The 431851-nt window shown below is 70.5% G+C and carries 379 protein-coding genes, 8 tRNA genes, 3 pseudogenes and 1 riboswitch; of the genes and pseudogenes, 129 read left to right on the top strand and 261 right to left on the bottom strand.

Features of this window, described 5'->3' with window-relative positions; genetic code table 11:
* Positions 1 to 385 precede the first annotated feature (385 nt).
* Entirely contained in the window at positions 386 to 835 is a 450-nt protein-coding gene (locus IEY95_RS23855; protein WP_189188135.1) for a PTS sugar transporter subunit IIA, read from the top strand.
* A 79-nt stretch (positions 836 to 914) separates the two neighbouring features.
* The gene (gene ptsP, locus IEY95_RS23850) at positions 915 to 2585 is read left to right on the top strand and encodes a phosphoenolpyruvate--protein phosphotransferase (protein ID WP_189188134.1); all 1671 of its coding nucleotides are present in this window, start codon (positions 915 to 917) and stop codon (positions 2583 to 2585) included.
* A 67-nt stretch (positions 2586 to 2652) separates the two neighbouring features.
* On the opposite strand, the gene IEY95_RS23845 is transcribed toward ptsP, so the two are convergent.
* Positions 2653 to 3546 carry a DUF8829 domain-containing protein gene (locus IEY95_RS23845; RefSeq protein WP_189188133.1) on the bottom strand — a complete coding sequence of 298 codons (894 nt, stop codon included), beginning with the start codon at positions 3544 to 3546 and terminating at the stop codon, positions 2653 to 2655.
* Between the two features lie 22 nt (positions 3547 to 3568).
* On the bottom strand, positions 3569 to 4834 hold the full coding sequence (locus IEY95_RS23840; RefSeq protein WP_308429333.1) for an MFS transporter: 1266 nt from the start codon (positions 4832 to 4834) through the stop codon (positions 3569 to 3571).
* Positions 4835 to 4888: 54 nt separating this feature from the next.
* Between IEY95_RS23840 and IEY95_RS23835 the strand changes: the two genes are divergently transcribed.
* Entirely contained in the window at positions 4889 to 6208 is a 1320-nt protein-coding gene (locus IEY95_RS23835; RefSeq protein ID WP_189188132.1) for an aminotransferase class I/II-fold pyridoxal phosphate-dependent enzyme, read from the top strand.
* On the opposite strand, the gene IEY95_RS23830 is transcribed toward IEY95_RS23835, so the two are convergent.
* Entirely contained in the window at positions 6209 to 8176 is a 1968-nt protein-coding gene (locus IEY95_RS23830; protein WP_189188131.1) for an acetoacetate--CoA ligase, read from the bottom strand. It lies immediately after the preceding gene.
* A 213-nt stretch (positions 8177 to 8389) separates the two neighbouring features.
* On the opposite strand from IEY95_RS23830, the gene IEY95_RS23825 reads away from it, so the two are divergent.
* Entirely contained in the window at positions 8390 to 10768 is a 2379-nt protein-coding gene (locus tag IEY95_RS23825) for a glycoside hydrolase family 31 protein (protein WP_189188130.1), read from the top strand.
* An 87-nt stretch (positions 10769 to 10855) separates the two neighbouring features.
* Here the strand turns inward: IEY95_RS23825 and IEY95_RS23820 are convergent, their stop codons facing one another.
* Positions 10856 to 11392, bottom strand: a complete 537-nt coding sequence (locus tag IEY95_RS23820; protein WP_189188129.1) for an NUDIX domain-containing protein — start codon at positions 11390 to 11392, stop codon at positions 10856 to 10858.
* A 237-nt stretch (positions 11393 to 11629) separates the two neighbouring features.
* On the opposite strand from IEY95_RS23820, the gene IEY95_RS23815 reads away from it, so the two are divergent.
* From IEY95_RS23815 to glpK (IEY95_RS23795), 5 genes are all read left to right on the top strand, one after another.
* Entirely contained in the window at positions 11630 to 12055 is a 426-nt protein-coding gene (locus tag IEY95_RS23815) for a Zn-ribbon domain-containing OB-fold protein (protein ID WP_189188158.1), read from the top strand.
* A 28-nt stretch (positions 12056 to 12083) separates the two neighbouring features.
* Positions 12084 to 13274, top strand: coding sequence for a lipid-transfer protein (locus IEY95_RS23810; RefSeq protein WP_189188128.1), 1191 nt, complete (start codon positions 12084 to 12086; stop codon positions 13272 to 13274).
* Positions 13275 to 13598: 324 nt separating this feature from the next.
* A complete protein-coding gene (locus IEY95_RS23805; RefSeq protein ID WP_189188127.1) occupies positions 13599 to 15242 on the top strand; it encodes a GGDEF domain-containing protein in 1644 nt (547 codons plus the stop codon).
* A 666-nt stretch (positions 15243 to 15908) separates the two neighbouring features.
* Positions 15909 to 16649, top strand: coding sequence for an MIP/aquaporin family protein (locus IEY95_RS23800; RefSeq protein ID WP_189188126.1), 741 nt, complete (start codon positions 15909 to 15911; stop codon positions 16647 to 16649).
* A gap of 13 nt (positions 16650 to 16662) precedes the next feature.
* Positions 16663 to 18183: a glycerol kinase GlpK gene (gene glpK / locus IEY95_RS23795; RefSeq protein ID WP_189188125.1), complete on the top strand. Its 1521-nt coding sequence runs from the start codon at positions 16663 to 16665 to the stop codon at positions 18181 to 18183.
* A gap of 293 nt (positions 18184 to 18476) precedes the next feature.
* Here the strand turns inward: glpK (IEY95_RS23795) and IEY95_RS23790 are convergent, their stop codons facing one another.
* Genes IEY95_RS23790 through IEY95_RS23770 form a run of 5 tightly spaced genes read right to left on the bottom strand, consistent with a single transcriptional unit; the run spans position 18477 to position 26534 of the window.
* Positions 18477 to 19082 carry a GTP-binding protein gene (locus IEY95_RS23790; protein ID WP_189188124.1) on the bottom strand — a complete coding sequence of 202 codons (606 nt, stop codon included), beginning with the start codon at positions 19080 to 19082 and terminating at the stop codon, positions 18477 to 18479.
* A complete protein-coding gene (locus IEY95_RS23785; RefSeq protein WP_189188123.1) occupies positions 19063 to 22716 on the bottom strand; it encodes a hydantoinase B/oxoprolinase family protein in 3654 nt (1217 codons plus the stop codon). Before IEY95_RS23785 ends, IEY95_RS23790 begins: the two co-directional genes overlap by 20 nt.
* A 24-nt stretch (positions 22717 to 22740) precedes the next feature.
* A complete protein-coding gene (locus IEY95_RS23780) occupies positions 22741 to 23136 on the bottom strand; it encodes a DUF742 domain-containing protein (RefSeq protein WP_189188122.1) in 396 nt (131 codons plus the stop codon).
* A 9-nt stretch (positions 23137 to 23145) separates the two neighbouring features.
* Positions 23146 to 23586, bottom strand: coding sequence for a roadblock/LC7 domain-containing protein (locus IEY95_RS23775; RefSeq protein ID WP_189188121.1), 441 nt, complete (start codon positions 23584 to 23586; stop codon positions 23146 to 23148).
* Positions 23583 to 26534: a sensor histidine kinase gene (locus tag IEY95_RS23770; RefSeq protein ID WP_189188120.1), complete on the bottom strand. Its 2952-nt coding sequence runs from the start codon at positions 26532 to 26534 to the stop codon at positions 23583 to 23585. Before IEY95_RS23770 ends, IEY95_RS23775 begins: the two co-directional genes overlap by 4 nt.
* Positions 26535 to 26908: 374 nt before the next feature.
* Here IEY95_RS23770 and IEY95_RS23765 point away from each other — a divergent pair, with 374 nt between their 5' ends.
* Positions 26909 to 27595 (top strand): hypothetical protein, encoded by a 687-nt coding sequence (locus tag IEY95_RS23765; protein WP_229703258.1) that lies wholly within the window; start codon positions 26909 to 26911, stop codon positions 27593 to 27595.
* A 129-nt stretch (positions 27596 to 27724) separates the two neighbouring features.
* Here the strand turns inward: IEY95_RS23765 and IEY95_RS23760 are convergent, their stop codons facing one another.
* From IEY95_RS23760 to IEY95_RS23745, 4 genes are all read right to left on the bottom strand, one after another.
* Positions 27725 to 32605, bottom strand: a complete 4881-nt coding sequence (locus IEY95_RS23760; protein ID WP_189188119.1) for a hypothetical protein — start codon at positions 32603 to 32605, stop codon at positions 27725 to 27727.
* A 60-nt stretch (positions 32606 to 32665) separates the two neighbouring features.
* Positions 32666 to 33544 (bottom strand): hypothetical protein, encoded by an 879-nt coding sequence (locus tag IEY95_RS23755; RefSeq protein ID WP_189188118.1) that lies wholly within the window; start codon positions 33542 to 33544, stop codon positions 32666 to 32668.
* A gap of 157 nt (positions 33545 to 33701) precedes the next feature.
* On the bottom strand, positions 33702 to 35228 hold the full coding sequence (locus IEY95_RS23750) for a hypothetical protein (RefSeq protein ID WP_189188117.1): 1527 nt from the start codon (positions 35226 to 35228) through the stop codon (positions 33702 to 33704).
* A 159-nt stretch (positions 35229 to 35387) separates the two neighbouring features.
* Entirely contained in the window at positions 35388 to 36092 is a 705-nt protein-coding gene (locus IEY95_RS23745) for a GntR family transcriptional regulator (RefSeq protein WP_189188116.1), read from the bottom strand.
* A gap of 220 nt (positions 36093 to 36312) precedes the next feature.
* Here IEY95_RS23745 and IEY95_RS23740 point away from each other — a divergent pair, with 220 nt between their 5' ends.
* Genes IEY95_RS23740 through IEY95_RS23720 form a run of 5 tightly spaced genes read left to right on the top strand, consistent with a single transcriptional unit; the run spans position 36313 to position 40835 of the window.
* Complete coding sequence (locus IEY95_RS23740) at positions 36313 to 37632, top strand: MFS transporter (protein WP_189188115.1); 1320 nt, start codon at positions 36313 to 36315, stop codon at positions 37630 to 37632.
* A complete protein-coding gene (locus tag IEY95_RS23735) occupies positions 37629 to 38459 on the top strand; it encodes a putative hydro-lyase (RefSeq protein WP_189188114.1) in 831 nt (276 codons plus the stop codon). The genes IEY95_RS23740 and IEY95_RS23735 overlap by 4 nt, the downstream gene beginning before the upstream one ends.
* 45 nt (positions 38460 to 38504) lie before the next feature.
* The gene (locus IEY95_RS23730) at positions 38505 to 39263 is read left to right on the top strand and encodes a LamB/YcsF family protein (RefSeq protein WP_189188113.1); all 759 of its coding nucleotides are present in this window, start codon (positions 38505 to 38507) and stop codon (positions 39261 to 39263) included.
* A gap of 50 nt (positions 39264 to 39313) precedes the next feature.
* Complete coding sequence (gene pxpB, locus IEY95_RS23725; protein ID WP_189188156.1) at positions 39314 to 39931, top strand: 5-oxoprolinase subunit PxpB; 618 nt, start codon at positions 39314 to 39316, stop codon at positions 39929 to 39931.
* Between the two features lie 34 nt (positions 39932 to 39965).
* Positions 39966 to 40835, top strand: a complete 870-nt coding sequence (locus IEY95_RS23720) for a 5-oxoprolinase subunit C family protein (protein WP_189188112.1) — start codon at positions 39966 to 39968, stop codon at positions 40833 to 40835.
* 25 nt (positions 40836 to 40860) lie between these two features.
* Here IEY95_RS23720 and IEY95_RS23715 read toward each other — a convergent pair whose 3' ends face one another.
* From IEY95_RS23715 to IEY95_RS23695, 5 genes are all read right to left on the bottom strand, one after another.
* Complete coding sequence (locus IEY95_RS23715; RefSeq protein ID WP_189188111.1) at positions 40861 to 41715, bottom strand: SGNH/GDSL hydrolase family protein; 855 nt, start codon at positions 41713 to 41715, stop codon at positions 40861 to 40863.
* Complete coding sequence (locus IEY95_RS23710; RefSeq protein WP_189188110.1) at positions 41712 to 42866, bottom strand: glycosyltransferase; 1155 nt, start codon at positions 42864 to 42866, stop codon at positions 41712 to 41714. Before IEY95_RS23710 ends, IEY95_RS23715 begins: the two co-directional genes overlap by 4 nt.
* Positions 42863 to 43987 carry a glycosyltransferase family 4 protein gene (locus tag IEY95_RS23705; protein ID WP_189188109.1) on the bottom strand — a complete coding sequence of 375 codons (1125 nt, stop codon included), beginning with the start codon at positions 43985 to 43987 and terminating at the stop codon, positions 42863 to 42865. Before IEY95_RS23705 ends, IEY95_RS23710 begins: the two co-directional genes overlap by 4 nt.
* Positions 43988 to 44126: 139 nt before the next feature.
* Positions 44127 to 45545 carry a HEAT repeat domain-containing protein gene (locus IEY95_RS23700; protein WP_189188108.1) on the bottom strand — a complete coding sequence of 473 codons (1419 nt, stop codon included), beginning with the start codon at positions 45543 to 45545 and terminating at the stop codon, positions 44127 to 44129.
* A 300-nt stretch (positions 45546 to 45845) separates the two neighbouring features.
* Positions 45846 to 46238, bottom strand: a complete 393-nt coding sequence (locus tag IEY95_RS23695; protein WP_189188107.1) for an ankyrin repeat domain-containing protein — start codon at positions 46236 to 46238, stop codon at positions 45846 to 45848.
* 279 nt (positions 46239 to 46517) lie between these two features.
* Here IEY95_RS23695 and IEY95_RS23690 point away from each other — a divergent pair, with 279 nt between their 5' ends.
* Both IEY95_RS23690 and IEY95_RS23685 read left to right on the top strand, forming a co-directional pair.
* On the top strand, positions 46518 to 46712 hold the full coding sequence (locus IEY95_RS23690; protein WP_189188106.1) for a hypothetical protein: 195 nt from the start codon (positions 46518 to 46520) through the stop codon (positions 46710 to 46712).
* Between the two features lie 40 nt (positions 46713 to 46752).
* Complete coding sequence (locus IEY95_RS23685) at positions 46753 to 48372, top strand: NACHT domain-containing protein (protein ID WP_189188105.1); 1620 nt, start codon at positions 46753 to 46755, stop codon at positions 48370 to 48372.
* A gap of 105 nt (positions 48373 to 48477) precedes the next feature.
* Here IEY95_RS23685 and IEY95_RS23680 read toward each other — a convergent pair whose 3' ends face one another.
* Complete coding sequence (locus IEY95_RS23680) at positions 48478 to 49977, bottom strand: SCO1417 family PLP biosynthesis transcription factor (protein WP_189188104.1); 1500 nt, start codon at positions 49975 to 49977, stop codon at positions 48478 to 48480.
* A gap of 64 nt (positions 49978 to 50041) precedes the next feature.
* Between IEY95_RS23680 and yczE the strand changes: the two genes are divergently transcribed.
* From yczE to IEY95_RS23660, 4 genes are all read left to right on the top strand, one after another.
* Positions 50042 to 50740, top strand: coding sequence for a membrane protein YczE (gene yczE / locus IEY95_RS23675; RefSeq protein WP_373294522.1), 699 nt, complete (start codon positions 50042 to 50044; stop codon positions 50738 to 50740).
* Positions 50737 to 51504, top strand: a complete 768-nt coding sequence (locus IEY95_RS23670) for a glycerophosphodiester phosphodiesterase family protein (protein ID WP_189188102.1) — start codon at positions 50737 to 50739, stop codon at positions 51502 to 51504. The genes yczE and IEY95_RS23670 overlap by 4 nt, the downstream gene beginning before the upstream one ends.
* Before the next feature lie 42 nt (positions 51505 to 51546).
* A complete protein-coding gene (locus IEY95_RS23665; RefSeq protein ID WP_189188101.1) occupies positions 51547 to 52896 on the top strand; it encodes an MFS transporter in 1350 nt (449 codons plus the stop codon).
* A gap of 256 nt (positions 52897 to 53152) precedes the next feature.
* Entirely contained in the window at positions 53153 to 53527 is a 375-nt protein-coding gene (locus tag IEY95_RS23660) for an RNA polymerase-binding protein RbpA (protein WP_003977404.1), read from the top strand.
* 184 nt (positions 53528 to 53711) lie between these two features.
* On the opposite strand, the gene fxsA is transcribed toward IEY95_RS23660, so the two are convergent.
* The 4 genes from fxsA to IEY95_RS23640 form a co-directional block, all read right to left on the bottom strand.
* Positions 53712 to 54290, bottom strand: coding sequence for an FxsA family membrane protein (gene fxsA / locus IEY95_RS23655; RefSeq protein WP_189188100.1), 579 nt, complete (start codon positions 54288 to 54290; stop codon positions 53712 to 53714).
* 315 nt (positions 54291 to 54605) lie between these two features.
* Entirely contained in the window at positions 54606 to 55397 is a 792-nt protein-coding gene (locus IEY95_RS23650; RefSeq protein WP_189188099.1) for a polyprenol monophosphomannose synthase, read from the bottom strand.
* Positions 55398 to 55960: 563 nt separating this feature from the next.
* Positions 55961 to 57586, bottom strand: coding sequence for an amidohydrolase (locus IEY95_RS23645; RefSeq protein WP_189188098.1), 1626 nt, complete (start codon positions 57584 to 57586; stop codon positions 55961 to 55963).
* A 126-nt stretch (positions 57587 to 57712) separates the two neighbouring features.
* A complete protein-coding gene (locus IEY95_RS23640) occupies positions 57713 to 58153 on the bottom strand; it encodes an Lrp/AsnC family transcriptional regulator (protein ID WP_189188097.1) in 441 nt (146 codons plus the stop codon).
* Between the two features lie 267 nt (positions 58154 to 58420).
* On the opposite strand from IEY95_RS23640, the gene IEY95_RS23635 reads away from it, so the two are divergent.
* Positions 58421 to 58858: a hypothetical protein gene (locus tag IEY95_RS23635; RefSeq protein ID WP_189188096.1), complete on the top strand. Its 438-nt coding sequence runs from the start codon at positions 58421 to 58423 to the stop codon at positions 58856 to 58858.
* 13 nt (positions 58859 to 58871) lie between these two features.
* Here IEY95_RS23635 and IEY95_RS23630 read toward each other — a convergent pair whose 3' ends face one another.
* Both IEY95_RS23630 and IEY95_RS23625 read right to left on the bottom strand, forming a co-directional pair.
* Positions 58872 to 59984, bottom strand: a complete 1113-nt coding sequence (locus IEY95_RS23630) for a phosphotransferase family protein (protein ID WP_189188095.1) — start codon at positions 59982 to 59984, stop codon at positions 58872 to 58874.
* Between the two features lie 49 nt (positions 59985 to 60033).
* Positions 60034 to 61146, bottom strand: a complete 1113-nt coding sequence (locus IEY95_RS23625; RefSeq protein ID WP_189188094.1) for an Rv3169 family protein — start codon at positions 61144 to 61146, stop codon at positions 60034 to 60036.
* Positions 61147 to 61464: 318 nt separating this feature from the next.
* On the opposite strand from IEY95_RS23625, the gene IEY95_RS50410 reads away from it, so the two are divergent.
* Positions 61465 to 61635, top strand: coding sequence for a hypothetical protein (locus tag IEY95_RS50410; protein WP_308429331.1), 171 nt, complete (start codon positions 61465 to 61467; stop codon positions 61633 to 61635).
* Position 61636: 1 nt separating this feature from the next.
* Here the strand turns inward: IEY95_RS50410 and IEY95_RS23615 are convergent, their stop codons facing one another.
* Positions 61637 to 62809, bottom strand: a complete 1173-nt coding sequence (locus IEY95_RS23615) for an acyl-CoA dehydrogenase family protein (RefSeq protein WP_189188092.1) — start codon at positions 62807 to 62809, stop codon at positions 61637 to 61639.
* Positions 62810 to 63118: 309 nt separating this feature from the next.
* Between IEY95_RS23615 and IEY95_RS23610 the strand changes: the two genes are divergently transcribed.
* Complete coding sequence (locus IEY95_RS23610; protein WP_189188091.1) at positions 63119 to 64360, top strand: glycoside hydrolase family 18 protein; 1242 nt, start codon at positions 63119 to 63121, stop codon at positions 64358 to 64360.
* 53 nt (positions 64361 to 64413) lie between these two features.
* Here the strand turns inward: IEY95_RS23610 and IEY95_RS23605 are convergent, their stop codons facing one another.
* Together IEY95_RS23605 and IEY95_RS23600 are read right to left on the bottom strand one after the other, a co-directional pair.
* Positions 64414 to 65073 carry a TetR/AcrR family transcriptional regulator gene (locus IEY95_RS23605; protein ID WP_189188090.1) on the bottom strand — a complete coding sequence of 220 codons (660 nt, stop codon included), beginning with the start codon at positions 65071 to 65073 and terminating at the stop codon, positions 64414 to 64416.
* A gap of 136 nt (positions 65074 to 65209) precedes the next feature.
* Positions 65210 to 65356, bottom strand: a complete 147-nt coding sequence (locus IEY95_RS23600; protein WP_189188089.1) for an SCO1431 family membrane protein — start codon at positions 65354 to 65356, stop codon at positions 65210 to 65212.
* A gap of 225 nt (positions 65357 to 65581) precedes the next feature.
* On the opposite strand from IEY95_RS23600, the gene IEY95_RS23595 reads away from it, so the two are divergent.
* Positions 65582 to 67087 (top strand): M1 family metallopeptidase, encoded by a 1506-nt coding sequence (locus tag IEY95_RS23595; RefSeq protein WP_189188088.1) that lies wholly within the window; start codon positions 65582 to 65584, stop codon positions 67085 to 67087.
* 40 nt (positions 67088 to 67127) lie between these two features.
* Here IEY95_RS23595 and IEY95_RS23590 read toward each other — a convergent pair whose 3' ends face one another.
* The 3 genes from IEY95_RS23590 to IEY95_RS23580 all read right to left on the bottom strand — a co-directional run bounded on the left by IEY95_RS23590 (position 67128) and on the right by IEY95_RS23580 (position 71300).
* Positions 67128 to 68480 carry a C39 family peptidase gene (locus IEY95_RS23590; RefSeq protein WP_189188087.1) on the bottom strand — a complete coding sequence of 451 codons (1353 nt, stop codon included), beginning with the start codon at positions 68478 to 68480 and terminating at the stop codon, positions 67128 to 67130.
* Positions 68481 to 68717: 237 nt separating this feature from the next.
* Positions 68718 to 70256, bottom strand: coding sequence for an amino acid permease (locus IEY95_RS23585; protein ID WP_189188086.1), 1539 nt, complete (start codon positions 70254 to 70256; stop codon positions 68718 to 68720).
* 87 nt (positions 70257 to 70343) lie between these two features.
* Positions 70344 to 71300, bottom strand: a complete 957-nt coding sequence (locus IEY95_RS23580; protein ID WP_189188085.1) for a hypothetical protein — start codon at positions 71298 to 71300, stop codon at positions 70344 to 70346.
* 231 nt (positions 71301 to 71531) lie between these two features.
* On the opposite strand from IEY95_RS23580, the gene IEY95_RS23575 reads away from it, so the two are divergent.
* Both IEY95_RS23575 and IEY95_RS23570 read left to right on the top strand, forming a co-directional pair.
* Entirely contained in the window at positions 71532 to 72185 is a 654-nt protein-coding gene (locus IEY95_RS23575; RefSeq protein WP_189188084.1) for a uridine kinase family protein, read from the top strand.
* A 465-nt stretch (positions 72186 to 72650) separates the two neighbouring features.
* The gene (locus IEY95_RS23570) at positions 72651 to 74516 is read left to right on the top strand and encodes an AAA family ATPase (RefSeq protein WP_189188083.1); all 1866 of its coding nucleotides are present in this window, start codon (positions 72651 to 72653) and stop codon (positions 74514 to 74516) included.
* A 192-nt stretch (positions 74517 to 74708) separates the two neighbouring features.
* Here the strand turns inward: IEY95_RS23570 and IEY95_RS23565 are convergent, their stop codons facing one another.
* The 10 genes from IEY95_RS23565 to IEY95_RS23520 all read right to left on the bottom strand — a co-directional run bounded on the left by IEY95_RS23565 (position 74709) and on the right by IEY95_RS23520 (position 83978).
* The gene (locus IEY95_RS23565) at positions 74709 to 75794 is read right to left on the bottom strand and encodes a hemolysin family protein (protein ID WP_189188082.1); all 1086 of its coding nucleotides are present in this window, start codon (positions 75792 to 75794) and stop codon (positions 74709 to 74711) included.
* On the bottom strand, positions 75791 to 77116 hold the full coding sequence (locus tag IEY95_RS23560; protein ID WP_189188081.1) for a hemolysin family protein: 1326 nt from the start codon (positions 77114 to 77116) through the stop codon (positions 75791 to 75793). Before IEY95_RS23560 ends, IEY95_RS23565 begins: the two co-directional genes overlap by 4 nt.
* A gap of 199 nt (positions 77117 to 77315) precedes the next feature.
* Positions 77316 to 77771 (bottom strand): PH domain-containing protein, encoded by a 456-nt coding sequence (locus tag IEY95_RS23555; RefSeq protein ID WP_189188080.1) that lies wholly within the window; start codon positions 77769 to 77771, stop codon positions 77316 to 77318.
* Between the two features lie 14 nt (positions 77772 to 77785).
* The gene (hisG, locus tag IEY95_RS23550; protein WP_189188079.1) at positions 77786 to 78643 is read right to left on the bottom strand and encodes an ATP phosphoribosyltransferase; all 858 of its coding nucleotides are present in this window, start codon (positions 78641 to 78643) and stop codon (positions 77786 to 77788) included.
* A 45-nt stretch (positions 78644 to 78688) separates the two neighbouring features.
* Positions 78689 to 78961 carry a phosphoribosyl-ATP diphosphatase gene (locus IEY95_RS23545; protein ID WP_028803646.1) on the bottom strand — a complete coding sequence of 91 codons (273 nt, stop codon included), beginning with the start codon at positions 78959 to 78961 and terminating at the stop codon, positions 78689 to 78691.
* A gap of 34 nt (positions 78962 to 78995) precedes the next feature.
* The gene (gene ribH / locus IEY95_RS23540; RefSeq protein ID WP_189188078.1) at positions 78996 to 79481 is read right to left on the bottom strand and encodes a 6,7-dimethyl-8-ribityllumazine synthase; all 486 of its coding nucleotides are present in this window, start codon (positions 79479 to 79481) and stop codon (positions 78996 to 78998) included.
* Between the two features lie 63 nt (positions 79482 to 79544).
* Positions 79545 to 80918, bottom strand: a complete 1374-nt coding sequence (locus tag IEY95_RS23535) for a bifunctional 3,4-dihydroxy-2-butanone-4-phosphate synthase/GTP cyclohydrolase II (protein WP_229703256.1) — start codon at positions 80916 to 80918, stop codon at positions 79545 to 79547.
* On the bottom strand, positions 80915 to 81559 hold the full coding sequence (locus IEY95_RS23530) for a nicotinamide mononucleotide transporter family protein (RefSeq protein ID WP_189188077.1): 645 nt from the start codon (positions 81557 to 81559) through the stop codon (positions 80915 to 80917). Before IEY95_RS23530 ends, IEY95_RS23535 begins: the two co-directional genes overlap by 4 nt.
* Positions 81556 to 82158 carry a riboflavin synthase gene (locus tag IEY95_RS23525; protein ID WP_189188076.1) on the bottom strand — a complete coding sequence of 201 codons (603 nt, stop codon included), beginning with the start codon at positions 82156 to 82158 and terminating at the stop codon, positions 81556 to 81558. The genes IEY95_RS23530 and IEY95_RS23525 overlap by 4 nt, the downstream gene beginning before the upstream one ends.
* 152 nt (positions 82159 to 82310) lie before the next feature.
* Positions 82311 to 82441, bottom strand: a riboswitch (FMN riboswitch).
* 349 nt (positions 82442 to 82790) lie between these two features.
* The gene (locus IEY95_RS23520; RefSeq protein WP_189188075.1) at positions 82791 to 83978 is read right to left on the bottom strand and encodes an ROK family transcriptional regulator; all 1188 of its coding nucleotides are present in this window, start codon (positions 83976 to 83978) and stop codon (positions 82791 to 82793) included.
* A gap of 253 nt (positions 83979 to 84231) precedes the next feature.
* On the opposite strand from IEY95_RS23520, the gene IEY95_RS23515 reads away from it, so the two are divergent.
* On the top strand, positions 84232 to 85443 hold the full coding sequence (locus IEY95_RS23515) for an MFS transporter (RefSeq protein WP_189188074.1): 1212 nt from the start codon (positions 84232 to 84234) through the stop codon (positions 85441 to 85443).
* On the opposite strand, the gene IEY95_RS23510 is transcribed toward IEY95_RS23515, so the two are convergent.
* Positions 85403 to 85864, bottom strand: a complete 462-nt coding sequence (locus IEY95_RS23510) for an acyl-CoA thioesterase (RefSeq protein WP_189188073.1) — start codon at positions 85862 to 85864, stop codon at positions 85403 to 85405. The two genes, IEY95_RS23515 and IEY95_RS23510, sit on opposite strands and share 41 nt — an antisense overlap.
* A gap of 88 nt (positions 85865 to 85952) precedes the next feature.
* Positions 85953 to 87218 carry an alginate lyase family protein gene (locus IEY95_RS23505; protein ID WP_189188072.1) on the bottom strand — a complete coding sequence of 422 codons (1266 nt, stop codon included), beginning with the start codon at positions 87216 to 87218 and terminating at the stop codon, positions 85953 to 85955.
* A gap of 121 nt (positions 87219 to 87339) precedes the next feature.
* Here IEY95_RS23505 and IEY95_RS23500 point away from each other — a divergent pair, with 121 nt between their 5' ends.
* Complete coding sequence (locus IEY95_RS23500) at positions 87340 to 88734, top strand: uracil-xanthine permease family protein (RefSeq protein ID WP_189188071.1); 1395 nt, start codon at positions 87340 to 87342, stop codon at positions 88732 to 88734.
* Here IEY95_RS23500 and IEY95_RS23495 read toward each other — a convergent pair.
* Positions 88716 to 89825, bottom strand: a complete 1110-nt coding sequence (locus IEY95_RS23495; RefSeq protein WP_189188154.1) for a glycoside hydrolase family 6 protein — start codon at positions 89823 to 89825, stop codon at positions 88716 to 88718. The genes IEY95_RS23500 and IEY95_RS23495 overlap by 19 nt on opposite strands.
* A gap of 171 nt (positions 89826 to 89996) precedes the next feature.
* On the opposite strand from IEY95_RS23495, the gene IEY95_RS23490 reads away from it, so the two are divergent.
* Together IEY95_RS23490 and IEY95_RS23485 are read left to right on the top strand one after the other, a co-directional pair.
* The gene (locus IEY95_RS23490) at positions 89997 to 90725 is read left to right on the top strand and encodes a DUF5995 family protein (RefSeq protein ID WP_189188070.1); all 729 of its coding nucleotides are present in this window, start codon (positions 89997 to 89999) and stop codon (positions 90723 to 90725) included.
* A gap of 88 nt (positions 90726 to 90813) precedes the next feature.
* Positions 90814 to 91743 carry an LLM class F420-dependent oxidoreductase gene (locus IEY95_RS23485; RefSeq protein ID WP_189188069.1) on the top strand — a complete coding sequence of 310 codons (930 nt, stop codon included), beginning with the start codon at positions 90814 to 90816 and terminating at the stop codon, positions 91741 to 91743.
* A gap of 27 nt (positions 91744 to 91770) precedes the next feature.
* Here IEY95_RS23485 and IEY95_RS23480 read toward each other — a convergent pair whose 3' ends face one another.
* Both IEY95_RS23480 and IEY95_RS23475 read right to left on the bottom strand, forming a co-directional pair.
* Entirely contained in the window at positions 91771 to 93480 is a 1710-nt protein-coding gene (locus tag IEY95_RS23480) for a flavin monoamine oxidase family protein (protein ID WP_189188068.1), read from the bottom strand.
* Positions 93481 to 93532: 52 nt separating this feature from the next.
* Positions 93533 to 94321 carry a carbon-nitrogen hydrolase family protein gene (locus tag IEY95_RS23475; protein WP_189188067.1) on the bottom strand — a complete coding sequence of 263 codons (789 nt, stop codon included), beginning with the start codon at positions 94319 to 94321 and terminating at the stop codon, positions 93533 to 93535.
* 306 nt (positions 94322 to 94627) lie between these two features.
* Here IEY95_RS23475 and IEY95_RS23470 point away from each other — a divergent pair, with 306 nt between their 5' ends.
* Positions 94628 to 95200, top strand: a complete 573-nt coding sequence (locus tag IEY95_RS23470; protein WP_189188066.1) for a Repetin — start codon at positions 94628 to 94630, stop codon at positions 95198 to 95200.
* A gap of 15 nt (positions 95201 to 95215) precedes the next feature.
* Here IEY95_RS23470 and IEY95_RS23465 read toward each other — a convergent pair whose 3' ends face one another.
* From IEY95_RS23465 to IEY95_RS23430, 8 genes are all read right to left on the bottom strand, one after another.
* Positions 95216 to 95596 (bottom strand): DUF742 domain-containing protein, encoded by a 381-nt coding sequence (locus IEY95_RS23465; protein ID WP_229703254.1) that lies wholly within the window; start codon positions 95594 to 95596, stop codon positions 95216 to 95218.
* A 7-nt stretch (positions 95597 to 95603) separates the two neighbouring features.
* On the bottom strand, positions 95604 to 96095 hold the full coding sequence (locus IEY95_RS23460) for a roadblock/LC7 domain-containing protein (protein WP_189188065.1): 492 nt from the start codon (positions 96093 to 96095) through the stop codon (positions 95604 to 95606).
* Positions 96085 to 98388 carry a sensor histidine kinase gene (locus tag IEY95_RS23455; protein ID WP_189188064.1) on the bottom strand — a complete coding sequence of 768 codons (2304 nt, stop codon included), beginning with the start codon at positions 98386 to 98388 and terminating at the stop codon, positions 96085 to 96087. The genes IEY95_RS23460 and IEY95_RS23455 overlap by 11 nt, the downstream gene beginning before the upstream one ends.
* A gap of 189 nt (positions 98389 to 98577) precedes the next feature.
* Positions 98578 to 100062 carry an HAD-IA family hydrolase gene (locus IEY95_RS23450; RefSeq protein WP_268240496.1) on the bottom strand — a complete coding sequence of 495 codons (1485 nt, stop codon included), beginning with the start codon at positions 100060 to 100062 and terminating at the stop codon, positions 98578 to 98580.
* A gap of 66 nt (positions 100063 to 100128) precedes the next feature.
* Positions 100129 to 101205, bottom strand: a complete 1077-nt coding sequence (locus IEY95_RS23445; protein WP_189188063.1) for an ABC transporter ATP-binding protein — start codon at positions 101203 to 101205, stop codon at positions 100129 to 100131.
* Between the two features lie 3 nt (positions 101206 to 101208).
* Positions 101209 to 102021, bottom strand: a complete 813-nt coding sequence (locus tag IEY95_RS23440; protein ID WP_189188062.1) for an ABC transporter permease — start codon at positions 102019 to 102021, stop codon at positions 101209 to 101211.
* Positions 102009 to 102914 carry an ABC transporter permease gene (locus tag IEY95_RS23435; protein ID WP_189188061.1) on the bottom strand — a complete coding sequence of 302 codons (906 nt, stop codon included), beginning with the start codon at positions 102912 to 102914 and terminating at the stop codon, positions 102009 to 102011. The genes IEY95_RS23440 and IEY95_RS23435 overlap by 13 nt, the downstream gene beginning before the upstream one ends.
* The gene (locus IEY95_RS23430; RefSeq protein WP_189188060.1) at positions 102911 to 104068 is read right to left on the bottom strand and encodes an ABC transporter substrate-binding protein; all 1158 of its coding nucleotides are present in this window, start codon (positions 104066 to 104068) and stop codon (positions 102911 to 102913) included. Before IEY95_RS23430 ends, IEY95_RS23435 begins: the two co-directional genes overlap by 4 nt.
* Before the next feature lie 211 nt (positions 104069 to 104279).
* On the opposite strand from IEY95_RS23430, the gene IEY95_RS23425 reads away from it, so the two are divergent.
* Positions 104280 to 105020, top strand: a complete 741-nt coding sequence (locus tag IEY95_RS23425; protein WP_189188059.1) for a GntR family transcriptional regulator — start codon at positions 104280 to 104282, stop codon at positions 105018 to 105020.
* Positions 105021 to 105125: 105 nt separating this feature from the next.
* Here IEY95_RS23425 and IEY95_RS23420 read toward each other — a convergent pair whose 3' ends face one another.
* From IEY95_RS23420 to rpe, 9 genes are all read right to left on the bottom strand, one after another.
* Positions 105126 to 105578: an Lrp/AsnC family transcriptional regulator gene (locus IEY95_RS23420; protein ID WP_015661832.1), complete on the bottom strand. Its 453-nt coding sequence runs from the start codon at positions 105576 to 105578 to the stop codon at positions 105126 to 105128.
* Between the two features lie 10 nt (positions 105579 to 105588).
* On the bottom strand, positions 105589 to 107082 hold the full coding sequence (locus tag IEY95_RS23415) for an amino acid permease (RefSeq protein WP_189188058.1): 1494 nt from the start codon (positions 107080 to 107082) through the stop codon (positions 105589 to 105591).
* An 868-nt stretch (positions 107083 to 107950) separates the two neighbouring features.
* Positions 107951 to 108349 (bottom strand): hypothetical protein, encoded by a 399-nt coding sequence (locus tag IEY95_RS23410; protein WP_189188057.1) that lies wholly within the window; start codon positions 108347 to 108349, stop codon positions 107951 to 107953.
* A gap of 31 nt (positions 108350 to 108380) precedes the next feature.
* A complete protein-coding gene (locus tag IEY95_RS23405; RefSeq protein WP_189188056.1) occupies positions 108381 to 108905 on the bottom strand; it encodes a GNAT family N-acetyltransferase in 525 nt (174 codons plus the stop codon).
* Positions 108906 to 109047: 142 nt separating this feature from the next.
* Positions 109048 to 110490 carry a GuaB1 family IMP dehydrogenase-related protein gene (locus IEY95_RS23400; RefSeq protein ID WP_189188055.1) on the bottom strand — a complete coding sequence of 481 codons (1443 nt, stop codon included), beginning with the start codon at positions 110488 to 110490 and terminating at the stop codon, positions 109048 to 109050.
* A gap of 107 nt (positions 110491 to 110597) precedes the next feature.
* Positions 110598 to 110975, bottom strand: coding sequence for a barstar family protein (locus IEY95_RS23395; protein WP_189188054.1), 378 nt, complete (start codon positions 110973 to 110975; stop codon positions 110598 to 110600).
* The gene (locus IEY95_RS23390) at positions 110972 to 111385 is read right to left on the bottom strand and encodes a guanyl-specific ribonuclease (RefSeq protein ID WP_189188053.1); all 414 of its coding nucleotides are present in this window, start codon (positions 111383 to 111385) and stop codon (positions 110972 to 110974) included. Before IEY95_RS23390 ends, IEY95_RS23395 begins: the two co-directional genes overlap by 4 nt.
* A gap of 50 nt (positions 111386 to 111435) precedes the next feature.
* Positions 111436 to 112479, bottom strand: a complete 1044-nt coding sequence (locus IEY95_RS23385) for a sugar-binding transcriptional regulator (RefSeq protein ID WP_189188052.1) — start codon at positions 112477 to 112479, stop codon at positions 111436 to 111438.
* Positions 112480 to 112557: 78 nt separating this feature from the next.
* Positions 112558 to 113244 carry a ribulose-phosphate 3-epimerase gene (gene rpe / locus IEY95_RS23380; RefSeq protein WP_189188051.1) on the bottom strand — a complete coding sequence of 229 codons (687 nt, stop codon included), beginning with the start codon at positions 113242 to 113244 and terminating at the stop codon, positions 112558 to 112560.
* A 134-nt stretch (positions 113245 to 113378) separates the two neighbouring features.
* Here rpe and IEY95_RS23375 point away from each other — a divergent pair, with 134 nt between their 5' ends.
* Positions 113379 to 115550, top strand: coding sequence for an MMPL family transporter (locus IEY95_RS23375; protein ID WP_189188050.1), 2172 nt, complete (start codon positions 113379 to 113381; stop codon positions 115548 to 115550).
* An 18-nt stretch (positions 115551 to 115568) separates the two neighbouring features.
* Here IEY95_RS23375 and IEY95_RS23370 read toward each other — a convergent pair whose 3' ends face one another.
* Together IEY95_RS23370 and fmt are read right to left on the bottom strand one after the other, a co-directional pair.
* Entirely contained in the window at positions 115569 to 117002 is a 1434-nt protein-coding gene (locus IEY95_RS23370) for an RsmB/NOP family class I SAM-dependent RNA methyltransferase (RefSeq protein WP_189188049.1), read from the bottom strand.
* A 185-nt stretch (positions 117003 to 117187) separates the two neighbouring features.
* On the bottom strand, positions 117188 to 118120 hold the full coding sequence (gene fmt, locus IEY95_RS23365) for a methionyl-tRNA formyltransferase (RefSeq protein ID WP_189188048.1): 933 nt from the start codon (positions 118118 to 118120) through the stop codon (positions 117188 to 117190).
* A 625-nt stretch (positions 118121 to 118745) separates the two neighbouring features.
* Between fmt and IEY95_RS23360 the strand changes: the two genes are divergently transcribed.
* Positions 118746 to 119288 carry a hypothetical protein gene (locus IEY95_RS23360; protein WP_189188047.1) on the top strand — a complete coding sequence of 181 codons (543 nt, stop codon included), beginning with the start codon at positions 118746 to 118748 and terminating at the stop codon, positions 119286 to 119288.
* Between the two features lie 106 nt (positions 119289 to 119394).
* On the opposite strand, the gene IEY95_RS23355 is transcribed toward IEY95_RS23360, so the two are convergent.
* From IEY95_RS23355 to pyrR, 14 genes are all read right to left on the bottom strand, one after another.
* Positions 119395 to 121542 (bottom strand): primosomal protein N', encoded by a 2148-nt coding sequence (locus tag IEY95_RS23355; protein ID WP_189188046.1) that lies wholly within the window; start codon positions 121540 to 121542, stop codon positions 119395 to 119397.
* Positions 121543 to 121946: 404 nt separating this feature from the next.
* Entirely contained in the window at positions 121947 to 123155 is a 1209-nt protein-coding gene (gene metK, locus IEY95_RS23350) for a methionine adenosyltransferase (protein WP_189188045.1), read from the bottom strand.
* A gap of 240 nt (positions 123156 to 123395) precedes the next feature.
* Positions 123396 to 124598 carry a bifunctional phosphopantothenoylcysteine decarboxylase/phosphopantothenate--cysteine ligase CoaBC gene (coaBC, locus tag IEY95_RS23345; protein WP_189188044.1) on the bottom strand — a complete coding sequence of 401 codons (1203 nt, stop codon included), beginning with the start codon at positions 124596 to 124598 and terminating at the stop codon, positions 123396 to 123398.
* 96 nt (positions 124599 to 124694) lie between these two features.
* Positions 124695 to 124967, bottom strand: a complete 273-nt coding sequence (gene rpoZ / locus IEY95_RS23340) for a DNA-directed RNA polymerase subunit omega (protein WP_003982715.1) — start codon at positions 124965 to 124967, stop codon at positions 124695 to 124697.
* A 37-nt stretch (positions 124968 to 125004) separates the two neighbouring features.
* The gene (gene gmk / locus IEY95_RS23335) at positions 125005 to 125562 is read right to left on the bottom strand and encodes a guanylate kinase (protein ID WP_189188043.1); all 558 of its coding nucleotides are present in this window, start codon (positions 125560 to 125562) and stop codon (positions 125005 to 125007) included.
* A gap of 37 nt (positions 125563 to 125599) precedes the next feature.
* Positions 125600 to 125923 (bottom strand): integration host factor, encoded by a 324-nt coding sequence (locus IEY95_RS23330; protein ID WP_016638838.1) that lies wholly within the window; start codon positions 125921 to 125923, stop codon positions 125600 to 125602.
* A gap of 310 nt (positions 125924 to 126233) precedes the next feature.
* Positions 126234 to 127076: an orotidine-5'-phosphate decarboxylase gene (pyrF, locus tag IEY95_RS23325; protein WP_189188042.1), complete on the bottom strand. Its 843-nt coding sequence runs from the start codon at positions 127074 to 127076 to the stop codon at positions 126234 to 126236.
* Entirely contained in the window at positions 127073 to 128179 is a 1107-nt protein-coding gene (locus IEY95_RS23320; protein WP_189188041.1) for a quinone-dependent dihydroorotate dehydrogenase, read from the bottom strand. The genes pyrF and IEY95_RS23320 overlap by 4 nt, the downstream gene beginning before the upstream one ends.
* Before the next feature lie 54 nt (positions 128180 to 128233).
* The gene (gene carB / locus IEY95_RS23315; RefSeq protein WP_189188040.1) at positions 128234 to 131542 is read right to left on the bottom strand and encodes a carbamoyl-phosphate synthase large subunit; all 3309 of its coding nucleotides are present in this window, start codon (positions 131540 to 131542) and stop codon (positions 128234 to 128236) included.
* Positions 131535 to 132677 carry a glutamine-hydrolyzing carbamoyl-phosphate synthase small subunit gene (gene carA / locus IEY95_RS23310; RefSeq protein ID WP_189188039.1) on the bottom strand — a complete coding sequence of 381 codons (1143 nt, stop codon included), beginning with the start codon at positions 132675 to 132677 and terminating at the stop codon, positions 131535 to 131537. The genes carB and carA overlap by 8 nt, the downstream gene beginning before the upstream one ends.
* Entirely contained in the window at positions 132674 to 133225 is a 552-nt protein-coding gene (locus IEY95_RS23305; protein ID WP_373294524.1) for a PH-like domain-containing protein, read from the bottom strand. The genes carA and IEY95_RS23305 overlap by 4 nt, the downstream gene beginning before the upstream one ends.
* Before the next feature lie 14 nt (positions 133226 to 133239).
* A complete protein-coding gene (locus IEY95_RS23300) occupies positions 133240 to 134526 on the bottom strand; it encodes a dihydroorotase (RefSeq protein ID WP_189188037.1) in 1287 nt (428 codons plus the stop codon).
* A 4-nt stretch (positions 134527 to 134530) separates the two neighbouring features.
* Positions 134531 to 135565: an aspartate carbamoyltransferase catalytic subunit gene (locus IEY95_RS23295; protein WP_189188036.1), complete on the bottom strand. Its 1035-nt coding sequence runs from the start codon at positions 135563 to 135565 to the stop codon at positions 134531 to 134533.
* Positions 135566 to 135655: 90 nt separating this feature from the next.
* Entirely contained in the window at positions 135656 to 136246 is a 591-nt protein-coding gene (pyrR, locus tag IEY95_RS23290; RefSeq protein WP_189188035.1) for a bifunctional pyr operon transcriptional regulator/uracil phosphoribosyltransferase PyrR, read from the bottom strand.
* 253 nt (positions 136247 to 136499) lie between these two features.
* Between pyrR and bldD the strand changes: the two genes are divergently transcribed.
* On the top strand, positions 136500 to 137000 hold the full coding sequence (gene bldD / locus IEY95_RS23285) for a transcriptional regulator BldD (RefSeq protein WP_067366005.1): 501 nt from the start codon (positions 136500 to 136502) through the stop codon (positions 136998 to 137000).
* A 209-nt stretch (positions 137001 to 137209) separates the two neighbouring features.
* Here the strand turns inward: bldD and nusB are convergent, their stop codons facing one another.
* The 16 genes from nusB to IEY95_RS23205 all read right to left on the bottom strand — a co-directional run bounded on the left by nusB (position 137210) and on the right by IEY95_RS23205 (position 153454).
* Positions 137210 to 137644, bottom strand: coding sequence for a transcription antitermination factor NusB (gene nusB / locus IEY95_RS23280; RefSeq protein WP_189188034.1), 435 nt, complete (start codon positions 137642 to 137644; stop codon positions 137210 to 137212).
* 2 nt (positions 137645 to 137646) lie between these two features.
* Entirely contained in the window at positions 137647 to 138213 is a 567-nt protein-coding gene (gene efp / locus IEY95_RS23275) for an elongation factor P (protein WP_189188033.1), read from the bottom strand.
* A gap of 60 nt (positions 138214 to 138273) precedes the next feature.
* On the bottom strand, positions 138274 to 139380 hold the full coding sequence (locus IEY95_RS23270) for an aminopeptidase P family protein (RefSeq protein WP_189188032.1): 1107 nt from the start codon (positions 139378 to 139380) through the stop codon (positions 138274 to 138276).
* Between the two features lie 72 nt (positions 139381 to 139452).
* On the bottom strand, positions 139453 to 140331 hold the full coding sequence (locus IEY95_RS23265; protein WP_189188031.1) for a Pro-rich N-terminal domain-containing protein: 879 nt from the start codon (positions 140329 to 140331) through the stop codon (positions 139453 to 139455).
* Between the two features lie 319 nt (positions 140332 to 140650).
* Positions 140651 to 141742 carry a 3-dehydroquinate synthase gene (gene aroB / locus IEY95_RS23260; protein WP_189188030.1) on the bottom strand — a complete coding sequence of 364 codons (1092 nt, stop codon included), beginning with the start codon at positions 141740 to 141742 and terminating at the stop codon, positions 140651 to 140653.
* Entirely contained in the window at positions 141739 to 142221 is a 483-nt protein-coding gene (locus tag IEY95_RS23255; protein WP_189188151.1) for a shikimate kinase, read from the bottom strand. Before IEY95_RS23255 ends, aroB begins: the two co-directional genes overlap by 4 nt.
* A gap of 29 nt (positions 142222 to 142250) precedes the next feature.
* Positions 142251 to 143435 (bottom strand): chorismate synthase, encoded by a 1185-nt coding sequence (aroC, locus tag IEY95_RS23250; protein WP_189188029.1) that lies wholly within the window; start codon positions 143433 to 143435, stop codon positions 142251 to 142253.
* A 239-nt stretch (positions 143436 to 143674) separates the two neighbouring features.
* Entirely contained in the window at positions 143675 to 144133 is a 459-nt protein-coding gene (locus IEY95_RS23245) for a (2Fe-2S)-binding protein (RefSeq protein ID WP_189188028.1), read from the bottom strand.
* Between the two features lie 49 nt (positions 144134 to 144182).
* The gene (locus IEY95_RS23240) at positions 144183 to 146390 is read right to left on the bottom strand and encodes a xanthine dehydrogenase family protein molybdopterin-binding subunit (protein WP_189188027.1); all 2208 of its coding nucleotides are present in this window, start codon (positions 146388 to 146390) and stop codon (positions 144183 to 144185) included.
* 109 nt (positions 146391 to 146499) lie between these two features.
* Positions 146500 to 146685: a hypothetical protein gene (locus IEY95_RS23235; RefSeq protein ID WP_189188026.1), complete on the bottom strand. Its 186-nt coding sequence runs from the start codon at positions 146683 to 146685 to the stop codon at positions 146500 to 146502.
* A 79-nt stretch (positions 146686 to 146764) separates the two neighbouring features.
* On the bottom strand, positions 146765 to 147607 hold the full coding sequence (locus IEY95_RS23230) for a shikimate dehydrogenase (protein WP_189188025.1): 843 nt from the start codon (positions 147605 to 147607) through the stop codon (positions 146765 to 146767).
* Positions 147585 to 149390: an endolytic transglycosylase MltG gene (mltG, locus tag IEY95_RS23225; protein WP_189188024.1), complete on the bottom strand. Its 1806-nt coding sequence runs from the start codon at positions 149388 to 149390 to the stop codon at positions 147585 to 147587. Before mltG ends, IEY95_RS23230 begins: the two co-directional genes overlap by 23 nt.
* Positions 149391 to 149513: 123 nt before the next feature.
* Complete coding sequence (gene ruvX, locus IEY95_RS23220; RefSeq protein ID WP_189188023.1) at positions 149514 to 149978, bottom strand: Holliday junction resolvase RuvX; 465 nt, start codon at positions 149976 to 149978, stop codon at positions 149514 to 149516.
* 11 nt (positions 149979 to 149989) lie between these two features.
* Positions 149990 to 152662, bottom strand: a complete 2673-nt coding sequence (alaS, locus tag IEY95_RS23215) for an alanine--tRNA ligase (protein ID WP_189188022.1) — start codon at positions 152660 to 152662, stop codon at positions 149990 to 149992.
* Complete coding sequence (locus IEY95_RS23210; RefSeq protein WP_189188021.1) at positions 152662 to 153012, bottom strand: DUF6167 family protein; 351 nt, start codon at positions 153010 to 153012, stop codon at positions 152662 to 152664. The genes alaS and IEY95_RS23210 overlap by 1 nt, the downstream gene beginning before the upstream one ends.
* 7 nt (positions 153013 to 153019) lie before the next feature.
* Positions 153020 to 153454 carry a DUF948 domain-containing protein gene (locus IEY95_RS23205; protein WP_189188020.1) on the bottom strand — a complete coding sequence of 145 codons (435 nt, stop codon included), beginning with the start codon at positions 153452 to 153454 and terminating at the stop codon, positions 153020 to 153022.
* Positions 153455 to 153678: 224 nt separating this feature from the next.
* Here IEY95_RS23205 and IEY95_RS50740 point away from each other — a divergent pair.
* A pseudogene (locus tag IEY95_RS50740) lies at positions 153679 to 154050 on the top strand (regulator); the annotation flags it as partial.
* Positions 154051 to 154076: 26 nt separating this feature from the next.
* Positions 154077 to 154517, top strand: a complete 441-nt coding sequence (locus IEY95_RS50735; protein ID WP_373294515.1) for a hypothetical protein — start codon at positions 154077 to 154079, stop codon at positions 154515 to 154517.
* On the opposite strand, the gene rpsD is transcribed toward IEY95_RS50735, so the two are convergent.
* From rpsD to IEY95_RS23185, 3 genes are all read right to left on the bottom strand, one after another.
* Entirely contained in the window at positions 154505 to 155119 is a 615-nt protein-coding gene (gene rpsD, locus IEY95_RS23195) for a 30S ribosomal protein S4 (protein WP_189188019.1), read from the bottom strand. The two genes, IEY95_RS50735 and rpsD, sit on opposite strands and share 13 nt — an antisense overlap.
* Positions 155120 to 155493: 374 nt before the next feature.
* Complete coding sequence (locus tag IEY95_RS23190) at positions 155494 to 156849, bottom strand: replication-associated recombination protein A (RefSeq protein WP_189188018.1); 1356 nt, start codon at positions 156847 to 156849, stop codon at positions 155494 to 155496.
* A gap of 68 nt (positions 156850 to 156917) precedes the next feature.
* Positions 156918 to 157553: a vitamin K epoxide reductase family protein gene (locus IEY95_RS23185; protein ID WP_189188017.1), complete on the bottom strand. Its 636-nt coding sequence runs from the start codon at positions 157551 to 157553 to the stop codon at positions 156918 to 156920.
* 139 nt (positions 157554 to 157692) lie between these two features.
* Between IEY95_RS23185 and IEY95_RS23180 the strand changes: the two genes are divergently transcribed.
* The 4 genes from IEY95_RS23180 to IEY95_RS23165 are packed head-to-tail and all read left to right on the top strand — an operon-like array spanning position 157693 to position 161211.
* The gene (locus tag IEY95_RS23180; RefSeq protein ID WP_189188016.1) at positions 157693 to 158559 is read left to right on the top strand and encodes an ABC transporter ATP-binding protein; all 867 of its coding nucleotides are present in this window, start codon (positions 157693 to 157695) and stop codon (positions 158557 to 158559) included.
* Complete coding sequence (locus IEY95_RS23175; RefSeq protein WP_189188015.1) at positions 158556 to 159401, top strand: ABC transporter permease; 846 nt, start codon at positions 158556 to 158558, stop codon at positions 159399 to 159401. The genes IEY95_RS23180 and IEY95_RS23175 overlap by 4 nt, the downstream gene beginning before the upstream one ends.
* Positions 159398 to 160591: a sensor histidine kinase gene (locus IEY95_RS23170; protein WP_189188150.1), complete on the top strand. Its 1194-nt coding sequence runs from the start codon at positions 159398 to 159400 to the stop codon at positions 160589 to 160591. Before IEY95_RS23175 ends, IEY95_RS23170 begins: the two co-directional genes overlap by 4 nt.
* Positions 160588 to 161211 carry a response regulator gene (locus IEY95_RS23165; protein WP_189188014.1) on the top strand — a complete coding sequence of 208 codons (624 nt, stop codon included), beginning with the start codon at positions 160588 to 160590 and terminating at the stop codon, positions 161209 to 161211. Before IEY95_RS23170 ends, IEY95_RS23165 begins: the two co-directional genes overlap by 4 nt.
* A gap of 165 nt (positions 161212 to 161376) precedes the next feature.
* Here IEY95_RS23165 and hisS read toward each other — a convergent pair whose 3' ends face one another.
* Both hisS and IEY95_RS23155 read right to left on the bottom strand, forming a co-directional pair.
* Positions 161377 to 162639 carry a histidine--tRNA ligase gene (gene hisS / locus IEY95_RS23160; RefSeq protein ID WP_189188013.1) on the bottom strand — a complete coding sequence of 421 codons (1263 nt, stop codon included), beginning with the start codon at positions 162637 to 162639 and terminating at the stop codon, positions 161377 to 161379.
* Positions 162640 to 162651: 12 nt separating this feature from the next.
* Positions 162652 to 163365: an MBL fold metallo-hydrolase gene (locus tag IEY95_RS23155; RefSeq protein ID WP_189188012.1), complete on the bottom strand. Its 714-nt coding sequence runs from the start codon at positions 163363 to 163365 to the stop codon at positions 162652 to 162654.
* 180 nt (positions 163366 to 163545) lie between these two features.
* Here IEY95_RS23155 and IEY95_RS23150 point away from each other — a divergent pair, with 180 nt between their 5' ends.
* Both IEY95_RS23150 and IEY95_RS23145 read left to right on the top strand, forming a co-directional pair.
* Positions 163546 to 164394, top strand: a complete 849-nt coding sequence (locus IEY95_RS23150) for a peptidylprolyl isomerase (protein WP_189188011.1) — start codon at positions 163546 to 163548, stop codon at positions 164392 to 164394.
* A gap of 135 nt (positions 164395 to 164529) precedes the next feature.
* Positions 164530 to 165759, top strand: a complete 1230-nt coding sequence (locus IEY95_RS23145; protein ID WP_189188010.1) for a DUF349 domain-containing protein — start codon at positions 164530 to 164532, stop codon at positions 165757 to 165759.
* An 89-nt stretch (positions 165760 to 165848) separates the two neighbouring features.
* Here the strand turns inward: IEY95_RS23145 and IEY95_RS23140 are convergent, their stop codons facing one another.
* The 19 genes and pseudogenes from IEY95_RS23140 to pgsA all read right to left on the bottom strand — a co-directional run bounded on the left by IEY95_RS23140 (position 165849) and on the right by pgsA (position 184418).
* Positions 165849 to 166802: a caspase family protein gene (locus tag IEY95_RS23140; RefSeq protein WP_189188009.1), complete on the bottom strand. Its 954-nt coding sequence runs from the start codon at positions 166800 to 166802 to the stop codon at positions 165849 to 165851.
* Positions 166783 to 167187 (bottom strand): effector-associated constant component EACC1, encoded by a 405-nt coding sequence (locus IEY95_RS23135; RefSeq protein WP_189188008.1) that lies wholly within the window; start codon positions 167185 to 167187, stop codon positions 166783 to 166785. The genes IEY95_RS23140 and IEY95_RS23135 overlap by 20 nt, the downstream gene beginning before the upstream one ends.
* Complete coding sequence (locus IEY95_RS23130; RefSeq protein WP_189188007.1) at positions 167180 to 168499, bottom strand: serine/threonine-protein kinase; 1320 nt, start codon at positions 168497 to 168499, stop codon at positions 167180 to 167182. The genes IEY95_RS23135 and IEY95_RS23130 overlap by 8 nt, the downstream gene beginning before the upstream one ends.
* Positions 168500 to 168543: 44 nt before the next feature.
* Positions 168544 to 171069, bottom strand: a complete 2526-nt coding sequence (locus IEY95_RS23125; protein ID WP_189188006.1) for a RelA/SpoT family protein — start codon at positions 171067 to 171069, stop codon at positions 168544 to 168546.
* Positions 171070 to 171311: 242 nt separating this feature from the next.
* Complete coding sequence (locus tag IEY95_RS23120; protein ID WP_189188005.1) at positions 171312 to 171851, bottom strand: adenine phosphoribosyltransferase; 540 nt, start codon at positions 171849 to 171851, stop codon at positions 171312 to 171314.
* The gene (secF, locus tag IEY95_RS23115) at positions 171848 to 172966 is read right to left on the bottom strand and encodes a protein translocase subunit SecF (protein ID WP_189188004.1); all 1119 of its coding nucleotides are present in this window, start codon (positions 172964 to 172966) and stop codon (positions 171848 to 171850) included. Before secF ends, IEY95_RS23120 begins: the two co-directional genes overlap by 4 nt.
* A 1-nt stretch (position 172967) precedes the next feature.
* Complete coding sequence (gene secD / locus IEY95_RS23110; protein WP_189188003.1) at positions 172968 to 174731, bottom strand: protein translocase subunit SecD; 1764 nt, start codon at positions 174729 to 174731, stop codon at positions 172968 to 172970.
* Positions 174732 to 174875: 144 nt separating this feature from the next.
* Positions 174876 to 175376 carry a preprotein translocase subunit YajC gene (gene yajC, locus IEY95_RS23105; protein WP_189188002.1) on the bottom strand — a complete coding sequence of 167 codons (501 nt, stop codon included), beginning with the start codon at positions 175374 to 175376 and terminating at the stop codon, positions 174876 to 174878.
* 167 nt (positions 175377 to 175543) lie between these two features.
* On the bottom strand, positions 175544 to 176638 hold the full coding sequence (gene ruvB, locus IEY95_RS23100) for a Holliday junction branch migration DNA helicase RuvB (RefSeq protein ID WP_189188001.1): 1095 nt from the start codon (positions 176636 to 176638) through the stop codon (positions 175544 to 175546).
* A 53-nt stretch (positions 176639 to 176691) separates the two neighbouring features.
* Positions 176692 to 177300 carry a Holliday junction branch migration protein RuvA gene (ruvA, locus tag IEY95_RS23095; RefSeq protein WP_189188000.1) on the bottom strand — a complete coding sequence of 203 codons (609 nt, stop codon included), beginning with the start codon at positions 177298 to 177300 and terminating at the stop codon, positions 176692 to 176694.
* Positions 177297 to 177866, bottom strand: a complete 570-nt coding sequence (ruvC, locus tag IEY95_RS23090) for a crossover junction endodeoxyribonuclease RuvC (RefSeq protein WP_189187999.1) — start codon at positions 177864 to 177866, stop codon at positions 177297 to 177299. Before ruvC ends, ruvA begins: the two co-directional genes overlap by 4 nt.
* A 108-nt stretch (positions 177867 to 177974) precedes the next feature.
* The gene (locus IEY95_RS23085; RefSeq protein ID WP_189187998.1) at positions 177975 to 178727 is read right to left on the bottom strand and encodes a YebC/PmpR family DNA-binding transcriptional regulator; all 753 of its coding nucleotides are present in this window, start codon (positions 178725 to 178727) and stop codon (positions 177975 to 177977) included.
* Positions 178728 to 178802: 75 nt separating this feature from the next.
* Positions 178803 to 179408 (bottom strand): pyridoxal 5'-phosphate synthase glutaminase subunit PdxT, encoded by a 606-nt coding sequence (pdxT, locus tag IEY95_RS23080; protein ID WP_189187997.1) that lies wholly within the window; start codon positions 179406 to 179408, stop codon positions 178803 to 178805.
* Positions 179409 to 179420: 12 nt separating this feature from the next.
* A complete protein-coding gene (pdxS, locus tag IEY95_RS23075) occupies positions 179421 to 180335 on the bottom strand; it encodes a pyridoxal 5'-phosphate synthase lyase subunit PdxS (RefSeq protein ID WP_189187996.1) in 915 nt (304 codons plus the stop codon).
* Between the two features lie 267 nt (positions 180336 to 180602).
* On the bottom strand, positions 180603 to 181148 hold the full coding sequence (locus IEY95_RS23070) for a LemA family protein (RefSeq protein WP_189187995.1): 546 nt from the start codon (positions 181146 to 181148) through the stop codon (positions 180603 to 180605).
* A gap of 105 nt (positions 181149 to 181253) precedes the next feature.
* Positions 181254 to 181505, bottom strand: a pseudogene (locus tag IEY95_RS51070) (SUMF1/EgtB/PvdO family nonheme iron enzyme); the annotation flags it as partial.
* A gap of 74 nt (positions 181506 to 181579) precedes the next feature.
* Complete coding sequence (locus tag IEY95_RS23060; protein WP_189187994.1) at positions 181580 to 182740, bottom strand: glycosyltransferase family 4 protein; 1161 nt, start codon at positions 182738 to 182740, stop codon at positions 181580 to 181582.
* Positions 182737 to 183702 carry a phosphatidylinositol mannoside acyltransferase gene (locus tag IEY95_RS23055; protein ID WP_189187993.1) on the bottom strand — a complete coding sequence of 322 codons (966 nt, stop codon included), beginning with the start codon at positions 183700 to 183702 and terminating at the stop codon, positions 182737 to 182739. The genes IEY95_RS23060 and IEY95_RS23055 overlap by 4 nt, the downstream gene beginning before the upstream one ends.
* A complete protein-coding gene (gene pgsA / locus IEY95_RS23050; RefSeq protein ID WP_189187992.1) occupies positions 183699 to 184418 on the bottom strand; it encodes a phosphatidylinositol phosphate synthase in 720 nt (239 codons plus the stop codon). The genes IEY95_RS23055 and pgsA overlap by 4 nt, the downstream gene beginning before the upstream one ends.
* A 216-nt stretch (positions 184419 to 184634) precedes the next feature.
* Between pgsA and IEY95_RS23045 the strand changes: the two genes are divergently transcribed.
* Positions 184635 to 186830 (top strand): elongation factor G-like protein EF-G2, encoded by a 2196-nt coding sequence (locus IEY95_RS23045; RefSeq protein WP_189187991.1) that lies wholly within the window; start codon positions 184635 to 184637, stop codon positions 186828 to 186830.
* 158 nt (positions 186831 to 186988) lie between these two features.
* Positions 186989 to 188656, top strand: coding sequence for an AbeC-like domain-containing protein (locus IEY95_RS23040; protein WP_189187990.1), 1668 nt, complete (start codon positions 186989 to 186991; stop codon positions 188654 to 188656).
* Between the two features lie 56 nt (positions 188657 to 188712).
* On the opposite strand, the gene IEY95_RS23035 is transcribed toward IEY95_RS23040, so the two are convergent.
* A complete protein-coding gene (locus IEY95_RS23035; RefSeq protein ID WP_189187989.1) occupies positions 188713 to 189276 on the bottom strand; it encodes an HIT family protein in 564 nt (187 codons plus the stop codon).
* Between the two features lie 67 nt (positions 189277 to 189343).
* Here IEY95_RS23035 and IEY95_RS23030 point away from each other — a divergent pair, with 67 nt between their 5' ends.
* A complete protein-coding gene (locus tag IEY95_RS23030) occupies positions 189344 to 190000 on the top strand; it encodes a potassium channel family protein (protein ID WP_189187988.1) in 657 nt (218 codons plus the stop codon).
* Between the two features lie 129 nt (positions 190001 to 190129).
* Here the strand turns inward: IEY95_RS23030 and thrS are convergent, their stop codons facing one another.
* The 3 genes from thrS to IEY95_RS23015 form a co-directional block, all read right to left on the bottom strand.
* A complete protein-coding gene (gene thrS / locus IEY95_RS23025; RefSeq protein WP_189187987.1) occupies positions 190130 to 192109 on the bottom strand; it encodes a threonine--tRNA ligase in 1980 nt (659 codons plus the stop codon).
* A gap of 105 nt (positions 192110 to 192214) precedes the next feature.
* Positions 192215 to 193432, bottom strand: coding sequence for a hypothetical protein (locus IEY95_RS23020; RefSeq protein ID WP_189187986.1), 1218 nt, complete (start codon positions 193430 to 193432; stop codon positions 192215 to 192217).
* Positions 193429 to 193995 (bottom strand): DUF4365 domain-containing protein, encoded by a 567-nt coding sequence (locus IEY95_RS23015; RefSeq protein ID WP_189187985.1) that lies wholly within the window; start codon positions 193993 to 193995, stop codon positions 193429 to 193431. The genes IEY95_RS23020 and IEY95_RS23015 overlap by 4 nt, the downstream gene beginning before the upstream one ends.
* A 170-nt stretch (positions 193996 to 194165) precedes the next feature.
* On the opposite strand from IEY95_RS23015, the gene IEY95_RS23010 reads away from it, so the two are divergent.
* On the top strand, positions 194166 to 194894 hold the full coding sequence (locus IEY95_RS23010) for a 3'-5' exonuclease (RefSeq protein WP_189187984.1): 729 nt from the start codon (positions 194166 to 194168) through the stop codon (positions 194892 to 194894).
* A 69-nt stretch (positions 194895 to 194963) separates the two neighbouring features.
* Here IEY95_RS23010 and IEY95_RS23005 read toward each other — a convergent pair.
* Both IEY95_RS23005 and IEY95_RS23000 read right to left on the bottom strand, forming a co-directional pair.
* Positions 194964 to 195035: transfer RNA gene (locus IEY95_RS23005), tRNA-Val, on the bottom strand.
* 39 nt (positions 195036 to 195074) lie between these two features.
* Positions 195075 to 195521, bottom strand: a complete 447-nt coding sequence (locus IEY95_RS23000; protein WP_189187983.1) for an SRPBCC family protein — start codon at positions 195519 to 195521, stop codon at positions 195075 to 195077.
* A gap of 110 nt (positions 195522 to 195631) precedes the next feature.
* On the opposite strand from IEY95_RS23000, the gene IEY95_RS22995 reads away from it, so the two are divergent.
* Positions 195632 to 198136, top strand: coding sequence for an SCO7613 C-terminal domain-containing membrane protein (locus IEY95_RS22995; protein WP_229703251.1), 2505 nt, complete (start codon positions 195632 to 195634; stop codon positions 198134 to 198136).
* A 230-nt stretch (positions 198137 to 198366) separates the two neighbouring features.
* Here IEY95_RS22995 and IEY95_RS22990 read toward each other — a convergent pair whose 3' ends face one another.
* From IEY95_RS22990 to IEY95_RS22960, 7 genes are all read right to left on the bottom strand, one after another.
* Positions 198367 to 201102 carry an exo-rhamnogalacturonan lyase family protein gene (locus IEY95_RS22990; RefSeq protein ID WP_189187981.1) on the bottom strand — a complete coding sequence of 912 codons (2736 nt, stop codon included), beginning with the start codon at positions 201100 to 201102 and terminating at the stop codon, positions 198367 to 198369.
* Positions 201103 to 201193: 91 nt separating this feature from the next.
* Complete coding sequence (locus IEY95_RS22985; protein ID WP_189187980.1) at positions 201194 to 201784, bottom strand: hypothetical protein; 591 nt, start codon at positions 201782 to 201784, stop codon at positions 201194 to 201196.
* A 19-nt stretch (positions 201785 to 201803) separates the two neighbouring features.
* On the bottom strand, positions 201804 to 202676 hold the full coding sequence (locus tag IEY95_RS22980) for a carbohydrate ABC transporter permease (RefSeq protein WP_189187979.1): 873 nt from the start codon (positions 202674 to 202676) through the stop codon (positions 201804 to 201806).
* Positions 202673 to 203629 carry a carbohydrate ABC transporter permease gene (locus tag IEY95_RS22975; protein WP_189187978.1) on the bottom strand — a complete coding sequence of 319 codons (957 nt, stop codon included), beginning with the start codon at positions 203627 to 203629 and terminating at the stop codon, positions 202673 to 202675. Before IEY95_RS22975 ends, IEY95_RS22980 begins: the two co-directional genes overlap by 4 nt.
* A 14-nt stretch (positions 203630 to 203643) precedes the next feature.
* Complete coding sequence (locus tag IEY95_RS22970; protein WP_373294523.1) at positions 203644 to 204969, bottom strand: ABC transporter substrate-binding protein; 1326 nt, start codon at positions 204967 to 204969, stop codon at positions 203644 to 203646.
* A gap of 1198 nt (positions 204970 to 206167) precedes the next feature.
* Positions 206168 to 206239 (bottom strand) — tRNA-Val (locus IEY95_RS22965).
* An 83-nt stretch (positions 206240 to 206322) separates the two neighbouring features.
* A complete protein-coding gene (locus IEY95_RS22960; RefSeq protein WP_189187976.1) occupies positions 206323 to 206757 on the bottom strand; it encodes a TIGR02611 family protein in 435 nt (144 codons plus the stop codon).
* A 191-nt stretch (positions 206758 to 206948) separates the two neighbouring features.
* Here IEY95_RS22960 and IEY95_RS22955 point away from each other — a divergent pair, with 191 nt between their 5' ends.
* The gene (locus IEY95_RS22955; protein WP_003959770.1) at positions 206949 to 207362 is read left to right on the top strand and encodes an SsgA family sporulation/cell division regulator; all 414 of its coding nucleotides are present in this window, start codon (positions 206949 to 206951) and stop codon (positions 207360 to 207362) included.
* 291 nt (positions 207363 to 207653) lie between these two features.
* A complete protein-coding gene (locus tag IEY95_RS22950) occupies positions 207654 to 208211 on the top strand; it encodes a CGNR zinc finger domain-containing protein (protein WP_189187975.1) in 558 nt (185 codons plus the stop codon).
* An 86-nt stretch (positions 208212 to 208297) separates the two neighbouring features.
* Here the strand turns inward: IEY95_RS22950 and IEY95_RS22945 are convergent, their stop codons facing one another.
* Both IEY95_RS22945 and IEY95_RS22940 read right to left on the bottom strand, forming a co-directional pair.
* A complete protein-coding gene (locus IEY95_RS22945; protein ID WP_167459210.1) occupies positions 208298 to 208450 on the bottom strand; it encodes a hypothetical protein in 153 nt (50 codons plus the stop codon).
* A 165-nt stretch (positions 208451 to 208615) separates the two neighbouring features.
* A complete protein-coding gene (locus IEY95_RS22940; RefSeq protein WP_189187974.1) occupies positions 208616 to 209062 on the bottom strand; it encodes a hypothetical protein in 447 nt (148 codons plus the stop codon).
* A gap of 172 nt (positions 209063 to 209234) precedes the next feature.
* On the opposite strand from IEY95_RS22940, the gene IEY95_RS22935 reads away from it, so the two are divergent.
* Positions 209235 to 209759: a DsbA family protein gene (locus tag IEY95_RS22935; RefSeq protein WP_189187973.1), complete on the top strand. Its 525-nt coding sequence runs from the start codon at positions 209235 to 209237 to the stop codon at positions 209757 to 209759.
* Between the two features lie 106 nt (positions 209760 to 209865).
* Here IEY95_RS22935 and IEY95_RS22930 read toward each other — a convergent pair whose 3' ends face one another.
* From IEY95_RS22930 to IEY95_RS22920, 3 genes are all read right to left on the bottom strand, one after another.
* Positions 209866 to 210690, bottom strand: a complete 825-nt coding sequence (locus IEY95_RS22930) for a GNAT family N-acetyltransferase (RefSeq protein ID WP_189187972.1) — start codon at positions 210688 to 210690, stop codon at positions 209866 to 209868.
* Between the two features lie 97 nt (positions 210691 to 210787).
* Positions 210788 to 211609, bottom strand: a complete 822-nt coding sequence (locus tag IEY95_RS22925) for an aminotransferase class IV (RefSeq protein WP_189187971.1) — start codon at positions 211607 to 211609, stop codon at positions 210788 to 210790.
* Positions 211606 to 212649, bottom strand: a complete 1044-nt coding sequence (locus IEY95_RS22920; protein ID WP_189187970.1) for a chorismate-binding protein — start codon at positions 212647 to 212649, stop codon at positions 211606 to 211608. The genes IEY95_RS22925 and IEY95_RS22920 overlap by 4 nt, the downstream gene beginning before the upstream one ends.
* A 156-nt stretch (positions 212650 to 212805) precedes the next feature.
* On the opposite strand from IEY95_RS22920, the gene IEY95_RS22915 reads away from it, so the two are divergent.
* From IEY95_RS22915 to IEY95_RS22895, 5 genes are all read left to right on the top strand, one after another.
* Positions 212806 to 212878, top strand: a tRNA-Gly gene (locus IEY95_RS22915).
* Between the two features lie 39 nt (positions 212879 to 212917).
* A tRNA-Cys gene (locus IEY95_RS22910) sits at positions 212918 to 212991 on the top strand.
* A 1-nt stretch (position 212992) separates the two neighbouring features.
* Positions 212993 to 213064: transfer RNA gene (locus IEY95_RS22905), tRNA-Val, on the top strand.
* 36 nt (positions 213065 to 213100) lie between these two features.
* Positions 213101 to 213172, top strand: a tRNA-Val gene (locus IEY95_RS22900).
* Positions 213173 to 213212: 40 nt separating this feature from the next.
* Positions 213213 to 213287 (top strand) — tRNA-Val (locus IEY95_RS22895).
* A 128-nt stretch (positions 213288 to 213415) separates the two neighbouring features.
* Here IEY95_RS22895 and IEY95_RS22890 read toward each other — a convergent pair.
* The 4 genes from IEY95_RS22890 to IEY95_RS22875 form a co-directional block, all read right to left on the bottom strand.
* Positions 213416 to 213715: a TFIIB-type zinc ribbon-containing protein gene (locus IEY95_RS22890; RefSeq protein ID WP_189187969.1), complete on the bottom strand. Its 300-nt coding sequence runs from the start codon at positions 213713 to 213715 to the stop codon at positions 213416 to 213418.
* 74 nt (positions 213716 to 213789) lie between these two features.
* Entirely contained in the window at positions 213790 to 214731 is a 942-nt protein-coding gene (locus IEY95_RS22885) for a phosphotransferase family protein (protein WP_189187968.1), read from the bottom strand.
* Positions 214732 to 215265: 534 nt separating this feature from the next.
* Positions 215266 to 215475 (bottom strand): hypothetical protein, encoded by a 210-nt coding sequence (locus IEY95_RS22880; RefSeq protein WP_189187967.1) that lies wholly within the window; start codon positions 215473 to 215475, stop codon positions 215266 to 215268.
* Between the two features lie 199 nt (positions 215476 to 215674).
* Entirely contained in the window at positions 215675 to 215950 is a 276-nt protein-coding gene (locus IEY95_RS22875; RefSeq protein WP_060902353.1) for a DUF8836 family protein, read from the bottom strand.
* A 196-nt stretch (positions 215951 to 216146) separates the two neighbouring features.
* Here IEY95_RS22875 and IEY95_RS22870 point away from each other — a divergent pair, with 196 nt between their 5' ends.
* Positions 216147 to 217469 (top strand): serine/threonine-protein kinase, encoded by a 1323-nt coding sequence (locus IEY95_RS22870; RefSeq protein WP_189187966.1) that lies wholly within the window; start codon positions 216147 to 216149, stop codon positions 217467 to 217469.
* Positions 217470 to 217690: 221 nt separating this feature from the next.
* Here IEY95_RS22870 and IEY95_RS22865 read toward each other — a convergent pair whose 3' ends face one another.
* The 10 genes from IEY95_RS22865 to IEY95_RS22820 form a co-directional block, all read right to left on the bottom strand.
* The gene (locus IEY95_RS22865) at positions 217691 to 218509 is read right to left on the bottom strand and encodes a TrmH family RNA methyltransferase (protein ID WP_189187965.1); all 819 of its coding nucleotides are present in this window, start codon (positions 218507 to 218509) and stop codon (positions 217691 to 217693) included.
* Positions 218510 to 218573: 64 nt separating this feature from the next.
* Entirely contained in the window at positions 218574 to 219818 is a 1245-nt protein-coding gene (cobA, locus tag IEY95_RS22860) for a uroporphyrinogen-III C-methyltransferase (protein WP_189187964.1), read from the bottom strand.
* A gap of 240 nt (positions 219819 to 220058) precedes the next feature.
* Complete coding sequence (cobT, locus tag IEY95_RS22855; RefSeq protein WP_189187963.1) at positions 220059 to 223838, bottom strand: nicotinate-nucleotide--dimethylbenzimidazole phosphoribosyltransferase; 3780 nt, start codon at positions 223836 to 223838, stop codon at positions 220059 to 220061.
* 345 nt (positions 223839 to 224183) lie between these two features.
* Positions 224184 to 225395 carry a precorrin-6y C5,15-methyltransferase (decarboxylating) subunit CbiE gene (cbiE, locus tag IEY95_RS22850; protein ID WP_189187962.1) on the bottom strand — a complete coding sequence of 404 codons (1212 nt, stop codon included), beginning with the start codon at positions 225393 to 225395 and terminating at the stop codon, positions 224184 to 224186.
* A gap of 173 nt (positions 225396 to 225568) precedes the next feature.
* Positions 225569 to 226207 carry a GNAT family N-acetyltransferase gene (locus IEY95_RS22845; protein ID WP_189187961.1) on the bottom strand — a complete coding sequence of 213 codons (639 nt, stop codon included), beginning with the start codon at positions 226205 to 226207 and terminating at the stop codon, positions 225569 to 225571.
* A gap of 147 nt (positions 226208 to 226354) precedes the next feature.
* A complete protein-coding gene (locus tag IEY95_RS22840) occupies positions 226355 to 227188 on the bottom strand; it encodes a MetQ/NlpA family ABC transporter substrate-binding protein (RefSeq protein WP_189187960.1) in 834 nt (277 codons plus the stop codon).
* A 33-nt stretch (positions 227189 to 227221) separates the two neighbouring features.
* On the bottom strand, positions 227222 to 228052 hold the full coding sequence (locus IEY95_RS22835; RefSeq protein ID WP_189187959.1) for a MetQ/NlpA family ABC transporter substrate-binding protein: 831 nt from the start codon (positions 228050 to 228052) through the stop codon (positions 227222 to 227224).
* Between the two features lie 67 nt (positions 228053 to 228119).
* Positions 228120 to 228869: a methionine ABC transporter permease gene (locus tag IEY95_RS22830; RefSeq protein WP_189187958.1), complete on the bottom strand. Its 750-nt coding sequence runs from the start codon at positions 228867 to 228869 to the stop codon at positions 228120 to 228122.
* A complete protein-coding gene (locus IEY95_RS22825) occupies positions 228866 to 229957 on the bottom strand; it encodes a methionine ABC transporter ATP-binding protein (protein ID WP_189187957.1) in 1092 nt (363 codons plus the stop codon). Before IEY95_RS22825 ends, IEY95_RS22830 begins: the two co-directional genes overlap by 4 nt.
* 309 nt (positions 229958 to 230266) lie before the next feature.
* Positions 230267 to 230914, bottom strand: a complete 648-nt coding sequence (locus IEY95_RS22820; protein ID WP_189187956.1) for an HAD family hydrolase — start codon at positions 230912 to 230914, stop codon at positions 230267 to 230269.
* Positions 230915 to 230983: 69 nt separating this feature from the next.
* Between IEY95_RS22820 and IEY95_RS22815 the strand changes: the two genes are divergently transcribed.
* Both IEY95_RS22815 and IEY95_RS22810 read left to right on the top strand, forming a co-directional pair.
* Positions 230984 to 231343, top strand: a complete 360-nt coding sequence (locus IEY95_RS22815) for a hypothetical protein (protein WP_189187955.1) — start codon at positions 230984 to 230986, stop codon at positions 231341 to 231343.
* Between the two features lie 133 nt (positions 231344 to 231476).
* Positions 231477 to 231860, top strand: a complete 384-nt coding sequence (locus IEY95_RS22810) for a hypothetical protein (RefSeq protein ID WP_189188148.1) — start codon at positions 231477 to 231479, stop codon at positions 231858 to 231860.
* An 85-nt stretch (positions 231861 to 231945) separates the two neighbouring features.
* On the opposite strand, the gene IEY95_RS22805 is transcribed toward IEY95_RS22810, so the two are convergent.
* The 3 genes from IEY95_RS22805 to IEY95_RS22795 all read right to left on the bottom strand — a co-directional run bounded on the left by IEY95_RS22805 (position 231946) and on the right by IEY95_RS22795 (position 234257).
* Complete coding sequence (locus IEY95_RS22805; protein ID WP_189187954.1) at positions 231946 to 232449, bottom strand: GNAT family N-acetyltransferase; 504 nt, start codon at positions 232447 to 232449, stop codon at positions 231946 to 231948.
* 58 nt (positions 232450 to 232507) lie between these two features.
* On the bottom strand, positions 232508 to 233002 hold the full coding sequence (locus tag IEY95_RS22800) for a sigma-70 family RNA polymerase sigma factor (RefSeq protein ID WP_189187953.1): 495 nt from the start codon (positions 233000 to 233002) through the stop codon (positions 232508 to 232510).
* A gap of 91 nt (positions 233003 to 233093) precedes the next feature.
* The gene (locus tag IEY95_RS22795; RefSeq protein WP_189187952.1) at positions 233094 to 234257 is read right to left on the bottom strand and encodes a glycerophosphodiester phosphodiesterase; all 1164 of its coding nucleotides are present in this window, start codon (positions 234255 to 234257) and stop codon (positions 233094 to 233096) included.
* A 402-nt stretch (positions 234258 to 234659) separates the two neighbouring features.
* On the opposite strand from IEY95_RS22795, the gene IEY95_RS22790 reads away from it, so the two are divergent.
* On the top strand, positions 234660 to 235331 hold the full coding sequence (locus IEY95_RS22790) for a lysophospholipid acyltransferase family protein (protein ID WP_054230621.1): 672 nt from the start codon (positions 234660 to 234662) through the stop codon (positions 235329 to 235331).
* A gap of 116 nt (positions 235332 to 235447) precedes the next feature.
* Here the strand turns inward: IEY95_RS22790 and IEY95_RS22785 are convergent, their stop codons facing one another.
* The 5 genes from IEY95_RS22785 to IEY95_RS22765 all read right to left on the bottom strand — a co-directional run bounded on the left by IEY95_RS22785 (position 235448) and on the right by IEY95_RS22765 (position 241389).
* A complete protein-coding gene (locus IEY95_RS22785; RefSeq protein WP_189187951.1) occupies positions 235448 to 236971 on the bottom strand; it encodes an MFS transporter in 1524 nt (507 codons plus the stop codon).
* Positions 236968 to 237519: a TetR/AcrR family transcriptional regulator gene (locus tag IEY95_RS22780; RefSeq protein ID WP_229703247.1), complete on the bottom strand. Its 552-nt coding sequence runs from the start codon at positions 237517 to 237519 to the stop codon at positions 236968 to 236970. The genes IEY95_RS22785 and IEY95_RS22780 overlap by 4 nt, the downstream gene beginning before the upstream one ends.
* A gap of 83 nt (positions 237520 to 237602) precedes the next feature.
* Positions 237603 to 238574: an aldo/keto reductase gene (locus IEY95_RS22775; protein ID WP_189187949.1), complete on the bottom strand. Its 972-nt coding sequence runs from the start codon at positions 238572 to 238574 to the stop codon at positions 237603 to 237605.
* Positions 238575 to 238650: 76 nt separating this feature from the next.
* Positions 238651 to 240084, bottom strand: a complete 1434-nt coding sequence (argH, locus tag IEY95_RS22770) for an argininosuccinate lyase (protein WP_189187948.1) — start codon at positions 240082 to 240084, stop codon at positions 238651 to 238653.
* A 111-nt stretch (positions 240085 to 240195) separates the two neighbouring features.
* Positions 240196 to 241389, bottom strand: a complete 1194-nt coding sequence (locus tag IEY95_RS22765; protein WP_189187947.1) for an argininosuccinate synthase — start codon at positions 241387 to 241389, stop codon at positions 240196 to 240198.
* 201 nt (positions 241390 to 241590) lie between these two features.
* Between IEY95_RS22765 and IEY95_RS22760 the strand changes: the two genes are divergently transcribed.
* Positions 241591 to 242436, top strand: coding sequence for a hypothetical protein (locus IEY95_RS22760; protein ID WP_189187946.1), 846 nt, complete (start codon positions 241591 to 241593; stop codon positions 242434 to 242436).
* Between the two features lie 131 nt (positions 242437 to 242567).
* A complete protein-coding gene (locus tag IEY95_RS22755) occupies positions 242568 to 243155 on the top strand; it encodes a pyridoxamine 5'-phosphate oxidase family protein (protein WP_189187945.1) in 588 nt (195 codons plus the stop codon).
* Positions 243156 to 243221: 66 nt separating this feature from the next.
* Here IEY95_RS22755 and IEY95_RS22750 read toward each other — a convergent pair whose 3' ends face one another.
* On the bottom strand, positions 243222 to 244694 hold the full coding sequence (locus IEY95_RS22750; protein WP_229703264.1) for a sensor histidine kinase: 1473 nt from the start codon (positions 244692 to 244694) through the stop codon (positions 243222 to 243224).
* A gap of 101 nt (positions 244695 to 244795) precedes the next feature.
* Entirely contained in the window at positions 244796 to 245548 is a 753-nt protein-coding gene (locus IEY95_RS22745) for a response regulator transcription factor (RefSeq protein WP_189187943.1), read from the bottom strand.
* 320 nt (positions 245549 to 245868) lie between these two features.
* Here IEY95_RS22745 and IEY95_RS22740 point away from each other — a divergent pair, with 320 nt between their 5' ends.
* From IEY95_RS22740 to IEY95_RS22720, 5 genes are all read left to right on the top strand, one after another.
* On the top strand, positions 245869 to 247230 hold the full coding sequence (locus IEY95_RS22740) for a ferredoxin reductase family protein (RefSeq protein WP_189187942.1): 1362 nt from the start codon (positions 245869 to 245871) through the stop codon (positions 247228 to 247230).
* Between the two features lie 7 nt (positions 247231 to 247237).
* Positions 247238 to 247753, top strand: coding sequence for an FMN-binding protein (locus IEY95_RS22735; protein ID WP_189188147.1), 516 nt, complete (start codon positions 247238 to 247240; stop codon positions 247751 to 247753).
* Positions 247754 to 247877: 124 nt separating this feature from the next.
* The gene (locus IEY95_RS22730; RefSeq protein WP_189188146.1) at positions 247878 to 249215 is read left to right on the top strand and encodes a ferredoxin reductase family protein; all 1338 of its coding nucleotides are present in this window, start codon (positions 247878 to 247880) and stop codon (positions 249213 to 249215) included.
* 19 nt (positions 249216 to 249234) lie between these two features.
* A complete protein-coding gene (locus IEY95_RS22725; protein WP_189187941.1) occupies positions 249235 to 250035 on the top strand; it encodes an FMN-binding protein in 801 nt (266 codons plus the stop codon).
* Positions 250028 to 250816 carry an FAD:protein FMN transferase gene (locus IEY95_RS22720; protein WP_229703245.1) on the top strand — a complete coding sequence of 263 codons (789 nt, stop codon included), beginning with the start codon at positions 250028 to 250030 and terminating at the stop codon, positions 250814 to 250816. Before IEY95_RS22725 ends, IEY95_RS22720 begins: the two co-directional genes overlap by 8 nt.
* 159 nt (positions 250817 to 250975) lie before the next feature.
* On the opposite strand, the gene IEY95_RS22715 is transcribed toward IEY95_RS22720, so the two are convergent.
* The 5 genes from IEY95_RS22715 to argC are packed head-to-tail and all read right to left on the bottom strand — an operon-like array spanning position 250976 to position 255822.
* The gene (locus tag IEY95_RS22715; RefSeq protein WP_189187940.1) at positions 250976 to 251512 is read right to left on the bottom strand and encodes an arginine repressor; all 537 of its coding nucleotides are present in this window, start codon (positions 251510 to 251512) and stop codon (positions 250976 to 250978) included.
* A gap of 17 nt (positions 251513 to 251529) precedes the next feature.
* Positions 251530 to 252723, bottom strand: coding sequence for an acetylornithine transaminase (locus tag IEY95_RS22710; protein WP_189187939.1), 1194 nt, complete (start codon positions 252721 to 252723; stop codon positions 251530 to 251532).
* Positions 252720 to 253634, bottom strand: a complete 915-nt coding sequence (gene argB, locus IEY95_RS22705) for an acetylglutamate kinase (RefSeq protein ID WP_189187938.1) — start codon at positions 253632 to 253634, stop codon at positions 252720 to 252722. Before argB ends, IEY95_RS22710 begins: the two co-directional genes overlap by 4 nt.
* Positions 253631 to 254797, bottom strand: coding sequence for a bifunctional glutamate N-acetyltransferase/amino-acid acetyltransferase ArgJ (argJ, locus tag IEY95_RS22700; RefSeq protein ID WP_189187937.1), 1167 nt, complete (start codon positions 254795 to 254797; stop codon positions 253631 to 253633). Before argJ ends, argB begins: the two co-directional genes overlap by 4 nt.
* On the bottom strand, positions 254794 to 255822 hold the full coding sequence (argC, locus tag IEY95_RS22695; RefSeq protein ID WP_189187936.1) for an N-acetyl-gamma-glutamyl-phosphate reductase: 1029 nt from the start codon (positions 255820 to 255822) through the stop codon (positions 254794 to 254796). Before argC ends, argJ begins: the two co-directional genes overlap by 4 nt.
* A gap of 278 nt (positions 255823 to 256100) precedes the next feature.
* Here argC and IEY95_RS22690 point away from each other — a divergent pair, with 278 nt between their 5' ends.
* Positions 256101 to 257291, top strand: coding sequence for an NAD(P)/FAD-dependent oxidoreductase (locus tag IEY95_RS22690; RefSeq protein ID WP_189187935.1), 1191 nt, complete (start codon positions 256101 to 256103; stop codon positions 257289 to 257291).
* 10 nt (positions 257292 to 257301) lie between these two features.
* The gene (locus tag IEY95_RS22685; RefSeq protein WP_189187934.1) at positions 257302 to 258240 is read left to right on the top strand and encodes a sigma-70 family RNA polymerase sigma factor; all 939 of its coding nucleotides are present in this window, start codon (positions 257302 to 257304) and stop codon (positions 258238 to 258240) included.
* 213 nt (positions 258241 to 258453) lie between these two features.
* Here IEY95_RS22685 and IEY95_RS22680 read toward each other — a convergent pair whose 3' ends face one another.
* Positions 258454 to 258855 carry a DUF5997 family protein gene (locus IEY95_RS22680; protein WP_189187933.1) on the bottom strand — a complete coding sequence of 134 codons (402 nt, stop codon included), beginning with the start codon at positions 258853 to 258855 and terminating at the stop codon, positions 258454 to 258456.
* A gap of 204 nt (positions 258856 to 259059) precedes the next feature.
* Here IEY95_RS22680 and IEY95_RS22675 point away from each other — a divergent pair, with 204 nt between their 5' ends.
* Entirely contained in the window at positions 259060 to 259854 is a 795-nt protein-coding gene (locus IEY95_RS22675; RefSeq protein ID WP_189187932.1) for a LysR family transcriptional regulator substrate-binding protein, read from the top strand.
* Between the two features lie 10 nt (positions 259855 to 259864).
* On the opposite strand, the pseudogene IEY95_RS22670 reads toward IEY95_RS22675, so the two are convergent.
* Positions 259865 to 260026, bottom strand: a pseudogene (locus IEY95_RS22670) (DUF8820 family protein); the annotation flags it as partial.
* 42 nt (positions 260027 to 260068) lie between these two features.
* The gene (locus IEY95_RS22665; RefSeq protein ID WP_189187930.1) at positions 260069 to 260665 is read right to left on the bottom strand and encodes an ABATE domain-containing protein; all 597 of its coding nucleotides are present in this window, start codon (positions 260663 to 260665) and stop codon (positions 260069 to 260071) included.
* 103 nt (positions 260666 to 260768) lie between these two features.
* Here IEY95_RS22665 and IEY95_RS22660 point away from each other — a divergent pair, with 103 nt between their 5' ends.
* The 3 genes from IEY95_RS22660 to IEY95_RS22650 all read left to right on the top strand — a co-directional run bounded on the left by IEY95_RS22660 (position 260769) and on the right by IEY95_RS22650 (position 262973).
* The gene (locus tag IEY95_RS22660; protein WP_189187929.1) at positions 260769 to 262001 is read left to right on the top strand and encodes a cysteine desulfurase; all 1233 of its coding nucleotides are present in this window, start codon (positions 260769 to 260771) and stop codon (positions 261999 to 262001) included.
* A gap of 85 nt (positions 262002 to 262086) precedes the next feature.
* Positions 262087 to 262506: a MerR family transcriptional regulator gene (locus IEY95_RS22655; protein ID WP_189187928.1), complete on the top strand. Its 420-nt coding sequence runs from the start codon at positions 262087 to 262089 to the stop codon at positions 262504 to 262506.
* A 14-nt stretch (positions 262507 to 262520) separates the two neighbouring features.
* Positions 262521 to 262973, top strand: a complete 453-nt coding sequence (locus IEY95_RS22650) for a carboxymuconolactone decarboxylase family protein (protein WP_189188144.1) — start codon at positions 262521 to 262523, stop codon at positions 262971 to 262973.
* On the opposite strand, the gene IEY95_RS22645 is transcribed toward IEY95_RS22650, so the two are convergent.
* Complete coding sequence (locus IEY95_RS22645; protein WP_189187927.1) at positions 262960 to 265443, bottom strand: alpha-L-arabinofuranosidase family protein; 2484 nt, start codon at positions 265441 to 265443, stop codon at positions 262960 to 262962. The genes IEY95_RS22650 and IEY95_RS22645 overlap by 14 nt on opposite strands.
* A 137-nt stretch (positions 265444 to 265580) precedes the next feature.
* On the opposite strand from IEY95_RS22645, the gene IEY95_RS22640 reads away from it, so the two are divergent.
* Positions 265581 to 266030, top strand: a complete 450-nt coding sequence (locus IEY95_RS22640) for a DUF6314 family protein (RefSeq protein ID WP_189187926.1) — start codon at positions 265581 to 265583, stop codon at positions 266028 to 266030.
* On the opposite strand, the gene IEY95_RS22635 is transcribed toward IEY95_RS22640, so the two are convergent.
* Both IEY95_RS22635 and IEY95_RS22630 read right to left on the bottom strand, forming a co-directional pair.
* Positions 266012 to 266605: a histidine phosphatase family protein gene (locus IEY95_RS22635; RefSeq protein ID WP_189187925.1), complete on the bottom strand. Its 594-nt coding sequence runs from the start codon at positions 266603 to 266605 to the stop codon at positions 266012 to 266014. The two genes, IEY95_RS22640 and IEY95_RS22635, sit on opposite strands and share 19 nt — an antisense overlap.
* A 384-nt stretch (positions 266606 to 266989) precedes the next feature.
* Positions 266990 to 268423, bottom strand: coding sequence for an aminotransferase-like domain-containing protein (locus IEY95_RS22630; protein WP_189187924.1), 1434 nt, complete (start codon positions 268421 to 268423; stop codon positions 266990 to 266992).
* On the opposite strand from IEY95_RS22630, the gene IEY95_RS22625 reads away from it, so the two are divergent.
* Together IEY95_RS22625 and IEY95_RS22620 are read left to right on the top strand one after the other, a co-directional pair.
* Positions 268422 to 269396 (top strand): DMT family transporter, encoded by a 975-nt coding sequence (locus IEY95_RS22625; protein WP_189187923.1) that lies wholly within the window; start codon positions 268422 to 268424, stop codon positions 269394 to 269396. The two genes, IEY95_RS22630 and IEY95_RS22625, sit on opposite strands and share 2 nt — an antisense overlap.
* Before the next feature lie 92 nt (positions 269397 to 269488).
* The gene (locus tag IEY95_RS22620) at positions 269489 to 269683 is read left to right on the top strand and encodes a DUF1918 domain-containing protein (protein WP_189187922.1); all 195 of its coding nucleotides are present in this window, start codon (positions 269489 to 269491) and stop codon (positions 269681 to 269683) included.
* A gap of 15 nt (positions 269684 to 269698) precedes the next feature.
* On the opposite strand, the gene IEY95_RS22615 is transcribed toward IEY95_RS22620, so the two are convergent.
* Positions 269699 to 270952 carry a glycoside hydrolase family 10-like protein gene (locus tag IEY95_RS22615; RefSeq protein WP_189187921.1) on the bottom strand — a complete coding sequence of 418 codons (1254 nt, stop codon included), beginning with the start codon at positions 270950 to 270952 and terminating at the stop codon, positions 269699 to 269701.
* Positions 270953 to 271121: 169 nt separating this feature from the next.
* On the opposite strand from IEY95_RS22615, the gene IEY95_RS22610 reads away from it, so the two are divergent.
* Positions 271122 to 271985: a 3-hydroxybutyryl-CoA dehydrogenase gene (locus IEY95_RS22610; protein ID WP_189187920.1), complete on the top strand. Its 864-nt coding sequence runs from the start codon at positions 271122 to 271124 to the stop codon at positions 271983 to 271985.
* Between the two features lie 203 nt (positions 271986 to 272188).
* Positions 272189 to 272446, top strand: coding sequence for a hypothetical protein (locus IEY95_RS22605; protein ID WP_189187919.1), 258 nt, complete (start codon positions 272189 to 272191; stop codon positions 272444 to 272446).
* A 27-nt stretch (positions 272447 to 272473) separates the two neighbouring features.
* Here the strand turns inward: IEY95_RS22605 and IEY95_RS22600 are convergent, their stop codons facing one another.
* From IEY95_RS22600 to infC, 10 genes are all read right to left on the bottom strand, one after another.
* Complete coding sequence (locus IEY95_RS22600; RefSeq protein WP_189187918.1) at positions 272474 to 273019, bottom strand: NUDIX hydrolase; 546 nt, start codon at positions 273017 to 273019, stop codon at positions 272474 to 272476.
* 142 nt (positions 273020 to 273161) lie between these two features.
* Complete coding sequence (locus IEY95_RS22595) at positions 273162 to 274502, bottom strand: NsdA family TPR-like regulatory protein (protein WP_189187917.1); 1341 nt, start codon at positions 274500 to 274502, stop codon at positions 273162 to 273164.
* A 265-nt stretch (positions 274503 to 274767) separates the two neighbouring features.
* Entirely contained in the window at positions 274768 to 275769 is a 1002-nt protein-coding gene (locus IEY95_RS22590) for a PP2C family protein-serine/threonine phosphatase (RefSeq protein WP_189187916.1), read from the bottom strand.
* A gap of 644 nt (positions 275770 to 276413) precedes the next feature.
* Positions 276414 to 278921: a phenylalanine--tRNA ligase subunit beta gene (gene pheT / locus IEY95_RS22585; protein WP_189187915.1), complete on the bottom strand. Its 2508-nt coding sequence runs from the start codon at positions 278919 to 278921 to the stop codon at positions 276414 to 276416.
* Entirely contained in the window at positions 278921 to 280045 is a 1125-nt protein-coding gene (pheS, locus tag IEY95_RS22580) for a phenylalanine--tRNA ligase subunit alpha (RefSeq protein WP_189187914.1), read from the bottom strand. The genes pheT and pheS overlap by 1 nt, the downstream gene beginning before the upstream one ends.
* Positions 280046 to 280223: 178 nt before the next feature.
* Entirely contained in the window at positions 280224 to 281441 is a 1218-nt protein-coding gene (locus tag IEY95_RS22575; protein ID WP_189187913.1) for a sensor histidine kinase, read from the bottom strand.
* A gap of 50 nt (positions 281442 to 281491) precedes the next feature.
* On the bottom strand, positions 281492 to 282349 hold the full coding sequence (locus tag IEY95_RS22570; protein WP_189187912.1) for a TrmH family RNA methyltransferase: 858 nt from the start codon (positions 282347 to 282349) through the stop codon (positions 281492 to 281494).
* A gap of 760 nt (positions 282350 to 283109) precedes the next feature.
* The gene (rplT, locus tag IEY95_RS22565; RefSeq protein WP_020938960.1) at positions 283110 to 283493 is read right to left on the bottom strand and encodes a 50S ribosomal protein L20; all 384 of its coding nucleotides are present in this window, start codon (positions 283491 to 283493) and stop codon (positions 283110 to 283112) included.
* A 95-nt stretch (positions 283494 to 283588) separates the two neighbouring features.
* The gene (rpmI, locus tag IEY95_RS22560; RefSeq protein WP_007829094.1) at positions 283589 to 283783 is read right to left on the bottom strand and encodes a 50S ribosomal protein L35; all 195 of its coding nucleotides are present in this window, start codon (positions 283781 to 283783) and stop codon (positions 283589 to 283591) included.
* Between the two features lie 153 nt (positions 283784 to 283936).
* Positions 283937 to 284671: a translation initiation factor IF-3 gene (infC, locus tag IEY95_RS22555; protein WP_189187911.1), complete on the bottom strand. Its 735-nt coding sequence runs from the start codon at positions 284669 to 284671 to the stop codon at positions 283937 to 283939.
* 344 nt (positions 284672 to 285015) lie between these two features.
* Between infC and IEY95_RS22550 the strand changes: the two genes are divergently transcribed.
* Positions 285016 to 285372, top strand: a complete 357-nt coding sequence (locus IEY95_RS22550; RefSeq protein WP_189187910.1) for a DUF1844 domain-containing protein — start codon at positions 285016 to 285018, stop codon at positions 285370 to 285372.
* 4 nt (positions 285373 to 285376) lie between these two features.
* Here IEY95_RS22550 and IEY95_RS22545 read toward each other — a convergent pair whose 3' ends face one another.
* Positions 285377 to 286108, bottom strand: coding sequence for an SseB family protein (locus IEY95_RS22545; protein WP_189187909.1), 732 nt, complete (start codon positions 286106 to 286108; stop codon positions 285377 to 285379).
* A 149-nt stretch (positions 286109 to 286257) separates the two neighbouring features.
* On the opposite strand from IEY95_RS22545, the gene IEY95_RS22540 reads away from it, so the two are divergent.
* Complete coding sequence (locus IEY95_RS22540; RefSeq protein WP_189187908.1) at positions 286258 to 287235, top strand: serine hydrolase; 978 nt, start codon at positions 286258 to 286260, stop codon at positions 287233 to 287235.
* A gap of 98 nt (positions 287236 to 287333) precedes the next feature.
* Here IEY95_RS22540 and mycP read toward each other — a convergent pair whose 3' ends face one another.
* On the bottom strand, positions 287334 to 288521 hold the full coding sequence (mycP, locus tag IEY95_RS22535; RefSeq protein ID WP_189187907.1) for a type VII secretion-associated serine protease mycosin: 1188 nt from the start codon (positions 288519 to 288521) through the stop codon (positions 287334 to 287336).
* Complete coding sequence (locus tag IEY95_RS22530) at positions 288518 to 289531, bottom strand: hypothetical protein (RefSeq protein ID WP_229703243.1); 1014 nt, start codon at positions 289529 to 289531, stop codon at positions 288518 to 288520. The genes mycP and IEY95_RS22530 overlap by 4 nt, the downstream gene beginning before the upstream one ends.
* 73 nt (positions 289532 to 289604) lie before the next feature.
* Here IEY95_RS22530 and IEY95_RS22525 point away from each other — a divergent pair, with 73 nt between their 5' ends.
* Both IEY95_RS22525 and IEY95_RS22520 read left to right on the top strand, forming a co-directional pair.
* Entirely contained in the window at positions 289605 to 290138 is a 534-nt protein-coding gene (locus IEY95_RS22525) for a hypothetical protein (RefSeq protein WP_189187906.1), read from the top strand.
* A gap of 483 nt (positions 290139 to 290621) precedes the next feature.
* Positions 290622 to 291824 carry an amino acid deaminase/aldolase gene (locus IEY95_RS22520; RefSeq protein WP_189187905.1) on the top strand — a complete coding sequence of 401 codons (1203 nt, stop codon included), beginning with the start codon at positions 290622 to 290624 and terminating at the stop codon, positions 291822 to 291824.
* A 124-nt stretch (positions 291825 to 291948) separates the two neighbouring features.
* On the opposite strand, the gene IEY95_RS49165 is transcribed toward IEY95_RS22520, so the two are convergent.
* From IEY95_RS49165 to IEY95_RS22490, 5 genes are all read right to left on the bottom strand, one after another.
* Positions 291949 to 292875, bottom strand: a complete 927-nt coding sequence (locus IEY95_RS49165; protein ID WP_229703241.1) for a DUF2510 domain-containing protein — start codon at positions 292873 to 292875, stop codon at positions 291949 to 291951.
* 78 nt (positions 292876 to 292953) lie between these two features.
* On the bottom strand, positions 292954 to 294204 hold the full coding sequence (locus tag IEY95_RS22505; protein WP_189187904.1) for an HAD family hydrolase: 1251 nt from the start codon (positions 294202 to 294204) through the stop codon (positions 292954 to 292956).
* A gap of 27 nt (positions 294205 to 294231) precedes the next feature.
* The gene (locus IEY95_RS22500; protein WP_189187903.1) at positions 294232 to 295023 is read right to left on the bottom strand and encodes a 3-oxoacyl-ACP reductase; all 792 of its coding nucleotides are present in this window, start codon (positions 295021 to 295023) and stop codon (positions 294232 to 294234) included.
* Positions 295020 to 296420 carry an aldehyde dehydrogenase family protein gene (locus IEY95_RS22495; RefSeq protein WP_189188142.1) on the bottom strand — a complete coding sequence of 467 codons (1401 nt, stop codon included), beginning with the start codon at positions 296418 to 296420 and terminating at the stop codon, positions 295020 to 295022. The genes IEY95_RS22500 and IEY95_RS22495 overlap by 4 nt, the downstream gene beginning before the upstream one ends.
* 89 nt (positions 296421 to 296509) lie before the next feature.
* Positions 296510 to 297880 carry a glutamine synthetase family protein gene (locus IEY95_RS22490; RefSeq protein ID WP_189187902.1) on the bottom strand — a complete coding sequence of 457 codons (1371 nt, stop codon included), beginning with the start codon at positions 297878 to 297880 and terminating at the stop codon, positions 296510 to 296512.
* 77 nt (positions 297881 to 297957) lie between these two features.
* On the opposite strand from IEY95_RS22490, the gene IEY95_RS22485 reads away from it, so the two are divergent.
* Together IEY95_RS22485 and IEY95_RS22480 are read left to right on the top strand one after the other, a co-directional pair.
* Positions 297958 to 298695: a FadR/GntR family transcriptional regulator gene (locus IEY95_RS22485; protein WP_189187901.1), complete on the top strand. Its 738-nt coding sequence runs from the start codon at positions 297958 to 297960 to the stop codon at positions 298693 to 298695.
* 102 nt (positions 298696 to 298797) lie between these two features.
* A complete protein-coding gene (locus IEY95_RS22480) occupies positions 298798 to 299478 on the top strand; it encodes a gamma-glutamyl-gamma-aminobutyrate hydrolase family protein (protein ID WP_229703237.1) in 681 nt (226 codons plus the stop codon).
* Between the two features lie 186 nt (positions 299479 to 299664).
* On the opposite strand, the gene IEY95_RS22475 is transcribed toward IEY95_RS22480, so the two are convergent.
* The gene (locus IEY95_RS22475) at positions 299665 to 300561 is read right to left on the bottom strand and encodes a LysR family transcriptional regulator (RefSeq protein WP_189187900.1); all 897 of its coding nucleotides are present in this window, start codon (positions 300559 to 300561) and stop codon (positions 299665 to 299667) included.
* A 247-nt stretch (positions 300562 to 300808) separates the two neighbouring features.
* Here IEY95_RS22475 and IEY95_RS22470 point away from each other — a divergent pair, with 247 nt between their 5' ends.
* On the top strand, positions 300809 to 301924 hold the full coding sequence (locus IEY95_RS22470; protein ID WP_189187899.1) for a TDT family transporter: 1116 nt from the start codon (positions 300809 to 300811) through the stop codon (positions 301922 to 301924).
* Here the strand turns inward: IEY95_RS22470 and IEY95_RS22465 are convergent.
* From IEY95_RS22465 to IEY95_RS22440, 6 genes are all read right to left on the bottom strand, one after another.
* On the bottom strand, positions 301893 to 302627 hold the full coding sequence (locus tag IEY95_RS22465) for a helical backbone metal receptor (protein WP_189187898.1): 735 nt from the start codon (positions 302625 to 302627) through the stop codon (positions 301893 to 301895). The two genes, IEY95_RS22470 and IEY95_RS22465, sit on opposite strands and share 32 nt — an antisense overlap.
* Complete coding sequence (locus IEY95_RS22460; protein ID WP_189187897.1) at positions 302624 to 303421, bottom strand: class I SAM-dependent methyltransferase; 798 nt, start codon at positions 303419 to 303421, stop codon at positions 302624 to 302626. The genes IEY95_RS22465 and IEY95_RS22460 overlap by 4 nt, the downstream gene beginning before the upstream one ends.
* 141 nt (positions 303422 to 303562) lie before the next feature.
* A complete protein-coding gene (locus IEY95_RS22455) occupies positions 303563 to 304141 on the bottom strand; it encodes a helix-turn-helix domain-containing protein (RefSeq protein WP_189187896.1) in 579 nt (192 codons plus the stop codon).
* 178 nt (positions 304142 to 304319) lie between these two features.
* The gene (locus tag IEY95_RS22450; protein WP_189187895.1) at positions 304320 to 304895 is read right to left on the bottom strand and encodes a hypothetical protein; all 576 of its coding nucleotides are present in this window, start codon (positions 304893 to 304895) and stop codon (positions 304320 to 304322) included.
* 44 nt (positions 304896 to 304939) lie between these two features.
* Positions 304940 to 307555 (bottom strand): ABC transporter permease/substrate binding protein, encoded by a 2616-nt coding sequence (locus tag IEY95_RS22445; RefSeq protein ID WP_189187894.1) that lies wholly within the window; start codon positions 307553 to 307555, stop codon positions 304940 to 304942.
* Entirely contained in the window at positions 307548 to 308636 is a 1089-nt protein-coding gene (locus IEY95_RS22440; protein WP_189187893.1) for a quaternary amine ABC transporter ATP-binding protein, read from the bottom strand. The genes IEY95_RS22445 and IEY95_RS22440 overlap by 8 nt, the downstream gene beginning before the upstream one ends.
* Positions 308637 to 308819: 183 nt before the next feature.
* Here IEY95_RS22440 and IEY95_RS22435 point away from each other — a divergent pair, with 183 nt between their 5' ends.
* Positions 308820 to 309758 (top strand): 5'-3' exonuclease, encoded by a 939-nt coding sequence (locus IEY95_RS22435; RefSeq protein WP_229703262.1) that lies wholly within the window; start codon positions 308820 to 308822, stop codon positions 309756 to 309758.
* A 101-nt stretch (positions 309759 to 309859) separates the two neighbouring features.
* A complete protein-coding gene (locus tag IEY95_RS22430; RefSeq protein WP_189187892.1) occupies positions 309860 to 310696 on the top strand; it encodes a siderophore-interacting protein in 837 nt (278 codons plus the stop codon).
* Positions 310697 to 310840: 144 nt separating this feature from the next.
* On the opposite strand, the gene IEY95_RS22425 is transcribed toward IEY95_RS22430, so the two are convergent.
* The 3 genes from IEY95_RS22425 to IEY95_RS22415 all read right to left on the bottom strand — a co-directional run bounded on the left by IEY95_RS22425 (position 310841) and on the right by IEY95_RS22415 (position 313466).
* Positions 310841 to 311617, bottom strand: a complete 777-nt coding sequence (locus tag IEY95_RS22425) for an ABC transporter permease (protein WP_189187891.1) — start codon at positions 311615 to 311617, stop codon at positions 310841 to 310843.
* Positions 311614 to 312627 carry an ATP-binding cassette domain-containing protein gene (locus IEY95_RS22420; protein ID WP_189187890.1) on the bottom strand — a complete coding sequence of 338 codons (1014 nt, stop codon included), beginning with the start codon at positions 312625 to 312627 and terminating at the stop codon, positions 311614 to 311616. The genes IEY95_RS22425 and IEY95_RS22420 overlap by 4 nt, the downstream gene beginning before the upstream one ends.
* A 188-nt stretch (positions 312628 to 312815) precedes the next feature.
* A complete protein-coding gene (locus tag IEY95_RS22415; RefSeq protein WP_229703235.1) occupies positions 312816 to 313466 on the bottom strand; it encodes a PadR family transcriptional regulator in 651 nt (216 codons plus the stop codon).
* Positions 313467 to 313730: 264 nt separating this feature from the next.
* On the opposite strand from IEY95_RS22415, the gene IEY95_RS22410 reads away from it, so the two are divergent.
* Together IEY95_RS22410 and IEY95_RS22405 are read left to right on the top strand one after the other, a co-directional pair.
* On the top strand, positions 313731 to 315269 hold the full coding sequence (locus IEY95_RS22410; RefSeq protein ID WP_189187889.1) for an amino acid permease: 1539 nt from the start codon (positions 313731 to 313733) through the stop codon (positions 315267 to 315269).
* A 29-nt stretch (positions 315270 to 315298) separates the two neighbouring features.
* Positions 315299 to 316249: an RluA family pseudouridine synthase gene (locus tag IEY95_RS22405; protein ID WP_189187888.1), complete on the top strand. Its 951-nt coding sequence runs from the start codon at positions 315299 to 315301 to the stop codon at positions 316247 to 316249.
* A 210-nt stretch (positions 316250 to 316459) separates the two neighbouring features.
* On the opposite strand, the gene IEY95_RS22400 is transcribed toward IEY95_RS22405, so the two are convergent.
* From IEY95_RS22400 to IEY95_RS22375, 6 genes are all read right to left on the bottom strand, one after another.
* Positions 316460 to 317929, bottom strand: a complete 1470-nt coding sequence (locus tag IEY95_RS22400; RefSeq protein ID WP_189187887.1) for a cytochrome P450 — start codon at positions 317927 to 317929, stop codon at positions 316460 to 316462.
* 76 nt (positions 317930 to 318005) lie between these two features.
* A complete protein-coding gene (locus tag IEY95_RS22395; RefSeq protein WP_189187886.1) occupies positions 318006 to 318626 on the bottom strand; it encodes a GTP-binding protein in 621 nt (206 codons plus the stop codon).
* Positions 318607 to 319029 (bottom strand): DUF742 domain-containing protein, encoded by a 423-nt coding sequence (locus IEY95_RS22390; RefSeq protein ID WP_189187885.1) that lies wholly within the window; start codon positions 319027 to 319029, stop codon positions 318607 to 318609. The genes IEY95_RS22395 and IEY95_RS22390 overlap by 20 nt, the downstream gene beginning before the upstream one ends.
* Complete coding sequence (locus tag IEY95_RS22385; protein WP_189187884.1) at positions 319026 to 319433, bottom strand: roadblock/LC7 domain-containing protein; 408 nt, start codon at positions 319431 to 319433, stop codon at positions 319026 to 319028. The genes IEY95_RS22390 and IEY95_RS22385 overlap by 4 nt, the downstream gene beginning before the upstream one ends.
* Positions 319430 to 321022: an ATP-binding protein gene (locus IEY95_RS22380; protein ID WP_189187883.1), complete on the bottom strand. Its 1593-nt coding sequence runs from the start codon at positions 321020 to 321022 to the stop codon at positions 319430 to 319432. The genes IEY95_RS22385 and IEY95_RS22380 overlap by 4 nt, the downstream gene beginning before the upstream one ends.
* A 366-nt stretch (positions 321023 to 321388) precedes the next feature.
* Positions 321389 to 322015, bottom strand: coding sequence for a TetR/AcrR family transcriptional regulator (locus IEY95_RS22375; protein ID WP_189187882.1), 627 nt, complete (start codon positions 322013 to 322015; stop codon positions 321389 to 321391).
* A 197-nt stretch (positions 322016 to 322212) separates the two neighbouring features.
* On the opposite strand from IEY95_RS22375, the gene IEY95_RS22370 reads away from it, so the two are divergent.
* The 4 genes from IEY95_RS22370 to atzF all read left to right on the top strand — a co-directional run bounded on the left by IEY95_RS22370 (position 322213) and on the right by atzF (position 329061).
* Positions 322213 to 323037 carry an urea amidolyase associated protein UAAP1 gene (locus tag IEY95_RS22370; RefSeq protein ID WP_189187881.1) on the top strand — a complete coding sequence of 275 codons (825 nt, stop codon included), beginning with the start codon at positions 322213 to 322215 and terminating at the stop codon, positions 323035 to 323037.
* Positions 323034 to 323633, top strand: a complete 600-nt coding sequence (locus IEY95_RS22365) for an urea amidolyase associated protein UAAP2 (RefSeq protein ID WP_189187880.1) — start codon at positions 323034 to 323036, stop codon at positions 323631 to 323633. Before IEY95_RS22370 ends, IEY95_RS22365 begins: the two co-directional genes overlap by 4 nt.
* Positions 323630 to 327157, top strand: coding sequence for a 5-oxoprolinase/urea amidolyase family protein (locus IEY95_RS22360; RefSeq protein ID WP_189187879.1), 3528 nt, complete (start codon positions 323630 to 323632; stop codon positions 327155 to 327157). Before IEY95_RS22365 ends, IEY95_RS22360 begins: the two co-directional genes overlap by 4 nt.
* Before the next feature lie 233 nt (positions 327158 to 327390).
* Positions 327391 to 329061 (top strand): allophanate hydrolase, encoded by a 1671-nt coding sequence (gene atzF, locus IEY95_RS22355; RefSeq protein WP_189187878.1) that lies wholly within the window; start codon positions 327391 to 327393, stop codon positions 329059 to 329061.
* 60 nt (positions 329062 to 329121) lie between these two features.
* Here atzF and IEY95_RS22350 read toward each other — a convergent pair whose 3' ends face one another.
* From IEY95_RS22350 to IEY95_RS22285, 14 genes are all read right to left on the bottom strand, one after another.
* Entirely contained in the window at positions 329122 to 331983 is a 2862-nt protein-coding gene (locus IEY95_RS22350) for a DEAD/DEAH box helicase (protein WP_189187877.1), read from the bottom strand.
* Between the two features lie 40 nt (positions 331984 to 332023).
* Entirely contained in the window at positions 332024 to 332914 is an 891-nt protein-coding gene (locus IEY95_RS22345; protein ID WP_189187876.1) for a diacylglycerol kinase, read from the bottom strand.
* A gap of 29 nt (positions 332915 to 332943) precedes the next feature.
* Positions 332944 to 333888 (bottom strand): twin-arginine translocase subunit TatC, encoded by a 945-nt coding sequence (gene tatC / locus IEY95_RS22340; protein WP_189187875.1) that lies wholly within the window; start codon positions 333886 to 333888, stop codon positions 332944 to 332946.
* 47 nt (positions 333889 to 333935) lie between these two features.
* Complete coding sequence (gene tatA / locus IEY95_RS22335; protein WP_189187874.1) at positions 333936 to 334220, bottom strand: Sec-independent protein translocase subunit TatA; 285 nt, start codon at positions 334218 to 334220, stop codon at positions 333936 to 333938.
* A 237-nt stretch (positions 334221 to 334457) separates the two neighbouring features.
* Positions 334458 to 334652, bottom strand: a complete 195-nt coding sequence (locus IEY95_RS22330) for a hypothetical protein (RefSeq protein ID WP_189187873.1) — start codon at positions 334650 to 334652, stop codon at positions 334458 to 334460.
* A gap of 10 nt (positions 334653 to 334662) precedes the next feature.
* Positions 334663 to 334989: a hypothetical protein gene (locus IEY95_RS22325; protein WP_189187872.1), complete on the bottom strand. Its 327-nt coding sequence runs from the start codon at positions 334987 to 334989 to the stop codon at positions 334663 to 334665.
* A 20-nt stretch (positions 334990 to 335009) separates the two neighbouring features.
* Positions 335010 to 336035, bottom strand: coding sequence for a helix-turn-helix transcriptional regulator (locus IEY95_RS22320; RefSeq protein WP_189187871.1), 1026 nt, complete (start codon positions 336033 to 336035; stop codon positions 335010 to 335012).
* A gap of 16 nt (positions 336036 to 336051) precedes the next feature.
* On the bottom strand, positions 336052 to 337005 hold the full coding sequence (locus IEY95_RS22315) for a helix-turn-helix transcriptional regulator (RefSeq protein WP_189187870.1): 954 nt from the start codon (positions 337003 to 337005) through the stop codon (positions 336052 to 336054).
* A 195-nt stretch (positions 337006 to 337200) separates the two neighbouring features.
* Complete coding sequence (locus IEY95_RS22310; protein WP_189187869.1) at positions 337201 to 337572, bottom strand: FKBP-type peptidyl-prolyl cis-trans isomerase; 372 nt, start codon at positions 337570 to 337572, stop codon at positions 337201 to 337203.
* 55 nt (positions 337573 to 337627) lie between these two features.
* The gene (locus IEY95_RS22305) at positions 337628 to 338608 is read right to left on the bottom strand and encodes an FKBP-type peptidyl-prolyl cis-trans isomerase (protein ID WP_189187868.1); all 981 of its coding nucleotides are present in this window, start codon (positions 338606 to 338608) and stop codon (positions 337628 to 337630) included.
* Positions 338609 to 338757: 149 nt separating this feature from the next.
* Positions 338758 to 339426, bottom strand: coding sequence for a hypothetical protein (locus IEY95_RS22300; protein WP_189187867.1), 669 nt, complete (start codon positions 339424 to 339426; stop codon positions 338758 to 338760).
* A gap of 14 nt (positions 339427 to 339440) precedes the next feature.
* On the bottom strand, positions 339441 to 340016 hold the full coding sequence (locus IEY95_RS22295; RefSeq protein WP_189187866.1) for a matrixin family metalloprotease: 576 nt from the start codon (positions 340014 to 340016) through the stop codon (positions 339441 to 339443).
* 532 nt (positions 340017 to 340548) lie between these two features.
* A complete protein-coding gene (gene pafA / locus IEY95_RS22290; RefSeq protein WP_055517796.1) occupies positions 340549 to 341910 on the bottom strand; it encodes a Pup--protein ligase in 1362 nt (453 codons plus the stop codon).
* 9 nt (positions 341911 to 341919) lie between these two features.
* A complete protein-coding gene (locus tag IEY95_RS22285) occupies positions 341920 to 343179 on the bottom strand; it encodes an MFS transporter (protein ID WP_189187865.1) in 1260 nt (419 codons plus the stop codon).
* Positions 343180 to 343300: 121 nt separating this feature from the next.
* On the opposite strand from IEY95_RS22285, the gene IEY95_RS22280 reads away from it, so the two are divergent.
* Entirely contained in the window at positions 343301 to 344329 is a 1029-nt protein-coding gene (locus IEY95_RS22280; protein WP_189187864.1) for a LacI family DNA-binding transcriptional regulator, read from the top strand.
* Positions 344330 to 344847: 518 nt separating this feature from the next.
* Here the strand turns inward: IEY95_RS22280 and prcA are convergent.
* From prcA to arc, 6 genes are all read right to left on the bottom strand, one after another.
* Complete coding sequence (prcA, locus tag IEY95_RS22275) at positions 344848 to 345594, bottom strand: proteasome subunit alpha (protein WP_189187863.1); 747 nt, start codon at positions 345592 to 345594, stop codon at positions 344848 to 344850.
* 56 nt (positions 345595 to 345650) lie between these two features.
* Positions 345651 to 346496, bottom strand: coding sequence for a proteasome subunit beta (gene prcB / locus IEY95_RS22270; protein ID WP_189187862.1), 846 nt, complete (start codon positions 346494 to 346496; stop codon positions 345651 to 345653).
* A complete protein-coding gene (locus IEY95_RS22265) occupies positions 346448 to 347041 on the bottom strand; it encodes an endonuclease VII domain-containing protein (protein ID WP_189187861.1) in 594 nt (197 codons plus the stop codon). Before IEY95_RS22265 ends, prcB begins: the two co-directional genes overlap by 49 nt.
* A gap of 6 nt (positions 347042 to 347047) precedes the next feature.
* Positions 347048 to 347266, bottom strand: a complete 219-nt coding sequence (locus tag IEY95_RS22260; protein WP_189187860.1) for a ubiquitin-like protein Pup — start codon at positions 347264 to 347266, stop codon at positions 347048 to 347050.
* A gap of 155 nt (positions 347267 to 347421) precedes the next feature.
* The gene (dop, locus tag IEY95_RS22255) at positions 347422 to 348933 is read right to left on the bottom strand and encodes a depupylase/deamidase Dop (protein ID WP_373294511.1); all 1512 of its coding nucleotides are present in this window, start codon (positions 348931 to 348933) and stop codon (positions 347422 to 347424) included.
* A 234-nt stretch (positions 348934 to 349167) separates the two neighbouring features.
* The gene (arc, locus tag IEY95_RS22250; protein ID WP_189187859.1) at positions 349168 to 350934 is read right to left on the bottom strand and encodes a proteasome ATPase; all 1767 of its coding nucleotides are present in this window, start codon (positions 350932 to 350934) and stop codon (positions 349168 to 349170) included.
* Between the two features lie 594 nt (positions 350935 to 351528).
* Between arc and IEY95_RS22245 the strand changes: the two genes are divergently transcribed.
* Positions 351529 to 351834 carry a ferredoxin gene (locus IEY95_RS22245; RefSeq protein WP_189188137.1) on the top strand — a complete coding sequence of 102 codons (306 nt, stop codon included), beginning with the start codon at positions 351529 to 351531 and terminating at the stop codon, positions 351832 to 351834.
* Between the two features lie 4 nt (positions 351835 to 351838).
* Here IEY95_RS22245 and IEY95_RS22240 read toward each other — a convergent pair whose 3' ends face one another.
* The 3 genes from IEY95_RS22240 to IEY95_RS22230 all read right to left on the bottom strand — a co-directional run bounded on the left by IEY95_RS22240 (position 351839) and on the right by IEY95_RS22230 (position 355262).
* On the bottom strand, positions 351839 to 352411 hold the full coding sequence (locus IEY95_RS22240) for a hypothetical protein (RefSeq protein ID WP_189187858.1): 573 nt from the start codon (positions 352409 to 352411) through the stop codon (positions 351839 to 351841).
* 203 nt (positions 352412 to 352614) lie between these two features.
* Positions 352615 to 353517 carry a tRNA (adenine-N1)-methyltransferase gene (locus IEY95_RS22235; RefSeq protein WP_189187857.1) on the bottom strand — a complete coding sequence of 301 codons (903 nt, stop codon included), beginning with the start codon at positions 353515 to 353517 and terminating at the stop codon, positions 352615 to 352617.
* A gap of 38 nt (positions 353518 to 353555) precedes the next feature.
* Entirely contained in the window at positions 353556 to 355262 is a 1707-nt protein-coding gene (locus tag IEY95_RS22230) for a site-2 protease family protein (protein WP_189187856.1), read from the bottom strand.
* A gap of 174 nt (positions 355263 to 355436) precedes the next feature.
* On the opposite strand from IEY95_RS22230, the gene IEY95_RS22225 reads away from it, so the two are divergent.
* Positions 355437 to 356456: a RecB family exonuclease gene (locus IEY95_RS22225; protein WP_189187855.1), complete on the top strand. Its 1020-nt coding sequence runs from the start codon at positions 355437 to 355439 to the stop codon at positions 356454 to 356456.
* A 14-nt stretch (positions 356457 to 356470) separates the two neighbouring features.
* Positions 356471 to 357142: a response regulator gene (locus IEY95_RS22220; protein WP_010988071.1), complete on the top strand. Its 672-nt coding sequence runs from the start codon at positions 356471 to 356473 to the stop codon at positions 357140 to 357142.
* A gap of 71 nt (positions 357143 to 357213) precedes the next feature.
* Here IEY95_RS22220 and IEY95_RS22215 read toward each other — a convergent pair whose 3' ends face one another.
* From IEY95_RS22215 to metH, 4 genes are all read right to left on the bottom strand, one after another.
* Positions 357214 to 358797: an ABC transporter substrate-binding protein gene (locus tag IEY95_RS22215; RefSeq protein WP_189188136.1), complete on the bottom strand. Its 1584-nt coding sequence runs from the start codon at positions 358795 to 358797 to the stop codon at positions 357214 to 357216.
* A 66-nt stretch (positions 358798 to 358863) separates the two neighbouring features.
* Complete coding sequence (locus IEY95_RS22210) at positions 358864 to 360465, bottom strand: ABC transporter substrate-binding protein (protein ID WP_189187854.1); 1602 nt, start codon at positions 360463 to 360465, stop codon at positions 358864 to 358866.
* Positions 360466 to 360886: 421 nt separating this feature from the next.
* Positions 360887 to 361588, bottom strand: coding sequence for an HAD family hydrolase (locus IEY95_RS22205; protein ID WP_189187853.1), 702 nt, complete (start codon positions 361586 to 361588; stop codon positions 360887 to 360889).
* A 239-nt stretch (positions 361589 to 361827) separates the two neighbouring features.
* Complete coding sequence (metH, locus tag IEY95_RS22200; RefSeq protein ID WP_189187852.1) at positions 361828 to 365355, bottom strand: methionine synthase; 3528 nt, start codon at positions 365353 to 365355, stop codon at positions 361828 to 361830.
* A gap of 271 nt (positions 365356 to 365626) precedes the next feature.
* Between metH and IEY95_RS22195 the strand changes: the two genes are divergently transcribed.
* From IEY95_RS22195 to IEY95_RS22175, 5 genes are all read left to right on the top strand, one after another.
* Positions 365627 to 366391 carry an IclR family transcriptional regulator gene (locus IEY95_RS22195; protein WP_189187851.1) on the top strand — a complete coding sequence of 255 codons (765 nt, stop codon included), beginning with the start codon at positions 365627 to 365629 and terminating at the stop codon, positions 366389 to 366391.
* 317 nt (positions 366392 to 366708) lie between these two features.
* Positions 366709 to 367503 carry an MIP/aquaporin family protein gene (locus IEY95_RS22190; protein WP_189187850.1) on the top strand — a complete coding sequence of 265 codons (795 nt, stop codon included), beginning with the start codon at positions 366709 to 366711 and terminating at the stop codon, positions 367501 to 367503.
* Positions 367504 to 367649: 146 nt separating this feature from the next.
* The gene (gene glpK / locus IEY95_RS22185; protein WP_189187849.1) at positions 367650 to 369188 is read left to right on the top strand and encodes a glycerol kinase GlpK; all 1539 of its coding nucleotides are present in this window, start codon (positions 367650 to 367652) and stop codon (positions 369186 to 369188) included.
* An 8-nt stretch (positions 369189 to 369196) separates the two neighbouring features.
* Positions 369197 to 370813 (top strand): glycerol-3-phosphate dehydrogenase/oxidase, encoded by a 1617-nt coding sequence (locus IEY95_RS22180; protein ID WP_189187848.1) that lies wholly within the window; start codon positions 369197 to 369199, stop codon positions 370811 to 370813.
* A 179-nt stretch (positions 370814 to 370992) separates the two neighbouring features.
* Positions 370993 to 371664 (top strand): FadR/GntR family transcriptional regulator, encoded by a 672-nt coding sequence (locus IEY95_RS22175; RefSeq protein WP_189187847.1) that lies wholly within the window; start codon positions 370993 to 370995, stop codon positions 371662 to 371664.
* 33 nt (positions 371665 to 371697) lie between these two features.
* Here IEY95_RS22175 and IEY95_RS22170 read toward each other — a convergent pair whose 3' ends face one another.
* Genes IEY95_RS22170 through IEY95_RS22155 form a run of 4 tightly spaced genes read right to left on the bottom strand, consistent with a single transcriptional unit; the run spans position 371698 to position 376583 of the window.
* A complete protein-coding gene (locus IEY95_RS22170; protein WP_189187846.1) occupies positions 371698 to 372717 on the bottom strand; it encodes an ABC transporter permease in 1020 nt (339 codons plus the stop codon).
* Positions 372714 to 374240 (bottom strand): sugar ABC transporter ATP-binding protein, encoded by a 1527-nt coding sequence (locus tag IEY95_RS22165; RefSeq protein ID WP_189187845.1) that lies wholly within the window; start codon positions 374238 to 374240, stop codon positions 372714 to 372716. The genes IEY95_RS22170 and IEY95_RS22165 overlap by 4 nt, the downstream gene beginning before the upstream one ends.
* A 1-nt stretch (position 374241) precedes the next feature.
* On the bottom strand, positions 374242 to 375273 hold the full coding sequence (locus IEY95_RS22160) for a sugar ABC transporter substrate-binding protein (RefSeq protein WP_189187844.1): 1032 nt from the start codon (positions 375271 to 375273) through the stop codon (positions 374242 to 374244).
* The gene (locus IEY95_RS22155; protein ID WP_189187843.1) at positions 375270 to 376583 is read right to left on the bottom strand and encodes an enolase C-terminal domain-like protein; all 1314 of its coding nucleotides are present in this window, start codon (positions 376581 to 376583) and stop codon (positions 375270 to 375272) included. Before IEY95_RS22155 ends, IEY95_RS22160 begins: the two co-directional genes overlap by 4 nt.
* A 269-nt stretch (positions 376584 to 376852) precedes the next feature.
* Between IEY95_RS22155 and IEY95_RS22150 the strand changes: the two genes are divergently transcribed.
* Positions 376853 to 377911 (top strand): PAC2 family protein, encoded by a 1059-nt coding sequence (locus tag IEY95_RS22150; RefSeq protein ID WP_189187842.1) that lies wholly within the window; start codon positions 376853 to 376855, stop codon positions 377909 to 377911.
* A gap of 54 nt (positions 377912 to 377965) precedes the next feature.
* On the opposite strand, the gene IEY95_RS22145 is transcribed toward IEY95_RS22150, so the two are convergent.
* The gene (locus IEY95_RS22145; protein ID WP_189187841.1) at positions 377966 to 378901 is read right to left on the bottom strand and encodes an SMP-30/gluconolactonase/LRE family protein; all 936 of its coding nucleotides are present in this window, start codon (positions 378899 to 378901) and stop codon (positions 377966 to 377968) included.
* A gap of 377 nt (positions 378902 to 379278) precedes the next feature.
* Here IEY95_RS22145 and IEY95_RS22140 point away from each other — a divergent pair, with 377 nt between their 5' ends.
* Together IEY95_RS22140 and IEY95_RS22135 are read left to right on the top strand one after the other, a co-directional pair.
* Entirely contained in the window at positions 379279 to 381039 is a 1761-nt protein-coding gene (locus IEY95_RS22140; RefSeq protein ID WP_189187840.1) for a S8 family peptidase, read from the top strand.
* Between the two features lie 87 nt (positions 381040 to 381126).
* Positions 381127 to 381720, top strand: a complete 594-nt coding sequence (locus IEY95_RS22135; RefSeq protein ID WP_229703232.1) for a hypothetical protein — start codon at positions 381127 to 381129, stop codon at positions 381718 to 381720.
* An 89-nt stretch (positions 381721 to 381809) separates the two neighbouring features.
* Here IEY95_RS22135 and mshC read toward each other — a convergent pair whose 3' ends face one another.
* The 4 genes from mshC to IEY95_RS22115 all read right to left on the bottom strand — a co-directional run bounded on the left by mshC (position 381810) and on the right by IEY95_RS22115 (position 385525).
* The gene (gene mshC / locus IEY95_RS22130) at positions 381810 to 383039 is read right to left on the bottom strand and encodes a cysteine--1-D-myo-inosityl 2-amino-2-deoxy-alpha-D-glucopyranoside ligase (protein WP_189187838.1); all 1230 of its coding nucleotides are present in this window, start codon (positions 383037 to 383039) and stop codon (positions 381810 to 381812) included.
* Positions 383040 to 383345: 306 nt separating this feature from the next.
* The gene (locus IEY95_RS22125) at positions 383346 to 384164 is read right to left on the bottom strand and encodes an SCO1664 family protein (RefSeq protein WP_189187837.1); all 819 of its coding nucleotides are present in this window, start codon (positions 384162 to 384164) and stop codon (positions 383346 to 383348) included.
* Positions 384128 to 384718, bottom strand: a complete 591-nt coding sequence (locus tag IEY95_RS22120) for a DUF3090 domain-containing protein (protein WP_189187836.1) — start codon at positions 384716 to 384718, stop codon at positions 384128 to 384130. The genes IEY95_RS22125 and IEY95_RS22120 overlap by 37 nt, the downstream gene beginning before the upstream one ends.
* A 120-nt stretch (positions 384719 to 384838) precedes the next feature.
* On the bottom strand, positions 384839 to 385525 hold the full coding sequence (locus tag IEY95_RS22115; protein ID WP_189187835.1) for a histidine phosphatase family protein: 687 nt from the start codon (positions 385523 to 385525) through the stop codon (positions 384839 to 384841).
* Positions 385526 to 385623: 98 nt separating this feature from the next.
* Between IEY95_RS22115 and corA the strand changes: the two genes are divergently transcribed.
* The gene (gene corA, locus IEY95_RS22110; protein ID WP_189187834.1) at positions 385624 to 386622 is read left to right on the top strand and encodes a magnesium/cobalt transporter CorA; all 999 of its coding nucleotides are present in this window, start codon (positions 385624 to 385626) and stop codon (positions 386620 to 386622) included.
* 141 nt (positions 386623 to 386763) lie between these two features.
* On the opposite strand, the gene IEY95_RS22105 is transcribed toward corA, so the two are convergent.
* Together IEY95_RS22105 and IEY95_RS22100 are read right to left on the bottom strand one after the other, a co-directional pair.
* Positions 386764 to 387552, bottom strand: a complete 789-nt coding sequence (locus tag IEY95_RS22105; RefSeq protein ID WP_189187833.1) for a ferritin-like domain-containing protein — start codon at positions 387550 to 387552, stop codon at positions 386764 to 386766.
* 229 nt (positions 387553 to 387781) lie between these two features.
* On the bottom strand, positions 387782 to 388837 hold the full coding sequence (locus IEY95_RS22100) for an LLM class F420-dependent oxidoreductase (protein ID WP_189187832.1): 1056 nt from the start codon (positions 388835 to 388837) through the stop codon (positions 387782 to 387784).
* Between the two features lie 151 nt (positions 388838 to 388988).
* Here IEY95_RS22100 and IEY95_RS22095 point away from each other — a divergent pair, with 151 nt between their 5' ends.
* Positions 388989 to 389972 (top strand): aldo/keto reductase, encoded by a 984-nt coding sequence (locus IEY95_RS22095; protein ID WP_189187831.1) that lies wholly within the window; start codon positions 388989 to 388991, stop codon positions 389970 to 389972.
* Positions 389969 to 392176, top strand: coding sequence for a helix-hairpin-helix domain-containing protein (locus IEY95_RS22090; protein WP_189187830.1), 2208 nt, complete (start codon positions 389969 to 389971; stop codon positions 392174 to 392176). The genes IEY95_RS22095 and IEY95_RS22090 overlap by 4 nt, the downstream gene beginning before the upstream one ends.
* A gap of 264 nt (positions 392177 to 392440) precedes the next feature.
* Here IEY95_RS22090 and IEY95_RS22085 read toward each other — a convergent pair whose 3' ends face one another.
* Entirely contained in the window at positions 392441 to 393130 is a 690-nt protein-coding gene (locus IEY95_RS22085; protein WP_189187829.1) for a hypothetical protein, read from the bottom strand.
* Between the two features lie 47 nt (positions 393131 to 393177).
* Between IEY95_RS22085 and IEY95_RS22080 the strand changes: the two genes are divergently transcribed.
* Positions 393178 to 393366, top strand: coding sequence for a DUF5703 family protein (locus IEY95_RS22080; RefSeq protein WP_028801646.1), 189 nt, complete (start codon positions 393178 to 393180; stop codon positions 393364 to 393366).
* Between the two features lie 103 nt (positions 393367 to 393469).
* On the opposite strand, the gene IEY95_RS22075 is transcribed toward IEY95_RS22080, so the two are convergent.
* From IEY95_RS22075 to IEY95_RS22065, 3 genes are all read right to left on the bottom strand, one after another.
* Positions 393470 to 394297: a chaplin gene (locus tag IEY95_RS22075; RefSeq protein ID WP_189187828.1), complete on the bottom strand. Its 828-nt coding sequence runs from the start codon at positions 394295 to 394297 to the stop codon at positions 393470 to 393472.
* 149 nt (positions 394298 to 394446) lie between these two features.
* Positions 394447 to 394680: a chaplin ChpH gene (chpH, locus tag IEY95_RS22070; protein WP_189187827.1), complete on the bottom strand. Its 234-nt coding sequence runs from the start codon at positions 394678 to 394680 to the stop codon at positions 394447 to 394449.
* Between the two features lie 206 nt (positions 394681 to 394886).
* Entirely contained in the window at positions 394887 to 396212 is a 1326-nt protein-coding gene (locus IEY95_RS22065) for a M20/M25/M40 family metallo-hydrolase (RefSeq protein ID WP_189187826.1), read from the bottom strand.
* A 189-nt stretch (positions 396213 to 396401) separates the two neighbouring features.
* On the opposite strand from IEY95_RS22065, the gene IEY95_RS22060 reads away from it, so the two are divergent.
* The 4 genes from IEY95_RS22060 (at position 396402) to IEY95_RS22045 (ending at position 402578) form a co-directional block, all read left to right on the top strand.
* Positions 396402 to 396486, top strand: a tRNA-Leu gene (locus tag IEY95_RS22060).
* Positions 396487 to 396856: 370 nt separating this feature from the next.
* Positions 396857 to 400732: a Pls/PosA family non-ribosomal peptide synthetase gene (locus tag IEY95_RS22055; protein WP_189187825.1), complete on the top strand. Its 3876-nt coding sequence runs from the start codon at positions 396857 to 396859 to the stop codon at positions 400730 to 400732.
* Between the two features lie 77 nt (positions 400733 to 400809).
* Positions 400810 to 402189, top strand: coding sequence for a M1 family metallopeptidase (locus tag IEY95_RS22050; RefSeq protein WP_229703230.1), 1380 nt, complete (start codon positions 400810 to 400812; stop codon positions 402187 to 402189).
* Between the two features lie 5 nt (positions 402190 to 402194).
* Entirely contained in the window at positions 402195 to 402578 is a 384-nt protein-coding gene (locus IEY95_RS22045) for a YchJ family protein (RefSeq protein ID WP_189187823.1), read from the top strand.
* A gap of 206 nt (positions 402579 to 402784) precedes the next feature.
* On the opposite strand, the gene IEY95_RS22040 is transcribed toward IEY95_RS22045, so the two are convergent.
* Entirely contained in the window at positions 402785 to 403486 is a 702-nt protein-coding gene (locus IEY95_RS22040) for a FadR/GntR family transcriptional regulator (RefSeq protein ID WP_189187822.1), read from the bottom strand.
* 130 nt (positions 403487 to 403616) lie between these two features.
* Here IEY95_RS22040 and IEY95_RS22035 point away from each other — a divergent pair, with 130 nt between their 5' ends.
* The 4 genes from IEY95_RS22035 to IEY95_RS22020 are packed head-to-tail and all read left to right on the top strand — an operon-like array spanning position 403617 to position 407416.
* Positions 403617 to 404144 (top strand): gluconokinase, encoded by a 528-nt coding sequence (locus IEY95_RS22035; protein WP_189187821.1) that lies wholly within the window; start codon positions 403617 to 403619, stop codon positions 404142 to 404144.
* Positions 404145 to 404198: 54 nt separating this feature from the next.
* Entirely contained in the window at positions 404199 to 405596 is a 1398-nt protein-coding gene (locus IEY95_RS22030; RefSeq protein ID WP_189187820.1) for a GntT/GntP/DsdX family permease, read from the top strand.
* Between the two features lie 22 nt (positions 405597 to 405618).
* On the top strand, positions 405619 to 406377 hold the full coding sequence (locus IEY95_RS22025; RefSeq protein ID WP_189187819.1) for an SDR family oxidoreductase: 759 nt from the start codon (positions 405619 to 405621) through the stop codon (positions 406375 to 406377).
* Positions 406378 to 406390: 13 nt separating this feature from the next.
* Positions 406391 to 407416, top strand: a complete 1026-nt coding sequence (locus IEY95_RS22020) for an L-idonate 5-dehydrogenase (protein WP_189187818.1) — start codon at positions 406391 to 406393, stop codon at positions 407414 to 407416.
* A gap of 222 nt (positions 407417 to 407638) precedes the next feature.
* Here the strand turns inward: IEY95_RS22020 and IEY95_RS22015 are convergent, their stop codons facing one another.
* From IEY95_RS22015 to IEY95_RS21995, 5 genes are all read right to left on the bottom strand, one after another.
* On the bottom strand, positions 407639 to 408274 hold the full coding sequence (locus IEY95_RS22015; RefSeq protein WP_189187817.1) for a cytochrome b/b6 domain-containing protein: 636 nt from the start codon (positions 408272 to 408274) through the stop codon (positions 407639 to 407641).
* Complete coding sequence (locus IEY95_RS22010) at positions 408258 to 408947, bottom strand: molybdopterin-dependent oxidoreductase (protein ID WP_229703260.1); 690 nt, start codon at positions 408945 to 408947, stop codon at positions 408258 to 408260. The genes IEY95_RS22015 and IEY95_RS22010 overlap by 17 nt, the downstream gene beginning before the upstream one ends.
* 284 nt (positions 408948 to 409231) lie before the next feature.
* Entirely contained in the window at positions 409232 to 410797 is a 1566-nt protein-coding gene (locus tag IEY95_RS22005) for an APC family permease (RefSeq protein WP_189187815.1), read from the bottom strand.
* A 72-nt stretch (positions 410798 to 410869) separates the two neighbouring features.
* Positions 410870 to 411820, bottom strand: a complete 951-nt coding sequence (locus tag IEY95_RS22000; RefSeq protein ID WP_189187814.1) for a tetratricopeptide repeat protein — start codon at positions 411818 to 411820, stop codon at positions 410870 to 410872.
* A 174-nt stretch (positions 411821 to 411994) separates the two neighbouring features.
* A complete protein-coding gene (locus tag IEY95_RS21995) occupies positions 411995 to 413650 on the bottom strand; it encodes an FAD-binding dehydrogenase (protein ID WP_189187813.1) in 1656 nt (551 codons plus the stop codon).
* Positions 413651 to 413959: 309 nt separating this feature from the next.
* On the opposite strand from IEY95_RS21995, the gene IEY95_RS21990 reads away from it, so the two are divergent.
* Together IEY95_RS21990 and IEY95_RS21985 are read left to right on the top strand one after the other, a co-directional pair.
* The gene (locus tag IEY95_RS21990; RefSeq protein WP_189187812.1) at positions 413960 to 414853 is read left to right on the top strand and encodes a DMT family transporter; all 894 of its coding nucleotides are present in this window, start codon (positions 413960 to 413962) and stop codon (positions 414851 to 414853) included.
* Positions 414854 to 414919: 66 nt separating this feature from the next.
* Complete coding sequence (locus IEY95_RS21985; RefSeq protein ID WP_189187811.1) at positions 414920 to 415477, top strand: NUDIX hydrolase; 558 nt, start codon at positions 414920 to 414922, stop codon at positions 415475 to 415477.
* Here IEY95_RS21985 and IEY95_RS21980 read toward each other — a convergent pair.
* Positions 415459 to 416247, bottom strand: coding sequence for a hypothetical protein (locus IEY95_RS21980; protein WP_189187810.1), 789 nt, complete (start codon positions 416245 to 416247; stop codon positions 415459 to 415461). The two genes, IEY95_RS21985 and IEY95_RS21980, sit on opposite strands and share 19 nt — an antisense overlap.
* Positions 416248 to 416312: 65 nt before the next feature.
* Here IEY95_RS21980 and IEY95_RS21975 point away from each other — a divergent pair, with 65 nt between their 5' ends.
* Together IEY95_RS21975 and IEY95_RS21970 are read left to right on the top strand one after the other, a co-directional pair.
* Positions 416313 to 416705, top strand: a complete 393-nt coding sequence (locus IEY95_RS21975) for a YidH family protein (RefSeq protein WP_189187809.1) — start codon at positions 416313 to 416315, stop codon at positions 416703 to 416705.
* The gene (locus IEY95_RS21970; RefSeq protein WP_189187808.1) at positions 416702 to 417028 is read left to right on the top strand and encodes a DUF202 domain-containing protein; all 327 of its coding nucleotides are present in this window, start codon (positions 416702 to 416704) and stop codon (positions 417026 to 417028) included. Before IEY95_RS21975 ends, IEY95_RS21970 begins: the two co-directional genes overlap by 4 nt.
* Positions 417029 to 417159: 131 nt before the next feature.
* On the opposite strand, the gene IEY95_RS21965 is transcribed toward IEY95_RS21970, so the two are convergent.
* Positions 417160 to 418095 (bottom strand): NADP-dependent oxidoreductase, encoded by a 936-nt coding sequence (locus tag IEY95_RS21965; RefSeq protein WP_189187807.1) that lies wholly within the window; start codon positions 418093 to 418095, stop codon positions 417160 to 417162.
* 114 nt (positions 418096 to 418209) lie between these two features.
* On the opposite strand from IEY95_RS21965, the gene IEY95_RS21960 reads away from it, so the two are divergent.
* The 3 genes from IEY95_RS21960 (at position 418210) to IEY95_RS21950 (ending at position 420887) form a co-directional block, all read left to right on the top strand.
* The gene (locus IEY95_RS21960) at positions 418210 to 418506 is read left to right on the top strand and encodes a hypothetical protein (protein ID WP_189187806.1); all 297 of its coding nucleotides are present in this window, start codon (positions 418210 to 418212) and stop codon (positions 418504 to 418506) included.
* Between the two features lie 137 nt (positions 418507 to 418643).
* On the top strand, positions 418644 to 419666 hold the full coding sequence (locus IEY95_RS21955; RefSeq protein ID WP_189187805.1) for a phosphotransferase family protein: 1023 nt from the start codon (positions 418644 to 418646) through the stop codon (positions 419664 to 419666).
* Positions 419667 to 419672: 6 nt separating this feature from the next.
* Entirely contained in the window at positions 419673 to 420887 is a 1215-nt protein-coding gene (locus tag IEY95_RS21950) for an acyl-CoA dehydrogenase family protein (RefSeq protein ID WP_189187804.1), read from the top strand.
* A gap of 189 nt (positions 420888 to 421076) precedes the next feature.
* Here the strand turns inward: IEY95_RS21950 and IEY95_RS21945 are convergent, their stop codons facing one another.
* The 3 genes from IEY95_RS21945 to IEY95_RS21935 form a co-directional block, all read right to left on the bottom strand.
* Complete coding sequence (locus IEY95_RS21945; RefSeq protein WP_189187803.1) at positions 421077 to 421670, bottom strand: TetR/AcrR family transcriptional regulator; 594 nt, start codon at positions 421668 to 421670, stop codon at positions 421077 to 421079.
* 68 nt (positions 421671 to 421738) lie between these two features.
* The gene (locus IEY95_RS21940; protein WP_189187802.1) at positions 421739 to 423400 is read right to left on the bottom strand and encodes a class I adenylate-forming enzyme family protein; all 1662 of its coding nucleotides are present in this window, start codon (positions 423398 to 423400) and stop codon (positions 421739 to 421741) included.
* Positions 423397 to 424161 carry an SDR family oxidoreductase gene (locus IEY95_RS21935; RefSeq protein WP_189187801.1) on the bottom strand — a complete coding sequence of 255 codons (765 nt, stop codon included), beginning with the start codon at positions 424159 to 424161 and terminating at the stop codon, positions 423397 to 423399. The genes IEY95_RS21940 and IEY95_RS21935 overlap by 4 nt, the downstream gene beginning before the upstream one ends.
* 216 nt (positions 424162 to 424377) lie before the next feature.
* On the opposite strand from IEY95_RS21935, the gene IEY95_RS21930 reads away from it, so the two are divergent.
* Complete coding sequence (locus IEY95_RS21930) at positions 424378 to 425616, top strand: exo-beta-N-acetylmuramidase NamZ family protein (RefSeq protein ID WP_189187800.1); 1239 nt, start codon at positions 424378 to 424380, stop codon at positions 425614 to 425616.
* Positions 425617 to 425709: 93 nt separating this feature from the next.
* Entirely contained in the window at positions 425710 to 427032 is a 1323-nt protein-coding gene (locus IEY95_RS21925) for a serine-threonine protein kinase (protein WP_189187799.1), read from the top strand.
* 181 nt (positions 427033 to 427213) lie between these two features.
* Here IEY95_RS21925 and IEY95_RS21920 read toward each other — a convergent pair whose 3' ends face one another.
* Positions 427214 to 430000 (bottom strand): penicillin acylase family protein, encoded by a 2787-nt coding sequence (locus IEY95_RS21920; RefSeq protein ID WP_189187798.1) that lies wholly within the window; start codon positions 429998 to 430000, stop codon positions 427214 to 427216.
* Positions 430001 to 430285: 285 nt separating this feature from the next.
* Between IEY95_RS21920 and IEY95_RS21915 the strand changes: the two genes are divergently transcribed.
* Positions 430286 to 430888, top strand: coding sequence for a hypothetical protein (locus tag IEY95_RS21915; protein ID WP_189187797.1), 603 nt, complete (start codon positions 430286 to 430288; stop codon positions 430886 to 430888).
* A 149-nt stretch (positions 430889 to 431037) separates the two neighbouring features.
* Positions 431038 to 431766, top strand: coding sequence for a 3-keto-5-aminohexanoate cleavage protein (locus tag IEY95_RS21910; RefSeq protein WP_189187796.1), 729 nt, complete (start codon positions 431038 to 431040; stop codon positions 431764 to 431766).
* Positions 431767 to 431851 lie beyond the last annotated feature (85 nt).

Genomic DNA, 431851 nt, shown 5'->3' with positions numbered 1-431851 from the left:
CGGACGCTTCCTTTGTACTCACCCGAGAGACTCTCTCAGGCTTTCCTCCGGGCGCTTCCCTTCGGTGTTTCAAACTCTATCAGTGTTTTTCCGTCTCTCTGACCACCGTCCTGCGGACATGCAGAACGAGACCCCGAGATAGGATCTGACAAGTTGGGTGCTGCCAGGCAAGGACGCTTGGTCGCGTCGCTCGGCCTCAAGGCAGGAGTACGACTCTACATGGGGCCCGGGAGCAGGCGCAAATCGTTTGGGCTGTGCTCTACGGCCGCCAACCCGGACGGCCCATGCGGAACGGGTAGTTCATATGACATACCCTGCTCAGCAGTGCGCCGTCCGGGACAGGCAGTGACGGCCCATATAGATCTCCACCCCTGGGAGGCTTCCCATGACCACCGTGACGTCCCCTATTGCAGGACGCGCCATCGGACTCGCCGCGGTACCTGATCCTGTGTTCTCCGGGGCGATGGTGGGCCCCGGCACGGCGATCGACCCGGTGCGCGAGCCCTCGGAGGCTGTCGCCCCCGTGGACGGAGTGATTGTCTCGCTTCACCCGCATGCCTTTGTCGTCGTCGACAGCGAGGGTCACGGTGTGCTCACGCACCTGGGCATCGACACCGTACAGCTCAACGGTGAGGGCTTCGAGCTGCTCGTCAACAAGGGTGACACCGTCGCACGGGGTCAGAGCATCGTGCGTTGGAACCCGGCCGTCGTCGAGGAGGCGGGCAAGTCCCCGGTGTGCCCGATCGTGGCACTCGAAGCCACCGCCGACTCCCTCTCCGACCTCCAGGAGGACGGCGACACGAAGGCCGGCGACGTCCTCTTCACCTGGCGCTGACATCAGGGCCGTCAGAGACGGCGACTTGGACAACCACCGCGGCGGCGGGACCCCGCCGCACTAATCGGAGACGGGTGAGATGGAGACAACGCTGCGAGGCGTCGGCGTGAGCCACGGTGTGGCGATCGGCGAGGTTCGGCACATGGGAACGGCGGTTCTTGAGCCGCCTGCCAAGCAGATCCCCACGGAGGACGCGGAGCGCGAACAGGGGCGTGCCCGCCAGGCCGTGGAAGCTGTGGCGGCCGACCTGATGGCGCGCGGCAATCTGGCGGGAGGCGAAGCCCAGGCGGTGCTCGAGGCCCAGGCCATGATGGCCCAGGATCCCGAGTTGATGGCGGACGTGGAACGGCGTATCGCTGTCGGCAGCACGGCCGAGCGCGCGGTCTACGACGCGTTCGCCGCTTACCGCGCGCTGCTGGCCGGCGCCGGTGAGTACCTCGCCGGCCGCGTGGCTGACCTCGACGACGTACGGAACCGTATCGTCGCGCGGCTGCTCGGGGTGCCCATGCCGGGTGTCCCGGACAGCGACGAGCCGTATGTCCTTATTGCTCGTGACCTCGCCCCTGCGGACACGGCGCTGCTCGACCCGACTCTGGTGCTCGGTTTTGTCACCGAGGAGGGCGGGCCGACCAGCCACAGCGCGATCCTGGCGCGCGCGCTCGGCGTCCCTGCTGTGGTCGCGCTCCCCGGTGCCTGTGAGCTCGCCGAAGGCACGGTGATCGCCGTGGACGGCAGCACTGGTGAGATCTTCGTGGAGCCGAGCACGGAGAAGAAGGTGCAGTTGGAGTCCGCGGCGGCGGAGCGCAAGGCGGCGCTGTCCGCGTCGACGGGTCCGGGTGCCACCTCCGACGGTCACAAGGTGCCACTGCTGGCGAACGTCGGCGGTCCGGCGGACGTGCCGGCCGCTGTCGAGGCCGGCGCCGAAGGTGTCGGCCTGTTCCGTACCGAGTTCCTCTTCCTGGACGACAGCAAGAACGCGCCGACCGAGGAGAAGCAGGTCGAGGCGTACCGCCAGGTGCTCGCGGCCTTCCCCGAAGGCCGCGTCGTGGTTCGCGTGCTCGACGCGGGCGCGGACAAGCCGCTCGACTTCCTGACTCCGGCCGACGAGCCGAACCCGGCGCTGGGTGTGCGGGGCCTTCGGTCGCTGCTCGACCACCCCGAGGTGCTGCGTACGCAGCTGACCGCCCTCGCGAAGGCTTCGGAGGGGCTGCCGGTCTACCTCGAAGTGATGGCTCCGATGGTCGCTGACCGCACCGACGCCAAGGCGTTCGCGGACGCGTGCCGTGCGGCCGGGCTGCAGGCGAAGTTCGGCGCGATGGTGGAGATCCCGTCGGCCGCGCTGCGTGCGCGGTCGATCCTGCAGGAGGTCGAGTTCCTGTCCCTGGGGACCAACGACCTCGCGCAGTACACCTTCGCCGCCGACCGACAGGTGGGTGCTGTGTCCCGTCTGCAGGACCCGTGGCAGCCCGCGCTGCTCGACCTGGTCGCGCTGTCCGCCGAGGCGGCGAAGGCCGAGGGCAAGAGCTGTGGTGTCTGCGGTGAGGCCGCGTCGGACCCGCTGCTCGCGTGTGTGCTGGCCGGTCTGGGCGTCACCTCCCTTTCCATGGGTGCCGCGTCGATTCCTTATGTTCGGACGACGCTGGCCAAGTACACGCTGGCCCAGTGCGAGCGTGCGGCCGCGGCCGCACGTGCCGCGGACACGGCCGAAGAGGCACGTACGGCGGCGCAGGCGGTGCTGTCCGGCGAGTAACCGGGCCGCGTTGTCGCTCGACCGGTGTGCAGGGGCGCTCCACCCACGGTGGGGCGCCCCATCGCGTTCAGTGCGTGTGACCGGTCCTTTGTCCTTCGTCTCCGAGGTCGGGTGGCACGCAGTAGTTGACTCCCGATTCCGGGGAGACGAGGTCTCCGGAATCGGCATCGGTGCAGTAGGCGTCGAAGACTTCCGCGGCGGTCAGGGGTTCCAGATCCTCGCCGCGCAGGCGCCATCCGTAGACGCAGTCGGTGGTGTCGGGCGCGGTGGTGCGCATGACCAGTCCTCCGGCGCTTCGTGTCGCGATGCCGAGGGCCAGCACGGTGGTGAATTCGAGCGCTTCTGTCTCGTCGAGGCGGGTGCCGCCTTCTGGTCCGCCATCGACCCGGAGTGCGGCGACGAGCGTCTCCGGGGCTGCCGAGACGCTGCAGACGAGGTGCAGGTCGCCGTGGCCCGCGGTGTCGATGATGCGGGCGAGCAGGTGGGAGGCGCGGGCGAAGGACACTCGGCCGATGTCCTCACCACAGGACGCGCAGTTGCCGATGCGGGCCAGGAGTGTGGTCGCGTACTCCCAGGTGGCCTTTCGGACGGCCTCGTCGACGAGGTCCGGGACGAGTTCGGCGAGGGGCTGTCCGTCGTACGGAACGGTGGGGCCCATGGCCGCCAGCTCGGCGGTGAAGCGCGTACGGCTGGCCGGGGCGTCGGGTTCCAGGCCGCTTTCGGCGCAGAATTCGGCGTACTCCTCGGGGTCGAAGAGTGCCACCGTGGTGTGGCTGCCCTGGGCGGCGAGGGTCCTGAGCAAGGCCTCCACCTGCTGGAGGTAGGTGGTGTGGTCGTCGAAGGCGAAGGTGCGGTAGCGCCGCATCGCCGTGAAGTCCTGTTCGTCGGTCAACAGGCCGATGGTGCCGGCGATTTCGCGGCGCAGAACGCGTCGCATGGTCTGGTGCTGGGTGTGCGCCATGTTTCCCCCTGTGCACAGTCGATCAATGCTCACTCACAGTAACTGGCGGCACTGACAATGCCGGGCGAGCGAGGTGGTCGCGCACCAGGCGGTGCTGAAACAGGCAGGTCACGGCTATGGCCGCGCCGAATGCGGTCCAGCCGAGGGGGCCGATGGCGATGGCCGCGGTGACGGCCAGTGGTCCGGCGCTGCGTTGGGCGGACTGCGCGAGTCCGTGGACGCCGAGGTAGGCGCCTTGGGCAGTGTCGGGGGCGAGGGCGACGGAGAGTTCCCAGGAGACGGTGGCGTGGAGCATCTCGGCGACGGTGAAGGCGGCGGCCGCGGCGGTGAGAAGCACGGTCGCGGTGACGGCTCCTCCCGTGGCGGAGAGCGCCATGGCGACGCCGCCCAGGGCGAAGACCGCGGAGAGCGGGAGCAGCAGGGCGCACGCCGCGGCTGTGGTGGCGCCGAACCGGGCGAGGGGCACTTGAAGGGCCACCACCATCACGTTGTTGAGGACCATGAGCAGCGGAGCGAGTCCGTGGGGTGCGTGGTCGGAGTGGGCGATCCACAACGGCAGTCCGACCTTGAACACGGCGTCGTCGAGGAAGAGGACGGTTTCGGTGGCGACGTATGCGAGGTAAGTGCGGTCGCGCCAGGGACTGGCCGGCCGGGTAGCGGGGGCGGGGTCCGTCGATGTGGTGATCGTGCGGCTGACCGATGGCGGTTCGCCGCAGCCCGTGGTGACGAGGGCGACGGCGACGAAGGAGAGGGCGTCGCCCACCAGGAGCCACTGGTACGCCGCGGTGGTGCCGATGGCGAGGGCCCCGGCGGCGGCGAGACCGCCCATGGCCCAGCCGACGTTGGCGACGGTGCGGTTGACCGCCTGGTAGCGGACGCGGTCGGGGCCCGCGACGCGGGTGGCGTACAGCTTGGTGAGGACGTTGGCTGCGCGATCGCCAAGGCTGCCGGCGGCGGAGAAGGCCAGCAGCAGGGCGTAGTTGTCGGTGGTCAGCAGCGCGAAGGAGGCCAGGGCTCGCAGGAGCTGGAGGGCGATCAGAACGTGGGTGAGCGGCAGGCGGTCGGCGATACGGCCGCCGAGCGGTGCTCCGGCGATGCCCACGGCTCCGGACACGGCGACAAGGGCCCCGACCTCCGCGACGGAGAGACCGGTGACGTAAGTGAAGTACAGGACGGAGACGGATGCCCACAGCCCGCTGCCGATCCGGTCGACGAGGGCGATCCAGAGCATTCTGCGGCCGTCGCGGCCTCCTGGAATGTGGGTCGACCATGCGGCTGCGCGGCGCATCGGACTCACTGCTCCCCCTTGCCTCACATTATGTATTGATACATACTTAGCAACGTGGCAACACAATATGGGATCAGTGGCACGACGGCCAAGGGAATTGCCTCGTCCGTCGAACGAGGCGTGTCCGACGGCGCGTTGGAGCCGGGGACGGCGCTGCCTCCGGTGCGCGGACTCGCCGACCAACTCGGCGTGAGTCCGGGGACGGTCGCGACGGCCTACAAGGAGCTGCGGCGGCGCGGGATCGTGGTGACTCGGGGACGCGGCGGGACCGTGGTCGCCGCCGCGCCCTCGGTGGCGGCGCGGCGGCCGCCGAAAGTGCCGGCCGGACTGCGCGACTTGGCGGGCGGGCATCCGGACCCCGAACTGCTGCCCCATCTGGTGCCGCCTTCGCGGCTATCCCCAGGTGCGCGGTCGCATCGCAGCACGCCGCGGCTGGCGCGGCTGGAGGACGCGGTACGGGACTGGCTGGGGCCCGACGGGGTACCGACGGACCACGTGACGTTCGCGCACGGTGCGCTGGATCTGATCGGGCGGCTGCTGTCGGTGGAGTTGCGGCCGGGGGACGCCGTTGCCATGGAGGACCCCGGATATCACCATCTGCTTGATCTGGTCACGGCATTGGGGCTGCGAACCGTTCCGGTCGCGGTGGACGACGAGGGGATGCTCCCCGAGGCCTTGCGCAGTGCCCTGCGGACGGGTGTACGCGCCGTGGTGTGCAGTCCGCGGGCGCAGAATCCGTACGGCGGATGTTTCTCGACGGAGCGCCGGGACGCGCTTGTCGAGGTCCTTCAGGAGGAGCCCGATGTGCTGGTCGTCGAGAACGATCACGCGTCCGCCGTCGCGGATGCGCCTCTGCGCACTTTGACCATGGGCGATCTGGGGCGCTGGGTGCACGTACGGACCGTGAGCAAGTTCCTGGGGACGGATCTACGGTGGGCCGCCGCGGCCTGTGATCCGACGACGCTGGCTCGGCACGACGGTCGGCTGCTGTTGACGTCGGGCTGGGTCAGTCATCTGCTGCAGGAGACGGTGTACGGCCTCATGACGGACGACGGCACGCGCGCGCTGGTGGCGCGTGCCCAGGAGACGTATGGGCTGCGGCGCGTCGCCCTCGTCCGGGAGCTCGCAGGGCGCGGGATCGAGACCCATGGTGTGAGCGGGATGAACCTCTGGGTGCCCGTGCGGGACGAGTCGGCCGTCGTGAACGGGCTGAGGTCGTACGGGTGGTGGGTGGCGGCTGGTGCGCGCTTCCGGCTCGCTTCCGGACCCGGCGTACGGATTTCGGTCGCTGATCTCGAACCCGCCGACGCGGTGCGGCTGGCCTCGGACTTCGCTGCCGTGCTCGGCGAGTCCGAGGCCACCTACGGGGGATGATCAGGCGCGCTTGCGGGCCAGGTCCTCGTAGAAGCGCAGAAGTTCGACGTTGTCCACGGAGCCGACGTTGACCGCCTTCTCCAAGGAGGCGCCTTGGAGGAGACGTTTGACCGGGACCTCGATCCGCTTGCCCGTGAGGGTGTGGGGCACGCCGGGTACCTCGATGACCTCGTCGGGGACGTGACGCGGGGAGAGCTGTTCGCGGATGGTCTGCTTGATGCGCTGCAGGAGGGCCTCGTCGAGCACGGCTCCCGGGGCGAGGTGCACGAAGAGGGGCATCCAGTAGCCACCGTCGGGCTGTTCGATGCCGATGACGAGCGACTCCTTGATCTCGGGGAGGCGTTCGACGGCTTCGTAGATGTCGGCCGACCCCATGCGCACACCCTGGCGGTTGAGCGTGGAGTCGGAGCGCCCGTGGATGACGACGGAGCCGCGTGAGGTGACCGTGATCCAGTCGCCGTGGCGCCACACTCCGGGATACGTGTCGAAGTAGCTGTCGTGGTAGCGACTGCCGTCGGGGTCGTTCCAGAAGCGGATGGGCATGGACGGCATCGGGTTGGTGACCACCAGCTCACCGACTTCGTCGGTGAGGGGCTTTCCACTGGGGTCCCAGGCCTGGAGGTCGGTGCCGAGGCCGGGTGCCTGGAGTTCTCCGATGTACACCGGGAGGGTCGGTACGGCTCCCGCGAAACAGGAGCACACGTCGGTGCCGCCGCTGACGGAGGCGATCCACAGATCCTCGCGGACCTCGTCGTGCAGCCAGCGGAAGCCGTCGGGCGGCAAGGGCGAGCCGGTGGTGGCGACGCACTGCACGCGCGCGAGGTCGAAGTCGCGGGAGGGGTGGACGCCCGCCTTGCGGCACGCCATGACGTACGCCGCGGAGGTGCCGAAGAGGGTCGCCCCCGTGCGGTCGGCGATGCGCCACTGGGCACCCGTGTCCGGATAGCCCGGGCTGCCGTCGTACAGGACGATCGTGGTGCCCGTGAGCAGGCCGGAGACGAGGAAGTTCCACATCATCCAGCCCGTGGACGTGTACCAGAAGAAGCGGTCCTCGGGGCCCAGGTCGCAGTGCAGGCCGAGCTGCTTGAGGTGTTCGACGAGGATGCCGCCCTGGGACTGGACGATGGCCTTGGGGAGGCCGGTCGTGCCGGAGGAGTAGAGCACCCACAGGGGGTGGTCGAAGGGCACCTCCTCGAAGACGGGCACCACGTCGGCGGAGGTCAGGGCGGACCATTCCAGAGCGCCCTCGGGTGCCTCGTTGCCGAGCAGGGGGATGTGCACTACGGCGCGCAGGGTGGGCAGTTCCCGGCGCAGTTCGGCGACAGTGTCGCGGCGGTCGTGCTCCTTGCCGCCGTAGCGGTACCCGTCGACCGTGAAGAGCACGACGGGTTCGACCTGCTGGAAGCGGTCGAGGACGCTACGGGCGCCGAAGTCGGGGGCACAGGACGTCCAGACGCCTCCCACGGCGGCTGTCGCGAGCAGGGCGACCACGGCCTGCGGAATGTTCGGGAGATAGCCGCTGACACGGTCTCCGGGGCGTACGCCGAGGGCGCGCAGCTCGGCGGCCAGCGAGCCGACCTGGCGGCGCAGCTCGGACCAGGTCACCGGGGTCGGCTCATGGGTCTCGTCGACGTGGAGGAGGGCCGGCTCGTCCGGGCGGGACTCCGCCGCACGGAGGGCGTGCTCCGCGTAGTTGAGGGTCGCCCCGGGGAACCACTCGGCGCCAGGCATGGAGCGGTCGCCGAGCACGCGCGTGCAGGGCGTCGAAAACCGTACGTCGAACCACTCGGTCACGGCTTGCCAGAACGAGTCCAGCTCGTCCACCGACCAGCGGTGCAGCACCGCGTAGCCGCCGTCGGACGGCGCTCCGTGGTGCTCGGCCGCCCAGGCCTGGAACTTCGTGATCTGTGCCTGGGCGATCCGCTCCTCGGTGGGCTGCCAGAGCGGTGAGGGGTTCGCGGTGGACATGGGGCGGCTCCCGGACTGTGCGCGTCGTGTGCGTCTGTCGCGCACGAGCAGGGGTGTGCGCGTCACGCGGCTGACACGGACGATGCCATGTGATCGACTTCTGCACCAGGGTGCGCCACACATAGTCGGCAGAGTGAAGATGTGGCGCCGCCACGGGTGAACGGGAGTTGAACGACTCACCCATTTGGCGCCGGCAATGGCAGGGTGAGCAGCATGGACGGTCGTGACCTGGTGCGTTCGGTGAAGTCGGTCGGTTCGGGGGGTGCCACTCAAAGGTTGCGCACGATGCGGGCTGCGTGGCGCAGGAGGCGTGCCGATGCCACCGGGTTGCCGCGGCGGGGCGCCGAGCGCGCGCGGGTGCCCGGGCCGGTGCGCGGTGTGGAGCCGGGGCCCGGCGGCGGTGTCGTCCGGTTCACGCGGTCCGAGCTGCGGATCATGGTCGCGGTGAACGGAGCGGTGTTCTGGGGCTGGGACGGGGTCGGCCCGGAGCCGTCGTACGCGCTCGCGGGCCGCTGCCCGGAGCCGGACCCGCGCGCCGTCCTCGAGCCGGACAAGGACGGCGGCTGGCGGGTGGTGGCCGAACGGGCGACCGTCGTCGTCTCGCGGCACGGGGCGGTCGAGGTGCGTACCCCCGGCGGTGTGATCCTGCGCCGCGATCTGCCGCCTCGCTGGTGGGAGCCCGTCGCTGGTGGCGCGGCCCGCTGGATGCAGCGTTCCGAAGTGGCTGCCGACGCGCGGTTCTTCGGCCTGGGCGGGCGCGCGGCGGGTCCCCGGCTGCGCGACGGGCAGTACCGGCTGTGGAACACGGACCCCGGCCAGGCCTTCGGGCCCGGCGACGATCCGCTGTACCTCACCATGCCCGTGCAGATGGTGGTCGCGGACGCTGCCACGCACCTCGTGTTCCATGACACGTCCTGGGACGGCGCGGTGACGCTGCGCGAGGGCGAGGAGGGTGCCGGCTCGGGGCACGACCGCGCCGGGACGTGTGAGCTGCGGATGGACGGCGGCCCCCTGCGCTGCTGGGTGATAGTGGGCACCCCCGCGCGGGTGCTGCACGCGTGGGCCTCGCTCACCGGAGCGGCCGCACTGCCGCCCGCGTGGGCGCTGGGGCACCATCACGCGCGGTGGGGCTTCGGCAGCGAGCAGGAGGTGCGGCGGATCGTCGCGGGTTATCAGGAGCGCGGTCTTCCGCTCGACGCGGTCCACCTGGACATCGACCACTACGACGCGCACCAGGTGTTCACGGTCGACCGGGAGCACTTCCCAAAGCTGCCCGTGCTCGCCGAGGAGCTGCGCCGCGATGGCATCCGCCTGGTGTCGATCGTCGACCCGGCGGTCAAGGCCGAGCCCGGCAACACCGTGTACGACAGTGGGCTCGCCGAGGACGCCTTCGTGCGGGATGCCTCGGGGCGGCTCGTGCGGGGTGTCGTATGGCCTGGAGAGTCGGTCTACCCGGACTTCACGCACGCGCGCGTGCGGAATTGGTGGGGCGGACTGTACGAGGAGCGGCTCGCGCAGGGGTTCGCCGGGTTTTGGCACGACATGAACGAGCCGACGTCCTTCACGGCGTTCGGGGAGTCGACGCTGCCCCGCTCGGCACGGCACTCCCTGGAGGGGCACGGAGGAGACCATCGCGAGGCGCACAACGTGTACGCGCTCGGGATGGCCCGCGCAGCGTACGAGGGTCTGCGTGAACTGGCGCCCCAGGAGCGGCCGTTCCTCTTCTCGCGCTCCGGGTGGGCTGGAATGCAGCGCTACGGAGGAAGCTGGTCCGGGGATGTGGCCACGGGCTGGCCAGGGTTGCGGGCCTCGCTGTCGCTGGTGATGGGGCTCGGGCTGTGCGGGGTGCCCTACTCCGGACCCGATGTGGGCGGCTTCGACGGAAGCCCGTCGCCCGAGCTGTATCTGCGGTGGTTCCAGCTCGGCGCGTACCTCCCGCTGTTCCGTACGCACGCGAGTCTGCGCGCGGGGCGCAGGGAGCCCTGGGAGTTCGGCGACGAAGTCCTGAAGCACGCGCGCGTGGCGCTCGGCGAACGGCGGCGGCTGCTCCCGTACTTCATGACACTGGCGCATCTGGCACGCCGAACCGGTGCGCCGTACGTACGACCGGTGTGGTGGGGTGCGCCCGAGGACCGGGCCCTGCGCGACTGCGAGGATGCCTTCCTGCTCGGCGACTGTCTCCTGGTGGCGCCCGTACTGGACCACGGGGCGGACCGGCGGGCGGTGCAATTGCCGCGGGGACGCTGGTACGACACCGTCACCGAGGAGGCGTTCGAGGGGCCGGGGCAGGTGCTGCTCGACGCCCCCTTGTCGCGGATTCCGGTGCTGGCACGGGCGGGCGCCGTCGTGCCCGTACGGGGAGCCGACGGCGGTCTGGAGCTGGAGGTATGGGCTCCCGCGCGCGGACGCGGCGGGGGCGGGCTCGTCGTGCCGGACGCGGGCGACGGGTGGGAGGAGCCGGAGATCGAGCGCTATGTCACGCGCTGGGAGGGGCGGGATGTGGTGGTGCGGCGGGAGGGCGAGGGCGGCCCGGGCGAGCCGCCGTATCCCGTTCGGGTGCGCGGGCTCGGGTCACATGTGACGGATCACTGAGCATCCCGAGCACGCCTTGAGGCGTACGGATACGCGACGGGCTTCATCTGCGCGGGTCCCGAGCGTGTCGCGAGGAGCTCGGACCCCTCAGACGTACCGCCCCTCGAACCATGCCCGCACCGCCAAGGTGTGCAGCGGGAAGGCGAGTTCGGCCGGTCTGCGCAGCAGGTGCCAGCCCTCCGTCTCGTCGGTGGCGGCGGATGGCGGCAGTTCGGCGGCCGGGCGCTCCGGAAGGAGTCCGAAGAGGAGCAGATGCCCGGCGGGAGAACTCATCGCGTCGGCGAGCCGCACTTCCCGGCTCGCCGCGTCGATGCCCGTCTCCTCCTTGAGCTCGCGCACGACGGCGTGCCGCCAGTCCTCCCGATGGTCGATGAACCCTCCGGGCAGGGCGATGCCGCCGCGCGCGGGGGCGATGGTCCGGGTGATGACGACCAGGGACGTTCCCCTGGCGTCGTACACGGGCTGCAGTGCCACCGCGACCGGCAGCGGATTGCGGTAGGCCACCGTGCCACAGGCGGCGCAGGTGCGGGGCCAGCCGGAGACAGCCTCTCCGTAGGGTGCGCCACAGCTCGAACAGTGCGAGTCCGGCGCGAAGTCGGCGGGCGGGTGCGGGGTTGCGGACACGCCGCGGACTGTATCCGATCACTGGACGGACGTCGTTAGCAGAGCGCGCGCTCCTGCGTACGGCGGAACGGACGGAACCACCCCCGTGGGCCCCTGCCGTCCCCCAGTGCCGCGACGCCCGAGCGGCGCCTGTGGTTCGTCCCGACGCCCTGCCCAATTCCCGTTGCCCATGGCACACTTCTGACGTTCCGTCAGATCCAGTGCCATGGAGGGACCTTGTCGCGCACACGCACGCCTGTGGTCGCCGGGTGGTTCGCCGGGGAAGGGGAGGACTTCCGTCTCCTCGGTACGCGCTGCTCGGCGTGCTCCTCGGTGTTCTTCCCCCGCGAGGACACCTTCTGCCGTAATCCCGGTTGCCCTGGCGGAGAGCTGGCCGAGGTGCCGCTGTCCCGGCGCGGCCGCGTCTGGTCGTACACGGACAGCCGGTACCGGCCGCCGTCACCGTATGTGACCGATCCGGAACTCTCCTGGCAGCCCTACGCGTTGATCGCCGTGGAGCTGGAATCCGAGCGAATCGTGGTACTCGGCCAGGCGGTTCCCGGTGTCACCGTCGCCGACCTGACGGTGGGCATGGAGGTGGAGGTCGTCCCCGGTGTGCTGAACGAGGACGCGGAGACGACCTGGACGACGTGGCACTGGCGACCGACAGGGGTGACGGCATGAAGGGCATGTGGCGTACGGGGGTGACGGCATGACCGGCGACGTGGCGGTGCTCGGAGCGGGTATGCATCCGTGGGGCAAGTGGGGACGCGGGTTCGTCGAGTACGGGGTGGTGGCGGCGCGCGCCGCGCTGGCCGACGCGGGAGTCGACTGGCGGGACATCGGCTCGATCGTGGGCGCGGACACCGTGCGTGGCGGCTATCCGGGGTACGTGGCCGGGGCGACCTTCGCCAAGGCGCTGGGCTGGCAGGGGGCGCGGGTCTCAAGCGTGTACGCGGCGTGCGCGTCGGGGGCTCAGGCTCTCCACACGGCTCGGGCGCAGATCCTTTCGGGCCTCGCGGACGTCGTCCTCGTGGTGGGCGCGGACGCGGCGCCCAAGGGGTTCTTCCGCCCGGCGGGCGGGGACAGGCAGGACGATCCGGACTGGCTGCGGTTCCGTGTCCTCGGCGCGACGAATCCGACGTACTTCGGGCTGTACGCACGGCGGCGGATGGCCCTGTACGGGGACACACCGGAGGACTTCGCGCAGGTCAAGGTGAAAAACGCTGCCCTGGGGGCACTGAATCCCCTCGCGCGCTACCGGAAGAGGGTCACCGCCGAGGAGGTCGCCGGGTCCGCGATCGTCTCCGATCCGCTGCGGCTGCTCGACATCTGCGCGACCTCGGACGGCGGCGCGGCCGTGGTGCTGTCCAGCATGGAGTTCGCGCGCCGGCACGGGGCGGCGGATCCGGTGCGGATCCGTGCGGTGTCCACGGTGACGCCGCGCTACCCCAACACGTTGCTCGATCTGCCCGACATCGCCACGGACTCCGCGGTCGCGCAGGAGCCTGCGGCCGAAACCTTCCGGGCGTCGATCGCGCGCGCGGCGTACGAGGAGGCGGGTATCGGCCCCGAGGACCTCTCACTGGCCGAGGTGTACGACCTTTCCACGGCCCTGGAGTTGCAGTGGTACGAGGACCTGGGGCTGTGCGGAGAGGGCGAGGCGGCCAAGTTGCTGCGGGAGGGCGCGACGACACTCGGCGGGCGCATACCGGTGAACGTGAGCGGTGGACTGGCCTCCTTCGGTGAGGCCGTTCCGGCGCAGGCCATCGCCCAGGTGTGCGAGCTGACATGGCAGTTGCGGGGCAGCGCGGGTGACCGGCAGGTCGCCGGGGCACGCGTGGGGATCACCGCGAACCAGGGGCTCTTCGGACACGGGTCGTCGGTCGTCGCCGTACGCTGAATCGGCAGGCGTTCATAGGCAGTGCAGTCGTACCGGCGCATCGCCTCGCGCGCTCGTGCCGGCCACCGTGCTCGTGCGCTGGTGTCGGCAATCGTCCTCGAGCGCTGGTGCCGGCAACCGCCTTCGAGCGCGTGTGTCGGCAATCGTCCTCGTACGCTCGTCCCGACCTCCGCGACCGGCCGCGTGTGTTCGTTGTGGGTTCGGTGACCGGCCGAATGCCTTCATCCCGACGGCCGTACGCACCCAGTGTGACGAGCTCGGAATCCTGCGTGAACAGCTTATGAATCGCGCCCGGGTGTGCGCGGGCGGCGCCATCATGCTGCCGTGCCCTCCTGGACGGATACTGTCCGCTTCGCCTTCCAACCCGTCGTCAATCTGACAACCGGCGGGGTTGCGGCGCTGGAGATACTCGCCCGTCCGGAGGCCGGCGACATCCTGGCACAGGCCCGCCGTGACCCCGAACTCGACGGGCGGCTGGCCGCGTTGGCGATCCGTACCGCGGCCCGCAAGGAGACGTTGCTGCCGTTGCACGTCAACGTGTTCGCCGGAACCCTGGCCGACCTCGGCGGGCTCGCGGCGATGCGCGATGCGGTGCGCGAAGCCGGGCGACTGCCGTGGGAGGTGACCGTCGACATCGGGCCGCCGTACACCCACGTGCCGCAACACGCTCTGCTGGAGGCGGTGGCCGCGCTGCGGGGCGAGGGCTTCCGGATCTGCGCGGACGGGGTGGGCGACGGCGACGTACCCCTGCGACTGCTCACGGACCTCACGCCCGAGCTGATGAAGCTCGACGTGTCCTTGCTGACGAGGCCCGCGGCGGTGGGGGCGATGCGGACGCTGTGCGAGCAGTTGGGCGCACTGCTGTCCATCGAGGGGGTCGAGACGGAGCTGCAGTGCGCGGCCGCGGTGGCGGCCGGCGCACAGCTGGCTCAGGGCGAGCTGTTCGCGCCGCCGGCTCGGCTGCCCGCAGCTGATGTATACGTTCCGGCCCTCTCCCCCGGCGTCGCGTCGACGCCCCCGTCGGGGCCGTCCGTACGGCAGTTCGTGCGGCCGGCGGCGCTGCTGCCCGCCGCCGCCTCCGCAGGGCAGGTGCGGGCGCTGCTCACCGGCTCGTCCGACGTGTCCGGGGTGATGCTCGTGGACTCCTCCGGGATCCCGGTCCGGTCGCTGCACCGGTCGCGGTTCCTGCTGTCGATGTCGGGGCGCTACGGGCATGCGTTGTACGCCGATCGGCCGGCCGCCAAGCTCGGCGATCCGCCGCGCACGGTCGGTGTCGACGCCACCGCGTGGGAGGTTCTCGACGTGGTCGCGGACGGGGAACGGGACCGCACGTCCGACGATGTCGCGGTCGTCGACCGGTACGGGCGGTGCGTGGGTGTCGTACGTCTGGCGGATCTCGTCCGTGCGCTGGCCGAGAGCCGGGTCGAGGAGGCGGCGGGACTCAACCCACTGACGCGGCTGCCCGGTTCGGACGCGATCACCGGCGAGGTGGACCGACGGATCGCGGACGGCCGGGTGTTCGCGCTGAGCTGGCTGGACGTCGACCACTTCAAGCAGGTCAACGACGGGGCGGGGTTCGCGGCGGGCGACGAGCTGATCCGGGCGGTCGGGCGGGCGTTGCAGCACGCGGCGTCCGAGGCCACACGGGTGGGGCACATCGGCGGGGACGACTTCCTGGTCCTCGCGGACCCGGACACCCTGGACCTGCTGGCCAACTCGGTGCTCGACACGCCCTGGTCGGCGGGCGGACGCATCGTCACGCTGTCGCTGGCCACGGTGTTGTGCACGCCAGGCAGCGTGAGCGACCACCGGCAGGCGGCCGCCTGCCTGGCGCCCCTCAAGCAGGCCGCGAAGGCTCTGAACGGGGCGAGTTGGGTGCTGGGTCGCGCGGGTCTGCCGGGCCACGAGATCCGCCGCGGCTCGGGGGCGGCACCGCGCCAGCCGTCCGGGCATAGGCTGACGGGCTGACGGACTGAACGGGCGGACTGACGGACTGACGGACTGAACGGGCGGACTGACGGACTGACGGACTGGCCGCTCGGCCCAGGGACTGGCTGACCGCCGACCCGCCGGGCCGCTGACAGCCGACCCGTCGTCCGGCTGACCGCCGGACCCTTCGATCCGCTGCCGCGCCGCCCTCCGCCTCTCCGCCTCTCCGCCTCTCCGCCAGCGGTGGTGCACGAGCCCAGCGATGGTCAACAAAGCCGGTCAGACACCGGGCCTCGGCGCGTCGGCGCCGACTGGGCTCGGCGGTTCGCCGTCGGGAGTCGAGGGGCCTGCCGCTTGCCCGAGCCCGGCCCAGGGCGAGGTCACGGCAGGCTCTCGCCGCACGTCCCCTTTGCGGCCTTCGAACCGTTGCAGTCCGCGACCTTGACGCCCCCTGGGCACCGGTGAACACTTCCGGGTGTCAATCGGCATCGCCGCATTCGGGCGTCTACAGGCACCGCGCCGCCCGGGTTTCCGACCTGTACCCACGGGCCGTCCCCCACGGGCGATTCCGCTGCGACGGCACGCTCGTCACGGACGCCGGGCGGGGCGCGGGACCTCCCTGCCTTCGGCTGAAGTAGCCATGGGAAACGCACCCTGCACGGTGGCCCGGGGCCGATCGCCCCGGGCGAGGGCCTAGGAGCCGCCATGAGCAACGGAGACATCTTTGTCGGCGAGTTGATCGGCACCGCAATTCTGATCCTGTTCGGCGCGGGTGTGTGCGCCGCTGTCACGCTCAACAAGTCCAAGGCGCAGGGAGCGGGCTGGGTGGTCATCGCCTTCGGGTGGGGTTTCGGCGTGCTCGCCGGTGCCTACACCTCGGCACCGCTGTCCGGGGGACAGATCAACCCGGCGGTGACCATCGGCTTCGCGATCGAGGGCTCCACGAAGTGGGAGGACGTGCCCTTCTACATCCTCGGGCAGTTCGCCGGAGCCATCATCGGAGCCACGCTCTGCTGGCTGCTCTACCTCGGCCAGTTCAACCTCAACGCCGAAGAGGACAAGGCCATCGAGACGCTGGGGATCTTCTCGACGCGGCCGGAGATCAACAACCCCGTGCAGAACCTGATCACCGAGATCATCGCCACCGCCGCCCTGATGCTGCCCATCCTCGGGCTGGTCGGCGGGAGCAAGCACGTCGCGGGCATCGGCGACGCGGGCCTGCCCGTCCTGCTCATCTCCCTCCTCGTCGTCGGCATCGGCCTCTCACTGGGCGGCCCCACTGGGTACGCCATCAACCCGGCCCGCGACCTGGGGCCGCGCCTGACCCACGCGCTGCTGCCGATTCCCAACAAGGGCACCTCGGAGTGGAGTTACTCCTGGATCCCGGTGGTCGGCCCGATCGCGGGTGCCGCCATCGGGGCCGCGATCTACAACGCAGCCTTCTGACGAAGGGGACGTCATGACGGACCATGCCGAGAAGTACGTCGCCGCAATCGACCAGGGCACCACCTCAAGCCGCTGCATCATCTTCAACCAGGCCGGCGCGATCGTCGCCGTCGACCAGCGCGAGCACCGCCAGATCTTCCCGAAGCCGGGCTGGGTGGAGCACGACGCCACCGAGATCTGGTCCAAGGTGCAGGCCGTGGTCGCCGGGGCGATCGCCAAGGCCGGTCTGCGCGCCGACCAGGTCAGCGCGCTCGGCATCACCAACCAACGCGAGACGACTGTCCTGTGGGACCGCGCCACCGGCAAGCCCGTGCACAACGCGATCGTCTGGCAGGACACCCGTACCTCCGCACTCTGCAACGAACTGGGCGGCTCGGACGGACAGGACCGTTTCCGCGAGCAGACCGGACTCCCGCTGGCCAGCTACTTCTCCGGGCCCAAGGCGGCCTGGCTGCTCGACAACGTCCCGGGGCTGCGCGTGCGTGCCGAGCGCGGTGAGATCGCCTTCGGCACCATCGACTCCTGGCTGATCTGGAATCTGACCGGCGGCACGGACGGCGGTCAGCACGTCACCGATGTGACCAACGCCGGGCGCACCATGCTGATGAACCTGGAGACGCTCCAGTGGGACCAGTCCATCCTCTCCGCGATGAACGTCCCCGAAGCGGTCCTCCCCGAGATCAGGTCCTCCTCCGAGGTGTACGGCACCGCCGTGGGCCAGCTCTCGGGCGTCCCCGTCGCATCGGCGCTCGGTGACCAGCAGGCGGCGGTGTTCGGGCAGGCCTGCTACGACGTGGGCACGGCGAAGAACACATACGGTACGGGCAGCTTCCTGCTGCTCAACACCGGTAACCGGCCCGTTCCTTCGAAGAACGGGCTGCTGACGACCATGGGGTACAAGATCGGCACCGAGGCACCGGTCTACTGCCTCGAAGGGTCGATCGCGATCACCGGGGCACTGGTGCAGTGGTTCCGCGACCAGCTCGGCATCATCCGCAGCGCCGACGAGATCGAGACACTGGCGGCGAGCGTCGAGGACAACGGCGGCGCGTACATCGTGCCGGCGTTCTCGGGCCTCTTCGCCCCGTACTGGCGCTCCGACGCGCGCGGTGTCGTCACCGGGCTCACGCGGTACGTCACGAAGGCGCACCTGGCCCGCGCGGTCCTGGAGGCGACGAGCTGGCAGACACGTGAGGTCGTGGACGCCATGTTCCAGGACTCCGGGGTGCAGATCACCACCCTCAAGGTGGACGGCGGCATGACCAAGAACAATCTGCTGATGCAGCACCAGGCGGATGTCCTCGGAGTGCCGGTGATCCGTCCGAAGGTCTCCGAGACGACATGCCTGGGCGCCGCGTACGCGGCCGGGCTCGCGACGGGTGTGTGGAACGACCTGGACGAGCTGAAGTCGCACTGGCAGAAGGACGTCGAGTGGACGCCCGCCATGGAGGCCGCCGTGCGCGACCGCGAGTACCACAACTGGCGCAAGGCGGTGGAGAAGAGCTTCGGCTGGCACGAGGACGAGGTCGGCTGAATCAGGGTTCCACGCGCGCGTGCGTCTCGCGTGAGCCACGCGCGCGTGCATGACTGCGGCCCGTACCCCGGTCGGCGGGGGTACGGGCCGTACCTGTGTATCGGCGGGCCGTACCGTGCGTCATCAGGTCATGACTTCTGCGAGCTGTAGCCATGCGTCAGGTCATAACCTCTGCGGGCTGTAGCCCTGCATCAGATCATGACTTCTGCAGGCCGTAGCCGTGCATCAGGCCATGACTCTCGGGGACTGCAGCCGTGCATCAGGCCATGACTCTCGGGGACTGCAGCCGTGCGTCAGGTCGTGACCGCCTGGCGGCGGTCGGCGGCGTGCGCCATCGCGTGCTGGACGACCCGGATGAGGACCTCCTTGACGGTCTCCCGGTCCCGCGCGTCACAGAGCACGACCGGTACTCCGGGGTCGAGGTCGAGGGCCTGGCGGACGTCGTCGGCGGGGTAACGGGCAGCGCCCTCGAAACAGTTGACGCCGACCACGAAGGGTATGGAACGGCGCTCGAAGTAGTCGACGGCGGCGAAGCAGTCCTCCAGGCGGCGGGTGTCGGCGAGTACGACGGCGCCCAGCGAGCCGGTGGCGAGCTCGTCCCACAGGAACCAGAAGCGGTCCTGGCCGGGAGTCCCGAAGAGGTAGAGCACCAGGTCCTCGCGGAGCGTGATGCGGCCGAAGTCCATGGCGACGGTGGTGGTGTGCTTGCCCTCCACGCCACTGGTGTCGTCGATCGGCCGGCCCGCCTCGGTGAGCACCTCCTCGGTGCGCAGCGGCTTGATCTCGCTGACCGCGCCGACGAGGGTCGTCTTGCCCACGCCGAAGCCGCCGGCCACGAGGATCTTGAGCGTGACGGGCTCGACCGGGGGCTTGCCGCGCTCAGAACGCCCGAAGATCATCGATCTCTTCTCCTGCTTGATGGGGGTCGTGCGGCGGTGGGCCGTAGCCCCCGCCGCCGGGGGTTTCGATGACGAGTACGTCGCCGGGGCCGACGTCCGTCGAGTCGCTTCCGCCAAGTTCCGTGACTGTGCCGTCCGCGCGCTCGACACGGTTGGCGCCGAGCGCTCCGGGCGCGCCGCCCGCCATGCCGTAGGGCGGCACCCGGCGGTGCTGGGACAGCGTGGAGACGGTCATCGGCTCGAGGAACCGGACGCGGCGCACCGCACCGTCACCGCCACGCCAGCGTCCGGCGCCACCGCTGCCGCGCCTGACCGCGAACTCTTCGAGCCGGACCGGCAGTCGCCACTCCAGGACTTCGGGGTCGGTGAGTCGCGAGTTGGTCATGTGGGTCTGAACCACGGGCGCGCCGGGGAAGCCGTCGCCCGCGCCCGATCCGGAGGCCACGGTCTCGTAGTACTGGTACCGCTCGTTTCCGAAGGTGACGTTGTTCATGGTGCCCGAGCCCTCGGCCTGCACTTTCAGGGCCGCGTACAGGGCGCCGGTGATCGCCTGGGACGTCTCCACGTTGCCCGCGACCACGGCGGCCGGGGGCTCGGGGGCGAGCATCGATCCCGGCGGCACCACGATGTCGAGGGGCCGCAGACAGCCGTCGTTGAGCGGGATGTCGTCGGCGACCAGGGTGCGGAAGACGTACAGGACCGCGGCGTTGACCACGGCGAAGGGTGCGTTGAAGTTGGTGGTGAGCTGCGGGGACGTACCGGTGAAGTCGATGGTCGCGGAGCGTTGTCCGCGGTTTACGCGGACGCGGACTCGGATGACGGCCCCGGAGTCGGTCTCATAGGCGAATTCACCGTCTTCAAGGGCGTCGATGACGCGGCGCACCGCTTCTTCGGCGTTGTCCTGGACGTGCCTCATGTACGCCTGGACCACGTCGAGCCCGAAGTCCTCGATCATGCGGCCGACTTCGTCGACGCCCTTCTGGTTGGCGGCGATCTGGGCGCGCAGGTCGGCGAGGTTGGTCTTCGGGTTGCGCGAGGGGTGGGGTGCCTCGGTGAGCAGGGCCAGGGTCTCGGCCTCGCGGAAGCGACCGTTCTCGGCGAGCAGCCAGTTGTCGAAGAGGATGCCCTCCTCGTCGATGGTGCGGCTGTTCGCGGGCATGGAGCCCGGCGCGATGCCACCGATCTCGGCGTGGTGGCCGCGCGAGGCCACATAGAAGAGGATCCGCTCACCCTCCGTGCCCTCTGTGCCCTCTGTGCTCTTCGAATCGAAGACCGGGGTGATCACGGTGACGTCCGGGAGATGGGTGCCTCCGTGGTACGGGTCGTTGACCGCGTATGTGTCGCCCGGGCGCATGCTCGCGCCGCGACGCCGGATGACTTCCTTCACGCTCGTGCCCATCGAACCCAAGTGGACAGGGATATGAGGGGCGTTGGCGACGAGGTTGCCGTCAGGATCGAAGAGGGCGCAGGAGAAGTCGAGGCGCTCCTTGATGTTGACCGACTGGGCGGTGGATTCCAGGCGGGCGCCCATCTGTTCGGCGATGGACATGAAGAGGTTGTTGAAGACCTCCAGGAGAACGGGGTCGGCTTCCGTGCCGAGATCGGAACTCTCCGTAATCGCGACGCGTTCCATGACCAGATGCCCGTCGTCGGTCGCCGCGGCCCGCCAGCCATCGTCCACGACGGTCGTCGCGCTGGCCTCGGTGATGATCGCGGGCCCGGTGACCATATTGCCCGGGGGCAGTTCCTCGCGGCGATGCAGGGGGACGTCGCGCCAGGCACCACCGGTGTGCAGGCTGGCCGTCTCCGAAGCGGCGGAGCGGCCTTCGACGGCCGTTTCGTAGGGAGCGAGGGCGGAGAGATCGGGGGGTTCGGTGAGACCGGTGGCTTCCACGGAGAGGGCTTCCACGACGACCGGACGATCGAGGGTGAAGGAGTAGGTGGCGCGATGACGTTCTTCGAAGGCGCGGGTCATGGTGTCGGGCTCGGTGAGCTCGACCGTGAGCGCGGTGTCCGTGCCGTCATAACGCAGCTGGGCGCGGCGGGTGACCTGGATGCGGCCCTCGGGCACGTCCTCGGCGAGGAGTTCGGCACGTGCGGCGCACTCCAAGTCGTCGGCCGTCTTGAGGATGCTGGGCATCGAGGAGGCTTTCAGGGGCGCCTCCACGGACTGCTCCCGCATGGCCGTCGTATCGGCGAGTCCGATGCCGAGGGCGGACAGGACACCTGCCATGGGCGGGACGAGGACGGTACGGATGCCGAGCGAATCGGCGACCATGCACGCGTGCTGGCCGCCCGCGCCCCCGAAGGTGGTCAGCGCATACCGGGTGACGTCATGGCCCTTCTGCACCGAGATCCGCTTGACGGCGTTGGCGATGTTGGCCACAGCGATCTGGAGGTAGCCCTCGGCGACCTGCTCCGGGGTGCGGTCGTCACCGGTCCGCTGACGGATCTCGTGCGCGAGGGCGGCGAACCGGTCGCGGACCAGCGCGTCGTCGAGGGGCTGGTCGCCGTCGGGGCCGAACACCCTTGGGAAGTGGGCGGGTTGGATCCGGCCAAGGGCCACGTTGGCGTCGGTCACGGTGAGTGGGCCGCCGCCGCGGTAGCAGGCGGGCCCGGGGTCGGCGCCCGCCGAGTCGGGGCCCACGCGATAGCGGGAGCCGTCGAAGTGGAGCACCGAGCCGCCGCCCGCGGCGACGGTGTGGATGTCCAGCATGGGCGCGCGCAACCGGACCCCGGCGATCCGGGTGGTGAAGACCCGCTCGTACTCGCCCGCGAAGTGCGAGACGTCCGTGGACGTACCGCCCATGTCGAAGCCGATGACGCGGTCGAAGCCGGCGAGCTGCGACATCCGGGCCATGCCGACGATGCCGCCGGCAGGTCCGGACAGGATGGCGTCCTTGCCGCGGAACTGGCCCGCTTCGGCGAGACCTCCGTTGGACTGCATGAACATCAGCCGCACGCCCTGGAGTTCGTCGGCGACGTGCTGGATGTAGCGGCGCAGTACGGGCGAGAGATAGGCGTCGACGACGGCCGTGTCGCCGCGTGGGACGAGCTTCATCAGCGGGCTGACCTCGCTGGAGAGCGAGATCTGCGGGAAGCCGGTGCGGGCTGCCAGCTCGCCGACGGCTTGTTCGTGGGCGGGGTGGAGGTGGCTGTGCAGGCAGACGACGGCGACCGCGCGGATCCCGGAGTCGTACGCCTCCTGGAGGGACCCGGCGAGGGTGTCCAGGTCGGGGGCGCGCAGGACCGTGCCGTCGGCGGCGATCCGTTCGTCGACCTCGATGACACGCTCGTACAGCAGCTCGGGCAGTTCGATCGCGCGGGCGAAGATGCGGGGGCGGTTCTGATACGCGATGCGCAGGGCGTCGCGGAAGCCACCGGTGATGACAAGGAGGGAGCGCTCGCCGTTGCGTTCCAGGAGAGCGTTGGTGGCGACGGTGGTGCCCATCCGGACGGCCTCGATCTCCCCGCCCTCTTCGAGGAGTTCGCGGACACCCGCGACCGCCGCGTCGGCATATCGGGCCGGGTTCTCGGACAGCAGTTTGTGCGTGAGCAGGCGGCCGTCCGGGCGCCGCGCGACGATGTCGGTGAAGGTGCCGCCTCGGTCGACCCAGAACTGCCAGCCTGTCACGTCTGTTCCCCGCTTCCGCCCTGCTCAGAGCGCCCGGAGGCCGTTGATCACGTCGCGCAGAATACTCTCGTCCGGTAGTTCGGCAGGGGGTACGGGGCGTGTCACATGGACCATTTCCTCATCGACCAGGTCCCCGATGAGGACCCGTACCACTCCGATGGGCAGGTCGAGTTCGGCGGCGAGTTCGGCGACCGACTGGGGGGCGTCGCGGCAGAGTCCGACGATGTCCACGTGTTCCGGGGACAGCGTCTGGTCCGCTTCCGGGTCGTAGGCGTGTGGTTCCGTGACGACCACCGCGATCAGGTCGAGGCGGTGCTGGGCCGGACTGGTGGTGCGGCCGCGTGTCATGGCGTACGGACGGACCACCGGTCCGGCCTCGTCGTCGAACCAGTGGCGTTTTCCCTGACCGTCTCCGCTCATGTCATCCCACTACCCGCCCGAAGGCAGATCGGTGCGTGGAGTGGCTGCCAGATGTACGCCGACCCGCTTGACGAGGAGCGTCATCTCGTACGCGACCTGCCCGACGTCGGAGTCGGCGTCCGAGAGGACGGCGAGGCAGCTGCCGTCACCGGCTGCCGTGACGAACAGGAAGGCGTCGTCGAGCTCGACGACGGTCTGCCGGACGCTGCCCGCCTCGAAGTGGCGGCCGACGCCCTTGGCGAGGCTGTGGAAGCCGGAGGCGACCGCGGCCAGGTGTTCGCTGTCCTCCCGGGTCAGATCCTTGGACGCCCCGGTCGGAAGGCCGTCGCCGGAGAGCACGATTGCCTTGCGGATGCTGGCGACGCGGTCGACCAGTTCATCGAGAAGCCAGTTCAGCTCGCCTGACGCATTGCTGGTCGCGGTGGGCCCTTCGGCCTTCGGTGCGGTCATCGACCGTCCCCCTTTGTCGTTCCTGGTGCTGTGCCGTCCTGGGCCTCGTCGCCCGCGGCGTTCTCCTGGCGGCCTCGCTGCCAGCCCCGCTGGAGCGAAGCCATCCGGTTGCGTACCTCGTCGGCATCGCGGTCGGCAGCGTCCGCTCCGATGCCGTTGCGAGCCTTGTCCCGCTCCGTTCGGCGTTCGGGGCCTGCCTTCAACTGCGGGGCCAGATTGGCCTGTCGGACGCGGCGGGGCAGCGGGCTCACAGCCAATTCTGCCTCCCCCCTCACGGCGTCGGAGCGCGGGGTGGTCTCGCCCGTACTCGGCGACGCGGGGGTGCTACGGGTGCGCTTGGGGAGGGCGGGGGCATCGCGAAGGCCGGGCGGCGTCTCACGCAGACCGGGAGCCTCACGCAGACCAGCGGTCTCTCGCGCGCCGGAGGCTTCGCGAAGGCCGGGGGCCTCGGAGCGCTCACCGCCGCGCCGTGCCGGGGTCTCTCCGCGCTCACCGCGCCGGGCCGGCAGCGGCTTCGCGCCCTCGAGCTCGAGCGCGCCGCGCTCCGCCGGCTCCAGGTTCTGCACCGGCTCCAGACTCTGACTCTGCAGTGACGCGAACTCCTCGGCGAGTTCCTCGTCCGTCTCGTCGCGCCGCGACCTCGTCTGGGTCACAGGGCGGCCGTGCGAGGTGACGAGCTTGGGGGCCCGGCGCCTCGGCAGCGGAACGGGAGCGGGAACGTCGTCGTCGCCGGAGCGGGCGGGCTCGCCACGGCTGTCGCCCGCCTGCTGGTGCTGCTCCCCAGGGACGCCGACGACGGAGCGGCGCGGCCGGAACAGACCGCCGCGCTCGCTGTCCTCGTCGTCGAGGGCGCCCGGGAAACCGGTGAGGGCGTCGAGCCCCCGGTCCAGGTTGACGGGCGCCTCCAGTTCGACCGGACCGTCCAGGATCGAGGCGGGCAGCCCCGGGAGCCGCACGGGCACCTGGGCGAGCGCGGCGTCGCGGTTCTCGTCGGTCTCGCCCTGCTTGGTGGGCAGCGCGCGATCGAGACGGAAGCCGATGCCGTTGGTGTCCGGGACGTCGTCGGTGAGCAGCACGTCGGGGATGAACACGACCGCGGTGGTGCCGCCGTACGGGGAGGGCTGGAGGGAGACACGGACGTTCTGCCGCTGGGCGAGCCGGCTGACGACGAAGAGGCCGAGCCGGTCGGTGTCGGAGAGTTCGAACTCGGGAGTCTCGGCGAGTCGCAGGTTGGCGTCGAGGAGCGCCTCGGCGGCCATCCCCAGGCCACGGTCGTGGATCTCCAGGGTGAAGCCGTTGGCGACGCGCTCGCCGATGACCTGGACGGCGGTGTGCGGGGGTGAGAACACCGTGGCGTTCTCCAGGAGTTCGGCCACCAGGTGGGTGAGGTCGGCGACCGCTGGTCCCGTGACGGCGACGCGCGGAAGGCGCCGTACCTCGATGCGCTCGTAGTCCTCGACCTCGGCGACAGCGGCGCGGACGATGTCCATGAGCTGGACCGGCTTGCGCCACTGCCGGGACGGGGCGGCGCCGGAGAGAATGACCAGGCCCTCGGCATGGCGGCGCATGCGCGTGGTCAGGTGGTCGAGGCGGAAGAGGTCGGCGAGTTCGTCCGTGTCCTCGGTCCTGCGCTCCATCGTGTCGAGCAGGGTGAGCTGCTTGTGGAGCAGGACCTGGCTGCGTCGGGCGAGGTTGACGAAGACCTCGGAAACGCCGTCGCGCAGTTCGGACTGTTTGACGGCGGCTTCGACGGCGGCGCGCTGAAGGGTGTTGAGGGCCTGGCCGACCTCGCCGATCTCGTTCTTGTCGTACTCCAGGCGCGGCACTTCGGTCTCGACGTCGACCTGTTCACCGGCGGAAAGGCGGCGCATGACGCTGGGCAACCGGACGCCGGACGCCTCGTGGGCCTCCAGGCGCAGTCGTCGCAGATCGCGGATGAGGCTCCGACCGATGCGTACGGACATGATGAGCGAGACCAGCAGGGCGATGAGCCCGAAGACGCCCGCGATGACCGCCTTGACGATGATGCCCATGGCCACGGGCCGTACCCGGTCCTGATAGCGGTCGCCCGCCTTGTCGTCGAGGTCGCCGAGTTCGTCGAGAACGTGCCCGGCCGCCCTGTCCCAGCTTTTCGCGGTGACGCCTCGGGGTGAGCCCGCGGCGGAGGTGACGACTGCCTGTTCGGCCACGCGCAGGGGCGCCGTGTCGGCGTTCTTCCAGTAGCGCTCGTAGCGTCCGCGCTCCGAGGAGGGCAGCAGCGGCAGGCTGATGTCGTAGAGCAGGGTGCGCTGGGCCACGAGATCGGAGATGTCGCGGATCTCGTCGCGCGAGACCCGGCCCGCGACCAGGGCGGAGCCGAGGAGGGCGTCCTCACGGGAGAGCAGTTCGTGGGCGCGGGTGACGTTGAGGAGGGCGCGGGCCTGCTTGTCCATCGCCACGTTGTCGACGCCGTCGAGAGTGGCCAGGAGGGCATAGCAGGGGTCCACGAGAAGGTTGTACTGGTTGAGGGCCTCGGCGCGGGTCACCGTTCCGTCCTCGACGCTGCGGCGCAGCGAGTCGATGCCGCCGACGCCGTCCAGGATGGAGGTGAGGCGCCCCGCGGTGCCCTCGCCCATCTCCTCGCGCAGGTCCTCGTCCTTGGCGTTCATACGAATCTTCGCCACGGCCCGGTCGGTGGCGGTCCTGCTGCGCTTGAGCGCCGCAAGCCCGTCGGAGGCGCGCGGATCGGCCAAATAGACGAGGGTCTGGCGGCGTTCCTGCTGGAGGACGCGGACGGTGTCCTCGGTGGGGTAGCCGATCTTCTCCACGATGTCCGACACGTTGAACAGCTGGTTGGCCGCGTGGCCCGTGAGCACGGTCGCGAAGGCCCAGATCGCGGTCAAGGACACCAGCGGCACGAGGAGCAGCGCCACGATCTTCCGGCGGATGGACGTCCCGCGAAAGCGCATGGCCTCCCCCAGCTTGACCCCCTCCGGCCGGGGGTACACATGTGCGTCAACAAACGGCGTGAGCCTACTACCGACCCACAGGTAACTCGAAGACGCGTCCGGGCGCAGCCCCCGCGCGAGGGGAACGAGACATGGGCAGTTGTCCGTTCATTGGGGGAGATTGCCTCCCCGAATCCGGCACTTGGGGCCGGATCACATCGGACTGGTGAACTTGGTCAGTTGGCCGGAATTCTTCGCTCGGTGGGAATCTTCGGGGCACGTCGTTCGTCGTTCTGTACGGGAAATGGGGGCGGAATCGGCCACAGGGGCCACATGCCGCGCCCAGGCGGCGTAAATGAGCGCAAGCCGGGCAGCCACTGGGGAGCCGGTGTCGCATGACACCAGTGCGAGGGGCCTGCTGGGCGGTGGGGAGTGACGTGTTGATGGGCACGGCGGAGCGGCGCGGGGCGCCCGGGACAGGCGTTGCGACGTCCGAGGCGGCGCAACCGGCCTCTCAGGCACCGGATCGCGACATTCCGGCGGAGGGTCACGATCAGTCGGACGATCTGCGCGAGGCCATGGGTGGGCGCGACCGGGCGGACGGGCAGCGCGCGGCCACGAGCGTGCGCGGCCGGGCTCCCGAGCAGGGCATGGCGGCGGAGGAAGCGGAAGAAGCCGAAGAGCAGGCGTACTACCCTCCGTTGTGGATCGAGGAGCCCGCACGCAGGCGGCGGTTGCCCGATCCGGTGCGTACGGCGGCCGTGCGGGCGGTGCTCATCATCGCCGTGACCCTGACACAGGCGGTGGTGGCCTTCCTGTGCACCGTCACGGGATCCTGGCTGGCCTTCCCCATGGTCCTCAGCAGCGTTGCCGGCACGGTGGTGGCTACCTGGGCAGCCCTCGACGTCTGGGTCACACGACAGGTGTGGAACCAGCGGAACGGAGTGGTGTCGGTACCGAGCAGCACCGCGCGGGCGTTGCGACGCGAGCGACGCAAGGCCAGGCGACAGGCGCGGGCAGCGGAGCGTGCGCAGGAGCGAATACATCGCAAGGGCGGAGCTGGGCAGCTGTCGCACTCATAGGTGCGGGCTGCTTGGCCAGGAGGAGCTCCGCTTGGCCGCGGCCAGGAGAAGCCCCTCCAGGTCACGTCCTCACAGTGCCGCAGCGCCCGCCGCGAGGTGACCGTGTCCTGCGGGTCCATCAGAAACCCCCTAGGCGCCTTGAGGTGAAGGCCTCTTGAACATCCTCGTTGCCGTGATCTCGCTGTGCACCGAGCCGCCTTCCCCGGCCGGGGTCTGCTGAGGCAGTCCCGGTCGGAGGTGTTCCTCCACGCTGATGTACTTCAGCCCGGCGCGCAGGTCGGCGTCGTTGCGCAGGCGGATGACCAGCGGGAACTCGGCGAGCGCGGTCGTGTCGAACAGGCCGGTGGTGTAGAGGAGTTGGACGCCGAGCGCGTCGGACACGGCCCGCTGGAGTTCCAGCAGATACGTGGCGTTGGCGCGCCCGATGGGGTTGTCCAGGAACAGCGTTCCGGCGTGCCGGTGCTTGTCGCGGCCCCGGTCGTTGCTGCGCAGCGCCGCCATCGTGCAGTACAGCGCGATGGCGGCGGTGAGCAGCTGGCCGCCGGAGAAGACGTCGCCCATCTGTCCGACGGGGACACGCTCGGCGCGCAGCACGGCGTCCGGCTTGAGGATCTCGACGGCGACGCCCTTCGGCTGGAGGGCGGCACCGACTGCGCGCAGCAGCAGCGACATGCCGTCGCGGCGCATGTCGGAGTTCTTCTTGACCGCCGCGCGGGTGGCCTCGTCGACGACCTCGCCGAGCCGCTCGGTGAGCGTCGCCTGGTCGGGCTCCTCGAAGCGGATGCGCAGGAACTCCTGCCCGGACCACTCACCGAGCCCCTCGGGAAGCCGGGAGAGTCGCTGAGCGGATCGCAAGGTCGCCAGCGCCGAGTCCACGAGCCCACGCAACCGGTCGACGATCGAGTCCCGGTTGCGCTCCAGCTGCTCCAACTCGTCGGTGAGGACCCGCAGTCGGGGCGCGAACGCGTCCGCCCACTTCTGCGCGTGCTCGGGCAACGCGGAGGCGGGCAGCTCGCGGATCTGCTGCCGGGCGGGTGTGCGCACCTGCTCGTACCGCGTGGAGTTCGCATGCCGTACGAGGACGTCGCTCGCCTCGCGCACCGCGGCCTCGGCGGCGGAGAGGTCGGCGGCGCAGCCACGCAGGGAGCGGCGGGTCTCGGCGGCGGAGTGCCGTGCCTCTTCGAGGGTGCCGGGATAAGGCTCGGGCTCCTCCTGCTCCTCCTCCCCGTGCTCCCGCAGCAGGTCCCTGAGCAGGGCGGCCGTCTCGTCGAAGCCGCCGGCCGCGTCCTCGGCGGCGCGGTGGGCGTCGAGCAGCTCGGCATGCGCCTCGCGCGCCTGGCTCAACGCCTCCGTACGGGAGGCGAGTTCGGCGGTCGCGGTACGCAGCAGGCTCTGCGCGTGCTCGGCGTCGCGCGGGACCAGCTCCTGCGACAGCTCGGTGTGGGCCTCACCATCCTCGGGCGCGTGCCGCTCGGCCTCGCCGCGCAGCCGTCCGAGCTGCTCGCTCGCGGTGGACATGCGGGTCTCCAGGAGCTGCACGAGCTCCTCGGCGCGCGCGGCGGCGGCCTGCCGGGAGGGCCCGTCGGAACCGTCCGGGGACTCCAGGAGTTGCGCCGCGCGGGTGCGCACCTTGTTGCTGAGCCGGTCCAGCTCCGCGAGCGCGGCGCTCTCGTCGCTCTCGGCCCGCGCCTGCTCGGCCCGCAGGTCGGCTCCGACGCCGACCTTCTCGTACAGCTGGGATGCGGCCCGGTAGGCCTCACGCAGGGCGGGCAGCGACGACTTCGCCGCGCCCGCCTCGTCCTCCGGTACGTCGTCGGGGGCACCGGCGATCTCCGCGCGCTCGGCACGCAGCGCGCGGGCCGTACGGCGGGCGTCGTCGGCGGCGCGCTGGGCGGCGCGGCGGTCCTCGTCGGCGGCGCGGGCACGCTCCAGGCAGACCTGGGCGCGGGCCTCCGACTCCGTTGCCTCGTCGGCCAGTTCGCGCAGCTTGACCTGCCAGCCGGCGCGCTCGCGCAGCCGGAAGGCGAGCCCGGCGAGGGCGTCGGCGGCGCGCCGGGCCCGCTGGGCGGCCTCCTGCCGCTCGTCCCGTACGTGGGCCGCCTCGGCCGCCGCCTCGTCGGCCTCCGCCCGGACGGTGCGCGCCTCGGCGAGCTCGGTCTCGGCCTCCTCGGCGAAGGCGCGCGCGTCCCGGGCGGCCGCGGCGAGCTCGACGAGCCGCCCCGCGGGGCAGCCGGTCCGCCAGGACGCCAGCCGCGCGGCCAGCTCTCGGTCCTTGCCCAGCCGGGCCGCGAGCGCCCGGATCTCCTCGTCCCGCCGGGTCGCGCGGGCGCGCAGCGCCTGCCGCTCCTCGTCGGCGGCGTGCTCGTCGTGCATGGCGGGGTTCGGCGGTACGAGGAATACGCCGCTGTCGCCCGCGCCGGGCGCCGGAGTCGGGGCGAGCAGTGCGGCGGCCGTACCGACGGCGACGGCGGACCGCGGCAGCAGTGCGGCCTCGCTGAGCGCCTCGCGGGCCCGGGTGTGCGTGTCCGGGTCGGTGATGATCACGCCGTCGACCAGCTCCGGCCTGGCGGCCAGCACGCGCGCGTGGTCGGCGGGGTCGACGGCCTGCGCGAGGTAGCGCCAGCCGGGCAGCGCCGGGATTCCGTGCTCGCCGAGGTACTCGACGGTGGCCAGGACATCCGGCCCGGGCGGCAGCAGCCCGCCGTCACCGAGCGCTCCCAGGATGCGTGCGTCGTCGGCCGCGGCGGTCCGCAGCTCGAAGAGCTGGCGCTCGGCGGAGGCGACACCGTCGTCGAGGAGCTCACGGAGTTCGTCGGCGTAGTGGTCCAGTTGCTCGGGCGTGAGGGGGCCTTCGGCCGGGGGCCAGGCATCGGGCCCCGCCTCGCCGGAACCGCCTGCCGGGCGGTCGGCCGCCGCGCCGACAGTCCGCCGGCCGCTGCCCGAGCCTGCGCCCACCGCGCCACCGGCCTGCCGACCGGAGGCAGCCCGTTCATCGGCTCCGGCCGCGCCGCCATCGGTGCCGTCACCCGCGCCGGTGGGATGGCGCGTCGTGCGGGCACCGCCCTGGCTGTCATCGCCGATGTCATCGGGCGCAGCCCCGCGCCCGCCCGAACCGTCGGCTCCCGCTCGCGGCGCCGGCACGCCGCCCCGCCCGGCGCCCGAGGTGCCCGGCAGGCTCAGCAGCTCCGCCAGCCGCTCCTCCCCCGCCAGCGCCTCGGCCGTACGCCACTCCGCGTCGTGCGCCCGCTCGGCGGCAGTCGCCGCGTCGGCCGCGCGCGCCGCCGTCAGCTCCGCACGGGACTCGGCGGACGCCGCCTCCCGTGCATGCTCCGAAGCGCGTCGCGAGGCCTCGCGTGCGGTGTCCCAGGCGGCGACGGCCGACTTCTCGGCGTCGCTGGCGGCGAGGGCGGCGCGGGCCGGGTCGGCGTCGGGGGCGCTGTCGTCGAGCCAGCCCGCGCGGACCGCCTCGGCGGTCTCCTGCTCGACCTCGGTCAGCCGCTGGCGCAGATGCCCGACCTCACTGCGGGCGCGCTGCGCGGCGGTGGCCGCCGCGGTCGAGTCGGCGTACGCGGTCTCGCCGACCTCCTGGAGCCCGGCGGACCGCTCCTCCTCTTCGTTGGCGAGCGCCTCGGCGCCTTCGGCGGCGCGGTGCAGGGCGCGTACGAGGTCGACGGCGGCCTTGGCCCGCGCGGCGAGCGCGGGCGCGGCGTCCCGCTCGGCCTCGCGGATCGCGGCGGCCACGCGCGCGGAGCGGTCGGCGGCGGCGCGGTGCCGCAGCACGGCTTCGGCGGCCTGCCAGGCGGAGTGCAAGGTGCGCGCGTCGGCCAGCTCCCGCTTCTGCGCCGCGGCGGACTTCTCCGCGCCGGCGAGCGCCAACGAGGCGTGTCGGTAGGCGAGCTCGGCGGCGACCAGCGCGCTGCGCGCGCGGGCACCCTCGGCGTGCGTGACGGCGTACGCGGCGGCGGTCACGCGCTGTGCGAGTTCACCGGCGCGCACGCGTTCCTGCACAGCCCGCGCGGACAGCCGCCGCGCCAGCGTCCGGGTGCGCCGCTCGGCGCCCGCGTGGATGTCACGCGCGCGTGCCCGTGCCCCGGCGGCGTCGACGATCCGGCCGAGCAGATCCACGGACCCCGCCGTGAAATCGCGCTCGGCGATCAGTTCGGCGCGCCGCCCCAGCTTGTTGCCGAAGCCGCCGACCAGGTCGGCGAGCCCGTCCGTGTCCCGGGTGTCGGTGACGGCACGCAGCAGCAGATCCGTGAAGTCGGAGTCCTTCTTGACGGCGAAGAGACCGGCGGCCTCGCCCTCGTCGGCGTTCATCTCTCGCTGGTAGCGGAAGAGTTCGGGGTCGAGGCCCAGGTCGCCGAGATGCTCGTTCCAGCGGTCGTGGATCTCCTCCCAATGCACTTCGAGGTGCGGATACGCCTTGCCCGCCTCGTTGATCGCGTCCCGGAAGCCCTTCATGGTGCGCCGCCGCCCCTGCGCGCCGGAGGTCCCCTCGACGGGCGGGCGCACCGCGGTGGCCTCGGCGACGGGCAGATTGTCCAGGCTCAGCCCCGGCCCCGGCCGGAACGAGTACCAGGCCTCGGCGAACTTCCTCGGGTCGTTGGAGACTTGCCGCCCCCGCCACTCGCTCACCTTGCCGACCACGACGCACTCGCCGGTCAGTGTGTGCTGCCACTCCAGCGCGACATGCCCGCAGTCGTCGGCGAGCAGGAACTTGCGCAGCACACCGGAGCTGGCACCGCCCAGCGTGTTCCGGTGCCCCGGGAGCATCACCGAGAAGATCAGCTTGAGCAGCACCGACTTGCCGCCGCCGTTCTCCAGGAAGAGCACGCCCGCGGGCGCGGGCCGGCGCGGCGGCCCGACGGGCTCCTCCTCGAAGAACTCCGCCTGGGTGGGCGCGGGGTCGGGCACGGGCTCGCCGACACCCCGCAGGTCAAGCACGGTGTCGGCGTAGCGCGCACCGGCAGGCCCGATGGAGTAGAGGCGGACCCGGGACAGCTCGTACATGGCGGCGGACTCTCGTCGTAAGTCTGGGGAGGATCGAGGAAGTTCAGGCTGTGCGGCCTGTCAGGAGTGGAAGGGCAGTCCGGCTCCGGCCGCCAGCTCCAGGTCGTCGGTGTCCTCGGCGGGCAGCAGCGTCGCTGTGCCGTCGGTCACCGGGACGATGCCCAGCTCGAGGAGCTCGGCCATGGCCGCACTGCCGGCCATGTCACGGACCTGAAGCTGATAGCGGGCCGTCGTCCGGTACGTCCCTCCACCGTCGTCCCCGGTGCGCTGCAGGAAGCCGGAGTCGGTGAGGAACGCCACGGCCTTGCCGACGATGCCGGTGGTCGAACCGGCCAGTCTTCGCGCGTCCTTGGTGGCACCGGTGGAGCTGCGCCGCGCCCAGATCCGCCAGGCCGCCTCCAGTCCGGGCGCGTCTGTGGCCGGGTCGGTGTTCTCGCCCTGCTCCTCGGCCCGCTCCTCCAGGCGACGACAGGCCTGCCGTACGAACGCGTCGACGCCGTTGACCGAGACGCGCCCGATGTACCCGTCGTCCGCGAGGTCCTCGGGGCGCGGGAACGCCATGGCGGCGACGGCGAGATGCGCGAGCCCGTGCAGGAAGCGGTCCCCCGAGTCGGCCGACGCGCGACGCGCGTAGTCGCCCATCCGGACGGCGAACACGGAGTCCTCCGCGGCGGTCACGGCCATGCCCGCGCGCGGGGACACCTCCAGGACCACCAGCCCGAGCCCGGCGGCCACGGCGTCGGCGAGCCGCGCGAACGGCGGGTCCTCGCGGTAGCGCCGCAGCAGCTCCGCGTACTCCTGGTCGCGCGCGGGCTGCAGCTTGGGCTGGAGCCCGAAGGCGACGAGCCGCGCCGCGTCGGCGGCGTCGGCGGGCGTGACGGGCGCGTTCGCCGGAGCGGCGACTGCCTCCGGCTCACTCCACTCGACGTGCTCGGTCACGGTTGGGGCTCCTTGATCTCACATACGGGGGCAAGAGCGCCTCTGACAGGGGCGCGGGGCGTGGCACAGTGCGGCTCCGCGGCGTGGGCGCGACGAGCCACGGACGATCTGCGGGTCGAAGGCAACCCGTGGTTGCCCGGCTCTCCCGGCACAGCGTTCACGCCGCCTCCGTCCGGCCCGCCGCCATCCCGGCCGCATCCAGCAGAGCCGTCCCCACTATGAGATCCGCCCCACCGAACTCGGGATCGTCCAGCTCGGTCCCGTCGTCCACGGCGAACAGCAGCTTCTCCTCGCCCTGCCGGTACGCGGTACCGACCGGCGGACTGGCCGCGTGGACGGCCAACAGGGCGACGAGGTAAGGCAGTTCAGGGTCGCGGCGCCGGGCCTCGGCCAGCAGCCCGGACAGCCGCCGCGGCGCATCGGCCGGCAGGTCGAGCAACTCCATCGCGCTCGCGAGCTGCTCCTCGCTGAACCGACTGTCGTCGGGGGTGGCGATGAGATCGGGCTCGGGCATCTCCGCCCCGAGGTGCTCCCGCTCCAGCGGCGGTGTCAGGAGCAGGTCGACCAGGTCCCCCACTCGTACCGCCACCGGCGTACGCAAACCGGTGCCGTGCGCGAAGAACGCGTCCGTCACGCGCAGCGCCTGCTCCACGGGCAGCGGCAGTACGGGGCCGACGAGATGCCCGTAGAGGTCTATCCCCGAGGTCGTCATGGGCGTGGCGAAGGCCTGCCGGTCCTGCTCGGCGCGGAACAGCGGGCCGGCCTCCAGGAGCCGGGACTGCAGCTGCGTATGCCTGCGAATGCAGTCCTTGACGATGTCGACGAGCTCGGCGGCACGGCGCTTCTGCTCGGGGTCCTCGGACTCGTCGCGGGCCTTGCGGATGTTGGTGAGGATCGCGTTCTCGTGGCGGTAACGGTCGGCGACGTGGTCGAGAGCCTCGGCAATCATGTCGGGCACGGCCTGGAGCCAGTCGACTGCGCGCACATTGCGCCGGGTGGCGTCGAGGGCCTTCCTGAGCGTCTCCGAGTACTGCACGGTCCGGTAGCGGGCCTGCTCGGCAGCGAGCTGGGCGTCGGCGAGCCGGCCACGGCTGATCAGCACCTCCAGCTTGACCTCGGCGGCGATCTGGGCACTGGTGACGTCGGTGTCGAGGGCGCCGACGAGGACGTTCACCGCTTCGTCGGTCGTCCGGAGATAGACGCTCCCCCCGTAACCGGGCACCTCCTCGATCAGCTTGAAGTCGTAGTCGCGGCGCACATAGGAGCCGTCGGGCGCGAAGGTGCCGTACACGGCGCGGAAGCCGCGGTCGACGCTGCCGACGTTGATCAGGTTCTCCAGCACCCAGCGGGCCACGCGCTCGTGCTCGGCGACGGGCCGCCGCGGGGCCTGGGCGGCGATGCGCGGGATGAGCCTGGCCACTATCTGGTCGTGGTCGGCGCCCGTGTCGAAGTCCATGTTCAGTGTGACGAGATCGATGGCGGCGAGGGCGACCTCCGCCATGCCGTACACCGTGTACTCACCCGCGAGGTTCGCCTTGCGTACGTCGAGGTCGTGCAGCGGCGCGGTGCAGGCGAGCGCGCGCAGCCGCCGCGCCAGGCCCTCGTCGGCGGCCGGGCCCGGAGCGGGGCGCGGCCCCGCGCTGAGCTGGGGCGGAACGCTGTCCGTCGATGCAGGCGAAGTCACGGTGCACAGACTAGGTCCTCGGTCTGACAACGGTCGAAACGGCGCAGAAGGCCCTGGCGGTCACCGCTGCCTCATGATCGCGGCCCGATCCGCGGCGACCTTGCCGCGCAGCCGGGGAACGAGTCGTCGCCCCGTGCCCCGCGCTCGTCCCGTCACGCCTCAGCCGATCCCCTGCCCGCCGTCGGCCACCCGCCGCGCGTACACCTCCACGAGCCCCTTGAGGGAGTCGTCGAGATAGACCGCGAGCAGCCGCTCGGCTCCGTCCCGGTCGCCCGCCTGGAGGGTCTGGAGGATCTCACGGTTACGGGCGAGGTACGGCTCGTGGAGGCGTTGTGGGTCGTCCACCACATGGAAGGCGAGGCGCAGTTCGGCGAAGACGCTGCGCATCAGCTCGTCGGTGCGGGCGCTTCCGGCGAGCACGACCAGCTCCCGGTGGAAGTGGATGTTGGCGGTGGAGACTCCTTTCCAGTCACCTTCGTGTGCCGCCCGCCGCCCGTCGGCGACGGCCCGGGCGAGGCCGTCCACGGCGTACGGCGGCTCGCCGAGGCCGCGGACCACGGCGCACTCGACGAGACCGCGGGTGCGGTAGATGTCCTCGACGTCCTCAACGGTCAGTACCCGGACGAAGACCCCGCGATTGAGCTCGTGCACCAGCAGCCGCTCATGCGTGAGCAGCCGGAACGCCTCGCGCAGGGTGTTGCGCGAGACGCCGAGCGCCCCACCGATGCTGTCCTCGGACAGCCGCGTGCCGGGCGGGAAGAAGCCCTCGGCGATGCGACTCCTGAGGATGTCCGAGACCCGCTCGGCGGTGCTGGTGCGGCCCAGCAGGGCGCGATCGTCGGCCAGTCCCGTCAGCTCTGCCATGCCCGGAATTCAATCGCAGATACAAGAACGAAACAACATGGGTATTGAGGGATCGTTCAACGATCCTCTACCTTGACGGTCAGGCGCCGGCAGCGCGACCGCACCGCATCCCTCTGCGCGGCCGCGGCGCCCACCGCTTCCGCACGGCACGGCTCAGTTCTCCACTCCCGCACGGCACGGCTCAGTCCCAGCACCCTCCGTCCCTCACTGTGAGGTGCCCATGAGCACGACCCCTCCGCCCCAGGCCCTGACGGCCGACACCCCGCCCGGCACCGGTGAACTCACCGTTCAGGAAGGCGCGTTCGCCTGGCTGCGCGCGCTCGGCCCCCGCGGGCGCCGCGCCTTCGCCGGCGCGTTCGGCGGCTACGCCCTCGACTCCTACGACTACTTCACACTGCCGCTCAGCATGGTCGCGCTGGCGGCGTACTTCGGCCTGGACAGCGGCCAGACCGGCCTGTTCACCACGGTCACGCTGGTCGTCTCGGCGGTCGGCGGCGCCGTCGCCGGTGTCGTCGCGGACCGGATCGGACGCGTCAAGGCGCTGATGATCACCGTGGCCACCTACGCCCTGTTCACCGTGGCCTGCGGCTTCGCGCCCAACTACGAGACGCTGTTGGTGTTCCGCGCCCTCCAGGGCCTCGGTTTCGGCGGCGAGTGGGCGGTCGGCGCGATCCTGGTCGCCGAGTACGCGAGCCCCAAACACCGGGGCCGCACGCTCGGCGCGATCCAGAGCTCCTGGGCCGTCGGCTGGGGCCTCGCCGTACTCGTCAACACGCTCGTCTTCCAGTTCCTGGACGACGATCTGGCCTGGCGCGTGATGTTCTGGACCGGCGCGCTGCCCGCGCTGCTCGTCCTGTGGGTGCGACGCCAGGTGCATGACGCCCCGAAGGCGGCCGAACGCCGCGCGGACAGCACCGAGAAGGGCTCGTTCGCGGCGATCTTCAAGCCGGGCAGGGCCGGCGCGCCCGGGCTGCTGCGGACGACGGTCTTCGCGGGCCTGCTCTCCACGGGAGTCCAGGGCGGCTACTACACGCTGGCCACCTGGGTGCCCACGTACCTCAAGACGGAGCGCGGACTGTCGGTCGTCGGCACCGGCGCATATCTCACGTTCCTGATTTCAGGAGCCTTCATCGGCTACCTCACGGGCGGCTATCTCACCGACAAACTGGGCCGCAAGCGCAACATCCTGCTCTTCGCGATCCTCTCCGCGGCGTGCATCCTCGCCTACGCGAACATCCCCAGCGGCGCCAACACCCTTCTCCTGGTGCTGGGCTTCCCGCTCGGCTTCTGTATGTCGGCGATCTTCAGCGGCTTCGGCTCGTTCCTCAGCGAGCTGTACCCGACGGCGGTGCGCGGCACGGGGCAGGGCTTCACGTACAACACGGGACGCGCCGTGGGCGCCGCCTTCCCCACCACCGTCGGCTTCCTGGCCGACAGCTGGGGCGTGGGCGGCGCGCTGGTCTTCGGCGCGATCGGCTACGCCCTCGCCGCGCTGGCCCTCATCGGGCTCCCCGAGACGCGTGGGAAGGAGCTCCTGTGAACGACACCGTCCAGGACCGCCCGTCGAGCCTGCTGGAAATCGACGGCCACGCGCACGCGTGGACCCCCAACGAGGCGCGCGCCCGGTTCCGTTCGGGCGTTTCGGGCCCCACCGCCGGAGTCGCCGCGGGCCACACCCAGGCGAACCTGATCTCGGTGCCCGCCGACTGGGCGTACGACATGCTGCTGTTCTGCCAGCGCAACCCGAAGCCCTGTCCGGTCCTCGATGTCACCGACGCCGGTTCCTGGACCACTCCGCTCGCTCCGGGCGCCGACCTGCGCACCGACCTGCCGCGCTACCGGGTGTGGGAACACGGTGAGTTGGTCGACGAGCCCACCGACGTGGTCCACCGCTGGCGCCACGACCTCGTCTCGTTCCTCATCGGGTGCAGCTTCACCTTCGAGTGGGCGCTGGCCGAGGCGGGCGTCCCGATGCGCCACATCGAGCAGGGCCGCAACGTCTCCATGTATGTGACCGGGCGCCAGTGCCGTCCGGCCGGGCGGCTGCACGGACCGATGGTGGTGTCGATGCGCCCCGTCCCGCCCGAGCATCTGGCCGCGGCGATCAGGGAGAGCAGTCTGCTGCCCGCCGTGCACGGCAGCCCGGTGCACTGCGGCGAGCCGTCGGGGCTGGGCATCGAGGATCTCGCGCGCCCCGACTTCGGCGATCCGGTGGATGCCGCACCGGACGACATCCCGGTGTTCTGGGCCTGCGGAGTGACACCACAGGCGGCCGTGATGGCGTCCCGTCCGCCCTTCGCGATCACCCACGCGCCCGGCCGGATGTTCCTCACGGACACCCGCGACGACCAGTACCGCGTGGCCTGAGAACAGCCGACGACATCACGGCAGGCGAAGGAGAAACCGCACCTCATGACCCCGATCGATCTCAACGCCGACCTCGGCGAGGGCTTCGGCCGCTGGCGCCTGACCGACGACGAACAGCTGCTGTCCGTCGTCACCAGCGCCAATGTGGCCTGCGGTTTCCACGCCGGGGACGCGGCCACCATGCGGCGGGTGTGCGAGCTGGCGGCCGAGCGCGGCGTGCGGATCGGCGCCCAGGTCTCCTACCGGGACCTGGCGGGGTTCGGGCGGCGCGCGATGGACGTGCCGCCCGACGAGCTGGCCGCCGAAGTGGCGTACCAGATCGGCGCCTTGGAGGTGTTCGCGCGCGCGGCGGGCACGCGTGTGTCGTACGTGAAGCCGCACGGCGCGCTCTACAACCGCGTCGTGCACGACGAGGAACAGGCGGGGGCGGTCGTCGACGGCGTCCTGCTCGCGGACGCCGGCCTGCCCGTCCTCGGCCTGCCCTCCTCCTGCTTCCTGAAGCTGGCCGAGCAGGCGGGACTGGCCACTGTCACCGAGGCGTTCGCGGACCGCGCGTACACCGAGGAGGGCACCCTGGTGCCGCGCACCCGGGACGGCGCGGTGATCACGGACGCGGACACGGTGGTCGACCGCTCGGTGGGCCTGGCCCGCTTCGGCACGGTGACCTCCCACTCCGGGGAGCGCATCCCGGTCCGCGCCCGCTCCCTGTGCCTGCACGGGGACACTCCGGGCGCGGTGGAGTTGGCCCGCCGGGTGCGCACCCGGTTGGAGTCGTCCGGCGTCCGCGTGGAGGCGTTCGTATGAGCGCTCTGCCTGCCGGGGACGGTATGAGGACTCCGTCTGCCGGCGAAGGCATGAGGGCGCTGCCCGTCGGCGACCATGCCCTGCTCGTCGAAGTCTCCTCGGGCGACGCGGCCCAGGCCCTGCACGCCGAACTGCTGCGCCGCCGCGGGGAGGGCACCCTGTCCGTACGGGAGATCGTCCCCGCGGCCCGCACGGTCCTTCTGGACGGCCTGGACGACCCCGCGCGCCTGGCGGAGCGGCTCCCCACATGGGACATCCCCCCGATGCCCCCGCGCACGGACGAGGCGATCGAGATCCCCGTACGGTACGACGGTCCCGACCTGGCGGATGTGGCGGCTCTGTGGGGTGTGCCCGAGCACCAGGTGCCCGAGATCCACTCGGCGGCCGAATTCCGGGTCGCCTTCTGCGGGTTCGCGCCCGGCTTCGCCTATCTCACGGGACTGCCGTCGCGGTACGACGTCCCGCGCCGGGCGACTCCGCGTACGACGGTTCCCGCGGGTTCCGTGGCGCTGGCGGGCCCGTACACGGGCGTGTACCCGCGCTCGTCGCCGGGCGGCTGGCAGCTGATCGGGACGACGGACGCGGTGCTGTGGGACCACGCGCGCGTGCCGGCCGCGTTGCTCGCTCCGGGCGCCCTGGTCCGCTTCGTACCGGCGAGGTGCTCGTGACCGCCACGTCCCGCTTCTCATCACCGAGGCGCTCATGACCGACCGTGCCCTCTCCGTCGTCCGGGCCGGTCTCCTGACCACCGTCCAGGACCAGGGCCGTCCCGGCCACGCACACCTCGGCGTACCGCGCTCCGGCGCCCTCGACGGGCCCGCGGCGGCGCTGGTCAACCGGCTCGTGGGCAACCCCGCCGAAGCGGCCGTTCTGGAGACGACCCTCAACGGGTGCGCCCTGCGGCCGCGTTCCGCGGTCACCGTGGCGGTGGCCGGAGCGCCCTGTCCGGTCACCGTGGACGGGCGTCCGGCCGCCTGGGGGGCGCCCGTCCACGTGCCCGCCGGAGCACTGCTGGACGTCGGCCACGCGCGTGCCGGGCTGCGCGGCTATGTGGCCGTCTCCGGCGGAGTGGCCGTGGACCCGGTCCTCGGCAGCCGCTCCACGGACCTTCTCTCGGGCCTCGGTCCCCCGCCGCTCTCCGACGGCATGGTGCTGCCTCTGGGCCGCCCGGACACGCTCCACGCGCGCGTGGACGTCGTCCCGCACGTCGCTCCGCCCGCCGAACTGGTCCTGCGCGTGACGCCGGGCCCCCGCGCCGACTGGTTCACGGCGTCGGCCGTGCGCACCCTCACCACCGGCGCCTACCGGGTGTCGTCCGCGAGCAACCGCATAGGCCTGCGGACGAACGGGCCCTCACTGGAGAGGGCCGTTTCCGGCGAACTCCCCAGTGAGGGCATGGTTCTGGGCGCCGTCCAGGTACCGCCCGACGGCCGCCCGGTCGTCTTCCTCGCCGACCATCCGACCACCGGGGGGTACCCGGTGATCGCGGTCGTCCGTTCCACCGACCTCCCCGCGGCCGCTCAGGCGGTCCCGGGCACGCCGGTCCGCTTCGTGGCCGTACGCCGCCGCTGAGCGCCTCCGCGTAGCAGCTGAACCGTCATGCCGCGTCCGGTTGTTCGGCCACCGACAGCGCGGCCAGCGCGGACGCGACGGCGTGCGAGGCACTGAGGTCGAGCCGCGCGCTGGTGCCGCGCGCCCGGTGGCGTACCTCGGCGGCGGCAAGGGTGAGCAGCTGCGGCAGCAGGTCCGTGCACCGCCGGGCCACCCACCCCGTTCCGGCGGTGGCCAGCCACAACAGACTGGCCGACCGCGTGGGTGCGGGAAACTCGGGCTCGGCCGAGGGCGCGGCCCCGGTGGCGACGCCCTGCTCGGCCAGCAGCGCGTGGAAGCGCAGGGCGAGTTGCCGGTGCCCCTGCTCCCCCGGGTGGAGCCGGTCCGCGCTCCACATCGCACGGTCCGTCAGCCACTCCTCCTCCGCCGCATGCAGATGCACCGCCCCGTGCCGCTCGGACAGCGCGTGCACGACCGTGTTGACGGCCCGCTGCCGCCGGGCCAGCGGGCGTGCCAGCGCGCCCGGCAGTCCCAGCATGGAGCCGGGATCCGGCAGACAGGCCGTCATCACCACCGCATCCCGAGCCCGGAACGCCGCGTACACCTTGTCGAGCCGCGCTGCCACGGAGTGAATGTCGAAGGTGCAGCGCAGGGTGTCGTTGACACCGATCACGACGGAGACGACGTCGGGCTCCGAGGCCAGCGCCGCCGGTGTCTGCCGTTCCAGCACGTCCCGCGTCTGCGCCCCGCTGACCGCGAGGTTGGTGAAATCCACGGGAGTGTCCGCGGGGGCCAGCCCCTGCGCGAGCAGTGCGGCCCACCCGCGCCAAGCTTCCCCGACAGGGTCGCCGACGCCTTCCGTCAGCGAGTCCCCGAGGGCCACGAACCGCAGCGGTCTCATGCGACGCCCTCCTGCGCGCGCGGCCGCACCGGAACCATCGCGTCGTGCGCGGCGAGGAAGCCCTCCACCGCGGCGCCCCAGCCGAAGCACTCGGCACGCGCGCGTGCGGCCCGCCTGCGCTCGCGCTCGGGACGCCCGAGCAGCAGCCGTACCGCGTCCGCGAAGGAGTCCCCGCTGTCCCCGGCGGTGGCCCCGGCGGACCCGACGACCTCCGGCAGGGCGGACAGCGCGCTGGCCACCACGGGCGTACCGCAGGCCATCGCCTCCAGGGCGGCGAGCCCGAACGTCTCGGCGGGCCCGGGGGCCAGACACACATCGGCGGAGGCCTGCAGCGCACCGAGCACGGCACGGTCGGAGACGTGCCCGAGGAAGGTGACGGGCAGCCTCCGCTCCTGGGCGCGCTGTTCGAGCCGGGTCCTGAGCGGTCCGTCCCCGGCGACGACGAGCACGGCCCGCTGTCCGCGCCGCAGCAGCGCCTCCAGCGCGTCGAGTGCCGTGCCCGGCCGCTTCTCGACGGACAACCGGGAGCACATCACGAGCAACGCCTCGTCCGCGCGCGCGTAGTGGGCGCGCAGCGCGGGGTCCCGCAGCGCGGGGTGCCGGCCCACCAGATCCACACCCAGCGGGGCACGTACGACATTGCGGGCGCCGATGCGGACGAACTCGCGCTCGGCGAACTCCGTGGTGCACACGACCCGCGCATACGTGTGGGCCGTACGGACATTGAGGGCGTCGGCGGTCCGCCGGGCCATCCCCTCGGGAAGACCCCAGGTCCGCAGCACTCCGTCGGCGGTCTCGTGGGAGACCATCACGGCGGGCACCCTGGCGCGCCGTGCCCACACTCCGGTCCAGCGCAGGGTGGTCCGGTCGGAGACTTCGAGGCGGTCGGGTGCGAGCGACTCCAGGAGCCGGGCCACTCGCCGCTTGTCCGTGAGCACGCGATAGCCGCCGGTCCCGGGCAGCAGCGGCCCGGGCAGCGTGATCACCCGGCCCTGTTCGGTGTCGCGGTCGCTCGCGCGCTCACCGGGGATGATGAGCACCGGTTCGTGCCCGGCCGCCCGGTAGCCCGCGCCCAGCTCCCGCAGCGCGGTGCGCAGGCCGCCGGACGCGGGGGCGACGAAGTTGGCGAGCCGTACGATGCGCAGACTCATGCCGCCACCAGCTTCCGCGCCGAGAGCACATCGGCGTAGTGCCCGATGAGCTGGTCGCCCACAGCGGCCCAGGTGCGGCCCTCGACCATGGCACGCCCGGCGGCCCCGTAGGCGGCCCGGACAGCCGGATCGGAGGCCAGGGCCCACACCGCGTCGCGCACGGCGTCCGCGTCGCGCGGAGGCACCAGCAGCCCCGTACGCCCGTGGGCCACCAGGTCGAGCGGTCCGCCCGCGGCGGGCGCGACGACGGGCACCCCGCTCGCCATCGCCTCCTGCACGGTCTGGCAGAAGGTCTCGAAGGGGCCGGTGTGCGCGAAGACGTCCAAGGAGGCGAAGATCCGGGCGAGTTCGTCGCCGGTGCGACGTCCGAGGAAAACCGCGCCGGGAAGGGCGCTCTGCAGGGTGGTTTCGCTCGGCCCGTCGCCGACCACGACGACGCGCACGCCGTCCAGTCCGCACGCCCCGGCGAGCAGTTCGACCTGCTTCTCGGGGGCGAGCCTGCCGACGTAGCCGACGATCAGCTCGCCGTTCGGCGCCAGTTCACGACGGAGCGCCTCGTCCCGGCGGTCGGGACGGAAGCGGACCGTGTCCACACCGCGCGGCCACAGCCGTACCCGGGGCACACCGTGTGCCTCCAGGTCGTGCAGGGCCGCGCTGGACGGGGCGAGCGTCCGGTCGGCGGCGGCGTGCACCGAGCGTATGCGCCGCCACGCGGTGGCCTCACCCGCGCTGATGTACGTACGGGCGTAGCCGGCGAGGTCGGTCTGGTAGACGGCCACGGCGGGGATGCCGAGCCGGGCGGCGGCCGCCATGCCGCGGACGCCGAGGATGAAGGGGCTGGCCAGGTGGACGATGTCGGCGCGGTGTTCGGTGATCGCCGCGGCGACGCGTCGGCTGGGGAGGGCGACGCGGACCTGGGGGTAGCCCGGGAGCGGTAGGGAGGGGACACGGACGACGGGGCACGGCGCGAGAGCGTCGGGCCCGCTCCCGGCCGCGGTGGCCGGGGCGACGACGAGGGGAGCGTGACCGCGATCGACGAGGTGCCGGGCGGTCTGGAGCGCGCAGTGGGCCACGCCGTTCACATCGGGGGGAAAGGATTCGGTCACGATGACGACACGCATACCGGTGTTGTCGCCGTACTGGACGTGGCCGCGTCAACGTGGATCTTTGCGAACGGTGAACGTCCCATGAGCGTTGCGCTGCACACCCGAGCAGGTCGGCCCCCGTCCATGCCCTCCTGACTCCGGGGTCACCGAACGTTCATACTGCCGGCATGTCGGGCCCGATCCGGCTCCGGACCGCTGTCTGGACGTCCGCCTCCTCGGCCGGATCCGCCGCCAGCCGGCGCAGCTGATCCACCACACGGGCATCACCGGTCTCGGCGTGCCGTGCGGCCACCTCTCGCGTGGTCTCCTCGCAGTCCCACAGGCATTCGACGGCGAAGCCGGCGGCGAAGGAGGGGTCGGTGGTGGCCAGGGCGCGGGCGGCGCGCCCGCGCAGATGGGATGACGCCGTCTCGCGGTAGATGTGCCGCAGCACGGGTGCGGCACAGGCGATGCCGAGCCGTCCGGTGCCGTCGACGAGGGTCCACAGGGTCGGCGCGTCGGGGCCTTCGCCCCGTACCGCTTCCCGCAGCGCGCCCAGGACCAGTTCGCTGTCCTGCGCCCCGCCCCGACAGGCGAGCATCCGTCCCGAGGCGGCTCCCAGGGTGTCGGGCCGGTGCGCCCACCCTCGTGCCCGGTCGACGGCGGCGACACTGCGCATCCGCTCGAAGGCGTCGACGGCGGCCTCGGCCACGGTCGTCGATCCGTCGGCGACCGCTCCCGCGATCAGGTCGAGGGCGTCCGGATCGTTGCTGTCGGCGAGATAGCGCAAGGCGGTGCAGCGCGCTCCGTCGCCGCCGCCGCGGGCGGCCTCGACGATCTCGGGCCGGTCCTCGGGGCCGGCGACGGCGGTGAGGCAGCGGGCGGCCGGGACATGGAGCGCGGCGCCGCGGTCGATGCCCTGCTGCGCCCACTCGAAGACAGCCTGGACGCTCCACCCGGGGCGAGGCCCGGACGGTCGCATCTGGCGCTGCCAGCGGTCGAAGGAGCCCTGTTCCTGGGCGGCACGCACGCGCGTGCCGATGGATTCGCGCGGATCGTCGGCCCACAGCCGCCAGGGCCGTGGCTCGAAGGCGTCGCGCACGGTGGCGGCGAGTTCCGCCTCGCCCTCCGCGTCGGCCGGGAAGCGGGCGAGTACGGGCGCGGCCAGGGCGCGCAGACCCGCGTCGTCGTCGCGCAGGGCCAGCTCGTCGAGAGCCCAGGCCCAGTTGGTGCCGGAGGCGGCGTACCTGCGCAGCAGTTCGAGCGCGTCGCGCCTGCCGTACGAGGCGAGGTGCCCGAGGACCGCGAGGGCGAGCCCGGTGCGTGACTCGCACGTGTCGAGGACGTCCTCGGCGTCGAAGAGGTGCCGCTCGATCTCGTCGAGCTCACCGCTCAGATCGAGGAAGAGACGGGCGTAGTACAGGGAGCGGTTCTCCACCTGCCAGTCGTGGCGGGGATCGCGCAGCACACAGTGGTTCAGTGCCGCGAGCGCTTCGGCCCGCGGTGCGGTGAGCGCGTGCAGCGTGCCGTCGCCACGGCCCCGCTGGAGCAGGCCGAGCAGCGTTCCGCTGGGCGCTATGACCGGATCGAACATGGGAAACAGCCTCACATCAAGCGTCGACGCAACCGGGAACCTGCATTACCTGGCCGCGTGACAACACGTCGGAGCGCCCGCCGTTTCTTGCTTGCTGTAGACCATCTTCCTCTGCCTCTCGTCGGTGGCCCATGCGGGCCGCATCACGGCCCGCGCGGTGCGGCAACACCTGCCCAGCCATCGCGTCCGTGAATCACGACGTCATGATGACTCGGCAGTTCTTCCTGCCGCGACCGTATTTCCGGCGGCCCCGTTCCGCCTCCCTTTTTTCCTGCGTTTCGCCTGGTCAGGACGTTCGAGTCATCGCACGCCGAACAATTCGAGCAGTTCCGTCTTGCCGAACATGCGTGCCGTGTCGATGGCCGAGGGGGTACCAGCGGCGGGATCGGCGCCGCCGTCCAGGAGCACCCGGATCACGCCCTCCTCGACTTTGAAGACGGCCCCGGCGAGCGGCGTCTGGCCCCGGTCGTTGATGCGGTCGACCTCGGCGCCGCGCTCCAAGAGGGCGCGTACCGCCTCGGCGTGGCCGTGGTAGGCGGCGAGCATCACGAGCGAGTCGCCGCGGTCGTTGGTGAGGTTGGCCGGAACGCCAGCGTCCACGTACGCGACGAGCGCCTCGGTCTCGCCACGGCGCGCCAGATCGAAGATCTTGGTCGCCAGCTCCACGACCTCGGGGTCGGGGGCTTCACTCATCGGCCGGACCGCCTCTCACTACAACCGTTCGGGTGAATCGACAGCGTACTGGCTCCGTCGGGACATGACCGGCACCGTCCTCGGCAATGATCACAGCAGACCCGCCGGACGCATCAGACCTGCCCAGGTGGCCCAAGACGACTCCGCCATGTGGGTGAAATCATCGGAAATTCACCCAGTTGCACCTTTTATCGTATGGATACATCCTGTGATCCTGGAAGTACTCATGGTGACTGTCCCCACGAACGGTGACTGTCCCCACGAACCAGGAGAACTCAAATGATCCTGTCCATGTCAGGCGTGGTCCTGCTCGGCGTCGTCGTCTTCCTCTTCTTCCGCAAGGACGGGCTCAAGGCGTCGCACTGCCTGGTCTCGACCTTGTTCGGCTTCTACCTGGCCAGCACGGCCATCGCCCCGAGCATCAAGGCCGGCGGCGAGAGCCTGGCGAGCCTCCTCGGCGGCATCAAATTCTGATCCCGCCCCTCACGTCCGTACGCACCTCCAGGAGACAGCAGTGGCCCGGCGCCCTCTCCCCCGCATTCTGAGCAACGGCAGCGCACAGATCGCCCGAAGCCGGGAGCTGGCCCGGACGGCGGCCGACAGCGCCACCGACGTTCTCCACCCGCTGATCACGGTCACCCGTGGACTGCGCCGGCTGGCAGGTGCCGGGCGGCGCAAGTGGGCCGCCACTCCCAAGGACCGGCGTGGGCCGCTGCTGTTCCTGGTGGCCTCGGTGATCCTGGTCGTCGCGCTGGCGCCGTACGGGCCGCTGCTCGCCGTCATCAGCCTGATGGCGGCGGCAGCCTGGGCAGGCCGCGACCGCGCCTCGTCGGCACCCACGGGCCCCGACGAGGCGCAGACCGGGCGGCTCAAGTCGCTGTACGAGGCCCTGGTCCCGTACTTCTCGGCGGCCGAGGATCCCGATCCCCTCTACGCCCACAGCGGCGACTGGGAGAAGGCCTTCTCCTCGTACGACTTCGACGACGACGGACGCGTTTCCCGACTCCTCATCCGCTATCCCGCCTACTTCACGGACGGCGAAACGGAGTCCCGCGCCCGCATCGAGCAACTCCTGCACGCCAAGTCGGGGCGTGGCCGCGAGTACCACTTCGATTGGGACGAGGAGGGCAACGAACTCACCGTCACCGTCCTCCCGCCCCTCCCGACCGACATCTCCGCCCAGCGCTTCGTCACCGCGCCGGGCGAGACCGTCCTCGGCTTCACCGACCCGGCCGACGTCCAGCGCACACTCCCTCTCACCTACGGTGACGAACAGCGCGACGTTCCCCCGGTCGTCTGGCGCACGGGGATCCGCTCCACGGAGCCGCACCTGCTGGTGGTCGGCGATCCCGGCAGCGGCACGACCACCCTCCTGCGCTCCATCGCCGTGCAGGCTCTTCAGTGCGGCGATGTCGTCGTCGTCGAGGGGGGCGGCACCGGCGAGTACGCCTGTATGACCGGCCGGGAGGGAGTGCTGGCCGTCGAGTGCGGCCTGGCGGGGGCACTCGCCAGTCTGGAATGGGCCGCTCACGAGACGGAACGGCGGTTGATCGCCGCGAACCGTGCCCGCCAGGCGGGACATCCCCCGCCGGACGACATCAAGAACCCGCTGTGGATCCTTCTGGACCGGCCCAGCGCGCTCGGCCACCTGGCCGCCGCCGACGGGCGCAAGGATCCGCTGGCCCTCCTTCAGGTCCCCCTCCGGCACGGGCGCGCGGCGGGCGTCACGGTGGTCGTGGCCGAGCACTTCGACGGCCTGGAGTTGCTCAGCGACGCGATTCGCCAGCACACCCGCGCGCGCGTGGTGCTCGGTCCGGCTTCCTCCGCCCAACTGGAGACGATCCTGGGCGCGCCCCCGCACACGACCCCCACCCGGGACATGCCGCCCGGCCGCGGCTACGCGCGCCTCGGCACCGGTGCCGTTCTGCGCCTCCAGGTCCCGGCCACGCCGGACCCGTATGACGACGCCACGAGCGAGACCCATCGGCGGGCGGTTCTGGACCTCCTGCCGGAGCGGACGACTCCTGGCGACACGGAGCCGCCGCCCGCAGAGGCGCCGCACGCTGAGCCGTTGACCGCGGAGCCGTTGCCCGCGGAGCCGTTGCCCGCGAAGGCGGTGGTGGCGGAGGGCTGAGGGCTGAGTCCAGCCGGGGCGTTTTCGCCCCCTCAGCCCCCAAACCCGCGCTCGCCCAACGCCGGAGGGGCTGATCTTCAGCCCCTCCGGCGTTGGGCGAAACCCCTACGCCACGAACATCCGCGACGCCTCGTTCCCCCCGTTCGCCCCCGTCTCCACCAACCGCGCCGCCGCAGCCAACCGCACCGCCGCCTCTTCGGCCACCGCGCCCCCCACGGTGAACGGCAAGCGCACATACCCCTCGAAGGCCCCGTCCACGCCGAACCGAGGACCGGACGGCACCCGCACCCCCACCCGCTCCCCCACTTCGGCGAGCCGCGACCCCGACAACCCCCCGGTCCGCACCCACAGCGTGAGCCCGCCCTTCGGTACGGAGAAGTCCCACCCGGGCAGCTCCCGCCGCACGGCGGCGACGAGCGCGTCGCGGTTCTCCCGGGCCTGGCCCCGCCGGATCTCCACGGCCTGCTCCCAGCCCCCGGCGCTGAGCAGCCAGTTCACGGCCAGCTGCTCCAGCACGGGCGTGCCCAGGTCGGCGTACGCGCGCGCGGCGACGAGGCTGCGGATCACATCGGGCGCGGCCCGCACCCAGCCGATCCGCATACCGGCCCAGAAGGCCTTGCTCGCGGAGCCGACGGTGATCACGGTCGAGCCGGCGGGGTCGAAGCCGCACACGGGGCGCGGCATGTCCAGACTCTCGTCCAGGTGCAGCTCGCTCATCGTCTCGTCGACGACCAGCACGGTGCCCGCGGAACGAGCCGCGTCCACGAGCCCGCGCCGCTGATGCTCGTCGGCCAGGGCTCCCGTGGGGTTGTGGAAGTCGGCCACGACGTACGCGAGACGGGGCGCCGCGTCCCGCAGGACCTGGCGCCAGCGATCCATGTCCCAGCCGGCGAGACCCTCGGCCATGGCGACGGGCACCAGCCGGGCCCCGGCCTCACGCATCAGCTGAAGGATGTTGGCGTAGGAGGGCGACTCGACCGCGATGCGCTCGCCGCGCCCGGCGAAGAGGTGGCAGATCGCGTCCATCGCGCCCATCGCCCCGGTGGTCACCATGATCTGCTCGGGCATGGTCGGAATGCCGCGCGCGGTGTACCGCTCGGCGAGCATCGAGCGCAACGCGGGCAGCCCGGCGGGATAGTCGCCATGCGTGTGCGCGTACGGCGGCAGCTCCTCCAGGGCGCCCTGCACGGCGCGGGTGAGCCATGGCTCCGGTGCCGGCAACGCCGCGCAGCCGAGGTCGATCATGGACCCGAGGGCTTCGGGCGGCAGAGGTTCCAGGCCGCGCGCGGGCAGCGGGTTCCCGGCCGGCACCGCGGTCCAGCTGCCCGCGCCGCGCCGGGACTCCAGGAACCCCTCGGCCCGCAGCGCCTCGTAGGCCGCGGCGACCGTTGTCCGGCTGACCGACAGGGACAGCGCGAGCTCCCGCTCGGCGGGCAGCCGTGCGGCGACCGGCACCCGGCCTTCGAGCACCAGGAGCCGGATGCCGTCGGCGAGCGCCCGATAGGCGGGCGGACGGCGGGTGCCCGGCCCGGCGGGGCGCTCCTGCTGGGAGTTGAGGAGCCGGGCCAGCTGTGCGGCACCCACCGCCGAAGTCCACTGCGCCATGATTCCCAGTCCACCTTCCCCGAATTGGCCATGGATGACATTTCTTCCCAAGCCACAGAGTGTCATGCGTCAGGCCACTACCACCACTGGGGGGACTTTCATGTCCACACGCTCGGAGTACAGACGGCTCCCCCGCCGCCTCGTCCAGCTCTACGTAGGCCTGGCTCTGTACGGCGCAAGTTCGGCCCTGCTCGTGGAGTCGGGCCTCGGGCTGGAGCCCTGGAACGTGCTGCACCAGGGCCTCGCCGAACTGACCGGCCTCACGATCGGCGTGGTGTCGATCATCGTGGGCGCGGCGGTGCTGCTCCTGTGGATCCCGCTCCGCCAGCGCCCCGGTCTCGGCACGGTCTCAAACGTCTTCGTGGTCGGCATCGCCATGGACGGCACGCTCGCCCTGGTGCCCGACGCGCACACCTTGGCCGTACGGATTCCGCTCCTCATGGCGGGCATCGTGCTGAACGGGGTGGCGACGGGCCTCTACATCTCGGCCAGCTTCGGACCCGGCCCGCGCGACGGCCTGATGACAGGCCTGCACAGGCGCACGGACCGCTCCATCCGTCTGGTCCGCACCGTCCTCGAAGTGGCCGTTGTCGCGACCGGCTTCGCACTCGGCGGCACGGTCGGCATCGGCACGGTGCTGTACGCCGTCGCCATCGGCCCCCTCGCCCAGCTCTTCCTGCGGGTGTTCGCCGTCCGCCCGGCACCGGGCGGCAGCACCATCGTTGCCGCCGGTCAACCGGAGCGCGCGATACTGCCCGGGTGAGCACGCGCATACGTCACCCGTACCTCGACCATCCCGGCCCGATCCCCTTCGCGCACCGGGGTGGGGCGGCGGACGGTCTGGAGAACACCCTTGCCCAGTTCCGGCGCGCGGTGGCGGCGGGCTACCGCTACATCGAGACGGACGTCCACGCGACGGCGGACGGCAGGCTCGTCGCCTTCCACGACGTGACCCTCGACCGGGTGACGGACGGGGCCGGCCGGATAGCGGACCTCCCCTGGGAAGACGTGCGCCACGCGCGCGTGGGGGGCAAGGAACCGGTCCCCCTCTTCGAGGAGCTGCTCGACGCCTTCCCCGAGGTGCGCTGGAACATCGACGTCAAGGCCGAGCCCGCCCTCCAGCCGCTGCTCGACCTGATCGGCCGCACCGACGCATGGGACCGCGTCTGCGTCGGCTCCTTCTCCGAGGCACGAGTCGCCCGAGCCCAGCACCTGGCCGGACCACGCCTGGCGACGTCGTACGGCACACGCGGTGTGCTCAATCTGCGGCTGCGCTCCTGGGGCATACCGGCCGCCGTGCGCCGCTCGGCGATCGCCGCGCAGGTTCCCGAGTCCCAGTCCGGCGTGCCGGTGGTCGACCGTCGCTTCGTCCAGACCGCCCACGCGCGCGGGCTGCAGGTGCATGTGTGGACCGTGAACGAACCGGAACGTATGCACCGGCTCCTGGACCTGGGAGTCGATGGCATCATGACCGATCACATCGACACACTGCGCAAGGTCCTGGAAGACCGGGGCACCTGGTTCTGAGCCTCCTCGCGCGGTCCGTTCACGGGGAAGCGAGGGGCACGGGTGGGCACTGACACCGTGCGGGCACAGCCGGCCGACGAGGCCGCCGAGCGGCGGCGCGAGCAACACGGCTGGTACTTCTACGACTGGGCGTGCTCCGTCTACTCGACGAGCGTGCTGACCGTCTTTCTCGGCCCCTATCTGACGTCGGTCGCCAAGCACGCGGCGGACGCGGACGGTTTTGTGCACCCCTTGGGCATCCCGATTCGCGCCGGATCCTTCTTCGCGTACGCGGTCTCCGCCTCTGTCATCCTGTCGATCTTCGTGATGCCGATGGCGGGCGCGGCCGCCGACCGCACGGGCCGCAAGAAGCCACTGCTCGCGGCCGCCGCCTACCTGGGCGCCGCGGCCACCACGGGCATGTTCTTCCTCGACGGCGACCGCTATCTGCTGGGCGGTCTGCTGCTGATCGTCGCCAACGCCTCCGTGGCGGTGTCGATGGTCCTCTACAACTCCTATCTGCCGCAGATCGCCCCGCCCGAGGAGCGCGACGCCGTCTCGTCCCGGGGCTGGGCCTTCGGCTACGCGGCGGGCTCGCTGGTGCTGGTCGCGAACCTGATCCTGTTCACGGCCCACGACACCTTCGGCGTCTCCGAGTCGACAGCCGTCCGCATCTGTCTCGCCTCGGCGGGCATCTGGTGGGGCGCCTTCACCCTCGTCCCCCTCAAGCGGTTGCGCGATCGCCCCGCTGCGACTGCCGGGACGGCGCCCCCGCACGGATGGCGGCAGCTGGCGGCCACGGTCCGGGACATGCGCGGCAAGCCGCTCACGCTCGCCTTCCTGCTCGCGTACCTCATCTACAACGACGGCATCCAGACGGTCATCTCGCAGGCTTCCGTCTACGGATCGGAGGAGCTGGGCCTCAGCCAGTCGACTTTGATCGTCGCCGTGCTGCTGGTCCAGGTGCTCGCGGTCGGGGGTGCGCTCGGGATGGGCCGACTGGCGCGGACGTACGGCGCGAAACGTACGATCCTCGGCTCGCTCGTCGCCTGGACGGTGACGCTCGGCGCCGGGTACTTCCTGCCCGCCGGCGCGCCCGTCTGGTTCTTCGTCCTGGCCGCCGGTATCGGCCTCGTCCTGGGCGGCAGCCAGGCGTTGTCGCGCTCCCTGTTCTCGCATCTCGTGCCCAGCGGCAAGGAGGCCGAGTACTTCTCGGCGTACGAGATGAGCGACCGCGGCATGAGCTGGCTGGGCCCGCTTCTGTTCGGGTTGACCTACCAGCTGACGGGAAGTTATCGGGACGCGATCATCTCGCTCGTGGCCTTCTTCGTCATCGGATTCGTGCTGCTCGCGCGGGTGCCGGTGCGGCAGGCGGTGCGCGACGCGGGAAATCCCGTACCGGACAGGATTTAGCACCCGGGGCCAAAGGCCGGTAGTGTACGCGTTTGGCCTGCCAGGCGTACCGTTACTGCGCGTCAAAGATGCCGAAACGCTGGGTGACATCTGCTGCCAGATGTGACAAACCGGGCGCCGGTGGGTACAACAAGGGGCGGCTACGACGGCGACGCATGAACCCGGAACGGGAATCTTTACCGCCGACCGGACGTTGACCGGATGACGACGACAGCGACACCTGTCCTGTGGGCGACAAGCCCGGGAGGCACGATTCATGAGTGAGCGAGCTCTTCGCGGCACACGCCTCGTAGTGACCAGCTATGAGACGGACCGCGGCATCGACCTGGCCCCGCGCCAGGCCGTGGAGTACGCATGCGAGAAGGGACATCGCTTTGAGATGCCCTTCTCGGTGGAGGCCGAAATTCCGCCGGAGTGGGAGTGCAAGGTCTGCGGGGCCCAGGCACTTCTCGTGGACGGCGACGGCCCTGAGGAAAAGAAGGCGAAGCCCGCGCGTACGCACTGGGACATGCTGATGGAGCGGCGCACTCGCGAGGAGCTCGAAGAGGTCCTCGAGGAGCGCCTGGCCGTTCTCCGTTCCGGCGCGATGAACATCGCGGTGCATCCGCGGGACAGTCGCAAGTCCGCGTAGTCCCTCCGGGGATTGGGCGGCATACAACGCACGCACGTGACCGCGGGCGCCGTACACGATGTGTACCGGTGCTCGCGGTTTCGCGCGTTCAGTGCGGCCTCGCGGCAATGGCCCGTCTGGCAATGGCCCGTCCCTGGGGGCTGCACCCCCGGGGACAGGCTGAGAGCCAGAGAAGGGCTGAGGGCTAGCGGTTCAGCGGCGGGTGCGGTCCCGGCTCCGACGTCGGGCCCCGCCGATCCTCGTCCCTGATGACCTCGCCCTGGACCACCTTGCCGTCGGGGCGATGGATGCGGGCCTGCTGGAACGCATCGCCGAAGGTACCGGGGGCAGCCTCGCGCATCTTGCGGTCCAGGGTGCGCTCCCCGTAGCGGCTGAGGGCCTTCTGGACCGGCGGGATCAGCAGGAGCAGACCCACAGCGTCCGAGATGAGGCCGGGGATCATCAGGAGGAGACCGCCGAGCATCATCAGGCCGTTGCCGTTGCCACCGCCGGTCGTGGGGGCGGTGCCGCTCTGCTGCTGTTGCAGTGTCTCGCTGAGGTTGCGGAAGGCCCGGCGTCCGGCCCGCTTGATGACCACGGATCCGAGGACGAACCCGGCGACCAGCAGCAGGAAGACCGTGAAGCCGCTCGCCGCGCCCGCGACCACGGTCAGCAGCCAGATCTCCAGCACCAGCCACGCGGCGATGCCGAGCGGCAGGAAGGTACGCAGCCGCGAGCGCCGCGGGCGGGCGGGATAGGTGGGAGTCGGAGCGCCAGTCGTCATGCACCCAGTGTGCCTGGGCGCGGCTCAGTACGGGATAAGGGGATGATCAACAGCGGCTGTGGGAACGGCGGCAGCTGTGGATCGAGACCGGGCGCCGGAAGGCCTCTCGACCCGTGAGACGCCCGAGCCGCCCGAGACGCCCGAGCCGCCTGAGACGCCTGAGACGCCTCAGATGTCGGAAATGGTGAAAGGCCTGCGCCTCGTGCGACGTCAGGAGAGCTGAAGGGCTCATGCCTCGTGCGACGCCAGGAGGGCTCAAGGGCTCATGCCCCGTGCGACGTCAGGTGGAATCAAGGGCTCATGCCCCGTCCGATGTCAGGAGGGCTTGCGGCCCGTGATCCGCGCGACCCGCTCCCCCACGCCCCACGTGGTGACCCGCCACAGCGCCTCCACGAGGATGTCGCGGCTCATCTTGGAGTCGCCGAGTTCCCGCTCGACGAAGGTGATCGGCACCTCGACGACGTGGAAGCCGGCCTTGACGGCGCGGCGGGCCAGGTCGACCTGGAAGCAGTACCCCTGGGAGGCGACCTCGCCGAGGCCGAGGCCTTCGAGGGTCTCGCGGCGGAAGGCCCGGTAGCCGCCGGTGACGTCCCGGATCGGCACGTCGAGCAGGACGCGGGAGTACAGGCTGCCGCCGCGGGAGATGAACTCGCGGGACTTGGGCCAGTTCACGACCCGCCCGCCCGGCACCCAGCGCGAGCCGAGCACAAGGTCGGCGCCCTTGAGGGCGGTCAGCAGACGGGGCAGCTCCTCGGGCTGGTGCGAGCCGTCGGCGTCCATCTCGACGAGTACGCCGTAGCCGTGCTCCATGCCCCAGCGGAAGCCCGCGAGGTAGGCGGCGCCGAGGCCTTCCTTGCCCTTGCGGTGCAGCACCTGGACGTGCTCGTCCTCGGCAGCCAGCTCGTCGGCGAGCTTGCCCGTCCCGTCGGGGCTGTTGTCGTCGGCCACCAGGACGTGTGCCTCGGGCACGGCGGACCGCACCCGGCGGACGATCTTCTTGATGTTCTCCGCCTCGTTGTAGGTCGGAATGATCACCAAGGTCGTGCCGAGCGGGCCGAACTGCCTCGCTTGGGCTCCTGCCGCGAGGGTCCCGTCACCGTCGTTCACTGCTGCCCCTTCGTGTCCGTACGCAGGGGTCCACCATAGTGCGCTCAACCTGCGCTGTTGCGTCGCCGCGTTAGTACAGGGGTGTCGATTCGGCAAGAGCCGGGTAAGACCGGGCACCCGGTGACGCAATCGTATGCTTCCGGCTGCGGGATTCGAGTGCTGCGGATCGGGGCCCGGCGCCCTTCGGGCCGACCAGGGACCCGCTGGCTGCGGATCGACCGAAGGCCGTTGTCTACTGAACGTCCGGGCCCCACCCGGGTCACACCTGCCGACTTGTCGGAACGTTCCCTCGCCTCGTTGCACGGGCACTGGGCCTGGCTCCCAGTGGTGGTGCGCCGGTGCGGCACACCACCCCTGACCCAGCGGCACTTCGAGGCCGCGCGGAAAGTTCCCCGGTCGGACGTCCGGTGGTGGACCCGGCCGAACCTACCGGCCACCTGAGGCCAGCTGTCAACAGCCGCCTGAGCTGCCGCTTTCTGCTCCCTCACCTGGTCAGTGCGGAGGATACGCAGGTCGCGCGACGCGGCGGCGGGCGACGATGGGGACCGCGCCACCCCAGGACATCACTCGTTGGGCCGTACGAACACCGTCCGTCCGCCGACCACCGTGCGCAGACAGACGGGCAGGTCGTTGCCCGGGGTCAGATCCGGCAGCCCGGGAGTGCCGGAGCGGGGATCGGTGGACCAGCGTGCGACCCGGTCGTCGGGAGCCTGTACGACGAGCTCGGCGGTGCGCCACACGGCGTAGTCGGCGGGCGCGCCGGGCACCAGGACACCCGCGTCGTCCCGTCCGATCGCCCGCCAGCCGCCACGCGTATGCGCCGTGAACGCGGCGCGTACGGACACCCTGTGCTCGGGCGTGCGGTGGAAGGCGGCGGCACGGACCGTGCCCCACGGGTCGAGGGGAGTGACCGGGCTGTCGGAGCCGAAGGCGAGCGGCACGCCGGTGCGCAGCAAGGCCGCGAAGGGGTTGAGCATGCGGGCCCGTTCTGCGCCCAGGCGCTGGGCGTACATGCCGTCCTCGCCACCCCACAGCGCGTCGAAGGCGGGCTGCACGGAGGCGGTGAGACCGAGCTCGGCGAATCCGGCGATCGTCTCCGGGGTGAGCATCTCGGCGTGCTCGACGCGGTGCCGGGCGGCTCGGACGCGGGCGAGGCCGATCTTCTCGGCGGCGGCGCGCACGCCCTCGACCACGGAGGTCACCGCGGCGTCCCCGATGGCGTGGAAGCCCGCCTGGAGGCCCGTCTCGGTGCAGGCCACCACGTGCGCGGCGACCGCCGCGGTGTCGAGGTAGGCCGTGCCGGTGTGCTCGGCGTCGGCGTACGGCTGGTGCAGGCAGGCGGTGTGCGAGCCGAGCGAGCCGTCGGCGAAGAGGTCGCCCGCGGCGCCGATCGCGCCGAGCGCCCGGGCCCTTGCCACACCCTCTTCGGCCTGTTCGGCCCAGTACCCGACGACGCGGGGGCCCGGCTCCTCGGCAGCGAGCCGCAGTAGCCCGGTGAAGTCGTCCTCGGAGGAGATCTCGGGGCCGGCGCACTCGTGCACGGAGCCGATGCCGAGCGAGGCCGCATGCGCGAGTGCGGCGCGCTGCGCCTCGGTGCGCTGCTCACGGCTGACGGCGCCCAGAGCCGCGGCACGGACCGCGTGGTGGGCGTCGCGGGTCAGCGGTCCGTCGGGCGAGTACCCGGCGCGGGCGGTGACCCCTGGGACCAAGTCCAGGAGCGCGGTGGTGACCACGGCGGAGTGCACGTCGATACGGGAGAGGTAGAACGGGCGCCCGCCGGCCGCCTCGTCGAGTTCGGCGCGCGCCGGAGGGCGGCCGCCGGGCCAGCGGGCCGCGTCCCAGCCGTGGCCGAGCAGGACCCGGTCGGCGGGGCGGGCGGCGGCGAAGTCACGTACGAGGGCGAGGGCCGCGTCCAAGGAGGAGGCGTCCGACAGGTCGAGGCCGGTGAGCGCGAGCCCGGTGGAGGTGGTGTGCACGTGTGCGTCGGTGAACGCCGGGGTGACCAGGGCTCCCTCGAGATCCACGATCTCGTCGACCCCGTCGGCGAAGGCGTCGGCCGCGCCTTCGGAGCCGACCCAGGCGACCTGCCCGCGCTCGACGACCATCGCGGTCGCGAAGGGGTCGGCGGGGCTGTGGACTTCGCCGCGGCGGAGCAGGACCGTTTTCGATGGGGCGGTGCGTTCACTCATAACGGACAGTTTCCCGCCCGAGCCCACCGGTGCTGCACTTGGGGCTCGCTTGCAGCGCTTCCGGCGCTGTCGCCTGTGCCCACCCTCCCCCATCGCCGGCGGAGCGATCGCCCTCAGCGGCTGCGGTCAGATACGGGGCGGCCGTGCCTCGTACGGCGTGGACAGCACCACCGTCGTGCGGGTCGACACGCCCGCGAGGCCGCGCAGCCGGGCGAGGAGCTCCTCCAGTTCGTGCGGGGTGGAGACGCGCACCTTGAGGATGTAGTTCTCGTCGCCCGCGACGCTGTGGCAGGCCTCGATCTCGGGGACGCCGGCAAGACGTTCCGCGATGTCGTCCGGGGCGCTCGGGTCGAACGGCTTCACCGAGATGAAGGCGGTCAGGGGCAGCCCGACGGACTCGGGGTCCACGACCGCGGCATAGCCGCGGATGACGCCGCGCTGCTCCAGCCGACGCACCCGCTGGTGCACGGCGGACGTGGACAGGCCCGTGGCCTTGCCCAGGTCGGTGTAACTCATCCGCCCGTCTGCGACGAGCAGCTGCACAATTTGTCGGTCCAGCTCCTCCATGGCGCAAGAACCTACAGGGCCCCTGATCTCCCCGGGTACCTCGGCGGCGCAGGTCATACCCGGTTTGTGATGTGGCAGAGAGCGTCCTGTGAGCCGTCAGGGGGACAAATCCACCACGCCGGGCACCTGCGGGCGGCATGTGACGAACGCCACAGTGCCACAACCGGGTCCGTGATGTTCTCGTGATTACCGCAGAGACCGGACGGGAAGTGCTTGCTGTGGTCGAGGCCGCAGCGCCTTGTCGGCCCACCCGAGGGGGAGAAACCCATGCAGAGTCTTAAGCGCCCTGGTCGTACCGCGTCCAAGCGGCAGCAGCCCGTTCTCGAGCCCGAGCCGGAGGGCGTCGAACCGGACGCCCTGGACGGCGAGGAGTTCGACGCGTACGACACCTTCGAGATGTACCGGGTCATCTGCCCGGACTGCGCGCAGCCCATCGCGCTGCTGGCGGACGAGGAGGTTCTGCCGGAGCACGCACTGTGCGCCTCGCCGTGGAACCCGTTCGGGCTCACGGTCTGCTCCGGTACGGGCCGCACGGCGGCCGACGCACGGCCCGCGGACGAGTCCGCCGAACTCCAGGAGCAGGACACGGCCCTCCTGTTGACGCTCCCTCAGGGCCTCGACTGGCGGACGCAGCCGTTCTCACACGTCGGCGGCCCGGGTTCGCGCCCGATGCGGGTCCCCGAGATGCGGCGCCAGGCCGCCTGACCGGTCCGCGCCCTCAGCGACCGACGCCCGGTCCCTCCCAGTAGCTGCCCTGCACCATGGCTCGCAGGCTGCCGTGGTGCAGGATCAGTGTGTCCGGATCCGCGGGTACGGCGACCTCGCCGAAGTGCGCCTGGCGATAGGCGACGCGGAGCATCACGATCGCGTGCCGCAGCGCGGCGTACAGCGTGTAGAAGTCCATGTCGCGCGGTATGTGGCCGGTGAGTTCGGCATAGCGCCGCTCCACGCGGTCGCGGCGCAGGAAGTCGGGCAGTCCGCTCTGGCCGAAGCTCACCGTCAGGTCCTGGAAGAAGCGGTGCAGGTAGACGGTCCAGCCGAGGTCGACCTCGCGCGGGGCCTGCGCCGCCATCTCCCAGTCGAGCACCGCCACGGGGTCGAATCCGTCGTAGATGACGTTCCCGATGCGCGCGTCGCCCCAGTTGAGCACCGCCTCGCCCTCGTCGCTCGGCCACAGGTGGTCGAGCCGGTCGAAGGCGCTCTCGATGAGGGGAGAGCGTGACAACCCGTCAACCACCCATTCGTAGTAGTCACGTTGGGCGGTGACGTGACGGCGCAGCGGGCTGCCGTCGCCGGGCAGTGCCAGGAAGTCGGCTTCTCGCACCGGCACTTGATCGTGCAGCCGTGCGAGCAGTCCCGTGGAGGCCACCTCCAGGCAGTCGCGCTCCTCGTCGCTCGCCGCGTGCAGCCAATTCCCCTCGTACGTATAGGGCATGACGTCCGGGGGCACGCGCCCCTCGATCCGTTCCATGACGAAGAACGGCGCCCCGAGCGGCCCGGGGTCCTCCTCCAGCCACAGCACGCGCGGCACCGGAAGATCGGTGTGTTCGGCGACGAGGCGCATCGTGCGGTACTGCCGTGGCATGTCGTAGACGGGGAAGACGGTGTACGCCGCCGGGTCGGCCGTGAGTCTCAACGCACAGGCGCGCAGAGGCGGTTCGGGGTGCTCGATGTCGAAGAGCAGGGTTTCGCTCGACATGCCGTTGGACGCTGGGACGGTCACGTTCACCGCCTTGGCGCCGGGCAGTCGCGCGGCGAGCCAGGCCGTCAGCCGATGTGCGAGCTCCTCCGGATCACGTGTGGTCGTACGGGGGCGCGGTGCCGTGGCCATGCCACCACTCCAATCAAGGCGTGAACGGGAATCGAGGCCCCACCGGGACTCAGGGCGCGACCGAGTCGAACCCGGTGAAGCCGCTCGGGTCGTGACGGCCGAACGAGCCGTGCTCGAAGATCCCGTAACCGACCTGCCCGTCCAGCGTGAAGCGGGCGGCATGGTCGATCACCCCGTATGCGGCGAGGGGGTGCGCGGCCGGGTCGGAGAGGTCATAGACGCGCCGGTCGGTCCAGTCGCGGCCGCGCCAGGTGCCGTGCTGCCAGTCGTCAGCGGGCGGATAGCCCGCCCCGACCGCGAGCGGCGACGAGGTCAACACCTCCACACCCAGTTCCAGGGGCTTGCGGTCCACCGGATCCATGAGGTGGATGACGGCGGAGGAGGGGTGGCGGGTGCCGGAGCGATAGGTGATGTCGGTCTGGGGCCAGCCGAGCTGGAGGTCCCGCACCCCAGGGCGTACGAGGGTGGCGTCGTTGAGCGAGCGGTGGCCGTCGGCGTCCTCCTGGGTGATGACCATCAGGAAGCGGTCGTCGAAGCGGACCGGGCACCAGAGCCAGTGGAAGCCCTCGGTCGGGTTGTCCTCCGCGAGCCGGCCGCCCTCCTCCCCCGGGATCGGACGCACACCCCAGCTGCGGTCGCGGGTGCCGGTCCACTCGCCCGCCGAGACCGGTATCTCGTCGCCGTCGACGCGGATGAGCCCCTCGACGCCGCCCGCCTGGACGAAGCGGCGCCCTTCCAGGGTGAGCCGGTCGCCGCGGCGCTGGAGGTGGTGCGGTTCCCAGAGGGCCGGGAAGTCTGCGGTCCAGGTGAGGTCGTACGACAGGGAGGCGTCGTCCGACTGGAGGCGCAGGCGGCGCAGCGGCTCCTCCACGACGATGCGCAGCGGCCCTACGGCGAGGTTCATCCGGTCGTCGCCGAGCGCGTCCGACGCGCGTACGGCCTGCAGGCGGTCGCCGAGGCGCAGGGTGGCGTACGCGTCGATCACTCCGATGTTCGGATAGACGCCGAGGCCCAGGATCAACAGCGCCCGGCCCTGGTGGTCGAAGACGTGGAAGATGCAGCGGTCGTACGCGTTCCGGTCCCCGGTCGCGACATGCTTCATGGACAGGGGCACCTGGTGCACGGGGTACTCGTCGAGTGCAACGGGGCGGTCGTCGGGCACGGCAGGCCTCCCTGGACGCACGGCAGTTGACACCATCCGAAGGGGTGCGGCCCTGACGGCGCGAAGTTGACGGTACGTCAGATATCCGCCCGAGGCCAGATATCGCGCCTCGGAACGGCCTCCCCCGTAGGGACCCGACACGAACTCACGCTCGAATTCACGGGCGGGTGACCTGCGCGCCCGCCCGCGCGTTTCCTCGGTATGACCCCCACATATTCCGCGACCGGGCGTCAGCGCCGGATCATCGTCTCCGCTCCGGCAGAATCGGTTCGCCAGGGGCCGGCATCGGCCCAGGATCCCCCCATCTACCGCGCCCTGATGCGCACCTGGGCAGACCGCGGACGCATGCTGCCGGGGCGCCACGACCCGGAGTGGGTCCGGCTGGCGGCGCCCCCGGCGATGTACGGGTACGGGGAGTTCAGCATCGGCCGGGACCCACGGGACGAGGGGCCGTTCGGCGCGAGCCGCGACTCACGGAGCGCCGGGTAGCTCAGCGCGAGTCGGGACCCGCGAGGTGACGGGCGATGACCATCCGCTGGATCTGATTGGTGCCCTCGACGATCTGGAGGACCTTGGCCTCACGCATATAGCGCTCGACCGGGAAGTCGGCGGTGTACCCGTAGCCGCCGAGTACCTGGACGGCGTCCGTGGTGACCTTCATCGCCGTGTCCGTGCACAGCAGCTTGGCCATGGCCGCCTGCTTGGAGAACGGCCGGCCCGCGTCGCGCAGCCGTGCCGCGGCCAGATAGAGCGCCCGGCCCGCCTCGATCTGCGTCGCCATGTCGGCGAGCATGAAGCGCAGCCCCTGGAAATCCGAGATCGGCCGCCCGAACTGCTGTCGGCCCGTGGCATACGCCACGGCCTCGTCGAGGGCCGCCTGGGCGACACCGATGGCGCAGGCCGCGATGCCCAGCCGCCCGGAGTCGAGCGCGGACAGGGCGATGGCGAAGCCCTGGCCTTCGTCGCCGATGCGCCGGTCGTCTGAGACGCGCACCCCGTCGAAGTGGACCTGGGCGGTGGGTGAACCCTTCATGCCCATCTTCTTCTCGGGCGGCGCGGCGCTCAGCCCCTCGGCGTCACCGGGCACCAGGAAGGCCGTGATGCCGCGGGGACCCTCGCCACCGCTGCGCGCGAGCACGGTGTAGAAGTCGGCGATGCCGCCGTGTGTGATCCACGCCTTGGTGCCCGTGATCACCCAGTCGTCACCGTCACGTACGGCCTTGGTCCGCAGCGAGGCGGCATCCGAGCCCGAGGACGGCTCGGAGAGGCAGTACGCGCCGAGGAGACCGCCGCCGAGCATCGCGGGCAGGTGCTCGACCTGCTGTTCCTTGGTGCCGTAGTTCGCGAGGGCGTGACAGGCCAGGGAGTGCACGCTGACGCCGAGGCCGACGGTGAGACGGGCCGCGGCGAGCTCTTCGAGGGCTTGGAGGTAGACCTCGTACGGCTGATCCCCGCCGCCGTACTCGGAGTCGTAGGGCAGTCCGAGAAGACCCGACTCGGACAACAGGCCGAAGACCTCGCGCGGGAAGTGCCCGGCGCCCTCCTCCTCGGCCGCCTTCGGGGCGATCTCGCGCTGCGCGATGTCGCGGACGAGCGAGATCAGATCCCGGGCCTCGTCCGTGGGCAGTTGACGGTCCACCGGCTGCGGGGCGCGGTCGGGCATGGCGACGCTCTCCTCCCTGTCGGGCATATCGGCGGACGCACGCCTTGGGTGGGGCGACTCCGCCGGGGTCTCACGGGCCTCAGCCGATGCTCCCCTTCCGGGTTACGGAAGGCGCTGATCAGCGGTTGTGGCGCTGTGAGTATGCCCGATCGGAGGCATCGCGTCACCAGTTAACGACCGCTTACTAAAAGAAAGGGAAATTGGTCCGAACCATTGACGCACTGGTCTAGTCCTCCTAGTCTTCCCCCACGCGTTACCGCGTTCATGCCAAACGGCACCCGTTCCCCTCTCCCCCACGAGGAGACACCGATGCTCCGTACGCACCGCCCCCGCGCCCGCTTCCGGGCGCTCCTCTCCGCAGCCTGTTGCGCCATCCTCGGCGCGGGGCTGCTGGCCGGCGCCGGCACCGCGACCGCAACCCCGGGGACCGGCACCCCTCAAGCCGCCGCGGCCGGTTCCAAGGTCGTCGGTTACTTCACCGAATGGGGCGTCTACGACCGGAACTACCACGTCAAGAACATCGAGACCTCCGGCTCGGCCGCCAGGCTGACCCACATCAACTACGCGTTCGGCAACGTCACCGGCGGCAAGTGCGCCATGGGCGACTCCTACGCGGCGACCGACAAGGCGTACACGGCCGGCCAGTCCGTGGACGGCGTCGCCGACACCTGGGACCAGCCACTGCGCGGCAACTTCAACCAGTTGCTCAAGCTGAAGAAGAAGCACCCCGGGCTGAAGGTCCTGTGGTCCTTCGGCGGCTGGACCTGGTCGAGCGGCTTCGGCGAGGCCGCCAGGAACCCGGCCGCGTTCGCCCAGTCCTGCTACGACCTGGTGAAGAACTCCAAGTGGGCGGGCGTCTTCGACGGCATCGACATCGACTGGGAGTACCCGAACGCCTGCGGCAACACCTGCGACACCAGCGGCAGGGCCGCGTTCAAGAACCTGATGTCAGCGCTGCGGGCGAAGTTCAGCGGCAACCTGGTCACCGCGGCGATCACGGCCGACGCCACCGCCGGCGGCAAGATCGACGCGGCGGACTACGCGGGCGCGGCGCAGTACGTCGACTGGTACAACCCGATGACGTACGACTTCTTCGGCGCCTGGGACGCCACCGGGCCGACGGCCCCGCACTCGCCGCTGAACTCGTACACCGGCATCCCGAAGGCGGGTTACTACACCTCCGCGACGATCGCCAAGCTCAAGGGCCTCGGTATTCCGGCCTCGAAGCTGCTGCTCGGCATCGGCTTCTACGGGCGCGGCTGGACCGGTGTCACACAGGCGGCGCCCGGCGGCACGGCGACCGGCCCCGCGGCGGGAACGTACGAGCAGGGCATCGACGACTACAAGGTGCTCAAGACGAAGTGCCCGGCGACCGGCACGGTCGGCGGCACCGCGTACGCCAAGTGCGGGAACAACTGGTGGAGTTACGACACCCCGTCGACCATCGCGGGCAAGATGAGCTACAAGAACGCGCAGGGCCTGGGCGGCACGTTCTTCTGGGAGCTGAGCGGTGACACTTCGAACGGCGAGTTGATCAAGTCGATCAACTAGCCACATCCGCAAGGACTTCGGGGCGGGGGTCGGTTGCGATCCCCGCCCCTCGCTCATGCGTCGCGCCGCGCGTCCGGCGGCGCCGGGTAGGAGGGGTCGAGCTCCTCGACGGCACGCATGGCGCCGCCCAGCGTCTTCACCAGCAGCTCGCGCACGGTGTCGCGCGGCAGTGTCGGGTGGCCGATCCAGTCGAGGGTGACGCCCTCCACGCTGTAGAGCCAGCCGAGCAGCGCCATGCGGGGCAGCGGCCCGATCTTTCGTCTGCCGTAGGCGCCTTCGGCGATGGTCTCGACGATGACCTCGCGCACGCCCTCGCGTATGGACTGCACTTCGGTGTCGAAACCGACACCCCCGGTGATGATCGTGCGGTACGCGGCCTGGTTGTGCTCGGCGTAGCGCAGATAGCCGTCGATGGTGCGGTGCACCCGCTCCACCGGGGGCAGTTCGAGGCCGCCGGCCGCCCGCGAGATCAGGTCCGCGACCGAGTCCTCGACGATGGCGAGGTAGTAGCCGCGCTTGGACTTGAAGTAGTAGTAGATGAGCCCCTTGGCAACATGAGCCTGCCGTGCGATGCCGTCCATCGACAGTGCGTCGTACGACGTGTCGGCGAACAACTTCCGTCCGATGGCGATGAGTTCGGCGCGGCGTGCCAGTGAGCGGTCGGTGCCGCGCGCCCGAGGGCGGTCGACGCCGCGCTGTTGACTATTATTCAATTTCGGACCTGGTCTCCAACTGCCGGCGGGACACCGGCAGTATGGCAGACCTGTGCCACCTGCTCGTTCGACTCCGATCGACTGCCTCGACCGTGCGGACGTTGCCTTGTGGAGGGCCGCCTTCCCAGAGCTCAGCTCACAGAAGGCCGAGCTGGGTGACGAGCATGGCCAGGACCACGACGAAGGTCCAGCCCGCGACATGTTCGAGGATCTTGGGGCCGTCGTCCTTGGGGCCGCCGGTGCGGGCACGGAGACGGGTGGCGGTGGCGGAGGTCGCGGTCATGGCATCTCGCTGACGTAGTGGTGCGGTGTGGTCCCCCCGCCTCACATCGGCTCCCCACCGACTCCACCACCTTGCCACCGAAGCGGGTTTCCGCGGTAGAGACCTTGGTCACGCCCCGAGCGCCGATCACTTCGACGTGCCTCGAATGCCGCGGGATTCCACAACGGTGGGCGGGACCTGTGCGTCTCCCCACACGACAGTGGTCAGTCAACCGAAAGGTCTCTGATGAGCACGTTCCGGACGCCTCGCCGCAGAGCTCGCCCGGCCCTGGTGGCGGCGATCACCGTGGCAGCCGCCTTAACGGGTCCGGTCTCGCAAGCCGCTTCCTCCACGCCCTCGGATGCCGCTCCCTCCACGGCCGACGCCCCGTCCCCGGGAGCGGCAGGCCTCGGCGACCCGATCTTCCCGCTCGACGGCAACGGCGGATACAAGGTCGACCGCTACCTCCTCGACTTCGACTGGCAGGCGCCGAAGACGCCCTTCGAGGCCGCCACGACGATCAAGGCGACCGCCACCCAGGCGCTGTCCCGCTTCGACCTGGACTTCGCCGGGAACACCCTGCACACGGTGACCGTCAACGGGAAGCCGGCCGCCGCGGAACGCGACGGCGACGAGCTGGTGATCACCCCCGCGAAGCCGCTCGCGCAGGGCAAGGCCTTCACCGTCAAGGTCACCTACACCGCCGACCCGACCCAGATCCGCCACCGCGACGACGCCATCGAGGACTACGGCTGGATCCCCACGCCGGACGGCACTGTGCTGTATCCGCAGCCCGACGGCGCCAAGATGATCTTCCCGTCGAACGACCATCCGAGCCAACGGGCGCCGATCACCTTCCGCATCACCACCCCGCCGGACCTCAAGGCCGTCGCCAACGGCCGGCTCACCGACCGCACCGAGCAGGCCGACGGGCGCATGAAGTGGACGTACGAATCCGAGCAGCCGCTCGCGACACAGCTCGCGCAGCTGGCGATCGGCAAGTTCACCTTCGTCGACGGCACAGGCCCGCACGGACTGCCGATCCGCGATGTGGTCCCGGACGACCTGGTCGCATCGACCGAGCAGTACCGCAAGCTCACCGCCGACCACATCGACTGGCTGGAGGAGCGGCTCGGCCCGTACCCCTTCCACCGCTACGGCCTGCTCGTCGGTGACACCGACCTGGGAGTGGCCCTGGAGACGCAGACGCTCTCCCTGATCCCCAAGGCCGACCTCCTCGGCGACCAGGTCAGCGCCGAGCGGAACCTCGTCCACGAGCTGGCCCACCAGTGGACCGGTGACAGCGTCGGCATCAAGACCTGGTCCGACCTGTGGCTGAGCGAGGGCCACGCCCGCTTCTACGAGCGGCTGTACTCGGAGGCGCACGGCGGCGACAGCTTCGAGGCCACGATGAAGACCGCCTACGCGAGCCACGACCAGTGGCGCCACGACTACGGCGCCCCGGCCGAGCCGACCGAGCCGAACCTCTTCAAGCGGATGCGCTACGACGGCTCGGCGCTCGTTCTGTACGCGCTGCGCGAGAAGGTCGGACAGGAGACGTTCGGGAAGATCGAGCGCGCCTGGGTCACCCAGTACCGCGGAAGGATCGCCGGCACGCAGGACTACATCGACCTGGCGTCTAAGGTCTCCGGCCAGGACCTCGACGGCTTCCTGCGGCCGTGGCTGTACGGCGCGAAGACCCCGCCGATGCCGAACCACCCCGACTGGGTGGTCAATCCTGTCCAGAGCTGAGCGGGTGGGCGGCCCCTGCACGGGAAGGGGCCGCCCTCCTTCAGCGAACCCCCACAGCCGCCAGTGCCTTGCGCTGCCGCGCCGACGGCTGCGCCGGGAAGTACAGATAACAGACGCCACCGGTACCGGAGACGACCTTCCCGGAGGCGTTGTACCGCTTGGTCCGCAGCCAGATGTTCTCCCATTCACGCCGCTTGTAGACACGGCGTACCGCGTCGTCGTTCGGCGACGCCGGGTCGTTGGCGATCACGTCGCCGTCCGCGGTGAACCCTATGACGGTCATGAGGTGGCCCGAGGTGCCGTAACCCGCCCCCGTCAGCTCGGACTTGAGGAAGGACTGGGACGTTATGGCCGGGATTCCGGCCGCGATCAGCGTCTCCAGGTCGGTCAGCGAGCCGAGGCGGGTCACCACGCCCTGAAGGTCCTTGTACGTCGACGCGTAGGCGGCGTTGAAGGGCCAGTTGCCGCACCCCGCGTACTGGTAGTCGTACGTGAACCGGGCCGCGTGGCACACCTGCGGGTCGCCGTAGTCCGGGTTCACCCAGGCCAGTTGCTCCGCGGTCGGCTTGCGGCCCCAGTACTCGATGATCATCTGCGAGGAGGTGGGGCTGCACCAGGCCTCGCCGCCGTTGTCGTACTCGGGGTACTGGCCCGCGTGGATCTCCTGCGAGTAGCGCGGGACGCCCAGTTCCTGGGCCAGGCCCGCTGTGGAGGCGGGGACGGTGAAGCGGTCGGGGATGTCGGAGCCCATAGCGCCGAGCCGCCACACCGTGGGGGTGATCCTGGTGCCCGGGGTGCGGTAGAGGGTGAGCCGCAGCCGGTAGGAGACGAGGCGCAGGCCCGAGGCGGCGTCGTCGATGGCGAAGGTGTCCGTCCAGATGCTGCTCTTGCCGTCCCTCTGGTCGTCCACGGAGGTCCGCCTGATGTCCTGGTCGCCGGCCGCCCAGCGCCCCATCACATACCAGGGCGTGTCCGTGCCGTCGGAGTACGTGCCCGTCAGCTCGACCTGGAGCCAGGTGCCGGCCGGGGTGTGCGCGTTCCAGGAGGCGATGGCCTCGGTGGACGGGACCGCGAGCCGGTGGACCGGGGAGGTCCAGGTCGCGTACTCCCAGCCGGCGGTCTTGCCGGTGTGCGGGTCGGTGTACTCGGAGGTGCCGGCCGGGGCAGCGATCACCAGCCCCGGCCGGGCGCCCGACACGGCACGGGTGCCCTGCGCACTGCCGCTTCGCCAGTCGGTGTACGAGGTCCAGGCACGGTTGTCCACGAGCGATGAGGATGCTTCCGCCGACCCGGCCGGGGTGGCCGCGGCCGCGGGGCCCGCGGCACCGGCGGTCGCCGCGGCGACCGCCGCGGCGAGGACGGCTCTGCGGGACGGCTCTGAAGCTCTGGTCATGGGTGGGTGACCCCCAGTTCGTCCGGAAGCGACGGTTCAGGCGCACGGCTGCAAGCGGCGGGTTCAGACGTTGTCCAGTACATGGCCGTGGGCCAACTATGGACGCCGGGGACCGACTTCTGCCAGCACTTCGGCCCGCGTCGCGCCCACCAATATTGGTCGGGACCACTGGCATGACCTGCGATGCTCGGCCCCGGCGCGCGGCAGTGCCGTACGCCGGGGCCGAAGGGGGAGCTGTCAGATGAGGTCCATCGCCGCGACCTCGTCGGGCCGCCCGTAGCTGATCGGCCCCTGGAAGCGGCGGCGTGCCGTGGCGAACCACCACACCGTGGCGATGATCAGCACGACGGCCAGGGCGATCGACGCGTAGTTGAAGGTGTCGCCGGTGATCGGCGACACCTGCGGCAACATGAACAGCACGCTGCTGGCGAGGATCCAGATCACGGCGACCCAGCCGATCACCTTGCTCCAGCGCCCCAGGTTCCAGGGGCCGGGCTGGAACTCGTCACCGAGCCGCAGCCGCAGGAAGATCGGCACGGCGTAGGCGAGGAAGAGCCCGACGACGTTGACGCTGACGATGGCGGTGAAGGCCGTGTGCGACCACCAGCCGGGGACGACAAGGGCCAGCGAGCAGGCAACCGCCAGCCAGACGGCCTTGACGGGGGTACGGGTGCGCGGCGAGACCGAGTGCCACCAGCGGGAGCCCGGCATCGCGCCGTCCCGGGAGAAGGCGAAGATCTGCCGGGTGTTGCTGGTCAGATTGGCCAGACCGCAGAAGAGCATGGCCCCGATCACGATCAACAGGATGGCCTTTGCTGTGCCCATGCCAAGCCCGTCGATGAGAATCTGCACGGGCGGCGCCGAGGAGCTCGCCACTTGGGCATAGTCATGAATGCTGTACACGAGGGCGAGCATGAGGATCAGTCCGGTGATCGCCGAATAGCCGATCGCCCGCGTGATCCCCTTGGGCGCGTTGACCGTGGCCCGCACCGTTTCCTCGGACATGTGGAAGCTGCCGTCGAAGCCCGTGAAGGTCCAACTGGTGACCAGCAGGCCGAGCATGCCGCCGTAAAGGCCGTTCGTGAAACCGGTGTTGTTCACGAAATGCGTGACGAACGAGGCCGACTGATGGTCGTCGGGCATCACGATCAGTGTGCTCACGATCACCAGGAGCCCGATCAGCAGCCACCACACGGAGATCCGGTTGAGCAGCGCGACCAACTGCACGGTGTAGGTATTGGCCAGACCCTGGAGCACGATGATCAGCGCCGTGATCATGACCGTCTGCTGGGCGGTCGGCTCGTACGAGTGCCACTGCAAGGCGATGAAGGCCTGGATGAAGGTGGCGGCCGCGTAACCGGTGGCGGCCGTGCCGCCCACCTGGCCGACGAAATTCAGCCAGCCCGTGTACCAGGACCAGGCACCCTTGTGGCGCTTCGCCAGCTTTCCGGCGGAGAAATAGAGCGCCCCACTGGTCGGATAGGCGGAAGCCACCTCCGCCATGGCGACGCCGATGAACAGCACCATGACGGAGACGCCGATCCAGCCGAAGACGAGAATGCGCGGACCACCGGCATTCATACCGAATCCGAAGGACGAGAAGATTCCCGAGATGATATTGATGATGGTGAAGGAGATCGCGAAATTGTCGAACGCCTGGAATCGGCGTGTGAGCTTTCGCGGATATCCCATCGCATGAAGTGTCGCGTCGTCGTCGAGCGCGGCGGAATCCTCGACGTGGCCCTTCGCTCGCGGGGCCGATATCCGTTCTGACACAGCTGACCTTTCTGTGGGAGTTGACCGGAAGACTCGGGATGGCCGGGAGACTGGTCCGGGCGGGCCGGACGGCCGGTCCGGGCGGGCTCAGGCGGCTCTCGGCACGGGCAGGCCGCAGGAGCGGCGGGCGCGGGAAAGCTGTTCCTCGGGCTCGCCGAACACGGTCCAGGGCATCCGGCAGGCGTAGGGCCCCATGGCCATGAAGACCGCGCGCGCTTCGAACTCGCGCTGGGCCATGAACAGCGCGTGGGCCAGATACGCCAGGTCGAGCACCGGCGTGAACCGGTAGCCCGGCACCTCGGGAAGCCAGTTCTGATAGATCGCGAGCGCGGTGGAGCGCCACTGCGGCTGTTCCCAGGTGCGGTCGACGAGAAGCTGCGAGGGGTTGTAGCTCTCCACCAGCGCCACCAGCGGAAGCAGCCGCAGCGGCGAGGAGGCGGGGGCGCGCTGGCTCAGGAAGGCAGCGACGTCCCAGGCGGCGTTCACCGAGCCGCCGTACCGAGTGAAGAAGAACGCCAGGAAGCGGTGGTGGCCCTCACGGTTGAAGGGGTCGAGGCGGAGGATGTGCGAGAACAGCTGCCAGGGGCCGGGCGGCTGTGTGAGCAGGCCCTGCGGGGCGGGGTCGCGCAGATCGTGCAGCCGGGCCATGGCCAGTTTGGCGACCCAGGGCGTGGGATCGGAGGGAGCCAGCCTCGCGGCCCGGTCGCACGCGGTCAGCGCGATGCGCTCCAGAGCCTCGGCCCGGTCGTCCTTGGCGTCCGCCGCGCGCAGCGCCCGCAGCACGGCCACGCGCGCCCACATCAGCGCGGCCTCGGGGGCCGGCTCCTCGGCCAGCCAGCGTTCGGCGAGGTCGGAGTCGGCGGCCTCGGAAGCCAGGACCAGGGAACGGTGGGCACGCAGTCCGAAGTCGCCTCGGGTCTCCGCCAGGGCTTCGTGGGCGCTCAGATAGCGGCCGGCCCGGACATCCACGCAGACACTCGCGAGTCTGCGGTCGTCGGCCGCCGGATGCCACACATACTGCCCCTCGAATAACCCCGCGGCCATCTTCCCCTGTCCGTCCCCGTACGGCGCTTCGCAGTTGCGCAACAGGCACCCTACTCAGCATCAAGGGGAACCGGAACGGCGTTTGCGAAATACCTGCTTCCGCATGGTCCATGGTTATGGAGGGAGCGAAAGGAGTTCTTGAGGGTTGTTCAATGAATAGTTCAATGCGGCACTATTCGGTACCCGCAGAAACTCCCTGAACGCCCTCCGGATAGAATGTTCCCCAGGAATATGCCGACATCTCATCGCACCCCGGGAAGCCCCATTCACGACCTCGCCGCGCAGCTGCGCCGACTGCCGCCTTCCTGCGGTCCCGTCCGCCTGATCGGCGTCGACGGGCACGCCGGCTCAGGAAAGACCACATTCGCCGGGCAGTTGGCGGCGGCACTGGGCGACGCGCCCGTGCTGCACCTCGACGACATCGCGACGCACGAGGAGCTCTTCGCCTGGACCGAGCGGCTGCTGCGCCAGGTGGTCGAGCCGCTGCGCCGGAGCGAGACCGCGCACTACACCCCGTACGACTGGATCACCCGGAGCTTCGGCCCGGCCCGTGCGCTGCCGCCGGCGCCCGTGATCCTCCTGGAGGGCGTCGGCGCGGGCCGTCGCGCGCTGCGCCCGTTCCTCACGCGACTGCTGTGGATGGAGTTGCCGCACGACGAGGCATGGACGCGCGGGCGACTGCGGGACGGGGAGACACAGAGCGAGTTCTGGGCCGGATGGGTCCACGCCGAGCGCCAACACTTCGCCAAGGACCCCTCAAGACCGTTCGCCGACCTTCTGGTGCGCCAGTGTTCCGAGGGATATGAGGTGTTTGTGGGGCCCAATGAGACCCGAGAATCGGACCACGCCATCACTCACCGTGACGGACCATCCGCAGTGTGCTGAACTTGTGAAGACCCTTGCGTGAGAAGTTCTCTCAGTGCTTCAACTCGGCTTGACCGGGGGGCCGTACAGGACTTACGTTCTGAATGTGCGGTCTTTCGAAGCCGCCCGCAGTCGCGAAGCCCCCGGTTGTTCCCCCGTGATCGGGGGCTTCGTTCTGCCCACACCCACGCTTTCCGGGCGCTGCGCGCCGTGATTCGCTCACCCTCGGTCACCGTGCGAAGTGCGCCCCATCTGCTCCCACCTCGTGGAACGGGGTGTGCGGCACCCTTCGGCCCGCGTATGTACCGCAGGTACGATGCCTCTCGGTGCGACCTTCGGACGGCTGCTCTTCGCACCGATGCAACTCCCGTCCGCGGCACGGCGGTTCGAGCAAGGCTGCCGACGGGCACCGGCCCGGCGGCGAGGGAGTGTCCTGATCGACTAGGCACTCCCTGACCATCGGGGGCACGGTTTGTGGGGGACGTGATGGACTTCGGCACCCAGGGCCCCGAGGCCCCGGCCGACCTCGCCTGGATGCGAGGCGTGGACGCCTACACGATGGGCGCCTATCCGCAGGCGGAGGAGGAGTTCCGCGCCGCGGTCCGGATGGACCCGGGCATGGCGGACGGCTGGCTCGGACTGCACGCGCTGCGGGTGGACACGACGACCGCGCTGCTGCGGATGTTCCGGCACCGGGAGCGCTTCGGGGAGCAGCGCACCCGGCATCGGCGCACCCTCAACTCCTGGTACTGGCTGGGCTGGTGGGTTCAGCCCGTGCTGGAGAGCCCGCGCGATCTGCTGCTCGCGCACGCCTCGCACTGGCTCGACGGACGTCATGTCCCGGAGCTGGACCGCGCGCTCGCGGGGCTGCCGCCCGTCGACGCGGACCCCCAGGTGCGGTTCCTGCACGCGTGTCGCGCCTATCTGGTCAAGGACTGGGAGCAGTTGGTCCGGCACACCGATCCGCTGATCGACGATCCCATGCTGGGCATAGAGGCCGGCCTCTTCGGCGGGATGGCCCGGGTCCGCCTGGAGATGTACGGCCAGGCGGAGCCGCTGCTGTCCTCCGCGCTGATGCGCTGTCGCAGCGAGCAGCCGCAGCGCAAGGAACTGCGATACTGGCTGGCGCGAGCGCACGAGGGCACCGGGCGGTCCGCCGCCGCACTGCCCCTGTACCGGGCGGTGCACCGCGTCGACCCCTCCTTCATGGACACCTCGGCACGGCTCGCGGCGATCTCCGAGGGCGACGGGTACGACGATGCCGCCGCCGACCTGGCGGCGATCACGCTCGCCGGGGTCGGGCAGGACGTGATGGAGGGCCCGGACGGTGTCGATCCACTGTTCGGTGCCGAGGGCCGGGACCTGAAGCTCTCGGAGCCCGATCTCGCGCCGCCGGGCGGGCTGCCCCCGGAGACCGACGCGGTGCGCGAGAAGGCCGTGCTGCCGGTGCAGCCGCTGCCCGCCGGGCCGACCGACCCCGTATTACTCGAGGAGGCGCTCGCCGAGCTCGAGCGCATGGTGGGCCTGGAGCCCGTGAAACGCCAAGTCAAGGCGCTGTCGGCGCAGTTGAACATGGCGAGGCTGCGCGCCGGCCAGGGTCTCCCGGTCCAGCCACCGAAGCGGCACTTCGTCTTCTCGGGCCCCTCCGGCACCGGCAAGACCACCGTGGCCCGCATTCTCGGTCGGGTCTTCTACGCGCTGGGGCTGCTCGGCGGCGATCATCTGGTGGAGGCGCAGCGGGCGGACCTGGTCGGCGAGTACCTCGGCCAGACGGCGGTCAAGGCGAACGAGTTGATCGACTCCGCCATCGGCGGTGTCCTCTTCGTCGACGAGGCCTACTCGTTGGCGAACTCCGGATACGGCAAGGGCGACGCCTACGGGGACGAGGCCCTGCAGGTGCTCCTCAAGCGGGCCGAGGACAACCGCGACCACCTCGTCGTCATCCTCGCCGGCTACCCGGAGGGCATGGACCGCCTCCTGGCCGCCAACCCCGGCCTCTCCTCCCGCTTCACCACCCGCGTCGACTTCCCCTCCTACCGGCCCCTCGAACTCACCTCCATCGGCGAGGTGCTGGCCGCGGAGAACGGCGACATCTGGGACGAGGAGGCGCTGGACGAGCTGCGCTCGATCGCCGGGCATGTCGTCGACCAGGGGTGGATCGACGAGCTCGGCAACGGGCGATTTCTGCGCACGCTGTACGAGAAGAGCTGCGCGTACCGCGACCTCCGGCTGTCGCTCTATCCCGGAACGCTGTCCCGCGACGACTTGTCGACACTGCGGCTGCCGGATCTGATGCAGGCATACGGTGAGGTCCTGTCGGGGCGGGGGCCACAGGATCCGTCGACGATGTGACTGGGGCCGGCTCCAGGGAGCTTTCCGGCCTCTTCAGCCCCCAGCCCCCAGCCCTCAACCTTCAGCTCGCCAAAGGATTGCGGAGTTCCCCGCGCCCCTCTTGGGGGCGCGGGGAACTCCGCGAACGGGATCTGGGGCGGGGAGCCCCAAGGACGGGACGGGTAGGGGCGGAGGGGACGAAGAACCCTCCGCTCAGCTGGCCAGCACTTCCTCCGGGGCCTCGCTCGGACGGGGTTCCGAGACGCGCAGAGGCGCAGCTTCCCGGTGTGCCGGGTCGCGTACCTCGCCGACCAGCAGCTCCAGGACGTCCTCCAGGGCCACGAGCCCCAGGACCTTGCCCGAGGCGTCGGCGACCTGGGCGAGGTGCGTCGCGGCGCGACGCATCACGGTCAGCGCGTCGTCCAGCGGAAGCTCACACCGCAGGGTCGTCATCGGGCGCCAGATCTGCTGCGGCACCGCCCGCTCGGACTCCTCCAGGTCGAGTACGTCCTTCACATGCAGATAGCCCATGAAGGCGCCGTTCTCGGCGACCACGGGGAAGCGGGAGTACCCGGTGCGCGCGGTGAGCGCGACGACCTGGCCCGGGGTGACCGAGGGCCCCACGGTCACCAGGGAGTCGCGATCCAGAAGGACATCGGTGACCGGGCGCGAACCCAGCTCCAGGGCGTCCTCCAGGCGCTCCTGCTCCTCCGGTTCCAACAGGCCCGCCTGGCCCGAGTCCTCGACCAGACGGTTGAGCTGCTCGCTGGTGAAGACCGCCTCGACCTCGTCCTTGGGCTCCACGCGGAACAGCTTCAGGATCAGGCGGGCACAGGCGCCCAGGCCGACAGTGACCGGTCGGCACAGCCGCGCGAAGGCGACGAGGCCGGGGCTCAGCCACAGCGCCGTCTTCTCGGGCGCGGCCATCGCCAGGTTCTTCGGCACCATCTCGCCGATGACGAGGTGGAAGAAGACGACGAAGGCGAGCGCGATGACGTATCCGAGGGGGTGGATCAGCCCGTCCGGCAGATGGATCGCCTCGAAGAGCGGCTCCAGCAGCTGGGCGACGGTCGGCTCGGCGACCGCGCCGAGCGTCAGTGAGCAGACGGTGATGCCGAACTGGGCCGCGGCCATCATCTGCGGGAGCCGCTCGAGGCCGTACAGGACCTGACGGGCCCGCGCGGTCCCGAGCGGTTCGATCTGGCTGCGCCGCACGGAGACGAGCGCGAACTCGGCGCCGACGAAGAAGCCGTTGGCGAGCACCAGCAACGCGGCGAACAGCAGTTGGAGCACGCTCATCGGACGGCCTCCGCAGCGGGCGCGGTCCGCACCAGACGGACGCGTTCGGCGCGGTAGTGCCCGACCTGGCGCACCGACAGGCGCCAACCCGGGAGTTCGGCCTTGTCGCCGGGGGCGGGGATCCGGCCGAGCAGATCGGCGACTAGCCCCGCGACGGTCTCGTACGGGCCCTCGGGCACGTCGAGGCCTATGCGCTGCAGCACGTCCACCCGGCAGCTGCCGTCGGCGTCCCACGCGGGCCGTCCGTCCTCGGGCGGCGCCGCCGCGAGTTCGGGCAGATCCTGCCCGTCGTGTTCGTCGAGGACCTCGCCGACGAGCTCCTCGACGATGTCCTCCAGGGTGACGACGCCCGCCGTACCGCCGTACTCGTCAACGACGACAGCGATCGGCTGCTCGCTGCGCAGCTGCTCCAGGAGGGGCTGTACGGGCAGCGTCTCCGGGACGAGCAGCGGGGGCTGCGCGATCCGGCCGACGGGGGTGCGCAGCCGGTCGTGCGAGGGGATCGCGAGGGCGTCCTTGAGGTGCACCATGCCGACGATCTCGTCGATCCGCTCCCGGTAGACGGGGAAGCGCGACAGGCCGGTGGCGCGGGTGAGGTTGACCACGTCCTCGGCGGTCGCCGACGACTGCAGCGCGCTCACCTTCACGCGCGGGGTCATGACGTGCTGCGCGGTCAGGTCGGCGAGCGAGATGGTCCGCACGAAGAGATCCGCGGTGTCCTGCTCCAGGGCACCGGCCTGCGCCGAGTGCCGGGCGAGCGAGACGAGTTCGCCGGGGGTGCGGGCGGAGGCCAGCTCCTCGGCGGGCTCGACGCCCAGGGCGCGTACGAGCCGGTTGGCAACCGCGTTGAGGGCGGCGATGACCGGCCGGAACAACCGCGAGAAGACGTGCTGCGGGCCCGCGACAAAGCGGGCGACCTGCAGGGGCTTGGACACCGCCCAGTTCTTGGGCACGAGTTCGCCGATGACCATCTGCACGGCCGAGGCGAGCAGCATGCCGACCACCACGGCGACACCGGACACGGCGCCTTCCGGGATGCCGATCGCGGTGAACGGGCCGTGCAGCAGCTCGGCGAGCGCCGGTTCGGCGAGCATGCCGACGACGAGTGAGGTGATGGTGATGCCGAGCTGGGTGCCGGAGAGCTGGAAGGACAGCTCCTTGAGCGAGTTCACGACGGTCAGAGCCCGTCGGTCGCCGTCGGCCGCGGCCTGCTCGGCGTCGGGGCGCTCGACCGTGACGAGGCCGAACTCCGCCGCGACGAAGAAGCCGTTGGCGAGGATCAGCAGGAACGCCGCCCCAAGGAGCAGCAGGGGGATGGTCATGCCGCCGCCTCGATATGTCGGGAGGGGGCGGCGCAGGTACTACAGGACGATCCGTCCATCGCTGGAGGGAGTCACTCCTCGGGTAGCAGGGGGCCTCTGAAGGCCGGGTGGCACATCAGAGACGGAGGCGCCACGAAAACGCCTCCGCCAACAGATTAATCAAGACATGGTCCCAGGGGGCAGGGTGGAAGGCTGAGAGTCAGCCCTCATGTTTCTCGGGGTCGCCGATGGAGCGGGCTTCGGCGAGGGCACGCAGGGCGCGGGCGTCCTCGATCGCGCGCTGCTTGGCGATGCCCGGCTGAATGCCGAGCGCGGGGAGGCTGGTGCCGTCACTGAGGTTGAGGAACACCCAGGGGTCACCGGGGCGCAGGTTGACCTGGAGGATCTCCGCCCATTCCAGGTGCCGCCTGCTGGCGATGTTGACGACCGTGACCCCGGTCTCGTCGGCGACGACCTTGGGCCGGGAGAGCAGCAGGAGCACCCCGAAGAGCAGCGCCGCGGTGAAGATGAAGCTGAGCCGCTCCCCCGGGCTGAGCTGCTCCAGAAGCATCGCGACCGTCGTGATGACCACGAAGATCGCGACGCCCGCGGTGAGCAGCACGGCCCGGGTGCGGGACGGGCGGAAGGTGACGGGAAGAGCGGGAAGGTCTGACATGTCCGACGGTCCCGTCAGAGCCGGCAGGCGTGGATGGCCGTGGTCAGGATGGCCCGCGCGCCGAGCGCGTACAGGTCGTCCATGATCCGCTGGGCCTCCTTGGCGGGGACCATGGCGCGCACGGCGACCCAGCCCTCGTTGTGCAGCGGCGAGATGGTCGGCGACTCCAGGCCCGGGGTGAGCGCGACGGCCTTCTCCAGGTGCTCGGCGCGGCAGTCGTAGTCCATCATCACGTACGTCCGCGCCACCAGGACGCCCTGGAGGCGACGCAGGAACTGCTGCACCTTGGGCTCGGCGTCCTCGGAGGTGCCGGCGCCGACCCGGCGGACGACGACGGCCTCGGACTTCATGATGGGGTCGCCGAACACCTCGAGGCCCGCGTTGCGCAGCGAGGTGCCGGTCTCGACGACATCGGCGATGACCTCGGCGACGCCCAGCTCGATGGCCGTCTCGACGGCGCCGTCGAGGTGGACGACGGAGGCGTCGATGCCGTGGTCGGCGAGGTGCTTGGCGACGATGCCCTCGTACGAGGTGGCGACCGTCATGCCGGAGAGGTCCGCGATGCCGCTCGCCGTGCCCGGCTTGGTGGCGAAGCGGAAGGTCGAGCGGGCGAAGCCGAGCGGCAGGATCTCCTCCGCGTTGGCGCCCGAGTCGATGAGCAGGTCGCGGCCGGTGATGCCGATGTCGAGGCGGCCGGAGGAGACGTAGATCGCGATGTCGCGGGGGCGGAGGTAGAAGAACTCGACCTCGTTCTCCGGGTCGACGATCCTCAGCTCCTTGGACTCCCGGCGCTGCTGGTAGCCGGCCTCATGCAGCATCTCCGCCGCAGGGCCTGACAGGGAACCCTTGTTGGGGACGGCGATGCGCAGCATGAGGTCGGCTTCCTTTGCGTGAAGGGGTTGGGGGAACAGCGGGATCTACAGGTGGGCGTACACGTCGTCGAGGGAGATCCCGCGCGCGACCATCATCACCTGGACGTGGTAGAGCAGCTGGGAGATCTCCTCGGCGGCGGCGTCCTTGCCCTCGTACTCGGCGGCCATCCAGACCTCGGCGGCCTCTTCGACCACCTTCTTGCCGATGGCATGGACACCCTTGCCGACCAGCTCGGCGGTGCGCGAAGTGGCGGGATCGCCGTTGGCGGCCTTGTGCTGGAGCTCGGTGAAGAGCTCCTCGAACGTCTTCTTGGACATGGTGCTGCCCACCCTACGCGCTCACGGAGGTTCCTCAGCGCCAGGGTTCAGATACTGAGCGCAGCGTGGCCGCGGTCGCCACGGCGGCCGTCACCGCCTCGTGCCCCTTGTCCTCGTTGGAGCCCTCGATGCCCGCGCGGTCCAGGGCCTGCTCCTCGGTGTCACAGGTCAGCACACCGAAGCCGACGGGGACGCCCGTGTCGATGGAGACCTGGGTGAGGCCGTGGGTGACGCCCTGACACACGTACTCGAAGTGGGGCGTTCCGCCGCGGATGACGACGCCGAGCGCGACGATCGCGTCGTAGCCGCGGCCCGCCAGGACCTTGGCGACGACCGGCAGCTCGAAGCTGCCGGGGACCCGCAGCAGGGTCGGTTCGTCGATCCCCAGCTCGTGCAGGGCGCGCAGCGCGCCGTCGACGAGGCCGTCCATCACCTTTTCGTGCCACTGTGCCGCGATGACCGCGACGCGCAGGTCGCCGCAGTTCCGTACGGACAGTTCGGGTGCACCCTTGCCGCTCACGTCTCTCCTCAGTGCCGCTGTGCTGTGTTGCCGATAGTGCCGTTGTTACTGGTATTGCCGTTGTTACTGGTTGCCGCAGGCGGACACGGCGGTCGTGTCCAGCCAGGGCAGGTCGTGCCCCATCCGGTCCCGCTTGGTGCGCAGGTAGCGGAGGTTGTGCTCGCCCGCCTGTACGGGCATCGGCTCTCGCTCGGTGACCTTGAGGCCGTGCCGGACGAGCGCGTCAGTCTTGTCGGGGTTGTTGGTCATCAGGCGCAGGCTGTGCACGCCGAGGTCCTCCAGGATCTGGGCGCTGGCGCCGTAGTCCCGGGCGTCGGCGGGCAGGCCCAGCTCCAGGTTGGCGTCGAGGGTGTCGCGGCCCTGCTCCTGAAGCTCGTACGCGCGCAGCTTGGAGAGCAGCCCGATGCCGCGTCCCTCGTGGCCGCGCAGGTAGACCACGATGCCGCGGCCCTCGGCCTGGATGCGCTCCATGGCCGTCTGCAGCTGGGGGCCGCAGTCGCAGCGCAGGGAGTGGAAGACGTCGCCCGTGAGGCACTCGGAGTGGACACGGACGAGGACGTCCTCGCCGTTGCCGATCTCGCCGTGGACGAGGGCGACGTGCTCGACGCCGTCGGCCGTGGAGCGGTAGCCGTACGCCGTGAACTCGCCGAAGGCGGTGGGCAGGTGGACCTCGGCCTCGCGGCGGACGGTGGGCTCGGCGGAGTGCCGGTAGGCGATCAGGTCCTCGATGGAGATGATCGTCAGGCCGTGCTTGCGGGCGAAGGGGATCAGCTCGGGCAGGCGGAGCATACGGCCGTCCTCGCCCGCGATCTCGACGATCGCACCGGCGGGGCGCAGGCCCGCGAGACGGGCCAGGTCGACAGCGGCCTCGGTGTGGCCGTTGCGGACCAGGACGCCGCCGGGCTTGGCGCGCAGCGGGAAGATGTGGCCGGGGCGCACGAAGTCGTCCGCCTGAGCCCTGCCGTCGGCGAGCAGCTGAAGCGTGGTGGCACGGTCGGACGCCGAGATGCCGGTGGTCACACCGTGGGCGGCGGACGCGTCCACCGACACGGTGAACGCGGTCTTCATCGACTCGGTGTTGTCGTCGACCATCTGCGGGAGCCGGAGCCGGTCCAGCTCGTCCCCCTCCATGGGCGCGCAGATCAGCCCGCGGCACTCGCTCATCATGAAGGCGACGATCTCGGGGGTCGCCTTCTCGGCGGCGATGACGAGGTCGCCCTCGTTCTCCCGGTCCTCGTCGTCCACGACCACGACCGGGCGGCCCGCCGCGATGTCGGCGATGGCCTTCTCGACCGGGTCGAGCGCGAAGTCCTCGATGTTGTCGGTGCTGTACCAGACTTCGGCGCTCACGGGGGCGGCGCGATGGGGGTCCCCCCAGGCCTTCGGCTCTGGGGGAGCCTCGTTCAGGGTGGTGGTGGGAGACGGGTGGGAGGTCATGCCGGGGCTCCTTCCAGGACGGGCTGCCCGGCCTTGCGGGAGCGCAGCCACCAGTCGCGCATGCCCCACAGGACGAGCGCGCCGTAGAGGACGTAGACGAAACCGGAGAAGGCGAAGCCGTTGGCGAAGTTGAGCGGCACGCCCACCAGGTCGACCAGCAGCCAGGCGAACCAGAACTCGACCATGCCGCGCGCCTGGGCGTACATGGCGACGATGGTGCCGACGAAGATGTACGCGTCCGGCCAGGGGTCCCAGGAGAGGGACGGGTACGCGAAGAACAGGCCGGCGACCCCGACGGTGCCGACGGCCGCGGCGCCGAGCATGTAGCCGCGCTCGCGCCAGGTGGCGAAGCGGACGGCGATGGAGCCGTCCGCGGTCTGCCCCTTGCCGCGGTTCCACTGCCACCAGCCGTACACCGCGACGATCATGACGACGACCTGCTTGCCGGCGCTGCCGGAGAGGTGGGCCGTCGCGAAGGCCGCGAAGAGGATGACGCCGGACAGGAACTGGACGGGCCAGCTCCCTATGGAGCGGCGCCAGCCGAGCGCGAGGGCGATCAGACCGATCACGTTGCCGATCATGTCCGACCACTTGATGTGCTGGTCGAACAGGACGAAGGCCTCGGAGTTGAGCCAGTTCACTTGGCTGCTCCCTGCGTGCCCAGCAGCCGCTCGACGTACTTGGCGATGACGTCGACCTCGAGGTTGACCGGGTCGCCGGGCTGCTTGAGGCCGAGCGTGGTCAGCGCCAGGGTGGTCGGGATGAGGCTGACGGTGAAGTAGTCGGGGCCCGCGTCGACCACGGTCAGGCTGATGCCGTCGACGGTGATGGAGCCCTTCTCGACCACATAGCGGGAAAGGTCCGCGGGGAGCGAGATCTTGACGATCTCCCAGTTGTCGGACGGCTTGCGCTCGATGACCGCGCCCGTGCCGTCGACGTGTCCCTGCACGATGTGCCCACCGAGTCGCTCGCCCACGGCCATGGGGCGTTCCAGATTGACGCGGGAGCCGACGGTCAGGACGCCGAGACTGGAGCGGTCCAGGGTCTCGGCCATGACGTCGGCGGTGAATTCGTCGCCCTCGTGGTCGACCACCGTGAGACAGACGCCGTTGACGGCGATGGAGTCGCCGTGCTGCGCGCCCTGCGTGACGACGGGGCCGCGCAGACGGAAACGGGAGGCGTCGTCGAGATTCTCGACGGCGGTGACCTCACCCAGCTCTTCGACGATTCCGGTGAACACTTCCCGGGTCCTCCTGCCTCATGGGGCACGGACTCCGGGGCCTGTCGATGACGACAGCATGAGCGGACGACGACACCGGGAGCGACGCCGAAAGGAGACTCGTCCCCTAGGACAAGTCGCAACAAACGGCGGCGCGCACGAATGCCCGCCCGCCGCGCACTGCCTCCCATCCGGACTTTAACCGTCGGTCCAGGAATTTCACCTGGTCAACCGGCCGCTGGAAGCGACCGGGTCGCGGACTGTAACCGCCGGTTCGGAATTTCACCGACCCCGGAGTGCGCTGCTTCTGGTACAGGGCCAGTGTGCCACGCCTGATCGACGCCCATGCGGGCGAACGCCTGTGGGGTGGCTCACAGGCCATTCGGATGGACTTCTCGCGCGACGCGCGACCGGTCAACTCCCGCTCCGGCGCACGCCCTTGATGATGGTCCACACCTATTGACGCTATGGTCTAGTCCATTTAATGTCGGCGATCATCGCGTCGTCGACACCGGTTTGTCGACACCGAATGGTCGCCCCCGATCGACCCGGCGGCGGTGACGGAGGCCCTTGCCCCGCCGCCGGGTCTCCAACCCGGGCCGGGGCTCGACCCGTTCCCGCCTCCGAAAGAAGCCCCGCCCGCCCCTCGGGGGTTACCGCGACGGCGGTGCGAAGAGTTCGTCCTGGGCGCCGTCCCGGGCGGTCAACAGGGCGCCGCGCAGCACCGCGCCACCACCCAACGCGCTCGCCCGCACCTCCGTCGGCAGCGGCGACATCCGCACGAGCCGTCGTTCGACCCGCGCGGCGAGGACGTCCCCGCCGGCGCGGCCGACCTCGCCGCCCAGGACGACGCAGCCGGGGTCCAGTACGGCGATGACGGAGGCGGCACCGATGGCGAGACGGTCGGCGAGGGCGTCGAGGAAGCGGGAGGAGTCCGGGGCGTCGGGGGTTGCCACGGCCTGCCTCACCAGCGCCGCCGCGTGTGGTTCATGCGGAACCGGCTCCGCCGCGACGCCGTGGCGCGCCGCGAGCCCGGCGACGGCCGCCGCCCCCGCCAGCGAATGGAAGCCGCCCTCGCAGTCGGTCGCCGAGGGGAGGGTCGAAGTACCGGGCACGGGGAGGAAGCCGATTTCACCGGTGCCGCCGGAGGCGCCGCGCCGGAGCCGGCCGTCGAGGATCACCGCGGCGCCGGTGCCGTGCCCCAGCCACAGCAGCACGAACGTGTCGCGGTCGCGCGCCGCGCCGTCGCGCTGTTCGGCGAGGGCGGCGAGGTTCGTCTCGTTCTCGACCAGGACACGGGCGGGCAGGCGCTCCTGAAGGGCGGCCACCAGGCGGCGGTGCCACTCGGGCAGGCCGGAGGAGTCGCGGAGTTCACCGGTGGCGGGGTCGATCAGGCCGGGGGCGCCGATGCCGACCGTGTGCAGTCGCTCCGCCCCCGCCTCCTTCGCCGCACGCTCCACCAGCGTGACCGCCTGCTCCACGGCGGGCCCCGTGCCGGTGTCGTCCGCGATGGGCACCGACGCCCGGGCCAGCTCCGCGCCGAGGAGATCGGAGACGACGACGGAGACCCCCTCGGTACGCACGTCGAGGGCGGCGAGGTGGGCCCGGTCGGCGACGATCCCGTACAAGCGGGCGTTCGGGCCGCGCCGCTGCTCCCCGGACTCCCCCACCACGGAGATCAGCCCGGCCGCCGTGAGGCGCTCGACGAGGTCGGCGACCGTGGGCCGGGACAGTCCGGTGAGCTGCTTCAACTGCCCGGCCGTCAAAGGGCCTTCCTGCTGCAGCAGCCGCAGGGCGAGCCGGTCGTTGATGGCTCGGGCGGTGCTCGGTGATGCGGGCATGCGGGGATCCTTCCAGATCACGGGTTCCTTCCGGCTCACGGGCTCGACCCGGACCACGGGCTCGACCCGGCTCACGGGCTCGACCCGGACCACAGGCTCGTCCCAGACCACAGGCTCGTCCCAGACCACAGGCTCCTCCCGGATCAGTGGGGTGGCGTTACCCCCGGCCTTAATTCCGCTATTTATCAGGCAGGGTTCCTGATAGTTTACGACGGCAGTACGGGGAGGGACGTCCGGGAGGGGCAGGGGCACCATGGGTGAAGTGGTCTACGACATGCGCGGGTTGAAGCGGGCACGGTACGCCGTGGCGGCCGTGTTCGCTGTGCACGGCGCGGTGACGGGCTCGTTCGCGACCCGCGTGCCCTGGATCCAGGACCACGCCTCGGTGGGCGCGGGCCAGCTCGGCATCGCGCTCGCGTTCCCGGCGATCGGCGCGTCCGTCGCGATGCCGCTCGCGGGCCGGATCAGCCACACCTTCGGCGCCCGCACGGCACTGCGCGGCCTGATCTCGCTGTGGACACTGGCCCTGATCCTGCCGTCGCTCGCACCGAACCTGTACACGCTGTGCCTGGCGCTCTTCACCTACGGCGCCACGGCGGGCATGGCGGACGTCGCGATGAACGCCCTGGGCGTGGAGGTCGAGAACCGCCTCGACAAGTCGATCATGTCCGGGCTGCACGGCATGTGGAGCGCGGGCGCCCTGATCGGCTCGGCGGCCGGCACCCTCGCCGCGCACCTGGGCTCGGACGCTCGCCTGCACCACGCGCTGGCGGCGGCGGTGCTGACCGTCCTCGGCCTGGTGGCCTGCCAGTGGGTGCTGGACATCAAGCCGACCGAGGACGAGGAGCCCCCGCCGCGCTTCACCCTGCCGCCCAGGTCGGCGCTGCTGATCGGTGCGGTCGGGTTCTGCGCGGTGTTCGCGGAGGGCGCGAGCCTGGACTGGTCCGCGGTCTATCTGCGCGACCGGCTGGCCACCTCGGCGGGTCGCGCAGCGGCGTGCACCACGGGCTTCACGCTCACCATGGCCCTCGCGCGGATCGCGGGCGACAGGATCGTGGATCGCTTCGGCGCCGTGCGCACCGTACGCGTCGGCGGCCTCTGCGCGGCGCTCGGCGGGCTGCTCGTCGTGGTGGCCGGAAACCCGGCCGTGGCCATGGGCGGGTTCGCCCTGCTGGGTCTCGGCATCGCCGTCGTCGTCCCCCTCTGCTTCGCCGCGGCCGGACGCAGCGGCCCCAACCCCAGCCAGGCCATCGCGGGCGTCGCCACCATCACGTACACCTCGGGCCTGGTCGCGCCGGGCGCGATCGGCACGCTGGCGCAGGCGACGAGCCTGGTGGTGTCGTTCGGGCTGGTCACGGTGCTGGCCTGCGGGCTGGTCGCGTTCGCGGGCGTGCTGCGCGCGGGTGATCGCAACCGGCCGAAGGTCAGCCCCGCGAGCGCAGCAGTTCCCGACCCAAGGCCCTGAACCGGTCGCTCCACTGCGTCGGGCGCAGCGTCCCCGCGTCGAGCCGGACCAGGACCCTGGTGCCGTGCGCGTACGTCACCGAGCCGTCGGCCGAGCAGAAGCGGAAGCCGTACGTCAGTCCGGTGTTGCCGAGCCGCTCCAGCCAGAGGTGGACGGCGTACGCGCCCGGCCGGTTGATCGGGGCCTCGTAACTGATCCGGAGCTCCTTGACGGCGTTGCAGAAGTCGCCCGCCGCCTCCCAGTCGCCCTCGAATCCGAAGCCGCGCTCGTTCCACAGCGCCGTCCAGGCGCGCTCGACCATCACGGGGTAGCGGGCGTTGTGCAGCAGCCCGAGCGCGTCCAGGTCGTCGAAGTGGACGGTGACGGGTATCAGCCGCCCGTAGGCAGGGACGGGTGCGGCGGGTGGTGCTTCGGCGGTCACGGGCGGGGCTCCTGAAGGTGCCGGACAGGACGGTGGGGTCATCCCATCCTAAGCAGCCGCTCAGGAGCCCCTGTCGGTGCGGGGCTGGTCAGCCCGCTATGGAGTCCAACTGCTCCGCCGCCGGTCGCAGCGCCCACAGGTCACCGCCGGGCGGCGTTTCGAGCTTCGGCACGGCGGCCTTCGCGGCCCTGTCCCCCGCGTCGGCGGCCGCGTGCACGACGTCGCTCGCCGCGAACCGGTGGAACTCCAGCTCCGGGTGGGCCCACGGCTCGGCGCCCGTCGCGGCGGGCAGCAGATAGTCGACCGCCTTGAACAGGCTCTGGCCGTCCGGCCCTTGGTACGACCAGAGGTTCACGCCCACATGCCGGCCGATGGCGGCGAGGCGGGTGTACGCGACCAGGTCGAAGGTCGAGTAGTGCCAACTGCGGGTGCGGGCCAGCTCCTGGGGCTGACTGCCGTCGGCGGCGATCTGCGGATCGATGCGCAGGGCGCGCGCGTCGAGGACGGTCCGCCGGGCAAGGTCGTTGTCGCCGGTCGCGTACGCCAGGGCGGCGAGCTGCATGTCGTAGAAGGTGCCGTGGTTGTTCTTGGCGGCGCCCTCCTCCTTGCCGAAGGCGCTGTTCGCCAGCCAGTCGCGGAAGTCGGTGTTCCAGGCGCGCATCGCGGTGCGGTCGTTCTTGGACCAGCCCGGGGCGCCCGTCTCCAGGATCGCGAGGGCGTCCAGGACGCTCGTGTAGGACTGCGAGAAGTCGATGATGCCGATGGCCCGGCCGTCGTACTTGCAGGGGATGAACTGCCCGTGGTCCAGGTTCGGGTTCATCCGGGTGTCCGAGGCGAGGAACCAGGTGCGCAGGACAGTGGCGGCCTTCTCCGCGTACTGCTTCTTGCCCGTGTAGTACCAGGCCAGCGAGAGGTCGTAGCTCGAGTCGAAGACCTTCTCGACGTCCTGGCGGTCGGTGCCGGTGTCGACCTCGGGATTGCGCTGGCCGTCACGCTGGACGTAGGGGCAACCCCATGGATTGTCGGCGGTCTTGGGCTGCGAGGGCCACCAGTACGGAGCCTGGCTGAGGTAGTCGTGGACGTCGCCGCCGGGTGCGGGCTTCGGCTTGTCGACGACCGTCCAGGGGCCCTGGTCCAGCCAGTTGTCGGCGCGGGCCGTCAAGTTTTCGAGTGAGCGCTTGAGTTGGGGATCTCCGTGCTGCAGACGGGCTTTCGTCTCCTGCAGGCGCGCGCCGTCGAGCACCGCGGTCCGCGGGACCTTCGGCGCGGCATGTGCGGCGGCGGAGGGAACGACGGCGGCTGTGAGGGCGATCACTGCCGCCAGGACCACACCCAGTCGGGGTCTTGCACTCATCGAGCACTCCGATCAGAAATATGAACGCAGTTCATGAGTAGGACCGTGCGAGCGTAGGGCGGCTGGTTACCCCTGACAATGGTCCGGACAGATTCACGTACAGAGAAAGCGAAGCCACACCATGGACCTCGGCGTGCGCTGGACATTGCACGGCGACGGGCGCACGCCCGCACCCGGAGCGGTCGTCCGCCCCGATGAACGCCTCTCCTGGCCCCGCACGATCGGGCTCGGCGCCCAGCACGTGGTGGCCATGTTCGGGGCATCCTTCGTCGCGCCCGTCCTCATGGGCCTCGACCCGAACCTCGCGATCATGATGTCCGGCGTCGCCACGGTCATCTTCCTGCTCGCGACCCGCGGCCGTGTGCCCAGCTACCTGGGCTGCTCGCTCTCCTTCGTGGGCGTGGCGGCCGTGATCCGGGCCCAGGGCGGCACCAGCGCGACGGTGACGGGCGCGGTGTTCGTGGTCGGCATCGCCCTGTTCCTGGTGGGACTCGCCGTGCGGCGCTTCGGGGCACGGATCATCCATGCCACCATGCCGCCGATCGTGACCGGCGCGGTCGTCATGCTGATCGGTTTCAACCTGGCACCGGTGACCGCGTCCACGTACTGGCCGCAGGACCAGTGGACGGCACTGCTGGTGATGCTCTTCACCGGACTGGCCGTCGTCTGCCTGCGCGGTTTCTGGTCACGGATCGCGATCTTCCTCGGACTGGTCTTCGGGTACGGGATCTCCTGGGCCTTCGACCGGATCTTCGGCAAGATCCACTCGGTGGACGCGAGCGGCCAACTCACCGACCACTGGCGGCTCGATCTGTCGGGCGTGAGCAAGGCGGACTGGATCGGGCTGCCCAGTTTCCACGGGCCGTCCTTCCAGTGGTCGGCGATCCTCGTCGCACTGCCCGTCGTGATCGCGCTGGTCGCCGAGAACGCCGGTCACGTCAAGGCCGTCGGCGAGATGACCGGCACCCGGCTGGACGACAAGCTGGGCACCGCGATCTCCGCGGACGGCGTCGCCTCGATGCTCTCCACGGCGGTCGGCGGGCCGCCCAACACCACCTACTCCGAGAACATCGGCGTGATGGCCGCGACCCGCGTCTACTCCACGGCCGCCTACTGGGCCGCCGCGGGCTTCGCCCTCCTCTTCGGCATCTGCCCCAAGTTCGGCGCGGTCGTGGCCGCGATCCCGGGCGGCGTCCTCGGCGGCATCACCGTCATCCTGTACGGCATGATCGGCCTGCTCGGCGCCCAGATCTGGCTCAACGCCCGGGTCGACCTGCGCAACCCGCTGAACCTGGTGCCGGCCGCCGCGGGCATCATCATCGGCGTCGGCGGCGTCACGCTGAAGTTCACGGAGAACTTCTCGCTGAACGGCATCGCGCTGGGCACCCTCGTCGTGATCACCGGCTACCACGCGCTGCGGGCGATGGCTCCGGCCCACCTCAAGACGCAGGAGCCACTGCTGGACGAGGGCACCTCCTCGTACGACGAGGTCGAGGATCAGCGCGCCAGCTCATAGGCGTACTCCGCCGAGAAGGTCCCCGGCGTGCCCTTGCAGCCGTCCGACTCCCCCGGCAGCTTCACCCACAGATAGGCGTCGATCCTGGCCGCTCCGGTGTTCAGGGTCGGCGCCTCTCCGATCTTGCGGCCCGCCGGATCGCACCACTGCCCGTCGGCCGGCGCGCCGTTGCCGTTCCGGCTGGTGTCGATGACGGCGCCCAGGCTCGCCGGGCCGCCGAGAGCGGACAGCACCTGTCGGGCGTACGCGATCTCGTCGCTCGTACGGTGAAAATTGGACACGTTGGTGAAGATGCCGTCGGAAGAGGCGGGTGAGGCGGCGCCCGCCTGATCGAGCAGCGATGCCTGTTTGGCGGCGGGGTTCCAGTCGGAGTGGCCGGCGTCGTAATAGACCCGGGCCCTGGGGTTCGCGGCCTTGAAGACGCGGCCCGCGCGGGCCAACGAGGCGAAGCGGTCGGCCTGTTCGCCCTCGGTGAGGCAGTCGGACTGGGCGATCGAGTCGGGCTCCAGGACGACGATGACCTCACCGGAGCCGAGCCCCGCCGCGAAGCTGTCGATCCAGCCGTCGTACGCGGCGAGGTCGGGCGCCCCGCCCTCCGAGGCGCCGCCGCAGTCGCGTTGCGGGATGGCGTACGGCACGACGACCGGGACCCGGCCCTGCGCGGCGGCGGCCGACGTCACCGCCCTGACCCGCGCGGTGATGGTGGACGGCGTGAAGTCCGCGAACCAGACCGCGGCCGGGCGGTCGGCTATCCGGGACTCGATCACGTCGCGCCGGGCGTCACCGGGATGGGCCTTGACCCAGTCGAGGACCTGGGAGTCGGGATGACGGTAGAGCAGGGCGGGAGCGGCCACGGTCTCCTGCTTGCTCCGGCTCGCGGACGGCTTCGGGCTGGGCTTCGGGGACACGGACTTCGAGGGGGACGGCGAGGCCGACGTGGGCGGCGGCGTCGGCACGGCGGGCAGCGGACGGAGGCTGGGCGAGCGGGTCACCAGCGGTTTGGCGTCGTCGGAAGGGCGCCCGTCGTCGAGCGCGGACACCATCCCGGTCACCGTACCGACCGCGACCACGACCGAGGCCGCCGCGACCATGGCACCGCGCCTGGCGGCCCGCCTGCGCTCGGCCCTGCGCTCGGCCAGACGCTGGGCACGTAAGCCTGACACGTACTGCTCCCCCCTCCCGCCACGGGCGCGTTCCCCCGTTCTGGGGAAGCGTGCGGCACGGCGGCACTGCGGCCAGCCTAGGACTGGGACGCTGCCCCCATGGCGCAGTTGGCACAGTCGATTACCCCCGTGGACACGGTCGTCTCCCGTATGCGCGCCCTGGACGCGACCCTGCCCGAGCGGGACGGGGTCGCGGTCTTCAACCGCGTCTACCTCGCCGTCACCGAGGAGGTCGACCGGCACCTGGACGCCGGTGCGTTCCCCGACCCCGAGGCCGCGATCACGCTGGACGTGCGGTTCGCGGAGCGCTACCTGACGGTGGCCGAGGAGGGCCCGCCCGTCTCCCACCACCACCCTTTTGACGAAGGCCCTTCGGGCCGCCCCTCTCTTTTGCCCGCCTGCTGGCGGCCGCTGCTGCAGTTCCGCCGCCATCCCGGTGTACGTCCGCTGCAGTTCGCGCTGGCAGGCATCAACGCGCACATCGGGCACGATCTGGCGCTGGCCGTCGTGGACACCTGTCGTACGCTCGGCTGCGAACCGGCCGATCTGGAGGACGAGTTCGACCGCGTGGGCGATCTCCTCGTCTCGATGGAGGAACGCATCCGCGAAGATCTGATGCCGGGTCCCGACCTGCTCCAGATCGCTGATCCGCTCACCCATCTGCTCGGCTCGTGGAGCCTGGAGCGGGCACGCGACGCCACCTGGTCGGCGGCGCGGGCCCTGTGGGCGCTGCGCGGCCTGCCCGACCTGGCCGAGGAGTTCGGCGACCGCCTCGACGCGGCGGTGGGCTTCGCCGGCCGGATGCTGCTCACCCCGCTGCCGGACTGATCCAGCCACATCACCGCGTACAGAGCGGAACGTGACGTAACAAGCGATACGTTGCTGATCGATACGCCTGATGCAAAGGAGCACCAGCATGGCCACTCGGCTCGGCCTGAGTCTTCCGCAGACGCACCAGTACGACATCGGACGCGACGTGCCGGACGTGGCCCGCACGGCCGAGGAGATCGGCTACGAGAGCCTGTGGGTGTTCGAGCGTGCCCTGTTCCCGGAGCCCGCGACTCAAGGGCTGTACGACATGCCGGGAGTGCCCTGGCCCGACGCGTACCGCGGCCTGGCCGAACCGCTGGTGACACTGACCCTGGCCGTGTCGGCCACGCGGCGGGCCCGGCTCGGCACGAGTGTCCTGGTCGCCCCGCTGCACGGCCCGTTCCAGCTGGCCAGGACCCTCGGCACGCTGGACGCGGCGAGTGGCGGCCGGGTCGTGGCGGGCCTCGGCACCGGCTGGTCGCTCGACGAGTACGCGGCGGCGGGCGTGGCCCCGTTCGAGGAGCGCGGAAAGGTCCTGGACGAGGTCATCGACGTCTGCCACGCGGTGTGGGGCGCCGACCCGGTGCGCTACGAGGGCCGTCTGACGAAGATCGCGTCGGCCGTGGTCGCCCCCAAGCCCGCCCGGCCGATCCCGATCCTGCTGCCCGCCTTCACCAAGAAGTCGCTGTCCCGGCTGGTCGAGCGCGGCGACGGCTGGATGCCGGTGGCCATGGGGGCCGAGCAGCTCGCCACGCAGTGGCAGGGGGTACGGAACTTCGCGGCCGAGCGGGGACGCACGAAGCCGATCGAGTCGGTGGGCCGGGTGAACCTCCGGTACACGGCCAAGGCGTACGACGGCTCGGACCGCGCCCCCTTCCAGGGCAACATCGACCAGATCGTGACCGATCTCGCGGCCCACGCCGAGGTCGGCCTCGACGAGTTCTTCCTCGACTTCACCGACACCCCACGGGACGCCGAGGAACTCAAGGACCTGGCCGCCGAGGTGTACACGGCGGCGCGGGCGGCCGGAATCTGACGACCGCCCGCGGAACCCGATCCGGCCTCAGTCCTCGGGCAGCTCCACCGGCGCGATCTCGTCGTAGACGTCGCCGGGCCCGGGGTTGGACGGGTCGGTCGTCCCGCCCAGCTGGTGCATGACGCCCCAGACCGCGTTCAGCGCGGTCTGCACGGCGCCCTCGGCCCAGCCGGCCGTCCAGGAGATGTCGTCACCGGCGAGGAAGATGCCCCGCTTGTCCTCGGGCAGCACGTCCTGCATGAAGTGGGTGAACAGGCGGCGCTGGTAGCGGTAGTGGCCCGGCAGGTTGGCCTTGAACGCGCCCATGAAGTAGGGCTCGTTCTCCCAGGACACGGTCACCGGGTTGCCGATGATGTGCTTCCTGATGTCAACCTTCGGGTAGATCTCGCCGAGCGACTTCAGCATGACCTCCATCCGCTCGTTCGCGGACAGCGGCAGCCACTTGAGGCTGTCGTCGCACCACGTGTACGAGAGGCAGATGACGGCGGGCTTGTCCGGACCGTCGTCCAGGAGGTAGGTGCCTCGGGTCATCCGGTCGGTGAGCGTCATCGACATGACGTCACGGCCGGTCGGATTTCCCCTGTCGTCGACGGCCTTGTCCAGCCAGAACGGCCGGTCGACGGGCACGAAGAGTTTGCTCGACTCCATGTAGTGCGTGCGCTCGATCGCCGTCCAGTGGTCGATCGGGAAGAGCGAGTCGTCGCAGGCGATCTTGGAGAGCAGCATCCAGGACTGGGCGGTGAAGATCGCCGCCTTGAACGTACGGATGTCACCATCCGCGTCCGTCACGGTGATCCGGTTGCCCGCGGTGCGGTGCAGCCGGGTCACGGCCGGGCGCGGGGCGCCGTCGTGCAGTGTCGACAGCGAGGTGCCGAACGCCCAGTGGACGATCTTCTCCGGCTCGCGCTCCCACAGGCGCACGGGCAGCTGCTGGGAGCCGCCGACGATGCCGCGGTGGTGGTCGTCGGCCTCGGTGTAGACGACGCGCAGGATCTCCAGGATGGAGTTCGGGAAGTCGGTGTCCCAGCCGCCCGTGCCGAAGCCGACCTGGCCGAAGATCTCGCGGTGCCGGAAGGACTTGAAGGACTCGGACTCGCAGAGGAAGCCGTAGAAGGTCTGGTTGTCGAGCTTCTCGACGAGCTTGGCCCAGATCTCGCGGATGCGCGGCACGTCGCGCTCCCGCATGGCCTGGTTCATGTCGGAGAAGTCGGCGCCCTCTTCGAGGCAGGCGTTCCAGGCGTTCATCACGTCGCGGTAGACCTGCGGCAGGTCGTCGACGGTGGTCGCGTAGTGGGACTCGCCCTTGAGGTCGACGACCGTCGAGGGCGTCGACTCGGCCAGCGGGTTGGGGAACGGCCGGGTCTCCAGGCCCACCAGGTCGATGTAGTGCTGGAGGGCGGTGGAGGACGGCGGGAAGCGCATGGCGCCCATCTCGGCGGTGAGCGAGGGGTCGCATCCGTCGAAGCCGACCGTGCGCAGCCGGCCACCGATCTCGTCGGCCTCGTAGACGACGGGCTTGAGGCCCATCTTCATCAGCTCGTACGCGGCCACGATGCCGGACAGGCCGCCACCGATGACCGCGACCTCGGTGCCGTGCTCGGTCGCGGGTATCTGGCCGAGGCCCGCCGGATGCGCGAGGAAGTCGTCGTACGCGTAGGGGAAGTCCGGGCCGAACATGGTGATCGGCGGCTGCTGCACATCGGCGTGCTGGACGGCGTTGGGCACCGTGGACGTCATGGGGTACGGACTCCTTGCGCGAAAGCTGTTTGAGGGGAGAGGGCGGCCGGACTCAGATCAGCGACCCGTAGAGGCCGGGGCGGCGGTCCTTCAGATACGGGTTCGCCTCGCGTGAGGCCGCGAGGAAGCCGGGGTCGGCGTCGGCGAAGACCAGTTCCTCACCGCGGCCGGCCCGGGCGCGGGCGACCCCGTCGGGCCCCGCCAGCGTGGAGAGCCCGACGAACTCGAACTCCCCCTCCGGCCCGGTGCGGTTGACGTACGCGACGTACATCTGGTTCTCGAAGGCGCGCACCGGGACGACGGACTCGGCGACGAACTGGAACGGGTGCATCTGCGCGGTCGGCACGAGCAGGAGGTCGGTGCCGGCGAGGGCGTGCGCGCGGACGTTCTCCGGGAACTCGACGTCGTAGCAGATCATCAGGCCGACCCGCAGGCCGCCGAGCTCGGCCTGCACGACCGGTTGCTCGCCGGGCGTGAAGTGGTCGCGCTCGAAGCAGCCGAAGAGATGGGTCTTGCGGTAGTTCGCGAGACGGGTGCCGTCGGCGGAGATCAGCTGCGCGGAGTTGAACACCGACTCGCCGGAGCGCTCCGGGTAGCCGTAGGCGACGGCCACGCCGTGCCGGGTGGCGATCTCGGCGATCGCGTCCGCGGACTCGCCGTCGGCGGGCTCGGCGAGGCGGGCGATGTCGTCGCCGATCGCGTACCCGGTCAGGAACATCTCCGGCGCCACGAGCAGCCCCGCGCCGGCGCCGGCGGCACGGCCCGCGGCCTCGTCGAGCACCTTGAGGTTCTCGACGACCGAGCCGGGGCGGCCGGAGCTCTGGAGCAGGGCTGTGCGCATGCGTGTTCCTCACCGGTACGGAGGGTTTGGGGGGCCAGATAGACGGTACGGTCGGCGGGCTCGGCCGGACAAGAAGGACCCGTTGCGCGCCACTGAACGAATCGTTGCGTGCCCCGGGGGCCCGGCGGCGATTCGTTGCGCACCCTCGGACGGAGCCCGGATCCCCCTTGAGGCGCAGGTCACAGGCGTGGCCCCCGCCGGGCGGCGGAGGGACGGTGACGCCCTCGGCACGATGTGCCGGGCCGGCCGCGACGGAACAGTGATGGTGACCGTTTCACCAGCGCTTCACCGTCGGAAAGGACCGTCATGAGCCGCCTCAACCGTCGTACGAAGGTCATCGCGCTCAGCGCCGCCGTGCTTCTCTCCGCGGGGGCGGCCGGATCCGCCGCGGCGTCCGGCACGGGGCATCAGGCGTCCGGCACGGGGCATCAGGGGGAGCGGGAGGCCGCCGCGCTCACCGGAACCGCCAAGCTGTACCGGTCGGCGGGCGACGACATCACCTTCTCCTTCGACGCGCACCTCGCGGCCGAGGACAACGACAACCCGCTGAAGGCCACCGGCACCTTCGCCTGGAGTCACTACATCGACGGCGACGGGGCCTGGGCGAAGGCCAAGGTCGACTGTCTGCTCACTGGGGGCAAGGTGGCCATCGTCTCCGGCGTGATCACCGACTCCGACCTGCCCGGCGCGAAGGGCAGGCGGGTGGGCATCACGGTCCACGACCTCGGCCACCACGACCGGCTCGGCTACAGCTGGGCATCGGTCGGCAATCCGGTGGAGACCAAGGACCTGCCGAAGTGCGTGGGCTCGGCACCCTTCGAGAAGGTGAAGCAGGGCACGGGCGACTACACGGTCGTGCCCTGGCGGCCCGCGTTCTAGTGCCGGGCCCGGTTCTCACAGCTCGCGCAGCCGCTCCACGATCTCGCGCAGCAGCTCCGGATCGGCCGCCGGCCCGCCCGGCGCCGTCCGCCGCGGTGCGTCGACGCGCACCAGGCCGGCCTCGGCCAGGTCGCCGAGCAGCACGCGTACGACGGTCAGGGGCAGGTCGGCGTCCGCGGCCAGCTCGACGACCGGCCGGGGTCCGCGGCGCACCAGGTCGAGCAGGGCGGCACGGGCGTGGTCGACGCCCGGCTGCCCCTCGTTCGTCCGCACGGCCGTGACCTGCGACATCAGATCGATCGTGTGCCGGTCCGAGGGCCGGGTCCGGCCCCGCGTCACCGTGTAGGGCCGCACCATCGAGCCGGTCTCGTCCTCGTACCAGTGGTCGTCGGTCACGGCCGGATCAGGGACCCGCGGCGTCGGCGGTCGACCGTACAGTGGCGGCCATGTGGCGTCCGACGCGGCGGACGAGCAGCGCCATCTCGTGGGCGAGCTGTCCGACGTCCGTCTGCACCTCGCTCAGGACGGCCAGCCGACTGCCGTTCCCCGCCGGGGTGATGAAGAGGTAGGCGTCGTCGAGCATCACCATGGTCTGGCGCACCTCCCCCGCGTCGAAGCGCTCGCCGGCCGACCGGGCGAGGCTGTGGAAGCCGGAGCAGACGGCGGCGAGGTGCTCGATGTCCCTTCTGCGCATGCCGTCCGAGCAGCTCAGCGGCAGGCCGTCGGCGGTGAGGAGCACGGCCTGGCGGACGTGGTCGGTCCGGGACACGAGATCGTCGAGCAGCCAGCCGAGGTCCGCGCCGGGGCGGTCGGGAGTGGTGCCGGGCGCATCGGAGGTGGTGCCCGCAGGCTCGGAGAAGTGGGCGGGATGCTCGGGGGTCTGGTCAGGGCGCATCGTCGGCGGCCGTTCCTTCCTCGGTGTCGGTTCGCTGCGCGGGGCCGGGTTCCGTGGGCAGGCCCTTGCGGCCGCGGTCGAGGCCGCGCTGGAAGGCGCCGAAGACCGCGCGGATCTCGTCGGGCGTGACCTCGCGCTCCGCCGTCCCGTCGGGATCCGGAACCGCGGTGCGCAACTCGGGGGCGAGGGAGGTCTGACGGACGCGGGTGGGCAGGGCGGGCGACTCCGGTGCCGGACCGCTCTCCGGGGTACCGCCCAGGCTCGGGCCCAGGTCCTGCTCCCGCCCCTGCTCCTGCGCGCGCTGTTCCGGGAGGACGGCGGTTCCCCTCCGGGACGGCAGCGCCCTCAGCCGCGTGTCCGCCACCGCCTCCGGCCGTTCGGGTTCGACCGGTGCGAGGACCGCCTCCGGCAGCAGCACCACCGCCGTCGTACCGCCGTACGGCGACCGGCACAGCGTGACCTCGATGCCGTGCCGTGCGGCGAGCCGCCCCACCACGTACAGCCCGAGCCGGTCGTGCCGGGTCGGGTCGAAGTCGTCCGGCGTGGTGAGGGTGCGGTGGGCCTCGTCGATCTGCTCGGGCTCGAGGCCGAGGCCCCGGTCGTCGATCTCCAGGACGAAACCGCCCCCGGCCCTGCCGGTGCGCAGGGTGACGTGGGTGTGGGGCGGCGAGAACACGGTGGCGTTCTCGACGAGTTCGGCGATCAGATGGGCGACGTCGGCGACGGCGTCCGCCGCGACACCCACCTCCGGCATCGGCGGGATCACGACGCGCGCGTAGTCCTCGATCTCGCTCACCGCGGAGGACACCACGTGGGCGATGGGTACGGGCCGCCGCCATCTGCGGCCGGGCGCCGCGCCGGAGAGGATGATCAGGCTCTCCGCGTGGCGCCGCATACGGGTGGTGAGGTGGTCGATCCGGAACAGGTCCTCCAGGACGTCCGGGTCGTTGGTGCGCCGCTCCAGCGTGTCGACGAGTTTGAGCTGGCGGTGCACGAGCGCCTGATTGCGGCGGGCGATGTTGAGGAGCACGGCGAACAGCCCGCGGCGCAGCGTCGCCTGCTTGACGGCGGCCTCGACGGCCGCGAGGCGGGCGGTGTTGAAGGACCGGCCGACCTGGCCGATTTCGTCGGCACCCGCCGGCCCGTCAGCGAGGGGCGGCGCCTCGGCGGCGGCGTCCACGTCCTCGCCCGCACTCAACCGCCGCATCACGTCCGGCAGTTGGCGCGAGGTCAGGAGGTCGGCGGCGTCCCGCAGGGTTTCCAGGCGGCGCGAGATACGACGGGCGCCGCGCACGGCGAGCCACAGGGACAGCGCCACGGCGGCGAGGCCGAGCGCTCCGACGATCGCGGCCTTGGCCAACTCCCGGTAGGCGAACTCCCGTCCGCGATCGGCGGAGTTGACGGCCGAACGGGTGCACAGCTGCATGTAGCGCTTGACGGCCCGGTCGGTGGTGGTGCGCCAGGAGCCGGCCGCGACGGCCTCGCCCGCACGCTGCGCGCCCGCCCGCAGCAGCGCGTCCTCGCCGCGGGTCAACTGCCGGTGGATGTCCCCGCGCTGGAACTCCTCGAAGAGCCCGCGCGAGTCGGCGGGCAGGTCGGGCACATAGGTCCGCTCGAAGACCCGGCGGTCCTCGATCGTCGCGGTCAGCGTGTCGTACTGGCGGTCGGTGAGCGATCCGGCGGCCCGCGCTCCCGCGACGAGGGCGTCCTCGCGCGACACGAACTCCCGTACCCGCACCAACTCGATGACGACCTGGGCCTCGCGCGCGAGCTGTCCGGCCTGGAGCGCGGTGAGCGCGGACTGGACGTCGAAGCCCGGTTCCACGAGGGCGCCGTACTCGCTGACGGCCCGGTCCCAGGAGATGTCGCGGGACAGCACGCGCTCCCGCAGCCCTTCCAGTCCGTCGACGGAATCGAGCATGGCGTCGAGCACCTGTCGCTGCCGGTCGGAGAGCCTGCCTCGGTCCCCCTCCCCGATCGCCTCCCGCATGGCGGTCACGGCACGGTCGGTGCGGCGCTGCTGCTCCATCAGGTCGAGGGCCGCCGCTGTACCGTGGTTCGCCCCCAAGTACGCGGCCGCGAGCCGCCGTTCGATCTGGATCTGGCCGACCGCCGTGTCGACCGGTGTGCCGAAGTCGTCGTACACCCCCTGGACCCGGACGAGCGCACGCAGTTCGCCGGTGACGGAGACCATGGCGAAGCTCCACAGCGCCATGAGGGCGATCACCGGAGCGAGCGCGAGCGCCACGATGCGCGTACGGACCGTGGCGGGACGGCCGAAGGGCCAGCGCATGGTCTCCCCAGGACAGCAGGACGGTCGGGTGGCCGGGCGACGTGTGGTTACCCATCGGTGTTACCCGCTGGTAGCGAGCGCGGATCAACCTACGGGATGGCGCACCCGGACCGCAATGGATTCCTGCACTGCCTCTCTGTTCAACACGCGGGGAGTGCTCGGTTCGATCGACGCGCGGTGCGCGCCCGGTCAGTCGGCCCGGGGCACGTCAAAGGTGGTGACAACCGCGGCGTGGTCCGACGGCCAGTGGTTGCCGGCGACGTCGGGCCAGGGACGCGGGGTGCCGCTGACGAACGTGCGCGAGTCGCGCACCCGCAGCCCGCGATGCAGGACGAAGTCGATCCGGTCCTGCGGCTCGGGCCGCCCGCTGCCGTCCTCGTGCTCCCCATGGATCGGCGACCAGGTGTGCCCCGGATCCCGTACGGGGTCGGGGTGGGCCTCGCGGTAGGAGTCGCGCAGGCCCGCCTCCTCGGCGGCCTTGGTCACGGGCCACTCGACGTCCGGCCGGTCCAGGTGCGAGGGCGCGTTGAAATCACCGACCAGCACCACGGGGGTGGCGTCGGTGGCGGACTCGGCGATCCCTCGGAGGATCTCCCGCATCTGCTCCAGCCGTACGGCTTCGTGGGCGATGAGCTCGTTGGCCGGGAGCCGGTCGAAGGCGGCTTCGTACGGCCCGTACGGCGTGTAGTCGAGGTGGGCGGTCCAGACGTCGACCTCCTGCCCGCCGTCCAGCCGGATCCGGACGCCGGTCCCCCCGTAGAAACCGACGTCCGGATCGCCGAGGCGAGCGGTGATCGGGTAGCGGCTGATGACGCCGAGGTTCTCGCCCGCCCGGTGGTGGTGCCAGCGGAGGGCCTCGGCGAGTTCCTCCGCCGCGTTCCCGTACGTCTCCTGGAGGCCGACCACGTCCGCGCCCGTCTCCGCGATGGCCTTGAGCTGCTTCTCGCGGTGGTCGTCGACCTTGGTGCCGCCGTACCAGAGGTTCCAGCTCATCACCCGCAGCTCACGCGGCGCGACCATGGCGCGCAACCGTGCCGGGGTGACCTCCTCCAGGCTGGCCAGGACGGTGCGCCCGGCCGCGGGGGCGATCGGCGCGAGGGAGGGCACCGCGAGCACGGCGCAGCCCGCCGCCTCGGCGGAGGTGACGCCCGTCTGGGTGTCCTCGACGGCGACGCACGCGGCGGGCTCGACCCCGAGGGCGCGGCAGGCGGCGAGGTACGGGTCGGGGGCGGGCTTGGTGCGCTCGGTGTCGTCGGCGGTGACGGAGACGGCGAAGTGTCCGGCGCCGAGGGCCTCGAGCACGGTGTCGGCCACCGCGCGCGGTGAGGCGGTGACGAGGGCGGTGGGGACGCCCTCGTGCACCAGTTCCTGGAGGAGTCGCAGCGCTCCCGGCCGGGGCACGATGCCGGTGCGGACGCGGTCCGCGAACTCCCTGTGCAGCTCGGCGGCGATCTCCTCGGCCGGAGCGTCCGTGATCCCGCCCAGCCAGGCCGCGGTGTATTCGACGGGCCGACCGAGCACCTCGGCCTGGTCGGCGCCCGTCAGCGGACGCCCGAGCCCGTCGGCCACCTGCTCCACCGCCTCCCACCACAGTCGCTCGGTGTCCACGAGCGTGCCGTCCATGTCGAACAGGACGGCCTGGAGGGTGAGTCGGGAGGTGGTGCGGTGGGTCACGGCGCTCTCTTTCGTCGGTGGGGGGTGTCGGTGGCCGGGCTTCGACGGGCGAAACCCGGCCCTTCTTCAGTTCGTGCGCTCGGCGACCAGCACCGCCCGCTCCGGCAGGCTCACCGTTACGGCGGCACCCGATCCGAGCACCGCGGCCTCGTGCGTGGGCAGGTCGGCCTTGACCTCGGTCCCGTCCGCCAGCCGCACGGAGACCCGGGTGGCCGCCCCGAGGAAGGCGGTGGCCACGACACGCGCGTCACCGGCGTCGTCCGGGCGCACCCCCACCGCCTCGGGCCGTACGAGCACATCCACCTCCCGTACGGCGGGCGCGTCCCCGTCCACCGGCAGCCGCTGACCGAGGACCTCGACCGTCTCGCCGTCCAGGTGTCCCGGAATCCGGCTCATCGTGCCCACGAACTCGGCGACGAATGCGGTGGCGGGACGCCCGTACAACTCGGCGGGCGCGGCGCACTGTTCCAGCTTCCCGGCCCGCATGACCGCGACCCGGTCCGCCATGGACAACGCCTCTTCCTGATCGTGCGTCACGAACAGGGTGGTGATGCCGAGTTCCTGCTGGAGACGGCGGATCTCCTCGCGGAGATTGAGCCGCACCTTGGCGTCCAGTGCGGAGAGCGGCTCGTCGAGCAGCAGCACACGCGGCCGCAGGGCGAGCGCGCGGGCCAGCGCGATGCGCTGCTGCTGGCCACCGGAGAGCTGGTGCGCGAACCGCTCGCCCTTGTCGGCGAGACCCACGAGGTCGAGCAACTCGGCGGCGCGGGCTCGCCGTTCGGCCGTACGCACCTTGCGCATCCGTAGTCCGAAGGCCACGTTGTCGAGGGCGCTCAGATGCGGGAAGAGGCTGTACGACTGGAAGACCATGCCGGCGTCACGGCGGTGTGCCGGGACGCGCGTGACATCCTCGCCGTCCACCAGCACCTCACCGGAGTCGGGGTGTTCGAACCCGGCGAGCATGCGCAGCGCGGTGGTCTTGCCGCAGCCGGACGGGCCGAGCAGAGCGAGGAGTTCTCCGGGCTGAACGGTGAGATCCAGTCCGTCGAGGGCGACGGTCGGGCCGAACTCCCGGCGCAGACCCCGGAATTCAACGGTGGCGGCCTTGGCGCCCGCGGCCTTCTCAAGCGTGGTGACGGTCATGGTTCATCCCCGGGAAGCGGTACGGGAGCGCCCGCCGAGCCCGGCGAGCGAGAGGAGCAGGGCCCAGGTGACGAGCAGACTGAGCACGGAGACGGCGACGGACAGCTGGGCCTGCGAGCCGCCGACGCTGTAGATCCACACGGCGAACGGCTGGAAGCCGAGCAACTGGGCGACCGTGAACTCGCCGAGGACCAGGGCCAGGGTGAGGAAGGAGGCGTTGAGCAGCGCCCCGCGCAGATTGGGCAGCACGACCCGGACCAGCGCCTGCGGCCAGCCCGCGCCGCAGCTGCGGGCCGCCTCGACCAGGGTGCGTACATCGACGGCGCGCAGTCCGGCGTCGAGCGCCCGGTACACGAACGGCAGCGCCATCACGACGTACGCGAGGACGAGGACGAACGGGAAGTCCGGGTTCTGGATCGCCACGAACGTCTGGAACAGCGGCGTACGGGAGAGATGTTCGGGTCCCCACTTCAGGACCGTGCTGATCCCGGCGACGAACGCGATCGGCGGCACGACCAGCGGCAGCGAGCAGACCACCTCGACGACGGGCCGCAGCCGGGGTGCGCCGAGCCGCAGCGCGACCATGGCGGGCACCATCAGCAGCAGCACCACGGCGATGGTGGCGGCGGCCAGCTCCAGCGAGAGCAGCAGACTGGAGACGAAGCCGTCGGCGCCGATGATCCGGCTGTACGCGTCGAAGGTGATCCCCTGGCCGGGCACGTCGACCGTGAAGATCACGGACGCGGCGAGCGGCACCAGGAAGTACACCGCGGCGAGGGCGAGGACGACCCAGCGCCAGAGGTTCAGGCGAGCCATCGCGCACTCCGTCGTTGCAGGGGCAGGTACACGGCCATGACCAGGCCCGCGATGAGGACCATGTCGAGGCTGAGGGCGAGCGCCACGTTCTCCTGGCCGACCATCACATTGCCGGAGATGGCGTCGGCGATCTGCAGGGTGACCAGCGGGACCGCGCTGCCCACCATGGCCGCGGCGGTGGCGTACGCGGCGAAGGCACTGCCGAAGAGGAGGACCAGACCGCCGAGCAGCGAGGGCGCGAGCACGGGCAGGGCGACATGGCGCCAGTACTGGACGGTGGTGGCGCCGTTGTTCTGCGCCGCCTCGCGCCACTGGGAACGCAGTCCGTCGAGGGCCGGTGTGATGGTGAGGACCATCAGCGGAATCAGGAAGTAGAGGTAGACGAGGGTCAGTCCCCAGAAGCTGTAGAGGTTCCAGCCATGGTCCTTGAGCCCCAAGTGGGTGGTCAGCACACCGGCGTTGCCGAGGGTGGCGACGAAGGCGAAGGCGAGGGGGACGCCGCCGAAATTGGCGAGGACGCCGGAGGCGGTGAGCACGGCCTCCCGCAGCGCTCGGAAGCGGGAGGTCACCACCGCCTGGGCGAGCGGCAGTCCGAGGACGGTCGCGATGCCCGCGGAGACGGCGGACAGCTTGACGCTGCCGAGGAGGGCGGTGAGGTAGGCACCCTGCACGGAGTCGGTCATGTTGGCCGCGCTGTAGGAAGTGGCGCCCGTGGCCTGGTCCTTGACCGTGAAGGCACCGTTCAGCATGGCCAGCGCGGGAATCCCGAAGGCGACGGCCACGACGACGAGCAGCGGGACGACGGCGAGCCAGCCGGGCGCGCGGCGCCGCCGCTGCTGGTCAGCAGCGGCGGGCGCCACGTCGGCCGGGGCCTCGGTGAGGACGGTGGTCATCCGGAGACGGCCTTGCCCCAGCCCTGGGCGAGGACGCCCTTGGCCTTGCTCTGCTGGGCCTCGGTCGGGAAGCTCGGCGTGCCCGAGACCTCGGGGAGCTTGGCGGCGGCGGTCTTGTCGAGCGTGCCGGCCTTCTCCATCGCGGTCATCAGGGCCGGACGGGCGTAGCCCTTGAGCCAGAGGTTCTGACCCTCGGCGCTGTACAGGTACTCCTGCCACAGGCGGGCGGCGGCCGGGTGCGGGGCGCCCTTGTTGATGGCCTGGGAGTAGTACTGGGAGAACTTGCCGTCGGTCGGGACGGTGACCTTCCAGTCCACGCCCTTGGACTTGAACTCGTCGGCGTAACCGGCGTTCAGGTAGTCCCAGTCGATGCTGATGGGCGTCTCGCCCTTCTCGACCGTGGCCGGCGTCGACTCGACCGGCGTGTAGTTGCCGTTCTTCTTCAGCTTGGCGAAGAAGTCCAGGCCGGGCTGGATGTCGTCGAACGAACCGCCATCGGCGAGCGAGGCCGCGTAGACGCCGCCGAAGGCCGAACCTGACTTGGTCGGGTTGCCGTTGAGGGCGACCTGACCCTTGTACTGCGGCTTCAGCAGGTCCTTGAAGGTCGTCGGGCACTCCTTGACCTTCTTGGCGTCGCAGCCGATGGAGATGTAGCCGCCGTAGTCGTTGTACCACCGCCCCTTCGGGTCCTTCTGGCCCTCGGGGATGTCACCGAAGGAGGCGACCTCGTAGGGCGCGAGCAGCCCCTGCTGGGCGGCGCTCAGAGCGAAGGAGCTGCCGAGGTCGAGGACGTCGGGCGCACGGTCCTGGCCCTTGCGCGACGTGACGGCGTTGATCTCGTCCTGGCTGGCGCCGTCGGGGTTCTCGACCTCGACCTTGATGCCGTACTTCTTCTTGAAGCCGTCGATCAGGGCGCCGTAGTTGGCCCAGTCGCGGGGCAGCGCGATCGCATGCAGCGTGCCCTCTTTCTTGGCGGCCTTGACCAGGGCGTCGAGGCCGCCGAAGTCCGCGGCCGAGGTCGCGGTGGCCGCGCTCTTGCCGTTGGCGGTGGTCGCCTTGTCGTCGGGAGCGGCGCCGCAGGCGCTCAGGGCGAGTGCGGCGGCGACGGCGAGGCCGCCGGTGAGGACGGCGGTCCTCGGCAGGAACACGGTCACGGTCTCTCCAGGAGTACGCACGAGGGTGTGGTGGGACGGAGAACTTGTTTGAACAAGTTGGCCCCAGTAGGCCCGGCGATGGTGTCCTGTTCGTAAACTTTGGCGAAACCGTGACCTCTGATTCCCTGCACAATCCCGGCCCGCTCCGATCACCCTCGTATCTCGATTAGGCTGGTCACGCTGTGCACAACAGTCGAATCAGAGGGGAAGCATGGCGGCGCGACACGAGGAGATCGCCGATGAGCTGCGGCGGGCGATCGACCGCGAGGAGTACACGGTGGGCAGTCTGCTGCCCGCGGAGACGGACCTCGCGGCCCACTACGGCGTCTCACGCGGCACGGTCCGCCAGGCGGTGGCGGCCCTGACCACCGAGGGGCTCATCGGCTCCCGCCAGGGCGCCCGCCGCGTGGTTCTGGCCAGCCGCCGCAGCCAGAGCTTCGCCGAACTGCGCAGCTTCGCCCAGTGGGCGCGCGCCATGGGGCGCGAGGCGACGGGCCATGTGGTGTCCCAGGAATATCAGCCGGCCACCGCGGAGGACGCCGTACGTCTCCAACTCCCGGAGAAGACACCCGTGTTGCACGTCCTGCGCGTCCGCGGCCTGGACGGCGAACCGGTCCTGCTGGAGCGGACCGTGTACGCGGGCTGGATCTCCCCCGCTGTCGAGGCCATCGAGCCGGAGTGCCCCTCGGTCACCCAGCGGCTCTTCGAGGACACCGGGCTGGTCTTCGCCTACGGCGAGCACGTCATCGACGCGGTGGCGGCCGGCGCTCAGGACGCCGACCTCCTGGGCGTCCGCCGCACCAGCCCGCTCCTGCGCGTCCGCCGCGTCACCACCACACGCGAAGGGCGCCCGGTGGAGTGGTCCGACGACCGCTACCGCTCGGACGCCGTGAGCTTCAGCGTGCACAACTCGATCGGTAACAACGCACTGGCGAGGAAAACGGCGGAGTGAGCACCGGCGCCCCAAAGGGGCGCGGGGAACCGCGCGATCAGCCACCCACAACCCGCGGCCGCGATCACATCGGCCACAGGCGCCTACGCCGGCGACCCGGAAGGCCTACGTAGGCGACCCGGAAGAAAACCTGCGCAGCAACGGCGAGAGCACCAGCACGGACTTCGTCCGCTCCACGAAGGGCTCGCCCGCGATCCGCTCCAGCACCCGCTCGAAGTGCCGCATGTCGGAGGCGAAGACCTGCACGACCGCGTCCGCCTCCCCGGTGACGGTGGAGGCGGCCACGACCTCCTGGTACCGCTCGAGCCCCCGCTGAATCGTCTCCGGCGAGGTGTTCCGGCGGCAGTAGATCTCGACGAACCCCTCGGTCTCCCATCCGAGCGCCGCCGGGTCCACCCGAACGGTGAATCCGGTGATGGCGCCGGTGGCACGCAATCGGTCCACCCGGCGCTTCACGGCCGGCGCGGACAGGCCGACCAGTTGGCCGATGTCGGCGTAGGAGCGGCGGGCGTCCTCGGCGAGGGCGTGCACGATGCGTTCGTCGAGATCGTTCAGCACTGCGGGTGATTCACTTTTCTGCGAGTTGTTCTGCGGTTGCGGCTTCCCCGGTGGCGACACGGGACCGGCGGTAGCCGTAACTGAAGTAGAACACGAGCCCGACGGCCATCCAGACCCCGAAGACCACCCAGGTGACGGTCGACAGGCTGCCCATCATCCACACGCACAGGACGAAGCCGATCGCGGGCAGCACGGGCGACAGCGGAACCCGGAAGGTGCGCCGCATGTCCGGGCGTGTCCGGCGCAGCACCACGACGGCGATGTTGACCAGCGCGAAGGCGAAGAGCGTACCGATGCTGGTGGCGTCGGCGAGCTGGCCGAGCGGAATCGCGGCGGCGAGGACACCGCAGAACAGCGAGACGATCACGGTGTTGGCGCGGGGTGTACCCGTCTTCGGGTTGACTCGCGCGAAGACCTTGGGCACGAGCCCGTCACGGGACATCGCGAACAGGATGCGGGTCTGGCCGTACAGCACGGTCAGGACGACGCTCGCGATGGCGATGACGGCGCAGGCGGCCAGCAGCGTGCCCCAGAAGGTCTGCCCGGTGACGTCCTTCATGATCTCGGCGAGCGCGGCCTCCGAGTCGTTGAACCGCTGCCAGGGCTTCGCGCCGACGGCGACGGCCGCGACGAGGACGTACAGGGCCGTCACGATGACCAGCGAGAGCATGATCGCGCGCGGCAGGTCGCGCTGCGCGTCCTTGGCCTCTTCGCCGGCGGTGGAGGCGGCGTCGAAGCCGATGTACGAGAAGAAGAGCGTGGCACCGGCGGCGCTGACGCCCGCCATGCCGAGCGGCATGAAGTGCTCGTAGTTGCCGGACCGGAAGCCCTGGATGCCGATCGCGCAGAAGAGGACCAGCGCGGCGATCTTCACGCACACCATGATCGTGTTGGCGCGCGCGGACTCCTTGGCCCCGCCGAGCAGGAACGCCATGGCGAGCAACACGACGATCAGCGCGGGCAGGTTGAAGATGCCGCCGTCGCCGGGCGGCGCGGACAGGGCGTTCGGGATGGTGACGCCGATCGTGCCGTCGAGCAGTTCGTTCAGGTACTCGCCCCAGCCGACCGCGACCGCGGCCACCGACACGCCGTACTCCAGGACCAGACACCAGCCGCAGATCCAGGCGATCAGCTCGCCCATCGTTGCGTACGCATACGAGTACGAGGACCCCGACACCGGGATGGTGCCCGCCAGCTCGGCATACGAGAGGGCGGAGAAGAGCGCCGTGAGACCGGCGATCACGAACGACAGGGTGACCGCGGGCCCGGCCTTGGGGACGGCCTCCCCGAGGACGACGAAGATGCCGGTGCCGAGCGTGGCACCGATGCTGATCATGGTCAGCTGCCACAGGCCGAGGGAGCGCCGCAGGCTGCCGCCCTCTCCCTGGCCACCCTCGGCGACCAGGCGTTCCACGGGCTTGCGGCGCATGAGGCGCGCGCCGATCCCCGGGGACGGTGGGGAGGATGTAGTGCGGGACTGCGGGGGTGCGCCTTGGTCGAGCACGCGCTGGCTCCTTCATCGCTGCCGGTCGGGACGGCGGGGACCGGCGGCACCCCTGCGAGCAGGAACCCACCGAGCGGGGTCCCCGCCACGCCTATGTACAGCGCATGACCCTATGAGTCCGGCCTTCACGGGCGTAATGCAGCAACCTTGCGCATCTCCGCAAGTTCGTTGCGTTCATCGCATCTCGGCGCATGTTCGTTGCGCGGGGCCTTTCGATGGTTGCGCAAGGCGCCTTTCCGCCCCTGAGCGAGGTTCCGGAAGCCCCCGGATTGACGCCTCGTCAGTTCTGCTTCATGGTGCTCGCCACTCGATACGCGAGGCACGGCGTGGACCTGGATGTCCTGTACGGGATCGGCGTACTGAAGCCCTGAAGAGAGCGGCACCCTTGCGGCACACGTCGCTCGCGGTCCAGTACGGAGGCCGTGGAGTTCGGGCCGCGCCGAATACGTGTCAACCCCGTTCCGTCCGGGGCCGTTTGGACGCCGCGGGTCGCCGCGCTGCCGGGCACGGAGGGCCGCGGCCGCAACGCCGAGAACACGCACGCGGGCACGATCGAGCCCGCTCCCGTTCGCCCCCCGCCGGCTCGTCCAGGGCGACTCGATCGTCGAGGGCCGGGCGGCGCCCCGCCCGCACCTCGCCCGGCCCGCCATCGCCGGACGCGCACGCGGCGTCGACACGGTCAGCCTCGGCCAGGCGCGGCACGCGGCACGCGGCACGCGGCACGCGGCACGCGGCACGCGGCGAACCTCACCCCCGGCCGAGCAACTTGCCTCGCTCGACGCCGACTTGATGACCGACGTCTTCGGCCCAGTGGCGATACGGAAGACGGTGTGACGTCCCTGCCGGCGCGCGGAGCCGCGCCCCGGCGTCAGCCCTCGTCCGGCCCCCCGGCGATCGCCCGCGCCTGCGCCACGTCCTCCTCGTCGAAACCCAGCTGCCCGGGCCGCCCGTACGCCGCCGCCTGCGCGTCGATCCAGCGCGTGTGGGCCTCCCAGGCGGCCTGCTTGCTGGTGCCGAGGGCCGCGCCAATCTGCGACCAGGAGGCGCCGGACTCGCGGGCGGCGCGGACGGTGAGCTGACGGCCGTACGCCGCCTTGCGGGCGACCACCTCGCTCAGCGCGAGGAGTTCCAGCAGCTCGGCCCGGCCGAGCGCCTCGGCATCGCTCCCGGCCCCGGCGAGCGACTCCCGCACACGCAGCTCGTCGAGGCGGGCCACGGCGGTCAGCAGGGTGTACTGCGGCTCGATGCTCTGCGGTGTCGTCGTCATGCCTGCAGCGTCGCGTCAGGCAGGCTTGACGTCAAGAGGGCTTGACGCTGCGCCCGGGGAGGGAGAGCTCCTTGACCAGGAACACACAGGGGTCGGCGCACTCGTGCCGCTCACCGTCGGCGGCCAGGTGCGCATAGCGGTCGACATACGCCGCGGTGGGCCGGTAGCCGAGCCGTGCGTAGAGCGCGGCGGCACGCGGGTTGTCCTCGCCGACGCCGAGCCCCATGAGCCCGATGCCGCGCGCGATCGCCCTCTGCTCGGCGGCACGCACGAGAGCACCGCCGATGCCCCGGGAGCGCAGCGACTCGGGCCACACGAGCAGCCCGTTGAGCTCGGGACAGCCCGGCCGCGCTGCCCGCACCTCGGGCGCCGCGCACCCGGTCCAGCGGATCTCCGCATGCCCCACGGGCCGATCGTCGAGCCAGGGAATCAGATAGGTACTGTCACCGGCCTCCTGGCGCGCGAAACGCGCCCGGTGGTTGCCGTCGACGCTGTTCGACGGCATGAAGTGGTCAAGGACCGCGAGGTCCTCGACCGAGCAGTCCTCAATTCTCATCCGGCCGAGCCTAGGGCCTGTCGTCACCTTCCCGTCTGCCCCGCGACGACGGGAATGTGACGACGGCCCTAGCGAGCGCCCCGCACACGTACGGCCCCTTTTCCCGCCGGGAAAAGGGGCCGCGACGAGCGGAGCGAGCGCGTCAGTTCCAGCTGGCGTGCAGCGGCTTGCCCTCGGCGTAGCCGGCCGCGCTCTGGATGCCGACGACGGCCTTCTCGGCGAACTCCTCCAGGGAGTTGGCGCCCGCGTAGGTGCAGGAGGAGCGGACGCCCGCGATGATCGAGTCGATCAGGTCCTCGACGCCCGGACGGGTCGGGTCGAGGAACATGCGCGAAGTGGAGATGCCCTCCTCGAACAGCGCCTTGCGGGCACGGTCGTACCCCGACTCCTCGCTGGTGCGGTTGCGCACCGCGCGCGCGGACGCCATGCCGAACGACTCCTTGTACAGGCGCCCGTCGGCGTCCTGCTGAAGGTCGCCCGGGGACTCGTACGTACCCGCGAACCAGGAACCGATCATCACGTTGGACGCACCGGCGGCCAGCGCCATGGCGACGTCGCGCGGGTGACGGACACCGCCGTCGGCCCACACGTGCTTGCCGTACTTCCTGGCCTCGGCGGCGCACTCCAGGACGGCCGAGAACTGCGGCCGGCCGACGCCGGTCATCATGCGGGTGGTGCACATGGCGCCGGGGCCCACACCGACCTTGACGATGTCCGCGCCCGCGTCGATGAGGTCCTTGACGCCCTCGGCGGCGACGATGTTGCCCGCGACGATCGGGACCTGCGGATCGAGCGCGCGCACCGTCCTGATCGCGCTGATCATCGACTCCTGGTGGCCGTGCGCGGTGTCGATGACGAGCGTGTCGACGCCCGCGTCGAGCAGCTGCTTGGCCTTGCCCGCGACATCGCCGTTGATGCCGACGGCGGCGGCGATGCGCAGCTTGCCGTTCGCGTCGGTGGCCGGGGTGTACAGCGTGGCGCGCAGGGCGCCCTTGCGGGTCAGGATGCCGGCGAGCTTGCCGTCCGCGTCCACGGCGGGGGCGTAGCGGCGGTTGGCGTGGTCGAGCGTGTGGAAGGCCTCGCGCGGCTCGATGTCGGCGTCGAGGAGCAGCAGGTCCCGGGACATGACCTCGGTCAGCTGCGTGAAGCGGTCCACGCCGGTGAGGTCGGCGTCGGTGACCACGCCGACCGGGCGGCCGTCCTCCTCCACGACGACGCCGGCGTTGTGCGCGCGCTTGTTCAGCAGCGCCAGCGCGTCGGCGACGGTCTGGTGGGGGGCGAGGACGATCGGGGTGTCGAGCACCAGGTGGCGTCCCTTGACCCAGGAGATGACCTCGGTGATGACCTCGATCGGGATGTCCTGCGGGATGACGACGAGGCCACCGCGGCGGGCGACGGTCTCGGCCATCCGGCGGCCCGCGATGGCGGTCATGTTGGCGACGACGAGCGGGATGGTGGTGCCCGTGCCGTCCGGGGAAGCGAGGTCCACGCCCTGACGCGAGCCGACCGCGGAGCGGCTGGGCACCATGAAGACGTCGTCGTACGTCAGGTCGTACGGGGGCTGGATGTCATTGAGGAAACGCACGTGCTGCACATCCCAGTCGATCAGAGGTGGCCCCCGGACAGGTCAGCCAGGGGGAAGAGCACGTACTTCATTGTCCCATGTCGGCCTGTATGCGTTGCCCGGACAGATCATCCAGGCTGGTCGGAGGGCAGTTGGTCGGATCCTCCAAGGGAGAGCATGACGGCGAGCGTCGCGTTGTGCTCCTGGTAGTGCCCCGCGGCCGATGCCAGGACCTCCTGGGCGATCTCCCACTCGTCGGGGCGCCCGACCGCGTAGGGTCGCCAGCCGCTCACCACGAGCAGCCGGCCCGGGGTCGCGGGCCCCCAGTCGGGGTCGCCCAGGACATCGGCGAGCGCGTCCCAGTTCCGGCCGAACCACCCGGGCAGGTCGAGGGCGCGGACGCAGCGCTCCATGAAGGCGCTCTTGTCCTCGACGCCGGTGAGGTCGAGTTCCGTGACCTCCCATCCGGCCGCGCGGCACACGTCCGCGAAGGGCCCGTGAGTCATCTCAGCACCGCCCTGAACGACTTGTAGTGATCATCGCTGTAGTAGATCTCACCGCCCTGCCCGGTGACAATGCGCCGGGCTCCGCGGTCTCGCTCGCCGGGGGTCTTGACCGTGTACTCGTGGTAATAACCGCGGGGTTGCTTCGGCAGCAGCCGCTCGAAGTTGCCGAAGACGATGCCGTCCCTGGCGTACGGGAAGGGGCCGCCCCTGTCGATGAGGGCGAGGGTCTGACGGGCCTCGGCGGGCAGCTGGGCCTCGGTGACGGTCCGCATGCCGCCGGCCCAGGACGGGGCCGCCGTCGAGGCACGGGTGTCGGAGACGCTCGCGTCCGTCGACGAGCAGCCCGACAGCAGCACGCCGAGGCACAGGAACAGGCCCGCAAACGCGCGAGGGACGGACCGCAGCAGCATGACGTCGATGCTGCCACGGCCGCCCCCTCGCGGCGCGCCGTGCGGAACCCTCAGGACCCGTCGGGGTCCGCCCGGTTCAGTGCCGGTCGCGGCGTCGGCCCCGCCGTCATCAGATAGTCCGCGGCCGATGTGTCCGTCACCAGGCTGGTGACGAGCCCGGAACGCAGCACCGCGTCGATGGCGGCCGCCTTGCGCTGCCCGCCCGCGATGGCGACGACCTCCGGGATCCGCCGCAGCCGGTCGGCCTCGACCGTGATGCAGCGTTCGCCCAGGTCACGGCCGACCCGTCGGCCCTCGGCGTCGAAGAGGTGCGCGGACATCTCGGCGGCGACACCGAGCGACGCGTAGTGCGCGCGCTCCTCGTCGCTGAGCATGTCGTGCACCGTGGAGATGCCCGGCTCCCAGGAACCGATGGACACGCACGCGACCGTGACCTTGTCGAAGTACTCGAAGGCGCGGGCGATCCCGGTCTGGTTGCGCAGCGCGGCCGCGGTGGCCGCGTCGGGCAGCAGCATCGGCGCATAGATGGGGTGGGCGTCCCCGCCCGACACCTGGGCGGCTCGCCGCACCGCCTCCACCGAACCGCGCTCGGCGGTCCCGGCGTCGTACACGCCCGTCAGCTGCACCACCGTGCACGGCGGGAGCCGGTCGAGCGCGGCCGCCATGTGAATGGTGGAGCGGCCCCAGGCGAGGCCGAGGACATCGCCCTCGTTGACGAGCTCGCCGAGCAGGTCGGCGGCCACTTCTCCGAGGTTCTCCGGATCGGGCGACTCCTCGGCCTCGGCCGGGGACTCGACCACAACGGCGTGCCGGAGGCCGTAGCGGGCACGCAGCGCGTCGGAGCGCTCCGCGTCCAGCTCGGCGGGCACGCGGATCTCGATCCTCACCAGATCCCGTTCGAGAGCGGTCTCCAGGACCCGGGCCACCTTGAAGCGGCTGACGCCGAACTCCTCCGCGATCTGGATCTTGGACTTGCCCTCGAGGTAGAAGCGGCGGGCCATGGCCGCCGCCTGCACCAGCTCAGCGGGTCCCATCCGCATGGCTGACCGGCCCGCCGACATACCCGACACGGCGATCTCCTCACTGCTGTTCACACTCTGGATTCGCCGTTCATCCTTGCAGATCCGGCGTACTTGATCAGCCCGGATGGGCGGCGTTCACGTTCCCTTGGCTCAGTGGTCGCACGCCCACGCCGCATGAGCCGTCGCCTCCCGTGCCTGGGTGCGCAATGCACGTACCGCCTGGGACGGGTCCGATGCCCCGTACACCGCGGACCCGGCGACGAAGACATCGGCTCCCGCCTCCGCGCATCGCTCGATGGTGGACGCCGACACACCGCCGTCGACCTGGAGCCACAGTTCGAGGCCGTGCTTGCTGATCAGCTCACGGGTGCGGCGGATCTTCGGGAGCATGATGTCGAGGAACGCCTGGCCGCCGAAGCCGGGCTCGACCGTCATGATCAGCAGCATGTCGAGCTCGGGGAGCAGGTCCTCGTACGGCTCGATGGGTGTCGCGGGCTTGAGCGCCATGGAGGCGCGGGCACCCATGGCCCGGATCTCGCGGGCGAGTCGCACCGGCGCGGCGGCCGCTTCGGCGTGGAAGGTGACGGACCCGGCACCCGCTTCCACGTACTGGGGGGCCCACCGATCGGCGTCCTCGATCATCAGATGGCAGTCCAGCGGCGTGTCCGTCGCACGGACCAGCGACTCTACGACCGGCACACCGAGCGTGAGGTTCGGTACGAAATGGTTGTCCATGACGTCGACGTGGAGCCAATCGGCTCCTTCCACCGCCCTTGCCTCCTCGGCAAGACGGGAGAAGTCGGCGGACAGGATGCTGGGGTTGATCTGCACGGCCATGCCCCAAGACTGCCATGCCCGGCACCGGTTGCTCTCCTCGGTCCAGACCTAGGACGTTCTACGGATGTTGTACAGCGGCCCGACATGCCATGCTGGGCCGCCGACCGGCTCCAGATACGGCTACGGGGGTGGCCATGACGGACGGCAAAGAGCGCCATGTGCGCCAGGGACTCATCGGATTCGTGTGTGGGCGGCGCAGCAAGTGGCTGATCGTCCGCCTGTGGCTGGTGGCGCTCGTGGTGGCGGCGCCGCTCGCCTCCAAGCTCACCGACGCCCAGGACAACGACGCGGCCTCCTGGCTGCCCGGATCCGCCGAGTCCACCCAAGTCCTGGACACGTCCAACAAGTTCAGGCCCGAGCAGATCCCCGCGGTCGTCGTGTACGCCCGCGAGGGCGGCCTGACCGCCCAGGACAAGCAGGCGATCGCCCAGGGCGCCCAGCGGATCAAGGGGCTCACCGCACACGGCGTACGCGGCGCCGAGACGCGCGGCCCCGTCTACAACAACCCGACCGCCCCCGAAGCCGCCCAGATCTACGTGCCGATCACGATGGACAAGAAGGGCTGGGAGGAGATCGCGCCCGCGGTCGACTCCATCCGTGACCAGGCCGGCAAGGGCGGCGGCGGGCTCGCGGTGCACATCACGGGCCCGGGCGGCACCTCCGCCGACTTCTCCAAGGCCTTCGAGGGCATCGACTCGACGCTGCTGTTCTCCGCGATGGGCGTCGTGATCGTGATGCTGCTGCTCACCTACCGCAGTCTCACCCTGATCTTCGTCCCGCTGATCGGTGTGGTCGCCGCGCTCTTCACGTCCCAGGCGCTGATCTATCTCCTCGCGAAACACGCGGGCCTGACGGTCAACGGGCAGAGTGCGGGCATCCTCACGGTCCTCGTCTTCGGCGCGGGCACCGACTACGCGCTCCTCCTGGTCGCCCGCTACCGCGAGGAGCTGCGCCGCCACGAGGACCGGCACGAGGCGATGGCCCTCGCCCTGAACCGTGCGGGCCCGGCGGTGCTGGCGTCCGGGGCCACGGTCGTCCTGAGCATGCTGGTGCTGTTGGCCGCCGAGATGAACTCGACGCGGGGCCTGGGCCCGGTCGCCGCGATCGGTGTGGCCGTCGCCCTCCTCGCCATGGTCACGCTCTTCCCGGCCCTGCTGCTGGTCTTCGGCCGCTGGATCTTCTGGCCGGCCATCCCGCACTTCGGCTCGTCCGACCCCACCGCGAGCGGCGTCTGGGCCCGGATGGGCCGCCGTATCGCCCGCCGCCCGCGCGTCGTCTGGGGCGCCACCGCCCTCGCCCTGGCGGCCCTCTCCCTCGGCCTGCTGCAGATCCGCGCCGAAGGGATCAGCAACGCGGACGCGTTCACCGGCAAGCCGGACTCGATCACCGGCCAGGAGATCTCCGAGCGGTACTTCCCGGCAGGCAGCGGTGATCCGCTGGTCATCGTCTCCAGCCAGGCCCGCGGCGAACGGGTGCGCAGCGCGGTGGCCGGTACGAAGGGAGTGGTGCCGAACAGCATCACCGTGCCCGCCGGTACGAAACCGTCGTACGACGGCAAGGTGCTGTTCGAGGCGACGATGACCGATCCCGCCGACAGCGAGGCCGCGAAACGGACGGTCGAGCGTGTACGGGACGCCGTGCACGCCGTGCCGGACGCCGACGCGCGGGTGGGCGGCGGGACCGCGGCCCTGCTCGACATGGACGCGGCGACCACCCACGACAACATCCTGATCATCCCGGCGGTCCTGCTGGTCGTCCTGCTCATCCTGGGCGTGCTGCTGCGTGCCCTGGTGGCGCCGCTGCTGCTGATCGGGACGGTCGTGCTGTCCTTCGCGGCAGCGCTCGGCGCCAGCGCGCTGGCCTTCCGGCACATCTTCGACTACGCGGGCGAGCAGACGGACTTCCCGCTGTTCGTCTTCGTCTTCCTGGTCGCCCTCGGCATCGACTACAACATCTTCCTGACCACCCGGATCCGCGAGGAGGCCGCTCGCCAGGGCACCCGGGCCGGTGTGGTGACGGGCCTGGCGGCGACGGGCGCGGTCATCACGTCCGCGGGACTGGTCCTGGCCGGCACCTTCGCCGCGCTCGGCACCCTCCCGATGGTCGCCTTCGCCGAGATCGGCTTCGCGGTGGCCCTGGGCGTCCTCCTGGACACCTTCGTCGTGCGGTCGATCCTGGTGACGTCGCTGTTCCTGGACGTGGGACCCAAGGTGTGGTGGCCGCACCGACTGGCCCAGGAGGGTGGCTCGGGACGGCCGGCGGCGACGCCGTCACAGGCTCCGGAACCGGCGCCGCAGCCCGACTAGGACGGGCGGGGGGCCAGGTCAGCCGGTCCTGCGGATCAGCGCCAGGTACATGGCGTCCGTGCCGTGCAGATGCGGCCACAGCTGTACGTCGGGGCCGTCGCCCAGGGCCGGTACGCCCGGCAGGAGCGGGCGGGCGTCGAGCAGCTCGGCGGAGCCGTCGTCGTAGTGCTTGAGCACGTCGTCGACGACCGCGCGGGTCTCGGCGAGGTGCGGCGAGCAGGTCGCGTACCCGACGACACCACCGACCCGCACCGAGTCGAGCGCCGTGCGCAGCAGCCCGCGCTGGAGCGGAGCGAAGCCGTCCAGGTCCTCGGGGCGGCGCCGCCAGCGGGCCTCGGGACGGCGGCGCAGCGCGCCCAGACCCGTGCAGGGCACATCCATGAGCACGCGGTCGAAGGTGCCGGGCCGCCACGGCGGACGGGTGCCGTCGGCGGCGATCACCTGATACGGCCCGGGGTTGCCGGCGAGCGCCTTCGCCACCAGGCCCGCCCGGTGCGGCTGCTTCTCCGAGGCGAGCAGGACGGCACCGCGCTCGGCGGCGAGCCCCGCCAGCATGGCGGCCTTGCCACCGGGTCCGGCGCAGCCGTCCAGCCAGGCCCTGTCGGGTCCGTCGAGCGGCGCGTTCGCCAGAGCGAGCGCGACCAGTTGGCTGCCCTCGTCCTGGACGCCCGCACGGCCCTCCCGTACGGCGTCGATGGCGCCCGGTTCGCCGCCCTCGGTGAGCCGCACGGCATACGGCGACCAACGGCCGGGCAGCGCGGACTCGTCCCCGAGTACGTCGAGGAGCTCATCGGCGGTGGAACGTCCGGGCCGGGCGACAAGGGTCACCTCGGGCCGTTCATTGTCGGCTTCGAGCAGATCCTCGATGCCCGCACGGCCGCCGCCCAGCGAGTCCCACAGCGCGGAGACGACCCAGCGTGGGTGCGAGTGCACGACGGCGAGATGGTCCTCGGGGTCCTCGTCGTAGGGCGGCGCGACCTGCTCCAGCCAGCCGTCGAGATCCTGCTGCGCGACCTTGCGCAGTACGGCGTTGACGAACTTGGCCCGCCCGTCGCCGAGCACGACACGGGCGAGCTCGACGGAGGCCGAGACGGCGGCGTGCGTGGGAATCCGCGTCCCGAGCAGCTGATGCACACCGAGGCTGAGCACATCGAGCACCGGCGGATCGACTTCCCTGAGCGGCCGGTCGACACAGGCCGCGATGACGGCGTCGTACGTCCCCTGCCGGCGCAGCGTCCCGTAGACCAGCTCGGTCGCCAGCGCCGCGTCCCGCCCGTCGAAGTCGCCCTTCTCGCGCGCCTTGCGCAGCAGCGGCGGCAGAACGAGGTTCGCGTACGCGTCCCGCTCGTCCACGGCCCGCAGCGCCTCGAAGGCGAGCATGCGGACCGGGTCCTTCTGCGGACGGCGGTAGGGCTTGCCGGGCTTGCGCGGCCGACGGGACTGCTCACTCACGAAAAAGGTGCTCCGGATTCTGGATGGTTCGACCCGTCCAGCCTACGTCCGGACGGGCGCGTGGAGCCCTGCGGGCGGCGTACGCCGGGGCGGGCGTGGGCGCGCGTCGCCTGCGCGGAGTGCCCGCAGAGGCGGACGTCGGCGGGGGCGCGGCGTGGGCGGCCCCCGCGGGTCGCGTCCGCCGGTCAGACCCCGAGGCGCTCCCCGGAGTGGATCCGCACGCCGCGCGCCCAGTCGGCGGCGCGCATCGGCTTCTTGCCCTGGGCCTGGACCCAGTGCAGCTCGACGGCGTACGAACCGGTCCCGACGTACACGTTGTTCTTGCCGACGGACAGCTCGCCCGGCGCGAGGTCCGCGCGGTCGGGCACGGGCGCGACCTGGATGAGCTTGAGCCGCTCGCCCCGGAACACGGTCCACGCGCCGGGGGCGGGGGTGCACCCGCGCACCACGCGGTCCACGCGCAGCGCCGGGGCGGCCCAGTCGATGTGGGCGTTCTCGACGGTGATCTTCGGCGCCGTGGTGATGCCGTCGGAGGGCTGCGGCACGGCCTTGAGGCTGCCGTCCTCGATCCCGTCCATCGTCGCGGAGAGCAGCCCGGCGCCGGCGAAGGCGAGCCGCGTGAGCAGGTCGCCGCTGGTATCGGTGGCCCGGACCTCCTCGGTGACGGTCCCGTACACAGGCCCCGAGTCGAGCCCTTCCTCGATGAGGAACGTGGACGCACCGGTGATTTCGTCCCCGGCCATGATCGCGTGCTGCACGGGAGCGGCGCCGCGCCAGGCGGGCAGCAGCGAGAAGTGCAGATTGACCCAGCCGTGGGCGGGGACGTCGAGGGCGACACGCGGCAACAACGCCCCGTACGCGACCACCGGGCAGCAGTCGGGCGCGATCTCCCTGAGCCGGGCAAGGAACTCCTCGTCCCGCGGCTTCACCGGCTTCAGCACCTCGATCCCGGCCTCCTCCGCCCGCTCGGCGACCGGACTCGCGACGAGCCGACGCCCCCGCCCGGCCGGCGCGTCGGGCCGCGTGACGACAGCGGCCACCTCGTGCCGCCCTGAGGCGATCAGGGCGTCCAGAGCGGGAACGGCGACCTCGGGGGTACCTGCGAAGACAAGCTTCATGGGTGGCGGTTGGCCTCTCGGGCGGGAGTTCTTGAGCCCCCGCACACCTGCCGGGTGGGGCGAGGCACGGGGCAGCGCACCAGTCTATGCGCCGCGGGCACTCGGGGGCTCGCAGGTTCCGCGCCTACCGCCCCCGCAACTCGCAGCGCCCACACCCACAGAACCCAACTCAGGACCGCCACCTCGCAGGACCACACTCACAGCCCTCGCCTCGCAGAACCCAACCCGCAGCCACCACCTCGCAGACCACACTCGCAACCGCCAACGCGCAGGGCCGCACCCGCAGGACCACACTCACGGGGCCCAATCCGCCGCCACCACCTCGCAACGGCCACGCGCGGCCCCAACCCGCAGCCGCCTACGGCGACCCGCCCCCACGGGAGACCCGCACTTGACACCTCACTCGCACGGGCGGCGCGCGGGCGGGAGAACACCCGAGCCAAGGCCGAAGGCCGAGGCGAGTCCCCACCGGGGGCGTACGCACCAAGATGCGCCCCGTGCATATGCCCGTACGCACCTGATGCGTGACCAGCGGAGCGCAAACGCGTTGGTCAAGAAAGAGTTGACCACAACGGGCCGCAATCGCGGCCCGATCCTTTTCAACGCCGGTTCGAGAGGCTTGTTCATGGCCGACCACGCAACCCACGACGCCCAGGCTCGGGCCAGCCTGCACTTGCTGGTGCGGGACATCGAGCGGGTCCGCCGGCAGGTGGACGCACTGCGCACGCTCACCGCCCAGTTGGGCAACGTCTACCGCCCGCGCCGCTCCGGCCCCTCCACGGGCTTCGTCGTCTACGGGCGCGCCCCCGCCCCGACCGTCCGCCTCGCCCAGGAGCTGCGGGACAGCGTCGAGACCCTGGTCACGGCCGCCGTGGACTTCGACCGCTCACTCGGTTTCTCGTGGGACGCGGTGGGCTCGGCCCTCGGAGTCACCAAGCAGGCTGTGCACCGCCGTTACGGCGCCCGCCGCGCCGCCGCCCAGGCAGCGGCCGAGGCCGAGCGCTCCACCGAGACGTCGGGCGCCCGTACGGTAGCCGTCGACACCGGCATCCCCACGGTGCCGACGGTCCCCGCGGCCCGCTCGATGCCGACCCAGCCCACGGCGGGCAGCCCAACCCTCCGAGAGGACGCCAGGCCCACCGCGTTCCCGGGCCCGCGCAACGGCTGACCGACTCCTCCGCTGCCTCCCGGAGCCGACCGGCCCGGGAGGCAGGTTGATGGTGAGGCAGCCCGCGCCGAGGCAGCCCCGGGATCACCGCTTCGCTGACGCACCCTCACCCAATGTCCGGCGGATCGATCCGAACCCGTACGGGCTCGCTCCCCCCACGCGCCATCCGCGCCGCCTGCGCGGTCTTCAGCGCAGCCGCCAGCGCCGCACCGCCCCCGGGCGGCACGCGGATGAGGGCGCGCTCCCAGCGCTCACCCGGAGGCGGCGCGCCCACCCGCCGCGGCCGCCCCGCCTCCGTGACGGCCATCGGCACTGGCCCCAACACCTCGGCGTCGCGGGGCAGTTCGACCACGGCGAGAAACCCGGCGAGAGCCTCCGGCGCACCGGAGACGGCCGCCATCCGGGAGACAGGCGGAAACCCCAGCTCCGCCCGCTCGGCGAGCTCGCGCACCGCGTGCCCGACAGGATCCCACCGCACCAGCGCCTGAACGGGCCGCAGGGTCGGCTCGGCGACGACCACCACGGTGCCCCCGGCTCCCTGCGGGCGTACCAGCGCCGCGGCCCCGATCCACCTCCGCAACGCGTCCTCACCGGCCCGCAGATCGGGCCGCCCGAGCATCGCCCAGCCGTCGAGCAGCAGCGCGGCGGCATACCCTCCCTCGGCGACGGGCTCGGCCCCCGGTGTACTGACGACCAGGGCGGGCGCCTCGGAGACCGTGTCCAGCACCTGCTCCCGCCCGGACGTCCGCACCGGCACAGCAGGAAACGCCCGCCCCAGCTCCTCGGCGGTGCGCCGCGCCCCCACGACCTGCGCCCGCAGCCGGAACCCGCCGCACTCGGGACAGTGCCAGGCCGCCTCGTCCCGCCCGCACCACGTACATCGAAGCGCCCCCGCGTCCTGCGCCTCCAACGGCCCGGCACAGTGCCGGCACCGCGCGGGCGCCCGGCACTGCGCACAGGCCATGCGGGGCACGTACCCCCGTCGCGGCACCTGCACGAGCACCGGCCCGCTCCTCAGTCCCTCCCTGACGACCTGCCAGGCAAGCGTGGGCAGCCGCGCGGCACGCGCGGCCTCGTCCCGCGCCAGATCCCCGTCCCCCACGGTCCGCACGAGCGGCGCGGCCCCCCGCACCTGCTCCCGCTCCGCGACCAACGGCAGTGCCCAGCCGCTCTCGACGAGCTGCGCGGCCTCCACCGTGCAGCCCCAACTCCCCAGCAGAAAGGCGCACTTGTCATGGGCGGCGCGCAGCAGCAGCACTTCCCGCGCATGTGGCTGCGGCGCGTGCTGCTCACTGTGGCTGTCGTCCCCGTCGTCCCAGATGACGACCAGCCCCAGATCCCGCACGGGCGCGAACATGGCGGCCCGGGTCCCCACGACGGCCCGCACGGACCCACGCCGGACGGCGAGCCACTCCCGATACCGCTTCTCGGGCCCGGCCTCGGCGGTGAGCACCGCATGGCGCCCCTCCCCCAACACCGAGGCCAGCGCGGCATCGACCCGGGACACGGCCCGCCCGTCCGGTACGACGACGAGGGCGCCCCGCCCGGAGGCGAGCGTCGCGCCCACGGCTCTGGCTATTTCCTCGGTCCAATCGGGCCCGGGCAGCGCGTTCCACACGGCTCGCGGCGCCCCGCCCGCCGCGAGCGACTCCAGAAAGGCGGCCCCACGCCCGTACCGCGCCCAGGACCCCACCTCGGGCGCCCCGGGAACGGGCAGCGGCTCGGGCGAGGGCTTCCCTTCGGCCCGCGCGTTCCGCGGCGGCACGGCGAGCTGCAGCACATCCGCGAGGCTCCCCGCATACCGATCGGCGACGGCCCGCGCCAGCCCCAGCAACTCGGGCCCGAGCACCGGCTCGGGAGACACCACCTGGGCCAGCGCGGCGAGCGGCCCGGAGTAGTCGGAGTCGGCGAGCCGCTCGACGAGATACCCGTCGATCAGCCCCCCGCCCTCACGCCGGCCCTCCCGCACGCGATGCCGCCCGGCCCCGAACCGCACCCGGACGCGCACGCCGGGCTGAGCCGCCTCATCGAGCTCCTCGGGCACGGCGTAGTCGAAGTACCGATCAAGATGCAGCACACCCTTGTCGACCAGCACCCGCGCGACGGGAAGCTCCTTGGCCAGGGCCGCCCCCCGCCAGGTCCGCGGCTTCGCCTTGGGCACCTTGGCCTGCCGCACCCCCTCGCGAATCAGCGCAAGCTGTTCGGGCGGCGCACCCTCCGCGCCACCCTCATCCCGCCCATTCGCGCTGCTCACAGCAACATTCCTACCAGACCCCACTGACACCGCCGCGCGCCCGAGATCAAGCCGGCCGCGGATCGCGAACGCCCTGAGGCGCTTCTGCCATAGACCACTCGGCCATACCGGTCCAGGACCGGCAGCAGGATTCGAACCTGCGAAGGAGATCACCCGGAAGTACCCGCAACCATCGCACCGGGCACCACGACGTCAGCACCTCCCGAGTTCAGAGCGGCAGCGGACCATGTTCCAGATTCACCGCGCGCCATGGGCGCACTCCACCGAAGTAACCGCGGCCATCGCACCGGGAGATCACCAGCGTACGAACCTCCGGCCGCCCGGACCAGTCGATTTCGGCTGCGTGCGAAAACGGCGAGGCCCGGCACCCCGAAGGGGCACCGGGCCTCGCCGAACAGCTCGTCCTACAGACCGGCAGCCTTGCGCAGCGCCTCCACGCGGTCCGTCCGCTCCCACGTGAAGTCGGGCAGCTCGCGGCCGAAGTGGCCGTACGCGGCCGTCTGGGAGTAGATCGGGCGCAGCAGGTCGAGGTCGCGGATGATGGCCGCCGGGCGGAGGTCGAAGACCTCGGCGATGGCGGTCTCGATCTTCTCGGCGTCGACCTTGGCGGTGCCGAAGGTCTCGACGAAGAGACCGACCGGCTCGGCCTTGCCGATGGCGTAGGCGACCTGGACCTCGCAGCGGGAGGCGAGGCCCGCGGCGACGACGTTCTTCGCGACCCAGCGCATCGCGTACGCGGCGGAGCGGTCGACCTTGGACGGGTCCTTGCCGGAGAAGGCGCCGCCGCCGTGGCGGGCCATGCCGCCGTACGTGTCGATGATGATCTTGCGGCCGGTCAGGCCGGCGTCGCCCATCGGGCCGCCGATCTCGAAGCGGCCGGTCGGGTTGACCAGGAGGCGGTAGCCCTCGGTCTCCAGCTTGATGCCGTCGTCGAGGAGGGCCTTCAGCTCCGGCTCGACCACGAACTCGCGGATGTCGGGGGCCAGAAGCGAGTCCAGGTCGATGTCCGAAGCGTGCTGGGACGAGACCACGACCGTGTCCAGGCGGACCGCCTTGTCACCGTCGTACTCGATGGTGACCTGGGTCTTTCCGTCGGGACGGAGGTAGGGAATCGTGCCGTTCTTGCGGACCTCGGAGAGGCGGCGCGAGAGGCGGTGCGCCAGGTGGATCGGGAGCGGCATCAAGTTCGGCGTCTCGTCGGTCGCGTAACCGAACATCAGGCCCTGGTCGCCCGCGCCCTGCCGGTCGAGCTCGTCGTCGTCGCCCTCGACCCGGTTCTCGTACGCCGTGTCGACGCCCTGCGCGATGTCCGGCGACTGCGAGCCGATGGACACGGAGACGCCACAGGACGCGCCGTCGAAGCCCTTCTTCGACGAGTCGTAGCCGATCTCGAGGATCTTGTCCCGCACGAGCTGGGCGATCGGCGCGTACGCCTTGGTCGTGACCTCACCGGCCACGTGCACCAGGCCGGTCGTGATCAACGTCTCCACGGCGACCCGGGATGTCGGGTCCTCCCGCAGAAGCGCGTCAAGAATGGTGTCGCTGATCTGGTCAGCGATCTTGTCGGGGTGACCCTCGGTCACGGACTCCGAGGTGAACAGGCGACGGGACACAACGCTCCCTGTGGTTGCAGCGGCTGCTGGCTGATCATTGGCGGACGGGACGGGAGCTGCGCCCGGCGTCGTCCGAGAACAGTTTATCGGTCGCGCTCGCCCGCAGGCCCCCCTGTCTCGCTTCTCGGAAGCGCTGTGACCTGCGGCACGGGCATTCTGCGCCATGACGATCGGTCTTCACCAGGTTCGGCACACCCTATTTCGCGCGGATGGAGGCATCCGTTGAGGCGAATGAGATATTCACCGCAGACGGCGTGTCACCAGGTCCCACACGGTCTCGGCCAAGGCCTCCTTGGGCCCGTACGGCACCGGGGTCTCACTGCCGTCGGCCCCGAGCACCACGGCCTCGTTCTCCTCGGAGCCGAACGTCTTGCGCTCCCCCACCTCGTTCACCACGAGGAGGTCGCAGCCCTTGCGCTCCAGCTTCGTACGGCCGTTGGCGAGGACGTCGTCCGTCTCGGCGGCGAAGCCGACGACGACTTGGCCGGGGCGCGGGCGGTCCGTCGAGATCTCCGCGAGGATGTCCGGATTGCGGATCAGCACGATCGGCTCCGGTTCCTGGTCGTCCTTCTTCTTGATCTTTCCGGCCGCGTAGGTGGCCGGACGGAAGTCCGCCACCGCCGCGGCCATCACCACGGCGTCGGCCTCGGAGGCCGCCTTCAGCACCGCCTCGCGCAACTGCACGGCGGTCCCGACCGGCACGACGTCCACACCGGCCGGGTCCGGCAGTGCGGTGTTCGCGGCGATCAGGGTGACCCGGGCGCCCCGCGCGGCCGCCGTACGGGCGAGGGCGTATCCCTGCTTGCCGGAGGAGCGGTTGCCGAGGAAGCGGACCGGGTCGAGCGGCTCACGCGTACCGCCCGCGCTGATCACGACGTGGCGGCCGGCCAGATCGGGCTCGGTCACGCCCCGCGCGAGCACCCGGCGGCAGATCTCGAAGATCTCGGCGGGCTCGGGCAGCCGCCCCTTGCCGGTGTCGACGCCGGTCAGGCGGCCCACCGCGGGCTCGATGACGACGGCGCCGCGGCGGCGCAGCGTCGCCACGTTCTCCTGCGTGGCCGGGTGCTCCCACATCTCGGTGTGCATCGCCGGCGCGAAGACGACCGGACAGCGGGCGGTGAGCAGGGTGTTCGTGAGGAGATCGTCGGCCAGGCCGTGGGCCGCCTTGGCGAGCATGTCGGCCGTCGCGGGAGCGACGACCACCAGGTCGGCCTGCTGCCCGATGCGCACGTGCGGGACTTCGTGGACGTCCGACCAGACTTCGGTGGACACGGGATGGCCCGAGAGCGCGGACCAGGTGGCGGCGCCGACGAAGTGCAGCGCCGACTCGGTGGGAACGACCCGTACGTCATGACCGGACTCGGTCAAACGACGCAACAGCTCACAGGCCTTGTAGGCGGCGATGCCGCCGCTGACCCCCAGAACGACCTTCGGCTTTTCCACCGGGCCTCCCCAACACTCGAAAACGTACAACCCCATGACACACCACAGGCCCGACAGTCGCGCTGCCGGGCCTGGGATGAAGGAAAGAAGCGATGACTACTGCGCGGGGCCCTCAACAGCCTCGGACGTCAGCAGACCCGCGTTGATCTCACGCAGGGCGATCGAGAGCGGCTTCTCGTGGACGTGGGTGTCGACGAGCGGACCGACGTACTCGAGGAGACCCTCGCCGAGCTGCGAGTAGTACGCGTTGATCTGACGGGCACGCTTGGCCGCGTAGATCACGAGGCTGTACTTCGAGTCGGTGGCCTCGAGGAGCTCGTCGATCGGAGGGTTGATGATGCCCTCGGGCGCGGTGATGGAAGAGGACACGCTTGGCCTTCCGAAAGGTGGGATTGATCAGTGAAGATCACACAACGTCCATCAAGGCTAGCAGCTCGCGCGCCACGTCCTCGACGGAGGTGTTGACCAGGGTGACATCGAACTCCGGCTCGGCCGCCAGCTCGATCTTGGCCGCCTCCAGGCGGCGCTCGATCACCTCGGGCGGTTCGGTGCCCCGCCCGGTGAGCCTGCGCACCAGCTCCTCCCAGGAGGGAGGAGCCAGGAACACGAGCAGGGCCTCCGGCATGGACTCACGGACCTGACGGGCACCCTGGAGGTCGATCTCCAGGAGGACCGGCACACCCGCCTCCAGGTGCTCCAGGACGGCCTTGCGCGGCGTCCCGTAGCGGTTGCCGGCGAATTCGGCCCACTCCAGCAGCTCACCGTTGGCGATCAGCTTGTCCATCTCCTCGTCGGTGACGAAGAAGTAGTGGACTCCGTGCTTCTCACCGGGGCGCGGCTTGCGGGTCGTCGCCGACACCGAGAGCCAGACCTCGGGGTGTTCCTTGCGCATATGGGCGACGACCGTGCTCTTGCCGACCCCTGAGGGGCCGGAGAGCACGGTCAGCCGCGGACGTTCACTCATGCAGCGATTATTCCAGCAATCCCGGAGTGCCCAGGACTCAGGCGCCGGAGCCGCCGAACTCGCGCTCCAAGGAGGCGATCTGGTTGGAGCCGAGGCCACGCACACGACGGCTCTCGGAGATCCCGAGTCGCTCCATGATCTGCTTGGCGCGGACCTTGCCCACGCCCGGCAGGGACTCGAGGAGAGCGGAGACCTTCATCTTGCCGATGACGTCGTTCTCCTGGCCCTGCTTGATGACCTCGTGAAGGGAGGCGCCGGAGTGCTTGAGTCGATTCTTGACCTCGGCCCGCTCCCGGCGAGCCGCGGCGGCCTTTTCGAGCGCGGCTGCGCGCTGTTCAGGGGTAAGGGGCGGAAGAGCCACGCCTACGTCACCTCGGATGTCGAACTGTCGGATACGGACCGGTGAGGAACCTAGTCGCCCCACACCTGGGGAGCCACGAGCAACACGCTTGCCCGTTCTCCCCCACTGCCTTGAGGGCGTGGGAGGTGCCCTCACTCGACGGAGACTAGCGGGCAAGTCCGCCAGAGTCAGCGAGAACAGCGGAAAAGTCCTGGTCAGCCTCCCTGGAGTCGGACATTTCAGACATACTGCCCTGGATTTGAGGATGTATTCAGACTCAGGGCGCTCCGAAGACACTCATCGGAGGACTGTCGAGCGGCTGTCCGAGGGCTCAGGCGGCCGCCACAGCGGCCCTGATCTCCTCCGCGAAGCGCTCCGCGGACTCCCGCAGCGCGACCACGTCGGGACCGTGCCGCAGGACACCCCGGCTCACGTTCGGGACGACATTGCGCACCGCCGCGCCGAAGACACCCGCCAGATCGGCCGCCGTCGCCCCCTGAGCGCCGATTCCGGGCGCGAGAAGCGGTCCATTGATGTCCAGGTCGTACGAGGAGAGATCGCCCAGCGTGGCCCCGACGACCGCGCCGAAGGAACCCAGGGGTACCTCCCCCGCGTTCTCGGCGGCCAGGTGCCCGAGCATCGTCGCTCCGACGTTCCGGCCGTCCGCGCGGACCGCGTGCTGCACTTCGCCGCCCTCCGGGTTGGAGGTGAGCGCGAGGACGAAGAGCCCGGCCCCGCTCTCGCGTGCCAGCTCCACCGCGGGCTTCAGGGAGCCGTAACCGAGGTACGGAGACACGGTCAGCGCGTCCGAGAAGAGCGGCGCGTCCTTGCGCAGGAAGGTCTCCGCGTACGCGGCCATGGTCGAACCGATGTCGCCGCGCTTGGCGTCCATCACGACCAGCGCGCCGGCTGCCCGCGCCTCCTCGACCGACTTCTCCAGGACGGCGATCCCCCGTGACCCGAAGCGCTCGAAGAAGGCGCTCTGCGGCTTGAGGACGGCGACCCGGTCGGCCAGCGCCTCGACGACGGTGCGGCTGAAGCGCTCAAGGCCCGCGATGTCGTCGTTCAGGCCCCAGTCGGTGAGCAGGGAGGCGTGCGGGTCGATGCCCACGCACAGGGGGCCACGCTCGTCCATGGCGCGGCGAAGACGTGCACCGAAGGGTGCCAGACTCATGCGGACTTCCTCACGTCGGCGCCGACGGCGTCGGCGAGAGTGGCATACGGACTCGTACGAAGGCGGGCGGCGAGTCCCTTGTGGATGGCGCGGCCCCAGAACGGGCCCTCATAAATGAAGGCGCTGTAGCCCTGGACCAGCGTGGCGCCGGCCAGGATGCGCTGCCAGGCGTCCTCGGCGTTCTCGATGCCGCCGACGCCCACCAGGGTGATCCGGTCGCCCACGCGCGCGTAGAGGCGGCGCAGCACCTCCAGGGAGCGCGATTTCAGCGGTGCGCCGGAGAGTCCGCCCGTCTCCTCGACCAGAGAGGGTTCGGACTTCAAACCGAGTCCGTCGCGCGCGATGGTGGTGTTCGTGGCGATGATCCCGTCCAGGCCGAGCTCGACGGCCAGATCGGCGACCGCGTCGACGTCCTCGTCCGCGAGGTCGGGCGCGATCTTGACGAGCAGCGGCACGCGCCGGTCGGTCACGGCACGGTCGGCGGCTTCGCGGACCGCGGTCAGCAGCGGTCGCAGCGACTGAGTGGCCTGGAGATTGCGCAGACCGGGTGTATTCGGGGAGCTGACGTTGACCACGAGGTAGTCGGCATGCGCGGCCAGCCGCTCGGTCGACTTCACGTAGTCGGCGGCCGCCTCGTCCTCGGGGACGACCTTGGTCTTGCCGATGTTCACGCCCACGACGGTCCTGAAAACGGGCGTACGGGCCGCCAGACGCTCGGAGACGGCCGCGGAGCCCTCGTTGTTGAACCCCATGCGATTGATCAGCGCGCGGTCCGGCACAAGGCGGAACAGCCGCTTCTTGGGGTTGCCGGGCTGCGGCTCCCCCGTGACCGTGCCGATCTCGATGTGGTCGAAGCCGAGCATCGACATCCCGTCGATGGCGACGGCGTTCTTGTCGAATCCCGCCGCGAGCCCGAACGGGCCGTGCATCCGCAGCCCGAACACCTCGGTGCGCAGTTCCTTGTAGCGGGGCGCGAGCGCGGCGGCGATGAAGGTCCGCAGGACGGGGACGCGGACGGCGAGCCGGATCCAGCGGAAGGCCAGGTAGTGCGCCTGCTCCGGGTCCATCCGCTTGAAGACCAGGTTGAAGAAGAGTTTGTACATCTCAGTGTCCTCATGAAGAGGGGGACACCGTTTCCGATGTCCCCCTCAGGGCTGCTAGTCGCGGGCCGCGGTCAGATGCTCGGCGTGTTCCTGGAGTGAACGCACGCCCACGTCACCGTGGTTGAGCGCGTCGATGCCCTGGACGGCGGCGGCGAGCGCCTGGACCGTGGTCAGGCACGGCACGGACCGGGCGACGGCGGCCGTACGGATCTCGTAGCCGTCGAGGCGGCCCCCGGTGCCGTACGGCGTGTTGACGATGAGGTCGACCAGGCCGTCGTGGATGAGCTGGACGATGGTCTTCTCACCGTTCGGGCCCTCGCCCTCGCTCTGCTTGCGCACGATCGTGGCGTTGATGCCGTTGCGCTTGAGCACCTCGGCCGTGCCGGACGTGGCCAGCAACTCGAACCCATGAGCGACGAGTTCGCGCGCCGGGAAGATCATCGAGCGCTTGTCACGGTTGGCGACCGAGATGAAGGCGCGACCCTTGGTCGGCAGTGGACCGTACGCGCCCGCCTGCGACTTGGCGTACGCCGTCCCGAACACCGAGTCGATGCCCATGACTTCACCGGTGGAGCGCATCTCCGGGCCGAGGACGGTGTCCACGCCACGCCCGTGGATGTCGCGGAAGCGCGACCACGGCATGACGGCCTCCTTGACGGAGATCGGCGCGTCGAGCGGCAGCGTGCCACCGTCGCCCTGGGCGGGCAGCAGCCCCTCCGCCCGCAGTTCGGCGACGGTCGCGCCGAGCGAGATCCGGGCCGCGGCCTTGGCGAGCGGCACCGCGGTCGCCTTCGAGGTGAAGGGCACGGTGCGCGAAGCACGCGGGTTGGCTTCGAGGACGTACAGGATGTCGCCGGCCATCGCGAACTGGATGTTGATCAGTCCGCGCACGCCCACTCCGCGCGCGATGGCCTCCGTGGACGCCCGCAACCGCTTGATGTCGAAGCCGCCGAGTGTGATCGGCGGCAGCGCGCACGCCGAGTCGCCGGAGTGGATGCCGGCCTCCTCGATGTGCTCCATGACGCCGCCGAGGTAGAGCTCCTCGCCGTCGTACAGGGCGTCGACGTCGATCTCGATCGCGTCGTCGAGGAACCGGTCGACCAGAACGGGCCGGGAGGGGCTGATCTCGGTCGACTCGGCGATGTACGAGGACAGCCGGGTCTCGTCGTACACGATCTCCATGCCGCGCCCGCCGAGCACGTACGAGGGCCGTACGAGCACGGGGTAGCCGATCTCGTCGGCGATGGCCTTGGCCTCGGCGAAGGTGGTGGCGGTGCCGTGCTTGGGAGCCGGGAGGCCCGCCTCCGCGAGGACCCGCCCGAAGGCGCCGCGGTCCTCGGCGGCGTGGATGGCCTCGGGAGACGTACCCACGACCGGCACGCCGTTGTCCTTGAGCGCCTGCGACAGGCCCAGCGGGGTCTGGCCGCCGAGCTGCACGATCACACCCGCGACCGGACCGGCCAGCGACTCCGCGTGGACGATCTCCAGCACGTCTTCCAGCGTCAGCGGCTCGAAGTACAGGCGGTCGGAGGTGTCGTAGTCCGTGGAGACGGTCTCGGGGTTGCAGTTGACCATCACGGTCTCGTAGCCCGCGTCGCTCAGCGCGAAGGAGGCGTGGACGCAGGAGTAGTCGAACTCGATGCCCTGGCCGATACGGTTCGGGCCGGAGCCCAGGATGATCACCGCGGGCTTCTCGCGGGGCGCGACCTCCGTCTCCTCGTCGTACGAGGAGTAGAAGTACGGGGTCCTGGCCGCGAACTCGGCGGCGCACGTGTCGACCGTCTTGTACACCGGGCGCACGCCCAGCGCGTGCCGCACTTCGCGTACGACGTCCTCACGCAGCCCGCGGATCTCGGCGATCTGCACGTCGGAGAAGCCGTGTCGCTTGGCCTCCGCGAGCAGCTCGGGGTCGAGCTTGTCGGCGGCGGCCAGCTCGTCCGCGATCTCCTTGATCAGGAACAGCTGGTCGACGAACCACGGGTCGATCTTCGTCGCCTCGAAGACCTCCTCGGGCGTGGCGCCCGCGCGGATGGCCTGCATGACGGAGTTGATGCGCCCGTCGGTCGGCCGGATGGCCTCTTCGAGGAGAAACTTCTTGTCGCCGGGCTCACCCACGAACGTGAACTGCGAGCCCTTCTTCTCCAGCGACCGCAGCGCCTTCTGCAGCGCCTCGGTGAAGTTGCGGCCGATGGCCATGGCCTCGCCGACCGACTTCATGGTGGTCGTCAGGGTCGAATCCGCCGACGGGAACTTCTCGAACGCGAACCGTGGGGCCTTGACCACCACGTAGTCGAGCGTCGGCTCGAAGGACGCCGGGGTCTGCTCGGTGATGTCGTTCGGGATCTCGTCGAGCGTGTAGCCGACGGCCAGCTTGGCGGCGATCTTCGCGATCGGGAAGCCAGTGGCCTTCGACGCCAGGGCCGAGGACCGCGACACACGCGGGTTCATCTCGATGACGATCACGCGACCGTCCTCGGGGTTCACCGCGAACTGGATGTTGCAGCCACCCGTGTCCACGCCGACCTCGCGGATGACCGCGATGCCGATGTCGCGCAGGATCTGGTACTCGCGGTCGGTGAGGGTCATCGCCGGGGCGACGGTGATCGAGTCACCGGTGTGCACGCCCATCGGGTCGAAGTTCTCGATGGAGCAGACGACCACGACGTTGTCGTGCTTGTCGCGCATCAGCTCCAGCTCGTACTCCTTCCAGCCGAGGATGGACTCCTCCAGGAGCACCTCGGTGGTCGGGGAGAGCGTGAGGCCCTGACCTGCGATGCGGCGCAGCTCGTCCTCGTCGTGCGCGAAGCCGGAGCCGGCGCCGCCCATGGTGAAGGAGGGGCGGACGACAACGGGGTAGCCGCCGAGCGTCTCGACGCCCCCCAGCACGTCGTCCATGGAGTGGCAGATGACGGAGCGGGCGGACTCGCCGTGCCCGATCTTCGCGTTCACCGCCTCCACGACGCCCTTGAAGAGGTCGCGGTCCTCGCCCTTGTTGATGGCCTCGACGTTGGCACCGATCAGCTCGACGCCGTACTTGTCGAGGGTTCCGGCCTCGTGCAGCGAGATGGCCGTGTTGAGGGCCGTCTGACCACCCAGGGTGGGCAGGAGCGCGTCCGGGCGCTCCTTGGCGATGATCTTCTCGACGAACTCCGGGGTGATCGGCTCGACGTACGTCGCGTCGGCGATCTCCGGGTCGGTCATGATCGTCGCCGGGTTGGAGTTGACCAGGATGACCCTCAGGCCCTCGGCGCGCAGGATGCGGCACGCCTGGGTGCCCGAGTAGTCGAACTCGGCTGCCTGGCCGATGACGATCGGGCCGGAGCCGATGACCAGGACGGACTGGATATCGGTGCGCTTAGGCACGCTGGCCCTCCATCAGGGATACGAAGCGGTCGAACAGGTAGGCGGCGTCGTGCGGGCCCGCTGCCGCTTCGGGGTGGTACTGGACGCTGAAGGCCGGCTGGTCGAGCAGCTGGAGGCCCTCCACCACGCTGTCGTTGAGGCAGACGTGGGAGACCTCGGCGCGGCCGTAGGGGGTGTCGGACACCTTGTCGAGCGGGGCGTCGACGGCGAAGCCGTGGTTGTGCGCGGTGACCTCGACCTTGCCGGTCGTACGGTCCTGCACCGGCTGGTTGATGCCGCGGTGGCCGTACTTCAGCTTGTACGTGCCGAAGCCGAGCGCGCGGCCCAGGATCTGGTTGCCGAAGCAGATGCCGAAGAGCGGCGTCTTGCGTGAGAGCACTTCCTGCATGACCGCGACCGGACCGTCGGCGGTGGCCGGGTCGCCCGGGCCGTTGGAGAAGAACACGCCGTCGGGGTTCACGGCGTACACGTCCTCGGCCGTGGCCGTCGCGGGCAGCACGTGCACCTCGATGCCGCGCTCGGCCATGCGGTGCGGGGTCATGCCCTTGATGCCCAGGTCGACGGCGGCGACGGTGAAGCGCTTCTCGCCGATCGCGGGGACGACGTACGTCTCCTTGGTGGCGACCTCGGCGGCGAGGTTCGCGCCCTTCATCTCGGGGGCCTGGCGCACCTCGGCCAGCATGGTGCCCTCGTCGGGCAGCGCGTTGCCGGAGAAGATGCCGACGCGCATGGCGCCGCGCTCGCGCAGGTGGCGGGTCAGCGCACGCGTGTCGATGCCGCTGATGCCGACGACGCCCTGGTGGCGGAGTTCTTCGTCCAGCGAGCGCTTGGCGCGCCAGTTGGAGGGCACGCGCGCGGGGTCGCGTACGACATAACCGGAGACCCAGATGCGCTGCGACTCGGGGTCCTCGTCGTTGACGCCGGTGTTGCCGACGTGCGGGGCGGTCATCACGACGACCTGGCGGTGGTACGACGGGTCGGTGAGGGTCTCCTGGTAGCCGGTCATGCCGGTGGAGAACACCGCTTCACCGAAGGTCTCCCCCACGGCCCCGTAGGCACGGCCGCGGAAGATCCGGCCGTCCTCCAGGACGAGTACGGCGGGAACCTTGGCAGCTCCCCTGGTGGAGGTCGTCATCGTGCGCCTTCCGTGTCGATGCTCTTGTTGATCATGTTGTTCAGGGTGTCGACCCACTCGTTGTGCTCGGCCGCGCGGTCCGAGCGGAAGCCGGAGTCGAGCAGCTTGTCGCCGTGCGCCCAGGTGACGACGAGGAGTCCGCCCTCGGTGAGGACCTTGCCGGCGATGCCCTTGCCGAGCAGGGCCTCACGCAGCGCCTCGGCCGGGATGAAGAAGTCGGTGGCTCCGGGGCGTACGACATCCAGTCCCGCGTCGGTCAGCGTGAGCTCGACCCGGCTGCGGGTGCCCAGGCCGTGCGCCACGATGCGGTCGAGCCACTGCCCTGCGGTGGTGGAGCCGTGGTAGCGGCCGCTCATGCTCAGTTTCACCGGGCCGAGGTCTTCTGGCGCGGTAGGCAGCTCGGGCAGGTCCCCCTGAAGGGTGGCGCGCCACTTCCAGCCTTCACGCATCAGCCAGTAGACGAGGGCGACGAAGAGGACGAGCCCGACGAGCCAGCCGATCCGGCCGGCCCAGTCGGTCACGGGCGCCGACTTCTGTTCGGCGGCCATCGAGATGAGAGGTGTCACGCGAGCTTCCCGTCGACGAGGGTGGCCTTGCCCCGCAGCCAGGTGTGCGTGACCCGGCCCGGCAGCTCACGGCCCTCGTAGGGGGTGTTGCGGCTGCGCGAGGCGAAGCCCGCGGGGTCCACGGGTCCACGGTATGCCGTGTCGAGCAGCGTGAGGTTCGCGGGCTCACCTGCCGAGACGGGACGGCCGTGGCCCGCGGCCCGGCCGATCAGCGCGGGCTTGAAGGACATGCGGTCGGCGACGCCGGCCCAGTCGAGCAGCCCGGTCTCGACCATCGTCTGCTGGACGACGGACAGCGCGGTTTCGAGACCCACCATGCCCATGGCGGCCGCGGCCCACTCGCAGTCCTTGTCCTCGTGCGGGTGCGGCGCGTGGTCGGTGGCGACGATGTCGATCGTGCCGTCGGCGAGCGCCTCGCGCAGCGCCATCACGTCACGCTCGGTGCGCAGCGGCGGGTTGACCTTGTAGACCGGGTCGTAGGTGCGCACCAGCTCGTCGGTGAGGAGGAGGTGGTGCGGGGTGACCTCGGCGGTGACGTCGATGCCGCGGGACTTGGCCCAGCGGACGATCTCGACCGAACCGGCCGTGGACAGATGGCAGATGTGGACGCGCGAGCTCACGTGCTCGGCCAGCAGGACGTCCCGGGCGATGATCGATTCCTCGGCCACCGCAGGCCATCCGCCGAGCCCCAGCTCCGCGGAGACGATGCCCTCGTTCATCTGGGCGCCCTCGGTGAGGCGCGGCTCCTGCGCGTGCTGCGCGACCACGCCGCCGAAGGCCTTCACGTACTCCAGCGCGCGGCGCATGATCACCGCGTCGTCCACGCACTTGCCGTCGTCCGAGAAGACCGTGACGCCGGCCGCCGACTCGTGCATCGCGCCCAGCTCGGCGAGCTTCTTGCCCTCCAGGCCGACGGTGACGGCGCCGATGGGCTGCACGTCGCAGTAGCCGTGCTCCTGCCCGAGCCGGTAGACCTGCTCGACCACGCCGGCGGTGTCGGCGACCGGGAAGGTGTTGGCCATGGCGAACACGGCGGTGTAACCGCCTGCGGCGGCGGCCCGCGTACCCGTGAGCACGGTCTCGGAGTCCTCGCGGCCCGGCTCGCGCAGATGGGTGTGCAGGTCCACGAGGCCCGGAAGGAGCACCTTGCCCTCGGCCTCGACGACTTCGGCACCCTCGGCGCCGAGACCGACACCCACCTCGGCGATCGTCCGGCCGTCGATCAGGACGTCCTGCGGCTCGCCCCCGAGCACCTTCGCACCACGGATAAGGATCTTGCTCATATTCTTACTTCTCCTCGTCCGCGGAAATGGTGTGCGCGGAGCGCTCGTTGGAAGGGTGGTGGTGGGAGACGGGCGGGCGGGTGTGGGTGACGGCGGGCTCGTTGCCGCCAAGGAGCAGATACAGGACGGCCATCCGGATCGAGACGCCATTGGCGACCTGCTCGACGACGGTGCAGCGATCGGAGTCGGCGACCTCGGCGGTGATCTCCATGCCGCGGACCATCGGGCCGGGGTGCATCACGATGGCGTGCTCGGGCATCTTCGCCATGCGGTCGCCGTCGAGGCCGTAACGCCGCGAGTACTCGCGCTCGGTGGGGAAGAACGCCGCGTTCATCCGCTCGCGCTGCACGCGCAGCATCATCACCGCGTCGGACTTGGAGAGCGTGGTGTCGAGGTCGTACGAGATCTCGCAGGGCCAGGTCTCGACGCCGACCGGCACCAGGGTCGGCGGAGCGACGAGGGTGACCTCGGCGCCGAGGGTGTGCAGCAGATCGACGTTGGAGCGGGCGACGCGGCTGTGCAGGACGTCGCCGACGATCGTGATGCGCTTGCCGGAGAGGTCCTGGCCGACCCCGGCGTCGCGGCCGACCAGACGGCGGCGCATGGTGAAGGCGTCGAGCAGGGCCTGCGTGGGGTGCTGGTGGGTGCCGTCACCGGCGTTGATGACGGCGGCGTCGATCCAGCCGGAGGTGGCGAGCCGGTAAGGGGCACCGGAGGCGCCGTGCCGGATGACGACGGCGTCGACGCCCATGGCTTCGAGGGTCTGGGCGGTGTCCTTCAGGGACTCGCCCTTGGAGACGCTCGATCCCTTGGCGGTGAAGTTGATGACGTCCGCGGACAGGCGCTTCTCGGCGGCTTCGAAGGAGATCCGGGTGCGGGTCGAGTCCTCGAAGAAGAGGTTGACGACGGTGCGGCCGCGCAGGGTCGGCAGCTTTTTGATCGGCCGGTCGGCGACCCGGGCCATCTCCTCGGCGGTGTCGAGGATCAGGACGGCGTCGTCGCGGGTGAGGTCGGCGGCCGAGATGAGATGACGCTGCATCTGTCAGGCTCCGTAAGGCAGTTCAGTTCGGGAGGATTCGGGCAGGCAGGGCGCACTCGGGGACGTACGACAGCGGCGTACGCCGGAGGGCTACTGCTGCGCGCCCGAGGAGGTCCGCTTCGCACCGAGCAGCACGGTGTCGCGACCGTCCTCCTCGGCGAGCTGGACCTTGACCGTCTCCCGCAACGACGTGGGGAGGTTCTTGCCGACGTAGTCGGCGCGAATGGGCAGTTCGCGGTGACCGCGGTCGACGAGGACCGCGAGCTGCACGGCGCGCGGGCGGCCGATGTCGTTCAGCGCGTCGAGCGCCGCGCGAATGGTGCGGCCGGAGAAGAGCACGTCGTCGACGAGGACGACCAGGCGGCCGTCGATGCCGTCACCGGGAATCTCGGTGCGGGCCAGCGCACGCGGCGGATGCATGCGCAGGTCGTCGCGGTACATGGTGATGTCCAGGGAGCCGACCGGGATCTTGCGGTCGGTGATCTCTTCGAGCTTGTCGGCCAGCCTGCGGGCCAGGAAGACGCCTCGGGTCGGAATGCCGAGGAGCACCACGTCGTCCGCGCCCTTGGCGCGCTCGACGATCTCGTGGGCGATGCGCGTCAGCACCCGCGCGATGTCGGGGGCTTCGAGCACGGGCCGAGCGTCGGCTTCGTACTGCTGCTTGTACTGCTCTGTGTCCATACGAAACGGACCTCCTTCTCCGCCTCACGGGACGGATCATTAAAGGACGTCGGAATTGCGCCATCCACGGTACCAGCCCGGCAACGCGCCTGATCACCACCCTTCAAGCCACGTCCGGTGACTCCCACGGAAGGGTCGGTCCGGACCATTCGGCTTGACGGGGGAGAGTAACGCTGCGTAACCTCACTGTGAGTCACAAGAGTCACCAGCCGCGCGGCGGAGCCGCACGTTGATACAGCGTCCGGGGAGCTATATGTCCAGCGAATACGCCAAACAGCTCGGGGCCAAGCTCCGCGCCATCCGTACCCAGCAGGGCCTTTCCCTCCACGGCGTAGAGGAGAAGTCCCAAGGACGCTGGAAGGCGGTCGTGGTCGGTTCGTACGAGCGCGGCGACCGCGCCGTCACCGTACAGCGCCTCGCGGAGCTGGCGGACTTCTATGGGGTCCCGGTGCAGGAATTGCTGCCGGGCACCACGCCGGGCGGGGCCGCCGAGCCGCCGCCGAAGCTGGTCCTGGACCTGGAGCGGCTGGCTCACGTACCGGCCGAGAAGGCAGGTCCCCTCCAGCGTTATGCGGCGACGATCCAGTCCCAGCGCGGTGACTACAACGGCAAGGTGCTGTCGATCCGCCAGGACGACCTGCGCACCCTCGCCGTCATCTACGACCAGTCGCCCTCGGTCCTCACCGAGCAGCTGATCAGCTGGGGCGTCCTCGACGCGGACGCGCGCCGCGCCGTCTCCCACGACGAGGGCTGACCCCTTCGGGCAACTCAGCAGAAACGTGCCGCCGGGGTGGCCGGAACTTCATGGTTCCGGCCACCCCGGCGGCTTTCTGCGGGCCTCGGAAGCCTCATGGGTACGGGAATGCCGGAGGGCCCGCAGCGTCTGCTGCGGGCCCTCCGTGACGGCTTCCGGGGGCGGAGCCAACGGTTCCCCGTTCACCAGCCGCCCTCCCAGTGGAGCGCCTACGCCTCGTCCCGGCGGAGCGACGGCTTCAAGTCCTTCAGTCGACCCAGCAGGCCGTTCACGAACGAGGGCGACTCGTCCGTGGAGAACTCCTTCGCCAGCTGCACCGCCTCGTCGAGCACCACGGCGTCCGGGGTCTCGTCGACCCAGATCAGCTCGTAGGCACCGAGGCGCAGGATGTTGCGGTCGACGACCGGCATCCTGTCCAGCGTCCAGCCGACGGCGTACTGCGCGAGCAGCTCGTCGATCCGGGCCGCCTTCTTGGCGTAGCCCTCGACCAGCTGCATCGTGTACTCGCTCACCGGCGGCTGCCGGGTGTCGGTCCGGGAGTGCCGGATCCAGTCCGCGAGGACCGTCAGGACGTCCACGCCGCGCTGGTCGCCCTCGAAGAGGATCTGGAAGGCGCGCTTGCGGGCCGTGTTGCGGGCAGCCACGGTTAGCTGTTCACCCGGCCGAGGTAGTCGCTGGTGCGGGTGTCGACCTTGATCTTCTCACCGGTGGTGATGAAGAGCGGGACCTGGATCTGGTGGCCGGTCTCCAGGGTGGCGGGCTTGGTGCCACCGGTGGAGCGGTCGCCCTGGACGCCCGGCTCGGTCTCCTGGATGACGAGCTCGACGGCGGCCGGCAGCTCGACGAAGAGCACCTCGCCCTCGTGCTGCGCGACGGTGGCGGTGAAGCCCTCGATCAGGAAGTTGGCGGCGTCGCCGACGGTCTTGCGGTCGATCATCAGCTGGTCGTACGTGTCCATGTCCATGAAGACGAAGTACTCGCCGTCCATGTACGAGAACTGCATGTCGCGCTTGTCGACAGTGGCCGTCTCGACCTTGACGCCGGCGTTGAACGTCTTGTCGACGACCTTGCCGGAAAGCACGTTCTTCAGCTTGGTGCGCACGAAGGCCGGGCCCTTGCCGGGCTTGACGTGCTGGAACTCGACGACGGACCAGAGCTGGCCGCCTTCGAGCTTGAGCACCAGGCCGTTCTTGAGGTCGTTCGTGGAAGCCACGGTTGCGGAATCTCCTGGACTGACGTGGACGACCCCGGCGCACGCGCGTAGCTCGAAGAGCTAGAGCGCGAGCAGCTCCTTGGTCGTGATGGTGAGTAGCTCGGGTCCGCCGTCCGCCTCAGGGCGTACGACGAGCGTGTCATCGATCCGGACACCGCCCCGGCCCGGGAGGTGGACCCCCGGTTCGACGGTGACCGGCACGCAAGCGTCCAGTTTACCCATGGCTGCGGGGGCCAGCTGCGGGTCCTCGTCGATTTCGAGCCCCACACCGTGCCCGGTCAGCGGTGGAAGACCTTCCGCATGGCCCGCGGAGTCCAGTACCTGGCGGGCCGCGCGGTCCACGTCACGGTATGCGGCGCCGGGCGCCAGCGACTCCCGTCCGGCGCGCTGGGCGGCGAAGACGAGGTCGTACAACTCGATCTGCCAGTCGGCGGGCGAGGTGCCGATCACGAAGGTACGGCCGATCTCGCAGCGGTAACCGCGATAGGTCGCGCCCAGGCAGACGGAGAGGAAGTCGCCCTCCTCGACCCGCCGGTCGGTGGGCCGGTGGCCGCGCCGACCCGAGTTCGGGCCGGTACCGACCGAGGTCGCGAAGGCCGGGCCGTCGGCGCCGTGGTCGACGAGGCGGCGCTCCAGCTCCAGCGCGAGATGGCGTTCCGTGCGGCCGACCAGAATGGATTCTAGGAGCTCGCCCAGGGCCTGGTCGGCGATCTCGGCGCCGATCCGCAGACAGGAGATCTCCTCCTCGTCCTTGATCACCCGCAGCTGCTCCACCGCACCACCCAGGTCGCCGAGGCGCAGCCGTGGCGCCACCGAGCCGATGGCGCGGTGCCGGGTCACCGTCAGGTGGTTTTCCTCGACCGCGAGGGACTCGGCGCCCTGGGCCACGGCGACATCGGCGGCGGCGACGGCGGGATCACCGCCGGCGCGTGGCAGGACCTGCACGCGCAGCGCCTCGTCGGGGCGTCCTTCGCCGACCTCGCCGCTCGGCGGGCCGGCACAGAGCAGCAGATCCTCGCCCCTGCCCATCAGGAGCACGGCACCCCGCGGCGCCGCGCCGGCGAGATACCTCACGTTCGCGGGGCGAGTGACGAGCGCCGTCGCGCTGCCGCCCGCCGTACAGCACTCTCGGATCCGCTCTCTGCGGGCCGCGTACACCTCTGGCATAAATCGAGCCTACGAGCGGTGGCCGGATGTCGCCGGTTCAGCGGGGCCGGACGGGCGGTGGGGGTGTGGGCACTACCACTGGGGCGGGCTGGCGATCGACCGGGCGAGCACGTCGTCCAGGACGCGGGCCGTGGCCGGTACGTCGAGCTGCGAGTTGTCGACGATGGGCAGCCCCGAGCCGTACCAGCCGGCCATCCGGCCGTGGATGCGGGCGACTTCCTCGTCGGTGAGGCGGCGGTTTCCGGAGCGCTCGGCGTTGCGCTCCAGGACTATCTCCAGGCCCGGGAGCAGGACGACCGGCAGCAGGCCGGGACCGACGTGCCGCTTCCAGCCGCCGAGGCCGACGACCGGGCGGTCCGGGAAGACGGCGTCGTCGAGGATGCAGGAGATGCCGTTGGCCAGGAAGTTCCGCGCGGCGAAGCCGCAGGTGCGGCGGGCCAGGCGGTACTGCGCCTCCGAATGATCGTTCCATCCCGACTGCGGGTCCGCGAAACCCGAGCGCACCCATTCGCGTACGTCGTCGAGGCTGATGTGCGCGGTGGGGACCCGGCGGTGGTCCGCCCAGTACTTGGCGACGCTGGTCTTTCCGGCGCCCGCAGGGCCGATGAGCAGCACCGCGAGCGTGGTGGCCGTGGCGTCGGACCCGCCTGTGGTGGGCGGCGGCGACGGCATCGCGACGGGGCCGCCCGGGGGCAGCTGCACATGCCCGGTCGTGTCCGGCGTGGGAGGCACGGGAGCGTGATGTGCGGGCTGCGCGGGGGCGCGGTGCGGCGGCATGTGCTGCGCTGCCTGGGTGGGAGGAACCCCGGGAGGCAAGGGCGCTCCGGTGAAACCGGGAGCAGGTGCGGGACCCGGGTGTCCCGGGTGTTGTCCGGCCGGTGACCAGTCGGCGACCGGTCCGTGCCCCGGCTGGTGGGGCGGCGGCAGCGGAGCCCCCACTGCGTGCTGCATCCGGTGCCACTCCGTCTCGTGTCTTCTGGCTCATTCGCCTCAGGGCCGCCTCAGCCGGTGTCGACAAGCCCGACCGTGCTCAGCCCTTCGGGCCTCCGCGCGCTCGCGCTCTCGACGCCGACGCGTCCCTTCGGCTCACTCGCGACAGGCAATGGGCGCTGGGCGAACGGGGCCTCGGTCCCGCTCGCTACCGAACGGTACCTTCCCCGGCCGCCGTTGTGTGAACGGCCGGGGAACGTGCGAAGTGCCCGTAGGCGAGGGGCAAAACGGGCCAAGGGTGGGCCCCTCGGGAGTTACCCGCCCAGCCCGCCGGGGGCCGTCACTCCCCGACTTCGCCGTACGCGGCGAGCAGCACGGCCGGGTCCGGCCCCTCCAGGACCGTCGGCTTGGCAAGCCCGTCGAGGACGATGAAGCGCAGCAGGTCGCCACGGGACTTCTTGTCGACCTTCATGTTCTGCAGGAGCTTGGGCCACTGGTCGTAGCGGTAGCTCAGCGGGAGACCCACGGACTCGAGAATCGTGCGGTGGCGGTCGGCGGTCGCGTCGTCCAACCGGCCCGCCAGACGGCCGAGTTCGGCGGCGAAGTGCATGCCGACGGAGACGGCCGCACCGTGCCGCCACTTGTAGCGCTCGTTCTTCTCGATGGCGTGCGCGAGGGTGTGCCCGTAGTTGAGGATCTCGCGCAGCCCGGACTCCTTGAGATCGCCGGAGACGACCTCGGCCTTCACCTTGATGGAGCGTTCGATGAGCTCGGCGGTGTGCGGGCCGGCCGGGGTGCGGGCGGCCCCCGGGTCCTCCTCGATCAGCTCCAGGATCACCGGGTCGGCGATGAAACCGGCCTTGATGATCTCCGCGAGCCCGGACACGAAGTCGTTGACCGGCAGCGAGTCGAGCGCGGCCAGGTCGCAGAGCACGCCCGCGGGCGGGTGGAAGGAGCCCACCAGGTTCTTGCCCTCGGCGGTGTTGATGCCGGTCTTGCCGCCGACCGCCGCGTCCACCATGGCGAGCACGGTGGTGGGGACGGCGATCCAGCGCACCCCGCGCAGCCAGGTCGCCGCGACGAAGCCGGCCAGGTCGGTGGTGGCACCGCCGCCGACGCCGACGATGACGTCGGTGCGGGTGAAGCCGGACTGGCCGAGGGCCTTCCAGCAGTAGGCAGCGACCTCGGCGGTCTTGGCCTCCTCCGCGTTCGGCACCTGGATGGCGACGGCCTCGAAGCCCTGTCCGGCCAGGTCGGCGCGGAGCGCCTCGCCGGTCTCGGCGAGCGCCTCGGGGTGGATCACCGCGACGCGCTTGGCCTTGTCGCCGATCAACCCGCCCAGCTCGCCGAGGAGTTGACGGCCGACCAGGACCTCGTAGGGGTCGGTGCCCGCGGTACCGCCGACCTGGATACGGGTCACTGCCTCGCTCATGCTTCCTTCAACTCCAGTGCGTCGAGGACCGCCTGGGCGACCTCTTCGGGGGTACGGCCGTCGGTCGCCACGACCGCGCGGGCGACTTCGGTGTACAGGTGGCGGCGCGCCTCCATCAGATCGCGCCACTGCCGGCGCGGGTTGACGGCGAGCAACGGCCTGGCGGCGTTGAGGCCGGTGCGCTTGACCGCCTCCTCGACGTCCATCGAGAGATAGACGACCCGGTGTCCGGCGAGCAGCGCGCGGGTGTCCTCGTCCAGGATCGCGCCGCCGCCGAGCGCGAGGACGCCGTCGTGCTCGGCGAGCGCCTTGTGCACGGCCAGCTTCTCGATCGCGCGGAAGACCGGCTCGCCCTCGTCGACGAAGATGTCGGCGATGGTGCGGCCCTGCTCGGCCACGATGTCGTCGTCCGTGTCCCGGTAGGCGCAGCCGAGCCGCTCGGCGACCAGCGCGCCCACCGTGGACTTGCCGACCCCCATCGGGCCGACGAGGACGACGCTCGGAGCGGTCACCGCACGACCAGGTTGTCGAGGTACGACTGGACGTTTCGGCGGGTCTCCGGGACGCTGTCGCCGCCGAACTTCTCGGCGACCGCGTCCGCGAGGACGAGCGCCACCATCGCCTCGGCGACGATGCCGGCGGCCGGGACCGCGCAGACGTCGGAGCGCTGGTGGTGGGCCTTGGCGGCCTCGCCGGTGGCGACGTCGATGGTGGCGAGCGCACGCGGCACGGTCGCGATCGGCTTCATCGCGGCGCGGACGCGCAGCAGCTCACCGGTGGTCAGCCCGCCCTCGGTGCCGCCGGAGCGCCCGGAGGTGCGCCGGATGCCGTCCTCGGTGTGGACGATCTCGTCGTGCGCCTGGGAGCCCGGCACCCGGGCCAGCTCGAAGCCGTCGCCGACCTCTACGCCCTTGATCGCCTGGATGCCCATGAGCGCCGCCGCGAGGCGGGCGTCGAGGCGACGGTCCCAGTGCACGTGCGAGCCGAGGCCCACCGGCACGCCGTACGCAAGGACCTCGACCACGCCGCCGAGCGTGTCGCCGTCCTTGTGCGCCTGATCGATCTCCGCGACCATCGCCTTCGACGCGTCGGCGTCGAGGCAGCGCACCGGGTCGGCGTCGAGCTTCTCGACGTCCGAGGGCCTCGGGTAGACGCCGTACGGCGCCTTCGCCGCGGCCAGCTCGACGACGTGCGAGACGATCTCGATCCCGGCCGTCTCCTTCAGGTACGAGCGGGCCACCGCGCCAAGGGCCACGCGGGCGGCGGTCTCCCGCGCGGAGGCGCGCTCCAGGATCGGCCGGGCCTCGTCGAAGCCGTACTTCTGCATGCCCGCGAGGTCGGCGTGGCCGGGCCGGGGCCGGGTCAGCGGGGCGTTGCGGGCCAGGTCGGCGAGGATCTCCGGGGCGACCGGGTCGGCCGCCATGACCTGCTCCCACTTGGGCCACTCGGTGTTGCCGACCATGACGGCCACCGGCGAGCCGAGGGTGAGGCCGTGCCGTACGCCGCCGAGGAAGGTGACCTCGTCGCGCTCGAACTTCATCCGGGCGCCGCGTCCATAGCCCAGGCGTCGCCGGGCGAGGTGGTCCGCCACCATCTCCGTGGTGATCGGCACGCCGGCGGGAAGGCCCTCCAGCGTCGCGACAAGTGCGGGACCGTGGGACTCCCCCGCGGTCAGCCAGCGCAACCTGCTCAACGGTGCTCCTCATGCTCGCGCCCTGGTACTGCTGCTGCGTACGCGCGTCCTCGCGTACGGCGACGGCGCGACCGCGTGCGCGGCCCTGGCCCGCCACCTCCGATCCTCCCACGTCCCGGCCCGGGATCCTGTCGCAGGTCCATCAGGCGGACGGACCTTGTCAGGTACCGCGGCCCGGTGTGCGCCTCGGCATCGCCTCAGCCACGCCGCCGGCGCCATGCCATGTCGAGCCGTCGCCGTCACGCCATTCGTGCCGCCGCGCTCTTGATCGCCTCGCGGATGCGGAAGTACGTGCCGCAGCGGCAGACGTTCGCGATCTCGTCGATGTCGGCGTCCGTGGGGTTCTTCGTGCGCTTCAGCAGGGCGACGGCGGCCATGATCTGACCGGGCTGGCAGTAGCCGCACTGGGCCACGTCCTGCTCCAGCCAGGCCTCCTGGACGGGGTGCAGCCGGTCCCCGTCCGCGAGGCCCTCGATGGTGGTGACCTCACGGCCCGCGGCCTCGGCGACCGGAACCACGCAGGGGCGCACCGCCTCGCCGTCGAGATGGCTGGTGCAGGCCTTGCAGACGTCGATGCCGCAGCCGTACTTGGGGCCGCGGACGCCGAGCAGATCACGCAGCGCCCAGAGCAGGGGCAGGTCGTCGGGGGCGTCGACGGTGACGGTCTTCCCGTTGACGTTGAAGGTGTGGGAGGGCATGGAAGCTCGTGCTCCTCAAGGCGAAGGGACGGCAGGCGGCAAGCGGGGGTCAGCGCGGGAAGGGGGTGAAGTCGACGTCGAAGTTCACGGGGAAGCTGCGCGGCTTGGTGCCGGTGGCCCGCGCGTAGGCGTTGGCGATGGCGCCCACGGCCGCCGGAACACCCAGCTCACCCGCACCGCCCGGCTCGTGGTCCGTCGGCAGGACGAAGATCCGTACGTCCTTCGGGGAGTCCTTCTGCCGTGCGTAGTGGAACTGCGAGTAGCTCGCTTCCAGCGGGAGACCCTTGTCGATGTGGAGCCCAGCCCGCAGCGTGGTGGAGATCGCGTCCGTGAGTCCGCCGAGCAGCTGTGCCTCCAGTCCACGCGGATTGACCGGCCGCCCCACGTCCGCCGCGATGACCGCCTTCGTCACCCGCGGCTTCCTGGGATCGGTGGCGTCGATCTCGACGAGGCAGGCGGTGCAGGACGTGTACTCGTCGTGGAACCCGACGCCTTGGGCCCAGCCGGACGGCAGGGTCCGCCCCCAGCCGCCCTCCTCGGCGACCTTGTCGAGCACGGCACGCTGCCGGTCCGTCTTGAGGAAGGAGCGCCGGAAGGCGACCGGATCCTGGCCGAGCTTCGCCGCCAGTTCGTCGACGACGATCTCCTCGGCGCCCCGTGTGTTGGCCGAGTACACCGAGCGCCACGATCCCGTGTGCATCTCCAACGGCACTTCGGTGAGCGCCTGGGTCGTGACACCGAAGTTGTACGGGGACTTCACCGTGGTCAGGAACAAGGTCTGCGCGAACGTCGCGTTGCCGAGGCCGGTGGGCAGTCCGGCAGCGGCGGCGGTGATCGCGTCCCCGAGGCCGTGCCGGAAGTCGGTCTCCACGGCGGCCACCTGGTGGACGAAGGTGAGGACCTGACCGGCGGCGTAGGTGGCGCGGACGCGGTGGTGGGTCGCGGGCCGCATCCGCCCGTGCCGTGTGTCGTCGATGCGCGACCACATCAGCCGTACCGGCCGGCCGCTCTTCTTGGACACCACGGCGGCCTCCAGGGCCGCGTCGTAGAACAGTCGGCGCCCGAAGGAGCCGCCCGACTGCACCACATGGACCTTGACCTTGCTCACCGGCAGCCCGATGGCCTGCGCGATGGCCGCCTGGGCGGCGATCGGCGACTTCATGCCCGACCAGATCTCGGCGCCGTCCGCCCGTACGTCCGCCACGGCGGAGTTGGTCTCCATCGGCGCGTGGCTGACGAACGCGAAGTCGAACTCGGCGTCCACCTTCTTCACCAGCAGCCCGAGCAGATCCAGGGACGGCGTCGCCGCCTTCAGCTTCGCCCGGATGTCGTCGTCCGAGAGCGCGTCGACGGTGCCGCCGCCCCAGGTGACGTCCAGGGCGTTCTTGCCGTCGAGTGCCTGACCGAAGGTCTCGGCGACCACGGCGACACCGGCGTCGATGACGACCACGTCGAGGACGCCGGGCATGGCACGTACGACTGCCTCGTTGTTGACCGACTTCACCGTGCCGTTGATGCTCGGGGGCCGGCGCACCATGCAGGGCTTGGCGCCGGGGACGTCGAGGTCGAGGGTGTACACCTGCCCGCCGGTGACCAGCGCGCGGGCGTCGATGCGAGAGGTGGGGGCGCCGACGAGGGTGTGCTCGGACTCCTTCTTGGGCGTGACGATCAGCGAGCCCAGGTCGAGGGAGGCGGCAGCCGTCGACAGCGTGCCGTAGGGGGCGGTGCGGCCGTCCGGTGCTGTCACCACTCCTTGACGGACCGTCAAGTCGTCGGCACTCAGGCCCCATTGCTTCGCGGCCGCGCCCACCATACGGGCCCGCGCGGCCGCTGCCGTGTGCCGTACGGGGTCGTACAGTGAACGGATGGAGTTGGAGCTGCCCGTCAGCTGGTTGAACAGCAACTCGGGGCGGGCGTCCTCCAGTTGCACGCGTACGCGGTCGAGCGGTGTGTCCAGCTCCTCAGCCACCAGCATGGCCACCGCCGTGGTCAGGCCCTGCCCGACCTCCTCCCGCGGCAGCCGGAAGTGCACGATGCCGTCCTCGTCCACGCTCAGAACCAGCATGCCCGCGGTGGGCTTGCCCGCCAGGATGAGCAGATCACCGAGGTCGACCAGATCGGCCGGTGCCGGCGGCGTGGGAATCGCCGCCTGAGCGGTGTCGGGGTCGACGGCGTCCAGACCGATCCTGGTCACAACGGCCAAGGCGGGCGCGGCCACCAGGTAGGTGAGGAAGGTGCGCCGGGCGTGTCCAGTCATGAGGGCTCCGTTCACGCGCCCGTCGCCGTCGTCGGGCCGCCGGGAGATCATTACCGGAGGTAAGCCCTCTGTTCAATAGAGCGTGCAGGATCCGCCCGTCAGCTGCACCTCACGTTCTCGAAACGACCTTCGCCGCCACATCCGTACAGGATTCGCCGGAATCATGCGCGGTGATACGAGGCTGCGTCGTGCGGGACATCGTGGACGGGAAATCGACGGTGAAGCAGCGGTCGGCCGTGGTCTCCGCCGGCCCGAACAGGGTCAGCGAACGGTGGTACACGCGGGAGAACTGCACGACGATCCACGTCCGCCCGCTCGCCGAACTCACCTCGTACAGCGCGCCGTTCCCCCGGCCGTTCGGCTGTCTGTGCCGACTAACGCGCCGCGAGCGCGTGCTCGCCCGCCTTCCGCATGGCGTCGAGCGGCGCCGGCGAACGCCCGGTCATCTGCTCGACCTGGAGCACCGCCTGGTGCACCAGCAGGTCGAGACCGCTGACCACGGCACCGCCGTACGCGGACCAGCGTGCGGCGAGGGCCGTGGGCCACGGGTCGTACAGCACGTCGAAGAGGGTCGCGGGCCGCTCCGGGACGGCGGCGGCGAGCACGTCCGTGGTACCGGCCGGGGTCGTGGCGATCACCAGCGGCGCCCGCAGCGCCTGCTCCGCGTGCGCCCAGTCCTCGGTCCGCACCTCGACGTCGAGCCGCTCGCCCCACTGCCGCATCTCGGCGGCGCGTGCCTCACTGCGGACGTAGGCGACGACCTCGCCGGTGCAGACTCGGGCGAGCGCGGCAAGCGCGGAGGAGGCGGTGGCGCCCGCGCCGAGGACGGCGGCGGAGTCCACCTCCTCGATCCCTCGCTCACGCAGGGCGGCGACCATCCCGGGGATGTCCGTGTTGTCGCCCACGCGTCGGCCGTCCTCGGTGAACACCACCGTGTTGACCGCCTCGACCGAGGCCGCCGTGTCGGTGATCTCGTCGAGCAGCGGAATCACCGCGCGCTTGAGCGGCATGGTCAACGACAGCCCGGCCCACTCCGGCCCGAGTTCGCCGAAGAACCCGGGCAGCGCCTCCTCGTCGACCTCGAAACGGTCGTACGACCAGTCGCTGAGACCCAGTTCCGCGTACGCGGCCCGGTGCAGCACCGGGGACAGCGAGTGCGCGATGGGGGAACCCAGGACAGCGGCCCGACGGGCGTCAGTTCTTGCCCGAGCTGTCATTGAATTTTTCCTTGAGCTTCTGGAATTCGGCGTAGGTCTTGGCGAATTCGGTGTTGTCCTGGCCGTCGGTCGCCACGAAGTAGATCCAGCCCTCGTCCGTCGGGTTGAGCGCAGCCCGCAACGCTTCGTCACCCGGGTTTCCGATCGGGCCGGGCGGCAGACCCTTGCGCGTGTACGTGTTGTACGGGTCCTTGTTGCTGTTGATCTCCGACTCGCTGATGTTGATGTTGCTCTGCTTCTTCAGGTAGTTGAAGGTCGAGTCGAACTGCAGCAGCCGGTTGGTCTCCGTGTTGGTCGGCTTCAGGCGGTTGTAGACGACCTCGGCCATCTTGCGGAAGTCATCGTGCGTCTTGCCCTCGGCCTGGACCAGGCTCGCGACCGTGACCAGTTGGAACGGGCTGTCCAGGTTGAGCGCCTTGGCCTTCGCCTTGAGGTTCAGCTCCGTGTACCTCTGGTTGGCCTGACTCACCATCTTCTTCAGGACGTCCTCGGGCTTCATGCCCTTGGCGGCCGGATACGTGGCCGGGTAGAGGAACCCTTCCAACGGATCCTTGACGTACTTGTTTGCGGTCGCCCAGTCCGGTAGTCCGAGGTTCTTGTATTCCTTCTGGGCCACCTTGCTGGTGGTGCCGCCACGGAGTGCGAGTTTCTTGTCGATAGCCGCGTAGACCGCGGAGTTACGCTCTCCCTCACTGATCGTGAGGTTGTTCTGACTCTTGGGATCGAGCATCCACTTCACGGCGCTCGCGGCGGACATCTCCTTCTTCATGGTGTACGCGCCGGCCTGAATGGAACCCGAATTGGAATTCTGGGTGAACGCCGACACGAACGCGTCGACGCTCTTGACGACGCCGGCATCCCTCATGAGGCGCCCGATCTCCGCGCCGCCCGCCCCCTTGGGCACCTGGACGTTCACGTTCTCGCCGGTGCCGTTGCCCGCGAAGTCCGGAGCCGGGCCAAAACGATTCTGGTAGAACTGATACCCGAAATATCCGACTCCGCCGAGCCCGCCTACGAAGACCAGCACGACCACCAGGCAAGCGCAGCCGCTGCGGCGTTTCTTGCTCTTGGTGCCACCCTTGCCGCGCCGGTCACCACGGCCGCGACCGGCCTGCGGATCGTCGTCGTCGAAGTCGTCGTCATCGTCGCCACCACCGGCGAAAAAGGCGTGTTCGCCCTGGTCGGGACCTGGATCCCAGTCCGTCTCCGGCTCGGGTTCGGCGCGCCGACGAGCGGGCGGCTCCGGCGGCGGGTAGGCGTCGGGGGTGCCGTAGAAGTCGGGCTGCTCGCCGTTGTACTGGCCCGCGTAGGGATCGGCCGGATCAGCGGCGTAGGGCACATGCGGGTGTGTCCCCGTGCTCCAGCCGCCGTCGTTGTACTGCTGCTGCCCCTGACCGCCGTACTGCTGTTGTCCTTGGTCGACGTACTGCTGCTGCCCCTGGCCGTTGTACTGGTGCTGCGCCTGGTCCACGTACGGCGGGTGCCCCTGACCGGGGAAGTGCGGCTGGCCCTGGTTCTGGTACTGCTGCTGGCCCTGGTTCTGGTACTGCTGCTGGCCCTGGTTGTGATACTGCTGCTGGCCCTGGCCATAGGCGCTCTGCGGGCCCGTGCCCCAGTCGCCGTGCTGCGCCTGCTGCTGTTGCGGCTGCTGCGGATGGTGCTGCGGCTGGCCGCCGTAGGGGGACTGGCCGTCGGCAGCCTGTCCTCCCCATCCGCCGTCCCCGTACAACGGGTCCTCCGGATGCCACGGTTCGGAGCCTGGGCCCCGGCCATACTCAGTCATCGATCCCCTACGAGCCGCGAGGCGGTGGCTGCTGGCGCTTGTGGCACGGCTCCCGTCCGCCTCTTTGCTGTGCGGCGGCTGTTCGAACACCGCCGCATCGCGCGGAACGTTACCGTATCGCGATCAGATGACCACTTCGACGCCCTCGCCGGGAGACGTACCTGACACCCGTTCGGATTCCAGGGCCTGCTGCAGAATGATAACGGCGGCCGCCTGGTCGATCACCGACCTGCCCTTCTTGGACTTCACGCCCGAGGCCCGCAGTCCCTGGCTGGCCGTCACTGTGGTCATCCTCTCGTCCACGAGCCGCACCGGAACGGGGGCGATTCCCCGGGCGAGCTCCTGGGCGAAGGCGCGGACCTTGACCGCGGCCGGGCCCTCGCCCCCCTTGAGGGAGCGGGGGAGTCCGACGACGACCTCGATCGGCTCGTACTCCTCGACGAGTTGCCTCAGCCGACGATGGGCGGCCGGGATGTCACGCCCCGGGACCGTCTCCACCGGTGTCGCGAGGATCCCGTCGGGGTCGCAGGAGGCGACCCCGATACGGGCGTCCCCGACGTCGATGGCGAGACGACGTCCTCTACGCATGTCCCCGAGCCTTACTTGGCCGTCTCGGCGACCAGGCGCTCGACCGCGTCGATGGCCTCGCCGATGGCGGCCGGGTTCTGGCCGCCGCCCTGAGCGACGTCCGGCTTGCCGCCACCGCCGCCGCCGAGGGTCTTGGCAGCCGTGCGGACCAGGTCACCGGCCTTGAGGCCGCGCTCGCGGGCGGCGTCGTTGGTGGCGATGACCGTGAGCGGCTTGCCATTGGCCACGGTGAACAGGGCGACGACGGCCGGCCGGCCGCCCTGGATGCGGCCGCGCACGTCGAGGACCAGCTTGCGCAGGTCGTCGGCGGTGGTGCCGTCCGGGACCTGGCCGGTGACCAGGGCCACGCCGTGCACGTCCTTGGCGGACTCGACGAGACCGCCGGCGGCCTGCAGAACCTTCTCCGCGCGGAACTTCTCGATCTCCTTCTCGGCGTCCTTCAGCTTGCCGAGCATGGCGGAGATCTTCTCCGGGAGCTCCTCCGGGCGGCCCTTGACCAGCTCCTGGAGCTGGGCGACGACCGTGTGCTCGCGGGCCAGGAAGTTGTAGGCGTCGACGCCGACCAGGGCTTCGATGCGGCGGACGCCGGAGCCGATCGACGACTCGCCGAGCAGCTTCACCAGGCCGAGCTGGGCGGTGTTGTGGACGTGCGTGCCGCCGCACAGCTCCTTGGAGAAGTCGCCGATGGTGACGACGCGGACCCGCTCGCCGTACTTCTCGCCGAACTCGGCGATGGCGCCCTGCTTCTTGGCCTCGTCGATGCTCATGATCTCGGCCTGGACGTCCAGGTCGCGGGCGAGCACCTCGTTGATCTGCTGCTCGACGTCGGTCATCACGGCCGTCGGTACGGCGGACGGGGAGCCGAAGTCGAAGCGGAAGCGGCCGGGCTGGTTCTCCGAACCGGCCTGGGCGGCCGTCGGGCCGAGGGCGTCGCGCAGGGCCTGGTGGGTGAGGTGCGTGGCCGAGTGGGCGCGGGCGATGGACTTGCGACGGCGTACGTCGATGGAGGCCTGGGCCTTGGCGCCGACGGTGACCTCGCCGACCTGGACGACGCCCTTGTGGACGTACACCCCGGGGACCGGCTTCTGGCAGTCGCGGATCTCGACGATGGCACCGGTGTCCACCTTGATGCGGCCGGTGTCGCCGATCTGACCGCCGCCCTCGGCGTAGAACGGGGTGCGGTCGAGGACGATCTCGACCTCGTCGCCCTCGGTGGCGGCGGGCGACGAGACACCGTCGACCAGGATGCCGACGATCGTCGACTCGCCCTCGGTGCGGTCGTAGCCGATGAAGTCGGTCTCACCGGCGGCGTCGGCGATCTGCCGGTAGGCGCCGAGGTCGGCGTGTCCGGTCTTCTTGGCCCGGGCGTCGGCCTTGGCCTGGTCCCGCTGCTGCTTCATCAGGCGCCTGAAGCCGTCCTCGTCCACCGAGAGGCCCTGTTCGGCGGCCATTTCGAGGGTGAGGTCGATCGGGAAGCCCCACGTGTCGTGGAGCAGGAAGGCCTTGTCGCCGGCGAGGACCGTGCCGCCGGACTCCTTGGTGTCCGTGATGGCCGTGTCGAGGATGTTCGTGCCGGCCTTCAGCGTCTTGAGGAAGGCGGCCTCCTCGGCGAGGGCCACGGTCTCGATGCGCTGCCGGTCGGTGACGAGTTCCGGGTACTGCTGGCCCATCATCTCGATCACGACGTCGATGAGGTCCTTGACGACCGGACCGGTGGCACCGAGCAGGCGCATGTTGCGGATGGCGCGGCGCATGATGCGGCGCAGCACGTAGCCGCGGCCCTCGTTGCCGGGAGTCACGCCGTCGCCGATGAGCATCACGGACGTGCGCATGTGGTCGGTGACCACGCGCAGCGAGACGTCGGAGTCGTGGGCGGCGCCGTACTCGACACCCGTCAGCTCGGTGGCCTTCTTGATGACGGCCATGGAGGTGTCGATCTCGTACATGTTCTGCACGCCCTGCAGAATCATCGCGAGGCGTTCCATGCCGAGACCGGTGTCGATGTTCTTGCTGGGCAGCTCGCCGAGGATCTCGAAGTCCTCCTTCGAGGTGCCCTCGCCGCGCTCGTACTGCATGAAGACCAGGTTCCAGATCTCCACGTACCGCTCGTCGTTGACGGCCGGGCCGCCCTCGACGCCGAACTCGGGGCCGCGGTCGTAGTTGATCTCGGAACACGGGCCGCAGGGGCCCGGGACGCCCATGGACCAGTAGTTGTCCTTCTTGCCGAGGCGCTGGATGCGCTCGGCCGGGACGCCGATCTTGTCGCGCCAGATGGTCTCGGCCTCGTCGTCGTCGAGGTAGACCGTGATCCACAGACGCTCGGGGTCGAGCCCGTAACCACCCTTGTCCTGGGGCGTGGTGAGCAGCTCCCAGGCGTAGGTGATGGCGCCTTCCTTGAAGTAGTCGCCGAAGGAGAAGTTGCCGCACATCTGGAAGAACGTGCCGTGCCGGGTGGTCTTGCCGACCTCTTCGATGTCGGGCGTGCGCACGCACTTCTGCACGCTGGTGGCGCGCGACCACGGCGGCTTGACCTCGCCGAGGAAGTACGGCTTGAAGGGGACCATGCCGGCAGGGACCAGGAGCAGAGTCGGGTCGTCCGCGATGAGCGACGCCGAAGGGACAACGGTGTGACCGCGCTCCTCGTAGAAGCTCAACCAGCGGCGACGAATCTCGGCCGACTCCATCAGTGGTCCTCATTCCGGTTGTACGAGTACGTCGACCTCTCGACGTACGTCGGGTTCTTGCTGTACTTCGGGTTGTCGCTGTTCTCGATGGCGGCGACGCGCCGCGGGGCGGGCAGCTCGGGATGGGTGTTGAGCCCGAGCGCCTCGTCGAGTTCGGCCTCCCGCTGGGCCATGCCTTCGCGGACGTCGAGCGCGAAGTCCTTGAGCCGGTGGCCCGCCTCGATCGCCTTGTTCGCGGCCTGTGCCGCGAGGCTTTCGGGGGTCAGCTGCTTGAGCTTGCGGTTGACCTTGGTGGTGGCCCACACACCCGCGGCTGCGCCGGCGGTGAACCAGAACGTACGGCGGAACATCGCTGCGTCAGTCCTTCTTCCGCTTTCCGCGTCGCGCGGACGGGACGGTGCGGCCCACGATCACGGTACGACGGGACGCCTTGTCGGGCACATTCTCACGACGGCCTCCGATGGCCCGGCGCACGCCGTAGCCGAACGCCGCGACCTTCACCAGGGGGCCGCCGAAGGTGGAGGCGACGGTGGACGACAGCGCCGACGCGTTCGACGTGACCTCCTGGACGTCCGACGCGATGGCGTCGACCCGTTCGATCTGCGTCTGTGCGGAGCGCACGGCCGCGGAGGCGTCGGCGAGGAGCGGGACGGCTTGGTCGGTCACGTCCGCGACAAGCTTGGTGGTCGCCCTGAGCGTCTGGGCCAGCCTCGCCAGCGCGACGGCGAGGAAGGAGACCAGGATCGCCCAGAAGACGGCCACCAGGATCCCGGCCACCTCTCCACCGGACACTGTGCACCCGCTCCCTCATACGTGCCTGAACATCGAAAAGTCGTCCCCCGAGCCTATCGCGCCGGGGCCGCGGCTCCGTACCGCATTAACGGCCGCCCACAGCCGACTTGCGCGAAGTGATTGTACGGACCGCTTACGGGTCAGTACGCTCCGTGTCCCATGCGAGGTTCTCAGCGCGCCGACCCTGCGGCACCCGGCAATCTGCCCCTGGAACTCGACGCGTTCATCTCGGCGAGCGTCAACTTCTCCTCGTCCTGGACGGGTTCGAGCATCTGGCGGACGTGTGCGCCTCGCTGGTGGGCGAACTGCTGCGGAGCGCGCCCGGGCTTCGCGTGCTGGCCGTGGGGCGCAGACCGCTGGGGGTCGGGGGCGAGCGGCTGTTCCCGCTGGCACCGCTGTCCGAGCCGGAGGCGGTGGAGCTGTTCGCGGAGCGGGCGGCGGCCCGGGTCTGTGGGTTCGCCCTGCACGACGACAACCGGTCCGACGTACGGGAACTGTGCCGGCGCCTGGACGGGATCCCGCTCGCGATCGAACTGGCGGCGGGGCGGCTGAGCACCCTCTCCCCCGCGCAGCTGCTGTCCCGGACGGGACGCAGGAGCAGTCGCGGCTGAAGGCCTTGTGGGTGCTCGGCTATGTGGCGGTTCTCCAGGGCGACTCGGTTCCCGCGTTGCTCGTGCTGGTCACGGCGGTGGAGGGCGATCTTGCAGAGGCCGCGGTGCTACAGGGGGCGGCGTCCCGGATGTGGCCGTCGGTGGGTCTGCCGCTGTTCGGCTCGGCCTACTACAACGCGCCGCACGAGCGGTGCGAGGACATGGCCCGGGAGCGGCTGGGCGACGAGCGGTACGCGGAGGGCGTGCGCGCCGGGGCGCGGCTCGGACAGGAGGCGGCGGTGGCTCGGGCGCTGAGGCCGGCCCGCGGCGGCCGCATGCTCGGTGCGGTGCCCTCGCCGCGCGGGCTTCCCCCGGAAAAGCGAGAACCCGTCGTCTCCCCACCTCGAAAGGTGGGGAGACGACGGGCTGACGCGCAGGTGGTGCTACGTCCGCAGGAAGATCAGCGGGCGTAGTACTCGACGACGAGCTGCTCGTCGCAGATCACCGGGATCTCCTTGCGGTTCGGCTCACGGTCCAGGCGGAAGGCCAGGGCGCGGAGGTTCACCTGGAGGTAGCGCGGGGTCTCGCCGTCGGGGGCGAAGCCACCCTCACGCGCGACCTGGAACAGGGTCTTCTCGCGGCTGCGCTCGCGGACCATCACGACGTCGTCGGGACGGACGCGGAACGAGGGCTTGTCGACCTTCTGACCGTTGACCTCGATGTGGCCGTGAACGACCATCTGGCGGGCCTGGTAGATCGTGCGGGCGATGCCCGAACGCAGGACCAGGGCGTCGAGACGGCGCTCAAGCTCGATGACCAGGGCCTCACCGGTCTTGCCCTGAGTCTTGGCGGCACGCTCGTAGGCGCGGACGAGCTGGCGCTCGGACACGTCGTACTGCGCACGCAGACGCTGCTTCTCGAGCAGACGGACCTTGTAGTCCGAGTTCTGCTTGCGGCCACGGCCGTGCTCACCCGGCGGGTAGGGGCGGGCCTCGAAGTACTTGACGGCCTTCGGGGTCAGCGCGATACCGAGGGCACGCGACTTCTTGACCTTGGGGCGGGACTGGTTCGCCATGAACCAAACACCTCATGTTTCTGATGCGAATACGGCTTCACCAGGGTTAGGGGAGGTCGCAATCCGCAGCCTGGGAAACCCTGCGGGCCCTTTCGGACCTGCTGGGCAGCCGCTCCCTGGTCTGGGCACATACGTGCAGCACGCGAGTGGCCCACCGACCGTGCCGGAAGACCGGGTGGTGGTGGGCTGCCCGCGACACCTTCGACGGTGCGCGACGCTCCTGGAATCCCTCCGTGCTGGCAGGGGCTCCGGCTGGATGTCCCGTTCTGGTGGTGCCGACCGGAGCCGGACACGGGACGCAGCGCTTCAGGTCATCTTACAGGGGGATCAGGAGCGCTAGCGACCAGAGGCCACAGCGTCCCTGCCCGGAGGCATCAGGGCCTTCCCCGGCCGAGGTGCTTCCTGGTCCACTCCACCGCGTCCGCGTACCGCGCCTCGGCCCCGTGCCGGGTCGGCGTGTAGTACTCGCGGTCCTTGAGCTCCTCCGGGGCGTACTGCTGCGCGGCGATCCCTTCGGGCAGGTCGTGCGGGTAGACGTAGCCCTGGGCGTGCCCCAGCTTGGCCGCGCCCTTGTAGTGCCCGTCTCGCAGATGCATCGGCACCGGACCCGCGTGCCCCTTGCGTACGTCCTCCATGGCGGCGCCGATCGCCATCGTCGCGGCGTTGGACTTGGGGGCCAGGGCGAGGGCGATGGTGGCGTGGCTGAGTGTGAGCGCGGCCTCGGGGAAGCCGATCATGGCGACGGCCTGGGCGGCGGCCACGGCTATGGGCAGCGCGTTCGGATCGGCGAGGCCGATGTCCTCGCTGGCGGAGATCATCAGTCGGCGGGCGATGAAGCGGGGGTCCTCACCGGCCTCGATCATCCGTGCCAGGTAGTGCAGTGCCGCGTCCACGTCCGAGCCGCGGATGGACTTGATGAGCGCGCTCGCCACGTCGTAGTGCTGGTCGCCGTCGCGGTCGTACTTCACGGCGGCGCGGTCGACGGTCTCCTCCAGGGTCTGGAGGCCGATCTCCGTCTCGCCCTTGTCGAGCGCGGCGCCGGCCGCGGCCTCCAGGGCGGTCAGGGCGCGGCGGGCGTCCCCGCCGGCGATCCGCAGCAGATGCTCCTCGGTGTCGTCGGGAAGCGTGACGGCGTCCTTGAGGCCGCGCTCGTCGGTGAGCGCGCGCTTGACGAGGCCGCGCAGGTCGTCGTCCGTGAGCGGTTCGAGGGTGAGCAGGAGGGATCGGGAGAGCAACGGGGAGATCACCGAGAAGTACGGGTTCTCGGTGGTCGCCGCGATCAAGGTCACCCACCGGTTCTCGACCGCGGGCAGCAGGGAGTCCTGCTGGGCCTTGCTGAAACGGTGGATCTCGTCGAGGAAGAGGACGGTCTCCTTGCCGAAGCCTCCGGTGGCACGGCGTGCTCCGTCGATGACCGCGCGTACTTCCTTGACGCCCGCGGTGATCGCCGACAGCTCCACGAAGCGCTTGTTGGTGGCCTTGGACACCACATAGGCGAGCGTCGTCTTGCCGGTGCCTGGCGGGCCCCAGAGGATCACCGAGGACGGTCCGGCCGGGCCACCGCTCCCCTCGCCGACAAGTCTGCGCAGGGGCGATCCCGGCTTCAGCAGATGCTGCTGGCCCACGACTTCGTCGAGGGTGCGCGGGCGCATCCGTACCGCCAGGGGACTGGCGGACGGGTCCTTCTCCTGGCGTTCTTCTGCCGCGGCGGTGAACAGGTCGGGCTCCACGTGCAAAACCCTATGTCACGCCACTGACAACGCCGTCCGGCCCGGGAAATCCCAGGGATCGGCGGGGCTCAGCTGGTCCAGAAGTCCCACCAGCGGGTCAGGATCAGCATGCCGATGATGCCGATGTGCAGCACGGGCAGGACCCAGGTGAACTCGCCGAAGAAGCTCTTCAGCCAGCGCGGGGCGGGCAGGAAGTTGTTGCGGATGTTCGACGAGGTCACGTACCAGAACATGATGATCGTGGCGACCCAAGCGAGGCTGCACCACAGGCACAGCGAGTTGATGCGGTAGAGCGACTGGAACTGCAGCCAGGTGCAGAAGCCCACCCCGAAGAGCGTGCCGGCGTTGAAGGTCAGCCAGTACCAGCGCGGGAAGGTGGCCCGGGCGAGCAGGCTCATGCCGACGCAGATGACGATGCCGTAGGCCACCAGGCCCAGCATCGGGTTGGGGAACCCGAAGGCCGAGGCCTGCTCGCTCTTCATGATGTTGCCGCAGGAGACGACCGGGTTCAGGCTGCACCCGGGCACGAAGTTCGGGTTCTCCAGCAGCTTGAACTTGTCGATCGTGATGACCCACGCGGCCAGGAGACCGGCCGCACCGGTGATCACCAGCAGCAGGGCGAGCCCACGGCTGCCGCCGACCGTCCGGGGAGCGGCGACGCGTTCCTGGTCGGCCGAGACGTCCTTGACTGTCGTCTTGCTCATCACGCCGTTTCCGTAGCTTCGAAGGGGCCTGGGGGCACGGTCATTGTGCCGCACCTGCGTCCGTGTCCACCGTTCGATGGACATAAGGAGGTACGCACGGTCGTCCCGGAGGGTTCGATTCGGCGGGAAGCTCGTCGGCATGACCACACAGGCGCACCAACTCGCGGTGCACGTAAGGGGACTGCGCAAGCGGTACGGGGACGTGACCGCCGTCGACGGCATCGATCTCGGCATACGGCAGGGCGAGGTGTTCGGCCTGCTCGGACCCAATGGAGCGGGCAAGAGCACCACCGTGGAGATCCTCCAGGGCAACCGCGGCCGGGACGACGGCGAGGTCTCGGTGCTCGGCTCGGATCCGGCGACGGGCACGCGCGCGTGGCGCTCGCGCGTCGGCATCGTCTGGCAGGACGAATCCGCGCCCGCCGAGTTGACGGTGCGCGAGACCGTGCGGCACTTCGCCCGCTACTACCCGAAGCCCCGCGACCCGGAGGAGGTCATGGGCCTGGTCGGTCTGGAGGAGAAGGCGGCCAGCCGCGTCAAGGCGCTCTCCGGCGGCCAGCGAAGGCGGCTGGACGTGGCGCTCGGTGTGATCGGCGGTCCCGAGCTGCTGCTCCTGGACGAGCCGACGACCGGCTTCGACCCGTCCGCGCGGCGGCAGTTCTGGGAACTGATCCGGAAGCTGGCCGACGAGGGCACGACGATCCTGCTCACCACGCACTACCTGGAGGAGGCGGAGGCGCTCGCGCACCGTCTCGCGGTCATCGCGAAGGGCCGGGTGGTCGCCGAGGGCGAGCCGTCCGCGCTGCGCGAGCGCTTCGGCACCGAGGCGACCGTCGAGTGGACGGAGCCCGACGGCACCCCGCGCGAGGAGCGCACGGACACACCCACCAGGACCGTCGCCGAGCTCATGCACCGCTTCGACGGCGAGATCCCGGGGCTGCGGGTGAGCCGGCCCACCTTGGAGGACGTCTATCTGCGGCTGACCGGACAGGAGGACGCGCGATGACCACGACCGCCGTACGCGCGCACAGCGAGACCTCGTCGGGCAGGCTGCCCGGTGCCTGGGGGCTCGGCCTCCAGCGAGGCGCCCTGGAGATCAAGCAGTTCTTCCGCCAGCGCGACCAGGTGGTGTTCACCTTCGCCTTCCCGGTCGTCTTCCTCTTCCTCTTCGCCTCGATCTTCAGCGACGACGTCCAGGGAGCCGGCATCACCGCCTCCCAGCTGTACGTCCCCGCCATGATGGCGGCGGGCATCATGTCCACCAGCTTCCAGTCCCTGGGCATCTCGATCGCGATCGAACGGGACGAGAAGGTGCTGCGCCGGCTGCGCGGCACACCGATGCCACCGGCCGCGTACTTCCTCGGCAAGATCTGGCTGGTTCTGGTGACCGGCGCCCTGGAGACCGCGATCCTGCTCCTCGTCGGCACAACGCTCTACGACGTGGACCTGCCCTCGGACCTCGGCAAGTGGGCGGACTTCGCCTGGATCTTCGTCCTGGGCCTCACGGCCTGTGCCCTGCTCGGCATCGCGATCAGCTCGGTCCCCAAGTCCGGAAAGAGCGCCACGTCGGTGGTCGTACTGCCGTTCCTGGTCCTCCAGTTCATCTCCGGGGTGTACATCGCCATCGACACCATCCCGGACTGGATGCTGAACATCGGCGCGCTGTTCCCGCTGAAGTGGATGTGCCAGGGGCTGCGCGGGGTGTTCCTGCCCGAGTCGGCGCAGGTCCTCGAACAGGCGGGTGGCTGGGAGTTCGGGCGGATCGCGCTGGTGCTCGGGGCCTGGTGCGTCGGAGGATTGCTGCTGTGTCTGCTGACATTCCGGTGGAAGAACCGGCGCGACGGATGACGGATCCGGCCGGAGCACGCGAGTCGAACACCTGGGACCGCTCGTTCCGGCTGTGGGACGCGTACTTCGCGATCGTCTGGCTGGCCACCCTGGTGTTCGTGCTGGGCACGAGCCATCCGGGGTGGCACATCCGCGTCGCGGCCGGTGCAGTGCTTCTGCTGCTGATTCCCTGGTATCTGGCGGTCGGGCGCCCCATCCTCACGGCCGAGAGCCCGGACGAGCGCCGCGCCCTCGGCTATATCGCGGGCGCGATCGTGCTGTTCCTGCCGCCCGGCATCCTGGTCGGCGAGACCCGCCTGATGACGTTCGCACTGGTTCCGCAGTGCTTCATCGGTCTTGGCCTTCGCCGGGCGCTGACGGCCGTGACCGTCATCAACATCGCGCCGGTGGTGGGCTGGGCGCTGTTGTGGTGGCCCAGCGACCAGGACGTCTTCTTCAACACCGTCTTCGCCGTGGTCACGCTCGTCTTCTCCGGGGTCCTCGGCAGCTGGGTCATCCGCATCATCGAGCAGAGTCGGGAACGGGCCGAGCTGATCGCCGAGTTGGACGCCAGCCGCCACGAGGTCTCCCGACTCTCGGCCGCGCACGGCGCGCTGGCCGAACGGGAGCGGTTCTCCCGGGAGATCCACGACACCCTCGCCCAGGGCTTCACCAGTCTGCTGATGCTGGTCCAGGCCGTCGACGCCGAACTGGACCACGATGTGCCACAGGCCCGCCGCCACCTGACCCTGATGGCCGAGACCGCCCGGCAGAACCTCGCCGAGGCGCGTGCCCTGGTCGCAGGCGGCGCGCCCGCCGACCTCGACGGCGCCTCGCTGCCCGACGCGCTGCGCCGACTCGCCACCCGCCATGACGCGACGGTCGACGTGACCGGCCCGGTGCGCACGCTGCCCGCCGGGCCCGAGGTCGTCGTCCTGCGCTCCTGCCAGGAGGCGCTGGCGAACGCCCGCAAGCACGCGGGGAGTTCGGCGGCGGTGGCGGTCGTGCTGACCTACTCCAACGATGCGCTGGCCGTCTCCGTGCGCGACGACGGCTGCGGCTTCGACCCCGCCGCGCCGGCCGACGGCTATGGTCTGGCGGGGTTGCGCGCGCGGGCCGCCGAGGTGGGCGGTACGGCTCAGGTACGCAGTACGCCCGGCACCGGCACAACCGTCACCGTGCGCCTGCCCGTCCCCAGGAGCGACTCGTGATACGGATCATCCTCGCCGACGACCACCCCGTCGTACGCGAAGGGCTGCGCGCGATGCTCAGCGCCGAGCCCGACCTCGATGTGATCGCCGACGCGTCCAGCGGTCCGCAGGCGGAGGCACTGGCCGCCGAGCTGCGGCCCGACATCGTCCTCATGGACCTGCGGATGCCGGAGGGTGGGGGCGTCGACTCGATCGTCCGCATGACGGAGGCGGGGTTGTCGTGCCGCGTCATCGTGCTGACGACGTACGAGACGGACCGGGACATTCTGCGGGCGGTGGAGGCGGGGGCGGCGGGCTATCTGTTGAAGGATCTGCCGCGGGCGGAACTCGCGGACGCGGTTCGGGCCGCGGCCCGTGGGGAGACCGTGTTGGCGCCGTCCGTTGCCGCGCGCCTCGTGGACCAGCTGCGTACGAAGCCGGAGCGGCCGCGGTTGTCGGAGCGTGAGACCGCGGTGCTCCGGCTGGTCGCCGAGGGGTGCACCAACGCCGAGATCGGCCGTCGGCTCTTCATCGGGGAGTCCACCGTGAAGACCCATCTGCTGCGGGCCTTCGGGAAGTTGGGGGTAGATGACCGGACGGCCGCGGTGACCAGTGCGATGCGGTTCGGGCTGCTGGAGTGAGGCCCGCGGCGGAGCCGCCGATGGATTGCAGCCGCCCCCTCCACCCCTACCGGTCCCGTACCTGAGGGCCGCGCCCGGGTGGGTGGGGGCTGGTCGCGCAGTTCCCCGCGCCCCTTACGGGGGTGGCCGGGGCGAGACAAACCTCACCCCAGCCACCGCCACCGCTCAGCCCAGCCTCGACTCCAGCTCCGCCACGATCCCGGCAACGGGCACCGCGGTCTGCTCGCCGGACTCCATGTCCTTGAGCTGCACCACGCCCTCGGCGAGATCCCGCTCACCCGCGACGAGGGTGTACCGCGCACCGGACCGGTTCGCGTTCTTCATCGCGCCCTTGAGCCCCTTCGCACCATAGGAGAAGTCCGCCGCGACCCCGGCCTTGCGCAGCGCCGTGACCACACCGAACAGCACCCGCCGCGCCTCCTCCCCGAGCGGCACCGCGAACACACTGGTGGACGCGGGCAGTTCGAGCGTGACGCCCTCGGCCTCCAGCGCGAGGACCGTACGGTCGACGCCCAGCGCCCAGCCCACCGACGGCAGCGCGGGACCGCCGATCATCTCGGACAGGCCGTCGTAGCGGCCGCCGCCGCCCACCGCGGACTGCGATCCCAGGCCGTCGTGGATGAACTCGAAGGTCGTACGGGTGTAGTAGTCGAGCCCGCGGACCAGCTTCGGGTCGTCCTCGAAGGAGACGCCCGCGGCCGTGATCAGCTCGCGCACCTCCTCGTGGTACGCCTTGCACGCATCGCAGAGGTAGTCCCGCAGGAGCGGTGCTCCCACCAGCTGCTTCTGGACGTCGTCGCGCTTGTCGTCAAGGACGCGCAGGGGGTTGATCTCGGAGCGGCGGAGGGTGTCCTCGTCCAGATTCAGGCCACGCAGGAAGTCCTGCAGGGCGGCCCGGTAGACGGGGCGGCACTCCTTGTCGCCGAGGGAGTTCAGCAGGATCCGGAAGTCGCGCAGCCCCAGCGAGCGGTACGCCTGGTCCGCCAGGATGATCAGCTCGGCGTCCAGCGCCGGGTCCTCGGCTCCGATCGCCTCGGCGCCCACCTGGGAGAAGTGCCGGTAACGGCCCTTCTGGGGACGCTCGTAGCGGTAGTACGAGCCCGAGTACCAGAGCTTGACGGGGAGGTTGCCCGCCTTGTGCAGGTTGGCCTCCAGAGCCGCGCGCAGCACGGAGGCCGTGCCCTCCGGACGCAGGGCCAGGTTGTCGCCGCCCTTGGTCTCGAAGGCGTACATCTCCTTGGTCACGATGTCGGTGGACTCACCGACCCCGCGCGCGAACAGCTCGACGTTCTCGAAGCCGGGGGTCTCGATGTAGCCGTAGCCGGAGTTCCGCAGCGGCGCGGCGATCGCCTCGCGCACCGCGAGGTACTTCGCGCTCTCCGGCGGAATCAGGTCGTACGTGCCCTTGGGGGCCTTGAAGGTGCTCACGGAAGTCTCTCGTCACATTCCTCGTCGAGGAGCGGAGGTCGGGTCCGCTCCCAGGCCGGCGGCCACCTGCCGCATGTACGGATTGGTGGCGCGCTCCTGGCCGATGGTCGTCTGGGGGCCGTGGCCGGACAGCACCACGGTCGAGTCGTCGAGCGGCAGGCACACACGGGCCAGCGAGTCGAGGATCTCGGCGTGGGAGCCGCCGGGCAGGTCGGTGCGTCCGATGGAGCCGGCGAACAGCAGATCCCCGGAGAAGAACACGGACGGGATGTCCGCGCTCTCGGGCATCCGGAAGGTCACCGACCCCTTCGTATGGCCGGGCGCGTGCGCGACGGAGAGGTCGAGACCCGCCAGCTTCAGCTCGGCGCCGTCGGTCAGCGTCCGCACGTCGTCGGGCTCCCCCACGGTCAGCTCGCCCATCAGCGGCATTCCGATGGACCGGCCGAGCGCCTTCCCGGGGTCGCTCATCATGAACCGGTCCTCGGGGTGGATCCAGGCCGGCACGTCGTGCGCTCCGCACACCGGGACGACCGAGGCGACGTGGTCGATGTGGCCATGCGTGAGGATGACCGCGACGGGCTTGAGCCGATGCTTCTCGAGTGCGTCCTCGACTCCCTGGGCGGCCTGATGGCCCGGGTCGATGATCACGCACTCCTCACCCGCGGCGGGGGCGACCAGGTAACAGTTGGTCCCCCAGGCCCCGGCGGGGAACCCGGCAATGAGCACGATCGTCCTTCGTGGTGGCGTACGCGGTTGTCTCGTACAGGGTGGGTGGCTGTGGATCAGAGCCTACCGGCGCTGCCGATTCCTCAGCGAACCCATATACGGTACGGGGCACACGCAGGCGGTCGGCTCACAAGACGCACGCGTCCCACTTGACGACGAGACGCATGAGGAGAAAACCCGGTGGTCAGCCAGGAACAGCGGCGGCGTCAGCTCGCCCGGGAGAAGTTCTTGCGACAGCAGCAGCGCCGCACGGCCGCGCGACGCAAGACGAACGCACGCAACGCGGTGGTCGCCTCGGTCCTCGGGGTCGTCGTGATCGGCAGCGTCGTGTCGTACGCGACCGGGGTCTTCAAGAACGACGACAAGAAGGCCAACGCGGGCGCCGAGGTGACCCCGAGCGCCACTCCGACGAGCAAGGCGCCGGATCCGTGCGAGAAGGCCGCGGCGGGCAAGGTGAAGTCGCTGAGCTGGAAGAAGGAGCCGGCGATCACCATCGACAAGTCCGCGGACTACACGATGAAGATGGCGACGACGTGCGGTGACATGGACATCGCGCTGAAGGCGGCCGCGGCCCCGCACACCGTGAACTCGTTCAACTTCCTTGCGGCCAAGGGGTTCTTCGACCACACCAAGTGCCACCGGCTCACCACCGACGGCATCTACGTGCTGCAGTGCGGCGACCCGCAGGGCACCGGCGCCGGTGGTCCCGGCTACACGATCCCGGACGAGAACCTGAAGGACAAAAGCCTGAAGGGCAACGTGTATCCGGCGGGCACCGTTGCGATGGCGAACCAGTACAACGCCCAGACGAAGCAGGGCCGCCACACCGGTGGCAGCCAGTTCTTCCTCGTCTACCAGGACAGTCAGCTACCGCCCGACTACACACCGTTCGGCACGGTGTCCGATGCGGGGATGAAGGTCCTCAAGAAGATCGCCGCCGCCGGTGCGCAGGCCGCTGATCCTCAGACGGGCAACACCGCGCCGAACGCGACCGTGGTGATCAACAAGGCGACCATCACCAAATCCTGACCGTCAACCGGGGAACTTCGGACGCGCGGGATGCGGACAGGCAACCCGCTGGTCGCCTATGTTGGCCGTGACGAAACTGTGGACGATGCCAGGGGGCGCTGAAGCCCCTCGCAGGCATCATGTGGAGGAGGCGCTGTGAGCAGCGACCCGTGGGGCCGCGTCGACGAGACGGGGACCGTGTACGTGCGTACGGCCGACGGCGAGCAGGTCGTCGGTTCCTGGCAGGCCGGCTCTCCTGATGAGGCGCTGGCCTACTTCGAGCGCAAGTACGAGGGCCTGGTTGTCGAGATCGGCCTCCTCGAAAAGCGAGTGAAGACCACCGACCTGTCGGCGAAGGACGCCCAGACCGCGATCGACCACATCCGCGAGCAGGTGGACGCCCACCACGCGGTCGGCGATCTCGCCGCGCTGAAGGTGCGGCTGGACAAGCTCGTCGAGACGGTCGACGCGCGCCGTGAGGAGCGCAAGGCCCAGCGGGCCAAACAGTCCGACGAGGCGCGGCACGCCAAGGAGGCGCTGGTCGTCGAGGCCGAGGAGCTGGCGCAGAGCGACCAGTGGCGGGCGGCCGGTGAGCGGCTGCGCTCCCTTGTGGACACCTGGAAGGGGCTGCCGCGACTCGACCGCAAGTCGGACGACGAGCTGTGGCACCGCTTCTCGCACGCGCGCTCGGCGTTCTCCAAGCGCCGCAAGGCGCACTTCGCCTCGCTGGACGCGCAGCGCGAGGAGGCCCGCAAGACCAAGGAGAAGCTGGTCGCCGAGGCCGAGTCGCTGTCCGGCTCGTCCGACTGGGGTCCGACGGCGGCGCGCTACCGCGAGCTGATGGCCGACTGGAAGGCCGCGGGCCGCGCCCAGCGCGAGCACGAGGACGACCTGTGGAACCGCTTCCGCGGCGCCCAGGACGTGTTCTTCGCGGCGCGCAGCTCCGTCTTCGCCGAGCGCGACGCGGAGCAGTCGGAGAACCTCAAGCTCAAGGAGGAGCTGGCCGAGGAGGCCGAGAAGCTCGTCCCGGTGCAGGACCTCAAGGCGGCCCGCGCCGCCTTCCGCTCGATCAACGAGCGCTGGGAGGCCATCGGCCATGTGCCGCGCGACGCCCGCCCGAAGGTCGAGGGCCGGATGCACGCGGTGGAGCGGGCCCTCCAGGAGTCCGAGGAGGTCGAGTGGCGCCGGACCAACCCGGAGGCACGCGCGCGTGCCGAGGGTCTGACCGGTCAGCTCCAGGCTGCCGTGGACAAGCTCCAGGGCCAGATCGAGGCGGCTCGCGCCGCGGGCAACACCTCCAAGGCCGACAAGCTCCAGAAGGAGCTCGACGGCCGCCAGGCGCTGCTCGACCAGGCTCTGAAGGGCCTGCAGGAGTTCGGCGGCTGATCGGACGACCGCTGGGTCGCCGCGACGCGGCCCGGTTTCCCTTCGGAGCGGCCCGGCGGTGGGTTTCCCACCGCCGGGCCGCTCCGCGTTCATGAGGGGGTTCGCCGGCCGCCCTGCTCGGCGATGTCGAGCGCGAGCAGATCGCCCTGTCCGTCGCCGATCTGCTCCTGGAGGGCGAGCCGCAGCACGGGGAGGGCGTCGCGGGTGTTGCCGGCGGCGCGCAGGGCCCGGGCGACGTTGAGGCCGGTGGCGACCATGGCGGCGCGTACGTCGGCGGCGAGGACGGGGCCGGCGGGGGCGTGGCGGCCCGCGCGGGCCTTGTTGCGGGCCAGCGGCAGCCGCCCCACGGCGTTCTCCTGGGAGCGCTGCGGCAGCGGGCGGTTCTTGGCGCGCAGGCGTTCCTCCAGGACGCGGTAGAGGGTGTCGAGGTCGATCAGTTCGGGTCCGTCGTGGACGCCGTGCCGCAGGACCGTCAGGAGCTCGCCGGTGAACGCGGTGTAGCGCTCGCCGTCGGGCGCCAGTGCCACCCGGTCGCGGGGCGACGCGGTGAGCACGAAAGCGCCGTCGACGGCCGCCTGCGCGGCGAGCACATCGCCGCCCACGAGAGTGCGGGCTGCGCGGCCGCTGAAGCAGCAGTCGAGGACGACGACCTTGCGTCGGGCGCGGGAGGCGCGCAGGGCGGACCGCAGGTGCTGGTAGGCGACGGCGGTGTAGCCCATGTGGTCGCGGGAGTCGCCGAGCGCGAGGTACAGGTCCGCGGATTCGGAGTCGCGCATGCCGTGCCCGGCGTAGTACACGATCAGGGTGTCGGTGGCCTCCTCGCCGGCCTGGTGGACGGGGTCGAGCATGGCCGGGGGGCTCTGCGGGTCGGTGACGACGGTGCAGTGCTGGACCGGGAGTCCCCAGACCGTTGCGTCGCACAGTTCGGCGGCCAGGTCCACCACATTGGCCTCGACGGCGGGCAGCTGCGGCAGGTGCCGGTAGGAGGCGGTCCCTATGAGGACGGCCCGGGAGCGCGTCGGGTCAGGGAGCGTCGAGGTCACGCCCGGTGTCCTCCCGGTCGAGGAGTTCGACGATCCGGCGCAGCGCCTCCTCGTCGCGTGCCGTGTCCCGTGTCAGGTGCACCTCGATCTCGCCGCGGCGCAGCGTGACGGCGGGGCGGCTACCCCGCGACGTCTGCCACTGGAGCACGGAGACGACGAGCGAGGCCGTGGACAGCCCGCTGCCGACGGCGAGTTGGAGCAGATCGAAGCCCGATCCCATGTGGTGTGCGGAGGGCGGCTCGCCCATGACCCGGGCACGTACGTCCAGCGTCTCGTCCTCGTGCAACCAGCGCAGCAGGGAGCGGAGTTCGTCCTCGGCGCCCGGTGCCGCCACGGCCCCCGTGGCCGCCGGGATCGCTGCGATCCCCGCGACGAAGTCAGTCATCGGTTCCGTCCGTTCTTCGGCCGACATGTTTGTTCACCCGGGAGAAGAGCTCCAGTGCCTCGCCTCCGGCGCCAAGCCGTGCCAGGCACACCGCCTGCCAGTACTGGCTGGTCAGGGTGGTGGGATGGGCGAGGCCGAGCGACGACAGGCAGACCGGCACGATCACCGACAACATCTGTGCCGCTTCGCGGAGTTCGCCGCGCAGCACCAGGTTGACCGCCTCCCGCTGCCTGGACAGGGCGTTCTGCGGGGTCATGCTGCTCAGGACGATTCGGCGGGTGGCGTCACTGAGGGTCGGCGGCCGGAACGGTCCGGGCTGAGCGGCTTCCGGCGGAGGACCGGGGCGTGCCTCGGCCCAGTCGTACTCGGGTGCCTCGATCACGCTGGGCCTGGGCGCGAGGGCGGTGTGGACGGCGTCGGCGCGGATGTGCAGCGCCACCAGGCCGGCGAGCGTGTCCGTGCCGTCTCCCGCCAGGTGTTCGAGCCGCGACTGGGTGGATGCGAGGGCGGGGCGGTCGCCGGGATCCTGCGCGCACAGCAGGTCCACGAGCTGACGCAGGTCCGCCGGATACGGCAGCTCACGGCCGCTCAGCCGGGGGACACCGACTCCCAGCGCCCGCTCCACGACGGCACCGACGTCCATGGTCTCGCCGAATGGCAGCTCGCCCGTGATCATCAGATACATGCACGCCCCGAGACCGTAGAGGTCGGCGGTCGGCCCCGGCAGCACCCCGCGGATGGTCTCCGGCGCGATGAACTGCGGAGTCCCGATGAGTACTCCGGTGCGTGTGATCACCGACTCACCGGCGAGGCGGGCGAGCCCGAAGTCCTGGAGGACGACCCGTCCGTCCCTGCCGATGCCGACGTTGGAGGGCTTGACGTCGCGGTGCAGCACCCCGGCCTCGTGGGCCGCGGCGAGCGCCGCGGCGACACCGAGGGCCACCGAGCACACCGCGGCCGGCGCCAGCGGTCCCGTCGCCGCGACCAGGTCCGCCAGACTCATCCCGTCGAGCACCTGCATCACGAGGTACGGCGTGCCCTCGTGCACCCCGCTGTCGTACAGCGTGACGACGCCGGGGTGGTCGATCCTGGCCAGGGCGCGGGCCTCGCGCCGGAAGCGGCTCAGGGTTTCGTTGTCCTCGGACAGCCCCTCGACGGCGGTCAGCAGCTTCACGGCGACACGGCGGCCGAGGAGGGTGTCCTCGGCCTCGTAGACCACGCCCATGCCGCCGCGCCCGAGCAGCCGCACGGGACGGTAACGCTCCGCGACCAGCCCCTGACCGGCTAATTCATCGTCTCCGTGACCGCTCATCCCGTCCCCCGTCCCCCGCCCTTCCCTCGTCGCCAGTCCCCAGGTCAGGGCCTGCGGGCCGACGTCACGCGGTACACGTCGTACACGCCCTCCACGCCCCGTACGGCCTTCAGGACGTGACCCAGGTGCTTGGGGTCGCCCATCTCGAAGGTGAAACGGGAGGTGGCGACGCGGTCGCGGGAGGTCTGGACGGCCGCCGACAGGATGTTCACGTGCTGGTCCGACAGGACGCGGGTGACGTCCGACAGGAGCCGGGAGCGGTCCAGGGCCTCGACCTGGATGGCGACCAGGAAGACCGAGGACTGGGTGGGCGCCCACTCGACCTCGAGGATGCGCTCGGGCTCGCGGGAGAGCGATTCGACGTTGACGCAGTCGCTGCGGTGCACCGATACGCCGCTGCCGCGGGTGACGAAGCCGATGATCGGGTCACCCGGTACGGGCGTACAACAGCGGGCGAGCTTGACCCACACGTCGTCGACGCCCTTGACGACGACACCCGGGTCGGCGTTGGACCGGCGTTTGCGGCCGCGCCCCCGCGCGGGCGGAACGGCCTCGTCGATCTCCTCGGTGGCCGCCTCCTCGCCGCCGAGGGCCTGCACCAGCTTCTGCACGACACTCTGCGCGGCGACATGGCCCTCGCCGATCGCCGCGTACAGGGACGAGATGTCGGGGTAGCGCATCTCGTGCGCGAGGGTGACCAGGGAGTCGCCGGTGAGGATGCGCTGGATCGGCAGGTTCTGTTTGCGCATCGCGCGGGCGATGGCGTCCTTGCCCTGCTCGATCGCCTCGTCGCGGCGCTCCTTGGAGAACCAGGCACGGATCTTGTTGCGAGCGCGCGGGGACTTGACGAAGCCGAGCCAGTCGCGGGACGGGCCCGCGCCGGCCGCCTTGGAGGTGAAGACCTCCACCAAGTCGCCGTTGTCCAGGGTGGATTCGAGCGGGACGAGGCGTCCGTTGACCCGTGCGCCTATCGTGCGGTGGCCGACCTCCGTGTGGACCGCGTACGCGAAGTCCACCGGGGTCGCGCCCGCCGGGAGCGCTATGACGTCGCCCTTGGGCGTGAAGACGAACACCTCGTTGCGGGACAGGTCGAAGCGCAGGGACTCCAGGAACTCCGAGGGGTCCTCGGTCTCCTTCTGCCAGTCGAGCAACTGGCGCAGCCACGCCATGTCGTTGACGGTGTCCTGGCCCGCGCTGCCCTTGGCCGCCCGGGGCACGTCCGTACGGATCTTGGAGGAACCGGCGACGGTCTCCTGCTTGTACTTCCAGTGCGCGGCGATGCCGTACTCGGCGCGGCGGTGCATGTCGAACGTACGGATCTGCAGCTCGACAGGCTTGCCGTTGGGGCCGATCACCGTCGTGTGCAGCGACTGGTACATGTTGAACTTGGGCATCGCGATGTAGTCCTTGAACCGGCCGGGGACCGGGTTCCATCGCGCGTGCACGGTGCCGAGGGCGGCGTAACAGTCCCGGACGGTGTCGACCAGGACGCGGATCCCCACCAGGTCGTAGATCTCCGCGAAGTCGCGGCCGCGGACGATCATCTTCTGGTAGACGCTGTAGTAGTGCTTCGGGCGGCCGGTGACGGTCGCCTTGATACGGGCGGAGCGCAGGTCGGACTGGACCTCGTCGGTCACTATGGCGAGGTACTCGTCGCGCTTGGGCGCACGCTCGGCGACCAGGCGGACGATCTCGTCGTACATCTTGGGGTAGAGGATCGCGAAGGCGAGGTCCTCCAGCTCCCACTTAATGGTGTTCATGCCCAGCCGGTGGGCGAGCGGCGCGTAGATCTCGAGGGTCTCGCGCGCCTTCTTCTCCTGCTTCTCGCGCTTGAGGTAGCGCATGGTGCGCATGTTGTGCAGGCGGTCGGCGAGCTTGATGACCAGGACACGGGGGTCCTTGGCCATGGCGACGACCATCTTGCGTACGGTCTCGGCCTGCGCGGCCTCGCCGAACTTGACCTTGTCCAGCTTGGTGACGCCGTCGACGAGGAGGGCGACCTGGTCGCCGAAGTCCCGCTTCAGGGTGTCCAGGCCGTACTCGGTGTCCTCGACCGTGTCGTGCAGCAGGCCCGCCATCAGCGTGGCCGAGTCCATGCCCAGCTCGGCGAGGATGGTCGTCACGGCGAGCGGGTGGGTGATGTACGGATCGCCGCTCTTGCGCTTCTGGCCGCGGTGCCAGCGCTCGGCGACCTGGTAGGCCTTCTCGATCTGCCGGAGCGTCGCCGTCTCGATCTTCGGGTCGTTGCTGCGCACTATCCGCAGCAGCGGCTCCAGGACCGGGTTGTACGGGTTGGAGCGCTGCACACCGAGACGGGCGAGGCGGGCCCGTACACGGTTGGAGGAGCCGCCGGTGCGGGCGGGCTGGCCCGCCGCCGGCCGGATCGCCGGGGTGCTCGCGGGCCGCTCGGGAGGGGCCGGCTTGGGGCGTGAGGGCCCGGCCGCCTTGTCGTCGGGCGCGGACTGGGCGTGCTCGACCGGCCCGCGCGTGGCGTTCTTCGCGGGCTTCTCCGCCGGGGCCGAGGCGGGCTCGGGCTTGGCGGCGATGAGTGGCTGGGCCTCGTCTGGCAAGAGGGCTCCTCGTGCGCGTTCCGGGTCCCCCGGTCAGGCTCCGGAGAACCCATGGTAGCGATCCTGAGTGTCGGACTCTCTTTCGGCCGCTGGGACGGCCTCGTACAGGAGGAACGCCAGAGGCGGGCGCCGGATTCCTCCGGGCCCGCCTCCGCGGTGTCCTACGGGTGTCTCAGGCCTTTCCCGAGGCTTTCCCGGGGCTTTCCCCGGGGTGCTCGGACGCCACCCTCAGACCTCGATTCTCACAGCTTGAGCAACGCCTCAAGCGGAGCACCGTCCAGGGCCGGCTCCAGACGGCCGCGGCCGCCCAGGAATCCGAGCTCCATCAGCACGGCGACGCCCGCGACCTCGGCGCCCGCCCGGCGGATGAGCTGGAGCGAGGCCTCGGCGGTGCCGCCGGTGGCGAGGACGTCGTCGACGACCAGGATGCGGTCGCTCGCGACCAGGTCCTCGGCGTGCACCTCGATCTCGGCGGAGCCGTACTCCAGGTCGTACGCCTGCGAAAGGGTCGCCCCGGGGAGCTTGCCCGCCTTGCGTACGGGGATGAAGCCGAGCCCGGCGCGGACGGCGACCGGGGCACCGAGGATGAAGCCGCGGGCCTCCAGACCGACGATCTTCGTCGCCTCGGTGCGGACGGCGATGTCCGCCAGCGCGTCCGTGAGCGCGGTGAACGCCGAAGGGTCCGCCAGGAGCGGGGTGATGTCCTTGAACATCACCCCCGGCTCCGGGTGGTCGGCCACGTCGCGGATACGGCTGAGCAGCAGCGCTTCGATGTCCGTCATCGGCGCTTCCCCGAGGGACGGCCGCGGCCGCGGCTGCGCGACGCGGGCTGGTTGCGCGGACCGACGACCGCGGGCGCGGCGTCCTCCGGCTCGTCGTCGTACGACTCCTCGCTGACCCGGGACTGCAGGGACTCGCCCGTCGCGGCGGCCTGCGCGCGCTTGGCGAGCACGCGCTTGCGCAGGGCCTTCATCTGCGGCTCGCGCTCCTTGAGGTCGGCGACGAGCGGCGTGGCGATGAAGATCGAGGAGTACGCACCGGCCGCGAGGCCGACGAACAGCGACAGCGAGATGTCGTTGAGCATGCCCGCGCCGAGCACGCCGCCACCGATGAACAGCAGGCCCGCGACCGGGAGCAGCGCGACCACCGTGGTGTTGATGGAGCGGACCAGGGTGCTGTTGATCGAGCGGTCGGCGACATCGCTGTAGGTGTAGCGAGTCTGCTTGGTGATGTCCTTCGTCTGCTCCTTGAGGCTGTCGAAGACGACGACCGTGTCGTAGAGCGAATAACCGAGGATCGTGAGCAGACCGATCACGGTGCCCGGTGTGACCTCGAAGCCGACCAGGGCGTAGATGCCGACCGTGATGGTGATGTCGTGAATCAGCGCGACGAGCGCGGCCACGGCCATGCGCCACTCGAAGGCGATCGCCAGGTAGATCACGACGAGGACCATGAAGATCGCCAGGCCCTCCCAGGCCTTGTTGGCGATCTGGTCACCCCAGCTGGGTCCGACCAGGTCGGCGTTGATCTTCTCCGAGTCGACCTTCAGATCCTTGGAGAGCGTCTCCTTGATCTGGTCGGACTTGTCGGTGTCGATACCGGCGATCTGGACGCGCAGGCTGCCGTCGCCGAGCTTCTGGACGATCGCGTCGTGGCCGGAGGCGTCCTGGGCGTACGTCTCGGCCTGGGTCACCGAGACGCTCATGTGCTTCGGGGTGGTGAAGACGGCTCCACCCTGGAACTCGATGCCCATGTTCAGGCCGCGCACCGTCAGGCCGAGGATGGCCGTGATGGTGATCAGGATCGAGATGCCGTACCAGATCTTGCGCTTGCCGACGAAGTCGTAGCCGATCTCGCCGCGGTGCAGTCGGGCGCCGAGGGTGCCGAGTTTCGACATCTCACGCCTCCTTCGTGTCGACGGGGGCGGAGGGGCGACGGGTGCGGCGCAGCGGCGGCTTGGCGCCCAGTCGCTTCGGGTCGAGGCCGGACCAGCTGTGGCCGCTCGCGAAGAACTTCCTGCGGGCGAGGATCGTCATCAGCGGCTTGGTGAACAGGAAGACGACGACCACGTCGAGCAGGGTGGTCAGACCGAGCGTGAACGCGAAGCCCTGGACCTTTCCGACGGTGACGATGAACAGCACCGCCGCGGCGAGGAACGACACGAAGTCGGAGACCAGGATGGTGCGCCGGGCGCGCGGCCAGGCCCGCTCGACGGCCGGACGCAGGGAGCGGCCCTCGCGGATCTCGTCCCGGATGCGTTCGAAGAACACGATGAACGAGTCCGCCGTGATACCGATCGCGACGATCGCACCGCAGACGGCCGGCAGGTTCAGTGCGAAGCCGATGGTGGGGCCGAGCAACGCCATGAGCACGTACGTGAGGGCGCCGGAGACCAGCAGCGACGGGATGGCGATCATCGAAAGACCCCGGTAGTAGATCACCAGGTAGATGACGACCAGGCCGAGGCCGATCGCGCCGGCGATCAGACCGGCGTGCAGCTGCTCGCCACCGAGGGCGGCGGTCACCGTGGTGACGCTCGACTCCTTGAAGGTGAGCGGCAGGGCGCCGTACTTCAGCATGTTCGCCAGGTCCTGGGCCTCGGTCTGGCTGAAGCTGCCGGAGATCTCCGCGTTGCCGCCGGTCAGCGCCTGGTTGACGTACGGGTCGGAGACGACCTCACCGTCGAGGACGATGGCGAACTGGTTCTGCGGGGTCTGGTTCTTCGCGAGCTTGCCGGTGATGTCGGCGAACTTCTTGGAGCCACTGGACGTGAAGTCCATGGTGACCTTCCAGCCCGCGGCGCTCTGGGTGTCGAAGACGGCGGCGGCCTTCTTGATGTCCGTGCCGGACACCTCGGCGGGGCCGAGGACGTACTTCTGCCACTGGCCCGAGGAGTTCTTGCCGCAGGCCACGGTGGGGTCGGTGGGCTTGACGCCCTCGCCGGTCTTGGCGCGGACCGCCTTGTCCGTGCAGTCGAGTGCGGCGTACGCGGCCTGGAGCTTGGCGGTCGCGGGGTCCACGCTGCCGCTCGGGGACGGCGAGGCGCTGGAGGAGGGCGAGGCGCTTGCGGAGCTGCTCGCCGACGGCGTGGAGTCGGCCTTCAGGGCGTCGGTGACCGCGCGGCCCTGGGAGGTGGCAGTCGCCGACGGCGTCGCGGAGCTCGACGGGGACGAGGACGAGCTCGCCTTGTCGTTGGCGTTGCCGGACGAGCTGCTGGAGGCGCTCGGCGAGGGGCTGGCCGACGCGTCGGACCCGGAGGCCTGGGTGGCCAGGACCGGGCGGAAGTAGAGCTTGGCGGTGGTGCCGACCTGCTCCCGGGCCTGCTTCGAGTTCGTGCCCTTGGGGATGTTGACAATGATGTTGTCGGATCCCTGGGTCTGCACCTCGGCCTCGGAGACGCCGAGACCGTTGACACGGCGGTTCATGATGTCGACCGCGGTGTCCATGTTGGTCTTGTTGATCGCGTTGGGCTGGCCCGGCTCGTTCTTCGCCGTGAGCGTGATGCTCGTGCCGCCGGCGAGGTCGATGCCGAGACGCGGAGTGGGGTGCCCGGAGACGAACATCCCCCCGGTGAGCGCCGCGATGGCGATCAGGATGAGGGCCAGTGAGCGCCCCGGCCTGCTCTGGGCGCTCGCGCTCCGGCCCTTCTTCGGTGCTGCCACCTTCTCGTACTCCCTCTCGGGCCGCCGTGCGCCGGGTGAGCGCGCGGGCGGCCATGGCATGGTGTCGGGACTCCGTGCGAGAACAGCACGTCCCGGGAAACACGGGGCGCGAGCGGGTCGCGCCGTGCTCCTCCCGGGTCGTGACTACTTCGCGTCGGCCTCGCCGTCGGTCTTCTTCGGCTCCGCTTCGTCGGCCTCGTCGGCCTTCGCCTCGGCGGGCTCGTCGGCCGGCTCGTCCGCCGCGTCCTTCTTACCGAGGTCGATGGGCTTGTCGTCGGAAGCGGCGGCGGCGGGCGCGTCGGTCTCGGTGAGGGAGGAGGCGTCGTCCGGAACGACCGTGCCGTCGGACTTCAGGTCGTGCTCGATGCCGTGGACGATGCGGTTGTACTCGTCGTCGGTGAGGACGGCGCCGATCGCGTTCTTCGCGAAGAGCAGGTCGACGCCCGGGGCAGCGTCAAGGAGGACCGTGTCCTCGTTGACCTCCTTCACCGTCGCGTACATGCCCCCGATCGTGCGGACGCCGGCGCCGGGCTGCATCTCATTACGCATCGACGCGGCCTGCTGCTGCTTGCGCTTGGCCGAGCGGGTCATCAGGAACATGGCCCCGATGAGCACGATGAACGGGAGGAGGGTCACGATATTCACGGGACGGAGTTTCCTTCGCACGACCGCGGGATGAGAGCGGCCTGGTGGATGGGGGTTGGTCGGCGCCGCCCACAAGGGCGGCATCGGCGGAGTCTAAGCGAGTCCGCACGCATGGAACAACGCTCAGCATGGCACCGGGGTTCCTGTCCCCGCATGTACCCGCGCCGTCACGCCCCGAACAGGTCCTGTTGTCCGTTTCCACCAGCTGACTGGCGGGGCGGGGTGAGGCCGAGATGCGCCCATGCGGCCGGTGTCGCCACCCGGCCACGGGGAGTACGCGCGAGCAACCCCTCCCGTACGAGGAAGGGCTCGGCGACCTCCTCCACGGTCTCACGTTCCTCCCCCACCGCGACGGCGAGCGTGGACAGGCCGACCGGGCCGCCGCCGAAGAGCTTGAGCAGGGCTTCCAGGACGCCCCGGTCGAGGCGGTCGAGGCCGCGGGCGTCGACCTCGTAGACCTTCAGCGCGGCCGCCGCGATCTCGCGGGTGATGATCCCGTCGGCCTTGACCTGCGCGTAGTCGCGAACGCGGCGCAACAGGCGGTTGGCGATACGGGGGGTGCCCCTGGAGCGGCCCGCGATCTCGGCGGCGCCTTCGGAGCCGATCTCGACGTCGAGCAGGTTGGCGGAGCGGTGGATGACGCGCTCCAGCTCAGCGGGCTCGTAGAACTCCATGTGCGCGGTGAAGCCGAAGCGGTCGCGCAGCGGGGGCGGCAGCAGGCCCGCGCGCGTGGTGGCGCCGACCAGGGTGAACGGGGGCAGTTCGAGCGGGATGGCGGTGGCACCGGGACCCTTGCCGACGATGACGTCGACGCGGAAGTCCTCCATCGCCATGTAGAGCATCTCCTCGGCGGGCCGGGACATCCGGTGGATCTCGTCGAGGAACAGCACCTCTCCCTCCTGGAGGGAGGAGAGGATCGCGGCGAGGTCTCCCGCGTGCTGGATCGCGGGGCCGCTGGTGATGCGGATCGGGGCGCCCATCTCGGCAGCGATGATCATCGAGAGGGTCGTCTTGCCGAGTCCGGGGGCGCCCGAGAGGAGCACGTGGTCGGCGGTGGCACCACGCGCGCGTGCGGCACGCAGGACGAGGTCGAGCTGCTCGCGGACCTTCTCCTGGCCGATGAACTCGTCCAGGTCCTTGGGACGCAGGGCGGCCTCGACGGCCTGGTCCTCGCGGTCGGCGACAGAGTCCACCAGCCGCTCCGCGGCGGGGCCGACGAGCCGCTCGGCGGCGGTCTCGTCGGTCGTGTCGTCCCAGTTCATTACGTGTGCCTCGCGGTGTGGTGGATCGATCGGTGCTCAGGGCTGAGGGTGGTTCAGCGCGCTCTGTTGAGGGTCTGCAGGGCCGCCTTGAGGAGCTGGCCCACCTGGGGTGTGCCCTCGGCGGCCTCGGCCTGCGGGGCGACCGCGGAGACCGCCTCGTCGGCCTCGCGCGTCGCGTACCCGAGACCGATGAGCGCGGCGTGCAGCTGGTCGCGCCAGCCGCTGCTGACCGGGGCGCCGATTCCCGTGCTGGTGCCGAGGGGCTCGCCGAGCCGGTCCTTGAACTCCAGGAGGAGCTTCTGGGCGCCCTTCTTGCCGATGCCGGGGACGGCGGTGAGCGCCTTCTCGTCTCCGGTGGACACCGCACGGCGCAGGGCGTCCGGGGTGTGCACGGCGAGCATGGCCTGCGCGAGGCGCGGGCCGACGCCGCTCGCGGTCTGCAGCAGCTCGAAGGTCTGCCGCTCGTCGTCGTCCGCGAATCCGTACAGGGTCAGCGAGTCCTCGCGGACGACGAGGGAGGTGGCGAGCTTGGCCTGCTGTCCCATGCGGAGCCCGGAGAGCGTGTTGGGCGTGCACTGGACGGCGATGCCGATACCGCCGACCTCGACCACCGCGGAGTCGGGGGCGAGGGCGGCGACCGGGCCGCTGACGAAGGCGATCATGCGGTACGGCCTTTCGATGCGAGTTTCGATGCGTGCAGGGCGGCGGCCTGCTGGAGCCGGTTCTGCGCGACTGCCCGCTGGATTCTGTTCTGGGCGGGCGCGCGCCAGATGTGGCAGATGGCGAGGGCGAGGGCGTCGGCGGCGTCGGCGGGCTTCGGTGGCGCGTCGAGGCGGAGCAGGCGCGTGACCATCGCGCCCACCTGGGCCTTGTCGGCACGTCCGTTGCCGGTGACGGCAGCCTTGACCTCGCTCGGGGTGTGCAGGGCGACGGGGATGCCACGCCGGGCGGCGCAGAGCATGGCGACGGCGCTGGCCTGGGCGGTGCCCATCACCGTACGCACGTTGTGCTGGCTGAACACCCGCTCCACGGCGACGAATTCGGGCTCGTGCTCATCGAGCCACCGCTCGATGCCCTGCTCGATGGCGACGAGGCGCAGGCCCAACTCGGCGTCCACCGGGGTCCGTACGACACCGACACCGCGCATGGTCAGGGGTCGGCCGGCGACTCCTTCGACCACGCCGACTCCGCACCGGGTCAACCCGGGGTCAACGCCCAGTACCCGCACCCCGTCCCCCCTTCTTCGACCGCATGTTTGTGCAGGCTATCGGGTGCCACTGACAAAGCGACGGGCCGACGGAGTGTGTCCCGTCGGCCCGTCGTGCTGTCAATGCCCTCAGGCGTCGACCTTCTCCATCACGGCGTCACTCACGTCGAAGTTGGCGAAGACGTTCTGCACGTCGTCGCTGTCCTCGAGGGCGTCGATCAGCTTGAAGATCTTCCGGGCGCCCTCCTCGTCCAGCTCGACCTGCATGGTCGGGACGAAGTTGGCGTCGGCGGAGTCGTAGTCGATTCCGGCCTCCTGGAGCGCGGTGCGCACCGCGACCAGGTCGGTGGCCTCGGAGATGACCTCGAAGGACTCACCGAGGTCGTTGACCTCCTCGGCACCCGCGTCGAGCACGGCACCCAGGACATCGTCCTCGGTCAGCTCGCCCTTGGGGACGATCACGACGCCCTTGCGGTTGAAGAGGTACGAGACGGAGCCCGGGTCGGCCATGTTGCCGCCGTTGCGCGTCATGGCGACGCGGACGTCCGAGGCGGCACGGTTGCGGTTGTCGGTGAGGCACTCGATGAGCACCGCGACACCGTTCGGGCCGTAACCCTCGTACATGATCGTCTCGTAGTCGGCGCCACCGGCCTCGAGACCGCCGCCACGCTTGATCGCGGAGTCGATGTTCTTGTTCGGAACCGACGACTTCTTCGCCTTCTGCACGGCGTCGTACAGCGTCGGGTTTCCCTCGAGGTCCACGCCGCCCATGCGCGCCGCGACCTCGATGTTCTTGATCAGCTTCGCGAAGAGCTTGCCGCGCTTGGCGTCGATCACGGCCTTCTTGTGCTTCGTCGTGGCCCATTTAGAGTGGCCGGACATCTGCCTGTCTCCTTCGCGTAACCCATCCCGTACGAACTCCCCCAGACCTTAAGGCTCTGGGGGGACCCCCAGATCCTACAAGGACTCCGGTGTCCGGTTCGCGCGCACCATGTCGACGAACAGGCCGTGCACGCGGTGGTCGCCGGTCAGTTCCGGGTGGAACGACGTGGCGAGCGCGTTGCCCTGGCGTACGGCGACGATGTGGCCTTCGTGCTCGGCGAGCACCTCGGCCTCCACGCCCACGGACTCGACCCAGGGGGCGCGGATGAACACGCCCTCTACAGGATCGCCCTCGACGCCCTGGACGTCGACCGCCGCCTCGAAGGACTCGTTCTGTCGTCCGAAGGCGTTGCGGCGCACGATCATGTCGATGCCACCGATGGTCTCCTGGCCGGAGCGCGGGTCGAGGATCTTGTCGGCGAGCATGATCATGCCCGCGCAGGTGCCGTAGACCGGCATACCGTCGCGCACGCGCGCACGGAGGGGCTCCATCACTCCGAAGAGGACGGCCAGCTTGGAGATGGTGGTGGACTCGCCACCGGGGATGACCAGGCCGTCCACCTCGGCGAGCTCCTCGGGGCGCCGCACCGGCCTGGCCACGGCATCAGCCGCGGCCAGGGCGATGAGGTGCTCCCGTACGTCGCCCTGAAGTGCCAGGACGCCTATGACGGGGGTGTTCATGGGTGGTGTGCCTTACCAGCCGCGGTTGGCGTAGCGCTCGGTCTCGGGGAGGGTGTCGCAGTTGATGCCGACCATGGCCTCGCCCAGGTTGCGGGACGCGTCCGCGATGATCTTGGGGTCGTCGTAGAAGGTGGTCGCCTTCACGATGGCGGCGGCGCGCTTGGCCGGGTCGCCCGACTTGAAGATGCCGGAGCCGACGAAGACGCCCTCGGCGCCGAGCTGGCGCATGAGCGCGGCGTCGGCCGGGGTGGCCACGCCACCTGCGGAGAAGAGGACGACGGGGAGCTTGCCCAGCTCGGCGACCTCCTTGACGAGCTCGTACGGGGCGCGCAGCTCCTTGGCGGCGGCGTACAGCTCGTTGTTGTCGTAGCCGCGCAGGCGGGCGATCTCGTTCTTGATCTGGCGCAGGTGGCGGACGGCCTCGACGACGTTGCCGGTGCCGGCCTCGCCCTTGGAGCGGATCATGGCCGCACCCTCGGCGATACGGCGCAGGGCCTCACCGAGGTTGGTGGCGCCGCACACGAAGGGGGTCGTGAACGCCCACTTGTCGGAGTGGTTGACCTCGTCGGCCGGGGTGAGGACCTCGGACTCGTCGATGTAGTCGACGCCGAGGGACTGCAGGACCTGGGCCTCGACGAAGTGGCCGATGCGCGACTTGGCCATGACGGGGATGGAGACCGCGTCGATGATCTCCTCGATCATGTTCGGGTCCGACATACGGGCCACGCCGCCGTCCTTGCGGATGTCGGCGGGGACCCGCTCCAGAGCCATGACGGCCACGGCGCCGGCGTCCTCGGCGATCTTCGCCTGCTCGGCGTTGACCACGTCCATGATCACGCCGCCCTTGAGCTGCTCGGCCATGCCGCGCTTCACGCGGGCGGTGCCGGTCTCGGGAGTCTGGGCGGAGTTGGAGAGCGTGCTGGACACGGGTTGACCTCACTCGGTGGAAGAGGGTTTGTGCAGCACTGAGGAAACGTGAGGGGAGCAGGCCACAGCAAGGGCCAATGAAGAGCCGGTGGATTTTTTTCGCCCCCTCCGCACCTACCCGTCCCCTACCAGTCGTGCGGCTGCGGGTGGGCGGGGGCTTGTCGCGCAGTTCCCCGCCCACCTTCCGGTGGCGCGGGGAACTGCGCATTGTCGGCGCGGGGAACTCGCAGTCTTTTGTCGGGGCGGAGGGTGCGAACAGACCCTGCCTCAACTGGTCGGGCGGTCCGCCAGAGCCGTCGGGGGCTCGTCGTCCATCTCGAAAGCCATGGGGAACGGCGCATGACCGGCGAGGCGGAACCAGCGGACCTTGCGGTGGCGGCGGAGTGCGCGGGCGGCGCGTACGGCGTCGTTGTGGAAGCGCCGGGCCATCGGCACCCGCCGCACGGCCTGCGCCAGTTCACTCGCCGCCGCGTCACCGCCGGGAGCCTCCCGCACGGCCTCGACCTGGGCCACCTCTCCGAACACGGCCCGCAACGCCTGGCTCAGCTCACTCTCGGCCACCTCCCGCTGCTCCTCCTCGGCCTGCCGAGCCGCGTGCGCCGCCTCGTACAGCACGATCGAGGCGGCCGGATCGAGGACCCCGGACGTGGCCAACTCCTGTGCCACGGAGGCTCGGCGCAGCAACTGCGCGTCGAGAGCGGCGCGGGCGGCGTCGATGCGGGAGTGCAGCCGGTCCAGTCGCCCGGCGGTCCAGCTCAGGTAGAGGCCGATCGCGACGAGGCCGACGAGGATCCAGATGAGGGTTGCGGTCACGGGCGGCAAGGCTACCCGGGTACGGTCACCTCACTACGAGGTCCCAGGCACAACGGAAACCGCCGTGCCCGGTCGAGAAGTCGGGCGTGTTCCGGGACCGGGCGGCGACCCGCCGTACCGCTCCGCCTCCGTCCGGTAGCCGGTCGCCCGTACGAATTCGGCGACCCTGGCGTTGGTGACGGCGGTCGCGTCGATCCGGAAGGACTCCACCGCCACCGTACGGACGGGTCCCTCCGCATCGTCCGGATACCCCTCGCCGAAGGCGTCGCCCATGCGGAACTCGCCGGCCGGCAGCTCGATGGCAGAGACGTCGTGCCCGGATCCGCGATCACTGCGCGGACCGGGGACGGAGGCCAGTTGGAAAAGTGAACCGACCTCCCCGCGCGCGGGTGCGCAGCACGACGCTCCCCGGCCCGACGTGTCCGGCACGTTCAGTCCCGCGCCAGCCCGAATCTCGCCCGCAACCCGGTCCGTTCGTCGGTGGCAACCGCCGCCGCCCCGTCCGTCACCGTCTCGTAGACGGACAGGATGTCCGCCCCGACCGTCGACCAGTCGAAGCGCCGTACGTGGGCACTCCCCCGCTCGCGCAGTTCGGCACGGCGCTCCGGGTCGCCGAGGAGCCGCAGCGCGGAAGCGGCCAGCGCGTCGGCGTCCTCGTTGGCGAACAGCTCGCCCGCCGCGCCCTGGTCGAGGACCTGGGTGAACGCGTCGAGGTCGGAGGCGAGCACCGGCGCCCCCGCCGACATCGCCTCCACCAGGATTATCCCGAAGCTCTCGCCGCCGGTGTTCGGCGCCACGTACACGTCGACGCTGCGCAGGAAGCGGGCCTTGTCCTCGTCGCTGATCATGCCGAGGAACTCGACGCGCGAGCGCATCTCGGCGGGCAGGGACTCCACCGCCTCCTCCTCGTCGCCGCGTCCGGCGACCAGGAGCCTGGTCCCCGGGCGCTCGGCGAGGATCTTCGGCAGGGCCTTCATGAGCACCGGCAGGCCCTTGCGGGGCTCGTCGATGCGGCCGATGAAGCCGAGGGTGTCGCCCTGCCACTCGGCCTTGGGCTTGGCGCGGGCGAAGAAGTCGACGTCGACACCGTTCGGGATGACGACCGCATCGCCGCCCAGGTGCTCGACGAGGGTGCGGCGCGCGTACTCGCTCACCGCGATCCGCGCGCTGATCTTCTCCAGGGCGGCCTGGAGAATCGAGTACGCGGCGACCATCGCCCGGGAGCGCGGGTTGGAGGTGTGGAAGGTGGCGACGATGGGACCCTGCGCCGCCCAGCAGGCGAGCAGCCCGAGCGACGGCGAGGCCGGCTCGTGGATGTGGATCACGTCGAAGGTGCCGTCGTGCAGCCAGCGCCGCACCCGGGCCGCCGACAGGAACCCGAAGTTCAGGCGGGCCACGGAGCCGTTGTACGGCACCGGGACCGCGCGGCCCGCCGAGACGACGTACGGAGGCAGGGGCGTGTCATCGTCCGCGGGGGCGAGGACGGACACCTCGTGGCCGAGGCGGATGAGGTGCTCGGCCAGGTCGCGGATGTGGAACTGGACGCCGCCCGGCACGTCCCAGGAGTAGGGGCAGACGATGCCGATCCTCACGGGGTCCCTTTCTCAGGGTCCTTCTCGGAGTTCTCGGAAACCTTCCCGGTGTTGTCAGGATTCTTCCCCGGGTCGAGGTCCTTGAGCCACAAACGCTGCAGCATGTGCCAGTCCTCCGGATGGTCGGCGATCCCCGTGGCGAAGGCGTCGGCCATCGCCTGTGTCATGGCAGACGTCTTTTCCGCCCGGGTGCCTGTCTCGGGCACCTCGATGGGGGGATGCACGCGCCCCTTCATCACGGGCGAATCGTCGTACCAGAGCGTCACGGGAAGGAGCAGGGCGCCGGTCTGCTGGGCGAGCAGGGCCGGTCCCGCGGGCATCCGGGTCGCCGCGCCGAAGAACTCCACCTCGACGCCGGACGAGGACAGGTCGCGCTCGGCGACCAGGCAGATCAGCCCGCCGTCGCGCAGCCGCCGGGCCAGCGTGCCGAACGCGGTGCCGCCGCTGTGCGGCAGGACCTCCATGCCGAGGCCCTCGCGATAGGCGACGAATCGGTCGTACAGCGATTCGGGCTTGAGGCGCTCGGCGACCGTCGTGAACGGCGTCCGAAGCTTTGTGGTGACCCAGGCGCCCGCGAGATCCCAGTTGCCCATGTGTGGGAGGGCGAGGATCACGCCTTTGTCGGAGGCGAGCGCGTCGGTGAGGTGGTGCACGTCCTTCGGGTCGAAGCCCGTCTTCACGCGCTCCTCGCTCCAGGCGGGCAGCCGGAAGGACTCCATCCAGTAGCGCAGGTACGAGCGCATGCCCGCCTTGGAGAGCTCGGCGAGCCGCTCCGGCGTCGCGTCGGGCACCACGCGCGCGTAGTTGCTCTCCAGGCGCTGTATCCCCTTGCCGCGCCTCTTCCAGGCGAGGTCGGCGATGGTCCGGCCGAGCCGCACGGCGACAGGCTCGGGGAGCTTCTTGACGGTGCTCCAGCCGAACGCGTACGCCCCGTCCACCAGCCGGTCCTGGAGACTCGTCACGAGGTGGCCCCGCTGTTCTGGGTCGATGCGGCGTCCGCCTCGGCGGACTCGCGGCGCACCGTGACCACACGCTGGATCAGCGTCACGAGGCTGCCGACCGCGACGATCCACAGGGCGATGGGCAGCAGCACCTGGATGCCGGGCACGCCGAACTTGTGCAGGCCCGCGAGGCCGGCCGCGACCAGCGAGATCACCAGCCGCTCGGCCCGCTCCACCAGTCCGTTGACCGCGACCGGCAGCCCGATCGACTCGCCGCGGGCCTTGGTGTACGAGACCACCTGGCCGCTGGCCAGGCAGAAGATCGAGACGGCGCACAGGGCGTTGTTGTCGCCGTTGCCCGCGTACCAGAGCGCGAAGCCGCCGAAGATCGCGCCGTCGGCGACCCGGTCGAGCGTCGAGTCGAGGAAGGCGCCCCAGCGGCTGGAGCGGCCGAGCTGGCGCGCCATATTGCCGTCGACGAGGTCCGAGAACACGAAGAGCGTGATGACGATCGTGCCCCAGAAGAACTCTCCCCGGGGGTAGAAGACCAGCGCGCCCGCCATGACTCCGGCCGTGCCCAGGAGGGTGACCGTGTCGGGGCTTACCCCCCGGCGGATGAGAAACGCGGCGAACGGTGTGAGGACACGCGTGAAGAATGCACGCGCGTACTTGTTCAGCATGGCCTTCCCGAGGGTCGGTGTCGCCGGGCGGCCCCTGCTGGCCACCGGCTGGCCCATCGTAGCCAGGCGCGCGAGTGTGCGACGGTCGGGCACCCGCACCCCGTGTCATGACGGGATGCCGCCGGTGTCACGGCTCGATCGAGTCCGCCGTATGGACGCACCGTGACGTGAGTGCAAAGCTCGAATACACCGCGGGCGTCATCGGAGCCGCACCGCACGCGGATCCGTCTGCCCGCGCCCACAGAGACCTCACCGTGCACGGGAGGCAAGGCCATGGGCGACAAGGCGAACGCACACCCCGGAGCCGCCGGCAGGGCTACGGCGGCCGACCACCCCGCGTCCGTACGGAATGTGGTGCTGGTCGGCCACAGCGGATCGGGCAAGACGACTCTGGTGGAAGCTCTCGCGCTCACCGCGGGAGCAGTGAACCGGGCGGGCCGCGTGGAGGACGGCGGCACCGTATCCGACTACGACGAGATCGAGCACCGGCAGCAGCGCTCGGTGCAGCTCTCCCTGGTACCCGTCGACTGGGACGGATACAAGATCAACATTCTGGACACCCCCGGATACGCCGACTTCGTCGGGGAGCTGCGGGCCGGTCTGCGAGCGGCGGACGCGGCCCTTTTCGTCGTCTCGGCCTCGGACGGCGTGGACGGCTCGACCCGGATGGTGTGGGAGGAGTGCGCGGCCGTCGGCATGCCGCGGGCCATCGTGGTCACCCACCTCGAAGCCGCCAGAGCGGACTTCGAGGAGATGACGCGGATCTGCGCGGAGGCCTTCGGCGCGGACGACCCCGACGCCGTACTGCCCCTGTATCTGCCGCTGCACGGCGAGGAGGGCCCCGACGGGCACGCGCCCGTGACGGGTCTGATCGGGCTGCTGTCCCAGCGGCTGTTCGACTACTCCTCCGGGGAGCGCAAGGAGGCGGAGCCGGGATCCGAGCAGCTGCCGCTCATCGAGGAGGCGCGTAACCGGCTCATCGAGGGGATCATCTCCGAGAGCGAGGACGAGACCCTCATGGACCGCTATCTCGGCGGCGAGGAGATCGATCTCAAGACGCTCGTGCAGGACCTGGAGCGGGCTGTGGCGCGGGGAACCTTCTTCCCGGTGCTGGCCGCCGCTCCGGCCGCCGAGGGCGCCCGTCAGGGCCTCGGTACGGTGGAACTCCTCGAGCTCGTCACGGGCGGCTTCCCGACCCCGCTGGAGCGCGAGGCTCCCACGGTGACCACACCGGACGGCGCGTCGCGCGGGGTGAAGGCCTGCGACCCGAACGGGCCGCTGGTCGCGGAGGTCGTGAAGACCGCGTCCGACCCGTACGTGGGCCGGGTCTCCCTCGTCCGCGTCTTCTCGGGCACCCTGCGTCCCGACGAGACGGTGCATGTGTCCGGGCACGGGCTGACCGACCGGGGCCACGAGGATCACGACGTCGACGAGCGCGTAGGGGCCCTGTCCAGGCCGTTCGGCAAACAGCAGCGCGCCCTCACGCACTGCATCGCGGGCGACCTGGCCTGCGTGGCGAAGCTGAACCGGGCCGAGACCGGAGACACCCTCTCGGCCAAGGACGACCCGCTGCTCATGGAGCCGTGGCAGATGCCCGACCCGCTGCTTCCGCTCGCCATTCAGGCGCACAGCAAGCCCGACGAGGACAAGCTCTCGCAGGGCCTCGGCAGGCTGGTCGCCGAGGACCCCACGATGCGCCTGGAGCAGAACCAGAACACCCACCAGGTCGTCCTGTGGTGTCTGGGCGAGGCCCACGCGGACGTGGCCCTGGAGCGGCTGCGCAACCGCTACGGCGTCCAGGTCGACGTGGTCCCGCACAAGGTCTCCCTGCGGGAGACGTTCGCGGACAGGTCCGCCGGGCGCGGCCGCCATGTGAAGCAGTCGGGCGGGCACGGCCAGTACGCGATCTGCGAGATCGAGGTCGAACCGCTGCCGAACGGCTCGGGTATCGAATTCGTCGACAAGGTGGTCGGCGGCGCAGTGCCAAGGCAGTTCATCCCGTCCGTCGAGAAGGGCGTCCGCGCCCAGGCCTCCAAGGGCGTGGCGGCGGGCTATCCGCTCATCGACGTACGGATCACGCTGCTCGACGGCAAGGCGCACTCCGTGGACTCCTCCGACGCCGCGTTCCAGACGGCGGGCGCGCTCGCCCTGCGCGAGGCGGCCGCCGACGCCAAGATCCATCTCCTGGAGCCGGTGGCCGAGGTGACCGTCCTGGTCGGCGACGACTATGTGGGCGCCGTGATGAGCGACCTGTCGGGGCGGCGCGGCCGAGTCGTCGGCACCGAGCAGACGGGCGGCGGACGCACCCTCGTACGGGCCGAGGTCCCGGAGATCGAGATCGGGCGGTACGCGGTCGATCTGCGCTCTCTCTCGCACGGCACCGCCCGCTTCAACCGCAGTTACGCGCGCCACGAGCCGATGCCGCCTCAGATCGCCGAAAGGATCCGCGAACAGACCCAGGACGCCTGAGGGTTCGGCGCCTCATCCGTCGGCGGGCGGCTTCGGCCGTCCGCCGACGAATGTCGGTCGCGGCCGATACTCTGAGAACCTGATCAAGACGATGACCTGATCAACAGGTGTGCGGGGCAGGGAAGTCGGGAAAGGCCGCAGGAGCGGGCGCGGCGGCGATGGGGGCGGAAGTGGCATTCGACGGTTTCGATTTCACTCCCGGGGCGCAAGTGCCGCTCTCGGGCTCCGCGGGCCAGACGGCGGCGACCTTCGCCCTGGCCTCGGCGGCGTACCGGGACAACGCGGTCGAGGAGATCCTCAAGGCGGACAACGACTGGCACAAGTCCACCGTCAAGCCCGGAAAGATCAAGCTGTTCGCGCCGAACCTGGGCGAGGCCTTCGCACGGGCCGTGCAGGACCGCATGCTGGGCGTGGGCCGCAAGCCGCTCATCCAGTCCTTCGGCACCGAGCCGCAGGTCGTCGTCGAGCACTGCCTGGCGGCGAACCGCATCCGCAGGGAGCGCGACAACTGGCTGTCGGCCGTGATGGTGCTGTGCGGGCTGCTCTTCCTGCCCGGACTGCTGGTCTGGCTGCTGGTCTTCCAGATCCGCACCCAGATCGCCAAGCGCGAGGACAAGCGCGCCTCCGCCCTGGCGACCACGCTCCTCGTCGCCGTCGGCGCCCTCGCCGTGCTCTTCCTCATCCGCATGCCGTTCACGGGCTTCTGGGCCTGGTACGCGCGCGCGGCGATCCTGCTCCCCGTCGTCGGCTGGCTCTGGGCCAAGCAGATCTGCGAGCGCACGGCCAAGGACCTGCGCGACCGCTGGGACAGCCTGCTGTCCGGCGGCGGCATCGGCGCCAAGATCCCCGAGGCCGTGCCCGGCAGTCCCGGTGAGACGGCGGCAGAGCGGCTGCGCCAGTCCCTTGCCCGGCTCACCGCCGAGCAGCAGTCCAACTCGGTCTTCTACGCGGGCCCCAAGGGCATACTCGGCATGGGCACCCGCTGGGGCGCCTGGCAGCTCGCCGAGGACCTGGTGGCGCGCGACGCGGACAAGGAGATCCACCCGTTCCGCAGCTGGGACGTCATCCGGTCCATCCACGACCAGCTGCGCATGCTGGAGCGCGGCCCGCTCAACACCGGTGGTTTCCCCGCCCCTTCGATAAAGCACTGGGTCGTCACGCCGATCGGGGAGAACGCGAAGGCGGTGTCCCGGCCGGCCGGGACGGACGTGGACGCGTACACGATCAAGACCCACGCCATACAGGACATCTGCAACAAGCAGCAGTTCGGCAGCGGGGACCGGCACTACCTCGGGGTCCAATGGACGCTCTGGGACGGCCAGTTGATCATCACCATGCTGATCACCGTGACGGTGCTGCACGAGACACTGCGCATCGAGGTCACGGGGCACGCGCTGGGTCCGGTGAACCCGCTCTTCACGACGAAGCCGGAGGCGCCGACCAAGGAGGTCGCGAAGGCCGTCAAGTTCTGGGAGACCCGCAAGGTGAATCTGCCGCTGGTCACCACGGACGAGGTGGTACGGCTCACGGCGCGGGCGCCCTTCACCTGGTATCCGCCGTTCCTCAACTGGCTCGGCGGGACCCTGACGCTGCCCGAGCCCTTCGGGCTGCGGCACGCCTGGGCCGATCAGCCGTGGCGGCACCGCTTCATGGCGGACGACGCGCTGCGGGCCGCGACGCCGGTCCTGCGCGTGGTGCACGCCGCGGCGATCAGGGTTCTGGAGGAGAACGGCGTCAACACCGAGAAGTTCGGCACCCGCTCCGCGTTCCTCAGCACGGCGGTCCAGGACCCGATGCCTCGGAAGGCTGACCTGTACGACGCGTAGCGCCTTCGTCGGCCGAGCTCCGGTGCCCGGCAGGGCACCGGAGACGCCCGCCGGGATCAGGCAGCCGTCGGCCAGGCCTCCGCCAGCATCTTGCGGGTGTCCGCCAGGAGCTGGGGCAGGACCTTGGTGTGGCCCACGACCGGCATGAAATTCGTGTCGCCGCCCCAGCGGGGGACGATGTGCTGGTGGAGATGGGCGGCGATGCCGGCGCCCGCGACCGTGCCCTGGTTCATGCCGATGTTGAAGCCGTGCGCGCCCGAGGCGGTGCGCAGCGCGGTCATGGCCTGCTTGGTCAGCTCGCCCAGTTCGGCGGTCTCCGGGTCCGTCAGGTCCGTGTAGTCGGCGACGTGGCGGTAAGGAACGACCATGAGGTGGCCGCCGTTGTACGGGTAGAGGTTGAGGACGGCGTACACCTGCTCGCCGCGCTTGACGATCAGCCCGTCCTCGTCGGACTTGGCCGGGATCGAGCAGAAGGGACAGCCGTCGTCGGCCCCCGGGCCGGTGGGCTTGTTCTCGCCCTGGATGTAAGCCATCCGATGGGGCGTCCACAAGCGCTGGAACGCGTCCTGCGTTCCCACTCCGATCTGCTGCTCCGGCTCACTCGTCATGTTGTGCAGCATATGACTTCGCCCGTTCGCGGCGTGTCGGCGGGTGCCGCCGAAAAGGGCCCCCGGCCAAGCTGGGGCGATGGACGACGACAGCCCACAGGCCCGCTGGGAGCGGCGCACCGAGGTCACGCTCGCCGTGACCGCACTGGTGTTTCTCGCCTCGTACACGGTGCTGGTCCTGGGTCACGGTCTGCCCGCTGCCGTCCGGGACGCCTGTCTGGCGGCGATGCTCGCCGCCTGGGCGTTGTTCGGGGTCGACTACGCGGTGCGCTGGCGGCTGAGCGGGCAGCGCCTCCGCTTCGTACGGACGCACTGGCTGGACACCCTGGTGCTCGTCCTTCCCCTGCTGCGCCCGCTGCGCGTCGTCAAGGTCTACGAGGCCGTACAGCGCCGTCATGGACAGCCCCGGCTCGCGCTGCACGCGCGCGTGATCGTCTACTCGAGTCTTTCGGTCTCCTTGATCGGCTTCGCGGGAGCCCTCGCCGTCTACCAGGTGGAGCACGCGGCACCGCACGCCACGATCCTGACCTTCGGGGACTCGGTGTGGTGGACCTGCTCCACGCTCTCGACGGTGGGGTACGGCGATGTGACACCGGTGACAACGATGGGGCGCACGATCGCAGTGGGGCTGATGGGGTGCGGCCTGGCGCTGCTCGGCGCGGTGACGGGGTCGTTCTCGTCGTGGCTGCTGCAGGTGTTCTCCCGTGAGGGCGACGAAAGGCCCCCGGGGAGCTGAGCTCTCCGGGGGCCTCACATCACGTACGTGTCGGAAGAAACGGATCACGTACGTGTCGGAAGAACGGAAGAACGCCGTATGCCTTCAGGACCGTATGCCTTCAGGACCGTACGCCTCGAACCGTGGGCGTCAGACCTGCGCGCGCTCCTCGACGACCTGCACGATCTTGGCGATCGCCTCGTCGACCGGGATGCCGTTCTCCTGCGAGCCGTCGCGGTAGCGGAAGGAGACGGCGCCGGCCGTCATGTCCTCGTCGCCCGCGATGACCATGAAGGGCACCTTCTGCTTCTGCGCGTTGCGGATCTTCTTCTGCATGCGGTCGGAGGACGCGTCGACCTCGACGCGCAGTCCGGCCGCCTTGGCCTTCTTGGCGAACTCCGCCAGGTACGGCACGTGCGCGTCGCCGATCGGGATGCCGATCGCCTGGACAGGCGCCAGCCACGCCGGGAACGCGCCCGCGTAGTGCTCCAGGAGCACCGCGAAGAAGCGCTCGATCGAACCGAACAGGGCGCGGTGGATCATGACCGGCTGCTGCTTGGACCCGTCCGCGGCCGTGTACTCCAGGTTGAACCGCTTGGGCTGCTGGAAGTCGACCTGGATGGTGGACATCTGCCAGGAGCGGCCGATGGCGTCCTTGGCCTGGACGGAGATCTTCGGGCCGTAGTACGCGGCGCCGCCCGGGTCGGGAACCAGCGGGAGGCCCTGCTTCTCGGCCGCCTGGCGCAGCGCGTCGGTGGCCTCCTCCCACTCCGCGTTCTCACCGATGAACTTCGGGGAGTCGTCGCGGGTGGACAGCTCCAGCTCGAAGTCGTTCAGGCCGTAGTCGCGCAGCAGGTCCAGGACGAAGGTGAGCAGCGAGTCCAGCTCGCTCGCCATCTGGTCCTTGGTGCAGTAGATGTGCGAGTCGTCCTGCGTGAAGCCGCGGGCGCGGGTCAGGCCGTGCACGACGCCCGACTTCTCGTAGCGGTAGACCGTGCCGAACTCGAAGAGCCGCAGCGGCAGCTCGCGGTAGGAGCGGCCGCGCGCCTTGAAGATCAGGTTGTGCATGGGGCAGTTCATCGCCTTGAGGCGATAGTTCTGCCCGTCGAACTCCAGCGGCGGGAACATCGCGTCCGCGTAGTTCGGCAGGTGCCCGGACGTCACGAAGAGGTTTTCCTTCGAGATGTGCGGGGTGTTGACGAACTCGTAGGCCGCGTCCTCGTGGCGCTTGCGCGAGTAGGTCTCCATCTCTCGGCGGACGATGCCGCCCTTGGGGTGGAAGACCGCGAGGCCGGAGCCCAGCTCCTCCGGGATGGAGAAGAGGTCCAGCTCGGCGCCGAGCTTGCGGTGGTCGCGCTTCTCCGCCTCGACAAGGAAGTCCAGGTACGCCTTCAGCTCGTCCTTGGTCGGCCACGCGGTGCCGTAGATGCGCTGGAGCTGCGGGTTCTTCTCGCTGCCGCGCCAGTACGCGGCGGCCGAGCGCATCAGCTTGAACGCCGGAATGTTCCGGGTGGTGGGCAGGTGGGGACCGCGGCAGAGGTCCTTCCAGCACAGCTCGCCGGTCTTGGCGTCGAGGTTGTCGTAGATCGTCAGCTCGCCGCCGCCGACCTCGGCGTCGGCACCCTCGGCGGCCTGCGCGGCGTTGCCCTTGAGGCCGATGAGCTCCAGCTTGTAGGGCTCGCCGGCCAGCTCCTCGCGGGCGGCGTCGTCGGTGGTGACCCGGCGCGAGAACTTCTGCCCGCGCTTCTGGATCTCCTGCATCTTCTTCTCGATGCGCTTGATGTCCTCGGGCGTGAACGGCTCGGCGACATCGAAGTCGTAGTAGAAGCCGTCCTTGACCGGCGGGCCGATGCCCAGCTTGGCCTCGGGGAAGAGCTCCTGCACGGCTTGGGCCATCACGTGTGCGGTGGAGTGGCGCAGGATGTTGAGGCCGTCCTCGGAGGAGATCTCCACGCTCTCGACGGTCTCGCCGTCCCTCGGCTCGTACGCGAGGTCCTTGAGCTCGCCGCCCACGCGGGCCGCGACGATGGTGCGCTCGCCGTCGAAAAGGTCGGCGGCCGTAGTGCCCGTCGTCACCACGCGCTCTTCCCGCTCGGAATCGCGTTGGATGATCACACGGACGTCTGACACCGGACTCTCCTGCCTGAAGGTGGGCGCGCCGCGACTCGCGTACGCAGACAGGAATCGTACCGAGCCCGGGGTCCCGTTCGCGAAACGGATATCCACGGCCCCACCTCAGTCCCCGCTGCACGCCTCCTCGAAGAAGTCCAGGTTCTCCTGGAGCGACTTCATCAGCCGGTCCCGCTCGGCCTCGTCCACCTGCACGGGTACGACTCCGGAGGCGTCCGTGAGCCTGCGGAAGCCGCCGCGGCTCTCCAGCCTTCCGTGCACCCGCACCGGCAGTCCGACGAGATGGGCATGGCCCGCTATCCGGTACGCCTCCTCGTCGAGCGTCATGCGTACGTGCGGGACCTCGGCGCCCGCGATGACCCGCAGCCGTACGGTGCCATCGCCGCGCGGCCCCGACCTGCGCATCCGCACCACGGCGCCGGTGAGCCGTACCGGCACGGACGGCTCCTCGCGCAGATAGCGGGCTCCGGCCTCGCGCAGGACGGGCAGGTCGCCGGGCGAGAACTCGACGGGCTCGGCGGGTGTCGCACCGCCCTCGGGGACACCGGCGGCGGGCGCCCACTCGACAGCGATCCGGGCGCCCTCGGTGCCACGGACGAGGGCCACCAGGGCCTCCATGAGCTCGTGGCTGACGCCCGCCTCGACGGCCGCGTCGAAGGCGTCCATGCCGCCGGTGGCCCGCTGGTAGTCGATGGCCTCGCGGGCGGCGTACAGCGCTTGGTGCAGGCGGACGGCGATCGGCCGCCCGGTGTCGACGGGCACGAAGGCAGTGAGTCTGCGCCCGCCGGGTTCGGCGCCGACCAGGACGTTCTCCAGGGAGGCGGAGGCGGACCTGCGGTGCCGGGCACCGTAGTAGCCCGCACGCGCGCGCGTGGCCAGCGCGCCCGCGAGCAGCATCTGGCGGGCGGCCGCACGCAGCTGCTCCTCGACGGTCCAGGGCGCGGCGCCCACCGGCCCGGTCGGGACGTCGCGCCACCAGCGGATCTCGTCGCTGGGCACGGCGAGCGCGACGAGCACGTCGCGCGCGGATGGCGAACCGCTGCGGGAGAGCGCGACGAGCGCCTCGCCGAGCAGGTCGTCGCTGTCGGGGAAGGCCCGGCTCTCCGGCACCAGCAGGCTGGTGCCGCCGCCACCGGGCCCGGGTGGGGTCCACCGGCCGTACCGTCCCGGCGCGCCTCCGCGCCGCTGCCAGCCGTGCCGCTGCAGCAGGGCGCTGAGCACGGCGGGGTCGACCTGCCCGGGCGCGGGCGGCTCGTTCCAGAGGGCTTCGGCCGGATGCTCTCTGACCGGCCGAAGGGCTTCGTCGATCGGGCGGTGCGTCATGGTCTGCCTCCCGTCCCGACCCGCGTCATGATCTCGCAGAGCGCCCGGTCGTCGAAGATCCGGGAAGTCGGTATTCGGACGGTGGTCCTGCGCCGGCCGGTGATGGCGTGCCCGGCGAGGTTGGTCCAGTAGCAGCAGTGCCGCAGGTCGAGTCGGTCGTGACTGGCGCGCAGCCAGTCGTCCTGGGACCTGGGCACAAGCATCACGACCAGGATCTTGTGCACCGAGACCGGGGTGCGGGCGAGCTTCGCCAGATGCTCGTTGTCGAGCGTGAAGGAGAAGGCGGGCCCCGGCGGGTTCGGCGGGATCTGGTACGTGCACTTGAGCTGCACCTTGATGGTGACTTCGTCGTCGACCGTGTGCCCGGGGGCGCTGTGGCTGACGTGCCAGTCGATGCCGTTGTCCGGAAAGGGCTGGGACAGCGAGCAGCCCGCCGCCGCCGCGACGGCGTGCAAGTAGCCCACCTGCAAGGTCTCCATGCAGGCGGTGGTGGCGAGTGTGCCGCGATGGGGTGCCGTCCGCTGGGGCAGCAGCCCGCCCCGTTCGGGCTGCGCGAGTGCCATGAGTCCAACAGCCTTCCAAACCAAGTGTTTCCCCGCGACGGGCCGCTGAACTGCAAAGACCCGTACCTCTGTTGTCTCCCCCCGGCGTACGGCGCAAACAGCCCGGGTATCACCAAACGGGCAGAAGACGGTACGTCAGCTGCCGTGGGTGAACAAGGAGTTGTGTACGTATGACGTGCTGGTACGAGGGCCCCTTGGCCGCGTTCGACACGGAGACCACGGGCGTGGACGTCGAGACCGACCGGATCGTGTCGGCCGCCGTCGTCGTCCAGGATGCCCCGGGTTCCCGTCCGCGGGTGACCCGATGGCTGGTGAACCCGGGAGTGCCGGTGCCCGCGGGGGCGACGGCAGTGCACGGGCTCACGGACGAACATCTGCAGCGCAACGGCCGCTGGCCGTCGCCGGTGATGGACGAGATAGCCCGGGAGCTGGGCGAACAGGCCGCGGCGGGCCGTCCGCTCGTGGTGATGAACGCGCCCTTCGATCTGACGTTGCTGGACCGGGAGTTGCGGCGTCATCGCGCCTCCTCCCTGGACCGCTGGTTCGAGACGACGCCGCTGCGCGTGCTCGACCCCCGGGTCCTAGACAAACATCTGGACCGCTATCGCAAGGGCCGCCGCACCCTCACCGACCTGTGCGCGCACTACGACGTGGTCCTGGAGGGGGCGCACGACGCGGCGGCCGACGCGCTGGCCGCGATGGAGGTCGTACGCGCGGTGGGGCGCCGTTTCGCGGCCCGCCTGGAGCGGCTCACCCCGGCCGAGCTACACACGTTGCAAGCGGTGTGGCACGCGGCACAGGCACGCGGACTGCAGGCCTGGTTCGCGCGCAGCGGCTCGGAGGAGGCGGTGGATCCGGCCTGGCCGCTGCGTCCGGACCTTCCCGCGGCAGCGGCGTGAAGGAACGGAGACATCGGTCCGTGAGCACAGAAAAACCGGTCCGTCTGTGACGGACCGGTCTTCTCCGGGTGGGCGATACTGGGTTCGAACCAGTGACCTCTTCGGTGTGAACGAAGCGCTCTCCCACTGAGCTAATCGCCCGGGAACGCACTGAACCATACAGGTCCCGGCGGGTCTCGTTCAAACCGCTTCCAGGTAGGCCCTGAGTCCGCGCCGCCCCGCCCGCATCATCAGCGCGTGGTTGGCACGGAAGACGGGCCGCCCCGGTACGGCGAACCGCCGCAGCAGCGGCTTGCTCACCACGACCTCCTGGTCGTACTGGGCACGGGTGCCCGGCCCGTCCGCGGTGAGCGTCCAGCGCGCCCAGCCGTCGATGTCGCCGGACATCGCGATCTCCAGGACGCCGCCTGCCGGGTCGCGCCGCACCTCCCGCCCGGTGAACGTCATGTCGTACGGAAGCACCGAGCGGATCCGGATGACCCCGCTGCGCTCGTCGACAGGGATCACCTCGCGCACCTGGGGCCACCAGCGGGGATAGTGCTCGGCCTGTTGCAGCACGAGGTACACGGCGGAGGGCGGCGCGGCCAGGTCCCACACGCTGCGGAAGCGGTAATGGCTCCAGTCCATGGACCGAGTGTGCCCGCCCTCGGTACCGAGTGCGCCCGTCCGCGGATCTGAGTACGTCCTGAGTACGCGCACTCATGCCGGCGAACGTGACCGGGACCACACTCCGCAGCATGACCCACATCCCGCCCCCGGCCGAGGAGTTGCGACTCCTCGACGCCGAGCTGCGGCAACTCGACGCGCGCCGAGCCCTGTTGCTGGCACGCCGCGCCTGGCTGGTCGCGGCCCTGCGGCCGGCCCCCGCACAGCCCGCGCCCCAGGCCGTCCCCGTACCCCGCGCCGTCCCCGCACCCCAGGCCGTCCCCGTACGTCGGCCCGAGACCACCGCACCCGGCGTCCAGAACGTGCTCCTGCTGCTCGGCGGCATCCTGCTGACCGTGGCCGCCGTCGCGTTCACGGTCGTCAGCTGGGGGCACCTCGGGATCGCCGGGCGGGCACTGGTTCTCGGCGCGGTGACGCTGGCCGCGCTCGGTACGCCCGTGCTCCTCCTCGGCCGCGGACTGCGCTCTACGGCCGAGTCGGTGGCGGGACTCGGCCTCGCGCTGACGGTCCTCGATGTCTACGCGCTGCACGAGGTCGCACTGACGGACACCGACGGACTCGGGTACGCGGCGATCGCGTCGGCGGTGCTGGCCGTGGTGTGGGCGGCGTACGGTCTCGCCGTGGGCGCGCTGCACCGGCCTGCCGGACCGCGGACGGGCACCACCCGTGCGGGAGAGCGGACAGACACCACAGGCGCCGGAGAGCGCGAGGCCACCACCGGCGTACGTCTCCCCACGCTCCCCCTGCGACTGCCCCTGCCCACCGCGGTGGCCGCGGCCCAGCTCCCGCTGCTCCTCTGGGCGGCGGCGGCCGACGCGGGCGCCCGCACCGTCACGGCCGCGCTGCTGGTGACGGCAGCGTTCGACGCGTTGGTCGCGCTGCGCATCCCCGTGACGTCCGTCCGTGTGGTCGCCGCCGTCGGCGCGTACGGGCTGGGCGGCTGGGGCACCTTTGCCGCCGGTTGGCTGTCCTGGACAGCCTCCGGCCCGAGCGCCGCCGCCCGTGCGGCGGCGCTCCTCCTCCTTGCCGCGGCGATCGCCCTGGCGGCGGCCTGGCACGCCCCGAAGCCGAACGCCGCGACCGGCCTCGCCCTGGCGGGCGGACTCATCACCGTCGCCGCGCTCGGCGGCGTCCTGCGCCCGTCGCTGCCCGACGAATGGACGGTTCCCGGCCATCTGGCGTGCGGCATGGCCCTGTTGGCCGCCGTACGCACCCGCCTGCCCGAGCCGGTGCGACGCGGCCTGGCCTGGGCCTCCGGGTCCGTGCAGGCCGTGGCGGTGGTGTGGGCGCTGCCGCTGGTCGCCATCGCCCTCCTGGGCCCGGTCGGCTGGGCAGAGAAGATCTGGTCGGGCGCGCCGACGTCCGCCCGGGACGCGGTGACGACGGACCTGCCCTGGCCCGCCGACGCGGCCACGGCACCCCTCGTCCTCGCGCTCGTCGCCGGAGTCCTCGTGGTGGCGGTCCGCGCCGCCGCCTGGCGTCCCCAGGCCCTGACCTGCGCGCTGACGCTGGCCTGGGCTACGGTGCTCGTGCTCCCCGCGGCTCTCGAACTCCCCTACGTCGCAGGTCTGTCGGCGCAGGGTCTCACGACGGTGGCCGCTCTGGTGTGCGCCGCCCGCGCGGCCCGGACCCAGGCGCCCCCGCTCCTGCTGGCCCTCCTCACCTCCCTCGGCCTCGCATTCCTCTCGCTGGCCACCGAGGGTGCGACCCTCACCGTCCTCGCCGCACTGACCGTCCTGTTCGCGGCCGCGGCGTGGCGCCCGGGGCTCGGCCCGATCGCGGCGCCCGCCTCTCTCGCGTACACCACCGCCCTGGCCTGCGCCGCGGGAGGCTCCCTCGGCTGGCTGCCGCAGCACACCGCGCTGCTCGTCCTCGTGGTGCCGGTCGGCGCGGCCCTCCTCGCGGCGCGCCTGAACGCCGCGTCCGTGGCCGTGCCGGTGGAGGTGACGGGAGCCGTCGCGGGTCTGCTCGCCATCGCGCTCACGGTCACCGATCCCCCGATGCTGGCCCTGGTGCTGGCGCTCTGCGGCGTGATCGCCACGGGCACTGCCGTACGGGAGGACCGACGCTCCGTCGGATACGCGGCCGCCGCCCTGTTCGTGTCGGCCACCTGGGTCCGTCTGGCGGCCTGGGGCATCGACTCCCCGGAGGCGTACACCCTCCCGGTGACCGTCCCGGCGCTGCTGCTGGGGGTGGTCAGGCGCCGCAAGGATCCCCAGGTCTCGTCGTGGACGGCGTATGGACCGGGGCTGTCCGCCACACTCGTGCCGAGCCTGTTCGCGGCGTGGGGCGACGCCCACTGGTCGCGTCCGTTGCTGCTCGGCGCGGCGGCGCTCCTGGTCACCCTCGTGGGCGCCCGGAACCGTCTCCAGGCGCCGCTCGTACTGGGCGGCACCGTGCTCGCGCTGGACGCGCTGCACGAACTCGCCCCGTACATCGTGCAGGTGGTCGACGCGCTGCCCCGTTGGGTACCTCCCGCACTCGCCGGTCTGCTGCTGCTCGCACTGGGTGCGACGTACGAGCAGCGGATCCGCGACGCGCGGCGGGTGCGGGAGGTGCTGGGAAGGATGGACTAGGGCCTGTCGTCACATTCCCGTCTGCCCCGCGACGCCTGGCACGCTCCCCCACTGCCTTAAGGGCGTGGGAGGTGCCCCCACTCGCCGCACCGGGCGAAAGCCCAAGTACGTCCAGTACGAGGACTTCCGCCCGGCACGCCGAGAGCACGCACCAGACGCCGCAGGGCCGCCCTTCGGGCGACGACGGGAATGTGACGACAGGCCCTGGCACGTCCTCGAAGGGCGTACGGCTACGGCATCTTGTCGCCCAGCAGTGCCAGGTTCTCGATGGCGGCGAGGCCGTACAGCGCGGTGTCGTTCGTGTAGACCCAGTTGGCCTCGCTGCCCGGCACCAGGGTGACCGGACCGCTCAGCTTCTCCGTCTTCCAGGGCGAGGACTCCGTGTAGCCGTCGGAGTTGTAGAACTTGCTCCACGCGCGCGTGGCGAGCTTCGCGTCGCCGGTCTGTACGGCGGCGTACGCGTCGAGGCGCGAGTGCCCCTGGAAGAGCAGAAGCGTGCCGAAATGGGAGCCGTAGCGTGCGGCCTGCTCGGCCTTGGTGGCGTTGAAGTAACGGCAGTAGTCGAGGTACGCGTCCTTGAACTTCGGCATGTCGACGAGGTCGATGAGCTCGGCGCACAGCTCGTTGAGCCCGAAGACCGCCGAGAGGTGCGAGACGCCGACCACGGGCGTCGTGGCGATCGCGAACTTGCCCGTGTCGAGGTCGTACAGCCCGCTGCCCTGCACGAATCCATTGGGCTGGGCGGCGATGGTCTCCATCGTCGACAGCACGCGTGCCTTGGCCTTCTCCCACTTCGGCCCCTTGCGCTCCCACTCCGTCAGCCACGCCGACACGAGCCCGCTCCAGTCCGTGCCGAAACCGATCGACAGCGCATGCCGGTCGGGCGTGTACGGCTCGGTGCGGATCTTGCGGATCGGGTCGAGCACCAGGAACGTCTCGTCGGAGTCGACGTTGGCGTGCATGAGGTCGCCGACCCGCTCGTCCGCGGTGAGGAAGTAGTAGTAGCGGCGGTACGTGGTGTTGGCGATGCGCTGCTGCTTGGCGCTGTCGGCGAAGTGCTGGACGCCGTGCCGGGTGCCGAGGCCCGCCCACTGGCCGAGGTGGTAGACGTCGACCTCGCCGGTGTGCCGGGTCATCGCCTCGGCGAAGCGGAAGATGTCCGAGCGGCCACTTCGTATGTACGCGAACCACAGCCAAAGGTCGGGCGACAGCTCGGAGTTGTCCCAGGCATAGCCGCCCACGTCGTATCGCCACTGGTGCCTGACCGGGTCGTACGAGTGCATGATGTCGCCGTAGTCCCAGAAGCCGTACCAACGGCGCATCTCCACCTGGTCCTTGTAATAGGTGAAGAGGAAGTCGAGGTGGTCCTCGATCTTCGCCTTGGCGGGCGTGGTGCGGTCGGGCTCGGAGTAGAGGCCGGGGCCGAAGACCTTCGCCTTGATGAGCTGCTTCGCCGGGGCGGCGAGCTGCGGCAACACCCGTACCGCTTCGACCTGTTCGGCGAGCTTCTCGGGGGTCGGCGTCGACTCGTTGGCCCAGAAGAGGAGTTCGGAGGTGCGGGCGATGCCGTAGGGGGTGCCGAAACCGGGCTCGTAGTCCTCGTAGGTGATGTTGAGGCCTTCGAGCTGCTCGGCGTAGGTGTCCTGGCCCATGCCGTCGTGGTAGAAGCGCAGGTCCATGGGCTGGGCCTCGGGCGACCAGAGCCAGAGGGTGACCTCGGCCTCGTCGGTGTGGGCGTCCCGGATGTCGAGCTGCGCCGGGAACTTCTCCCAGAAGTCCCGCAGCCCGAAGGAGAATCCGCCGCTCGGACCGCCGACGTAACCGAAGCCCGACGCGCGCCGTCCGCCGCCCGCGCCGATCCAGCCGTACCCCTTCGTCGTCCGTTTGCGCAGCGTGAAGCCGTCGGCGGAGAGCTGGGCGAGGGTGTAGTCGCCCCACTCGGGGATGTACTGGAGCCGGGTGGTCACCCGCTGGTCCCAGGTCGACGGGTCGGGCAGCTTCTCCCCCGCGAACTGGGCGGCCTGCACGGCCGCGCCCGGGTCGCGGCGCAGCCCGGTGATGCCCTTGACCGCCTCGCGCAGCAGACCGGTCCCGTCGCCGCCGATGCGGATGTGGCGGTCGTACGAGGCATCTCGCATCGGCACGGTGAAGCGGACGCCGAGCCCGCGGACGAAGTCGCCGCTCGCCTTCCCCGGCTCCTGCTTCCCGTCGAAGGTGATGGTGTGCACCATGCGGAAGGAGTCGGCACCCGCGTAGAAGTACAGCCGGATCGAGAACGGCAGCCAACTCCGGTCGCCCTTGTGGTGCTTGCCGTCGATGCGGACGACGGCACGGACCGGGCCCTCCTGCTCGACGGTGACCGACGAGATGGCGCCGTCGAAGCGCTCGGTCTTCACCGAGCCCTGGTCCTCGTCCTCGATCTCGGGCTGGCGGATCAGGACGAGCTTGCCGTTCCTGGCGATCTCGGTGGAGCCGCGGGTGACCGACTTGACGAGCGTGGAGCCGTCCTTGCCGATCTTCGCCGTGATGACACCGGTGGAGACGTCGATGGTCCCGCCGCTCGTGTCGACGGTGACCTTCTTGTCGGGTACGGCGGCCTCACCGGCGCTCAAGGTGAGCTTGCCGGAGCCCGAACTCACCGCGTGGGCCGTCCACTTGAGTGACCCGTCCGGCCAGTAGGCGATCGGCCACGACTGCACGGGGACGGACTTGCCGTCCATGTCCGTCAGCGCGAAGTTCTGGTCCTCCTGGTAGGTGCCCTTGGGCCAGGGCACGCCGAGGGTGGAGCCGGGTGCGGCGCCCAGCCCACCGTTCTCCAGCCAGTCGAGGGTCACGGGGTCGGCGTCCGCGGCCTCCGCTCCGGGGGCGGCCTGCGCGTTCGTACTGCCCAGCGCCCAGCTGAACTGGGCGGCGGCTCCGGCGACGGCGGCCGCCTTGAGAAGGGACCTGCGGGGAATGGGGGACATGGCCTTTCCTTTCCGTGCGGGGAAGTCAGGGGCATGACAGAGAGAGGTGCGGCGCTTCACGTGGAGCGCCCACCTGGTGAGAGACCGCCGGTCAGCGGCGCCGGTGCCGCTCCTCCACAGCGACGGCCGCCGCCGCGACGGCTCCCAGGACGGGAACCGCCAGCGGCGCGATGAACGACGCGGACAGGGCGACGACACCCAGCCCGCCGACGACCAGGAAGGACCCGGCGGGGTCGAGCACGGTCCGGCGCCCGGCGTCCGCGAGCAGCGCCCGCCAGGAGGCGCCCGGCGTCCAGACGGCCGCCGCCCGCAACAGCGCGACGGCCAGCCCGATCAGCGCGAACAGGCCGACGGCCCCGACGAACGGCCCGCCGGGAATGCCGGCCCGCGCGGCCAGCACGTCCACCCAGACCGCGGCGGCCACCGCCCAGCCGACGAGCCCGACGACCCACCCCCCGCGCAGAGCCGCCCGGAAGTCCGCGGCGAACTCCCGCCAGCCACCGCCCTCGTGGGCCGTACGACGCCGCAGATGCCGTGCGCCGGCGGCGAAGGCCGCGGGGTAGGTGACGCCCCCGAGGCAGGCCACGGCGATCCACACGCCGGTGAGCAGAGCCTCGGCGAAGATCGCGAAGCGCTCGCCGAACACGGACTCCTTACGAGCCTTTGCACGCGCTTGCGCCATGGTGACCGCCTCAGCTTCCCTACTTCAGTCCGGACGTCGCCATACCGTCGATGAGGTACCGCTGGAAGGCCATGAAGAAGGCGATGACCGGCACCAGTGCCACCAGCGACATCGCGATCATGCTGCCGTAGTTGGAGATGCCCTCCTGGTCGCGGAACATCATCAGGCCGAGCGAAACGGTGTACTTGGAGGGGGTGTTGAGGTAGATCAACGGCCCCATGAAGTCGTTCCACGCGTTGATGAAGGTGAAGATCGCGCTGGTGATGATGGCGGGGCGGCACAGCGGCAGCACGATGGACCAGTACGTCCTGAGGTGCCCGCAGCCGTCGAGCTTGGCGGCCTCGTCCAGCTCGCGCGGCAGCCCACGCATGAACTGCACCATCAGAAAGACGAAGAACGCCTCCGTGGCCAGGAACTTGCCGGCCACGAGCGGCACCAGCGTGTCGATGAACTCCAGCTTGCGGAACATCACATACTGCGGGATGAGCAGGACGTGATACGGCAGCAGCAGCGTGCCGATCATCAGCGTGAACAGCAGGTTCCGCCCGGCGAACCGGATCTTGGCGAAGGCGTACGCGGTCAGCGAGCTGGACACCACGACACCGACCACGGCCAGGACCGCGTACATCAGCGAGTTCATGAAGAAGCTGCTGATGGAGATGCCGGAGATGCCGTCGGCGAGCCCGGAGAAGTTCGCCCAGACCGGTTTGGCGGGCAGCAGGTCGATGCTGGCGATGATGTCCTTGCTCGGCTTGAACGCGGCACCGACGACCCAGATCACGGGATACAGGACGACCGCGAGGACGGCGAGCGCGCCCACGTGCCAGGCGATCGATCCGGTGCGCCGTCGCTCGCCCGCAGTACGCACAACAGGGTTGGTGGCACTGGTCACTTGGCGGCCTCCTCGTAGTGCACCCACTTCTTCTGCGACCAGAACAGGACCGCCGTGACGAGCGCCACCGCGACCACCAGCGTCCAGGCCATCGCGGAGGCGAAGCCCATCTGAGCCTCCTTGAAGCCCTTCTGGTAGAGGTAACAGGTGTAGACGAGTGTGGCGTCGGCGGGCCCGCACCGGGTGTCGGAGACGACGTACGCGGAGCCGAACACCTGGAACGCGTGGATGGACTCCAGCAGCACGTTGAAGAACAGCACCGGGGAAATCATCGGCAGCGTGATGTTCCAGAACCGCCGGATCGGACCGGCCCCGTCCATCTCGGCGGCCTCGTACAGCTCCCGCGGGACCTGCTTGAGACCGGCCAGGAAGATGACCATCGGCGCGCCGAACTGCCAGATGCTCAGGGCCACCAGGGCATAGATGACGTAGTCCGGGTTGCCGATCCAGCCGCCCACGTCGAGCCCGAAGACCTTCTGCGTACGATCCACGATCGCGTCGTCCGAGAACAGCGCCCGCCAGACGAAGCCGACGGAGACGCTGGCGCCGATGAGCGAGGGCATGTAGAACGCGGCCCGGTACAGGCCCTGTCCGCGCCGCTTCTGCGCGAGCAGCAGCGCGACACCGAGCGCGAGCAGCAGCTTCAGCGGGGTGGCCACGACGACGTACTTCAGCGTGACCTGCACCGACTTCTGCCAGCGCGGGTCCTGGAACATCGTCGTGAAGTTGTCGAGCCCCACCCACTGGGGCGGCGTGAACAGGTTGTAGCTGGTGAACGCGTAGTACAGCGACGCGATCATCGGCCCCGCCGTGAGCAGCAGGAACCCCGCGATCCACGGCGACATGAAGAGATAACCGGCGAGGTTCTCGCGGCGCCGCCCGCGCCGCCCGGCGGCGGGAACGGCGGACCGCTTCCCGGCCGGGCGCACGGACGCTTCCTTGACGAGCGTCATGGTGGTACGTCCCCTCAGCCCGCGAACGCGGCCTTGGCCTCGCTGAACAGCGTCTTCGCACCGTCGGCCGGCTTGGTCTTGCCCTGGGCGACCTCGCCGCCGATGCGCAGGAACGCCGCCTCGATGATGTCGGCGCCGGACGGGTGCGGGGTGATCTTCCCGAGGACGCCCGCCTTGGCGACCTCGTCCTCGTATGCCGCGACACCCTTGTTGTTGGCGTCGGTGGGCGTGAACGCCTCGTACTGCTCGGTCGTGGCGAGGATGCCGCGGTCGTAGCCCATGATCTTGCCGACCTCAGGGTCGTGGACCATGAAGTCGATGAACTGGGCGGCTTCCTTGGGGTGCTTGGTCCCGGAGAAGGCGCTGAGCATCAGCGAACCGAGGTACTGGCCGGTCTGCTTGCCGTCCGTGGTGGGGATCGGCGCGAGCCCGTAGTCCGACTCGCCCTCGCCCTCGTAGCGGATGGAGAAGTTGTCCCAGGTGAACTCGGAGGCGGCGAGCCCCGCCGACAGGCCCGACTTGGGCTTGACCTGCTCGATCTTCTTCGGGTCGGCGACCAGCCCGGACTTCACGCGCTTGTAGCCGTCCTCCCACCACTGCGTCACATCGTCCTCGGTGAAACCGAGAGCGGAGTCGGAGAAGAAGGCCTTGCCGTTCTGACGCAGGTACAGGTCGTAGAGGTACATGATGGCGAAGTAGCCGGTGTCACCGGCGATCTTCAGCTTGTCCTGGATCGTCTGCAGCGCGTCGAAGTACTCGTCCCAGGTCCAGCCGAACTTCGGCTCCACGCCCGCCTTCTTGAAGGCCTTGAGGTCGATGACGAGCGACATGGTGTTGGCACCGACGGGGATGCCGATCTGCTTGCCGTCGACCTGACCGTTCGCCAGAACGCCGTTGCGGAAGTTCTCCAGGCTCAGATTCCCCGCGTCCGCCTGCGTCTTGAGATCCATCAGAACGCCGCGCTTGTCGTACTTGCGAAGAAATCCGACCGCATTCTGGAAAACGTCCGGCGGATTCCCACCGGAGGCCTGCGTCTGGAACTTCTCCCAGAACGCCTCGTAGTCGGTGAATTCGGGCTTTATCTTGATCTTCGGGTACTTCTTCTCGAAGAGCGCGATCGTCTTCTTGATGGCGATGGTGCGCGGCTCGCCGCCCCACCATGCGTAACGGAGCGTCACCGTCCCATCTCCGGAACTGCCGCCGTCCCCGCCGCAACCCGTCGTCGCGGCCAGTCCCAGCGTGGCCAGCGAAGCTCCGGCCGCCTTGAGGACCGTCCGCCTCTCGACACTCCCGTTGTTTCCCACAGTCGGGCCTCCCCGCAACGTCGTCGCCGCCTGCATGAATCGTTTCAAGTAAGCGCTTGCTGGCACAAGGTACGGAGGGCTTTCGGGCACGTCAATGATTCGGACAGGAATTGATGGGATGCGGTTTGGCCGCACGGCGGCGGGGACGGGGTGGCGGCTCGCGTGTGAGGGTGCGAATGCGCAGGTCGGAGGCGCGCGGTCGAACTGTCGGACGTGATGCGGTGCGTCGAGCGGGGTGAGAGCGGGGCCGAAAAGTACTGCGGGTCGCGGGGGTTGGGCGGAGGTGGGGAACTGAGGGTGAGCGGCGGGGGCCTGGGCTGCGGCGGAGCCGGGCGAGCTGCGCGACAGGCTCGGCTCGGAGGGGGGCGGGACACGGCGAAGGGCTCAACTCGAACAGGGCCGGAGACACCCGAGAGGATCAGCCGAAGCGAGAGCCGGGCACCTCGGATGACCCGAGTCGGGCTCAAGGTCCGTGCGCGGAGAGGGTGTTCACAGGGATCGACAGCGGATGCCGGAGGCCTGTCGGCCCACGCCGGTCAAGCCCAGTTCGGCGCAGGACGGCGGGCGATCGGCGGCGGCGTCGGACAGCAGCCCGTCGGCTCGGAGGTCATGCGAGGTCGTCGGGCACCCGCCCGCTTGCTCGAAGGCCATGCGAGGTCGTCGTGCACTCGCCCGCCGACGTCGTCGGACAGTAGTCCGTTCTCTCGAAGGGGTGCGACGGCGCCGGCCTCGGTGCCCCCTGCGGGCGCCCGCCGACTCCGGCACCGGCGGCCGTAGCGCATCGTCAGGCTTTCACGTCTGAGTAGGGCATACGGTCGGGATTCCACGCCTGCGCAAGGCGGACAGTCGGGCGTCCACGTCCGAGCAAGGCAGACCGTGGGGCTTGCACGCCTGAGCACAGCGGACCGTGGGGCTTACACGCCTGAGCGCGGCGGACGGCTGGGCTACCACGTCCGAGCAAGGCAGACCGTCGGGCTTCCAGGTCTCAACAACGCGCGCCGTCAGGCTTCCACGTCAGCAACTGTCCCGGCACCGGCACTCCGTGGCCCGGACAACCCCTCGACGCCTCCGACCGACGTCAACTCCAGTGCTCCCAGCGGGTCAACACCACGCCCGCACACCCCGGCGCTCCCACGGCCTCAACGCCCCGCGGCACAGCCCGCCACGCGCGCGGGAACGACGAAGGCGACCGTGGTCCACGCATTCCATGGACCACGGTCGCCTCTCGCATACGTGGGCGATACTGGGATCGAACCAGTGACCTCTTCGGTGTGAACGAAGCGCTCTCCCGCTGAGCTAATCGCCCGGGCGCAGGAAGAACATTACCCCATGTCAGGGGATGGCTTCGACCAGCCGAAGAGCCTCAGAGCGGCGCCTGAGCGGGCTCCGTCACTCCTTGATGTTCCAGGGCATCGCGAGGCCGAACTTCCAGACGTAGACGCCGACAAGGGCCGCGACGATCACCAGGCCGACGGTCGTGAGGATGATGTTGCGACGCCGCACCTTGGGATCGAGCGCCCGCTGAGTCGCCTCCGTGACCTTGCGCTTCGTCCAGCGGAGCACCAACTGCGCCCAGACGAACTCGGTCGCCCAGACCGCCATGCCGCCGAAGATCACCAGCCAGCCCGGCCCGGGAAGCGGAAGCATGATCACGCCCGCGACGACCACCGCGAGCCCCACGATGAAAACGCCCACCTGCCAGCTCAGGTGCAGCGCGCGGCGCGCCTTGATGAATTCCGGCGCTCGCGAACCGAGCGCTCGCTCACCCTTCGCTCCGTCGTCAGCCATGGCAACCTCGCCCGGCCCGTCACTCCCCGTATTCATACGGCCAAACCCTACCCGAGAGAAACCAGTCACCGGAATGGCCGTATCCGGCGAACGGTCTCTCGGCCGGATGAGTTACGTAAAGGCACGCAAAACACTCAGAGGGGTTTACAACGGCACCGTAGGTGGCATGTCGATTTCGCCGACGTGCGAATCCCCGAGCGCACACTGAGCGAAAGGCCCTGGCGCTTATGAACACCACGGTCAGCTGCGAGCTGCACCTGCGCCTCGTTGTGTCGAGCGAGTCCTCACTGCCTGTTCCCGCAGGACTGCGGTATGACACGGCCGATCCCTACGCCGTGCACGCCACCTTCCACACCGGAGCCGAGGAAACCGTCGAGTGGGTGTTCGCCCGCGACCTCCTCGCCGAGGGCCTGCACCGGCCCACCGGTACCGGCGACGTCCGAGTCTGGCCGTCCCGTAGCCATGGCCAGGGCGTCGTATGCATCGCCCTGAGCTCCCCGGAGGGCGAGGCACTGCTCGAGGCCCCGGCGCGGGCCCTGGAGTCGTTCCTCAAGCGAACAGACGCCGCCGTGCCCCCCGGCACGGAACACCGGCACTTCGATCTCGACACGGAGCTCTCACACATCCTGGCGGAGAGTTAGCGAGGCATCACAGAGCCGCCCGGCGCCGTCCACTCGGGGAGATGGCTCGGGCCTAGACAACCGCATAGGGCACAACCGCATAGGGCACAACCGCATAGGGCACAACCGCATAGGGCACAAACATCGGCGCCGGCGCCGCGGACCACCGCGGCGGCGGCGCCGATGTGTCTGCCCGGCCCGCCCGTGGCCGCTTCACCGCTCCCCCGCGACCGCTCTGCGCCCCGCGAAGCCACTACCATCGGCCAGCATCAGGCGGGCGCCCGCCCCACCCCCCAGGCCAGGGAGCGAAACGTGCTGATCACCCACGACACCCGGTGCGCCCTCGACGCCGTGGTGGATCTGGTGAACACCGCGCCGGAGGAGCCGACGACGGACGGGCTCGCGGATGTCGCGTCCCTCGCCGATTTCGTACGAAAGCACGAGATCAGCGATGTCGGCGTGCTGTCCGAGCACGATCTCGCGGCCGTGCGCAGGGTTCGCGACCGGTTCTCCGGGATCTTCGCAGCCGACGACCCGCGGACCGCCGCCGCGCTGATCAACGAACTGGTCGCCGCCGCGGGCACCACACCCCAGCTCACCGACCACGACGGCTACGACTGGCATGTGCACTACTTCGCGCCGGGTGCCTCCGTCGCTGACCATCTCGCGGCCGACTGCGGGATGGCGCTGGCCTTCTTCGTGGTCGCCGGGGAGCAGGAGCGGCTGCGCCGCTGCGAGGCCCCGGACTGCCGGCGCGCCTTCGTCGACCTCTCCCGCAATCGCTCCCGCCGCTACTGCGACAGCCGCACCTGCGGGAACCGCCTCCACGTCGCCGCGTACCGGGCACGCCGGAAGGAAGCGGCGGGCTGACGGACGTATCCCCGCCACGCTCGGCACGAGGAGGTGGCGGACTGACGGAGCCCTCGGCGGGTGACGCCAGGGGCTCCGTGTACGGCTCAGAGCAGCAGCAGGTCGTGCAGCGAAGCCATGAGCAGCAGACAGCCGATCACCGCAAGGAAGATCATCAGCGGCGGCTGGGAGAGCGCGAAGAGACAACCACGCCGCTCCTCGGAGGGAGCGGCGGTGTCGCTCTGGGTTGTGTCCAGCATCTCGCGGCGATGATGACGCAGCCGACACCCCTCGCGCGATCAACACGCCCGGAAAATGCGGGAGTTCGCCGGATCTTGGGGCGGAAGCGCTCGAACGTGAACGCTTTCGAGCACTCCACGAGGCCCCCGTGAAGCTTTGTGTCGTTTCAGCTGGTCATGTGCGGGTCATATGCCGCGCTTCTTCAGGATGGCCTCGATGTCACTGAAGTCGTCCCCGGAGCCGGTGGCACGGGGCGTCGCCGCGGGGCGCGTGGCCGGGCGGGACCCCTGGCCCAGCGAGGGCGCCGAGGCCGCCGGGGCCACCGACTCGCGCTGGGCGGCGGCCTTCGCCGCCTTGCGTTCCTTTCGTGTCCCGCCACCGCGCCGCTCTATGGCCCGCGTGGTCATGAACAGCAGCCAGGCTCCGCCGAGCAGGACGAAGCCCGCCCACGCGGTCGGGCTGAACGCGGTGTCGGCCAGCCAGCCGACGACCCCGGTCATCACCAGGCCGACCGGCACGAGCGAGTAGGCGGCGATGCGGGCGGCCGCGAGGAAGCGCTTGCGGTAGGCCGTGACCGCGGCGATGCCCAGGCCGGCCGCGGAGACGGCGGAACAGACAGTCTCGGCAATCATCCGGTCCTCCAGGGCAGGGCGAGGTCGGGCAGGGTCGGTTCGTCCCTTCCATCCTGCACCGCCCGACGCCCGGTATGCCATGCTCCGGGCGGACCTCAGGGACATCTCCGGGTCGGCGTCCTCCCCAGGTCCCGGTTGGGGCGCCCCCGGCGGAGCTGGGAGACTGGTCTCCATGAACGACTCCTCCTCCGCCCGCCCTGCCGCCGTCGTCCTGGACGTCTGGTGCGAACTCCAGTGCCCCGACTGCGGCAGCGCCCTCGCCGACCTGCGCGCGCTGCACGCCCGCTACGGCGACCGTCTGGAGCTGCGGCTGCGGCACTTTCCCCTGGAGAAGCACAAGCACGCCTTCGCCGCGGCGCAGGCCGCCGAGGAGGCCGCGGAGCAGGGCCAGGCCTGGCCGTACGTGGAGGCGGTGCTCGGCCGCGTCGCGGAGCTGGACCGTAAGGGAGAGCCCTTCCTGGTCGAGGTCGCCCGTCAGCTCGGTCTGGACGCCGAGGAGTTCGACACGGCCCTGATCGACGGCCGGCACATCCTGATCGTCGACGCCGACCAGGCCGAGGGCAAGGCCATCGGCGTGACCGGCACCCCGACATACGTCATCGGCGGCGAACGCCTCGACGGCGGCAAGAGCCAGGAGGGCCTGCGCGAGCGCATCGAGGAGATCGCCGACCGGCTGCTGGGCGAGCAGGAGGCCTGACACCCAAAGGTCCCCAGGGACCCCGTGGTGCCAGTGGTCCCTGTGGTCCCTGTGGTCCCCAAGGCCCCCAAGGCCCCCAAGGCCCCCAAGGCCCCCAACAGTCTGCTCAAAGCAGGTCCTTGTACAGGTGGTACTCCGTCGTCTCGTAGCCGAGTGACTCGTAGAGCCGCTCGGCCGGGAGGTTGCCCGAGAAGACGTTGAGACCGATGCGGTTCATCCCGGCGGCCACCGCCTGCGCTTCGGCGAGCAGCATGAGCGTACGACCGTGGCCGCGGCCGCGATGCGCGGCATGGACCTCGACGTTGTAGACGAAGGCGCTTCCGGCGCGCTCCCCCAGCCACAGGTCGCCGACCGGGGTCCCCTCGTGTTCGAGAAGGGTGAACAGCATGTTCTCTGTGGCCAGCCCCCGCGGCAACAACTGGTCGTGGTCCCGGTGCGACTTGGCGTACGCCTCCGCCTCCGGCACCCCGCGCCGGATCCAGTCCTGCGCGTACTCCTCCCTGCCGCGTCGGTCCCAGGCCTCGTACTCGGCCTGCGTCATGGGCCGGCCGACGCTCCCGGCGGGCAGCTCGGGCGGAGTGTCGCCGAGCGCCTTCTCCATGCCGCGGTTGCGGGTGACGTACCCGAGCGCCTTGGTGAGCCGGAGCCCGGCCTCGGCGTCGCCGGGGACGGTCGCCTCGATCTGCTTGCAGCCCCAGCCGCGCACCACCTCCTCGGCGGCGAGGGCGGCCACGGCGCCCCGGCCGCGTCCGCGGTCGGACTCCTCGATGCGGAGCTCGCGGATCTTGGCGACGGACGGGCCGAAGCGCGGGTCCGTCGCGAGGTGTATCGCGCCCACGGGACGGCTGTTCACACACACTTGGTAACGGCGCGAACGCGTCCCGTCGGCAGCCTGCTGAAGCGGCTCGGTCGGCCGCAGGGTGGTGGTCATCAGGGGTGTTGTACCCGCTGCGGAGTCCGAGGTCAGCCGAATTTATTCAGCGATCAGGCGATCGAGCCGTCGGGACATCGTGAGATCGAGCGAGCGATCAGGGATCGAGGTCGTCCCCGGCCCGCTCGTCGAAGATCCGCATCGCCTTGGCGGTCACCGGGCCCGGCGCGCCCGGGAGTTCACGGCTGTCGACCCGGTGCACGGCCTGCACGTCGCGCAGCGTGGAGGTCAGGAAGACCTCGTCGGCGCGCTCCAGTACCTCCAGCGGCAGGTCGGTCTCCTTGGCACCGGTCCACTCGACGGTCAGCGCACGCGTGATGCCGGCGAGGCAGCCGGACGCGACCGGCGGCGTGTGGATCTCGCCGTCGAGGACGACGAAGACATTGGACCCGGTGCCCTCGCAGAGCTGACCGACCGTGTTGGCGAACAGCGCCTCGGACGCAGCGTGTTCGCGCGCACGGGCCAGGGCGACGACGTTCTCGGCGTACGAGGTGGTCTTGAGGCCGGTCAGCGCGCCGCGCTCGTTGCGGGTCCAGGGGACCGTGACGACGGCGGTGGAGTCGGGGCGCCGGGAGGACCCGCCGAGGGCGACGACCAGGGTCGGACCGTGCTCGCCGCGGTCGGAGCCGAGCGGCCCATGGCCGCCGGTGTACGTGATCCGCAGACGGCCGAGCGGCATCGGGTTGGCGTCCATGACCGCGGCGCAGGCGCGGCGCACCTCGTCGAGGTCGGGCTCGGGCAGGCCCAGGCCGCGGGCCGAGCGTGCCAGCCGGTCGAGGTGGCGGGTCAGCGCGAACGGCCGCCCGTCGACCGCCTTCACGGTCTCGAAGATGCCGTCACCCACGGTCAGTCCGTGGTCGAAGACGGAGACGCGGGCGGTCTCGATGTCCTGCAGCCCACCGTCGAGCCAGATCTTCACGTAAAGGTCCCTCCACTCGCCTCGTACGCTCCCGACGCTACCGCGAGCAGTCGCGCGGCCTTCAGCTCGGTCTCCCGCCACTCACCCTCGGGGTCCGAACCCCAGGTGATGCCGGCGCCCGTCCCGAACCGCAGGACGCCTTCCTCCCGGTCGATCCAGAAGGTACGGATGCCGACGGCGAGCTGTCCGGTGCCGCGATCGGCGTCGACCCAGCCGATGCCTCCGCAGTACGGGCCGCGGGGCGCGGTCTCCAGGGCCTCGATGATCCGCAGGGCGCTGGACTTGGGGGCGCCGGTGACGGAGCCGGGCGGGAAGGCGGCGGCGAGGAGCTCGGGCCAGCCGGCGCCCTCCCGCAGCTCGCCGTGGACCGTGGAGACGAGGTGGACCAGGCCCGGATGCTTCTCGACGACGCACAGGTCGGGGACGGTCACGCTGCCGGTGGCGCAGACCCGGCCGATGTCGTTGCGGACGAGGTCCACGATCATCACGTTCTCGGCGTAGTCCTTCTCCAGAAGGTCCGCCTCGGTGCGTCCAGTGCCCTTGATCGGGCCGGACTCGACGATCCGGCCGTCGCGTCGCAGGAAGAGTTCCGGGGAGGCCGTAGCAATCTCCACGCCGTGCGCGGGCAGCCGGATCGTTCCTGCATAGGGCGCCGGGTTGCCTCGGGCGAGCAGCGAGGTCAGCGCGTCCACATCCGCGTCGGGGGCGATCGGCGCGGACAGTACCCGGCAGAGGTTCGCCTGATAGACCTCGCCGGCCGCGATGTGCTCACGGATCCGTCGCACGCCCTCGGTGTACGCGGCGCGGTCCAGGGACGACTTCCAGTCATCGGGCGCCGGTCCCCGCCACTGCCCGGGCACCGGCGCGGGCACGGGCTCCTCGCGTACGTCCTGGAAGCGGGCGCAGATCAGACGCCCTTCGAAGTCGGCCGAGACGGCCCAGAAACCGGTCGAGTCCAGGGCCGCGGGGTCGCTGGTGACGTCGAGGAGACCGGTGGCGACGAGGCCACCGAAGCGGGCGAGAGGAGGGAGGTCGAGCACGCAGTCGAGTCTATGGCGGGTGACCTGCGGGCGCCCTGACCATGTCCTTGGGCGGACAGACCGCAGCACGCTGCACAAACGCGTTTTTGTGCTGGCCCCGGAATCCGCTAGAGTTCAACACGTCGCCGGGACGCGCAAGCCGAACGGAAACGACAAGCGGACGTAGCTCAGTTGGTAGAGCGCAACCTTGCCAAGGTTGAGGTCGCCAGTTCGAACCTGGTCGTCCGCTCGCAGGAAGTGGGGGATCTTCCCGAACCCCTACGCTCCTGGTGGAGTGGCCGAGAGGCGAGGCAACGGCCTGCAAAGCCGTCTACACGGGTTCAAATCCCGTCTCCACCTCCAAGGACGATTAGCTCAGCGGGAGAGCGCTTCCCTGACACGGAAGAGGTCACTGGTTCAATCCCAGTATCGTCCACTGGATCTTCCAGCACGTACGGCAAGATCCGAACCCGCGCGATTAGCTCAGCGGGAGAGCGCTTCCCTGACACGGAAGAGGTCACTGGTTCAATCCCAGTATCGCGCACGCAGTACCGGCAGTACGCGTGGCTTCGGCCGCGTGACCTGCGCGATTAGCTCAGCGGGAGAGCGCTTCCCTGACACGGAAGAGGTCACTGGTTCAATCCCAGTATCGCGCACCAGCCGAAGCCCCCGGCCGTCTCGTACGGTCGGGGGCTTCGTCGTCTCCATGGCTGCGACCGTGTGTACGACGAAGGGGCCCCTCCGCCGAGGAAGAGGGCCCCTTCGGTCGTTCAGACCGTTCGGTTCGTCACGACGAGAAGAGCATGTGGCCGAAGCTCTTGTGGCGGTGGTGGCCGCCGTAGTGACCGCCGTGGCCTCCGTGACCGCCGTGCTGCGGGGCGCCCCAGGCGGGCGCGGGCGCGGACGGGTACGCCTGCGGGGCGGCCGGGGGCGGCGGCGCGGGCTGCTGCCACTGGGACTCCAGGCGGGTCAGCGCCTCCAGCTCGCCGTAGTCGAGAAATATCCCGCGGCAGCCGCTGCACTGCTCGATCTGGACGCCATTGCGGTTGAATGTGTGCATCGGCGCATGGCACTTCGGACACTGCATGCTCGGCTCAACTCCTCGCCGGTCGGTACTGCTTCCGCCAGGACAGACTCCGCCCGGCTTCGGTCGGTTGCACCCTACGTCGCGAAACCGTGCGCCAACTCGGGCGGGGCGGTGCCCATTCGGTCACAGGCGTCGATCACGGCCTGCTGCACCTCGTCCAACGGGTGCCCGGCGGCCACGGATTTGGCGATCGCCAGGGCCGCTGTCTGCACGGTGAGGGCGCGGGCCGCGACGTCCAGGGCGGGCCAGGGGTCACCGGTGGCGGGGACCGCCGGGCCATCTGCGCGCTGGTAGGCGGTCAGGAACCGCAGCCACTCGTCGGGCGGGAGCAGGCCGCAGGCGTACCAGGCGGCAGGGCGGGCCAGGTCCCAGGCCGGGGCGCCCACGCCCAGGTCGTCGACGTCGATGAGGAGCCAGGGGCCGTTCGGCGCGGGGTGGCGGACGAGCTGGCCGAGGTGCAGGTCGCCGTGGCACAGGGTCGTGGCGTCCGGCATCGGGGCCTCGGCGCGAGCCCAGGGCGGGAGGCCGCCCCAGGCGCGCAGGACCGGGGCGGTGGCCGGGTGCGGACCCGCCGCCCGGAGCCGGGCGATCGCGCGGGCCGCCTTGGCGGGGCCGCGCATGGGCGGCAGGTCGTGCGGCGCGGGGGTCCGGTGGAGACGGGCCAGCAGGGTGGCGGCGGCCTCCCAGGGGGCCGCCTCGGGGTTCTCGGGGTCGACCGGGCTGCCGTACGGCCAGAAGGTCACCAGGCGGCCGTGCAGGTCGACGGGTGTGGGCGCCTGCGGGGGCAGAAGGACGCCGGGGAGTTCGGCGGCGACAGAGAGGCGGGCGGCGAGTTCCGCGGGGGCCGCGTCGGGGGCGTGCGCTTTGGCGACGATGTCGCCGTGGCGGACGACGGTGCCGTCGTCGCGGTCGGCGAGGACGGTGTCCTTGGTCCCGCAGGGGCAGGGGCCCGGCACGGGGTGGACCGCGCCGCGCACCGTGGCGGTGAGTGCGGGCAGCAGGGTGTCTGCGGTCACGGGTCCCCCTGGGTGTACGGCGTCTGGGGTGAGCGTACGCAGGTGGGGTGCCGTGACGCTCGGGTACCCGGCGTGGGTGTGGGGCGCCGGCGTAGGTGAAGGGTGCCCGGCGCGGGTGCTGGACTCTGGGGTGGTGCGCTGCCCGGCGCTTGCGGGGTGCCGCTGCGCCCACCCGTGCCGCCCCTGGCGGCACGCATGCCCGCAACCGGGGGCGGCGACATACACACCGGCGTGGCACGCATGCCCGCAGCTGGGGGCGGCGACATACACACCGGCGCGGCATGCATGCCCGCAGCTCCGCGCAGCAGCGTGATGGGCGCCCCGGCTATGGCGGGAGGGGCCCGGTCCGGCGGCACCCATGCCCGCGGTCCGGACGGGCCGGTGGGCATCGCCCGGCTGCGTTCGTGCATAAAAATGCCCGCGCAGCTCCCCAGCTGCGCGGGCATTTTGTGCCGTCCGCCGCACCCCCGTCCCCACGGGGTTTCATGGCCGGATGTCCCCGCCCGGACCGCTCTTCCGGGCCTGGGGCGCCGCTCAGCGCCCCAGCATCACGCCCACGGACGACGCTTGTGTGACCACCGCGTCCCAGCCGCCGAAGACGACTACGAGCAGGGCCGCCAGGGGAAGGACCATCGCTGTCGCCACCAAGGGGTGGCGCTGACCCTGGCGGCGGGTGCCGAACGCGGCGCTGTACGCCTTGCGTCCCTGCGTGCGGAGCGCTGTCCGCGGTGCCGTGTGGGCCATGGTCCCTCTCCTGACCGAGCTTCTGTTGTGGTTGGCAGCGGCGGGTGTCTGACCTCGGGGGACGAGTGCTGCACCCGCCGCTTGACCTCTAATCTAGGCGCGCGGCGGCGGTGGGTCGTCATGCCCTCGTACCGATTGGCGGGCCTCCCGGAGGATGAGCGATGACCTGCGGAGTACTCCCCTGGGTGGAGATGAGGACCTAGGTCTCAGGGTCTTCCCGGAGGGGGCGCCCGGTGTGCCCCGACTGTTCCGAGCTGTCCTCCCTGGGTACCGGCTGCTCGACCAGCGCCAGCACCCGGGTCGCCATGAAGCGGGCGGTGCGCACCACTGATCCGCTTCGGGTGACTTCGCTCACTTCCACGACACCTCGACGTACCGCCGTCTCCACCCGGCGGCCCGCCCTGCTCGCCACCACCTCGTACGTACGCGTCGTGTCCCCGGCGTCCACGACTATCTCCACACGGTCACCCTTCACGGGCCCAATCCCCCTTCTCTGACGGATGGTTGGGATCACAGGCAGCCCAAGGCAGTCCTGTTCGCACGGTCCCTGACCACCTTTCAAGTTTCCCACTCGGCACTGACAATCGATCGGGCCGAGAGGGCGCGGCCTCTGCGCGCACTCGGCCGCGGAAACGTAAGCTGTGGCTCGTCAAACGGACCGGGCAGCGGGGATGGACATGGCGATGATGCGCCTGAGGCGCGAGGACCCCCGTGTCGTCGGCTCGTTCAGGCTTCACAGACGGCTCGGCGCGGGCGGGATGGGCGTTGTCTACCTGGGCTCCGACCGACGTGGCCAGCGGGTCGCGCTGAAGGTGATCCGACCTGATCTGGCGGAGGATCAGGAGTTCCGCTCGCGGTTCGCACGCGAGGTGTCGGCGGCCCGGCGCATCAGGGGCGGATGCACGGCGCGGCTCGTCGCCGCCGATCTCGAGGCGGACCGGCCGTGGTTCGCCACGCAGTACGTGCCCGGACCCTCCCTGCACGACAAGGTCGCCGAGGAAGGCCCGCTGTCGGCGGCCGATGTCGCCGCCGTCGGTGCCGCCCTCTCCGAGGGGCTCGTCGCCGTGCACGAGGCCGGTGTCGTCCACCGTGATCTCAAGCCGTCCAACATCCTGCTGTCCCCGAAGGGGCCGCGGATCATCGACTTCGGCATCGCCTGGGCAACGGGCGCCTCGACGCTCACGCATGTCGGTACTGCTGTCGGCTCGCCCGGCTTCCTCGCTCCCGAGCAGGTGCGCGGGGCCGCCGTCACACCGGCCACGGACGTCTTCGCGCTCGGCGCCACGCTCGCGTACGCGGCGACCCAGGACTCGCCCTTCGGGCAAGGCAGTTCCGAAGTGATGCTCTACAGGGTGGTGCACGAGGAACCCCAACTGCACGGTGTTCCGGACGCCCTGGCCCCGCTCGTACGGGCGTGTCTCGCGAAGGACCCCGAGGAGCGGCCCACGACCCTCCAACTGTCCTTGCGGCTCAAGGAGATCGCGGCCCGCGAGGCACAGGGCCTGGCGGATGTGCGGCCGCCCGCGCCGCGCACGGACCCCGACCGGCCGACGAGTCGCCTGGCCGAGCAGTACGCCGAGCAGCGCACCCAGCGGCGTCCGCAGGGCACTCCCCCGCCCCGCACGGGCGGGACGAACGGCGGCACGAGGTCGGCGCAGTCGGGTCCGCGTCCCACGCCCGTGCGGAACACCGGCCGCTCCGGCAACAGGCCGGCGCCCCGCAGCGGTGCCGGGCGTCCGGCGCCCCGAACGACCGGTACCGGTCGGCGGCCCGCCAACCCGCGACTGCTGCGCCAGCGGCTCTTCGTGTTCGTCGTCGTGACGCTGCTCGTCGCGCTCGGCATCGCGGCGGCCCAGGGGTGCCAGGGACGGGCGCGCGGGCTGCCCGACGGCGGCACCCACAAGGACGTACGACAGCAGCAGTCGTACGCACCGCTGCCCACCGGGGAGCTGATGTCCCAGCGGTACCGGAGTGAGGTCCACAAGGACGGCTAGGGGGCTTCTGATGGATCTCCGCGGCGTCGCGACGCCCGGCACGCACTCTCGCCGCACCGGACAAAAGCCCTAGTAGCTCCTCCCCCACGCTCGGCTTCGCTCGCGCGGGGGGACCCCCATCGAGGGCTTCCGCCCGGCACGCCGCGAGCACGCACCGAACGCCGCTCCTTCTTCCACGGAGATCCATCAGAAACCCCCTAGGGCGGTCGCCCGTCAGGGCATCAGGGCTGCGGGCGGCCCGTGGCCACCGCGTAGAAGGCGACCGCGGCCGCCGCGCCCACGTTGAGCGAGTCGACGCCGTGGGCCATGGGGATGCGGACCCACTCGTCCGCCGCCATCAAGGCCTTCGTGGACAGGCCGTCGCCCTCCGCGCCCAGCATCAACGCGACCCGGTCCATGCGGTGCGGGGCCGCCTCGTCGAGGGACTTCGCCTTCTCGTCCGGGGTGAGCGCGAGCAGGTTGAAGCCGGCGTCGCGGACCGTCTCCAGGCTCTTGGGCCAGGAGTCGAGGCGCGCGTACGGGACCGAGAAGACGGCCCCCATGGAGACCTTCACGGAGCGGCGGTAGAGCGGGTCCGCACAGTCCGGGGAGAGCAGGACCGCGTCCATGCCGAGGGCGGCGGCGGAGCGGAAGATCGCGCCGATGTTGGTGTGGTCGTTGACCGACTCCATCACGACGACCCGGCGCGCGGACTGCAGGAGTTCCTCCGCCGTCGGCAGCGGCTTTCGCTGCATCGAGGCGAGCGCGCCGCGGTGCACGTGATAGCCGGTGACCTGCTCGGCGAGCTCCGGACTGACCGCGTACACGGGGGCCGGAAGCTCGTCGATCACGTCGCGCATGACGTCCACCCACTTCGCGGACAGCAGCATCGAACGCATCTCGTACCCGGCGTCCTTGGCCCGTCTGATGACCTTCTCGCCCTCGGCGATGAACAAGCCCTCGGCGGGTTCGCGCTTGCGGCGCAGCTCCACGTCGGTCAGGCCCGTGTAGTCGCGCAGACGCGGGTCGTCGGGGTTCTCAACGGTGATGAGATCGGCCACAGGGTGATACTGCCTTGTCCTGGGTGCGGTGCCAACGGCTGGGAACGGGTTGGGTTACCCGTGGTTACTCGGATGTCTTCGGCGGGCTCTGCACGCCCACGTTCACGACCTCGCCGATGACGATCACCGCCGGCGGCTTCACGTCCTGCGTCCGTACGGTCTCGGCGACGGTCGCCAGGGTCGCGTCGACGCGGCGCTGCGCGGCGGTCGTGCCCTCCTGGACCAGGGCGACGGGGGTGTCTGCCGGCTTGCCGTGCGCGACGAGGGTGTCGGCGATCTTGCCGATCTTGTCGACGCCCATGAGGACGACGAGCGTGCCGCGGAGCTTGGCGAGGGACGGCCAGTCGACGAGGGAGCGCTCGTCGTCGGGAGCGACATGGCCGCTGACCACCGTGAACTCGTGGGCGACCCCGCGGTGCGTGACGGGGATGCCCGCGGCGCCCGGGACCGAGATCGAGCTGGAGATGCCGGGCACGACGGTGCAGGCGATGCCCGCCTCGGCCAGTGCCTGCACCTCCTCCATGCCCCGGCCGAAGACGAACGGGTCGCCGCCCTTGAGTCGTACGACGGACTTGCCCTGCTTGGCGTGCTCGATGAGCGCGTTGTTGATGGCCTCCTGGGCCATGAAACGGCCGTACGGGATCTTCGCCGCGTCGATCACCTCGACGTGCGGCGGGAGTTCGGCGAGCAGGTCGCGCGGGCCGAGGCGGTCCGCGATGACCACATCGGCCTCGGCGAGCAGGCGGCGGCCGCGGACCGTGATCAGGTCCGGGTCGCCGGGGCCGCCGCCGACGAGAGCGACGCCGGGGGTACGTGTGCGGTGGTGCGGGGCCACCAAGGTGCCGTCGCGGAGGCCCTCCACCACGGCGTCGCGGATCGCCGCGGTGTGGCGGGGGTCCCTGCCCCGGGCGTCCGTCGTCAGGACCGCGACCGTCACGCCCTCGCTGTGGCCCGTCGCCGGGGTCCACGCCGTCGCCGCGTCGGCGTCGTCGGAGCGGACGCACCAGACGCGGTGGCGCTCCGCCTCCGCGGAGGCCCGGGTGTTCGCCTCGTGGTCGCTGGTGGCGATCAGTGCGTACCAGGCGTTGGCCAGGTCGCCCTCTTCGTACGGGCGCTTCGTCCAGGTGATCTCGCCCGCGTCCGCCATCGCCTCCACGGAGGGGGTGGCCTCCGGCGAGACGAGGTGGACGTCCGCACCTGCCGCAATGAGCGCCGGGAGGCGGCGTTGGGCCACCTGGCCGCCGCCGAGGACGACGACGCGGCGGCCGGTGAGGCGGAGGCCTACGGGGTAGGCGGGGTGTTCGGCCATGGGAGGTGCGACTCCTCTTGCGGGCTGTGCGAGGCGGGGCCCCTGCGGCTTTGGAAAGGCCCCTGACGTGCGGATTCTAGGGTGCGGGCCGGTGGGTGGTCGGGGTGGGTGGGGTTTTCTTTCCCCAAGCCGGCCCCTTCCCGAAACCGGGGGCTGCGCCCCGGACCCCCGTTCGTCCGCGGGCCGTGGGCGGTTGTGCTCAGCCGCCCCGCGGAACGGCTGAGCACAACCGCCGGACGTCTACTTTTCGGTTACCCCTGCCGAATCGAACGTCGCCACCTCGTGCATCGCCCTTGCCGCGCTCTGGACCACTGGGAGGGCCAGGAGTGCGCCCGTACCCTCGCCCAGGCGGAGATCCAGGTCGACCAAGGGGCGCAGGCCCAGCTTGTTCAGGGCTGCCACATGGCCGGGTTCCGCGCTGCGGTGGCCGGCGATGCAGGCCGCGAGGACCTCGGGGGCGATGGCGCGGGCCACGAGGGCCGCTGCGCCGGCGCTGACGCCGTCCAGGATGACCGGCGTACGGAGGGAGGCGCCACCGAGGAGGAGGCCGACCATGGCGGCGTGTTCGAGGCCGCCGATGGCCGCGAGGACGCCGATGGGGTCGGCGGGGTCCGGCTGGTGGAGTTCGATGGCGCGGCGGACGACCTCGGTCTTGCGGGCCAGGGTCTCGTCGTTGATGCCGGTGCCCCGGCCCGTCACCTCGGACGGGTCGGTGTCCGTGAAGACCGAGATCAGGGCCGCCGACGCCGTGGTGTTGGCGATGCCCATCTCGCCCGTCAGGAGGGCCTTGTTGCCCGCCGCCACCAGGTCCCTGGCCGTCTCGATGCCCACCTCGATGGCAGCCGTGACCTCTTCGCGGGTCATCGCGGGGCCCGTCGTCATGTCGGAGGTGCCCGCGCGGACCTTGCGCGGGAGCAGGCCCGGGGTCGCCGGCAGGTCGGAGGCGACGCCCACGTCGATGACGCAGACCTCGGCGCCCACCTGGTTGGCGAACGCGTTGCAGACCGCGCCGCCGCCCAGGAAGTTGGCCACCATCTGGGCGGTGACCTCCTGCGGCCAGGGGGTGACGCCCTGGGCGTGCACGCCGTGGTCACCAGCGAAGATCGCGACGGCGGCGGGCTCCGGGATCGGCGGCGGGCACATCCGCGACAGGCCCGACAGCTGTGCGGAGATGATCTCCAGCATGCCGAGCGCGCCTGCGGGCTTGGTCATCCGCTTCTGGCGCTCCCACGCCTCGCCGAGCGCCTTCGCGTCCAGCGGCCGGATGTTGGAGACCGTCTCGGCGAGCAGGTCGTGCGGCTCCTCGCCGGGCAGCGCGCGACGGCCGTACGTCTCCTCGTGCACGACCCACGACAGCGGGCGGCGCTTGGACCAGCCGGCCTGCATCAGCTCGGGCTCGTCCGGGAACTCGTCGACGTAGCCGACGCAGAGGTAGGCCACGACCTCCAGATGCTCGGGCAGGCCGAGGGCACGGACCATCTCGCGCTCGTCGAAGAAGCTGACCCAGCCGACGCCGAGGCCCTCGGCGCGGGCCGCGAGCCAAAGGTTCTCGACCGCGAGCGCGGAGGAGTACGGGGCCATCTGCGGCTGGGTGTGCCGGCCCAGGGTGTGGCGGCCGCCGCGGGTCGGGTCGGCGGTGACGACGATGTTCACCGGGGTGTCGAGGATGGCCTCGATCTTCAGTTCCTTGAACTGCTTCGCACGGCCCTTGGGCAGCGACTTGGCGTACGCCTCGCGCTGGCGCTGGGCGAGTTCGTGCATGCTCCGCCGGGTGTCGGCAGAGCGGATGACGACGAAGTCCCAGGGCTGCGAGTGGCCGACGGACGGCGCGGTGTGCGCGGCCTCCAGGACACGGAGCAGCACGTCGTGCGGAATCGGGTCGCTGCGGAAGCCGTTGCGGATGTCGCGGCGTTCGCGCATCACGCGCAGCACGGCCTCGCGCTCGGCGTCGTCGTAACCGGGGGCCGCCGGGCCGGTGGACTCTCGTACGTCTTCCACTGCGGCCGTGCTCTCTTCCTGGTCGGCGCCCTGGGTGTCCAGGTCGTCCGCTTGCTGTGCGACTACGGGTTCCGGGTCCGCGGGCAGCGGCTCCGGTACCGGGGGTGTCCCGGTCTCGGTCTCGGTCTCGCCGTGAGGCTCTCGGGGTGCCGGCACGACTGCCGGAGCGATCTGCTCCGCTTCCTCGGCGGGAGTCTCCGAGGGTTCCTCCGCGGCCTCCTCCACCGGGGCGGGCGCCACGACGATCGTCTCCTCCGCGGACTCCTCGGCCGTGGGCTGCTCCTCCGTCGGGAGGGGCGGCACGGTCATGGCGTGCGGCGGGGTGGGGGCCAGGTGCGGGGTTGTCGGCACCGTGCCCTCTACGGGCACGAACTGGCCGAGGGGCTGGTCCGCGTGGGACTCCGGAGGGGTGCCCGGAAGTCCCGAGGCGCCTGCCGCGTCGCCCCCGGCGGCACCGGGGAAGTGCTGCTCGCCGTGGGGCCGGCCCACGGACGCCTGTGGGGCTTCCGCGTGGGCGGCCACACCTACCGGGACGCCGTGCGACGCCTCGGCGGCACCGGTCTCGGAGAACGCGGCCTGGTCCGCGAACTGCTGGACCGGGAAGGCTTCGAGGCCGGGGACCGCCCGGCCGTGCGAGGCGTCCGCCGAGAGCACGGCCTGCGCGGGCTCGGGAGCGTGCACCGCGGCCGCCGCGAGCGGTTGCGCGGCCTCCGCGTGGGATCCCGCGTCCGTGAACTGGGCGGCCGGTTCCGGGATGTGGACACCGGGATCCGCGAACTGGGCGGGTTGAGCGGGGAACTGGGCCGCGGGCTCGGCCGGTTCGGCTCCGTGGGCGACCGGGTCGACGGTGGCCCCGGCACCGATCTGCGGCGGGGTCACGTGCGCGGCCTGCGCCGCCTGCTCGGAGACGAGGTCCGGAGCCGGGGCGAGGTGCTGCGCGGGCGTGAAGTGCTCGCCGTCCGACGGGATCTGCGGCGGCGCGGCATCATGCGCAGGTGCCTGGGCGGCGCCCGCGTATCCGGTGTCGTCCGTCGCCTGAAGGGTGTGCGGAATCTCCGGGGCGGCCGGGAAGAGCCTCACTTCCGGAGTGTGCGGGGCCTGCGAACCGTCCAGGATGGCCGCGTCGGGAACCTGGGCGTCCGCCGGTTCCTGGAAGGCGAGCGAACCCTCCGGGGTCTGCGGTGCCTGAGCCGGAGCCTCGGCAACCTCCCTGATCTCCGGGACCTCGGCGACCTCCGGGACCTGGGAAGCCTGCGCGAGTCCCGGGACCTCGGCGACCTCCGGGACCTGGGGAGCCTGCGCGAGTCCCGGGACCTCGGCGACCTCCGGAGCCTGCGTCGCGTCCGCGGACTGCGGCGCATCCACAACCTGGGCCGCCTCGGGGACCGACCCGGCATCGAGGGTCGGCACGGACTCGGGCGGCTGTCCCGCCTCCGGGACGACCGTTTCTGCAGCACCCACCTCGGAGGCCACCGGCGGAGCGCCCCACGGCACCGCGCCCTGCGGCGAAGTCTCACCGAGCTGCGACACATCGAGGTACTCGGGCCCGACCGTCGGCGGACCCGCGTGCCGTACGGGAGTTACGGGAGTGGCGGCCACAGGGGCACCGGGGGGAACGGGCACACCCGCCGGGCCGCGGTCGGCCAGCGAGCGCACCGGGCTCGCGGAGCCGTCGGGCGTCGGCGGGCCGAGATGCAGCGGGCGGCGGGGCGTCGGCTGCGGGGCGGGCGCCGCGTTCGGCATGCGGACACCGCCGAGGTCGACCGAGCCGCTGTCGCGTCCGGCCATCTCGTGGGGGCCCGGCTCGTGGACGAACGGCATCGGGGCCGGCGGCGGCACCTCGTTGCCCCACGCACCCTGTGCTCCCGGCGCGCCCGGCATCAGGAGCAGGTCGTCGTCCTCGGCGGGGTTCTCGGAGGGGTCGAGGAAGGTGTACGCGCCCGGCGTGGTGACGCCCGGCTGCTCCACCATGCCTGCGTTCTCCGGCAGTCCCTCGCCCGGGACCTGGCCGGTGTCGGTCATGCGTACCCCTCGCCCATCGGTTAGTGCTTCCAAGTCCAGCTCGCCCGGAACGGCGCACTGACCGCCCCACTGTGAAGAACGAGCGTGCGCGCCCAGCGGCACGAACGACCGGCCAACAAAGACGACAAAGCCATTAACAGGCATTGTCCCGGTCGTCCCGCCTTCGCGACACCTTGATCCGCGAGGGCCCGCTGTGGACTGCGCCACGTTGCGCGTCCTCCGGTTCTGCCGTACCACACACGCCTCAAAACGGGCACGTTTTCCGGACATTGGCCTACGAAAGGCCGATCACCCGGGAGCGGTACAACGATCGGCCAGCCTACCGCGCGCAGTACGACAACAGGATCACGGGGCGCGATCCGGCAGACGGCCGCTGAGCAGGAACGCGACGCTCCGTTCCTTCTCCGTCCAGGCCCTTGTATCGAGTTCGACGGACTGAATGAGGGCGCACTCGACCTCGTAGCCGTGCTCCGTCAGGTCCCGGCCGATGAGTTCGGCCGCGTCGCGGGTGGCGGCGTGCGTCACGATGCGCTGCGGACGGCGGTCGGCGACGGCCGAGACCACCGCCACTCCCCCGCCGCCGACGCGTACGACATCGGGCTCGGGCAGGTTCTCGAGAATGTGCGGCGCGGTGCCGTGCACGATCTGCATCTGGACGCCGAAGCGACGGGCGGAGTCCTCGGTGCGGGCGCAGCACCCCGGGTTGCGGTCGACCGCGATGACGGCGGCGCCGGTACGCGCGGCCTCGGTGGCGAACGCGCCACTGCCGGAGCCGATGTCCCACACGAGGTCGCCGACGCGGGGGCCCAGGCGGGCGAGTTGGGCGGCGCGCAGCAGGTCCGTTTCGCCTTCGCCGAGCGCACCGCCGTACGCCTCGGCGGGCAGCGCCCAGCCGCGCGGTCCGTTGCCCGGGTCGCGTCCGGCGATCCACCCGCCGCCCTCGGCCGCGGCCATGAAGGCGCCGATGACGATGACGACGTTGGGGTCGCGCCAGGTGTGGTCGGCGGCCTTGTCGGAGGTGACGACGGTGACCTGTTCGCGGGCGGTGCCGAGTTCCTCGCAGATGACAAAGGTGCGGTGCACTCCTTCTAGGAGCAGACCGAGTTCGGCGGGGCCGGCGCCCGGCGACGTGAGAACGGCGACTTTGGTGTGGGCTCGGCACACATTCACCGCGCGTCGCAGCGTGCGGGGGTGTGCGACGACCACCTGTGCATCGTCCCAGGGCATTCCGGCGCGGGCGAAGGCGGCGGCCACCGAGGAGACGGCGGGCACCACTTCGACCTCCAGGCCGAACTCGGGGGCCCGCAGGGTGCGTACGACACCGAAGAAGCCCGGGTCCCCGTCGGCGAGGACGACGGCGGTGCCCCGGTGGTTCGCGATCCGGCGGGCGGCGAGGGAGACACTGCCGAGGCGGATGCGCTCGGCGGTCGCCGGCACCTCGGGGAGCGCAAGGTGGTGGGCCGCGCCGGCCACCAGCGTGGCGGCACCGAGTGCGGAGCGCGCCGCGGCGGTCAGCGGCGAGCCGTCCCAGCCGATCACCGTGACCCGGTCGGCCATCGTCGTCAGTCTCCAGAAGGTCTTCGCAGGTCGTCAGAGGGAAGCCCGAGAGCGGGCTCCGTGAGGGTACCTGGTACGGCTGGGCGGTGCCGCGACGGGTTCCGGCGCATGGGAGCGGTCCCGCGGATTCAGGTAGGCGGTTCCAGGGTCCCGGGGCGCAGCTCCCGTAGTTCTCAGTTCCAGTCGGAGAACGACGTGAAACCACCGGTGTCGGCGAGCTGGTCGCCGACACCGTCGAGGTCCTCTGGGAGCAGGCTCCACACGATGAAGTCGGTGCGCAGATCGACCCAGCCGCCGTCCTCGGTGCGGGTGCGCGCTATACAGGCGTTGCGCAGCACACCCTCGCTGATGCAGCCGATCTTCTGGGCGACCTGCTGCGAGGCGGTGTTGTCGGCCGCCGTACGCAGTTCGATGCGCTCGAACTTCTGGTCTCCGAAGAGCCATTGGGCGGTGGCGAGCGCCGCCTCGGAGGCGTAACCCTCGCCGCGCGCCCAGGGGGCGACGATGTACGAGAGTTCGGTGGACCGCACATGCCAGTTCGTCTTGCCGAGCTGGATGATGCCGACCAGGCGCTGGGTGAGGAACTCGGTGACCGCGAGGTCGAGTCCACGGCCCGCGGCACGCTCGGTGGGCGCGTACTCGGTGATCCAGGTGCGGGCGCCGTCCTCGGTGAAGGGCTGCGGCACGGACGTCCAGGCCGCCACCATCTCGTCGTTCATCATCTCGGCCAGGGCGGGTACGTCGTCCTCGTCGAGCGCACGCAGGACCAACCGCTCCGTGCTGATGGAGATGTCGGGGAAGGTGCTCGTCATGCGCCGCTCCGTAACCGTCGGGGACTTGGGCCCTCGGAATCCTTCGGGCCCGCTGAACTGCCCAGCATGCAGCATGAAAGCACTGAACTGCACCACGGGGTCCACTCCAAGTGAGGGAGTGGACCCCGTGCGGTGACCAGGCGCGCGTCAGCCGGAGGTGACCGGCAGGACCGACCCCTGATACTTGTCCTCGATGAACGTCTTCACCTCGGACGAGGTGAGGAGCTTCGCGAGCGTCTTCACCCGCGGATCGTCCTCGTTGCCCTTCTTGACGGCCAGGAGGTTCGCGTAGGGGTTGTCCTTCGCGGACTCCAGGAGGATCGCGTTCCGCGCGGGGCTGAGCCCCGCGTCCTGGGCGTAGTTGTTGTTGATGACCGCGGCCGTCACGTCGTCGAGCGAGCGCGGCAGCTGGGCGGGGTCGAGCTCCTTGAATTTCAGGTGCTTCGGGTTGGCCGAGATGTCCGCCGGGGACGCGGTCGTTCCCGCCCCCTCCTTGAGCGTGATGAGGCCCTTGGAGGCGAGGAGTTTGAGGGCACGGCCCTCATTGGTGGTGTCGTTGGGCACGGCGACGGTGGATCCGTCGGCGAGCTTCGAGACGTCCTTCACCTTCTTCGAGTACACGCCCATGGGCGGCAGGTACGCCTTGACGACCGAGACCAGGTCGGTGCCCTTGGACTGGTTGAACTCGTCCAGGAAGGGCTGGTTCTGGTAGAGGTTCGCGTCGAGCGTGCCCTCCTGGAGTGCGGTGTTCGGCAGGACGTAGTCCGTGAACTCCTTGATCTCCAGCTTGAGCCCGGCCTTCTCGGCGAGGTCCTTCTTGATGTACGACAGGACCTCGCCGGCCGGGACGGCGGTGGCACCGACGACCAGGGCGTCGCCGTCACCACCACCACTGCCGGAGTCCGAACCCGAGCCACAGGCGCTCACCGTGAGGCCGAGGGCCAGTGCGGCTGCCGCCGCGGAGATGACGTGCTTGCGCATCGCGTTCGCCCCCCTTGTGAACGACTGGACCGGCTAGAACGACGGGATGACGGAGCCGGCGTACTTGTCCTCGATGAACTTCTTGACCTCGGGCGAGGTGAGGAGCTTGGCGAGCTTCTTCACGCGCGGGTCGTCCTCGTTGCCCTTCTTGACGGCGAGGAAGTTGCCGTATGGGTTGTTCTTCGCGGACTCCAGGACGAGGGCGTCCTGGGCGGGCTTGAGGCCGGCGGAGATGGCGTAGTTGCCGTTGACGACCGCGGCGTCCACGTCGTCCAGGGAGCGCGGAGTCTGAGCCGCCTCGACCTCCTTGAACGTGAGGTTCTTCGGGTTCTTGGAGATGTCCTGCGGGGTCGCTTCGCTGCCGGCGCCGTCCTTGAGGGTGATGAGCCCGTTGGCGGCGAGCAGCTTCAGGGCACGCGCCTCGTTGACCGCGTCGTTCGGGACCGCGATGGTCGCGCCGCTCTTCAGGGCGTCGGCGCTCTTCACCTTGTGGGAGTAGAGGCCGAGCGGCTCCAGGTGCACCGTGACGACGGGCACGATGTGGGTGCCGCGCTTCTTGTTGAAGTCGTCCAGGTACGGCTGGTTCTGGAAGTAGTTGGCGCCCACCGAGCCGTCCTCGGTCGCGGTGTTCGGCACGATGTAGTCCTGGAACTCCTTGACCTCCAGGTCGAGGCCCGCCTTCTTCGCCAGGTTCTTCTTGACGAAGTCGAGGATCTCGGCGTGCGGGGTCGGGCTCGCGGCGACGATCAGCGGACCGCTGGTGTCGGAGGAGGCGGAGTCCTTGTCCGAGCCGCAGGCGGTGAGCCCGAAGGTGAGGGCTCCGGCGGCGAGGACGGCGGTGGTGATCTTGGCGGTGTTACGCACGAAAAGTGCCTTTCCTTATGGGTGGAGCGACCCCGTCTTGGGTGATACGGGGAGTTCGGGGAGGGGGTCAGGAGACCTTGCCGGTCTCGGCCGTGGCGACTTCGGCGGCCGGCGCCTTGGCCTTCAGCAGCCGCAGCTTCGGCACGGCTCCGGAGTGCCCGCCGCGCCGGTGCAGCCCACGGGCGGCGTAGTCACCGGCGAACTGGATGATGGCGATGACGACCGCGAGGACGGCGACCGTGATCCACATCAGTCCGGTCTCGAAGCGCTGGTAGCCGTAGCGGATCGCGATGTCGCCGAGGCCTCCGGCGCCGACCGTGCCGGCCATTGCCGAGTAGCCGATGAGGGCGACGATCGTGGTGGTCGCGGAGGAGATCAGCGACGGCAGCGACTCCGGTACGAGGACCTTGCGAACGACGGTCCAGGTGTTGCCGCCCATCGACTGCACGGCCTCGACGAGCCCGCCGTCCACTTCGCGGACAGCCGTCTCGACGAGCCGCGCGAAGAAGGGGATCGCGCCGATGGCGAGCGGCACGATCGCCGCCTCACGACCGATCGTCGTGCCCGTGATCGTGCGCGTGAAGCTCATCAGCGCGACCATCAGGATGATGAACGGCATCGAGCGGGCGATGTTCACGACCTGTCCGATGACCTTGTTCGCGACGACGTTCTGGAGGAGTCCGCCGCGGTCGGTGAGGACGAGCAGGACGCCGAGCGGGAGGCCGCCGACGATCGCGATGAGGGTGGACCAGCCGACCATGTAGAGCGTGTCCCAACACGCCTGGGACAGCAGCGGCTGCATCTCGGACCAGGTCACTTGGCACCTTCCTTCACCAGCACGGGCTCCTGGCCCTGGACGTCGATCTGCAGGCCCTGCTCACGGAGGAAACCGATCGGCACCACGTTCTCCTCGTAGCGGCCGGGCAGTTCGATGCGCATCCGGCCGACCTGCTTGCCCGCGACGGTGTCCATCGCGGCGCCCAGGATCGAGATGTCGATGTTGTACGTCCGCGCGAGCTGCGAGATGACGGGCTGGGTGGCGGCCTCGCCGTGGAAGGTGACATCGATGACGGTGCGGTCGTCGCCGGTGGCGTCGCCGCTGACCGGGAAGAGCGCGGAGGCCAGTTCGGAGCCGGGCGTCGCGAGCAGTTCGCTGACGGTGCCGGACTCGACGATCCTGCCGTTCTCCATCAGGGCGGCCGAGTCGCAGATGGTCTTGACGACGTCCATCTCGTGGGTGATGAGCAGGACGGTCAGTCCCAGCTGCCGGTTCAGGTCGCGCAGCAGCTGGAGGATGGAGCGGGTGGTCTCGGGGTCGAGGGCGCTGGTCGCCTCGTCGGAGAGCAGCACCTTCGGGTCGCCGGCGAGCGCGCGGGCGATGCCGACGCGCTGCTTCTGACCGCCGGAGAGCTGTGCCGGGTAGACCTTCGCCTTGTCGGAGAGGCCGACCAGGTCGAGGAGTTCGAGAGCCTTGCGGCTGCGCTCCTTGCCGGAGACGCCGAGGATTTCGAGCGGCAGCTCGACGTTGTCCTGGACGGTGCGCGAGGACAGCAGGTTGAAGTGCTGGAAGACCATCCCGATGCGACTGCGCGCCTTGCGGAGCTCCCTGCCCGCGCGCGGGCCGCGCCCCGCGAGGGCGGTGAGGTCCTGTCCGGCGACGGTGACCGTGCCGGAGGTGGGACGCTCCAGGAGGTTGACGCAGCGGATGAGCGAGGACTTGCCGGCGCCGGACTGGCCGATGACGCCGTACACCTCGCCTTCGCGGACATGCAGATCGACGCCGTCGAGGGCGGTCACTTCACGGCCGCGCGAGCGGTAGACCTTGGTGAGGCCCGTTGTCGTGATCACTGGGGTTTCCGTCACTGTCGAGTGCAGGGCGTGGGTGTGCGCCGGGCACGGGTGCATTCGGTCGGGAACGCGGCACGGTTCTCGCGATGGCGATGGAACCGGAAGGAGAACGTGTGCGCGGGGCAGCCTCAGTCACGTACGCGGTACGGACAGGGCGCGGCGGTCTCGCTTCGGGGCGCGAGACCAGGCGGTGGTGCGGGGGCCCTCTAGAAGGCGCACATTCGACACATACAACGAGCACCGGGCGTCATGGTCGCCTCGGTCGCAAAGGTGCGGCTGCTCGTCGTGGTCATGGGATGAAGTAAAGCAGACCCACAGGAGGGGCCTGCCACCGCTGTCCGAATAGCGGACAGCGGTGGACGCCCCTCAGGCTCCGGTGGAGATCTCCACGCCCTGGGCCGTTACCAGTACGGACAGGGCCGAGAGGTCCTTGACCACCAGGTCGGCGTCCAGCTCGTGGGCCTGGTGGGTTGTGGCCAACGCCACGGTGGTCATGCCGGCGGCGCGGCCCGCCTGGAGCCCGGCGGGGGCGTCCTCGAAGACGACACAGCGGGACGGGTCGACGCCCAGTTCGCGGGCGGCCAGGAGGTAGGGCTCCGGGTCGGGCTTGCCGCGGGTGATGTCGTCGGCGGCGATCAGCGTCTTGGGGCGGATGCCGACCTCGTCGAGCCGGGCCTCGGCCAACCGCCGGGTGGCGGAGGTGACGACGGCCCAGCGCTCGGCGGGAAGGGCGTCGAGCAGCGTGAGAGTGCCGGGCAGCGCCTCGACTCCGCCCGGCACGTCCTCGACCTCCAGCTGCTCGATGCGTGCGAGGGCCTCGGGGACGATGTCGGCGGGCAGCAGGTCGGCGGCTATCTCGACGGCGGGGCGGCCGTGCAGTTCGATCCGGGCGAAGTCCTCCGCCGTGACGCCGTACTCCTGCGCCCATCGGGTCCAGCATCGGTCGACCGACTCAAGGGATGAGACGAGCGTTCCATCGTTGTCGAACAGCAGGGCTTCAGCGTGGATCTTCATGCCCTCGACCCTACGGGGCACCCCGGGGGTGCGGGCATCAGGTCTTTTGGCCCGTAATAGGGTCGCGGCATGCTTGATGCCCTGACGGTCGCGACTGCCGTCGCCGCGCTCGCGCTCGCCGCCTGGTGCGGCTGGGCCGCCTACCGTGATCAGCCCACCAAGGACTGGCACTTCATCGGCATGGCCGTGGTGTCACTGCTCGCCGTGGTCCAGCTGGTGATCGGGATCGTCCAGCTGGCGCGCGGCGAGAAGCCGGAGCAGGGCACGACGATCTTCGTGGCGTATCTGCTCGGCGCCTTCGCGTGCATTCCGGCCGCGGGTTTCATGTCGCTGGCGGAACGCACCCGTTGGGGTTCGGTCACGGTGGCGGCCGGCGGCATCGTCCTCGCCGTCCTTGAGGTGCGGCTCTATGACATCTGGGGAGGCTGAGATGACGGCCACGGAGGAGAACGGGACCGTGCCTCAGGAGAAGAAGCCGGCGGACGAGAAGCCGGCGGGAGAGAATCCGGCGGGAGAGAAACCGGCGAAGAACAGGCGGACGCGGCTCATCAGCGGCCCGGGCATGCTGCTGCTCTGGCTGTACGGCGTGATGGTCGTCGGCGCCGTCTCGCGCTCGGCGGTGCAGATCTCGACCGAGTTCGACAAGGCCCCGCTCGCCTACTCGCTGTCCGCGGTCGCGGGCGTCGTCTACGGCTTCATCACGTACTCGCTCGTGCGCGGCGGCGAGACGGCCCGCAAGGCGGCGCTGGTGTGCTGCGCCGCCGAGCTCGCCGGCGTGCTGACCGTCGGGACCTGGACGCTGGTGGAGCCGTCCGCCTTCCCCGACGCCACGGTGTGGTCGGACTACGGGATGGGCTATCTGTTCATTCCGGTGCTGCTGCCACTGTCGGCGATGTACTGGCTGCGCAAGGCGCGTACGGCCGGTTCGGCAAGCGCGGTTCAGTAACCGCGGTTCAACCGCGGTTCGGCAACCGCAGTTCGGTGACCACGGCCCGGTGACCGCGGCCCGGTGACCGCACCTTCAGTCGGGGCTATGCGCTCGCCACGAACGCGCCCGCCTCGACGCCCTTCGCCAGAGTCACCAGCGTGAGTCGCTCGTCGACGCGCTCCTGGGAGACCGGGGCGTAGCCGTGCTTGCGGTAGAGGCGGAGATTGCGGTCACTGCGGTGGCCCGTGAAGAGCTGGAAGGACTTGGCCGAGCCGTCTTCGCCGAGCCGGGCCTCGATCGCGGCGAGGAGGCGTCCGCCGAGGCCGTGGCGCTGCATGCGCGGGTGGACGATGAGCTTGTTGATGCGGGCCGTGCCCTCGGCGTCGACGACGCCGCGGACCGAGGCCACCACCTCTTCTCCGAGCCGGGCCACCAGGACGGTGCCCCCCGCCAGCTCCGCCCTGAGGGAGTCGAGCGGCTGGGTGAGCGGCTCGATGCCGTAGTCGCCGTACAGCTCGGCCTCGCTCTGGTAGCAGAGGTACTGCAGCTTGAGGATCTGCTCTGCGTCCTGCTCGGTCGCCGCCGAGATGGTCACGCTCATGCCCATGTGTGCATGCCTCCCGCTCACCTGTTCCACCGGATGTCCCTCACTCCTATCCCCGCCGTCAGCGGGCCGCAACCTCCGCCGCAAGCAATCGCCGTAGACATCCCAGACATCTGGAGCGTTCCGGACCAAGACTGCCCTGTGAGATACCCAACTCCCCTGCGATCTCCCGGTAGGTGAGGTCCTTCGGGGAGAGCAGCGCCGCCATCAGGCTCGGGCAGCGGCCGGGCAGCCGTCGTACCGCGGCGTGCAGCGCGCGCCGGCGGTCGGCGGTCATCGCTTCCTGCTCCGGGCCGGGATCGCAGTCGTCGGAGGGTTCGGCGCCATACGGCTGTTCCATGCGGGCCGTACGTCGGCTGCGGCGGGCCTCCAGGCGCACGGCGCGGCGCAGCCAGCCCTGCGGATCGACCGGTGGGCCGTCGATGTCGAGTCGCTCCAGGAGGCGCAGCCAGACGGCCTGTTCCAGGTCGCTCTGCTCGGCGCCGGACGCATATGCCTCCGCCGAGGCCTCGGCGGCGAGGAGTGGGCGCAACGTGGCCACCATGTCGTGGGTCATATGCGGCACGACGCGGCCGCCCCGGCGTGAGGTTGCCGGGGCGGCCGACTGTCACCCCAATCGGGGTGGCGGGGTCATCCGTTGACGCGGGTCATCCGTTGAGGAAGTCGGCGCGGGCCAGCAGCGCGGTGTCCGCGTTGTCGGAGAACACACCGTCGATGCCCGTCTCGAAGTAGGTCTTGAACGCGCCGAAGGCGTCGCCGTAGGCGGTCGGGTCCGTGCCCTTGCGGAAGTTCGCGGGCAGGAAGGGGTTCTCGTTGCGCATGGTGTACGGGTGCAGGATCAGACCCCGCTTGTGCGCGTCGGCCACGAGGGAGGTCGGCGTGGTGAGGTTGCCGCTCGCGTCCTTCGGGATGATCAGGTCGAGGGTGGGGCCGATGCCCTGCGCGTAGCCGGCGATCTCCCTGAGGCCCTTGGGGGTGATCAGGTCGGCGACCGTGCGCGGGTCGCCCGCCTCGACGAAGTCCCAGGGGCGGCTGGCCGCGGCGGAGAGCAGGACGACCAGGGGGTTGTCGACGAGCTCGTTCAGCCGCTGGATGCTGGTCGGCTCGAACGACTGGACGATGACCGGCGAGTCCCGCTTGTCCTTGCCGTACTTGTGCAGCAGCTTGGCCACCCGCTCCTCCAGGCCGAGGCCCAGCTTGCGGAAGTAGGTGGGGTGCTTGGTCTCGGGGTATATCCAGACCTGCTTGCCGCGCTTGCGGGTCTGCTCGTCCTGCCAGCGGAGCACCTCTTCGAAGGTGGGGATCTCCCAGCGGCCGTTGTAGAGGGTGTTGTGCGGGCGGTTGGCCGGGATGCGCTCGACGGCGCGCAGGGTCTTCAGCTCGGCGAGCGTGAAGTCCTCGGTGAACCAGCCCGTCGTGGCGACCCCGTCGAGGGTCTTGGTGGTCTTGCGGTCGGCGAACTCGGGGTGTGCCGCGACATCGGTGGTCCCGCCGATTTCCGGCTCGTGACGGCATACGAGGTGGCCGTCCTTGGTGGGCACCAGGTCGCCGGCCTCGACGATGTCCGCGCCCATGTCGAGGGCCAGCTGGTACGAGCCGAAGGTGTGCTCCGGCCGGTAGCCGCTGGCCCCGCGGTGTCCGATGATCGTCGGCACGGGCAGGCTCTTCAGGCCGCCGCCGTGCTGCGCGTCCGCGGCTCTCGCCGTGCCCGCCGTCCCCAGTGCCGCCACGCCCGCGCCGAGCACCACCGCGCCGAGCAGCGCTCGCCGTCCGGTCCCGCGTGTCCGCTCGTCCGACTCCTGCGTTCCCATGAGCGCCTCCGTCGTCCAGTCTTCGCCAGTGCGGGCCGATCGTAGGGGCGTGCCCATGACGGGCGGGAGACGCCGTCGGGAACACGGGGGTGACGCTGGATGTCGTACGGGATCGGAGATCTGACAATCCGTCGGCTTGGGTCGGATCGGATCGGGTACGCGCCTCTTGGGCCCCCGGGCGATGTGCGGGTGCGTGCCCACTGGGCCTGACGGGCGATGTCCGTCACATCGTGGCGGTCACGTTACGCGCGGCCGACGGAGCGACACCGCAGGTAAAGCTGCGTCAACAGTGCGTAAGACCTCGGTGAACCCGATGTGCCCGATGTGCAATACCCCGGGGGGCGCGAGTATCGTCCTCACCTGCACAGACTTCATACCGATCCCTTGACACCGGAGGGCCCGTTGTCCCGCTTCGCGCTCATCAAGGCAGTGCTCGGACCGATCATGCGCCTGATGTTCCGCCCACGGGTGGAGGGCGTGGAGCACATCCCGGGCGACGGTCCGGTCATCCTGGCCGGCAACCACCTCACCTTCATCGACTCGATGATCCTTCCGCTGGTCTGCGACCGGCAGGTGCTCTTCATCGGCAAGGACGAGTACGTCACCGGCAAGGGCTTCAAGGGCCGCCTGATGGCCTGGTTCTTCACCGGCGTCGGCATGATCCCGGTGGACCGGGACGGCGCGAACGGCGGTGTCGCGGCGCTGATGACCGGCCGCCGCATCCTGGAGGAGGGCAAGGTCTTCGGGATCTATCCCGAGGGCACCCGCTCCCCCGACGGCCGGCTGTACCGCGGCCGCACCGGCATCGCCCGGCTGACCCTGATGACCGGCGCCCCGGTCGTGCCGTTCGCGATGATCGGCACGGACAAGCTGCAGCCGGGCGGGGCGGGGATGCCGCGGCCCGGCCGCGTCACGGTTCGCTTCGGTGAGGCGATGGAGTTCTCGCGGTACGAGGGCATGGACCGTGACCGGTATGTGCTGCGGGCCGTGACCGACTCCGTCATGACCGAGGTCATGCGGCTGTCGGGGCAGGAGTACGTGGACATGTACGCCACGAAGGCGAAGGCCGCGTAGCGACGAACGAAGAGCCGCACAGCGCCCTCGGACATCGGCCGTCCGGCGTGTGCGGCTCTTCGTTCGTCGCACGCGCAGTCCCCCGCGCCCCCTGCCGCCCCTTGCGGGGCGCTCCACTACGGGGTGCTTTCCAGGCGCTGTCCCTTCAGCAGGAACCATGCCGCCACCGCCGTCGCGAGCAGCACCAGCGCACCGGCGCCCGAGGCGAGGGTGAGGCCGTCGACGAAGGACTCCCGGGCCGCGCTCAGCATGGCCTCGGAGGTGTGGGCGGGCAGTTCCGCCGCCGATTCGACGGCGCCGCCCAGTGACGCGTGGGCCTCGGCCGGTGTGCCCGCCGGGCCGGTGAAGCCCGCGTAGACACCGGTCACGACGGAACCGAGCAGGGCGATGCCGAGGGCGGCGCCGAGTTCGTACGCCGTCTCGGAGACCGCGGACGCGGCGCCCGCCTGCTCCTTGGGCACGCTGGAGAGGATCACGTCGGCGGTGACGGTGAACGAGAAGCCGGCGCCGACGCCGACGACCAGGAGGGCGGCGCCGAGCAGCGGATAGCCGGTGCTCTGGCTCAGCAGGGTGAGCGAACCGAGCGCCAGACCCACCGCGGCGAGACCGCCGGAGACCACGGCGCGCACCGAGAACCGCCGAGCGAACGTGCCCGCGACCAGACCCGTCGCCACCGCGCCGACGGCGGCGGGGACTTCGGCGAGCCCCGCCTCGAACGGCCCTCTGCCCTGTACGAGTTGCAGGTACTGGGAGAGGAAGAAGACGAGCCCGGACATCCCGAGGACGGTGAACAGGTCGGCGAGGACGGCTCCGGAGAAGCCCCGGTTGCGGAACAGCCGTACGTCCAACAGCGGTGCGGGCAGCGTGAGTTGGCGGCGTACGAACCAGTACAGGGCGGCGGCACCGAGCAGGCCGGTGGCCACCGGCTGCCAGCTGAGACCGTGCGCGGCGGCCTCCTTCACCCCGTACACGACGCCGATCATGCCGACGAGCGAGAGGGTGACGCTGGACAGGTCCCAGGGGCCGGGGTTCGGGTTCCTCGACTCGGGCAGCAGCTTGCTGCCGACAAGGACGAGGACGATCATCACCGGGAGGTTGATGAGGAAGACGGAACCCCACCAGAAGTGTTCGAGCAGGAAGCCGCCGGCGACCGGCCCGACCGCCGTACCGGCGGAGGCGGTTGCGCCCCAGATGCCGATGGCGAGGCTGCGCTCGCGCGGGTCGTGGAAGAGGTTGCGGATCAGGGCGAGCGTGGCGGGCATCAGCGTCGCGCCCGCGACGCCGAGCAGCGCCCGCGCCAGGATCATCAACTCCGGTGTCGTGGCATAGGCGTTGAGCACCGATATCAGGCCGAACGCGGTGGCGCCGAGGAGCAGCAGCTTCTTGCGGCCGATGCGGTCGCCGAGGCTGCCCATGGAGACGAGCAGGCCGGCGATGACGAACGAGTAGACGTCACCGATCCACAGGAGCTGCGTGCCCGAGGGCTTCAGGTCCTCACTGATGTACGGGGTCGCGAGACCGAGGACGGTCGCATCGACGGCCACCAGGAGCACGGCGAGGATCAGCACCGCGAGCGCGGGCCAACGGCCCGGGCGCTTCTCCACCGCCACCGTCGATACCGGCTGCAGGGTGCTGGTCATGATTCCTCTCTCCGTAGTGCGCCGCCGAGCAGCAGCTCGACGATCATGTAGTGGAAGTCCTTGGCGGCGACCCGGCCTTCGGTCACGGCCCATGCCCCCGAGGCCATCAGTCCGTAGAGCGCCTCGGTGAGCCAGGCCGGGGTGAGGTCGATGCGGAACTCGCCGCTCTCCTGGCCGCGCCGGAACAGGGCGGCCATCCGCGCGTCCAGCCGGGCCCAGCCCTCGTTCTGCTCCTCACCCTCGAACAGCTGGTTCTCGGTGTAGAGGAAGGCGAGCAGTCCAGCCGCCGCTTCGAGCTCCTTCACCAGGCGGCGCACGGCCTCCTGGGCGGTGCCGTCGTCGAGGCGGGCGGCATCCAGGGCCGCCTCGCACTCCTGGATGCCGAGCGACTCCAGCGCCCGTACGAGGGCGTCGCGGCCCGCGAACTGGCGGTGCAGCGTGGCCCGGCTGATCCCGGCCGCCTTGGCGACCTCGTCCATGGTGGCGGTGGATTTGCGGGTGAGCAGGGCGGCTGCGCTGCGCAGCACGTGATCACGGTCGACGGCCATGAGACAATGGTAGACCACGTGAGACATCTTTGTCTCATCGAATACATGTGAGTCTCACTGACCGGGTGCCGGCCGGAAGGTCCTCAGTGCCAGGGCAGCTGCCCGCGCCGCTCCCAGTACGCCTGCGGGTCCTCCACGAGCGCGGCGAGCCGGGACAGCTGGTCGTCGTCGAGGTCGACGACCGCTGCGTGCAGGTTCGAGGCGAGCTGGTTGGCGGTGGCCGCCCCGGAGAGCACGACGCCGGCCCAGGGCTGCCGCAGGATCAGCGCCAGGGCCACCGCGTCGGAGCCCAGGGAAGTCTCCGCGGCGACGGATTTCAGGGCGTCCGGCGCATACGGCTCCACGAGCCGGCCGTTGGCCACGCCCTCCTTGACGATCACCGTCAGTCCGGCGTCGTGGGCCTCGGCGAGCGCGGGCGCGGCCGAGGTCTCCAGCACGTTGTACGTGGCCTGCACCGTGCGGAAGAGGGGTTCGTCGTCCACCGTGACCGCGAGGGCGGCGCGGATGGCCTCGGCCTGGGCGGGCCCGCTGGTGGAGAAGCCGATCGAGAGACCCTGCGCGGCCGCTTCGGCGAGCTTGGCGTGGAGTTCCTTGTCGGTGAGGGCCGGACTGTCCGGGGTCACCGAGTGGATCTGGTAGAGGTCGAGCCGGTCGCCGAGCAGCTCCGCCGTCTCGGCCCGCTGTCGCTCGTACGTGGCGAGGCTGTGGTCCTTGACCTCGTGTGCCTCGGCGTCGATGTGCCAGTCCGCCGTGTAGGTGTAGCCCCACTTGCTGCCGATCACGATGTCGTCGATGTCCGGCCGGTGGTTCAGCCAGTCGGCGAGGAACTCCTCGGAACGGCCGTAGGAGCGGGCGACGTCGAAGTAGCGCACGCCCTGGGCGTAGGCGGCTTCGAGGAGTTCGTGGGTGCGCTCGCGCAGGGCGTCGACACTGCGGTCGGCCGGGAGGTCCTGTTCACGGCCCAGATTGATGTAGCCGGGGCGGCCGACGGCGGCCAGGCCGAGGCCGATGTGGGCGGTGGGAGTCGTCGCTGCGGCCAGGCGGGCGAAGGGCATCGCGGGCTCCGTTCGGTCGGCTCCGTTACGGCTCCCGACCAACGTAACCCGCGATGCTCCTCGCGTACGCGACCCGCTACTTCTTCTGCTTGGCCGTGGCCCAGGCGTGCTGGGCCGCCACGTCCGACTTGACCTCGGCGAGCTGTACGGCGACCGCGCTCGGCGCCGTGCCGCCACGGCCGTCGCGTGAGGCCAGGGCGCCCGGGACGTTGAGGACGGTCCGCACCTCGGGCGTCAGATGCGCGGAGATCTTCGCGAACTGCTCGTCGGTCAGACCGTCGAGCTCCTTGCCCTCGGCCTCGGCGACCTTGACGCACTCGCCCGCGACCTCGTGCGCGACGCGGAACGGCACGCCCTGCTTGACCAGCCACTCGGCGATGTCGGTGGCGAGCGAGAAGCCGGCCGGGGCCAGTTCCTCCATGCGCTCGCGGTGGACGGTGAGCGTGGCCATCATGCCGGTGAAGGCGGGGAGCAGGACCTCCAGCTGGTCGCAGGAGTCGAAGACCGGCTCCTTGTCCTCCTGGAGGTCGCGGTTGTACGCGAGGGGCAGCGCCTTGAGCGTCGCCATCAGGCCGGTCAGGTTGCCGATCAGACGGCCCGACTTGCCGCGCGCCAGCTCGGCGATGTCCGGGTTCTTCTTCTGCGGCATGATCGACGAGCCCGTCGAGAACGCGTCGTGGAGGGTGACGAAGGAGAACTCCTTCGTGTTCCAGATGATGACCTCTTCGGCGATCCGGGAGAGGTTGACGCCCGTCATCGCGGTGATGAAGGCGAACTCGGCGACGAAGTCGCGGGAGGCCGTGCCATCAATGGAGTTGGCGGAGCTGCCGTGCTCGAAGCCGAGGTCCTTGGCGACCGCCTCCGGGTCGAGGCCGAGGGAGGAACCGGCCAGCGCACCCGAGCCGTAGGGCGACACGGCCGTCCGCTCGTCCCACTGGCGCAGGCGTTCGGCATCCCGGGACAGGGACTGGACGTGTGCGAGGACGTGGTGGGCGAAGAGCACCGGCTGGGCGTGCTGGAGGTGCGTACGGCCTGGCATGGCGACGTCCGGGTGGGCCTCGGCCAGGCCGATCAGGGCGTCCTGGAGGTCAGCGATCAGGCCCCCGATGATGCGGGCGTGGTCGCGCAGATACATCCGGAAGAGGGTCGCGACCTGGTCGTTCCTCGACCGTCCCGCGCGCAGCTTGCCGCCGAGGTCGGGGCCGAGGCGTTCGAGGAGGCCGCGCTCCAGGGCGGTGTGCACGTCCTCGTCGGCGATGGTGCCCACGAAGTCGCCGGAGGCCACGTCCGCTTCGAGCCGGTCCAGGCCCGCGAGCATGCGCGTCAGCTCGTCCTCGGTGAGCAGGCCCGCCTTGTGCAGCACGCGCGCATGGGCACGCGAACCGGCGATGTCGTACGGCGCCAGGCGCCAGTCGAAATGGACCGACGCGGACAGCTTGGCCAGGGCCTCGGCGGGACCGTCGGCGAAACGGCCGCCCCAGAGCCGTACGTCACCGCTGTTGCTGCTCACTTGCTGTGCTCCTCGGAGGTGGTGGCTGTGTTTTCTGGGGGGACACCCCAGACCCCGTGCGACCGCCTCCCTGCCGACCGGCGGTCAGGGAGGTGGCCATCACGCTACTGCTTAGGCGAGGTCCCGCTTGGCGGCGATCTTCGACGACAGACTGTAGATGTCGATGAAGCCCTTGGCCGCGGCCTGGTCGAACGAGTCGCCCGTGTCGTACGTCGCCAGATCGAAGTCGTAGAGCGACGTGTCGGAGCGTCGGCCGGTGACGACGGCGCGGCCGCCGTGCAGGGTCATCCGGATGTCGCCGTTGACGTGCTGGTTGGCCTCGTCGATGAAGCCGTCCAGGGCACGCTTGAGCGGCGAGAACCACTGGCCGTCGTAGACCAGTTCGCCCCAGCGCTGCTCGACCTGCCGCTTGTAGCGGGCCAGTTCACGCTCGACCGTGACGTTCTCCAGCTCCTGGTGGGCCGTGATCAGCGCGATCGCGCCCGGAGCCTCGTACACCTCACGGGACTTGATGCCCACGAGCCGGTCCTCGACCATGTCGATCCGGCCGATGCCCTGCTGTCCGGCTCGCTCGTTGAGCTCCCTGATGGCCTGCAGGACGGTGACGGGCTTGCCGTCGATGGCGACCGGGACGCCCTGCTTGAAGGTGATGATCACCTCGTCGGCGTCACGCGGGGTGGCCGGGTTCGAGGTGTACTCGTAGATGTCCTCGATCGGCGCGTTCCAGATGTCCTCCAGGAAGCCCGTCTCGACGGCGCGCCCGAAGACGTTCTGATCGATGGAGTAAGGGGACTTCTTGGTGGTGGCGATCGGGAGCTGCTTCTCCTCGCAGAAGGCGATCGCCTTGTCCCGGGTCATCGCGTAGTCGCGGACCGGGGCGATGCACTTGAGGCCGGGGGCGAGGGCGACGATGCCGGCCTCGAACCGCACCTGGTCGTTGCCCTTGCCGGTGCAGCCGTGCGCGACCGTGGTGGCGCCGTGCTTCTGGGCGGCGGCGACGAGGTGCTTGACGATCGTCGGCCGGGACAGGGCGGAGACCAGCGGGTAGCGGTCCATGTAGAGGGCGTTGGCCTTGATCGCCGGAAGGCAGTACTCGTCGGCGAATTCGTCCTTGGCGTCCGCGACCTCGGCCTCGACGGCACCGCAGGCGAGCGCGCGCTTGCGAATGACGTCGAGGTCCTCACCGCCCTGGCCGACGTCCACGGCGACGGCGATGACCTCGGCGCCCGTCTCCTCGGCGATCCAGCCGATGGCGACGGAGGTGTCCAGACCGCCCGAGTAGGCGAGTACGACGCGCTCGGCCACGGGGTTCTCCTCACACTGCATTCGCTGACATGCATGAGTATGCAGCGCTCTGCATGATTCGTCAATCCAGGGGGAGGCGCCGCCGAAATCTCGGGGGCGATTGAACGCGGGAAACCGCTTTCTCGTACTTCACTCCGAACGCAGGCGCCGCGTTTGTCAACCCACGTCCGTGCACCCACTCCCGACCAAGTGAGGCTCCGCATGTCCAGGGCTCTTCCGAAGTACCACAAGCGCCGCGCAGTGATGATCGGCGGCGCCGCCGCGGTCGTGTTGTCCGGAGCGGTGATCGCCGGCTCCGCCCTGGCCGGGGAGACGTCCAAGAGCGGCGGCCAGAACGCCACGACGAAGGCCGCCTCCCCGGGAACGGTGAACTGCCCGGCCGTCGCGCCGAGCCTGCCCGCGGTGCCCGCCTCCGCCAAGGCCGAGGTGGACCGCAACCTCACCCTGCTGAACACCCAGATCTCCGAGGCGAACAAGCGGCTGGTCGACACGGTCGGCCAAGGCGGACCGAACTTCGTCCAGAACGCGATCCTCGGCCCGCTCAAGGACAAGCGGGTCGCCACCATCAATCGCATCGCGACGGCCATCGGGCGCACGGCGGCCAAGCCGCAGGGGCTGGACGCCCTGGCGCCGTGCACGCTGAACTCGGCAGGAGGCGGGGCCGCCACGGCGCCGAGCTCGGCCGCTTCCGCGAGCGCGACGGCGACCGCCCAGGCGGGCGGCAACACCGGGAATGCGGGAAGCACCAACGCCGCGGGCACCATCTCCTGCCCCGACGTCGCGTCGAAGCTGCCCACCATCCCCGCCTCCGCCAAGGCGGAGGTCGACCGCAATCTCGCGCTGCTGAACACGCAGATCTCCGAGGCGAACACCCGGCTGGCGAACACCGTCGGACAGGGCGGACCCCACTTCGTCCAGAACGCGATCCTCGGCCCCCTGAAGGACAAGCGGGTCTCCACCATCGACCGCATCGCCATCTCCATCGGCCGCACCGCGGCCAAGCCGCAGGGCCTGGACTCCCTCGCCGCCTGCACGCTCACCAAGTGAGCCTGCATCTCACCAAGTGAGGTGACGGGTGCTGTGGCCGCCCCGCGGAGTGCCGACCGGGGCGGCCACAGACCCACCGGAACCCTCAATTCATTAGACAGACGAAAGGCTTTCCCCAATAATCGTTAGACATGGGAAAGACCTATGAGCGCATAGACGGCCGCCTCCGTACGTTCATCGAGGCGCAGCCCCTGTTCTTCACCGCGACCGCGCCCCTGTCGGGGGACGGCATCATCAACCTCTCCCCCAAGGGGCTCAGCGGCTCGTTCGCCGTGCTCGACGAGCTGACCGTGGCCTATTTGGACTTCGCGGGAAGCAACGCCGAGACGATCGCGCATCTGCGCGAGAACGGCCGGATCACTCTCATGTGGTGCGCCTTCCAGGGCCCGCCCAACATCGTCCGGGTGCACGGCCACGGTGAGCCCGTCTTCCGCGACGATCCGCGCTTCGGGGAGCTGCTCACCCACTTCCCGGACATCGACCCGACCCCGCACGGACTGCGCGCGATCATCGTGGTGACCGCCGAACTCGTCCGTGACACCTGTGGTTACGCGGTGCCCTTCATGACGTACGACGAGGATCGCGAGCTGCACGCCAAGCGGTTCGCGCGCGAGGACGACGCCTCGCTCGACGCGTATTTCGCCAAGAAGGACCACATCGCCACGAGCCTGGACGGGCTTCCCGGGTTGCCGCTGCCACTGCCGCCATCTGTCGTCTGAGCGCCGTGCGAGCGGCGCCCGCGTCGAGGACACGGCTGCTCCGTAGGGGTGTGGGCCGTCTCGTGGCTATCGGTCGTCGGTGGCCGGTCCCGCGGTTCCCCGCGCCCCTGACGCACCGACCGGAAACCGCACAGTGAACGTCGTCGATCCCGGACGGCTCTCCAATCGCACGCTTGCGGCGTGCGCCTCCACCACTGCCGCCACGATCGACAGGCCGAGCCCCGCGCCACCGCCCGCCCCCTCGGTGCGGCGACGGTCGGCTCGGGTGAAGCGTTCGAAGACGCCGGGCCGGACATCCTCCGGGACTCCCGGGCCGTCGTCGTGGACTGTCAGGACGGCCGTCTTGTCGTCGCTCTCCAGCGACACCGTCACCTTGGTGCCAACGGGCGTGTGCAAACGCGCGTTGGCCAACAAGTTGGCCAACACCTGTTGGAGTCGGTGCGCGTCGCCCGTCACCGTCACCGGCTCCTCGGCCAGCTCCAGCGTCCAGCGGTGGTCGGGGCCCGCGGCCCGGGCGTCGGTGACGGCGTCGAGGACGAGGTGGGTGAGGTCGACGGGGAGCCGTTCCAGAGGGCGGCCGGCGTCGAGGCGGGCGAGCAGCAGCAGGTCGTCGACCATCTCCCCCATGCGGGCCGACTCGGCGGCGATGCGTTCCAGTGCGCGGGTCACCTCGGGGGGCACCGGGCCCGGGTGCAACAGCGCCAGCTCGGCATGGCCGCGGACCGAGGCCACCGGGGTGCGCAGCTCATGGCTGGCGTCGGCGGCGAAGCTGCGCAGCCGTTCCTCACTCGCGTGCCGCTTGGTCAGCGCGTCCTCGACATGGCCGAGCATGCGGTTGAAGGCACCGGCGACCCTGCCCACCTCGCTGCGCGGGTCGGACTCGGGCGCACGCGGCGGCAGCGCCACCTCGCCGCTGGCGAGCGGGAGTTCGCTGACCCGCGTCGCGGTCGCGGCGACCCGGCTCAGCGGGCGCAGCGACCAGCGCACCCAGAGGGCGCCGGCGACACCGGCGACCGCGAGAGCCGCGCCGAAGACGGCGGAGGCCACCAGTTCCAGACGGTGGACCGCGGCCGTGACCGGCTCCATCGGCAACCCGGTGACCAGGACGTCGCCGTCGCGGCCCGGCACCGCCGTCACCCGGTACTCGCCCACCGCCGACAGACAGATGGTGTGTCCCCCGCCGTCGAGCGGGACCCCGGAGAGGGCTTTCTTGTCGGCGGCTGTCACGGGTACGTTCGCGGCGGTCGCCCTGCCGCCGGAGGGTACGACCGCCGCGTTGGTGACGTCCTGGCCCACCAGCCGGGCGCCGAGGGTCCCGGCGCTCTGGTTGCGTGTGTCGCCGTGCTCGTCGCCGTCGTGGTCGGACGGCTTCACGGCGCCGTGCTCCAGGCTCGCGGGAAAGCGCGCCCCCACATCGTGCAGTTGCTGGTCGAGGCGGCCGGTGAGGAAGCCGTTCAGTTCGTACACGGCGGCCACCCCGACGGCGGCACAGCTGACGGCGAGCAGCACCACGAGCCCGGCGGTGAGGCGGGCCCGCATCGTGCGGGGGCGCGGCAGTCCGCGCACGCCCGCCCGCAGCCACGCCCACCGTCCCCTCACCCACGACCACCGCCGACTCGCCCAGGGCCACACCCGCGGGCTCATCGACCCGCCACCGGTTTGATCACGTATCCGGCGCCGCGCACCGTGTGGATCATGGGTTCGCGGCCCGCGTCCACCTTCTTGCGCAGATAGGAGATGTAGAGCTCGACGACATGGGCCCGGCCGCCGAAGTCGTACGACCAGACACGGTCGAGGATCTGCGCCTTGCTGAGGACCCGGCGCGGGTTGCGCATCAGGAAACGCAGGAGCTCGAACTCGGTCGGCGACAGCTCGATCAGCTCGCCGCCCCGGGTCACCTCACGGGCCTCCTCGTCCATGACCAGGTCGCCGACGACCAGCCGTGGTCCCTCGTCCTGTTGCCGGGCCATGCCCGCGCGGCGCAGCAGCCCGCGCAGCCGGGCGACGACCTCCTCCAGGCTGAACGGCTTCGTCACGTAGTCGTCGCCGCCCGCTGTGATGCCGGCGATCCGGTCCTCCACGGCGTCCCGTGCCGTGAGGAAGAGGACGCAGACGTCGGGCTTCACCGTGTGCAGGTCGCGCAGCACGTGGAAGCCGTCGGTGTCCGGGAGCATCACGTCGAGGACGACGGCGTCGGGCAGCAGCTCCCTCGCCTCGGCGACGGCCGAGGCCCCGTCGCCCGCCGTGCGCACCTCCCAGCCCTCGTAGCGCAGGGCCCCGGAGAGGACCTCGGCCAGATCCGGGTCGTCGTCGACGACGAGGACGCGTACAGGGGTGCCGTCGGGCCGGGTGAGCGCGGGCCGGCCGTTTCCTCGGGAGCGGGGAGTGTTCATGTTGTCTTCCAGCATCGCTCTTCCCGGAGGCCGCACCCTCCCCGAGCACCTCTGAGTTTCCTCTGAGTCGCCTCTCCTCGTCGCTCCCGGTTTCCTGTGGGGCACCTGTCCTCGGCGCTCCCGGTTTCCCGGGGGTCACCTGTCCTCGGCGCTCCCGATTTCCTGTGAGTCACCTGTCCTCGGAGCTCTCGGTTTCCCGTGGGTCACCTGTCCTCGGAGCTCTCGGTTTCCTGTGAGTCCGCGCTGAACGCCGCTGTTCAGAGCTTCCTCAGAAGTTCCGGACGCAGTGTTTCCTCCCGGACAGCCGGAAGGACGGACAGATGACCACGGTGTACGAGCGGGCGACGGTCCCGCGCCCCACCCGAGGACGCAGGCGGCCCCGGCCCTCGCCCGCCGGGCCGCTGCTGGCCCTGCTCTGGGCCGGAGCGGCTGCCGTCGTCGCCCTGTGGTGGACCGATACGCGGTCGGTGGTGGGCCTCGCCGGATGGCTGACCGACGCCGGGCGGATCTCCGGGCTGCTCTGCGGCTACAGCTGTGCGGTGCTGGTGGCGCTGATGGCCCGGGTCCCCCTCCTGGAGCGGCGCATAGGCTCCGACCGGGTGGCCCGCTGGCACGCCATGGCGGGCCGGTACACGATCTGCCTGCTCCTCGCGCACGTCACACTGATCCTCTTCGGGTACGCGGCCCAGGACGGATCGGGCATCGTGCACGAGACGCTGAGCGTGGTGTTCGACTACCCGGACATGCTCAAGGCCACGATCGGCACGCTCACCCTCTTCGCCGTCGGGATCACCTCGGCGCGTGCGGCCCGCCGTCGGATCCCCCACGAGTTCTGGTACTACGTGCACCTGCTCACGTACGTGGCGGTCTTCCTCGCTTTCTTCCACCAGCTCGCGCTCGGCTCCGATCTCGTCGGCAACAGCTTCGCCCAGGCCGCCTGGTACGTGCTCTACCTGGGCACGGCCGCACTCGTCGTATGGTTCCGGCTGCTCGTCCCGGTGCGGCTCAATCTGCGCCACCGGCTGCGGGTGGAGTCCGTGCACCGCGAGGCGCCGGGGGTCTTCTCCGTCGTCGTGCGCGGGGAGCGGCTGGACGAGCTGAACGCCCAGGCGGGGCAGTTCTTCCGCTGGCGGTTCCTCTCGGACGGGATGCGGTGGACCTCCACGCCGTACTCGCTGTCGGCGCCGCCCCGGCCCGACCGGATGCGGATCACCGTGAAGGCGCTCGGCGACCACAGTGCCGCGGTGGGGCTGCTGCGGCCCGGCACCCGGGTGTGGGCGGAGGGCCCGTACGGCTCGCTGACCGCCGAGCGGCGCACCTCGCCGAAGGCGCTGCTGATCGCGGGCGGCGTCGGCATCACGCCGTTGCGCGCCCTGTTCGAGACCCTGCCGGGCCAGGTCACCCTGCTCTACCGGGCGCGCAGGGCCGAAGACCTCGCGCTGGGCGCCGAGTTGGAGGCCATCGCGACATGGCGCGGTGCGCGCGTCCTGTACGCGGTCAACGGCGCCGACGGAACGCGTCCGCGGTTCGACGCCGAGACCCTGCGGGCGAGCGTGCCCGACATCGCGGCGCACGACGTCTACCTGTGCGGCCCGCCCGCGATGGCGCGGGACCTGTACGGGGCGCTGCGCGCGGCGGGTGTCCCCGACCGCCGTATCCACCATGAGTCGTTCGAACTGTGAGGCCGCCGTGCACGCCCTGAAGAAGCAACGTCCGCTGCGCCGCGTCGTACTGGCGGCCGCCAGTACCGTCACCGGTGTCGTCCTGCTGCTGTCGCTGAAGCCGCACACGCCGCCGACCGAGGAGCAGGCGTCCTCGTCCGCAGGCGAGTCCCAGACCCAGCCCCAGACCCAGACCCAGACTCCGTCTCCGGGAAGCTCCTCGGGCAGCACTTCCGGGAGCTCCTCCGGGAGCAAGAAGAGCACGGGCACCAAGACCGTCACCGGTGACACGGTCCAGACCCGTTGGGGTCCCGTCCAGGTGCGCATCACGCTGAAGAACGGAAAGATCACTGACGTCACCGCGGTCGCCTACCCCTCGGACAATCCGAAGGACCAGGAGATCAACAGCTACGCGATCCCCCAGCTCAGGCGGGAGGCGCTCGCCGCGCAGAGCGCCTCGATCGACTCCGTGTCCGGAGCCACGTACACCAGCGACGGCTACAAGCAGTCCCTCCAGTCGGCACTGGACTCGGCGGGCCTCTGAACGCACTGCAGTCGTGGACCGTATCTCTGGGCCAGGGGACCACTCCCCTTGCCCCGTCCCCACGGACGAACACGGAGGAACCGTGTCCACGATCGCCGGTGGTCGCGCCGCGCGGCGCCAGACCATGCGCCGTATCCGCCCTCGCCGCTCGCCCGCCGTCCCGCTGCTCCTCGCCGTCTGGGCGGGCGCGGCCGGGGTCATCTGGCTGTGGTGGAACAACACCCCGTCCATCGCGGACGACAACAGCAAGATCCTCAACGCGGGCCGGATCACCGGACTGCTCGCCGGATATCTGATGGCGCTCGTGGTGCTGCAGATGGCCCGCGTTCCCGCCCTGGAGCGCCGGGTGGGCTCCGACCGGGTCGCGCGCTGGCACGCCATGAGCGGCCGGTACACCATCTGTCTGGTCCTGGCCCACCTCTTCCTGACCATGTGGGGCTACGCCCTGCAGTCCGGCAAAGGGCTCGGCGGGATCGTGCAGCAGACCATCGACTCGGTGAACCAGCTGCCCGACATGGGCAAGGCCGCGATCGGCACGGGTCTGCTGGTGCTCATCGGGTTCATCTCCATCGGCGGCGTCCGCCGTCTGATCCCGTACGACACCTGGTACCACGTCCACCTGCTGACGTACGCCGCCGTGTTCCTGACGTTCTGGCACCAGCTGTCCACCGGCAACGACTTCGCCGTGGAGCCCGCCGCGAAGACGGCCTGGTACGGGCTGTACGGGTCGGTGACCGCGCTCGTGGTCTGGTACCGGATCCTCGCGCCGATCCGGCTCAACCTGAAGCACCGGATGCGGGTCGAGGCGGTGATCGAGGAGACGCCCGGGATCGTGTCGGTGCTGATCAGCGGGCAGAAGCTGCACCGGATGGGCGCGGAGGCCGGTCAGTTCTTCCGCTGGCGCTTCCTGGCGCCGGGGATGCGGCTCAGCTCCCACCCGTACTCGCTGTCGGCGGCGCCCCGCCCCACCATGCTGCGCATCACCGTGAAGGCGATCGGCGACCACAGCGCCGCGCTGCGCGACCTGGAACCGGGCACCCGGGTCTGGGCGGAGGGCCCGTACGGGGCGCTGACGGCGGGCAAGCGCAGCCGCGGCAAGGTGCTCCTGGTGGCGGGTGGCGTCGGCATCACGCCGATGCGCGCGCTCTTCGAGACGCTGCCCGGCGCGTCCGGCGACCTGACCTTGCTCTACCGGGCCAACAGCACCCAGGACCTGGCCCTGTGGGACGAGCTCGCCGCCATCTCCCAGGAGCGCGGGGCCCGTCTGATGTACGCGGTGAACAGCCCCGAAGGGGAGCGCCCGGACATCTCGGCGGAGTCGCTGCGCCGCAAGCTGCCGGACATCGACCGCCACGACGTCTTCATGTGCGGGCCGCCCGGCTTTGCGCAGCAGGTGTACGAAGCACTGCGCGGCGCGGGAGTCCCCGCCCGCCGCATCCATCACGAGTCGTTCGAGATGTGAGCGACGGGAGTCAGGAGCGATGAAGAAGAGCCACCCCATGCGGCGCGTTGTGCTCGCCACCGCCGCCACCGTGTCCGGGATCGTCCTGCTGCTGTCGCTGAAGCCTGCCTCGGATCCGGCCGCGGCATCGGCCGCGGGCGGAGCGGCGCCCCAGCAGACGGCGGCCGGGCAGGAGTCGCCCCAGGGCGGCAGCGCGTCGCAGACGGGCTCGCAGAGCGTCACCGGAAACGTCGCCCAGACCCAGTACGGGCCCGTCCAGGTACGCCTCACCCTCACCGGCGACAAGATCACCAAGGCCGAGGCCGTCCAGGCGCCCAAGGGCGGGACCAGCGACCAGAAGACCGCCCTGGCCATACCCAAACTCAACCAGGAAGCCGTCGCCGCCGGGAGCGCCGACATCGACGCCGTCTCCGGCGCCACCTACACCAGCGGCGGATACAAACAGTCCCTGCAGTCGGCCCTGGACAAGGCGAAGGCCGCCGGCGGTACCTCGGGTTCCTCGGGTGCGGCCGGAGCCTCCTCGTCGCCGCAGGCCCCCGCCGCACAGGCCCGCATCGTCACCGGAAACGTGGCCCAGACCCAGTACGGGCCCGTCCAGGTACGCCTCACCCTCACCGGCGACAAGATCACCAAGGCCGAGGCCGTCCAGGCGCCCAGCGGCGGAACCAGCACGCAGAAGACCGCCCTGGCCATACCCAAACTCAACCAGGAAGCCGTCGCCGCCGGGAGCGCCGACATCGACACCGTCTCCGGCGCCACCTACACCAGCGGCGGATACAAGCAGTCCCTGCAGTCGGCCCTGGACAAGGCCGGTGGCTGAGCCCGCGGAGGCCCCGCCCGCGTTGCGCCACGCCGAGGAGGTCATGGGCACGGTCTTCTCGTTCGACGTACGGGGAGGGGAACCGGCGGCCGTGCAGGCGGCGTTGGAGAAGGCGCTCGCCCAGCTCCACCGCGTGGACGAGGTGTTCAGCACCTACCGCGAGGACAGTCAGGTCTCGCGTCTCGCGCGCGGTGAACTGACGGTCGAGGAGTGCGATCCGGAGGTCGCCGAGGTGCTCGGTCTGGGCGCGGAGGCGGAGCGGTTGAGCGAGGGCTGGTTCAGCACGACGTACCAGGGTGAGCTCGACCCGACGGGGATCGTGAAGGGCTGGGCGACCGAGCGTGCGGCCCGGCTCATCGCGGCGGCCGGGGCGAGCGGAGTGAGCGTCAACGGCGGCGGCGACGTCCAGCTGTACGGCGTCCCCGGGTCGCACCGGCCCTGGCGGGTCGGTGTGTCGGACCCGTTGCGTCCGGGTTCGCTCGCCGCCGTGGTCTCCGCGGCCGGCGTCGACGAGCTCGCCGTGGCCACCTCCGGCACCGCCGAGCGGGGGGCCCACATCGTCGACCCCCGCACCGGCAAGTCCGCGGTCACCGACCTGGTCGCCGTGACCGTGGTGGGCCCCCGCCTGACCTGGGTCGACGCCTGGGCGACGGCGGCCTTCGCGATGGGCTCGCGCCAGGCCCTGGACTGGCTGGAATCCCTCCCCGACATCGAGGCCCTGCTGATCACGGCGGGGGACGAGGTGAGGTGCACCGGGGGGTTGGCTCAAAGACTGGGCTGAGGCCCCTAGGGCCTGTCGTCACATTCCCGTCTGCCCCGCGACGCCTGGCACGCACTCTCGCCGCACCGGGCGAAAGCCCAAGTACGTCCAGTACGAGGACTTCCGCCCGGCACGCCGAGAGCACGCACCAGACGCNGCCCCCCCCCACTCCCGTACACCTCAGTGATGGTTCTGAGCCAACCGCAGCAGATGATCGGCCAACGCCTGGCCCCCGGACGGATGACGACTGATCAGCAGCAACGTGTCGTCGCCGGCAATGGTGCCGAGGATGTCGTGCAGCTCCGCCTGGTCAATGGCCGAGGCCAGGAACTGCGCGGCCCCGGGCGGGGTACGCAGGACCACAAGATTCGCAGAGGCCTCCGCGGAGATCAGCAGCTCCGCGGAGAGCCGCCGCATCCGCTCCTCCTTCGCCGACTCACCCAGCGGCGCGCGCGGCGTGCGGAAGCCGCCCTCGCTCGGTACCGCGTAGATGAGGTCGCCGTCGTTGTTGCGGATCTTCACCGCGTTCAGCTCGTCCAGGTCCCGGGAGAGCGTCGCCTGGGTGACGCTCAGCCCGTCGTCGGCGAGAAGTTTCGCCAACTGGCTCTGGGAACGCACCGGTTGCCGGTTGAGGATGTCCACGATCCGGCGGTGGCGTGCGGTGCGGGTCTGCGGCACGGCAGGCCCTGCGTGCTCGTGGTCCTGCGCCTGACTCATCGTCGTCGTCCCATTTCTCAGGATCGTCCATCCCCGTTGGCTGCGTCGAGGACACCGGGAAGGGCCTGGAGGAACGCGTCCACTTCGTCTTCGCCGAGGTTCAGCGGCGGCATCAGCCGTACGACATCGGGGGCGGGCGCGTTCACCAGGAAACCGGCGTCCTGAGCCGCCTTCTGCACCTGGGGCGCCAGCGGCTCGGTGAGCACGATACCCAGGAGCAGCCCCGCACCCCGGACATGGTCGATCAACGGGTGCGCGAGTGACTCGATTCCGTCCCGCAGCTTCTCGCTCGTGCGCTTCACGTTCTGGAGGAGTCCTTCGGACTCGATCGTGTCGAGTACGGCCAGTCCGGCGGCGCAGACGACCGGGTTGCCACCGAAGGTCGTGCCGTGGTGACCGGGCTTCAGCAGTGCGGCGGCCCGCCCGAAGGCGACGGTGGCGCCGAGCGGCAGTCCGCCGCCGAGGCCCTTGGCGAGCGTGACGATGTCCGGCAGCACTCCCTCGTGGGCCTGGTACTCGAACCAGTGCCCGGTCCGGCCGATTCCGGTCTGCACCTCGTCGAGGACGAGGAGGGCTCCGGTGGCGGCGGTGATCGCCCGGGCGGCCTTGAGGTAGCCGGCGGGCGGCACGACCACGCCGTTCTCGCCCTGGATGGGCTCGATGATCACCAGGGCGGTGTCCTCGGTGACCGCTTCGGCCAGGGCCTGCGCGTCGCCGTACGGGACATGCGTGACGTGGCCGGGCAGCGGCAGGAACGGCTCCTGCTTGGCGGGCTGGCCGGTGAGCGCGAGGGCGCCCATGGTGCGGCCGTGGAAGCCACCGGTGGTGGCGACCATGTGCGTCCGGCCGGTGAGCCGGCCGATCTTGAAGGCGCCCTCGTTGGCCTCGGCGCCCGAGTTGCAGAAGTACACCCTGCCCTCACGCCCGAAGAGCTGCAGCAGCCTTTCGGCGAGCGCCACGGGCGGCTCGGCGACGAAGAGGTTGGAGACATGGCCGAGGGAGCCGATCTGCCGGCCGACGGCCTCGACGATCGCGGGGTGGGCATGGCCGAGCGCATTGACCGCGATCCCGCCGACGAAGTCGAGGTACTCCTTGCCGTCGGCGTCCCACAGCTTGGTGCCGGCTCCCCGGACGAGCGGCAGCCGCGGCGTGCCGTAGTTGTCCATGAGCGAGCCCTGCCACCGCTGGGTGAGCTCTTCGTTGCCGGTCATGCGTCGTCCCCCGCTTCCTCGTCGTCCGGCACGACCATCGTGCCGATCCCCTCGTCGGTGAAGATCTCCAGCAGGATCGAGTGCTGGACCCGGCCGTCGATGACGCGGGCCGTGGTGACGCCGTTGCGCACGGCGTGCAGACAGCCCTCCATCTTCGGCACCATGCCGCTGGCCAGCTCGGGCAGCAGTTTCTCCAGCTCTGAAGCGGTGAGGCGGCTGATCACCTCGTCGCTGTCGGGCCAGTCCTCGTAGAGGCCCTCGACATCCGTGAGGACCATGAGGGTTTCGGCCCCCAGCGCCGCAGCGAGTGCCGCAGCCGCCGTATCAGCATTGACGTTGTAGACATGTCCGTCGTCCTGGGAGCGGGCGATCGAGGAGACGACCGGGATCCGGCCGTCGGAGAGCAGCGCCTCGATGGCGCCCGTGTCGATGCCGGTGATCTCGCCGACCCGCCCGATGTCGACCAGCTCGCCGTCGATCTCGGGCTGGTGCTTGGTGGCGGTGATGGTGTGCGCGTCCTCGCCGGTCAGGCCGACGGCGAGCGGTCCGTGCTGGTTGAGCAGCCCGACCAGTTCGCGCTGCACCTGTCCGGCCAGCACCATGCGTACGACGTCCATGGCGTCCTCGGTCGTGACGCGCAGGCCCGCCTTGAACTCACTGATGATGCCGTGCCGGTCGAGGGCGGCGCTGATCTGCGGGCCGCCGCCGTGCACGACGACGGGCTTCAGTCCGGCGTGGTGCAGGAACACGATGTCCTGCGCGAACGCCGCCTTCAGTTCCTCGTCGATCATGGCGTTGCCGCCGAACTTCACGACGACCGTCTTGCCGTTGTGCCGGGTCAGCCAGGGCAGCGCCTCGATGAGGATCTGTGCCTTGGGCAGAGCGGTGTGTTTCCTGGTCACATTGCTCATGAGGAGTACGCGCTGTTCTCGTGGACGTAATCGGCGGTGAGGTCGTTGGTCCAGATCGTCGCGGTCTCGCCGCCCGCGGCGAGGTCGGCGACGATGTGCACCTCGCGGTAGCGCATGTCGACGAGGTCGCGGTCCTCGCCGACGCCGCCGTTCTTGCAGACCCGGACGCCGTTGATGGCGACGTTGATCTGGTCGGGTTCGAAGGCGGCCCGGGTCGTACCGATTGCCGAGAGGACGCGGCCCCAGTTGGGGTCCTCGCCGTGGATCGCGCACTTGAGGAGGTTGTTGCGGGCTATCGAGCGACCCACCTCGACGGCGTCGTCCTCGGTCGCGGCGTTGATCACCTCGACCTTGATGTCCTTGCTGGCGCCCTCGGCGTCGCGGATGAGCTGCTGACCGAGGTCGTCGCAGACCGCCCGTACGGCCTCCGCGAACTCCCCGTATTCCGGGGTGATTTCGGAGGCGCCGGAGGCGAGCAGCAGCACGGTGTCGTTGGTGGACATGCAGCCGTCGGAGTCGACGCGGTCGAAGGTGACCTTCGTGGCCGCGCGCAGCGCCTTGTCGAGGGTCTCGCTGTCCACGTCGGCGTCCGTGGTCACCACGACGAGCATGGTGGCAAGGCCGGGGGCGAGCATGCCGGCGCCCTTGGCCATGCCGCCGACGGTCCAGCCGTCCTTCGTCACGACCGACGTCTTGTGGACCGTGTCGGTGGTCTTGATGGCGATGGCGGCCTTCTCGCCACCGTGCGGGCTGAGCCGGGCGACGGCCCGGTCGACGCCCGGCAGCAGCTTGTCCATCGGCAGCAGGACGCCGATGAGGCCGGTCGAGGCCACGGCGACCGCGCCCGCGCCCACCTCGGTCCCCGCGGTGGTGAGGGACTCGGCGACCTTCTCGGCGGTGGCGTGCGTGTCCTGGAAGCCCTTCGGTCCGGTGCACGCGTTGGCGCCCCCGGAGTTGAGGACGACTGCCGTCAGCTCGCCGCTCCTGAGGACCTGCTCCGACCAGAGCACCGGCGCGGCCTTCACGCGGTTCGAGGTGAAGACGCCCGCGGCGGCGCGGCGCGGACCGTCGTTGACCACGAGGGCCAGGTCCGGGTTGCCGTTCTCCTTGATCCCGGCGGCGATGCCCGCCGCCTGGAATCCCTTGGCTGCCGTGACGCTCACGGTGCGACTCCGATCGTGGAAAGACCCAGGTCCTCGGGGAGCCCGAGGGCGAGGTTCATGCTCTGGACGGCACCGCCCGCGGTGCCCTTGGTCAGGTTGTCGATGGCGCTGATCGCGATGATGCGGTGCGCGGCGGCGTCGTACGCGACCTGGACCTGAACGGCGTTGGAACCGTAGACGGACGCCGTGGCGGGCCACTGCCCCTCGGGCAGCAGGTACACGAACGGCTCGTCGGCGAACGCCTTCTCGTACGCGTCCCGTACGGACTCGGCGGTGACGCCGGGCTTCGCCTTGGCGCTGCACGTGGCGAGGATGCCGCGGGGCATCGGCGCGAGGGTCGGCGTGAAGGAGACGGTGACGGGCTCACCGGCGGCGGCGCCGAGGTTCTGGATCATCTCGGGGGTGTGCCGGTGGACGCCGCCGACGCCGTACGGGGACATCGACCCCATGACCTCGCTGCCGAGGAGGTGCGCCTTGGGCGCCTTGCCGGCGCCGGACGTCCCGGAGGCGGCGACGATCACGGCCTCGGGCTCGGCGAGCCCCCCGGCGTACGCCGGGAAGAGGGCCAGCGAGGCGGCCGTCGGGTAGCAACCGGGCACCGCGATGCGCTTGGACCCCTCCAGCGCCGCGCGGGCGCCCGGCAGTTCGGGGAGGCCGTACGGCCAGGTCCCGGCGTGCGCGGAGCCGTAGAACTTCTCCCAGTCGGCCGGGTCCTTCAGCCGGAAGTCGGCTCCCATGTCGACCACGAGGACATCCGGGCCGAGCTGCTCGGCGACGGCGGCGGACTGCCCGTGGGGCAGCGCGAGGAACACGACCTCGTGCCCGGCGAGCACGTCGGGGGTCGTCTCCTGGAGGACACGGTCCGCGAGCGGCAGCAGATGCGGCTGCAGCGCGCCGAGGCGCTGGCCCGCGTTGGAGTTGCCGGTCAGGGCGCCGATCTCGATCTCGGGGTGCACCAGGAGCAGACGCAGCAGTTCCCCGCCCGCGTACCCACTCGCTCCCGCAACTGCCGCACGTACCGTCATGGAACCCTCCTCTTGGATGGCATGACTATACGTATCGCTGCACGTTTATGCAATCCCGATACGAGGCGCCGTTGCCCTGGTGTGACGCCGATCGACAGTTGGCCATCTCGATCCGTAGGTGGCCGGCGCCCCGTTTCGACCACCCAAGGCAGTCCCAAGCGCCTGCCGGACGTTCAGCCGCTCATCTTGGTTCGGTGACCCGCGTCACACCCGGCTGCTGTCAGCAATCGGGGCGCCGTCTCGTTCAAGGGGCACGCGAACGAGACAGGAGCAACGCCATGAAGCACCGCATCGTCGTACTCGGCGCCGGATACGCCGGGGCCTTCGCCGCCGGAAACCTGGCCCGCAGGCTCTCCCCCGCCGACACCGAGATCACCGTCGTCAACGCCGAGCCCGACTTCGTCGAGCGGATGCGGCTCCACCAGCTCGCGATCGGTCAGGACCTCGCGTTCCGCAAGCTCGCCGACGTGTTCGCCGGTACCGGGGTGCGGCTGCGCCTGGCACGCGTCGCCGGCATCGACCCCGAGCGCAGGACCGTCGCGGTGACCGGCGAGGACGGCGACGGTGAACTCGCGTACGACACGCTTCTCTACGCGCTCGGCAGCTCCGTCGCCCACCATGGCGTCCCCGGCGTGGCCGAGTACGCCTTCGATGTGACCGGCCGGTCCTCGGCGCTGCGTCTACGCGAGCGCCTGGCCGGCCTGGGCAAGGGCGGCACGGTGCTGGTCGTCGGTGAGGGGCTGACCGGCATCGAGACCGCCACCGAGTTCGCCGAGTTCCGGCCCGACCTCTCGGTCGCGCTCGCCGCCCGCGGCGAGCTGGGCGCCTGGCTCTCCCCGAAGGCCCGCCGCCACCTGCGCCAGGCCTTCGACCGGCTCGGCATCACCGTCCACGAGCACACCGGCATCGAAGCCGTCGAGCCGACGCGGGCGATGGCCGCCGACGGTACGTCCATCCCGGCCGAGGTGACCGTGTGGTCGGCCGGGTTCGCCGTGCACCCCATCGCGGCCGCCAGCGGCCTGGAGGTCGCCGGGACCGGCCAGATCGTCGTCGACCGCACCATGCGCTCGGTCTCGCACCCGGACGTCTACGCCGCCGGTGACTGCGCCTACGCGATCGGCGAGAACGGCCGGCCGCTGCCGATGTCCTGCGCCTCGGCCGGCTACACCAACATGCAGGCGACCGCCGCGATCATCGCGCGCCTGACGGGCAGCGAGGTCCCGACCACCGGGCTGAAGTACCACGGCAACCACATCAGCCTCGGGCGGCGGGACGCGATCTTCCAGATGGTGGACGGGGACGTCCGGTCGAAGTCCTGGTACCTGGGCGGCCGGACCGCCACGTGGCTCAAGGCGGGCATCCTCAAGGGGGCCGGGTGGAGCATCGTCCACCCGACCTTCGGCATGCCGAAGCGCAAGCGCCGCCTGGCCACGGCGCCCGACCGGGGCGGTGTGAGGGCCGCCGCCTAGGCTGCTCCGCATGGACAGTGCAGCCATCGATCGGTTCGAGGCCAGCCGGGACCGGCTGGCCTCGCTCGCGTACCGTCTGCTCGGCTCGGCCGCCGACGCCGAGGACGCCGTGCAGGACACGTTCCTGCGCTGGCAGGCGGCAGACCGGGAACGGATCGAGGTGCCCGAGGCGTGGCTGACCAAGGTCGTCACCAATCTCTGCCTCGACCGGCTCCGCTCGGCGCAGGCTCGCCACGAGCGCGCTGTCGGCGACTGGCTGCCCGAGCCACTTCTCGCAGGCGACCCGATGCTCGGCCCTGCCGATACCTTCGAGCAGCGCGAATCGGTGTCCTTGGCCGTACTGACCCTCATGGAGCGCCTCTCGCCGGTCGAGCGGGCCGCTTACGTCCTGCGCGAGGCCTTCTCGTACCCCCACGCCGAGATCGCCGGGATCCTCGACATCACCGAGTCCGCGAGCCAGCAGCATGTCCACCGGGCCCGACGCCGGGTCGCCGCCGAGCGCCGAGGCGGCGACGAGGTGGACCCCGCGTCCGCGCGCCGGATCGTCGAGGAGTTCCTCGCCGCCGCCACGTCGGGGCGCACCGAACGGCTGGTGGCGATGCTCACCGCCGACGCGACCGCGGTCTCGGACGGCGCCGGACTGGCCAGGCGGCTGCTGCGGTACACGACGCGCGAGCGCATCGCCTCCTACGTGCGGGCCGGCTTCAAGCCCACTGCGGCGAAGCGGCGGCTGGCCGGCGGCTCCCCCGCGTTCCACATCGCGCTGGTCAACGGCTCCCCGGCCGTCCTCGCCGTGATCGAGGACCGGGTCGTGGGCGCCGTGGCGTTCGAGGTCAGCGACGGCAAGGTCGCGTCCCTGCGCGGCATCGCCGCCGCGGACCGGCTCGCGCGCCTCAGCGGGGCCTGGCGGCAGCACGAACCCGACGCGCCGGTCATCACCACATGGTGACCTGAGCCACCGGAATCCGGTGACCTGAGTGGGAGCGAGGACGGCACCCCTTCGGCCCCCGCGCCGCACAGCAGGGCCGAAGCACCTCGGTCTCCCGAATCGCAGATCCGTCGGCCGGTTACCTGCCGATCCGTCGGCCGGTTACCTGCCGATCCGTCGGCCGTCCTCAGATGCCGGGACGGGCCACCGGGCCGTGCCGACGGGGGCTTGGGGTCAGAGCGGGTCGCCGGAGCGGGCCGCGCGCTCCGCGTTCTTCTCCTTGATGCGGGCCGCTTCCTTCCGGACCTCGGCCTGGGTGGCGCGCTCCTTCTGCAGCCACTCGGGGTTGTCCGCCTTCAGTGCCTCGATCTGCTCGGTGGTGAGGGCCTCGGTGACCCCGCCCCGGGCGAGCCCCGCGATGGAGACGCCCAGCTTGGCCGCGACGACCGGCCGGGGGTGCGGACCGCTGCGGCGCAGTTCCCGCAGCCACTCGGGCGGGTCGGCCTGCAGCGCATTCAGCTCGGCACGCGAGACGACGCCCTCCTGGAACTCGGCGGGGGTGGCCTCGAGGTACACACCCAGCTTCTTGGCCGCGGTCGCGGGCTTCATTGTCTGGGTGGTCTGCTGCGAACTCATGGGGTCAAGGGTATCGAGCATGTGAGCCACCGCCGACCACACGAGTCCGGCGCCCGGCCCTCGCGAGGGTGGCATCCCGCCCTCGCCGGTGCGCCGCCCACGACGCCCACACCGGCAACCGCTCGAGCGTTCGTGACCGCGCCTGGTGCCACCCCCGCCCACGACCGGTAAGGCGCCGACGACCACGACCGGTAACCTGACGAAGTGACTGGCTCCGAAGCACCCCCCTCGTTCCGGCTCGCGTACGTCCCGGGGGTCACGCCCGCCAAGTGGGTACGGACCTGGAACGAGCGGTTCCCCGCCATCCCGCTGGCCCTCGTCGCGGTACCCGCCGCCGAGGCGTTCGGCCTGCTGCGGACCGGTGGCGCCGACGCGGGGTTCGTACGGCTGCCGGTCGACCGAACCGACCTCAGCGCGATCCCCCTGTACACCGAGACGACGGTGGTCGTGGTCCCGAAGGACCACGTCGTGGCGGCAGTCGACGAGGTCTCCACGGAGGATCTGGCCGACGACATCGTGCTGCACCCCCTCGACGACACCCTCGCCTGGGAGCGCCTGCCGGGGAAACCCGCGTTCGAGCGCCCCGCGACGACGGCGGACGCGATCGAACTCGTGGCGGCGGGCATCGGGGTCCTCGTCGTCCCGCAGTCCCTCGCCCGTCTCCACCACCGCAAGGACCTCACCTACCGCCCGGTCACGGACGCCCCCGAGTCCCGCGTCGCACTGTCCTGGCCACAGGACGAGACCACCGACCTGGTGGAGGACTTCATCGGGATCGTCCGCGGCCGGACGGTCAACAGCACGCGCGGTCGCACCCCGGCCGCCGCCCAGCCGAAGTCCCCGCCCGCGGCCAAGCGCTCCGACACGGGCGGCGGCGCCCGGCGGAAGCCCGCGGCGGGCAGGTCGGGCGGCAAGAGCGCACGTGGCGGCGGTTCGGGATCCGCCAAGGGCGGGGCCAAGGGCGGAGCCAAGCGCGGCAAGCCCCGCCGCCGCTCCTGACCTCCGTGCCTCAGTCGGCGATCATCCGGTTGCCCGGCCACGCGCCGCGCTCGGCGTCGCGCTCGCGCTGACGGCGTACGAGGTACCGACCGGGCGCGATGCCGGTGCCACCGCGCTCGGGATGGATGAGGTACGCGACCGCCGAGGCGTCGATCATGCCGAGGACCGGCCCCGCGGGGTCGCGCGCGGAGGCGGCGTTCGCGCGCCGCGCGGACTACCGCCCCTTGCGGGCCGCATAGGCCCGCGCCGCCCGCACCCGGTTGCCGCACTTCGTGGTGCACCACCGGCGGGCCGCGTGCGAGCGGAGGAACCACCGGGTGCAGCCGGCGGCCGCGCAGGGGGCGAGCTGCGGGGACTCGGGACCGGTGAGGAGTTCGGTCGCGTCGTCGGCGAGGAGGGAGAGGGCGGCCCCCGCCGGATTGCCGGTGTCCGGTGCGTCGGCGCGGTGCGGGCCGTCGGTCGTCCAGGCGAGCCGGGGTGTGGAAGGAGCCGCGGCCAGCGCGGAGTTGAGGGTGTCGAGGCTCTCGCCGGGCGGTACGGAGCGGGCGTCGCGTGCCTCGAAGAGCGAGCGCAGTGCTTCGCGCAGGCCGAGCAGCCGGCCGAACTGCCGCCCGTTGAGCGCCACCCGGTCCGCCAACAGCTCGTGCCGGACGAGCCAGAGGTGCGCGGCCTCGGCGTCGTCGAGCAGGTCGACCGGGCCGTGGCTCAGCGCGAAACGCGTGTTGACCAGGGCCAGCGAGACATAGCGCTCCTCGCCGGGGACCGGCAGCTGGTGCAGGTAGTGGGGGGCTTCGTGTTCCACGCGTCTCATGCTAACGATCCACGGCTCTCACGGGAATACTTGCGATTCTCCGTGAGGAGGCCTACCGTCCCTCATGGCAAATGGACAACAAACCCGTGAGAGGTGAGCCGCCGTGGCCTTCGACGTGGACGCGCTCCGCAAGGACTTCCCGATCCTGGAGAGGACGGTGGAGAGCGGTGCCCGACTCGTCTACCTCGACTCCGGCGCCACCACTCAGAAACCCCTCCAGGTCCTGGACGCCGAGCGGGACTTCTACCTCACGCACAACGCGGCCGTACACCGCGGCGCGCACCAGCTGGCCGGGGAGGCGACCGAGGCGTACGAGGGCGCGCGGCACACTGTCGCAGGCTTCATCGGTGCGGAGGACGACGAGATCGTCTTCACCAAGAACACGACCGAGGGCATCAATCTCGTCGCCTACGCGCTCGAGAACTCACGTGGCATCGGTCCGGGCGACCGGATCGTGGTCACGGAGATGGAGCACCACGCGAACCTCGTCCCCTGGCAGCAGCTCGCCGAGCGCACCGGTGCGACGCTGGACTGGTTCGGGCTCACCGACGAGGGCCGTCTCGATCTGACCCGCATCGACCAACTGCTCGACGAGCGCACCAAGGTCCTCGCCGTCACCCACCAGTCGAATGTGCTGGGCACCCTCAATCCCGTACGCCAACTCGCCGACCGGGCCCACGCGTTCGGCACGCTCGTCGTGGTCGACGGCGCCCAGTCCGTCCCCCACCGGCCCGTCGACGTGCGCGAGCTGGGCGCCGACTTCCTCGCGTTCTCCGGCCACAAGATGCTCGGGCCGAGTGGTGTCGGCGTGCTGTGGGGGCGGCGTCGGCTCCTCGCGGATCTGCCGCCGTTCCTCACCGGTGGTTCGATGATCGAGGTCGTCGAGATGGACCGTACGACGTTCCTGTCGCCGCCCCAGCGCTTCGAGGCGGGTGTCCCGATGACGGCGCAGGCGGTGGGCCTGGCGGCCGCTGTCGACTATCTCCAGCGGCTGGGCATGGCCGAGGTGGCGGCGCACGAGGAGCAACTCACCGCACAGGCACTGGAGTTGCTCGGCGAGATTCCCGGAGTACGGATCGTCGGCCCCGGCGGGCTCACCGCCCGCGGCTCCGCGGTGTCGTTCACGGTCGACGGCATCCACCCGCACGACGTCGGTCAGATCCTCGACGAGCGGGGCGTCGCCGTACGCGTCGGCCACCACTGCGCGCGCCCGATCGTACGACGCTACGGGATCCCGGCGACCACCCGCGCGAGCTTCTACGTGTACAACACCCCGGCGGAGGTCGACGCTCTGGCCGAGGGTGTCCGCGCAGCTCAGCGCTACTTCGGAGGCTGATCGCGACGGGAGCCGAAGGCTCTTCGCAGGGTGATCGCCGACGACGCTTGACCTGGAGCGCGCTCCAGGTTCTACCGTTCTTGTCATGACCAGCGGACAGCCCCTCCCGCACAGCCAGGAGCCGACGCTCACGATCGCCCAGGTCGTCGAGCGCACCGGACTCTCGCACGACACGTTGCGGTACTACGAGAAGGCCGGCCTGATCCAACGGGTCGGCCGGACCACCGGGAACCAGCGGCGTTACGCGATGGCCGACCTGGCCTGGCTGGAGTTCCTGATCCGGCTGCGCGAGACGGGCATGTCGATCGCGGACATGCAGCGGTTCGCACAGCTGCGGGCCCGGGGCGACGCCACGGTCCCCGACCGGCTCGCGATGCTCCGGGAGCACCGCGCCGATCTCGCGGACCGCATCCACGCGCTGCGCCGTAACGCGGCAGCCCTCGACGACAAGATCGGCCACTACGAACGGCTGCTCGACCAGCCGGGATCGGACGACCTCACATGAGCAACACCACCGCCCTGAGCAACGCCACCACCCGCGAGGAGCGCTTCGAGCACGGCCTGGAGGTCCTCGGGCGAGTGGACGGCGAGGCCGGGCAGCGGGTCATCGACGCACTCGCCGACATCAACCCCGAACTCGGTCACCAGATCGTCGCCTGGGCCTTCGGCGACATCTACGACCGGCCCGGACTCGCCCCGCGCGACCGGCAGTTGGTGACCCTCGGCATGCTGACCGCACTCGGCGGCTGCGAGGCCCAGCTCGACGTGCACGTCAACGCCGCTCTGAACGTGGGCCTCACACCGGAGCAGATCGTCGAGGCGCTGCTGCACTCCGCGGTGTACTGCGGCATACCCAAGGCGCTGAACGCCACGTTCGCGGCGAAGAAGGTGTTCGCCGAGCGTGGGCTGCTGCCCGTCGGACAGCAGCCCACCACGTCGTCGGACCCTTCTCGAGGGGCTACTTCCGCTTGATCCTCAGGAAGGTCACGGAGTTCGCCGGGAAGGTGTACGTGAACCTGTCGGCGACCCCCGCGAAGGTGGATCTCACCGGGGCGACCGCCGTGGCCGTCTCCGAGTTCACCGCGTCCGGCGCGGCCTGCAGCGTGGTGACGGCGGCCTTGCGGCCCACCGTCGCCCCGCCCAGGTCGATCGCCGTACGGGCGTCCGCGGACTGGGCGTTGACGACCTTGACGATGAGGTCACCGGACTTCGCGTCCCGCGTGACGACCTGCCGGAACGGCTCCGCGGGCCTGTCGTCCGTGAAGCTCCCCCACTCCTGGCCGTCCAGATAGAGGGTCACCTGACGGCCTCGTACCTTGATGTCGATGTCGTAGGCACGACCCGTCTCGATCGAACCGGCCTTGGAGATCAGCGTCGACTTGCCGCCGTCCACCGCCTGTTCGACCGCCGAGGTGGTGTTGTTCCAGCCGCCGAGGTTCCACCAGTAGTAGTTGCCGGTGTCCTTCACCCCGAAGGCGACGAGGAAGCCCTCCTTGCCGGACTTCTTGGTGGCCTTCACCTGCAGGTCGTAGTCGTGCCAGGCCGGGTCGCCCGCCTGGACCATCGTGTTGGTCGCGGCCTCGTCGGTCTGCACGTACTGCCCGTCCTGGAGGCTCCAGCTGCCGGTGCCGGTATGGGTCCACTGGGAGGCGTCACCGCTGAAGTCGTCGCTGAGCAGCGTGGTCCCGTCCGCGCCGGTGACCTTGACGTCGTCGTACGCCGCCGTGGTCGCCCAGGTCGACAGGCCGACGGCGCCCGAGATCGGCGCGCTGAGCGACGGTGTGGTGGTGGCGCTGCTGGGCACCACCCGGTCGCCGACGTTGCTCATGAAGAGCTTCTGCACCTCGTAGTCGGCCGACCCCCATGAGGCGTGGTTGTTGAACCAGATCATGTCCGGACGCCACTGCACATAGTCCTCGTTGGCGAGCAGCGGGGCGTACGAGGCGAGCTTCACGACGTCCGCGTTGCGCTCCAGGCCGGTCATGTAGGCGGCCTCGGAGAGGGCGTTCTTGAAGGTGTTGCCGCCCGAGGCGTACTCCCCCAGGAAGACCTTCGGACCGTTCCTGTCGTACGCGTCGTAGCGGTCGTTGTTCTGCAGGAACCACTGCGGGCTGTTGTAGTAGTGCTCGTCGACCATGTCGACGTTCGCGTCCTTGTTGAGCTTCCAGGCCGTGTCGAAGGTGGTGCCGGAGTCGTCCGGACCGGCGTTGGAAATCACCGTGACGTCCGGGTACTTGGCCTCGATGGCAGCGCGGAACTGCTGGAAGCGGGCGAAGAACTCGTTCGGCAGGTTCTCCTCGTTGCCGACTTCGAGGTGCGTGAGGTGGAAGGGCTTGGGGTGGCCCATCTGCGCCCGCTTCTTGCCCCACTCACTCGTGACCGGCCCATTGGCGAACTCGATGAGGTCGAGGGTGTCCTGGATGTGCCGCTTGAGCAGCGCGTCGTCGTCGGTGGCCTTGTTCTGCCCACAACCGGTGACCAGCGCGGGCACGACGGGCAGCGGCATCGCACCGATGTCCTCGGCGAACTGGAAGTACTCGTAGTAGCCGAGGCCGTAACTCTGGTTGTAGCCCCAGAAGTTGGAGTTGGTGGCGCGCTGCTCGACCGGGCCGATGGTGTCCTTCCACTGGTACGAGCGCTTGCGCTGATAGCCCGACGCCTCGTCATATCCCCGCATGCTCCCGGTGTTGACCAGGCAGCCGCCCGGGAAGCGCACGAACCCGGGATGGAGGGCGGCGATCTTCTCGGCAAGATCCTTGCGCAGACCGTGCCCCTGGTACGTGTCCCGGGGCAGGAGCGAGATCATGTCGAGCGCGACCGGGTCGGCCGCGGCGACGGTGAGGCGTCCGCCGGTGCTGCTGCGGGTCGCGGTGAACGTCGCCCGGTACTTGGCCCAGCCGCCGCGCACGGTGACCCGGCGGGCCTCCGCGAGCGTGCCCTCGGAGTCCTGCAGCGTCACGGTCACGGCCGAAGCGGCATCGGCGCGGGCCCGGACCGAGAAGTCGTACGCCTTGCCGCTCTCGACCGAAATCCCGTTGTTGTAACCGGAGTTGGTGACGGACGAACCCCCGTCCAGCGAGAGATAGGTGCGGTTGCGGGCGTTGAGCCGTCCGTCGTCGTTCACGGCCTTGGCGGTGCCGGAGACGGCCCAGGAGGTGAGCGGCGTATAGGAGTTGTTGTCGGCGGTGCTGTACTCGAAGGAACGGTTCTGTACGAGCTCCGCGTACAGGCCCCCGTCCGCGGCGCGGTTGATGTCCTCGAAGAACACGCCGTACATGGTGTCGTCGATCTTCGCGCCCGAGCCCTTCGGGTCGACGGTGATCGCATAGTCGGTGACGTCGGCGGCGGCGCTCGCCGGAGCGGGCCCGGACAGGACGGTGGAGGCCACCAGAAGCGCGGTGGCCGTGAGTCCGAGTCTCCAGCGTGTGCGGGTGAGTGACATGGATACTCCGCGGCTCAGTAGTGTTGAGTTGTTCGAAATATCAGACGTCGATCAATACTTCGAACGGCAAGATAGGGAGGGGGCCGGAGTGCGTCAATGGGTCGCGCAGCATCGGACGGGACGGAGAGCGGGTCGGTATGGGCGAGTTCTGGCCAGTGACGGATGTGCTGGCCTACCTGACCGGCGAGTGGCGGGTGGAGCGCTCGGTGCGGGATCTGGCGAGCGGCGCCGAGGGACGCTTCACGGGGACGACCGTCTTCTCGCCACTTGAGGACGGCGGCGACGGCCTCCTCCATCAGGAGTCCGGGACCTTCGTCTGGCAGGGCACGCCCCGGCCCGCCGAGCGGACGCTGTGGTTCCTGCCGGGAGAGCGCCCGGGCAGCGCGGCCGTCCGGTTCTCCGACGGCCGTCCCTTTCACGATCTGGACCTGACCACGGGGCGGCACATCGCCGACCATCCGTGCGTGGCGGACCTCTACCGGGGCGAGTTCACCGTCCGCGACGAGAACCGGTGGCGGACCGTGTGGCGCGTGCGGGGGCCCGCGAAGGACCTGGTACTCACCACCGACTACGCGCGCGTGGACTGAGTGAAAGCTCCGTCGAAGCGCAGGTTCCAGCGACCGGCCCGGCCCGTGACGGTGGTCGTCGACAGCGGGCGCACATCGATGTTCCAGTACGTCGCAGGCGGCGCCTTCAGGGCGTAGACCAGTGCGGCCCGGATCACGGAGGGTTCGGCCACGGCGACGATGCGCCCGCCGTCGTCGGCGGGCCTGGTGTCGAGCCAGGCGCCGACGCGAGCGATGAAGGCCAGCAGCGATTCGCCGCCGTGGGGCGTGGACCGGGGATCGGCGAGCCAGGCATCGACGGCCTGGGGTTCACGGGCCATCGCCTCGCCCAGCGTGAAGCCCCGCCACCGGCCCATGTCGCAGTCGCGCAGCGCGAGCTGGACGAGCGGCCCGTACCCGAGGGCGTCGCCGGTGGCACGGCTGCGTGGCGTCGGCGAGCAGTAGCGCAGCTCGGACGCCGCCAGCGACACCAGCTCGGGGGCGGCGCGCTGCACCTCGTCCCAGCCGGCCTGGTCCAGCGGCCGCTCGTCCTGGAAGCGCTCCGCGAGCAGCGAGGAGCTGCGCGCGGCGGCGACGAACGTGACCCGAAGATGCATGCGGAGATGGTGGAGCGCGGGACTCCGCAGGTCAAGGGGGGTTACGCAGGGTATCCGCAAGCTCACTGAAGCGGGTACGCGGAGCGGGCCTGCCGGTGCGGGCCTGCCGGTGCGGGCCTGCCGGTGCGGGCCTGCCGGAGCGGGTACGCGGAGCGGGCTCGCCGGTGCGGGCCTGCCGGAGGCGCGCTCGCCGATTGCGGACCTGCCGGAGGCGGGCGCGCCGATGCGGACCGAGGGGAGCCTGAGCGCCATCCACTGGTCGGGGCGGTCGAGCGGCTCGAAGCCGAGCTTCGCCCAAGGCGTCCCCGCGCCGCGGCTTGCCGCATCGCGCTGCGTGCTCGTCCTCGAACGCCGGACGGTCCGAAGATCTCCGGCGCGGGCCGGCTACAACACCTCCGCGCACGCCGCCCGCAGTCTGCGCACCCCCTCCGTGATCTCCTCCGCCCCCGCCACCGCCGCGAAGCTCAACCGGAGGTGGGCGGCCGGGGGTTCGGCGCTGAAGTAGGGGCGGCCGGGAGTGACGGCGACGCCCGCGCGGAGGGCGGCGGTGACCAGGGCGGACTCGTCCGTGCCGTCGGGCAGGCGCAGCCAGAGATGGTAGCCGCCGAACGGGATGTGGGGGAGGGAGAGTTCGGGAAGGTCCAGGCGCAGCGCGGAGGTCATCGTGTCGCGGCGAGCCTTCAACTCGGCGCTCAGGGCGCGGAGATGGCGGGGCCAGGCGGGTGACCCGACGAGTTCGAGCGCAGCCTCCTGGAGCGGGCGCGGTACGAAGAAGGAGTCGACGACCTGGATGGCGCGCAGCCGCTCGAGTACCGGACCGCGCGCGGCCAGTGCGCTCACCCGGAAGCTCGGCGAGGTCGCCTTGGTCAGCGAGCCGACATGCACGACGACTCCGTCGGGGTCCTCCGCGGCCAGCGGCCTGGGCAGCGGGCCCGAGTCCTCGTGCACCAGACGGCGTACGAAATCGTCCTCGACCACGAACGCACCGGCCTCGCGCGCGATGCGCAGCACCTCGCCCCGCCGCGCGGGCGCGAGGACGGCGCCCGTCGGATTCTGGAACAGCGGCTGGCAGACGAAGACGCGGGCGCCGGTCGCCCTGAAGGCGTCGACGAGCAGTTCCGGCTTCACGCCGTCGGCGTCGACGGGCACCGGCACGGGGCGCAGTCCGGCCGCGCGGGCGATCGCCAGCATGCCGGGGTAGGTCGGCGATTCGACCAGGACCGGCGCCCCGGGCGGCGCGAGCGCGCGCAGGGCGGTCGTCAGCGCGGACTGACCGCCCGCCGCGATGAGCACCTCGGCCGCGGTGATCGCTCCCCCGATCCACCGCGCGAACCACTCGCGCAGTTCCGCGAGCCCCTCCATGGGCGGCCTGGACCAGGCCCCGGGACGGCGCCCAGCCCGGGACAGGGCCGCGCCCATCGCCCGCTCCGGCTGCAGCGACGGGTGCAGATAGCCGCCGTTGAACTCGACGACACCGGGCGGCGGGGCGGCGAGCGAGACGAGGACACCGGACGCGTCCACCGTGCGTGGTACGAGTTCGGCCGTGGCGTCCGCGCTGAGCGCGAGCTCCTGCCAGGCGGTGTCCCCGGCCGGAGCGGGGGCGGTACGCGGCTGCGCCCGGAACGCGCCGGCGCCGGGCCGGGTGACCACAAGACCCTCGGCGGCGAGCTGCGCCAGCGCCCGGGACACCGTCACCGGGCTCACCCGGAACCGCTCCACGAGTGCCCGACTCGACGGCAGCTTTCCACCGGGTGAGTAGCGGTCCAACTCCCGGCGCAGCTGATTCGCCAGATCTCCCACACTGCTACGCTCTTGCATGAGAACACAGGATAGCGCTACCGCCGAGACTTCGATAGCAGTTGTCACCGCCGGGACCGCCGCGAGCGAGACTGCTCGGAGCGCCGCGAACGACACCCTTCGGACCGCTGCGACGGCCCGCCGCTCGGGCACGCTCCAAGCCGCCCTCGGCGTCACGGCCTTCTCCCTGACCTTCCCCTCCACCGCCTGGGGTCTGGAGGGCTTCGGTCCCTGGTCTCTGGTGGCCGTCCGCAGTGTTCTGGCAGCGGTCATCGCGGGTGGCTGCCTTCTGGCGCTGCGTGTTCCCGTGCCGGGCCGACGCCATCTGGCGGGGCTGGCCGTCGTCGCCGCGGGTGTCGTGCTCGGCTTCCCACTGCTGACGACGCTCGCGCTGCAGACATCGACCACCGCCCATGCGGCCGTGGTGGTCGGGCTGCTGCCGCTGACGACCGCGCTGTTCTCGACGCTGCGCACCGGGGCGCGGCCCTCGCGGATGTTCTGGCTGGCGGCCGTCGCGGGCGCGGCCGCGGTGATCGCGTTCACCGTGCAGCAGAGCGGTGGCGCGCTGACCGGCGCGGACGCGTATCTGTTCGGAGCGTTGCTGATCTGCGCGGCGGGCTATACCGAGGGCGGCCGACTGGCTCGCGTCATGCCGGGCTGGCAGGTCATCGGCTGGGCGCTGGTCCTGTGTCTGCCGCTGTCGGTGCCGGGCGCGCTGATCGCGCTGTCGCAGGAGCCCGTGCAGCTGACCATGCACAGCGTGACGGGACTGCTGTGGGTGTCGGTCGTGTCGCAGTTCCTCGGCCTGGTCGTCTGGTACCGCGGCATGGCATCGATCGGAATTCCGAAGGCCAGCCAGTTGCAGCTGGCGCAGCCGCTGCTCACACTGGTGTGGTCGGTACTGCTCCTTGGCGAGCAGCTCACACCGGCCGCACCTCTGACGGCCGCCGCCGTTCTGGTGTGCATCGCACTCACTCAACGAGCGCGGGGCTGACCGGCACGCACGGGCCGGGCCAACCGGCGCCACCGGCCGTAGACTCGCGGCCACGGACCGTTACTCCCGTAAACGACGAGGAGACCGTTCAGATGCGTGCATCCGAGGGCGACCAGCTCGTGCAGCACGGCAGGGTTGTCGGGCAGCACGACAAGGTCGGGGAGATCACCGAGGTCCTGGGAGCGGAAGGCAGTCCCCCGTACCGCGTGAAGTTCGAGGACGGGCACGAGGGAGTGTGCTCACCGGGCCCCGACACCGAAATCCGCCACAAGGACAGGATGCGGTAGCCCGCAGGCAGGAGTTCAACACGGAGTTTTCGCCGGCCGCTGATAGTGGTCGGCGACGACCCGTGCCATCGCGCCGATGCGATCCGCGCCGACCTCCCGGGCCGAGAAGAAGGCGTGCCCGCGCACCTGCGGGTAGTCGCGCGCGAGGGTGAGGTGCCGAGAGAGTTCGGCGGGGTCCTGCCAGGCCCCGGGCTGCGCCGGATCGCCCGCCTTGTACAGCGCCTCACCGACGTACAACAGCACGCCCGTGCCCTCGGCGACCGCCGACCACCAGGGCAGCAGTTGCGCGTAGTCGGCGGCGGCAAGACCGATGTTCCAGTACAGCTGCGGGCAGATGTAGTCGATCCAGCGCTCCCGGACCCACTTCCTGGTGTCGGCGTAGAGATCGTCGTACGTCTGCACGCCCGCCCGGGTCGGCGAGCCGAGCTCGTCGGTGCCCGCATTGCGCCACACCGCGAAGGGACTGATCCCGAAGCGTGCCGCGGGCCGGATCTCCTTGATGCGCGCGGCCATCTCCAGGACCAGAGAGTCGATGTTGTCGCGCCGCCAGGCGGCCCTGTCCGGGAAGCCCGCGCCGTGGACCGCGTACGTCGCGTCGTCGTCGAAGGCCTGGCCGGCGACCGGATACGGGTAGAAGTAGTCGTCCCAGTGCACGGCGTCGATCTCGTACTTCCGCACGGCGTCGAGCATCGCGTCCTGGACGAACCCTCGGACCTGGGGCAGCCCGGGGTCGTAGTAGAGCTTCCCGCCGTAGGGCACGACCCAATCGGGGTGCTCTCGGGCGGGGTGGTTCGCCACGAGCCTCGCCGGGTCGGTGTGGTTGGCGATCCGGTACGGGTTGAACCATGCGTGCAGCTCCAGGCCGCGCGCATGGGCCTCCGTGACGGCGGTGCCCAGCGGGTCCCAGCCGGGGTCCTCGCCCTGGACGCCGGTCAGGTACTGGGACCACGGCTCGTACGGTGAGGGCCAGAACGCGTCGGCCGTGGGGCGCACCTGGAAGATCACGGCATTGAGGCGGAGGCGCACGGCGGTGTCGAGATGGCCGAGGAGTTCGGCGCGCTGCTGGGCGGCGGTCAGGCCCGGGCCCGACGGCCAGTCGCGGTACGAGACGGTGGCCAGCCACATCCCGCGCAGCTCGCTCGCGGCCCGCGCCCGGTCGCGGCCCCGGGAGCTCGGGCCCGGGGATGCCGCGGCATCCCCCGCCGTCGTGAGCCCGGACAGCGTCGCCACTGCCGCCACCGCGAACGCCCGACGTGACAGTCGCCCCATCTCCGCACCCCCGATACCCATCGGATCCGCGCCGTCACGGATCGTCTCCGCGCCCAGCATGCCGGACCCGGACGATCGATCATCGATACTTCGGAGTAACGTGCACGATCGGAGCAGGCACCGAACAACGGGGCTCCTGCCAGTGCCGTAGATCAGCGAAGGGGACGATGTGACCGACATCGAACGCGTCGGAGTCGTGGGCTGCGGCCAGATGGGAGCGGGCATTGCCGAGGTGTGCGCCCGCGCCGGTCTGGACGTCAGGGTCGCCGAGACCACCGGTGAAGCCCTGGAGATCGGCCGCACCCGGCTCTTCAACTCTCTCTCCAAGGCGGCCGACCGCGGAAAGATCTCCGAGGCGGAGCTCAAGGCCACCCAGGACCGGCTCAGCTTCACCACGGACCTCGGCGAGTTCGCCGACCGCGACCTGGTGATCGAAGCCGTCGTCGAGAACGAGCAGGTGAAGACCGAGATCTTCCAGGTGCTGGACCAGGTGGTGACCCGGCAGGACGCGATCCTCGCCTCCAACACCTCCTCGATCCCGCTGGTGAAGCTCGCGGTCGCCACCTCGCGTCCCGACCAGGTCGTCGGCATCCACTTCTTCAACCCGGCCCCGGTGCAGCAGCTCGTCGAGCTGATCCCGGCCCTGACCACCTCCGAGGGCACCCTCGGCCGCGCCCAGCTGTTCGCCGAGAAGGCGCTCGGCAAGCACGCGATCCGCGCCCAGGACCGCTCGGGCTTCGTGGTCAACGCGCTGCTGATCCCGTATCTGCTGTCCGCGATCCGGATGTTCGAGTCGGGCATCGCGAGCCGCGAGGACATCGACAACGGCATGGAGCTGGGCTGCGCCCACCCGATGGGCCCGCTCAAGCTGTCCGACCTGATCGGGCTCGACACGGTGGCCTCGGTCGCGTACTCGATGTACGAGGAGTACAAGGAGCCCCTGTACGCCGCTCCCCCGCTGCTCCAGCGCATGGTGGACGCGGGACGCCTGGGCCGGAAGTCGGGCTCGGGCTTCTACACGTACGGCCAGTGATACCGAAGCGCTGACTACGGTGCGTATATCTCGGGCAAGCGCGGGCCCGGCACTCTTTTCGGTGCCGGGCCCGCGCCATTCACACACCGTGTGCGCGCCGGGCTCGCATATGCCCCTCGCACACGCTCCCCACCTGTCCACCAGGCGAGTTGACTTTCCGTGCGCATGTAAGGGATGTGACGACTACGGAAAGGAGCGGACTCGTGACCGCCGACCCCGAGCATCCCGTGGCCCCAAGGGAACTCGCAGAGTTACGCCGGTCGCTCGAAGTGGGCTTCACCCGCATCGAGGGCGGACTGGCGCTGCTCACTCAGCGCGACGACCAGACCGCCAAGGATCTCGACGACCTGAGCGCACGGGTCGTCGCCCTCGAGCACACCCGCTGGCCACTGCCCACCCTCGCGGCCGTCGCGGCCGTGGGCGCGCTGGCCGTGGCGGTCTGGCAGGCTCTGGGCCACTAGGCCCCAGGACGCATGGGGGGGGACGGATCAGGGCAACGCGTCCTGCCCGAGCCTGAGATGGTGCAGAAGGAGCAGTGCGGCAGCCATGTTGGCGGCCGGGACCTCGCCGCGGGCGACCATGTCGGGGACGAGCTTTAAGGGAACCCATTCCCTTCGGTCCGACTCGAAGTCGTCCACGGGGTGTCCGATGTACGCGCCCTCATCGGCCCAGAAGATGTGGTGCCGGGCGTCGGTGAGCCCGTTCGAGGGCTCGACGCTCATCAGATGCCGCAGGGGTCCCGGCCGCCAACCGGTCTCCTCCTCCAGTTCACGGGCCGCCGCGACGGCGATGTCCTCACCGTCCTCGACGACGCCCGCCGCGAGTTCCCACCCCCAGCTGTCGGTGATGAAGCGGTGCCGCCACAGGAGCAGTACCTCATTGGCCTCATTCACCACAGTGGCCACGGCCACAGGCCGCATCCGTATCAAAAAGTGATCGAGGTGCCGACCGTCCGGCAGCTCCACATCTGCGAGATTGACGCTGAACCAGCGGTTTGCGTACACAGTTTGTTCGTTCTGTTTCGTCCACTGCACGGTTCTGCCACCTTCCGCCGAGTAGATGGCAATATCGCAGCAGGAGGGTCCTCACAGCAGGCTCACAGCGGTCGGGGCACGGTGCAGCGGCAGCGCAGGCACGGTGTTCTGGAGCGGTACGCGATGTTTCCGGAGCACTTGTCTACAGCGGTACGCGCAGTGCCCCGTCGATGAGTTCGGCGGCCTCGGCCGTGCCCGCACAGCCGCTGCGCACCAGGTGTTCGCGTACCGCGCGGAGTCTGTCACGCAGGCGCTGCGACTCCATACCCCGCGCCTGTTCGGCCATTTGGACCGCGGTGGCCACCGCCTTGTCGGCGTTGCCCTGGCGCAGCTCGATCTGGCTGAGCATGGCGAGCCGGTGCACCCGTCCCCGGTCGTGCGCCGGGTTGTCGACAGCGGCTATGGCGTGCTCCCCCGCCGCCACCAGATCGCCGAGGCTGAGCAGCGCCTCCGCCACCTGTACGTTGACCAGGCCCGGCTGGACATAACCGGTCTCGTCGGGCTCGTAGCCCCGACGGATGCGCTCGGCGGCCTGTTCGGCACGCCGTATGCAGGACAGCGCGCTGCTGCCGTCGCCGAGGTGCGCGTACGCCTTGGCCTGCATCGCGTAGAGGTCCGAGGCGAGCGCCGGTGTGATGTGCCGGCCCGCGGCGCGCAGCGCGGCCTCGGCGAAGGCGACGGCCTGCCGGTACTCACGCATGAACAGCGACTGGTTGACGAGCAGGGCTATGACATAGGCCCCAAGTCCCCTGTCCCCGCTGGCCTTCGCCAGGCGCAGCGCCTGGTGGAAGTAGCGCTGGGCCAGTCCGTGCGCGTCGGAGTCGTAGGCACAGATGCCCGCGATGGCGACCAGACCGCCGGTCGCGCGGTGGAGTTGGCGGCCAGTGGCGTCGGTGTAGCTGCCGCGCAGCAGAGGTGCCGTCTCCGAGTTGAGAAAGCCGACGATCCGGGTGCGGGTCGCGATGCCGCCGGCCTTGCGGTACATCTGCTCATAGTGGGCGCGGGCCGCGCGCAGCATCTCGATGTCGGCCATGCTGACGTGGTGGCGTCCGCCGCGCGAGACGTCGACGTCCTCGGGCGGGTTCTCCCACTCCCACACCGGCATCACGGCGGGCGTTCCCGTGACGGCCGGTGCGCCGAGGATGTGCGGGCGCTGCTGCTCGTCGGAGCGCCACAGGGCGGTGGCGCGCTCGACGAAGCCGGAGAGCGAGGTGCCGTGCGGGGTGGACGGCTCGCCGGGCACGCCGAGGCCGATGTCGTCGAGCGTGACCGGCCGGTGGAGCCGGCCGGCGAGCACCTCGCAGATCAGATCGGGCACCTGACCGCGCGGGCGCTGTCCCTTCAACCAGCGTGCCACGGCGGTGTGTTCGTACCTGAGCGCGAGACCGCGCGCTCTCCCCGCCTGATTGACGTGAGCGGCGAGTCCCGCGTGCGAGATGCCGGCCTCGTCAAGAATCGCGTCGAGCAGAGTGTTGGGCTGCATGAAGGCCCCCCGGGTGGCTCGGTGCCGACAGACTAGTGTGTCCCGTTTCACACGGGGTGTGAAACGAGTGCCCGTATCCAGGCAGTACGCGCACTGTCGCAGAGCGTTTCTGGCCGGTTGACTGAAATGCCTCGCAAGAGGCCGGCCGGGCCGCCGGCTCCCCCTCGTACAGTGCGGCGGCCCGATTCCGCGCCGTCCGCCCAGCTGCCTGCCCGACACTCCGTGGCGGGGCGGACGGCTGCGCCGGTTGCACGGCCGCGCGCCCCTAACGGGGCGCGTGGTGGGCCACGGCGTGCCCCTGCTGCAGGGCGACACGACTGCGGTCGTTGCGGAGCACGAGCACAGCCACGTCGTCGGCGGGTCTGCCGTCGGTGTGACGCAGCAGCCCGGTGAGGACTGCGCGCAGGACGGAGTGGGGTGAGACGGGCTGAGTACGGGCGGCTGCGGTGAGTTCGGCCGGGAGTGGGAAGAAGCGGCCCTGGCCGTCGCGTGCGTCCTCGACACCATCGGTGTGCAGGAACAGCAACTCGCCGGGCAGGAGTTGGCCGCAGCGCTCGACAGGCAGCTCGTCCGGAAGCGGGAACGGCCCCAGCGGGGGCAGCGGGTCGGCACGTACGAGTGGATCGGCCCGGCCGCCGCTGAGCAGATACGGCCACGGATGACCGCAGTTGAGGGCGTACACCTCGCCGTCGCGGCGGATCTCCAGCAGCAGCACGGTGACGAACTCCTCGGCGACCGGACTGTCGGGATCGAGCCCGGACGAGGGGTGCTCGGCCCGGGCCCGCTCGCGCAGATGCCGGGCCAGCGCGCGCTCGAGTCTCCTCAGTACGCAGCCGAGTTCGGGCTCGTCGTGCACGGCCTCTCGGAAGCTGCCGAGGACGGCGGCGACAGTTCCGATGGCGCCGATGCCATGTCCACGGACGTCGCCCATGACGATCCGTACGCCGTGCTCGGTGGCGATCACCTCGTACAGGTCACCGCCGACGCTCGCGCCACGGTCGGCGGACAGCTGGGCCGCGGCGACGCTCAGCCCGTCGATGCGTGGGGGCAACGGCCGCAGCAGCACGTTCTGGGCGGCGCCCGCGACCTTGCGGATCTGCCTGAGCTCCCGCAGCAGCGCCCTTCTGATGTGGAGTATCAGGCCCGTGCCGACCGCGAAGAAGACGGCGCTGGTGACGATCCGGGCGCCGAGCCCGTTCTGCTGCGCCACCGGGCAGGTCAACTTGTACGTGATCGCCATCGCGCCCCAGGCCATGGGCAGACCCATGCCGAGCGCCCTGTGCAGCGGTGGGCGCTCGGCCCGGCGAACCGTGCGGTCGAGGCCGCCACGCGGGACACGTCCGCGGACCAGCCGGGGTCTTGCTCCCCGCACCGCCCGAGTGAGCCCGGCCCGCAGGGCGTCGCCTCGGCTCCGTGCCCCGAGGCCCGCCCGGGCCACCCGTGAATGCGTCCGGGGCGTTGCCCTGCAGGGAGCCCCAGCCTTGATACGGATCATGCCGATTGGCCCCCCAATAGGCCCTGACAGCGCAGACGGCCTCCGAGAGGCTGGTCCGATTCTGTCGACCGCATGCCCCGATCGAGCCAGATCGCCCGGAGTTGTCACCCGAATGAGTGAGGTGCCCTCGGATACATGCATTTATGCAGGTAGATGCCGGGGGGAGCGCCCCTGGAAGGGCCGCGGGGCTGTGGCATTCTGCGGCTCGGCTGCGTGGGCGCGACCGGCCACCACCCGACAACCACGCCCCGAAAGGCGCGCGAGGCCGAGACATCCTGCGGCTCCGCCACGTGGGCGCGACCAGCCACCACCCGACAACCACGCCCCGAAAGGCGCACGGGGAACTGCGCGGTCAGCCACGACGTAGCCGCAGCCGACAAACGACCCGCAGTTCCCCGGCACAACCGGCGGAGCCCTTAGGCTCCGCGCAACACCGCCCCCGTGCGCTCAGCGGCAAGCGACACCGCCGCGTCGCGGGCCGCGGACGCCTCGTCCACGGTCAGCGTGCGGTCGGCGGCACGGAACCGCAGCGCGTACGCGAGGGACTTCTTGTCCTCACCGAGCTGCTCGCTGTTCTCGTAGACGTCGAACAGCCGGATGGATTCCAGCAGTTCACCCGCGCCCTCGCGGAGCGCGGCCTCGACGTCCGAGTGCGGGACGACCTTGTCGACAACCAGCGCGACGTCCTGCGTGGCGACCGGGAAGGTCGAGATCTTCGGGCCCTTGGGGAGGCCCTCGCTCGCCTGCTCCAGCGCATCCAGGTCCAGCTCCATCGCGCAGGTGCGCGCGGGCAGGCCCAGGGTCTTCAGGACACCGGGGTGCAGCTCACCGGCGTAGCCGATGACCTGCTCCGCGCCGCCCACACGGACCGCCAGCTCGGCGCAGCGGCCCGGGTGCCACGGGCCGTACTGACCCGAGCGGACGAGGAGTTCGGTCCCCGCCTCGCGGGCCAGAGTGCGCGCGGCCTCGATCGCGTCGGCCCAGTCGGCCGGGCGGCCCTTGCCCCACCAGCCGGCCTGCTCCCGTGCGCCCGCGAGGACGACGGCGGCGTGCCGGGGCTGGACGGGGAGCGCGGCGGTGAGCGACGCGATCTCCTCGTCGGTGGGGCGGCGGTCGACGGGCAGCCGCCCGGCGATCCGCAGCTCCTCCTGCGGGTGGAAGACCAGGCCCGTCTCGAAGAGCGCCAGGTCGTGCGAGCCCCGCCCGTCATTGCGGCGCAGGGCCTGGAGCAGGCCCGGCAGCAGCGTCGTGCGGAGCGCGGGCTCCTCGTCGGAGAGCGGGTTGACCAGCTTGACGACCTTGCGATTCGGGTCGTCGGCGGCCAGGCCGAGCTGGTCGAAGGCGGGCTCGCCGATGAACGGGTAGTTCGGCGCCTCGACGTATCCGGCACCGGCCAGGGCGCGGCCGATACGGCGGTGCAGCCGCTGCCGTTCGGTGAGGCCGAGGCCCGCGGGGGGCTTGGGCAGCGTGGAGGGCAGGTTCTCGTAGCCCTCGAGACGGATGACCTCCTCGGCGAGGTCGTTCGGGTCCGTCAGGTCGGGCCGCCAGGACGGCACGGTGACGATCAGCTCGTCCTGCCCGTAGACGTCGCAGCCGACCTGCTGGAGACGGCGTACGACGGTCTCGCGGCCGTAGTCGACACCGGCCACCTTGTCCGGGTGGTTGGCCGGGATGCTGATGGTGTGCGGCGCGGAGGGCGCGATGACCTCGGTGACCCCGGCGTCGGCGGTGCCGCCCGCGAGGAGCACCAGCAGGTCGACGGTCCGCTGGGCAGCGGCGGAGGCGGCCAGCGGGTCGACGCCGCGCTCGAAGCGCTTGGACGCCTCGGAGGCCAGCTTGTGCCGACGGGACGTGCGCGCGATGGAGATCGCGTCGAAGTGCGCGGCCTCGATGACGACCTCGGTGGTGGTGCCCTCGGTGTCGTCGATCTCGGTGTGGGCGCCGCCCATGACGCCCGCGAGGCCGATCGGACCGCGGTCGTCGGTGATCACCAGGTCTTCGGCGTCGAGCGTGCGCACGACCCCGTCGAGCGTGGTGAGCTTCTCGCCATGCGCGGCCCGGCGCACGCCGATCGCGCCCTGGACGCGGGAGCGGTCGTACGCGTGCAGGGGCTGGCCGAGCTCCAGCATCACGTAATTGGTGATGTCGACGGCGAGCGAGATCGGGCGCATGCCCGCCTTCTGCAGGCGCCGCTTCAGCCAGATCGGGGATCGTGCCTCGGAGTCGAGACCCGTCACCGTGCGCGCCGCGAAGCGGTCGCAGCCGAGCGGGTCGGAGACCTGCACGGGGTAGCCGAACGCGTTCGGCCCCGGTACGTCGAGCAGCGCCGGGTCGAGCAGCGGCCGCCCGTACGCGATGGCGGCCTCGCGGGCCACACCGCGCAGCGACAGGGCGTAGCCGCGGTCGGGCGTGACGGCGATGTCGAGGACCTCGTCGACGAGCTGGAGCAGCTCGATGGCGTCGGTGCCGACCTCGTGCTCCGGCGGCAGGACGATGATGCCGCCGCTGCCGTCGTCGCCCATGCCCAGCTCGTCGCCGGAGCAGATCATGCCGTGCGAGGTCCTGCCGTACGTCTTGCGCGCGGCGATCGCGAAGTTGCCGGGCAGGACAGCGCCGGGCAGGACCACGACGACCTTGTCGCCGACGGCGAAGTTGCGGGCGCCGCAGACGACCTCCTGCGGCTCACCCGTGCCGTTGGCGGTGCCGACGTCGACGGTGCAGAAGCGGATGGGCTTCTTGAAGCCCTCCAGCTCCTCGATGGTCAGCACCTGGCCGACGACCAGGGGGCCCTTGAGGTCGGCGCCGAGCTGCTCGACGGTCTCGACCTCGAGACCGGCGGCAATGAGCTTGGCCTGGACGTCGCGCCCGGTCTCCGTCGCCGGCAGGTCGACGTACTCCCGCAGCCAAGAAAGCGGGACCCGCATCAGATCTCCATCCCGAACGGCCGGGTGAACCGGACGTCACCCTCGACCATGTCTCGCATGTCTTCGACGTTGTGGCGGAACATCAGCATCCGCTCGATGCCGAACCCGAAGGCGAATCCGCTGTACTTCTGTGGGTCGACGCCGCAGGCGACAAGGACCCGCGGGTTGACCATGCCGCAGCCGCCCAGCTCGATCCAGCCCTCGCTGGAGCAGGTCCGGCAGGGGCGGTCGGGGTTGCCGACGGACTCGCCCTTGCAGACATAGCAGAGCATGTCCATCTCGGCGGACGGCTCGGTGAAGGGGAAGTAGTTCGGGCGCAGCCGGGTCTTCATGTCCGAGCCGAAGAGCGACTGCACCATGTGGTCCAGGGTGCCCTTGAGGTCGGCCATGGTCAGACCCTCGTCGATGGCCAGGAGCTCGATCTGGTGGAAGACCGGGGTGTGCGTGGCGTCCAGCTCGTCCGTGCGGTACACGCGGCCCGGGCACACGATGTAGACGGGCGGCTCGCGGTCGAGCATGGCGCGGGCCTGCACCGGCGAGGTGTGCGTGCGCAGCACGACACCGGACTCGCCGTGGTCGCCCGTCGGGCCCTCGACGAAGAAGGTGTCCTGCATCTGGCGTGCCGGATGGTCCGGGCCGAAGTTCAGGGCGTCGAAGTTGAACCACTCCGCCTCGACCTCGGGGCCCTCGGCGACCTCGTACCCCATGGACACGAAGACGTCCGCGACCCGCTCCATCATGGTGGTCAGCGGGTGGCGGGCGCCGGCCGGTACGCGGTCGTGGGGCAGCGTGACGTCCACCGCCTCCTCGACCAGCACCCGGGCGTCGCGCTCGGCCTCCAGCTCGGTCTGGCGGGCGGCGAAGGCCTTGTTCACGGCGCCGCGGGCCTGGCCCACACGCTTGCCGGCCTCGGCCTTGGCGTGCGGGGGCAGGGCGCCGATCTCGCGGTTGGCGAGGGCCAGCGGCGAGGTGCCGCCGGTGTGGGCGACCTTGGCCTCCTGGAGCGCGTCGAGGTCACCGGCGGCCGCGAAGGCGGCGAGCGCCTCGTCCCGCATGCGCTCGATCTCTTCCGGTTTCAAGGCCTCGACCTCTACAGGGTCGTACGACTTATTCGGTGCCGACATCTCTTCCCGTGCTTCCGGTTGCTGGCGGATGGTCCCCGTCGACGACTCGGAGACGAATCGTCCACATTGAGGGACGCAAAGGTGCCAAAGGCCGAGTCTAACGGGGTGGGAGCCTGCCTCGGACGCGCAGTCCAAGGGGTGGCTCCGGTGCGCGTGCGCCCGTGGGGCCTCTTCGGCGTTACAGCAGATACGCCGGGGTGCTCACGGGCAACGTAAATCGGAACTCGGCGCCGGCGCCGGGGGCGCGGCCGACCGTGATGGTGCCGCCGTGGGCCTCGACGATGCCCTTGACGATGTAGAGCCCGAGCCCGGTGCCGCCGCGCTTGCTGCCCCGCCAGAAGCGGGTGAAGACGCGGTTCATGGACTCCTCCGGGATGCCGGTGCCCTCGTCGCTCACGGTGACCGACGTGGCCGCGTACTCGCCGTCCTCCCGCTCGCGCGGGGACGCCGAGGGCGCTACATCAATCGTGACGGTTCCCTCGCCGTGGCGCACCGCATTTTCGATCAGGTTGCTGAGCACCTGGTCGATCTTGTCGGGGTCCGCCCAGAGGGCGGGCAGGGGCTGCTCGATGCGGAGCAGGAAGCGGTCGGCGGGCTGGCCCGAGGTGACGTAGGCCTGGATGTGGCGGCCGACGGCGGCGCCGATGTCGACGGGCTGGCGGCGCACCTCGAGGCGCCCGGAGTCGATGCGGGAGATGTCGAGCAGCTCGGCGATGAGCCGCGTGACGCGGTTGGCATCGGCGTCGACGGTCTCCAGCATGAGCTTCTTCTGGTCGTCGGTGAAACGCTCCCACTTGGCCAGCAGCGTCGCGGTGAAGCCTTTGACGGAGGTGAGGGGCGAGCGCAGTTCATGGGCGACCGTGGCGATCAGCTCGGCGTGGCTGCGCTCGGTGCGGCGGCGGGCCTCGGTGTCGCGCAGGGAGACGACGACGCGGTGGACGGGGCCGGTGGGGTGCGTCCGGACATAGCGAGCCGAGACGAGGACCTCACGGCCGCCGGGCAGCAGCAGATTGCGCTCGGGCTGGCCGTTGCGGATGGCGAGACCGCTGTACGGGTCGGTCAGCTGCCACCAGCGGCGGCCCTCCAGGTCTTCCAGGGGGAGGGCGGACTCGAGTGGGCGGCCGAGGGCCTCGGCGGGAGGAACGGCGGTGATACGAGCCGCGGCGGCGTTGAAGCAGATCACCCGGCCCTGCTCGTCGGCGACGACGAGTCCGTCGGGCAGGTCGTCGGGGTCGATGCCCAGCTCTGCTCCGAGCTCGGTACCGGGGTCGACCGCGGTGTCGGCTCCGAGTGCGGCGTCGCGCTCGGCGGCGCGCTCACCGCGCCGGGACGCGGGTGTACCGCGCACGTCCCGTGCTCGCGGCGCCTTCTGCGCACCGCTCGTGCCGACACTCATCCCCGTACCCCACCTCTCGTCTGGCAGTGGGCCCCGAGCCCGTCACCCTACTAGCTGTCGGTGACGGAACGGCACCCTCCGGAGGCGCGCTGTGCACGGGCGGATGCATAGAGACATACGGCGGCGGCCGTGGCGAGGTTCAGGCTCTCGGCCTTTCCGTGAATCGGAACGCGCACGACGGCATCGGCCAGCGCGCGGGTCTCCTCCGGAAGCCCCCATGCCTCGTTCCCGAACACCCAGGCGGTGGGCCCGCCCATGGTCCCCTTGTCGAGTTCGTCGTCGAGATCGTCGTCACCGGCGCCGTCGGCGGCGAGAATCCGTACCCCGGCATCCTTGAGCCCCTGCACGGCCCGCTCGACGGGCACGCCGACCGCGACGGGCAGATGGAACAGGGAGCCGACCGAGGCCCGTACAGCCTTGGGGTTGTAGAGATCGACGGACGCGTCGGTGAGGACGACGGCCTCCGCGCCCGCGGCGTCCGCGCACCGCAGCACCGTCCCGGCGTTCCCGGGGTCCCGGACGTGCGCGAGTACGGCGACGAGCTTGGGCGCGGCCCGGAGGATCTCCTCGAACGGGGTGTCCAGGAAACGGCAGACCCCGACCAGCCCCTGCGGGGTCACGGTGGTCGAGATGTCGGCGATCACCGCCTCGTCGGCGAGATGCACGCGCGCCCCGGCGTCCCGGGCCTCCCCGACGATGTCGGCGTACCGCTCCGCCGCCTCGACGGTCGCGAAGAGCTCCACCAGGGTGGTGGCGCCGCCGGACCGGTGCGCCGCCGCCTCCCGGACGGCCTGCGGCCCCTCGGCGAGGAACAGCTGCTCCTTCCCCCGAAAGTTCCGCTTCGCCAGCCGCCGCGCGGCAGAGACACGAGGCGAGCGCGGGGAGATCAACTCGGGGGCGGCAGCCATGGGTTCACCTTCGGTGGGTTACGGAGATTTGTTCAACGGCCGCCGCGCGGGGCTGAACCGACGACGGGGAAGACGGAGGGTCTCGCACCTGCTGCCGAGCACGACAGCCGACTGCCGACAGCCGACTGCCCACCGCCACCGCGGCTACGGCTGCGACTGCGACTGCGACTGCGACTGCGACTGCGACTGCGGGCCAGTATCCGGAGAGCCTGAGGCGTCAGCCGCGGCGACGACCGACGCCTTCAGCAGCGGCGGTGAGCCGGGAGCCCCGCCCTGGCCCGGGGGCGCGCGGAAACTTCCCGCGGCTGCTTCGCCCACGGCCGCGCGCCGCGGCGCGGGCGAGCATGTCGCGCCACAGCAGCGGGTGACGCTTCCCGTCTGCGGTGCGGTCTCTTTCCGCCGTGGCGGGTGAGCTCCTTGCCGCGGAGCCGCCTCTTCCCGCCGCGACGGCGGTCAGCCGCGACGGCCGACTCCGGCGATACAGAGATCGATACAGAGAGATGGAACCGGGCGGAGCGACGCGCAACGTACGGTCCCCAGCCCTGCCGGAGACGGCCCCCGCGGCCGAAGCGACCGCCACCTTGCGCGCGCCGCACGGCGGCCGGCCCACGCCCGCACGGCCCGCGCAGCCGGAGCTGACTGTGGTGTCACACAGCCGGCCGGTCACCGCACAGAGCAAGCGCGGCCCAAACGCACATGGACCCGCAAGCCGCGAGGCAAGCGGGTCCACAGCTACGTCCGGCTCAAGCCAGCGCGAGCGTCACGCGGCCTTCGGCGCGTTGACGTCCGACGGCAGCGCCTTCTGCGCGACCTCGACGAGCGCGGCGAACGCGTTGGCGTCGTTGACGGCCAGCTCAGCGAGGATCTTGCGGTCGACCTCGACGTTCGCGGCCTTCAGACCCTGGATGAAGCGGTTGTAGGTGATGCCGTTGGCGCGGGCAGCGGCGTTGATGCGCTGGATCCACAGCTGACGGAAGTCGCCCTTGCGCTTCTTGCGGTCGTTGTAGTTGTAGACCAGGGAGTGGGTGACCTGCTCCTTGGCCTTGCGGTACAGACGCGAACGCTGACCGCGGTAGCCGCTGGCGGCTTCGAGAATCGCCCGGCGCTTCTTGTGGGCGTTGACTGCCCGCTTGACGCGTGCCACTTGTTAACTCCTTGTAGCGGGGCCGTGGTGGTCGTCACACGGCCCGAAATCGATTGGGTCCCGGTCCAGACGTACGGCGCTCAGGCGCCGATACGTCACTTGCCGAGAAGCTTCTTGATCTTCTTGGCGTCGCCCGGGGCCATCTCGGCGTTGCCGGTGAGGCGGCGCGTCAGGCGCGACGACTTGTGCTCGAGCAGGTGGCGCTTGCCGGCGCGCTCACGGAGCACCTTGCCGGAGCCGGTGACCTTGAAGCGCTTGCTGGCACCGCTGTGCGACTTGTTCTTCGGCATAGCGCCGTTCTCTCCTCGTCAGTGGCGTTCCGATGCCCGGTCGTTAAACCGGGCACGGTGGAACGTCATGTATGTATCGGTTGTCATCCCTGGACGGGTGTCCCAGGACTCCACGGACTCTCGCCCGTGACACCCGGGGCCTTCGCCCTGGGATCAGGCCTCGGCGGAAGCCTCGGCCGGGGCCTCGGCGGTCTCGGCGTCGGTCGTCTCGGCGTCAGCCGTCTCGGCGGCGTTCTGCGAGCGGCCCGGGTTGGCCTTCGCTTCCGCCTTGCGAGCCGCCTGGGCCTCACGGGCCTCGGCCATCGCCTCGGTCTTCTTCTTGTGCGGACCGAGAACCATGATCATGTTTCGGCCGTCCTGCTTCGGGTTCGACTCAACGAAACCGAGGTCCTCGACGTCCGACGCGAGACGCTGCAGCAGTCGGTAGCCGAGTTCCGGCCGGGACTGCTCGCGACCACGGAACATGATCGTGATCTTGACCTTGTCGCCCTGCTTGAGGAACCGGACGACGTGACCCTTCTTGGTGTCATAGTCGTGCGGGTCGATCTTCGGCCGGAGCTTCATTTCCTTGATGACCGTGTGCGCCTGGTTCTTGCGCGCCTCACGGGCCTTCATGGCCGACTCGTACTTGAACTTCCCGTAGTCCATGAGCTTGCAGACCGGCGGGCGCGCGTTCGCGGCCACCTCGACCAGGTCGAGGTCGTACTCCTGCGCAAGCTCCAGGGCCTTGGCAAGCGGAACAATCCCGACCTGCTCGCCACTGGGACCGACAAGTCGCACCTCTGGAACGCGAATCCGGTCGTTGATGCGGGGCTCGGCGCTGATGGATCCTCCTCGGTAGCACCACACGGCGGTCTGGCGGACAGCCGCGTATGTCTCTGATGACATGTGGACCAACCACCGCGGGGAATGAAAAATGCCCCGGACGGTACACAGGCGGGGCTCCAAGGAATACCGGAGCACCGCCGCGGTGAACCGCGGGGCGCACTTTCGGGCGACTCCACCGTCCGTACGGAACGGTGGTGGCCGCCTGACCGGGGTGACCCGCCGTCCCGAAGGACGGTCAGGTGGGAGATCGGAGCCTCCACTTGTGGGCCGGACACATACGTCTCCGGCCGGTCGTTACACAAGGCTAGCAGCTCCCCGGGGGAGGCGCGAACCGGTGTGCACCGGACAGTGCGCACCGGACTCCCCCGCACGGGGCGGGCGCGCCGGGGCCTATCGTGTGGGGCATGAGTGACACCCCTCCCCAGACGCCCGACTACGACACCATGGCCCGCGACATCGCCGAGGTCCCCGCGGTCGAGGTGATCGTGACGGTCGCCGTCAACCTGATGAGCGCCGCCGCAGTGAAACTCGGTCTGACCGAGGAGGGCGACAAGTACAAGGACCTCGACGAGGCGCGCAAGCTGGTTACCGCGCTGGCCGGTCTGCTCGACGCGAGCGCGACCGAGATCAGCTCCTTCCACGCGGCACCGCTGCGCGACGGTCTGAAGTCGCTGCAGCTGGCGTTCCGCGAGGCGTCGATCGTCCCGGACGAGCCCGGCCAGGGCCCGGGCGAGAAGTACACGGGTCCGGTGTACGGCTAGATCTTCAGGAACGTACGTACAAGGGCTCGCCCGGCGGCGTCGCCCCGGCCGGCAGCAGTGCCAGGTCGAGGCCGCGCACCAGGCGGGCCCTCAGCGTTTCGTCGGCCGCGAGCCGCTCGGCGACCGCGCGGGCGGTCTCGGCGGGGGCGGCGGACGGGTCCAGTACGAGGGCGAGGGTGCCGTCGGCCTGCCCGGGGCCGAGGTGGGCGCGGACCACCAGGGGCTCCGCGGCGACCGCGGCCCGTACCGCTGCGACGACGGCCGGATCGGCCAGCGGGTCGACGGACGTGCGCCCCTCGGCGAGGGCCAGCAGGGCCGGGCCGGTCAGCTCGTAGGGCACGGGGCCCGCCAGGTCCAGCACGATCGTGTCGGCCTTCTCGTGCGCCGCCGCCTGCAGGGCCCGGTGCAGGGGTACGGCGACGGGGCGGGCCTCGGGGTCCCAGCGGGCCAACGACTCGGTGGAGGTGAAGGCGGGCAGCGCCGTGCGGCTGCCGGCCTTCAGGGTCGGCACCGCCATGTCACTGGTCTTCTCATGGCGGAGGCCGTTCTCGTCCTCCTCGGCCTCGCCGAGGACGGCCACGACGGGTACGAGCAGCCGGGCCCCCTTGAGCGCCTCCAGAACCGGCCGCACGGCGGTGCGGTCCTCGGCCCAGGCCGCGAGCGCCGCGCTCAGCCCGGGGTCGGCGGAGCCGTCGTCGTCGGAGAAGCCGGAGTCGGGAATGTTCTTGTTCGCCACGGTCCCCGACCCTATCGGGGGGATGCTGCTGCGCTTGTGCGGCCCCTGAAACCTCGCGGTGACAGGACTCATGCGTTTCTCAGCCTTCGCTGACACACATCTAACATTCGTCTAACCGCGGGCACAGGCCCGGCACCCAGCATCGCGGGATGGACCGTCACAGAGCCCGCGGGCGCCGCGCCCGACCTTCCCGACGCAAGCCAGTCCTCCATGTTCTGGTGGCCTCCGCCGTCCTTGTGGGCGGTACGGCGGCCGGAACGGTGTACGTGAAGGCACAGGCGCACGACGGCCCTGGCCCCGTATCGTCGTCCCCGACCTCGGCATCGTCCTCGGTATCGTCCTCGGTATCGCCGACCGTCAGCGAGGAGGCCTCGGTGGAACCAGTGGCGGAGCCCGCGGTGGACCGGGACGCGCTGCTGACCAAGGCGATGAAGGCGGTGACCGCGGAGGACGGCGGCGAGCTGTCGGTCGCGGTTCTCGACCTCGACTCCGGTGAGAGCGCCGCGTACGGCGAGGGCACCTTCGACACCGCGAGCATCGTCAAGGTCGACATCCTGGCCACGCTGCTGCTCCAGGCCCAGGACGCGGACCGGCATCTGACGGCCCAGGAGAAGACGTACGCCACCTCGATGATCGAGAACAGCGACAACACCTCCGCGTCCGCCCTGTGGCGCACGATCGGGCAGGCGGACGGCCTCGCCGCCGCCAACAAGCGCTTCGGGCTGACCGGTACAGAGGGCGGGGACGGCATGCTGTGGGGTCTGACGCAGACCACCGCGGCCGATCAACTGACCTTGCTGCGGCAGGTGTTCGGGGACAACTCGGAACTCGGCGAGAGTTCGCGGACATACCTTCAGAGGCTCATGGGTGGCATCGCCGCCGATCAGCACTGGGGGGTGTCGGCCGCGGCCGACGGCTCCGAGTGGGCCCTGAAGAACGGGTGGTTGGCGCGCAGCACGACCGGGCTCTGGGACATCAACAGCATCGGGCGGGTCACGGTCGACGGACACGACTATCTGGTGGCGACGCTGTCGAACGGCAACTCGACGAAGGCGAAGGGGATTTCACTGGTGGAGGCGGCGGCGCAGGCGGCGGTCTCCGCCTTCCAGGACACGGCCGACAACTGAGGCCGTAGGCCGCCGACAGTTGGGGCGTGCGCGCCTCGGTCGTGCAGGCGGGGGCGGAAAACACACGGTTCGGCCATACGCCTGTCTCGAAGGCGACGCTACAAGCCGTACCGGCGTGCGCCCCTGCGACCGCGCCACAGCACGACCGCCGTCGCCAGCAGGACCGCGCCGAGGCCGCCCGCGAGGGGGCCCGCCCAGCCGAAGGAATTCTCGTCGTCCGCGGGGGTGTCGGGGCCCGAACCGAAGTACTTCTGTCCGTACGCCGCCGAGTGGAGCCCTTCGGGCTTGAGGCGGTCGGCCGCCTTGATCGCGGCGGCGGGGTCGATGAAGCCGAAGCCGCGGGAGTCGTCGTGACCGCCGGCGGGGGCGTTGCGGGCCGTGTCCTCGAGGAGCTGTTTGATCTGCGCCGGGGACAGGCCCGGGTGGGCCGCCTTGATGAGCGCGACCGCGCCGGACACGAACGCGGAGGCCGCGCTGGTGCCCCAGCCCTCGTAGTACCGGTCGTCCGGGTCGGCGATGACGACGTCGACGCCGGGGGCGCTGACGGTGGCGTACCAGCGGCGGGTGGAGAACGAGGCGCGGGTGCCGTACTGGTCGACAGCGGTCGCGGTGATCACGCCCGGATAGGCGGCCGGGTAGGAGACGTGGTCACCCTTCTCGCCGCCGTTGCCGGCCGAGGCCACGACGACCACGTCCTTCTTCAGGGCGTACTGGACGGCCTCGTCCTCGGCGGGTTCGGGGTGCGCGGACTTGGAGTCGTCGCCGAGGGAGAGGTTGATGACGTCGGCGCCGTGGTCGGTGGCCCAGCGGATGCCTTCGGCGAGCGCGTTGCCACGGGTGTTGCGGGCCTTTGTACGGGCGGAGTCGCCGTCTTCGAGGATGACCCGGACGGGGAGGATCTTGGCCTTGGGAGCGATGCCCATGACGCCGTCGGCGTCGCCCGCGCCATGGCCGTGCCCCGCGATGATGCCCGCCATGGCGGTGCCGTGCCGGGCCCAGGCCCGGTCGCCGCGGCTCGCGCCGAAGCCGACCATGTCCTTGCCGGTGAGGACGTTGCCCGCGAGATCGGGGTGTCGGGCGTCGACGCCGGTGTCGAGGACCGCGACGGTGATGCTCTTGCCCTTGGTCGTGCGCCAGGCCTCCTGGGTGTGCATCGCGTCGAGGGCCCACTGCTGGCCGCGTATGCCGTCGGCGTGCGCGGCGGTCGGCGGCACCAGGGCGAGAGAGGCGGCCAGCAGGACGCCGAGGAGACCGGCCCTGCGGGGCGGTCCGGCCGTACGGGTCATGACGGCTTCTCCGTGGCCGAGGTGACGGTCTTGCGGAGGCCTCGCTCCACGCGGTCGGCGAGGCCCTGTGCCTCGTGGCCGAGGCCCGCCTGGGCCGGGGCCGTGGTCGCGCCGGGTTCCATGGCGTCGGCGGCGGGCTGCGGGGCGGTGACGATGCGGCCGTCGGCGAAGCCGGAGACGGCATAGACGACGACAGGGGCGTCGGTGAGGAACGACACCGTCCAGGAGGCGCGCTGGGCGTCGCCGAAGTCCTCCGCGTCGGTGCCCTTCGCGGCGTACGGGCGGGGCATCAGGTCGGTGCGCCGGTCCAGGCCCTCTTTCTGGAAGCGGGCCTTCAGCGAGGTCATGGCCGCCGCGTCCGCCTTGGTGAACAGCAGCCCGACCGTGGTGACATGGCTGCGGGTCGCGTCCGTGTACGTGGCGCGCAGCAGGCGCAGGCAGCCGACCGGCGCCAGGGCCTTGCGCAGGAGCGGGTCGAAGGCGTCCTTGCAGCCGCGGTCGGGGGCGACGGCGATACGGGTCCAGGTGCGGTCGGAGCCGCCGGGGCCCGCGCCCACGCCCCGCACGGTGGGCGGGAAGAGCTGGTCCACGGGCACGCTGTGCCAGAGTTCTGCGGCCGCCGCGAAGGCGCCTCGCGAGCCGGGCCCGTCCGTGCTGTCGCCGGTCAGCCAGCTCCCCGTCAGCGCACCGCCGATGAGGCCGAACCCGAGCACGACACAGGCCGCGGCCGCCACGGTACGGAGCCGGGTACGGCTGCCGAGCGGGCGCGGCCGTGCGGTGTCGTCGTCGTACGTCTCGGGCTGCGCGAACGATACGAAGGGGCGCTCCACGCTCGGGGTGTTCGACGGGGGTGGCGGAACGGGGCGTTCCGCCGGTTCCGCGGCCGGGATGGGGCGCAGCCGCCGGGTGGTCTCCGTGGGCCTCTCCCGGGGCACGGCGGCACGCCGCTCGGCGGGCGCCGGGGGCGCGTCCGGGAACCGTGCGGAGGCTGCGGGCGGAGGCGGAGGCATCTCACTCGACCGCCGCTCGGGACGCAGTTCCGGGAACCGCCGGGCCTCCGGCACAGAGGACCGCGGGGCACGCGTGACCTCCGCCGCCGAAGGTGACGTATCGGGCACATCCGACGTATCTGCCGAGGAGTCGAAGAAGTCGAAGGACCTCGACGGCGAGGGCACGCGCCCCGCACGGGACAGCGCGCCGGCACTGGTCACCCGGGGACCGTCACCGCCCGCCGAGGGCGAACCGAAGTCCTCCCCCGCCGAAGGCGGCTCCACGGGGCGGGACGGCAGCGACGGGGCACCGCTCGACCGCGAGGCCGCGCGCAGCGCAGCGTCCACCGGCCGGGGCAATGGGGCATCGCCGGTCGGCTCGGCCGACGGCGCGGCGTTGCTGACCGGCACCGTCGCGGGGCGCGGCGGAACCGACGGGACGTCACCCGACACCAGATCCCGTGCGGGGGGCGACGAAGCCTCGCCGAAAGGCGGCTCCACCGGGCGGGGCGGCAGATCGGTCCGGCGGGGCGACGAGGTCTCACCCGCGGGCGAAGTCGTCGGGCGGGACGGCAGCGGCGCGGTGTCGCCCGGCAGCGGATCCCGCGAGGGCCGCGGCGGGGCGTAGCCGGGGGGCGGGGTCGTGGGACGGGGCGGCGTCAGGGACTCCGCGCTCGACAGGGCCTCGTCGCGCGACGGGGTCGTGGTGTCCGACGGGGTCGTGGTGTCCGACAGGGTCGTGGTGTCTGACGGCGGCGTGGCCTCCGGCGGACGCGTGGAGGCGGGCGGCGTCGTGGGGCGCGGGGGGAGGGAGGCGCGGCGCGCTTCCGTGCTCATGGACCCCCCGTTTCCTCGTACCCGGGCCGACGGACCGCCTCGGAGCTCGGCGGGGCCGTTTCACCTGTGCGGAAGGGAACCCCGCCACGGGCACGCATACCCGTACCGGTGCACCGTCACCCCGGGCATGGCCCGCCGGGGCAAGGTCGTTCCTCCTGCGTCCGCGTCACTCTACGGGTTGACCCCGGCCCGGAGGGAACCAGTCCGGGGGCCCGGGGCATCTGCCCGGAACGTCCCCCTACCCTGCGGTAATCGAGTCTGGCAGGCTTCGGTCATGACTGCCCGCGCCGCAGACAGGGCCCGCTACGACCGGGCCACCGCTCACCTCGACGCCCCCGTCGCGATCGTGGACCTGGAGGCCTTCGACGCGAACGCGGACGATCTGGTCCGCCGAGCCGCCGGCAAGCCGATCCGCGTCGCCAGCAAGTCCCTGCGCTGCCGCGCCTTGCTCGAACGCGTCCTGGACCGGGACGGCTTCGCGGGCATCATGTCCTTCACCCTCGCCGAGTCCCTGTGGCTGGCCAGGTCCGGCTTCGACGACGTGCTGCTCGCCTATCCGTCGGCGGACCGCAAGGCGTTCGCCGAGCTGACCAGTGACCCCAAGCTCGCCGACGCCGTGACCGTCATGGTCGACGACCCGGCTCACCTGCGTCTCATCGACGAGGCGCGACAGGGCGGCACCGAAGTCGTGCGCGTTTGCCTGGAGTTGGACACTTCCCTCAAGCTGCTCGGCGGCCGGGTCCGGGTCGGGGCCCTGCGCTCGCCGCTGTACTCACCCGCCCAGGTCGCCGAGATGGCCCGCGCCGTCACCCGGCGGCCGGGGTTCAAACTCGTCGGGATCATGGCGTACGAGGGCCACATCGCGGGCGTCGGTGACGCGGTCGAGGGGCGGCCCCTGCGCTCCCGTGCCGTCCGGCTGATGCAGGCCACCGCCCGGAAGGAGCTCGCCCAGCGGCGCGCCGAGGTCGTGCGCGCGGTACGGGCCGTGGAGCCGGACCTGGAATTCGTCAACGGCGGCGGCACCGGCAGCGTCCAGCACACCGCCGCCGAGGACTCGGTCACCGAGATCGCGGCGGGCTCGGGGCTCTACGTGCCGCGGCTCTTCGACAACTACACCTCGTTCACCGGGCGTCCGGCCGCGCTGTTCGCCCAGCCCGTCGTCCGCAGGCCGGGCGTCGGGGTCGTCACGGTCCTCGGCGGCGGCTACCCGGCCTCCGGCGCTCCCGGCCGCGACCGGCTGCCCGTCCCCTACCTTCCCGAGGGGCTGAAGTACGACCCCCAGGAGGGCCCCGGTGAGGTGCAGACTCCGCTGCTCGGCTCCCCCGCGGACGATCTGCTCATCGGCGACAACGTGTGGTTCCGGCACGCCAAGGCCGGCGAACTGTGCGAGCGGTTCGACACGCTCCATCTGGTGCAGGGCGAAACGGTGAAGGCCGCCGTCCCGACGTATCGCGGGGAAGGACACACCTTCCTCTAGGGCCGGTCGGGCCTCTGAAGCCGGTCCGGCCTCTGCAGCACGTCGGGCCTCTGAAGCACGTCGGACCTCCGGATCCCGTCGGGCCTCTGAATCCCGTCGCGCCTCGGGAGCCGGTCCGGCGGCCTCACTTCGACGGGCCGATGCTGCTGCCCACGCCCCCGCCCGTGTCCCCGTCGCCCAGCGGCCGGATCCCCTTGATGATCTTGTCCAGGTCGGACAGCGGCGGCCCGTCGGCGCCCGCGTCGAAGGCGAAGCGGACGATGACGAGTGACTCGGAGCCCACGCTGGACGGGAAGGCCAGCGACTCGACGTACCCCCCGGGCCCCACCCCGGTCCTGACCTTCCAGCGCACGAAGTATCCGGCGCGCCCGGCCACGGCGACCGAGCCCGCCCGCACCAACTGGTGGGACTTGATGCCCTTGTAGGGGCGGCTGTCGACGAGGTCGCGGTCGTACGCGTTGTTCGCGGCGTCCTCGATGTCCTGCTCGGCGAGGGCCTTCGGGGACTTCTCGTCGTTCGCCGTGACCGTGCGCGAGATGACCCGGCCATGGCGGCAGAGGCCGGGGTCGCCCGGGCAGTCGTAGGTGCCCGGAGTCGTCATCACGACGTCGTCCTCGGCGACGTACTGCGGTCTGGCCCAACCGTCCAGCAGGGGCAGGGTGATGCCGTTGAGCTCGTCCACGACGACGGACGGGTCGTCCGTCGAGGGGGCGGACGTGGACACCGAGGGGGATGGGGTGCCGGTCTCCGGCGGGGCGGGGGACGCGCCGGTCGGGGTGGTCTTCGCCGCCGCGTCGCCGTCGCCGCCGTCGCGGCCGAGGAGGACGGCGCCGGTGACGATGGAGGCGACGAGGACGACCGCGGCCACGGTGAGCGCGACGGCCTTGGCACGCCCGGAACCGCCCGTTCCGGGCGACTCCGGCTGCGCCAAGGGCTGTTGGGGTACCTCGGGCTGGCGCCGGTGGTCGGTCCAGGCGGTTCCGTCCCACCAACGCTCGGTGAGGGGATACGAGGGGTCGCGGTACCAGCCGGGCGGTGGCGTCATGCTCATCCCGGCACTCTAGGACGAGCCCCGAAGATCAGTACACGGTGCCCGGAAGATGGTGCTCAGCCGCTCCCTGCACGGCGCTCAGTAGGCGGCGTCCTCCTGGTCGGGCACTACCGAGCCGTCCGCCCTGCGCACGGGCCCCTTGTTGCCATCGGGCGCGTTGTAGGCGCTCGTCGAGCAGGGGTAGGGATCCCGCTTGCGCGGCAGCGGGTCGATGAACATCGGGTTGATCACCCAGCGGCCGTCGGCGTCGTCGTAGGCCCGGCACATGAGTTCGCTCTTGTTGCGGTTGAGGACGACGTGCGCGCCGACGGCGTCGTCGACGAAGGTGACGTCGGTGTCGGCGTCGCCGGCCGCGATCGCGGGGCGATGGCGCCGGTCCTGCCGCTGCCAGGCCGCGGCGCCGCGCACACCGTAGATCTCCTGGTTGATCCAGCAGCGCTTCCCGTCGATGTACGGGATGACCTCGCCCCGGCTCACCGGTACGTCCCCGCAGCCCTGGTTCCAGGTGGTGATGCGTCCGTGCCGGTCGAGGACGGAGCGGATCGCGAGCGTGTGCCGCGCGTCGATGCCGACGCCGCGCGACCAGACCTCGGTGACGGGTTCGGAGCCCGCCGAGACGATGTAGACGTCGAATCCGGCCCTTTGGAGCGTACGGATCAGCTCGCGCTGCTGGTCGTAGTAGCGGACGTACGCCGGGACGGTGTGGGTGCCGAGGGTCCGCGTCGAGCCGACGGGCGCCGCGAGGGCCTCCGCGCGGGCCCGGCGGGCGTACGAGGTCAGCTCGGCGATCGTGTGTCCGGCGAACAGCTGGGGCACCCAGGCGTACTGCGGGACGGTGCGCCGGTGGTTCCAGTCTCCGGCGAAGGCGGCGGCGCCGCTCATCGTCCTCCCCTCCGCGCGGATCTCGAAGATCTGGTCCGTGCAGCGGGCGTTCGTGGCGGTCGGCAGCGGCGCGCCCACGGGTACGTCCGTGCCGCAGGCGGCGGTGAGCGCGGTGTCCGCCGCGTCGGTGAGCCACTCGCTGGTGGCCTTCCAGCTCGCCGGGCGCAGGATCTTGTCGTGCCGCAGGGCGTAGGCGAGGGTGGCGTCGGTGACGTCGTTCTTGGTGACCGTGTTGTCCCAGTCGAAGGCGGCGACGGGGTGACCACCGAAGTGTCCTGCGCAGGTGCCCCGCTCGTCGATCGCCCGCTGGAGGCGGGCGCGATTGTCGCCGTACCAACTCCCGGCCAGCTGCGGGCAGTTCGTGCGGTGGGACGAGACAGCGGGTGGCGCGGCCGCCAGGGCGGCGGCCGCGGCCAGGGTCCACGCGAAAACGTGTCGGTATCGCATGAAATGTGGACCGTATACCCGGGCGACCTACAGAGGCGTGACGTACGCGCCCGAGATTCCGCCGTCGACCAGGAAGTCGGTGGCATTCACGAAGGAGGAGTCGTCGCTGGCGAGGAAGGCGACCGCCGCGGCGATCTCGTCGGCCTCGGCGAACCGTCCGACGGGGATGTGCACGAGCCGCCGCGCGGCCCGCTCCGGGTCCTTGGCGAACAGCTCTTGGAGGAGCGGGGTGTTGACCGGTCCGGGGCACAGGGCGTTGACCCGGATGCCCTCCCTGGCGAACTGCACACCCAGTTCGCGGGACATGGCCAGCACACCTCCCTTGGAGGCCGTGTACGAGATCTGCGAGGTCGCCGCGCCCATCCGGGCCACGAACGACGCCGTGTTGATGATGGAGCCCTTGCCCTGGCGTTGCATGTAGGGGATCGCGGCCTTGCAGCACAGATAGACGGAGGTGAGGTTCACCTCCTGGACGCGCTTCCAGGCCTCCAGGCCCGTCTCCAGGATGGAGTCGTCGTCGGGCGGCGAGATGCCCGCGTTGTTGAAGGCGATGTCGACGGAGCCGTAGGTCTCGTACGCCGTCCTGAAGAGCGCTTCGACCTGCTCGGGGTCGGTGACGTCGACCTTCACGAAGGTCCCGCCGACCACCTCGGCGGCCGCCTTGCCGCGCTGCTCGTCGACGTCGCCGCAGACGACGTGGGCGCCCTCGGAGGCGAGCCGGCGCGCGGTGGCGAGGCCGATGCCGCTGCCGGCGCCGGTGATGACGGCGGTGCGGCCGACCAGGCGGCGGCAGATGATGTCGTCAGTCGATGCGGTCACTGTGCGGGGCCCTCCGTGCTGATGAAGACGTTCTTGGTTTCGGTGAAGGCGGCGAGCGCGTCCGGCCCGAGTTCGCGGCCGATCCCCGACTGCTTGAAACCGCCGAAGGGAGTCCAGTAGCGGACGCTGGAGTGGGAGTTGACGGACAGGTTCCCGGCACGGACGGCACCCGACACCCGCAGCGCCCGGCCGACGTCACGGGTCCAGATGGAGCCGGAGAGGCCGTACGACGTGTCGTTGGCGAGCCGGATCGCGTCCGCCTCGTCCTCGAAGGGGAGAACGACCGCGACCGGACCGAAGACCTCCTCCACGGCCACGCGCGCGTGCGGCTCGACGTCGGTGAGGACGGTGGGCGGGAACCAGAAACCGGGGCTCTCGGGGGCCTTGCCCCGGATACCGGGCGCGTCGGCGGCGACGTAGGACCGTACGCGCTCCAGCTGCGCCCGGGAGATCAGCGGGCCCATCTGCGTCTGCTCGTCGGCCGGGTCGCCGACGAGGACGGACTCGATGGCCGGGGCGAGGAGTTCGAGGAAGCGGTCGTAGGCGGAGCGCTGGACGAGGATACGGGTGCGGGCGCAGCAGTCCTGGCCGGAGTTGTCGAGGAAGGACATGGGGGCGGCGGCCGCGGCGGCCTCGATGTCGGCGTCGGCGAAGACGATGTTGGGGCTCTTGCCACCGAGTTCGAGGGTGACCCGCTTGAGGAGGGCCGACCCCTTCGCCAACACCTGTTTGCCCACGGTCGTGGACCCGGTGAAGACGATCTTGGCCACGCCCGGGTGCTCGACGAGGGCGTTGCCGGCGACGGGTCCCGCGCCCGGCAGCACCTGGAACAGGTGCTCGGGCAGGCCCGCCTCCAGGGCGAGTTCGGCCAGACGCAGAGCCGTCAGGGGTGTGGCCTCGGCGGGCTTGAGGATCACCGCGTTGCCGGCCGCGAGTGCCGGTGCCGTGCCCCACGCCGCGATCGGCATCGGGAAGTTCCAGGGCGCGATGATCCCCACGACGCCGAGCGGTTCGAGGATCGTGACGTCGAGACCTCCCGGCACCGGGATCTGACGGCCAGTCAGCCGCTCCACTCCCCCGGCGGCGTAGTCGAGCAGATCACGGACGTTGCCCGCCTCCCAGCGAGCGTTGCCGAGGGTGTGGCCGGCCTCGCGGACCTCCAGCCGGGCCAGCTCTTCGAGGTGTTCGTCCACGACGACGGCGAAGCGGCGCAGCAGCCGGGCGCGCTCGCCCGGCGCGAGGGCGGCCCACCGGGACTGCGCCTTCGCGGCCCGTACGACGGCGGTGTCGACGTCTTCCGGGGTGGCTCCCGGGACAGTGGCCATGACCTCTTCGGTCGCGGGATTGAGTACCTGGAGCTCATACGGTGCGACGTACTGATCGGACTGCTCGGACAGCTCGGACTGCTGTGACTGCTGTGACTGCTGTGACTGCTGTGACTGTTGTGACTGCTGTGACTGCTGTGACTGCGCGGACAAGAAGGGCCTCACATGCGTTCGAAGGAGCGGCGCAGCTCCCAGTCGGTCACCGCGGCGTCGAAGGCTTCCAGCTCGACGCGCGCCAGGTTGCGGTAGTGCGCGACCACCTCGTCACCGAAGGCGGCCTTGGCGATGGGACTGTTCTCCCAGAGTTCGGCGGCCTCCCGCAGGGTGGTGGGCACGTGCGCGTAATCGGCGGTGTACGCGTTGCCCGCGCACGGCTCCGGCAGTTCCAGCTTCTGCTCGATGCCGTACAGGCCGGCCGCGACGAGTCCGGCGACGGCCAGGTGTGGGTTGACGTCGCCACCGGGGAGCCGGTTCTCGAAGCGCATCGAGCGGCCGTGGCCGACGACGCGGAGGGAGCAGGTGCGGTTGTCGTATCCCCAGGCGACGGCGGTCGGCGCGAAGGAGCCGGGCTGGAAGCGCTTGTACGAGTTGATGTTGGGCGCGTAGAGGAGCGAGAAGTCGCGGAGCGCGGCGAGCTGCCCGGCGAGGAAGTGGCGCATGACCTCCGACATGCCACCCGGGTCGCGGGAGGAGCCCGCCATGACGTTCGTGCCGTCGGCGTCCGCGAGTGAGAGGTGGATGTGGCAGGAGTTGCCCTCGCGCTCGTTGTACTTCGCCATGAAAGTGAGCGAGACGCCCTCCTGGGAGGCGATCTCCTTGGCGCCGGTCTTGTAGATGGCGTGCTGGTCACAGGTGACCAGGGCCTCGTCGTACTTGAACGCGATCTCGTGCTGGCCGGGATTGCACTCACCCTTGGCGGACTCGACGGTCAGCCCGGCGGCCTGCATTTCGTTGCGGATGCGGCGCAGGAGGGGCTCGATGCGTCCGGTGCCGAGGACCGAGTAGTCGATGTTGTACTGATTGGCTGGCGTCAGGCCCTTGTAATGCGCGTCCCAGGCCTGCTCGTAGGTGTCCTTGAAGACGATGAATTCGAGCTCGGTGCCGACCTGTGCGGTGTAGCCGAGCGCGGCAAGGCGGTCGAGCTGGCGGCGCAGGATCTGGCGGGGTGCGGCCACGACCGGGGAGCCGTCGTTCCAGGCGAGGTCGGCGATGAGCAGGGCGGTGCCCTCGTTCCAGGGGACGCGCCGTAGGGTGCTGAGATCGGGGTGCATGGCAAAGTCGCCGTATCCCCGGTCCCAGGAGGACATGTCGTACCCGTCGACCGTGTTCATCTCGGTGTCGACGGCCAGGAGGTAGTTGCAGCCCTCCGTGCCGTGCTCCAGGACCTCGTCGAGGAAGAAGCGCGCGGCGAACCGCTTTCCCTGGAGCCGCCCCTGCATATCGGGGAAGGCCAGGACGACGGTGTCGATCTCACCGCCCGCGACGAGGGCGTGCAGCTCCTCGACGGCGAGCGGGGGTGTGCGGTCTGCCACCGGAAAAGCCTCCTTGGGTCAGCCGAGAGCCATAAGGTATTGCCGAGAACCATTGCTTGGGAAGGGGGCACGACCGGATGACGCAGACGGAACCCGACGGCACAGTGGACGACCGGCTGACGCCGGTGCTGCGGCCGGTGCGGGCGGGCAACGGTTTCGAGGAGGCGCTGGAGCAGATCCTCCAGGTCGTCCGGCTCGGCCTGGTGCCCGGCGGCGAACGGCTGCCCGCCGAGCGGGAGTTGGCGGAGCGGCTGGGGATCAGCCGGGTGACGCTGCGCGAGGTGTTGAAGGTCCTCCAGGACCAGGGCCTGGTCGAGTCCCGGCGTGGCCGGTACGGCGGAACGTTCGTGTTGCCGAGGAGTGACGCGCCCGGCGAGCACGAGCTGCGGCGCCGGATCGCCGAGGTCGACGTCGAGGATGTCCTGCGCTTCCGTGAGGTGCTGGAGGTGGGCGCGGCAGGGCTGTGCGCCACGCACGGGCTCGACGACGAACAGGCGGACCGCCTGCGCGAGGCGCTCGCCCGCACGCACGACGCGCCACTGGGCGACTACCGGCGCCTGGACACGATGCTCCACCTCACCCTCGCGGAACTGTGCGGCTCCCCGTCGCTGACGGCCCAGTACGCGGCCGTCCGTGCCTCCGTCAATGACCTCCTCGACTGCATCCCCCTTTTGGTACGAAACCTGGAGCATTCCCAGCGCCAGCACACCGCACTGGTGGAGGCGGTGCTCGACGGGGACGCGGACGGTGCGCGGGAGATGATGCGCGAGCACTGCGCCGGGACGGCAGCGCTGCTGCGGGGGTTCCTGACGTGAGCCGATGTGACGCGTGGGGTTGCTCCTTCCGCGTCCGCACCGCAAAGGTATGAGTGTGTTCCATTAGGCCCGGTAGACCTGGTTGATCCGAGGGAGAGCAGCGTGGGCGGCCCGCTGATCGGTGTGAGTACGTATCTGGAGTCCCGGGCGCGTTGGGGCGTGTGGGAGCTGGAGGCGGCGCTGCTTCCGGCCGGTTACCCGAGGCTCGTGCAGCGGGCGGGCGGACTCGCCGCGATGCTGCCGCCGGACGATCCGGCGCACGCGGCCGCGACCGTCGCCCGCCTCGACGGGGTGGTCGTCGCCGGCGGCCCGGACGTCGACCCCGCTCGCTACGACGCCGAGCGCTCCCCGCGTACGGGGGCGCCCGCGCCCGAGCGCGACGCCTGGGAACTCGCCCTGATCCACGCCGCGTTGGCCTCCGGCACGCCGCTGCTCGGCATCTGCCGGGGTATGCAGCTCCTGAACGTCGCCCTGGGCGGCACGCTCGTTCAGCACATCGAGGGACATGTGAAGGACGTCGGGTGCTTCGGGCACCACGAGGTGTCACCCGTACCGGGCACTCTCTACGCCGGTGTCGTGCCGGAATCCTGCGCCGTGCCCACGTACCACCATCAGGCGGTGGATCGCCTCGGCGAGGGGCTGCTTGCCTCGGCGCACGCGGTGGACGGGACCGTGGAGGCGATCGAACTTCCCGGCTCCGCCTGGGTGCTGGGGGTTCAGTGGCACCCGGAGATGGGCGAGGATCTGCGGGTCATGCGCGCACTGGTGCGTGCCGCTTCCTGAGCCACCGGACGTGGGTGCGGGGCAGGGGGTTGTTCCGCCCCCTGCGCCCCTGCCCGTTCCCGTACCTGGGGGCTGCGTCCCTGGAGGGGCGCGGGGAACTGCGCGAACAACCCCCACCGGCCCGCAGCCGAGGGCCTGGTACGGGACGGGCAGGGGCGGAGGGGGCGAAGAAACCCCACCCGGCCACTACACCCCGCGTGTCAGCGACAGCAGGTCGCGGGCCGGGCCGGTGGGTCGATGCCCCGTCGGCCAGACCGCCCGCAGGGCGCGGTCGAGTTGGACGTCGGCCAGCGGGATGGTCACCAGGCGATGGGCGGAGAGCTCCTCGCCGAGGGCCAGCTCGCTGAGGACGGCGGGTCCGGCACCGCTGACCGCCGACGCCTTGACCGCCGTGGTCGAGGAGAGCTCGATGAGCGGGCGGGCGAGACCGCCGAGCGCCGTGTCGAGGACTTGACGCGTGCCCGACCCCTCCTCGCGAAGGATGAGCCGCGTAGCCGCGAGCTCCGCGGCGGACAGGGGCGAGCGGCGACGCGCCCACGGGTGCCCGGGCGCCGTCACGACGATCAGCCGGTCGTGGGCGATGGTCGCCGAGTCCAGGCCCGCCGGAACCGAGAGGCCCTCGACGAAGCCGAGATCCGCCTCGCCGGCGAGAAGACGCTCCGCGACGGCGGCGGAGTTCCCGGCGAGGAGCGACACCGCCGTGTCGGGCCGCTGCGCGCGCAGCGCGATCAGCCAGCCAGGGAGCAGATACTCCGCGATCGTCATGCTCGCCGCCACCCGGAGCCGCGAGTCCCGACGGTCCCGCAGCGCCTGCGCCCCGGCGTCGAATGCCTCGGCCGCCTCCACCACCCGCCGCGCCCAGTCCGTGACGAGCGCCCCCGCGTCGGTGAGCCGGGACCCGCGCGGTGAGCGGTCGACGAGCGCCACCCCGAGCTGCCGCTCCATGGAGCGGATACGGCTGCTGGCCGCCGGCTGAGTGATCCCCAGTTCGCGTGCGGCTCGCCCCAGACTCCCGAGGCGTGCCACGGCCAGCAACAGCTCCAGCGCGCCCAGATCCGGCACCCGGTGCGCGATCCCGATCACGGCCGGCTCCTCGCCCCTGCTCCCGACCGGCCCCGTTCCGACCGGTCCCGTACCGACCGGCTCAGTCCCGGCAGGTCCTGTCCCGGCAGGTCCTGTCCCGGCAGGTCCTGTCCCGACCACCCCTGTTCCGGTCGGCCCTTTCCCTGTCGCCCGTGCCGCCTCTTCCGCCTTACCCATAAACCCAGCTTATGTCCTCATAGAACCATGCTCCCTGGTGGGCACCGCATCATCGCGCGACCGTGGACGCATGGTCACCGCAGCCCAGCCCTTCACCCTCCGCAAGGCGGGTACCTCCCGCGCCGCCGCCGTCCGGCACCTCGGTCCGAACTGGTACGCCTCAGTGATGGGCACCGCGATCGTGGCGACAGCGGGCGCCGGACTTCCCGGGCACGTGCCGGGTCTGCGAACCGCCTGCACGGCCGTATGGGCGCTCTCGCTGACGATCCTCCTGGCCCTGCTTGCCGCCCGCGCCCTGCACTGGGCGTACCACCGCGACCAGGCCCGCGCACACCTCCTCGATCCGGCCGTGGCCCCCTTCTACGGCTGCCTCTCGATGGCACTGCTGGCCGTCGGCGGCGGCGCCCTGGTCGTCGGCCAGGACTGGATCGGGACACGAACGGCGGTCGCCCTGGACTTCGTCCTGTTCAGCGCCGGAACCGCGATCGGGCTCGTCGCCGCCGTGGCCGTTCCGTACCTCATGGTCGTCCGCCACCGCATCGAGCCCGGCCAGGCCAGCCCCGTATGGCTGCTCCCCCTCGTCGCCCCCATGGTCTCGGCGGCCCTCGGCCCCCCGCTCGTCCCCCATCTCCCCGCCGGGCAGCCGCGGGAGACCCTGTTGTTCGCCTGTGTCGCGATGTTCGGGCTGAGCCTGCTCGCCGTCATGGTGATGATGCCGATGATCCTCGCGCGGCTCATCACCACGGGTCCGCTGCCGCTCGCGCTCACCCCGGCCCTGTTCCTCGTGCTCGGCCCGCTGGGCCAGTCGACCACCGCCGTCGGCAAGTTCGCGGACTTCGCACCCGGCGTGGTGCCCGCACCCTACGAGCAGGGCTTCGGCACCCTCGCCGTCCTCTACGGCGTCCCCGTGATGGGCTTCGCGCTGCTGTGGCTGGGACTGGCGGCAGCGATGGTGCTGCGGGCCCGCCGCCGGGGCATGGGCTTCGCGATGACCTGGTGGGCGTTCACTTTCCCGGTCGGGACCTGTGTGACCGGCGCCGAGGCGCTGGCCCGGCACACGGGGCTCGTCGCCTTCGAGGTGCTCGCGGTCGCCCTGTACGTACTGCTCGTGGCCGCCTGGTCCGTGGCCGGCGTCCGCACGGCCCGCGGTCTGGTCAGCGGCGAGCTGCTCGCAGCGCCTCGCTGAGCAGACGGGGTGCCTGCGCCAACGAGGGCCCGTACCAGGTCAGTTGGCGACCGTCGACCAAAGCGCAGGGCACGCCCTCGAAGGCCTCGGGGCCGTCGTCGGCGGTGAAGCGGTACGGCTCGTCGGGCAGCACCACCAGGTCCGGGTCCGCCGCCCTGAGCTCGGGGAGCGGGATGCGGGGGTAGCGGTCCTCGTGACGCGCGTACACGTTGTCCACGCCCAGCCGGGCCAGCACGTCCCCGGCGAAGGTGTCCCGGCCGAGGACCATCCAGGGCCGCCGCCAGATCGGCACGATCGCGGTCGTACGGAGGTCGGGAGCGGGCAGCTCGGCCCACGCCGTCTCCGCCTCGTCGAGCCAGCGCGGCCGCTTCGCCGCCCCGCACGCGCCCAGTACCCGCTCCAGTTCCCGGAAGGCACTCGGCACATCCCGCACCTCGGTGACCAGTACGTCGATGCCCGCCTGACGCAAGGCGGTCAGATCGGGCTCGCGGTTCTCCTCCTCGTTGGCGACGACCAGGTCGGGGGCGAGCCGCACGATCCTGTCGACCTGGGGATTCTTGGTGCCCCCGATCCGTACGACTTCGAGATCCGCGGGATGGCTGCACCAGTCCGTCGCGCCGACCAGGGCACCGGGTACGGAGACGGCCACCGCCTCCGTGAGCGAGGGTACGAGCGACACCACGCGAGGCAGGGAACGCGTCATGGCCGCACGCCCCAAGTCGTGATCAATGGATACGAGTTGACGGCGAAGCCGGGGTCGTCCAGGAGGCGCAGACATTGCTCGAGCTGCTCCTCCGTCAGGCCCTCCTCGACGAGTCGGCCGCCGAGCTGGCGGATGTTGATCTGATGCAACCGGGCGCCCGGCGAGCCGCCGCGCCAGGATTCCGCGTACGTGGCGGACGCCACGTCGGTCAGACCGGCCCGGCGCAGCGCCGCATACGCGTGCGCGCCCCAGCGCATGTCGGCGCCGGCCGCCGTAATGATGCCCATCACCGCCTCGTGCGTCTTCTCGAACAGTTCGGCCGACCCGGGCGAGGGGGACGCGAGCACCGGGATCCAGCCGCAGTCGAACTCGTCCAGGACCAGCAGACCGCCGGGGCGCAGCGCCCGCACCAGGCGGTCCAGGGCCGCATTGCGTTCGGACACGTGCAGCAGCACGAGCCGGGCGTGGATCAGGTCGAAGCCGCCCTCCGGCAGCTCTTCCGCGCCGATGTCGTGCCGTATGACACGCAGGTTGGCGCGCCCGGGCAGGCCGTCCATCCAGCGCGGTTCGATGTCGGTGACGAGGACGGAACCCGTCGGGCCGACCCGGTCGGCGAGCCAGACGGCGACCGAGCCGCCGCCTCCGCCCAGCTCCAGACAGCGCATCCCGGGGCCGACGCCCAGGTCGGCGAGGCGGGCGAAGGACACCGGGTCGTAGCAGCTCTCCAGGGCGTCGAAGCGCCCGCCGGCGTGCTCGGAGGTGTTGTCGAAGGCGTAACCGGAGATGCCGGACATGGCGTCAGTATCGCAGTGCCGCCCGGCACGAATCCGCCGTGGACGGGGCAGCGCCACCCAAAGGTGTACTGGCCTCAACGGACGGCTCGGTACCCCCGAGGGTGTACCGGCTCTTGGACGTACCGGCCCTCCGTGGAGGGGTCAGCGCTTGCCGAACCCGTGCCGGTCCTCCACCGCGTCGATGTGGTCGGCGACCTCGACGACGATCACCCGGGTGTCCGCCACGGTCGCCCGCCACCGATGGCGCACACCGCCCGTCAGATACAGCGTGTCGCCGCGTCCGAGGCGATGGGCGCAGCCCTCCGCCTCGACCTCGACGGCACCGTCGGCGACGTACATCAACTTGTCGTTGCGGTGCTGGAGTTCGCGTCCCTCTTCGTGGTCACCGGTGAACTCGGTGGCGTGCAACTGGTGGTGACCACGCACCAGGGGGCGCACCCGAGCCTCGGGCGTGAAATCCGCGCCGTCCGCGCGCACCACGTCGACGCTGCACGCCGGGTCGGCGGCGGCAAGCAGCTCGCCGGCGGTGGTACCGAGTGCGTCGGCGACTCTCTCCAGGGAGCTCTTGCTGGGCCGGGCCCGCTCGTTCTCGACCTGGCTGAGAAAGGGGACCGACAGGCCGCTGCGCTCGGCCACGACGGCAAGGGTGAGCTCCAGTGCCCGGCGCCGCCGCCGGACGGCCGCGCCCACCCGAAGGGGCTGTTCTTTGTGGTCGCCCATCGCTCCGGCTCCCTCCCTTGCGTCGTCGGTCCGCTGAATCTTCGGCTTCTTCGGTCCACTACTTCTGATGAGTTGTTTGCACCCTACGCATGTTCGGCAAACCGTTTCATGCACCCGTCACATCGCTGACACATCGAAGGAGCGCGAGGGTCACAGTTCTCGCCACTGCACGAGCCGCTCAGACTCCCCGGGCGCCGCCCCCTCCCGCGGCACGAAAAGGCTGACCAGCAGGGCCGGATGCCCGTCCGGATCGGTGAGCGGCGTCGGTCGTGAAGTCCCCCAGCATGGCGCGGAGTTGGCGGTGCATGTCGCACTCGGCCCGGTAGTGGCCGGTGAGTTCGACCGTGCCGTCGTGCACGGAGGTGATGTCCGGCGTGCCCTCGGCACAGCGCGAGAGGGTGCGCGGGGCGTCGCACCCATGGGCGGCGTCGCCGGACAGGAGGGCGTCGAGATCGGCGTAGCCGCGTACGGCGATGTGGTTGTCCGGATCCTTCTCGTACGCCAGTACGTAGCCACCGGTGTCGTCGGGCACGAGTGCGGGCCGGCCGGTGCCCGCGCCGAAGTCGGCCGGCGCGGTGGTCTCGGCCGCGGCCTCGGAGGCGGCGGCCGGCGGACCTGCGGGGCGGGTCCGGGCGCGCAGGTCGGCGGAGGTGGCGAGGGCCGCGTGGAAACGGCCGTCGCCGAGGCGCGTGTGGTGGACGTACGGAATCCTCGCGGGCCCTGGGGACGCCGTGAGGGGTGGGTATCGCCGCACGCGAACCGTGCGGCGATACCCACCCCTCGGGACCTGCCGGCGTACTACTGCGGAGTCATCCGCTCCACCATGTCCGGGTGCTCCTTCAGCCACGCGGCGACGGCGTCCTCCTCGTGCCCCTGGCCGCGCTGCTTGATCTCGCTCTCCAGGCTGCCGAGTTCGGCCTCGCTCATCCTGAAGTTCTTGATCCACTTGGTCAGCTGCGGATACCGGCCGGGGAACTTCGCGCTGGAGATGGTGCGGATCGTGTTGCCCTCACCGAACAGCTTCTTGTCGTCCGCGAGCTTGGTGAGCTTGTACTCGCTGTAGGCCCAGTGCGGGGACCACAGGACGACGGCGACCGGCTGCTTCTTGGCGTAGGCGCGCTTCAGCTCGGCCAGCATCGCGGGCGTGGAGCCGTCGACGACCTTGTACTCCTTGTCCAGGCCGTAGCCCGGAAGCACCTTCGTCTTGAGGAGGTTCATCTCGCCTGTGCCCGGTTCGATGCCGATGATCTTCCCGCCGAAGGTGCCGGCCTTGCCCTTGAGGTCGGCGAGGGACTTGACGTCCTTCACATACGAGGGCACCGCGATCTCCAGGGAGGTCGGCCGGTACCAAGTGCCGAGATCTCTCAGGTCGTTCTTGTGCTGATCCCAGTAGTTCGCCTGGGCGTAGGGCAGCCACGCGTCGAAGTTGAGGTCGAGGTCGCCCGAGGCCAGACCCGTGTAGACGGGGCCGACGTCCATCTGCTTGAGGTTCAGCGTGTAGCCGCGCCGGGCCAGGACGTTCTTCCACAGATAGGTGACGGCGACGTCCTCGTCCCAGGGGAACCAGGCGACGTCCAGCGCGCGCTTCGCCTCGGCCGGGGAGGTGGCCGCGGAGCTCTTGACCGGGGCCAGCTTGTCGACGACGCCCGGGTTGTTCTTCAGCCAGGCGCGCACGGCGTCCTGCTGCTTGCCCTTCCCGGCCTGGTTGATCTCGGCTTCCAGGCCGGTGAGTTGCTTCTCGGTCATCCGGAAGTCCTTGAGCCACTTCCCGACGACCGGGTTGTCCTGGGCGAAGCCCTTGCGGGAGAGGGTGTGCACTCCGTCGCCCTTGCCCCAGGCGCCCTTCGGGTCCTTGAGCTTCTTCAGCTTGTAGTCGCTGTACGCCCAGTGCGGCGACCAGAGGGTGACGACGATCGGCTCCTGCTGGGCGTACGCGCGCTTCAGCTCGGCCAGCATGGCGGGCGTGGAGCTGTCGACGACCTTGTACTCCTTGTCGAGGCCGTACTCCCCCAGGACCTTGCTCTTGAGCAGGCTCATCATTCCGGCGCTGGACTCGATGCCGGTGATCTTGCCGCCGAAGGTGCCGGACTTGCCCTTGAGGTCCTCCAGGGAGTTGACGTCCTTCATGTACGAGGGGACGGTCAGCTCCAGGGACGTCGGGCCGTACCAGGAGCCCAGGTCGTCGAGCTGCTTGCCGTACTTCTTCCAGTACTGCTCATGCGTGGTCGGCAGCCAGGAGTCCGTCTCGAAGTCGATGTCGCCCTGGGCGAGGGAGGTGTAGAGCGGACCCGCGTCGTACTGCTTGGTGTCGACCTGGAAGCCGCGCTGCTCCAGGATCTCCTTCCACAGGAAGGTGGAGGCGACGCCCTCGTCCCACGGGATGTAGCCGATGGTGACCTTCTTGCCCTGGCCGACGTTCTCGCCGTCGGCCGCGGTGGACTCCCCGGTGGCGGAACCGAAGATGCCCATCCCGCCGGCGACCAGGGCGAGCACCACCACGCCGACCATGGCCACGACGGGCTGGGGGCGGTAGGACCAGATCCTCAGGCCCTGCGCGGCGCGCAGCTTGGCGGCCGCGCGGCGGCCGAGCGGGGAGACCTGGGTGCCCAGGGCGCTGGTCATGCGGTCCAGATAGATGGCCAGGATCACGATGGCGACGCCCGCCTCGGAGCCGAGGCCGACGTTCAGCTGGCCGATGGCCTCGTTGACGTCGCCGCCGAGGCCTCCGGTGCCGACCATGCCCGCGATGGCGGCCATGGACAGGCCCAGCATGATGACCTGGTTGACGCCGGCCATGACAGTGGGCAGGGCCAGCGGGAGCTGGATGCGCAGCAGGGTGTTGCGGGGTGTGGTGCCGAAAGCGTCGGCGGCCTCGACGAGTTCCTTGTCGACCTGGCGGATGCCGAGCTCGGTCATGCGGACGCCGGGGGCCAGCGCGAAGATCAGGGTGGCGACGATGCCCGCGGGGGCGCCGGTGCCGAAGAACAGGATGGCCGGGATGAGGTAGATCATCGCGGGCAGCGTCTGCATGAAGTCGAGCACGGGCCGGACGATGCCGCTGACCCGGTCGGAGCGCGCGGCCCAGATGCCCACGGGCACGGAGACGACGAGCGCGATGATCGTCGCCACCAGGACGAGCGAGAGGGTCACCATCGCGTCCTCCCACAGTTCGAGGGAGTCGATGAAGGCGAATCCCACGAAGGCGAGGACACCGGCGGAGGTGCCGCGCAGCCAGAACGCGATCACCGCGAAGATGCCCGCGAGAAGGAGCGGTTCAGGGGCCTGGAGGACGGCGTCGATACCCTCGTAGGTGCCCTGGAAGACGGTCTTGAAGAAGTCGAAGAGCCACGCCATGTGGTGCAGCAGCCAGTCGACCGTGTCGTTGACCCAGTCGCCGAAGGGGATCCTAGGCACCGGCCTTCACCGCCTCGTCGCGCTGGTCACGCGGGCTGGCACAGCGTTCGGGCGTGCCCTGCTCGTCTCCTAGGAAGCCGACGAGCCGCTGCCGCGGGACGACTCCGACGAGCTTTCGGGTCTTGTCGAGCACAGCAATCGGGTGCGACAGGCGGGCGCTGAGGGCGCAGAGGTCCACGAAGGAGGTGTCGGGCGTGGCCGTCTGGCAGGCGCAGTCCGCCTCGTCGCCGTGTACGTCCGTGTCCATGACGGCGCCGGCGGTCAGTACGCGGGAGCGGTCGACGTCCTGGGTGAAGGAGGCAACGTAGTCGTCGGCCGGGCGGACCAGGATGTCCTCGGCGCTGCCGATCTGCACGATACGGCCGTCTCGCATGACGGCGATCCGGTCGCCCAGGCGCATCGCCTCGTTGAGGTCGTGCGTGATGAAGACGATGGTCTTCTTGAGCTTCTTCTGAAGCTCGATCAGCTGGTCCTGCATGTCGCGGCGGATCAGCGGGTCGAGCGCGCTGAAGGACTCGTCCATCAGCAGCAGATCGGCGTCGGTGGCGAGCGCGCGGGCCAGGCCCACGCGCTGCTGCATACCGCCGGACAGTTCGTCGGGCCAGGACTTCTCCCAGCCCGCGAGCCCGGCCAGTTCGAGAGCCTTGGTGGCGCGTTCCTTGCGCTCGGCGCTCGGCACGCCCTGGACCTCCAGGCCGTACGCCGCGTTCTCGAGGACGCTGCGGTGCGGGAAGAGCGCGAAGTGCTGGAAGACCATGCTGATCTTCTTCGAGCGGACCTCGCGCAGCTCACGGGCGCTGAGCGCGGTCAGGTCCTGGCCGTCGAAGCGCACCTGCCCGGCGGTCGGCTCCAGAAGTCCGTTGAGCATCCGCAGCAACGTGGACTTGCCGGATCCGGACAGGCCCATGACGACGAAGATCTGGCCCGGCTCCACCGTGAAGGAGGCTTCGATCACCGCGGCGGTGGTGCCGTCGGCGCGCAGTTCCTCACGGTCGGCTCCCTGCCGGAGCCGCTCCACCGCCTGTTCCGGTCGTCTCCCGAACACCTTGTACAGATGCTCGGCCTCTAGCCTGGCTGACACGTGTGCCTCTCGTTCGTACGCTTGGACCGAGGCGAACGGTTGAATGAACAACGGGGTTCGCCCCGGTGCCGCGCCTGCCCCCGCTTACGCGGAGCAAACACAGGAGTGGTTCAGGTCACTGTCAGTGGCGTAAGTCGCGGTCGGTGGCGTACGAGACGGTCACTGTCAGTGGCGTACGGCATGATGCGGAACGTGACACAGCAGACTCGACGACTCATGCTCCTCGACACCGCCTCGCTGTACTTCCGCGCCTATTTCGGCGTCCCGGAATCCGTGAAGGCCCCGGACGGCACACCCGTGAACGCCGTGCGGGGGCTGCTGGAATTCATCGACCGCCTGGTCAAGGACCACCACCCCGACGACCTGGTGGCCTGCATGGACGCGGACTGGCGCCCGCAGTGGCGGGTCGACCTGATCCCCTCCTACAAGGCGCACCGGGTGGCCGAGGAGCATGAGGTGGGTCCGGACGAGGAAGAGGTACCGGACACACTGTCGCCGCAGGTACCGATCATCGAGGACGTCCTGGACGCCCTGGGCATCGCGCGTGTGGGGGTCGAGGGGTACGAGGCGGACGATGTGATCGGCACGTTCACCGGGCGGGCCACGGGCCCGGTCGACATCGTCACCGGCGATCGCGACCTCTACCAACTCGTCGACGACAAGCGGGGGGTGCGCGTCCTGTATCCCCTCAAGGGCGTCGGCACGCTCCAGCTCACCGACGAGGCCTGGCTGCGCGAGAAGTACGGCGTGGACGGCCCGGGTTACGCGGATCTGGCGCTGCTGCGCGGCGACCCGAGCGACGGTCTGCCCGGCGTGCCCGGCATCGGCGAGAAGACGGCCGCCAAGCTGCTCGCCGAATTCGGCGACCTGGCCGGGATCATGGCCGCGGTCGACGACCCGAAGGCCAAGCTGACTCCTTCGCAGCGCAAGCGCCTCGACGAGTCGCGGCCGTATGTCGCCGTCGCTCCCAAGGTCGTCAAGGTCGCCGGCGACGTCCCCCTGCCGGACGTCGACACAGTGCTGCCGCACGCGCCGCGCGACCCGGCCGCAGTGGACGAACTCGCCGTACGCTGGGGATTGGGCGGCTCGTTGCAGCGGTTGCTCTCGACTCTGCAGACATAGATGAACTCTTCAGGCATAGGCAGTACCGCTTCACGCATAGGTCGCGCAGAGGGAAGGGTGCTAACTTAGGTAAGCCTAAGCATGTGAACTAGGAGGCCGTCATGGCAGAGCGCCCGGCACGCAAGCCCCGGAAGCCCCACTCCGCGCAGGTGGTGCGGACCGAGCGACTGACCCCGCACATGCAGCGGGTCGTGCTCGGCGGCGACGGCTTGGCCGAGTTCACCGCGGGCGGCAGTACCGACCACTATGTGAAGCTGCTGTTCGGCGCCGAGGGTGTCACCTACCCCGAGCCCTTCGACATGCAGCGCGTTCGCGAGGAGTTCCCGCGCGACCAGTGGCCGGTGACCCGGACCTACACCGTGCGTGCCTGGGACCCCGAGGTGCGCGAGTTGACTTTGGACTTCGTGATTCACGGCGACGAGGGTCTGGCCGGTCCGTGGGCCGCCCGGGTCCAGCCGGGCGAGGTCGTACGGTTCATGGGCCCCGGCGGTGCGTACGCGCCCGACGCGAGCGCCGACTGGCATCTGCTGGCCGGTGACGAGAGCGCGCTGCCCGCCATCGCGGCCGCTCTGGAGGCGCTGCCCGACGGCGCGGTGGCCCATGCCTTCGTCGAGGTCTCGGGCCCCGAGGAGGAGCAGAAGATCGACTCCGACGTGGAGGTCGTCTGGCTGCACCGCGGCGACCGGCCCCTTGGCGAAGCCCTGGTCGAGGCCGTCCGCGCCCTCGCGTTCCCCGAGGGCCGGGTGCACGCGTTCGTGCACGGCGAGGCGGGATTCGTGAAGGAGCTGCGCCAACTGCTGCGGGTCGAGCGCGAGATCCCGCGCGAGGACCTGTCGATCACCGGCTACTGGCGTCTCGGGCACAACGAGGACGGCTGGCAGGCGGCGAAGCGCGAGTGGAACGCGCAGGTGGAGGCCGAGCAGGAGGCGTCCGCGTAAGCGCTCGGGGACATGAGTGACAGGAGGCGGCCACCTGCTCGGTGGCCGCCTCCTGGTCAACCGTCAGGTGGCGGCCTCCTGGTCATCGGCCCCGTGGCCGCCCCTCTGGTCAACCGCTTGATGGCCGTCTCCTGGTCAACCGCCTCACACCGACCGCTGGTACGACCGGAACGTGCGGATCGAAAGCCACACCGCCGCCACCGCGAGAGCGAGCAGCGCGCCGCCCCGGCTGAAGACGTCACCCCAGTCCGGGTGGGCGGACAGCGCCGAACGGCCCGCCACCATCGCCCAGTTGAGCGGGTTGAAGTCGGCGATGTGCCGCATCCAGCCGGGCATCTGGGACGGGGCCATGAAGGCCGAGGACAGGAACGTCAGCGGCAGCAGCAGGAAAGTGTTGATGCCAATGATGGACTCCCGCTCCCGGACCAGCATGCCCAGCGCGTTGGAGAGCGCCCCGAAGATCGTGCCGAGCAGCACCGAGGCGATGATCAAGATCGCGACGCCGCCGATCCCGCCCGGGTAGTCGGCGCCGCCGAGCAGTCCGAGCAGCACGATGATGACCGACTGCAACGCGGTGACCAGGCCGTTGTTGACGACATTGCCGTTCATCAGGGCCGCCCGGCTGACGGGCGTGGTCAGGAACCGGTTGAGCGTGCCCCGCTGGATCTCGTCGAGCGTGGTCATGCCCGCCCACATGTTGGAGCTGAGCGCGCTCATCACGACGACGCCGGGTACGAGATAGTCCAGATACGAGGTGGTGCCGAAGCCGCCGAGCTCGACGACCTTCTTGAAGAGGTTGCCGAACAGGAACAGCCAGACCACCGGCTGGATCAAGGTGATCAGCAGGTACGCGGGCTGCCGTACGAACACCATGAGTTGACGCTGGGTCATGTACCAGGTCTGCGAGACGGCGGTACTCATCGGGCACCTCCGGTGAGGACAAGGCTGTCGGCGCCTTCCGCTTCGGCCTCGGAGTAACGGCGGCCCGCGTAGCGCAGATAGACGTCGTCGAGCGAGGGGCGAGCGACGGTGGCGGCGACGACGCCGACCCCAGCGCGCTCGAGCGCCCCGAGCAGGGCGGGCACCGCGGCGGCCCCGTCGTCGGCGCGGACGCTGATGCGGCGGCCGTCGAACAGTGCCTCGTGCACGCCGGGCAGCCGGGTGAGGGCGCCGCTCAGCAGCGTACGACCGGCTTCGCCGACCGCGTCGCGCAGCTCCACGTGGACGGCATCTCCGCGGAGTTCGCCCTTCAGATCATCCGGGGTGCCCTCGACCACGACTCGGCCGCGGTCGACGATCGCGATGCGCTCGGCGAGCCGGTCGGCCTCCTCGAGGTAGTGCGTGGTGAGCAGGATCGTCAGGCCCTCGTCGCCGGCGAGGCGGGCGATCTCGTCCCACATCGCGGTGCGCGCCTCGGGGTCGAGACCGGTGGTCGGCTCGTCGAGGAAGAGCACCTCGGGGCGGTGGACCAGGCCGAGCGCCACGTCCAGGCGTCGCAGCATCCCCCCGGAGTAGCCCTTGACCTGGCGCTTCGCGGCGTCGGCAAGCGTGAAGCGGTCGAGGAGCTCATCCACTCGGCGATGCAGCCCGGCACCCTTCAATCCGTAGAGCCTGCCCTGGAGTTGGAGGTTCTCCCGGCCGGTCGCCACCGGGTCGGCGCCCGAGCTCTGGGCGACCACGCCGATCGCGCGGCGCACCCGGTCCGGGTGGCGCAGCACGTCGTGGCCCGCGACGGTCGCGATGCCCGAATCGGGGCGGGCCAGAGTGGTGAGGATCTTGACGGTGGTGGACTTGCCCGCACCGTTCGGACCGAGCAGTCCGAAGACGGTGCCGGGCTCGACGGTGACGTCCATGCCGCCGAGCGCGGTGACGTCTCCGGGATAGGTCTTGATCAGCTGACGCGCCTCGACTGCGGGCGCACGGGTACTCATGACGACTGCTCTCCTGTGTGAGCGGGTGATCTCGGGCAGGGCCGAGCCGATCCGCGTGAAGAGCGCCGGGCTATCCTGGGTGTGCCGCACCTCGATCGCCTGGAACTGCCTCGCGGCGGATTCAGTTCGGGGTTCGAGACCCTGGCGGGGCTGCTGCAACAGCTCTGCCGGGGTCTTTCTCTGTTCGGCTACGGTCTCTCGACGTCGCCGTCCTCCAGATTCCGGTATTCCTCGGGGACCTCCCCCGTCTCGTTGAAGGTCCGCCACTCCTTGACTCCGGGAAACGTGCCCGCCGTGACCTCCGCCAGGAAGCCGCGGACCCACGCGGCCTCCGCGTCGATCATGTGCAGCTTGAACTCGGACTCGATCAGGAAGAGCCGGGGCAGCGTCTCGTAGAGCTTCTCCATGCCGCCGCGCAGGCTCGCGGCCCGCACCTCCAGCATGTTCAGCCGCTCCGCCAGCAGGCGGGCCACCTCGTCGGGGTGGAGTACGCCCATCAGTGAGAGCGCGGCCTCGAAGATCGGATACTCCTGCGCCGGGACGGCGAGGAGGTCCGACAGCCATTCCGTGGCCTCTTCACGTCCGGCGTCGGTGATGCCGTAGAGGGTGCGCTCGGGGCGGTTGCCCTGCCGCTGCACTTCCGCGACCTCGACGAAGCCGTGCTTCTCCAGGTTCTGCACGACGGTGTAGAGCGAGCCGTAGTTGATCTTCAGGCTGGCATCCTTGCCACGTCGGCGCAGGGTCTGGGCGATCTCGTACGGGTGCATCGACCGCTCGGTGAGCAGCACCATGACCGCGAGTGCCAGCGGATTGCTCAGCTTCCTGCGCTTCGTCGCCACGACGATCTCACCTCGCCCCCGAATATCCGCGGACGAACATATCGCGTATCCGAAGCAGGAGTCAATAGACACGATGTATCGCGTCCGGATGGAGATGGCAAGGGCGTGAGGACTTAGGCCCGCCGCCGACATGGCCGCGTCACGCGAGCGAAACAGGGTCTCCCTAATTTCTGTCACCCGACAGGAATCCCGGCGCCGCGTCCGCGGCCGCCCGGGCCCCACCAGGATCCCGCCCATCCTTCCGCGCCGAAGGCAGGTGCCGCCGTGACCACCACCGCCCCCTCCGACGTACGCCCCGACCCTCCGGAGTCCTCCGGGGACCGCTCCCTGGCCGAGTTCGGCTACCGCCAGGAGCTGCACCGCAGCCTCGGCCGGTACGCCTCGTTCGCCGCCGGGTTCTCCTTCATCTCCGTCCTCACCACCGTCTTCCAGTTCTTCGCCTTCGGGTACGCGTTCGGCGGTCCGGTCTTCTTCTGGACCTGGCCCGCCGTGCTGGTGGGCCAGTTGCTGGTCGCGGCGTGCTTCGCGGAGCTGGCCGCGCGCTATCCGCTCTCGGGCGCGATCTACCAGTGGTCGTCCCGCCTGTCGAACCTCTCGTTCGGCTGGTTCGCCGGGTGGATCATGGTGATCGGGCAGATCGTGGTGGTCGCGGCGGCGGCGCTGGCGCTGCAGATGGTGCTGCCGGCGATCTGGTCCGGCTTCCAGCTGGTGGGAAGCGATCCGGCGCCGACGAGTCCCGACGGGGCCGCCAACGCGGCCGTGCTCGGCGTGATCCTGCTGGTCCTGACCACCCTCGTCAACGTCGTCGACAACCGTGTGATGTCCGCGATCAACAGGATCGGCGTGACCGCCGAGATCATCGGCGCGGTCCTGATCATCGTGCTGCTGCTCACACACTCCGAGCGCTCCCCCGGCATCACCTTCCACACCGGCGAGGGCAGCACCGGCCTCTTCGGGGCGCTCATGGTGGGGTCGTTCATGGCCGCGTACGTGATGATCGGCTTCGACAGCGCCGGCGAGATGAGCGAGGAGACCCACAACCCGCGCCGTACCGCGCCCCGTACGATCCTCACCGCGCTCGGCGCCGCGGGCCTGCTCGGTGGGCTGATCGTCCTCGGCGGACTGCTGGCGGCGCCCAGCCTCACGGACGGGCACCTGGGTGTCGACGGCCTGAGCTACGTCCTGACCAGCAGCCTCGGTGACGGGGTCGGCCGTGCGCTGCTCGCCGACGTGGTGGTGGCCATCGCGGTGGCGACGCTGGCGATCCAGACGGCCGCCTGCCGCATGCTCTTCTCGATGGCCCGCGACAACCAGCTCCCCTTCTCCCGCCGCCTCGCCAAGGTCAACCCGCGCACCGGCATGCCGAGCGCCCCCGCCCTGGTCGTCGGCATCCTCGCCGCCGCTCTGCTGCTCCTCGACTTCGTCTCCCCGGACGCGTTCCTGGCGATCGGCACCACCTGCATCGTGATGCTGTACCTGGCGTACGCGATGGTGACCGGCCCCCTGCTGGTGCGCCGCCTGCGCGGCGAGTTCCCGGGCGCGGACGGCGTCGACGAGGAGGGCCGCCCCCTGTTCTCGCTCGGCCGCTGGGGCGTCCCGGTCAACGCGATCGCCCTCCTCTACGGCCTCTTCATGACCGTCAACCTCGCCTGGCCCCGCGCCGCGGTGTACGACCCGGCGGGCGGGCACTGGTACTTCCAGTGGTTCACCCTGCTGTTCCTGGGCGTGACACTGGTCGCGGGCGCGGGGTACCGGGCGTACAGGGCGCGGGCGATGGCGGTGGAGTCACCTGCGTACGCCTGACAGGCACCGGGCCTCGTACGCTTGACCAGGTGAGACGCAAGCCCCGGATCCCGCTCTCCCCCCTGCCGCAGCGCCACGGGGTCGACCCCGTGCGGATCAAGCTGCCGCAGGGCGGGGGCTGGGCCACCGTGCGCGAGCATCTGGTGGAGCGGCTCGCGGCGGGGGCCGGGGTGATCGACCGGATGATCGGCGAGGGGCTGATCGTCGGGGAGGACGCGCGGCCGCTGAGCGCCGACGCGGCGTATGTGCCGGGGATGTGCGTGTGGTTCCACCGGGAGCTGCCGGACGAGGAGCCGGTGCCGTTCGCGCTCGACGTGGTGTATCGCGACGAGCACATCGTCGTGGCCGACAAGCCGCACTTCCTCGCCACCACCCCGCGTGGCAGCCATGTCGCGGAGACCGCCCTCGCCCGGCTGCGGCGGGAGCTGGAGCTCCCGCCGCTGGGCGCCGCGCACCGCTTGGACCGGCTCACCGCCGGACTGGTGCTGTTCACCGTGCGGCCCGAGGAACGCGGTGCGTACCAGTCGCTGTTCCGCGACAAGCTCGTCGGCAAGGAGTACGAGGCCGTGGCCGTGTACGACGCGGAGCTGGTGCTGCCGCGTACTGTCCGCAGCCGGATCGTGAAGGAGCGCGGGGTGCTGGCCGCCCAGGAGGTGGCGGGCGAGCCCAACGCGGTCAGCCGGGTCGAGCTGCGCGAGCACCGCGACGGAGTGGGGCGCTACCGATTGACACCCAGCACCGGGCAGACCCATCAACTCCGTGTGCACATGAACGCGTTGGGCGTGCCCATCCTCGGCGATCCGCTCTACCCGGTGGTGACCGGCCCCGTGCCGGCCGGTGACTTCCGGCGTCCGCTGCAACTGCTGGCGCGGGTACTGGAGTTCACCGATCCGATCACGGGGCAGGCGCACCGGTTCGTCAGCGAGCGGGAGTTGGAGGCCTGGGCCTCGTACGACGCGTGGGCGTCCCGCGACGCGTAGGCACCCTCTGACATGCGGGCAGTCTCCGACGCATAGGCACCCTCTGACACGTAGGCGCTCTCCGACATGCAGGCGCTTTACGACAGATAGGCACCCTCTGACACACAGGTACTCTCCGACGCATAAGCACCCATGGCGCGTATGCGTCGTACGCCCCGGGGCCGCAACAGGTCCCGCCGAAGGGGCCCGCGGCCCTCGCCGCGCGGCCTCTCAGTAGCCGCGCCACCAGCGCAGGAAGCGCTGCCAGGCGCCGAGGCGGCGGGCCGGCTCCGGTGTCGACGCGGGCTGGGGGGCCACCGGCTGCGGTGCGGGCGCGACCGGCTCGGCCTGCTCCGTCGTGACCTGCCAGTTCGGCCGTTGGCGCGGCACCGCGTTGACGGCGGGACGCTGCATCACGTCCTGCGGTGGCTTCGGCGCGAACCGCACGGGCAGCTCCACCAGGTGGCGCGACGAAATCGACGACCTCCAGCGCAACTCGTGCTCCTCGCAGTCGAGTTCGGCGTCCGGCACGCGCATCAGCAGCGCGTCGACACCGACGTCGGCGATGGCACGGCCGATGTCCTGGCCCGGGCACTCGTGAGGCCCGCCGCCGAAGGCGAGGTGCGATCGGTTGCCCATCATGTTGGCGGTGAGGTCGGGGCGGACCCGCGGGTCGACGTTGCCCGGCGCCATCGCGAAGAGCAGTCCGTCGCCCTTGCGGATGCGCCGGCCGCCCAACTCCGTATCCTGCTTGGCGAAGTAGCCCAGCACGGCGCTGAACGGCGGCTCGTCCCACAGGGACTGCTCGACCGCCTGCGGCACCGTCATCTGGCCGCCGTTCAGCTGGGCGCGGAAGCGCGGGTCGGTGAGCACCATGCGCAGCACGTTGGCGATGAGGTTGGCCGTGGCCTCGTACGCGGCGAGCAGGACGAGGCGCAGATGCTGGGCGACCTCGTCGTCGGTGAGCCCGGCCGGGTGGTTGATGAGGTGGCTGGTGAAGTCGTCCTCGGGCTTGGCGCGCCGCCGGGTGGTGACCCGCGTCAGCACACTCATGACGTACTCGTTGCTGGCGATCGCGGTCTCGGTGCCCTTGAGCATGTCGCGGGCGGCCTGCACCAAGCGCTCGTTGTAGTCCTCGGGCATGCCGAGGATCTCGCAGAGCACGGCCATGGGCAGGTGCTCGGCGAACTGACTGACCAGGTCGGCCGTGCCGAGCTCGCAGAACTGGTTGACGAGGTGCTGTGTCGCGCGGTTGATGTGACGCCGCAGGCTGCGGAACTCGATGGTGGAGATGGCGCCGGTGACCGCCCCGCGCAGCCGCAGGTGCTCGTCGCCCTCGGCGTAGACGCAGATGGGCTGCCAGGCGAAGAGAGGCATCAGCGGGTTGTCGGGCTTCACCGTGCCGTCCTGGACGGCGGTCCACAGGCGGCTGTCGTGCGCGTACTGCGCCGGGCTGCTCAGCATGTGCAGGTTCTCGCCGTGGCCGAGCACCACCCAGATCGGCACGTCGTCGTGGAGCAGCGCGGGGGCGACGGCGCCGTGTTCGGCGCGGAGTTTCTCGTACAGGGCTCCCAGGTCCTCCGCCTCGGGTCCGTACAGGCGGTGCAGCCCGCCGGGACCGAGGCCATGGGCGGGGCAGCCGGGCGGCGGGCCGAGCGTGGGGTCGTCCGTACCGGTCGGGGAGTGGGATTCAGGCGTCACGGTGATCGCTCCGAAACTGAAAGGGATCCGGTTTATGGGGAGTTGGTGTATGTGTGCTGCTGTCGATACGGGAAGCTCAGGCGCGCGCCCGGGACATGGCCAGCGAGTGCAGGAAGCGCATCAGCGTCATCAGGACGTCCCGGCTGGAGGCCCTGCGGCGCGCGTCGCACTTCACGATCGGGATCTCCTCGGACAGGTCGAGCGCGGCCCGCAGGTCCTCGACCGGATAACGGGGCGCGTCCGGGAAGTCGTTTATGGCGACGACGAACGGCACACCGCGCTCCTCCAGTCGGCCGATCACGTCGAAGCTGACCTCCAGGCGGCGGGTGTCGATCAGCACGACCGCGCCGAGCGCGCCCTCGAAGAGGCCGTTCCACAGGAACCAGAAGCGCTCCTGCCCGGGCGTACCGAACAGATAGAGCACCAGCTGCTCGGTGATCGAGATGCGGCCGAAGTCCATGGCGACGGTGGTGGCCGTCTTGGTCTCGGAACCGTAGTTGTCGTCGACTCCGATGCCGGCCTGCGTCATCGTCTCTTCGGTGGTCAGCGGCCTGATCTCGCTGACGGAGCCCACCATGGTCGTCTTGCCGACCCCGAAGCCGCCCACGATCACGATCTTCACTGCCGCCTGCGCGGTGTGCGGCAGATGGTCCTCGGCGCGAGGGCCCGTGATGGTGTCAGAGCTTTTGAAGTCCATGCATCACCGCTTCGAGGAGGGAACGGTCGGGGAGCGCCCGACGGACGATCGGGGCGCGCGCCTGTACCAGTTCGGCCGCCAGCAGCTCGGTGAGCAGGACGGTCACCACGCTGAACGGCAGGTTGAGATAGGCCGAGAGCTCGGCCACGGACAGAGGGGCCTTGCAGAGCCGCAGCAGCGCCGACTGCTCCGGCTGGATGGCGGGCGGCGGCACGTCGGCGCGCGCCACGATTAACGTGACCAGGTCGATGTCGGCCCGATCTCCGCCCTCTCCCCCGCCCGTGAGGACATACAGGCGCTCGGGTTCCTTCGGGTTGTCCTGGCCCGCCGGAGCGGGAGCCGCTTTGGGAGGCTCCGGGGGTTCTTCCTTGGGGTGGCGCCGCCGGCGTTGCGGAGGAGTCATACGGTCTGCCCGTTGCGCCGCGGCGGACTCGTCAGATGGGCGCCGATCCGTACGACGAGGTCACGCATGCGGTTGCTCATCAGGCCCGGCTCCGCGGTCTGGTTGGCGAGCACCGCGAGATAGGCGTTGGGTCCCGCGGACATCAGATAGAAGTAACCGCCGTTGATCTCGATGATGACCATGCGCATCCGGCCGTCACTGCGGGGGATCTCGTTCGCGACGGCTCCGGCCAGGCTCTGCAGGCCCGCGCAGGCCGCGGCGACCCGGTCGGCGGCGTCCGGGTCACCGCCGTAGCGGGCGATGCGCAGGCCGTCGGCGGAGAGCACCACGATCTGCTGGATGCCCGGAACGCCGTCGGCGAGCTCCTTGAGCATCCAGTCGAAGTTGGCTCGCTGCTGGATCACTTGAGGTCCCCCTCGTCGTCGGCCTCGGCAGGGGCCGCCTCGTTGTTCCTGGCGAATGCGGTCGGGTCCGGATCACCCTTGAGTCCGTTCATGAACGCCTCGACCCACAGACCCGGTTCGGGTTCCTTCTCCTCCGGGACGGGCTCGGGTGACCATGCGGAGGCCGCTGCCGCCTTCGCCTCGGCAGCCTCCGCCTCGGCCTGTGCCGCCTCGGCGTACCGCTGGCTGAGCGGGACTTTGACCCGGCTGCGGCGCTGCGGCAGCCCGTTGGCCGTCCACTCGGTGACCGTGGGGACGTCGTCGTCCGTGGTCCCGCCGATCGGGGCCGGGATCCGGGGCCCGGTGGTCGGGCGGCGCTTCTTGGGCTTGCGCGCCGGACCCTCGACGCCGCCGGTGTCGACACCTGTCACGGAGGGCGCGCCGACGCCGTGCGCGAGACCGGGGGCCGGGCCCGTGGTGAGCATGTCGCGCGGCGCGATGAGGACGGCACGGACGCCGCCGTACGCGGACTGCCGCAGGGAGATCTGCATGCTGTACATCTGCGCGAGTCGGCCGACGACCGCCATGCCGAGCCGTGGGGCCTGCCCCATGACGTTCGGGTCGACGCCGGCCGCGGCCAGTCGGAGCAGCTCCTCGATCTTGCCGCGGGCCTCGTCGCTGAGGCTGACGCCGCCGTCCTCGATCTCGATGGCGACGCCGGTCTGCACCTCGATGGCGGTGACGTGCACCTTGGTGTGCGGCGGCGAGTAGCGCGTGGCGTTGTCGAGGAGCTCGGCGAGGGCGTGGATGAGCGGTTCGACGGATACGCCCTTGACGGCGACGTCGACGATGTTGTGCAGCTCGATGCGGCGGTACTCGAGGATCCGGGACATCGCGCCGCGCAGCACGCTGAACAGCGGTACGGGCTGGGGCCATTGGCGCCCGGGACGGCCGCCGCCGAGGACCGCGATGGAGTCGGCGAGACGGCCGATCAGCGCGGTGCCGTGGTCGATGCGCAGGAGGTCGTCGAAGACCTCGGGGTTGCGCCCGTGGTCCTCCTCCATCTCGCGCAGTTCATTGTTCTGCTGGTGGACGATGGCCTGGACGCGCCGCGCGATGTTGACGAAGGAGCGCTGCGCCGCGTCGCGCATCGACTCCTCGGTGTCGATGATCTTGAGCAGCGTCTTCAGCAGATCGCGCTGCGCTTCGGGGATTCCGCGGTGGTCCGGGTTGTCGCGACCCAGGGTGCGAATCACCTCTGCGGGGGAATCGCCGCCGCGCAGCTGGTCGAGCGCGGCGGGCAGGACGTTCTCGTGCAGGTACACGATGTCCTGGTCGTGGGCGGCGATGCGCTGTTCCGCGTCAGCGGTGCGTCGAGCGAGTTCGGCGCGCAGGTCGCGGGCGATGCGGCCGCGGCGTACGGCTTCGGCGCCGATCGCGATGACCAGGAGCGTCGCGATGCCGCCGCACCAGCCGACGGCGGCCCGGGCCGGGTCGGTCACGACGGCGACGGCGGCTCCGGTCGCCGCGGCCATCAGTATGGCGGGCAGCAACAGCACGCGCGCGTAGGGAAGTTCACGGCCACCGGGAGGCGATTGAACACTCACCATGTATGCCCTCTGAGACAAATCGACTGGGGGGTCGGGGAAGGTTGGGGGGAAACGGCATGGTCAAACTGAATCTTCGGAACTTTTGGGAACAAGCGCACGAATACACCTCAACTCGGTGCGCTGCGGGCGAGCTTAGTCCGACCGGATCATCGCTGTGTCATATTCCGCAAGCACCTGAAAACGCCTTCGGGACAGGAGTAGCCTCGGCCTCATTTGCACGCTGAGACCTCGTTCGCACACGGTGCGTGACGACGTACGGGCATACGAAGGCCATCCCCTGGAGGGGTGAGAACTCCGGGAACCCGGGCTCCGATTCAGGCTCGGAATCCGGCTCGGAATCCGGCTCGGTTTCGGCTCGGAACCGGCTCAGATTCCGGCGATCCGCAGCGCCGCGTCCGCCGTGGCCTCGGCGAACGCCGACACCGGCCGTTCCGGATCGGATCGGTGCACAAGGATGACCCCCTCGATCAGCCCGAACAGCAGATCCGTGCGCAGATCGAGCTCACTCTTGGCCAGCACGCCCCCCGCCGGCGTCGCGGCGAGCAACTGACGGTAGGCGTCCTTGAGTTCGGCCCGTACGGCATGGAAGCCCGCGAAGCGTTCGGTGCGCACCTCAGGCAGCAGATAAAGCCCGCCGAGGTTGTGCGGGCCACCGCAGAGCAGCTCCACATCCGTACGGCACAGCTCCCACAGTCGACTCCCCGCCGGGGCCGCGTCGTCCGCGAGGAGCTTGCGGGCGAAGGTCAGCGAAGGCGTGACCGTGGACTCCAGGAGCTCGGCGAGCAGCTCTTCCTTACCGGAGACGTAGTGGTACATGGAGGCCTGGCGCATGCCGGCCCGCTCCGCGACGGCACGGGTGGTCGTCGCCGCGTAGCCGCGTGTGGTGAACAACTCGGCGGCGGCGGCGAGCAGTTCGGCGCGCGGGGTCAGCCCGCTGTCCGGCCGCTGCGCTGCGCGCGGCCGGCCGACGCGCCGTCCACCACCGGTTCCCATGCGTTCGATCCTAGCTGCGGGTCCGCCGTGGCCGGTCGCACAGTTCCCCGCGCCCCGTCGGGGGGCACCCCCAGGCGCCGGCGTGAGGGATCGGTAACCCGACGGCAACGCACGAGACACGGCATCGACCTGACCCACCCCTAATTTCTGTCGCGCGACAGAAATAACCCGAGCCGTCAACAGCCGGAGGTCCCGCGATGGCGACAGCGACCACTTACGGAGCCCGTGACCACGCCCGATCCCAGGACGGCACCCACGCCGAGGCCATGCCCGTCGTCCCCGCCGGCGCGTGGCCCACGCCTCCCTGCGAGGCGGGCCACCTGGTATGGGCGGAGACGGTGTCGGGCGGCAACTACACGCACAGGGTGCTGGCCCGCGGCACCGAGCTGCGGCTGACCGACCTGCGCGGCGATGCGTGTGCGCACCTCCTGCTGTACGTCGCCGACCGGCCCTGGGAGCGCCTGAACGTGGCGGACACGGTCAAGGTCCAGTGGAACGCGTACCTGGGCGAGGGTCAGCTGCTCCTGTCCGACCAGGGCCGGGTGCTGGCCTCGGTGATCGCCGACACCTCCGGGCGGCACGACGCGCTGTGCGGCACCTCCACGCTCGTACGGAACACCGACCGGTACGGGGACGGGACGCCGCAGTCCCCCTCCCCGGCCGGCCGCGAGCTGTTCACACTGGCCGCCGCCAAGAACGGGCTCCAACCGCGTGATCTTCCGCCCTCGCTCTCCTTCTTCCAGGGCGTGGAGGTCCGCGACGACGGTTCGCTGGACTTCACCGGCTCGGCCGGGCCCGGCGGCAGCGTGACCCTGCGCACCGAACAGGAGGTCACCGTACTGATCGCGAACGTGCCGCACCCGGCCGATCCCCGGCCTGAGTACGTGAGCACCCCGCTGGAGGTGCTCGCGTGGCGCTCGGAGGCGACCAGGCCGGGCGACCTGCTGTGGGAGGCGACGCCCGAGGGCCGCCGCGCCTTCCTGAACACCGCCGAATTCCTTGCCGCGAGGGGGATCGCATGACCCGCACCGTTGTTCCGGCCCGGGCCGCCTGGTCGGCCGTCGTCCGCGCCGGCGAAACGCTCACCGTCACCGATCTGCACGGCAACCAGGCCGTCGACTTCCTGGTGTACGACGCCCATGACACCGCGGTCCGCTACAGCGCGCCCGACACGATCCACGCGCAGGGCAACATCTTCCTGACCACGGGCAGTGTGCTGATGTCCAACGAGCACACCCCGCTGATGACCGTCGTGGCGGACGAGGTCGGCCGGCACGACACGGTCGGCGGCGCCTGCTCCAAGGAGTCGAACACGCTGCGGTACGGACACCACACCTGGTCCCAGCACGCCTGTGTGGACAATTTCCTCGCGGAGGGTGCCAAGTACGGCCTCGGCAAACGGGATCTCGTCTCCAACATCAACTGGTACATGAACGTGCCGGTCGAGAAGGACGGCACCCTCGGCATCGTCGACGGCATCTCGGCGCCGGGGCTGCAGCTGACGCTGCGTGCCGAGCGCGACGTGATCGTGCTGGTCTCCAACTGCCCCCAGATCAACAACCCTTGCAACGGCTTCGAGCCGACCGCCGTGGAGATGGCCATCGGGGCGCCGGAATGACCTTCGACACTCTGCTCGTCGCCAACCGGGGCGAGATCGCGGTACGGATCATCCGGACGGCCCGCGAACTCGGCCTGCGCACGGTCGCCGTGTACTCCGACCCCGACCGCTCCGCACCCCATGTCCGGCTCGCCGACGAGGCGGTACGGCTGGGCCCCGCGCCCGCCAAGGAGTCGTACCTCGACGCCGACCTCGTTCTGAAGGCGGCCAAGGACACCGGTGCCGGTGCGATCCACCCCGGGTACGGCTTCCTGTCCGAGGACGCGGCGTTCGCGCGGCGCTGCGAGGACGCCGGGATCGTGTTCGTGGGGCCGACACCGCAGCAGCTGGAGCTGTTCGGCGCGAAGCACACGGCGCGAGCGGCGGCGGAGGCGGCGGGGGTGCCCCTGGCGCCGGGCACGGGGCTCCTCCCCGGCCTGCCGGAAGCTCTGGAAGCCGCCGACCGCATCGGCTATCCCGTGATGCTCAAGGCCACCGGCGGTGGCGGTGGCATCGGTATGTCGGCATGTCGCTCTGCCGATGAACTGACCGAGGCATGGGAGCGGGTGCAGCGCGTCGCCGCGGCCTCCTTCTCCTCGGCGGGGGTCTTCCTGGAGCACCTGGTCGAGCACGCTCGCCATGTCGAGGTGCAGGTCTTCGGCGACGGCCGGGGCCACGTCGTCACCTTCGGCGACCGCGACTGCTCGCTCCAGCGCCGCAACCAGAAGGTGCTGGAGGAGGCCCCGGCCCCGGGGCTGCCCGCGCGTGTGCGCGATCAACTCGCCTCGTCGGCACGCGACTTGTGTGCGTCGGTGGACTACCGCTCGGCCGGTACGGTCGAGTTCGTCTACGACGCCGCCCGCGAGGAGGCCTACTTCCTGGAGGTCAACACCCGCCTCCAGGTGGAGCATCCGGTCACCGAGGAGGTCTACGGCATCGACCTCGTCGCCTGGATGCTGCGGCTGGCGCGCGGGGAATCGGATGTCGTACGGGATCCGGGGGCGCCCCGCGGCCACGCCGTCGAGGCCCGCGTGTACGCCGAGGACCCCTCGCGCGAGCACCGGCCGAGCGCGGGCCTGTTGACGCGGGTCGAGTTCCCCGGCGGTGTCCGCGTGGACGGCTGGGTCGAGACGGGCACCGAGGTGACCACGTCCTACGATCCGATGCTCGCGAAGGTCATCGCGTACGGGTCGGACCGGGCGCACGCGCTGGAACGCCTCGACGAGGCGCTGGCCAGGACCCGGGTCGACGGCATCGAGACGAACCTGGGGCTGGTGCGGGCGGCGCTCGCGGAGGAGTCCTTCCGGGCGGCAACGCACTCGACGGCGACGCTGGCCTGGATCGCCGACCCGACGGCGCGCATCGAGGTCGTCACCGGCGGGACCCTCACCACCGTGCAGGACTGGCCCGGCCGCACCGGCTACTGGCAGGTGGGCGTGCCGCCGTGCGGCCCGATGGACGACCTGTCCTTCCGTCTCGGCAACCGCGCGCTCGGCAACCACGAGGGCGCGCCGGGACTCGAATGCACCTTGCGAGGACCGACGCTGCGGTTCACCCACGCCACGACCGTGTGCGTCACCGGTGCTCCCGCGCCGGTCACGGTGGACGGCGCGCCAGTCGCCCAGTGGGAGCCGGTGGCGGTGCCCGCCGGAGCCGTACTGGAGGTGGGCGCCCCCGCCGAGCACGGGCTGCGCACCTACGTGCTGTTCGCGGGTGGCGGCCTGGATGTGCCGGCGTTCCTCGGCAGCGCGGCCACGTTCACGCTGGGCCGGTTCGGCGGCCACGGGGGGCGGACGCTGCGGACCGGGGATGTGCTGCACGGCGGGTCGGTGACGGATCACGGGGTGCCCGTGCCCCTGGGCGACCGGCCCGTGTTCGCGTCCGCATGGCGGGTCGGCGCCCTCGAAGGCCCGCACGCCGCACCGGAGTTCTTCACCGAGGACGACATCCACGACTTCTACGCCGCCGACTGGAAGGTCCACTTCAACTCGGCGCGCACGGGTGTACGGCTGGTCGGGCCGAAGCCCCGCTGGGCGCGTACGGACGGCGGGGAGGCGGGCCTGCACCCGTCCAACATCCACGACACGCCCTACTCGGTGGGCGCGGTCGACTACACCGGCGACATGCCGGTGCTGCTCGGCCCGGACGGTCCCTCACTCGGCGGCTTCGTCTGCCCGGCAACGGTCGTCAGCACGGAGCGCTGGAAGCTCGGGCAGTTCCGCCCCGGTGACACGGTGCGCTTCGCGCCGCTCGCCGAGGACGGCTCGGCGCGGCCCGCGATCGTGGACGGCGGGGTGCTCGCACGCGACGGCGACGTGACCTTCCGCCGCAGCGGCGACGACAACCTGCTGGTCGAGTTCGGGCCCATGCAGCTGGACCTGGCCCTGCGGATGCGCGTCCAGGCGCTGATGGAGGCGGTCGCCGAGGCGGATCTCGACGGCGTCACGGACCTGACACCCGGCATTCGCTCGCTGCAGATCCAGACGGACCCGCGCCGGCTCCCGCAGCGCGCGCTCCTCGCCACGGTCAGGGCGATCGCCGCGGCGCTCCCTCCTTCCGACCAGCTGGTGGTCCCCTCCCGCACGGTCCACCTCCCGCTCTCCTGGGACGACCCGGCCACCCGCGAGGCGATCGCCCGCTACATGGCGGGTGTCCGCGACGACGCGCCCTGGTGCCCGTGGAACATCGAGTTCATCCGCCGCGTGAACGGCCTGGACTCGGTGGAGGACGTGCACCGCACGGTCTTCGACGCGGAATACCTCGTACTGGGCCTGGGCGACGTGTACCTGGGCGCGCCGGTGGCGACACCGCTGGACCCGCGCCACCGCCTGGTCACCACCAAGTACAACCCGGCGCGCACCTGGACTGCCGAGAACTCGGTCGGCATCGGCGGCGCATACCTCTGTGTCTACGGCATGGAGGGCCCCGGCGGCTACCAGTTCGTCGGCCGTACGACCCAGGTGTGGTCGGGCTGGCAGCAGCGCGGTGCCTTCGAGCTCGGCTCACCGTGGCTGCTGCGCTTCTTCGACCGCATCAAGTGGTACCCGGTGGAGCCCGAGGAGCTGTTGCAGCTGCGGGCCGACATCACCTCGGGGCGCTTCGTCCCCCGGATCGAGGAGGGAGAGTTCTCACTCGCCGAGTACGAGGCCTTCCTCGCCGAGAACGCGGACTCCATCGCGGAGTTCCGGTCCCGGCAGGGCGCCGCCTTCTCGACGGAACGGGACGCCTGGGAGGCGGCGGGCGAGTTCGCGCGGGCGGAGGCGGCGACCGCGCCCTCGGCTCCCGCGGCCGAGGTGACCGTCCCGGAGGGCGGCCATCTCGTGGAGGCCGAATTCGCCGCTTCGGTGTGGCAGCTGAACGTCCGAACGGGCGACGAGGTGACCACCGGTCAGCCCCTCCTCGCCCTGGAGGCGATGAAGATGGAGTCGAGGGTGCCTGCGCCGATGAACGGAGTGGTGAAGGAGATCCTCGCGAAGCCGGGCGACCAGGTGGAGGCGGGCACGCCACTGGTTGTGCTGGCGCCCGCGGAGCCGACGGTGCCCTGAATCCCTACCGGCGGTCTGCGGGCAGACGTTCCGCAGGACGAAGCCTGAGCACAAACGACGGTGCCCTGAATCCCCACCGGCGGTCTGCGGGCAGACATTCCGCAGGACGAAGCCTGAGTACGGACGACGGTGCCCAGAATCCTTACCGGCCGTCTGTGGGCAGACGTTCCGCAGGGCGGAACGGGTGGGCAGGGACCACCCACCGGCCCGCACCCGAACAGCAAGGAGCACCGATGTCCACTCTCACCAGAGTCACCCTGGCGTACGCCCGCATCGAGGCCACGGACCGTCCCGAAATCTGGATCGACCTTCGCCCTCGGGCGGAGGTCGAGCGGGAGGCCCGGTCCATCGACGAGCGCGTCGCCGCAGGCGAGCCCCTCCCCCTCGCCGGCAAGCTCTTCGCCGCGAAGGGCAACATCGACGTGGCGGGCCTTCCGACCACCGCCGGCTGCCCGGCCTACGCGTACACCCCGGAGGAAGACGCCCCCGTAGTCGCCCGCCTGCGCGCGGCAGGCGCGATCGTGCTGGGCACCACGAACCTGGACCAGTTCGCGACGGGCCTGGTCGGCACCCGCTCCCCCTACGGCGCCGTCCGCAACGCCCTCGACCCGACCAGGGTCAGCGGCGGCTCCAGCTCAGGATCGGCCGTGGCCACAGCCCTGGGAATCGTCGACTTCGCCCTAGGTACGGACACCGCCGGCTCGGGCCGCGTCCCCGCGGCCTTCAACGGCATCGTCGCCCTGAAGCCGACCCGCGGCCTGGTCCCGACGACCGGCGTCGTCCCGGCCTGCGCCTCGCTGGACTGCGTGACCGTGTTCGCCCGTACGCTCCCGGAGGCCGAGCAGGCCCTCGCATACATGGCGACCCCGTCCGGCCGCGACCTCCCGGCGCTCCCCCAGCGGTCCCCCGGCCCCTGGCGCGTCGCCGTGGCGCCTGCGGCACAGCTCGGAGAGCTGGACGAGGGCTGGGCGGAGGCGTACGAGGCGGCGGTGGCCCAGCTGGCGGCGGCGGGCGCGCAGGTGCGCGCCCTCGACCTCACCCCGTTCACCGAGGCCGCCGCGATGCTCTACGAGGGTGCGTTCGTCGCCGAGCGCTACACCGCCGTGGGGAGCTTTGTCGACAAGTTGATCGCCGAAGGAGGTGCGGGCCTCGACCCGACCGTCGCCGGGATCATCACCCGCGCCCGGGACATCCCGGCCCACCAGCTGTACACGGACCAGGACCGGCTGGCCGAGCTCCACACCCGGGCACTCACCCAACTCGGCGACGCGGACGCGCTGTTGCTGCCGACGACGCCGGGCCACCCCACGCTCGCCGCGGTCGCCGCCGACCCGCTGGGCGCCAACGCCCGCCTGGGCCGTTTCACCAACTCCACGAACCTCTTCGACCTGGCCGCGGTCGCCGTCCCCGGCGGCACCGTGGACGGGCTTCCCTTCGGCGTGATGCTGATCGGCCCCGCGTTCACGGACGAGCGCCTGGCCCGGATCGCCCGGCTGCTCCAGCCCCGGCTGCGGATCGCCGTCGTCGGCGCACACCTGTCGGGCCAGCCCCTCAACACCCAACTCCTCTCCCTGGGAGCGGAGTGGGAACGGACGACCACGACGGCACCCGCCTACCGTCTGCACGCCTTGTCCACCACTCCCCCCAAGCCCGGCCTGGTCCACGTGGGCACCGGCGGCAGCGCCATCGAGGCGGAGGTGTGGCGGCTGCCCGCCGAAGGCCTCGGGTGCCTGCTCGCCGACCTGCCCCGGCCGATGGCTCTGGGCCGGGTCGAACTGGCCGACGGCACACACGTACCCGGCTTCCTGTGCGAGCCCGGCGCGCTCGAAGGGGCCAAGGACATCACGGAGTACGGCGGCTGGCGCGGGTACCTCCGGGCGCGTCCCGAGCGACCGGTGCTCTAGGGACAAAAAGGGCGCGCCGCCTCCCGAACATCAAGGAGACGGCGCGCCACGAGCCCTGGATCAGCCCACCGACGAGTAGGCCACCACCCCGCGCAACAACGCGTCGACGGCCCTGCGCGCGTTCTTCGCGACCGTGGAGCCCTGGCCGCCGGAGGCAGGCGCGGCGGCCGCGATCTGGCCCAGTACGTCGATGACCTGCTTGCACCAGCGCACGAAGTCACCGGCGGGCATCTCGGCCTCGCGCAGCACCTCGTCGAGGCCCTTGCCGGAGGCCCACTCGTGCGCGGCCCAGGCGAAGCCGAGATCCGGTTCGCGCTGGCCGACGCCCTCGGTCTGGGTGATCCGGAAGTCCTCCTCCAGCGCGTCGAGGCGGCCCCAGATGCGGACCATCTCGCCGAGGGCGGCCTTGGCCTTGCCGGACGGCACCTTCGGTGCCATCGCGTCGTCGGCGACCCGCGACTCGTACACCAACGCCGAGACGCAGGCGGCGAGTTCGGCAGGGCTGAGCCCCTCCCAGACTCCGGCGCGCAGGCACTCGCTGGCGAGCAGGTCGAGTTCGCCGTAGAGCCGGGCGAGCCGCTTGCCGTGTTCGGTGACCTCGTCGCCGCGCAGGTAGTCCAGCTCGGTGAGGAGGGCGACGATCCGGTCGAAGGTGCGGGCGATGGTGTTCGTCCGGCCCTCGATGCGGCGTTCCAGCTGCGAGGTGTCGCGCAGCAGCCGGTGATAGCGCTCGGCCCAACGGGCGTGGTCCTCGCGGTCGTTGCACCCGTGGCAGGGGTGGGCCCGGATCGCCGTGCGCAGCCGGGAGATCTCGCGGTCGTCGGCGGCCTCGGACCGCTTCTTGCGGTGCCGGTCGGGGACGAAGTGCCCGGCCTTGGTGCGCAACGCGGACGCCAGGTCGCGACGCGACTGCGGCGAGCGCGGATTGAAGGACTTGGGGATCCGCATCCGGTCCAGCGCCGCGACCGGCACCGGGAAGTCCATCGAGGCCAGCCGCTTCACCTGGCGCTCGACGGTGAGCACCAGCGGGCGCGGGCCGTCGTGCTGCTCGAAGCCACGGTGGCCGTTCGACCGGCCCGCGGGCAGCCCGGGGTCCAGCACCAGCGCGAGTCCGGCGTACTTTCCGGTCGGAACATGGATCACGTCGCCGGGCTTGAGCTTCTCCAGGGCGACGGCCGCTTCGACGCGACGCTGCGACGCGCCCTGCCTCGCCAGCTCGGTCTCGCGGTCCTTGAGCTCTCGGCGCAGCCGCATGTACGCGTCGAAGTCGCCCAAGTGGCAGGTCATGGACTCCTTGTAGCCCTCGAGACCCTCCTCGTTGCGCTGCACCTGCCGGGAGATCCCGACGACCGACTTGTCGGCCTGGAACTGCGCGAAGGACGTCTCGAGCAGCTCGCGCGAGCGGTGCCGCCCGAACTGCTCGACCAGGTTCACCGCCATGTTGTACGACGGCTTGAAGCTGGAGCGCAGCGGATACGTGCGCGTGCCCGCGAGTCCCGCCAGGTGCTCGGGGCTGAAGCCGCGCTGCCACAACACGACCGCGTGGCCCTCGACATCGATGCCGCGGCGCCCGGCGCGGCCGGTCAGCTGGGTGTACTCGCCGGGGGTGATGTCGGCGTGCTGCTCGCCGTTCCACTTGACGAGCTTCTCCAACACCACCGAGCGGGCGGGCATGTTGATGCCCAGCGCGAGGGTCTCCGTCGCGAAGACGGCCTTGACCAGGCCGCGTACGAAGAGTTCCTCGACGACCTCCTTGAAGGTCGGCAACATGCCGGCATGGTGGGCCGCGATGCCGCGCTCCAGGCCCTCCAGCCACTCGTAGTAGCCCAGGACGTGCAGGTCCTCGGTCGGGATGGAGGCGGTGCGCTCCTCGACGAGTTCGCGCACCTTGGCCCGCGCCTCGTCGTCGTTCAGCCGGAGGCCCGCGTACAGGCACTGCTGGACGGCGGCCTCGCAGGCCGCGCGGCTGAAGATGAACGTGATGGCGGGCAACAGCCCTTCGGCGTCGAGCCGCTCGATGACCTCGGGGCGGCCCGGCGTCCACATGCGGGAGCGCTGTCTGCGCTCCCGCTCGCGGTCGGCCTCGCGCATGGCGCGGCCCCGTTTGCGGTCCTGGTACGACGGGCGGCTGGCCTCCATGCGCGCCATGCGCGTCAGGTCGGGATTGACGGCCTTCTTCTGGCCCTCGCCCTCCTCGAAGAGGTCGTACATCCGGCGCCCGGCCAGCACGTGCTGGAACAGCGGCACGGGCCGGTGCTCGGAGACGATCACCTGGGTGTCGCCGCGCACGGTGTCCAGCCAGTCGCCGAACTCCTCCGCGTTCGACACGGTCGCCGAGAGCGACACCAGGGTCACCGACTCCGGCAGGTGGATGATCACTTCCTCCCAGACGGCGCCGCGGAAGCGGTCGGAGAGGTAGTGCACCTCGTCCATGACCACATAGCCGAGACCGAGGAGGGTCCCCGAACCCGCATACAGCATGTTGCGCAGCACCTCGGTGGTCATCACGACCACCGGGGCTTCGGAGTTGACGCTGTTGTCGCCGGTGAGCAGGCCGACCTTGTCCGCGCCGTAACGGCGGCACAGATCGGCGTACTTCTGGTTCGAGAGTGCCTTGATCGGCGTCGTGTAGAAGCACTTCCTGCCCTGCTGGAGGGCGAGGTGGACGGCGAACTCGCCGACGACCGTCTTGCCCGAGCCGGTGGGCGCGGCCACCAGAACGCCCTTGCCCCCTTCAAGAGCTTGGCAGGCCTCGATCTGGTAGGGGTCGAGGCCGAAGTCGTACATCTCGCGGAAGGAGGCGAGCGCGGTGGCCTGCTCGACAGCGCGCTGTCGAGCTGCCGCATACCGCTCGGCCGGTGAGAGGTCCTCTGTCATCGTGCTTTCGAGACTACCGGGAGGCACTGACAACAGGACGATCAATATCGGGATCCGATGCTGTGAGACCCGGGATCCCCGCAGCTCAGGGAACCGCCACCCGCACCGCCGCCGGTATGCAGCGCGCGGTGAGCGGCAGCGGCCCGAGCGGCTCACCGTCCGCGTACCCGGTGATGCCCTGCGCGACGAGTTCGACCTTGGCGGCCCGGTGCACGGTGACCTTGGGATGGTCGAGGTGGGTGCCCTTGTAGACCCTCGGGAACACCGTGAGCAGCGTCGTGCGACTGCAGTCCCCGACGACCGTGATGTCGAACAGGCCGTCAGCGAGGTCCGCGTCCGCGCAGATCTTCATGCCGCCGCCGTACGACGATCCGTTGCCGACGGCCACGAGCGTCGCCTCGATCTCCTGGACCTCGCTGTCGTCGAGCGTGATCCGGTACGGGAAGGGCTTGAAGGCGGCCAGTTCGGCGAGCATGGCCAGGTCGTACTTGAAGCGCCCTGTGGGCCATCGCATGCGATTGCCGCGGTCGTTGACCCGGGAGTCGAAGCCGGAGGCGAGGACGGTGCCGAACCAGGTGTCGCCCACCCGCCCGAGATCGACGTCGCGCAGCCGCGCCCCCTTGAGGGCCTCGGCGATCCCCCGCCCCGCGGTCGCGGGGTCACGTACGGGCAGGCCCAGCGTCCGCGCGAAGTCGTTCCCGGTGCCGACGGCGACGAGGCCGAGCGGGGTGCGGGTCCCGGCGACGGCCTGCAGGGCCAGGTTCGCCATGCCGTCGCCGCCGACGGCGATGAGGGCGTCGGTGCCGCCCTCGACAGCGGCACGCGCGCGCGTGAGGGCGTCTTCGGCGTTCTCCCCGTAGATCGTGCGGACGGAGAATCCCGCTGCCCGAAAAGCCGAAGCGGCCGGCTGCGCCGCGTGGGCGCCCCGGCCGCGTCCCGCGGTGGGGTTGACGATGAGGGTGATCTCGCTGGTCACGGCCTGACCCTACGAGGTCCGAGCGCTCGTCAGGTCACGTCGTCATAACCGTTGACCCGGTCCGAACTCGCCTGCTCCGGCAGTGCCCGACTGGCCGACACGGTCTCGACCTCGCCGATGTCCTCCGGCGTGAGATCGAGGTCGGAGGCCTCGTCGTCGTCCGGGCCCTCGGCCTCGCGGCGCCGCTTGCGGCGGTCGTTGAGGAGCGAGAAGGCGACGGCGCCGAAGTACAGGATCCAGATGGGTCCGGCGAGCGCCAGCATGGTCAGCGGGTCGGTGCTGGGTGTGGCGACGGCCGCGAAGACCGTGATGCCCATGATCATCGCCCGCCACCAGCCGAGCATCCTCTTGCCGGTGAGGGCACCGGTGAGGTTGAGCATGACGAGGAGCAGGGGCAGCTCAAAGGACAGACCGAACACGAGGACCATGCGCGTGACGAGGTCGAGCAGGTCGTCCAGCGGCAGCAGGTTGGAGACACCCGAGGGCGTAAAGCCGATCAGCACCTTCGCCGTGGTGGGAAGCACCGAGTAGGCGAAGTAGGCGCCGGCGAGGAACAGCGGGGCGCCCGTGCCGACGAAGGCGTACGCGTACTTCCTCTCGTGCCGGTGCAGGCCGGGCGCGATGAACGCCCACAGCTGGTAGAGCCAGACCGGCGAGGCGAACACGACACCGGCCATCAGGGAGACCTTGAGCGCCAGCGTGAACGGTGTGAGCAGGCCGTTGACCGTGATCTGCGCGCACTGGCCCTTGGACGACTTCGCCAGTTCCTCGAAGGTCTTGTCGCAGCCGACCGAGTCGAGGATGGGCTTGGTGATGATGTTGATGATGTCGTTGTAGAAGAAGGCGGCCAGGACCGTGATGACGACGATGGCCAGCATCGCCTTCGCGAGCCGGTTCCGGAGCTCACGAAGATGCTCCGCGAGGGGCATGCGCCCCTCGGGATCCTTCTCCTTGTTGCGGGCAGACTTGAGCAACCCACGTTCCCATCTCGTGCGGCGGGCCGGAGGTCACCGGCCCTGCGTCAGCGCTTGGTCGTGTCCGTCGGCTCGGTGACCGGGCGCGAGCTCGTCACGTCGCCGGGGGCGGCCTGGATGGTGCGCTGCGCGGGGGGCTGCTCGTCGGTGTTCGGCGGGCCGGCCGGGGCGGGCGTGCTGCCCTCGTCCTTCATCGCCTTGGCCTCGCTCTTGAGGATGCGTGCGGACTTGCCGAGGGAGCGCGCCATGTCCGGAAGCTTCTTCGCGCCGAACAGCAGGATGATGACGACGAGGATGAGAATGATCTCGGGAGCTCCGAGCCTTCCGAACATAAGATTTACCTTCTCACCGAGGCTGCATGGTCGGGGTGCTGTCCGATCGGTCGGACATGTGTCCAACCGTCGTGTTGACAGCGATCGTAACGCTCAGGGGTAAACGCGGGGCAATCCCTGTGCGTACTCCCAGTTCGCGACCCGCGCCTCGTTCTCCAGGCCGCGACCAGCAGCGTACCTGCCGATGCCGGAAAGGTGACAGGGCGAAAGCCACTCAAAGCGCAATGCGCTCACGACTCACAGGGCATCCATGGAGCTCGCCGTACTCGCAGCCGCCCGCTCCAGATCCTCCGCGGCCCTGCTGATGCGGCGCGCGGAATCGGAAACCTGTCGGCCCAAACGCTCCGCTTCCAGAAAGACACGGACGGCGAGCACGCCGAGTACGGCGATTCCCACGAATCCCACAGCGATCGCAAACATCGGCCAGAACATGACGTCGACCCTAGAGGGTGGAGTGCAGGCGCAGGGTCCGCACCCCGCCGCCGGTGAGCAGCTCGACGATGCGCTCACCCGCCGGCTTGCGCACGGCGGCGCCGCACTCGGGGCAGGTGAAGGAGTAGAAGGTGGTACGGCTGCTGGCGCCGATGGCCAGCCGCAGAGCGCTCGCCGTGAGCTCGAAGCCGGCCCGGCAGTCGGGGCAGGCGGCCTTGAACATCACGTCGACCACCCTTCTCATCCCGGCGAAGGCCGTCACCACCGACATCTCCGGGGCACCCGACGGTGCACCGGCCTTCCCGGACGTGCCGGTCCGCTCCGGCGCACCAGACATCCCAGACATCGACGACGTGCTCAAAGGCCCTGCTCCTGCCTGTCGTACGGCCCGTCCTGATCCCCCTGCAGCCCGTCGAGCCCGTCGTAGGCGGCGAGCGCCTCGCGGGCCGCCTGCCGGGCGCTGTCAGCGAGGACCTGCGGCGACACGATCCGGCCGTCACCGCCGAGGCGCAGCGCCAACCGCCGCAGCGACGCGGGATCGGGGGTCCGCAGAGTGATACGCAACCCGCCGTCCGGCAGCTCATCCGCGCTGTCGTGCGGGTAGTACTCGGCGACCCAGCGCCCGCCCGGTCCGACCTCGACGACCACCTCGGGGTCCTCGGCGGCGGGCTGCACCAGCCCCTCGGAGAGGTCCCGCAGCTCGACCTCGGGCGGCGCGGACGGCTCGTCCAGGATGCGGATCTCCGCGACCCGGTCGAGCCGGAAGGTGCGGCGTGCCTCGGAGCGGCGGCACCAGGCCTCCACGTACGTGTGCCCGACGCTGACCAGGCGGATCGGGTCGATCTCGCGCTCGGTGAGCTCGTCCCGTGAGGGCGAGTAGTAGCGGATCCACAGCCTGCGCCGCTCGGAGATCGCCCGGTCGACGTCCGCGAAGACGCCGCCCTCGGACTCGAAGGTCACCGAAAGCCGGGAGCTGGCGCCCGCCGCCTCGCCCGAGGCGGCCTCCACCTTGGCGGTGGCACGCAGCAGCGCCTGCCGGTCGCCCTCGCGAAGGCCCGGCAGCGTGGACACCGCACGGGCGGCCACCAGCAGCGCGGTCGCCTCGTCGGCGGCGATCCTCAGGGGTTCCGCGACATCGTCCGGGTTGTGCCACCAGATCCGGTCGCCGTCGGTGTCGATGTCGAGCAGATCGCCGCCGCGGAAGCTGGTGCCGCACAGCGGCAGCACGTCGAGGTCGGAGATCAGCTCGTCCTCGGTGACCCCGAAGGCCCGGGCGACGTCACCGACGCGTGCGCCGGGGCGCTCGCGCAGATAGGTCACCAGCGAGAGCATCCGCCGGGTCTGGTCGATCGCGTTCGTGGGCCTGGCCGGTTTTCCTACCACTTTCTTACGTTCCCCTTCAGCCCTTGGCCACGGCGCGCAGCCGGTCCACGACGTCGGCCCGCAGCTCGGCGGGCTCCAGAACCACCACGTCGGGCCCGAACTCGACGAGCCAGGCGTCCAGGCCGTGCCCGTACGGAATCTCCAACTCGTCCCAGCCGTCGCCCAGTTCCCGTACGGAGACGGCCTTGGCCCGCAGCGGGTAGCCCGAGCCGGAGCGCAGCCGGATCAGCGCGGAGCGGTCGGCGATCTCCCCCGCCCAGCCGGCGACCGTCTCGCGCACGGTGACGACGTCGGGCACCTCGGCCGTGTACCGCCCCGCGCGGGTGCGGACCTTCCCGGTGATCCGGGAGAGCCTGAAGACGCGCTCGGCACCGCGGTCGCGGTCCCAGCCCGCCAGGTACCAGTGGCCGCGCCAGCACTCCAGGGCCCACGGCTCGACGTGCCGGGTCTCGGGGTGCGCCGCGGTGGCCTTGCGGTAGTCGAAGACGACGGGGCGGCGGTCGCGGCAGGCGAGCATCAGCGGCTCGAAGGCCGCCTCGTGGACGGGGATGTGCGGCTCCAGTGCGCCATGGGCCTCGTACGGGTCCACGTCCTCGGGAAGACCCGCGGCGCGCAGCTTCTGCAGGGCACCGCTCGCCGCGCCGGCGAGGCGAGCCTGCTGCCAGACCTTGGCGGCGAGACCGAGAGCGGCGGCCTCCTCGGCGTCGAGCGTGATGGGCGGCAGCCGGTTGCTGTCGCGGCGGGCGAGATAGCCGACCTCGCCGTCGAGGTTCTCCACCGTCTCGATGACCAGGCCGAGTTCGCGCAGATCGTCCTTGTCGCGCTCGAACATCCGGTTGAAGGAATCGTCCGAGCCCGCTTCCAGATAGGCCTCGATGGACTCACGCAGCTCCCGCTTGCTGAGCGGCCGTCGCGTCCCGAGCAGACACAGCGCCAGGTTCATCAGCCGCTCGGCCTTGGCAATGGCCATCGATGCCCTTCCCTATGGTGCTTCCGACCGATGACCGTACCGCTCCGGAGTGTCGCGGCAAAAGCCGAGGGCCCATGCCCGGACAGGCATGGGCCCCAGGTGATCGGGTCCGGTCAGACCCTGATCACACGGCGTACGAAGATCGGACCGAAGTCCGGCCGTGATGATCGGCCGGAATCCGATCGCGGCGGCGGATCAGACCGAAACCAGGTCGCAGACGAAGATCAGCGTCTCGCCGGGGGCGATACGGCCGCCGGCGCCGCGGTCGCCGTACGCGAGGTGCGCCGGGATGGTCAGCTGGCGACGGCCGCCGACCTTCATGCCCTGCACGCCCTGGTCCCAGCCGCTGATGACCTGGCCGACGCCGAGCTGGAACTCGAGCGGGGTGCCGCGGTTCCAGGAGGCGTCGAACTCCTCGCCGGTGGAGAAGGCCACGCCCACGTAGTGGACCTTGACGAAGTCGCCGGCCTTGGCGACCGGACCGTCGCCCTCCCAGATGTCCTTGATCTCGAGGTCCGCCGGGGGCTCGCCGCCCGGGAAGTCGATCTCGGGCTTCTCGATGCTCACTTCATTACTCCTTGTTGCACGGCCATCGTCCCGGACAGTCTCACAGACTCTGTGGTCAGACCGTTCCGAGGATATCGACCACGAAGACGAGAGTGTTCTTGGCCAGCTCGCTGCTGGGATTGGCGCCGTAGCCGAGGGACGGCGGGATCACCAGAAGGACGCGGTCGCCCACGTTCTTGCCGACGAGGCCCTTGTCCCAGCCGGCCACCACGGAGCCGGTGCCGATCTGGAAGGCGGTGGCGCCACCGTGGTCCCAGGAGGAGTCGAACTGCTTGCCGTCCTCCCACTTCACCCCGGTGTACTGGGCGATGAGGCCCTGGCCGGCCTCCACCTTCTTGCCGGTACCCTTGATCAGCACCTGCTGCTTGAGGTCCTTGGGCGCCTTGGTGTCCTTGGGGATGGTGATGGTCGCCGCCTTCGGCGCGGGGGCCGACACCGTGGGCATGCCGGGGTCGGGTGCCGCCTGCGTCCCCTTGACATAGGCCTTGGCGTCGACGGCGGCGGAGCCGACCGCGTCGACCACCCAGATGAGCACATCCTTGGCGGTGATGCCGGAGGAGGTGTTCAGTCCCGCGCCGATCAGGTCGCCCGCGGTGCCCTGCACCAGGATCCGGCTGCCCGTCTTCTGCCCCTTCACGGCGTCCAGCACCTTGGCGGGCAGCTGCTGGCTCTGCTTGCCGATCTGGTCGACGGACTGCTGCCGTGGCGTACTGGAGCCGGCGGTCGCCGAGGCCCAGGTGCCACCCAGCGCCTGACTGCTCCCCCACTTCTCGACGGTCCAGTCCAGCCGGACGTAGTCGGAGGCCTTGATCACGGCTCCGCTGCCCGTCGAGACCGTTTTGACCACGGTCTTGTCGGACGGCTTCCCGCTCTTGGGCACGGAGATCTCGGGCTTGGCCCCGAACTTCCCCTTGACCGTAGCGACGCCCGCCGCCGCCTCACTGTCACTCTTGTCGTCCGATCCGCACGCGGCGGTGAACAACAGGGCGGGAACGGCCAGGAGCACCACGGCACGTCGTTTCACGTTGTAGTTCATCAGTCCAACTGGGAGTCGGGGGTGGGGGGCAATGGCCGCCACTCTACGACCTACGTGCGCCCCGTACGGTCTGACGCGAGACACGCCGTCGCCCGGACCGGTGACCGGTCCGGGCGACTGTCAGTCCCGAGCGACCCGCGGACGGTCTGTCAGGAGGCCGTCTTCGCGGACAGCGGGCGGAGCTTGCGAAGGAACTCCGCCCGGTTCATCCGGTCGGCGGGCCCCCCGTCGTACGCACCGCGCGCGTAGGTGGCGTCGACGACCGTGTCGCCGGCTTCCCGGTAGAGGAAGTTGGGCGTGATGGCCGGGCCGCTCTCCGAGTCCACGGCCGAGTACTCGCTGCCGAAGACGACCAGCGAAGTGCCCTTCGCGAACGTCTTCTTGGCCGGGGCCTCCTCGATCGCGTACCGGACCCCGTCGGCGGTGCCGCCCATGGACCGTACGACGACCTCGGCGCCCTTCTTCAGCGCGCCCTTGTGGACCGTGTCGACCCTGACGACGACGGGCGTGTACACGACCTCGAACTTCGTTCCGTCGTCGAGCACGTCCGTGGCGTGCACATCGGGACGCCGGTCCACGACCGTGCCCTCGAAGACGTTCTCGTTCATCGGGAACGCGATCGCGGCCGCGGGGCTGCTGTCGACGGCGTACGGGTGTCCCTCGATGACGCGCACGGCCTTGGTGCCGGACTTCTTCGCCGTGCCCTCGTGCTCCCCGCCGGTGGACCCTGCGCACGCCGAGGCGCCGAGGGCGAGCAGGGCGAGAGCGGCCGAGGCACGCACCAGGGCGCGCGACCGCACTGTGCGAACTGCACTCATTTCTGCTTCCCCCGTCAGTAGATGGCCCGGACGCCGGCTATGTCGTCGCTGTTCAGAGCGCGCCGGGTCCCGGTGTTGATGGTCGTCATGACCGACCCCTTCTCGGCGGCCGTATACGCCGACCCGTCCGTGCAGGGGCCGGGCCACGGGTGGGCGAGGCCGGTGAAGTGACCGACCTCGTGCACGACGACCGTCTGTACGTCGGCCTTCCTCTGGCTGATGTTCTGGCTGGCGTTCACCCAGGTGAAGCGGTTGGACAGGTACAGCGTTCCGCCGTTGTGCGTGCTTCCCGACACCTGGGTTGCGGCGTACCCCGGCGCGTTGCCCATGAGGCTGGTGTAGCTGTACGAGGCGCGGAAGGCGTAGATCAGCCAGCCGGCGGTGTAGACGGGCGAGTTGTAGCGCAGCGCGGAGCCGGTGCGGTTCCACTGCTTCAGGCCGCCGTTGAGGCCGTTCCGCAGCCCGCTGGGGAACGTGGTGTTGACGCCGATGGTCTTTGCACTGGAGGTGCTGTTCCACTTCGTCATGCCGCTACGGCAGTACGCCGAGGCAGGCGAGGCGGTCACTCCCACCAGGGCGGTCGCGATCACGGTTCCCGCTGTGGCGAGAACGAGCGCCGCGCGTCCGTGTGTCTTGACAGAGCGCAAAATGAGCCCCCGGTATGTGTTGTTGCTGCGAGCGCGGAAGTCCCCCGGCCAGGGGACTCCGCAGCGATATCGGCAATTTGGTCATGGTCATGCCGAAGGCTCGAAGCTAGCAGCAGACAAAGAAGACGGACCGGGGATTTCCCGCCAGGACGGCACTCCGGGCATGAGTCCGACCGACCTGGATCTCGGCGCGTCGCGCACGATTGTTCGATCTCACGTGATAAAGGGACAACCAGGAACGGCGACCATTTCATGGTGATTTGCCATGACGGACAGCCCTGAACACCGACAGGAAGGGATGATTCCGCCCAGACCGTCCCACGCGGGGAATCGTGACATCTCTCTCACAGTCACGTACACACCGTGGACAACAACCGGCGCCGCACCACCAAAAACGCCCGATGCCCGGAGGTGGTCACACCTCCGGGCATCGGGCATCCAGAACCGATCGGCACGCGAGCGGGCCGGAGCCTGCTCACATTCCGGCGATCAACTTCTCCACCCGGTCGTCCACGGAACGGAACGGGTCCTTGCACAACACGGTGCGCTGCGCCTGGTCGTTCAGCTTCAGATGGACCCAGTCGACGGTGAAGTCGCGGCGCTGTTCCTGTGCGCGCCGGATGAAGTCGCCGCGCAGCCGCGCCCGAGTGGTCTGGGGCGGCACGGACTTGCCCTCGAAGATCTTCAGGTCGTTGCAGATCCTGGCGGCCTGCCCCTTCCTCTCCAGCAGGTAGTACAGGCCGCGGCGACGGTGGATGTCGTGGTAGGCGAGGTCTATCTGCGCGACCCGCGGGTGCGACATCGTCATGTTGTGCTTGGCGCGGTACCGCTCGATGAGCTTGTACTTCATGACCCAGTCGATCTCGGTGCCGATCCGGTCGAGGTCCTCGGCCTCGATCGCGTCGAGCGTGCGGCCCCACAGTTCGAGGACCTGCTCGACGGTGCCGGTGCGGATGCCGCGGCGCTCGCAGAAGTCCACGGCCTTCTCGAAGTACTCGCGCTGCACTTCGAGGGCAGAGGCCTCGCGGCCGCTGGCCAGGCGCACCTTGCGCCGGCCCGTGATGTCGTGACTGACCTCGCGGATCGCCCGGATCGGGTTCTCCAGGGTGAGGTCGCGCATGACCGTGCCCGCCTCGATCATGCGCAGTACGAGGTCGGTGGCGCCGACCTTGAGGAGCATGGTCGTCTCGGACATGTTCGAGTCGCCGACGATGACATGCAGCCGGCGGTAGCGCTCGGCGTCGGCGTGCGGCTCGTCCCGCGTGTTGATGATGGGCCGGGATCGGGTCGTCGCGGAGCTGACGCCCTCCCAGATGTGCTCGGCGCGCTGGCTGACGCAGTACACGGCGCCGCGCGGGGTCTGCAGCACCTTGCCGGCACCGCACAGGAGCTGCCTGGTGACGAGGAACGGAATGAGGATGTCCGCGAGTCGGGAGAACTCCCCGTGCCGGGCCACCAGATAGTTCTCATGGCACCCGTAGGAGTTGCCCGCCGAGTCGGTGTTGTTCTTGAACAGGTAGACGTCGCCCGCGATTCCTTCCTCGTGCAGGCGTCGTTCGGCGTCCACCAGGAGTCCTTCGAGAATGCGCTCGCCGGCCTTGTCGTGGGTGACGAGTTCCGTCACGTTGTCACATTCGGGTGTCGCGTATTCCGGATGTGATCCCACGTCGAGATAGAGGCGGGCACCGTTCCGCAGAAAGACATTGCTGCTGCGGCCCCATGACACGACACGGCGGAAGAGGTACCGCGCCACCTCGTCGGGAGACAGGCGGCGCTGTCCCCTGAACGTACACGTGACGCCGTACTCGTTCTCCAGCCCGAAAATGCGGCGGTCCATGACTGAACATTACGCCCGATCCCCTGAGCTGAAACGGGGTTCGACGGCACGGTTTGGATCATTTTCCGATGAGACCGCAACGACCGCACCCTTCCCGGTAGCTGCGAGGACCCGCCCCGTGGCCAGCAGAACCACCAGTGCGGCGGCCCCGGCGGCGCCAGGTACGGCGAAGCCCCACACCGCTCCACCCCACTCGACTACGGGACCGGCGAGGCCGGTTCCGACGGAGGCACCCACTGTGAACGTCGTCACAAGCCAGGAGAAAGCCTCGGTGACGGTTCCGGTCGGCGCGTGCCGGTCGACGAGGACGAACGCGCAGGCGATGCAGGGCGCCAGGAAGACTCCGGCGAGCGTGGTGAGCCCCGTCATGGCGACCGGGCCGGGCACCAGCGTGAGCGGCACGTAACACACCGCCAGAAGCGCGACGAGCACCCGCAGTCGCCGCTCGGGCGTGCCGCCCCACTGCCGCATGCCGTACACGGCGCCACCGATGAGCGCGCCGAGGCCGATGCCCGCCATCAGCCAGCCGTACACCGCGTCCCCGCCGTGACCGTCGGCGTACGACACCGCGGCGACCGTGATGGAGCCCAGGGCCATCCCCACGAACAGGAACGCGCCGAGCAGGGCCAGCAGCCCGGCCGAGCGCAGCGCGCCCAGCCAGTGCGCCTCGCGCGGGGCCGAGCGCCACGCGCGCGAGGGCGGCGAGACGACCACGGAGAGGGCGCCCAGGACACCGATGACGTTCAGGACGAGCAGCGCGGCCTGCGCGGACCAGAGCGACACGCACAGCGTCACCAGCAGCGGTCCGACCGTGAACATGACTTCCTGTGCCACCGCGTCCATGGCGTACGCGGTGTGCACCTGCTCCTCCTTTCGGAGGACGGAGGGCCACAGCGCACGCAGGCCGCCCTCCAGAGGCGGGGTGAAGAGCCCGGCGACGGCCATCGACACATACGCCAGCGGGAGCGGGTCCGTGCCCACGAACGCGAAGCCGCTCATTCCGAGGGCCGAGACGAGCGCGGCCGGCAGTTGGACGCGCGGCTGCCCGTAGAGGTCCACGAGCCGCCCGAGCAGCGGCTGGCCCACGGCATTGGCCACCCCGTAGACGGCGGCCAGCGCGCCGGCCAGGCTGTACGTGCCGCCCTCCGCGCGGATGAAGAGCACGATGGCGATGGCGGCGGTGGCGTTGGGCAGCCGCCCTGTGAGCGTGCCGACGAGCAGCCGTGCGGCGTGCCTCGCCCTGAGGATCTCCAGGTATCCCGCAGCCATGTCCCGCCCTTCTCCCGGAAGCACCCCAGCCGACCCGGCAACTCAAGTTTTACGTATAACGCCCTAGGTCATACGTACCATGTGCGCTGTCCGCGAGTCCAGACGAGGGAGCAGGTCGACGGTGGCACGAGGTAGCACGCGCCCTACGAGCCGAGACGTCGCCCAGGCCGCCGGGGTGTCCCAGGCCGCCGTCTCGCTGGTGCTCGGCGAGAAGTGGCGCGGCCGGGTCTCCGAGGCCACGGCGCAGCGCGTCCGAGAGGCCGCCCAGGAGCTCGGCTACCGCCCGAACCTGGCCGCCCGCAATCTGCGTCTGGGCCGCACCCGTACGGTCCTCCTGGTGGTCCCGGCGCTCACCACGGAGTTCTTCGCGGGCGTCTACACGGGCGCGGCGCGCGTCGCCGCCGAGCACGGCTTCGGCGTCGTCCTGTACCCCTCCCCCGAGGGCATCGGCCCCGCCCGCAACCCGTTCGGCTCGGCGGCGGCCGCCCTCGACGGCGTGATCGCCTCCTCCATGGCCGCCGACGCCCTCACGGCGATCCGCGGCGACCAGCTCCCCCTGGTCATGCTCGACAGCGACCCGGAGGGCAGCCTGGGCGCGGCGACGGTCAATCTCGACATCAGGGACGGCGTACGACAGGTCGCCGAGCACCTCCTCGCCCTGGGGCACCGGCGCTTCCTGCATCTGGCGGCCGACATCGCCTCCTGGACCTTCGAGGTACGGGCCCGCGAACTCGCCACCCGCCTCTCCGCTGTACCCGGCACAGACCTGCGCACCACCCGCGCCCCCATCTCCATCGACGACGCCCTCGCCGCCGCGGCAGCCGCCCTGTCCGCCCCCGGCCCCCGGCCCACCGCCCTGGTCTGCGACGACGACAAGCTCGCGGCCGGCGCGTACAAGGCAGCCCGCCGCCTGGGCCTGCACATCCCCGACGACCTCTCCATCACCGGCCTGGACGATCTGGCACTGGCCCGGGCCATCGACCCCGAACTGACCACCGTCCGCCTCGACGCCGAGCTCTTCGGCGAACGCGGCATGCAAGCCCTCCTGGCCGTCCTGGACGCCCGCACACCTCCACAGGGCGACATCCCGGTCCAACTGGTCGTACGAGGCTCCACAGCACCACCACGCCCCCCTCAGCCCCACGACTAGCCACCGCCCCCACGCACTTGTCCCGGATGCCGGAGTGGCGGTCCGCACGAGCCGGATGGTGTCGTCCGGGGTGGATGGGGAACCCTCTCCGGTCTCGTCCTGATTGAGAGGAACGAGGTGGGGTGGATGGTGCCCGCGGGCGAGTGGCGGGGCCCCGGCCCCCACGCACCCGAGGTCGGCGACGTACGGAAGGGGCCGTGCCGGTACATCGAATGCCCGCATCCGGACGGATCCGAAAAAGACAGCACCCTTCGACCTCACAGCCGATCCGTCCGGATGCGGGCGGATGTACCGGCGCGGCCCCGACCCACCCACGCAGGCCCCACCCACCGACAGACAGCCGCACCCCCGCGCAGCCACCCTGAAACGCCACGCGCGCCCCCTCAGCCACCGGCAGCCGCACCCAGGCGCACCCGCCCCGCAGCCGCCCCGAAACGCCACGCAGCCGCCCCGAAACGCCACGCGCGCCCCGGCCGATACAGGGCCGGGGCGCGCGATGGGCAAGCAGAACGCCGAGGTCACTCCTCGTCGTCGGACTCCTCGGCCTCCGTGGCCGTTTCCGCGCCACCCGCCTCCAACAGGCGGTCCAGCTGACGCCCCACAATCCGCTTGAACTTCCGCTGCTGCGGCCGCGTCCGGTCCAGCACCGCAACCTCCAGGCGCTCCGCGGGAATCTCCCGCTCACCACCGTTCGGCTCCCGCGACAGCGACTGCACGGCCAGCTTCAGCGCCTCCGCCAGCGACATCCCGTCCTGGTGCCGCTGATCCAGATAGCTACTGATCTGCTCGGCATTGCCACCGACCGCGACCGAGCCGTGCTCGTCCACGATCGACCCGTCGTGCGGCAGCCGGTAGATCTGGTCACCCTCGGGGGTCTCCCCCACCTCGGCGACGACCAGCTCCACCTCGTACGGCTTCTCGGCCGCCGACGAGAAAATCGTGCCCAGAGTCTGGGCGTACACATTGGCGAGACCCCGAGCGGTCACGTCATCACGGTCATAGGTGTAACCACGGAGATCGGCGTAACGCACACCACCGATCCGCAGGTTCTCGTACTCGTTGTATTTTCCGGCGGCCGCAAAGCCGATCCGGTCATAGATCTCACTGAACTTGTGCAGCGCACGGGACGGGTTCTCGCCGACGAACACAATGCCGTCGGCATACTGCAGCACGACCAGGCTGCGGCCGCGGGCGATGCCTTTGCGGGCGTACTCGGCCCGGTCGGCCATGGCCTGCTGGGGTGAGACATAGAACGGCGTCGACACCGGTTATCCGTCCCTTTCTGTCGAAGTCACTGGATCACCTTGGTAAAGAGCCGGACTCAGAGCAGCGCGGCCCGCGGACCGTCGGGCTGCTCAAGGCGCCGCTCCAGGATCAAGCGGGCGATCTCGGAGGACTCCTCGTCGGTGAGACGACGGAATCCCTCTTCGGTGATCACGGTGACGATGGGGTAGATCCGGCGGGCGACATCGGGGCCACCGGTCGCCGAGTCGTCGTCGGCCGCGTCGTACAGGGCCTGGACGACGAGGGTCGTGGCCTGCTGTTCGGTCAGGTCATTGCTGTAGAGCTTCTTCATCGCGCCGCGCGCGAAGAGCGAGCCGGAGCCCGTGGCCGCGTAGCCGGGCTCCTCGGAGCGGCCGCCGGTGACGTCGTAGGAGAAGATGCGGCCCTTGCCACGGTCCACGTCGAACCCGGCGAAGAGCGGGACCACGGCGAGGCCCTGCATGGCCATGCCGAGGTTGGAACGGATCATCGTGGAGAGGCGGTTCGCCTTGCCCTCCAGGGAGAGCGTGGCGCCCTCCACCTTCTCGAAGTGCTCCAGCTCCAGCTGGAAGAGTTTCACCATCTCGACGGCCAGTCCCGCCGTACCCGCGATGCCCACCGCCGAGTACTCGTCGGCCGGGAAGACCTTCTCGATGTCGCGTTGCGCGATGACATTCCCCATGGTGGCCCGCCGGTCGCCTGCGAGAACTACGCCACCGGGGAACGTGACGGCGACGATGGTCGTGCCGTGCGGGGCCTCGATCACGCCCTGGACGGGCGGCAGCTGCCGCTTGCCAGGGAGCATTTGCGGCTGGTGCTCGGACAGGAAGTCCATGAAGGACGACGACCCAGGCGTCAGGAAGGCAGCCGGTAGACGCCCGGTGCTAGGAGTGTTGGCTTCCACGAGGATCCTTCCAAGTAGGCGGCAGCCCGACGAACTGCGTCGGGATCATCTCCCAACTTGCCGATGGCCGAATTGCAGTTGAAGCACAGTACGCCACGGACCCTACCCGTCTCGTGACAGTGATCCACATGAACAGCCGGAGCTTTCAAACAGATCACACAGAGCCCCTTTTGAGAGGCGATCATCTCGTCACGCTCGGCCATGGTGATGCCGTACTTGCGCTTGAAGTAGCTCTGCCGATGTCGATCAGCCCTGCACACCTTGCAGTAGCTCGCGTAGCCGTCCGGCGTTGTCGCGTTGAGCTCCCACTCAGCGTGGGCCTTGATTTCCCCGCACTGAGGGCATCGCTTGTGCCCGCGAGGCACGGGCACTTTGACCCGAACCGTCCTGCCTTTGACCCCTTGGCGTTGCCGGTAGTACTCCGCAGAGCACTCCCGGCAATACGCCTGAAGCCCGTCCCGCATGGCCTTGTTCTCGGCGAAGGCCGCCCGCGGCAAATGCCGACCGCGCCGCGGGCAATCCTTCCCCTCGACCAATTCGGACATTCCAGCCTATTCTCCGCCTTTTTGAACAAATGACCTCACGAAATCCTCTGCATTCTCCTCGAGGACATCGTCGATCTCGTCCAGTACGGAGTCGACGTCGTCCGACAGCTTCTCCTGCCGCTCCTTGAGGTCCTCGGAGACCTGCGCGTCTTGCGCCGTCTCCTCGACCTCCTCGGTGGAACGCGTTGCCTTCTGCTGTCCGCCGCCGGTGTCCTTGGTCGCCATAACCCTCACCCCGCTCGGTTCGACGTTCTTGATCAGACCCTACAAGCAGGGTCCGACATCGGCCCCGCAGTTGCTACAACGTCCCGGGGCCACCTCGATGATTCCCGGACGTCGCCTTTTTCCACCCTGGCAGGCCTGTGCGCTCCTCGGGCCGCTCAGCCGCCCGACAGGACCCTGACCAGGTCCTCGGCCGTACGGCAGCGGTCGAGGAGCTCCTTGACGTGATTACGCGTTCCGCGAAGCGGCTCCAGGGTTGGGACGCGCTGGAGCGAGTCCCGGCCGGGCAGATCGAAGATCACCGAGTCCCAGGACGCCGCCGCGACGTCGTCCGCGTACTGCTCCAGGCAGCGCCCGCGGAAGTACGCGCGCGTGTCCTCCGGCGGCTTGGTGCGGGCTCGGTCGACGTCCGCCTCGTCCAGGAGGCGCTTCATCTTGCCGCGCGCCGCGAGACGGTTGTAGAGGCCCTTCTCGGCCCGTACGTCGGCGTACTGGAGGTCGACCAGGTGCAGCCGGGCGGCGTCCCAGTCGAGGCCGTCACGGCGCCGGTAGCCCTCCATGAGCTCCCGCTTGGCGACCCAGTCGAGCTCTCCGGAGAGACTCATCGGATCGTTCTCCAGGCGATTCAGAGTGTCCTCCCAGCGCAGCAGGACGTCCTTGGTCTGCTCGTCGGCGTCGGCCCCGAACCGCTCCTCCACGTACTTGCGCGAGAGCTCGAAGTACTCCATCTGCAGTTGTACGGCCGTCAGGGTACGCCCGCTACGGAGTGTGACGAGCCGCTTTAGCGTGGGGTCGTGAGAGACCTGGTGCAGGGTGCGTACGGGCTGGTCGACGGCCAGGTCGACGGCGATGAAGCCGTCCTCGATCATGGACAGGACCAGCGCCGTGGTGCCCAGCTTCAGATAGGTCGAGATCTCGGAGAGGTTCGCGTCGCCGATGATCACGTGCAGCCGGCGGTACTTCTCGGCGTCCGCGTGCGGCTCGTCACGCGTGTTGATGATCGGGCGCTTCAGGGTGGTCTCCAGGCCCACCTCGACCTCGAAGTAGTCGGCTCGCTGGCTGAGCTGGAACCCGTGCTCGTGCCCGTCCTGGCCGATACCGACGCGGCCCGCTCCGGTGACGACCTGGCGTGAGACGAAGAACGGCGTGAGGTGCCGCACGATGTCCGAGAAGGGGGTCTCCCGCTTCATCAGGTAGTTCTCGTGCGTGCCGTACGAGGCGCCCTTGTTGTCGGTGTTGTTCTTGTAGAGGTGGATCGGCTGGGCGCCGGGGAGCTGGGCCGCGCGCTCCGCGGCCTCCGCCATGATGCGCTCGCCGGCCTTGTCCCACAGGACGGCGTCCCACGGGTTGGTGACCTCCGGGGCGCTGTACTCCGGGTGTGCGTGGTCGACGTACAGTCGCGCGCCATTGGTGAGGATGACATTGGCGAGGCCGATGTCCTCGTCGGTGAGCTGGCTGGCGTCGGCGGCCTCCCGGGCGAGGTCGAAGCCTCGCGCGTCCCGCAGCGGGTTCTCCTCCTCGAAGTCCCAGCGGGCGCGGCGCGCCCGGTGCATCGCCGCCGCGTACGCGTTGACGATCTGGGACGAGGTGAGCATGGCATTGGCGTTGGGGTGACCGGGGACGGAGATCCCGTACTCCGTCTCGATGCCCATTACTCGCCGTACGGTCATGCGGCCCTCCTTGCCCGGCGGCGCCCTCGGTCGGGGACGCTGCTCAAGTACCGCTGGTGCTCCGGTGCGTGTGCGGTGCCCGTCCCCGCAACGCGCGACTCGGCGGTACGAAAGAGCCTAGAACGCCTCTGCGCTGGTGGGGAGATCATTTGCGTCATTGCTCTGCTCCAGCCGTGACCCGGAAAACAGTCGGCTGCGGGTACCCGGTGAGGGCACCCGCAGCCGCCCTGCCTTTTACAGGTACTGCCCGGTGTTCGCCACCGTGTCGATGGAGCGTCCGGTGTCCGCGCCCTGCTTTCCGGTCACCAGGGTACGGATGTACACGATCCGTTCGCCCTTCTTGCCGGAGATGCGAGCCCAGTCGTCCGGGTTGGTGGTGTTCGGCAGGTCCTCGTTCTCCTTGAACTCGTCCACGCAGGCCTGGAGGAGGTGGGAGACCCGAAGGCCCTTCTGGTTCTGTTCGAGGAAGGCCTTGATGGCCGCCTTCTTGGCGCGGCCCACGATGTTTTCGATCATGGCGCCGGAGTTGAAGTCCTTGAAGTACAGGACTTCCTTGTCGCCGTTGGCGTAGGTGACCTCGAGGAAGCGGTTCTCCTCGGACTCGGCGTACATCTGCTCCACGGCGGTCTGGATCATGCCGTGGACGGTGGCCGACCGGTCCCCGCCGTGCTCGCCGAGGTCGTCGGAGTGCAGCGGGAGGCGCTCGGTGAGGTACTTCTGGAAGATGTCCTTGGCCGCCTCGGCGTCCGGGCGCTCGATCTTGATCTTCACATCGAGGCGTCCGGGGCGCAGGATCGCGGGGTCGATCATGTCCTCACGGTTCGAGGCGCCGATCACGACCACGTTCTCCAGGCCCTCCACGCCGTCGATCTCGGCGAGCAGCTGGGGGACGATGGTGTTCTCCACGTCCGAGCTGACGCCCGATCCACGGGTGCGGAACAGGGACTCCATCTCGTCGAAGAAGACGATGACGGGAGTACCCTCGCTGGCCTTCTCACGCGCACGCTGGAAGACCAGGCGGATCTGCCGCTCGGTCTCGCCGACGTACTTGTTCAGGAGCTCGGGACCCTTGATGTTGAGGAAGAAGCTCTTGCCCGCGGCCTGTCCGGTCACCTCGGCGACCTTCTTGGCCAGCGAGTTGGCGACGGCCTTGGCAATGAGCGTCTTACCGCATCCGGGCGGCCCGTACAGCAGCACGCCCTTGGGCGGCCGCAGTTCGTGCTCCTTGAAGAGGTCGGGGTAGAGGTAAGGGAGCTCGACCGCGTCACGGATCATCTCGATCTGGTTTCCCAGGCCGCCGATCTGCTCGTAGCCGATGTCCGGGACCTCTTCGAGGACGAGCTCCTCGACCTCGCTCTTCGGGACAACTTCGTAGACATAGCCGGAACGGGGTTCGAGAAGCAGGGCGTCGCCGGGGCGGATGGTGACGTCCAGCAGCGGCTCGGCGAGCCGTACCACCCGTTCCTCGTCGGTGTGCCCCACCACGAGGGCGCGTTCGCCGTCCTCGAGGATCTCCTTGAGCGTGACGATGTCGCCGACGCTCTCGTACTCCATGGCCTCGACCACGTTGAGGGCTTCGTTGAGCATCACTTCCTGGCCGCGCCTGAGCTCTTCGAGCTCCACGCTGGGGCTGACGTTCACCCGGAGCTTGCGGCCCCCGGTGAAGATGTCCGCCGTGCCGTCCTCGTTCGCCATCAGGAAGACACCGAAGCCTGCCGGCGGCTGTGCGAGCCGGTCGACCTCTTCCTTGAGAGCCACGATCTGGTCGCGGGCCTCACGGAGCGTGTTGGCGAGCCGCTCGTTCTGTGCGGACACGCCGGCCAGGTTGGTCTGCAGCTCGACGATCCGCTCTTCGAGAATCCTCGTGTGACGCGGAGAGTCGGCGAGCTTGCGTCGCAGGACGGCGATCTCCTGCTCAAGGTAGGCAATCTGCCCGGCGGGGTCATCGGACCCTCGTCCCGGGCGGATGCCGCGGTTCATGTCGTCGTCGTGGGCTGCCACGGTCCTCACCTCCTCCAAGGGGAGCTGGACGCTTCCAGACCCTACCTGGGTGGGTCTCGATTGAAACCCCTAGATCACAAAGACTGTCAAGGTGTGTCGTCGGTCACCCTGCGCTCACCCTCACGCCGTGTGAATACCCACTCAACGTGATTCAGAAGCGGACTGTTCCTGGGCCGGGTTGGGCAAAAGCCGTCCCATCGGGCCCGAGTTGGCCGCCGCCGCGACTCGGAGCTCGCCGGGCGCCGCCCGGCACCCCTGACGCAGAGTGGCCGGACGGATGGAGTGCGTCACCGTCGATCCGGTTCGCGACGGCCGCTCTCGCCCCTCCGCGTCCTCGATGCGGTGCCGGGTCAGACGGTCGGCGGCACCCCGGGCCTGACCGATGGCCACCGGCAGCGCACTGGAAGCTGCGAGCACGAAGCTTCCCTGCCTGCGTGGGTATCGGTGGAAACCCCAAGATCACAAAGACTGTCACGGTGTGTCCGATCTTCGCCCTTGCGTTCTCCCTGGCGTCATAGGGATACCCGCCCAACGTGATGCAGTAGCGGGCGGTTGTATTGTCGGAGTGGTCAACACCCCTCGGGAGCAGGAGAAATCACCGTGCAGCAGCAGGCCACAGTCGACGGCGACGCGCTGGAGGTCTGGATCGACCAGGATCTCTGTACCGGCGACGGCATCTGCGCGCAGTACGCCCCCGAGGTCTTCGAGCTGGACATCGACGGCCTGGCCTATGTGAAGAGCCCGGGCGACGAGCTTCTGCAGGACAAGGGCGCGACGACGCCCGTGCCACTGACGCTGCTGACCGATGTCGTGGACTCCGCCAAGGAGTGTCCCGGCGACTGCATCCATGTGCGCCGGGTTTCGGACAAGGTCGAGGTGTACGGGCCCGACGCGGACTGACGTCTCAGACGTTCTGCGCCCCGGCGGGAGTGGAGCGGACGAACGCGCCGTTCTTCCACTGCCACTTCGCGCTCTCCTTCACGTCCGGGCAGCAACTCGGCACGTCGGCCCCCGAGTAGCCGAGCAGCGTCGCGAGCACCGCGCCGTCGCGCACGGCGAAGTCGGTGACGGTCTCACGGGCCTTCGGGGCGACCAGGGTGGCCACCACTCGGGGCTTCTCAGCGTCAGCGCCCTGGGTCACGACGTACACGCCGTCGGGCGGGGTGCCCATGCCCGCGTCGCAGTGCACCACCGCGACGGTCTCCGGTCGGCCGTCACCGTCGAGGTCGCCGGACGCCTTCTTCTGCACCACGGCCTTCACCGGGCCGCACTCGATCGGGAAGTCGACACCGGCTGGATCGGGAGCCGCAACGGCCGCCGCCGGCTTCGCCCCGGGGCCGGGCTGGGCCGCCCGCGCCGGGTCGGGCTGCAGGACGGAGGACAGCGCGACGACTCCGGCGATGGCGGTGGCCGTGGCGACCCACTGGATGGGGCTGGTGTGCGTGTGTGCCAGTTCCGGGACGGCGGATTGCTGCACTAGGAGTGTCTCCCGTGAGGGCTGTTGCCGGTGGGGGGTGTCCGCATAGTGCCACACGTCACAGTGCGGTGGAACGGCGGGGTCCGGACTTCTGGCTGCGCGTCAACAGAAAAGGGGTGTGGCCGAGTTCCCGTGCGATTTCGGGAACTCGGCCACATTTGTGATGCGTTGGGTACGTCGCGGACAGTTGAGCGACGGATGCGTCAGCGGGCGGTGCCGCCGTCGGCGTTGGGTCCGGCGTAGTCCTCGCCGTACGCGCCCTTGGCGGGGCGGCGGCGGCGCATGGGCGGCTCGACGCCGTCCGCGAGGCGGCGGGCAGTGAGCAGGAAGCCGGTGTGGCCGATCATCCGGTGGTCCGGCCGGACGGCCAGGCCCTCGATGTGCCAGTTGCGGATCATCGACTCCCAGGCGGTCGGCTCGTTGAAGCAGCCGATCTCGCGGATGGACTCGACCGTCCGCGCGAGCTGGGTGGTGGTCGCGACGTAGCAGCACAGGATGCCGCCCGGGACGAGCGCCTTGGAGACGGCCTCCAGACACTCCCACGGGGCGAGCATGTCGAGGATGACGCGGTCGACGTCGGTGTCGCTCAGGTTGTCCTGCAGGTCACCGACGGTGAGCTGCCAGGCGGGGTGCGGGCCGCCGAAGTAGCGCTCCACGTTCTGCCGGGCGATCTCGGCGAAGTCCTCGCGGCGCTCGTAGGAGTGCAGCATGCCCTGGTCGCCGATGGCCCTCAGCAGGAAGCTGCTGAGCGAGCCGGAGCCGACGCCCGCTTCCACGACGCGTGCGCCGGGGAAGATGTCCGCGAAGGCCAGGATCTGCCCCGCGTCCTTGGGGTAGACCACAGCGGCGCCGCGGGGCATGGACAGGACGTAGTCGGGGAGCAGGGGGCGCAGCGCGAGATAGGCGACGTTCCCCGTGGTGCGGACAACGCTGCCCTCGGGAGCGCCGATCAGCTCGTCGTGCGGGAAGGAACCCTTGTGGGTGTGGAAGTTCTTCCCTGCTTCGAGCGTGAACGTGTAGTGGCGGCCCTTGGGGTCGGTCAGCTGAACCTGGTCCCCGACCTTGAAGGGCCCGCGCCTGCGGGCGGCACCGGTCGGTTCGGACATGTGACCAGCCTACCGGCAGCTGAAGGGGCCGCCGACCACTAGGAGGGGCGGGCCATCGCCTTCACGAAGGCGCGCTCCACGTCGGCCGCGGACAGGACTCCGTAGATCTCGCCTGAGTCCTCCACCACCAGGTACTCGGTGGCCGGGGTCGCGCGCAGGGTGTCCAGGAGGTCCTCGCCCGCGAGCTCGGCGGAGATGCGCATGCCGTCGGTGAGGTCCTGGGCGAGGCCGCTGACCGCGACCCAGGGGCGGCGGTGCTCCGGTACACCGACGATGGCGGCCTCCCGGACGAGGGAGAGCGGTTCGCCGTCGGCGTCGACCACGACCAGGGCGCGGGCGCCGACATCGTTGGCGCGGCGCAGGGCCTCCGAGAGCGGGGTGTTCGTCTCGACCGGGACCGCGCGCCGGGTGAGCGAGCGGGCGCGCAGCTCCGGCAGGTGTTCGCGCAGCCGGGCCATCCGGAGGCTGTTGCCGGCGCCGGTCCAGATGATCGCGGCGAGGATGGCGGCCAGCAGGGCGTCCGTGACGGTGTCCATGCCGCCGATGTTGTCCGAGGTGTCGCCGAGCGCTCCGGACTGGGTGAGCAGGGGCAGCCCGATCAGTACGGAGACGGCGAGGGCGCGGCCGACCCAGGCGGCGGCGATCGTCCCGCTCATCGGCCTGTCGGTGATCTTCCAGACGACGGCGCGGAGCATGCGGCCGCCGTCGAGGGGCAGTCCGGGCAGCAGGTTGAAGGCGGCCACGATGAGGTTGGAGATCATCAGGCCGGCCAGCAGGACGCCGGGCACGGTGCCCGGTTCGACGGTCTGCATGGCGAGATAGAACAGGCCGGACAGGACGAGCGAGAGCAGCGGGCCGACGAAGGCCAGCACGAACTCCCGGCCCGGGGTCTCGGCCTCCTTCTCGATCTCCGAGACCCCGCCGAAGAACTGCAGCTGGATCCGGCGCACCGGCAGCTTGAAGCGCAGGGCGGCGACGGTGTGGGCCAGCTCGTGGACGAGTACGGAGGCGTAGAAGGCCACCGCGAAGAAGAGGGAGACCAGATAACGCGCGGCGCCGAGTTCCGGCAGCACACGGTCCAGCTGCCCGCCGAACACCCAGGTGATCAGCGCGGCCACGAGGAACCAGCTGGGCGCGACATACACGGGTACGCCGAAGGGCCGCCCCATGAGCAGCCCGCCGCCGGGCTCCCTGCCGCGCCGCGGCGGCCGTCCCTTGGTGCCGGACTGGGCCAGGGTCCGCGTGGACTCGGGTCCCGGTGGCTGGGGGGCGGCCTGGGCGAGGGTTTCCTCGGCGGCGCCGGTGTCGAAGGGAGAGTCGTCCGGGCGAGCCGGGTGCGCCTCGGGCTCGCTCGAGACACCGGAGACGGGCTCGTCCGAAGCACCGGAGACAGGCTCGTCCGAGACACCAGAGACGGGCTCGTCCGAAGCACCGGAGACAGGCTCGTCCGAAGCACCAGAGACAGGCTCGTCCGAGACACCAGAGACAGGCTCGTCTGAGGCGCCGATGGCGGGCTCGTCCTCTCCCCCGGGCCGGGCCTCGTCCGAGGCGTCGGCATCGGCGTCGGCGTCGGACCGGGGCTCGGGATCGCCGGTGGGCGCAGGCCCGGTGGGGCGATCGTGTCGGGCCGGTCCGGGGCGCGCGCTGTCCGCGGCCGAGCCCGTGGAGCCCTGGGGCCCCTCGTGGCGGTCGGTCGCTTCATCGGTACCGGACCGCGGCTGCCCGCTCCCGCCGCTCTCGTCCACGATGTCCCCTCGTTCGAAGCGTCTCCCACCCCGATCATGCGGAGCAGGAGGGTCTGTGGTCGATGGTATGCGGCCGTCGCGACGCGTTCCGCCCCGGCACCCCCTCCGTTTTCCCCGCCGTCGCCCGGACCGAGGATGGGTCACTGTCAGTGGCGGGCCGTAAGGTCTGTCGTCATGGAGACCAGCACCGAGGGTGTCGCGGGGACGGGCAGCGACGACAGCGCCGGGGCGGCCGCACCGGCTGAGCGGACAGAAACCGTGGCGACGGAGCCGACAGGGGCCGTCGCGTCCGAGCCGGCCGACGCTGCCGAGGCCATAGCGGCCGCACCGGCCCCCGCACCCGCCGTGCCGCCGGCGTCCCTGTCCCCCTCGCGTGCCAGTGACTTCATGCAGTGCCCCTTGCTCTACCGGTTCCGGGTGATCGACAAACTGCCGGAGAAGCCGAGCGAGGCGGCCACGCGCGGCACGCTGGTGCACGCGGTCCTCGAGCGTCTCTTCGACGCACCGGCGACGGAGCGGACGGCGCCGCGCGCCAAGTCGTTGATCCCCGGGCAGTGGGACCGGCTGCGGGAGACGAAGCCGGAGGTCGTGGAGCTGTTCGCCGACGACCCGGAGGGCGAGCGGCTGGCGCGCTGGCTGACCGAGGCCGAGCAGTTGGTGGAGCGCTGGTTCACGCTGGAGGACCCGACCCGGCTCGAACCGGCCGAGCGGGAGCTGTTCGTCGAGGCGCAGCTCGACTCCGGGCTCAAGCTGCGCGGCATCATCGACCGGGTCGACGTGGCGCCGACGGGCGAGGTGCGGATCGTCGACTACAAGACGGGCAAGGCGCCACGGCCCGAGTACGCCGAAGGCGCCCTGTTCCAGATGAAGTTCTACGCCCTCGTGGTGTGGCGGCTGAAGCGGGTGGTCCCGCGCCGGCTCCAGCTCGTCTATCTCGGCAGCGGTGACGTGCTGACGTACGACCCGGTGATCGCGGACCTGGAGCGGGTCGAGCGCAAGCTGCTTGCCCTGTGGGACGCAATCCGGCAGGCCACCGAGACCGGTGACTGGCGGCCCCGGCCCACCAAGCTGTGCGGCTGGTGCGACCACCAAGCGGTATGTCCTGAATTCGGCGGTACTCCCCCGCCGTATCCGCTCCCGGTCAGGGCGCCGGAGTCCGGCGGAACGCAGCAGGGCAGAATGGGGCCGGACTAGCGAAGGAGACTTACGTGGCCATCCGCGTCCTACTGGTCGACGACCAGCCGCTGCTGCGTACCGGCTTCCGGATGATCCTGGAAGCGGAGCAGGACCTTGCGGTCGTCGGCGAGGCCGGCGACGGTCTCCAGGCACTCGACCAAGTACGTGCCCTGCAACCCGATGTGGTTCTGATGGACATCCGTATGCCGCGGATGGACGGTGTCGAGGCGACCCGGCAGATCACCGGCCCCGGCCGGGACGGTCCGGCCAAGGTGCTCGTCCTGACCACCTTCGACCTCGACGAGTACGTGGTGGAGGCGCTGCGCGCGGGCGCCAGCGGCTTCCTCCTCAAGGACGCGCCCGCCAATGAGCTGGTGCAGGCGATCCGGGTGGTCGCGGCGGGCGAGGCGATGCTCGCGCCGAGCATCACGCGTCGGCTGCTCGACAAGTACGCGGGCCACCTGCCGTCCGGCGACGAGCCGGTTCCGGACACGCTGCACACGTTGACCGAGCGTGAGGTCGAGGTGCTGAAGCTGGTGGCGCGCGGGCTGTCGAACGCGGAGATCGCGGCCGACCTGTTCGTCAGCGAGACCACGGTCAAGACGCATGTGGGCCACGTGCTGACCAAGCTCGGGCTGCGCGACCGGGTGCAGGCCGCGGTGTACGCGTACGAGAGCGGGTTGGTGCGCCCCGGCGCGCAGTAACCCACCCCAGCAGACACGTTGAGGGCGCCCCCTTCTGGAAGGGGGCGCCCTCGGCGTGTGTTGGGCCGTGGTCAGCTCTTGCTGATCTCCCAGAAGCGGAACACGGTCGAGGGGTCGAGGCAGTACTCCAGGCCGTACACGTTGTCGCGGACGATGGCGTACTGCTTGGCCTGCCAGATCGGGATGATGGGCAGTTGGTCGGCCACGAGGTCCTGGAGTGTGCCGTAGTCGGCGTCCGTCAAGGAGCGGTCGCTCTCGGCGGCCGTCTTCGGGATGAGCTGACCGGTGATCGTGCTGTTGGTGAAGTTGTTGTTCAGCACGTTGCCCTTGCCGAAGAAGGGGGCCGTGAAGTTGTCCGGGTCCGGGTAGTCGGGCACCCAACCCTTCACGTACACGCCGTACTTGCCCTTGGCGATGTCCGCCTCGTACCGGTCGAAGGCGACGGACTTCACGCTCGCGTCGAACAGCCCGCTGGCGTTGAGCTGCTTGGCGATCTCCTTGAACTCCGCGTCGGTGGACGGACCGTAGCGCGACGGCGTCGACCAGAGGGTCAGCTTCACCTTGCCGGTGATGCCCTCGGCGCGCAGCGCGGCCTCGGCCTTGGGCTTCGAGGGGCGGGCGCCGTAGGTGTCGACGAAGGACGTGTTGTGGCCGGTGATGCCGGCCGGGATGATCGAGTAGAGCGGCGTCGCCGTGTCGTCGTAGACCTCGTTGACCAGGGCCTCGCGGTCGAGCAGATAGGCGATGGCCTTGCGCACGCCGAGCTTGCCGGCGACCGGGTCGTCCATGTTGAAGACCAGGTGCTGCACCTCGGCGCTGCTGCCCTCGACGACGTTGACGCCCAGGCCGGTGGAGGCGTTGTTCTCGATGTCGGCGATGTCGTCGGCGGCGAGGCCTCGGTAGGCGAGGTCGACCTGGTCGCTGAGCAGCGCGTTCTTCAGGCCGGCCTGGTCACCGTGGAAGAACTTCAGCGTCACGCCGGAGTTCTGCACCTTGGCGGTGCCCTTGTAGCTGCCGTTGACCGAGAAGACGGCCTGGTTCTTGCTGAAGGAGTCCAGCTTGTACGGGCCCGAGCCGACCGCCTCGTCGTCCTTGCGCAGTCCGTCGGCGGCGTACTGCTGGTGGTCCACGATCGAGCCGGCGCCGGAGGCGATCTTGCTCGGGAAGGTGGCGTCGGCGTACTTGAGGTGGAAGACGACGGTCTTGGCGTCCGGCGTGTCCACCGTGTCGAGCATGGGGAACATGATCGCGGGACCGGCGTCGTCGTTGATCTTCAGCATGCGGTCGAAGGAGAACTTCACGTCCTCCGAGGTGAGTGCGTCACCATTGCTGAACTTCAGCCCGTCCTGCAGCGTGCACTTGTAGACCTTGGTGTCGGCGTCCGCGAAGGCGCACTCCTTGGCCGCCTCGGGCTCCGGCTCGGTGCCGCCCTTGGGGAAGCTCAGCAACGACTGGAAGACGTTGTTGAACAACAGCCAGGAACCGGGGTCGTATCCGGAGGCCGGGTCCGTGGCCAGGACGTCGTCGGACATCCCGATGACCACGGAGGAGCCGCTGCCCCCGGAATCGCCCGTATCCGAGCCGCATCCGGTGAGCAGGCCGGAGGCCAGACCCGCCACGATCGGCAGGACTGGCCACTGGTTGCGCATGTTCACGAGCATGTGCCTTGTCGTCGGGTCTCGGACCCCGGGGCATTTTCAGCCCCGGGGTGGGGAGGCCGGTCAGCCGATGCCGCGGCCGAGCTCCCACAGCTGGAGGGTCGAGGAGGAGTTGAGCGCCCACTCGGCACCGGTGATGTCGTCCCGTGCGGCGATGTACTGCTTGCCCTGCCACAGCGGCAGCAGCGGGACGTCGTCGGCCACGACGTCCTGGATGGTGGTGAGGCTCTTCGACGCGGTGAGGCGGTCGGCCTCACGCCGGGACTCCGGGATCAGGTTGTTGATGATGTTCTTGTTCGTGTACGGCGACTTGAGGAAGTTGTCCTTGTCGAGGAACGGCGCGAGGTAGTTGTCGGCGTCCGGGAAGTCGGGGAACCAGCCCATGCCCCAGACGTCGTAGTCGCCCGCCCGCTCGGCCGGGATGAACTTGTCCCAGGTCGTGCCCGTGATGCTGACGTCGAACAGACCGCTGGCGTTGAGCTGCTTCTTGAGCACCTCGAACTCCGGCTTGGTGGCCGCGCCGTAGTGGTCGGTCGTGTAGTGCAGGGTGACCTTGACCGGGGTGGTGATGTTGGCACCCGCCAGCAGCGACTTGGCCTTGCTGACGCTCGGGTCCCCGTACTTGTTGAAGAACGAGTTGGAGTGGCCGGTGATGGTGGCCGGGACCATCGAGTAGAGCGGCTCGGCCTGCGAGCCGTACACCTTGGCGATGAGTTCGCCGCGGTTGACGATCTGGGCCATGGCCTGGCGGACGGCACGGGACTTCACCGTCGAAGCGTCGGTGTTGAAGGCCAGGTAGCGGATCTCCAGGCCGGGCATCTCGACCAGGTTGATGTTGCTGTCCGTGGCGCCGCGGAGCTTGTTGATCTGGTCCGGCGTCATGGAGCGGGTCATCAGGTCGATGTCGCCCTTTTCGAGCGCGGTGCCCATGTCGGCGGCGCTCTCGTAGGAGCGCATCTCGACCTTGGAATTCTTCACCTTCAACTGACCCTTGTAGTTCGGGTTCTTGGTGAAGACGGCCTTGACCAGCGCGTTGTCCTTGACCTCGGACTCGAGGGTGTACGGGCCGGAGCCGTCCACGGCGAAGCCCTCGCGGAGCTTGCCCTTCTCGTAGTCCTTGGGGTTCACGATGCCGGCCACCGGGGTCGACAGCTTGAACGGGAAGGTGGCGTCCGCGGTCTTGAGGTGGAAGATCACCTCGCGGTCGCCCTGCGTCTCGATGGTGTCGACGGTGGAGAGCAGTCCGACCGGGCCGCCTTCCGCCTTGATGCGCAGCGCGCGGTCGATCGAGAACTTGACGTCCTTCGCGGTAACGGGGTCGCCGTTCGAGAACTTCAGGTCCTTGCGCAGCGTGCAGGCGTAGCGCTCGTTGCCGGTGTCGGTGAAGCCGCACCTCTCGGCGGCCTCGGGCTCCGGCTCACCGTCGCCACGCGGCTGGACCATCAGGGTCTGCACGGTCTGGCGGAGAATGTTCCAGGTACCGACGTCGTACGCGTATGCCGGGTCCAGGGGAGCCGGGGCCTCCTTCGACGCTTTGAACGAGTCCGTGGTACCGACAACGATGGCATCGCCGCTGTTGCTCCCGCCGTCCGACCCACCACAGGCGGCGAGCACAGGGGCGAGCAGGCCGACCACGGCCGGCAGCACCAAAGTCTTGCGGTTCATGCTCGAGTTTCTCCAGAGCTGTCGAGTCCGTGTACCCGGCATGCAGGGGTGTCGCTGCGGATCACGGGGGTTGTGACGATGTTCTCGCGATGAGATTAGTCCGCACCACCAGGACGACTCACAGGTACCGGAGTTGAGTTTCCATCACGCTGCGAAACCGGGCGCGGACGCACCGATAACCCGACAGCGGAAGGATTCGTACAGCATTCCATCAATCGGGACACAAGGACACGTTCATCACCCCCAAAAAGGGGGCAACCGCACACGTCGACCCCGATGTCGACCCCTCGTCGAGTGATGAACGTCACACGTTCAACTGGGTTGGCGAGTACCGGAATTCGGCCATCCGGTGGCGATCGAATTCCCTGCGGCAGCCCCATCCCGCTTTCCCGCGCATTCGGTATGCACGCTGGGTGAACGACTAGCGCATTTCCGTCATCAAGCCGCGTAGAAAGGGCAGGTCGACCTCTTCGAGAGACGTCACCACCGTGCGCCGGTCGGCCGGGGCGATGGGTGCGACCGAGGGTACGGCGACCACCCGGCAGCCCGCGGCCTCGGCGGCGGCGACGCCCGTCGCGGTGTCCTCGATGACGGCGCACCTGGCCGGAAGGGCGCCGAGCCCGGAGGCCGCGAGCAGATACGGGTCGGGGAAGGGCTTGGTCCGCTCCACCTCGTCGCCCGCGATCGTCAGGGCGAAGTACTGGGGGCCGATCGAGCTCAGGATGCGGTCGATGATCCGCCGGTGAGAGGCGGAGACCAGAGCGGTGGGGATCTCGTGCGCCGCCAGTTCGGCGAGGAGTCTGGCCGCGCCCGGCATCAGCGGCAGCGAGCGGCCGATACGGTCCTCGAAGCCGTCGTTGAGCAGCACGGTCAGCTCGGCGAGCGGGATGTCGGCTCCGGTGGCCTCGATGAGGAATCCGGCACTGCGGGTCATGGGACCGCCGACCACCACATGGCGCCAGGACTCGTCGAGGACGTGGCCGAGGGACCTGAAGACCTCGACCTCGACGTCCCACCAGAAGCCCTCGGTGTCCACCAGGGTGCCGTCCATGTCGAGGAGCACGGCTTCCAGGGCAGAGCCTTCGGCCGTACGGGTACCGAGCGCGGGGACCGTACTGGTCATCCGGGCGCACCTCCTTGAGGGACGATCAGGCCGGTTGCCCTTTTTGGCAAAGGGACAACCGGCCTGCAGTGGACCGACCAGTGTACGACTTATCCGATCAGAACGCGTGCCCATACTTCTCAGGGCGCGTCGCGGCACGTCTCAGAACTTCTCAGGGCGCGTCGCGGCACGTCTCAGAGCACCTCGACGTACCTTCGCGGCGTCGTCGCGGTACTTCTCATCGTCCGTCGCCGTACCTCTCAGCGCGCGTTGAAGTACTTCGCCTCGGGGTGGTGGATCACGATCGCGTCCGTGGACTGCTCCGGGTGGAGCTGGAACTCCTCGGAGAGATGGACGCCGATGCGCTCCGGCTCGAGGAGGCGTGCGATCTTGCCCCGGTCCTCCAGATTGGGGCAGGCGCCGTAACCGAGCGAGAAGCGGGCGCCGCGGTACTTGAGGTCGAACATGTCCTCGATGGCGGCCGGGTCCTCCCCGGCGAAGCCCAGCTCGGAACGCACGCGCGCGTGCCAGTACTCGGCCAGCGCCTCCGCCAACTGCACGGACAGGCCGTGCAGTTCGAGGTAGTCGCGGTACGAGTTCGACTCGAAGAGCTGGGCGGTCTCCTCGCCGATGCGGGAACCGACGGTGACGACCTGGAGGCCGACGACGTCCCGCTCGCCGGACTCCTCCGGCCGGAAGAAGTCGGCGAGGCAGAGCCGGCGGCCGCGGCGCTGGCGCGGGAAGGTGAAGCGCGTGCGCTCGTTGCCCTGTTCGTCCAGGATGATCAGGTCGTCGTCCTTGGACACGCACGGGAAGTAGCCGTAGACCACGGCCGCCTCCAGCAGATTCTCCGTCTGCAGCTTGTCCAGCAGCCCGCGCAGCCGCGGCCGACCCTCGGTCTCGACCAGTTCCTCGTACGTCGGACCGTCGCCCGTGCGGGCCTGCTTGAGACCCCACTGGCCCTTGAACAGGGCGCCCTCGTCCAGCCAGGAGGCGTACTCCTTCAGCTGGATGCCCTTGATGACGCGGGTGCCCCAGAACGGCGGCTTGGGCACGGGGTTGTCGACGGCGACGTCGGAGCGGACGTGTCCCTCCTCGGGCCGCTCCTCGACCACCGTGTCGGCCGAGGCGCGCACCCGACGCTGCTTCAGCTCGGGGAGCACCGCTCCGGGAACCCCGCGCTTGACCCCGATCAGCGCGTCCATCAGGCGCAGGCCCTCGAAGGCGTCCCGGGCGTAGCGGACTTCGCCCTGGTAGATCTCGTGCAGGTCCTGCTCGACGTACGCCCGGGTCAGCGCCGCCCCGCCGAGGATGACGGGATAGTCGGCCGAGAGACCGCGCTGGTTCAGCTCCTCCAGGTTCTCCTTCATGATCACCGTGGACTTGACCAGGAGCCCGGACATCCCGATGACGTCGGCCCGGTGCTCCTCGGCGGCTTCCAGGATCGCGGAGACCGGCTGCTTGATACCGAGGTTGACGACGTTGTAGCCGTTGTTGGACAGGATGATGTCGACGAGGTTCTTGCCGATGTCGTGGACGTCACCGCGCACGGTGGCGAGCACGATGGTGCCCTTGCCCTCGGCGTCCGACTTCTCCATGTGCGGTTCGAGGTAGGCGACGGCCGCCTTCATGACCTCGGCGGACTGGAGCACGAACGGCAGCTGCATCTGGCCGGAGCCGAAGAGCTCGCCGACGACCTTCATGCCGTCCAGGAGCGTCTCGTTGACGATGTCGAGCGCGGGGCGGTCCTGGAGCGCCGCGTCGAGGTCGGCGTCCAGACCGTTCTTCTCGCCGTCGATGATCCGCCGCTTGAGCCGCTCGTCCAGCGGCAGGGCGGCCAGCTCCTCGGCCTTGCCCGCCTTCAGCGACTTGGCGGTGGCGCCCTCGAACAGGGCCATCAGCTTCTGCAGGGGGTCGTAACCCTCGGCACGGCGGTCGTGGATGAGGTCCAGAGCCGTCTGCACCTGCTCCTCGTCGAAGCGGGCGATCGGCAGGATCTTGGACGCGTGCACGATCGCCGAGTCCAGGCCCGCCTTGACGCACTCGTCGAGGAAGACCGAGTTGAGCAGGATGCGGGCGGCCGGGTTGAGACCGAAGGAGATGTTCGACAGGCCGAGCGTTGTCTGCACGTCCGGGTGGCGACGCTTCAGCTCGCGGATCGCCTCGATCGTCGCGATGCCGTCCTTGCGGGACTCCTCCTGACCCGTGCAGATGGTGAAGGTCAGGGTGTCGATGAGGATGTCCGACTCGTGGATGCCCCAGTTCGTCGTCAGGTCCTCGATCAGCCGCTCGGCAATCGCCACCTTCGTCTCGACGGTGCGGGCCTGGCCCTCCTCGTCGATGGTCAGCGCGATCAGCGCGGCGCCGTGCTCCTGCGCCAGACGGGTGACCTTGGCGAAGCGCGACTCCGGGCCGTCGCCGTCCTCGTAGTTGACCGAGTTGATGACCGCGCGGCCGCCGAGCTTCTCCAGACCCGCCCGAATGACGTCGACCTCGGTGGAGTCGAGGACGATCGGCAGCGTCGAGGCGGTGGCGAAGCGTCCGGCCAGCTCCTCCATGTCGGCCACACCGTCGCGGCCCACGTAGTCGACGCACAGGTCGAGCATGTGCGCGCCCTCGCGGATCTGGTCGCGGGCCATCTCCACGCAGTCGTCCCAGTGACCGGCCAGCATGGCCTCGCGGAACTTCTTCGACCCGTTGGCGTTGGTGCGCTCGCCGATCGCCATGTAGGCGGTGTCCTGGCGGAACGGGACGGTCTGGTAGAGGGAGGCGGCGCCGGGCTCGGGCTGCGGATTCCGCTCGGGGGGTGTGACCCCGTTGACGCGCTCGACGACCTGGCGCAGATGCTCGGGCGTCGTACCGCAGCAGCCGCCGATGAGGGAGAGGCCGTAGTCGCGTACGAAGTTCTCCTGGGCGTCGGCCAGACCTTCCGGGCCGAGCGGGAAGTGGGCGCCGTCCTTGGTGAGGACCGGCAGACCGGCGTTCGGCATGCACAGCAGGGGAATGCGGGAGTGGCGGGTGAGATAGCGCAGGTGCTCGCTCATCTCCGCCGGGCCCGTCGAGCAGTTCAGGCCGATCATGTCGATGCCGAGCGGTTCGAGGGCGGTCAGCGCGGCGCCGATCTCGGAGCCGAGGAGCATCGTGCCGGTCGTCTCGAAGGCCATCGAGACGAGCAGGGGGAGGTCGACGCCGGTCGCCTCCATGGCGCGCCGGGCGCCCAGGATCGAGGACTTCGTCTGGAGCAGGTCCTGGGTGGTCTCCACGATCAGGGCGTCCGCACCGCCGGCGATCAGGCCCTCGGCGTTCGCCTGGAATCCGTCGCGCAGGGTTCCGTAGCCGACGTGACCGAGGGTCGGCAGCTTCGTACCGGGGCCGATGGAGCCCAGGACCCAGCGCCGGCTGCCGTCACGGGCGCCGAACTCGTCCGCGACCTCGCGGGCGATCCGGGCTCCCGCCTCGGAGAGCTCGAAGACACGGTCGGCGATGTCGTACTCGGCCATCGCGGAGTGGTTCGCCCCGAACGTGTTCGTCTCGACGCAGTCGACGCCCACCTCGAAGTACGCCTCGTGAACGGAGCGGACGATGTCGGGGCGGGTCAGGTTCAGGATCTCGTTGCAGCCTTCGAGGTTCTCGAAGTCCTCCAGCGTCGGGTCCTGCGCCTGGAGCATCGTGCCCATCGCGCCGTCGGCCACCACCACACGGGTGGCGAGGGCCTGGCGGAGTGCGTCGATGCGGCTCCGGCTCTCGGCGAGTTCGGACGAAAGGGACGGGTTCGGCAACGAGGCCATGAAGGTGCTCCCTGGAGTGCGACGGCTGTCGGCTTTGCGCTTCCCATGGAAGGCGCACGCCGTCAGGGTAGCCCGGAGCGGCATCGCGGGGTCAGGGGCGTCCACGGGGCGGACGGGCGTGGCGCACATACCGGTTGCGCCGGGACGTACGAAACATATGAAGGCCACCCATTAGCGAGAGCTCGGCAACGACCGGTAGTGTTCGACATTGCCGAACGGTGGCGGTTGAAGGCGCACGCCGAAGGTCGAAGGGGACGGAGGCAGCACGGCGATGGCACGGAACATCCAGTCGCTCGAACGGGCGGCAGCGATGCTGCGGCTGCTCGCGGGCGGCGAGCGACAGCTCGGCCTGTCGGACATCGCCTCCTCGCTGGGCCTGGCCAAGGGTACGGCCCACGGGATACTGCGCACCCTTCAACAGGAGGGGTTCGTCGAGCAGGACACGGCCTCCGGGCGCTATCAGCTCGGCGCCGAACTCCTGCGCCTCGGGACCACCTATCTGGACGTGCACGAGCTACGGGCGCGCGCCCTGGTGTGGACCGACGACCTGGCCCGCTCCAGTGGCGAGAGCGTCTATCTGGGCGTGCTGCACCAACAGGGCGTGCTGATCGTGCACCACGTGTTCCGGCCCGACGACAGCCGTCAGGTCCTGGAGGTCGGGGCCATGCAGCCGCTGCACTCCACGGCGCTGGGCAAGGTGCTGTCGGCGTACGACCCGGTGGCGCACAGCGAGGTCCTGGAGGCCGAGCGCAAGACGTTCACGCCCCTGACGGTCAGCGAGCTGGACCTGTTCGAGGGCGTGCTGGACATGACCCGCGCACGCGGGTACGCCGACGACGTCGAGGAGACCTGGACAGGTGTCGCCTCGGTCGCCGCACCCATCCACAACCGACGGCGCATGCCCGTCGGCGCGGTGGGCATCACGGGGGCCGTGGAGCGGGTCTGCAAGGACGGGGAACTGCGTCCCGACCTGATCGCGGCGGTGCGGGACTGCGCCCGCGCGGTGTCGCGGGACCTGGGTGCCGGGCGGTTCTGACGCCCGCGGTTCTCTGGGGTTTCGCACAAGAGAAGGCCGGGACGCCAAGGGCGTCCCGGCCTTCGTCGTACGCCCTCAAGATCGATAGCACGCATGGATCAATAACGATCGTGTTTTCGAGAACAGAGCTCTTGACGAGCTGGTAACGCGGCGGCAAGACTCCCGTCCATCGGTCGACATTGTCGAACACCTAACGGCAATACGCGCTAGAGTGTGGCAACGCCAAGGGCCGAGATCGCTCTCACTCCCCGAGAGCACGAACCACCGGAGGGACCCGGGGTTCGGCTTCCCCTGGACGAAGGACAAAGGAGTCGCGGGTGTCCAGCTCCGACATCTTCATCGGCGAGACCATCGGTACCGCCGTACTCATCCTGCTGGGCGGTGGCGTGTGCGCCGCCGTCACACTGAAGGCCTCCAAGGCGCGCAACGCCGGATGGCTCGCCATCACCTTCGGGTGGGGCTTCGCGGTACTGACCGCGGTCTACATCTCGGCGCCCCTCTCCGGCGCGCACCTCAACCCGGCCGTGACACTCGCTCTCGCGATCAAGGACAACGACTTCAGCAACGTCGCCACCTACTGGGGCGGTCAGCTGCTGGGCGCCCTGATCGGTGCCACGCTGGTCTGGGTCGCCTACTACGGCCAGTTCCACGCGCACCTCACCGACCGCGAGATCGTCGGCGGTCCGGGCGCGCAGGCCACCAAGACCAAGGCCGTCGAGGCCCAGGAGACCGGAGCCGGCCCCGTGCTCGGCATCTTCTCCACCGGCCCCGAGATCCGCAACGTGGTGCAGAACCTCGCCACCGAGATCATCGGCACCGTCGTACTCATCCTGGCGGTCCTCACCCAGGGCCTGAACGACAACGGCAACGGCCTGGGCACCCTGGGCGCCCTGATCACCTCGCTCGTGGTGGTGAGCATCGGTCTCTCCCTCGGTGGTCCCACCGGCTACGCGATCAACCCGGCCCGTGACCTCGGACCGCGCATCGTGCACGCCCTGCTCCCCCTGCCCAACAAGGGCGGTTCCGACTGGAGCTACGCCTGGATCCCGGTCGTCGGTCCGCTGATCGGCGGAGCGATCGCCGCAGGCATATACAACGTCGCCTTCGCTTAAGAGCACCGCTTGCAAGAGCACGACCTGCAAGAACACCGCTCGAGCACCGCTTGGAGCACGCTGAAGACCCGCACGTCTCACAGCACCGCCTCACAGCACGCGCCGTCGATACAGCCCCCCTCATACGGAACCTCCAGGAGCACACAGTGACCGACGCACACACCGCCGGCCCCTTCATCGCCGCGATCGACCAGGGCACCACCTCGTCCCGCTGCATCGTCTTCGACCGCGACGGACGCATCGTCTCCGTCGACCAGAAGGAGCACGAGCAGATCTTCCCGAAGCCGGGCTGGGTCGAGCACAACGCCACCGAGATCTGGACCAACGTCCAGGAAGTCGTGGCCGGGGCCATCGAGAAGGCCGGCATCACTCGCGACGACATCAAGGCCATCGGCATCACCAACCAGCGTGAGACCACGCTGCTGTGGGACAAGAACACCGGTGAGCCCGTCCACAACGCCCTTGTCTGGCAGGACACCCGCACGGACGCGCTCTGCAAGGAGCTCGGCCGCAATGTGGGCCAGGACCGCTTCCGCCGTGAGACGGGTCTCCCCCTCGCGTCGTACTTCGCGGGTCCCAAGGCCCGCTGGCTGCTCGACAACGTCGACGGTCTGCGCGAACGCGCCGAGGCCGGGGACATCCTCTTCGGCACCATGGACACCTGGGTCATCTGGAACCTGACCGGTGGTGTCAACGGCGGCAAGCACGTCACCGACGTGACCAACGCCTCGCGCACCATGCTGATGAACCTGCACACCATGGAGTGGGACGACAAGATCGCCGAGTCCATCGGCGTCCCGCTGGCGATGCTGCCCGAGATCCGCTCCTCCGCCGAGGTGTACGGCGAGATCACCGGCGGCAAGCTCGGCGACCTGCTCGGCGGCATCCCCGTCGCCTCCGCACTCGGCGACCAGCAGGCGGCCCTGTTCGGCCAGACCTGTTTCTCCGAGGGCGAGGCCAAGTCCACGTACGGCACCGGCACGTTCATGTTGATGAACACCGGTGACAAGATCATCAACTCGTACTCGGGCCTGCTGACCACGGTCGGCTACCGCATCGGCGACCAGGCTCCGGTCTACGCCCTCGAGGGCTCGATCGCCGTCACCGGTTCGCTGGTGCAGTGGATGCGCGACCAGATGGGCCTGATCAAGTCCGCCGCCGAGATCGAGACGCTCGCGTCCTCGGTCGAGGACAACGGCGGCGCCTACTTCGTGCCGGCCTTCTCCGGTCTGTTCGCCCCGTACTGGCGCTCCGACGCCCGCGGTGTGATCGCCGGTCTGACCCGGTACGTCACCAAGGCGCACATCGCGCGCGCCGTCCTGGAGGCCACCGCCTGGCAGACCCGTGAGATCACCGACGCCATGACGAAGGACTCCGGCGTCGAGCTCGCGGCCCTCAAGGTCGACGGCGGCATGACCTCCAACAACCTGCTGATGCAGACCCTGGCCGACGTCCTGGACGCCCCCGTGGTGCGCCCGATGGTCGCCGAGACCACCTGCCTCGGCGCTGCCTACGCCGCCGGTCTCGCCGTCGGCTTCTGGTCCAACACCGAGGACCTGCGCGCCAACTGGCGCCGGGCCGCGGAGTGGACCCCGAACATGGCCGCGGAGACCCGCGACCGTGAGTACAAGAGCTGGCTCAAGGCCGTCGAGCGGACCATGGGCTGGATCGAGGACGAGGAGTAAGAACCCGCATGACCAGTCAAGCCACCCTGCAGTCCGTGCCTGCCCTCGGTACGCACCCGGCCTCCGGCTCCAACCCGAGCCGCGCCGAGACCCGGGAGCAGCTTTCCAAGGCGACGTACGACCTCCTCGTCATCGGCGGCGGCATCCTGGGCATCTCCACCGCCTGGCACGCCGCGCAGTCCGGGCTGCGGGTGGCTCTGGTCGACGCCGGCGACTTCGCCGGCGCCACCTCTTCCGCCTCCTCCAAGCTTCTCCACGGCGGTCTGCGCTACTTGCAGACCGGCGCGGTGAAGCTGGTGGCGGAGAACCACTTCGAGCGCCGTGCGGTCTCCCGCCAAGTGGCCCCCCACCTGGCGAACCCGCTCACGTTCTACCTCCCCGTGTACAAGGGCGGGCCGCACGGCGCTGCGAAGCTCGGAGCGGGCGTCTTCGCCTACTCCGCCCTGTCGGCGTTCGGCGACGGCGTGGGTCACCTGCTCAGCCCCTCGAAGGCCGCGCAGGACGTTCCCGAGCTGCGCACCGACAACCTCAAGGCCGTGGCCGTGTACGGCGACGACCAGATGAACGACTCCCGGATGGCCTTGATGACGGTCCGCGCGGCCGTCGAGTCCGGCGCCGTCGTCCTCAACCACGCCGAGGTCACCGGCCTGCGCTTCACCAAGGGCCGGGTCACGGGTGCGGACCTCAAGGACAGGACGAACGGCGAGGAGTTCGGCGTCAACGCGCGCCTCGTGCTCAACGCCACCGGCCCGTGGGTCGACCACCTGCGCAAGATGGAGGACCCGAACTCGGCGCCGTCCATCCGCCTCTCGAAGGGCGCGCACCTGGTCCTGAAGCGCACCTCCGCCTGGAAGGCCGCGCTCGCCACCCCGATCGACAAGTACCGGATCACCTTCGCCCTCCCGTGGGAGGACATGCTGCTGCTCGGCACGACCGACGAGGAGTACGAGGGCGAGCCGGGCGAGGTCGCGGTCAACGAGAAGGACATAGCCCAGATCCTGGACGAGGCCGCGTTCTCCATCCGGGACCAACAGCTGTCGCGTGACCTGATCACGTACTCCTTCGCGGGTCTGCGGGTGCTGCCGGGCGGCCCCGGCGACACGTCGAAGGCCAAGCGCGAGACGGTCGTCACGGAAGGCCGTGGCGGGATGCTGTCCGTCGCCGGCGGCAAGTGGACCACCTTCCGGCACATCGGCCGTACGGTCATGAAGAAGCTGGAGTCGCTGCCGGGCCACCCGCTGGGCGAGGACTTCGAGCCGATCTCCGAGCTGCCGAAGAAGCTCCCGCTTCCCGGCGTGGCCAACCCGCGCGCGGTCGCCCACCGACTGCTCGTCGACGGCCCGGCGCCCGGCCCGCGCATGGCGGCGGACACCGCGAAGCACCTGGCCACGCACTACGGTTCGCTGGCCTTCGACATCGCCCGGCTGGCGAACGAGAACCCGGAGCTGGGCGAGCGTGTCCACCCGGACGCCCCTGAGATCTGGGCGCAGGTCGCCTACGCCCGGGACAACGAGTGGGCCCAGACGGCCGACGACGTACTGCGTCGCCGTACGACGCTGACGATCCGCGGGCTTGCCACGGACGAGGTGCGGGGCAAGGTTCAGGACCTGCTCGACAAGAAGTAGGCATCCGGCGGCACCGGAAGGGCGGTTCCCACGGGGGGAGCCGCCCTTCTCGACGTTCCTCGCGCTGCCATCCTCACCGCCCTCACCTGATCAAACATCGGCTTCTCCGCCCCGTTCAGCCCACTGAACCCCCATAATGGCGTGAGACATCGGATGTCTGAGCGACAGGGAGGCCCGCCATGGCAGTCACCGATGAGGCGATCGAGAAGATCAAGGGAATGATCGTCTCCGGCTCGCTGCGTCCGGGCGATCGGCTGCCCAAGGAGAGCGAGCTCGCGGCCGACCTGGGACTGTCCCGCAACTCGCTGCGGGAGGCCGTACGCGCCCTGTCTCTCATCCGCATCCTGGACGTACGGCAGGGCGACGGCACCTATGTCACCAGCCTGGACCCCCAACTCCTGCTGGAGGCGCTGAGCTTCGTCGTCGACTTCCACCGCGACGACACCGTGCTGGAATTCCTCGCGGTGCGCCGGATCCTGGAGCCCGCCGCCACGGCGATGGCGTCCTCGCGCATCAGCGAGCAACAACTGGACGCCTTGACCGCCCAGTTGGACGCCCTCGGCGCGGCGCCCTCGGTGGAGGAGCTCGTCGCCTGCGACCTGGAGTTCCACCGGGGCATCGTGCAGAGCTCCGGCAACTCGGTGCTGTGCTCCCTCCTCGACGGCCTGTCCGGGCCCACGACCCGGGCCCGCGTCTGGCGCGGTCTGACCCAGGAGGACGCGGTCAGCCGCACCCTGCACGAGCACCGGGCGATCATCGCGGCCCTGCGGGACCGCGACGCGGAGGCGGCCCGCTCCTGGGCCACCGTCCACATCGCCAGCGTGGAGCAGTGGCTGCGCTCGACGCTGTAGTCCCCGGGGAGGGCTCATGGTGCCCTGGAAGGCTCAGTCCTGCTTCTCGCCGCTCGCGAACCGCGAGATCACCAGCGCCACGATGATGATCGCCCCGTTGAGGAACTGATTCCACAACGCGGGCACCCCGCCCAACGTCATGACGTTGACGACGAGTTGCAGGGTCAGTACGCCGGTCAGCGCGCCGAACAGCGTGCCCCGGCCGCCCTTCAGACTGATCCCGCCGATCACCGCCGCCGCGAAGACCTGGAAGATCCAGCCGTTGCCCTGCGTCGCCGCGACCGAACCGTAGTGACCGGTGTAGAGGACGCCGGCGAAGGCGGCGAGCAGGCCGCCGACCGCCAGGACGATCCAGGTGATGCGGTCGACCCGGATTCCGGCCGCGCGAGCGGCCTCCGGGTTGCCGCCGATCGCGTACAGCGCGCGCCCGTGCCGGAACCAGGCGAGCGCACAGCCACCGACCGCGAACAGCGTGAGGCAGATCCAGACGGCGGCGGGCGCCCCGAGCCAGTCCGTCTTACCCAGATACCGGAAGGATTCGGGCACATCGGTGATCGACTTGCCCTCGGTGATGCCGATGTGGAGGCCACGCAGCATGGTGAGCATGCCGAGCGTGGCGATGAAGCCGTTGACGCGCAGCTTGAGCATCAGGAAGCCGTTGACGCCACCGATCAGCAGACCGGTGAGCAGACAGACGGGAATGGCCGTCCAGACGGGGAGCAGGCCGAGCCCCGCGAAACGGCCCCCGTGCGTCGGCAGGACCAGCCACATGGCGATGACCGGCGCGATGCCGATCGTCGACTCCAGGGAGAGGTCCATCCGGCCGCAGATGAGGATCAGCGCCTGGCCGAGGACGAGCAGGCTCAGCTCGCTCGACTGCTGGACGACGTTGATGAGGTTCGTGGAGGTCAGGAAGACCGGGGAGACGATGTAGCCGATCACCATCAGGACGAGGATCACGGGGACGAGCGAGAAGTCGCTCCAGCGCACGTACCGTACGAACTGCAGGGATCGTTCCTTGGCGGCGGTCGGCGGCCGCAGGGTCTCCGTCATGCTCCCTCCTTCTGCCCGGCCGCAGGGGACTCCCCTTCGCCCACCCCCTCCATGGCGGCCACCAGCTCCCGGTCGGTCCACCCGGCGCCGTACTCCCCCACCACCCGCCCGTGGAAGAGCACCAGCAGCCGGTCGCAGACCCGCAGATCGTCCAGCTCGTCGGAGACGATCACCGCCGCCCGCCCCTCGTCGGCGACCCGTCTCACGACGGAGAGCAGGGCCTCCTTGGAGCGGACGTCGACCCCGGCCGTGGGACGCAGCGCCACCAGGACGTGCGGGCGGCGGGCCAACGCCCTGGCCACGACGACCTTTTGCTGGTTGCCGCCGGACAGCCCCGACACGGGCTGGTCGGGTCCACGGGTCTTGATGTCCAGCGAGCGGATCATGGAGGCGGCGAACTGCCGAGTACGGGACGGGAGGACGGTCCCCCAGGGGCCCAGCTGGTCGGCGACGGTGAGGGTGGCGTTCTCGGCGACGCTGCGGCCGGTGACGAGTCCCTGACGGTGCCGGTCCTCGGGGATGTAGCCGATGCCCGTCTCCAGGGCGTGCGGCACGCTACCGGCCCGGATCGCTCGTCCACGGACGCGGATCGCGCCCGCCGTCGGTGTCCGCATGCCCACCAGCGTCTCGCCGAGCGCGGTGCTCCCGCCGGCCGCCGCTCCGGCGAGACCGAGCACTTCACCGGGGCGCACCCTGAAGTCGACGGGCTCGAACTCGCCCTCCAGGGCGAGCCCCCGGACGTCGAGGAGCGGCTCGACGTCGGCGCCGCCTGTCCTTCGCGGCTCCCGGTCGGCCACGGCCGACGCCTCCTCCCCCGTCATCGCCGCGACCAGGTCCGCCTTGACCAGGCCCGCCACCGGTGCCGTCAGCACCCGGCGGGCGTCGCGCAGCACGGTCACGGTGGAGCAGAGTTCGTACACCTCCTGGAGGTGGTGCGAGATGTACAGGAACGCGACGCCGTGCGCCTGGAGGTCGCGGAGCTTGTCGAAGAGGCGCTGGATGCCGCGCGCGTCCAGCTGTGCGGTCGGCTCGTCGAGGATGATCAGCCGGGCGCCGAACGAGAGCGCCTTGGCGATCTCGACGAACTGCCGCTGTTCGACGCTGAGTTCCTTGGCCCGCGCGCCGGGGTCCACCTCCACGCCGTACTCGGCGAGCAGTGCCCGGGCCCGCGAGCGCAGCCGCGGCCACCGGATGAACCGCTCGCCGAACCGGTTGAGGAACAGATTCTCCGCGACGGTGAGTTCCGGCACGGCCATCGACTTCTGGTATACGCAGGCCACCTTGGACTGCCAGGCCGCCGTGTCCCCGTACGGTGGCGCCGGCTCCCCGTCGAAGCGGACGGACCCGGCGTCCGGGCGGTGCAGCCCGGTCAACACACTCACCAGTGTCGACTTGCCCGCGCCATTGCGCCCGACGAGCGCGTGCGACTCACCGGGCCGTACGGCGAGGTCGACGCCGTCGAGCGCGAGGGTCGGCCCGAAGCGCTTGCGGACACCCTCCGCGTGCACTGCCGCCGCCCTCACGCTACTTGCCCAACTGGTTGGCCCAGAGCTTCGGATCGTCCACGTTGTCCTTGGTGACCAGCGGCGCGGGCAGCTGGTCCTCGTACCCGTTCGGGATCTTGATGATCGTCGAGTCGTGATCGGTCCCGCCCGTCTTCACCTTGCCGCCGTCCAGGGCCTTCTTCGCCCAGTAGAGCGCGTACTTGGCGTACAGGTCGGCGGGCTGCGAGACCGTCGCGTCGATCTTTCCGGCGCGGATGGCGTCCAGCTCCTGCGGGATGCCGTCGTTGGAGATGATCGTGATGTGGCCCTTGGTCCCCGCGGGCTTGAGCAGCTTCTTCTGTTCGAGCAGGGCCAGGGTCGGCTCCAGGAAGACACCGCCGGCCTGCATGTAGATCCCGCTCAGGTCCGGGTTGGCGGCGAGCGTCGACTGGAGTTTCGCCGAAGCGACCTCGCCCTTCCACTCCGTGGCCAGTTCGAAGACCTTGATCTTCGGATAGTTCTCGGTCATGCACGACTTGAACGCCTCGGAGCGGTCCCGCCCGTTGATGGACGCCAAGTCGCCCTGGAATTCGGCGACTTTGCCCGTCCCCTTCAGCTGCTCGCCGAGATACTTGCAGGCCTTCTCGCCGTACGCGCGATTGTCGGCCCGTACGACCATGTAGACCTTGCCCTTGTCGGGGCGGGTGTCGACGCTGATGACCGGGATCTTCTTCTCCTGAAGGGTGTTGAGCGTCTCGGCGACCGCGCCGGTGTCCTGCGGGGCCATGATCACGGCCTTGGCGCCCTGGTCGGTGAAGGTCTGGACGTTGGCCGCGAGCCGCCCGATGTCGTTCTGCGAGTTGGTCAGCGGCAGCGTGGAGAGCTTGTCGGCCTTGATGTCCTTCTTCACGTAGTCCTGGTAGGAGTTCCAGAAGTCGCTGTCGTTGCGGGGCATGTCGATGCCGATCTTGTCGCTCGAAGAGCCGCCGCCCGAGTCCCGGTTGCAGGCGGCGAGCACGGTCGAGGCCAGCAGGGCGACGCAGGCCAGCGCGGTTGTCGTACGCAGTCTCATCGGGTGCCACTCCCTTTCGACGTCTGCCAGACGGGCCCGTCCGGATAGGAATGCGCGGCGATCGACTCGGGTCGCATCCGGGCCGAGAAGCCGGGGGCGCTCGGTGCCCTGTAACGGCCCGCCACGACGACCGCCGGGTCCGTGAAGTGCTCGTGCAGATGGTCGACGTACTCGATGACCCGGTCCTCGCGACTGCCGGAGACCGCCACGTAGTCGAACATCGCCAGGTGCTGGACCAGCTCGCACAGCCCGACCCCGCCCGCGTGCGGGCAGACGGGGACCTGGAACTTCGCGGCGAGCAGCAGGATCGCGAGGTTCTCGTTGACCCCCGCCACCCGGGCCGCGTCGATCTGCACGAAGTCGACGGCGCGGGCCTGCAGGAGCTGCTTGAAGACGACGCGGTTGGCGACGTGCTCGCCGGTGGCGACGCGCACCGGCTGCCCGGCTCGTACGGCCGCGTGGCCGAGTACGTCGTCGGGGCTGGTGGGCTCCTCGATCCAGTACGGGTCGTACGGGGCCAGGGCCGCCATCCACCGGACCGCCGCCCCGACGTCCCAGCGCTGGTTGGCGTCGACCGCGATCCGCACGTCCGGGCCGACCGCCTTACGGGCCAGGCGCATGCGCCGGACGTCCTCCTCCATGTCCACACCGACCTTCAGCTTGATCTGGGTGAAGCCGTCCGCGACGGCGTGCTCGGCGAGGCGGACCAGCTTGGCGTCGTCGTAGCCGAGCCAGCCGGGGGTGGAGGTGTACGCGGGATAGCCGTCCTCGATCAGCCGCTCCGTCCGCAGGGCGCGGCCGGGCGCGGCCGCCCGCAGGACGGCCAGCGCCTCGTCCGGGGTGAGGGCGTCGCTGAGATAGCGGAAGTCGACCAGGGAGACCAGCTCCTCGGGGGTCATGCTCGCGAGGAAGCGCCACACGGGCATCCCCGCGCGCCGGGCCGCGAGGTCCCAGGCGGCGTTGATCACCGCGCCCGCCGCCATGTGCATCACCCCCTTCTCGGGCCCCAGCCAGCGCAGCTGCGAGTCGTGCGTGACCGCGAGATGGACGGCGGCGAGATCGGCAGCGGTACGAGGGACCGGGCGCCCGACGACATACGGGCGCAGCGCCTCGATCGCCGCGGCCACGACCTCGTTGCCGCGCCCGATGGTGAAGCAGAAGCCGTGGCCTTCCGATCCATCGGAGGTCTGCAGGACCAGATAGGCGGCGGAGTAATCCGGATCCGGATTCATCGCGTCCGAGCCGTCGAGCTGCTCCGAAGTGGGAAACCGGATGTCGTGCACCTCGAAGCCGGTGACGGTCGCGTCCATGCGTGCCCCTTGTCGCCCACTGAACATCGGACCTCTCGCGGTCATCCGACGTATAGCGCGGCCTCACGACAACGTCCAGGGTCCGCGGTGAAGTTGACCAAGGACAGCTCGGATGACTGAGGGGTGGTCCAGGGTGGCGATCAAGAGTTTTCCAGGCCCTCGGCGGGGCAGTGATCCGTTCACTCCCCTGTGCATGGGGGCTGCGGACGCCCCCTCGAAACGCCGTAAGGTTGGGGCGTACGCGAGGGCACGTCGGAAGGAGGCGCTGGGTGATCGAGCTGGAGGGGGTTCCCGAGCTGATCGACCCAGTCATGGTGGCCGCGTTCGAAGGCTGGAACGACGCCGGCGACGCCGCCTCCACCGCGGTCGCGCATCTGGACAGGGAGTGGAAGGGCGAGGTGTTCGCGGCGCTGGACGCCGAGGACTACTACGACTTCCAGGTGAATCGCCCCACGGTGTGGCTGGACGGCGGTGTACGCAAGATCACCTGGCCGACCACGCGGCTGTCGGTGGTCCGGGTCGGCGGCGAGAAGCCCCGCGACCTGGTGCTGGTCCGCGGTATCGAGCCGTCGATGCGCTGGCGCTCGTTCTGCAACGAGCTGCTGGGCTTCGCGCACGAGCTGGGTGTCGAGCTGGTGGTGATCCTGGGCGCTCTGCTCGGTGACACCCCGCACACACGTCCGGTACCGGTCAGCGGGGTCACCTCCGATCCCGATCTGGCCCGCACCATGGACCTGGAGGAGACCAAGTACGAGGGCCCCACGGGCATCGTCGGCATCCTCCAGGAGGCGTGCACGCACGCGGGCGTACCGGCCGTGTCCCTGTGGGCGGCCGTACCGCACTATGTCTCGCAGCCGCCCAACCCGAAGGCGACGCTGGCCCTCCTCAACCGCCTGGAGGACCTCATCGACCTGCGCATTCCGCTGGGCGAGCTGCCCGAGGACGCGCGCGCCTGGCAGCTCGGCGTCGACCAGCTGGCCGCCGAGGACAGCGAGGTCGCCGAGTATGTGCAGACGCTGGAGGAGGCCCGGGACACCGCCGAGCTGCCCGAGGCGTCCGGCGAGGCGATCGCCCGCGAGTTCGAGCGCTATCTGCGCAGACGGGACGGCGGCGGTCCGGCGGCCGGGGCCGGAGGCCATGCCATGGAGAGCGGCGACACCGCCTCGTACCTCCGTGACAGCCCCAGCGGCCGCACCCGGCCGCCGAAGCCGCAGCGGCCGGAGACGGACGCCGGATCCGAGCCCGACTCCGGACCCGACGCCGAGGCCGACACCGGACCCGATGCGGACGGCCGGGAGAGCGGCTCCGAGGACTCCTCGGAGGACTGAACCAGCAGGGGCGGTGCGCACGACGCGCACCGCCCCTGAATCATCGGAGGCCCATCAGAGCCGGTCGACCGCCACCACGTCGTACTCCGTGTCGGGCGTCGGCTCGGTGTCGAAGCGGGCGTTCGGCAGATACAGCCGGTCGTCCCAGGCCGCGACCGTCGTCGGGATCCTGAAGCGCGGGTCGGTGATCCGGGCGATCGCCGTGCCCTTGGTGCCGGAGGCGTTCAGGCGGAAGACGTCGATCAGGTTCTGTTGCTGCTGAACGGCATAGAGGGTGCGGCCGAGGAGCAGCAGGCCGTCTCCGTTGGGGAGTTGGGACGCTCCCAGGTCCACGGCGGTGGCCGCCCCCGTACGCGGGTCGACCCGCATGAGTCCGCCGCCGCCCGCGACCGTGTTCACCACGAGCAGCGCGCGGCCGTCGGGCGTGCGCTCGATGCCATTGGCGGTGAAGTCCGGGCCCTGCTCCCAGTCGCCGCTGAGCGGCACGGTCGTGACAGCCTCGGGCTCACCGTGCCTGCCGAGCGCGAGCCGGTAGAGCCGCGCCTGGTAGGAGTCGGTGAACCAGGCGGCGTCCGGTGTGAGGATCACGTCGTTCACGAAGGTGCCCCCGACGGCGTACACCTTCTCGATCTCGCCGCTGCGGGCGTCGACGGTACGCAGCTCGCCGCTGACACCGCCGGCCAGGAAGAGCCTGCCGTCGCGGCCGATCTTGAGGCCCACGGTGGGGTGTTGGGCCCCGAGGCCCTTACTGATGATGCCGCCGCGCCCGGTGTTCAGACTCGCGCGGTAGATGTCGCCGTTGGCGAGCGACCCGAAGTACGCGAACGGGGCGGCGCCGATGGTGATGCCCTCGGGCTGGAAGCCATCGGGCAAGGGGAATTGGGTGGGCCGACGTTGTTCGGCCGCGTGGGCGGTACTGCCCAGCAGCGCCGCTCCTCCGAGCGCGGCGGTCGCGGTGAGCAGTCTTCGACGTGCGAAGGAACGGTGCATGGAGCGTCCTTCCGCAGAGGGCCGGCGCGGGCCGGCCAAGGGGTCAACAGCCGCTGCCACCCCATCACATGACATACGCCTCCGCAGCCTTTGGCCGGATTGCGGCGTGACATCTGTTTCAAGACGGATTGCACAGGGTTCCCCATTCAACTTGTTTTCAAACCAAGTTGGCGAAGACGGGGTGGACGAGTCGCCGTGGGCGTGCCAGGTTGTGCCCCGAAGGCGCGGCCCGGAGACGGGACATGGCACCGCGTCGTCCCGCGACAGAGCACCGCAAGGACTCGAGGCACGGCAGTGGACAGGGCACGGCAGGAGACAGGCACGGCAGAGCACACGCATGGACCGGCACCCGTATGGACCGAAGGGAGCGGTACGCGATGACCGACCAGGTACAGCCGGCGCAGGGCCCGGGAACGTCCGGGCCGGGGCCCGACGGAGCGGGATTCACCTACCGAGGAGCCGAGCAGGAGCTGATCGTCGTCGCACGCCCCGAGGCCCGGCTCCGCGCCCGGTCCGAGGGCGTCCGCTCGGCGGTGGGCGCCGACGTATCGGCCCTCAACATGTTCCTCAGCGACGAACAGCTCACCCTGGAACCGCTGTTCGGCAGCGAGGAGCGACTCCAGCAGTCGCAGCAGCAGTCCGCGGCGGCGGGCACCGAGACCGGGCCCGACCTCGCGCTCTTCTACCGGGTGCGCGGCGTCGAGAGCCGCGCCCAGGAACTGCGCTCCCGGATCGCCGCGCTGCCGGAGATCGACACGGCGTACGTGAAGCCCGGCGCCGTTCCCGCCTCGGTGGGGTCGGTCGGGTGGACCGAGGAGAGCGCGGACGACAACCGGCGGGTGAAGGAAGGGGCACCCGTCACCCCCGACTTCACCAGCCGCCAGGGCTATCTGCGCCCGGCGCCCGAGGGCATCGACGCCTACTGGGCCTGGCAGCGGCCGGGCGGTACGGGCCAGGGCGTCACGGTGATCGACGTGGAGGGCGCCTGGCAGCTCGGGCACGAGGACCTGGCCGCGAAGCTCGCCGGCGTCGTCGTCGGCACCCCGCTGACGGACCTCGCCTGGCGCAACCACGGCACCGCTGTCATCGGGGTGATCGGCGGGGACCGCAACGAGTACGGCATCACCGGCATCGTGCCGGACGCCGTGACCGCGGCCGCCTCCTTCCAGAGCATCGGCACGGCGGCCGCGATCCACGCGGCGGCCGACCGGCTCGGACCCGGCGACATCCTCCTGATCGAACTGCACGCCCCGGGGCCGCGGTTCGACTTCGAACAGCGCGACGACCAGCAGGGCTACATAGCGATCGAGTGGTGGCCGGACAACTTCGCGGCCATCCGGTACGCGACCGCCAAGGGCGTCCTCGTCGTGGCGGCCGCCGGCAACGGCGCCGAGTCGCTGGACGACGCGGTGTACGAGCGCCGCCCCGCCGAGTTCCCTGAGTGGTGGCGCAACCCCTTCAACCCCTCCAACCAGTCCTCCGGCGCGGTCCTGGTCGGCGCGGGCGCACCGCCGCCCGGCACACACGGCCGCGACCACGGCCCGGACCGCTCACGGCTCGCGTTCTCCAACTACGGGGCACGCGTGGACGCGCAGGGCTGGGGACGCGAGGTCACGACCACCGGCGGCTTCTGGGACCGGCCCGGCGATCTGCAGGGCGGTGCCGAGGAGATCGGCTGGTACACGGACACGTTCTCCGGGACCTCCTCCGCCTCCCCGGTGGTGGTCGGCGCCCTGGCCGCGCTGCAAGGCATGCTCAAGGCGGCGGGCCAGGAGCCGATGTCCCCGGAGCGTGCCCGCGCGGTGCTGCGGGCCACGGGCTCCCCGCAGCAGGACGCGCCGGGCCGACCCGCATCCCAGCGGATCGGCAACCGGCCGGACATCAAGGCGGCGGTCACCCGTCTGCTGCCTGAGGCGGTCGGTTCGGGCCAGGCCGAACGGTACTGGGACGAACTGCTGCCGTATCCGCGTGAACTCCCGCCCAGGCTCCGGCTGTACGTGTCCGGCGCCTGGCGCAACCTCAACAACCCGTCCCCCGAGATCCGCCAGGCGGTGCACACCGCGTTCGCGGGGGGACGGCCCGACGTACGTGTCTGGTTCTCGGACGACGAGATCGTCGGCCTGGTGGTCACGGGCTGACCATCACGGGCCGGCCGTCACGAGCCGGCCGTCACGAGCCGACGGAACCCAACCAATGCTCAACCAATGAGGGAAGGTGGCACCCGCATGAGCACCACCCCGCAGATGAGCCAACTGGGACAGCAGCAAGGACAGTACATGGGCCAGCAGGGCCCGACCACGGCACCTCCGCAGCAGTTCGGGCAGCAGCAGGGCATCGGCCAGCAGCAGCCGTTCGGGCCGCAGATGCAGCAGCCGTTCGGGCCGCAGATGCAGCAGCCGTTCGGGCAGCAGAGCATCGGCCAGCAGCAGATTCCGTCGCAACAGAACCCGCAGCAGATTCCGCCGCACCTGCAGCAGCAGCTCCAGCAGCTCGGTCAGCAGCAGCCCTTCCAGCAACTGCTCCAGCAGCTCGGCGGGCAGCAGCAACAGCAGCTGGGCCAGCCGCTGGTCCTGCCGAGCGCCGTCGAGAGCGCGACGCTGGCGAGTGGCGTGGCCACGCGCTTCTGGGACGTCGTCACACCGCTCCCTGGCCAGCCGTCGATTCTCTACCTGCTCATCAACAACGTGTGGCACGGGCTGGTCAACCCCAACCAGGTGACGCATGACGAGGTCCAGGAAGCCTTCGCCTACGGGCAGCAGGTCATCGGGATCTACGACTCCACCAGCGGCGCCATCCAGGCCGTCATCGTGAACAAGTAGCGGCGGAGATCTCCCCGCACAAAGGGCGCCGGACGGGTGAGAACCCGCCCGGCGCCCGGCCGTTGCTGTCGGTCGTGCCGCTGCGGTTGTTAGAGAGCCACTCCGAGGAGGGCGTCCACGGCGCGCGACACGACGCCGGGGGCGCCCTCGTCCGTGCCGCCCCGCTCGTGCTGGAGCGCGGCCCAGCGGTCGACCGCGAGGAGCGCCGCCGGCGCGTCCAGGTCGTTCGCCAGGGCGTCGCGGATCTCCTCGACAAGCGCGTCGGCGGACGGGCCGTCGGGCCGCGACACCGCGGCGCGCCAGTTCTCCAGACGCGCGACCGCCTCTTCGAGGACGGAGTCCGTCCATTCCCAGTCGGCCCGGTAGTGGTGCGCGAGCAGCGCGAGCCGTATGGCGGCCGGGTCGACGCCGTCGCGCCGGAGCTTGGAGACGAAGACCAGGTTGCCCTTGGACTTCGACATCTTCTCGCCGTCGAGGGCAACCATGCCGGCGTGCACATAGGCCTTGGCCATCGGGAACTCGCCGGTCAGCACCTGGGCGTGGGACGCGCCCATCTCGTGATGCGGGAAGGCGAGGTCCGAGCCGCCGCCCTGGACGTCGAAGCCCATTCCGAGGTGGTCGAGGGCGATGGCGACGCACTCGATGTGCCAGCCGGGCCGGCCACGGCCCAGTGAGCCGCCGTCCCAGCTCGGCTCGCCCTCGCGGGCCGCCATCCAGAGCATCGGGTCGAGCGGGTTCTTCTTGCCCGGACGGTCCGGGTCACCCCCGCGCTCGGCGGACAGCAGGCGCATCGCGGCGGCGTCCAGGTGGGAGACCTGACCGAAGTGCGGGTCGGACTCGACGGAGAAGTACACATCTCCTTCGAGCTCGTACGCCGCTCCCACGTCCCGCAGCCGCTCGACGAGCGGCACGATGCCGGGTATCGCCTCGACGGCGCCGATGTAGTGCCGCGGCGGCAGCATCCGCAGAGCGGTCATGTCCTCACGGAAGAGGGCGGTCTCCTTCTCGGCGAGTCCCACCCAGTCGACGCCGTCGCGCTCTGCTCGCTCCAGGAGCGGATCGTCTACGTCGGTCACGTTCTGGACGTAGTGAACCTGCCGCTTGGTGTCGAGCCACACGCGCTGAACGAGGTCGAACGCGTTATAGGTCGCCGCGTGACCCATGTGGGTCGCGTCGTACGGCGTGATGCCGCACACGTAGATACGGGCGACGGGACCGGGGTCGAGGGTGACGAGCCCACCGGTCGCGGTGTCGTGGATCCGGAGGTCGCGGCCCTCACCAGGCAGGGCGGGGACCTCAGAAGCGGGCCAGGCATGCATGTCATGAGCCTAACCGGACGGAACTTCCGTATACGAACCGGCCAGCACGTGATGGCCGAGAGGGCACTCTTGCGCGACACCGGGCAGTGTGCTGTTGGGCCCCTGGATCTCGGGGGATTCGGTACTTCGACGACTGCGGGGCCGCGCCGGCTGGTCGCGCGGTTCCGTGCGCCCCTGGCCACGGCGCCCTGCCGGCTGCGGTCCATCGTGCCGCTGGGGCGGCGCCCATCCCGAAGAGAGCGGCACCCCGTAGGCGCCGAGCCGCGCACCTGCCCCGACGGCACTCCCCACCCGGGGTGGGTCACCTCACACCGGCGGCCACGGAATCGCAGGCCACTCGCCGCTCGGCTCCGGGTGCTTGCCGGAGGCGAGCATCGCCGAGACGCGCGCGCGTGTGGCATCGATCTCGGCGACGGTGATGAGTTCGGCCAGCCGAGTGGACAGCGGTCCGCCCGGCGCCAAGCCGTCCCGCAGGGACGCGAGCGCGGACACCGCCTCCGCTGTCAGCGCCTCCCCCGCCCACCCCCACAGCAGCGTCCGCAGCTTGTTCTCGGCGTTGAAGGTGACCCCGTGGTCGATCCCGTACAGCCGGCCCTCACCGGCGGGCAGCAGATGCCCACCCTTGCGATCGGCGTTGTTGATCACGGCATCGAGCACGGCGAGCCGCCGCAGCCGCACATCGTCGGCGTGCACCAGGAGCGCCGTCTGCCCCTCACCGACCTCGGCGAAGCCGATCGCCTTCCAGCCCTCCTCGGGCTCCTCACGGTCCACCAGGGCGAGCAGCTCGGCCTCCGGGGAAGCCTCGATCCACAGCTGGCACATGCCCTCCCCGTACGGCCCGTCGCGCAGCACGGTGGGCGGCACGAGCCCCCACCCGGTCGCCTCGGACACCTCGTACGCGGCGACCTCGCGCTGCGCCAGCGTGCCGTCCGGGAAGTCCCACAGCGGCCGCTCCCCGGCGACCGGCTTGTAGACGCAGAACGCTTCCCGGCCCTCGTACGACACGGAGCAGTAGAGCACCGCGTTCGACGCCTCACGGATCCGCCCGCGCACCTTCAGCTCACCCTCGGCGAGCAACTCGGCCGTGGTCACGCTCCGCGGCGGTATCCGTTCTGGCGCGGACATACGTGTCCTTCCGGGTCGAGCGGGAGGCTGCACAGCGGGCAGGGCGGCCGGCCCGCGTTGACGACGTCGAGGGCGCGCTTGGCGAAGGCCCGGGCCTGCGCGCCGGTGAGCCGGACCCGGAGCATCGGCGGACCGTTCTCCTCGTCCTGGAGCAACCGCTCCTCGGCCTCGGCGAGGTCCTCCTCGGAGTCCGCGTCGAGCTCCACGAGGGCCTGCGCCTCGACGATCATGCGCTGCTCGTCACCGTCCCAGGCCAGCGCCATGGTGCCGACCCGGAACTCCTCCTCCACAGGGGTGTCGAGGGGCGCGGTGTCGGACACCTCGGTCGGGGCGACGGCCGGAACGGGCGCGCTGCCACCGGTCCGCCGTACGACCTCGTCGAGGAGCTCGTCCATCCGCTCGGCGAGCGCGGCGACCTGGGTCTTCTCCAGGGCCACGCTGGTCACCCGGGGTCCTGAGGAGGCCTGCAGGAAGAAGGTACGGCGCCCGGGCAACCCGACCGTACCGGCCACGAAGCGGTCCGGGGGGTCGTAGAGGAACACCTGACGGGACACGTCCTGTCTCCATTGAATCGACATGAGGACCGGCTGACTGCGTCGGCCCGCATCGGCTGCTGAGAACCTGCTGACAACTACTGTGCTGCTTCGACCGCTTCACCCTACTGCGGCCGACGATCACGGTACGCCCGCACCGCCCCCCACCGGAGCGTCACCGCCCGGGGGTTCCTCGCGCGGCGCCAGGGACGCGAAATCACCGGTGTCGCCGAGGCGTACGAGAAACGGCCTCAAGCGTGTGTAACGGATCGCGGTGATGGAACACGGTTCAACAGAGATCCGCTGGAAGAGATCGAGATGAAGTCCGAGTGCGTCCGCGACGAGGGACTTGATGATGTCGCCGTGCGAACACATGAGGTACACGGCGTCGCCGCCGTGATCGCGCTCCACGCGTGCGTTCCACTCGCGCACCGCCTCGGCGGCCCGGGTCTGCATGGCCCGCATCGACTCGCCGCCGGGGAACGCGGCCGCGGACGGATGCGCCTGTACGACCTCCATCAGCGGCTCGTCCTTCAGCTCGGAGAGCTTGCGGCCGGACCAGTCGCCGTAATGGGCCTCCCCGATGCGCTCGTCGGTGTGCGCCCTGAGCTCGGGGCGGGCGTCGAGCAGCGGCTGGACGGTCTCCTGGCAGCGCTGCAGGGGGCTGGTGACGACCTCGGAGATCGGCAGCCCGGCGAGCCTCCCGGGCAGCGCCGCGGCCTGCTGGGCGCCGCGCTCGTCGAGGGCGACGCCGGGCGTCCAGCCGGCGAGCAGTCCCGCGGTGTTGGCGGTGGAACGTCCGTGCCGGACGAGGATCAGGGTGGGCATGCGGCCCAGCGTAAACGGAGGCCCGACAAACGAGGTCCGGCCTGTGGAGGGCGACATCCGGAGTGCGCTACCGCCCGAGCGGCGGAAGAATACGCTCCGTGATCGTCGACTGCGCCATCTACCGCGACGGGCACCGGACGGAGGGCCCCGACGACCTCTCCGACGCCCTGGACGAGGCGCGTTCCTGGGGCGACGCGTTCGTCTGGATCGGGCTGCACGAGCCGACGGAGAAGGAGTTCGACCTCGTCACCCAGGAGTTCGGGCTGCACCCACTGGCGGTCGAGGACGCCCTGAAGGCGCACCAGAGGCCGAAGCTGGAGGTGTACGACGACTCGCTGTTCCTGGTCCTCAAGCCGGTCTGCTACGAGCCTGACAGCGACGTCGTCTCCACGGGCGAGGTCATGGTCTTCGCCGGGGACTCGTTCGTGGTGACCGTCCGGCACGGCGTGGGCTCGCCGCTCGCGGCCGTACGGCACCGTCTGGAGGGGGACCCCGACATGCTCCGGCACGGGCCGACCGGCGTGCTCTACTCGATCGCCGACGCCACGGTCGACCACTACCTGGAGGTGGCGACGGAGCTGGGGACCGACCTGGAGGAACTGGAGGCGGAGGTCTTCTCGCCCAACGTCGGCGGCTCGCGGTACACCGCGTCCAGGATCTATACGTTCAAGCGGCAGATTCTGGAGTTCCGCAGGGCCACGGTCCCTCTGGCGGTGCCGTTGACACGGCTCTCCGGCCAGGGCGTCTCCAGCGCGCAGGTGCCCTTCGTGAACGAGAAGGCGCAGCCCTTCTTCCGCGACGTCAACGACCATCTGACCCGCGTGAACGAGTCCGTGGAGGCCCTGGACCGGCTGGTCTCGGACATCCTCTCGGCGCATCTCGCGCAGATGAGCGTGCGACAGAACGACGACATGCGGAAGATCTCCGCGTGGGCCGCCATGGCCGCGGTCCCCACGTTGATCGCGGGAATCTACGGCATGAACTTCGACCACATGCCCGAGCTGCACTGGTTCTGGTCGTATCCGGCGGTGGTGCTGGCGATGGTCGCGCTGGAGGTGCTGCTGTACCGGCTCTTCAAGCGGCGGGGCTGGATGTGATCACGCTGCACGCGCACGTGAAGCGCGGGGACGGCCTGCAGGCGCGTGAAGCGCGGGGACGGCCTGCACGCGCGCATGCCACGCGAGAGGCCTTCATGTGTGCGCCACGCGGCGGGGGGCCTGCCCGAGCACGGTGACCGGTCAGGCGAACTCCGGTGCCGCCTCCGCGGGCCCGCCCAGTGCGTCGCGCCGCTCGGGCATCTTCAGTGAGACCATCCGGCGCCAGCCGATGGCCCGCTCGTAGGCGTAGACGGCGTGGATGCCCACGGCGAGCGTCGCCGCCTTGGCCCTGCGCCAGCCGAGGATGCGCCCCATGTGGGCCATCACGGCGAGGCTGACGTCCCGGTAGATGCGGATCTCGGCGTGCGCGCACTCGCGCAGCGTCTGCTGGATGGCGCGACCGTGTCCGGCGGACGCGAAACGCAGCAGCTCCTCATGGCAGTAGGCGAGATGGTTGTCCTCGTCGGCGGAGATCATCTTCACCGCGCGGCCGATGTCCGGGTGGTCCGCGAAGTGCTTGCGCAGCAACTCCATCTGCTCGGAGGCGCGCTGCTCGGTGACCCGGCTGTGGGCGAGATACGAGACGATGTCCTGCACGGTGAGCGGCCGGTCGTCCTTCAGCTTCTCGTGTGCGAGGCCGATGCCGTGCCGCTCCAGGAGCATGGTGTAGTCGGTGCCGGAGGGGATCTCGACGGGTTCGAGGCCGCGCTTCCTCATGAGGGCGTTGAAGATCCGCCCGTGCTTGTCCTCGTCGGCGCCGTGTCGAGCGATCTTCGGCGCGAGCGTGCGCTCGCTCTGCGGAACGAGCGCCGCGATCCGGGCGTTCTCCCAGCCCCCCTGCGATTCCCCACTGGCCGCGATGGAGCAGAACAGGCGGAACGACTCGTCGTTGTCGAGGATCTCCTGGAACAGACTCTTGGCCGAAAGCATCACTGACACCTCTCTGCAGGGTTACGCAGAAAACGAGTCAAATGGGATGCCAGGGGCACGGCAACCGATGTGTCGGACAAATCCGCCAAACGACGGATGACGAGGGAGGCCCGGGCGCGTAACCAAGGGGGCTCCCACGCGTTGTTCCCCGTGACGGCCGTGGCGGGGAAGACCCCCCGAGCCCCCACCACGGCCGCAGAAACTCTCCTCCGACCTGTTACTCCGTGCGTTACGCGAGCCCCGCCCGCTCCAGAGCGTCGGAACCGGCCCGCAGCGAGGCGATCCGGTCCTTCAGCGTGAATCCCGCGGGCGCCAGCGTGAGCGTGGTGACCCCGGCGGCGGCATACGCCTTCATACGGTCGGCGATGCGGTCGACGGAGCCGAGCAGGGTGGTCTGGTCGATCAGGTTGTGCGGGATGGCGGCGGCCGCGCCCTCCTTGTCGCCGGACAGGTATTTGTCCTGGATCTCGGCGGCTTCCTTCTCGTACCCCATGCGCTGGGCGAGCTGGTTGTAGAAGTTCTGCTTGCGGCTGCCCATGCCGCCGACGTACAGCGCGGTGTACGGGCGGAACATGTCGGCGAGCGCCGTCACGTTCTTGTCGTCGCCGACGGCGAGCGGCAGCGTCGGGCAGACGTCGAAGCCCTCCATCGACTTGCCGGCCTTCTCGCGGCCCGCGCGCAGGTGCTTGATGGCCGTGTCCTCGAGGTGGTCGGCGGACGGGAAGATCAGCAGCGCGCCGTCGGCGATCTCGCCGGTCTGCTCCAGGTTCTTGGGGCCGATCGCGGCGATGTAGAGCGGGATGTGCTCGCGCTCGGGGTGCACGGTCAGCTTGAGCGGCTTGCCCGGGCCGCCCGGCAGCGGCAGTGTCCAGTGCTCACCCTCGTACGAAAGGCGCTCGCGCGTCATCGCCTTCCGTACGATCTCCACGTACTCGCGGGTGCGCGCCAGCGGCTTGTCGAACTTGACGCCGTACCAGCCCTCGGAGACCTGCGGTCCGGAGACGCCGAGGCCGAGGCGGAAGCGGCCGCCCGACAGCGAGTCGAGGGTGGCGGCGGTCATCGCGGTCATCGCGGGCTGGCGGGCCGGAATCTGGAAGATGGCCGAGCCGACATCGATGCGCTCGGTCTGGGCGGCGACCCAGCTGAGCACGGTCGCCGCGTCGGAGCCGTAGGCCTCGGCGGCCCAGCAGACGGCATATCCGAGCCGGTCGGCCTCCTGGGCGACGGCGAGATTGTCCGCGTCCATTCCGGCGCCCCAGTAGCCGAGGTTGATCCCGAGCTGCATGGCCGATCCCCTTACCGATCAGTAACGTCCCTTGTTCCGGAGACCCTAGCGCGCTGGTGGGCGCGGCGGCAGGAACGGGTTCGGGCTTGCCCGAACCTCGTTGTCCACAGGGCCCCCACGTACCGAGTTCTGGCCAGTAATCTCGGCGTCCATGGAGCAGAGGCATCTCGGCCGTACCGGCCTGCGTGTGTCCCGGATCGGACTCGGCACCCTCACATGGGGGCGGGGCACGGACGAGCATGACGCCGCGGACCTCTTGAAGGTGTTCTGGGAAGCGGGCGGGACCCTCGTCGACACCGCGGATGTGTACGGGGACGGGGAGGCCGAGTATCTGCTCGGACGCCTCATCGAAGGGCTCGTGCCGCGCCGGGACCTGGTCATCTCGACCAAGGCGGGGAGCGTGCCCGACCCCGACCGCCGCTTCGACGGCTCGCGCGGCCATCTGCTGTCGGCGCTCGACGCCTCTCTGGCCCGCCTCGGCACGGACTACGTGGACCTGTGGCACATCCACGCGTACGACCCCGACACCCCCCTGGACGAGACCCTTCAGGCGCTCGACCTCGCGGTCAGCAGCGGTCGCGCGCGCTACGCGGGAGTGTCCAACTTCTGCGGCTGGCAGCTCGCCAAGGCGGCGACCTGGCAGCTCGCGGTGCCCGGGATACGGACGCGCCTCGCCAGTACGCAGATGGAGTACTCCCTGCTCCAGCGCGGCGTCGAGCGGGAGGTGCTGCCGGCTGCCCTCGACCTGGGCGTCGGCCTGCTGCCCTCCTCGCCGCTCGGGCGGGGTGTGCTCACGGGCAAGTACCGAAGCGGGACACCGTCCGACTCCCGGGGCGGCTCGGAGCACCTCGCGCCGTTCGTCGCGCCGTACCTGGACGAAACGGCGAGCAGCATCGTGGACGCGGTGACGACCGCAGCGGACGGTCTCGCCGTGACCCCGCTCCAGGTGGCTCTCGCCTGGGTCCGCGACCGGCCCGGCGTCGCCGCCCCCATCGTCGGCGCGCGCAACGCGCAGCAGCTCACGGCGGCGTTGTCAGTGGAGACCCTTAGTCTTCCTGACGAGATCTGCCGGGCGCTCGACGATGTGTCGGCGCCGGTGCACCACTATCCCGATCACGACTGGAGCACGCTGTGAGCACGGAGCCCGAGACCACGGAGGAAGCGGAGCCGGGGGCGCCGGGCGCGGACACGGCCGACGGCGCCGCCGAAGGTGCCGAGGCAGCCGCGGGCGACGCGACCGCGCCGTCCGAGGGCGGGGACGCGGACGACTCCGGGGGCACCGAAGCCTCCGAAGGCGCCGCCCAGGTGTCCGAGGCCGAGGCCGAGCTGGCGGCCCAGCGCCTGGAGCGGGAGCGCATCGAGCGGCGGAAGGCCGAGAAGCAGGGGCCCATCGAGGCCGGGGCCAAGCTCAGTGGGAAGGCCGCGGATCTGCTCGCGGCGGTGCGGGCCGTGGAGAGCGGCGAGAAGCCCGTGGCCACCGCGTTCCGCGAGCCCGAGCCCACGCCGCGCAGGGTCGCCCAGGAACCGGTGCGGCGACCGCAGCCCACGGTCTCCCCGGCCGCCGCACCGTCGGCCGCCGCACCCGAGACCGTCGAAGCGGTACGGGCCGTGCTGACCGAGGGCGGCGCGCCCGACGCGCTCGCGGCCCAGGTCGTCGCGGCCCTGGGCGAGGGTGCCGACGAGCAACTGCGCGTCGATCCCTGGCAGTTGCTGCGCGTCGCCGGGGTGCGGCCCGAGCAGGCCGACGGATTCGCCCGCGCGCTGCTCGGCGCGGAGTGCGGCCCGAACGACGAGCGGCGCGGCCGGGCGCTCACCGTCTGGCTCCTGGAGCAGGCGGCCCTCGCCGGGCACACCGCCCTCGATGCCCCGGCGCTCATCGCCGCGCTCGCCCAGCGCTCGGTGCCGGACCCGGACGCTGCCGTGCAGAGCACGCTGACGGAGGGCGAGGCCCTGGTCTTCCAGGACGCCCTCGACATGGCGGCGCCCGGCCAGGAGGAGGGCGCCGAGGAGGGCGAAGAGCGCCCGGTCCGCGTCCTGGTGGGCCTGGAGCGATACGCGCTGGCGGAGGAGAGCCTCGCCGACGGACTGGCCCGGGTGATGAACTCCGTGCCGAAGGAGGACGGTTCGGCAGCCGACTGGGAGCAGGCCGCCGCGTCGGCCGCGCGCTCGGCCGCCGAGCTGATCCGCGCGGTCGCGGGCCACGGCCTGGTCCTGCACACGGGCGGGGACGCGTCCCAGGCCGAAGCCGCGGCGCTGCTGGGCGCCGCGCGCGGTCTCGGCCTGCGCGGCTGGGCCGCCACGCACACTCCGGGCGGCCGCGACCGCTTCACGGCCCAGCCGGCCCTCCGTGACCTGCCGGACGGCGCCGAGGACGGCGTGGGCACGGGGGTCGCCACCGTCGCCGGGCTCCTTTCCGGCGCCGAGGGGCCGGGACGGGACGCGGACGGCGCCTTCGATCTCGACCTCCTCGTCGTCCTGGACGCGCCGCAGCTCGACGTCGAGACGGCGGCCGTGCTCGCCGAGTCGCTGCCGGACGGCGCGCGGCTGGTGCTGAGCGGGGACCCCGGGGTGCTGTGGTCGGCGGGTCCGGGGAGGGTCTTCGCGGACCTCCTCGCCGCCCGTGCGTGCCCGCAGGTGGCCTCCCGCACGCCCGACCCCGGGCCGATCGGCGAGCTGGTTTCCGGGGTCGGGATCGGTGAACTGAACCAGGTCGAGGCGCCCGGCAAGGAGGTCGTGATCGTCCCCGTGCGCGACGCCGGCGAGGCGGTGCACCGCACTGTGCAGCTGGTCGCGGACTCGGTGCCGCGTGCGATCGGCATCGCGGCCGAGCAGACGCAGGTGATCACGCCGGGGCACGGCGGTGCGGCCGGCACCCGCGCGCTCAACGCCGCGCTCAAGGAGCGGCTGAACCCCGGCCCCGGCCGCTTCGGCGGCTTCGACCCGGGCGACCGGATCGCGTACTCCCCCGCGCCGGGGCGTTCGGTGCCAGGGCACGTGGTGAAGGCCGATGCCGAGGGGCTGCACCTGGAGTGCGCGGGGCTCCCCGTCGTCGTACCGAAGGAGCGCGTGGAGCAGTCCGTGCGGCACGGATGGGCGCTCACGGCGCACCAGGCGGTGGGCTCGCGCTGGCCCGCCGTGGTCGTGGTGCTCCCCGGCGATGCCGCGCAGTCCCTGACCAGGCCTTGGGTGTACACGGCCTTCGGCCGCGCCGAGCGTCATCTGTCCGTGGTCCACGGGGTGGAGGGTGCCTTGCAGCGGGCCGTGGCAGAGGCGCCGCAGAAGCCGCGCACCACACGCCTGCCGACCTTGCTCAAGGCACAGGTACCGGCCGCCGGCTGAACCCCGGAGCCGGGGTGCACCACCGCTTGTGTGGGCACCCCGGCTCCGGGGACCGGGGGCGGGTGAGGGGCCCGGCCGCGTGCTGGTGAGCTGCTGCTCGGCGCTTACGAGGTTTCACTCGCTGTGGGACGCGTGCCGTCCCGGCGGCGTGATCGCTCACGGCCGGGACGGCTGCTACCGCGCACCGCATGCCCCTCACCCCGTGACGCTGCGGGTGGCCTACGCGCCCCTCGCGTCACCGCGCCCGAGCCACAGCGGTAGAACTCAGCGGTCCGCGTCCATCGGCTCCAGGTCGCCGTCGGAGCCGAGATCGTCCTCCAAGTCGTCGTCGTCCGACTCGTCGTCGAAGACCGCGCTGACGTCGAAGCGGCAGACCACGCGTTGCGGGTCGATCGCATCGAAGGGGGCCTCCAGCCATTCACCGGGCTCGGCGGGTTCGTCCGCGGCGGTCACCCAGAGTGTGGAGTCGCCCTCCTCCAGGCCGAACTCCTTGTGCCGGGAGGCGATCTCGTCCGGTTCGAACTCGCCGAACAGGACTCCGAGCGCCCCATGGATGGTGCCGGCCGCCGCGTCGAAGCCCGCGGTGGCGGTGGCACCGTCCTCTTCCACGGCTTCCACCCGCTGGGCCTGCGCCAGCAGTCGCTGCGGCTCCACCACCGCGTAGTCCCGGCGGATCAGTACGCTCAGCGCATTCGGCTCCTCGGGGCCCGTGTACGGCGGCAGCGTGTCGTCGCTGCCAGGGATCTCGAAGGGCGTGACCTCGTCGTAGCGGTCGTAGAGGAGCTCGTCGTACGCCTCGGCCGCGGCGGCCAGCTCATTGAACGCCTCGTAGACGCCCGGGTCGTCCTCACCCGTCCTGCGCTCGACCGCGGCCAGGTGGCGGTCCAGCGCGGTCTTGACCGCCTCGGCGGCGGCGCGTACCTCGGCAGCGGTGGGCTGCACAGCATCAGACATAGTGCAGACGCTATCCGTACACGGGCTCTGCCCGCACAATAGATGCGATGCCGGAATACGAATTTGTCGACGTGTACGTACCGCGCGGGGTCTCCCGCAAGGAAACGACGCGCCTGCTGACGGACCATGCCGAGTACGGACACTGGGAGTTGGACCGCCTGAGCCTGCTGCGCGATGGCAGCCGCAAGGTGCGGTTGCGCCGGCGGATCATCCGCCAGGTGCGCGCCACGTGGTGACGGAAGGCGACTGAATACGGAGCGGGCCCCGCACTCGCGGGGCCCGCTCCGTTCTCCACGCCACCGGGGAAGTTCGTGGCGTTGTCATCAGGTTTGTACCGCTCTACGCCGCCGATCGTGCCTTGCGGTAGAGCACGGCACCCGCCAGCAGCGCGCCGGCGCCGACGGGCACGACCACACCGAGCGGCAGGTCACTGCCGGTGTGGGCGAGCTGCGCGGTGCCCTGGGGCTGGGCGACGGACTGCGCCCCCGGGTGGTTGGCGTGCGAGGAGCCGCCCGGCGTACCGCCTCCGGGGTGGGACGGCTGGCCCGGGTGTCCGGGAGTGCCCGGCCGGCTCGGCTCACCAGGCTCGCCCGGGTGTCCCGGGTGTCCCGGGTGTCCCGGGTGGCCGGGGTGTCCCGGGTGGCCGGGGTGCCCCGGAGGCGGCGTCTCGTGACCGCCGCCGGGCGGAGTGGTGGAGTGACCGCCGCCCGTCCCGTTGGCACAGTCGTTGCCCGCCGCCGCGTTGCCGATGCCGATCACGTTGACGCTGTTGCCGCAGACGTTGACCGGTGCGTCGATCGGCACCTGCACATGGTTGCCGGAGCCCACGCCCGGCGAGCCGCCGGTGTGACCGCCGGCCTGGGAGCCGCCGCCGGAGTGGGAGCCCGAGTCGCCGTAGCCACCCCCGGACGAACCGCTGCCGCCGCCATGGTTGACGCACGTGTTGCCCATCGCCGGGTTGAGCACCCCGACGACGTTCACGGTGTTGCCGCAGACATTGACCGGCGCGTGCACCGGCGCCTGCACCGTGTTGCCCGACAGCACGCCGGGCGAGTCCGAACCGGAGCCGTTCGCACCCGAGTCGGCGTGTGCGTAGCCGCCCGTCGCGGCGAGTACGCCGGTCGCGGCCGCCACGGTCATCAGGCCCTTGCGGGTGACCTGTCGCATAGCTGTATCCCTGCCTTAGCCCTGTGTCTTGGACCGTTCGGAACGCGCACGCACCCCCAGTGCGTGCGCGGAAAGCCGGTCGGCCCCGGAGCGCATGGCGCGCACTCCGGGGCCGACGGGCTCAGACCCTCATGGGGTGAGGCACAACGTCACTTGTTGATGCAGGTGTTGCCGAAGGCGGGGTTCAGCAGCCCGATCACGGAGACCGTGTTGCCGCAGACGTTCACCGGGACGTGAACGGGCACCTGGATGACATTGCCGGACACGACACCCGGGGAGTGCACGGCGGCACCCTGGGCACCCGAGTCGGCGACGGCCAGGCCCGCACCCGCGAGAACCAGACCACCAGTGGCGGCCACAGCGGCGACGACCTTCTTGATCATTATTCCTCCTTGTTGGCACATGCGATCCCAAGCAGCGGATCACGACACCTGTAACGAGGAAGGAGTAGTAGAGCTACGAGCTTATGGTCGCATTCACTCTTCTCAGTCGGGTCCGCACAGGCTGGCGAATACTGAAGTTTCGTTTCAGTGGGCGAATTCAGGACGCCCGACGGACGATTCAGGACGCGTCGATGAATCAGGACGCCTCAGGACGCGTCGATGAAGCGGTCGAGCACGCGTACGCCGAACTTCAGCGCATCCACCGGCACCCGCTCGTCGACGCCGTGGAACATGCCCGCGAAGTCCAGCTCCGGCGGCAGCTTCAGCGGGGCGAAACCGAAGCAGCGGATGCCGAGGTCCGCGAAGGACTTGGCGTCGGTGCCGGCCGAGAGCATGTAGGGCACGGCACGCGCGATCGGGTCCTCGGCGGACAGCGCTTTCTGCATCGCGTCGACGAGGGCGCCGTCGAAGCTGGTCTCCAGCGCCTTGTCCGCGTGCACGTCCTCACGCTTCACGCGCGGGCCGAGAATCCGGTCCAGGTCGTCGAGGAATTCCTCCTCGTACCCCGGCAGATAACGCGCGTCGACATGCGCGGTGGCCTGCCCGGGAATCACATTGACCTTGTACCCGGCACCCAGCTGGGTCGGATTGGCGGTGTTCTGCAGCGAGGCGCCGATGAGCTTGGCAATGCCGCCGAGTTTCGCGAGCGTCTCGTCCATGTTCTCCGGGTCGAGTTCGGTGCCGAGCGCGTCGCCGAGTTCGTCGAGGAAGTGCCGCAGCGTCTTGGTGACGCGCACCGGGAACTTGTGCCGGCCGAGCCGCCCGACGGCCTCGGAGAGCTCGGTGATCGCGTTGTCCTTGTGGATCATCGACCCGTGACCGGCGGTGCCGTCCACGGTCAGCTTCATCCAGTGCATGCCCTTCTGGGCGGTCTCGACGAGATACAGCCGCAGCTTCTCGTTGACCGTGAAGGAGAACCCGCCGACCTCGCCGATCGCCTCCGTGACGCCCTCGAAGAGGTCCGGGTGGTTGTCGACCAGGTGCCGCGCACCCCATGTGCCGCCCGCCTCCTCGTCCGCGAGGAAGGCCAGGACGATGTCGCGCGGGGGCTTCCTGCCACTGCGCAGCCGGTCCCGTACGACCGCCAGCGTCATGGCGTCCATGTCCTTCATGTCGACCGCGCCGCGGCCCCACACCATGCCGTCCGCGATCTCGCCGGAGAAGGGGTGGTGGGTCCAGTCCAGCGCGTTCGCCGGTACGACGTCGGTGTGACCGTGGATGAGCAGTGCGGGCCGCGAGGGGTTCTCGCCCTCGATACGGGCCACGGTGGAGGCGCGGCCCCGGTGCGACTCGAAGATCTGCGGTTCGAGCCCCACCTCGGCGAGCTTCTCGGCCACGTACTCCGCGGCCCTGCGCTCGCCGGGCCCGGAGTGGTCCCCGTAGTTGCTGGTGTCGATCTGGATCAGCTCGCGACAGAGGTCCACGACCTCGTCCTCGCCAGAGACGCTCCTGGCCGTGTTCGACTCGCTCACGCTGCTTCCTCCCACTGTCACTGCTGGTGGTCGTCCCCCTCATCCTCTCTCCGACCCCTTCCCCTCCCCAAGGCCGGTCCCGGCCCGTCACACGCCGTTCACGCGGGAACAGGGCGTGATCAGGAGCCCTCGAAAGCCTGGTAATGTTTCCTCTGTCGCCGCGAGGGAAACCCGCGCGACAGACACCTTGTCCGGGTGGCGGAATGGCAGACGCGCTAGCTTGAGGTGCTAGTGCCCTTTATCGGGCGTGGGGGTTCAAGTCCCCCCTCGGACACATCGAACGAGCGAGGGCCGCGACCACCAGGTCGTGGTCCTCGCTCGTTGCGCCTTTCGGCCCCTTGCCTGTCTTTCGCCCCCGCGCATGGTGTCGGCCGGCCCCTCGCTCGCCGTGTTCGGGGTGTTACGGGCAGATGTGGGGCAGATCTCGTCAGGATGACATATCCCCATGTCAGAGCACCGTCACGACTGCGGAACTGGCAGTTCCGGTGCCCCGGGAGGTCTCCTCGCATGGCTGACGACCAGGTCCGCGACTAGCGTCGTACTAAAATTTCACGCTTGTTTGGAGCTGGACCGGAATATCCCCAGGCATACCTGCGGGCCCACCAGCGCCCCGGACGCTCCGGGAAACAACACGTGAGGACCCGATGGCAGCCCTCGAGCAAGGCCCCGCACTCGCGCTGTTCGACGAGGAGGTGCGCGCGGAGTTCGGTGATCCCGCACGCTTCTCCGCCTCCTCCGCCGCCTCGCCCCGCACCCTTGCCGACATCTTCGACGCCTCCGTCCGGGCGTACCCCGACGAGCCCGCGCTGGACGACGGGAACCGCTGTCTCACCTACCGTGCCCTGGCCGTCGAGGTCGAGGCCCTGCGGCGGCGGCTGAGCGCCGCCGGGGTCGGACTCGGCGACCGGGTCGGAGTCCGGGTCCCGTCCGGCACCAACGCGCTGTACGTGGCGATCCTCGCCGTACTGGCCGCGGGTGCCGCCTATGTGCCGGTGGACGCCGAGGACCCGGACGAGCGGGCCGAGCTGGTGTTCGGCGAGGCGGAGGTGCGCGCGGTCGTCGGGGCGGGGCACGAGCTGACCGTCAACGGCCGGTCGGATGCTCCCGCCGCGCGGCCCGGTGTCGAGCACGACGCGTGGATCATCTTCACCTCCGGATCCACGGGCAAGCCCAAGGGCGTCGCCGTCAGTCACCGCAGCGCCGCCGCGTTCGTGGACGCCGAGGCCGAGCTGTTCCTGACCGAGGACCCGATCGGGCCCGGTGACCGGGTCATGGCCGGGCTCTCCGTCGCCTTCGACGCCTCGTGCGAGGAGATGTGGCTGGCCTGGCGATACGGCGCCTGTCTGGTGCCGGTGCCGCGTGCGCAGGTCCGCAGCGGCGCGGACCTCGGGCCCTGGCTGGTCGAGCAGGAGATCACCGTCGTCTCCACCGTGCCCACGCTGGCCGCCCTGTGGGAGCCCGAGACGCTCAACGAGGTCCGGCTGCTGATCTTCGGCGGTGAGGCCTGCCCGCCGGAGCTGGTTCAGCGGCTGGTGACCGAGGGCCGCGAGGTGTGGAACACCTACGGGCCCACCGAAGCCACCGTCGTCGCCTGCGCCTCCCTCATGACCGGCGAGGAGCCGATCCGGATCGGGCTGCCGCTGAACGGCTGGGAGCTGGCCGTGGTCGACGAGGCCGGTGAGCCCGTAGCCATGGGCGACAGCGGCCAGCTCGTGATCGGCGGGGTCGGGCTCGCCCGGTATCTCGACGCCGAGAAGGACGCGGAGAAGTACGCGCCGCTGGAGTCGCTGGGCTGGGAGCGGGCGTACCGCAGCGGTGACCTGGTCAAGGCCGAGCCGGAGGGGCTGATCTTCCTCGGGCGGGCCGACGAGCAGATCAAGCTCGGCGGGCGCCGGATCGAGCTCGGTGAAGTGGATGCCGCCCTGCAGGCCCTGCCCGGAGTGGCGGGCGCGGCCGCCGCGGTGCGCACCGCCCGCAGCGGCAACCAGCTCCTCGTCGGCTATGTGGTCACCCAGGACGGCTGGGACCAGGCCACCGCCGTGGAGAAGCTGCGCGCCGAGCTGCCCGCTGCCCTTGTCCCGTTGCTCGCCCCGGTCGAGGACCTGCCGACCCGGACGTCCGGCAAGGTCGACCGCAACGCGCTGCCCTGGCCATTGGAGGGCCTGGAGACCGGCGGCACGAAGGAGCAGCTCTACGGCACCGAGGCCTGGCTCGCCGAGCAGTGGAGCGAGGTGCTCGGCATCCCTGTCGCCGGCGCGTCCGACGACTTCTTCGCGATCGGCGGCAGCAGCCTGGCCGCCGCCCAGCTCACGACCAGGCTGCGCACCCGGTATCCGAGCGCGGCGGTCCTGGACATCTACCAGCAGCCCGTCCTGCGCAAGCTGGCCCGGCACCTGGAGAAGTCCGCGCAGGACGACGGCGCCGAGCGGATCGTCGCGCCGGTCCCGCTGCGCACCAAGGCGACCCAGCTGCTTCTGCTGATCCCGCTGTTCACGCTGCTCGGGCTGCGCTGGACCGTGGCGCTGGCCGCGCTCGGGAACGTACTGCACTGGTTCGGGCCGTATCCGTGGGCGCCGAGCGCGTCGTGGTGGCTCGTCGCCGCCGGTGCGCTCGTCTTCTTCAGTCCGCCGGGGCGGCTCGCGATCGCGGCGGGCGGGGCGCGCCTGCTCCTGCGGGGTGTGAAGGCCGGGCGCTACCCGCGCGGTGGAAGCGTCCACCTCCGGCTCTGGACGGCCGAACGGCTCGCCGAGTTCAGCGGCGCGACCTCGCTCACCGGTTCCTGGCTGGAGCGGTACGCCCGTGCCCTGGGCGGCAAGGTCGGCTCGGACGTGGACCTGCACTCGCTGCCGCCGGTGACCGGCATGCTCAAGCTCGGCCGGGGCGCCGCCGTCGAGTCCGAAGTGGACCTGTCGGGGCACTGGCTGGACGGCGACCGGCTGGAGATCGGCCCGGTGAAGGTGGGCGCGCACGCGGTGGTCGGCACCCGCAGCCTGCTCTTCCCCGGTGCGCGCGTGGGCAAGCGGGCCGAGGTGGCCCCCGGTTCCGCCGTGGCCGGACACATTCCCACCGGGCAGCGCTGGGCCGGAGCACCCGCGGTCAAGCTCGGCAAGGCGAAGCGCGCGTGGCCCAAGGAGCGGCCGCAGCGCGGCACGTACTGGCGGGCGATGTACGGCGCGACCGGGTTCGCCCTGACCGCACTGCCCCTGCTGGCGGGCGTTGCCGCGCTGCTCGTGGCGCGGGTGTTCGTGAGCGCGGACGCCGGGCTCGGCACGGCCCTGCGCGGTGCCGCCGTCGCCCTGGTGCCGGCGACGCTCACCTTCGGGCTCGCGTACGCGCTGCTGCTTCTGATCGCCGTACGCCTGCTGAGCCTCGGGCTGCGTGAGGGCACGCATCCGACGCACAGCCGGATCGGCTGGCAGGCCTGGACGGTCACCCAGCTGATGGACCGCTCCCGGGAGACGCTGTTCCCGCTGTACGCCGGGCTGATCACCCCGGTGTGGCTGCGGCTGCTCGGCATGAAGATCGGGCGGGGCGCCGAGATCTCCACCGTCCTCGCGCTGCCCAGCCTCACCACCGTCGGTGAGGGTGCCTTCCTCGCGGACGACACGCTGACCGCGCCGTACGAGCTCGGTGGCGGCTGGATGCGGATCGGGCGGGCCGAGATCGGCCGCCGGGCGTTCCTCGGCAACTCCGGGATGACCGCGCCGGGCCGCAGCGTGCCGGACGGCGGTCTGGTCGGCGTGCTGTCGGCGACGCCGAAGAAGGCGAAGAAGGGCAGTTCGTATCTGGGGCTGCCGCCGGTGAAGCTGCCGCGTTCGACGCAGGACGGCGACCAGAGCCGGACGTACGACCCGCCCGCGCACCTGCTGTGGGCACGGGGCCTGGTGGAGCTGTGCCGGATCGTGCCGGTGTTCTGCTCGGCGGCGCTGGCCGTGCTGACGATGGCCGCGCTGAGTGCGCTGGGGGCGTGGGCCTGGGCGCTGTCCGGGGTGGTGCTGCTCGCCGTGGGCGCGCTCGCGTGCCTCGTCTCCATCGTGGCGAAGTGGCTGTTGGTGGGCCGGCACCGGAGCGGTGAGCACCCGCTGTGGAGCGGATTCGTGTGGCGCAACGAGCTCGCGGACACATTCGTCGAGGTCGTCGCCGTGCCGTGGCTGGCCGGATCCGTGCCCGGTACGCCGCTGATGACGGCGTGGCTGCGCGGGCTCGGCGCCCGCATCGGCCGGGGCACCTGGGTCGAGAGCTACTGGCTGCCCGAGACCGACCTGGTGACGCTGGAGGACGCGGCGACGGTGAACCGGGGCTGTGTCCTGCAGACCCACCTCTTCCACGACCGGATCTTGCGGACGGATAATGTAATCCTCCGTGAGGGCGCCACGCTGGGCCCGGGCGGAATCGTCCTGCCCGGCAGCACCGTCGGGGCCCGCTCCACCCTGGGTCCCGCGTCGCTGGTGATGGCGGCGGAGTCCGTTCCCGACGACACCCGCTGGCTGGGCAACCCGATCGAGGCATGGCGTTCATAGAAGACATGACCGGATCGGATACGAAGGGCGGTACAGCGGCACGTCGTACGAGCACAGGGCAGGGAGCAGTCGCAGCGGTGAGCGTTCAGCAGACAGTGGGATCGGACCCGTACTTCCCGGCCAACGGTGATCCCCGCTACCGGGTGCACCGGTACGAGCTCGCGCTGGACTACCGCCCCGGCCCGAACCGGCTCTCGGGCACCGCTCGGCTCAACGCCATTGCCGGCCGGGCGCCGCTCACCGAATTCCAGCTGAACCTGGCCGATTTCCGAATCGGCCGGGTCCGTGTCGACGGCAAGGCGCCGCACTACACGCACCGCGGCGGCAGGCTGCGCATACGCCCGCCGAAGCCGATCCGGGCCGGTGCCGCCTTCACCATCGAGGTGCACTGGTCGGGCAACCCCAAGCCGGTCAACAGTCCCTGGGGCGGTCTCGGTTGGGAGGAGCTGGAGGACGGGGCGCTGGTGGCGAGCCAGCCGACCGGGGCGCCCTCCTGGTACCCGTGCAACGACCGCCCGGCCGACAAGGCCGCGTACCAGATCTCGATCACCACGCCCTCCGCCTATTCGGTGGTGGCGGGCGGCCGGCTGCTGACGCGTACGACGAAGGCTTCCACCACCACCTGGGTGTACGAGCAGGCGGCGCCGACGTCCAGCTATCTGGTCGGACTGTCGATCGGGAAACACCAGACGGTGCTGCTCGGCGACCCGGGTCTCGGTGGCGTGCCGCAGTCCGGTCATCTGCCCGCGCATCTGCTCTCCGAGTTCTCCCGGGACTTCGCGCGGCAGCCCGCGATGATGGAGCTGTTCGAGAACCTCTTCGGGCCGTATCCGTTCGGCGAGTACGCGGTGGTGGTGACGGAGGAGGAGCTCGATGTCCCCGTCGAGGCACAGGGGTTGTCGCTGTTCGGCGCCAACCACGTGGACGGGGCGCGGGGTTCGGAGCGGCTGATCGCGCACGAGCTGGCGCACCAGTGGTTCGGCAACAGCGTCTCCATCGCGGACTGGCGGCACATCTGGCTGAACGAGGGCTTCGCGAAGTACGCGGAGTGGCTGTGGTCGGAGCGGTCCGGCGGGCGCCCGGCGCAGCAACTGGCCGCCGCGGCGCACCGGAAGCTGTCCGCGCAGCCGCAGGACCTGGTGCTGGCCGACCCGGGCCGCAAGCTGATGTTCGACGACCGGCTCTACGAGCGCGGCGGGCTCACCCTGCACGCGCTGCGCTGCGCGATGGACGACGACGCCTTCTTCCGCATGCTGCGCGGCTGGGCCACCCTGCACCGGGGCGGAGCGGTCACCACGGCGGCCTTCACCGCGCACGCCGCCCGCTACGCGGCGGAGCCCCTGGACGACGTGTTCGCGGCCTGGCTGTACGAGTCCGCCCTCCCGCCGCTGCCGACGCTCGCCGCGCCGGTTCCCACCCGGCCCACCTACCCGCCGACGAACGCCGACTCGGCCTAGGCAGAATGGCAGCCATGACCAGTCGTTCCTGCCCCTGCGGGCTTTCCGAGCCGTACGCGAAGTGCTGTGGGCGGTTCCACCGCGGTGAGGCCGCGGCGGCGACCGCCGAGGCGCTGATGCGGTCGCGGTACTGCGCCTTCGTGAAGGAGGACGAGGGGTATCTGCTGCGGACCTGGCATCCGCGGACGCGGCCGGCGCGGGTGGAGTTCGACCCCGGGATGCGGTGGACCGGGTTGGAGATTCTCGGCACGAGTCAGGGGTCGGCGTTCCACTCCGTGGGGACCGTGACCTTCCGGGCCTCCTACCGTGGCGGCTCTCTCCACGAGCGCAGCCGCTTCGAGCGGGTCGACGGGGCGTGGGTGTACGTGGATGGGGACTTCCAGGAGTAGGCCCTCTAGGGGGTTTCTGGTGGATCTCCGTGGAAGAAGGAGCGGCGTTCGGTGCGTGCTCTCGGCGTGCCGGGCGGAAGTCCTCGATGGGGGTCCCCCCGCGCGAGCGAAGCCGAGCGTGGGGGAGGAGCTACTAGGGCTTTTGTCCGGTGCGGCGAGAGTGCGTGCCGGGCGTCGCGACGCCGCGGAGATCCATCAGAAACCCCCTAGGGCGCCAGGATGTCCAACTCCTGGAGCGCGCCGACCGTGATCTCGCGCGTGAGCTCCTCGGCCCGAGCCGCGTCGCCTTCCCGTACGGCCTCCGCGACCTGGACGTGCAGGGTGACGGCGGCGGGGTCGGGGTCCTCGAACATGACCTCGTGGTGGGTACGGCCCGCCAGGACCTCCGCGACGACGTCACCGAGACGGGCGAACATCTCGTTGCCCGACGCGTTGAGAATCACCCGGTGGAAGGCGACGTCGTGGACGAGATACGCCTCCAGCTGGTGCCCGCGTGACGTGGCGACCATGCCCAGCGCGCACTCGGTGAGTTCGGCGCACTGCTCGGCCGTGGCGTGCCGGGCGGCCAGGCCCGCGGCGATCGGCTCGACGGCGGAGCGCAGCACGGTGAGCGAACGCAGCTGGTGGGGGCGGTCGGCGCCGGCCAGCCGCCAGCGGATGACCTGAGGGTCGTACACGTTCCACTCGGACTTGGCGAGGACCGTCACGCCGACGCGGCGACGGGACTCGACGAGGTGCATGGACTCGAGCACCCGGACCGCCTCGCGCATCACGGAACGGGACACCTCGAAGCGCTGCGCGAGCTCGTCCGTGCGCAGCACGCTGCCGGGCGGGTACTCACCCGCCGCGATCGCCGGCCCGAGGGTTTCCAGTACATGTCCGTGCAGCCCCCGGCCCCGTGTGGTCATGGGGTCAGCGTACGAGGCCCTCACTGTGAACAAAAAGTCAGACTTATATGTCACAGACTCTTGAATTCGTCGTACCTAATGAGTTTCAGTGTCGTCGACATCAGATGTCGATGAAGACAGCGAGAGCACGATGCAGCTGACGCGTACCCCCCATGTCGTCGTGGTCATGGGCGTGGCAGGAACCGGCAAGACCACCATCGGTCCCCTGCTCGCGACCCGGCTCGGCGTTCCGTACGCCGAGGGCGACGACTTCCACCCGCAGGCCAACATCGCCAAGATGACGGCCGGCACACCGCTGACGGACGAGGACCGCTGGCCGTGGCTGGACGCCATCGGCGCCTGGGCGCACGAGCGGGCCGGACTCGGCGGAGTGGTCAGCAGCTCGGCGCTGAAGCGCAGTTACCGGGACCGGCTGCGGGCAGCGGCACCCGGAGTCGTGTTCGTGCACCTCACCGGTGACCGCAAGCTCATCGAGGATCGGATGTCGCACCGCCAGGGGCACTTCATGCCCACGGCGCTCCTGGACTCCCAATTCGCCACCTTGCAACCGCTGGAGGCGGACGAGGCGGGTGTCGCCGTGGACGTGTCGGGCGACCCCGGGGAGATCACCGAGCGGGCCGTGGCCGCGCTCCAGGGTCTCGCCCAGCCCTCGCAGTAACCCTTCGCCGTACCCCCGTCCCCCTTCGTACCTTTCTCAAGCAAGGGATCAACCGTGACCAGACTCAGCGTGGAGATGCTGGCAGCGGACGCCGTCGAGCCGATCACCTCGGCGGGTCATGCCCAGCTGGGCATCGCCGTGCTGGCGGGCATCGCCGTCATCGTCCTGCTCATCACCAAGTTCAAGCTGCACGCATTCCTGGCCCTGACCATCGGCTCGCTCGCCCTCGGCGCGTTCGCCGGGGCACCGCTCGACAAGACCATCACCAGCTTCACCACCGGGCTCGGCTCGACCGTCGCCGGTGTGGGTGTCCTGATCGCGCTGGGCGCGATCCTCGGCAAGCTGCTCGCCGACTCCGGCGGCGCCGACCAGATAGTCGACACGATCCTCGCCAAGGCGGGCGGGCGCGCCATGCCGTGGGCGATGGTGCTGATCGCCTCCGTGATCGGTCTGCCGCTGTTCTTCGAGGTCGGCATCGTGCTGCTGATCCCGGTGGTCCTGATGGTCGCCAAGCGCGGCAACTACTCCCTGATGCGCATCGGCATCCCGGCGCTGGCCGGTCTGTCCGTGATGCACGGCCTGATTCCGCCGCACCCCGGTCCGCTGGTCGCGATCGACGCGGTCAAGGCCAACCTCGGCATCACGCTCGCGCTCGGTGTCCTGGTCGCCATCCCGACGGTGATCGTCGCCGGTCCGTTGTTCTCGAAGGTCGCGGCCCGCTGGGTGGACGTCCCCGCTCCCGACCGGATGATCCCGACCCGTGCCTCCGAGGACCTGGCGAAGCGCCCCGGCTTCGGCGCCACCCTCACCACGATGCTGCTGCCGGTCGTGCTGATGCTGTCCAAGGCCCTGGTCGACATCATCATCGACGACCCCACGCACATGGTGCAGCGCGTCTTCGACATCATCGGCTCGCCGCTGATCGCGCTGCTCGCCGCGGTGATCGTCGGTATGTTCACGCTGGGCCGCGCGGCCGGCTTCACCAAGGACCGCCTCGCGACGACCGTCGAGAAGTCTCTCGCCCCGATCGCGGGCATCCTGCTGATCGTCGGCGCGGGCGGCGGCTTCAAGGGGACCCTGATCGACTCCGGTGTGGGCCAGATGATCCTGGACATATCCAAGGACTGGTCGATCCCCGCGCTGCTGCTCGCCTGGCTGATCGCGGTGGCCATCCGGCTCGCCACCGGTTCGGCGACCGTCGCGACCATCTCGGCGGCCGGTCTCGTCGCCCCCCTCGCGGCCGACATGTCGACCGCGCACGCCTCCCTCCTCGTCCTGGCGATCGGCGCGGGCTCGCTCTTCTTCAGCCACGTGAACGACGCCGGCTTCTGGCTGGTCAAGGAGTACTTCGGTCTGAACGTCGGCCAGACCATCAAGTCGTGGTCGGTCATGGAGACGATCATCTCGGTGGTGGCCGGTGGACTGATCCTGCTCCTGTCGCTCGTGATCTAGCCGATTTCCCGGGAGTACGACGATGGCTCACCCTCTCTTCGACATCAGCGGCCGTACGGCCCTGGTCACCGGCTCCAGCCGCGGTATCGGGCTCGCGCTGGCGCGCGGGCTCGCGGAGGCCGGCTGCACGGTCGTCCTCAACGGGCGCGACGCCGAACGGCTCACCAAGGCCGCCTCGGAGCTGCCCGGCGACGTCCACACAGTGGTCTTCGATGTCACCGACGGACCCTCGGTGGCCGCGGGAATAGCCGACGTCGAGGAGCGGGTGGGCCCGCTCGACATCCTCGTCAACAACGCGGGCATGCAACTGCGCGCCCCGCTCCTGGAGTTCACGGACGCGGACTGGCACCGGATCCTGAACACCAACCTCACGAGCGCGTTCCTGGTCGGCCGCGAGGCCGCGCGGCGGATGACCGAGCGCGGCCACGGCAAGATCGTCAACATCTGCTCGCTGCAGAGTGAGGTCGTCCGCCCGGGCATCGCCCCTTACGCGGCCACCAAGGGCGCGCTGAAGATGCTCACCAAGGGCATGTGCGCGGACTGGGGCCCGCACGGCGTGCAGGTCAACGGGCTCGGCCCCGGCTACATCGAGACCGAGCTCACCAGACCCCTGGTGGACGACGAGGAGTTCAGCGCCTGGGTGCGCCGTCGTACCCCGGCCGGGCGGTGGGGCCGTACCGACGATCTGGTCGGCGGAGCGCTCTTCCTCGCCTCTCCCGCGGCGGACTTCGTCAGTGGGCAGGTGCTGTACGTCGACGGCGGCATGACGAGTGTGCTCTGAAAGGGAGTCGGCGATGCTCGGTTGCGTGATCCACGGCCAGGGCGACCTGCGGGTCGACGAACTGCCCGTGCCCTCCCCGGGCCCCGGCCAGGCGCTCGTCGCCGTCCGGTACGGCGGGGTGTGCGGGTCCGATCTGCACTACTGGCGGCACGGCGGGGTCGGGGACTTCCGGCTGCGGGAGCCGATGGTGCTGGGACACGAGGTCGTCGGGACGGTCGTCTCGTACGGTGCCGGAACCTCAGGTCCGGTGCCGGGTACGCCCGTTGCCGTGCACCCGGCGACGCCCTGCGGGGTCTGCCCCGAGTGCGCCGACGGCCGCGCGAACGTGTGCCGTGACACGCGCTACCTGGGCAGCGCGGCGCGCACGCCGCACGTCCAGGGCGGTTTCGCGGCCCAAGTCGTGGTCCCGGCCGGTCAGTTGCGGGCGTTGCCCGCGGGCCTGGACCTCCGGCGGGCCGCGCTCGCCGAGCCGCTGTCCGTCGCACTGCACGCGGTGCGCCGGGCCGGGACCATGGCCGGCCGCCATGTGCTGGTGACGGGGGCCGGGCCCATCGGCTGCCTCGTGGTGGCCGCCGCGAAGGCCGCGGGCGCCGCGCGGATCACGGTCACGGATCTGCTGCCGCGGGCTCTGTCGTACGCCGTCTCGGCCGGCGCGGACGCGGTCGTGCGGGCCGACGATCCCGCCGATCCCTCCTGGCCCCACGAGGTCGACGTCGCCATCGAGGCGTCCGGTGTCGCCGCGGGCCTCGACACCTGCCTCCGCCTTGTGCGGCGCGGTGGCGTCGTCGTACAGCTGGGCATGCTGCCGCCCGGGCAGAGCCCGTTCGCGGGGAACCTGGTGGTGAGCCGGGAGGTCGAGCTGCGGGGTGCGTTCCGCTTCGACGGGGAGTTCGACGACGCGATCGCGCTGCTCGCGGTCGAGTCCTCGTTCGACGGCCTCGTCAGCGCGGTGCTCCCCGTCCGGGACGCGGAGTCGGCCTTCGCACTCGCCGCCGACCGGAGCACGTCCTGCAAGGTGCTGCTGGATTTCACCTCCTGAGCGCACCTCCGTGCGCCTGATCTCGCGTCCTCGGCGACCCAGCCCTGGACGGCTCGGGGCCCGTCCCCCGGCCGCGGCTCGCCCTCGGCGACTCCGTGGGCGGCCGCACCCGGCTGCGGCGTATGCGTACGACAGCGGCCCGCGCCCAGGCCACCGCACCCAGGAGTGCCGACAGGCGCTGTGTCCGGCCCCTGACCCTCCCGGTGCACAGACGAACCGTACTCAGGGCCGCCAGAGCGGATGCTCGCTCTCGGCCCACTGCCGGCTCACGGACCCCGTCCGCAGCCCCTCCCGGGCCTCCGGATCGCCCAGCGCCATCCCGATGTGGCCCGCGAGGACGATGCCGATCGTCAGAGCCAGCCAGTCGTGCACGAAGGTCGCGCTGGTGCGCCACATCAGAGGCGTGAGATGGGTGAACCACATCAGCAGGCCCGTGCCCAGCATCACCAGCGAGGCCCCGGCGATCCAGGCCGCGTAGATCTTCTGCCCGGCGTTGAACTTGCCCGCCGGGCGGGACTCCGGGCTCTTGTCGCGACGCAGCGCCGCGCGCAGCCACACCCGGTCGTGCGGCCCGAAGCGGTTCAGGAAGCCCAGGTCCGCGCGGAAGGCCCGGGAGGCCAGGCCGGCCAGGACGGGCACCGGGAGCATCACGCCCGCCACTTCGTGGATCCTGACCACGAGTTCGCGGCGGCCGACGAGTTCGGCGAGCTGGGGGATGTAGAGGCAGGCCGCGGTGGCCACGCACACGCCCATCAGCAGGGCGGTCACGCGGTGGACCCAGTGCTCGGCGCGGCTGAAGCGGCGCACGCGGGCGGAGCGCGGAGACACGGCCTGGGTGTCGTCAACTCGTGGGTGCATCGTCGCGTCCGTTCGAGCGGCCGACCCACGCGTCCACGTCATAGCCCCGGTCCTCCCAGTACCCGGGACGGACGTCCTCGGTGACGGTGATGCCGGAGAGCCACTTGGCGGACTTGTAGAAGTACATGGGGGCTACATAGAGGCGGACTGGGCCGCCGTGGTTGTGGCCGAGGGGCTTGTCCTGCATGCGCAGGGCCACCAGGACGTCGGCGCGGCGGGCCTGCCGCAGCGTGAGGCTCTCCGTGTACGTCCCGTCGAAGCAGGTGAACCGGATCGCCCCGGCCGAGGAGCGCACTCCCGCGGCGTCCAGCAACCGGGACAGGCGCACGCCTTCGAAGGGTGTGCCCGGCACTCGCCAGCCCGTGACGCACTGGACGTCGTGCACAAGGCGGGTCTGGGGCAGGGCTCGCAGCTCGGCGAGGGTGTAGGACCTGGGGTGGTCGACCAGGCCGTCGATGGTGAGGCGGTAGTTCGTCTCGTTCTTGTGCGGGACCGAGGACGCCACCGAGTAGTAGCGGAAGCCGCCGCCGTTGGGCAGCAGACCGGTGAGGCCCGTGGGGTCCTTCTCGGAGGCGCCGGCGAGGAAGGATTCGAGGCCGCGCTGGAGCGGGGGCGCGGCGATCACGCCGAGCGCGCCGAGTCCGAGCGTGCCGAGCAGCACCCGTCGGCCGATCGGGGCTCCACGCTCCTCGGGCCGCTGCGGACTCCGGTCCTCGGGCCGCTGCGGACTCCGGTCCTTCGGAGTTCGCTCCTCCGATCGCTCGGGGCTTCGCTCTGCGGGTCGCTCCCGGGCGCGCTCGTCGGATCGCTCCGGTTCGCGCTCCTCGGGCTGTTCAGGGTTCACACACTGATTCGAGCACCCGCGACCCCCAAAAGGCCAGCGGCGGCGGGTGCCCGTCAGTGTTCCGTAATCACTTCTTACGTGCCGTTGGGCAAGCGTGCTCCGGTCCGGCCGCTTCAGGAGGCCGACTGGGCCGCCTTGTCCAGCTGGAAAGCCTCGTTGCCGAGCCCGATCCGGGCGTGTGCCGCGGGCTTGCGGGCGCGCAGCACCAGGCCCTGGATCACGCCGATGACCAGGGCGGCCCCGATGATGGCGGGCAGCAGCCAGCTCAGCGACGAGTCGGGGCCCGCGCCGACGAGGACGTCGAAGTCCTTGACCGTGTAGACCGCGATGACGAGCAGCGCGACGCCCGCGACGGCGGACGTGACAAGGCGCCAGGCCTGGGCCCGCGCGGCCCCCCGGCGGGCGAAGAAGACGATGACGGAGAGCGAGGCGGCCGCCATCAGCACGATGACACCGAGCGCTCCGATGTTGCCGCCCCAGGTGAACAGGTGCAGCACGGGTGCGGTCGGGTCGCCGGTCGGCTTGTCGTCGGCGACCGCGAAGGCGATCACGAACACCAGGGACACGGCGGTCTGCAGCAGCGAGCCGGTGCCGGGGGCGCCACTGGTGCCGGTCGTCCGCCCGAAGGCAGCGGGCAGCAGTCCTTCGCGGCCCATGGCGAAGGCGTACCGCGCGACGACGTTGTGGAAACTGAGCATCGCCGCGAACATGCCGGTCACGAACAGGACGTGCAGGACGTCCGTGAAGGTGCCGCCGAGCCGTGACTCGGTGAGGAAGAAGAGCAGGCCCGCGCTCTGCTTCTGGGAGGCGCCGACGATCCCCGAGGGTCCGGTGGCCACGGTGAGCGCCCAGCAGCTGAGCGCGAAGAAGACGGCGACACCGGCGACGGCGAGGAACATCACCCGCGGCACGAGGATGTGCGGCCGGCTGGTCTCCTCGGCGTACACGGGGGCCTGTTCGAAGCCGAGGAAGGCGGCGATGCAGAAGCAGAGCGCGGTGCCGACGCCGGCTCCCGTGAGGGTGTCCGGGTTGAAGGCGTGCAGCGACAGGCCCTGCTTCGCCGGGTCGGCGACCGCGGCGATGTCGAAGATGACGACGAGGGCCACCTCGATGACCAGCAGGACGCCCAGCACGCGCGCGTTGACGTCGATCTTCAGCCAGCCGAGCGCGCCGACGACGAGCACGGCCACCAACGCCGGTATCCACCAGGCGATTTCGAGGTCCAGGTAGGTGGAGAACAGCCCGGACACCTCAAAGCCGAAGATGCCGTAGATGCCGACCTGGAGGGAGTTGTACGCGACGAGGGCGACCAGCGCCGCTCCCGCTCCGGCGGTGCCCCCGAGGCCGCGTGAGATGTACGCGTAGAAGGCGCCCGCGTTGTGGACGTGCCGGCTCATCTCGGCGTACCCGACGCTGAAGAGCACGAGGACGACGCCGAGGATGACGAAGAGCAGCGGCTGTCCGACGGTGCCCATCACCGCGAATGTGGTGGGCATGACACCCGCGACCACCATGAGCGGGGCGGTCGCCGCGAGGACGGACAGCAGCAGACCGCCCGTGCCCAGCCGGTCGGCGCGCAGGGCGCGCTCCTGTCCCTTGAAGGTGCTGATGCCGCCGCCGTCGGTGGCCGGTCTGCCCGTGTTCGACGTACTCGATGTGCTCGAACTGCCCGTCGTCATCGCGGGGTTGTCCTTTCGGATGTTCGGATCTCGGTGTGGTCGGGGGGGTCTGGATTGGTCGCGCGTGGTCGTTCACACCGTGCCGAGCGCGCTGTCGCGTGCGGCGCGGAAGGCTTGGTACGGGTCGCGGTCCGGGTACGACCACGGCGCCGGGGTGGCGTGCTCTCCGATGCGGTGGAACAGGGCGGCCGCCTCGGCGCCCCGGCCCTCGCAGTACTTGGCGTGGGCGAGGAAGTTGAGGTCGACGCAGCGGCGCGGATGGTCGTCGCGCTCCCACTCCAGCCACCAGTCGAAGGCGGCCTTCATCACCAGGCGGGCCCGACGGCCGACCCAGTGCCCGGAGGCGACCGGGTCGGCGGGCTCACTGCCGGCGGTGGCCAGCACTCGGTAGCGCTCGGCGTGTGCGACGACCGGGAGGATGGCGAGCGGCGAGTCGGCGGGGGCCTGTTCGGCGGCCCAGTTGGCGAAGTCGTACACCTCGTGCAGCGGATCCTGCCCCGCTTCGGCGCGACGTTCGGCGAGCCGGGCGACCATCAGGTGGTGGGCGTGGTGGTGATCGGGGTAGCGGTGGCGCACCTCGTCGAAGAGCTGGACCACGTCGTCCTCCGTGCCCAGGGAGCGCTCCAGGACGAGCAGGCCGAGCCAGGGGGTGGGATCGGCGGGCGCGAGTGCCGCGGCGACATGGCAGGCCTCGCGGGCGCGCTCCGGGCGCTCCTTGCCCTTCAGTGCGCGCTGGACGGCGGCGCAGCCGAGGAGTACGGCGGCGTCGGCGGACTCCGGTTCGGCCAGCTGCCAGTCGCGGGCCCAGGCGAGCGCGGCGGACTCCTGCGCGAGGACGCTGACGCGATGGCCACGCCGGTCCCAGTCGTCGCCGGTCGCGGCGAGCAGTGCGCGGACCGCGGTCCATCGCCCCTGGTTGAACGAGGCACGCGCGGCGAGGAGTTCGGCGTCGTCGAGCGCGGCGTCGAATGCCTGAGCCGCGCGCTTGCGACCGCGGCCGAGGGGAGGCGGGGGTGGTGACACCGCGGGGGCTTCCTCACAGGCGCGGCTCGTCAGGAGTTGATCACGCACAGCAAACCCGCAGCCAAGGGTTCAAGTCAAGGGCCGACCGATTCGCTACACGTGTCAACTTCCCTCACCGCTCGCGGAGTTGAACCCGCGACCCGCCACGCCGAAGAGGATGCGCGACGCCTGGGCTCAGCCCACCGTCCTGGCCGCCGCCCGTCCCGCCGTACGCCCGGAGAACAGGCAGCCGCCCAGGAACGTACCTTCGAGGGACCGGTAGCCGTGCACCCCGCCGCCGCCGAACCCGGCGGCCTCTCCGGCGGCGTACACGCCCTCCAGCGGATCGCCGCCCTCGGTCAGCACACGCGAGGAGAGGTCGGTTTCCAGCCCGCCGAGGGTCTTGCGGGTGAGGATGTTGAGGCGGACGGCGATCAGCGGGCCCGCCTTGGGGTCGAGGATGCGGTGCGGGGACGCGGTGCGGATCAGCTTGTCGCCGAGGAACTTGCGGGCCCCGTGAATCGCCGTCACCTGAAGGTCCTTGGTGAACGGGTTGGCGATCTCCCGGTCGCGCGCGACGATCACCCGGCGCAGCTCCGCCTCCTCGATGAGCGGCTCCTTGGTGAGCGCGTTCATCCCGCGGACGAGCGCGCCGAGGTCCTTCTCGACGACGAAGTCCACGCCGTTGTCCATGAACGCCCTGACCGGCCCCGGCACATCGGCGCGTGCCCGCCCGATGACGTCCTTGACGGACTTCCCCGTGAGGTCGGGATTCTGCTCCGAGCCGGAGAGCGCGAACTCCTTGCCGATGATCTTCTGGTCGAGCACGAACCAGGTGTAGTCGTACCCGGTCCCCATGATGTGTTCGAGCGTGCCGAGCGTGTCGAAGCCGGGGAACAGCGGCACCGGCAGCCGGTTGCCACGCGCGTCGAGCCAGAGGGAGGACGGACCGGGGAGGATGCGGATGCCGTGGTTGGCCCAGATGGGGTTCCAGTTCTGGATGCCCTCGGTGTAGTGCCACATGCGGTCGCGGTTGATGAGGTGGGCGCCCGCCTCCTCGGCGATCCCGAGCATCCTGCCGTCGACATGCGCGGGGACGCCGGAGATCATCCGCTCCGGCGGAGTGCCCAGCCGCTCCGGCCAGTTGGCGCGTACGAGGTCGTGGTTGCCGCCGATGCCGCCCGAAGTGACGATCACCGCCTGGGCCTTGAGCTCGAAGGCACCGGTGACCGCGCGGCTGCTGGCCCGACCGCGCTCGATACCGGACGGCTCCAGGATCTCGCCGGTGACCGTGTCGACGGATCCCGCGCTGCGCGAGAGGCCGGTGACGCGGTGGCGGAACTTCAGCTGCACGAGGCCGCGGGCGACGCCGGCCCGCACCCGCCGCTCGAACGGCGCGACCAGGCCCGGCCCGGTCCCCCACGTGATGTGGAAGCGCGGCACCGAGTTCCCGTGCCCGTTGGCGTCGTAGCCGCCGCGCTCGGCCCAGCCCACCACCGGGAAGAAGCGCACGCCCTGCCGGTGCAGCCAGGAACGCTTCTCACCGGCCGCGAAGTCGACGTACGCCTCGGCCCACTGGCGCGGCCAGTGGTCCTCGGGCCGGTCGAAGGCGGCGGTGCCCATCCAGTCCTGGAGGGCGAGCGCGTGGCTGTCCTTGATCCGCAGTCGGCGCTGCTCGGGCGAGTCGACGAAGAAGAGCCCGCCGAAGGACCAGTGCGCCTGGCCGCCGATCGACTGCTCCGGCTCCTGGTCGAGGAGGATCACCTTGCGGCCCGCGTCGACGAGCTCCGCGGTCGCCGCGAGCCCCGCGAGGCCCGCTCCGATCACGATCACATCTGCGTCGTAGGCCATGGGCCCGTCCTCTCGGCATTCCGACTGGTCGGATCGGTGTCGTCATGAGAGACCCTCATAAGTTCCCCGCAAGGGTGGTCATGAGGTTTGTCACGACCGATCGGCAGCGTCGCTGGTTGATGAGACATTGGTGGTGGTTGACCGTGCTGGTCGGCCACATCCTGTTACTGATCGGTCAGATCCTTCGGCAAGAAGAGTGACCGAGTCAACTGCCTGGTTCCTGGTACTCCTGGGGGCAGGCCCCGGCCCTTGGCACTACAGTCGGCGGATACGCAACCGTGGCCCGCCTGACGTCTCGAGGTACACAGCGTGTCGGTTCTCGTTCTGATCCTCGCCGTGAGCGCGGCCTGCTGTCTGGGCTTCGGCTTCGTGCTCCAGCAGAACGCCGCCTCGCACGCGCCGCTGAGCGACTTCCTCTCCCCCCGTCTGCTGCTGGACCTGATCCGGGTTCCCCGGTGGCTGGGCGGCATCGGGCTCATGGTGTGCGGCATGGTCCTCGGCGCGATCGCCCTGGGCAAGGGCGAGATCTCCCTGGTGGAACCGCTCCTCGCGACGAACCTGCTCTTCGCCCTCGCGCTCTCCCGCCACCAGACCAAGCAGGCGCTGGGGCGACAGGGCTGGACCGGGCTCGTGCTGCTCGCGGGCGGCGTCACGGCGTTCATCGTGGCGGGTCAGCCGCAGGCCGGCGACGCCGTCACCGACCCCCTTCGGCACTGGCTGATCATCGGGATCATGGTCGGCCTCGCGCTGGTGCTCACCACCTACGCGAAGCGGTCCCGGCTGAGCTCCGGGCCCGTACTGCTCTCGCTGGCCGCGGGGCTGCTGTACGGCGTCCAGGACGCGCTCACCCGGGTCAGCGGGCAGCGGTTCGGTGCCGGCGGCTGGAGCGAGCTGCTCACCGGCTGGCAGCCGTACGCGGTGCTGGTGCTCGGCGTGACGGGCCTGGTCCTGGTCCAGAGCGCCTTCGAGACCGCACCGCTGCGGATGTCACTGCCCGCGCTCACCGCGGCCCAGCCGCTGGCCGGGATCGTCTGCGGGGTGGGTTTTCTCGGCGACCAGCTCCGTACGGATGTGGGGGCGCTCGCCTGGCAGGCGGCGGGGCTCACGTCCATCGTGGCGGGGATCGTGCTGCTCGGGCTGCATCCGGCGATGCCGGCGGGGACCGCGGAGGCGGAGCCCTCGCGGGATCTTCAGCGGCATTGAGGGCGCCGGTCCGGGTGGCCGGGGCGGTGCCGCTCGCGCGGGACTCGGGACTGCTTGGATGGGGACATGAGCGTGGATGGGCATGCGGGCACGAGCGCGGCCGGGGGCACGAGTGCCGCCGACGAGATCCTCGACATCGTCGACGAGAAGGACCAGGTCATCGGTCAGTCCCCACGCGGGGAGGCGTATGCGCGTGGGCTGCGCCACCGGTGTGTGTTCATTCAGGCCCGGGATGCCGGGGGCCGCGTCTTCGTCCATCGCCGGACGCCTACGAAGCTGGTCTTCCCCTCCCTCTACGACATGTTCGTCGGCGGAGTCGTCGGGGCGGGTGAGTCCTACGACGACGCGGCGCTCCGCGAAGCCGAGGAGGAACTCGGCGTCTCGGGGCTGCCCCGGCCCGCCCACCTCTTCACGTTCCTGTACGACAACGGTGCCGGTCAGAGCTGGTGGTCGGCCGTGTACGAGGTGCGCTGCGAGCTCGCGGTGAACCCTCAGGTCGAAGAGGTCGCCTGGCACGACTTCCTGTCCGAGGAGGAAGTGGAGCGGCGGCTCGGTGAGTGGACCTGGGTGCCGGACGGCCTGGCCGCGTACGAGCGGCTGAGGGCCTACCGGGCGAAGGGCTGATCCCCCGGGCGCAGGCCGCCCGCGAGCGCGTCGGCCAGGGCCCGCTCCTGGTCCGGGGTGACGGCCGGCCCGAGCCGCACCGTTCTGGGGCTGTAGCGGCCGTCGCACATGGCCAGGGGACTGGGCCGGGCATCGCTGCCGCTGAGCGGGCTCGGGCCCTGCACCGTCCAGGTGGGGCCGTCCCAGAACGGATGGTCCAGGAACCGCTCGGCCGCCGCGGGCGCAGCGGCCCGGGACACCCCGACCGCCGTGAGCGCGCCCGCGATCCGCTCCACCGCCTCCTCCACCGGCACGTCCGCGTCGCCGAACGCCGGGAGCAGCAGGAGAAGCCGCAGGTCGGGGTCGCGTATACCCTCGGCATCCGCCGGGGCGGAGTCGGCGACGGCCACCAGCTCGGGCCAGGACAGCCCCGGCCCGCTGAAGTGACCCTCGATCGAGGCGAGGTGGCCGTGCCTGCGCCAGTCGGGGTGAGTGATCAGATAGCTGGTGCCGGGATCGTCCGACAAGGTGACCTGGACGATCCACACGAGGTGCCCGCCCGCCAACGGCAGGCAGAACGCGGGCCAGATCTCCGTCGCGTCGTACAGCGCCTCGGCCGCGGCGTCGACATCCGCCGCGTCCGCGCCGAACAGCTCGGGCTCGTCCGCGAAGCCGTCCCAGGTCGGGCCGTAGTACGCCGGCCAGAACCCGGGCAGCGCGAGCAGGTGCTCGGCGGGGGCGATGCCGTACCCGGACAGCGCGAACGAGGCCAGTGACGTGGGAACATCCATGGCCCGAACCGTAACGGGAGGCACTGACAACGTCCTGTGCCGGGCGCCCCGGTAGGGTCCTGCACGTGATCGAACTCGTGCGGAATGTCCGGCTGTGGTTCGCGCCCCAGGAGGTCCGGAAAGAGGGCGGGACGCCCGACTACCGGTTCTCGCTGGCGAACGAGCGGACCTTTCTGGCCTGGCTGCGCACCGCTCTCGCCCTGATCGGCGGCGGCTTCGCGGTGGACCAGTTCCTGCCCGATCTCCGGTGGGGCTGGCGCGTCGGTCTGGCCCTGGCTCTGCTGGGCGCGGGTGTGCTCTGCTCGCTGCGCGCCGTCAATCACTGGATCCGCTGCGAGCAGGCGATGCGGAGAGGCGAAGACCTGCCGGTGTCCCGCTTCCCGACCGTGCTGAGCATCGCCGTCGCGATCGTCGCCGTCGCGATGGTCGTCGTCGTACTCGTCGGCTGGGAAGGATGACCGAGCCCATCCGGGAACGCGACCCGGGCCTGCAACCGGAACGTACCCGGCTCGCGTGGCGCCGTACGACCCTCTCCAGCACCGTCGCGGCAGTGCTCGCCGCGAAGACCGCCCTGCACGGCGGCCGCTCGCCGGCCGGCGTCCTCGCCTGCGCTGTCTGCTGCGCGCTCTGGATGGGTTTTCTGGCCATCGCCCATCGTCGTATCCGTGTGCTCGCGGCATCCGGCCCGGAGGGCCCCCCGGCGCTCACGCCCCGCCACGCGACGGCGGCGACCCTGTGCACGGTCGCGCTGGCCGTATGCGCGGTGGCACTCGTGTTCTGAGGGTGCCCCGAGGTTCGGTCCGCCGGTGAGGGTGGGCCGGGGTTGAGACCGCCTCCGAGGATGGCCCGGGTTCAGTCCGCCTCCCCGGATGGCCCGGGTTCAGTCCGCCTCCCCGGATGGCCCGCGCGGGTTCAGTCCGCCCAGTCCACCGTCACCACGATCTTCCCCCGCGTACGCCCCTCCGCGCTCAGCCGATGCGCGTCCGCCGCCCGTTCCAGCGGGAACGTCTCGGAGACATGGACCGAGACGACGCCCTGCTCGGCGAGGTCACTCAGGCTCTGCAGATCGTGCGGGTTCGGGCGGACGAAGTAGTAGCGGCCGCCGAAGCCGACCACATCGGGGTCGGCGATGGAGGCCAGCCGGCCTTCGGGGGCCAGCAGCTCGGCAGAGATCTTCATCGTGTCGCCGCCGATCGTGTCGAAGACCGCGTTCACCCCCTCCGGCGCGAGGGCCCGTACGCGCTCGGCGAGACCCTCGCCGTAGCTGACGGGCTCGCCGCCCAGGGACCGTACGAAATCGTGGTTCGACTCGCTCGCCGTGCCGATCACGCGAGCCCCCAGGTGGCGGGCGAGCTGGACCGCGATCGACCCGACGCCGCCCGCGGCCGCGTGGACGAGGACGGTGTCGCCCGCCGTCACGTCGAGGACCTTGGTGAGCATCTGGTACGCGGTGAGCCCCGCCAGCGGCAGGCCCGCCGCCTCCTCGAAGGAAAGGTTCCGCGGTTTGCGGGCGAGAGTGCGCACGGGTGCCGCGACGTACTCGGCGAAGGTGCCGCGCCAGAGGACGTCCTCGCGGGCATACGCGATGACCTCGTCGCCAACCGCGAACTCGGTGATGGCCGCGCCGGGCTGGACGACCACGCCGGACACGTCCCAGCCGGGGATCACCGGGAAGACGGGGTCCAGGATCCCGTCCAGGTAGCCCTCGCGGCACTTCCAGTCGACGGGGTTCACGGACGCCGCGCGCACCTTCACCAGGACGGAGTCGGGTCCGACCTTGGGGTCGCGGACGTCGCCGTACTCCAGTACGTCGGGCCCGCCGTACCGGCTGTAGCTGATCGCCTTCATGCCCTCGACCCTCTGGGGTACTGGCGCGGCACGCAAGCCGGAATAGGCGGAATTACTGCACTTTGCGGCGTTAGCCTGAGTCGTCCTTCCACGCCACTTCCGAAGGTGAGCAGCATGACCACCCTTCACCAGGAACACCCCACCCACGAGCACACCCATGGCCCGACCTGCGGTCACACCGAGGTGCGGCACGGGGACCACGTCGACTACGTGCACGACGGCCATCTGCACCGCGAGCACGCGGGACACTGGGACGAGTGCGAGCCGAGCGGCCACATCGCCCACGACGGGCACGGCCACCAGCACGGCGAGGACTGCGGCCACCCCGCCGTCGCGCACGGCGACCACCTCGACTATCTGCACGACGGCCACCGGCACGCCTCGCACGACGGTCACTGGGACGACCACTAGGACGATTCCATCGGCGTCTCGCCCCGGATTCCCGACTCCGGAGCGAGACGCCGATCACGTTTGGCGCACTCTCTGGACGACATACCGACTGGTCGGCATCATGGTCACGTCCCATATTCGTGTGTGTAGGAGCAATGATGAGCCCAGACCACCCGCCAGGTCTCGATCTCGACCAGTTGCGCGGCCTGCTCGACCGTGAGCGGCCCGGACTGGTGAACGGCCCCCTGACCGGCCGGCTCATCGAAGGCGGACGGTCGAACCTCACCTACGCGGTCTCGGACGGGACGGCGAAGTGGGTCGTCCGACGGCCGCCGCTGGGCCATGTGCTGGCCACCGCGCACGACATGAAGCGCGAGCACCGGGTGATCAGCGCGCTGCACCCGACGGCCGTGCCGGTGCCCCGCCCGGTGCTGCTGTGCGAGGACGAGTCGGTGCTCGGCGCGCCGTTCTACGTCATGGAGTTCGTGGACGGCACGCCCTACCGCACCGCCGAGCAGCTCGCTCCGCTCGGCCCGGAGCGCACCCGCGACGCGGTCCTCGGGCTCGTGGACACACTGGTCGAGCTGCACTCGGTGGACCCCGCCGAGGTGGGCCTCGCGGACTTCGGCCGGCCCGAGGGCTTCCTCGACCGGCAACTGCGCCGCTGGGGCAAGCAGTTGGACGCATCCAGGAACCGGGAGCTCGCGGGGATCGACGAGTTGCACGCTGCCCTGGGGCGCGCACTGCCGCACTCCCCGGCGCCCTCCGTCGTGCACGGCGACTACCGGCTCGACAACGTACTGATCGGCACCGACGACCGGATCAAGGCCATCCTGGACTGGGAGATGTCCACGCTCGGCGATCCGCTCACCGATCTGGGGCTGCTGGTGATGTACAGCGCCCCGCTCGATCTCCCCAGCTCCCCCATCAGCACGACCGCTTCGGCCGCCGGACACCCGGACCCGGCCGAGATCGTCGAGCGGTACGCCGCGCGCTCGGGGCGCGACGTGTCCGCCGTCTCCTGGTACACGGCGTTCGCCTGGTTCAAGCTCGCCGTGATCCTGGAGGGCATCCACTACCGCTACACGCTCGGCCAGACGGTCGGCGCGGGCTTCGACCGCATCGGTGAGCTGGTCCCCTTCTTCATCGAGCACGGCCTGACCACCCTTCAGGAAGGCTGATCCGCCATGGACTTCGCATTCGACGCGCGCACCGAAGAGCTGCGCCGGAAGCTGCTCGCCTTCATGGACGAGTATGTCTATCCGGCGGAGGCCGTCGCCGAGGAGCAGCGCGCACAGCTGGCCTCGCCGTGGGACACGCCCGCCGTGGTCGGGGAGTTGAAGGCCGAGGCCCGCAGGCAGGGCCTGTGGAACCTGTTCCTCCCCGACTCCGAGTACGGGGCCGGGCTCACCAACCTCCAGTACGCCCCACTCGCCGAAATCACCGGACGCAGCCCGCACTTGGCGCCCACCGCGCTGAACTGCGCCGCGCCGGACACCGGCAACATGGAGGTGCTCGCGCAGTTCGGCGACGAGCAGCAGAAGAAGCAGTGGCTGGAGCCGCTGCTGGCCGGTGAGATCCGCTCGGCGTTCGCGATGACCGAGCCGGAGGTGGCCTCCTCCGACGCCACGAACATCACCACGCTCATCGAGCGGGATGGCGACGAGTACGTCATCACCGGCCGCAAGTGGTACATCTCCGGGGCGATGAACCCCGACTGCAAGATCTTCATCGTGATGGGCAAGACGGACCCGCAGGGCGCGGACATCCGCCGCCAGCAGTCCATGGTGCTCGTCCCCCGCGACACCCCGGGTCTCGAAGTCCGGCGCGCCATGCAGGTGTACGGGTACGAGGACCACTCCCACGGCGGGCATGCCGAGGTCGTGTTCGACCACGTCCGGGTGCCCGTGAGCAACCTGGTCGGCGAGGAGGGCGGCGGCTTCGCCATCGCCCAGGCGCGGCTCGGTCCCGGGCGGATCCACCACTGCATGCGGCTGATCGGCATGGCCGAGCGGGCGATCGAGCTGATGTGCCGCCGGGCCGTGTCCCGTACGGCGTTCGGCAAGCCGCTCGCCCAGCAGGGCGTGGTCCAGAACTGGATCGCCGACGCGCGCGTGGCGGTCGAGCAGCTCCGGCTGCTGGTCCTCAAGACCGCCTGGATGATGGACACCGTCGGCAACAAGGGCGCCCACACCGAGATCCAGGCCATCAAGATCGCCACGCCTCGTACGGTCGTCGACATCCTCGACAAGGCCGTCCAGTTGCACGGTGCGGGTGGTGTCAGTCAGGACTTCCCGCTCGCCGAACTCTGGGCGAGTGCGCGGACGCTGAAGCTCGCGGACGGGCCCGACGAGGTCCATCAGCGCTCGCTGGCACGGCGGGAGATCAAGAAGTACGTGTGAGTCGGGCGGGCGGGTGAGGGTGGAGTGGGGTTTTCGCCCCCTCCGCCCCTGCCGTCCCCCAAGCTCTCGGCTTCGCTCGAGCAGGGGGACCCCCATGGTCGCCGGCGGCTACGCCCCCAGACCCTCGCTCAAAAGATCGCGCAGTTCCCCGCGTCCCTGAAGAGGCGCGGGGAACTGCGCGATCCCCTGTTACGGCCGCAGCGCTCGCAGCAGCAGGTCCGCCAGGTGGTCGGCGACCTGCTGGGGGGTGAGCGGGCCGTCGGGGCGGTACCACGTCGACAGGTGGTGCACGGAGCCGAAGTGGTAGTCGACGACCAGGTCGGCGGGGGTCGCCGTGGAGAAGACGCCCTTCTTCTGGCCCTCTTCGACGAGCGCACGGAACCGCTCGTGGTAGCGACGCCGCTCCGCACGCACCTGCTTGTGCTTCTCGGGGCTGAGGTGATGCATCGAGCGGAAGAAGATCGACGCGTCGTCGAGGTTGTCGATCGTGGTGACGACGACATCGGCCGCGGCACCGCGCAACCGCTCCTCGACCGGCGCGTCGGCGTCCGCGAAGGCGTCCAGGCGCTCCTGCTGGATACGCAGCACGCGCGCGTACACCTCGTGCAGGAGGTCGTCCTTGGAGCCGAAGTAGTGGTACAGCGCACCCTTGGTGACGCCCGCCGCCTCGACGATCTCCTGCACGGAGGTGCGGTCGTATCCCTGCTCGGCGAAGAGCCGGGTGGCGGCGGCCAAGAGCCGCTGCGGGACGGGCGTGCCGTCACCGTCCGTCGTCCTGGGCACTGCCGCCACCTGCCTTTCCATCGCTGTCGTCCGAAACGCTCCAGTCAGTCCTGGTGTTCCGGAGCGTTCTACCGGGTCTGCTGGGACCGGGAACGAAGTTCCCGACGGAGGATCTTCCCACTCGCCGTCTTCGGCAAGTCGGGCAGGATCTCCACCTCCCGCGGATATTTGTAGGCGGCCAGTCTCTCCTTGCAGTACGCGGCGAGCTCGTCGGGGTCCTCTTCGGCCCCCGGCCGCAGGCTGATGTACGCCTTGACGGTCTCTCCGCGGTAGCCGTCGGGTATCCCGACGACCGCCGCCTCGCGGACCGCGGGGTGCGTGTAGAGGACGTCCTCGACCTCGCGGGGCCACACCTTGAAGCCGGACGCGTTGATCATGTCCTTCTTGCGGTCGACCACGTAGAGCCAGCCGTCGGAGTCCATGAAACCGATGTCACCGGTACGCAGCTCGCCGTCCGGGAAGGTCTCGGCGGTGGCCTCGGGGCGGCGCCAGTAGCCGGGCACGACCTGCGGTCCGCGTACGAGGATCTCGCCCTGCTCCCCGAACGGCACCTCCTGCCCCTGGTCGTCGACGATACGTACGACCGTGTCCGGGCCCGGCACACCGACGGCCAGCGTCCCCGAGACCGGGTCTACGGGAGCCTCCCGGCCCGGGGGCACGGAGGCACAGGGCGCGGTGCACTCGGTGAGCCCGTAGCCGTTGCGGATGTAGGGACCGAAACCGGCCCGGAACTTCTCCACCAGGGCGGGCGGCAGCGGGGCGCCGCCGGAGGAGATGATCACGAAGGAGGAGAAGTGGTCCGGCGTGACCGCCGGGTGCGCGGCCAGCGCCATGAAGGCGGTCGACGGGCCGACCGTGTACGCGGGCCGGTGCTCGGCGAACGCGTCGAGGACGACCCCCGCCTCGAAGCGGTAGGCGAGGACCAGCGTGCCCGAGCTGTTGAGGCAGGCGGCGAGCTGGCAGACCATCCCGGTGATGTGGAACAGCGGCGCCATCGCGAAGTAGACGGGCACCTCGGGCAGCCCCAGGCCCGTCCGCTGCCGCTCGGCGTTGTACATGATGTTGCCGTGCGTGTTGGTGGCCCCCTTGGGGGTGCCGCTCGTGCCGGAGGTGTAGCTGATCAGCGCGATGTCGGAGGGGCCGAGGTCGCGGCCCTCGGGAGCCTTGTGGCCCCGTCGCGCGACGGCCACGAGATCGTCGGTGCCCTCCGCGACCGGCAGCCGCTCGAAGCCCAGCACGCGCGCGTCGTTGCGGGTCTGGAGATCCAGCTCACAGGCCGTCAGCACGATGCGTACGGGCGAGTCGGCGGCCGTCTCGCGCAGATACGACTCCCACGCGCGGTCCGCGCACACCAGGGCGCGCACGTCCCCGTCGTGGAGTACGTGCCGGACCTCGCCCGACTTGTACATCGGGTTGACGGGCACGACCGTCGCGCCCGCCTTCCAGGCACCGAGCAGGGCCAGCACGAAGTGCGGGGAGTTCTGCAGCAGGATCGCGACCCGGTCGCCGCGCTCCAGGCCGTGGGCGGCGAGGTGCCCCGCGACCGAGTCGCTCAGCTCGTCCACCTCGCGGTAGCTCAGCCGCCCGTCGAAGTAGGCGAGCGCGGTGTGGTCCGGGGTGTGCGTCACGACCTCGCGGAGGGCGTGCACCAAGGTGTCGGCGGGGCTCACCGGGCCGCGCTGGGCATCGTTGAGCAGGGCCACCCAGGGCCGCTCGGCGTAGGTGGTCACCGGCCCGCCTCCCACTTCTGCTGGATGTGGTTCATATTGCTCAGCCAGCGGTCGGGCTCGGCGGCCCGCACCTGGTAGTACCCGGCGACCTCGGGGTGCGGCAGGATCAGGAAGCGGTCCTCCTCGATCCCCTTGAAGAGCGCGTCGGCGACGTCCTCGGGCTCGATGGCGGTCGGCTGGAGAACGAGGTCGCCCGCGCTGCCGGTGGCGTCGAGCATGTCGGTCCGCACGCCCTGCGGACAGATCGCGTGGACCTTGAGGCCCCGGTGACGGTACGTCAGCGACAGCCACTCGGCGAAGGCGTACGCGCCGTGCTTGGTGACGCTGTAGGGCGCGGCACCGATCATGGTGAGCAGTCCGGCCGCCGAGACGGTGGAGACGAAGCGGCCGCTGCCGCGCTCCAGCCAGGCCGGAAGCAGCTCCTGGGCCGCGCGGACGTGCGCCATCACGTTGACGTCCCAGGCGAGCGCCCAGACGTTCTCGGCGGCCGCCTCCGAGCCGCCGGAGGCGACGCCGGCGTTCGCGCAGTACACGTCCACCCTGCCGCCCAGGGCATCCCGGGCCTCGGCCACGATCGCCGACGCGTCGCCCGGAACCGCGATGCCGCCGATCTCGTCGGCCACGGCCCTGGCCTTGGCGGCGTCCAGGTCATTGACGACGACCCTGGCCCCCTCGGCCGCGAAGCGGCGGGCCAGTGCGGCCCCGATACCGCCTCCCGCTCCGGTGACGACCACTCCGGCATCCTGCACGGCTTCCACCATCGGTCTCCTTCGACGCGACGCGAATCGGCTCTGCTCCAACGTCAGACTAACCAGTCGGTATGTAGCTAGGGAAGGGTGACCGAGCCCAGAGCGGGAGCCCCGCGCAGGGGCGCGGGGAACCTCGCGACAGGCCAGGTCCGACGCGCAGCCTACGAACTTCCGGCGGGAGCGCCTAGCGTGCCTTTGTCACCGTTCCGCGATCACGGAGGTCACACCATGCGCATGTCGAGACGCACACTGCTCGCCGCGGGCACCGCCGCAACGGCACTGACACCGCTGGCGGCGACAGTGGCCGAGCAGCGCGGCCACAGCCTCCGCACCGGCTTCGAGCGCCTCCAGGCGGACGGCTACGCCACACTCGGCGGCCGGCGGATCGGCATCGTCACGAACCCCACGGGCATCACCAGAGACGTACGCCACATCGTCGATGTCATGCACGCCGACGACCGCGTGAACCTGGTCGCCGTCTTCGGCCCCGAGCACGGCTTCCGCGGCACCGCCCAGGCGGGCGGCTCGGAGGGCCGCTACGACGACCCGGCGACGGGGCTGCCCGTCTACGACACCTACCTGAAGAGCGGGCAACCGCTCGCCGACATCTTCACCGCCTCCGGCGTGGACACCGTCGTCTTCGACATCCAGGACGTGGGCGCGCGCTTCTACACGTACATCTGGACGCTGTACGACTGCATGGAGGCGGCCCAGCTCGCGGGCAAGCACTTCGTGGTGCTCGACCGGCCGAACCCGGTGACCGGGCGGGCGGCCCAAGGTCCCGTCCTGCACAAGGAGTTCGCGAGCTTCGTCGGACGGCAGCCGATCGCGCAGGCGCACGGGATGACGGTGGCGGAACTGGCGCGGCTGTTCAACGGGGAGTTCCTGGCCGCGCCGGTGGCGCTGGACACCGTACTGATGTCGGGCTGGAAGCGCTCGGAGTTCTACGACGCCTCCGGACTCCCCTGGGTGCCGCCGAGCCCGAACATGCCGACGGCGGACACCGCCCTGGTGTACTCGGGGACCTGCCTCTTCGAGGGGACGAATCTGTCGGAGGGGCGCGGCACGACCCGTCCGTTCGAACTGCTCGGAGCGGACGGCATCGACGGACACTGGGCCCTCGAAGCCGGTCGACTGGGCCTGCCCGGCGTGCACTTCAGGGAGGCGTACTTCGCTCCCACCTTCTCCAAGTTCCAGGGCAAGACCATCGGGGGCGTGCAGATCCATGTGCACGACCGGGCGGCGTACGACCCGGTACGCACAGGCATCGCCCTCCTCGTCACCGCCAAGAAGGTCTGGAGCGGCTTCGCTTGGCGCTCCGACAACTGGATCGACAAGCTGACCGGCTCGACGCAGGTGCGCACGATGATCGACGCGGGGGCGACGGCCGACGAGGTCGTGGCGGCCTGGCAGGACGAACTGAAGGCATTCCAGCGCGTCCGGAAGGAGTACCTCCTCTACGGCTGAGTTACGGATGAGTCGTGACGTATGGCCAACCTTCGCCACCGGTAGGACGATGCGCCCAGATCGCACCGCCCATGGGGGACGAGGGGGCTTGTCATGGCCGATCCAGCAGTGAGTGTTTCTCCCTACTGGGAGCTCACCTTCGACGCGGACGGGGACGTCGACGGCCGGGAACGGGACCGGCTGCTGCAGGAGGTACCGCGGCGCAAGGTCCGTGACCTGGTCGTCTTCGCGCACGGCTGGAACAACGACCGCTCGGGTGCCACCCGGCTCTACAGCCGCTTCTTCGAGCCCGTCCCGGGGCTCGCGCCGACCGCTCGCCTGGGATACGTGGGCGTGGTGTGGCCCTCGATGCGGTTCTCGGACGAGCCCATCCCCGACTTCCCGGCGGCGGTGGGCACCGACGTCGCCGCGACCGCTCGGCCCGTACTCGACAAGAACACCCGGCACGCGCTCCTGGAGGTGTTCCCGGGCCGCGCAACGGTGGTCGAGCAGATCGCGCGGCTGCTGGACCAACAGCCCGACGAGGGCGCCTCGCTGGAGGAGTTCGGACGTCTCGTACGACTGCTCGTGGAGGTCCGGCCGCAGGGGCCGCAGGCCGCCTTCACCGCGGACACGCTGGCGGAGGGAGTGCCGGAGAGCGACCCCGAAATGCTCTTCGGGGACACGGCGACGGTCTGCGGCGAGTTCGCGCAGGCGCTGGCGGAGGCGGAGACACCCGGCGCCGCCTCGTTCGCGCTGCCACGGCTGTGGGACGGCGCGCACGAACTGCTGCGCCAGGCCACGTACTACGCGATGAAGCGGCGCGCCGGCACGGTCGGTGAGCGCGGGCTCGGGCGCGCGATCGGGCAACTCGCCGAGGCGGCGCCCGATGTGCGCGTGCATCTCGTCGGGCACAGCTTCGGCGGGCGCCTGGTCTCCTTCGCCCTGCGCGGACTGCCCGAGGGCGTGCGCACCGTGAAGTCGGTGACGCTGCTCCAGGGGGCCTTCTCGCACTACGCGTTCGCGGCGCGGCTGCCGCACGACGCAAGGGCAAGCGGTGTGCTGGACGGCCAGCAGAACCGCATCGACGGTCCCCTGGTGTGCTGCTACTCCCACTTCGACTCGGCGCTCGGCACGATCTATCCGCTGGCCTCGCGGATGGCGGGCGACTCCCGGACGGTCGCCGCGGGCTTCGACATCGGCCGTGCCCTGGGCGCCAAGTGGGGTGCGATGGGCCACGACGGGGTGCAGGCGGTGGCGGGCACGAAGTCGTACACGCTCGCCGACGCCCTGAGCACACGGCTGCCGACGTCGGGATGCGTGAACATCGACGCCGCGGCGGTGGTCAAGCGCGGCGGTCCCCCGTCCGGGGCCCACAGCGACATCTGCCACCGGGAACTGGCGCGGGTGGTGCTGGCGGCGGGCCGCATTCAGTGACCCGCGGCCAACGGGCGTTGGCCATCTGGTGTTGGCCAACCCATGTTGGCCATCTGATGTTGGCCAACCGATGTTGACCACTCAGCGGCGGCCGTCCGATATTGACCAACCGGCGTTGGCCAACGAGTGTTGACCAACAGGCGTAGGTAAAACGCCCGTTGGCCAACACCCATGGACACCGTCACCGATGCGACGTGTACTCCACCACCTGCTGATAGGTCGGCCGGTTCTGCCAGCTGATCTTGCCGTGTTTGATGCCGCCGAGCGTCCGCTGGACGATCGAGTCGGCGCACCACTGGTCGCCCGCCGAGCACTGGTCGTCGCCGGGGTAGACGTCGGACGCGGTCTTGCCGGCCGCCTCCTTGAGCGTGCTGATCAGGGTGTCCCGGCAGGCGCTGAGGCTGCCGCCGCCGCAGTACTTCTGCGAGAGACCACCCTGCACCGACTCCCCGAGGACCGCCCGGATGTCCTTGTCGACATAGCTCCACCAGCCGTACTGGAAGGAGCTTCCGGCGTGCGAGCCGGTCGGGCCGTGCGCCGCCGACGGCGACTCGTCGATGGGGAGGTTGTTGCCGAACGCGGTGTACAGATCGCTGCCGAGCCCCGGCTGGAACTCCGCCTTCACCAGCAGCGGCCACCAGGCGTCCAGAATGCGGATCGCCTCGGCATCGGCATAGGTGTGAGATCCGGACGAGGTCTCGGTCCGCTTGGCACCCGCGGTCACCCACGCGGACAGCTTGCCGACGGCCGCCGCGGCCGTCGGGTCCGTGACCGTCGAGCTGTTGACGACCTTCAGCAGGTCGGGCAGTACGTCCTCGGCCCGGAGGTCGGCGAGCGCCGCGTCGGCCATGGCCTTCACCAGCGCGGACCTGGTGACACCACCCGCCGCGACCAGCTTCTTCACCCGGTCTTCGAGCAGGTTGCCGCGGTGGACCGAGCCGTCACCCCAGGAGGCTGTCGTGTAGTCCTTGGCCTGCTTGTTGTTCCAGGAGATGTAGTAGTCCTGGTCGACGGAGTTGGGGTGGGCGGACGCCGACGTGTAGTCGGCGGTGTTCGTCGTCGGGTTCCAGTTCTTCCACTCGTACGCCGCCTGCGCCCACACCGGGAACTCGGCGTCGACACCGGTGGCCCGCACCGGGTTGTCACCGCTGTTGTAGTACGCGGTGTGCGAGGAATCGGCATAGAACCAGTTGAAGGTGTAGTTGATGTGCTGCACCGCGCTCTGGAAGGTCGCCGGGCTCTTGACGTAGTCCGGGTCGTTGAGCATCTGGAAGCCGATGATCGAGTCGGCCTCGTGCATGAAGGAAGAGCGCAGGGTGGTGTACGCGACCTTCTTGCCGCCGACGGTCGCGCGGTACTCCACCGGACCGTACTTGGTCCGGTAGACCTGCATCCGGTACGAGCCCGCGGCGGTGCCGTCGGCGACGGTCGGCTTCCACGAGTTGGTCCGCTCGACCTTGTCCATGGCCGTGCAGGTGCCGTGGTACAGGTAGTGGTAGTCGTCCTGGCACAGCTCGACGGCGTAGGTGTCGATGATGTCCTGGCCGGAGGTCGTCGCGCTCCAGGAGTAGTCCTGGCCGCGGCCGAGTTCGACGTACATGCTCAGACCCGCGAAGGAGGCGCCGCGGGCGCTGATTCCCGGGCCCTGGATCTCCTGGAGCATGAGCAGCTGTGGCGCGAAGTAGCCGGTCTGCGGACCGAAGACGGCGATCGGGTGGCCGCTGGCGGTGTACTTGCCGCTCACCACGAGGGCGTTGGACATGCCGCGCTTGGCCGAGGTGAGGGAGGTGGTGGCCGCCGTGGCAGAGGCGCTGGTGGCGGTGGAGGTGGCGGCGCCGCCCGTACGGTCGTAGACCAGCTGCTCCTGGGTCACCGAACCGGCGTCGGGCAGGGCCTCGCCCTGCGGGGATTCGGGCTTCGAGGCGTACGGGAAACTCTCGCCGTCGTGGACGGTGAGGGCGGCCTCGGGGTCGTTGCGCTCACGGAAGGACTCCCAGAGCTTGGTGCCCTCGGTCACACCGTACTTGGACTGGGCGGCGAGCAGCGAGATGGCGTTGTTGACCTCGCCGCCGCCTCCGGAGCCGAAGAGCGCGCCGATGACGGAGGCCAGCGCCACCAGGTCGGTGAGCTTGAAGTGGTCGATGGTGCCGGCGTTGGTGATGGAGTCCTTGTGGCCGGTCAGGACGTACTCGCCGGGGAAGTAGCGGCCGCTGTCGGAGGCGTCGATGTAGGCGTTGATGCCGTCGATGTAGGCGTTGGCGTCGGCCAGGGCCTGCTGACCGCGTGCGCCGTTGCCGGCGATGGCGTTGTCGATCTGGGCCTGCAGATCGGCCTCGGTGTAGGGCGCGTTGCGCCAGAACTCCTGCTCGAGGCCCTGGTTGGACGCCGCGCCGCCCGCGAAGGTGGTCAGCTGGCCGCGCCCGACGTGCCGGAAGACGTCCATCAGCCACAGCCGGTCCTGGGCGGCGGCGTACCCGGCGCCGTACTCGGTGCCGTACCGGGTCGTGCCCGTGATGTGCGGAACGCCCGTCTTCTTGTCGCGGACGATCGTCACGTCACTGCGCGGCTTGGCGGTCGAGGCGACCTGGCCCGAAGCGACCCCGAAGGACGCGTCGTTGAAGAAGTCGTTGATCTTGCTGTCGGTCAGCGTGGAGTAGCCGGAGGCCAGGTTGCCGTAGGGGGCGAGCTGGTCCTCGGCGTGGTCCGGCTGGGTGCCGAAGGCCTGGTTGAGGAGGATCTGGGCGAGGGTCGCGTTGCCGTTCTCACCGGGCGGGAGAATGTCGGAACACTGGCCGCCGCAGTAGTCGTTCGCGGCGGCCGTGACCGACGTGTCGGCGGCCGCCGCCTGGGAAAGCGGTGACAAAAGACCGGCAATGAGCACGCATACGGATGCGGCCTTGAGGAACTTGGGGAATCTGCGGGGAGTTCTCAGTCTGTCGAGCGCGGTGCGTGGGGTGCGCCGTGGCATGGCAGCTCCTCCCGAAGGGGTGGGCCGGACGTTACCGCCGGTATCCCCGAGTTTGAAGATGAACATGCGTCAGTTTTTGGCATTCATCGCGTCCGGACAGCGCCGTCGACAGGCGGCTGACAGCGGCGGGAGGTAGGCCGGGGGGCAACTCGGCGGGTGGCTTATGGCGGTCATCGAAAAATGGATGGAGCCGAATCGCTTGTCGATACGTCTATTCGGCGACGTCCGTACGACGACGCCGAAGTGACCGAAGTTCAGGTGCAGGTGTGACGGAGGTGCAGGGCGATGGCCGGTTTCCGGAGTCTGGCGAGACAGGTGCGAGATCCGAGGTGCGATCTGGCACTGCGGCGCTACTCACTGCGCAAGTGCCTTGAGAAGTTCGCCCCTTACGGGCATCGGGCGACCTGGGACCACCTGTGCTCCCGGGCCGGGTTCGGTCCCGAGGACCGGTCCCCCGATCCAGCGCGGCTCGTGGCCGCACTGGATGAGTTGGAGGAAGCCCGCTCCGTCTGGCTCGCCTACGAAGCCGAGTTCGCCCAGCGTCGCAAGAAGGAGAAGCACGACGGGCTGCGCAGCCCGGGCAGTGTGGACGACTGGCACCGGCTGACCTGGGGCGGCTTCGGGGTCGCGTGGTGCGACGACCCGAGGATCCACCCCCGTGAACCACTGACCGAGGCGCTGCGCCGGCTGATTGCCGCGCTGGAGCGCGAGCCGGGCACGGTCTGCCCCGTGTGCGCCGGGGAGCGCCTCACATGGAAGTACGACCTGGCCCACGAACCGTCGTCGGGTCCGGTGTGCGCCCGTTGCGGAATCGTGGTGCCCCGCCCCGTTCTGACGCCCGAGGCGCTGGCGGAGGCCAAGCGCGGACGGTTGCTCGTATCGGCGTGAGCACGACGGGGGTGCGCCCACGGTGCCGCACCCCCGTGCGGGTGCCCACGGTGCCCTGACCCCTGCACGGCCACCCGCGCGGCCGCTCGTCCGATCGCTCGTCCGGTCGCTCCCGCCTGGTTGTCGGTGGCACCTGGCACCATCGAGGCATGGTGCAGGTCTGTGTGAACGGAGCCCGCGGGACGGCGGATGGCGCCGTCGTGCCGATGTCACCCGCCGCGATGGCCCAGTCCGCGGCCGACGCCGTCTCGGCCGGCGCGTCCGACATCCATGTCCATCCCAAGTCCCCCTGCGGGCAGGACACCTTGTCGTCGAAGGCGGTCACGGCGACGCTCGAAGCGATACGGGCGCGGGTGAGCGTCCCCGTCGGCGTGACCACCGGCGCATGGGCCGAGCCGGATCCCGCCGCCCGCGTCGAGCGCGTGCGTTCCTGGACTGTCCTGCCCGACCACGCCTCGGTCAACTGGCATGAGCCGGGCGCCGAGGAAGTAACGGCGGCGCTCCTCGACCGAGGGATCGGTGTGGAGGCGGGCATCTGGTCCAGCACCGAGGGCGCCGCGCGGTTCGCCGCGTCACCGCTCGCGCCCCGGGTACTGCGGGTCCTGGCCGAGGTCATGGACGCCTCACCCCGGACGGCCCAGGAGTCGGCCCGCGCTCTCCTCGCCGACCTCGGAACGCACCACGGCCGTCCCGTCCTGCTGCACGGCATGGAGGGCGGCACCTGGCCGGTGCTGCGACTGGCGGGGCGGCTGGGGCTCGCCACCCGGATCGGCCTGGAGGACACGCTCGTCCTGCCGGACGGGGAGCGGGCGATGTCCAACCGTGAGTTGGTGGCAGAGGGGTTGGTTCAGTACGAGGCGGCCCGGCGCTTGCCGTAGGGGGTTTCTGATGGATCTGCGTGGAAGAAGGAGCGGCGTTCGGTGCGTGCTCTCGGCGTGCCGGGCGGAAGTCCTCGATGGGGGT

This window comes from Streptomyces albiflavescens (genome assembly GCF_014645835.1).
Taxonomy (GTDB): Bacteria; Actinomycetota; Actinomycetes; order Streptomycetales; family Streptomycetaceae; genus Streptomyces; species Streptomyces albiflavescens.
This window is presented reverse-complemented; position numbering and strand designations above follow the sequence as displayed.

Excerpts from the sequence above, each read along its gene's own strand:
- IEY95_RS23855 (WP_189188135.1), top strand. The coding sequence starts at position 386 with ATGACCACCGTGACGTCCCCTATTGCAGGACGCGCCATCGGACTCGCC.
- ptsP (WP_189188134.1), top strand. The coding sequence starts at position 915 with ATGGAGACAACGCTGCGAGGCGTCGGCGTGAGCCACGGTGTGGCGATC.
- IEY95_RS23845 (WP_189188133.1), bottom strand. The coding sequence starts at position 3,546 with ATGGCGCACACCCAGCACCAGACCATGCGACGCGTTCTGCGCCGCGAA.
- IEY95_RS23840 (WP_308429333.1), bottom strand. The coding sequence starts at position 4,834 with ATGCGCCGCGCAGCCGCATGGTCGACCCACATTCCAGGAGGCCGCGAC.
- IEY95_RS23830 (WP_189188131.1), bottom strand. The coding sequence starts at position 8,176 with ATGTCCACCGCGAACCCCTCACCGCTCTGGCAGCCCACCGAGGAGCGG.
- IEY95_RS23825 (WP_189188130.1), top strand. The coding sequence starts at position 8,390 with ATGGACGGTCGTGACCTGGTGCGTTCGGTGAAGTCGGTCGGTTCGGGG.
- IEY95_RS23810 (WP_189188128.1), top strand. The coding sequence starts at position 12,084 with ATGACCGGCGACGTGGCGGTGCTCGGAGCGGGTATGCATCCGTGGGGC.
- IEY95_RS23800 (WP_189188126.1), top strand. The coding sequence starts at position 15,909 with ATGAGCAACGGAGACATCTTTGTCGGCGAGTTGATCGGCACCGCAATT.
- glpK (WP_189188125.1), top strand. The coding sequence starts at position 16,663 with ATGACGGACCATGCCGAGAAGTACGTCGCCGCAATCGACCAGGGCACC.
- IEY95_RS23790 (WP_189188124.1), bottom strand. The coding sequence starts at position 19,082 with ATGATCTTCGGGCGTTCTGAGCGCGGCAAGCCCCCGGTCGAGCCCGTC.
- IEY95_RS23780 (WP_189188122.1), bottom strand. The coding sequence starts at position 23,136 with ATGAGCGGAGACGGTCAGGGAAAACGCCACTGGTTCGACGACGAGGCC.
- IEY95_RS23775 (WP_189188121.1), bottom strand. The coding sequence starts at position 23,586 with ATGACCGCACCGAAGGCCGAAGGGCCCACCGCGACCAGCAATGCGTCA.
- IEY95_RS23770 (WP_189188120.1), bottom strand. The coding sequence starts at position 26,534 with ATGCGCTTTCGCGGGACGTCCATCCGCCGGAAGATCGTGGCGCTGCTC.
- IEY95_RS23765 (WP_229703258.1), top strand. The coding sequence starts at position 26,909 with ATGACACCAGTGCGAGGGGCCTGCTGGGCGGTGGGGAGTGACGTGTTG.
- IEY95_RS23760 (WP_189188119.1), bottom strand. The coding sequence starts at position 32,605 with ATGTACGAGCTGTCCCGGGTCCGCCTCTACTCCATCGGGCCTGCCGGT.
- IEY95_RS23745 (WP_189188116.1), bottom strand. The coding sequence starts at position 36,092 with ATGGCAGAGCTGACGGGACTGGCCGACGATCGCGCCCTGCTGGGCCGC.
- IEY95_RS23740 (WP_189188115.1), top strand. The coding sequence starts at position 36,313 with ATGAGCACGACCCCTCCGCCCCAGGCCCTGACGGCCGACACCCCGCCC.
- IEY95_RS23730 (WP_189188113.1), top strand. The coding sequence starts at position 38,505 with ATGACCCCGATCGATCTCAACGCCGACCTCGGCGAGGGCTTCGGCCGC.
- pxpB (WP_189188156.1), top strand. The coding sequence starts at position 39,314 with ATGAGGGCGCTGCCCGTCGGCGACCATGCCCTGCTCGTCGAAGTCTCC.
- IEY95_RS23720 (WP_189188112.1), top strand. The coding sequence starts at position 39,966 with ATGACCGACCGTGCCCTCTCCGTCGTCCGGGCCGGTCTCCTGACCACC.
- IEY95_RS23715 (WP_189188111.1), bottom strand. The coding sequence starts at position 41,715 with ATGAGACCGCTGCGGTTCGTGGCCCTCGGGGACTCGCTGACGGAAGGC.
- IEY95_RS23710 (WP_189188110.1), bottom strand. The coding sequence starts at position 42,866 with ATGAGTCTGCGCATCGTACGGCTCGCCAACTTCGTCGCCCCCGCGTCC.
- IEY95_RS23705 (WP_189188109.1), bottom strand. The coding sequence starts at position 43,987 with ATGCGTGTCGTCATCGTGACCGAATCCTTTCCCCCCGATGTGAACGGC.
- IEY95_RS23700 (WP_189188108.1), bottom strand. The coding sequence starts at position 45,545 with ATGTTCGATCCGGTCATAGCGCCCAGCGGAACGCTGCTCGGCCTGCTC.
- IEY95_RS23695 (WP_189188107.1), bottom strand. The coding sequence starts at position 46,238 with ATGAGTGAAGCCCCCGACCCCGAGGTCGTGGAGCTGGCGACCAAGATC.
- IEY95_RS23690 (WP_189188106.1), top strand. The coding sequence starts at position 46,518 with ATGATCCTGTCCATGTCAGGCGTGGTCCTGCTCGGCGTCGTCGTCTTC.
- IEY95_RS23680 (WP_189188104.1), bottom strand. The coding sequence starts at position 49,977 with ATGGCGCAGTGGACTTCGGCGGTGGGTGCCGCACAGCTGGCCCGGCTC.
- yczE (WP_373294522.1), top strand. The coding sequence starts at position 50,042 with ATGCGTCAGGCCACTACCACCACTGGGGGGACTTTCATGTCCACACGC.
- IEY95_RS23660 (WP_003977404.1), top strand. The coding sequence starts at position 53,153 with ATGAGTGAGCGAGCTCTTCGCGGCACACGCCTCGTAGTGACCAGCTAT.
- fxsA (WP_189188100.1), bottom strand. The coding sequence starts at position 54,290 with ATGACGACTGGCGCTCCGACTCCCACCTATCCCGCCCGCCCGCGGCGC.
- IEY95_RS23645 (WP_189188098.1), bottom strand. The coding sequence starts at position 57,586 with ATGAGTGAACGCACCGCCCCATCGAAAACGGTCCTGCTCCGCCGCGGC.
- IEY95_RS23640 (WP_189188097.1), bottom strand. The coding sequence starts at position 58,153 with ATGGAGGAGCTGGACCGACAAATTGTGCAGCTGCTCGTCGCAGACGGG.
- IEY95_RS23635 (WP_189188096.1), top strand. The coding sequence starts at position 58,421 with ATGCAGAGTCTTAAGCGCCCTGGTCGTACCGCGTCCAAGCGGCAGCAG.
- IEY95_RS23630 (WP_189188095.1), bottom strand. The coding sequence starts at position 59,984 with ATGGCCACGGCACCGCGCCCCCGTACGACCACACGTGATCCGGAGGAG.
- IEY95_RS50410 (WP_308429331.1), top strand. The coding sequence starts at position 61,465 with ATGCGCACCTGGGCAGACCGCGGACGCATGCTGCCGGGGCGCCACGAC.
- IEY95_RS23615 (WP_189188092.1), bottom strand. The coding sequence starts at position 62,809 with ATGCCCGACCGCGCCCCGCAGCCGGTGGACCGTCAACTGCCCACGGAC.
- IEY95_RS23610 (WP_189188091.1), top strand. The coding sequence starts at position 63,119 with ATGCTCCGTACGCACCGCCCCCGCGCCCGCTTCCGGGCGCTCCTCTCC.
- IEY95_RS23600 (WP_189188089.1), bottom strand. The coding sequence starts at position 65,356 with ATGACCGCGACCTCCGCCACCGCCACCCGTCTCCGTGCCCGCACCGGC.
- IEY95_RS23595 (WP_189188088.1), top strand. The coding sequence starts at position 65,582 with ATGAGCACGTTCCGGACGCCTCGCCGCAGAGCTCGCCCGGCCCTGGTG.
- IEY95_RS23590 (WP_189188087.1), bottom strand. The coding sequence starts at position 68,480 with ATGACCAGAGCTTCAGAGCCGTCCCGCAGAGCCGTCCTCGCCGCGGCG.
- IEY95_RS23580 (WP_189188085.1), bottom strand. The coding sequence starts at position 71,300 with ATGGCCGCGGGGTTATTCGAGGGGCAGTATGTGTGGCATCCGGCGGCC.
- IEY95_RS23575 (WP_189188084.1), top strand. The coding sequence starts at position 71,532 with ATGCCGACATCTCATCGCACCCCGGGAAGCCCCATTCACGACCTCGCC.
- IEY95_RS23570 (WP_189188083.1), top strand. The coding sequence starts at position 72,651 with ATGGACTTCGGCACCCAGGGCCCCGAGGCCCCGGCCGACCTCGCCTGG.
- IEY95_RS23565 (WP_189188082.1), bottom strand. The coding sequence starts at position 75,794 with ATGAGCGTGCTCCAACTGCTGTTCGCCGCGTTGCTGGTGCTCGCCAAC.
- IEY95_RS23560 (WP_189188081.1), bottom strand. The coding sequence starts at position 77,116 with ATGACCATCCCCCTGCTGCTCCTTGGGGCGGCGTTCCTGCTGATCCTC.
- IEY95_RS23555 (WP_189188080.1), bottom strand. The coding sequence starts at position 77,771 with ATGTCAGACCTTCCCGCTCTTCCCGTCACCTTCCGCCCGTCCCGCACC.
- hisG (WP_189188079.1), bottom strand. The coding sequence starts at position 78,643 with ATGCTGCGCATCGCCGTCCCCAACAAGGGTTCCCTGTCAGGCCCTGCG.
- IEY95_RS23545 (WP_028803646.1), bottom strand. The coding sequence starts at position 78,961 with ATGTCCAAGAAGACGTTCGAGGAGCTCTTCACCGAGCTCCAGCACAAG.
- IEY95_RS23535 (WP_229703256.1), bottom strand. The coding sequence starts at position 80,918 with ATGACCTCCCACCCGTCTCCCACCACCACCCTGAACGAGGCTCCCCCA.
- IEY95_RS23520 (WP_189188075.1), bottom strand. The coding sequence starts at position 83,978 with ATGCCCGCATCACCGAGCACCGCCCGAGCCATCAACGACCGGCTCGCC.
- IEY95_RS23515 (WP_189188074.1), top strand. The coding sequence starts at position 84,232 with ATGGGTGAAGTGGTCTACGACATGCGCGGGTTGAAGCGGGCACGGTAC.
- IEY95_RS23505 (WP_189188072.1), bottom strand. The coding sequence starts at position 87,218 with ATGAGTGCAAGACCCCGACTGGGTGTGGTCCTGGCGGCAGTGATCGCC.
- IEY95_RS23500 (WP_189188071.1), top strand. The coding sequence starts at position 87,340 with ATGGACCTCGGCGTGCGCTGGACATTGCACGGCGACGGGCGCACGCCC.
- IEY95_RS23495 (WP_189188154.1), bottom strand. The coding sequence starts at position 89,825 with ATGGTCGCGGCGGCCTCGGTCGTGGTCGCGGTCGGTACGGTGACCGGG.
- IEY95_RS23490 (WP_189188070.1), top strand. The coding sequence starts at position 89,997 with ATGGCGCAGTTGGCACAGTCGATTACCCCCGTGGACACGGTCGTCTCC.
- IEY95_RS23485 (WP_189188069.1), top strand. The coding sequence starts at position 90,814 with ATGGCCACTCGGCTCGGCCTGAGTCTTCCGCAGACGCACCAGTACGAC.
- IEY95_RS23480 (WP_189188068.1), bottom strand. The coding sequence starts at position 93,480 with ATGACGTCCACGGTGCCCAACGCCGTCCAGCACGCCGATGTGCAGCAG.
- IEY95_RS23475 (WP_189188067.1), bottom strand. The coding sequence starts at position 94,321 with ATGCGCACAGCCCTGCTCCAGAGCTCCGGCCGCCCCGGCTCGGTCGTC.
- IEY95_RS23470 (WP_189188066.1), top strand. The coding sequence starts at position 94,628 with ATGAGCCGCCTCAACCGTCGTACGAAGGTCATCGCGCTCAGCGCCGCC.
- IEY95_RS23460 (WP_189188065.1), bottom strand. The coding sequence starts at position 96,095 with ATGCGCCCTGACCAGACCCCCGAGCATCCCGCCCACTTCTCCGAGCCT.
- IEY95_RS23455 (WP_189188064.1), bottom strand. The coding sequence starts at position 98,388 with ATGCGCTGGCCCTTCGGCCGTCCCGCCACGGTCCGTACGCGCATCGTG.
- IEY95_RS23445 (WP_189188063.1), bottom strand. The coding sequence starts at position 101,205 with ATGACCGTCACCACGCTTGAGAAGGCCGCGGGCGCCAAGGCCGCCACC.
- IEY95_RS23440 (WP_189188062.1), bottom strand. The coding sequence starts at position 102,021 with ATGGCTCGCCTGAACCTCTGGCGCTGGGTCGTCCTCGCCCTCGCCGCG.
- IEY95_RS23435 (WP_189188061.1), bottom strand. The coding sequence starts at position 102,914 with ATGACCACCGTCCTCACCGAGGCCCCGGCCGACGTGGCGCCCGCCGCT.
- IEY95_RS23425 (WP_189188059.1), top strand. The coding sequence starts at position 104,280 with ATGGCGGCGCGACACGAGGAGATCGCCGATGAGCTGCGGCGGGCGATC.
- IEY95_RS23410 (WP_189188057.1), bottom strand. The coding sequence starts at position 108,349 with ATGACGACGACACCGCAGAGCATCGAGCCGCAGTACACCCTGCTGACC.
- IEY95_RS23405 (WP_189188056.1), bottom strand. The coding sequence starts at position 108,905 with ATGAGAATTGAGGACTGCTCGGTCGAGGACCTCGCGGTCCTTGACCAC.
- IEY95_RS23395 (WP_189188054.1), bottom strand. The coding sequence starts at position 110,975 with ATGACTCACGGGCCCTTCGCGGACGTGTGCCGCGCGGCCGGATGGGAG.
- IEY95_RS23390 (WP_189188053.1), bottom strand. The coding sequence starts at position 111,385 with ATGCTGCTGCGGTCCGTCCCTCGCGCGTTTGCGGGCCTGTTCCTGTGC.
- rpe (WP_189188051.1), bottom strand. The coding sequence starts at position 113,244 with ATGGCCGTGCAGATCAACCCCAGCATCCTGTCCGCCGACTTCTCCCGT.
- IEY95_RS23375 (WP_189188050.1), top strand. The coding sequence starts at position 113,379 with ATGACGGACGGCAAAGAGCGCCATGTGCGCCAGGGACTCATCGGATTC.
- fmt (WP_189188048.1), bottom strand. The coding sequence starts at position 118,120 with ATGAAGCTTGTCTTCGCAGGTACCCCCGAGGTCGCCGTTCCCGCTCTG.
- IEY95_RS23360 (WP_189188047.1), top strand. The coding sequence starts at position 118,746 with ATGGCCGACCACGCAACCCACGACGCCCAGGCTCGGGCCAGCCTGCAC.
- gmk (WP_189188043.1), bottom strand. The coding sequence starts at position 125,562 with ATGAGTGAACGTCCGCGGCTGACCGTGCTCTCCGGCCCCTCAGGGGTC.
- pyrF (WP_189188042.1), bottom strand. The coding sequence starts at position 127,076 with ATGAGTCTGGCACCCTTCGGTGCACGTCTTCGCCGCGCCATGGACGAG.
- IEY95_RS23320 (WP_189188041.1), bottom strand. The coding sequence starts at position 128,179 with ATGTACAAACTCTTCTTCAACCTGGTCTTCAAGCGGATGGACCCGGAG.
- carA (WP_189188039.1), bottom strand. The coding sequence starts at position 132,677 with ATGACGACCTCCACCAGGGGAGCTGCCAAGGTTCCCGCCGTACTCGTC.
- IEY95_RS23305 (WP_373294524.1), bottom strand. The coding sequence starts at position 133,225 with ATGGCCGCCGAACAGAAGTCGGCGCCCGTGACCGACTGGGCCGGCCGG.
- IEY95_RS23300 (WP_189188037.1), bottom strand. The coding sequence starts at position 134,526 with ATGAGCAAGATCCTTATCCGTGGTGCGAAGGTGCTCGGGGGCGAGCCG.
- IEY95_RS23295 (WP_189188036.1), bottom strand. The coding sequence starts at position 135,565 with ATGCAGCGTCATCTCATCTCGGCCGCCGACCTCACCCGCGACGACGCC.
- pyrR (WP_189188035.1), bottom strand. The coding sequence starts at position 136,246 with ATGGACACAGAGCAGTACAAGCAGCAGTACGAAGCCGACGCTCGGCCC.
- bldD (WP_067366005.1), top strand. The coding sequence starts at position 136,500 with ATGTCCAGCGAATACGCCAAACAGCTCGGGGCCAAGCTCCGCGCCATC.
- IEY95_RS23270 (WP_189188032.1), bottom strand. The coding sequence starts at position 139,380 with ATGCCAGAGGTGTACGCGGCCCGCAGAGAGCGGATCCGAGAGTGCTGT.
- IEY95_RS23265 (WP_189188031.1), bottom strand. The coding sequence starts at position 140,331 with ATGCAGCACGCAGTGGGGGCTCCGCTGCCGCCGCCCCACCAGCCGGGG.
- aroB (WP_189188030.1), bottom strand. The coding sequence starts at position 141,742 with ATGAGCGAGGCAGTGACCCGTATCCAGGTCGGCGGTACCGCGGGCACC.
- IEY95_RS23255 (WP_189188151.1), bottom strand. The coding sequence starts at position 142,221 with ATGGGGGTCGGCAAGTCCACGGTGGGCGCGCTGGTCGCCGAGCGGCTC.
- IEY95_RS23245 (WP_189188028.1), bottom strand. The coding sequence starts at position 144,133 with ATGCCCTCCCACACCTTCAACGTCAACGGGAAGACCGTCACCGTCGAC.
- IEY95_RS23240 (WP_189188027.1), bottom strand. The coding sequence starts at position 146,390 with ATGACTGGACACGCCCGGCGCACCTTCCTCACCTACCTGGTGGCCGCG.
- IEY95_RS23230 (WP_189188025.1), bottom strand. The coding sequence starts at position 147,607 with ATGACAGCTCGGGCAAGAACTGACGCCCGTCGGGCCGCTGTCCTGGGT.
- mltG (WP_189188024.1), bottom strand. The coding sequence starts at position 149,390 with ATGACTGAGTATGGCCGGGGCCCAGGCTCCGAACCGTGGCATCCGGAG.
- ruvX (WP_189188023.1), bottom strand. The coding sequence starts at position 149,978 with ATGCGTAGAGGACGTCGTCTCGCCATCGACGTCGGGGACGCCCGTATC.
- alaS (WP_189188022.1), bottom strand. The coding sequence starts at position 152,662 with ATGGAGTCGGCCGAGATTCGTCGCCGCTGGTTGAGCTTCTACGAGGAG.
- IEY95_RS23210 (WP_189188021.1), bottom strand. The coding sequence starts at position 153,012 with ATGTTCCGCCGTACGTTCTGGTTCACCGCCGGCGCAGCCGCGGGTGTG.
- rpsD (WP_189188019.1), bottom strand. The coding sequence starts at position 155,119 with ATGGCGAACCAGTCCCGCCCCAAGGTCAAGAAGTCGCGTGCCCTCGGT.
- IEY95_RS23185 (WP_189188017.1), bottom strand. The coding sequence starts at position 157,553 with ATGAGCAAGACGACAGTCAAGGACGTCTCGGCCGACCAGGAACGCGTC.
- IEY95_RS23180 (WP_189188016.1), top strand. The coding sequence starts at position 157,693 with ATGACCACACAGGCGCACCAACTCGCGGTGCACGTAAGGGGACTGCGC.
- IEY95_RS23175 (WP_189188015.1), top strand. The coding sequence starts at position 158,556 with ATGACCACGACCGCCGTACGCGCGCACAGCGAGACCTCGTCGGGCAGG.
- IEY95_RS23170 (WP_189188150.1), top strand. The coding sequence starts at position 159,398 with ATGACGGATCCGGCCGGAGCACGCGAGTCGAACACCTGGGACCGCTCG.
- IEY95_RS23135 (WP_189188008.1), bottom strand. The coding sequence starts at position 167,187 with ATGACTGACTTCGTCGCGGGGATCGCAGCGATCCCGGCGGCCACGGGG.
- IEY95_RS23130 (WP_189188007.1), bottom strand. The coding sequence starts at position 168,499 with ATGAGCGGTCACGGAGACGATGAATTAGCCGGTCAGGGGCTGGTCGCG.
- IEY95_RS23120 (WP_189188005.1), bottom strand. The coding sequence starts at position 171,851 with ATGACGGACATCGAAGCGCTGCTGCTCAGCCGTATCCGCGACGTGGCC.
- secF (WP_189188004.1), bottom strand. The coding sequence starts at position 172,966 with ATGTCGAAACTCGGCACCCTCGGCGCCCGACTGCACCGCGGCGAGATC.
- ruvB (WP_189188001.1), bottom strand. The coding sequence starts at position 176,638 with ATGAACTGGGACGACACGACCGACGAGACCGCCGCCGAGCGGCTCGTC.
- ruvA (WP_189188000.1), bottom strand. The coding sequence starts at position 177,300 with ATGATCGCCTTCGTCAGCGGCCCGGTCGCCGCCCTCGCCCCCGACTCC.
- IEY95_RS23085 (WP_189187998.1), bottom strand. The coding sequence starts at position 178,727 with ATGTCCGGCCACTCTAAATGGGCCACGACGAAGCACAAGAAGGCCGTG.
- pdxT (WP_189187997.1), bottom strand. The coding sequence starts at position 179,408 with ATGAACACCCCCGTCATAGGCGTCCTGGCACTTCAGGGCGACGTACGG.
- pgsA (WP_189187992.1), bottom strand. The coding sequence starts at position 184,418 with ATGGGCCAGCCGGTGGCCAGCAGGGGCCGCCCGGCGACACCGACCCTC.
- IEY95_RS23045 (WP_189187991.1), top strand. The coding sequence starts at position 184,635 with ATGGGCGACAAGGCGAACGCACACCCCGGAGCCGCCGGCAGGGCTACG.
- IEY95_RS23040 (WP_189187990.1), top strand. The coding sequence starts at position 186,989 with ATGGGGGCGGAAGTGGCATTCGACGGTTTCGATTTCACTCCCGGGGCG.
- IEY95_RS23035 (WP_189187989.1), bottom strand. The coding sequence starts at position 189,276 with ATGCTGCACAACATGACGAGTGAGCCGGAGCAGCAGATCGGAGTGGGA.
- IEY95_RS23030 (WP_189187988.1), top strand. The coding sequence starts at position 189,344 with ATGGACGACGACAGCCCACAGGCCCGCTGGGAGCGGCGCACCGAGGTC.
- IEY95_RS23020 (WP_189187986.1), bottom strand. The coding sequence starts at position 193,432 with ATGACGCACCGCCCGATCGACGAAGCCCTTCGGCCGGTCAGAGAGCAT.
- IEY95_RS23015 (WP_189187985.1), bottom strand. The coding sequence starts at position 193,995 with ATGGCACTCGCGCAGCCCGAACGGGGCGGGCTGCTGCCCCAGCGGACG.
- IEY95_RS23010 (WP_189187984.1), top strand. The coding sequence starts at position 194,166 with ATGACGTGCTGGTACGAGGGCCCCTTGGCCGCGTTCGACACGGAGACC.
- IEY95_RS23000 (WP_189187983.1), bottom strand. The coding sequence starts at position 195,521 with ATGGACTGGAGCCATTACCGCTTCCGCAGCGTGTGGGACCTGGCCGCG.
- IEY95_RS22995 (WP_229703251.1), top strand. The coding sequence starts at position 195,632 with ATGACCCACATCCCGCCCCCGGCCGAGGAGTTGCGACTCCTCGACGCC.
- IEY95_RS22990 (WP_189187981.1), bottom strand. The coding sequence starts at position 201,102 with ATGTCCCCCATTCCCCGCAGGTCCCTTCTCAAGGCGGCCGCCGTCGCC.
- IEY95_RS22985 (WP_189187980.1), bottom strand. The coding sequence starts at position 201,784 with ATGGCGCAAGCGCGTGCAAAGGCTCGTAAGGAGTCCGTGTTCGGCGAG.
- IEY95_RS22975 (WP_189187978.1), bottom strand. The coding sequence starts at position 203,629 with ATGACGCTCGTCAAGGAAGCGTCCGTGCGCCCGGCCGGGAAGCGGTCC.
- IEY95_RS22970 (WP_373294523.1), bottom strand. The coding sequence starts at position 204,969 with ATGCAGGCGGCGACGACGTTGCGGGGAGGCCCGACTGTGGGAAACAAC.
- IEY95_RS22960 (WP_189187976.1), bottom strand. The coding sequence starts at position 206,757 with ATGAATACGGGGAGTGACGGGCCGGGCGAGGTTGCCATGGCTGACGAC.
- IEY95_RS22955 (WP_003959770.1), top strand. The coding sequence starts at position 206,949 with ATGAACACCACGGTCAGCTGCGAGCTGCACCTGCGCCTCGTTGTGTCG.
- IEY95_RS22945 (WP_167459210.1), bottom strand. The coding sequence starts at position 208,450 with ATGCTGGACACAACCCAGAGCGACACCGCCGCTCCCTCCGAGGAGCGG.
- IEY95_RS22940 (WP_189187974.1), bottom strand. The coding sequence starts at position 209,062 with ATGATTGCCGAGACTGTCTGTTCCGCCGTCTCCGCGGCCGGCCTGGGC.
- IEY95_RS22935 (WP_189187973.1), top strand. The coding sequence starts at position 209,235 with ATGAACGACTCCTCCTCCGCCCGCCCTGCCGCCGTCGTCCTGGACGTC.
- IEY95_RS22930 (WP_189187972.1), bottom strand. The coding sequence starts at position 210,690 with ATGACCACCACCCTGCGGCCGACCGAGCCGCTTCAGCAGGCTGCCGAC.
- IEY95_RS22890 (WP_189187969.1), bottom strand. The coding sequence starts at position 213,715 with ATGCAGTGTCCGAAGTGCCATGCGCCGATGCACACATTCAACCGCAAT.
- IEY95_RS22880 (WP_189187967.1), bottom strand. The coding sequence starts at position 215,475 with ATGGCCCACACGGCACCGCGGACAGCGCTCCGCACGCAGGGACGCAAG.
- IEY95_RS22870 (WP_189187966.1), top strand. The coding sequence starts at position 216,147 with ATGGACATGGCGATGATGCGCCTGAGGCGCGAGGACCCCCGTGTCGTC.
- cobA (WP_189187964.1), bottom strand. The coding sequence starts at position 219,818 with ATGGCCGAACACCCCGCCTACCCCGTAGGCCTCCGCCTCACCGGCCGC.
- cobT (WP_189187963.1), bottom strand. The coding sequence starts at position 223,838 with ATGACCGACACCGGCCAGGTCCCGGGCGAGGGACTGCCGGAGAACGCA.
- cbiE (WP_189187962.1), bottom strand. The coding sequence starts at position 225,395 with ATGGCCGACCGGGTCACGGTGATCGGCTGGGACGGCTCGCCGCTGACC.
- IEY95_RS22845 (WP_189187961.1), bottom strand. The coding sequence starts at position 226,207 with ATGACGAGCACCTTCCCCGACATCTCCATCAGCACGGAGCGGTTGGTC.
- IEY95_RS22840 (WP_189187960.1), bottom strand. The coding sequence starts at position 227,188 with ATGCGCAAGCACGTCATCTCCGCGGCGGCAGCCGCACTGGCCCTCGGC.
- IEY95_RS22825 (WP_189187957.1), bottom strand. The coding sequence starts at position 229,957 with ATGCACCCGTGCCCGGCGCACACCCACGCCCTGCACTCGACAGTGACG.
- IEY95_RS22820 (WP_189187956.1), bottom strand. The coding sequence starts at position 230,914 with ATGAAGATCCACGCTGAAGCCCTGCTGTTCGACAACGATGGAACGCTC.
- IEY95_RS22815 (WP_189187955.1), top strand. The coding sequence starts at position 230,984 with ATGCTTGATGCCCTGACGGTCGCGACTGCCGTCGCCGCGCTCGCGCTC.
- IEY95_RS22810 (WP_189188148.1), top strand. The coding sequence starts at position 231,477 with ATGCTGCTGCTCTGGCTGTACGGCGTGATGGTCGTCGGCGCCGTCTCG.
- IEY95_RS22805 (WP_189187954.1), bottom strand. The coding sequence starts at position 232,449 with ATGGGCATGAGCGTGACCATCTCGGCGGCGACCGAGCAGGACGCAGAG.
- IEY95_RS22800 (WP_189187953.1), bottom strand. The coding sequence starts at position 233,002 with ATGACCCACGACATGGTGGCCACGTTGCGCCCACTCCTCGCCGCCGAG.
- IEY95_RS22795 (WP_189187952.1), bottom strand. The coding sequence starts at position 234,257 with ATGGGAACGCAGGAGTCGGACGAGCGGACACGCGGGACCGGACGGCGA.
- IEY95_RS22785 (WP_189187951.1), bottom strand. The coding sequence starts at position 236,971 with ATGACCAGCACCCTGCAGCCGGTATCGACGGTGGCGGTGGAGAAGCGC.
- IEY95_RS22780 (WP_229703247.1), bottom strand. The coding sequence starts at position 237,519 with ATGGCCGTCGACCGTGATCACGTGCTGCGCAGCGCAGCCGCCCTGCTC.
- IEY95_RS22775 (WP_189187949.1), bottom strand. The coding sequence starts at position 238,574 with ATGCCCTTCGCCCGCCTGGCCGCAGCGACGACTCCCACCGCCCACATC.
- IEY95_RS22760 (WP_189187946.1), top strand. The coding sequence starts at position 241,591 with ATGTCCAGGGCTCTTCCGAAGTACCACAAGCGCCGCGCAGTGATGATC.
- IEY95_RS22755 (WP_189187945.1), top strand. The coding sequence starts at position 242,568 with ATGGGAAAGACCTATGAGCGCATAGACGGCCGCCTCCGTACGTTCATC.
- IEY95_RS22750 (WP_229703264.1), bottom strand. The coding sequence starts at position 244,694 with ATGCGGGCCCGCCTCACCGCCGGGCTCGTGGTGCTGCTCGCCGTCAGC.
- IEY95_RS22745 (WP_189187943.1), bottom strand. The coding sequence starts at position 245,548 with ATGAACACTCCCCGCTCCCGAGGAAACGGCCGGCCCGCGCTCACCCGG.
- IEY95_RS22740 (WP_189187942.1), top strand. The coding sequence starts at position 245,869 with ATGACCACGGTGTACGAGCGGGCGACGGTCCCGCGCCCCACCCGAGGA.
- IEY95_RS22730 (WP_189188146.1), top strand. The coding sequence starts at position 247,878 with ATGCGCCGTATCCGCCCTCGCCGCTCGCCCGCCGTCCCGCTGCTCCTC.
- IEY95_RS22725 (WP_189187941.1), top strand. The coding sequence starts at position 249,235 with ATGAAGAAGAGCCACCCCATGCGGCGCGTTGTGCTCGCCACCGCCGCC.
- IEY95_RS22715 (WP_189187940.1), bottom strand. The coding sequence starts at position 251,512 with ATGAGTCAGGCGCAGGACCACGAGCACGCAGGGCCTGCCGTGCCGCAG.
- IEY95_RS22710 (WP_189187939.1), bottom strand. The coding sequence starts at position 252,723 with ATGACCGGCAACGAAGAGCTCACCCAGCGGTGGCAGGGCTCGCTCATG.
- argB (WP_189187938.1), bottom strand. The coding sequence starts at position 253,634 with ATGAGCAATGTGACCAGGAAACACACCGCTCTGCCCAAGGCACAGATC.
- argC (WP_189187936.1), bottom strand. The coding sequence starts at position 255,822 with ATGACGGTACGTGCGGCAGTTGCGGGAGCGAGTGGGTACGCGGGCGGG.
- IEY95_RS22690 (WP_189187935.1), top strand. The coding sequence starts at position 256,101 with ATGAAGCACCGCATCGTCGTACTCGGCGCCGGATACGCCGGGGCCTTC.
- IEY95_RS22685 (WP_189187934.1), top strand. The coding sequence starts at position 257,302 with ATGGACAGTGCAGCCATCGATCGGTTCGAGGCCAGCCGGGACCGGCTG.
- IEY95_RS22680 (WP_189187933.1), bottom strand. The coding sequence starts at position 258,855 with ATGAGTTCGCAGCAGACCACCCAGACAATGAAGCCCGCGACCGCGGCC.
- IEY95_RS22665 (WP_189187930.1), bottom strand. The coding sequence starts at position 260,665 with ATGAGACGCGTGGAACACGAAGCCCCCCACTACCTGCACCAGCTGCCG.
- IEY95_RS22655 (WP_189187928.1), top strand. The coding sequence starts at position 262,087 with ATGACCAGCGGACAGCCCCTCCCGCACAGCCAGGAGCCGACGCTCACG.
- IEY95_RS22645 (WP_189187927.1), bottom strand. The coding sequence starts at position 265,443 with ATGTCACTCACCCGCACACGCTGGAGACTCGGACTCACGGCCACCGCG.
- IEY95_RS22640 (WP_189187926.1), top strand. The coding sequence starts at position 265,581 with ATGGGCGAGTTCTGGCCAGTGACGGATGTGCTGGCCTACCTGACCGGC.
- IEY95_RS22635 (WP_189187925.1), bottom strand. The coding sequence starts at position 266,605 with ATGCATCTTCGGGTCACGTTCGTCGCCGCCGCGCGCAGCTCCTCGCTG.
- IEY95_RS22625 (WP_189187923.1), top strand. The coding sequence starts at position 268,422 with ATGAGAACACAGGATAGCGCTACCGCCGAGACTTCGATAGCAGTTGTC.
- IEY95_RS22630 (WP_189187924.1), bottom strand. The coding sequence starts at position 268,423 with ATGCAAGAGCGTAGCAGTGTGGGAGATCTGGCGAATCAGCTGCGCCGG.
- IEY95_RS22620 (WP_189187922.1), top strand. The coding sequence starts at position 269,489 with ATGCGTGCATCCGAGGGCGACCAGCTCGTGCAGCACGGCAGGGTTGTC.
- IEY95_RS22615 (WP_189187921.1), bottom strand. The coding sequence starts at position 270,952 with ATGGGGCGACTGTCACGTCGGGCGTTCGCGGTGGCGGCAGTGGCGACG.
- IEY95_RS22595 (WP_189187917.1), bottom strand. The coding sequence starts at position 274,502 with ATGCAGCCCAACACTCTGCTCGACGCGATTCTTGACGAGGCCGGCATC.
- IEY95_RS22590 (WP_189187916.1), bottom strand. The coding sequence starts at position 275,769 with ATGGGTCTGCCCATGGCCTGGGGCGCGATGGCGATCACGTACAAGTTG.
- pheT (WP_189187915.1), bottom strand. The coding sequence starts at position 278,921 with ATGCGGGTCCCGCTTTCTTGGCTGCGGGAGTACGTCGACCTGCCGGCG.
- pheS (WP_189187914.1), bottom strand. The coding sequence starts at position 280,045 with ATGTCGGCACCGAATAAGTCGTACGACCCTGTAGAGGTCGAGGCCTTG.
- IEY95_RS22575 (WP_189187913.1), bottom strand. The coding sequence starts at position 281,441 with ATGAGTGTCGGCACGAGCGGTGCGCAGAAGGCGCCGCGAGCACGGGAC.
- IEY95_RS22570 (WP_189187912.1), bottom strand. The coding sequence starts at position 282,349 with ATGGCTGCCGCCCCCGAGTTGATCTCCCCGCGCTCGCCTCGTGTCTCT.
- rpmI (WP_007829094.1), bottom strand. The coding sequence starts at position 283,783 with ATGCCGAAGAACAAGTCGCACAGCGGTGCCAGCAAGCGCTTCAAGGTC.
- infC (WP_189187911.1), bottom strand. The coding sequence starts at position 284,671 with ATGTCATCAGAGACATACGCGGCTGTCCGCCAGACCGCCGTGTGGTGC.
- IEY95_RS22550 (WP_189187910.1), top strand. The coding sequence starts at position 285,016 with ATGAGTGACACCCCTCCCCAGACGCCCGACTACGACACCATGGCCCGC.
- IEY95_RS22540 (WP_189187908.1), top strand. The coding sequence starts at position 286,258 with ATGGACCGTCACAGAGCCCGCGGGCGCCGCGCCCGACCTTCCCGACGC.
- mycP (WP_189187907.1), bottom strand. The coding sequence starts at position 288,521 with ATGACCCGTACGGCCGGACCGCCCCGCAGGGCCGGTCTCCTCGGCGTC.
- IEY95_RS22530 (WP_229703243.1), bottom strand. The coding sequence starts at position 289,531 with ATGCCTCCGCCTCCGCCCGCAGCCTCCGCACGGTTCCCGGACGCGCCC.
- IEY95_RS22520 (WP_189187905.1), top strand. The coding sequence starts at position 290,622 with ATGACTGCCCGCGCCGCAGACAGGGCCCGCTACGACCGGGCCACCGCT.
- IEY95_RS49165 (WP_229703241.1), bottom strand. The coding sequence starts at position 292,875 with ATGAGCATGACGCCACCGCCCGGCTGGTACCGCGACCCCTCGTATCCC.
- IEY95_RS22505 (WP_189187904.1), bottom strand. The coding sequence starts at position 294,204 with ATGCGATACCGACACGTTTTCGCGTGGACCCTGGCCGCGGCCGCCGCC.
- IEY95_RS22485 (WP_189187901.1), top strand. The coding sequence starts at position 297,958 with ATGACGCAGACGGAACCCGACGGCACAGTGGACGACCGGCTGACGCCG.
- IEY95_RS22470 (WP_189187899.1), top strand. The coding sequence starts at position 300,809 with ATGGTCACCGCAGCCCAGCCCTTCACCCTCCGCAAGGCGGGTACCTCC.
- IEY95_RS22465 (WP_189187898.1), bottom strand. The coding sequence starts at position 302,627 with ATGACGCGTTCCCTGCCTCGCGTGGTGTCGCTCGTACCCTCGCTCACG.
- IEY95_RS22460 (WP_189187897.1), bottom strand. The coding sequence starts at position 303,421 with ATGTCCGGCATCTCCGGTTACGCCTTCGACAACACCTCCGAGCACGCC.
- IEY95_RS22455 (WP_189187896.1), bottom strand. The coding sequence starts at position 304,141 with ATGGGCGACCACAAAGAACAGCCCCTTCGGGTGGGCGCGGCCGTCCGG.
- IEY95_RS22435 (WP_229703262.1), top strand. The coding sequence starts at position 308,820 with ATGCGGAACGTGACACAGCAGACTCGACGACTCATGCTCCTCGACACC.
- IEY95_RS22430 (WP_189187892.1), top strand. The coding sequence starts at position 309,860 with ATGGCAGAGCGCCCGGCACGCAAGCCCCGGAAGCCCCACTCCGCGCAG.
- IEY95_RS22425 (WP_189187891.1), bottom strand. The coding sequence starts at position 311,617 with ATGAGTACCGCCGTCTCGCAGACCTGGTACATGACCCAGCGTCAACTC.
- IEY95_RS22420 (WP_189187890.1), bottom strand. The coding sequence starts at position 312,627 with ATGAGTACCCGTGCGCCCGCAGTCGAGGCGCGTCAGCTGATCAAGACC.
- IEY95_RS22395 (WP_189187886.1), bottom strand. The coding sequence starts at position 318,626 with ATGGACTTCAAAAGCTCTGACACCATCACGGGCCCTCGCGCCGAGGAC.
- IEY95_RS22390 (WP_189187885.1), bottom strand. The coding sequence starts at position 319,029 with ATGACTCCTCCGCAACGCCGGCGGCGCCACCCCAAGGAAGAACCCCCG.
- IEY95_RS22380 (WP_189187883.1), bottom strand. The coding sequence starts at position 321,022 with ATGGTGAGTGTTCAATCGCCTCCCGGTGGCCGTGAACTTCCCTACGCG.
- IEY95_RS22375 (WP_189187882.1), bottom strand. The coding sequence starts at position 322,015 with ATGGGAACCGGTGGTGGACGGCGCGTCGGCCGGCCGCGCGCAGCGCAG.
- IEY95_RS22370 (WP_189187881.1), top strand. The coding sequence starts at position 322,213 with ATGGCGACAGCGACCACTTACGGAGCCCGTGACCACGCCCGATCCCAG.
- IEY95_RS22365 (WP_189187880.1), top strand. The coding sequence starts at position 323,034 with ATGACCCGCACCGTTGTTCCGGCCCGGGCCGCCTGGTCGGCCGTCGTC.
- IEY95_RS22360 (WP_189187879.1), top strand. The coding sequence starts at position 323,630 with ATGACCTTCGACACTCTGCTCGTCGCCAACCGGGGCGAGATCGCGGTA.
- atzF (WP_189187878.1), top strand. The coding sequence starts at position 327,391 with ATGTCCACTCTCACCAGAGTCACCCTGGCGTACGCCCGCATCGAGGCC.
- tatA (WP_189187874.1), bottom strand. The coding sequence starts at position 334,220 with ATGTTCGGAAGGCTCGGAGCTCCCGAGATCATTCTCATCCTCGTCGTC.
- IEY95_RS22330 (WP_189187873.1), bottom strand. The coding sequence starts at position 334,652 with ATGTTCTGGCCGATGTTTGCGATCGCTGTGGGATTCGTGGGAATCGCC.
- IEY95_RS22325 (WP_189187872.1), bottom strand. The coding sequence starts at position 334,989 with ATGTCTGGTGCGCCGGAGCGGACCGGCACGTCCGGGAAGGCCGGTGCA.
- IEY95_RS22315 (WP_189187870.1), bottom strand. The coding sequence starts at position 337,005 with ATGGCCATTGCCAAGGCCGAGCGGCTGATGAACCTGGCGCTGTGTCTG.
- IEY95_RS22305 (WP_189187868.1), bottom strand. The coding sequence starts at position 338,608 with ATGAACTACAACGTGAAACGACGTGCCGTGGTGCTCCTGGCCGTTCCC.
- IEY95_RS22300 (WP_189187867.1), bottom strand. The coding sequence starts at position 339,426 with ATGAGTGCAGTTCGCACAGTGCGGTCGCGCGCCCTGGTGCGTGCCTCG.
- pafA (WP_055517796.1), bottom strand. The coding sequence starts at position 341,910 with ATGGACCGCCGCATTTTCGGGCTGGAGAACGAGTACGGCGTCACGTGT.
- IEY95_RS22285 (WP_189187865.1), bottom strand. The coding sequence starts at position 343,179 with ATGGCTGCGGGATACCTGGAGATCCTCAGGGCGAGGCACGCCGCACGG.
- IEY95_RS22265 (WP_189187861.1), bottom strand. The coding sequence starts at position 347,041 with ATGTCCGAATTGGTCGAGGGGAAGGATTGCCCGCGGCGCGGTCGGCAT.
- IEY95_RS22260 (WP_189187860.1), bottom strand. The coding sequence starts at position 347,266 with ATGGCGACCAAGGACACCGGCGGCGGACAGCAGAAGGCAACGCGTTCC.
- dop (WP_373294511.1), bottom strand. The coding sequence starts at position 348,933 with ATGACCGTACGGCGAGTAATGGGCATCGAGACGGAGTACGGGATCTCC.
- IEY95_RS22235 (WP_189187857.1), bottom strand. The coding sequence starts at position 353,517 with ATGTCCGAACCGACCGGTGCCGCCCGCAGGCGCGGGCCCTTCAAGGTC.
- IEY95_RS22225 (WP_189187855.1), top strand. The coding sequence starts at position 355,437 with ATGGAGACCAGCACCGAGGGTGTCGCGGGGACGGGCAGCGACGACAGC.
- IEY95_RS22210 (WP_189187854.1), bottom strand. The coding sequence starts at position 360,465 with ATGAACCGCAAGACTTTGGTGCTGCCGGCCGTGGTCGGCCTGCTCGCC.
- IEY95_RS22205 (WP_189187853.1), bottom strand. The coding sequence starts at position 361,588 with ATGACCAGTACGGTCCCCGCGCTCGGTACCCGTACGGCCGAAGGCTCT.
- metH (WP_189187852.1), bottom strand. The coding sequence starts at position 365,355 with ATGGCCTCGTTGCCGAACCCGTCCCTTTCGTCCGAACTCGCCGAGAGC.
- IEY95_RS22195 (WP_189187851.1), top strand. The coding sequence starts at position 365,627 with ATGGCACGGAACATCCAGTCGCTCGAACGGGCGGCAGCGATGCTGCGG.
- IEY95_RS22180 (WP_189187848.1), top strand. The coding sequence starts at position 369,197 with ATGACCAGTCAAGCCACCCTGCAGTCCGTGCCTGCCCTCGGTACGCAC.
- IEY95_RS22175 (WP_189187847.1), top strand. The coding sequence starts at position 370,993 with ATGGCAGTCACCGATGAGGCGATCGAGAAGATCAAGGGAATGATCGTC.
- IEY95_RS22170 (WP_189187846.1), bottom strand. The coding sequence starts at position 372,717 with ATGACGGAGACCCTGCGGCCGCCGACCGCCGCCAAGGAACGATCCCTG.
- IEY95_RS22160 (WP_189187844.1), bottom strand. The coding sequence starts at position 375,273 with ATGAGACTGCGTACGACAACCGCGCTGGCCTGCGTCGCCCTGCTGGCC.
- IEY95_RS22155 (WP_189187843.1), bottom strand. The coding sequence starts at position 376,583 with ATGGACGCGACCGTCACCGGCTTCGAGGTGCACGACATCCGGTTTCCC.
- IEY95_RS22145 (WP_189187841.1), bottom strand. The coding sequence starts at position 378,901 with ATGCACCGTTCCTTCGCACGTCGAAGACTGCTCACCGCGACCGCCGCG.
- IEY95_RS22140 (WP_189187840.1), top strand. The coding sequence starts at position 379,279 with ATGACCGACCAGGTACAGCCGGCGCAGGGCCCGGGAACGTCCGGGCCG.
- IEY95_RS22135 (WP_229703232.1), top strand. The coding sequence starts at position 381,127 with ATGAGCACCACCCCGCAGATGAGCCAACTGGGACAGCAGCAAGGACAG.
- mshC (WP_189187838.1), bottom strand. The coding sequence starts at position 383,039 with ATGCATGCCTGGCCCGCTTCTGAGGTCCCCGCCCTGCCTGGTGAGGGC.
- IEY95_RS22125 (WP_189187837.1), bottom strand. The coding sequence starts at position 384,164 with ATGTCCGCGCCAGAACGGATACCGCCGCGGAGCGTGACCACGGCCGAG.
- IEY95_RS22115 (WP_189187835.1), bottom strand. The coding sequence starts at position 385,525 with ATGCCCACCCTGATCCTCGTCCGGCACGGACGTTCCACCGCCAACACC.
- IEY95_RS22105 (WP_189187833.1), bottom strand. The coding sequence starts at position 387,552 with ATGCTTTCGGCCAAGAGTCTGTTCCAGGAGATCCTCGACAACGACGAG.
- IEY95_RS22100 (WP_189187832.1), bottom strand. The coding sequence starts at position 388,837 with ATGCAGCTCGGGATCAACCTCGGCTACTGGGGCGCCGGAATGGACGCG.
- IEY95_RS22095 (WP_189187831.1), top strand. The coding sequence starts at position 388,989 with ATGGAGCAGAGGCATCTCGGCCGTACCGGCCTGCGTGTGTCCCGGATC.
- IEY95_RS22085 (WP_189187829.1), bottom strand. The coding sequence starts at position 393,130 with ATGTCTGATGCTGTGCAGCCCACCGCTGCCGAGGTACGCGCCGCCGCC.
- IEY95_RS22080 (WP_028801646.1), top strand. The coding sequence starts at position 393,178 with ATGCCGGAATACGAATTTGTCGACGTGTACGTACCGCGCGGGGTCTCC.
- IEY95_RS22075 (WP_189187828.1), bottom strand. The coding sequence starts at position 394,297 with ATGCGACAGGTCACCCGCAAGGGCCTGATGACCGTGGCGGCCGCGACC.
- chpH (WP_189187827.1), bottom strand. The coding sequence starts at position 394,680 with ATGATCAAGAAGGTCGTCGCCGCTGTGGCCGCCACTGGTGGTCTGGTT.
- IEY95_RS22055 (WP_189187825.1), top strand. The coding sequence starts at position 396,857 with ATGGCAGCCCTCGAGCAAGGCCCCGCACTCGCGCTGTTCGACGAGGAG.
- IEY95_RS22045 (WP_189187823.1), top strand. The coding sequence starts at position 402,195 with ATGGCAGCCATGACCAGTCGTTCCTGCCCCTGCGGGCTTTCCGAGCCG.
- IEY95_RS22040 (WP_189187822.1), bottom strand. The coding sequence starts at position 403,486 with ATGACCACACGGGGCCGGGGGCTGCACGGACATGTACTGGAAACCCTC.
- IEY95_RS22035 (WP_189187821.1), top strand. The coding sequence starts at position 403,617 with ATGCAGCTGACGCGTACCCCCCATGTCGTCGTGGTCATGGGCGTGGCA.
- IEY95_RS22025 (WP_189187819.1), top strand. The coding sequence starts at position 405,619 with ATGGCTCACCCTCTCTTCGACATCAGCGGCCGTACGGCCCTGGTCACC.
- IEY95_RS22020 (WP_189187818.1), top strand. The coding sequence starts at position 406,391 with ATGCTCGGTTGCGTGATCCACGGCCAGGGCGACCTGCGGGTCGACGAA.
- IEY95_RS22015 (WP_189187817.1), bottom strand. The coding sequence starts at position 408,274 with ATGCACCCACGAGTTGACGACACCCAGGCCGTGTCTCCGCGCTCCGCC.
- IEY95_RS22005 (WP_189187815.1), bottom strand. The coding sequence starts at position 410,797 with ATGACGACGGGCAGTTCGAGCACATCGAGTACGTCGAACACGGGCAGA.
- IEY95_RS21995 (WP_189187813.1), bottom strand. The coding sequence starts at position 413,650 with ATGGCCTACGACGCAGATGTGATCGTGATCGGAGCGGGCCTCGCGGGG.
- IEY95_RS21985 (WP_189187811.1), top strand. The coding sequence starts at position 414,920 with ATGAGCGTGGATGGGCATGCGGGCACGAGCGCGGCCGGGGGCACGAGT.
- IEY95_RS21980 (WP_189187810.1), bottom strand. The coding sequence starts at position 416,247 with ATGGATGTTCCCACGTCACTGGCCTCGTTCGCGCTGTCCGGGTACGGC.
- IEY95_RS21970 (WP_189187808.1), top strand. The coding sequence starts at position 416,702 with ATGACCGAGCCCATCCGGGAACGCGACCCGGGCCTGCAACCGGAACGT.
- IEY95_RS21965 (WP_189187807.1), bottom strand. The coding sequence starts at position 418,095 with ATGAAGGCGATCAGCTACAGCCGGTACGGCGGGCCCGACGTACTGGAG.
- IEY95_RS21960 (WP_189187806.1), top strand. The coding sequence starts at position 418,210 with ATGACCACCCTTCACCAGGAACACCCCACCCACGAGCACACCCATGGC.
- IEY95_RS21955 (WP_189187805.1), top strand. The coding sequence starts at position 418,644 with ATGAGCCCAGACCACCCGCCAGGTCTCGATCTCGACCAGTTGCGCGGC.
- IEY95_RS21950 (WP_189187804.1), top strand. The coding sequence starts at position 419,673 with ATGGACTTCGCATTCGACGCGCGCACCGAAGAGCTGCGCCGGAAGCTG.
- IEY95_RS21935 (WP_189187801.1), bottom strand. The coding sequence starts at position 424,161 with ATGGTGGAAGCCGTGCAGGATGCCGGAGTGGTCGTCACCGGAGCGGGA.
- IEY95_RS21930 (WP_189187800.1), top strand. The coding sequence starts at position 424,378 with ATGCGCATGTCGAGACGCACACTGCTCGCCGCGGGCACCGCCGCAACG.
- IEY95_RS21925 (WP_189187799.1), top strand. The coding sequence starts at position 425,710 with ATGGCCGATCCAGCAGTGAGTGTTTCTCCCTACTGGGAGCTCACCTTC.
- IEY95_RS21920 (WP_189187798.1), bottom strand. The coding sequence starts at position 430,000 with ATGCCACGGCGCACCCCACGCACCGCGCTCGACAGACTGAGAACTCCC.
- IEY95_RS21915 (WP_189187797.1), top strand. The coding sequence starts at position 430,286 with ATGGCCGGTTTCCGGAGTCTGGCGAGACAGGTGCGAGATCCGAGGTGC.
- IEY95_RS21910 (WP_189187796.1), top strand. The coding sequence starts at position 431,038 with ATGGTGCAGGTCTGTGTGAACGGAGCCCGCGGGACGGCGGATGGCGCC.